389 protein-coding genes, 7 pseudogenes and 1 riboswitch (1 of these 397 cut by a window edge) are annotated in these 461,373 nt (G+C 65.9%); of the genes and pseudogenes, 208 read left to right on the forward strand and 188 right to left on the reverse strand.

Going from position 1 to position 461,373, the window contains the following annotated elements:
* Positions 1–68 precede the first annotated feature (68 nt).
* From ABZ942_RS28155 to ABZ942_RS28175, 5 genes are all read left to right on the forward strand, one after another.
* Positions 69–389: a hypothetical protein gene (locus ABZ942_RS28155; RefSeq protein WP_357387075.1), complete on the forward strand. Its 321-nt coding sequence runs from the start codon at positions 69–71 to the stop codon at positions 387–389.
* A gap of 238 nt (positions 390–627) precedes the next feature.
* Positions 628–945, forward strand: coding sequence for a hypothetical protein (locus ABZ942_RS28160; RefSeq protein ID WP_357387077.1), 318 nt, complete (start codon positions 628–630; stop codon positions 943–945).
* A 316-nt stretch (positions 946–1,261) separates the two neighbouring features.
* The gene (locus ABZ942_RS28165; protein WP_357387079.1) at positions 1,262–1,951 is read left to right on the forward strand and encodes a hypothetical protein; all 690 of its coding nucleotides are present in this window, start codon (positions 1,262–1,264) and stop codon (positions 1,949–1,951) included.
* A 206-nt stretch (positions 1,952–2,157) separates the two neighbouring features.
* A complete protein-coding gene (locus ABZ942_RS28170) occupies positions 2,158–3,684 on the forward strand; it encodes an ATP-binding protein (protein WP_357387931.1) in 1,527 nt (508 codons plus the stop codon).
* The gene (locus ABZ942_RS28175) at positions 3,681–4,124 is read left to right on the forward strand and encodes a response regulator (protein ID WP_357387081.1); all 444 of its coding nucleotides are present in this window, start codon (positions 3,681–3,683) and stop codon (positions 4,122–4,124) included. The genes ABZ942_RS28170 and ABZ942_RS28175 overlap by 4 nt, the downstream gene beginning before the upstream one ends.
* 99 nt (positions 4,125–4,223) lie before the next feature.
* Here the strand turns inward: ABZ942_RS28175 and ABZ942_RS28180 are convergent, their stop codons facing one another.
* Positions 4,224–5,360: a hypothetical protein gene (locus tag ABZ942_RS28180; RefSeq protein WP_357387083.1), complete on the reverse strand. Its 1,137-nt coding sequence runs from the start codon at positions 5,358–5,360 to the stop codon at positions 4,224–4,226.
* Between the two features lie 151 nt (positions 5,361–5,511).
* Here ABZ942_RS28180 and ABZ942_RS28185 point away from each other — a divergent pair, with 151 nt between their 5' ends.
* From ABZ942_RS28185 to ABZ942_RS28195, 3 genes are all read left to right on the forward strand, one after another.
* Positions 5,512–6,399 (forward strand): helix-turn-helix transcriptional regulator, encoded by an 888-nt coding sequence (locus ABZ942_RS28185; protein ID WP_357387085.1) that lies wholly within the window; start codon positions 5,512–5,514, stop codon positions 6,397–6,399.
* A 133-nt stretch (positions 6,400–6,532) separates the two neighbouring features.
* Positions 6,533–7,264, forward strand: a complete 732-nt coding sequence (locus ABZ942_RS28190; protein ID WP_357387087.1) for a GNAT family N-acetyltransferase — start codon at positions 6,533–6,535, stop codon at positions 7,262–7,264.
* Positions 7,265–7,360: 96 nt separating this feature from the next.
* The gene (locus ABZ942_RS28195; RefSeq protein ID WP_357387089.1) at positions 7,361–8,203 is read left to right on the forward strand and encodes an alpha/beta hydrolase; all 843 of its coding nucleotides are present in this window, start codon (positions 7,361–7,363) and stop codon (positions 8,201–8,203) included.
* A gap of 54 nt (positions 8,204–8,257) precedes the next feature.
* Here ABZ942_RS28195 and ABZ942_RS28200 read toward each other — a convergent pair whose 3' ends face one another.
* The 3 genes from ABZ942_RS28200 to ABZ942_RS28210 all read right to left on the reverse strand — a co-directional run bounded on the left by ABZ942_RS28200 (position 8,258) and on the right by ABZ942_RS28210 (position 9,914).
* A complete protein-coding gene (locus ABZ942_RS28200; RefSeq protein ID WP_357387091.1) occupies positions 8,258–8,563 on the reverse strand; it encodes a transcriptional regulator in 306 nt (101 codons plus the stop codon).
* Positions 8,551–9,015 carry a hypothetical protein gene (locus ABZ942_RS28205; protein WP_357387093.1) on the reverse strand — a complete coding sequence of 155 codons (465 nt, stop codon included), beginning with the start codon at positions 9,013–9,015 and terminating at the stop codon, positions 8,551–8,553. Before ABZ942_RS28205 ends, ABZ942_RS28200 begins: the two co-directional genes overlap by 13 nt.
* Positions 9,016–9,170: 155 nt before the next feature.
* Positions 9,171–9,914 (reverse strand): helix-turn-helix transcriptional regulator, encoded by a 744-nt coding sequence (locus ABZ942_RS28210; protein ID WP_357387095.1) that lies wholly within the window; start codon positions 9,912–9,914, stop codon positions 9,171–9,173.
* A 696-nt stretch (positions 9,915–10,610) separates the two neighbouring features.
* Here ABZ942_RS28210 and ABZ942_RS28215 point away from each other — a divergent pair.
* On the forward strand, positions 10,611–10,769 hold the full coding sequence (locus ABZ942_RS28215; RefSeq protein ID WP_357387097.1) for a hypothetical protein: 159 nt from the start codon (positions 10,611–10,613) through the stop codon (positions 10,767–10,769).
* Positions 10,770–11,045: 276 nt separating this feature from the next.
* On the opposite strand, the gene ABZ942_RS28220 is transcribed toward ABZ942_RS28215, so the two are convergent.
* Positions 11,046–12,395 (reverse strand): MFS transporter, encoded by a 1,350-nt coding sequence (locus ABZ942_RS28220; protein ID WP_357387099.1) that lies wholly within the window; start codon positions 12,393–12,395, stop codon positions 11,046–11,048.
* Positions 12,396–12,645: 250 nt separating this feature from the next.
* Positions 12,646–13,023: a helix-turn-helix domain-containing protein gene (locus ABZ942_RS28225; RefSeq protein WP_357387101.1), complete on the reverse strand. Its 378-nt coding sequence runs from the start codon at positions 13,021–13,023 to the stop codon at positions 12,646–12,648.
* Positions 13,024–13,175: 152 nt separating this feature from the next.
* On the opposite strand from ABZ942_RS28225, the gene ABZ942_RS28230 reads away from it, so the two are divergent.
* A complete protein-coding gene (locus ABZ942_RS28230) occupies positions 13,176–13,928 on the forward strand; it encodes an alpha/beta fold hydrolase (RefSeq protein ID WP_357387103.1) in 753 nt (250 codons plus the stop codon).
* A gap of 107 nt (positions 13,929–14,035) precedes the next feature.
* Here the strand turns inward: ABZ942_RS28230 and ABZ942_RS28235 are convergent, their stop codons facing one another.
* The 3 genes from ABZ942_RS28235 to ABZ942_RS28245 all read right to left on the reverse strand — a co-directional run bounded on the left by ABZ942_RS28235 (position 14,036) and on the right by ABZ942_RS28245 (position 15,811).
* Positions 14,036–14,497 (reverse strand): phage tail protein, encoded by a 462-nt coding sequence (locus ABZ942_RS28235; protein WP_357387105.1) that lies wholly within the window; start codon positions 14,495–14,497, stop codon positions 14,036–14,038.
* A gap of 340 nt (positions 14,498–14,837) precedes the next feature.
* Positions 14,838–15,341: a hypothetical protein gene (locus tag ABZ942_RS28240; protein WP_357387107.1), complete on the reverse strand. Its 504-nt coding sequence runs from the start codon at positions 15,339–15,341 to the stop codon at positions 14,838–14,840.
* A gap of 29 nt (positions 15,342–15,370) precedes the next feature.
* Entirely contained in the window at positions 15,371–15,811 is a 441-nt protein-coding gene (locus tag ABZ942_RS28245; RefSeq protein WP_357387109.1) for a GNAT family N-acetyltransferase, read from the reverse strand.
* Positions 15,812–15,962: 151 nt separating this feature from the next.
* On the opposite strand from ABZ942_RS28245, the gene ABZ942_RS28250 reads away from it, so the two are divergent.
* Positions 15,963–16,475, forward strand: a complete 513-nt coding sequence (locus ABZ942_RS28250; RefSeq protein WP_357387111.1) for a hypothetical protein — start codon at positions 15,963–15,965, stop codon at positions 16,473–16,475.
* 38 nt (positions 16,476–16,513) lie between these two features.
* Here the strand turns inward: ABZ942_RS28250 and ABZ942_RS28255 are convergent, their stop codons facing one another.
* Both ABZ942_RS28255 and ABZ942_RS28260 read right to left on the reverse strand, forming a co-directional pair.
* Positions 16,514–17,488 (reverse strand): hypothetical protein, encoded by a 975-nt coding sequence (locus ABZ942_RS28255; protein WP_357387113.1) that lies wholly within the window; start codon positions 17,486–17,488, stop codon positions 16,514–16,516.
* Between the two features lie 68 nt (positions 17,489–17,556).
* Complete coding sequence (locus ABZ942_RS28260) at positions 17,557–17,913, reverse strand: DoxX family protein (RefSeq protein ID WP_357387115.1); 357 nt, start codon at positions 17,911–17,913, stop codon at positions 17,557–17,559.
* A 49-nt stretch (positions 17,914–17,962) separates the two neighbouring features.
* On the opposite strand from ABZ942_RS28260, the gene ABZ942_RS28265 reads away from it, so the two are divergent.
* Positions 17,963–18,334, forward strand: a complete 372-nt coding sequence (locus tag ABZ942_RS28265; protein WP_357387117.1) for a helix-turn-helix domain-containing protein — start codon at positions 17,963–17,965, stop codon at positions 18,332–18,334.
* Between the two features lie 38 nt (positions 18,335–18,372).
* On the opposite strand, the gene ABZ942_RS28270 is transcribed toward ABZ942_RS28265, so the two are convergent.
* Entirely contained in the window at positions 18,373–18,942 is a 570-nt protein-coding gene (locus ABZ942_RS28270) for a helix-turn-helix domain-containing protein (RefSeq protein WP_357387119.1), read from the reverse strand.
* A gap of 59 nt (positions 18,943–19,001) precedes the next feature.
* Here ABZ942_RS28270 and ABZ942_RS28275 point away from each other — a divergent pair, with 59 nt between their 5' ends.
* Positions 19,002–19,742, forward strand: coding sequence for an SDR family oxidoreductase (locus ABZ942_RS28275; protein WP_357387121.1), 741 nt, complete (start codon positions 19,002–19,004; stop codon positions 19,740–19,742).
* A gap of 59 nt (positions 19,743–19,801) precedes the next feature.
* Here ABZ942_RS28275 and ABZ942_RS28280 read toward each other — a convergent pair whose 3' ends face one another.
* The 4 genes from ABZ942_RS28280 to ABZ942_RS28295 all read right to left on the reverse strand — a co-directional run bounded on the left by ABZ942_RS28280 (position 19,802) and on the right by ABZ942_RS28295 (position 25,031).
* Positions 19,802–20,623, reverse strand: a complete 822-nt coding sequence (locus tag ABZ942_RS28280) for a YceI family protein (RefSeq protein WP_357387123.1) — start codon at positions 20,621–20,623, stop codon at positions 19,802–19,804.
* Positions 20,620–23,211 (reverse strand): MFS transporter, encoded by a 2,592-nt coding sequence (locus tag ABZ942_RS28285; RefSeq protein ID WP_357387125.1) that lies wholly within the window; start codon positions 23,209–23,211, stop codon positions 20,620–20,622. Before ABZ942_RS28285 ends, ABZ942_RS28280 begins: the two co-directional genes overlap by 4 nt.
* Positions 23,212–23,221: 10 nt before the next feature.
* The gene (locus ABZ942_RS28290; RefSeq protein WP_357387127.1) at positions 23,222–23,719 is read right to left on the reverse strand and encodes a MarR family transcriptional regulator; all 498 of its coding nucleotides are present in this window, start codon (positions 23,717–23,719) and stop codon (positions 23,222–23,224) included.
* Positions 23,720–23,882: 163 nt separating this feature from the next.
* Complete coding sequence (locus tag ABZ942_RS28295; RefSeq protein WP_357387129.1) at positions 23,883–25,031, reverse strand: NAD(P)/FAD-dependent oxidoreductase; 1,149 nt, start codon at positions 25,029–25,031, stop codon at positions 23,883–23,885.
* Positions 25,032–25,427: 396 nt separating this feature from the next.
* Here ABZ942_RS28295 and ABZ942_RS28300 point away from each other — a divergent pair, with 396 nt between their 5' ends.
* The 3 genes from ABZ942_RS28300 to ABZ942_RS28310 are packed head-to-tail and all read left to right on the forward strand — an operon-like array spanning position 25,428 to position 27,940.
* On the forward strand, positions 25,428–25,709 hold the full coding sequence (locus ABZ942_RS28300) for a hypothetical protein (RefSeq protein WP_357387131.1): 282 nt from the start codon (positions 25,428–25,430) through the stop codon (positions 25,707–25,709).
* The gene (locus ABZ942_RS28305; protein WP_357387133.1) at positions 25,699–26,748 is read left to right on the forward strand and encodes a polyprenyl synthetase family protein; all 1,050 of its coding nucleotides are present in this window, start codon (positions 25,699–25,701) and stop codon (positions 26,746–26,748) included. The genes ABZ942_RS28300 and ABZ942_RS28305 overlap by 11 nt, the downstream gene beginning before the upstream one ends.
* A gap of 25 nt (positions 26,749–26,773) precedes the next feature.
* Positions 26,774–27,940 carry an oxygenase MpaB family protein gene (locus tag ABZ942_RS28310; protein WP_357387135.1) on the forward strand — a complete coding sequence of 389 codons (1,167 nt, stop codon included), beginning with the start codon at positions 26,774–26,776 and terminating at the stop codon, positions 27,938–27,940.
* Positions 27,941–28,109: 169 nt separating this feature from the next.
* Here ABZ942_RS28310 and ABZ942_RS28315 read toward each other — a convergent pair whose 3' ends face one another.
* Positions 28,110–29,129, reverse strand: coding sequence for an aldo/keto reductase (locus tag ABZ942_RS28315; protein ID WP_357387137.1), 1,020 nt, complete (start codon positions 29,127–29,129; stop codon positions 28,110–28,112).
* 379 nt (positions 29,130–29,508) lie between these two features.
* On the opposite strand from ABZ942_RS28315, the pseudogene ABZ942_RS28320 reads away from it, so the two are divergent.
* Both ABZ942_RS28320 and ABZ942_RS28325 read left to right on the forward strand, forming a co-directional pair.
* A pseudogene (locus ABZ942_RS28320) lies at positions 29,509–31,785 on the forward strand (MMPL family transporter); the annotation flags it as partial.
* 96 nt (positions 31,786–31,881) lie between these two features.
* On the forward strand, positions 31,882–32,685 hold the full coding sequence (locus tag ABZ942_RS28325) for a carboxypeptidase-like regulatory domain-containing protein (protein WP_357387933.1): 804 nt from the start codon (positions 31,882–31,884) through the stop codon (positions 32,683–32,685).
* Between the two features lie 4 nt (positions 32,686–32,689).
* Here ABZ942_RS28325 and rph read toward each other — a convergent pair whose 3' ends face one another.
* Both rph and ABZ942_RS28335 read right to left on the reverse strand, forming a co-directional pair.
* Positions 32,690–35,272, reverse strand: coding sequence for a rifamycin-inactivating phosphotransferase (gene rph / locus ABZ942_RS28330; protein ID WP_357387139.1), 2,583 nt, complete (start codon positions 35,270–35,272; stop codon positions 32,690–32,692).
* Between the two features lie 235 nt (positions 35,273–35,507).
* Positions 35,508–36,350, reverse strand: a complete 843-nt coding sequence (locus ABZ942_RS28335) for a hypothetical protein (protein ID WP_357387141.1) — start codon at positions 36,348–36,350, stop codon at positions 35,508–35,510.
* Between the two features lie 411 nt (positions 36,351–36,761).
* Here ABZ942_RS28335 and ABZ942_RS28340 point away from each other — a divergent pair, with 411 nt between their 5' ends.
* Entirely contained in the window at positions 36,762–37,295 is a 534-nt protein-coding gene (locus ABZ942_RS28340) for a CAP domain-containing protein (RefSeq protein WP_357387143.1), read from the forward strand.
* Positions 37,296–37,524: 229 nt separating this feature from the next.
* Here the strand turns inward: ABZ942_RS28340 and ABZ942_RS28345 are convergent, their stop codons facing one another.
* Genes ABZ942_RS28345 through ABZ942_RS28355 form a run of 3 tightly spaced genes read right to left on the reverse strand, consistent with a single transcriptional unit; the run spans position 37,525 to position 39,236 of the window.
* Positions 37,525–37,854, reverse strand: coding sequence for a putative quinol monooxygenase (locus ABZ942_RS28345; RefSeq protein ID WP_357387145.1), 330 nt, complete (start codon positions 37,852–37,854; stop codon positions 37,525–37,527).
* A complete protein-coding gene (locus ABZ942_RS28350) occupies positions 37,854–38,606 on the reverse strand; it encodes a phosphohydrolase (protein ID WP_357387147.1) in 753 nt (250 codons plus the stop codon). Before ABZ942_RS28350 ends, ABZ942_RS28345 begins: the two co-directional genes overlap by 1 nt.
* Positions 38,607–38,630: 24 nt before the next feature.
* Positions 38,631–39,236 (reverse strand): TetR/AcrR family transcriptional regulator, encoded by a 606-nt coding sequence (locus ABZ942_RS28355; RefSeq protein WP_357387149.1) that lies wholly within the window; start codon positions 39,234–39,236, stop codon positions 38,631–38,633.
* A 141-nt stretch (positions 39,237–39,377) separates the two neighbouring features.
* Here ABZ942_RS28355 and ABZ942_RS28360 point away from each other — a divergent pair, with 141 nt between their 5' ends.
* Positions 39,378–40,376 (forward strand): alpha/beta fold hydrolase, encoded by a 999-nt coding sequence (locus ABZ942_RS28360; protein ID WP_357387151.1) that lies wholly within the window; start codon positions 39,378–39,380, stop codon positions 40,374–40,376.
* Between the two features lie 15 nt (positions 40,377–40,391).
* Here the strand turns inward: ABZ942_RS28360 and ABZ942_RS28365 are convergent, their stop codons facing one another.
* Positions 40,392–41,009, reverse strand: a complete 618-nt coding sequence (locus ABZ942_RS28365; protein WP_357387153.1) for a TetR family transcriptional regulator — start codon at positions 41,007–41,009, stop codon at positions 40,392–40,394.
* A 168-nt stretch (positions 41,010–41,177) separates the two neighbouring features.
* Between ABZ942_RS28365 and ABZ942_RS28370 the strand changes: the two genes are divergently transcribed.
* On the forward strand, positions 41,178–42,386 hold the full coding sequence (locus ABZ942_RS28370; RefSeq protein ID WP_357387154.1) for a hypothetical protein: 1,209 nt from the start codon (positions 41,178–41,180) through the stop codon (positions 42,384–42,386).
* On the opposite strand, the gene ABZ942_RS28375 is transcribed toward ABZ942_RS28370, so the two are convergent.
* Positions 42,383–42,826, reverse strand: a complete 444-nt coding sequence (locus tag ABZ942_RS28375; protein ID WP_357387155.1) for a nuclear transport factor 2 family protein — start codon at positions 42,824–42,826, stop codon at positions 42,383–42,385. The two genes, ABZ942_RS28370 and ABZ942_RS28375, sit on opposite strands and share 4 nt — an antisense overlap.
* 236 nt (positions 42,827–43,062) lie before the next feature.
* On the opposite strand from ABZ942_RS28375, the gene ABZ942_RS28380 reads away from it, so the two are divergent.
* Positions 43,063–43,917: an NAD(P)-dependent oxidoreductase gene (locus ABZ942_RS28380; protein WP_357387157.1), complete on the forward strand. Its 855-nt coding sequence runs from the start codon at positions 43,063–43,065 to the stop codon at positions 43,915–43,917.
* 30 nt (positions 43,918–43,947) lie between these two features.
* On the opposite strand, the gene ABZ942_RS28385 is transcribed toward ABZ942_RS28380, so the two are convergent.
* The 9 genes from ABZ942_RS28385 to ABZ942_RS28425 form a co-directional block, all read right to left on the reverse strand.
* Positions 43,948–44,367, reverse strand: a complete 420-nt coding sequence (locus ABZ942_RS28385; RefSeq protein WP_357387159.1) for a helix-turn-helix transcriptional regulator — start codon at positions 44,365–44,367, stop codon at positions 43,948–43,950.
* Between the two features lie 153 nt (positions 44,368–44,520).
* Positions 44,521–45,120: a TetR/AcrR family transcriptional regulator gene (locus ABZ942_RS28390; RefSeq protein ID WP_357387161.1), complete on the reverse strand. Its 600-nt coding sequence runs from the start codon at positions 45,118–45,120 to the stop codon at positions 44,521–44,523.
* 92 nt (positions 45,121–45,212) lie between these two features.
* Entirely contained in the window at positions 45,213–46,628 is a 1,416-nt protein-coding gene (locus tag ABZ942_RS28395; RefSeq protein WP_357387163.1) for an aldehyde dehydrogenase family protein, read from the reverse strand.
* A gap of 24 nt (positions 46,629–46,652) precedes the next feature.
* Positions 46,653–47,459 (reverse strand): HpcH/HpaI aldolase/citrate lyase family protein, encoded by an 807-nt coding sequence (locus ABZ942_RS28400; RefSeq protein ID WP_357387165.1) that lies wholly within the window; start codon positions 47,457–47,459, stop codon positions 46,653–46,655.
* Entirely contained in the window at positions 47,444–48,229 is a 786-nt protein-coding gene (hpaH, locus tag ABZ942_RS28405) for a 2-oxo-hept-4-ene-1,7-dioate hydratase (protein ID WP_357387167.1), read from the reverse strand. The genes ABZ942_RS28400 and hpaH overlap by 16 nt, the downstream gene beginning before the upstream one ends.
* An 11-nt stretch (positions 48,230–48,240) precedes the next feature.
* A complete protein-coding gene (gene hpaD / locus ABZ942_RS28410; RefSeq protein ID WP_357387935.1) occupies positions 48,241–49,329 on the reverse strand; it encodes a 3,4-dihydroxyphenylacetate 2,3-dioxygenase in 1,089 nt (362 codons plus the stop codon).
* A gap of 38 nt (positions 49,330–49,367) precedes the next feature.
* Positions 49,368–50,885 (reverse strand): 5-carboxymethyl-2-hydroxymuconate semialdehyde dehydrogenase, encoded by a 1,518-nt coding sequence (gene hpaE / locus ABZ942_RS28415; protein WP_357387169.1) that lies wholly within the window; start codon positions 50,883–50,885, stop codon positions 49,368–49,370.
* A gap of 15 nt (positions 50,886–50,900) precedes the next feature.
* On the reverse strand, positions 50,901–51,596 hold the full coding sequence (locus ABZ942_RS28420) for a GntR family transcriptional regulator (RefSeq protein WP_357387171.1): 696 nt from the start codon (positions 51,594–51,596) through the stop codon (positions 50,901–50,903).
* A complete protein-coding gene (locus tag ABZ942_RS28425) occupies positions 51,578–53,062 on the reverse strand; it encodes a fumarylacetoacetate hydrolase family protein (protein ID WP_357387173.1) in 1,485 nt (494 codons plus the stop codon). Before ABZ942_RS28425 ends, ABZ942_RS28420 begins: the two co-directional genes overlap by 19 nt.
* Positions 53,063–53,164: 102 nt before the next feature.
* Here ABZ942_RS28425 and ABZ942_RS28430 point away from each other — a divergent pair, with 102 nt between their 5' ends.
* Genes ABZ942_RS28430 through solA (ABZ942_RS28445) form a run of 4 tightly spaced genes read left to right on the forward strand, consistent with a single transcriptional unit; the run spans position 53,165 to position 59,011 of the window.
* Positions 53,165–55,069 (forward strand): FAD-binding monooxygenase, encoded by a 1,905-nt coding sequence (locus ABZ942_RS28430; protein ID WP_357387175.1) that lies wholly within the window; start codon positions 53,165–53,167, stop codon positions 55,067–55,069.
* A gap of 14 nt (positions 55,070–55,083) precedes the next feature.
* Entirely contained in the window at positions 55,084–56,724 is a 1,641-nt protein-coding gene (locus ABZ942_RS28435) for an amidohydrolase (protein ID WP_357387177.1), read from the forward strand.
* A gap of 13 nt (positions 56,725–56,737) precedes the next feature.
* Complete coding sequence (locus tag ABZ942_RS28440) at positions 56,738–57,871, forward strand: tyramine oxidase subunit B (RefSeq protein WP_357387179.1); 1,134 nt, start codon at positions 56,738–56,740, stop codon at positions 57,869–57,871.
* A gap of 18 nt (positions 57,872–57,889) precedes the next feature.
* Positions 57,890–59,011, forward strand: a complete 1,122-nt coding sequence (gene solA / locus ABZ942_RS28445) for an N-methyl-L-tryptophan oxidase (RefSeq protein WP_357387181.1) — start codon at positions 57,890–57,892, stop codon at positions 59,009–59,011.
* Between the two features lies 1 nt (position 59,012).
* Here the strand turns inward: solA (ABZ942_RS28445) and ABZ942_RS28450 are convergent, their stop codons facing one another.
* Complete coding sequence (locus tag ABZ942_RS28450) at positions 59,013–59,753, reverse strand: GntR family transcriptional regulator (protein ID WP_357387183.1); 741 nt, start codon at positions 59,751–59,753, stop codon at positions 59,013–59,015.
* Positions 59,754–59,812: 59 nt separating this feature from the next.
* On the opposite strand from ABZ942_RS28450, the gene ABZ942_RS28455 reads away from it, so the two are divergent.
* From ABZ942_RS28455 to ABZ942_RS28465, 3 genes are all read left to right on the forward strand, one after another.
* Positions 59,813–61,333, forward strand: a complete 1,521-nt coding sequence (locus ABZ942_RS28455) for a GMC family oxidoreductase N-terminal domain-containing protein (protein WP_357387185.1) — start codon at positions 59,813–59,815, stop codon at positions 61,331–61,333.
* Positions 61,334–61,889: 556 nt separating this feature from the next.
* On the forward strand, positions 61,890–62,813 hold the full coding sequence (locus ABZ942_RS28460) for a helix-turn-helix domain-containing protein (protein WP_357387187.1): 924 nt from the start codon (positions 61,890–61,892) through the stop codon (positions 62,811–62,813).
* Positions 62,814–63,745: 932 nt separating this feature from the next.
* Positions 63,746–64,009 carry a hypothetical protein gene (locus ABZ942_RS28465; RefSeq protein WP_357387189.1) on the forward strand — a complete coding sequence of 88 codons (264 nt, stop codon included), beginning with the start codon at positions 63,746–63,748 and terminating at the stop codon, positions 64,007–64,009.
* A gap of 153 nt (positions 64,010–64,162) precedes the next feature.
* Here ABZ942_RS28465 and ABZ942_RS28470 read toward each other — a convergent pair whose 3' ends face one another.
* The 4 genes from ABZ942_RS28470 to ABZ942_RS28485 form a co-directional block, all read right to left on the reverse strand.
* Positions 64,163–64,483: a hypothetical protein gene (locus tag ABZ942_RS28470; protein WP_357387191.1), complete on the reverse strand. Its 321-nt coding sequence runs from the start codon at positions 64,481–64,483 to the stop codon at positions 64,163–64,165.
* Between the two features lie 162 nt (positions 64,484–64,645).
* Positions 64,646–65,041: a nuclear transport factor 2 family protein gene (locus ABZ942_RS28475; protein ID WP_357387193.1), complete on the reverse strand. Its 396-nt coding sequence runs from the start codon at positions 65,039–65,041 to the stop codon at positions 64,646–64,648.
* Positions 65,042–65,055: 14 nt separating this feature from the next.
* On the reverse strand, positions 65,056–65,856 hold the full coding sequence (locus tag ABZ942_RS28480) for a molybdenum cofactor biosynthesis F family protein (RefSeq protein WP_357387195.1): 801 nt from the start codon (positions 65,854–65,856) through the stop codon (positions 65,056–65,058).
* Positions 65,857–65,866: 10 nt separating this feature from the next.
* On the reverse strand, positions 65,867–66,676 hold the full coding sequence (locus ABZ942_RS28485; protein ID WP_357387197.1) for an SDR family oxidoreductase: 810 nt from the start codon (positions 66,674–66,676) through the stop codon (positions 65,867–65,869).
* A 171-nt stretch (positions 66,677–66,847) separates the two neighbouring features.
* On the opposite strand from ABZ942_RS28485, the gene ABZ942_RS28490 reads away from it, so the two are divergent.
* From ABZ942_RS28490 to ABZ942_RS28505, 4 genes are all read left to right on the forward strand, one after another.
* Positions 66,848–67,876: an ABC transporter permease gene (locus ABZ942_RS28490; protein WP_357387199.1), complete on the forward strand. Its 1,029-nt coding sequence runs from the start codon at positions 66,848–66,850 to the stop codon at positions 67,874–67,876.
* Positions 67,877–67,905: 29 nt separating this feature from the next.
* Positions 67,906–68,973 (forward strand): substrate-binding domain-containing protein, encoded by a 1,068-nt coding sequence (locus tag ABZ942_RS28495; protein WP_357387937.1) that lies wholly within the window; start codon positions 67,906–67,908, stop codon positions 68,971–68,973.
* Positions 68,970–70,475, forward strand: a complete 1,506-nt coding sequence (locus ABZ942_RS28500) for a sugar ABC transporter ATP-binding protein (protein WP_357387201.1) — start codon at positions 68,970–68,972, stop codon at positions 70,473–70,475. Before ABZ942_RS28495 ends, ABZ942_RS28500 begins: the two co-directional genes overlap by 4 nt.
* 110 nt (positions 70,476–70,585) lie before the next feature.
* A complete protein-coding gene (locus ABZ942_RS28505) occupies positions 70,586–71,572 on the forward strand; it encodes a helix-turn-helix domain-containing protein (RefSeq protein WP_357387203.1) in 987 nt (328 codons plus the stop codon).
* Here ABZ942_RS28505 and ABZ942_RS28510 read toward each other — a convergent pair.
* Positions 71,560–72,969 carry an APC family permease gene (locus ABZ942_RS28510; protein ID WP_357387205.1) on the reverse strand — a complete coding sequence of 470 codons (1,410 nt, stop codon included), beginning with the start codon at positions 72,967–72,969 and terminating at the stop codon, positions 71,560–71,562. The genes ABZ942_RS28505 and ABZ942_RS28510 overlap by 13 nt on opposite strands.
* A gap of 116 nt (positions 72,970–73,085) precedes the next feature.
* On the opposite strand from ABZ942_RS28510, the gene ABZ942_RS28515 reads away from it, so the two are divergent.
* Positions 73,086–73,703 carry a TetR/AcrR family transcriptional regulator gene (locus ABZ942_RS28515; protein ID WP_357387207.1) on the forward strand — a complete coding sequence of 206 codons (618 nt, stop codon included), beginning with the start codon at positions 73,086–73,088 and terminating at the stop codon, positions 73,701–73,703.
* A 4-nt stretch (positions 73,704–73,707) separates the two neighbouring features.
* A complete protein-coding gene (locus ABZ942_RS28520; RefSeq protein ID WP_357387209.1) occupies positions 73,708–74,883 on the forward strand; it encodes a P1 family peptidase in 1,176 nt (391 codons plus the stop codon).
* 19 nt (positions 74,884–74,902) lie between these two features.
* Here the strand turns inward: ABZ942_RS28520 and ABZ942_RS28525 are convergent, their stop codons facing one another.
* A complete protein-coding gene (locus ABZ942_RS28525) occupies positions 74,903–75,100 on the reverse strand; it encodes a hypothetical protein (RefSeq protein WP_357387211.1) in 198 nt (65 codons plus the stop codon).
* Positions 75,101–75,301: 201 nt separating this feature from the next.
* On the opposite strand from ABZ942_RS28525, the gene ABZ942_RS28530 reads away from it, so the two are divergent.
* From ABZ942_RS28530 to ABZ942_RS28555, 6 genes are all read left to right on the forward strand, one after another.
* Positions 75,302–77,107, forward strand: coding sequence for a hypothetical protein (locus tag ABZ942_RS28530; protein WP_357387214.1), 1,806 nt, complete (start codon positions 75,302–75,304; stop codon positions 77,105–77,107).
* A complete protein-coding gene (locus ABZ942_RS28535; RefSeq protein ID WP_357387216.1) occupies positions 77,097–78,980 on the forward strand; it encodes a TOMM precursor leader peptide-binding protein in 1,884 nt (627 codons plus the stop codon). Before ABZ942_RS28530 ends, ABZ942_RS28535 begins: the two co-directional genes overlap by 11 nt.
* 11 nt (positions 78,981–78,991) lie before the next feature.
* Positions 78,992–80,473 carry a SagB family peptide dehydrogenase gene (locus ABZ942_RS28540; protein ID WP_357387218.1) on the forward strand — a complete coding sequence of 494 codons (1,482 nt, stop codon included), beginning with the start codon at positions 78,992–78,994 and terminating at the stop codon, positions 80,471–80,473.
* Positions 80,474–80,630: 157 nt separating this feature from the next.
* On the forward strand, positions 80,631–81,419 hold the full coding sequence (locus ABZ942_RS28545) for a hypothetical protein (protein ID WP_357387220.1): 789 nt from the start codon (positions 80,631–80,633) through the stop codon (positions 81,417–81,419).
* 72 nt (positions 81,420–81,491) lie between these two features.
* On the forward strand, positions 81,492–83,396 hold the full coding sequence (locus tag ABZ942_RS28550; RefSeq protein WP_357387222.1) for a M3 family metallopeptidase: 1,905 nt from the start codon (positions 81,492–81,494) through the stop codon (positions 83,394–83,396).
* 102 nt (positions 83,397–83,498) lie between these two features.
* A complete protein-coding gene (locus tag ABZ942_RS28555) occupies positions 83,499–84,482 on the forward strand; it encodes an RNA polymerase subunit sigma-70 (protein ID WP_357387939.1) in 984 nt (327 codons plus the stop codon).
* Positions 84,483–84,510: 28 nt separating this feature from the next.
* Here ABZ942_RS28555 and ABZ942_RS28560 read toward each other — a convergent pair whose 3' ends face one another.
* From ABZ942_RS28560 to ABZ942_RS28575, 4 genes are all read right to left on the reverse strand, one after another.
* Positions 84,511–85,503 (reverse strand): NADPH:quinone oxidoreductase family protein, encoded by a 993-nt coding sequence (locus ABZ942_RS28560; protein ID WP_357387224.1) that lies wholly within the window; start codon positions 85,501–85,503, stop codon positions 84,511–84,513.
* A 152-nt stretch (positions 85,504–85,655) separates the two neighbouring features.
* Positions 85,656–85,838 (reverse strand): hypothetical protein, encoded by a 183-nt coding sequence (locus tag ABZ942_RS28565; RefSeq protein ID WP_357387226.1) that lies wholly within the window; start codon positions 85,836–85,838, stop codon positions 85,656–85,658.
* A gap of 23 nt (positions 85,839–85,861) precedes the next feature.
* A complete protein-coding gene (locus ABZ942_RS28570; RefSeq protein ID WP_357387228.1) occupies positions 85,862–86,314 on the reverse strand; it encodes a hypothetical protein in 453 nt (150 codons plus the stop codon).
* 139 nt (positions 86,315–86,453) lie between these two features.
* Positions 86,454–87,398: an SDR family NAD(P)-dependent oxidoreductase gene (locus ABZ942_RS28575; RefSeq protein ID WP_357387230.1), complete on the reverse strand. Its 945-nt coding sequence runs from the start codon at positions 87,396–87,398 to the stop codon at positions 86,454–86,456.
* A 282-nt stretch (positions 87,399–87,680) separates the two neighbouring features.
* Here ABZ942_RS28575 and ABZ942_RS28580 point away from each other — a divergent pair, with 282 nt between their 5' ends.
* The 4 genes from ABZ942_RS28580 (at position 87,681) to ABZ942_RS28595 (ending at position 91,646) form a co-directional block, all read left to right on the forward strand.
* Positions 87,681–88,328 carry a TetR/AcrR family transcriptional regulator gene (locus ABZ942_RS28580; RefSeq protein ID WP_357387232.1) on the forward strand — a complete coding sequence of 216 codons (648 nt, stop codon included), beginning with the start codon at positions 87,681–87,683 and terminating at the stop codon, positions 88,326–88,328.
* An 88-nt stretch (positions 88,329–88,416) separates the two neighbouring features.
* Entirely contained in the window at positions 88,417–89,544 is a 1,128-nt protein-coding gene (locus ABZ942_RS28585) for a phosphotransferase family protein (RefSeq protein ID WP_357387234.1), read from the forward strand.
* A 42-nt stretch (positions 89,545–89,586) separates the two neighbouring features.
* Positions 89,587–90,672 carry a TIGR03857 family LLM class F420-dependent oxidoreductase gene (locus ABZ942_RS28590; RefSeq protein WP_357387941.1) on the forward strand — a complete coding sequence of 362 codons (1,086 nt, stop codon included), beginning with the start codon at positions 89,587–89,589 and terminating at the stop codon, positions 90,670–90,672.
* Positions 90,672–91,646, forward strand: a complete 975-nt coding sequence (locus ABZ942_RS28595) for an endonuclease/exonuclease/phosphatase family protein (RefSeq protein ID WP_357387236.1) — start codon at positions 90,672–90,674, stop codon at positions 91,644–91,646. The genes ABZ942_RS28590 and ABZ942_RS28595 overlap by 1 nt, the downstream gene beginning before the upstream one ends.
* 23 nt (positions 91,647–91,669) lie before the next feature.
* Here the strand turns inward: ABZ942_RS28595 and ABZ942_RS28600 are convergent, their stop codons facing one another.
* Together ABZ942_RS28600 and ABZ942_RS28605 are read right to left on the reverse strand one after the other, a co-directional pair.
* Positions 91,670–93,031: a pentapeptide repeat-containing protein gene (locus ABZ942_RS28600; protein ID WP_357387238.1), complete on the reverse strand. Its 1,362-nt coding sequence runs from the start codon at positions 93,029–93,031 to the stop codon at positions 91,670–91,672.
* Between the two features lie 89 nt (positions 93,032–93,120).
* The gene (locus tag ABZ942_RS28605) at positions 93,121–93,477 is read right to left on the reverse strand and encodes a hypothetical protein (RefSeq protein ID WP_357387240.1); all 357 of its coding nucleotides are present in this window, start codon (positions 93,475–93,477) and stop codon (positions 93,121–93,123) included.
* Positions 93,478–93,648: 171 nt separating this feature from the next.
* Between ABZ942_RS28605 and ABZ942_RS28610 the strand changes: the two genes are divergently transcribed.
* Positions 93,649–94,413 (forward strand): hypothetical protein, encoded by a 765-nt coding sequence (locus tag ABZ942_RS28610; protein ID WP_357387242.1) that lies wholly within the window; start codon positions 93,649–93,651, stop codon positions 94,411–94,413.
* Positions 94,414–94,560: 147 nt separating this feature from the next.
* A complete protein-coding gene (locus ABZ942_RS28615; protein ID WP_357387244.1) occupies positions 94,561–95,202 on the forward strand; it encodes a hypothetical protein in 642 nt (213 codons plus the stop codon).
* Positions 95,203–95,291: 89 nt separating this feature from the next.
* On the opposite strand, the gene ABZ942_RS28620 is transcribed toward ABZ942_RS28615, so the two are convergent.
* Entirely contained in the window at positions 95,292–96,161 is an 870-nt protein-coding gene (locus ABZ942_RS28620) for an SGNH/GDSL hydrolase family protein (protein WP_357387246.1), read from the reverse strand.
* A gap of 136 nt (positions 96,162–96,297) precedes the next feature.
* On the opposite strand from ABZ942_RS28620, the gene ABZ942_RS28625 reads away from it, so the two are divergent.
* Entirely contained in the window at positions 96,298–96,831 is a 534-nt protein-coding gene (locus tag ABZ942_RS28625) for a QsdR family transcriptional regulator (RefSeq protein WP_357387248.1), read from the forward strand.
* Between the two features lie 20 nt (positions 96,832–96,851).
* Here ABZ942_RS28625 and ABZ942_RS28630 read toward each other — a convergent pair whose 3' ends face one another.
* Positions 96,852–97,817 carry an AsnC family transcriptional regulator gene (locus tag ABZ942_RS28630; RefSeq protein ID WP_357387250.1) on the reverse strand — a complete coding sequence of 322 codons (966 nt, stop codon included), beginning with the start codon at positions 97,815–97,817 and terminating at the stop codon, positions 96,852–96,854.
* 130 nt (positions 97,818–97,947) lie between these two features.
* On the opposite strand from ABZ942_RS28630, the gene ABZ942_RS28635 reads away from it, so the two are divergent.
* From ABZ942_RS28635 to ABZ942_RS28645, 3 genes are all read left to right on the forward strand, one after another.
* Positions 97,948–99,402: an FAD-dependent monooxygenase gene (locus ABZ942_RS28635; RefSeq protein WP_357387252.1), complete on the forward strand. Its 1,455-nt coding sequence runs from the start codon at positions 97,948–97,950 to the stop codon at positions 99,400–99,402.
* Positions 99,395–99,877: a helix-turn-helix transcriptional regulator gene (locus ABZ942_RS28640; protein WP_357387254.1), complete on the forward strand. Its 483-nt coding sequence runs from the start codon at positions 99,395–99,397 to the stop codon at positions 99,875–99,877. Before ABZ942_RS28635 ends, ABZ942_RS28640 begins: the two co-directional genes overlap by 8 nt.
* 271 nt (positions 99,878–100,148) lie before the next feature.
* Positions 100,149–101,015 carry an SAM-dependent methyltransferase gene (locus tag ABZ942_RS28645; protein ID WP_357387256.1) on the forward strand — a complete coding sequence of 289 codons (867 nt, stop codon included), beginning with the start codon at positions 100,149–100,151 and terminating at the stop codon, positions 101,013–101,015.
* Positions 101,016–101,031: 16 nt separating this feature from the next.
* Here ABZ942_RS28645 and ABZ942_RS28650 read toward each other — a convergent pair whose 3' ends face one another.
* Positions 101,032–101,391 (reverse strand): helix-turn-helix transcriptional regulator, encoded by a 360-nt coding sequence (locus ABZ942_RS28650; protein WP_357387258.1) that lies wholly within the window; start codon positions 101,389–101,391, stop codon positions 101,032–101,034.
* A gap of 194 nt (positions 101,392–101,585) precedes the next feature.
* Between ABZ942_RS28650 and ABZ942_RS28655 the strand changes: the two genes are divergently transcribed.
* Positions 101,586–101,936, forward strand: coding sequence for an STAS domain-containing protein (locus tag ABZ942_RS28655; RefSeq protein ID WP_357387260.1), 351 nt, complete (start codon positions 101,586–101,588; stop codon positions 101,934–101,936).
* 34 nt (positions 101,937–101,970) lie between these two features.
* Here ABZ942_RS28655 and ABZ942_RS28660 read toward each other — a convergent pair whose 3' ends face one another.
* The 7 genes from ABZ942_RS28660 to ABZ942_RS28690 all read right to left on the reverse strand — a co-directional run bounded on the left by ABZ942_RS28660 (position 101,971) and on the right by ABZ942_RS28690 (position 111,573).
* Positions 101,971–103,653 carry an ATP-binding cassette domain-containing protein gene (locus ABZ942_RS28660; RefSeq protein WP_357387262.1) on the reverse strand — a complete coding sequence of 561 codons (1,683 nt, stop codon included), beginning with the start codon at positions 103,651–103,653 and terminating at the stop codon, positions 101,971–101,973.
* A gap of 44 nt (positions 103,654–103,697) precedes the next feature.
* Complete coding sequence (locus ABZ942_RS28665) at positions 103,698–104,750, reverse strand: hypothetical protein (RefSeq protein WP_357387264.1); 1,053 nt, start codon at positions 104,748–104,750, stop codon at positions 103,698–103,700.
* A 14-nt stretch (positions 104,751–104,764) separates the two neighbouring features.
* Entirely contained in the window at positions 104,765–106,882 is a 2,118-nt protein-coding gene (locus ABZ942_RS28670; RefSeq protein ID WP_357387266.1) for a hypothetical protein, read from the reverse strand.
* Between the two features lie 34 nt (positions 106,883–106,916).
* Positions 106,917–108,941, reverse strand: a complete 2,025-nt coding sequence (locus ABZ942_RS28675; protein WP_357387268.1) for a hypothetical protein — start codon at positions 108,939–108,941, stop codon at positions 106,917–106,919.
* A gap of 110 nt (positions 108,942–109,051) precedes the next feature.
* Positions 109,052–109,711 (reverse strand): guanitoxin biosynthesis heme-dependent pre-guanitoxin N-hydroxylase GntA, encoded by a 660-nt coding sequence (gene gntA, locus ABZ942_RS28680; protein WP_357387270.1) that lies wholly within the window; start codon positions 109,709–109,711, stop codon positions 109,052–109,054.
* A 15-nt stretch (positions 109,712–109,726) separates the two neighbouring features.
* Positions 109,727–110,134 (reverse strand): hypothetical protein, encoded by a 408-nt coding sequence (locus ABZ942_RS28685; RefSeq protein ID WP_357387272.1) that lies wholly within the window; start codon positions 110,132–110,134, stop codon positions 109,727–109,729.
* A gap of 92 nt (positions 110,135–110,226) precedes the next feature.
* Positions 110,227–111,573, reverse strand: a complete 1,347-nt coding sequence (locus ABZ942_RS28690; protein WP_357387274.1) for a S8 family serine peptidase — start codon at positions 111,571–111,573, stop codon at positions 110,227–110,229.
* A 304-nt stretch (positions 111,574–111,877) separates the two neighbouring features.
* Between ABZ942_RS28690 and ABZ942_RS28695 the strand changes: the two genes are divergently transcribed.
* Genes ABZ942_RS28695 through ABZ942_RS28705 form a run of 3 tightly spaced genes read left to right on the forward strand, consistent with a single transcriptional unit; the run spans position 111,878 to position 114,632 of the window.
* Entirely contained in the window at positions 111,878–112,528 is a 651-nt protein-coding gene (locus ABZ942_RS28695; RefSeq protein WP_357387276.1) for a PAS domain-containing protein, read from the forward strand.
* Positions 112,525–113,493: an ornithine cyclodeaminase family protein gene (locus ABZ942_RS28700; RefSeq protein WP_357387278.1), complete on the forward strand. Its 969-nt coding sequence runs from the start codon at positions 112,525–112,527 to the stop codon at positions 113,491–113,493. The genes ABZ942_RS28695 and ABZ942_RS28700 overlap by 4 nt, the downstream gene beginning before the upstream one ends.
* On the forward strand, positions 113,490–114,632 hold the full coding sequence (locus tag ABZ942_RS28705; protein WP_357387280.1) for a DSD1 family PLP-dependent enzyme: 1,143 nt from the start codon (positions 113,490–113,492) through the stop codon (positions 114,630–114,632). Before ABZ942_RS28700 ends, ABZ942_RS28705 begins: the two co-directional genes overlap by 4 nt.
* Positions 114,633–114,680: 48 nt before the next feature.
* On the opposite strand, the gene ABZ942_RS28710 is transcribed toward ABZ942_RS28705, so the two are convergent.
* Positions 114,681–115,217 carry a GNAT family N-acetyltransferase gene (locus tag ABZ942_RS28710; RefSeq protein WP_357387282.1) on the reverse strand — a complete coding sequence of 179 codons (537 nt, stop codon included), beginning with the start codon at positions 115,215–115,217 and terminating at the stop codon, positions 114,681–114,683.
* A gap of 345 nt (positions 115,218–115,562) precedes the next feature.
* On the opposite strand from ABZ942_RS28710, the gene ABZ942_RS28715 reads away from it, so the two are divergent.
* On the forward strand, positions 115,563–116,786 hold the full coding sequence (locus ABZ942_RS28715) for an arylsulfotransferase family protein (protein ID WP_357387284.1): 1,224 nt from the start codon (positions 115,563–115,565) through the stop codon (positions 116,784–116,786).
* A 75-nt stretch (positions 116,787–116,861) separates the two neighbouring features.
* Here the strand turns inward: ABZ942_RS28715 and arsM are convergent, their stop codons facing one another.
* On the reverse strand, positions 116,862–117,686 hold the full coding sequence (gene arsM / locus ABZ942_RS28720) for an arsenite methyltransferase (protein WP_357387286.1): 825 nt from the start codon (positions 117,684–117,686) through the stop codon (positions 116,862–116,864).
* Positions 117,687–117,797: 111 nt separating this feature from the next.
* Here arsM and ABZ942_RS28725 point away from each other — a divergent pair, with 111 nt between their 5' ends.
* The 4 genes from ABZ942_RS28725 (at position 117,798) to ABZ942_RS28740 (ending at position 121,016) form a co-directional block, all read left to right on the forward strand.
* A complete protein-coding gene (locus ABZ942_RS28725) occupies positions 117,798–118,172 on the forward strand; it encodes a metalloregulator ArsR/SmtB family transcription factor (protein ID WP_357387288.1) in 375 nt (124 codons plus the stop codon).
* A complete protein-coding gene (locus ABZ942_RS28730) occupies positions 118,169–118,900 on the forward strand; it encodes an MIP/aquaporin family protein (RefSeq protein ID WP_357387290.1) in 732 nt (243 codons plus the stop codon). Before ABZ942_RS28725 ends, ABZ942_RS28730 begins: the two co-directional genes overlap by 4 nt.
* Positions 118,901–118,915: 15 nt before the next feature.
* Positions 118,916–119,320 (forward strand): arsenate reductase ArsC, encoded by a 405-nt coding sequence (locus ABZ942_RS28735; RefSeq protein ID WP_357387292.1) that lies wholly within the window; start codon positions 118,916–118,918, stop codon positions 119,318–119,320.
* A gap of 349 nt (positions 119,321–119,669) precedes the next feature.
* Positions 119,670–121,016, forward strand: coding sequence for a cytochrome P450 (locus ABZ942_RS28740; protein ID WP_357387943.1), 1,347 nt, complete (start codon positions 119,670–119,672; stop codon positions 121,014–121,016).
* A gap of 46 nt (positions 121,017–121,062) precedes the next feature.
* Here ABZ942_RS28740 and ABZ942_RS28745 read toward each other — a convergent pair whose 3' ends face one another.
* Together ABZ942_RS28745 and ABZ942_RS28750 are read right to left on the reverse strand one after the other, a co-directional pair.
* On the reverse strand, positions 121,063–121,428 hold the full coding sequence (locus tag ABZ942_RS28745) for a hypothetical protein (protein WP_357387294.1): 366 nt from the start codon (positions 121,426–121,428) through the stop codon (positions 121,063–121,065).
* A 37-nt stretch (positions 121,429–121,465) separates the two neighbouring features.
* Positions 121,466–121,723, reverse strand: a complete 258-nt coding sequence (locus ABZ942_RS28750; protein ID WP_357387296.1) for a hypothetical protein — start codon at positions 121,721–121,723, stop codon at positions 121,466–121,468.
* Positions 121,724–121,826: 103 nt separating this feature from the next.
* On the opposite strand from ABZ942_RS28750, the gene ABZ942_RS28755 reads away from it, so the two are divergent.
* A complete protein-coding gene (locus ABZ942_RS28755; protein WP_357387298.1) occupies positions 121,827–122,270 on the forward strand; it encodes a pyridoxamine 5'-phosphate oxidase in 444 nt (147 codons plus the stop codon).
* Here the strand turns inward: ABZ942_RS28755 and ABZ942_RS28760 are convergent, their stop codons facing one another.
* Together ABZ942_RS28760 and ABZ942_RS28765 are read right to left on the reverse strand one after the other, a co-directional pair.
* Entirely contained in the window at positions 122,271–123,209 is a 939-nt protein-coding gene (locus tag ABZ942_RS28760) for a glycoside hydrolase family 43 protein (RefSeq protein WP_357387300.1), read from the reverse strand.
* Between the two features lie 32 nt (positions 123,210–123,241).
* Positions 123,242–123,625: a hypothetical protein gene (locus ABZ942_RS28765; protein WP_357387302.1), complete on the reverse strand. Its 384-nt coding sequence runs from the start codon at positions 123,623–123,625 to the stop codon at positions 123,242–123,244.
* Between the two features lie 193 nt (positions 123,626–123,818).
* On the opposite strand from ABZ942_RS28765, the gene ABZ942_RS28770 reads away from it, so the two are divergent.
* The 4 genes from ABZ942_RS28770 to ABZ942_RS28785 all read left to right on the forward strand — a co-directional run bounded on the left by ABZ942_RS28770 (position 123,819) and on the right by ABZ942_RS28785 (position 128,151).
* A complete protein-coding gene (locus ABZ942_RS28770) occupies positions 123,819–124,400 on the forward strand; it encodes a TetR/AcrR family transcriptional regulator (protein WP_357387304.1) in 582 nt (193 codons plus the stop codon).
* 94 nt (positions 124,401–124,494) lie between these two features.
* Positions 124,495–126,222: a protein-arginine deiminase domain-containing protein gene (locus ABZ942_RS28775; protein ID WP_357387306.1), complete on the forward strand. Its 1,728-nt coding sequence runs from the start codon at positions 124,495–124,497 to the stop codon at positions 126,220–126,222.
* A gap of 175 nt (positions 126,223–126,397) precedes the next feature.
* A complete protein-coding gene (locus ABZ942_RS28780; RefSeq protein ID WP_357387308.1) occupies positions 126,398–127,048 on the forward strand; it encodes a response regulator transcription factor in 651 nt (216 codons plus the stop codon).
* Positions 127,045–128,151: a histidine kinase gene (locus ABZ942_RS28785; RefSeq protein ID WP_357387310.1), complete on the forward strand. Its 1,107-nt coding sequence runs from the start codon at positions 127,045–127,047 to the stop codon at positions 128,149–128,151. Before ABZ942_RS28780 ends, ABZ942_RS28785 begins: the two co-directional genes overlap by 4 nt.
* Positions 128,152–128,437: 286 nt before the next feature.
* On the opposite strand, the gene ABZ942_RS28790 is transcribed toward ABZ942_RS28785, so the two are convergent.
* A complete protein-coding gene (locus ABZ942_RS28790) occupies positions 128,438–128,893 on the reverse strand; it encodes a MarR family transcriptional regulator (RefSeq protein ID WP_357387312.1) in 456 nt (151 codons plus the stop codon).
* A 90-nt stretch (positions 128,894–128,983) separates the two neighbouring features.
* Here ABZ942_RS28790 and ABZ942_RS28795 point away from each other — a divergent pair, with 90 nt between their 5' ends.
* Positions 128,984–130,201 carry an alpha/beta hydrolase gene (locus tag ABZ942_RS28795; protein ID WP_357387314.1) on the forward strand — a complete coding sequence of 406 codons (1,218 nt, stop codon included), beginning with the start codon at positions 128,984–128,986 and terminating at the stop codon, positions 130,199–130,201.
* 31 nt (positions 130,202–130,232) lie between these two features.
* Here the strand turns inward: ABZ942_RS28795 and ABZ942_RS28800 are convergent, their stop codons facing one another.
* The 3 genes from ABZ942_RS28800 to ABZ942_RS28810 all read right to left on the reverse strand — a co-directional run bounded on the left by ABZ942_RS28800 (position 130,233) and on the right by ABZ942_RS28810 (position 134,090).
* Positions 130,233–131,654, reverse strand: coding sequence for a CoA transferase (locus tag ABZ942_RS28800; RefSeq protein WP_357387316.1), 1,422 nt, complete (start codon positions 131,652–131,654; stop codon positions 130,233–130,235).
* Positions 131,651–132,304, reverse strand: a complete 654-nt coding sequence (locus ABZ942_RS28805; protein WP_357387318.1) for a helix-turn-helix domain-containing protein — start codon at positions 132,302–132,304, stop codon at positions 131,651–131,653. Before ABZ942_RS28805 ends, ABZ942_RS28800 begins: the two co-directional genes overlap by 4 nt.
* Before the next feature lie 544 nt (positions 132,305–132,848).
* The gene (locus ABZ942_RS28810; RefSeq protein ID WP_357387320.1) at positions 132,849–134,090 is read right to left on the reverse strand and encodes a glycosyltransferase 87 family protein; all 1,242 of its coding nucleotides are present in this window, start codon (positions 134,088–134,090) and stop codon (positions 132,849–132,851) included.
* A gap of 422 nt (positions 134,091–134,512) precedes the next feature.
* On the opposite strand from ABZ942_RS28810, the gene ABZ942_RS28815 reads away from it, so the two are divergent.
* Positions 134,513–135,631 (forward strand): MCE family protein, encoded by a 1,119-nt coding sequence (locus tag ABZ942_RS28815; RefSeq protein WP_357387322.1) that lies wholly within the window; start codon positions 134,513–134,515, stop codon positions 135,629–135,631.
* Positions 135,632–135,642: 11 nt separating this feature from the next.
* Here the strand turns inward: ABZ942_RS28815 and ABZ942_RS28820 are convergent, their stop codons facing one another.
* From ABZ942_RS28820 to ABZ942_RS28840, 5 genes are all read right to left on the reverse strand, one after another.
* Positions 135,643–136,038 carry a VOC family protein gene (locus ABZ942_RS28820; RefSeq protein WP_357387324.1) on the reverse strand — a complete coding sequence of 132 codons (396 nt, stop codon included), beginning with the start codon at positions 136,036–136,038 and terminating at the stop codon, positions 135,643–135,645.
* Between the two features lie 90 nt (positions 136,039–136,128).
* A complete protein-coding gene (locus ABZ942_RS28825; RefSeq protein ID WP_357387326.1) occupies positions 136,129–137,262 on the reverse strand; it encodes an NAD(P)/FAD-dependent oxidoreductase in 1,134 nt (377 codons plus the stop codon).
* Positions 137,263–137,409: 147 nt separating this feature from the next.
* Positions 137,410–137,826, reverse strand: a complete 417-nt coding sequence (locus tag ABZ942_RS28830) for a Dabb family protein (RefSeq protein ID WP_357387328.1) — start codon at positions 137,824–137,826, stop codon at positions 137,410–137,412.
* A 28-nt stretch (positions 137,827–137,854) separates the two neighbouring features.
* A complete protein-coding gene (locus ABZ942_RS28835) occupies positions 137,855–138,451 on the reverse strand; it encodes an ABC transporter permease (RefSeq protein WP_357387330.1) in 597 nt (198 codons plus the stop codon).
* Positions 138,452–138,507: 56 nt separating this feature from the next.
* On the reverse strand, positions 138,508–139,542 hold the full coding sequence (locus ABZ942_RS28840; protein WP_357387332.1) for a medium chain dehydrogenase/reductase family protein: 1,035 nt from the start codon (positions 139,540–139,542) through the stop codon (positions 138,508–138,510).
* A gap of 106 nt (positions 139,543–139,648) precedes the next feature.
* Between ABZ942_RS28840 and ABZ942_RS28845 the strand changes: the two genes are divergently transcribed.
* The gene (locus tag ABZ942_RS28845; RefSeq protein ID WP_357387334.1) at positions 139,649–140,293 is read left to right on the forward strand and encodes a TetR/AcrR family transcriptional regulator; all 645 of its coding nucleotides are present in this window, start codon (positions 139,649–139,651) and stop codon (positions 140,291–140,293) included.
* 65 nt (positions 140,294–140,358) lie between these two features.
* Here the strand turns inward: ABZ942_RS28845 and ABZ942_RS28850 are convergent, their stop codons facing one another.
* The gene (locus tag ABZ942_RS28850; protein WP_357387336.1) at positions 140,359–141,693 is read right to left on the reverse strand and encodes a hypothetical protein; all 1,335 of its coding nucleotides are present in this window, start codon (positions 141,691–141,693) and stop codon (positions 140,359–140,361) included.
* 652 nt (positions 141,694–142,345) lie between these two features.
* Between ABZ942_RS28850 and ABZ942_RS28855 the strand changes: the two genes are divergently transcribed.
* Positions 142,346–143,665, forward strand: a complete 1,320-nt coding sequence (locus ABZ942_RS28855; RefSeq protein ID WP_357387338.1) for a M14 family zinc carboxypeptidase — start codon at positions 142,346–142,348, stop codon at positions 143,663–143,665.
* 85 nt (positions 143,666–143,750) lie between these two features.
* On the opposite strand, the gene ABZ942_RS28860 is transcribed toward ABZ942_RS28855, so the two are convergent.
* Complete coding sequence (locus ABZ942_RS28860; protein WP_357387340.1) at positions 143,751–144,278, reverse strand: PadR family transcriptional regulator; 528 nt, start codon at positions 144,276–144,278, stop codon at positions 143,751–143,753.
* 71 nt (positions 144,279–144,349) lie between these two features.
* Between ABZ942_RS28860 and ABZ942_RS28865 the strand changes: the two genes are divergently transcribed.
* Both ABZ942_RS28865 and ABZ942_RS28870 read left to right on the forward strand, forming a co-directional pair.
* Positions 144,350–145,015 carry an alpha/beta hydrolase gene (locus tag ABZ942_RS28865; protein WP_357387342.1) on the forward strand — a complete coding sequence of 222 codons (666 nt, stop codon included), beginning with the start codon at positions 144,350–144,352 and terminating at the stop codon, positions 145,013–145,015.
* Positions 145,012–146,004: a zinc-binding dehydrogenase gene (locus ABZ942_RS28870; RefSeq protein ID WP_357387344.1), complete on the forward strand. Its 993-nt coding sequence runs from the start codon at positions 145,012–145,014 to the stop codon at positions 146,002–146,004. The genes ABZ942_RS28865 and ABZ942_RS28870 overlap by 4 nt, the downstream gene beginning before the upstream one ends.
* 13 nt (positions 146,005–146,017) lie before the next feature.
* Here ABZ942_RS28870 and ABZ942_RS28875 read toward each other — a convergent pair whose 3' ends face one another.
* Together ABZ942_RS28875 and ABZ942_RS28880 are read right to left on the reverse strand one after the other, a co-directional pair.
* Entirely contained in the window at positions 146,018–146,404 is a 387-nt protein-coding gene (locus tag ABZ942_RS28875; RefSeq protein ID WP_357387346.1) for a cupin domain-containing protein, read from the reverse strand.
* 146 nt (positions 146,405–146,550) lie between these two features.
* Complete coding sequence (locus ABZ942_RS28880; protein WP_357387348.1) at positions 146,551–147,927, reverse strand: AarF/ABC1/UbiB kinase family protein; 1,377 nt, start codon at positions 147,925–147,927, stop codon at positions 146,551–146,553.
* Positions 147,928–148,035: 108 nt separating this feature from the next.
* On the opposite strand from ABZ942_RS28880, the gene ABZ942_RS28885 reads away from it, so the two are divergent.
* The 3 genes from ABZ942_RS28885 (at position 148,036) to ABZ942_RS28895 (ending at position 151,559) form a co-directional block, all read left to right on the forward strand.
* On the forward strand, positions 148,036–148,665 hold the full coding sequence (locus tag ABZ942_RS28885) for a TetR/AcrR family transcriptional regulator (RefSeq protein WP_357387350.1): 630 nt from the start codon (positions 148,036–148,038) through the stop codon (positions 148,663–148,665).
* Positions 148,666–148,919: 254 nt separating this feature from the next.
* The gene (locus tag ABZ942_RS28890) at positions 148,920–150,119 is read left to right on the forward strand and encodes a helix-turn-helix domain-containing protein (protein WP_357387352.1); all 1,200 of its coding nucleotides are present in this window, start codon (positions 148,920–148,922) and stop codon (positions 150,117–150,119) included.
* Positions 150,120–150,191: 72 nt separating this feature from the next.
* A complete protein-coding gene (locus ABZ942_RS28895; protein ID WP_357387354.1) occupies positions 150,192–151,559 on the forward strand; it encodes a cytochrome P450 in 1,368 nt (455 codons plus the stop codon).
* Here ABZ942_RS28895 and ABZ942_RS28900 read toward each other — a convergent pair.
* The 3 genes from ABZ942_RS28900 to ABZ942_RS28910 all read right to left on the reverse strand — a co-directional run bounded on the left by ABZ942_RS28900 (position 151,556) and on the right by ABZ942_RS28910 (position 154,065).
* Positions 151,556–152,251 (reverse strand): peptidoglycan recognition family protein, encoded by a 696-nt coding sequence (locus ABZ942_RS28900; protein ID WP_357387356.1) that lies wholly within the window; start codon positions 152,249–152,251, stop codon positions 151,556–151,558. The two genes, ABZ942_RS28895 and ABZ942_RS28900, sit on opposite strands and share 4 nt — an antisense overlap.
* A gap of 30 nt (positions 152,252–152,281) precedes the next feature.
* Complete coding sequence (locus ABZ942_RS28905) at positions 152,282–153,265, reverse strand: NlpC/P60 family protein (RefSeq protein WP_357387358.1); 984 nt, start codon at positions 153,263–153,265, stop codon at positions 152,282–152,284.
* 68 nt (positions 153,266–153,333) lie between these two features.
* Positions 153,334–154,065 (reverse strand): hypothetical protein, encoded by a 732-nt coding sequence (locus ABZ942_RS28910; protein ID WP_357387360.1) that lies wholly within the window; start codon positions 154,063–154,065, stop codon positions 153,334–153,336.
* Positions 154,066–154,175: 110 nt separating this feature from the next.
* Between ABZ942_RS28910 and ABZ942_RS28915 the strand changes: the two genes are divergently transcribed.
* A complete protein-coding gene (locus ABZ942_RS28915; RefSeq protein WP_357387362.1) occupies positions 154,176–155,645 on the forward strand; it encodes an APC family permease in 1,470 nt (489 codons plus the stop codon).
* Positions 155,646–155,653: 8 nt separating this feature from the next.
* On the opposite strand, the gene ABZ942_RS28920 is transcribed toward ABZ942_RS28915, so the two are convergent.
* Positions 155,654–156,046, reverse strand: a complete 393-nt coding sequence (locus ABZ942_RS28920) for a hypothetical protein (RefSeq protein WP_357387364.1) — start codon at positions 156,044–156,046, stop codon at positions 155,654–155,656.
* Positions 156,047–156,194: 148 nt separating this feature from the next.
* On the opposite strand from ABZ942_RS28920, the pseudogene ABZ942_RS28925 reads away from it, so the two are divergent.
* Positions 156,195–156,473: pseudogene (locus tag ABZ942_RS28925) on the forward strand (helix-turn-helix domain-containing protein); the annotation flags it as partial.
* A 23-nt stretch (positions 156,474–156,496) separates the two neighbouring features.
* On the opposite strand, the gene ABZ942_RS28930 reads toward ABZ942_RS28925, so the two are convergent.
* From ABZ942_RS28930 to ABZ942_RS28980, 11 genes are all read right to left on the reverse strand, one after another.
* The gene (locus ABZ942_RS28930) at positions 156,497–157,351 is read right to left on the reverse strand and encodes a class II glutamine amidotransferase (protein ID WP_357387366.1); all 855 of its coding nucleotides are present in this window, start codon (positions 157,349–157,351) and stop codon (positions 156,497–156,499) included.
* Between the two features lie 86 nt (positions 157,352–157,437).
* Positions 157,438–158,133, reverse strand: a complete 696-nt coding sequence (locus tag ABZ942_RS28935; protein WP_357387369.1) for a hypothetical protein — start codon at positions 158,131–158,133, stop codon at positions 157,438–157,440.
* Between the two features lie 141 nt (positions 158,134–158,274).
* A complete protein-coding gene (locus tag ABZ942_RS28940) occupies positions 158,275–158,865 on the reverse strand; it encodes a hypothetical protein (RefSeq protein ID WP_357387371.1) in 591 nt (196 codons plus the stop codon).
* On the reverse strand, positions 158,862–159,707 hold the full coding sequence (locus ABZ942_RS28945) for a hypothetical protein (RefSeq protein WP_357387373.1): 846 nt from the start codon (positions 159,705–159,707) through the stop codon (positions 158,862–158,864). Before ABZ942_RS28945 ends, ABZ942_RS28940 begins: the two co-directional genes overlap by 4 nt.
* Before the next feature lies 1 nt (position 159,708).
* A complete protein-coding gene (locus tag ABZ942_RS28950; protein ID WP_357387375.1) occupies positions 159,709–160,020 on the reverse strand; it encodes a hypothetical protein in 312 nt (103 codons plus the stop codon).
* On the reverse strand, positions 160,020–160,682 hold the full coding sequence (locus ABZ942_RS28955) for a hypothetical protein (protein WP_357387377.1): 663 nt from the start codon (positions 160,680–160,682) through the stop codon (positions 160,020–160,022). Before ABZ942_RS28955 ends, ABZ942_RS28950 begins: the two co-directional genes overlap by 1 nt.
* Positions 160,683–160,741: 59 nt before the next feature.
* Entirely contained in the window at positions 160,742–162,457 is a 1,716-nt protein-coding gene (locus tag ABZ942_RS28960; protein WP_357387379.1) for an acyl-CoA dehydrogenase family protein, read from the reverse strand.
* A 2-nt stretch (positions 162,458–162,459) separates the two neighbouring features.
* Positions 162,460–163,299, reverse strand: a complete 840-nt coding sequence (locus tag ABZ942_RS28965; protein WP_357387381.1) for an acyl-ACP desaturase — start codon at positions 163,297–163,299, stop codon at positions 162,460–162,462.
* Entirely contained in the window at positions 163,296–163,547 is a 252-nt protein-coding gene (locus ABZ942_RS28970; RefSeq protein WP_357387383.1) for an acyl carrier protein, read from the reverse strand. Before ABZ942_RS28970 ends, ABZ942_RS28965 begins: the two co-directional genes overlap by 4 nt.
* 34 nt (positions 163,548–163,581) lie before the next feature.
* Positions 163,582–164,439, reverse strand: coding sequence for a class I SAM-dependent methyltransferase (locus ABZ942_RS28975; RefSeq protein WP_357387385.1), 858 nt, complete (start codon positions 164,437–164,439; stop codon positions 163,582–163,584).
* Positions 164,423–166,102, reverse strand: a complete 1,680-nt coding sequence (locus ABZ942_RS28980; protein ID WP_357387387.1) for an AMP-binding protein — start codon at positions 166,100–166,102, stop codon at positions 164,423–164,425. Before ABZ942_RS28980 ends, ABZ942_RS28975 begins: the two co-directional genes overlap by 17 nt.
* A gap of 190 nt (positions 166,103–166,292) precedes the next feature.
* On the opposite strand from ABZ942_RS28980, the gene ABZ942_RS28985 reads away from it, so the two are divergent.
* Positions 166,293–166,670: a hypothetical protein gene (locus ABZ942_RS28985; protein ID WP_357387389.1), complete on the forward strand. Its 378-nt coding sequence runs from the start codon at positions 166,293–166,295 to the stop codon at positions 166,668–166,670.
* Here the strand turns inward: ABZ942_RS28985 and ABZ942_RS28990 are convergent, their stop codons facing one another.
* Positions 166,671–167,960 carry a DUF3533 domain-containing protein gene (locus ABZ942_RS28990; RefSeq protein ID WP_357387391.1) on the reverse strand — a complete coding sequence of 430 codons (1,290 nt, stop codon included), beginning with the start codon at positions 167,958–167,960 and terminating at the stop codon, positions 166,671–166,673. It abuts the gene before it with no gap.
* 123 nt (positions 167,961–168,083) lie between these two features.
* On the opposite strand from ABZ942_RS28990, the gene ABZ942_RS28995 reads away from it, so the two are divergent.
* From ABZ942_RS28995 to ABZ942_RS29040, 10 genes are all read left to right on the forward strand, one after another.
* Positions 168,084–168,710 (forward strand): MerR family transcriptional regulator, encoded by a 627-nt coding sequence (locus ABZ942_RS28995; protein ID WP_357387393.1) that lies wholly within the window; start codon positions 168,084–168,086, stop codon positions 168,708–168,710.
* 158 nt (positions 168,711–168,868) lie between these two features.
* Positions 168,869–170,146 carry a family 1 glycosylhydrolase gene (locus ABZ942_RS29000; RefSeq protein ID WP_357387395.1) on the forward strand — a complete coding sequence of 426 codons (1,278 nt, stop codon included), beginning with the start codon at positions 168,869–168,871 and terminating at the stop codon, positions 170,144–170,146.
* 190 nt (positions 170,147–170,336) lie between these two features.
* Positions 170,337–171,287 (forward strand): hypothetical protein, encoded by a 951-nt coding sequence (locus ABZ942_RS29005; RefSeq protein WP_357387398.1) that lies wholly within the window; start codon positions 170,337–170,339, stop codon positions 171,285–171,287.
* A gap of 18 nt (positions 171,288–171,305) precedes the next feature.
* On the forward strand, positions 171,306–171,641 hold the full coding sequence (locus tag ABZ942_RS29010; protein ID WP_357387400.1) for a hypothetical protein: 336 nt from the start codon (positions 171,306–171,308) through the stop codon (positions 171,639–171,641).
* Between the two features lie 23 nt (positions 171,642–171,664).
* Complete coding sequence (locus tag ABZ942_RS29015) at positions 171,665–172,861, forward strand: helix-turn-helix domain-containing protein (RefSeq protein ID WP_357387402.1); 1,197 nt, start codon at positions 171,665–171,667, stop codon at positions 172,859–172,861.
* 162 nt (positions 172,862–173,023) lie between these two features.
* Entirely contained in the window at positions 173,024–174,475 is a 1,452-nt protein-coding gene (gene lpdA / locus ABZ942_RS29020; RefSeq protein WP_357387404.1) for a dihydrolipoyl dehydrogenase, read from the forward strand.
* A 10-nt stretch (positions 174,476–174,485) separates the two neighbouring features.
* A complete protein-coding gene (gene pdhA, locus ABZ942_RS29025; RefSeq protein WP_357387406.1) occupies positions 174,486–175,577 on the forward strand; it encodes a pyruvate dehydrogenase (acetyl-transferring) E1 component subunit alpha in 1,092 nt (363 codons plus the stop codon).
* 20 nt (positions 175,578–175,597) lie between these two features.
* Entirely contained in the window at positions 175,598–176,581 is a 984-nt protein-coding gene (locus ABZ942_RS29030; RefSeq protein ID WP_357387408.1) for an alpha-ketoacid dehydrogenase subunit beta, read from the forward strand.
* Between the two features lie 21 nt (positions 176,582–176,602).
* Complete coding sequence (locus ABZ942_RS29035; RefSeq protein ID WP_357387410.1) at positions 176,603–177,952, forward strand: dihydrolipoamide acetyltransferase family protein; 1,350 nt, start codon at positions 176,603–176,605, stop codon at positions 177,950–177,952.
* Positions 177,953–178,087: 135 nt separating this feature from the next.
* Positions 178,088–179,101, forward strand: a complete 1,014-nt coding sequence (locus ABZ942_RS29040; RefSeq protein WP_357387412.1) for an alpha/beta fold hydrolase — start codon at positions 178,088–178,090, stop codon at positions 179,099–179,101.
* A 284-nt stretch (positions 179,102–179,385) separates the two neighbouring features.
* Here the strand turns inward: ABZ942_RS29040 and ABZ942_RS29045 are convergent, their stop codons facing one another.
* Together ABZ942_RS29045 and ABZ942_RS29050 are read right to left on the reverse strand one after the other, a co-directional pair.
* Positions 179,386–179,946 (reverse strand): TetR/AcrR family transcriptional regulator, encoded by a 561-nt coding sequence (locus ABZ942_RS29045; protein ID WP_357387414.1) that lies wholly within the window; start codon positions 179,944–179,946, stop codon positions 179,386–179,388.
* A gap of 84 nt (positions 179,947–180,030) precedes the next feature.
* On the reverse strand, positions 180,031–180,597 hold the full coding sequence (locus ABZ942_RS29050; protein ID WP_357387945.1) for a QsdR family transcriptional regulator: 567 nt from the start codon (positions 180,595–180,597) through the stop codon (positions 180,031–180,033).
* 180 nt (positions 180,598–180,777) lie between these two features.
* Here ABZ942_RS29050 and ABZ942_RS29055 point away from each other — a divergent pair, with 180 nt between their 5' ends.
* A complete protein-coding gene (locus ABZ942_RS29055; RefSeq protein WP_357387416.1) occupies positions 180,778–181,746 on the forward strand; it encodes a DUF1295 domain-containing protein in 969 nt (322 codons plus the stop codon).
* A 38-nt stretch (positions 181,747–181,784) separates the two neighbouring features.
* On the opposite strand, the gene ABZ942_RS29060 is transcribed toward ABZ942_RS29055, so the two are convergent.
* Both ABZ942_RS29060 and ABZ942_RS29065 read right to left on the reverse strand, forming a co-directional pair.
* Positions 181,785–181,970, reverse strand: a complete 186-nt coding sequence (locus tag ABZ942_RS29060) for a hypothetical protein (RefSeq protein WP_357387418.1) — start codon at positions 181,968–181,970, stop codon at positions 181,785–181,787.
* A gap of 61 nt (positions 181,971–182,031) precedes the next feature.
* Positions 182,032–183,558, reverse strand: coding sequence for a carboxylesterase family protein (locus ABZ942_RS29065; RefSeq protein WP_357387420.1), 1,527 nt, complete (start codon positions 183,556–183,558; stop codon positions 182,032–182,034).
* 101 nt (positions 183,559–183,659) lie between these two features.
* Between ABZ942_RS29065 and ABZ942_RS29070 the strand changes: the two genes are divergently transcribed.
* Positions 183,660–184,892, forward strand: a complete 1,233-nt coding sequence (locus ABZ942_RS29070) for an ROK family transcriptional regulator (RefSeq protein WP_357387422.1) — start codon at positions 183,660–183,662, stop codon at positions 184,890–184,892.
* Positions 184,893–184,925: 33 nt separating this feature from the next.
* Positions 184,926–185,009, forward strand: a pseudogene (locus tag ABZ942_RS29075) (DNA-binding response regulator); the annotation flags it as partial.
* A 54-nt stretch (positions 185,010–185,063) separates the two neighbouring features.
* Here ABZ942_RS29075 and ABZ942_RS29080 read toward each other — a convergent pair.
* Positions 185,064–186,338: a metallophosphoesterase gene (locus ABZ942_RS29080; RefSeq protein ID WP_357387424.1), complete on the reverse strand. Its 1,275-nt coding sequence runs from the start codon at positions 186,336–186,338 to the stop codon at positions 185,064–185,066.
* A 317-nt stretch (positions 186,339–186,655) separates the two neighbouring features.
* On the reverse strand, positions 186,656–187,387 hold the full coding sequence (locus ABZ942_RS29085; RefSeq protein ID WP_357387426.1) for a TetR/AcrR family transcriptional regulator: 732 nt from the start codon (positions 187,385–187,387) through the stop codon (positions 186,656–186,658).
* Between ABZ942_RS29085 and ABZ942_RS29090 the strand changes: the two genes are divergently transcribed.
* From ABZ942_RS29090 to ABZ942_RS29105, 4 genes and pseudogenes are all read left to right on the forward strand, one after another.
* Positions 187,377–188,597, forward strand: a complete 1,221-nt coding sequence (locus ABZ942_RS29090) for a cytochrome P450 (protein WP_357387428.1) — start codon at positions 187,377–187,379, stop codon at positions 188,595–188,597. The two genes, ABZ942_RS29085 and ABZ942_RS29090, sit on opposite strands and share 11 nt — an antisense overlap.
* Before the next feature lie 26 nt (positions 188,598–188,623).
* A complete protein-coding gene (locus tag ABZ942_RS29095; protein WP_357387430.1) occupies positions 188,624–188,818 on the forward strand; it encodes a ferredoxin in 195 nt (64 codons plus the stop codon).
* A gap of 225 nt (positions 188,819–189,043) precedes the next feature.
* A pseudogene (locus ABZ942_RS29100) lies at positions 189,044–189,335 on the forward strand (DUF3556 domain-containing protein); the annotation flags it as partial.
* A gap of 28 nt (positions 189,336–189,363) precedes the next feature.
* Positions 189,364–190,335: pseudogene (locus ABZ942_RS29105) on the forward strand (NAD(P)/FAD-dependent oxidoreductase); the annotation flags it as partial.
* A gap of 58 nt (positions 190,336–190,393) precedes the next feature.
* On the opposite strand, the gene ABZ942_RS29110 reads toward ABZ942_RS29105, so the two are convergent.
* Positions 190,394–191,119 carry a hypothetical protein gene (locus ABZ942_RS29110; protein WP_357387432.1) on the reverse strand — a complete coding sequence of 242 codons (726 nt, stop codon included), beginning with the start codon at positions 191,117–191,119 and terminating at the stop codon, positions 190,394–190,396.
* A 128-nt stretch (positions 191,120–191,247) separates the two neighbouring features.
* On the opposite strand from ABZ942_RS29110, the gene ABZ942_RS29115 reads away from it, so the two are divergent.
* Positions 191,248–192,627 carry an acyl-CoA dehydrogenase family protein gene (locus ABZ942_RS29115; protein ID WP_357387434.1) on the forward strand — a complete coding sequence of 460 codons (1,380 nt, stop codon included), beginning with the start codon at positions 191,248–191,250 and terminating at the stop codon, positions 192,625–192,627.
* A 181-nt stretch (positions 192,628–192,808) separates the two neighbouring features.
* The gene (locus ABZ942_RS29120) at positions 192,809–193,735 is read left to right on the forward strand and encodes a bile acid:sodium symporter family protein (protein WP_357387947.1); all 927 of its coding nucleotides are present in this window, start codon (positions 192,809–192,811) and stop codon (positions 193,733–193,735) included.
* A gap of 50 nt (positions 193,736–193,785) precedes the next feature.
* On the opposite strand, the gene ABZ942_RS29125 is transcribed toward ABZ942_RS29120, so the two are convergent.
* The 5 genes from ABZ942_RS29125 to ABZ942_RS29145 all read right to left on the reverse strand — a co-directional run bounded on the left by ABZ942_RS29125 (position 193,786) and on the right by ABZ942_RS29145 (position 198,809).
* Positions 193,786–194,025, reverse strand: a complete 240-nt coding sequence (locus ABZ942_RS29125; RefSeq protein ID WP_357387436.1) for a hypothetical protein — start codon at positions 194,023–194,025, stop codon at positions 193,786–193,788.
* Positions 194,026–194,150: 125 nt separating this feature from the next.
* Positions 194,151–195,638, reverse strand: a complete 1,488-nt coding sequence (locus ABZ942_RS29130; RefSeq protein WP_357387438.1) for an NAD(P)/FAD-dependent oxidoreductase — start codon at positions 195,636–195,638, stop codon at positions 194,151–194,153.
* A 115-nt stretch (positions 195,639–195,753) separates the two neighbouring features.
* On the reverse strand, positions 195,754–196,965 hold the full coding sequence (locus tag ABZ942_RS29135) for a DUF6545 domain-containing protein (protein WP_357387440.1): 1,212 nt from the start codon (positions 196,963–196,965) through the stop codon (positions 195,754–195,756).
* Between the two features lie 5 nt (positions 196,966–196,970).
* A complete protein-coding gene (locus ABZ942_RS29140) occupies positions 196,971–197,513 on the reverse strand; it encodes a hypothetical protein (protein WP_357387442.1) in 543 nt (180 codons plus the stop codon).
* A gap of 705 nt (positions 197,514–198,218) precedes the next feature.
* On the reverse strand, positions 198,219–198,809 hold the full coding sequence (locus ABZ942_RS29145) for a hypothetical protein (RefSeq protein WP_357387444.1): 591 nt from the start codon (positions 198,807–198,809) through the stop codon (positions 198,219–198,221).
* A 682-nt stretch (positions 198,810–199,491) separates the two neighbouring features.
* Here ABZ942_RS29145 and ABZ942_RS29150 point away from each other — a divergent pair.
* From ABZ942_RS29150 to ABZ942_RS29180, 7 genes are all read left to right on the forward strand, one after another.
* Complete coding sequence (locus tag ABZ942_RS29150; protein ID WP_357387446.1) at positions 199,492–207,945, forward strand: SDR family NAD(P)-dependent oxidoreductase; 8,454 nt, start codon at positions 199,492–199,494, stop codon at positions 207,943–207,945.
* Between the two features lie 25 nt (positions 207,946–207,970).
* Positions 207,971–209,533, forward strand: a complete 1,563-nt coding sequence (locus ABZ942_RS29155) for an NAD(P)/FAD-dependent oxidoreductase (protein ID WP_357387448.1) — start codon at positions 207,971–207,973, stop codon at positions 209,531–209,533.
* 69 nt (positions 209,534–209,602) lie between these two features.
* Positions 209,603–211,384: a long-chain-acyl-CoA synthetase gene (locus tag ABZ942_RS29160; RefSeq protein WP_357387450.1), complete on the forward strand. Its 1,782-nt coding sequence runs from the start codon at positions 209,603–209,605 to the stop codon at positions 211,382–211,384.
* Positions 211,381–212,190, forward strand: coding sequence for an alpha/beta fold hydrolase (locus ABZ942_RS29165; protein WP_357387452.1), 810 nt, complete (start codon positions 211,381–211,383; stop codon positions 212,188–212,190). The genes ABZ942_RS29160 and ABZ942_RS29165 overlap by 4 nt, the downstream gene beginning before the upstream one ends.
* Positions 212,187–212,663: a PaaI family thioesterase gene (locus ABZ942_RS29170; protein WP_357387454.1), complete on the forward strand. Its 477-nt coding sequence runs from the start codon at positions 212,187–212,189 to the stop codon at positions 212,661–212,663. The genes ABZ942_RS29165 and ABZ942_RS29170 overlap by 4 nt, the downstream gene beginning before the upstream one ends.
* Positions 212,664–212,724: 61 nt before the next feature.
* Entirely contained in the window at positions 212,725–214,149 is a 1,425-nt protein-coding gene (locus ABZ942_RS29175) for a cation:proton antiporter (RefSeq protein WP_357387456.1), read from the forward strand.
* Positions 214,146–214,868 (forward strand): response regulator transcription factor, encoded by a 723-nt coding sequence (locus tag ABZ942_RS29180; protein ID WP_357387458.1) that lies wholly within the window; start codon positions 214,146–214,148, stop codon positions 214,866–214,868. Before ABZ942_RS29175 ends, ABZ942_RS29180 begins: the two co-directional genes overlap by 4 nt.
* A gap of 16 nt (positions 214,869–214,884) precedes the next feature.
* On the opposite strand, the gene ABZ942_RS29185 is transcribed toward ABZ942_RS29180, so the two are convergent.
* The 3 genes from ABZ942_RS29185 to panC are packed head-to-tail and all read right to left on the reverse strand — an operon-like array spanning position 214,885 to position 217,624.
* Positions 214,885–215,757, reverse strand: coding sequence for a P1 family peptidase (locus ABZ942_RS29185; protein ID WP_357387460.1), 873 nt, complete (start codon positions 215,755–215,757; stop codon positions 214,885–214,887).
* A gap of 21 nt (positions 215,758–215,778) precedes the next feature.
* Positions 215,779–216,762, reverse strand: coding sequence for a hypothetical protein (locus tag ABZ942_RS29190; RefSeq protein ID WP_357387462.1), 984 nt, complete (start codon positions 216,760–216,762; stop codon positions 215,779–215,781).
* A gap of 28 nt (positions 216,763–216,790) precedes the next feature.
* Complete coding sequence (gene panC, locus ABZ942_RS29195; protein ID WP_357387464.1) at positions 216,791–217,624, reverse strand: pantoate--beta-alanine ligase; 834 nt, start codon at positions 217,622–217,624, stop codon at positions 216,791–216,793.
* Positions 217,625–217,908: 284 nt separating this feature from the next.
* Here panC and ABZ942_RS29200 point away from each other — a divergent pair, with 284 nt between their 5' ends.
* From ABZ942_RS29200 to ABZ942_RS29240, 9 genes are all read left to right on the forward strand, one after another.
* Positions 217,909–218,340 carry a DUF4440 domain-containing protein gene (locus ABZ942_RS29200; RefSeq protein WP_357387466.1) on the forward strand — a complete coding sequence of 144 codons (432 nt, stop codon included), beginning with the start codon at positions 217,909–217,911 and terminating at the stop codon, positions 218,338–218,340.
* Between the two features lie 173 nt (positions 218,341–218,513).
* Positions 218,514–219,935, forward strand: a complete 1,422-nt coding sequence (locus ABZ942_RS29205; protein WP_357387468.1) for a tryptophan 7-halogenase — start codon at positions 218,514–218,516, stop codon at positions 219,933–219,935.
* A gap of 54 nt (positions 219,936–219,989) precedes the next feature.
* Complete coding sequence (locus tag ABZ942_RS29210) at positions 219,990–221,213, forward strand: hypothetical protein (protein WP_357387470.1); 1,224 nt, start codon at positions 219,990–219,992, stop codon at positions 221,211–221,213.
* Between the two features lie 18 nt (positions 221,214–221,231).
* Positions 221,232–222,248 carry a TauD/TfdA family dioxygenase gene (locus ABZ942_RS29215; RefSeq protein WP_357387472.1) on the forward strand — a complete coding sequence of 339 codons (1,017 nt, stop codon included), beginning with the start codon at positions 221,232–221,234 and terminating at the stop codon, positions 222,246–222,248.
* Between the two features lie 105 nt (positions 222,249–222,353).
* Entirely contained in the window at positions 222,354–223,907 is a 1,554-nt protein-coding gene (locus ABZ942_RS29220) for an ABC transporter substrate-binding protein (protein ID WP_357387474.1), read from the forward strand.
* A gap of 10 nt (positions 223,908–223,917) precedes the next feature.
* Positions 223,918–224,868 carry an ABC transporter permease gene (locus ABZ942_RS29225; protein ID WP_357387476.1) on the forward strand — a complete coding sequence of 317 codons (951 nt, stop codon included), beginning with the start codon at positions 223,918–223,920 and terminating at the stop codon, positions 224,866–224,868.
* The gene (locus ABZ942_RS29230) at positions 224,865–225,761 is read left to right on the forward strand and encodes an ABC transporter permease (RefSeq protein WP_357387478.1); all 897 of its coding nucleotides are present in this window, start codon (positions 224,865–224,867) and stop codon (positions 225,759–225,761) included. The genes ABZ942_RS29225 and ABZ942_RS29230 overlap by 4 nt, the downstream gene beginning before the upstream one ends.
* Positions 225,758–226,576, forward strand: coding sequence for an ABC transporter ATP-binding protein (locus tag ABZ942_RS29235; protein ID WP_357387480.1), 819 nt, complete (start codon positions 225,758–225,760; stop codon positions 226,574–226,576). The genes ABZ942_RS29230 and ABZ942_RS29235 overlap by 4 nt, the downstream gene beginning before the upstream one ends.
* Positions 226,573–227,346, forward strand: coding sequence for an ATP-binding cassette domain-containing protein (locus ABZ942_RS29240; protein WP_357387482.1), 774 nt, complete (start codon positions 226,573–226,575; stop codon positions 227,344–227,346). Before ABZ942_RS29235 ends, ABZ942_RS29240 begins: the two co-directional genes overlap by 4 nt.
* Positions 227,347–227,854: 508 nt before the next feature.
* Here ABZ942_RS29240 and ABZ942_RS29245 read toward each other — a convergent pair.
* Genes ABZ942_RS29245 through ABZ942_RS29290 form a run of 10 tightly spaced genes read right to left on the reverse strand, consistent with a single transcriptional unit; the run spans position 227,855 to position 238,772 of the window.
* On the reverse strand, positions 227,855–229,168 hold the full coding sequence (locus ABZ942_RS29245; RefSeq protein WP_357387484.1) for a cytochrome P450: 1,314 nt from the start codon (positions 229,166–229,168) through the stop codon (positions 227,855–227,857).
* Complete coding sequence (locus ABZ942_RS29250; RefSeq protein ID WP_357387486.1) at positions 229,168–230,364, reverse strand: MFS transporter; 1,197 nt, start codon at positions 230,362–230,364, stop codon at positions 229,168–229,170. The genes ABZ942_RS29245 and ABZ942_RS29250 overlap by 1 nt, the downstream gene beginning before the upstream one ends.
* A gap of 23 nt (positions 230,365–230,387) precedes the next feature.
* Positions 230,388–231,332, reverse strand: coding sequence for an NAD(P)-dependent oxidoreductase (locus ABZ942_RS29255; protein WP_357387487.1), 945 nt, complete (start codon positions 231,330–231,332; stop codon positions 230,388–230,390).
* Positions 231,332–232,564, reverse strand: a complete 1,233-nt coding sequence (locus ABZ942_RS29260) for a cytochrome P450 (protein WP_357387489.1) — start codon at positions 232,562–232,564, stop codon at positions 231,332–231,334. Before ABZ942_RS29260 ends, ABZ942_RS29255 begins: the two co-directional genes overlap by 1 nt.
* A gap of 40 nt (positions 232,565–232,604) precedes the next feature.
* On the reverse strand, positions 232,605–233,282 hold the full coding sequence (locus ABZ942_RS29265) for a GNAT family N-acetyltransferase (RefSeq protein ID WP_357387491.1): 678 nt from the start codon (positions 233,280–233,282) through the stop codon (positions 232,605–232,607).
* Positions 233,283–234,425 (reverse strand): hypothetical protein, encoded by a 1,143-nt coding sequence (locus tag ABZ942_RS29270; protein WP_357387493.1) that lies wholly within the window; start codon positions 234,423–234,425, stop codon positions 233,283–233,285.
* Positions 234,412–235,530 carry a pyridoxal phosphate-dependent aminotransferase gene (locus tag ABZ942_RS29275; protein ID WP_357387495.1) on the reverse strand — a complete coding sequence of 373 codons (1,119 nt, stop codon included), beginning with the start codon at positions 235,528–235,530 and terminating at the stop codon, positions 234,412–234,414. The genes ABZ942_RS29270 and ABZ942_RS29275 overlap by 14 nt, the downstream gene beginning before the upstream one ends.
* Positions 235,520–236,503, reverse strand: coding sequence for an arginase family protein (locus ABZ942_RS29280; RefSeq protein WP_357387497.1), 984 nt, complete (start codon positions 236,501–236,503; stop codon positions 235,520–235,522). The genes ABZ942_RS29275 and ABZ942_RS29280 overlap by 11 nt, the downstream gene beginning before the upstream one ends.
* Positions 236,496–237,518, reverse strand: coding sequence for a methyltransferase domain-containing protein (locus ABZ942_RS29285; RefSeq protein WP_357387499.1), 1,023 nt, complete (start codon positions 237,516–237,518; stop codon positions 236,496–236,498). Before ABZ942_RS29285 ends, ABZ942_RS29280 begins: the two co-directional genes overlap by 8 nt.
* 27 nt (positions 237,519–237,545) lie before the next feature.
* Entirely contained in the window at positions 237,546–238,772 is a 1,227-nt protein-coding gene (locus ABZ942_RS29290) for a 4-hydroxyphenylacetate 3-hydroxylase N-terminal domain-containing protein (RefSeq protein ID WP_357387501.1), read from the reverse strand.
* A gap of 597 nt (positions 238,773–239,369) precedes the next feature.
* On the opposite strand from ABZ942_RS29290, the gene ABZ942_RS29295 reads away from it, so the two are divergent.
* The 8 genes from ABZ942_RS29295 to ABZ942_RS29330 are packed head-to-tail and all read left to right on the forward strand — an operon-like array spanning position 239,370 to position 250,775.
* A complete protein-coding gene (locus ABZ942_RS29295; RefSeq protein ID WP_357387503.1) occupies positions 239,370–244,175 on the forward strand; it encodes an SDR family NAD(P)-dependent oxidoreductase in 4,806 nt (1,601 codons plus the stop codon).
* The gene (locus ABZ942_RS29300) at positions 244,172–245,014 is read left to right on the forward strand and encodes a 3-hydroxyacyl-CoA dehydrogenase NAD-binding domain-containing protein (RefSeq protein ID WP_357387505.1); all 843 of its coding nucleotides are present in this window, start codon (positions 244,172–244,174) and stop codon (positions 245,012–245,014) included. Before ABZ942_RS29295 ends, ABZ942_RS29300 begins: the two co-directional genes overlap by 4 nt.
* Before the next feature lie 37 nt (positions 245,015–245,051).
* A complete protein-coding gene (locus ABZ942_RS29305) occupies positions 245,052–245,324 on the forward strand; it encodes an acyl carrier protein (RefSeq protein ID WP_357387507.1) in 273 nt (90 codons plus the stop codon).
* Positions 245,324–246,481: an acyl-CoA dehydrogenase family protein gene (locus ABZ942_RS29310; protein WP_357387509.1), complete on the forward strand. Its 1,158-nt coding sequence runs from the start codon at positions 245,324–245,326 to the stop codon at positions 246,479–246,481. The genes ABZ942_RS29305 and ABZ942_RS29310 overlap by 1 nt, the downstream gene beginning before the upstream one ends.
* A 22-nt stretch (positions 246,482–246,503) precedes the next feature.
* A complete protein-coding gene (locus tag ABZ942_RS29315; RefSeq protein ID WP_357387511.1) occupies positions 246,504–247,571 on the forward strand; it encodes an HAD-IIIC family phosphatase in 1,068 nt (355 codons plus the stop codon).
* Positions 247,568–248,326, forward strand: coding sequence for an alpha/beta fold hydrolase (locus ABZ942_RS29320; RefSeq protein ID WP_357387513.1), 759 nt, complete (start codon positions 247,568–247,570; stop codon positions 248,324–248,326). The genes ABZ942_RS29315 and ABZ942_RS29320 overlap by 4 nt, the downstream gene beginning before the upstream one ends.
* Positions 248,323–249,063 carry a 4'-phosphopantetheinyl transferase superfamily protein gene (locus tag ABZ942_RS29325; protein WP_357387515.1) on the forward strand — a complete coding sequence of 247 codons (741 nt, stop codon included), beginning with the start codon at positions 248,323–248,325 and terminating at the stop codon, positions 249,061–249,063. The genes ABZ942_RS29320 and ABZ942_RS29325 overlap by 4 nt, the downstream gene beginning before the upstream one ends.
* Positions 249,060–250,775 (forward strand): fatty acyl-AMP ligase, encoded by a 1,716-nt coding sequence (locus ABZ942_RS29330; RefSeq protein ID WP_357387517.1) that lies wholly within the window; start codon positions 249,060–249,062, stop codon positions 250,773–250,775. The genes ABZ942_RS29325 and ABZ942_RS29330 overlap by 4 nt, the downstream gene beginning before the upstream one ends.
* Before the next feature lie 335 nt (positions 250,776–251,110).
* Here ABZ942_RS29330 and ABZ942_RS29335 read toward each other — a convergent pair whose 3' ends face one another.
* Entirely contained in the window at positions 251,111–251,908 is a 798-nt protein-coding gene (locus ABZ942_RS29335) for a methyltransferase domain-containing protein (RefSeq protein WP_357387519.1), read from the reverse strand.
* 118 nt (positions 251,909–252,026) lie between these two features.
* On the opposite strand from ABZ942_RS29335, the gene ABZ942_RS29340 reads away from it, so the two are divergent.
* The 3 genes from ABZ942_RS29340 (at position 252,027) to ABZ942_RS29350 (ending at position 253,838) form a co-directional block, all read left to right on the forward strand.
* Positions 252,027–252,770 carry a GNAT family N-acetyltransferase gene (locus ABZ942_RS29340; protein ID WP_357387521.1) on the forward strand — a complete coding sequence of 248 codons (744 nt, stop codon included), beginning with the start codon at positions 252,027–252,029 and terminating at the stop codon, positions 252,768–252,770.
* Positions 252,771–252,870: 100 nt separating this feature from the next.
* Positions 252,871–253,071 (forward strand): hypothetical protein, encoded by a 201-nt coding sequence (locus ABZ942_RS29345; RefSeq protein WP_357387523.1) that lies wholly within the window; start codon positions 252,871–252,873, stop codon positions 253,069–253,071.
* Between the two features lie 287 nt (positions 253,072–253,358).
* Positions 253,359–253,838 carry an SRPBCC family protein gene (locus ABZ942_RS29350; RefSeq protein WP_357387525.1) on the forward strand — a complete coding sequence of 160 codons (480 nt, stop codon included), beginning with the start codon at positions 253,359–253,361 and terminating at the stop codon, positions 253,836–253,838.
* On the opposite strand, the gene ABZ942_RS29355 is transcribed toward ABZ942_RS29350, so the two are convergent.
* Positions 253,839–254,645 (reverse strand): alpha/beta hydrolase, encoded by an 807-nt coding sequence (locus ABZ942_RS29355; RefSeq protein ID WP_357387527.1) that lies wholly within the window; start codon positions 254,643–254,645, stop codon positions 253,839–253,841.
* 150 nt (positions 254,646–254,795) lie between these two features.
* Here ABZ942_RS29355 and ABZ942_RS29360 point away from each other — a divergent pair, with 150 nt between their 5' ends.
* Together ABZ942_RS29360 and ABZ942_RS29365 are read left to right on the forward strand one after the other, a co-directional pair.
* A complete protein-coding gene (locus ABZ942_RS29360; RefSeq protein ID WP_357387529.1) occupies positions 254,796–255,635 on the forward strand; it encodes a MerR family transcriptional regulator in 840 nt (279 codons plus the stop codon).
* Between the two features lie 85 nt (positions 255,636–255,720).
* Positions 255,721–256,167 carry a nitroreductase/quinone reductase family protein gene (locus ABZ942_RS29365; protein ID WP_357387531.1) on the forward strand — a complete coding sequence of 149 codons (447 nt, stop codon included), beginning with the start codon at positions 255,721–255,723 and terminating at the stop codon, positions 256,165–256,167.
* A gap of 2 nt (positions 256,168–256,169) precedes the next feature.
* Here ABZ942_RS29365 and ABZ942_RS29370 read toward each other — a convergent pair whose 3' ends face one another.
* The 7 genes from ABZ942_RS29370 to ABZ942_RS29400 form a co-directional block, all read right to left on the reverse strand.
* Positions 256,170–257,012 carry a type II CAAX endopeptidase family protein gene (locus tag ABZ942_RS29370; protein ID WP_357387533.1) on the reverse strand — a complete coding sequence of 281 codons (843 nt, stop codon included), beginning with the start codon at positions 257,010–257,012 and terminating at the stop codon, positions 256,170–256,172.
* A gap of 79 nt (positions 257,013–257,091) precedes the next feature.
* Positions 257,092–258,072, reverse strand: a complete 981-nt coding sequence (locus ABZ942_RS29375; RefSeq protein ID WP_357387535.1) for a glycine betaine ABC transporter substrate-binding protein — start codon at positions 258,070–258,072, stop codon at positions 257,092–257,094.
* Entirely contained in the window at positions 258,069–258,800 is a 732-nt protein-coding gene (locus tag ABZ942_RS29380) for an ABC transporter permease (RefSeq protein WP_357387537.1), read from the reverse strand. Before ABZ942_RS29380 ends, ABZ942_RS29375 begins: the two co-directional genes overlap by 4 nt.
* Complete coding sequence (locus ABZ942_RS29385; RefSeq protein WP_357387539.1) at positions 258,797–260,101, reverse strand: ATP-binding cassette domain-containing protein; 1,305 nt, start codon at positions 260,099–260,101, stop codon at positions 258,797–258,799. The genes ABZ942_RS29380 and ABZ942_RS29385 overlap by 4 nt, the downstream gene beginning before the upstream one ends.
* A gap of 23 nt (positions 260,102–260,124) precedes the next feature.
* Positions 260,125–260,769 (reverse strand): ABC transporter permease, encoded by a 645-nt coding sequence (locus ABZ942_RS29390; protein WP_357387541.1) that lies wholly within the window; start codon positions 260,767–260,769, stop codon positions 260,125–260,127.
* A gap of 242 nt (positions 260,770–261,011) precedes the next feature.
* Positions 261,012–261,941 carry a TauD/TfdA family dioxygenase gene (locus ABZ942_RS29395; RefSeq protein WP_357387543.1) on the reverse strand — a complete coding sequence of 310 codons (930 nt, stop codon included), beginning with the start codon at positions 261,939–261,941 and terminating at the stop codon, positions 261,012–261,014.
* A 144-nt stretch (positions 261,942–262,085) separates the two neighbouring features.
* Positions 262,086–262,658, reverse strand: a complete 573-nt coding sequence (locus ABZ942_RS29400; RefSeq protein WP_357387545.1) for a CGNR zinc finger domain-containing protein — start codon at positions 262,656–262,658, stop codon at positions 262,086–262,088.
* Positions 262,659–262,729: 71 nt separating this feature from the next.
* Here ABZ942_RS29400 and ABZ942_RS29405 point away from each other — a divergent pair, with 71 nt between their 5' ends.
* Positions 262,730–263,473 carry a class I SAM-dependent methyltransferase gene (locus tag ABZ942_RS29405; RefSeq protein WP_357387547.1) on the forward strand — a complete coding sequence of 248 codons (744 nt, stop codon included), beginning with the start codon at positions 262,730–262,732 and terminating at the stop codon, positions 263,471–263,473.
* A gap of 187 nt (positions 263,474–263,660) precedes the next feature.
* Complete coding sequence (locus ABZ942_RS29410) at positions 263,661–263,993, forward strand: plasmid stabilization protein (RefSeq protein WP_357387549.1); 333 nt, start codon at positions 263,661–263,663, stop codon at positions 263,991–263,993.
* A 54-nt stretch (positions 263,994–264,047) separates the two neighbouring features.
* On the opposite strand, the gene ABZ942_RS29415 is transcribed toward ABZ942_RS29410, so the two are convergent.
* Positions 264,048–264,248 carry a hypothetical protein gene (locus ABZ942_RS29415; protein ID WP_357387551.1) on the reverse strand — a complete coding sequence of 67 codons (201 nt, stop codon included), beginning with the start codon at positions 264,246–264,248 and terminating at the stop codon, positions 264,048–264,050.
* Positions 264,249–264,461: 213 nt separating this feature from the next.
* Between ABZ942_RS29415 and ABZ942_RS29420 the strand changes: the two genes are divergently transcribed.
* The 5 genes from ABZ942_RS29420 to ABZ942_RS29440 all read left to right on the forward strand — a co-directional run bounded on the left by ABZ942_RS29420 (position 264,462) and on the right by ABZ942_RS29440 (position 268,566).
* Positions 264,462–264,923: an SRPBCC family protein gene (locus tag ABZ942_RS29420; RefSeq protein ID WP_357387553.1), complete on the forward strand. Its 462-nt coding sequence runs from the start codon at positions 264,462–264,464 to the stop codon at positions 264,921–264,923.
* A gap of 368 nt (positions 264,924–265,291) precedes the next feature.
* Entirely contained in the window at positions 265,292–265,798 is a 507-nt protein-coding gene (locus tag ABZ942_RS29425) for a hypothetical protein (protein WP_357387555.1), read from the forward strand.
* 180 nt (positions 265,799–265,978) lie between these two features.
* Positions 265,979–266,167: a hypothetical protein gene (locus ABZ942_RS29430; RefSeq protein WP_357387557.1), complete on the forward strand. Its 189-nt coding sequence runs from the start codon at positions 265,979–265,981 to the stop codon at positions 266,165–266,167.
* 209 nt (positions 266,168–266,376) lie between these two features.
* The gene (locus ABZ942_RS29435; protein WP_357387560.1) at positions 266,377–267,894 is read left to right on the forward strand and encodes a serine/threonine-protein kinase; all 1,518 of its coding nucleotides are present in this window, start codon (positions 266,377–266,379) and stop codon (positions 267,892–267,894) included.
* Between the two features lie 291 nt (positions 267,895–268,185).
* Complete coding sequence (locus tag ABZ942_RS29440) at positions 268,186–268,566, forward strand: PLD nuclease N-terminal domain-containing protein (RefSeq protein WP_357387562.1); 381 nt, start codon at positions 268,186–268,188, stop codon at positions 268,564–268,566.
* Positions 268,567–268,573: 7 nt separating this feature from the next.
* Here the strand turns inward: ABZ942_RS29440 and ABZ942_RS29445 are convergent, their stop codons facing one another.
* The 3 genes from ABZ942_RS29445 to ABZ942_RS29455 form a co-directional block, all read right to left on the reverse strand.
* On the reverse strand, positions 268,574–269,587 hold the full coding sequence (locus ABZ942_RS29445) for a hypothetical protein (RefSeq protein WP_357387564.1): 1,014 nt from the start codon (positions 269,585–269,587) through the stop codon (positions 268,574–268,576).
* 79 nt (positions 269,588–269,666) lie between these two features.
* Positions 269,667–270,023 carry a hypothetical protein gene (locus ABZ942_RS29450; protein ID WP_357387566.1) on the reverse strand — a complete coding sequence of 119 codons (357 nt, stop codon included), beginning with the start codon at positions 270,021–270,023 and terminating at the stop codon, positions 269,667–269,669.
* 15 nt (positions 270,024–270,038) lie between these two features.
* Positions 270,039–270,692, reverse strand: coding sequence for an ester cyclase (locus tag ABZ942_RS29455; protein WP_357387568.1), 654 nt, complete (start codon positions 270,690–270,692; stop codon positions 270,039–270,041).
* A 215-nt stretch (positions 270,693–270,907) separates the two neighbouring features.
* Between ABZ942_RS29455 and ABZ942_RS29460 the strand changes: the two genes are divergently transcribed.
* From ABZ942_RS29460 to ABZ942_RS29470, 3 genes and pseudogenes are all read left to right on the forward strand, one after another.
* A complete protein-coding gene (locus tag ABZ942_RS29460) occupies positions 270,908–273,523 on the forward strand; it encodes an AAA family ATPase (RefSeq protein ID WP_357387570.1) in 2,616 nt (871 codons plus the stop codon).
* Positions 273,524–273,552: 29 nt separating this feature from the next.
* On the forward strand, positions 273,553–274,347 hold the full coding sequence (locus tag ABZ942_RS29465; protein WP_357387572.1) for an adenylate/guanylate cyclase domain-containing protein: 795 nt from the start codon (positions 273,553–273,555) through the stop codon (positions 274,345–274,347).
* A gap of 51 nt (positions 274,348–274,398) precedes the next feature.
* Positions 274,399–274,542 (forward strand): annotated as a pseudogene (locus tag ABZ942_RS29470) (hypothetical protein); the annotation flags it as partial.
* Here the strand turns inward: ABZ942_RS29470 and ABZ942_RS29475 are convergent.
* Positions 274,539–275,180 (reverse strand): TetR/AcrR family transcriptional regulator, encoded by a 642-nt coding sequence (locus ABZ942_RS29475; protein ID WP_357387574.1) that lies wholly within the window; start codon positions 275,178–275,180, stop codon positions 274,539–274,541. The pseudogene ABZ942_RS29470 and the gene ABZ942_RS29475 overlap by 4 nt on opposite strands.
* Positions 275,181–275,336: 156 nt before the next feature.
* Here ABZ942_RS29475 and ABZ942_RS29480 point away from each other — a divergent pair, with 156 nt between their 5' ends.
* Entirely contained in the window at positions 275,337–276,113 is a 777-nt protein-coding gene (locus ABZ942_RS29480) for an alpha/beta hydrolase (RefSeq protein WP_357387576.1), read from the forward strand.
* Between the two features lie 90 nt (positions 276,114–276,203).
* Here the strand turns inward: ABZ942_RS29480 and ABZ942_RS29485 are convergent, their stop codons facing one another.
* Together ABZ942_RS29485 and ABZ942_RS29490 are read right to left on the reverse strand one after the other, a co-directional pair.
* Positions 276,204–277,430, reverse strand: a complete 1,227-nt coding sequence (locus ABZ942_RS29485) for an FAD-dependent oxidoreductase (RefSeq protein WP_357387578.1) — start codon at positions 277,428–277,430, stop codon at positions 276,204–276,206.
* Positions 277,431–277,592: 162 nt separating this feature from the next.
* Positions 277,593–278,174, reverse strand: a complete 582-nt coding sequence (locus tag ABZ942_RS29490) for an XRE family transcriptional regulator (RefSeq protein ID WP_357387580.1) — start codon at positions 278,172–278,174, stop codon at positions 277,593–277,595.
* A 66-nt stretch (positions 278,175–278,240) separates the two neighbouring features.
* On the opposite strand from ABZ942_RS29490, the gene ABZ942_RS29495 reads away from it, so the two are divergent.
* The 5 genes from ABZ942_RS29495 (at position 278,241) to ABZ942_RS29515 (ending at position 283,417) form a co-directional block, all read left to right on the forward strand.
* Entirely contained in the window at positions 278,241–278,741 is a 501-nt protein-coding gene (locus ABZ942_RS29495; protein ID WP_357387582.1) for a DinB family protein, read from the forward strand.
* Positions 278,742–278,771: 30 nt separating this feature from the next.
* Positions 278,772–279,797 carry an alpha/beta hydrolase gene (locus ABZ942_RS29500; protein WP_357387584.1) on the forward strand — a complete coding sequence of 342 codons (1,026 nt, stop codon included), beginning with the start codon at positions 278,772–278,774 and terminating at the stop codon, positions 279,795–279,797.
* A gap of 198 nt (positions 279,798–279,995) precedes the next feature.
* On the forward strand, positions 279,996–281,375 hold the full coding sequence (locus tag ABZ942_RS29505; RefSeq protein ID WP_357387586.1) for a hypothetical protein: 1,380 nt from the start codon (positions 279,996–279,998) through the stop codon (positions 281,373–281,375).
* Positions 281,375–282,778, forward strand: a complete 1,404-nt coding sequence (locus ABZ942_RS29510) for a PQQ-binding-like beta-propeller repeat protein (protein WP_357387588.1) — start codon at positions 281,375–281,377, stop codon at positions 282,776–282,778. The genes ABZ942_RS29505 and ABZ942_RS29510 overlap by 1 nt, the downstream gene beginning before the upstream one ends.
* A gap of 69 nt (positions 282,779–282,847) precedes the next feature.
* A complete protein-coding gene (locus ABZ942_RS29515) occupies positions 282,848–283,417 on the forward strand; it encodes a VanZ family protein (RefSeq protein ID WP_357387590.1) in 570 nt (189 codons plus the stop codon).
* Here the strand turns inward: ABZ942_RS29515 and ABZ942_RS29520 are convergent.
* Positions 283,310–286,615 (reverse strand): BTAD domain-containing putative transcriptional regulator, encoded by a 3,306-nt coding sequence (locus ABZ942_RS29520; protein WP_357387592.1) that lies wholly within the window; start codon positions 286,613–286,615, stop codon positions 283,310–283,312. The two genes, ABZ942_RS29515 and ABZ942_RS29520, sit on opposite strands and share 108 nt — an antisense overlap.
* Before the next feature lie 479 nt (positions 286,616–287,094).
* On the opposite strand from ABZ942_RS29520, the gene ABZ942_RS29525 reads away from it, so the two are divergent.
* Entirely contained in the window at positions 287,095–302,331 is a 15,237-nt protein-coding gene (locus ABZ942_RS29525) for an amino acid adenylation domain-containing protein (protein ID WP_357387594.1), read from the forward strand.
* Positions 302,331–322,997, forward strand: a complete 20,667-nt coding sequence (locus ABZ942_RS29530) for a non-ribosomal peptide synthase/polyketide synthase (RefSeq protein WP_357387949.1) — start codon at positions 302,331–302,333, stop codon at positions 322,995–322,997. The genes ABZ942_RS29525 and ABZ942_RS29530 overlap by 1 nt, the downstream gene beginning before the upstream one ends.
* A gap of 4 nt (positions 322,998–323,001) precedes the next feature.
* On the opposite strand, the gene ABZ942_RS29535 is transcribed toward ABZ942_RS29530, so the two are convergent.
* From ABZ942_RS29535 to ABZ942_RS29565, 7 genes are read right to left on the reverse strand one after another with little or no spacing between them, the layout of a single operon-like run.
* Positions 323,002–323,721, reverse strand: coding sequence for an aspartate/glutamate racemase family protein (locus ABZ942_RS29535; protein ID WP_357387596.1), 720 nt, complete (start codon positions 323,719–323,721; stop codon positions 323,002–323,004).
* Between the two features lie 10 nt (positions 323,722–323,731).
* A complete protein-coding gene (locus ABZ942_RS29540; RefSeq protein ID WP_357387598.1) occupies positions 323,732–325,021 on the reverse strand; it encodes an FAD-dependent oxidoreductase in 1,290 nt (429 codons plus the stop codon).
* A gap of 9 nt (positions 325,022–325,030) precedes the next feature.
* Positions 325,031–325,906 (reverse strand): family 3 encapsulin nanocompartment shell protein, encoded by an 876-nt coding sequence (locus tag ABZ942_RS29545; protein ID WP_357387600.1) that lies wholly within the window; start codon positions 325,904–325,906, stop codon positions 325,031–325,033.
* Between the two features lie 50 nt (positions 325,907–325,956).
* Positions 325,957–326,796 (reverse strand): SDR family oxidoreductase, encoded by an 840-nt coding sequence (locus ABZ942_RS29550; RefSeq protein WP_357387602.1) that lies wholly within the window; start codon positions 326,794–326,796, stop codon positions 325,957–325,959.
* A gap of 4 nt (positions 326,797–326,800) precedes the next feature.
* Positions 326,801–327,745 carry a sulfotransferase gene (locus ABZ942_RS29555; RefSeq protein ID WP_357387604.1) on the reverse strand — a complete coding sequence of 315 codons (945 nt, stop codon included), beginning with the start codon at positions 327,743–327,745 and terminating at the stop codon, positions 326,801–326,803.
* Positions 327,742–328,905, reverse strand: a complete 1,164-nt coding sequence (locus ABZ942_RS29560; RefSeq protein WP_357387606.1) for an MFS transporter — start codon at positions 328,903–328,905, stop codon at positions 327,742–327,744. Before ABZ942_RS29560 ends, ABZ942_RS29555 begins: the two co-directional genes overlap by 4 nt.
* The gene (locus tag ABZ942_RS29565) at positions 328,902–330,245 is read right to left on the reverse strand and encodes an aminotransferase class I/II-fold pyridoxal phosphate-dependent enzyme (protein ID WP_357387608.1); all 1,344 of its coding nucleotides are present in this window, start codon (positions 330,243–330,245) and stop codon (positions 328,902–328,904) included. The genes ABZ942_RS29560 and ABZ942_RS29565 overlap by 4 nt, the downstream gene beginning before the upstream one ends.
* A gap of 200 nt (positions 330,246–330,445) precedes the next feature.
* Between ABZ942_RS29565 and ABZ942_RS29570 the strand changes: the two genes are divergently transcribed.
* Both ABZ942_RS29570 and ABZ942_RS29575 read left to right on the forward strand, forming a co-directional pair.
* Positions 330,446–331,003, forward strand: a complete 558-nt coding sequence (locus ABZ942_RS29570; RefSeq protein WP_357387610.1) for a helix-turn-helix domain-containing protein — start codon at positions 330,446–330,448, stop codon at positions 331,001–331,003.
* Positions 331,004–331,186: 183 nt separating this feature from the next.
* The gene (locus ABZ942_RS29575; RefSeq protein ID WP_357387951.1) at positions 331,187–332,212 is read left to right on the forward strand and encodes a beta-mannosidase; all 1,026 of its coding nucleotides are present in this window, start codon (positions 331,187–331,189) and stop codon (positions 332,210–332,212) included.
* 4 nt (positions 332,213–332,216) lie between these two features.
* Here the strand turns inward: ABZ942_RS29575 and ABZ942_RS29580 are convergent, their stop codons facing one another.
* The 5 genes from ABZ942_RS29580 to ABZ942_RS29600 all read right to left on the reverse strand — a co-directional run bounded on the left by ABZ942_RS29580 (position 332,217) and on the right by ABZ942_RS29600 (position 339,421).
* Complete coding sequence (locus tag ABZ942_RS29580; RefSeq protein ID WP_357387612.1) at positions 332,217–333,893, reverse strand: glycosyltransferase family 39 protein; 1,677 nt, start codon at positions 333,891–333,893, stop codon at positions 332,217–332,219.
* Positions 333,890–335,359 carry a glycosyltransferase gene (locus ABZ942_RS29585; RefSeq protein WP_357387614.1) on the reverse strand — a complete coding sequence of 490 codons (1,470 nt, stop codon included), beginning with the start codon at positions 335,357–335,359 and terminating at the stop codon, positions 333,890–333,892. Before ABZ942_RS29585 ends, ABZ942_RS29580 begins: the two co-directional genes overlap by 4 nt.
* Positions 335,356–336,855: a hypothetical protein gene (locus ABZ942_RS29590; RefSeq protein ID WP_357387616.1), complete on the reverse strand. Its 1,500-nt coding sequence runs from the start codon at positions 336,853–336,855 to the stop codon at positions 335,356–335,358. The genes ABZ942_RS29585 and ABZ942_RS29590 overlap by 4 nt, the downstream gene beginning before the upstream one ends.
* Positions 336,856–338,805, reverse strand: coding sequence for a hypothetical protein (locus ABZ942_RS29595; RefSeq protein WP_357387618.1), 1,950 nt, complete (start codon positions 338,803–338,805; stop codon positions 336,856–336,858). It abuts the gene before it with no gap.
* A gap of 157 nt (positions 338,806–338,962) precedes the next feature.
* Complete coding sequence (locus ABZ942_RS29600) at positions 338,963–339,421, reverse strand: MarR family transcriptional regulator (RefSeq protein ID WP_357387620.1); 459 nt, start codon at positions 339,419–339,421, stop codon at positions 338,963–338,965.
* 98 nt (positions 339,422–339,519) lie between these two features.
* Here ABZ942_RS29600 and ABZ942_RS29605 point away from each other — a divergent pair, with 98 nt between their 5' ends.
* The 4 genes from ABZ942_RS29605 (at position 339,520) to ABZ942_RS29620 (ending at position 343,309) form a co-directional block, all read left to right on the forward strand.
* A complete protein-coding gene (locus ABZ942_RS29605) occupies positions 339,520–340,278 on the forward strand; it encodes a class III extradiol ring-cleavage dioxygenase (protein WP_357387953.1) in 759 nt (252 codons plus the stop codon).
* A 38-nt stretch (positions 340,279–340,316) separates the two neighbouring features.
* Positions 340,317–340,877 carry a DoxX family protein gene (locus ABZ942_RS29610; protein ID WP_357387622.1) on the forward strand — a complete coding sequence of 187 codons (561 nt, stop codon included), beginning with the start codon at positions 340,317–340,319 and terminating at the stop codon, positions 340,875–340,877.
* A gap of 171 nt (positions 340,878–341,048) precedes the next feature.
* A complete protein-coding gene (gene secY / locus ABZ942_RS29615; protein ID WP_357387624.1) occupies positions 341,049–342,368 on the forward strand; it encodes a preprotein translocase subunit SecY in 1,320 nt (439 codons plus the stop codon).
* Positions 342,369–342,370: 2 nt separating this feature from the next.
* On the forward strand, positions 342,371–343,309 hold the full coding sequence (locus ABZ942_RS29620) for a response regulator transcription factor (RefSeq protein ID WP_357387626.1): 939 nt from the start codon (positions 342,371–342,373) through the stop codon (positions 343,307–343,309).
* On the opposite strand, the gene ABZ942_RS29625 is transcribed toward ABZ942_RS29620, so the two are convergent.
* Positions 343,276–344,715: a TIGR00366 family protein gene (locus tag ABZ942_RS29625; protein ID WP_357387628.1), complete on the reverse strand. Its 1,440-nt coding sequence runs from the start codon at positions 344,713–344,715 to the stop codon at positions 343,276–343,278. The two genes, ABZ942_RS29620 and ABZ942_RS29625, sit on opposite strands and share 34 nt — an antisense overlap.
* 192 nt (positions 344,716–344,907) lie before the next feature.
* Between ABZ942_RS29625 and ABZ942_RS29630 the strand changes: the two genes are divergently transcribed.
* The 3 genes from ABZ942_RS29630 (at position 344,908) to ABZ942_RS29640 (ending at position 347,274) form a co-directional block, all read left to right on the forward strand.
* On the forward strand, positions 344,908–346,089 hold the full coding sequence (locus ABZ942_RS29630) for a glycoside hydrolase family 76 protein (protein ID WP_357387630.1): 1,182 nt from the start codon (positions 344,908–344,910) through the stop codon (positions 346,087–346,089).
* A 29-nt stretch (positions 346,090–346,118) separates the two neighbouring features.
* Complete coding sequence (locus tag ABZ942_RS29635; protein WP_357387632.1) at positions 346,119–346,991, forward strand: LysR family transcriptional regulator; 873 nt, start codon at positions 346,119–346,121, stop codon at positions 346,989–346,991.
* Positions 346,992–347,091: 100 nt separating this feature from the next.
* Positions 347,092–347,274: a 2-hydroxymuconate tautomerase family protein gene (locus ABZ942_RS29640; protein ID WP_040738949.1), complete on the forward strand. Its 183-nt coding sequence runs from the start codon at positions 347,092–347,094 to the stop codon at positions 347,272–347,274.
* 46 nt (positions 347,275–347,320) lie between these two features.
* Here ABZ942_RS29640 and ABZ942_RS29645 read toward each other — a convergent pair whose 3' ends face one another.
* A complete protein-coding gene (locus ABZ942_RS29645) occupies positions 347,321–347,899 on the reverse strand; it encodes a hypothetical protein (protein WP_357387634.1) in 579 nt (192 codons plus the stop codon).
* 165 nt (positions 347,900–348,064) lie between these two features.
* Here ABZ942_RS29645 and ABZ942_RS29650 point away from each other — a divergent pair, with 165 nt between their 5' ends.
* Positions 348,065–349,300 carry a sensor histidine kinase gene (locus ABZ942_RS29650; RefSeq protein ID WP_357387636.1) on the forward strand — a complete coding sequence of 412 codons (1,236 nt, stop codon included), beginning with the start codon at positions 348,065–348,067 and terminating at the stop codon, positions 349,298–349,300.
* On the forward strand, positions 349,290–349,976 hold the full coding sequence (locus ABZ942_RS29655) for a response regulator transcription factor (protein WP_357387638.1): 687 nt from the start codon (positions 349,290–349,292) through the stop codon (positions 349,974–349,976). The genes ABZ942_RS29650 and ABZ942_RS29655 overlap by 11 nt, the downstream gene beginning before the upstream one ends.
* Here ABZ942_RS29655 and ABZ942_RS29660 read toward each other — a convergent pair whose 3' ends face one another.
* A complete protein-coding gene (locus ABZ942_RS29660; RefSeq protein WP_357387640.1) occupies positions 349,977–350,630 on the reverse strand; it encodes a hypothetical protein in 654 nt (217 codons plus the stop codon).
* A 19-nt stretch (positions 350,631–350,649) separates the two neighbouring features.
* On the opposite strand from ABZ942_RS29660, the gene ABZ942_RS29665 reads away from it, so the two are divergent.
* From ABZ942_RS29665 to ABZ942_RS29675, 3 genes are all read left to right on the forward strand, one after another.
* On the forward strand, positions 350,650–350,880 hold the full coding sequence (locus ABZ942_RS29665; RefSeq protein WP_357387642.1) for a hypothetical protein: 231 nt from the start codon (positions 350,650–350,652) through the stop codon (positions 350,878–350,880).
* A gap of 122 nt (positions 350,881–351,002) precedes the next feature.
* Positions 351,003–352,016 (forward strand): NAD(P)-dependent alcohol dehydrogenase, encoded by a 1,014-nt coding sequence (locus tag ABZ942_RS29670; RefSeq protein ID WP_357387644.1) that lies wholly within the window; start codon positions 351,003–351,005, stop codon positions 352,014–352,016.
* 153 nt (positions 352,017–352,169) lie between these two features.
* A complete protein-coding gene (locus ABZ942_RS29675; protein ID WP_357387646.1) occupies positions 352,170–352,565 on the forward strand; it encodes a hypothetical protein in 396 nt (131 codons plus the stop codon).
* Here ABZ942_RS29675 and ABZ942_RS29680 read toward each other — a convergent pair.
* A complete protein-coding gene (locus ABZ942_RS29680) occupies positions 352,553–352,783 on the reverse strand; it encodes a DUF418 domain-containing protein (protein ID WP_357387955.1) in 231 nt (76 codons plus the stop codon). The two genes, ABZ942_RS29675 and ABZ942_RS29680, sit on opposite strands and share 13 nt — an antisense overlap.
* Before the next feature lie 217 nt (positions 352,784–353,000).
* Between ABZ942_RS29680 and ABZ942_RS29685 the strand changes: the two genes are divergently transcribed.
* The 3 genes from ABZ942_RS29685 to ABZ942_RS29695 all read left to right on the forward strand — a co-directional run bounded on the left by ABZ942_RS29685 (position 353,001) and on the right by ABZ942_RS29695 (position 355,000).
* Entirely contained in the window at positions 353,001–354,149 is a 1,149-nt protein-coding gene (locus ABZ942_RS29685; protein WP_357387648.1) for an alpha/beta hydrolase, read from the forward strand.
* 95 nt (positions 354,150–354,244) lie between these two features.
* A complete protein-coding gene (locus ABZ942_RS29690) occupies positions 354,245–354,511 on the forward strand; it encodes a hypothetical protein (protein WP_357387650.1) in 267 nt (88 codons plus the stop codon).
* A gap of 162 nt (positions 354,512–354,673) precedes the next feature.
* Entirely contained in the window at positions 354,674–355,000 is a 327-nt protein-coding gene (locus ABZ942_RS29695) for a hypothetical protein (RefSeq protein ID WP_357387652.1), read from the forward strand.
* Positions 355,001–355,043: 43 nt separating this feature from the next.
* Here the strand turns inward: ABZ942_RS29695 and ABZ942_RS29700 are convergent, their stop codons facing one another.
* Entirely contained in the window at positions 355,044–355,628 is a 585-nt protein-coding gene (locus ABZ942_RS29700; protein ID WP_357387655.1) for a GNAT family protein, read from the reverse strand.
* 383 nt (positions 355,629–356,011) lie between these two features.
* Between ABZ942_RS29700 and ABZ942_RS29705 the strand changes: the two genes are divergently transcribed.
* Positions 356,012–356,917, forward strand: a complete 906-nt coding sequence (locus tag ABZ942_RS29705; RefSeq protein WP_357387967.1) for a hypothetical protein — start codon at positions 356,012–356,014, stop codon at positions 356,915–356,917.
* A 42-nt stretch (positions 356,918–356,959) separates the two neighbouring features.
* On the opposite strand, the gene ABZ942_RS29710 is transcribed toward ABZ942_RS29705, so the two are convergent.
* Entirely contained in the window at positions 356,960–357,169 is a 210-nt protein-coding gene (locus ABZ942_RS29710; RefSeq protein ID WP_357387657.1) for a DUF5988 family protein, read from the reverse strand.
* Between the two features lie 439 nt (positions 357,170–357,608).
* Here ABZ942_RS29710 and ABZ942_RS29715 point away from each other — a divergent pair, with 439 nt between their 5' ends.
* The 18 genes from ABZ942_RS29715 (at position 357,609) to ABZ942_RS29800 (ending at position 379,980) form a co-directional block, all read left to right on the forward strand.
* Positions 357,609–358,412, forward strand: coding sequence for an IclR family transcriptional regulator (locus ABZ942_RS29715; protein WP_357387659.1), 804 nt, complete (start codon positions 357,609–357,611; stop codon positions 358,410–358,412).
* 19 nt (positions 358,413–358,431) lie between these two features.
* Positions 358,432–359,199, forward strand: a complete 768-nt coding sequence (locus tag ABZ942_RS29720; RefSeq protein WP_357387661.1) for an SDR family NAD(P)-dependent oxidoreductase — start codon at positions 358,432–358,434, stop codon at positions 359,197–359,199.
* Positions 359,200–359,524: 325 nt separating this feature from the next.
* Complete coding sequence (locus tag ABZ942_RS29725; protein WP_357387663.1) at positions 359,525–360,604, forward strand: acyl-CoA desaturase; 1,080 nt, start codon at positions 359,525–359,527, stop codon at positions 360,602–360,604.
* Positions 360,605–361,245: 641 nt separating this feature from the next.
* Positions 361,246–363,360, forward strand: coding sequence for a fatty acyl-AMP ligase (locus ABZ942_RS29730; RefSeq protein WP_357387665.1), 2,115 nt, complete (start codon positions 361,246–361,248; stop codon positions 363,358–363,360).
* Between the two features lie 2 nt (positions 363,361–363,362).
* A complete protein-coding gene (locus ABZ942_RS29735) occupies positions 363,363–364,406 on the forward strand; it encodes a 3-oxoacyl-[acyl-carrier-protein] synthase III C-terminal domain-containing protein (protein ID WP_357387666.1) in 1,044 nt (347 codons plus the stop codon).
* A 22-nt stretch (positions 364,407–364,428) separates the two neighbouring features.
* The gene (locus ABZ942_RS29740; RefSeq protein WP_357387668.1) at positions 364,429–367,050 is read left to right on the forward strand and encodes an aminotransferase class III-fold pyridoxal phosphate-dependent enzyme; all 2,622 of its coding nucleotides are present in this window, start codon (positions 364,429–364,431) and stop codon (positions 367,048–367,050) included.
* A gap of 53 nt (positions 367,051–367,103) precedes the next feature.
* A complete protein-coding gene (locus ABZ942_RS29745) occupies positions 367,104–368,204 on the forward strand; it encodes an acyl-CoA dehydrogenase family protein (protein WP_357387670.1) in 1,101 nt (366 codons plus the stop codon).
* Positions 368,205–368,241: 37 nt separating this feature from the next.
* Positions 368,242–369,720 (forward strand): FAD/NAD(P)-binding protein, encoded by a 1,479-nt coding sequence (locus ABZ942_RS29750; protein ID WP_357387672.1) that lies wholly within the window; start codon positions 368,242–368,244, stop codon positions 369,718–369,720.
* Positions 369,717–371,297, forward strand: coding sequence for a DHA2 family efflux MFS transporter permease subunit (locus tag ABZ942_RS29755; RefSeq protein ID WP_357387674.1), 1,581 nt, complete (start codon positions 369,717–369,719; stop codon positions 371,295–371,297). The genes ABZ942_RS29750 and ABZ942_RS29755 overlap by 4 nt, the downstream gene beginning before the upstream one ends.
* Positions 371,298–371,327: 30 nt before the next feature.
* On the forward strand, positions 371,328–372,422 hold the full coding sequence (locus ABZ942_RS29760) for a DUF3419 family protein (protein ID WP_357387676.1): 1,095 nt from the start codon (positions 371,328–371,330) through the stop codon (positions 372,420–372,422).
* A gap of 7 nt (positions 372,423–372,429) precedes the next feature.
* Positions 372,430–374,007: an S-methyl-5-thioribose-1-phosphate isomerase gene (gene mtnA / locus ABZ942_RS29765; protein WP_357387678.1), complete on the forward strand. Its 1,578-nt coding sequence runs from the start codon at positions 372,430–372,432 to the stop codon at positions 374,005–374,007.
* Positions 374,004–374,573 carry a cupin domain-containing protein gene (locus ABZ942_RS29770; RefSeq protein ID WP_357387680.1) on the forward strand — a complete coding sequence of 190 codons (570 nt, stop codon included), beginning with the start codon at positions 374,004–374,006 and terminating at the stop codon, positions 374,571–374,573. Before mtnA ends, ABZ942_RS29770 begins: the two co-directional genes overlap by 4 nt.
* 72 nt (positions 374,574–374,645) lie before the next feature.
* A complete protein-coding gene (locus ABZ942_RS29775) occupies positions 374,646–375,041 on the forward strand; it encodes a hypothetical protein (protein WP_357387682.1) in 396 nt (131 codons plus the stop codon).
* Between the two features lie 28 nt (positions 375,042–375,069).
* On the forward strand, positions 375,070–376,005 hold the full coding sequence (locus ABZ942_RS29780) for an SGNH/GDSL hydrolase family protein (protein WP_357387684.1): 936 nt from the start codon (positions 375,070–375,072) through the stop codon (positions 376,003–376,005).
* Positions 376,006–376,022: 17 nt separating this feature from the next.
* A complete protein-coding gene (locus tag ABZ942_RS29785; RefSeq protein ID WP_357387686.1) occupies positions 376,023–377,291 on the forward strand; it encodes an acyltransferase in 1,269 nt (422 codons plus the stop codon).
* 76 nt (positions 377,292–377,367) lie between these two features.
* On the forward strand, positions 377,368–378,234 hold the full coding sequence (locus tag ABZ942_RS29790; RefSeq protein ID WP_357387688.1) for an alpha/beta hydrolase: 867 nt from the start codon (positions 377,368–377,370) through the stop codon (positions 378,232–378,234).
* A 31-nt stretch (positions 378,235–378,265) separates the two neighbouring features.
* Entirely contained in the window at positions 378,266–378,820 is a 555-nt protein-coding gene (locus ABZ942_RS29795) for a helix-turn-helix domain-containing protein (protein ID WP_357387690.1), read from the forward strand.
* Between the two features lie 254 nt (positions 378,821–379,074).
* The gene (locus tag ABZ942_RS29800; RefSeq protein WP_357387692.1) at positions 379,075–379,980 is read left to right on the forward strand and encodes a cutinase family protein; all 906 of its coding nucleotides are present in this window, start codon (positions 379,075–379,077) and stop codon (positions 379,978–379,980) included.
* A 43-nt stretch (positions 379,981–380,023) separates the two neighbouring features.
* Here the strand turns inward: ABZ942_RS29800 and ABZ942_RS29805 are convergent, their stop codons facing one another.
* The 6 genes from ABZ942_RS29805 to ABZ942_RS29830 form a co-directional block, all read right to left on the reverse strand.
* On the reverse strand, positions 380,024–380,755 hold the full coding sequence (locus ABZ942_RS29805) for a copper homeostasis protein CutC (RefSeq protein WP_357387694.1): 732 nt from the start codon (positions 380,753–380,755) through the stop codon (positions 380,024–380,026).
* Positions 380,756–380,883: 128 nt separating this feature from the next.
* A complete protein-coding gene (locus tag ABZ942_RS29810) occupies positions 380,884–381,483 on the reverse strand; it encodes a class I SAM-dependent methyltransferase (protein WP_357387957.1) in 600 nt (199 codons plus the stop codon).
* 148 nt (positions 381,484–381,631) lie between these two features.
* A complete protein-coding gene (locus ABZ942_RS29815; protein ID WP_357387696.1) occupies positions 381,632–382,501 on the reverse strand; it encodes an alpha/beta hydrolase in 870 nt (289 codons plus the stop codon).
* 106 nt (positions 382,502–382,607) lie between these two features.
* Positions 382,608–383,753: a GGDEF domain-containing protein gene (locus ABZ942_RS29820; RefSeq protein ID WP_357387698.1), complete on the reverse strand. Its 1,146-nt coding sequence runs from the start codon at positions 383,751–383,753 to the stop codon at positions 382,608–382,610.
* 125 nt (positions 383,754–383,878) lie between these two features.
* Positions 383,879–385,339 (reverse strand): FAD-dependent oxidoreductase, encoded by a 1,461-nt coding sequence (locus tag ABZ942_RS29825; RefSeq protein ID WP_357387700.1) that lies wholly within the window; start codon positions 385,337–385,339, stop codon positions 383,879–383,881.
* 144 nt (positions 385,340–385,483) lie between these two features.
* Entirely contained in the window at positions 385,484–386,662 is a 1,179-nt protein-coding gene (locus tag ABZ942_RS29830) for an aminotransferase class V-fold PLP-dependent enzyme (protein WP_357387702.1), read from the reverse strand.
* Positions 386,663–386,860: 198 nt separating this feature from the next.
* On the opposite strand from ABZ942_RS29830, the gene ABZ942_RS29835 reads away from it, so the two are divergent.
* Positions 386,861–387,751 (forward strand): hypothetical protein, encoded by an 891-nt coding sequence (locus ABZ942_RS29835; RefSeq protein ID WP_357387704.1) that lies wholly within the window; start codon positions 386,861–386,863, stop codon positions 387,749–387,751.
* Positions 387,752–387,755: 4 nt separating this feature from the next.
* On the opposite strand, the gene ABZ942_RS29840 is transcribed toward ABZ942_RS29835, so the two are convergent.
* Positions 387,756–388,649, reverse strand: a complete 894-nt coding sequence (locus ABZ942_RS29840; protein ID WP_357387706.1) for a LysR family transcriptional regulator — start codon at positions 388,647–388,649, stop codon at positions 387,756–387,758.
* A gap of 75 nt (positions 388,650–388,724) precedes the next feature.
* Between ABZ942_RS29840 and ABZ942_RS29845 the strand changes: the two genes are divergently transcribed.
* On the forward strand, positions 388,725–390,248 hold the full coding sequence (locus ABZ942_RS29845) for an MFS transporter (protein WP_357387708.1): 1,524 nt from the start codon (positions 388,725–388,727) through the stop codon (positions 390,246–390,248).
* Between the two features lie 27 nt (positions 390,249–390,275).
* Here the strand turns inward: ABZ942_RS29845 and ABZ942_RS29850 are convergent, their stop codons facing one another.
* Genes ABZ942_RS29850 through ABZ942_RS29860 form a run of 3 tightly spaced genes read right to left on the reverse strand, consistent with a single transcriptional unit; the run spans position 390,276 to position 394,301 of the window.
* A complete protein-coding gene (locus ABZ942_RS29850; protein ID WP_357387710.1) occupies positions 390,276–391,238 on the reverse strand; it encodes a hypothetical protein in 963 nt (320 codons plus the stop codon).
* 26 nt (positions 391,239–391,264) lie between these two features.
* Positions 391,265–392,026, reverse strand: a complete 762-nt coding sequence (uppS, locus tag ABZ942_RS29855; RefSeq protein ID WP_357387712.1) for a polyprenyl diphosphate synthase — start codon at positions 392,024–392,026, stop codon at positions 391,265–391,267.
* A gap of 49 nt (positions 392,027–392,075) precedes the next feature.
* Complete coding sequence (locus ABZ942_RS29860) at positions 392,076–394,301, reverse strand: MMPL family transporter (protein ID WP_357387714.1); 2,226 nt, start codon at positions 394,299–394,301, stop codon at positions 392,076–392,078.
* Positions 394,302–394,715: 414 nt separating this feature from the next.
* Here ABZ942_RS29860 and ABZ942_RS29865 point away from each other — a divergent pair, with 414 nt between their 5' ends.
* On the forward strand, positions 394,716–395,339 hold the full coding sequence (locus ABZ942_RS29865; protein ID WP_357387716.1) for a hypothetical protein: 624 nt from the start codon (positions 394,716–394,718) through the stop codon (positions 395,337–395,339).
* A 124-nt stretch (positions 395,340–395,463) separates the two neighbouring features.
* Complete coding sequence (locus ABZ942_RS29870) at positions 395,464–396,129, forward strand: TetR/AcrR family transcriptional regulator (RefSeq protein ID WP_357387718.1); 666 nt, start codon at positions 395,464–395,466, stop codon at positions 396,127–396,129.
* Positions 396,130–396,133: 4 nt separating this feature from the next.
* Here the strand turns inward: ABZ942_RS29870 and ABZ942_RS29875 are convergent, their stop codons facing one another.
* From ABZ942_RS29875 to ABZ942_RS29885, 3 genes are all read right to left on the reverse strand, one after another.
* A complete protein-coding gene (locus tag ABZ942_RS29875; RefSeq protein WP_357387720.1) occupies positions 396,134–397,219 on the reverse strand; it encodes an S-(hydroxymethyl)mycothiol dehydrogenase in 1,086 nt (361 codons plus the stop codon).
* 8 nt (positions 397,220–397,227) lie between these two features.
* Complete coding sequence (locus ABZ942_RS29880) at positions 397,228–398,388, reverse strand: FAD-dependent oxidoreductase (RefSeq protein WP_357387722.1); 1,161 nt, start codon at positions 398,386–398,388, stop codon at positions 397,228–397,230.
* A 171-nt stretch (positions 398,389–398,559) separates the two neighbouring features.
* Positions 398,560–398,910, reverse strand: a complete 351-nt coding sequence (locus tag ABZ942_RS29885) for a bifunctional 3-phenylpropionate/cinnamic acid dioxygenase ferredoxin subunit (protein ID WP_357387724.1) — start codon at positions 398,908–398,910, stop codon at positions 398,560–398,562.
* A gap of 195 nt (positions 398,911–399,105) precedes the next feature.
* On the opposite strand from ABZ942_RS29885, the gene ABZ942_RS29890 reads away from it, so the two are divergent.
* From ABZ942_RS29890 to ABZ942_RS29935, 10 genes are all read left to right on the forward strand, one after another.
* The gene (locus ABZ942_RS29890) at positions 399,106–401,547 is read left to right on the forward strand and encodes an FAD-dependent oxidoreductase (protein WP_357387726.1); all 2,442 of its coding nucleotides are present in this window, start codon (positions 399,106–399,108) and stop codon (positions 401,545–401,547) included.
* Between the two features lie 4 nt (positions 401,548–401,551).
* Positions 401,552–402,715: an N-methyl-L-tryptophan oxidase gene (solA, locus tag ABZ942_RS29895; protein ID WP_357387728.1), complete on the forward strand. Its 1,164-nt coding sequence runs from the start codon at positions 401,552–401,554 to the stop codon at positions 402,713–402,715.
* A gap of 49 nt (positions 402,716–402,764) precedes the next feature.
* The gene (locus ABZ942_RS29900) at positions 402,765–403,904 is read left to right on the forward strand and encodes an aromatic ring-hydroxylating dioxygenase subunit alpha (protein ID WP_357387730.1); all 1,140 of its coding nucleotides are present in this window, start codon (positions 402,765–402,767) and stop codon (positions 403,902–403,904) included.
* 7 nt (positions 403,905–403,911) lie between these two features.
* Positions 403,912–405,393, forward strand: coding sequence for an aldehyde dehydrogenase family protein (locus ABZ942_RS29905; RefSeq protein ID WP_357387733.1), 1,482 nt, complete (start codon positions 403,912–403,914; stop codon positions 405,391–405,393).
* Positions 405,394–405,456: 63 nt separating this feature from the next.
* Entirely contained in the window at positions 405,457–406,986 is a 1,530-nt protein-coding gene (locus tag ABZ942_RS29910) for an amino acid permease (protein ID WP_357387735.1), read from the forward strand.
* Complete coding sequence (locus tag ABZ942_RS29915) at positions 406,979–408,535, forward strand: GMC oxidoreductase (protein WP_357387737.1); 1,557 nt, start codon at positions 406,979–406,981, stop codon at positions 408,533–408,535. The genes ABZ942_RS29910 and ABZ942_RS29915 overlap by 8 nt, the downstream gene beginning before the upstream one ends.
* 7 nt (positions 408,536–408,542) lie before the next feature.
* On the forward strand, positions 408,543–410,405 hold the full coding sequence (locus tag ABZ942_RS29920; RefSeq protein WP_357387739.1) for a putative nucleotidyltransferase substrate binding domain-containing protein: 1,863 nt from the start codon (positions 408,543–408,545) through the stop codon (positions 410,403–410,405).
* 12 nt (positions 410,406–410,417) lie between these two features.
* Entirely contained in the window at positions 410,418–411,203 is a 786-nt protein-coding gene (locus tag ABZ942_RS29925; RefSeq protein WP_357387741.1) for an IclR family transcriptional regulator, read from the forward strand.
* Positions 411,204–411,413: 210 nt separating this feature from the next.
* A riboswitch (glycine riboswitch) is annotated at positions 411,414–411,507 on the forward strand.
* A 40-nt stretch (positions 411,508–411,547) separates the two neighbouring features.
* Positions 411,548–412,840: a serine hydroxymethyltransferase gene (gene glyA, locus ABZ942_RS29930; protein ID WP_357387743.1), complete on the forward strand. Its 1,293-nt coding sequence runs from the start codon at positions 411,548–411,550 to the stop codon at positions 412,838–412,840.
* Positions 412,837–414,204, forward strand: coding sequence for an L-serine ammonia-lyase (locus ABZ942_RS29935; protein WP_357387745.1), 1,368 nt, complete (start codon positions 412,837–412,839; stop codon positions 414,202–414,204). The genes glyA and ABZ942_RS29935 overlap by 4 nt, the downstream gene beginning before the upstream one ends.
* A 1,204-nt stretch (positions 414,205–415,408) precedes the next feature.
* Here the strand turns inward: ABZ942_RS29935 and ABZ942_RS29940 are convergent.
* From ABZ942_RS29940 to ABZ942_RS29950, 3 genes are all read right to left on the reverse strand, one after another.
* Entirely contained in the window at positions 415,409–416,458 is a 1,050-nt protein-coding gene (locus ABZ942_RS29940; RefSeq protein ID WP_357387747.1) for a medium chain dehydrogenase/reductase family protein, read from the reverse strand.
* A 74-nt stretch (positions 416,459–416,532) separates the two neighbouring features.
* Positions 416,533–417,102: a TetR/AcrR family transcriptional regulator gene (locus ABZ942_RS29945; protein WP_357387749.1), complete on the reverse strand. Its 570-nt coding sequence runs from the start codon at positions 417,100–417,102 to the stop codon at positions 416,533–416,535.
* 100 nt (positions 417,103–417,202) lie between these two features.
* Positions 417,203–417,397 (reverse strand): hypothetical protein, encoded by a 195-nt coding sequence (locus ABZ942_RS29950; RefSeq protein WP_357387751.1) that lies wholly within the window; start codon positions 417,395–417,397, stop codon positions 417,203–417,205.
* 94 nt (positions 417,398–417,491) lie between these two features.
* On the opposite strand from ABZ942_RS29950, the gene ABZ942_RS29955 reads away from it, so the two are divergent.
* Together ABZ942_RS29955 and ABZ942_RS29960 are read left to right on the forward strand one after the other, a co-directional pair.
* Positions 417,492–418,226, forward strand: a complete 735-nt coding sequence (locus ABZ942_RS29955) for a molybdopterin-dependent oxidoreductase (RefSeq protein WP_357387753.1) — start codon at positions 417,492–417,494, stop codon at positions 418,224–418,226.
* On the forward strand, positions 418,210–418,836 hold the full coding sequence (locus ABZ942_RS29960; protein WP_357387755.1) for a cytochrome b/b6 domain-containing protein: 627 nt from the start codon (positions 418,210–418,212) through the stop codon (positions 418,834–418,836). Before ABZ942_RS29955 ends, ABZ942_RS29960 begins: the two co-directional genes overlap by 17 nt.
* Before the next feature lie 45 nt (positions 418,837–418,881).
* On the opposite strand, the gene ABZ942_RS29965 is transcribed toward ABZ942_RS29960, so the two are convergent.
* Positions 418,882–419,868, reverse strand: coding sequence for a monodechloroaminopyrrolnitrin synthase PrnB family protein (locus tag ABZ942_RS29965; RefSeq protein ID WP_357387757.1), 987 nt, complete (start codon positions 419,866–419,868; stop codon positions 418,882–418,884).
* Positions 419,869–420,312: 444 nt separating this feature from the next.
* Between ABZ942_RS29965 and ABZ942_RS29970 the strand changes: the two genes are divergently transcribed.
* Positions 420,313–421,797: a cellulase family glycosylhydrolase gene (locus ABZ942_RS29970; protein WP_357387759.1), complete on the forward strand. Its 1,485-nt coding sequence runs from the start codon at positions 420,313–420,315 to the stop codon at positions 421,795–421,797.
* Between the two features lie 74 nt (positions 421,798–421,871).
* Here the strand turns inward: ABZ942_RS29970 and ABZ942_RS29975 are convergent.
* The 3 genes and pseudogenes from ABZ942_RS29975 to ABZ942_RS29985 form a co-directional block, all read right to left on the reverse strand.
* Positions 421,872–422,846 (reverse strand): annotated as a pseudogene (locus tag ABZ942_RS29975) (fatty acid desaturase); the annotation flags it as partial.
* Complete coding sequence (locus tag ABZ942_RS29980) at positions 422,737–423,648, reverse strand: pyridoxal-phosphate dependent enzyme (protein ID WP_357387761.1); 912 nt, start codon at positions 423,646–423,648, stop codon at positions 422,737–422,739. The pseudogene ABZ942_RS29975 and the gene ABZ942_RS29980, both read right to left, overlap by 110 nt.
* A gap of 10 nt (positions 423,649–423,658) precedes the next feature.
* Complete coding sequence (locus tag ABZ942_RS29985; protein ID WP_357387763.1) at positions 423,659–430,558, reverse strand: amino acid adenylation domain-containing protein; 6,900 nt, start codon at positions 430,556–430,558, stop codon at positions 423,659–423,661.
* 391 nt (positions 430,559–430,949) lie between these two features.
* Between ABZ942_RS29985 and ABZ942_RS29990 the strand changes: the two genes are divergently transcribed.
* Positions 430,950–432,173 (forward strand): cytochrome P450, encoded by a 1,224-nt coding sequence (locus tag ABZ942_RS29990; protein WP_357387765.1) that lies wholly within the window; start codon positions 430,950–430,952, stop codon positions 432,171–432,173.
* Positions 432,174–432,260: 87 nt separating this feature from the next.
* On the opposite strand, the gene ABZ942_RS29995 is transcribed toward ABZ942_RS29990, so the two are convergent.
* Together ABZ942_RS29995 and ABZ942_RS30000 are read right to left on the reverse strand one after the other, a co-directional pair.
* On the reverse strand, positions 432,261–432,572 hold the full coding sequence (locus ABZ942_RS29995) for a hypothetical protein (RefSeq protein WP_357387767.1): 312 nt from the start codon (positions 432,570–432,572) through the stop codon (positions 432,261–432,263).
* A gap of 533 nt (positions 432,573–433,105) precedes the next feature.
* Positions 433,106–433,507, reverse strand: coding sequence for a MerR family transcriptional regulator (locus ABZ942_RS30000; protein WP_357387769.1), 402 nt, complete (start codon positions 433,505–433,507; stop codon positions 433,106–433,108).
* A gap of 76 nt (positions 433,508–433,583) precedes the next feature.
* Between ABZ942_RS30000 and ABZ942_RS30005 the strand changes: the two genes are divergently transcribed.
* The 3 genes from ABZ942_RS30005 to ABZ942_RS30015 are packed head-to-tail and all read left to right on the forward strand — an operon-like array spanning position 433,584 to position 436,602.
* Positions 433,584–435,020: an amidase gene (locus ABZ942_RS30005; protein ID WP_357387771.1), complete on the forward strand. Its 1,437-nt coding sequence runs from the start codon at positions 433,584–433,586 to the stop codon at positions 435,018–435,020.
* Positions 435,017–435,217 carry a hypothetical protein gene (locus tag ABZ942_RS30010; RefSeq protein ID WP_357387773.1) on the forward strand — a complete coding sequence of 67 codons (201 nt, stop codon included), beginning with the start codon at positions 435,017–435,019 and terminating at the stop codon, positions 435,215–435,217. The genes ABZ942_RS30005 and ABZ942_RS30010 overlap by 4 nt, the downstream gene beginning before the upstream one ends.
* Complete coding sequence (locus ABZ942_RS30015; RefSeq protein ID WP_357387775.1) at positions 435,214–436,602, forward strand: DHA2 family efflux MFS transporter permease subunit; 1,389 nt, start codon at positions 435,214–435,216, stop codon at positions 436,600–436,602. The genes ABZ942_RS30010 and ABZ942_RS30015 overlap by 4 nt, the downstream gene beginning before the upstream one ends.
* A 44-nt stretch (positions 436,603–436,646) precedes the next feature.
* Here the strand turns inward: ABZ942_RS30015 and ABZ942_RS30020 are convergent, their stop codons facing one another.
* The 3 genes from ABZ942_RS30020 to ABZ942_RS30030 form a co-directional block, all read right to left on the reverse strand.
* Positions 436,647–437,075 (reverse strand): ASCH domain-containing protein, encoded by a 429-nt coding sequence (locus tag ABZ942_RS30020; RefSeq protein ID WP_357387777.1) that lies wholly within the window; start codon positions 437,073–437,075, stop codon positions 436,647–436,649.
* A gap of 25 nt (positions 437,076–437,100) precedes the next feature.
* A complete protein-coding gene (locus tag ABZ942_RS30025; protein WP_357387779.1) occupies positions 437,101–438,657 on the reverse strand; it encodes a sugar porter family MFS transporter in 1,557 nt (518 codons plus the stop codon).
* Between the two features lie 163 nt (positions 438,658–438,820).
* Positions 438,821–439,423 carry a hypothetical protein gene (locus ABZ942_RS30030; protein ID WP_357387781.1) on the reverse strand — a complete coding sequence of 201 codons (603 nt, stop codon included), beginning with the start codon at positions 439,421–439,423 and terminating at the stop codon, positions 438,821–438,823.
* 119 nt (positions 439,424–439,542) lie between these two features.
* On the opposite strand from ABZ942_RS30030, the gene ABZ942_RS30035 reads away from it, so the two are divergent.
* Entirely contained in the window at positions 439,543–440,742 is a 1,200-nt protein-coding gene (locus tag ABZ942_RS30035) for an acyl-CoA dehydrogenase family protein (protein ID WP_357387783.1), read from the forward strand.
* 1 nt (position 440,743) lies between these two features.
* On the opposite strand, the gene ABZ942_RS30040 is transcribed toward ABZ942_RS30035, so the two are convergent.
* From ABZ942_RS30040 to ABZ942_RS30050, 3 genes are all read right to left on the reverse strand, one after another.
* The gene (locus tag ABZ942_RS30040; protein WP_357387785.1) at positions 440,744–442,927 is read right to left on the reverse strand and encodes a transglycosylase domain-containing protein; all 2,184 of its coding nucleotides are present in this window, start codon (positions 442,925–442,927) and stop codon (positions 440,744–440,746) included.
* Positions 442,928–443,564: 637 nt separating this feature from the next.
* Positions 443,565–444,608 (reverse strand): L-glyceraldehyde 3-phosphate reductase, encoded by a 1,044-nt coding sequence (gene mgrA, locus ABZ942_RS30045; RefSeq protein ID WP_357387787.1) that lies wholly within the window; start codon positions 444,606–444,608, stop codon positions 443,565–443,567.
* A gap of 83 nt (positions 444,609–444,691) precedes the next feature.
* Positions 444,692–445,291 carry a TetR/AcrR family transcriptional regulator gene (locus ABZ942_RS30050; RefSeq protein ID WP_357387789.1) on the reverse strand — a complete coding sequence of 200 codons (600 nt, stop codon included), beginning with the start codon at positions 445,289–445,291 and terminating at the stop codon, positions 444,692–444,694.
* A gap of 91 nt (positions 445,292–445,382) precedes the next feature.
* On the opposite strand from ABZ942_RS30050, the gene ABZ942_RS30055 reads away from it, so the two are divergent.
* The 3 genes from ABZ942_RS30055 (at position 445,383) to ABZ942_RS30065 (ending at position 449,376) form a co-directional block, all read left to right on the forward strand.
* Positions 445,383–446,078 (forward strand): SDR family NAD(P)-dependent oxidoreductase, encoded by a 696-nt coding sequence (locus ABZ942_RS30055; RefSeq protein WP_357387791.1) that lies wholly within the window; start codon positions 445,383–445,385, stop codon positions 446,076–446,078.
* 303 nt (positions 446,079–446,381) lie between these two features.
* On the forward strand, positions 446,382–447,341 hold the full coding sequence (locus tag ABZ942_RS30060) for a M64 family metallopeptidase (RefSeq protein WP_357387793.1): 960 nt from the start codon (positions 446,382–446,384) through the stop codon (positions 447,339–447,341).
* A 118-nt stretch (positions 447,342–447,459) separates the two neighbouring features.
* The gene (locus ABZ942_RS30065; protein ID WP_357387795.1) at positions 447,460–449,376 is read left to right on the forward strand and encodes a Xaa-Pro dipeptidyl-peptidase; all 1,917 of its coding nucleotides are present in this window, start codon (positions 447,460–447,462) and stop codon (positions 449,374–449,376) included.
* Between the two features lie 56 nt (positions 449,377–449,432).
* Here ABZ942_RS30065 and ABZ942_RS30070 read toward each other — a convergent pair whose 3' ends face one another.
* From ABZ942_RS30070 to ABZ942_RS30085, 4 genes are all read right to left on the reverse strand, one after another.
* Complete coding sequence (locus tag ABZ942_RS30070; RefSeq protein ID WP_357387797.1) at positions 449,433–450,143, reverse strand: alpha/beta hydrolase; 711 nt, start codon at positions 450,141–450,143, stop codon at positions 449,433–449,435.
* 24 nt (positions 450,144–450,167) lie between these two features.
* The gene (locus ABZ942_RS30075) at positions 450,168–451,133 is read right to left on the reverse strand and encodes an alpha/beta hydrolase (RefSeq protein ID WP_357387799.1); all 966 of its coding nucleotides are present in this window, start codon (positions 451,131–451,133) and stop codon (positions 450,168–450,170) included.
* Between the two features lie 42 nt (positions 451,134–451,175).
* On the reverse strand, positions 451,176–451,904 hold the full coding sequence (locus ABZ942_RS30080; protein ID WP_357387801.1) for an alpha/beta hydrolase: 729 nt from the start codon (positions 451,902–451,904) through the stop codon (positions 451,176–451,178).
* Between the two features lie 104 nt (positions 451,905–452,008).
* On the reverse strand, positions 452,009–453,022 hold the full coding sequence (locus ABZ942_RS30085; protein WP_357387803.1) for a GlxA family transcriptional regulator: 1,014 nt from the start codon (positions 453,020–453,022) through the stop codon (positions 452,009–452,011).
* 78 nt (positions 453,023–453,100) lie between these two features.
* On the opposite strand from ABZ942_RS30085, the gene ABZ942_RS30090 reads away from it, so the two are divergent.
* Complete coding sequence (locus ABZ942_RS30090) at positions 453,101–453,715, forward strand: TetR/AcrR family transcriptional regulator (protein ID WP_357387805.1); 615 nt, start codon at positions 453,101–453,103, stop codon at positions 453,713–453,715.
* Between the two features lie 66 nt (positions 453,716–453,781).
* On the opposite strand, the gene ABZ942_RS30095 is transcribed toward ABZ942_RS30090, so the two are convergent.
* Positions 453,782–454,669: a helix-turn-helix transcriptional regulator gene (locus tag ABZ942_RS30095; RefSeq protein WP_357387807.1), complete on the reverse strand. Its 888-nt coding sequence runs from the start codon at positions 454,667–454,669 to the stop codon at positions 453,782–453,784.
* Positions 454,670–454,981: 312 nt separating this feature from the next.
* On the opposite strand from ABZ942_RS30095, the gene ABZ942_RS30100 reads away from it, so the two are divergent.
* The gene (locus tag ABZ942_RS30100) at positions 454,982–455,815 is read left to right on the forward strand and encodes a S1/P1 nuclease (RefSeq protein ID WP_357387809.1); all 834 of its coding nucleotides are present in this window, start codon (positions 454,982–454,984) and stop codon (positions 455,813–455,815) included.
* Between the two features lie 9 nt (positions 455,816–455,824).
* On the opposite strand, the gene ABZ942_RS30105 is transcribed toward ABZ942_RS30100, so the two are convergent.
* The 3 genes from ABZ942_RS30105 to ABZ942_RS30115 all read right to left on the reverse strand — a co-directional run bounded on the left by ABZ942_RS30105 (position 455,825) and on the right by ABZ942_RS30115 (position 458,766).
* Positions 455,825–456,676 carry a hypothetical protein gene (locus tag ABZ942_RS30105; RefSeq protein ID WP_357387811.1) on the reverse strand — a complete coding sequence of 284 codons (852 nt, stop codon included), beginning with the start codon at positions 456,674–456,676 and terminating at the stop codon, positions 455,825–455,827.
* A 141-nt stretch (positions 456,677–456,817) separates the two neighbouring features.
* Entirely contained in the window at positions 456,818–457,129 is a 312-nt protein-coding gene (locus ABZ942_RS30110; protein ID WP_357387813.1) for a hypothetical protein, read from the reverse strand.
* A 98-nt stretch (positions 457,130–457,227) separates the two neighbouring features.
* Positions 457,228–458,766, reverse strand: coding sequence for a M1 family metallopeptidase (locus ABZ942_RS30115; protein WP_357387815.1), 1,539 nt, complete (start codon positions 458,764–458,766; stop codon positions 457,228–457,230).
* A gap of 314 nt (positions 458,767–459,080) precedes the next feature.
* Between ABZ942_RS30115 and ABZ942_RS30120 the strand changes: the two genes are divergently transcribed.
* Complete coding sequence (locus ABZ942_RS30120; protein ID WP_357387818.1) at positions 459,081–459,914, forward strand: NAD(P)H-binding protein; 834 nt, start codon at positions 459,081–459,083, stop codon at positions 459,912–459,914.
* Positions 459,915–459,991: 77 nt separating this feature from the next.
* Here ABZ942_RS30120 and ABZ942_RS30125 read toward each other — a convergent pair whose 3' ends face one another.
* Complete coding sequence (locus tag ABZ942_RS30125; protein WP_357387819.1) at positions 459,992–460,528, reverse strand: hypothetical protein; 537 nt, start codon at positions 460,526–460,528, stop codon at positions 459,992–459,994.
* Positions 460,529–460,806: 278 nt separating this feature from the next.
* Here ABZ942_RS30125 and ABZ942_RS30130 point away from each other — a divergent pair, with 278 nt between their 5' ends.
* A protein-coding gene (locus ABZ942_RS30130; RefSeq protein ID WP_357387821.1) for an aminotransferase class V-fold PLP-dependent enzyme crosses the window boundary here: on the forward strand, positions 460,807–461,373 show its 5' portion. 639 nt of this gene lie beyond the right edge of the window; only the first 567 of its 1,206 coding nucleotides appear in the window; it begins with the start codon at positions 460,807–460,809; its stop codon lies off the right edge, out of view.

The raw sequence follows: 461,373 nt of genomic DNA on the forward strand, positions 1-461,373 counted from the left end.
ACCGGTTACTTGAGCAGCTTCACAGCGTCGGAGTGGGACAGTCCCATCAAGGATGAACGGAGCGAGTAATGCAGATCCAATTTATCGGTGGTGCAGGCATCGACGGCGACACCGCGCAACTCGTCGTAGGTCGGCCCGTCATGATCAGTGCTTTCGCCACGGACGATAAGGACCAGCCCGTGCCGCCGATGGAAGCGACCTACGCCTGGACTTGGCCGGACTGGCTGCCCACGTATCCCGACGGCTTCAAGTGGCCGGCAGACGCTCAGCAGACCCAGTTCAATGCCACTAGCGATCTGGTCGGCAAGATCGCAAAGGTCGGCGTAACGATCACCGCCAAGGACGGCCAGAAGGCGTCGAAAACGCTCGACTGCACCATCGTCGAATAGACCTGGACCAAGACCTCGCCTGGATATAGCGGTGCATTTGCTGGTTTCGCGTATGGGTTTGTGTGCATAGGTCGATCGGGACCCGGTGCTCGAGCGTCAGGCCCGCGCGTTATCTCAGCGTTCATGGAACGTATTCAGGGCTTCTGACGGTCGGCAGTGCACGTCGCAGATGGTTTCGAGTAACAAGCGCGAACCGTAGGCGATGTGTTCTAGACAACACCGATTCAGGAGGTTCGGAATGCTGACTGCGAAACGTATTGCCGCTAGCGCCGCTGTTGCCACCGCCGCCGCGGCCACTATGCTCGCCGGTGGTGGCGTCGCCCAGGCCGACGTGCCGGTATGGCAGGCCAATTGCCACGTCTACAACATCTTCAATACCGGCGGAATGGCCAATTGCGAGCTGCCGACCTGGCATCAGGTGAAGCTCACTTGCGTTGCGTGGCCCGTCCCATTCACCTATTGGAAATACGGCCCGGTGCAGTATGGGCAGAACCAGTCCTGGGCCAGTTGCGATTCACTGAACGCACTGGTGGGTGTCGAGGTTATCCAAGCGTAGAGCTGGGCGCCTGCCTGCGATCGTGGGTCTCGACTATCGACTTGGCTATCGCCGAGCCCGGCCGCCGCGGCGTGAGCGGGCGGCCTCGTGGCGGACGAAGCGTACGAACGATCTCGAGGGCACGTCAGCGGCGACTCCCGGTCCAACGTCGGTGACCAGAACCTCGGCGGCACCATGGCCTGGCGGGTAGCCGTGTTGTTTCGTGCCATAGGAATTGACGGCACCAACGACAGTATTCCGCGCCCGAACACGGCCGTATCCTGTACTGATTCCGGAGCGAGCACGAGACTCCGGAACCGGCCATGGGAGGTGGGCCGTGCAGATCACCGAGTTCAGTGTCTTCGGGTTGCGGTCGGCGGTCATCGATCTGCGGGTTCGGGGCGGACCCTTGACCTTTCGGCTCTTCCCGATGGTGCACATCGCGCAGCGGCAGTTCTATCAGGACGTCGCCGACCGACTACGTGAGTGCGACCTGATCGTCTCCGAAGGCACCGACACCCCCAGCTCTACCGGTCTCGCCATCGTCCTCGCGATGCGAATGACGTTTCAGCGCGCGGCCCGGAGTCTGGTGCATCAGGACATCGATCACGCGGCGCTGGGTGTGCCCGTCGTGTGGCCGGACGCCTACTCGCGTAGCAATCGACGGCGGCGGATGATGATTCTGTCCGTGCTCGACCTGCTGTTGCTGACCCCGTTCTACGTCGTGGTAATGGCATTCGGCGGTCGCGACTGGCTGTTGCGCACCCGGTTCGAGATCTCCGACAACACCGAGGTACGGCTGCGGTTCATGAACGAGCTCTTCATCCACGACCGGGACAAGGCGCTGGTCTCGGCGTTGACGCAGATATACGAGGAGCGTCGCGAACGACACGAGGTGGTGGGGATCGTCTACGGCGCGGCGCATATGCCCGCGGTGATCAAGGGGTTGAACACTTTCGGTTATCAGGCGGTCGGTGCCGACTGGTTGACGATTTTCAATGAGGCCATGACGTTTCGCCCGGTCTAGGCCGCCGATGCGGTCGGATCGACGGGACCGGTTAGTATTTCGATACTTCGCGGTCCAGCAAACGGCTGTTGAGTTCGATGACGCGCGCCCGGGTGCGCCCGTTTCTGGAAACGGAGGACTCTGTGGCGAGCACAGCCGTGCCGGCTCGAGGGCGTGGTGTCGGGCGCTTCACCGTGCAGGCCTGGTTCCAAATAGTGTTGGGTGTGATGGGGATCGTGGTCGTGCTCGGCGCGGCCGCGGGTGCGCAGGTGATCGCGAACACCAACAACGCGACCGACCGGGTGCTCAACCACACGCAGCCGGCTTTACTACAGGCGACTCGCTTGCAGAACGCGCTGATCAACCAGGAATCCGGCGTTCGCGGCTACGCCATCAGCGGTGATCGACAGTTCCTCGAGCCGTACACCGACGGGTTACAGGAGCAGAGCCGCGCCGTCGAACGGATCCGCACGCTGGTGGCCGGATCCACGGACCTGCTCGCGGATCTGGACGCGGTGCAACACGCCGCGGACAACTGGCGGGCGAACTACGCACACAATATCGACGCCTCGCCGGTGGCATTGGCGGCCACCTCGGCGCAGGGCAAGGCCCTCTTCGACGAACTGCGCGCTCGTTTCGATACGCAGACCGCCGATCTGACCGACGCGATCGCCGCGGACCGCCGCGCACTCGAATACGCCAGCGCCCTGCGTAACTGGGTCCTGGCGACTATGGTCGCTATCGCCTTGCTGACCGGGGCGATCCTGACCGGACTGGCGCGTCGCCTTGTCGCACAGCCACTTTCGGCCTTGGCGGCCGCGTCGTCGCGGGTCGCCGAGGGCGATTTCGATCATCACATCGACATCGCTGGCCCGGCCGATGTCGCCACCGTCGCCGATGTCGTCGAGCGGATGCGCCGACGGGTGGTGTCGGAGTTGACGGCTGCCCGCGCGCAGGAAGCGGTCCTGTCCCAGCAGAAAGCGGAGCTCGACCTGCAGGCCGAGGAGCTGCGCCGCTCCAACACCGAACTGGAGCAATTCGCCTACGTCGCCTCGCACGACCTGCAGGAACCGCTGCGCAAGGTCGCGTCGTTCTGCCAGCTGCTCGATAAACGCTACGGCGACAAGCTCGATGAACGCGGCAAGCAGTACATCGAGTTCGCCGTCGACGGGGCCAAACGCATGCAGATCCTGATCAACGATCTGCTCACCTTCTCCCGCGTCGGCCGGGTCGCCGAGGCCACCACCCGGGTCGATCTGCGCGCGACACTGGATGCCGCGGTGAGCGATTTGTCCGCGGTCATCGAGGACAACGGAGTTCAACTGGAGCTGCCCGCTCAGTTGCCGGAGGTCGTGGGGGAGTCGACGCTGCTGACGATGTTGTGGCAGAACCTGATCGCCAACGCCATCAAATTCCGCGCCCCCGATCGCGCGCCGCTGGTTCGAGTGGACTGTGAACTCGATGCCGCATCGGGGACGTGGCAGCTGTCGGTGACCGATAATGGAATCGGCATCGCGGCCGAGTTTTCCGAGCAGGTGTTCGTGATCTTCCAGCGCCTGCACAGTCGAGAGGAGTACGGCGGCACCGGCATCGGCCTTGCCGTGTGCCGCAAGATCGTCGAATACCACGGCGGCAAGATCTGGGTCGACACCGCACACACCGAAGGAACCCGGTTCCGGTTCACCCTGCCCGTCCTCGTCGAGGACAACCCTGCTATCCCGGCCGCACCGGCTGTTGAAGGAGTTCCGCTGTGATGATCTCTACCCGACCCGTCGACATCCTGCTCGTCGAGGACGACCCGGGCGACGAACTGATGACGCGGGAAGCGTTCGAGGAACACCAGATCGGCAGCACTCTGCACGTGGCCAGGGACGGGCAAGAAGCGCTGGATTTCCTGTTCCGGCAAGGCGATCACCTGGACGCACCGCGCCCGGACTTGGTACTGCTGGATCTGAACCTGCCCAAATACAACGGCAGGCAGATCCTGGCGAAGATCCGCGCCGACGCCGAGCTGTCCGACCTGCCGGTGGTCATCCTGAGCACCTCGTCGGCCGAGGACGACGTGCTGAGCAGCTACCGCCTGTTCGCCAACGCCTACGTCACCAAACCTGCAGACCTCGACCAATTCACCGCCGCCATCAAACAAATCGACGAATTCTTCGCCCAGGTCGCCCGCCTGCCTCGTCGTCGATGACCATGCGCACAGCCTGCCCACACACCTCCGACGCGCTGCGGCCCGTCGACAATCTGTCTCTAGCGGCCGACCTCGATGACGTGTGATCAACCGATTGTGTTATGCCGCAGGGCAATTGGCTCCCGAGGCAGCCCCGGCGGCGTAATTGGTTTGCGCGAAACACCGCAGCGTCACGTCGGTTGCCGCGGTGTTCGGCTCCGATTTGTCGTTCGTGCCGAGGACGATGTCCTCCGGCCAGTATTGATCGTCCAACCACATGCTTGCCATGCCCGGATACGCCGCGTCGGCCGCAGTCTGTGGGTAGTCGAAGACGCCGAGGCTTTCGCCGTCGAGGAGAAACTCGACGGACCGGTCCGATTGCCGCACCGTGTACCGGTGATCCTGGCTGAGCAGCTTCTCGTCCAGCCGGATCAGCTTCAGCTGCGCTGTGCCCGCCTTGTGGACGATCAGGAAGAAGCCGTCGGGCGCGGCCAGTGTGGTCGGGTCGAGCAGCGGCCGGAGGGGGTCCAGAATCGGCGAAAACCGTGGACTGTGCTGGTAGATGAACATGGCCAGGCTGACTTGTGCCGGGTCGCCGATGCGATTGAAGAGCCCGAACGCCATCGAGCCGTTGAGGTTGCTGACATCGGTCCCCTCGAGCGTGTAGCTCATTGCCTGTCCGGCCGTAAATGCCGGCATGCCAACGATTTCGGCGTATCGCCATTGCGCGCCGGTGCCGCTGTCCGGCACGTTGTGGAAGGTCAGGCCGTCGGAATCCGCGCTGAGGGTGTCGGTGCCGTAATGAATATTGCACCAGTTGTCGGGCTGTGGCGGGGTGAAGTTGTCGGCGAACGTCGTGGTCGGGCCGGCGCCCGTCGCATCATGTATCCCCGACGTGTCCTTGACGCCGGCGCAGCTGGGGATGCCTGCGACGGGAGTCGGGTCCACCTCTATCGCCGCCGCGGGCGCGGTGGTGCACACGAATGTGACGAAGGCGACGGCGGCCACTCCCGGAAGGTGCCGGAACTGCTGAACCGCGCCGATATTACGCATCGGTCGTGTACGCATGTCTGTGCTGTTCATGGGACTCCTTTTCGCTGTTGCCTGGACGCCGAGCAGCTGTAGCGGCGTCACTGCCATTGCACGTTGAACAGGTTCCGGCCGAGCCGGAGAGCAGATGAATCCCGAATGCTGACTAAGCGCTTGCTTAGTAGCTGATCGCTTGCCCAGTCTGCATCGCCGCAGCGGAGTCGTCAACTATGTAGATCAGAAACCCAGGCGGAAAGAGACGACAGCCCTGCGCACACGCGGTCATCGGTGGTGTGGGATCCCATGCTGAGAGCGGGATAACATCTGGTGGGGCGGTGTGCTCACCGCCGGTGGTCGTCGAGAAGTGGAGCAGAGGTTCATGGTCACGGTGCCGGTCCGGATCACGGGTATCGACGCGCGGGTTGCTGAGCGCGGCCCGACGGCGTTGCGCATCGCGGTCGGTGGTCAATTGCGCAAGCTGCGCGAGGCCAAGGGCATCACGCCGCTCGCGGCGGGCGAGCATATCCGTGGTTCGCACGCCAAGATCAGTCGCCTCGAACTCGGTCGCACCGGATACAAGGACCGCGACATCCTGGATCTGCTGACCCTCTACGGCGTCACCGAACAGGATCAGCGCGAGATGTTCGTAGATCTGGCCCGCAAGGCGAGTCAGCCCGGTTGGTGGCATCGCTACAACGACCTGCTGCCGCCCTGGTTCGAGACCTATCTCGGCCTCGAGGGCGCCGCACAAACGATCAGAACATTTGAGGGACAACTGATTCCGGGCCTGTTGCAGACCGAGGCCTACACCCACGCGGTCATCGAGGTCGGCAATCAGAGCGCCGAGGCGACGCGGCGAGTGGAGCTGCGCACCAAGCGTCAGGAGATCCTCGACGTGCCGGGCGGCCCCCGATTATGGGCCGTACTGGACGAGGCGGTGCTGCATCGCCCGATCGGCGGCAAGAAGGTGCTGCGCGAGCAGATCGAGCATCTGGTGGCGGTGTCGCAGAAGCCGGGAGTGACCATTCAGGTGCTGCCGTACGAGGCGGGCGGCCATCCGGCGGCAGGCAGCTCGTTCACTATGCTGCGCTTCGCCGAGCGCGAGCTGCCCGACATCGTGTATCTGGAACAGCTCACCAGCGCGCTCTACCTGGATCGCACCGAGGATCTGCAGGTCTACCGCGAGGTGATGGACCAGGTCGCGGTGCAGGCCGAAACGCCGCAGCAGTCGCGCGAGCTGCTGATCGCGGCTGCCGAGAAGCTCTGAATCGCAAGCCTTTCGACGGCACCGAATGAGCCGTCGGCACCCCGCGTCCGAATCGCGGTGAGTGCAATGATGTTCGGTGGTTGTGCGCTTCGCTAACGTTCGCTGGTTGAACGTTCTTGTGGAGGAGTGTGCGGTGACCGCTGAGTCGACCCTCGATGTCTTTACCTCGTTGCATCCGCTCGACGATCCGGTGCGGGCCTCGCTGCTCGGCGAGCACCGCCGGTTCGCCGCCTGGGTGGGGCGGATCGGTCGCTATGACCCGGAGGTCGCCAGGTTCTTCGGCCATCCGCCGGTACTGGACGACCAGGACTGGGCCGACCTGGCCACCCTGCTCGGACCGGGCGGCAGCACCGCGCTGCGCGGCGCGGGGCACGTGCTGCCGGCGGGTTGGACACTGCTGCAAGATGTTCGGTCGGTGCAGATGGACGGCACCGGGCTGCGGGTGGCCGAGGACCCGGAATTCGAGGTGCTCACCGCCGCCGATGTTCCCGAGATGCTCGAATTGATCGCGCGCACCGAACCCGGCCCGTTCGCGGCACGGACCATTGAAATGGGCACCTACTTGGGTTTTCGGGTCGACGACAAACTGGTGGCGATGGCGGGGGAGCGCATGCACCCGCCCGGATGGACCGAGATCAGCGCCGTCTGCACCGATATCGAGTTCCGTGGCCGCGGCCTCGCCTCGCGCCTGATCCGTGCGGTCGGCGCGGGCATCCGAGCGCGCGGCGAGACACCGTTCCTGCACGCCGTCGCCCACAACACGACGGCGATCAGTCTGTACGAGACGCTCGGTTTCACTCTGCGCAAGCGCTCGCAGTTGACGATCGTGCAGGCGCCAGCGCAGGCGGGAACCGGGGCTGCTTGATCGTCACCGGTTCCCGGATCGACATCGGGGATCGCGATCGACTCGATCGGAAACTATCGCTTTTGACGATGGCCTGTCCGGCCTAGCGTTGCGTTCATGACCGATCACCTCTCCAACGGCGAGCAGCTCGTCGAGATCAACGGCGCCGAGTTGTGCGTCGAGACCTTCGGAGACCCCGCGAACCCGGCGATCCTGCTCATCGATGGCGCGTCGGCCTCGATGCTGTGGTGGGAAACCGAACTGTGCGAACAGATTTCGCGCAGCGGCCGGTTCGTCATCCGCTACGACAACCGGGACACCGGCAGATCCACCAGCTACCCGCCGGGGCGGCCGGGCTACCGGTTCACCGACTTGGCCGCAGATGCGCTCGGCATTCTGGACGCACTGAACGTCGAACGCGCACACATCGTCTGCCGGTCCATGTCCGGCGGAATCGGGCTCCTCCTCGGGGTGGACCACCCGGGCCGGGTGGAGTCACTGACGTTCGTCTCGACCTCCACGGGGGAGGACGGACTCCCGCCGTCGACGTACGAGCTCAGCCTCGCCGAACCGGACCCCGCCGACGCCGGTGCGGTCGTCGACTATGTCGTCGCATCGGCTCGGGCGGGCTCGGGCGGCTCGCCCTACTTCGACGAGATCGCCACCCGCGCACTGGTCGAGCGGGACGTCACACGGGCTCGCGACTTCGCGTCCACGCTCGTCAACCACTACGTGATGAGCTTCGACGGCTCGTCCCGCGACTTCGCCGCGATCAAGGCGCCGACCCTGGTGGTGCACGGCGACCACGACCCGATTTGCCCACTGCCACACGGACATTCGGTGCGCGACGCAATTCCCGGCGCGACGTTGCTGATTCTGGCGGGTGCCGGGCACGATCTGCCGAAGCCGCTGTGGGACGTGTTCGTCCCGGCGCTGCTCCAGCACACGGGCCGGTCATGACCCTGCTTGAGCACTGCCCGCGTCCACCCGCCCGGATGGAACGAAAGTCCACACTCAGGACTCTGGCGTCGTCTCGTTCGCCATGCGGGTGAGCGCGGTGAGAGCAGCGAGGTGTGCGTGGTAGGCGGTGCGGCCCTTATAGGTGAGTGCGAGCCAGGTTTTCGGTTTGCGACCCACATAGCCCTTGGTGACATTGAGGTATCCGGCGGCTTCCAGGGTGGTCATCGCTTTGGAGAGGGTGGATTTGTTCAGCTCACAGAGATCGGTGACGACCATGAATTCAGCCTCGGTGCAACCATCGAGGAACGCGGCGAGTTTCAGGCGCGGCAGTGAGGCGAACAGCTCGTTCAGATCCGCCACGGTCGGATCTTCCAGAGTGCGGTCTTCGGTCGTGCCTCCGCGAACCAGATCCATCCGCCCATGATCAATCCGCCCAGCAGCTGTAGCAAGGCGGCCACTGTGAGATTTTCGAGGCCGAAGTCCGGAATGAGCAGCACCAGGAGCAGCACTACCATGAACTTCCACTCTGCCAGCGGGGCGGGAATGAGGCCGCGCGCGAACCGAACTCGGCGCAGCCACCGCGAAATCGCGAAATACACCCCGTACGAGGCGATTGCGCCGGCGGTGGCAGCCCAGGCGACCGGGTTGTCGAATCCGAATACCTTCGCCAAGCCGAACAGCGTGACAAACAGTCCGGCGAACGCACCGGCCGCGAACGGTCCCCAACTGGGCAAAGCGGCGGCCTCATGCGCCTGTCGAGTGGTAGCCGCCGCGATGTCCAGCGCCTGCTGTGGTGTCTGAGCGTCGTGCATGAGGTGACCATACATCAACGAGTTTCCACTTGGAAACCTGTTTCCCACGACTCGAACGTCGAGAGGGCGGAACGACCTTCATGAGTGACCGCCGTCATACGTAAGAATCCGAACGTGTCGGCGGATTCCTTCCTTCGGGCGAAGGGGCTGAATCGTCAGGGAACTGGCCGGTCGAATGCCTCGATGGCGGCCTTGGATGTCGACCGGTCTTGCAAGATCAGTTCCCACGGGCCGACATTCACGTCGAAGTTCTTGCCGAAGCCGACCCACTTCCCTGCCATACGGGTACCGGTGAGTTCGATGAGTAGCTGAATCGCCCCGTGGTATCGCGCACCATGGTAGTAACCGTCCGATGCCGTCCGCTCGCTCCATGTACCCGTTGCCACGTGGCCGTCCACGGTCATGTCCAGTTCGAGGGACGAACGGGCCGAGCCGGGCAGGCTCCGGATCGTCAGCCGGTCCCTGTGTTGCAGGAGTATCACGTAATGCGATGACGTGAAGGTCTCCGCACGCCCCGAGCTGTAGAACTCGTACCGCGACAACCAGATTCCGCCATGGACTCCCGAATGCTGTTGCGGCATACCGGTTCCTGGATGATGTTCGCGCGGAACATCTCCGATCTCCGATTCGACCTCGTGACCCGCGTTGTCGCTGTCCGACAGGCTTCGGCCCGCCATCACTGCGCCGAAGCCGAGCGACTCGATAGGTAGGCCCATTACCCTCTCCAGGGCGCGTGCGTGCGAAGGTCTGGGGTTGGCCGTATATCCGGATTCCCAGCGTTGTACGAGGCGTTTAGTGGCACTGGCGCATCCGACTTCACGGAGTGCGCGAGCAAGGTCATCTTGGCTCATAAGGCGCGCGTTCCGCGCGGCGCGCAAGGCCGTATTCGGTGTCGACATATCCAACACCGTAACGTTTGGACGCCTAAATGTCGCCCTATATGTGAGTGGATTGACGCCCGTTCTGTCATCGCCGCGACCAGGGCATTCGGCAGACGCTAGGGGCGGCCCCGTCGCCGGGACGATGCCGTTCTCCTCGGCACACCGACCGCAGCGAGCCGTTGGCTGGTGGCGTAAGCCCCCAGCGTCGGGTGCCACTCGACAACGACGACAAGGGGCCACGATGTCGCTCTCCCGAACACAGCTCGCGGCGCTGTCCGCATTGGCCGTCCTGGAATCCGCGCAGACGCGAACCGTGCGGCAGGTGGCCATGAAAACCGGGTTGGCAGCGTCGACGGTGCACGCCGCATTGAACGCACATGTGTACACGGGCTGGGTGCGCAGCTCGCGCAGGAGCCCGGCGAACTGGAGAATCACCGCTCTCGGTCGCGCGGTGATCAGCGCTCCCCGATACCGCGATGTTCTCCCGCACCGCGGCGGGAGGTGAGCGGCGATGCGGCACCCCGTATTTCCCCGCAGTCGGACCATCGAGCTCCCCGATAGCCCACCGGGCGGCTGGCTGCGATACGACGACGGCACATGGGCCGCCGTCGACGCGTACGGCATTCCAGGCAAACCGTTCAAACCGAACCCCGATGCTGCTCATGACGATTCCCCCTGGCACCGGAACTGGCAGTTGTGGGCGCGGGAGTGCACATGACCGACGGGTGGGTCATCTTGCTGATGCTGCTCGCGGTACCCGGTGTGTGCGTACTGGTGTACGCCGTCATCGTGTGTTGGCCGCAACGGATTCCAAAAGACCAGAGTGTCAGCGGAATTCGTCAGCGCATCGAAGAAGAGGACGTCGACGGGTAAGAAACCCTCCAACGCGGGCGAAGGTCGGGTCGGGCCTTGCGGAGGCGACGCAGGGCGGCACTCTCCCGCAGGTACGGCTGCGCCGGTCGCGGTCGCGGCATGGAATGAGGCGGTTTGCTTCATTCGTTCGTGTTGCCGAAATACCCTAGCGCGCAGGTCGAGCGGTCCTGGAACATGGTGCGCGCAGCGAGGCCGTCGCCGTCATCTGTGCTCCATGCGGATTGAGGCGGGGATAGTTGGGCCGTCGCGGAGCACGCCCCGCACCAGGGCGCGGGGTCAGGCTCGTGCGGAAGACGCCGCCTGATTCCGACAGGGCGCGACGGTTAGACCGCTGCGGGTCACTCGCACGCGTAAACCGTTGGTGCGAACGATGATCCAGCCGACTGCGGCGGCTGCGCATGCGGATATCGCGCCGCAGGTGAGCAGGCCGATTCGCGGGCCCCACGCTTCGGTGACCCAGCCGATGGTCGGTGCGCCGATTGGAGTTCCGCCGATGAAGACGATCATGTGCAGCGACATCACACGGCCCCGCATCGTCGGTTCGGTGGCCAACTGGATCGTGGCATTGCTCGACGTGAGGAAGGTGAGCCCGAGCAGGCCCACGACTGTCAGCATCGCCGCGAACAGCCAGTAGCGCGGGGCGAAAGCCGTCACGGCCTCGAGGACACCGAAGCCGAAGGCGGTACCGACCAGCAGGCGCATTCGCACCCGCGGCCGCCGCGAGGCCAGCAGCGCACCCACCAATGCCCCTACCGCCAGCGCTGTATTGAGCAGCCCATAGCGCGCGGCGTCGATATGGAAGACCTGGTACGCGAAACCCGATAGCACGGTCGGGAAGTTGTATCCGAAGGTGCAGACGAACCCCACCAGCACGAGCGGTCCGATCAGCTCTGGCCGAGCAGCTACGTAGTGCAAACCCGCACGCAGCTGTCCCTTTTCGCGTGCCAACCGCGGCACCGGCCGCAGCTGTTCGGGCCGCATCAGCACCAATCCGCCGACCACCGCGATGAAGGAGACAGCGTTGATCGCGAACGCCCACCCGGTACCCACCGCCGCGATGACCGCACCGGCCACCGCAGGCCCGGTCATCGACGCGGTCTCGAAGTTCGCCGCGTTGAGGCTGACCGCATTGCGCAGTTGTTCTTGGCCGACCATTTCGGCGACGAACGTCTGCCGGGTGGGGCTGTCCACTGCGGTGACCAGCCCGAGCAGGAACGCCAGCAGGTAGACGTGCCAGACATGCACCGACCCGGTGAGTGTCAGGATCGCGAGCACAGCGGCGAGTACACCCATGGCGCTCTGGGTGAGCATCAGCAACCGTCGTTTACCGAAGCGATCCGCGATCACTCCGCCGTAGAGGCCGAACACTAGTACGGGCAAGAACTGCATGGCGATGGTGATCCCGACAGCGAAGGAACTGCCGGTCAGACTGAGTACGAGCCAATCCTGGGCGATGCGTTGCATCCAGGTACCGGTATTGGAAACCACCTGTCCGGCGAAGTAGTAGCGGTAGTTGCGGACGGTGAGTGCGGCGAACATGCCGCCCGTGCGGCGAGACGGTTGCACCACCGGTGGAGTGCTCGAGATGTCCGGGTCGTATTCGTCGTCTCGGGTCGTCGAGCTCACTGGTGTCTCCCCCTGGTGTTAGAACCCTTTGGTGCTCGGTTGGCTGGCCACCCAAAAGTTCACGGGTAGTACCACATTCGCCGTCTTGTGGCCCCCGATACTGCGCCCCACCCTGACCGCAACTGACACCGCCGCCATCAACCTAATCGATCAGGTCTTCACGCTCACCTGCCCGCTGGCGCCACGATAGTCCGGGTGTGCGCTCCCTATGCTTCATAGCTGAACTGCCGTCGGACAGCATCGCCCGGTTCTAGGCGGGTGAGGTCGTGGCTCGCCCGTCGTATTCGGCGCGAGCGGCGTCGATATGTGCGAGATGGGTGATGCTCCAATCCAATAGGGGAGCGGTGGCTTCGCGCAGAGTCTTGCCCATCGGGGTCAGCTCGTAGCTGACGTGCGGCGGCATCACGTTGTGCACCGTGCGGGTCAGGATCCCGTCGCGTTCCAGGCTGCGCAGGGTGACGGTGAGCATGCGCTGACTGATGCCGTCGGTGTCGCGCTTGAGTTCGGTGAAGCGGCGCGGCCCGTGCCGGAGATTGCGCACGACCAGCAACGACCACTTGTCCCCGACGATGCCGAGCACCACCCGGGCCCGGCATGCGTTGTCCGGCTCGCTGTCGGTCGTGGTCATGGTTACCTCCAAGGAACCCGAGCACCGAAATGTGCCTTATTGCCCGCGTAGGGCGAATGATGAATTGTAGTTCTTGAACAGTATCGAGTTACGAAGAGTAACTATAGGTTTCGCGCGCCCGCCGCGCCTCGAACAGGAAGATCGTGGCAACCATGTCGACATTTCTGCTGGTACACGGTGCTTGGCACAGTGGACGCTGCTGGGAGCGGGTGGTGCCGCTGCTGGAGTCGAAAGGACACCGAGTGCTCGCGCCCTCGCTGACCGGCTACGGCGACAAGGCGCATCTGCTCAGCCCCGAGGTGGGGCTGGACACGCACGTCGACGACATCGTCACGCTGATCAACGAGGAGGACCTCAATGAGGTGGTCCTGGTGGGCCATAGCTATGCCGGACTGGTCATTTCGTCAGTGGCCAACCAGATTCCGGACCGGATCGGACACCTGGTCTACCTCGATGCGATGGTGCCGGTAGACGGGGAAACCGCGGTCGACGTCCAACCCATCAGCCAACACCTGATCGACCTCGCCGCGAATTCCGGCACCAGCTGGCGCATCCCGCCCCTCCCCGAAAGTCCGCCGCCCTTCGGCCTGTTCGGCGTGACCGACCCGGCGGACATAGCCTGGCTACGCACCATCCTCTCCGACCAGCCCGTCCGCTGCCTCCAACAACCGGCCCGCCTGGACAACCCCGCCACCAACGCGATCCCACGCACCCACATCCATTGCGTCGGCGCGACGCCACCAGGCATCACCCGCCGCCCCGTCCCCGCCGTCCAGCCCAACGGTTCGCCGGCCCAAATATGGGAATTGCCGACCGGCCACGACTGCATGATCACCATGCCCACCGAACTCAGCGAATTACTGCTCGAACTCAGTCACAGCGGCGTGGGCTGCGTCGCAAGGTAGGTCCTCTTCGAGGGGCACGCAATTCCGCGCAAATCTCTTCTACCGCACGGCCGAGAACCGACTCCGCCACGGCTACCATCCCTCCACCTGGTCGGCAATTGACCGAATCAGTACTCGTTCTTGATGACGAAGTAGGAGCCGCGGATGGTTCCGGCCAGCTTCGACTTCTGGCGAGCGAATTTGAACGACGCGAGTTCGGCGGGGACTTCCATCCCGTCGGAGAGTTTGAACCCGACCGCCCGTTTCCCGGAGTCGTCGACGGTGTACATCACGTTGATCGATAGACCGTCCTTGTAGAAGACGTAGGCGATCCGAATGTTCTCGACCTGGAATGCGGTCGCTTCGAGCGGGGGAGCGGCGATGACGATGCCGCGTTCCTCCTCGAGGATCCGATGCACCCAGTCGATCGTCGACGTGGCGTCGCTCGCGGGCTCGACCGTGAACACGTGGCCATACTTGTTCTTGAAGTACCGGGCCTCGTTCGCCCGCAGGCCGGCGAGTGCGTCCGCGACCGGCGACGACTCCAGGCCGACGGTCGATACGGTGTCGAAGTCCACGGCATAAGGCATGGTCAATTCCTCCGTCTTCGGGTCCGGTCGGTGGCGTCGGACATTGTCCACCGCGGGTCGGATTCAACATATGCGCTGGTACGAACGTAGCCGATGCGGGAGCTGCATGGCGGTCCTTGGTGACCGCGGGTTCGCAAGTCGGGCTGGTCACCGCCGACCTTCCGGACGAAGCGCGCCTGGCACTGCTCGATCTCGACCCCACCGAACCAAGGCTGCAGGGGAAAATTTTGGGCTGGGATACCGAACGCCGGCAATGGGCTCCCGTGGAGCCACCGGCCACACAGGCGACTCCGCCGAGCTAGCCACACTTTTCGGCCTGCCAACGAGGTAGGGGGCGTGCTCAGAAGCCGCCATAGAAGCGATACCAGGGGCCATCGAGGTGTGTGTAGCTGGTCTTGGGACTGCTGCTGACCGGGGTGCGGTCCGGGAAGTAGGCGAACCCCGTCGAGTCGATCAGGCCGCCGTGGGTGTAGAGCCAGCACCCTCCATCACGTTTGGTGATCGTGGTGACACGAATGATGCCGAGTCTGGTTTCTTTCGTGTGGGCACACGTGGCTGCTGCTTGCTCGAACGCATCTTTCGACAGAGCCCAGCCGACTTCGCCCGGTATCCCGGTGCACCCCACGGCAAAGGTCAGTATCGCCGCCACCGGAGCGATGAGGCTCAGTCGCCAGGTGCGATAGAGCAATGCACCGGCCACGCCGGTCGCCAGGCAGGCCAGGCCGACGGCCGAGAACAACATCAACGTGTAGAGCGCGTAGCGGAGCGACTCGATCGACATCGCGCCCCACAACTGAGCGAGGCAAAGGGCAACTGTCGCAACGGCAATCGCAACGGTGGTCAACCTCCACCATAGGGGTGGAGTGCGGTCACTCACTCGGCGCGACCGTACGTGTAGTGGATGAGTCCCTGGTGAAATTTGCCCAAGTTGTCGTACAGGGCGCGGGCTGGGGCGTCCTCCAGGGTGTTCCAGTAGAGGCCGGGGAAGCCGTGCTCTACGGCGTCCTGTGCCACCCACTCGATCACTGCCGTCGCTACGCCTCGCCGCCGGACTTCCTCGTCGACGAACAAGTCCGCCAAATAGCATTTCCCTCGATACCAGATGCTGGCGTGGAACAGGTAGTGCGCGATCGCGACCATCTTGCCGTCCAACCGGGCGGCGATCCCGCGTATCTGGTCATCGTCGAGCAGGCGTCGCCACGCACGTTCGTAGTCGGCGTCGCTTCGTTCGACGGCGAAGTAGCCATCTTTACCGCGTGCCAGCAATTCCCAACTGGCACGGTCGGATTCGGTCAGGAGGCTGATTTCTACCACGGTGACAATCCTGCCTCACGAATGAGCCGGCGGTGAAACGTGATTGAGAGTGTGATGGCGGGGTATGGCCGATGGATAAGGACCCGCCTGCGTCGCCGGGAACCCGATACCGATCGATCGATGGATTCCTCAGGGGAAAGGAACGAACGCGATGACAGATACCCTCGTCGATCTCACCATCGACAATCAGGTAGCGCGTCCCGCTGCTCGGCTCCAATCAGCGCGCAGCGGTGCGAGTCCGACTGCTGCTACCGTCTGGCGCGACGCCAAAACCGTTCTGGTGACCAGGATCAGCGGTCCGCGACAGCTGACCACGGTGCCGCGACTGGTCATTCCGATCGGCGACACCCAGCTCGCTTTCCGCGTGTCGTCGCAATCCGCAGAAGCCGAAGAGTTGGCGCGCGACGGCCGGGTGGTCGTTCAGCCCGGTGACCGGCGCGGCAGTCCCGCGCTCGGCTCGCACCAGCGGCAAGGCCAAGCCCAGTTGGTGACCGCGGGCACGCTACTGCCGCATGTCGAGTCGGAGATCGCCGCGAAGTACCGGTGGCGAATTCCCGTGGCGCGCTTCGCTCATCGCCTCGGCCACGGCGGCGCACGCTATGCGGATGTCGTTGTCCTCGTGACCGTGGCCGAGCCGAGCCCGATACCCATGCTGACGCAGTGACGCCGACACCGCGGCGCGACGCCTGTCGTTCGGGGTAGTCAGCGCGGGAGCTGATCGAAGAGCCGAACAAGTTCTTCGCCGGTGGCGCGACCGATAGCGCAATCGCCGGTGGTGATGTCGATGAACTCGGGGTGTCCGATCCGGCCGTCGACCGGCGTCTCGATCACGATCTGGCAGTCGTCCCGCTTGAGAATGGAGGCTGCCTTGGGAAGGTAGTACTGGCGGGCTCGAAATCCGCTGATCGTGATGTCGGTGACCGTAGCGTTCCACATCCCCAACGGCACGGTGAACTCGAGCGAGATGTTCTGCAGGCTCGACTCGTCGTCACTGTCGAGTCTGAAGGCGCAGTGCCAGGGGTTGGTATTGACGTACTGGTGCGGGTCGTGTCTTTTCCCGATCGTGTCGAGCGCCTTGCATGGGTCGAGGGCGGCAAGTCGTGAGTTCCGCTGGGTGCGTGGGGAATTCGCGCGTAGCGGGCGTTCGAGCCGATGCGGGACGATCGCGGTGGCGAGGTCCAGCGCTGCGGCGCATTGGTCTTGCGGTTGGTCTGCGCGCCCAGCGCCGGCGAACGCGTCGATCTCGATGCTCCGGCGGTCATTGACCGGGACGTTCGCCGTGCAAGCGCCCTCCTGGCGGGTGAAGGTCCATACCGTGGTGTCGCCGACCTGGTGCGGCGTGAGGGGCTGCGTTTCAGACTGCCGTCGATAGGCCTCGGTAGGCCCATCCATGTCGACCATGATCCGGGCCGGATCCGCCGGGTGTGCGGGCGTGAAGGTTACCCAGCAGGCGTAGAACGTGTTGTTGAGCTTGATGTCGTCGGGCGTGCCGATCCGTTGTATCGCCGCGTCGTCGAAATAGCCGCACGGATCCATCGGGCGCATGGTCTCGCGTTCGGCGAGCATCGCCTTCTCTTCATCCGAGAAAACCTGCTCGGAGCGGCCCGCGGACGAACACGACGACACGGCGGCCGCACCGGACAGCCCGATTACGATGGCAGCGACGATCTTCCTCACCGGAGGGACGCTACGACCTCGATGTCATATTCACGCGGATCGATGATCATCAAAAGATCACTCGGCCCTCACGGACCGAGGACATCAAGTACGAGCACGACTGACGTCGCGATCGAGAACGCAAGGAAGACCAAGGCTCCCAGCATGTTCCGGTCGCCGCTGCGGACGTGCGCAACGATCGCGCCACTGAAGTAGAGCACCAGCCCGATCGCGGCGGCGATCGCGACGGTCGGGAACCAGATGCCCCCGATGAGACCGACCGTCGCGGCGATCTGCAGGCTCCCGAGCACGGTGAGCTGGGAGGTGGTGAGGTGGACCGCTTCCGCGAATTGACGTATCCATGCTGGGCGCACGAACTTCATCGCTCCGGACTGGAGCATCGCGAGAGCGAGCAGGACGGACAGGATAAGAGCTGCGATGTGCATGATGGAAACGCTAAAGATCCGATAGGTACCCTTTGGTAACCTTCGGACTGTGAGCTCTGCTGCCGGAACCATGTTCATGTCGGACTGCCCTGCGCGCACTGCCATCGAGATCGTCGCGAACAAGTGGTCCGTAGTCACCCTGTACGCGCTCAAAGACGGCCCCAGGCGGCACAGCGAACTCGTCGCCCTGTCCGGCGGGATCTCCCGGAAGGTGCTGACCCAGACCCTGCGCCGACTGCAGAGCAACGGCCTCATCGAACGACAGCGTTACGCCGAAGCGCCCCCACGGGTGGAATACAGCCTGACCCCGCTCGGCCGGACCCTCCAGGAGCCGATAGCGATGCTGACCGAGTGGGCGCAGACGCACGGCGAAACACTCGTCGACTTCCAGGAATCGATCGCCGCGAACCAGACGCACTAGATTCCGGCGACAATTGTTGTGCCCCCGGCGTATTCGCCTCAGGGGTGGCGCGCGCGGAGGCCGTCGATGAGGATCGACAGCAATCGCGGCCCTCGTGCGTCGAGTTCGGCGTCGTCCAGTCGCGACAACCAGCTGATGAGCACGATGACGTCACGGGCTTCGGCGTCGGCCCGGACGCTGCCGTCCGAGCGGCCCGCGGCCAGCAGCAATTCCACCGCTGCACCGATCGGGCCGAGGCTATGGGCGGCAAGGTCGTGCCAGGTCGCTGCCTCGAAGGCGGCGAACACGTCGCGCTTGACCCGGGCGTAGGCGGCGACCCGGTCGAACCACGCTGCCAACGCATCCAGCGGCTGGTGCGCTGCCAGCAGGCGCGGCGCCGCGGCGACCACCTCTTCCACCTCATGGCGATACACCTCGGCGAGCAGATCCTCGCGTGTCGGAAAGTGCCGGTACAGCGTGCCCTGCCCGATACCGCAGGCCTTCGCGACCGCGTTGAGTTTCAGTTCTCCCGGCTCGCGCACGAGATCGCGTGCCGCTCGCAGGATCAGTTCGCGGTTGCGTTGTGCGTCCGCACGCCGCGTTCCGCCGCTCTTGACAGAAGCGGACACTTGTCCGCTAAGGTCGTCAGGGTAACCGGACATGTGTCCACTATAGTTGGAGGATCCTCATGACCATTCAGGGCAAGGTCGTTGCCATCACCGGAGCCAGCAGCGGAATCGGCGCGGCGACAGCCCGTCACCTCGCCGCACTCGGCGCGGTAGTCGTGCTCGGCGCCCGCCGCACCGACCGGCTGGACCGACTGGTCGCCGAGATCGAAGCCGCCGGTGGGCGAGCGGCCGCCACGCGCGTGGACGTCACCGATCCCGAAGACCTCCGGTCGCTCGTCACCGCCGCCGTCGACCGTTTCGGCAGCCTGGACGTCTTGGTGGGCAACGCGGGGATCAGCAAAATCAGCCCCGTTGCGGACTTGAACATCGAGGACTGGTCGGCGATGGTCGACGTGAACGTCAAGGGGATCCTGCACGGGATCGCCGCGGCGCTGCCGGTGTTCCGCCGTCAGGGCAGTGGCCACCTCGTCACCGTCGTCTCGACCGCCGGCCTGAAGATCGTTCCCGCCCAAGCGGTGTACGCGGGAACGAAGAATGCGGTACGCACCCTTCTGGAGGGACTGCGGCAAGAAAGTACCGACGGGGTGCTGCGGACGACGTCGATTTCTCCCGGCTACGTCCGTACCGAACTTATCGACAACGCCGTCGACGATCCCGCCGTGCGCGAGCAGATGGCTCGGAGCATGTCCGATTTCGGTATCGACCCCGCGGCGGTGGCCCGCGCGATCGCCTTCGCGATCGACCAACCCGACGACGTCGAAATCGGCGACCTGACCATCCGGCCGACCCGCCAGGGCTGAGACACATTCATCGGCAATGCCGACGAAAGGTGTTGGTGCCCAAGCGATCAGCCAATTCGTTACATCTGCGGCAGCTGCTCGCCCTGCACCACTTCGATATCGAGGTCGATCTTGACGGTGGTGCCGACGGCGGCGACGCCCGCGCGAACGAGGACGTTGTAGTCGATGGCGAAATCGTTGCGGTGTAACAGTGTTTCGGCGTGGAAGGCGGCGCGCACGCCGCCCCAGGGGTCGGGGCCGCATCCGCCGTAGGTGACATCGAGATCGATCGGGTGGACCTGTCCGTGCAGGGTGAGTTCGCCTGCCATTACCCAGGTGTCGCCGCCGGTGCGGCGGAAACTGTTGCCGGTGAAGCTGATTACCGGATATCGCTCGGTGTCGAGGAAGTCGGGGGAGCGCAGATGGTCGTCGCGCATGCCGATGCCGGTATCGATGCTCGCGGCCTTGATCTCGGCGAAACCGGTCGACTCGCTGAAAGTCTCGGCGATGTTCAGTCGGCCGTTGACCTCGGCGAAGCGGGCCTTGATACTGGCGATGCCCAGGTGACGTGCGGTGACGATCACGGTCGAGTGCACCGGATCGATGGTCCATGGTCCCGGCGGCGGGGTGGCCACCACACCCGCCTCCGGTTCCATGGTGATCTCGCCGAGGCGGCCCGAGCCGTCGCCTGCGGCGCGGGCCATCTGCGCCACCGGTCGGAAGCCGGGGGCGGTCACGACGGCGGTGTACGTGCCAGGGGGCAGCGGCTCGGTGCGTGCCGTACCGGTGGCATCTGCCGCGGCCCGCGCGACCTGTCGGCCGCTCATATCGGTCACCGTCAGAACCGCATCCGGTACCGGCCAACCGTCCGCGGTGTGAATGCGCGCTGTCAGTCCGCTCATGGCCGCGCTGTCTCCGACAAGCCCGGGTCCTCTGTGGTCACGCTGACCGCCTCCTCGTAGCCGAACCGCACATCGTGCGTGATCTCGGCACCGGCCAGGGTGATCTGGCTGGTCACCGGCGGATAGCCGCGGGCGACCACCGTGTATTGCCCCTCGGGTAGATCGCGCAGGACGTACCGCCCGTTCTCGTCGGTGCGGGTAGCGGCGATCGGTTCGCCGGCCGCGTCGAGCACCGTGACGTAGGCGTCCGGCACCACCCGTCCGTTGGCCGAGGCCGACCCGGCCAGCACCGACATCGGCGAAAGCTCGATGTCGTGCTGCAGCAGGCCGCTGTCGGGCACGGTGAGCGTAATCGCGCTGGGCCGCATGCGTTCGGCGGCCGCCACCAGGGTGTAGGTGCCCGATAGCACGCCGTGGCAGAGGTAGGCGCCGTCGGTGTCGGTAACTGCCGCGCCGACGACCTCGCCGCGCATATCGGTGAGCGTGACGGTCGCACCGGAAATGGGTTCGTGGCGCCCGGCCGTGCGCACTACGCCGGACAGTTCACCGGATCCCAGCAGCGTGAGGTCCAGCGCCTGCGGCTGCTCGCCGACGGTCACGTTCACCGCCGCGGGCTGTAATCCGCCCGCCGACACGATCAGCACATATCTGCCCGTGGCGGGCGCGCCGATGCGGTAGCCGCCGTCGGAACCGCCGGTCGAGCGCGAAACCTGGTGTCCGCGTTGGTCGATCAGTGTCAGTGCCGCACCGGCGACCGCGCGGCCGTCCTCGCGACGGATGCTGCCGCCGATTGAACCGCCTCCTCCTGCGCGAGTGGAGAACCCTGCGGCCGAATTCGTCACGGCCAGTTGGCTGACCGCCGCCGGACTCAGCTGTGCCCGGCTGCCGTTGCTGCGCCCGACCGCACCGGCCAGCACCGGTTCGGGCTCGCTGAGCGCCTGGGCGGCGCCCTCCCAGACCTGTGCCTCGTCCCACGAGTCGGCGCTCGCCGCGACCTTCTCGCTGGGCTCAGGAGCCGGCGCCCCGGCATCCTGCAGCGGGATTTCCTTCATGAAAAGCAGTACCACACAGGCCAATAGCGCCACCGCGGCAGCGGAGTAGAAGACCCCGTGCAGCGAGTCGGTGAAGCCGATCAGAATCGGCTGCTTCACCGCGTCCGGCAGCGCGGCGATACCACTGGTGTTGCTCTGCAGGCTGTCGAGCTGGGATGGCGCGAATCCCGGTGGCAGCCGCCCGCCGAAGGCGTCAACGATCTTGTGCGGCAACAAGTTGAACATGATCGTCAGGAACACCGCGACGCCGAGCGTGCCGCCCATCTGTCGGAAGAAGGTGGCCGAGGCGGTGGACACCCCCATATCGGAGGGCGGTCCCGCGTTCTGCGCCGCGATGATCAGCGTCTGCATACACCCACCGAGACCGAACCCGATGATGCCGCTGTACAGCAGCGGCTGCCACACCGGACTGTCGAACAGCACCTGCGCGTACAGCGCTGCGCCGCAAGCGATGACGAAGGTGCCGACCACCGGCAGGAACTTGTACCGGCCGGTGATCTTGGTGACCCGCCCGGCGATCTGTGAGCCGATCATGATGCCCGCCACCAGCGGCAGCATCAGCAGACCCGCCTTCGTCGGCGAATACCCGCGCACCACCTGCCAATACAACGGAACCATGGACAGCGCGCCGAACATCGCGACACCGACGATGAAGCCACCGGCAATGGTGACGCTGAACGTCGAACTCTTGAACAGCCGCAACGGAATCAGCGCCGCGTCCTTCATCAGATACTCGATGAAGACGAACAGCAGCAGTCCGACGGCCCCGATCGCGTAGCAGATGATCGCGCGATTCGAGCCCCATCCCCAGCCGCGTCCCTGCTCGGCGACGATCAGCAGCGGCACCACACAGATCGCCAGCGCCACCGCGCCGAGCCAATCGACCCGGTGATTCTGTCGCTGATGGGGCGCATTGAGCACTCGGAACACCACGGCCAGTGCGATCGCGCCGATCGGTACGTTGACCAGGAACACCCAGCGCCAGCCGTCGATCCCGCCGAGGCTGTCATAGCTGGACAACCAGCCGCCGAGCACCGGGCCGAGCACCGTCGCGGTGCCGAAGACCATCATGAAGTAGCCCTGATACCGCACCCGTTCGCGGGGCGGCACGATATCGCCGATGATGGTGAACGCCAACGACATCAGGCCACCCGCGCCGAGACCTTGCAGGCCGCGGAATCCGGCGAGCTCGTACATCGAGGTCGCGAACGTGCACGCGGTCGAGCCGAGCACGAAGATGCCGATCGCGGTGAGGTAGAACGGCTTTCGTCCGTAGATATCGGCGAGTTTGCCGTACAGCGGGGTGCTGATGGTCGCGGTGATGAGGTAGGCCGTGGTGGCCCAGGCCTGTTCGTTGAAACCGTGCAGGCTGTTGGCGATCCGCACGATGGCCACACTCACGATGTTCTGATCCAGTGCGGCCAAGAACATGCCGAGTAACAGGCCGGACAGGATCGTCATGATCTGTCGGTGCGAGAGCGCTACTCGCGCACCGGCATTCGAGTCCGGCGGTGCCATGGTGGTCGGATTCGTCATATTTCAAAACCTATTGTGGTTCGGTCATACGGGGCGGGGTGGTTTCGATCGCGGTATTGAGCCGGTCGAGCAGGTCGGTCAGCGCGGACCGTTCCTCGATCGGCCAGTCGGCCAGCAGTCGGGCAATCCAGAGGTTGCGGCGGCGGCGGTTCCGTTCGAAGACCCGCACGCCCTCCGCGGTGGCCGCCAGCACGCACGCGCGGCCGTCGATCGGATCGGCCCGGCGCTCGATAAGGCCGTGTTCCACCAGGGTTCTGGTCTGCCTGCTGATCGTGGAGATCTCCGAGTGCAGTTGCTCGGCGAGCTTGCCGGTGCGTTGCGGGCCGTCGTGCACGAGGCAGAACAGGACCGCGTAGGCGAGCCGCTCCAGGCCGTCCGGCCCGTGTTCGGACAGCTGCGTTTTCGTGCGGTTGATCAGTCGTACGAACCGGACCAGTTGGGCGCCGAGTCGATCGGCGTCGTCGAGCGCAACGGCGGCGGCCGTGGGATCGACACCGGCAGCGGTCATCGCGATTCACCTTCTTGCACACCTACAAACTTGCTTAGCGCCTGTAACTAGTTGCTTCTGCCAACTATACATTCAACGCACCCGGCCAAGCCATGGCCAATCCCGAACGGATACCTCAATGTTGCTGCCCGAGATCATCACTGGAGGCGGACCGTGGCCGACCTCAGACAGGCAACGGATCCTGCCCGTGGAACTGACGCCCGTTCGCGGCGGACTCGCGCACGGCAGCGAACCCGTGGGCGAGCATGGCCTCCTCGTACGCGGTGATCGCGCCCTCGGCGACAGCCGCGTCCGGCCCTTCGCGCAGCGCGGACGCCAGCGCGGCCCCGTCTCGCAGCGCGGCGTTCGCCCCGGCCCCGGCCGCCGGGCTCATCGCGTGGATCGCGTCGCCGAGCAACGTCACTCGGGTCGAAACCCATGGCGCGAACGGCACGCTCGTCCGGATCACCAGGGGGAACACGGTTTCCAGCGCCCAGCTCGACACCATCGCCCGCACGCGCGGATGCCATCCGGCCACCTGCGCGAGCGCAAGCTCGCGCAGCTGCTCGCCGGAGAGCCCGGCCAGTTCCTCGTCGGACAGGCCGATCGCCTCCCGTCGCAGGCCGACCGAGCAGGTCATGAACGGTTCCGGGTGTGCCACCGGCGCCACACCTACCATCGTGTGGCCGGGGCCGAGGATCATGCTGAACACAGCGTGCATCTCGTCGTCGAACAGCGGTCGGGTCGCCTCGTGCAGCGGGATCTTGCCGTACAGCTGCCGCAGCCCGGTGTCCTCGATCCGCGCGTGCGGCAGGTACTGGCGCCGGACCGGCGAGTTGACCCCGTCCGCACCGACGAGCACACCGCCGCGCGCCGTGGTGCCGTCGGCGAAGTACGCCGTGACCCCGTCGGCGTCGCTTTCGTAGCGGGTGAGCCGCTTCCCGAAGCGGACACCGTCGAGCCCGCTCAGCAGGATGTGCCGCAACGTCATGCGATTGACGTTCACCCCAGGCTCGGGGAACTCCGTCACGGACTGCAACGCGAGCTGGTCGTCATAGCGCGGCACTGTCGGCCGCGGCCGCAACGACGTGGCCTCGAACCGCGCATACAGCTCGTCTGGCAACACCTCTCGCAACGCGTGGATGCCCGTCCCGTCGATGTGCAGCCGGTACCCCTGCAGCCGCGACTCCGGCGACTCATCCCGTTCGTAGACGGCACAAGGGATTCCAGCGCGCTGCAGCCCCTGGGCGAGGCACAGTCCGCCGATCCCCGCCCCGACCACGAGAACGCCGTCCTCCGGCCGCAACCACTCCGGCACAGCGTTTTTCGACACGGCACTATTTGACACAGCACAGCCCCTTCACAGACGTCTCGACTGAAAGGGACGCACAGGTTCTCGCGCGCCGCCCACGGCGGCAGCGAGATGCTGGGCGAATCTTCCGGACTAACCCGTACCGGAATAAGTCTTCGCGCGTCCTCGTCCTCGAGGCTACCGGATTCGATCACCACCTCGCCAGACCACATGGGTGAGCGGAACCCGGATCGTCTTGCAGCGCGACGACGTTGCCGGAAGACGGTGCGAGCGGCAGGCATTCGGCGGACAACTGGTTGTCCTCTGAGTTTTCGGCGCGTCCGTGAGGGGGCGCTGAGACACTGGCGGTGCCAGCCTGTCCAGCGTTGCCGGGTTGCGGCGTCGAGTGTCGATCGGTGGGGACAGGAGCGTGATCGCATGTCGCAGAGGTCGAATCAGCGGGGACCCCGGGGTGCGGATGCGGTACTGCTAGCGGCCGGGTTGGCGGATCTGGCGCTCAGTCGGGTCGGTCCGGTCGTGGGTAAAGCGCTCGGGTTACTGCGGCGTTCGGATCTGCCTGGATTGGCCGGTGCCGCCGAGAGTGATCTCAAGGCGCGAGGGCGGTTGGCGTTGGATCGGAATGCGCTGGTGCCGCCCGCTCACCTGGAGATCCTCGCGCAGCAGGTCGTCGCGCGCGAAAACGGTTCCGGTGCGGACTGATAGGTACGACGCCTGCGCTTTCAAGGCTCGCGTCGACGACATTCTCGAGGAGTTCGTCGGACAGGAACGCGACCAACTGCTCGATATCGATCCGCGACTACGTCCGGTGGCTGATCAGCTCGTAATGGCGAGTGGGCATGGGAAGCGGTTGCGGGCGGCGTTCTGTTACTGGGGTTGGCGCGCGGCGGGGCAACCGGACAGTGATGCCTTCGTGCGGGCCGCTGCGGCTCTGGAATTGGTGCACGCGGCGGCCAGTGTGCACGACGACATCATCGATGACAGCCCGCTCCGGCACGGATTGCCCACCGCGCAAACAGCCCTGCACGCGCCGCGGCATCGCGCACCAGCGTTCGAGCAGACCGGAAAAGCCCTCGCCATGCTGGTGGGGGATCTGCTGATGGCGTTGGCGGGCCAGTTGTTCGTGACCTGTGGTTTGCCTGCGGCGTATCTATCGCGGGCGCGCCCGCTGTGGGCGGTGCTTGCGCGCGAGCTGATCGCCGGTGAATGCCTCGAAATCCTGTGCACCGGTGCGATTCCCGATGTCACCGAGTCGCTCAAGGTGGTGCGGTACAAGACCGCCAAATACACCGTCGAACAGCCCTTGCTCATCGGCGGTGCGTTGGGCGGCGCGGATGGTCGGCTGCGGAAGGCGTTCTCTGCGTATGGATTACCGCTGGGTGAGGCGTTCCAGCTGCGCGATGATCTGCTCGGACTCTTCGGTGACCAAACCCGTACCGGCAAGGCGAATCTCGACGATCTACGCGCCCGCCGCCCCACCGCCCTGCTCGCCGAAACCTGGCACGCCGTCGATGATCCGCAGCGCGAACGACTTACCCGGTTGCTGGACCTCGACGATCCCGACGACGTCGATCTCTGCGAACTGCGCGACCTGATGACCAAGGTCGGCGCACCCGCTCGAATCGAGGAGATGATCACCGCCCGAGTCGAGGAGGCCACGCACGCCCTGGCCGATGTGCCCGCGCCCGCCGCCCGCGCGCTGACCGAGCTGGCCAACGCGGCAACCACGCGCCGCTACTGATTCGCCACCGACGCAAGGAGTTTCGATGACCTACACGCGAGAGTCGATGGACGCGCTGCGACTGCACGGTGATGAACTCGCCGACGCCACCGTGGCCACCCTTTTCGAGCGCGGGGAGGTGGGCAAGTTCAACACCCTGATGCGCTATGTCTCCACCGCCGGTTCACCGCTGCCCGACGACCTGCCCGAGGTCGCCCGCGAGTATCTGCACTCGACCGCCGCGCCGCCCGCCTGGGTGGACTGGGACGAGATGGAGAAGGCCAGGCTGTTCTTCATCGACAACAACGTGCACATCTCCACCGCGCTGTCCTTCGCCTCGATGCCCGCGTGTTACGTCGTCCCACAGGTGGCAAAACTGTTGTCGGCCACCCATTCTCTGGAGTATCCGTCCAAACGGATGGCCGAGACCGGACAGTTCACCGTCTATCTTATGCAGCCCGACGCCTTCGAAGCCGGTAGCCGTTTCGTCCCCGCGGTGCAGAAGGTACGGCTGTTGCACGCCGCGATTCGCCACCACCTGGCCCGGGAAAACCGCTGGGACACAGCGCAATGGGGCACGCCGATCTGTCAGGAGGACATGATCGGCGGTCAGATGCTGTTCTCCATGCTGGTGCTGGACAGCCTGCACCGGTTGAACATCCACATGAGCGTGGACGGTGCCGAGGCTTACTTCTACGCATGGCGAGTGGTGGGTGCGATGCTCGGCGTCGATCAGGAGCATGCGCCGAAAGACGTTGAGTCGGCACGAGAATTCCTCGACCTCTACCTGCTCCGGCATATGGGTCCGAGCGCGGAGGGCGTAAAACTCACTCGCCAACTCATCGACCTCTACGAGGAGGTCGTGCCAGGCAGCCTCCTCGACCCGGTGGTCTCCGCCCTCATTCGCTACTTGATCGGCGACACCTGCGCCGACTGGCTCGACGTGCCGCGCACCGCATGGGACACCGCGATCAAGGCCGTGCCCGCGCTGCTCGGCGTCCTCGAAACCATCGAGGACAGTTCGCCTTTGGGGGAGTGGGCGCTGGATCGCCTCGGCCACCTCACCGCGTTGTTCGAACTCAGCTCACTCACCCGAGGCCGCGTCATGCAGTACGCCGTCCCGGAAGAACTCAAGTCCGACTTCGGCATCTCTTCAGTGGCGTCACGCGCGAACCGCTGGATTCCGCCGGAACCCAGCATGGCCACCGGTTAGCTACGTGCGAGGCGGGTTCAGCGCCTTACGCCTGCTCGAGCCGTGGCTTGACTGTGCGTCAAATGCAATGCGAGAGAGCAGGCTTCGACCCATCGTTGCACCGCCGATCAGGGCAATACAACAGCCGGGTCGATGCCTGTCGCACGTGTCGCTCAGGACATGCGAGGAATCAGCGTCGACGCAGTGTGGGATCGAGCAGGGCGGGTGGTGTGTCGTTCTTCTCGTCTGCGGCTAGGTCGAGACCGGGAGTGACGATCGTGTCGATCGCGTCGAGGATGTCGGCGGAGAGGACGGTGTCCGCGGCCGCGAGTTGCGAGTTCAGGTGGTCGATGGTGCGGGGGCCGATGAGCGCGCTGGTCACCGCCGGGTGTGCGGTCACGAAGCCGAGTGCGAGTTGGATCATCGTCAGGCCGGCCTCGTCGGCGACCTTGGCGAGCTGCTCCACGGCATCGAGTTTGGCCCGGTTGGCGGGGACCGTGGTGTCGAAGCGTTGTGGCATGAATGTCGAACGGCTGGTGGCGATTTCGCGGCCCGCTCGAATCGCGCCCGACAGCCAGCCCGAGGCCAGCGGGCTCCACACCAGCACACCGAGTCCGTACTGCTCGGTCACGGGCAGTACGTGAGATTCGATGCCGCGCTGCAGGATCGAGTAACTGGGTTGTTCGGTGACGTAACGGCTCAGGTGGTGTGCCCTGGCGGCCCACTGGGCCTGCACGATCCGATACGCGGGGAAGGTCGAGGATCCGAAGTAGCGAATCTTGCCCGCGCGCTGCAGGTCGGTGAGCGCCGAGAGCGTCTCCTCGTCGCTGGTGTTCGGGTCCCACCGGTGGATCTGGTAGAGATCGACATGGTCGACGTCCAGTCGGCGCAGGCTGTTGTCCAACTCGGTGATCAACCAACGGCGCGAGCTGCCCCGATGGTTGCGTTCCTCACCCATCGGCAGATACGCCTTCGTCGCCAGCACGATGTCGTCCCGTCGGCCCGCGATGGCCTTGCCGACCATCTCCTCCGACTCGCCGGCACTGTAGGCGTCGGCGGTATCGATGAGGTTGATCCCGGCCTCGAGGGCGGTATCGACGAGGGCGGTCGCGTCGTCCTGGGTGGTCCGCCCGACCTTGCCGAAGTTCATCGCGCCGAGCGCGAGGGTGCTGACCTGCACGCCGGTGCGGCCCAAGGTGCGGTACTGCATGAGAGTTCCTCCTGAAGGTGACACGGCTTGTTCGTTTCGAATAAGCGGAACGCCGTTCCGTTAACGAATATACGGAACGGCGCTCCGTTTGCCAAGTGGGCTGCCGAGATGCCACCGCCGAGGCGGGATTCTCAGCTGCGGAGCGGAAGTTGGCGTGCTCGGGGCCGGGGCGCGGGCGGTGTCGATTGATCGTGCGGTAGCATCTCGCAACTAGAGGTTGCTCCTCCGTTTACGTCCTCCTATCGATCCGCACCCCTACCGTGCGGTAGGTAGACAGCGGCCGGGCGAGGGAGATGTTCGCAGGCAACGCGGGCCGCGAAGGTGCTGTACACGGGCCCTGAAATCAGCACAATCCGGTTACCTCTAGGAGAACCTATTCGTGTCCGTATACCTGTATCGGTGGGGCAAGTTCGCGTTCCGTCGCAAATGGATCGTGTTGCCGGTGTGGCTCGTGCTCCTCGGCCTGCTCGGCATCGCGGGTAGCCTGCTCAGCAAACCGATGAGCAATGAGTTCAGCATGCCGGCGCTGCCGTCGGAACGTGCCACTCAAATCCTGGACAAGCAGTTCCCGGGGATGTCCGAGCAGTTCGGCATCGATGCGGTCAGTGGTGCGTACGTCATCAAGGCGCCCGACGGTACGAAGCTGACCGACCAGAACAACAGTGCCGCTATCGATGCGCTGATCGCCGACCTGAAGGCGCTGTCGGTCGACGACGGAAAGCATCAGCTTGTCAGCGCGAAAGACGCTGCGGCACTGAAGAATCCGGTCGAGGTAACCAAGGCGATGGGCTGCCTGGCCGACGCCGACCCGGCCGTGTGCTCCGGCGCGCCGCTCAATGTGCTGAGCAAGGACGCCCCGGCCACTGTCGCCGTGCTGTCGGTGCCGTTCGATATCGCCTCGGCGATGGACATCACCGACGAAGAACGCCATGCCGCCTACGACGTGGCCGCGCCCGCCCGCGCGCAGGGCCTGACCGTCGAACTCGGCGGGGCCATCGCACAGAAACAGGAGCAGCCGAGCGGCCACGCCGAGATGATCGGCATGGGCGTGGCGCTGGTGGTCATGGTGATCGCCTTCGGCGCGATCATGGCCGCCTTCGTGCCGATCATCACCGCGATCGTCGGCCTGAGCGCCGCCATGTTGACGATCTCGCTGAGCACTTCGATCATCGAGGTCCCGAGCTTCACGACGTTCCTGGCGTCGATGATCGGGATCGCGCTGTCCATCGATTACGCACTGTTCATCGTCTCCCGCTACAAGCACGAACTTCGGGTTGCGGACAGTCCCGAAGAGGCTGCGGGCATTTCGGTCGGCACCGCCGGATCGGCGGTGGTGTTCGCCGGACTCACCGTCATCGTCGCTTTGACTGCGCTGAGCATCGTCGGAGTGAACTTCCTGACCTTCATGGGTCTGGGTGGCGCGGTCGCGGCCTTCTTCGCCGTGCTCACGGCCATCACGCTGATGCCCGCAGTGCTCGGTGCGTTCGGCCGTTTCCTGTTCAAGCCGAAGCTCCCGCTGGTCGCCAAGCACGACCCGGAAGACGACACGTCCGTCACCAATGGCATGCGGGTGGGCCGCCTCATCGGTAAGCGACCATGGGTCGCGCTGGCCTTGGCCGTGATTGCCCTTGCCGCACTGGCGACTCCGGCCCTCAACCTGCAGCTGGGTCTGCCGGGCGAGGACAGCCTCCCGACCGACTCCACCGTCCGACAGGCCTACGACATCCGGACCGCGGGCTTCGGCGAAGGCCGCAACGGCATCCTGACCGTGGCCGCCGACCTGGCGAACGTGCCGGAAGGTGAACGCGCAGCGGCAGTTACCGCGCTGCGAGACCGGCTCGCCGCGTTCCCGGAGATGGATTACGTCACCACGCCGCAGTTCAGTCCGAACAAACTCGGCGTCATGCTCAACGGCGTCCCGAGATCGGGGCCGAACAACCAGGCCACCAAGGACCTGGTGCGCGACGCCCGCGCCGCCGAAGGCGAGTTGACCGAGCGGTACGGCCTCGAGTACGGAATCACCGGCACCACAGCGATTTACGCCGATATGGACCACGTGCTGCTCGGCAAGATCGTGCCCTACCTGGCGATCGTGGCCGGTGCCGCCTTCGTGCTGCTGATCCTGGTGTTCCGGTCCATCCTGGTGCCGTTCACCGCGGCACTCGGCTTCCTGCTCTCCATGGCGGCGACCTTCGGCGCCACCGTATTGATCTTCCAGGAGGGCACTTTCGGCCTGATCGCCGATCCGCAGCCGATCGTCAGCTTCCTACCGATCATGTTGATCGGCTTGGTGTTCGGTCTCGCCATGGACTACCAGGTGTTCCTGGTGACCCGCATGCGCGAGGAATATGTGCACGGCACGTCGGCGAAGGACGCCATGATCGCCGGGTACCACCACGGTGCCCGGGTGGTCACGTCGGCGGCGATCATCATGATCTCGGTGTTCGGCTCCTTCCTGCTGGAGAACGACGCCACCGCCAAGTCCATGGGATTCGCGCTGGCCTGCGGCGTCGCGATCGACGCGTTCGTGGTGCGGATGGTGCTGGTGCCGGCGCTGCTGGTGATCATGGGCAAGCGGTCCTGGTGGATGCCGAAGTGGCTCGACCGCATCCTGCCGGACATCGATGTCGAGGGTGCGAAGTTGCGGGCGCTGCGGCCCGATCATGTTGAGCCTGAACCGGAGCAGATACTAGTCTCGACTGGTGTCCCACCTGAGGATGCGAACAGCGATGCGGCACAACATTTGTCGGTCGTGACGATCGAGAAGGCTGTCGCCGCAACGAGTGGCCGGACGATCAACGGCCGCATCAGCCGGGATAACGGACGCCCGGTGCTGGACGCGGTGCTGACACTGATCGACCCACGCGGACATCAGGTTTCGCGGGCGATCGGCGATGGCGGCGGCAATTACACCATCGAGTCGCCCAGGCTGGGCAGCTACGTCCTGATCGTCTCGGCGAACGGACATCAGCCGGCCGCGGTGAACGTCGCCGCCGTGGACGGTGCGCAGCAGGTCGACATCACGCTGCAGGGCGACGGCGAGTTGTCGGGTGTGGTGCGCACCGCCGCTCGCGAGCCGGTGGCCGGTGCCACGGTCACCGTGACCGACCAGCGTGGCGAGGTGGTCGGTACCGCCGTCACGACGGCGGACGGCGCGTACGCCTGCACGGGTGTGCAGGCCGGAACCTACACGTTGGTGACGGTCGCCGCCCGGATGCGGCCCGCCGCAACGACATTGACCGTGCCCGACACCGGCCGGTTCCGCTTCGACGTCGAGCTCGCGCCGATGGCCATGCTGTGGGGAACGGTGCGGGCCGAGGGCCGGGCGGTGCCCAACGCCCGGATCACCGTGCTCGACTGGTCCGGTGCGGCCGTCGGCACCGCCCGCACCGACGAGGACGGCCGCTACGCGGTGGCCGACCTGCCGGAGGGCGAGTACACGGTGGTCGCTCGCGGCTATCCGGAGGTGAGTGGCCAGGTGACCATCACCGGCAGCCAAGTCGACCACGACGTCCGGCTGAGCTTCGACGCCGACGAATACGCCGAGCTGTCCTGAACTTTCACTGCGACAGGAGCTCGACGTATCCGTCGGTGCCGTTCACCCGGATGCGCTGCCCGTCACGGATCAGCTCGGTGGCATGCTCCACGCCGACGACGGCGGGCAGCCCGTATTCGCGGGCGATCACCGCGCCGTGCGTCATCAGCCCGCCGACTTCGGTCACCAGACCCGCGATCGCGACGAACAGCGGGGTCCAACTCGGATCGGTGTAGGCGGTGACCAGGATGTCGCCCGCTTCGAGATCGGCCTGCGCGATATCGGATACGACGCGGGCGCGACCTTCGGTCGTCCCGGCGGATACCGCCATGCCGGGCAGTGCGCCCGTCGGCAGGTCTTCGCGCCGATACGCCCCGGTGAGTGCCTCGCCGTTGGAAGTGAGCACTCGTGGCGGGGTGAGCGCCTGATGCGTGCGGAAGGCGTCCTTGCGCTCATCGATGAGTTCAGCACTCGCACTTTGTGTTCGGACTACCTCACCGAGTTCGTTGAACCGGAGGTAGAAGATGTCTTCGGGCTCGCGTAGCACGCCCGCCGCCACCAGGCGTTCGGCCTCCTGCAACAGGGCCTGCTTGTAGACGAAGTAGCGGCTGACCATGCGGTACTTGGGATACTCGCGATACCCGGAGAACATGCGGACGCGGTCGATCATCCGCGCGGTCTCCTCGGCCTTGTGCTCCCCATCCGGCAGAGCGCGCAAGCGTTGCAGGAGTTGCTCTTTCGTCTGCTCGGCGTCGCGCAAGCCGTCGGCGAAGCGCTGCCTGCCCGCGCCCGGCCCGAAGTTCCTGATATTGCCGAGGATTGTCGGCACGAGGGTGGCGGGGCTTTCGCTCCAGCGCGGCCGGGTGATGTCGATCTCGCCGGCGCAGCGCATGCCGTACGTGTCGAGGAAGCCCTCGATCGCGACGCGTGCCTCGTTGCCGCCGGGGTATCCGGGCAGCTCGGCCAAGAAATCGCCGCCCGTCTGCTCGACCTGCCGCAGGTAGGCCACCACTTCCGGATGTGGGCGGAGCACGTCGGCGACGTCGAGCAGTGCCAGCCCCATCTCCGACGTCACGTTCCCGGGAACCGACTGGGTGAGCGCGTCGGCGGCGTTCTTCTCGCCGAGCCATTCCTGCAACCGATCGTTGAGCCAGAACGAGGCGTCCATCGCGGCATTGATCACCTGTAAACCCTTCGGGGTGAACAGGACTCGCTGCAGTTCCTGGATATCGGCCCGGATGAAGTCGAGCAGACTCGGCCCGGACTCGGTCCGGATGTCGCGGATCAAGGTGGCGAGGGAGGCTTCACTCGCCGCGATCAGCTCGGTGACGACGGCGGGATCGGTCTCGATCGGAGCGGGCGCTGCGGGCGGTGCGGCGGCCGAAACCGCCTCTGGCACTTGATGAACGAAGCCGCGATCGATCACGGTCCGCAGCGCGTCGCCGATCAGCGGATCGGACTTACCGAGCGCCTCCGCCACGCCGGTGGCGGTTTTCGGCGACGACAGCGCCTTGGTGACATCCACGAATAGCCGGCCGCCCGCGTCCCGCATGGGCGCGCGGCTCGTGAGCTGCCACAGCGAGATGCCGAGTGGCTTCATCGCATCGGTCATCATCTGCTGATGGCCGACCGAAACATAGACGCGGTTCTCCTCGTCGGCGGCCACCGGAATCGGGAAAAGCGTGGTGATCGGCCTGCTCTGCACGATGCGGATGGCGCCGCCGTCGAGGCACCATTCGATGTCCTGCGGGCTGCCGAAATGGGCTTCGATGTGGCGACCGAGTTGTGCGAGGCGGAGCACCTCGGTGTCGGCGAGTGCCGGTTCGTCGCGGCGCTCCGGTGCGATCTCCTGCACCTGGGTTCCGCCGGCCGGTGCGGGTTCGACGGCGAGTTTCTTGGTGGCGATCGTCCTGCCGATGATATTGCCGTCGCGCACCTGGTAGACGTCGGCGTTCACGAGGCCGGAAACGAGAGCCTCGCCGAGGCCGAAGCCGGCGTCGATGGACACGACTGTCCGGTCGGAGGTAAGCGGGTCGGCGGTGACCAGGATGCCCGAGGCGCGCGGGAACACCATCCGCTGTACGACCACCGCCATCCGAATTGCCTTGTGGTCGAATCCGTTTCGCAGGCGGTAGGTGACGGCCCGCTCGGTGAACAGGGAACCCCAGCACCGGCTGACGTGTTCGAGGATTGCTGCGGACCCCACGATATTCAGATAGGTGTCCTGCTGGCCCGCGAAGGACGCGGTGGGCAGATCCTCGGCGGTGGCGCTGGATCGGACCGCGTAAGCGCCATCCGCACCGAGGCGGGCGTGCGCATCGATGATCTCGGCCGCCACGTCATCGGGAATGACGAAAGCCTCGATCGCGTCGCGAATCTGCGCGCTCCGCACGCGGATCGCTTCCCGATCGTCCGCTTCGAGGCGGGACAACTCGTCGAGCCGCCCCCCGATCGCCACGGTCCGCGCGAAGGCGTCGGTCGTCACACAGAAACCGTCCGGCACCTCGACGCCATCGACCCGCGACAGCTCACCGAGGTTCGCCCCCTTACCGCCGACCATCGCGATCTGCCTCCGGTCGATCTCCCCGAAGCCGAGCACATACGCCATCCCGTTACTCCTCACCTGGCGGTCTCTGCATTCCGGAAGCGATTAAGGACCACCAATCGTCGGCTCACGAGCCCCCGGAAGAGGGAAGCTGGGCGGCTGCTGCGCACGAATCTTGATGGCGCGCACGGTATTGCTGGCAGTTGTGTGCGCGCGGTGCGAGTTTGTGCGCTACACCGATTGCGGCGTGACTCCCATCGGACCGGCGGCCCGATGGGAGTCCGCGATCCACGATGCGTCAGGCGGAGGCCAGGGCTGCGGCGCTGAGGGGAGCGAGCACCGCGGCGAGCGGGCCGAGCACCGAGCTGCCGGCTCCGGCGATCGAGCTACCGCCGTCAAGGGTTGCGCTGCCGGAGCTGAGAGCGGCGCTGCCTGGGCCGAGAGCAGCGCTGCCCGGGCTGAGAGCCGCGCTGCCAGGGCCGAGGATTGAGCTACCGGACTCCAGGCCTTCTGCTAACGCTGCTCCTACTTTGAGGGCGGAGCTGATGGTGGTCAGCAGCGAGGTGAGATCCGCTGTCGGAGCGGCCATTTGGACACTATTGGCCGGTGTGTTCGCGGGGGTCGTTGCATCTGTGCCGCTAGGTGCGGCCGGTGTGCTCGCGCTGGTGTTGAGGGCCGCGCTGCCCGACTGAAGGCCCTCCGCGAATGCCGCTCCCGCGTTGAGGGCGGCGCTGATGTTGGTCAGGAGTGCGGTCACATCGATTGGCGGCAGCGCGCTGTGGGCACCGGGGCGGGCGGTTTCCCGCGCGTCGCTCTGATGGTGGGGTTTGGGTGCGTTCGTTCGGCCGGGCAGCTCCGTTTTCGGATCGAACGGCGTGAGCGGCAGCCCGAGTCCGTTCGGTCCCACCTTTTGACTGGACGGCTGATCCTGCGCGTCCGAGTCGGTGGCGGGTCGCACCGCATGGATCGGCCGGTCGGGCTGGGCGGCCGCGACTGGCTGCACGTCGGTTGTCGTGATGGCCGGCTCGGCGGCCGGTGCTAACGGCGGTAGCTCGGTCATGGTGGCGGTCAGGATCGCCGCTTGATTCTCGGGCGACGGCCCGTGCTGCGTGGCGATTCCGGTCGCGATCAGAGCGGTCATCGAGAGCATGGCCAACCGCATCGAACCGAGAGGGTTCCGCCGTACGTTGTGTTTGCCCATCAGTTGTCGTCCTTAGTAACGAATCGATCGATTCAGTTGTGCCCGCACATCGGTGTCGCCGGATGCGACGAACCTGGCGCTGCTACTCGCGCCGGTCCGCCCTTGGCCGAGCATGGGTTGAGACGAAGATCGAACATGTCCGGTGTCCTGAGATGCGGCCATTTCGGATGTCACGGATCGTATCGGACGGTTCGCCTTCCCGCTACGTTATGAAGTCGAATATCGCGGGCCGTAGCGACCCGATTGCCACCAGGCCGTTAGGGCTTGCTGAAGTGGTGCCGAGATCTTGCCTACGCTCCGGCCGAGATGTTAATGTTATTCAAACGTAATACGAACCGTGGAGTCTGAATTATGCGTCTTTCTCCCGCTCTGACCCGTTCCTCACTTACTTGTCTTGTCATATCTGCGTGTTCCGCCTGGCTGATCGCCTGGGGCCCGCCGGCCCTCGCGGCGCCGCAGGCTCAGCCCGTCGCGGCCACGGTGGTCAGTCTCACCAATGCCGAACGCGCCAAGGCCGGATGTCCCGCCTTGGCCGAAGAAAGCCGCCTTGACCAGGCCGCGCAGGCGCATACGGCGGACATGGCCGCCCGTGGCGTCTTGGATCACAACTCATCGAAAGGCAGTCCGGGTGATCGGATCAAGGCAGCTGGATACCGCGCCCGCGCCTGGGCCGAGAATATAGCTTCGGGGCAATCGACCGCTGCTGAGGTAGTCGGTGGCTGGATGCGTAGTCCGGGCCACCGTGCCAATATCCTGAATTGCAGTCTTCGTGATATCGGTGTCGGATTTGCCAAGGACCGAAATGGCACTCCTTATTGGACGCAAGACTTCGGTACTTCCAGTGGGCAGGGCTCGAATCAATCCACCGGCCGTGCGCGTCGGTAAAGGTTCTCGGTAACCGAATCGGACATATAGGAAATTGGGGCGGGGAAGCCGAATTTCCAGACCGATAAGTATTCTGACTACCTTGTATACGGCGCGCGAAATGGTGACCCGCTGGTAGTGATAGGTCGACCGGTTGCCGACCCATCGCTACCAGCGGTGTCGCGTGCTCCGGCCGCACTGTGCGATCGGCAGGCGCCCATGCGAACTCGAGTAGTGGTTGCCGCACTGGTCACCGGTTTCCCGGTCGGCTCCCGGTTGTGCCGCCGGGGAATTTACGGATGGTGATCGGCTCGGCGAAGATCCCCAGCGCCGCTATGCGCTCGGAACGCGGCAACGCGATATGCCGCTCGAAGGCCATGTCGTCGGTCCATTCCTCGACCAGGATGAGGCGACCGGGGTCGTCGGGATGGATGTACAGCTGGTAGCTCAGGCAGCCTTGCTCGGCCCGCGTCGGCTCGACCACCGCGTCCAGTTCGGTTCGCAGGCGATGCTCTTGGCCGGGCTCGGCGGTGAAGCTGACGATGACGACGAGGGTTTCCAGCAGCTCCGTTCGGTTCATCACTCCGCGAAAGGCGCGTTCGTCACGCCCATCTCGAAGCCGAGTCCACGCATCACCGCGGTGCGACCCTCGGGGACATTCTCGGATTCGATGCGGACCGCTTCGATGACCCGGCGCTTGAAATCGAGTCGAGGGTGTTGCGCGACAACGGTATCCACCCACTGGCGGTTCATCTCTTCGATGCGAGTTCCGCCGAGGTCTGTTTCGCATCCCGCCGAGACGATACCGGCCAGATCCGACAGGTCCTTTTCGACGCCGAAGGTGATGTGTCCGGATATGCCGTTGCGTACCTTGACAACCTTGTCCCGCGGCACGTTGAGACCGGTGAGGAAGGTTTCGGCATCCTGGGCGCCGCGAACGGCGAAACATCTTCCGGGAACCGGATGTTCGAACTCGATGTCGTGCAGGATGGCCGTGGTGAAGTGCAGCTCCTCGTCGATCGGCACCCGGTCGATCTTCGCGAGGACCTTGCCGAAGTAGTAGACCCGGTAGGAGTGTTCGAGCACCCACGGGCTCAACTTCTGTCGAGCCTCCCACTCGGCTTCCTTCGCAAGCGCGGTGTCCGGAATCCGCATTTCGACGTCATCGAGCACGCCGGGACCCTGCTTGCCGAGGAACGTCAGTGCATGACTGCTGAACGCGCCGGGCATCAGCGTCGCCGCGGCGACAAGGAGTTTCCCCAACTGCCGGCGATCGAGCTTGCCGCCGGTACTGTTCGCCCAATTCCAATCGAAATCGTCCTGTGCGCCCATCAGCCGAACCTCAATTCATCACTGTTATCGGGTTACCACCGCGTCCAAGACCGTCATGGCCAAGTCGGCAGTGGTGAGCAAAGCCTCGTGCGAGGCGCCATCGCGAGCCTGGATGGCCATACCGAAGACGACGGTGCCGAAGTAGCCCGCGAGTGCCTCGATGTTCACGGTGTCGGAAATTTCGTTCTCGCGCACCGCATGTTGCAGGCGGAGCAAGATGCCGGCCTGCAATGAGCCACGGAGCTCGACGAGAAATTCCCGCAGCGGGTCGTCGTGCGCCGGCCCGTCGGTCGCCGAGAGCACGACCAGGCAACCCAGCGGTGTGCCGGGCCTACTGAACGCTTCGGCATAAGCGTGCAGCGTGTCGGCGATCGCGGCCCGAGTGGTCGGCCCACCCCGCAACGCACTCTCGACGGGAACGCGCAGCGCCTCGGAATACAAGGCGACGGCTTCCCGGAACAACGCCTCTTTGTTCCCGAACGCGGCATACATGCTGGGGCGGTTGATGCCCAAGGCGGCGGTGATGTCGGTCAGTGACGTGCCTCGATAGCCACGTTCCCAGAACAACTCCATTGCCTGTTCGAGCGCGATGGCGCGATCGAAATTGCGCGGGCGTCCCCGGATTGCCACGTCAAAGCTCCTTTCTGTACCTATTGGTAAATATAACCCTTGACAGCACCTGTGGCAACGAGGAAAGTCGTTTAAGTACCTATCGGTACATAAGTCGGAACCAGTGTTGACCTGGTGCGATGAGTTGCGAAGGAGAGTTCCATGGACGTACTCGACAAGCGCCGTCCTGGCCGAGCCGGTCGGCGTTGGCTGCGGATCGGCGCGACGATTGCCGCGGCCGTGGCGCTGGCCGGTCCCTCGATCGCGGCCGCGTCGGCCGATCCCGCCGAGGAGCAGCCCCGGCACAGTTTCGCCGAGTATCAGGGCATCCCGATCTCGATCTTCGAGTACGGGCCGAGCGCCGACGAGGCGCCGACGATCGTGACCACCGGCGGTTGGCCGGGCGACTCGTCGATCTTCGAACCGGCGGCCCGCAAGCTCGCGAAGAAGTATCACGTGGTGCGCTACGACCGCCGCGGCGTGGGCGAGTCCGGCCACGAATTGACCGAGGAATCGAACAGCCTCGAGAATCTCGCGGGCGAGTTGGGCGCGGTGCTCGACAAAACCGCGCCCGGCCGTCCGGTGCATACCTTCAACGAGGCTTGGGGCTCCTATATCGCCGCCGAGTACGCGTACCGCAACCCGGGCCGCATCGCCTCACTCAGCGCGATCGGCGCACCCAGCCTGGACCTGCAGCATTACGCCATGGTCGAATCCGTCGACCATCCGCAGAACCTTCCGGGGAATCTGGCGTATGCCACGTGGTTCGCGTCGATGTCGATGCCGGTGCTCCCCGAGCTTTACATTCAGGCCGGGGCCACCGAGGCTGCGTTCGGCGCGCTGATGGCGATCATGGGCGAACAGCCGGTCCACATGACGAAAGAGGATCTGCTGGCCAGTGTTTCGATCTACCGGGCGAACGCTCCGGCGCGGTTGTTGAATCCGGAATACGACTACCTCACCGTGCCGGTTATGCAGGTGTTCCAATCTCCCCTCGACAACCCCGACGTGATCGCGGGCCTGGAGCGACACACCAACAACCTCTGGGTCACCGAAATCGAAGGCGGCCACGGCAATTTCGGCCGCACCTCGTGGCCGTTGGTCAGCAGCGAACTCGACAAGGCGATCGCCACCACCGAGTCGGGCACGCCGACCAACTGATGGCAGCCTGCAAATTCAGAGCGCCGGGAGCTCGTCGCAGAGGCGGCGGTAGGTGTCGAGCGCGGAGGGTGCGCCGGAAACGCCGGTGGGCGAACCTGATTCGATCCACTCGGTGAAGGTGGCGAACAGGACGGTGCTGGCGATGGCGAGCAGGAACCGCACCCGCGAGCGGGCCGTGGCGGGAATCGTCGCCAGCAATCCGTCGGTCCGCTCGTTGGTCGCGGCGGTTGCCGCTGCCATCAGCTGTGGCGATGTCGTGACAGTTTGGTACATACGTACCGTTGCGCGGACGTCGGGATCCTCGTCGACCGTTGTCAGCACACTGCCGAAAGCTTGCTCGATATCGCGCATGCGCACTTCGTGCGGATCCATCCGTGCGAACACCTCGTTCACGGCGTCGCTGAAGCCCCACTTGTCGTAGACGAGTGCGCTGTCCCTGGTGGCGAAGTAGCGGAAGAACGTGCGCGCCGATACTCCGGCGCGCACGGCGATGTCATCGACGGTGACCTGATCCGCGCCGCGCTCAGCAGCCAATGTCACTGCGGCAGTGTGGATCTCCAGCTCGGTCTGCCGCCGTCGGCGCGCCCGCAGATCCGGACTCGGACGCGATCCGGAGGTGTCTGTGTGCTGCATCACTCCAGCCTAACAAAGTGGCAGAAATTACCTAGATGGCAGACCTTGACGATATGGCAGAGTCTGCCAATCGAGCTTAGCCTGTGGGTAGCCGACCTCCCCTATCAATGCCGCTAAGGGCCGGGTTTCGCGCTTCTCAATCCCAGGTGAAGTCGAAGGAGCCGAGTCATGACGTCGTCACAGCTGTTGGTTCGTCCGCTCGCGCCGAGCGAGGTGCTGCATTTTCGATTCGGGCTCTACGTGGGGTACGCCGCGCAGGTGCGCGGCCTGCTCGACACTGTCGCGCTGGCGCAAGCGTTCGCGATTCTGCGTCAGGCGTACCCGGTCCTGTCCGCCCGACTGGTGCTCGACCCGTCGAGTCAGCCGGCAATCGAAGCCGCTCCGGAACTATCCGCCGCGATCGATGAGGTGTCCGGCCCCATCGACAACCCGCTGTTCGGACTACCTGATCTGGACGACCGCACCGCCGCGATCCACACGGTCCGCGGGAACGACAACACGGCCACGGTCACCCTGCTGACCCATCACGCCATTGCCGACGGCCACCACTCGCTGTATCTGCTGGCCGAACTGTGGCACCTCTATACCGCCTGCGTCACCGATGCGCCGATCGCTCCGCGTCGACACGACTACCCGCATTCGCTGGAGCATCTACTTGATCAGCGCGGCATGGGTATTGGCCCCACCGCGCTGCCGGACGACGCCATGCTCGAAGCCCTCGCCGCCGCCGATATCCCGCCGGGCCCGACCGAGCGCGTTCGCACTCGGCTATCCGCCGCCGACACCGCATCGCTGCTCGCCGCCGGGCGTAGCGCGGGGACCACGATCAATGGGCTGGTCTCCGCCGCGCTGCTGGCCGCGCACGCGCAAAGCCGCAACGTCGGCATCGACACCCTGCACTACACCTATCCCGTGGACCTGCGCGCCAGACTCACCCCGCGAGTCGGATACCCCGAGGGCACCAATGTGCTCGGCATGGCCTATTTCGCAGCGGACCCGGATGCCGGCGACGACCTCCTCGCACTGGCCCGCGCGGTGACCAGCACGCTTCGCGAAGGAATCGCCACCGGCGCGGTCTTCACCGGCAGCGCCGAATTCATGTCCGCCGCCCAGGGGAATTCGGCTGGCCCAGAAGGGTTTCTGTCGACAATGCTGGTCTCGACGAACTGGGGCATCATCCCGGCGTTGTCGACCCCGGCCGACCTGATCATCGAAGATTTCTACCCCGTCATGCCGAGCAATCCGATGACATCCGTTGCCCCGTACGTCATTACGACCTACGACGGTCAACTCACCATCGATACCTCGGCGCAGTCCACCGACACGAGTCGGCTCCTCGCGGAGCATCTGCACAGTTTGGTGAAGAGCTCTCGTTAGGCGTCGGCGGCGTCGCCGAGTCCCTGTGTCCAGCTGGCCTCTTGGCCGCGTCGGGCAATCCGCCAACCCTGCGGCGTGCGGACGTACTCGTCGATGTACCACATGCCGAGAAACGCGATCCGTGGGTCGCCCGCCGCGGCCGGTATCGCGATCGTATTCAGGCACATCACCCGCCCGGTTGCCCGGTCGCCGTCGACGCGGATATCCGGGTTGGCCACCAGGTGTTGAAACGCGGGAAACTGCGCCAGGCTCTGCGCGAGCCACTCCTGGATTTCGGTGAGCTTGCCCGCGTTACCGCCGAACGCGGTCAAGTCGATGTAGGCATCGTCGACGAATATTTCGTTCAGTGCCCCGAAATCCCGGCTGTCGATCGCGGTCGAGTACGCCACCAGTAAATCCTGAATCTCCAACCGGTCCGAAATCTCTTGTATGTCGAGCATCTGGCCTCCTGGAACATATGGCGGGAACCAACGACCCGCGCTCATCGAAATTACTGACTGCGAAGAATCGAGCACAGACCCCAAACGGCTGATCTCACCCTCCGATCGGCTGAGTGGGCAGCACTGGTCAGCCGCAATGACTTACCCGATCGGGATGCGCGAGGCTGGTAGTTGCAGCGGAAGTCGCTGACCGGCGATGTCATGTCGCCACGGATACGTGCGCCGAGGAGGCCGCCATGGATATAGCTGTCTTGGGTATGGGTCGGATGGGCCAGGCAATCGCGGGTCGTCTGCTCGACGGCGGGCATCGGGTGCGGGTGTGGAATCGGACGACGGGTAAGGCTGAGCGGCTTGTGTCCGCCGGTGCGGAAGAGACAGGCAGCGTCGCCGAGGCGGTGGGCGGCGTCGACGTGGCGATCACCATGTTGGCCGACGATGCGGCGGTCAGGGCAGTGGCGCTGGGGGAGCTGCGCACCGCGTTGGCTCCGGCTTCGAGCTATGTCGACTGTTCGACGGTATCGCCCGCGCTGAGCGGTGAACTGGCCGAGACCTTTCCCCGATTCGTCGCCATGCCCATGCTCGGCGCTCCCGCCGCAGTGAGTGCCGGCCAGGCAGTGTTGCTCGTCGGCGGCGCCCCCGACCGCGTAGACCAGCTCGGGCCGATGATCTCGTCACTGTCGGACACAGTCCGCCACTACGACACAGCACCACAAGCCCTCACCGCCAAACTGACCAACAACCTCCTGTTGCTTTCGGGAATCGTCGCACTGGCCGAGGCATTCGCCGTCGCTCGCTCGGGTGGCCTCACGAACGATCAAATGCGGGAACTACTCGGCGCGAGCCCGGTCGTGGCCCCCGGCTTGCACAACCGATTCGACAACGTGCTGACCGGCTCACCCGACGGCTGGTGGACCGCTGCGCTGGGCGCGAAGGATGCCGGCTTGGCCCTCGACATAGCCCGCGGAGCGGGAGTGGACCTGCCGGAGGCCGAGGTAATACGGCGTCTCTATGAGACTGCGGCATCCCGTTACCCGGACGCCGACATCTCGGTCGTCACCGACCTCTACCGCAGCGAGGCGTCAACAACATAGCGACAGCGCGGTATTCGAGCTTCCGATGGTTCAGTCGTCGGCGGGGTCGGGCGGCATCTGCGGCAGACCCTCGCTGGCACGCAGCTTTTCGGCCATCGCCGTGAGCAGGTTCTGCGACTCTTCGGACAGGTCGAAGGCGCGACTGGACAGGCGGCGCAGTTTGTAGCCCTGCACCTGGGCCAGCAGCGCGAGGTCGTGGTCGATCTTGGCGGCGTAGACATCGTCGGTGAAGTAGTCGGGTTTCACCTTGAAGAACTTCGCCAGCGCGGCGGCGGTCTCGGCGGACGGCTTGCTGCGACGCCCCGAGCGTAACTGGGAGAGATAGGGTTTGGAGAGGGGATGGCCCGCCGCCGTCAGCGCCTCGGCGACCTCGGCGTTGGTATGCGGAGGCCGTCCTTGGGGGTGCACGGTGGCGAACAGTTTGTTCAATCGTTCCGCGAAATCGGCCACTGATTCCCCCAGTCCTTCCGCCACAGCCGAACTTGCTGGTTCAACGATCCGCGATGCTAGATTAAACGACAACGATCGTTTGCGTTAGCTTTTCGTGATCCGACAACTACGGACCGGTCGCCCGGTTGGCCGCGCGAGGGCGGCCGGATGGGTTCAGCGGGTGCCGGTCAACCCGTGCAGGCCGGCGATGAGTTGTGCGGCGGAGGTGCCGTCGCCGAGGTGTTCGACCACGATCAGGCCGGGCATCAGGGTGGTCAGGAGCGTGGCGATGGCGGTGGTGTCGGCGGTGGCGGCGAGGTGTCCGTCGGTGCGCCACCGCCGCGCCAATTCGGTGAAGTTCGCATGGGTGGCGCGGTAGTAGTTGCGGACCAACTCGTGCAGGTGCGGGCGGCGCAGGGCTTCGGTCCACGCCTGCATGGCGAGTTGCGACAGGTCGTAGGCCTCGTGCTGACCTCGCCGATGCAGGGCGGCGACCAATGCGGTGACGGTCTGGTCGGGCGTCGGCGTCGGCTCGGCCGCCAGCAACTCGTCGAACAGGCCGCCGATCAGGGAGAGCGCCTCGTCGGCAGTCGCGTCGATCAGGTCGTCCTTGCTGGCGAAGTACCGGTAGACCGCACTGGTGGACAACCCGGTGGCCGCGACGATCTGATCCATCGACGTCGCATGAAAACCGTTGCGCGCGAAACAACTCCACGCGCTGGTCAGCACATGTCGACGCCGTTGCGCCCAGAGCTCCTCGCTGATCCGCGGCATCATCGCAGTTTAAACAAGAACGCTCGTTTCATCTAGCGAGTGGTTCGGAGCCGATCTGTCCGGACTGTCCGGTGTCGACCGCCCGGCGAAACTCAGCCGTTGATTACCTGCGGTGCGGCAACGGATTTAAGGCCTTCGACGCCGAATTCGAGTCCGTAACCCGACTTCTTGATGCCGCCGAACGGGACCAACGGGTGGACGCCGCCGTGGGAGTTGATCCAGACGGTGCCTGCCTCGAGGCGGGCGGCGATTGCGCGAGCGGTCGCTTTGTCGCGGCTCCAGACCGACGCCCCGAGGCCGACGTCGAGGGCGTTGGCCATCGCGATCGCTGCTTCGACGTCGTCGTAGCGAATGATCGGGAGGGCCGGGCCGAACTGTTCTTCCGCGACGAGCGGGTTGTCGTTGTCGATGTCGGCGACCAAGGTCAGCGGATAGAAGTTTCCGGGTGCGGTGAGATCGGGATCGCCGCCGGTGAGGAGCGTGGCGCCGGATGCGCGCGCCGCCTCGACCAGGCGGGCAACGATGTCGAACTGCTGTCGGTTCTGCAGTGGCCCAAGGACATTGGCCTCGTGCAGCCCGCGTCCCATCGGGGCGTTCGCGGCCACCTCGACGAGTGCCGCGCAGACGGCGTCGTAGATGTCGGTGTGGACGTAGAGCCGCTTCATGGCCGCGCAGGTCTGACCCGTGTTGATGAACGCGCCCCAGAAGAGATCTTCGGCGATCGCTTGCGGATCGACGTCCGGGAGCACGATGCCCGCGTCGTTGCCGCCGAGTTCGAGGGTCAGTCGTTTCACAGTGTCGGCCGAGCTCTTGATGACGGCCTGGCCGGTTCGAGTGGATCCGGTGAACATCAGCTTGTCGATGCCGGGGTGGCTCGCCAGGCGGGCACCCAGTTCGCCTGCACCGACGACAGCCTGCAAAACATACTGGGGCAGCACACTATTGAGCACATCGACCAGCGCGAGCACGCTCAGTGGCGTGTATTCCGATGGCTTGACCACGACGGTATTGCCCATCCGCAGCGCCGGTGCGATCTGCCAGATGGTGATCATCATCGGCCAGTTCCACGGGCCGATGGCACCGACCACGCCGAGTGGCCGGTAGTGCAGTTGCGCGTGGGTGGCGTCGTCGTCGACCAGTGTCTCGCCAGGCAAGGTCGTCGCTGCGGTGGCCCGCAGCCACCCGACGCACGCGCCCACCTCGAAACGGGCATTGGGACCGTTGAGCGGCTTACCCTGCTCGCGCGAAAGCAGTTCGGCGAGTGGCTCGGTCGCGGCCTCGACCGCGTCCGCCGCGCGCAGCAACAGGTCGACGCGCTCCTCGTCGCCGCGCACGGCCCATCCGCCCTGCGCGGCGCGGGCCCGGTCGATCGCCGCGTCGAGCTCCTCGACAGGCTGGAAACGAACTCGTCCGACCACCTCCCCGGTCGCGGGGTCCGGGATCACTCGGCCGTCGGGGTCGGTGATGTTCGCAAGGAGATTCTCGTAGCTGACGGTCGTTGACGTCATGGCCAAGTCTTTCTCTGTGGACGATCAGTAGTTGCTGCGGGCCGGCTCGTTGTGCGGCGAGTCGATGAATCGGCGGGCGAGAGCCTCCGAGCCGCGGGCGAGCACAGTGACATCCGCGCCGACGAGGACGAACGTCGCCCCGTGGTGGGCGTACACCGCCGCCTGCTCCGGGTCGAAGGCGTTGACGCCCACCGGCTTTCCGGCCGCGACAACCTCCGCGAAGGCTCGCCGCACCTGCGCCGTGACGTCAGGATGGGTCTGCTGACCGAGCAACCCCATGGCGGCCGCGAGATCGCTCGGCCCGACGAAAACCCCGTCGATGCCGGGGGTCTCGGCGATCGCGCGGGCGTTCTCGACCCCCTCGACGGTCTCGATCTGCACGAACACCGAGACGTGGTCGGCGCCATGGGCGAGGTAGCCGTCGACGCGATTCCATCGTGCGGATCGTGCCAAGGCGCTGCCCACTCCGCGCCGCCCGATCGGCGGATACTGCGCTGCCGCAGCGACATCGCGCGCCTGTTCGGCCGTGGAGATCATCGGCACCAGGATGTTCTGTGCCCCTAGATCAAGGACCTGTTTGATCACCACGATGTCGCCGACGGGCACGCGAACAACCGGCGTCACGGCATAACCGGACACCGCATAGAGCTGTGCCAGAACGGATTCCAATCCGTTCGGCGCGTGCTCCATGTCGATCAGCACCCAGTCGAGCCCGGACCCGGCCATGATCTCGGCCACCACCGCCGACCCGGTGGTGATCCACCCGCCGTACATCGGCCGGTCGATGGCGGCCAGCGCGTCGCGCAGCGTCCGACTCAGGCGAATCGGCATGAGATCGCTCCCATCGGTCCGTAGTCGGCGAGGATGGTGTCGCCCTTTTCGACCCACAGCGGCCGGGTGAACGACCCGGCGAGCACGATCTCGCCCGCGTCGAGCCGATCACCGTGCGCGCCGAGTTTGTTCGCCAGCCACGCCACCCCGGTCGCGGGATGGTTGAGTACCGCGGCAGCGACACCCGACTCCTCGATCGTCTCGTTGCGGTACAGCAACGCCGAGACCCAACGTAGGTCGATTGCATTGGGCTGCAATGGATTACCGCCATAGACCATTCCGCCCATCGCCGCGTTGTCGCTGATGGTGTCGACGATGGTCCGTCCGGCCAGCTCGATCCGTGAGCTCAGGATCTCCAACGCCGGGACCACGTACTCGGTCGCCCGCAGCACATCGAAGATGGTGGCGCCGGGCCCGTCGATCGGTGCGCCGAGCACGAAGGCGAGTTCGACCTCGATCCGCACGTTGGCGAATCGGCCGTGCTCGATGACGGACCCGTTCTCGAAGACCATGTCGGCGAAGATCGCCCCGTAGTCCGGCTCGGTGATGCCGGTCGCCGCCTGCATCACCTTGCTGGTGAGGCCGATCTTGCGTCCGACCGGCTTACGTCCGCCAGCGATACCGCGACGCCGCCATTCGTGCTGCACGGCATACGAATCCGCCACGGTCATCTCGGGATAGCGAGCAGTGAGCAGTGGAATGGTGCGGCGGTCACGTTCGGCGGCCGCCAACTCGTCGGCGATCGCCGCGATGTCCTCGGTGGACAGCACCGGTACTCCTCTCAGAGTTGCGCGCCGAGCTTGTACTCGCCCTGCGCCCGTCCGGATTCGGACTTGCGGGTGTAGGAGAAGCCGTCCGCGCCGATCGTGACGGCCATCTCCGACTCGTCGGTCCGCATGGTGATCGGCTGCGGATTGCCGTCCAGGTCGAGGACCGGCGACGCGTCGGTGTACCAACTCGGCACCACCGGGCTGCCCCACCAGTCGCGCCGCTGATTGTCGTGCACATCCCAGGTGACCACCGGGTTGTCGGGATCCCCGGTGTAGTAGTCCTGGGTGTAGATCTCGATGCGATGCCCGTCGGGGTCGCGCAGGTACAGGTAGAAGGCGTTCGAGACACCGTGCCGACCGGGCCCGCGTTCGATGAGGTCCGACATCCGCAGCGCGCCGAGCTTGTCGCAGATGGCGATGATGTTGTGCTTCTCGTGCGTCGCGAACGCCACGTGGTGCATTCGCGGCCCGTCCCCGCCGGTCATCGCGGTGTCGTGCACGGTGGACTTGCGCCGCAGCCACGCCGCGTACACCGTGCCGCCCGCATCCTGGATGTCCTCGGTGACCCGGAAGCCCAAGTCCTCCATGTATTTCACCGCTCGCGGGACGTCCGGAGTGACCTGGTTGAAGTGGTCGAGCCGAACCAGCGCACCCGGGCTGTACAGCTCGTAGTGCCACGCGAGGCGCTCGACATGTTCGACGTCGTAGAAGAATTCGTACGGAAAGCCGAGCGGGTCCTCGACCCGCACCGAGTCGCCGACGCCCGTCGTGAAGCCCGCTGCGCGCCGCTCGACGCGGCAGCCGAGCTCGGTGTAGAACTCGACGGCCCGGTCGAGTTCCGCGGGCCCGCGCACCCGGTAGGCGAATGCCGCGAGGGCGGCGATCGGCCCCTTGCGGAGCACGAGGTTATGGTGGATGAACTCCTCGAAAGACCGTAGGTAGACGGTGTTCTCGTCTTCCTCGGTCACCACCAGGCCGAGGATGTCGACGTAGAAGTGACGCGATCGTGCCAGGTCCGTAACGACGAGTTCCAGGTAGGCGCAGCGGAGCACATCCGGCGGGGTCGCCTTCGGCGTGCGGAGTGGATTGGTCGCGCGGATCGGATCTTCTTCGGTAACGACGGGTTCGGGGGAGACGGTCACAATGGTTCCTGCTTGCCGAAGGTCGGGTTGTTGGTTGCGCCCAAGGTGATGTGTACAGCTTGTTGATCGGTGTAGAAGTCGATGGAGCGGTAGCCGCCCTCGTGGCCGAGCCCGGAGGCTTTCACACCGCCGAACGGAGTCCGTAGATCACGGACATTGTTGGAATTGAGCCACACCATGCCCGCCTCGACCGCCTGCGCGAAGGTGTGCGCGCGCTTCAGATCGTTGGTCCAGACGTAGGCGGCGAGCCCGTACCGGACACCATTGGCGAGGGCCAGCGCCTCTTCGTCGGTATCGAACGGCGTGATCGCGACCACCGGCCCGAAGATCTCTTCCTGGAAGATCCGCGCGTCCGGCTTCACATCGGCGAATACCGTTGGTGCCACGAAGTTTCCGGTGTCGAAGCCGTCGGGTCGGCCACCGCCGGCGACCAGGCGGCCTTCGGACTTTCCGATCTCGACGTAGCTCATCACCTTGTCGAAGTGCTCCGGATGCACCAGGGCGCCTACTTCGGTCTTCGGATCGTGCGGGTATCCCACGACAACCCGTTTCGCCTGTGCGGCATAGCGTTCCACGAACTCGTCATAGATCGACCGCTCGACGAGGATGCGGCTACCCGCCGTGCACCGCTCCCCGTTGAGCGAGAACACCCCGAAGATGGTCGCGTCGATGGCGGCGTCGAGATCGGCGTCGGCGAAGACCACGGCGGGACTCTTGCCGCCCAGCTCCATCGACAACCCCTTCAGCGCCGCCGCGGCATTCCCGAAGATGAGCTGCCCGGTACTGCTCTCGCCGGTAAACGAGATCAGCGGCACGCCAGGGTGTTTCACCAGCGCGTCGCCCGCCTCCGCGCCGAGCCCGTTGACAAGGTTGAACACGCCGTGCGGCAGCCCGGCCTCCTCGAAGATCCCGGCCCACAGCGACGCCGACAGCGGCGTGAACTCGGCGGGCTTGAGCACCACGGTGTTCCCGGTGGCCAGCGCCGGCGCCAGCTTCCAGGACTCCAGCATGAACGGGGTGTTCCACGGCGTGATCAACCCGGCGACGCCGATCGGCTTGCGGTTGACGTAGTTGAGCTGCCGCCCCGGCACCTGGTAGGTGTCATCCACCTGGGCGACGACGAGGTCGGCGAAGAATCGGAAGTTCTCGGCGGCGCGCCGCGCCTGCCCGAGCGCCTGGGTGATGGGTAGCCCTGAGTCGAACGATTCGAGTTCGGCCAGCCGAGCGTCCCGGGATTCGACTAGGTCCGCGATCCGATGCAGAATGCGCGACCGCTCGCGGGGCAGCATGCGCGGCCACGGTCCCGCCGTGAAGGCCTTGGTCGCAGCGATCACGGCCCGGTCGATGTCGGCCTTCTTGCCCGCGGCGGCTTGCACGTAGACCTCGTTGCTGACCGGGTCGAGCACGCCGAACGTGGCGTTGTCGACCGAGTCGACGAACGCACCGTCGATGTAGTGCTGGATCCGCGCCGGTAGGTCCGCGGGCGTGTGCGGGGTGGCGACCGCGTTCGTCATGAGCGACTCCGGGGTTCAGATGGCCGTCAGGCCGGGCTCGTCAGGGTGTTCGTGCGCCAGGTAGGCGTCCAGCGTGGCCGCGCGATGCCTGCGGGCGACCTGCTCGATCTCGCCGAGCGGCGCACCGATCTCGATGAGGCGCACGATGTTCTCGTGCTCGCGCACGGACTCGTGGGCGCGCCCCGGCACGAAGGCGAACGTCGACGAACGCAGGTGTCCCAGGCGAGACCACTCCGACTCGACGAGGGCGACGATGCGCGGATTCACGCACTTGGTGAACAGGATCGAGTGGAACTCGTGGTTGAGTGCGGTGAACGCGCTCGGGTCGAAATCGTCCAGCGACTCGATCATCCGATCGTTGACCGCCCGCGCCCGGCGCAGGTCGTCTTCGGATAATCGCCCGGCGGCAAGCGCTGTCGCCGCGCCTTCGAGGACGCTGAGCGCCTGCATGCTGTGCCGATATTGCGAATCGTCGACCATCGAAACCTGCGCGCCCACATTGCGTTCGAAGGTGACCAGGCCCTCGGCCTCGAGCTGCCGGATGGCCTCACGCACCGGCACCACACTCATGTCGAGATCCTTGGCGATGGCGCTGAGCACCAGCCGGTAGCCCGGGGTGTACTCCTGACGCGCGATCCGCTCCTTGAGCCAGTGATACGCGACCTGCGACTTACTTTGTGTGCCACTGGAACTCACCGATTCTGGCGCCACTGGCGGTACCTCGCCTTCCATTCCGCGTCGGGGGGAAACAGGCCGTGCACCGGGTGCCCGGCGCCGACCTGCTCGGCGATCCAGCCGTCTTGGACCTCCTGCTCGAGAGCATCGTCGACCACTTCTTCGGCGATGCTCGGGGGTAGCACAAGCACACCATCTCCGTCGCCGACGATGATGTCGCCGGGCTGGACGGTGGCGCCGCCGCAGGAGATGGTGAGGTCGCAATCCCATGGCACGTGCTTGCGGCCGAGCACCGCCGGATGTGGACCGGCGGCGAAGACCGGGATACCGATCTCGGCGACGGCATCGTGGTCGCGCACACCGCCGTCGGTCACCACACCGGCCGCCCCACGCACTGTGGCCCGGAGCGCCAGGATGTCGCCCAGCGTGCCCGACCCGGTCTCGCCGCGCGCCTCGATGACGATGACCTCGCCCGGTGCCACGGTGTCGAACACTCGCTTCTGTGCGTTGTAGCCGCCGCCGTGCGAGGTGAACAGGTCTTCCCGATTCGGCACGAACCGCAGTGTCCTGGCGGTGCCGACGAGCCTGGTGCCGGGTCGCATCGGCCGCACGCCGTCGATGGATACGTTGTTGAGGCCGCGCTTGCGCAGCTGCTGTGACAATGCGGCGACCGGCACCCGGGACAGCTTGTCGCGGAGCGCATCGGGGAGTACTGAAAGCTCGGGAAGTCCTGCGGCGGAACGGGATCCCCATGCCTCGATACGCTGCGTATCGTCGACCGACGGGAGCGAACCGAGGGCAGCGTCGAACTCGTGGGTGCCTTGTACGACCGTGGTGACCAGACGCCCAGAGGTCGGTGCCCCTACCGCGTCGGGCGCGTCGACTTCGACCTCGACCACATCGCCGGGAGCGACGACCGACGACCCCGCCGGTGTCCCGGTGAGGATGACGTCGCCCGGCTCGAGCGTGAAGTGCTGCGAGAGATCCGAAACAAGCTGGGGGAGCGGGAAGATCAGGCCCGAGGAGCTGTCCTCCTGGGCGAGAACGCCATTGACCCAGGTGCGCACGCGCAGCGCTGCGGGCTCGATCGTCCGTGCATCAATCAGGTTCGGCCCCAGCGGAGTAAAGCCGTCGCCGCCCTTGGCGCGGACGTTGGATCCCTTGTCGTTGGCCCGCAGGTCATACAGCCCGAAGTCGTTGCCGGCGGTCACTGCCGCGACATGCTTCCACGCGTATTCGATCGGCACCCGACGGGCGAGACTTCCGATGATCAGCGCGATCTCGCCTTCGAACGCCAAAAGCTCTGTCCCCGCTGGCCGTTCGATAACGCCGCCGGTGGCCGCGACCGAACTGCTGGGCTCGAGGAAGTAGGACGGGTGCGCAGGCCGACGCCCCCGCTGATCCGCACGGGAGGCATAACTGAGATGGATCGCGATGATCTTGCCGGGCCTGGTCGGCAGCGCGGAAAACCGACGATCACCAGCATCGTGGTCGATCTTCATGTGCCTCCCTAGCCGCTTTGCATCGTATCTCAAATCGTATATTATCGGTGACGCACGTCGCAAGTGACACAGATCGCAGTTCGAATGGCGAGGGTCTGAACAGTGCAGTTTCATCATCACGGTTACGTGTCCACCGACCCGCGAGTCCAACCAGCTGCCGGTGTCGGCCTCGATAGACCGGACGAACTTCCCGACGACGTCGACGTGCTCATCGTCGGCACCGGCCCGGCGGGCATGATCACCGCCGCTCAACTGGCTCAGTTTCGCACCGTCGTCACCCGTATCGTCGAACGGCGCCCGGCCCGCCTGGCCATCGGGCAGGCGGACGGCATCCAGGCGCGCAGTGTCGAGACGTTCCAGGCGTTCGGGTTCGCGGAGCGCATCATCGCCGAAGCCTTCCGCATCACCGAAATGGCCTTCTGGAAGCCGGATCCCAACGATCCGGCGCGGATCGTCCGTGCGGCGCGGACCCTGGACGATCCGACCGGCATCAGCGAGTTCCCACATCTGCTGGTCAATCAGGCTCGGGTGCTCGACTACTTCGCCGAGGTGATGGCCAATGCGCCCACGCGGATGCGGCCCGACTACGGATACGAGTTCCGCGACCTCGAGATCACCGACGGTGACTATCCGGTGCGCGTGACATTGGTCCACACCGCGGGCGAACGAGAAGGGCAGTCGCGCACGGTGCGCGCGAAGTACGTGGTCGGTGCGGATGGGGCGCACAGTCGGGTGCGCGCCGCCATCGGCTGTATACCGAAGGGGGATAAAGCCTTCCATGCGTGGGGCGTGATGGATGCGCTGGCCGTGACCGACTTCCCCGATATCCGCACCAAGTGCGCCATCCAGTCAGGTTTCGGCGGAAGCATTCTGCTCATCCCGCGGGAGGGCGGCTATCTGTTTCGCATGTACGTCGACCTGGGCGAGGTCGCCGAGGACGATAACGGCGAGGTGCGCACCACGGGCATCGAAGCAATCATCGAGCAGGCCAACGCGATCCTGCATCCGTACACGCTCGACGTTCGGAATGTGGCCTGGCACAGCGTTTACGAGGTCGGCCATCGGGTGACCGACCGCTTCGACGACGTGCCGGTCGACGCGGTGGGCACCCGGACGCCGCGGGTGTTCATCGCCGGCGACGCCTGTCATACCCACAGCGCCAAGGCCGGGCAGGGCATGAATGTCTCGATGCAGGACGGATTCAACCTCGGCTGGAAACTCGGCCATGTGCTGTCGGGCCGCAGCCCGCAAGCCCTGCTCGCGACGTATTCGGCTGAGCGACAGGTGATTGCGCAGCATCTCATCGACTTCGACCGGGCATGGTCGAGCATGATGGCCAAGCGCCCGGAGGAGTTCGAGTCGCCGTCGGAGCTCGAGGACTTCTACGTCAAAACCGCGGAATTCCCGGCCGGATTCATGACCGAGTATCAGCGGTCGATGATCACCGGCGCACCGACCCATCAGAGACTGGCCAGCGGTTTTCCGATCGGGAAGCGCTTCAAATCGGCGCCCGTCGTTCGGGTCGCCGACGCTAATCCTGTCCACCTCGGGCATCACCACAGAGCCGACGGTCGTTGGCGCATCTACGCTTTCGCTGCCGATCCGACCGCCGTGGGGATCGATGTCTCGGCGCTCGACCGGTGGGCGCAGTGGCTCGGCACGTCGTCCGAGTCTCCTCTGGTCGCGTATACGCCGAAGGACGCCGATGTCGACAGCGTCTTCGACGTGAAGGTGATCTATCGACAGGGACACACCGGCGTTGACCTCGGCACTGTGCCAACGACTTTCCTGCCGGCAGTCGGGCCGTTTCGTCTGGTCGACTACGAGAAGGTGTACGCGACCGACCCGCAGGTCGACATCTTTGCCGAACGTGGCATCGATCGCCGCGGCGCTGTGGTCGTCGTGCGTCCGGATCAGTATGTGGCAGCGGTTCTTCCGCTCACCGCGACCACGGAATTAGCCGAGTTCTTCGACAAGATCCTGCTGTCGCCGCCGGAGTTCTCATGACATGGGATGGCATTATGTCTGAAACGCTGCACAGTAACGCGACGGTGTGGACAGCCGACGAATCGGCACCGCACGCCTCGTCGTTCCTGGTCCGGAAAGGCATCATCGTTGCGCTGGATCCCACGACCGGCGAGCTGACCGGTCGCGAGACCGTGGTCGATCACGATGGCGCGTTCGTCATGCCGGGCCTCGGTGACGTGCACACGCACCATCTCGTGGCAGGCCGCGCCGACCTGTTCGAGTTGGCATTGGACGCGACCGCATCACTTGACGTCGTACTCACGTCCGTCGCGGAATGGGCAGCCGATCTCGACGGCGAAGCCTGGGTAGTCGGCGGAGGCTGGGGAAGCACACTGGCGCAATCTATTTCGACTCCTGATGTGCTGCGTCGTCTCGACCGGGCCGCCGGGGGACGGCCGGTGCTGCTTCGCGATGACAGCTGCCACAACCGATGGGTCAGCTCGCGCGCCATGGAACTGGCGGGTATCAGCACGTCCAGCCTGAATCCCGTGGACGGCGAGATCGTGCGCGATCAGGTAACCGGCGAGCCGGTCGGTCTGCTCATCGAATCGGCGCTCATTCCGGTGGAACGGGCGTATGCGGCGTCGCTGGGCGACAGCACCGCGCTCGACGCCGCGGGCTGCCGCAGAGCCATCGACCTGCTGCACGGCTTCGGCATCACGCACTTTCAGGATGCCGCGGCGTCGTTGCCGATGCTGCGCGCGCTCGCCGACCTCGACCGTCGCGGCGATCTGCAGGCCTGGGTCGTGACATCGGCGCAGATCAACGATCGGATCTTCGGGACGGACCCGATCGGCGCCCCGCTGCTCGACGCTGCCGAACGGTATCGGACCACCCATCACCGGCCCGACTTCGTCAAGATCTTCCTCGACGGCGTGCCCACCTCACGCACCGCGCTGTTCCTCGAGCCATACCTGCCCGACGCGGAGCACGGGGACAGGTGGGTGGGGGAGAGTGCGATGACGCCCGCTGAACTCACCGGTTGGCTGCTCGAGGTGGCCCGGCGAGGGCTCGGCGCCAAGGTGCACTGCACCGGAGACGGCGCTGTCCGAATGCTGCTCGACGCGGTGGCCGAGATCCGCGCCGTCGGTCATGCCGACACCATCGTGCAGCTCGCGCACGGCGAGTACATCGCCGAGGCGGATCTGCCTCGGGTCGCCGAGTTGAACGTCGTCGCGGATCTTTCACCGCCGCTGTGGTTTCCAGGTGTCATCTTCGAGGCGCATTGCCAGTGCCTGCCGCGTGATCGCGCAATTCGGATGTGCCCCAACAGGACTCTGCTCGATTCGGGCGTGCTGCTGGCCGGCGGCTCGGACTGGCCGGTCACGCCGAGCCCGAATCCGTGGATCGGCATCCAGGGCTTGGTAACTCGGGCCGACCCCACCGGGGCGTTCCCCGGGACCCTGGGGGCCGAGCAAGCGCTGACGGTGACCGAGGCGCTGCGGGCGTACACCATCGGCGTCGCGCGGGCGAGCGGACTCGGCGCTGTCGCCGGGTCGCTCACGCCGGGCAAGTCCGCCGATTTCACTGTCCTGGACCGCGATCCGTTCGCGATCGACCCGGCCGAACTGGTCGACATCAAGTCCGTACAAACCTGGTTCGCCGGACATCCGGTCCACCACGCGGCGCAGTAGTCAAGGAAGCAGCATGGATACGCCCTCGATCGACTTTCTCTACCTGTCCGAACCCGACATGATCGCGGCCGGAGTCACCGACATGCCCGCCTGCGTCGACGCCATGCAGGAGACCTTCGTGCTGCTGCACCGGGGCGACTACCGGATGGCAGGGCCGAACAGCGACTCGCACGGGGCGATGATCACGTTCCCGGACGACTCGCCGTTCCCGAATATGCCCGCCAATACCGCGGAACGACGGTTCATGGCGATGCCCGCCTACCTCGGCGGTAGCTTCGGCACCAGCGGGATGAAGTGGTACGGATCGAATATCGCCAACCGCGACAAGGGATTACCGCGTTCGATTCTGATGTTCCTGCTCAGCGATACCGATACCGGTGCACCGCTCGCGCTCATGTCGGCAAATCTGTTGTCCGCCTACCGAACCGGCGCGGTGCCGGGGGTTGGTGCTCGGTTGTTGGCGCGCCAGGGCGCACGCGTGGTCGGCATTGTCGGCCCCGGTGTGATGGCACGGACCTCGCTCGCCGCCTTCGTCGCGGCCTGTCCGGAGCTCGATACCGTCAAGATCAAGGGGCGCGGTCAGGGCAGCATCGACGCCTTCATCAAGTGGGTTGCCGAGGAGTTCCCCCAGCTCGAAACGACCACCGTGGACACTATCGAGGACGCGGTACGCGACAGCGATATCGTCACCTTCTGCACCACTGGTGTGCCCGGTGATCCCGCGAATTATCCGACCGTCGTTCGTGATTGGGTGCGGCCGGGCGCGTTTCTGAGCATGCCCGCCCCGTGCGACATCGATACGTCCATGCAGGCGCCGGATGTCCGCAAGGTTGTCGACAACGTCCGCCTGTACGAGGCGTGGGCCGCGGAAACCGGGTACCCGTCGCACAACACGATCCCGATCATCGGGTGCAAATTCATGGACATGATTCATGACGGGGCGATGCGCAAGGACGATCTGGTCGATCTCGGCGCGATCGCGGCCGGAGCCCAGGTGGGTCGCCGCGATGACGACGAGATCGTGCTCCTCTCGGTCGGCGGTATGCCCGTCGAGGACGTCGCCTGGGGAACGGTGGTGTATCGAAACGCCGTGCGACGGGGGATCGGCACCACCTTGAACCTGTGGCAGTCGCCCGCACTGGCATGACAGCGGAAGGATTTAGCAATGGATGCTGACGTAGTTGTCATCGGATTGGGCAGCGCCGGTTCGATGGCGCTGTGGCAGTTGGCAAAACGCGGTCTCGACGTGATCGGTATCGAACAGTTCGGTATCGGCCACGCGCGCGGCTCGTACTCCGGGGACTCGCGACTGTTCCGTTCCGCCGTGCACGAGGGGCCGCGGTACGTGCCACGGCTGCGGCGAGCGCGCGAGCTGTGGCTGGAGTTGGCGCGGGAAACCGGCAGGCGCCTCTACGACGAGTGCGGCGCGTTGCAGATCGGCCCGGCGGGCTCGGGCGGCATCGCCAAGTCCATCGCCTCGGCCGAGCAGTTCGATTTACCGCACGAGGTGCTCGACGCGGCGGCGTTGCGCGCGCGGTACCCGCAACACCGCGTCGACGACGACACCGTCGCTGTGTTCGACCAGCACGCGGGCAGTCTGTATCCCGAGGCGAGCGTGCTCGCCGCCGTCGACGCGGCGAAAGCCCATGGTGCGCGGGTGATTACGAACGCCGAGGTCACCGACTTCGACGAACGCGGCGGTCGGCTGGAGCTGGTGACGCCCGAGGTCCGGGTCACCTGCGCCAAAGTTGTGGTGGCAACGGGATCTTGGACCCTTCGGCTCCGGCCGGATCTCCAAGGATTCCTGCAGATCCTGCCGCTGTCGCTCACCTGGTTCATGCCACATCATCCCGAGTGGTTCACCGCGGATCGCTTTCCGGTGTTCATCCGCGACGAGGACGGTGTGCACCTGTACGGGACACCCAGCCACGACTCCTACAGCGTGAAGGTGGCGACGGAGCCGCTGTGGGCCGCGATCCCGTCACCGGACGACATCCCGGTGTTCAGTCGCGACGACCTACGCCGAATCAGCACGTGGGCAACGAAGTTCATCCCCGATCTGAACCCGGAGCCGGTCCGCTACTCGATGCATCACGACCTCTGCGCGCCCGGCGACCTGCCGCTCGTCGATCTCGACGAGGACACCGGAATGATGCTGCTCACCGCGTTTTCAGGACGTGGCTTCAAATTCGCGCCGGTATTCGGCGAGATCGCCGCCGATCTCGTTACCGGAACCTCAAATATGCTCTGGGAGCCCAGTTTTGCGCTGTCCGCGCACCCGAGGTGACTCAGGACTTCGCTCGGCGGTCCTGCGGCGCGGTACGTTCGGCGATGGCACGTAGCGTGCCGAGTTTGTGGTCCCTGGCGGCGAATTCGATCTCGCGCACATCGGCGCCGGTCTCGATGAGGTCGACGAGATGCTCGTGTTCGGCGATCGATCCGTGCGCGCGGCCGGGCACGAACGCGAACGAGGTCCGGCGCACCCGGTCCAGCCGGGCCCACTCGGCTCCCGCCAGCGCCCGGATGTGGGAATTGGGACAGCGCCGCAGAATCACGTCGTGGAAGCGGTGGTTGAGCTCGGTGAAGGCGGCCGGGTCGAAAGCGGTCAGGGCCTGCGACATCTGCTGGTTGAGGGTGCGGGCGCGGGCGATGTCGGACTTGCGCATCCGCGGGGCCGCCGCGGCGGTCGCGTACCCTTCCAACACCGCCAAGGTCTGCATGGCCTGCTGATACTCACCGGTTTCCAGATGCGCCACGCGCGCACCGACATTCCGGATGAACTCGACGTACCCCTCGGCCTCCAACCGGCGCACGGCCTCGCGCACCGGCACTGGGCTCACGCCGAACTCCCTGGCGAGCTGCTCGAGCACGAGGCGATATCCCGGCCCGTACTCGCCTGCGACGATGCGGGACCGGATGAGCTCGTACGCGGCCTCGTGTTTGGATCCGGCATCGCCTTCCATAACCATGATTCTGCGGCCGTTTCGCCGCGCGGCATCGCGCAGCCGGTGTCCATCCGTTGACTTCACGCGCACACTGTCGCGGCCGGACCTGCGCCGAGACCGGACAGGCAGCGACGATCCATCGGGTGACGGATTACGACTTGCACGCCGACTACATCGTCGTCGGCGCGGGCACGGCTGGTTCGGTGGTCGCGCGCAGGCTGCTCGACCGCACCGATGCCACCGTGCTGGTGCTCGAAGCGGGCCAGGCCGATACCAATCCGGCCATTCACGACCCGCAGCGGATGCATGAATTGTGGCATGCGGCCGAGGATTACGACTATTTCACCGTCGCCCAGCCGCACGCGGCCGGTCGTCGCCTGCATATACCGCGCGGGCGGGTGCTCGGCGGTTCGCACGCCCTCAACGCGACCATCTACGTGCGGGGCAACCCGGCCGACTACGACTCCTGGGCCGGGTGCGGCGATCCCGGGTGGTCGTGGCGGGAGATCGAACCGCTGTTCCGGCGGATCGAGCGTTACGACCGCGACGACTCCGGGGTCAAAGGCACCGCCGGAATGCTCGATGTGCTCAGTGACTATGCGGTCGATCCGATCCAGGAGGCCATTCTGGCAGCAGCCGAGCAGGCCGGGGTGCCCGCCAATCCCGACTACAACAGCGGGGTGCAAGACGGTGCGGGGCGGGCTCAGTTCACCCTCCGCGACGGACTGCGCAGGACCACCGCCGATGCCTATCTCAAACCGGTACTGGGCAATTCGAGGCTGAGCGTGTGCACCGGCGCGCGGGTGCATCGCATCCTGGTGCGGCAGGGCCGGGCTGTTGGCGTGACCGGCAGCATCGACGGCCACCCATTTCGGGCATCAGCGCAGGCCGAGCTGGTGTTGACCGCAGGCGCGATCGATTCGGCCGCGTTGCTGCTGCGCTCGGGTATCGGGCCCGCCGACGAGCTGCGGGCGGCCGGTATCGAGCCGATCGCCGATCTGCCTGGTGTCGGCCGAAACCTGCGCGACCATTGGCTGGTGCCGGTGATCTTCAGCGCCGAGCGCGAGATCGTGCACACACCGGGGCTGCCACACGCGCAGACACAGCTGTTCTGGCGCAGCGAGCCGGGTCTAGCGGCGCCTGATGTGCAGCCGCTGCATTTCAGCGTCCCGCTGTACGAGCCGTGGATGTCGGGGCCCGGCAATGGATTCTCGCTCATGGCCGGACTGATTCGACCCGACAGCGTCGGGCGGCTCACCGTGGCCGGTGCCGAACGGCCGACCCTGATCGACCCGAAAGTGCTTGCAGCGCCGCCGGATCTATACCGATTGGCCGACGCGGTGGAGCTGTGCAGGCAGATCGGTGCCGCGCCCGCGCTGCAGGCATGGGGCACGGTCGAGCAGTATCCAGGCCCCGGGGTGCGAGCGGGCACGGACCTGCGCGACTACATCCGTCAGACAGTCATCAGCTACCACCATGTGAGCGGGACATGTGCGCTCGGCGTTGGCCCCGAGGCGGTAGTGGATCCCGCCCTGCGGGTGCGTGCGGTAGCGGGACTGCGGGTCGCCGACGCGTCGGTGATGCCGACCATCACGACCGGCAACACCAACGCGCCAACCATGGTCATCGCCGAACGAGCCGCGGACTTGATGGTGCCCCGGTAGGACGAATCCGCGTGCCCGGCAAGGCACAGCGGGTTACCCGATCACGCCCAGTCCGCCGATTGCGTTAGCGGCGAGTGCGTGCGCCGGGCAGCACGGGGTGATGACGGCCCGACAGGCATTGACGCTGCACTTGATTGCGTCGGTGTGGTGGCGCGAATGTGTTTGTCCGGCAGGGCATGGTGGGTTGTCCGGTGCGGCGTGGGCCGCCGATTCCCTGGGGGTGCGGGTGTGTGCGCCGGGCGGTGCGGGGTAGTGACGGTTCTGGCAGGCATTGACAGCGCACCCTGATTGCACCGGTGCGGTGGCGCGAATCTGCTTGTCCCGCAGGAGCACAGTGAATTATCCGGTACTGCACGGGGCCGCCGATTCCCGGGGCATGGGTGTGTGCCGGGCAGCGTGGGGTGATGGCGGTCCTGACAGGCGTCGAGGGTGCATCTGATGGTGCTGGTGCGGTGGCGCGAATATGTTTGTCCCGCAAGGCACAGTGGGTTGTCTGGTATTGCACGGGTCGGCGATTCCGCGACTGGCGGGTGTGTGCGCCCGGCAGCATGGGGCGATGACGATTCTGACCCGTATCGGTGCAGCCAGCGACCGCGCCGAGACGTGCTCGCCACTGGACCTGGTGGTCGACGACCCGGCGAGCTTTCGTGGTCGCGTCCGCGGGCACGCGGCGGGGGAGTTGGTGTTCGCGGAGGTGTCTGTGATCGCGCACCGTGCGGTCCGCGACGGCATCGAGGCGTATTACAAAGTGCTGGTGCCGGTTCAGGGGAACTGCCTGCTGAACCAAGGCGGACGTCAGGTTCGGATCGGCCCGAGTGACGTTGCGGTGCTGGATATGTCGCAGCCCTACCGGATGCTGTTCGACACCGCCTGCCGCTTGCGGGTCGCTGTGTTTCCGCACCGTGTGCTGCGGCTGCCGATGGCCGGAGTCGACGCGATCACCGCCACCGCGCTGTCGCAGTACCCCGGGACCGTGCTGCTGTCTGCGCTACTGGCTGGAATGAATACCCGCACAAACGAATTCGGAACTCTCGAGCTACTGCGGCTGGCCGACACCGTCATCGACCTAGTGACGACTTCGCTGGCAGCGCACATAGGCACAGATCCGGCGGCAACCACCGGCGGCGTGTTATCCCGAGTCAAGGCGTTCCTCGAAAACCACCTCGACGACCCAGAACTCTCTCCGGCGATGGCAGCGGCCGCCGCACACCTGTCACTCGGCTACCTGCACAAGCTGTTCCGCGCCGAGGGGGCCACAGTGTGCGGGTGGATCCGCCAACGACGACTCGAATGCTGCCGCGCCGACCTGACCGATCCCGCCCTGTACGAGCTCACGGTCGCCGCCGTGGCGGCACGGCGCGGCTTCGTCGACGCGGCCCACTTCAGCCGGTTGTTCAAACTGACCTACGGCATGCCACCTCGCGAGTACCGAATCCTCAACGGAATAGGCAACTTTCCGCTGCCTGATGCTGGTGACTAGACGAGATTTGGATGGCGGGTCATCACCGTCGGTGTGGGCAGCTCCGGGAGGTCGATCGTCATGACACGTTTTTTGCCGGAGCTGTCCGCGCCTGTCTCTTTCAGTGATTGAGCACGTGTGCAAGGACCCCTGTGGTGTCCGATTTCGCTGGTGCCGCCGAGGTTTGGTTGGTGGAGACTCTTCGTGAAGGTGTACGCATCCTTTGTATTACCTGATACTGCTGAGCGCGTCGTGTGCCGTACCCGTCCTTCCCCGTACGGTCAGGCGCGCGGTGCGGTCTTCCTGGCTGGCCGGCTGTGGTGGCGTATCGAGACCTTCGGAAGACAACTTCGGTGCGCAATCGCCGGTTCCAGCGCCGTTTCGTGCCCGCCGTTGCGCGACAAAGGCATTCAGAAAATCGAGTCGAGTCAAATGGTCGCTACTTGCTCTTCAACAACGACCTTTTGACTCGACTCGATCCCGCGAACGACATTTGACTCGACTCAACGCAGCCACGACGACTTGACGTACAAAGCGTCCTCTTGACGTAGGTTGCAGCGTGCGTCAAGAGGTCGGAACGTACGTCAAGTGCACTGCATTGACTGGAATCGGCATCACCGACTACGCCGAACCCGACTTGCTCACCGGCCCAAGACTCTTGAGGGCAGGAACACGGCTGGACGCTGAGGGTATTGGGCGCCGGGGCGATGCAGCAAATCTCGGAAGTGGCGCCGGTCGTCGAACATGACGTCGCGAAGGATCAGTGTGGACCAGGGGCGTCGAGATCTTCGACGGCAGCGTTTGATCGGACAGCCGGATCGTGGCTGGGCTGGGGGGCCATCGGTAACACTTCGCGAGTCGCGTGGAAGAAATGGTTGCAATAGGCAATCACTGTCGTACATGGTTCCATCGGTGATTGTGAAGTGCAACCGCTTGGCCGATCGGAGTATCTGATGTCCCTTGTCCGGATCCACAACTTTTCTGTCTCACTCGACGGCTTCGCCACCGGTGAAGGCCAAGCGCCCGAGGTGCCGTTCGGTCATGCGGGCGAACGGCTACACGAGTGGATGTTTGCCACTCGGTTCGGCAATCGGATGTTCGGCAATCCGGGTGGCAGCATCGGCGCGGACAACGCGTTCACTGAACAGTTCATGCCCGGAATCGGCGCCGAGATCGTGGGAGGGGGCCGTTCGGACTGTTGCCGCGTGGCCGGATAGGAGGTTCGACCGGAATTGTTGAATACTAACCGTTTTCGAATCGTTTGTTGAACACCGGCCGGTGTGGTCGTTCTCGCGATCTCGGCTGATCTGGTCGGTGTTCAACAAACAATCGATTGTCGATGGAGCGCGTAGATAGCCTAGACCTGCGGCCTAGCCTGGGCCTGTGCAGGTGTAGCAATAGGATGGGCAGGGACTGCTGCTGCAGCCGATTGGGCGTGCCTGCTTTTTATCCTTTTTTCCTTTGTCCCCGCTCTTGCTCTTGTCCTCGCCGGTGCCTTTGCTGTTGTCTGGCTTAGCCTGCTCGATGGGCCTGACCGGGTTGACGGTGGCATTGCCACGACTAGAGACGATGTTTGCTGAAACGGCGGGCAGACCATTGTCAGCCTGTGCGGTTGGAGTGGAGATCGCCAGCGTGGCGGCGGCGAGGAAGCACGCAGTCACGCCGGATAGTGCGGCCGTACGCAGACTCATATGTAACTCGTTTCTACGAGGCGGACTCGCGGGCTGGATGGCAGTCCGCGGTCCAGTGGTTACGGTACGACCGGATATTCGTTTCAGGTGGTAGGTATGGATGGGTAGTGCTCCTCATACCATCAATACGATCTCAGCTTCGGTCGCGCGGTCCCACTCGATTCAGGGCCGCATGGCCGCCTGGACCGCTGCGGTGTCGGTGAACTGTTCGAAGCGTACGACTGTTGCAGCAGACAGCCGCCACACGTGGACGAACCGTGCAGTCATCCAGTTCCCGGTCGCCCGGAACGTGCCGGAGTAGTTGCCGATTCCGATGACGATGCCGGTTCCGGCGCCCGCGATCTCGTCGACCGCGGCGGTGTAGCCGTCCCATTCGGCGGCGATGCGGGCGAAGACGTTGTCGCGCACCGCATCCGGGCCGATGTAGGTGCCTGCGTAGGGGAAGCCGGCCATCTCGGTCCACGCCACGTCGGCGGCCAGTGGGGCGAGCATGCCGGGGAGGTCGCCGCGATCGGAGGCCGCGTAGTGGGCCGTGATCACCTCGAGGTCAGGGTTCATACCGTCTCTCACCTTCAAATCGGTTGTCCGTCTTGGGGATACTGCACTCGGCCGAGGCTGGTGATGTGGGCGCCGCCGGGGGCGTTGCGCACTGCGCCGCCGTGGCCGATGCCGAAAAACTTTCCGGTGGAACGCATCGCGGCGAGATCGTAGAGCCAGGTCGCGGCGACGGGGATCAGGAATTCGCGGAAGGTGAATACGTAGAAGTCGTCCGCCAGTTTCCAGGTGGTGGCCAGGTCCACGTCGCCGTGACCGCGTTGTTCGCCGACCAGGCATTGCCAGCAGTAGCGTTCGGAGCTCAGGTAGACGTGCTCGTAGAGATGGTTCGGGCTGTACCGGTACAGGGCACGCCAGCCCACGAGATCGCGGGTGGGACCGGGGATGTGGCCACTCGGGGCGCGTCCGTCGCCGGGATCGACAACCCCGGCAACGAACCGCTGCGACACCTGCGGGACACCCGGAGTCGGTTGCTCGGCGATAGTCGACTCGATCGTCACGGTGCGCGCCGTCGGCAGGTGCAGCACCGTGACCTCGCTGACGTGCGGCCGGTCGGCGAAGGTCTGGTCGAGAAAGAACACCTCGGGGCAGACCTCGATCGCCTGATACCAATCGGTGCCCGAATCCGAATCGCGCGCCCACCGCACCTGATCGGCGGAGCGGAACCGCAGCTCGGTCACCACCTCGTCGGACCGGCGCAGCAGCCACCCTTGGCCGGTCAGCCGATCGGTCGGCGATATCCGGTTGCCGTCGATCCCGGCGGCGAAGTCGTCCATCTCCTTCCAGTCAGCAGGGGACCGATCCGGTACTTCGGCCATCGTCATCTCCTCATTCGTTGGGCGCGAACGCAATCGTGGGCAGGTCGACCGCTGAAGCACCCGCATCAGCGACCACTACCGAACCGGTCATCGCGGCGGAATCGGCCGACAGCAGGAACGCGATGATGGTCGCGATCTCCTCGGGCTCCACCGGCCGCCCCAAAGGCGTGTCGCGGGTGACCAACCGGTACGCGTCCTCGCGATCGATACCGCGTTGGGCGGCAAGCACATCCATCTGCTCATCGGCCATGGCGGTGCGCACCCAACCGGGGCACAATGCGTTCACCCGCACGCCGTCGCGGCCGTAGTCGCGGGCCAGCGACTTGGTCAGCCCGATCAACGCGTGCTTGGCGGTCACGTAACCGGCCACCGCCGGTCCCGCGAACAGCCCGGCCAGCGACGACACCACCACGACCGAGCCGGCCCGCGCACGCAGGTGCGGTAATGCGGCGCGCACGGTCACGAACGCGGTGGTCACATTGGTCTGCATCGCGAGCTGCCAGTCGTCGTCGCCGGTTTCGCCCACCGTGCCGAGGCCGTGCCCGCCCGCGTTGGCCACCACCAGATCCAGGCGCTCGTAGCGATCGATCGCAGCGGCCACCATCTGCTCGACGTCGGCGGTGTCGGCGGCATCGCCTGCCGCGACCAGCGCGGCGTCGCCCAGTTCGGCGGCCACCGCCGCGAGCGGTTCGCGCCTCCTGCCACACAGCACCACCGCCGCGCCCTCCGCGACCAGTCGCCGGGCGGCGGCCGCGCCGATGCCGGTGCCGCCGCCGGTGATCAGGGCGACCTGGCCCGCCAATCGTTTCGTCATGTCCATGCCGGATCTCCGCATCGCTGTTGTCGCGCCGACGGTAACCGGCGCGATCCGGCGAATTCGAGCGCTGCCTGCACCGGGTGTTCTGGCGGACAAGGACTGTGCACGCAGGGACAAGGGATCTCGGGCCCCGGTGCCGGAAGCTGGTTCGCACATCCGACGACAGGAACGCCCGTGACCGCCAATGACACCGAACAGCGTGAACCGGCCGCCGCCCCGCCCGGTATCGCACCCATGGTGCGGCGAATGCTGCACACCGAGTCCAACAGTGTCCTGCTGGCCACCGTGGCCCTGGTGGTCCTCATCGGCGTGCTGCACCCGGACTTCTTCAGCGCGGGCCAGATTCGCGACGTGTTGCAGAGTTCGGTGTACGTCGGGTTGCTCGCCGCCGGGATGGCGTTCCTGCTGGCGATGCGCGAGATCGACCTGTCGGTGGGTGCCGGGTTCGGGTTGTCGCTGATCACCGCGGCGGTGCTGATCCGGTCGGGGCTCAACCCGTGGCTGGCCGCGGCCGCCGCGATCGCGTTCGGTGCGTTGCTCGGTCTGATCAACGCACTCGTCGTGCAGGTGATCGCGATCCCGGCGATCGTCGCGACCCTGGCGACCATGCAGGTCTATCGCGGGCTGGCGGCGGCGTGGAGCAACGGCCAGCAGGTGAACGGATTACCTTTGGACAGTGCGTTTTTCACGGTGGTCGGTGGCGATCGGCTCGGACTGCCGGTAAGCGTGTGGGTGTTGCTCGTAGTCACCGCCGTCCTCACCGTGCTGCTGCGCCTGACACCGTTCGGCTATCGGGTCCGGTCCATCGGATCCAACCCGGAGGCGGCCCGGTTTTCCGGCATCTCGACGGCCAGGACGCGGCTGCTGGTGCTGATGGGCGTCGGTGCGCTGTGCGGGCTGGCGGGCGTGCTCGGGCTGGCGTTCTTCACCTCGGGTGACCCCAACGTCGGCACCGGGTTCGAGTTGCAGGCCATCGCGGCCGCGGTGATCGGCGGCACGCCGCTGCGCGGTGGCAGTGCGACGGTCGTCGGCGCGGTCGCGGGCGCGGTGCTGCTGAGCGTGGTGTCCAGCGGCCTGGTGTATTTCGACATTCCGGTCAACTGGAGCGCGTTCGCCAGTGGGGTTGTCGTGCTGATCGCGGTGGCCATCGACAGCCTGCTGCGCAGCCGCCGTCGCGCCAAACGGTCCGAATTCGGGCTCTAGCGAACATCTTTTGAAGGAATAGCATCGTGATGAATCGATCGAACAACTGGCTGCGCGGCGCGGTCGCGTGCTGCGCGCTGGTCCTGGTCGCGTGCGGTAGCAGTACCGGCAGCGGTGGCGGCCCGAAGAGCGGCACGCTGCACATGGCGTTCGTCTACGCCACCACCTCGCAGAATCCCTTCCAGGAGATGGCATCAGGGGCCGCGGCCGGGGCCGCCGACGCCGGGGACGTGGATCTGAACGAAACCGCGCCATCGTCGATCAACGGCCCCCAGGAGGTGTCCCAGTTCCAGGCCGCGGTGCGCACCGCGCGCGACGGGGTCGCGATGGAAACACTGACGCCGGACCTGTTCGTGCGTCCACTCCAGCAGGCCGCCGCCGGTGGGGTCCCGCTCGCCACCGTCGATACCGTGCCGCCGGTCGGCGCGAAGGTGGACCTGTACGTCGGCAACGACAACACCGAGCTCGGTCGCAGCCTCGCCACCGAGATCATCAAACAGATTCCGGTCGGCACCACCGGCGAGGTCGTTCTCGGCAACGACATCCCGGGCCTGGCGCTGCTGAGTCAGCGGTTGGACGGCATGAAAGCCGTTCTGCAGGAACAACGTCCAACGCTGACCGTGGTCGGCCCATTCGACACCGGCTCCGAACCCACCGACAACTACAACAAATGGAACAACACGGTGAAGGCGCACCCGAACGCGGTCGCCTACCTCGGTGCGGGTGCCTCCGACGCGGTGTCACTGTCGTTGATCCAGAAGAACACCGGTCGCCGGATGCTCGTCGGGTCCTGCGATCCCGACGCGCAGGCGCTGACCGGGGTCAAGGACGGCTACGTCGCCGCGCTCGCCTCGCCGGAGCATTGGCTCAAGGGCTACATCGCGATTCGGCTGCTCGCCGAGCACGCACGCACCGGCAAACCGTTGACGCAGGGCTGGTGGAATCCCGGCGGGCTGATCATCAACGCCTCGAACATCGACGAGATCATCGCCCGTCAGCAGAACGACCAGAGCAGACGGCAGTGGTTCGCCGCCGCAGCCACCCGCCAACTCGCCGATCCCGGCAGCTACCTGCGGCCGATGGCTGACGCGAAATGACAAGTGCGCCAATGCTCGAGGTGCGTGGCGTGGGCAAGACCTACGGCGGAGTGACCGCCCTGCACGACGCCGATCTGACCGTGCGCGAGGGCTCTGTGCACGCGCTGCTGGGGGAGAACGGCGCCGGAAAGTCCACGCTGATCAAGGTGGTGTCCGGTGCGGTGGCACCCGACCGCGGCAGCCTGCGGCTCGGCGGCCAGCCGGTGTCGTTCAGCTCGACCGCCCAGGCCGCCCGGCACGGGGTGGCGGTGGTGTCGCAGGAATTGAATCTGTTCCCCGATCTGGACGTGCTGGCCAATCTGTATCCGATGCGCGAACCGACCCGTGGACCCTTCCGGCACCGGGCCGCCATGGTCGCGCGCGCCGAGCCGGTGCTGGCCCAGCTCGGTCTCGACGTCGACGTGCGCCGTGAGCTGGGCACGTTGTCCCTGGCACAGCGTCAGCTGGTCGAGATCGCCAAGGCGCTGATCACCGAGCCGCGGGTATTGATCCTGGACGAGCCGACCTCGGCGCTGGACGAGGCGGGCACCCGCCGGTTGCTGAATATCGTTCGGGTACTGCGGGAACGCCGCGTCGCGGTGGTGTTCGTCTCGCACATCCTGGAGGAAACCATGGCGCTGTGCGATGAGATCACCGTGCTGCGGGACGGGCGTACGGTCCTCTCGGCGATGCCGCGCGCCGAGCTGGATATCGCGCAGGTGGTGACGGCCATGCTCGGCGAGCGCGCCACCGGCGCCGCCGATGTCGCGGTGTCGCGCGCGTCCGGACGGTTGCCAGGCGCCTTGCACGTGCAGGGTATCGATGCTCCCGGCCGTTTGCATGGGCTCGAATTCAGTGCCGCACCAGGGGAAATCGTCGGTATCGCCGGGTTGGTCGGTTCGGGCCACACGGCCATCCTCGAAGTCGTGGCCGGGCTGTGCGCGCCCAGCGCCGGTCGAATCACCCTGCCGGACGGACGATCCGGCCCGTCCGGTCTCCGCGCGGCGATCGCCGCCGGAGTCGCGTTGGTATCCGGCGATCGGCGGCGGATCGGGCTGATGCTCGACAAGCCGGTGTGGGAGAACATGGCCCAGATCCGGTCGGTGGCCCTGGCCCGCGACGGCATGCTACTGACACCGGGGAAGTTACGGGCTCGTGCCCGAGAACTCGTGTCTCGGTTACGCATTCGCACCTCGGATGTCGACGTCGCCTGCGGTCTGCTGTCGGGCGGTAACCAGCAGAAGGTGGTGCTCGCCAAATGGCTGGCGGCCGAGCCGACCGTGCTGCTGCTCGACGACCCGACCCGTGGTGTCGATGTCGGCGGCAAGGCTGAGATCCACGCCCTGCTGCGCACGGCCGCGGCCTCGACGGTGGTGCTGCTGTGCTCGACGGACCTCGACGAGCTCGCGGCACTCTGCGATCGGGTGCTGGTGCTGTATCGCGGCCGATTGTGCGCGACCCTGCGGGGTGACCGCATCGATCAGCACACGATCCTGCACGCCATGAACACCGGCACCGCCTGACCCCGGGCCGAACCCCTTGCGGGCGAAGATGTTCCGTTACCGCATAGAATCTCAGCTACGAAATCATATATGATCGTTCCCTGCCAGTGCCGCATCATCGAGGAGGGCACATGTCAGTGGCGATGCCGCCGCGGCTCGCGCGGGTGGACCGATTCGACAGCTTCCGCGACGCCGTCTCCAACACTTTCGTGCCGTTACAGGTGGAGCGAGCCGGGGCGGAACCCTTCGACGGACGGCTGCGCAGCGTCGCACTGGGCGCACTACAGGTGACCGAGGTCGGCGCCACTCCGCACGTGGTGCACCGGACGCCGGCCTTGATTTCACGCTCCGATCCCGAGTGTTACAAGCTGGGCGTGCAGTTGCACGGGCATTGCCTGCTCACCCAGGACGACCGCGAAACCAGCTTGGCCGAGGGTGATTTCGCGATCTACGACACCAGCCGCCCCTACTCCATGGCGTTCGACGGACCCTATCGGCAACTGGTGCTGATGCTGCCGCGACGACTGCTGTGCCTGCCCGAGGATCGGATCGCGGCCGTCACCGCGCGCCGGGTGCCCGGCAACCACGGCGCGGGTGCGCTGCTGTCGATGCTGCTGCGCGAACTGGCCTGCCACCTCGACGAGGTGACGGGACCGGCCGAGACGCGCCTGGCCGACAACATCATCGATCTGCTCGTCACCGTCCTGGCCGGCCGCCTCGACCTGCTCGCCTCGACCCGAACCGCCGTGCGCCGCCCGCTGACAGCGCAGGTCATGTCGTACATCGAAGGACACCTCGGTGACGGCGACTTGTCGCCGCAGCGCATCGCGACCGCGCACTACATCTCAACTCGATACCTGCACAAGCTCTTTCACGAGCAGTCGACCACCGTCGCGGGCTGGATCCGGGAGCGGCGCCTGGAACGCTGCCGCCGCGACCTGCGCGACCCGCTACGCCGCGACCGGTCGATCGCCGCCATCGCCGCGCGCTGGGGCTTCCCCGACCCCGCGCATTTCAGCAGAACGTTCCGCGCCGCCTACGGCATCAGCCCGCACGAGTACCGGCGCGCGCAACGCGCGCAACCGGTCTCGAATGCTGTTGTGCCTCAAGACTCCTGAATGGGATCGGGCAGTTTCCAGCGGTCCGGACGCGGACGTAGGTAGATCAGGTAGTAGGCACAGCCGAGCAGCATCGCGACGACAGCGACCGCCATCTGCTGCCAGGAGGCGTCGATAACGCTGTACGCCGAATAGCCCATCGCGGCGACGACAATGATCGGCGGCAGCGGCCAGAGCGGCATCCGATAGCCGCCGGAGGGCGGACGACGGCGCACTCGAAAAGCGGCCAGCGCGACGATCAGATACACCATGACCAGTCCCGCGCCCGTCGCGGTGATCAGCCAGAACAGCGGCAACACGGTCGCCGCGACGGCGGCCAACGCGCCGATTACCACGGTGGCGACCACCGGTGTACGCCACCGCGAATGCACGCTGCCGAGCGCCCGATCGATCGGGTCGGGCCAACTCCGATCGCGCGCCGAAGCGAACAACAGCCGCGAGATCTGCAGGATGATGGCGATCACCGCGTTGACGATCGCGATCGCGATGCCGACGCTCACCAGGGTGTTCACCGTGGATCCGCCACGCGCGGTGAGGAAGTAGTTCATCGGCGCCGGGCTGGTCAGCAGGTCGGTCATCGATGGGGCGCCGAGGACGACGGCGGCCAGCGGCAGGATTTCGATGGCGACGGTGGCTGCCAGGCAGACCAAGATCACCCGGCCGATGGTGCGCGTCGCGTTCTTCGTCTCCTCCGCGTAGTAGACCGCCGCCCCGTAGCCGTTGTAGCCGAACAAAGCCACCGGAATGAGGGCGGCCAGCGCGCCCGCGCCCACCGGAGTCAGATCGCCGTCGGTGATGGTGACCGCGTGCACCCATTCCGACGGGCCGCGTTGAATATTGGCGAAGCCGAGGTAGACCAATACCGCGATCGCCACGATCTCGATACACAGGAAAACCCCGGTGACCCAGGCGTTGGCCTTGATGTTGAGCACCGCGATGCCGGTGGTCACCACGATGACGCCGACGCCGACCCATTTGCCGCCGAGCTGGGGGATCGCGACGCCGAGGTAGTCGCCGGTGCCGAGGGCGATGACCGCGATGATCAGCACTCCGTTCACCAGCGTCAGCGCGAACAGGGCGAACCCGATGGGACGGCCGAGTAGCCTTGCCGCCCAAGTGTATTCACCGCCGGTGATCGGGAAGGTCGCCGAGAGTTCGGCGCAGCAGAGTGCGATGAACACCGACGCCACCGCCGCGATGGCCAGGGTCAGCACCGACGCGCCGCCCGCCGCCAACAGGATCGACGGAATGATGATGAACACACTCGACGCCGGCGTCACCGACGACAGCGTGATCAGGATGTTTTCCCCCATGCCGAGCGCTCGCGAGAGCTGTTGGCGGTAGCGGGGCTGTTGATGGTCGTCGTCGGCAGTCTGGCCGGTGGTCTGGGTCGCCATGGCCGGTCCTTTCTTTGATATACAGTCAAAGAATGACCTAAAGTTGCTGAGAAGGTCCGGTTTTCGAGGTTACGAATGATTAATTCGTCATCAACATGAGGCAACAGGAGGGGCGGATGGCACGGCACAAGGATCAGGAGAAGGCCCGCCGGGTGATTCTCGACGCGGCACTGACCGCGGTATCCGACCGCGGCGTCGGCAAGCTCAAGATCCGGGAGGTCGCCGAGTTCGCCGGAGTCTCGCCCGCGACGGTGCACTACTACTTCGACGATCTCGACAACCTGCTGCGCGAGGTCCACCGCGAGGCCAGCGACCGGTTCTTCGGCGGTCGGCTGGCCATGGTCGCCACCATCACCGACGCGCGCGCGAAGATCGGCGCGTTGATCTGGGCGGGCCTGCCCGCCTCGGAGGCCGATGAGCTGGTCGTCGCGCTGTATCGGCTGGCCGCCTATCGCAGCATCGCCGCCGAGCACGGTGACCTGATCGCCGCGCTGTTCGAGCAGCAGGTCGCGGTGTACCTGAGCGCGTTGGAGGTGGGAATCGCCCAGGGGCACTTCACCATTGATGCGCCGATCCTGGATGTTGCCGCGAATCTGGTTGCGCTGGAGGATGCCTACGGTTTGCACATCGTCAGTCGCAATCGATCGATCACCAAAGCCCGTGCCGCCGAGCTGATCTGCTCCTATGCGCGGACTGCCACGCACTGCCTTGACATCAGCACGCCGGAAGGATGACCCGATGACCGAGCACCGATCGTTTTCCCCCGACGGACGCCCGCGGGCACGGGCCCTGGGCATCGCGCCGGACGGCACACCTGGTCCGTGGAATGCCATCACCGATGTGGCCGGAATCGAGGTGGGGTATCAGACCCTGAACGCAGGGGACGGACCCCTGCGGGTGGGCGAGGGGCCGGTGCGGACCGGTGTGACGGCGATCCTGCCGCGCGGCCGAGCCGGCGTCGGGCGGCCGTGTGCCGCGGGGCGCTACTCGCTCAACGGAAACGGCGAAATGACCGGCACCGCATGGATAGACGAGGTCGGCCAGCTGTCGATGCCGGTCACGATCTCCAATACCCATGCCATCGGCGCCTGTCACACCGGCGCGATCCGGTGGATCAACAAGACCGATCCGGCCCTCGCTCGGGAGTGGCTGCTTCCGGTCTGCGCCGAAACCTGGGACGGGTACCTCAACGACATCAACGGCGGTCACGTCACACCGGAACTCGTTGTCGCCGCGCTGGATTCGGCCCGCACCGGGCCACTCGGCGAGGGCTCGGTCGGCGGCGGCACCGGAATGAACTGTTATGCCTTCAAAGGCGGTAGCGGCACCGCGTCGCGACTGGTCGAGTTCGGGCCGCACACCTACACGGTCGGGGTGTTCCTGCAGGCGAACTTCGGCTCCCGGCGCGAACTGACGATCCGTGGACAGCGGGTCGGCGATCAGCTCCGGGCCGGCAATCCGATGGAATCCACCCACTGGGGGACCGCGCCCGATCGAATGCCTGCCGCGCCCGGCGGTTCGGGATCGGTGATCGTTATCGTCGCGACCGATGCCCCGCTCGATCCGTTGCAGTGCACCGCCATGGCCCGACGAGTTCCGTTCGGACTGGCTCGTACCGGCACGACCGGCAGCCTGTTCTCCGGTGATCTGTTCCTGGCCTTCAGCACAGCCGGAGATCGCGGTTCGGACACGGGATTTCCGATCGGTACGCCCACCGACGCCGACCTGGTAGCCACTGCCCGCCTGCCGTGGAACCGGATGGATCCGATGTATACCGCCGTCGTCGAGGCGGTCGAGGAGTCCGTGCTGAACGCGCTCATCGTGAACACCTCGATGACCGGCCGAGACGGCCACCACTCACCCGCCCTCCCGCACGACCAACTGAAGACGCTGCTGGCGAACGGATTTCGGTAGCCGCCGGCCGGTCGGGTGGCTACCCTTCGAGTCCGTCGATATGGATCCCGACATCGCGGTTGCCGCAGTTACACACGCAGTACCCGCAGGTACAGCACGCGGTGCAATCGCACGGTGGGATCAGGCCCGCCGGGGCCGAGCGGTCGTCGGCCATGGTCAGGTCCGCCGGTTCGAGATCGAGCAATTCGAGGGCGAGTTTCGCCGAGGTGGTAGGCATGCGCCGGTCCTCTCCTGGTTAGGTTGAACAAGGACCTCGAATATGCGCGCCGCGCTTGCCCTTTCGACAGGGAAACTATCCCCGCCCAACCGGGTCTCACCCCGGTTGGGCGGGAACATTTCCCGGCCGTTCGGGAATTCACGCCCTGTCGGCGTGACCATTGCGCGTGTGATGGTGCTCCCGAGGCGAAGGGAGTCCGGCATGCGTCCACGATTGAATCCGGCCGTGCGTTATGTGGCCTGTCCCGACGGGGTGTACCTGTTCGGTGACCGGGGCGCGCGCACGCTGCGGGGAGCTCGGGCATTCGAATGGCTCAGCAGGCTCGAACCGTATCTGAACGGCGAAGTGGAGCTGTACGAGCTGACCGCTGCGCTGACCGCCGAGCAGCGGGCCACTGTCGAGGGCATGGTGACTGCGCTGCACGAGCACGGGTTCGTGACCGATGCGCAGGCCGACATCGCACACCACCTATCGGCGGCGGATCAGCGCACCTATGCCCGCGAAATCGCTTTTCTCGGCTGCGCGATCGACTCGCCCGAACATCGGTTCCAACGTCATCGGGAGGGGCGGGTGACGGTGCTCGGCGCGGCGGGGACCGAGTCCGTCGTCACTGCTGTCGTCGCGGCCGGACTGCGCTCGGGCTGGGCGGATGTTCGTGTTGTCGCCGCCGAGCAGGGCCGCGCCGAGCTGGTGTCGGCCATCGAAGCCGCGCGTCGAGACGAGCGGCAGCGGGTTGTTGTGGCGACCGAGGCAGCCGACTTGCGTAGCGCCGATATCGTGCTGCAAATTGCCAGTGTCCCAGCTGAATTGGTGGCTTCGGCCCACGCCGTACCGGAGGGCGTGTCGCTCGGGCAGATGTTGATCGGGACCGACGAAGCCTGGATTTCGACGGTCGGCGATCCTGTCGACAACGCATCGTGCTGGAAACGTTTGCGGGCCAACCGCAAAGCTATGGACGTCTCAGTGCCGAATCGGTGGATCACCGGACCGGTGCCTGCGGTGCTTGCCGCGCATCTGGTACTCGGGTCGTTCCGTCATCGCACCGGACTGGACGCGCTGCCCTCGCCTACACCGAGCGGGCCGCGATTGACCAGGGTCGATCTGCGCACCCTGAACATGACAACGCACAGTGTCACGCCGATACCCGCTGCCGCCGAACGTGATTCACGATCAGTAAGCCAGCGCAGTATGACAGCGGACGATCTGCTCGCGCAGGCCGGTGATCTCGTCGATGAGAACACCGGCGTCATCACGGTTCTCGACGAGGGCAACCTGCCGCAGTTCCCGCTGTCGGTGTGCCGTGCGGTGGTCTCCGATCCGGCCGCGGTGCTCCCGGCCGCACTGCCGGAAGTGCTTGGCTGGGGGCGGGACCAGCACGTTGCCCGCACGCGCACAGTACTGCGGGCACTGGCCGTCTACGCGTGGCTCACTGCGGGGGAGACGGCAACTGGTCTGGATCTCGTAACTGGTGAAACACGTACATTGTCAGCGATCGACGCAGCGAATCCACTGGCCATCGGTGTCGCCGCGGGACTCACCCAGGCGGACGCCATCGCTTGGGGCCTGCGTCAGCAGTGCGAGTCGCTGCTCGTCGAGCGGCGTGCGGCGTGGGCGGTGCTGTCAGCCGTCGAAGCGCATCGAATACCGTTGGACGAGAGTGGTTGTCGACTCTTGCAACAGCTCGACGTGGCGGGATGCCGGACGTCGGTAGTTGACCTCGGCGACGTACTGGGAGTACCGGCCTACGCCGTGCGTACCGAAGGCGGCGACGAGGTGGTGAGTTGCGCGGCCACCGCACAGGAAGCTGTGCGGGACGGCTTGGCGCGCACACTGCTCGCCTGGCAAGGGTTTCCGACCAGCTGCGCCGCCGCGACCGTGACGACGTCCGAGGACCCCGGATTGCTCGCCAAGGCTTTGCATGAGGCCGGATTCTCGCCCGTCGCACTGCTTCTCGACAGCGACGTCACGCTTGCTCATACGGTTCGGGTGGTGCTCGATGCCGCATGACATCGCCGTGCTCGGCGAGGGACTGCTCGCCACCGCCATCCGAGCGGCCCTGACGGCTGCGGGTAATCGCCGCTGTGACGGGCGATCATGCGACGCGCTGATCGTCGCCGACGACGGCGCCAGCGCCGTGATGTCGACCGATCGCCCGGCCTTGCCCTGGATTCCAGTGCGGCTGAACCACACTCAGGTACTTGTCGGGCCCGCCGGCCTGCCGGGGAGAGCGGGTTGCCCGACCTGCGCGCACCGCCGTCGCGAACACAATCGTGCCGACGCGCCCCAACGTGCGGCGCTGACCGCGCAGTTCGGCGCGGAATTGCTCGACCGACCGTCGCCGCTACTTCTGGACACCACGGCCGCCGCGGCGGCGGCGCTCGCGGTCGCCGAGGCAGAGCTGCTGGTAGCCGGCACGCCGAACACCACCCAGTGGAGCCTTGATCTGGAGACTGCGGTGATGAGCAGTCATCCGATCATGGCCGATCCGCTGTGCCCGGATTGTGCGGAGTTGCCCGATGACAGCCCTGAGCTCGTGCGCATCCCGCCCGCCCCGAAACCGGAACCACAGCGGATACGCACCCGCGACCTCACCGCGGATCTGCCGGAGCTGCAACGGATTTACGTCGACGAGGGCACCGGGATGGTCCGTGCGATCACCACCTGGACCACCGCGACCTGCCCGATGTCCAGGGCGGCGATCGAATCCGAGCAGGCTCCCGCGAGCAGCCACGGCTACGGGCGCGGTTTCGATGTCGACGCGACGAAGGCCGCCGCGGTAGCCGAGGCGCTGGAACGACTTGGCGGACAACGTCCCCGTGGCCTGCGCACCTCGGTGCGAGCCGCCTATGCCGCGGTCGCCGACCGGGCTGTCGATCCCCGCGCCTTCGGCCTGTACTCCGACGAGCGATATGGCAGTCCCGGCTTCCGGTTCCATCGCTACCATCCGGACCTGGAAATACCTTGGGTGTGGGCGTATTCGTTCGCTCGCGCCGAGGCCGTGCTGGTTCCGGAGTGCCTGGCGTATTACGGCGTTCACGACCGTCGTTTCGTCTACGAGACGTCCAACGGCTGTGCCGTCGGGAGTTCGCTCGCGGAGGCGGCTTTGCACGGGCTGCTCGAGGTCACCGAGCGGGATGCCTTCCTGCTCAGCTGGTACGCGAGGCTGCCCGCGCCTCGGGTGGATCTGGACTCGGCGGTGGATCGGCGGATTTCGCTGCTCGTGGATCTGGTCGCGCACGAATTCGGTTACGAGGTAGCGGCTTTCGACTGCGCGACCGAGGTCGGCATCCCGGCGTACTGGCTGATGGCCGTCGACAAGACTCCCGACGACAGCCGACCGAGGGTCCTCTGCGGGGCGGCCGCGCATGTGTTTCCCGAGCATGCGTTGCTGAGCGGCATCCAGGAAATGCTCACGATGCTGGAGGGATTCGATACTCGCTACGATCCCGAGGCGGCCCGCCGCATGGTCGCCGACGCCGACGCGGTCGGTGACATGGAAGACCACAGCATGCTCTACGGCCACCCTGATGCTTTTGCCCGCTTGGGCTTTCTGCCCTTCGACGGCCCGCGGCGGCCGATTCCCGGTGCCGCCTGGCCCGAATTCACCGATCTCACCGAGGATCTGGGGCACCTCGCCGGCCGGTACCTCGCGTGCGGTCTCGATGTCCTTGTCGTCGACGAGACCTCGCCGGAGCATCGTGCGGGCGGGCTCGCCTGCGCGAAGGTACTGGTGCCCGGCACGCTGCCGATGACCTTCGGGCACCGGCACCGCCGGGACCACGGCTTGCGGCGAATCCGCACGGCACCAAGGGTTCTCGGCTACACCGAACACGACCTCGCCGCGGACGCGGTCAATCCCTATCCGCATCCGTTCCCGTGAGGAGGCAGTCGATGAGCGCCGAGGCCGGTTTCTTGATGGCGACGTTCCTGGACCACAGCCGTGGACCAGCGCGCGGTCCAATCGACTGGGACGCCGCTCCGGCGAAGTACAAGCACTATCCAGAGGCGGAGCGGGTGCGCCTGCCGTGGGGCGAGGACGGGGCCGCTGCCTCGTCGATCCTTTCGTTGACCGGTGATCTGCTGCTCGATCTGTGCGGTATCACGCGCGTGCTGTGGACGCCGGTCGTGGACCATGACGGTGTACCGACGCCCGGCGCGTTCGCGATCCAGCTCGGGCGGTCCGCCCCGTCCGGCGGTGCGCTGTACCCGTTGGAGGCGTATGTCGCCGTGGGTGATCCCGAACCCGCGCTCTATCACTATGATTCGGCGCATCATAGCCTCGAGCTGTTGCGACCGGGCGATCATCGCGGCGCTCTGTCTGCCCTGGCGGTCGATCCCCCGGACCCCTTGCCCGCCGCAGTGGTGGTACTCGCAACTCGCTTCTGGCGCAACGGATTCAAATACGGCGAGTTCGGATACCGGCTGCAGACACAGGAAATCGGCGTGCTCGCCGCCCAAGCCGAGGCGGTGGCAGCGCGCCTCGGCACCACCGTTCATACCGACCTGCATTTCGCCGACGAACCGGTCCACGAGCTACTCGATCTCGATCCGCGCGCGGAGGCCGCGCTGGCCATGATGTTCGTCGGCGAGGACACCACGGCCACGAGCACACTGTCGTACGGTGAATTGATCGGGCTCGCCCCGGCTGTCGCGTTGGAGCGCCCACCGGCAATCACCGAGAAGCTCCCTGCCATGGCGGCGCTACACGCCGTCTCTATGACAGCACTAGATGACCCAGCGTCGGAACCAGCGCCGTATCCGATGGAGGCCGGGCGTGCGGTCCCACTCCCGCAGGTGCCGGTGGCACTCGAGGCAGGCATCGCGGGCAGATCCTCACCCGCCGACGGGTTCTACCCTCGATCCATCGAGGCGGTCCATCTAGCCGGTCTGGTCGGCGCGGTCGCGGCAGACTGGACCGGGTTCGGCCGAGGATCGGCACTGTACTGCCTCGTCGCGCGGGTCGACGGAGTGTCACCCGGTCTGTACCGCTACGACCCGGCTCGGCACACCCTCGTCGAGATCGCCGCGGGAGTCGACGCCGCCATCCGATGCCACCCCATCGTCGGCGAGGCCGCCGCAATCCTCCTGCCTGTCGGCGATTTCCTGGCGGGCCTACCGGCCGTCGGCGCTCGCTGGTATCGGATCGTGCAAGCCGACGCAGGCATTGTCTTGCAACGCGGAGCGCTCGCGGCCGCAGCCCTCGGCCTCGGCGCCCGCATCTACTCCGGCGAAACCCCGGACTTCACCGACCATCTCGGCTGCACGGGCACCCGCACCGCACTCGCCGCGCTGATGATCGGAGTTCCGCGAGTGACCACAATGCTGGACCAACGGCTTCACCCGAACGGGGCAGCGCCCGCTTTTGACGCGTGAGTCAGAGCCGAAAGGCACTGTTCGCGTTGGGTATCCGCTCCTACCATGGACCGGAGGTGCTCGCCACCTTCGGTACTGGGAGAAGCTGATGTTGAACATAAAAGTCCCGACAACGACCGATATCACTGCCTCGCGCGGGATTCCGCAGCAGGATTTTTTGAAGGCCACCGAACTGCTGGTCCAGTTCGTCGATCCGAAGCCTAAGTCGGGCACCTCGGCATACAAACTGCTCGGCATTATTGCCATGAGCGCGATCGAGGACAGGTCCGAAACCTATTCGGAGCTGGATGTCGCCTATGCCTACGCGAAGCTGTACAAGCTCGCCCAGTCCAGGAAGACCCAGATCGAAGTCGACCGCAAGTACCTGCTCGAGCTGATGGACGGCAAGGAGAACCGGGAGAGGGCCGGGAAACTGGCCGGTGCGCAGCGTGACCAGTCGAGGAAGAGCAGCGAGGCCCTCGACAAGCTGGAGGCCGAGAAATACATCTTCATCGCGCGCGGCACCGACCCGACGCAGGCGCGAAGGATCATTGCCCAGGAGACATTCGGCGGATTGGAGCCGAATCCCGACCGCACCACCGCGCCGACGGACAAGGACGCGGACAAACAGACCGGCTTCGGCGACAAAGGCACTGCGACGGGTGTCATCGAGGAGTGGTCGCTCGGACAACTGGACGGTTTCGCCACGAACGGGTTCATGCTGCTGGCAGCCGCCGAGCCCGCGTATGTGACGTTGCCGCCGAAGGGGAAGCGCAGCGCCGGCGAACGCGGCGTCTGCGGCTACGCCGATCGTCGGCTCGCCGGCGTCGCCATCGGCGGCGAGGGCCGGGCGGGCGACGGCATCGACCCTTTGGTTCGTGAGATCGACGGCATCAACAAGGCCGACCACCGCACGCACGCCTCGCTTCTGGCGCTGCAAGAATCGGCGGCACGCCGGGTCACCTGAGCGATCCGCTGTCGGACAACACCTTTCGCGAGACCGATTTGCGACGAACGGGGCGGCGGTTACTGTCATGGGATGAGTCCACAGCCGCTTGCCCTGCCGTCCGACGACTGGTCCGAATGGCTCGACGGGTATGTGCGTGGCAGGCTGCGGACCGCGTCCGCGACGCTGCGGCGACTCGCAGACGGTACCCGCCGCGACACCGCTGACGTGCTGATTCTGTGGAACGATGCGGACATCGCGCTGCGCGGTGCCGAATCGGCCGCGCTGTTCTTTGTCGAGGTCCATCCCGATCCCGAGGTGCGTGGACTGGCCGAGAAGCTGGTCCAAGAGGTCGATCGGGTGAAGACCGACCGCGGCCTCGACCGTGCGCTCTACGAGATCGTCGCGGCCACCGACTCGACCGGTTTGGCCGAGGTGGCCGCGCGCCTGCGCGACCACGTGCTGCGCGACTTCCGGCGCAGCGGCGTGGACCGTGACGATCGGACGCGAGCCAGGCTGCGCGACATCTCCGAGCGACTCACCGAACTCACCCAGGACTTCGGCCGGGCGATCCGCGACGATGTTCGCTCGATCCGGTTGGCGCCCGAGCAGCTCGACGGACTGCCCGCCGACTTCATCGCCGCGCATCCGCCCGCCGCGGACGGCTTGGTCACGGTCACCACCGACTACCCGGACTTCCGCCCATTCCGTACCTTCGCCCGCGACGGCGCGGCCCGGCGCGACCTGAACGTCGCGTTCGAGAGTCGTGGCTGGCCCGCCAATGACGCTGTCCTGCACGAGATGCTCGACCTGCGTGACGAGCAGGCCAGGCTGGTCGGGTTCGACAACTGGCCCGACTACGACGCGGACATCAAGATGATCGGCTCCGGCCAGGCCATCGCCGAGTTCATCGAGCGGATCTCGATTGCCGCGGCGGCCGCGGGTCAGCGCGATTTCGACACGTTGCTCGCGCGGCGACACGAGGATGACGCCGCCGCCACTATCGACCGCTCCGAGGTCGGTTACTACATGGAGCTGGTCCGGCGCGAACAGTATGACGTCGACGCGAGGGAGGTGCGCCGATACTTCGACTTCACCCGCGTCCGGGCGGGACTGCTCGCGGTGACCGGGCAGCTGTTCGGGCTGGAATATCGGCCGGTCGATGTTCCGAGCTGGCATGCGGACGTCACCGCCTACGATGTCTACGCCGACGGTGAACGACACGGGCGTATCTACCTCGACCTGCATCCGCGCGAGGGAAAGTACAAGCACGCCGCGCAATTCGAGCTCGTCAGCGGGATCACCGATCGGCTGCTGCCGGAGGGTGTGCTGGTGTGCAACTTCTCCCGCGAGTTGATGGAACACCAGGAGGTCGTCACGCTGTTCCACGAATTCGGGCACCTCATCCACCATGTGCTCGGCGGAAGGCAGGAGTGGGCGCGGTTTTCCGGAGTGGCCACCGAGTGGGACTTCGTCGAGGCGCCGTCGCAGATGCTCGAAGAATGGGCTTGGGACCCAACGATTCTCGGCCTGTTTGCCGTTGACGAGACCGGCGCGCGTATTCCCGTCGATCTGGTGGAACGGATGCGGGCCGCGAAAGACTTCGGCAAGGGTATTTCGATCCAGACCCAGGTCGGCTACACCGCGGTTTCCTATCTGCTGCACCGTGATCGGCCTACCGACCACACCGCAGCGGTGTTCGACATGATGGAACGGTACGGCCTGATCGCCAGCTTGCCCGACACCAATTTCCAGGCTTCGTTCGGGCATCTCGCGGGGTATACGTCCGCGTACTACACATATTTGTGGAGTCTGGTGATCTCGAAGGATCTCTTCTCCGCATTCGATACCGGCGATCTGCTCGAGCCTGCGGTGGCGCAGCGGTATCGGGACCGAATTCTCGCTCCCGGTGGATCGAAGGACGCCGCCGATCTGATCACTGATTTCCTCGGACGCCCGTTCACCTTCGATGCGTTCGCGGCGTGGTTAGCGTCCTGACCCGGGGTTAGATTCCTTCTACGCCATGTGCTGGTCCTAATGGACGACGGTTCCGATCAGCGGGACGGGTTCGGGCGAAGGAGCACGCGTATGGGGAACAAGCTGTCGGCACCGAGCGAGGACCGGTTCGCCGCAGACACTGGGCGGTTTCGGCGGGAGTTGTTGGCGCACTGCTACCGGATGGTCGGCTCGGCGCAGGACGCTGAGGATCTGGTGCAGGAGACCTACCTGCGTGCGTGGCGGTCCTATGCCGGGTTCGAGGGACGGGCGTCGATTCGGTCCTGGCTCTATCGAATTGCCACCAACGTCTGCCTGACCGCGTTGCAGCCGCGGCGTATTCGAATGCTGCCCTCGGGTCTGACGGGGCCGTACGATGGACCCGATCGTCCGCCGAATCGTGTTGCACCGGGCGATGTTTCATGGCTGGAACCGGTGCCGGACGCATTGCTCGCCCCGGCCGACGACGATCCGGCCGCGGTGGTGATCGCTCGCGAGTCGGTGCGGCTGGCGCTCATCGCGAGCCTGCAGCACCTGCCCGCTCGTCAGCGCGCGATCCTCCTCCTGCGCGAGGTGCTGGCGTTCTCGGCGGCCGAGACCGCGGAGATCCTCGGCACCACCACCGCGGCGGTCAAAAGCGGCCTGCAGCGGGCCCGCGCCCGGCTGGACGAGCTCGAGCCGCGGTCCGCGGAGTTGCTCGAACCGACCGACCAGCGGGCGCGTGCGCTGTTGGACGGGTACATCGCGGCTTTCGAGCGGTCCGATGCCGGGCTGCTGGAACAGGTGCTGCGCACTGACGCCACATTGGAGGCGACACCGTTCCTCGACTGGCGGGCCGGCCGGGCCGAGTGCATCCGCATGCTCGACGCGTATGTCCTTGGTGTGCAAGGGGACTGGAGGATGTTCGCGACCACCGCCAACGGTCAGCCTGCAGCGGTGATCTACCGCCGCGACGCGGACGGCAAGCTCCAGGCTTACGGTGCGGTGGTGCTGGAACCCACCGCCACCGGTGTATCTCGCGTGCTCGCTTTCCATCATTCCGCGCTGGTCACAACCATATTCGGCTTCCCGGACTCGCTCGCGGACTGACGCACGGTAGCTTGCACCGAGGGCCCGCTCAGGGGAGCAGGGCAAGTTTGCCGACGGTCGCTCGGCGCTCCAGTTCCGCGAGCGCCTTTGGGCCGTCGGCCAATTCGTACGTGGTGGGCTGTTCGGGGGAGAGCACGCCAGCGGCGATGAGCGCGAACAACTCGCCCATGAGCGCACCGAAGACCTGCGGTGCAGCCTGCATCAACACGCCGATATTCAGGCCGATGATATGAACCTGATGCCGATACACCAACTCCCAGTTGGTGATCGAGGCATCACCGCCCGCCAGCCCGTAAACGACGACCCGCCCACTGACCCGCTTGGCCGCCGCCAAACTCGCGTCGAAGGTATCCCCGCCGGCCGATTCCAGCACCACGTCGGCACCGGTGCCTCCGGTCAGCCGCACGACTTCGGCGGCGATATCGGTACTGCGGGAGTCCAGCACGTGGTCCGCGCCCAACGCCCGCACCGTCTCGTGCTTCTCCGGCGAGGCCGTGGCGATCACCGTCGCGCCGTAGTGTTTAGCCATCCGCACCGCAGCCTGGCCGGTCCCGCCCGCCGCAGCATGAATCAGCACAACCTGCCCGGCGGCGAGCTGCCCGAGCGGCCGGAGCGCAGCCAGCGCAGTCGGCCAACTCACCACCAGCCCCAACGCCTGCTCAGCCGTCCACCCCGCAGGCACCGGCACCGCAGCACGCGCGGACAACACCATGTACTCGGCGAAAGCGCCGTACCCAACGCCGATTACGCGGCCGCCGACCGCCGAGCCTGTCACTGCCGCACCGACCGCCACGATCTCACCCGCAGCCTCGAAACCCGCCAGATACGGAGGCCGCGGGCCGCCCAGAGTGGTGCCGCGCGCCTGCGAGATATCGCGAAAGTTGATGCCAGCAGCGGCAACCCGAATCAGGATCTCATCCTTACCGGGCACCGGCACCGGCACGTCGTTGATCAATTGCATGTCCTGCGGACCGTCCAGCGACATCTGCCGCAGTGCACGCATGGTGGCGGGGAGGCTCAAGGTGATCAGCTTTCTTGTCGGCTCACACGATCGAGGGCTGCCGCTTAGCCGGGCCGCCCCTCACCATGTAGACCTTCGCTGCCGCGCAAAGGAATCGAACTATCCCGGACTGCCCTTCCGGCCACGCACAGGTCGACAGCGCGGCGTCGGCTTCATCCCCGGTTGCGGAGATGGCGCGCGATCTCCGCCTCGACTTGCTGAGCCTGCGCTCTCGGGTAATTCTTGGCGATGTCCCGTGCGGCTCCGCTGATGTCGGCCTGAGCGACGTTCGCCGCCATGCCTGCCGCGATCAGGAGCGCTCTGGCCGCTTCTTTGATATCGATCTCTAAGCTCATCGGAACCTCCACGCTCGGTACGGTTACCAGCTTCGCAGGCTGATGGTTTCGACGGAATTGATGATTCCGGCGTTGGTCAGGGATTCTGCCGTCCTTGTTGCCAACGCGGACGCCCATGGGTAAGTGGCAACAACCTGGTTGTAAGAACGATCGCTGGTGTTGATGCTGCGGAACCACGCACGGATGTAGTTTCCGTCGTTGAACAACAGGACATCGACATAGTCGTTCGTCGACAACGTCACTCGGAAAGCAGCTGTCGGAATTTTCGAAGAACTGTGCAGTTCAACCGCTGAGTGGACGTCCAGTGGTTCGATATCGTAACTGCCGATCCCCACCGCCCAACGATATTTGAGCTTCCGCTGTGCGAACGGCGGTTGCACCGTGGCGGCCCACCGTACGGCGTCGGCGACCCGTTCGTGACTGGTTTTGGCGACGAGATCGAGCGCGCATTTCCGGGGGACGATAAGACCGGCCATGTAACGGATCATCCTTTCGTGCTGTCCGATCAGCTTCGCAGCACGCGTCCAAGCCGTCTGTCCGCTGATCAGACGACATTCAGGCCGATAGCGCGCGGGTCCGATGTATCCCCTCCGTACATCGGCGAAACCGGTCTGGTCAGCCTTCCCCGCCGCAGAGCTGCTCGGAGATTTCCCACAGCGCTGCCGCGTGGTCCACGTCGAGTGCGTATGGTGCTGTGTCGCTGCGGATTCCGCAGTTCGCGAGATAGACCGCACCGGTGTCGGCGAGCGCTGGGCTGACGGCGGCCCAGACCTGGGTGGCGGCGCCCTGGTCGGGCATCGTGATCTTCGGGCCGGTGTCGGGCTTGGGGCCGGTCTGTTCGGTGAGGTGTTTGGCGCGCCGGGGCAGGTAGGTGCGGAGCGTGGTGATGTCTTCGGGGGTCATATGGCGGGCGAGTGCGGTTGCGACCATGCCGGGGTGGACCGCGTACGCGCGCACGCCGCGATCGCGTAGTCGCCGGTCCAGCTCGACCATGTGCAGGATGTTGGCTGTCTTCGAGGCGCCGTAGGCGCGGAATTTATCGTATTCGCGCTCGTGCCAGTTGATGTCGTCCAGGTCGATGTCACTCATGCGGTGGCCGTCGGAGGACAGGATGACGACTCGGGCGCCGCCGGCGGCGCACAGCTGGGGGATGAGCAGCCGGGTGAGTTCGAAGTGGCCGAGATGGTTTGTGCCGAACTGGATTTCGAAGCCGTCGGCGGTTCTGCTGAGCGGCGTGAACATCACTCCGGCGTTGTTCATCAGCACATGGATCTGCGGGGCGACGTCGGCTATCGCGGCTGCGGCCAGCCGTATGTCGGCCAGCGACGCCAGATCGAGCACGACGGCGGTGGTCCGCGCGTCGGGCACCTCTGCGCCGATCCACTGCTGGGTCGCGGCCAAGGCTTTGGCATCGCGGGCGGCGAGCACGACACGGGCGCCCGCAGCGGCCAGGGCGCGCGCCGATTCCCGGCCCAATCCAGACGACGCACCGGTGATCACACATGTCTTGCCGTGCAGGTCGATTCCGTCGACGACCTCCAGTGCGGTGGTGAGCGTCATCCCCGGCCGCCGAGCGCGCGCGTGCCTGTCGGCGAAAGGTCGGTCGCGCCGTTGTGGGCGTCAGTCACGTTGGGACACATCGCTATTCACCTATTTGCTGGCCGGGTCATACTGGTAGTCGCTTTGAACAAAGTATGTCAGAGTGTTCAACGTGTCAACGATCGGAATCATGTTGGGCGCAGCCACGATCCACTGATCCTGTCGAGCCGCACCCTTGCCGCCTGGCGGATCAGCAGCGACGATAGTGCGCCGCTACCGTCGAGAGATGCGACGAGAATCGAGATGGAAATACTGATGGCCGGACCGAGCCCGACGACGCAATCCGCAGCCGGAACTCGCCTCAATCGACGGGGCAGAGAGACTCGGCAACGACTGCTCGACGTCGCCATCGGCTGTCTCGCGGCGGGATCGGGCGAACCGCTATCGGCGAATCGGGTAGCCCGGGCCGCCGGAGTCAGCTGGGGGACCTTGAAGCATCAGTTCGGCGATATCGACGGACTGTGGGCCGCGGTCCTGGTCGAGTTGACCGATCGCAGCGGCGCGAACAGTCCCGAGATCTGGCCCCGGTTCAGCGGCTCGATCCGCGAGCGGGTAGGCGAGATGGTCGAGGCCATCTGGACCATCCTCGGCACGCCCGAGGGACGTGCGGTCGAGACGCTGCGCGCCGGACTGCCCAACGATCAGGCCGAACGCCTTTCGGTCTTCCCGCAGACCGCGGCGGCCATGGCCGGGTACGAGGACGCCTGGCTCCGGGCGTTCGAGTATTCCCTGGCCGACCTGTCGCTCGATCCGGACAAGGTGCATCGGATGCGCTGCCTGATTCCGCCTGCGATACGTGGCATCAATAGCGAGCGTCGCCTCACTCCCGCCGCCGAGGTGGCCAGCGCCCGTGCGGGTCTCGTCGACGCGATCACGGCTTACCTGCAATAACTCCCATTCATTGAGAACCCTCGTTGACAATTGTGGCGCGGCGGCCGATGGTTACCCGCAGCTTTCGCCATCTTGTCAGGAGTGACCCATGTCTCAACCTCGGGCCGAAAACGGCATGCGACTGCAACGCAGCAGCCGCGACACCAGCACGCTGATCCCGCGCCTAACCGATTGGCTGGCAACGCAACTGCCGGTGGCCGCCGACCCGAGCGTCGTCCTGCAGACCGGTATCGACAGCAACGGCATGTCGGCGGAGACCCTGGTGCTGAACGCGACCTGGACCGAAGCGGGAGTCGCGCACGCCGCCGACCTGATTGCCCGGATGGTGCCTGCCCCAGGTGATTTCCCCATCCTGGAGCATTACAACCTGCCGGATCAGTTCGACGCCATGCGCATCGTGGCCGAAGCGAGCGACGTCCCCGTCCCGCGAGCGCGGTTCATCGAACCGACCGGCGAGGTGCTCGGCACGCCCTTCCTGCTGATGGACCGCGTCGACGGCTTGGTGCCGCCCGACGTCATGCCCTACACCTTCGGCGACAACTGGCTCTTCGACGCAAGCCCGGAGCAGCAACACCGACTGCAGCACAGCACGATCGAGGCACTCGCCGCGCTGCACGCGATCCCGGACGCGCCAACCACGTTCGCCTTTCTCGATCCGAAGCAGCCGGGTTCGAGCCCGCTCGAACGGACACTGAACCGAGCCAGGGGATGGTACGAGTTCGCTGCCCGCGACAGCGGCAGATCGCCGCTGGTGGAGCGAATCCTGGTGTGGCTCACGGCGAATCTGCCCGAGACCGGCGAGACCGTGCTGTCGTGGGGCGACGCGCGCATCGGCAACTGCATGTACCGGGATTTCACGCCCGTCGCAGTACTCGACTGGGAACTGGCGACGATCGGCCCGCGCGAGCTCGACCTGGCCTGGCTTGTGTTCGCGCACCGCGTCTTTCAAACGATCGCCAACACCTTCGGCCTCCCCGGCATGCCGGACTTTCTGCGTGCGGAAGACGCGAAGGCGACCTACGCCGAGTGCGCGGGCGTGCAGGTCGGCGACCTCACCTGGTACACGCTCTACGCCGCGCTCAACTACTGCGTCGTCTTCATGCGCGCTGGTGGACGTCAGGTCCACTTCGGCGAGATGGCGCGTCCGGACGACATCGAGATGGTCTTCCATCACAAGTCGCTGGTCGAAGAACTGCTCGACGAAGTCGGCGCCTAGCCCATAGTCGGCGAAAACTATTTGGAGAAAACAACTCTCGTGATCGAGCAACTGAACGAACTGGCCTACTACTGCATCACCCGGCACCCCGCCGACGCCCGGGTCCTCCTCCCGGAGGCGCGCGCCGCCGAGGAGCTCGGTCTCGGGTCGTGCATGATCGGTGAACGGATGACGGTCAAGGACTCGGCGGTCCTATCCGGCGGACTGGCCGGATGCACCACCGACTTGGGGATCGCGGCGGCCGCCACGAACCACCACACCCGGCACCCGATGGTCACGGCGACAATGGGTTCGACGATGCAGGCCATCACCGAGGGCCGATACGCCATGGCCTTCGGCCGCGGCATGGCGGCGAACTGGAAGGCGATCGGCCTGCCTGCCGTCACCGAGGCCCAACTCCGCGATTTCGTCGGCATCCTGCGCCGCCTCTGGGCGGGCGAGACCATCGTTGGTCACGAGGGGCCCGCCGGTTCGTGGCCCGTGCTGTATCACCAGAACGGCCTGGCGGATTCGCCGCCGATCGGCTTCGTCGCCGTCGGCCCGAAGACCCTCGAGCTCGCGGGCGAGATCGGTGACTTCGTCGTCCTGCACACCTTCTTCTCCGATGAGGCCACCGTGAAATCCGTTGCGGCGGTGCGCCGTGGGGCCGAACGGGCGGGTAAGGATCCGGACAGCGTCCGGATCTGGTCGTGCCTGGCGACCGCGAGCGACGCGCTCTCCGAAGAGGATCAGCTGCGCAGGCGGACCGGCCGCCTGGTGACCTACCTGCAGGCCTACGCCGACATCCTCATCGCCGCCAACGGCTGGGACCCGCAGATCTGGGAGCGGATCCGCGGCACCCAGCTATTCCTCGACGCCGCGGCGGCCGGGCCGATCGACGCGTCCGCCTCCGTCGAGGTGCTCGAGCAGTTCGACGCCCTCATCCCGGACGAATGGCTCGCCTCGGCCGCCTACGGCACGCCGGAGCAGTGCGTGCGGAAGATATCGCGCGAGTACGACTTAGGCTGTCACTCCGTGATCATGCATGGCGCGAGCCCGCACGAACTGGCCTCGGTGGTGGCGGCCTACCGAGCCGACCGACCTACGCTGCGCCGGGCAGTGGCGGCGAACCCTGGAAAGTTCGGGTGATGCCTGTGGCACCGGAGATTCGGGTGCTTGCGCTGAACGTGTGGCACAGCGGTAGCAAGGTCGCGGACGGCACCCAACTGATCGCCGATCTCATCGTCTCGACCGGGGCTTCGATCGTGCTGCTCTCGGAGGCGACTACCGCGACTGCCGCCGTCGTAGCCGAATTGGCGCGGCGGGGGCGCGAATTCAACGCTGTTGCCTCGCACGACACGGGCATTCTGACGGTGTTTCCCGTCGAGGACTCCGCCGATCTGCAGTGGATGGTCAAGGCGCGATTGAACATTGACGGAAAGCGCGTCACCGCCTATTCGGCCCATCTCGAATTCCGCTGGTATGCCTCGAATTTGCCGCGCGGCTACGGACCCGGCGTCCCGGCGTCGGGTGAGTTCGCCGAATACAACTTCGAGAAGCTGCCCGGCGGCCCGATGACGGACACCGCTGCCATCCAGCGCGTCAACGCGGCCTCGGGGCGTCCCGAGGTGATCAGCACCCTGCTGGCCGACGCGAAAAACGAGATCGCCCAAGGGGCTTCGGTCATCATGGGTGGCGACCTGAACGAGCCGTCCGTGCTGGACTGGACGTCCGCCACCGCGAACATGTTCGACCACAACGGCGTCACGGTGCGGTGGGAGTCGACTCGACGCCTGCATCAAGCCGGTTTCGTCGATGCCTACCGATCGATGTATCCCGATCCGGCCACCCACCCCGGTCTCACCTGGCCCTCGGACAACGCCGAAGTGGACGTCTCCGAACTCGCTTGGGCGCCCGAGGCCGACGAACGCGACCGCGTAGACTTCGTGTTCGCCAACGGTGCTGCCCTGACGCTGTCCACCGTCGGCATCGTCGGACCCCGAGGGTCCATCGTGCGCGGCACCCGACAGCAGGAAACCACCGAGGACGAGTTCGCCGCCTCGCCGCCGCGGTGGTGCAGCGACCACAAAGGAGTACTCGCGACGTACCAACTCGCCGACTGATCGGTCAGGGGTTACCGGCGGTATCAAGAGTTCGGTCTGAGTCCGACCCATTGATCGTCGAGCGGATACTCCACCCACCCGGTCGGCAGCTGGCGGATCGAGCGCGCGTCGGCGCGGGTGCGCTCGGCGCTCGCCCGCTCCATCGGGACCGGATCGAAGGTGACACCGCCGACGAAATCGACGCGGTCGAAGGCTGTCGAGTGCTCGAGTCGCGCGCCACTGAAGTCGACCGGGCCGGTGAAGACCGATCGCCGGAACATCGTGATATGACCGAACACCGCACCCCGGAACGACACGGCGTCGCCGAAATCGACATGCTCGAACGACGCGTTGGACTCGAAACCGGCTCGGCCGAAGGTGGTTTCCCCATCGAATCGACTGTGGTCGAAGGTGACGGTATGTCTGAAGGTGGTCTCGCGAAACGAGATTCGTTGATCACCGAACCTGCCGTTGTCGAAGCGCGCGTGCTGCTCGAACACCGACTCGGCGAAGCTCACCGTTGATTGCCATGCCGCGCCGCTGAAGTCGGCCGGAACGTGCCAATGCGTTCGTTTCAGTGAAGCCTCACCGAGGAACGTTGCACCGCCGAACCGCGCCTCCCCGTGGAATCTACAGTCATCGAATATGGTCACCCCGGAGAAGGTCGATCCGGTGAAATCGACGTCGTTGAAGTCGCATCCCGACGCGTCGAGGCCGTGCAGCTGGGCATCGGCGAGGTCGAGCCGCAAACCCGGCCAGCTGTCGGGCCCGGACCGAATTCTGCGGGTCACAATGCGTTGGATGGCCAACCGCACATGATCTTCGTCGACCACCTCGCGCCGCACCGGCATGCGCAGGTAGGCGCACAGCACATCGGCCGTCGCGTGCCGATAGCGCTCGTTGTTATGGGCCAGCCGTTCCAGCGCGTAGACCCCGCCCAACCGGACCGGCGCGGTATCCGAGCCGAGATGCTCGACGGCCTTGGCGAACAGGTCCGTGACCCGGCGCTCGGTCGCGTCGTACTCCGAGATCTCCATGGCCCGGTCGCGGGCGGCTCGCTCGGCTGCCGCGGTGGACTCGACGTGCGCTTGTACGCGTTCCTGGTGCGCCCGGTTGGTGGCGTCGACTTGTTCGCGGTGCTGCTGGGTCCGCTCGTTCAACCACTGACGCCGCCCGACCAGCAGCAGCCCCACCGCGCCACCCGTTCCGGCGACGACGGTCAAGCCAGTACGGATGGCGTCGATGCGCAGCGCCGCTCGGGACGGGCCGCCCGCATCCGCGATATTCCACAGCCACCAGGTGACTGCCAGCCCGAACACGATCGCCAGCACGAAACCGCTGAGCACGAGCCACCACGGCATCACCCGAAACGATGGTTCGGCACCATGATCGGAGCGCATCTCCATGGGACTGATCATGACTACCGGTTCGCTGTCTGTCACCGGTTGCGATAAAGAAGGCGGCGGCGAATCATGGTTCGGCGCACCGAATTCGGTTACATCATGGCGAGGCTGATGGCGCCGAGGAGGGCCAGGCCGAAGGCGGCCAAGACGGCGAGCGCCAGTGTGCGGATCAGGCCTGGTCCGACGGTACGAGCGATCAAATAGCCGACGATCGCGCCGACGATCGCCAGGACTATTCCTTCGCCTTTGATCAGATAGAAGACCGAGGCCAGTGCGGCATTGCCGACCTCTTCGACGCCGCGTGCGTCGTCACCGAACGGGATCGGGAACCGGTAGACGATGCCGACCAGGCCCGCCGCGATCGGCGCGGTCAGCACCGCGGTGATCAAACCCCAGACCGCCACCGCCCACAGTGCGGGTGTGCTCGTCCGCCCTTCCTCGATCTCCATGCATGCCCACTTTCTGCTCGCCGTAGCTGAATCGTAGAGTTGCCGACCTTTCGCTGGGTGGTCGACCGTGGGAGCATTCGGTCCGCCGGGCCCGGTCGAGGTGCCTTGCCTCTGTCAAAAGCGCTCGGGCGCAAGTAAAGTGGCTTGAATACCTGGGGCGCAAGGAGGGTCATGTCACCCGATCCGCGAAATCCGAAACACGGTCGACGTCGAGCCGCCCGGGTGGTCCGAGCCGCCACGGTCCTGGCGGTGCTCAGCACGCTCACCTTGACGCCCACCCAGGCGTCCGCGCAGCCCTATCCGATCGGCGGAGCGATCCGAACCGAATACGACGAGGCCGGCGGTTTCGCCTTCTTCGGCAACGCGCTGAACCCGGAGTCCGATGCCGCCCGTGGCGGGCGCTGGCAGGAGTTCGAGAAGAACAGCTCGATCTATTGGCATCCACTGGTATCCGCCGGTCACGCCAATCAGATCGGCGGTGCGATTCGCGCCAAATGGGGCGACCTCGGCTGGGAGAACGGCGCGTTGCGGTATCCGACCAGCAGAGAGCTGCCGACGCGAAAGCCGGGGCGGTTCAACCAGTTCGAGGGCGGCACGATCCACTGGTCGGCGTCGACCGGCGCGCACAACACCTGGGGTGCGATCCGCGACAAGTGGGCCACCCTCTCCTGGGAGGACGGCCGACTCGGGTTCCCGGTCACCGATGAGTTCCCCGCCAAGAACAACGGGGCCGGGCAGCATTTCGAAGGCGGCTCGATCTACTGGTCGGCCGATACCGGCGCCCGCGTGATATCCGGCGCGATCAGGGACACCTGGGCGAGCCAGAACTGGGAGAACGGCCGCTACGGCTATCCGATCAGCGACGAATACGACTACAACGGCGGCCGAGCCCAGGACTTCCAGGGCGGTCGCATCGAATGGCACCCGCCCCGCTGACCTGGCCGGATCCACCCGCCACTGTCTCGTTGCGTGGTCGTCCGAGGTACCACTGCGCCCGTGTAGGCCCATTTATGCAGGTTGCGCATATGTCTGTGCATGACGGGTACGCGGTACACGCAGTTACTTCGACGAATGGAGGCTCTGATGAACGTCGACGACAACGTTTCTGCGGACCGCGGCCCGGCACTCAGAATTCCGCGCAGCCGGGGAGCCCTCGGCGGGCTCGCCGTGTTCTTGCTCGGGATCTGGGGCGCATTGATTCCGTTCCTCGGGCCGTACTTCGACTTCTCGTTCACGCCCGATGACGCGTGGGTGTGGACCTCGGCGCGCGGCTGGCTCGAGGTACTCCCCGGCGTCACCGCGATTGTCGGCGGGTTCTTGATGTTGTCGAGCCGCAACCGACTGGTGGCCAGTTTCGGTGGTTGGCTGGCGGCCGCGGCGGGTGTGTGGTTCATCATCGGGCCGTTCCTGGCGGATCTGCTGAACATCGGCGCGCTCGGCGAACCGGTCGCGACGTCCGACCTGAAACGTGCCATCTTGCAACTGACCTTCTTCTACGGCCTCGGCGCGCTGCTGCTGTTCTTCGCCGCAACTTCATTGGGCCGGTTGTCGGTTCGTACCGCACGCGATATCGCCTTCGCGCGGAGTGAGGTCGATGCCAAGACCGTTCGGACGGACAAGCGTGGTCCCGTAGTCGCCGGGCCGGAACCGGCTACCACTACCGGGCCTACCTTCGGAACACAGCCACAACTGCACAAGCCGGGACTGGGCGGCGGCCACGCCTGACAGCCGCGGCGCAAGTTCCGGTGCCCAGCAGCCGAGTTCGCGCACGACCTGCTGATGACAGCTCCGAAACCTGCGCCCACCTAAGCGAACTACCTGTGCAGCTCGGCGATTATCTGCCGGGCTTGGTCCTGTGCGCCGAGCGCGTTCGGATGAACGGGGGCGGCCAGGTCGGTGGGTATGGGGCCTTCCATCCATTTTGTGCCCGGTGCCTGGCACATGTCGTGGCCGATGCTGCTGGTGTAGGTGTCCACATAGATGGCGCTGTGCTGGGCAGCCTGTTCGATGAGGACTTGGTTGAGCAGTTTTGTCTTGTCGCGCAGAAATGGCACGTCTCCGTCGGAGATCGGTACGATCGGCCAGCAGCCGGTACCGGATTCGGGCATTTGCACCGGGTAGCCGACGAGTAGCACCTTGGCCTTCGGCGATCGTCGGTGGATGCCGTCCAGTGCCGCACCGACTTTCGGGCCGATCGCGCGGATCTGCTCGATCAGTGTGTCGGTGCCGCCGCTGGTGTAGAAGTCCTTGCACGGTGAGCCGTGCGGGACCGCTACGTCGCGCACCCCGCAGTTGAACACGATCTCGAAGCCGGGTACATCGTTACCGCCGATGCCGAGGGTTACCAGGGCGGTGTCCGGCTTCAGCGCATCGAACTGTGGCGGCCTGCCCGGCGGCACCTGATTGTTGGTCATGGCTTTGGTGGTCGCGCCGCCACAGCTGGCATCGGTGAAGGACCTGGGTTCGACGGCGGCGGCGACCAGGCGGGGATAGTTGCGGTCGGCCCTGGCGCAGAGCGGATCGACTGTTGGCAGAAACGATCCCGACGTATAGGAATCGCCGAGCGAGACGTAGGACGGGTACTCGGACGCGGTCGGCGCCGGGGTCGCCGAGGCGACCGGAGCGGCAACGGTGCCGGCAACAAGGGCAATCAGGACGGACATCAATACTGGTCGCTTAGACATCGAAATTCTCCTGTGCAATCCAATGCGAAGCGCCGTGGCTCAGGTGGTCGGCCAGGGCTGGGACACTCGATCAATGGTGTCCCATGTCACACTAGAATCGATGATGTCTCCGCCGCTAGATTCCCCAATTCCCCAGTTGACCTCCTCTGATGCCGTGCTGCGCGCCGCCGTGTCGATGTTCCTGCGAGACGGCTGGATCGACGCGAGGGCGCTGGCCGTCGCCGCCGGTATCGGCCGGTCGACGCTGTATCGGCGCTACGGCGACCGGACGCGCATTCTCGGCGAAGCCATCTGGCTGATCGCGACCGCCGGATTCGAGGACATCCGCCGGGACTGCGCTGGTCAGGGCGCTGCCGGCGTCGCCGAAATGGTCCGGCGCAGCCTGCATATGGCGGCCGGATATCCGGCCATGCGGACGTTCGTCGCGCAGCACACCGAGACCGCGCTGCAGGTCCTGACCTCGCGCGACGGGGTTATCCAGCGTCGGTTCGTGGCCACCATCGCGCAACTCATCCGCGAGGATGTCGGCGAACCCGACGACGTCGACGCCCACACCCTCGCCTACGCCATCGTCCGGATCGGCGAGTCCTTCTACTTTCGCGAACTCATCACCGGTGAACCCGACGATATCGATGCCGCGGCGGCCGTGATCCGCCGACTACTCAAATAGGTTCCGGACATTCGCGTCGGCTAAGCCGGATTCGCCGCCTTTTTCACGGTCCTGATCACCGGTGCCGTCTCCACGTGGGTGATGGCGGGCAGGGCCGCCACCCGGGTGGTCAGATAGCGATACAGCTCCCGCTGATCAGCGCATACGGCAGTCGCGTATAGGTTCGTCGGCCCGGTTGTGGCTGCGGCGAAGGCGATCTCGGGATGCTGGGCCAGTGCCGCGCCGGTCTGCTCCAGATGGGTGGGGGAGACCGACATCCAGAGCAGGGTGCGGATGCCGAGGCCGACCTGGCGCCAGTCGATGTCGATATCCAGGTAGAGCGCCCGGCGTTCGCGCAGCTCGGTCATCCGCCGCCGGACGGTCGTCGCCGACCAGCCGGTCACCGCCGCCAATTGCTCGACGCTGGTCCGGCCGTCGTCGGCCAGGGCGGCGAGGAGTTTGCGGTCGCCGTCGTCGAGCTGCACTGGACCCGGCCGATACGGTACGGGGGATGGGCGCAGCCGGGCGGCTTCGTCCTCGTTCAGCGCGCCGAGCTTGGCGATCAGGTTGTCCGAGTCGCCGTAGAAGACATGCAGCACGGAGTGCGCGGTCACCCCTTCCACCCGGGAGGTGCGCGGGAGTTTGTCCAATAACAGTGTCTCACTGTCGTTTTCGTTCTCGGTGCGGCATGCGCAGCTGATCTCGGTGCCGCCGGAGTGCAGGCTCACCCACGAGGTGTCCGATCGCCGGGCCAGCGCCTCGGCGACCGGGACGGCCGCGGCGGGTGCGCAGCGCACCCGCAGGAACCAGATTGTCCCGCCCAGCGCGGTCGGGTCGACGCTGCCGATCACCCGCACCGCTCCGACCGACCGTAGTCGGGCGTAGCGGCGGGCGATGGTGCGATCCGATACGCCGAGAACCTCGGCGATGGCGCTGAATCCGGCTCGGCCATCGATCTGCAACGCGTGCAGGAGGCGACGATCCAGCTCATCGATGACGAATTCCACCGCAGCGACGGTAGTAATTGTCGAATATCGACGCAATGAGCCCGGTCACTGGGTCCGCGATCCCGGCGGGCGCATCGTTGCCGTGTCCCGGTCGATCCGACCGAATCCATTGCGACACAGGGAGAAAACCATGGACACCGAGGTGCTCATCGTCGGCGCCGGACCGACCGGCATGACGTTGGCCAACGAACTACTGGTGGCGGGAGTGCCGACCGTGCTGGTCGACAAGCTCGCGCAGCGCAGCCAGTTGTCCAAGGCGGGCGGTGTGCAGTCGCGCGCTCAGGAGGCCTTCGATCAGCGTGGTCTGCTGGAACCGTTGCTGGCCACCGGAAATCACCAGACCAGCATCGCGCATTTCGCCGGTAGCCCGCTCCTGCACACCCGCGGGCGGCATCGCCTGCCGTGGCGGTCCATCCCGCAGGTGGTGGTCGAGGGCGTCCTCGAACAGCACCTTGCCGCACACGACATCCACGTCCGCCGCGATCACGAGTTGACCGGTCTCACGCAGCACGATCACGGCGTCACGGCGACCTTCGCCAACGACGTCACCATCGAGGCGGGATACGTTGTCGCCGCCGACGGCGGGCGCAGCACGGTGCGGTCACTGCTCGGCGCCGAATTCCCCGGGCGGGCGGGGACGTCGACCGTGATCGCCGCCGATGTTCGGCTGGACGGCGACGTGCCGATGCTGACCCGCGCTCGGAGCGAGGACGGATATTCGGCGCAGGTGTTCACGTTGGGCACCGACCAGGAGGGCAGGCCACTGCACCGGCTGGCCCTCGGCGGGCTGGACGGGTCCCGGTCCAGGGATGTTCCCGTCACCGAGGACGAAATCCGCGACGGCCTGCGCAGCGTGTACGGCGACCGGGTGCGACTGCTCGAACTGCGCTACGCCCGCCGCATCACCAACGCGGCCCGCCAGGCCGCCCGGTACCGGCACGGGCGGGTGTTCCTGGCCGGCGACGCCGCCCACGTCCATCTCCCGATCGGTGCGCAAGGCATGAACACCGGAATCGGGGACGCGCTCAACCTCGGCTGGAAACTCGGTGCCGCCGTGCACAATTGGGCTCCCGAACAACTGCTCGACACCTACCATGCCGAACGGCACCCGGTCGCGGCAGCGGTGCTGCGCAATGTCCAGGCGCAGAGTCTGCTGATGGATTTGGACGGGACGAACGATCCGGACGTGCTGGCCGCCAAGGACTTGTTCGCGTCGCTGATGCAACTGCCCGAGGTCCAGTATCACCTCGACGACATGCTCTCCGGAATAGGCATCCGCTACGCCATTCCCGGCAGCGACGACCGGCCACTCGTCGGCCTGCCCGCGCCGGACCGGAATGTCGGGCCGGCCCGGCTGCACGAACTGCTGCGTTCCGGTCGCGGCGTCCTGCTCGACCCGTCCGACGAACTCGCCGAACTCGCCGATCCCTGGGCGGATCGGGTAGACCGGATGGGCGCGGGCGCCGACACCGAGCCGATGCTCATCCGTCCCGACGGCTACGTGTGCTGGACCGCAGATGAGGACCACAGCACTGACGGGTTGGCAGCCGCGCTGAGCTCCTGGTTCGGTATACCTCATGGATGAACAGCTGAGCACGCTAACGCCCGACCTGCGTCTCGGAGCTGTACCGCACAGCACACGCGGGGCAGTCGCCGCCGCGCTGGCCGAACTCGTCGTCGAGCTGGTCTACCTATCCGTGCTCACACCACCCATCCTGCCGTCGACCGATCGCCCCCTCCCACACGAGGACTCGCGTATCCACGCGGCCGCCGCGATGATGCGCGCCCGTCTCGCCGACCCGATCGGCCTGTCCGACATAGCCGCCGAAGTAAACCTGAGCGTCTTTCACCTCGTCCGGGTCTTCAAAAAGGCGACCGGAATGACGCCCTACCAATATCTGACCCATCTCCGCATCGAAGAGGCGAAACAGCTGCTGCGCCACACCGGCCTGACGATCGGTCAGGTGGCGCAGCGCTGCGGTTTCGCGAGCCCAGGCGCCCTATCGACCGCCTTCTTGCGGCACACCGGAACCCGTCCGTCGGTGTATCGCAATTCCTGACCGGCACATGGCGTCTCGGCGCAATTCATCCGTCTGAATGCGGACTTTTGTTGTGCATTGTCAGCAGCCAGGCTGGTTCGTCCGGTCATCGGAGGATTTGCGGCAGGTGTGCAGTGATCTTTCCTGTTGACAACCATTCGGGCCAAAGTCGGCAGTTTGCGTCGAAAACGCCTTGGTACGGATATATTCGTTGAGCGCGTGCAGCGGTGGTACCGGCAGCCACGGTGGAGTTGCCGTTGAGGTGCACGGCGCAGGGCGAGAGGACGTACCCATGAGTTCGGGTAATAGGGGTGGTCCGGCGGTTTCGTTCGACCGGCCTTCTTCGGCGCGAGTGTACGGGTGGATGTTGGGCGGGAAGGATATTTATCCGTCCGACCAAGACATCCTGCTCTACATGTTGGGTCGGTTTCCGGAGTGCGTCGATATCGCGCGCCAGAACCGGCAGTTCCTGTATCGGGCGGTCCGTTATCTGGTGCAGGAAGCGGGGATCAGCCAGTTTCTCGACTTGGGGTGCGGGCTGCCGACCGCCAACAACGTGCATCAGGTGGCCCAGCGGTTCAACCCGGACGCACGGGTCGCCTACGTCGATGCCGACCCCATCGTCTTGGCGCACGGCCGCGCGTTGCTGGCCGACTCCAAGGCGAGCACCACCGTCGTGACAGCCGACATGCGCTTACCCGAGGCGATTCTCGCCGATCCCGATGTCGAAGGCCTGATCGACTTCACCAAGCCGGTCGCCGTGCTGTATCTGTCGGTCGGCCATCACATCAAGGACACCGACAAGGTGGGGCAGGGCGCGCGACATGTGTTGCGGCACATCATCGATACCGTCGCGATACCGGGCAGCCACCTCGTCTTCTCGCAGGTTGTCAGCGACGACGCCGCGCTCGGTAGGTCGTTCGCTTCGAAGATCGACAACTCCGGCATCCCCTGGCAGAGCCGGACGCCCGCGGAGGTGGACGCGCTGTTCGACGGTCTCGAACCGGTCGACCCGGGTCTGTGCAATCTCGTCGGCTGGCGTCCCGACCCGAACCAGCCTCCGCTGGAACCGGTGCCGGAGCCACTGCTCGCGTACGTCGGTGCCACCGAACGTCGCACCAACGTCTATGAATACGGCGGAATCCTGCGCAAACCCTGAGCGGGAACTGCGTTCGTTATCCTGTTGTCTCGCTGCGGCTTTGGCTGGTCTCACGCAATGCGGAGTTGTCGCCGCGGAGGCGGTCGTTGTCGGAGTGCAGGTTGGCGTTGGCGTCTTCGAGGTCGAGGATGCGGGCGATGCCTGCGAGGTTGACGCCGGTCGCAGCCAGCTTGGCGATGCGCTGCAGGCGGGCGATGTCGTCGCTGCTGTACCGGCGGGTGCCGCCGTCGCTGCGCGCGGGAGTGAGTAGGCCATGGCGTTCGTAGAGTCGCAGTGTTTGCACGCCGATGCCGGCGAGGTCGGCGGCCACCGAGATTCCGTACACCGCTTTGCCCGGGTCGGGCAGGTGTGATCCTTGCTGGGTCTCCTGGGGCATCGCTCTCCTCATCTGCTGGTACTCGTCAGGTTTTCTATTCTAGGCACTTGCGTTGACTTGTCGAGAGTGCTACAACAAATCTATTCCAGATGGCATAGGTTATCTGACCTGACGATGAAGATGGTGATGCCGATGGACGCCTGGGCTGCGGAACTCAACGAAACGCGCGGCGCTCTCGCCGCGGCGGGAGCGCGATGAGCGCCGAGTCTCGCGCGTTGCAGGTGAACCTGAACTGGGTCGACTCGGTGGCGGTACTGACCGTCGGTGGTGAGGTCGACGCGGCGTCGGCGCCGGAGCTGCAGTCGGGGATCGAGGATGCCCTGGGCCATGCGCCTGCGCTGCTCGTGGTCGACCTGTCCGGTGTGCGGTTCTTCGGTTCGGCCGGGCTCAGCGTGCTGCTGTTCGCGGTGGAGGCGGCCGCGAAGGGTGGACTGCGGGTGGTCGCGTCGTCGCAGGTGCGGCGCCCGATCGAGGTGACCGGGCTGGACGGGGTGATCGAGGTGTACGAGACCCTGCACGCCGCGCTGAACTCGGAGGTCGCTTGAATCCGGTTCCGGCGCACAGCTTTACCGCTGTCGATCAGCGTGCGCGGTGCACTCGCGTCTCGTCCCAGACCGGCGTGCCGCGTTCGTAAACGGTACCGTCGGAACCGAAGACGAGGAAGCGGTCGAACTCGCGGGCGAACCAGCGGTCGTGGGTGACGGCGATGACCGTGCCCGCGAACTCGGCGATGCCCTGTTCGAGCGCGTCGGCGGAGTGCAGGTCCAGGTTGTCGGTCGGCTCGTCGAGCAACAGCATGGTGACCCCGGACAATTCGAGCAGCAGGATCTGCAGCCTGGCCTGCTGGCCGCCGGAGAGCTCGTCGTAGCGCTGCTCGGCGGCGCGGGCGAGCCCGTAGCGGTCCAGCACCCGGCTGGCGGCCTCGCGGCCCATCCCGTCGCGGTGTTCGTTGCCGAGGTGCAGGATCTCCAGCAGTGTTCGGCCCGACAGGTCCGGCCGGGAATGGGTCTGCGCGAAATAGCCGGGGCGCACCCGGGCGCCGAGCGCGGCGGTGCCGGTGTGCGGCACCGGCGCGAGGTCGATGTCTTGGATGGGCCGGTGTTCCAGGTCAGGATCGGTGCCGCCCGCGGCCAGCAGCCGCAGGAAGTGTGATTTGCCGGATCCGTTGGCGCCCAGCACCGCAATGCGATCGCCATACCAGATCTCGGCGTCGAACGGCCGCATCAGTCCGGTGAGTTCGAGTTGGGTGCACACCAGCGATCGGCGACCGGTCCGGCCGCCGCGCAACCGTACGGAGACGTTCTGCCGCAACGGAACCGACTCGGGCGGGCCTGCGGCCTCGAACTTGGCGATTCGGGTCTGCGCGGCATGATAGCGGGCCGCGACACTGTCGTTGAACTTGGCCTTCTCCCGCAAGCGCAGGACGAGCGCACGCAGCTTGGCATGGTCTTCGTCCCAGCGCCTGCGCAGCTCGGCCAGGCGCGAATTGCGGTCCTCGCGCGCCTGCTGATAGCCGGCGAAGCCGCCGCCGTGAATCCATGCGGTCGCACCGTTGACGCCGGGTTCGAGGGTGACAATCCTGGTGGCGGCGTTCGCGATCAACTCGCGGTCGTGACTGACGAACAGCACCGACTTATTCGAGTCGGCGATCGTGCGCTCCAGCCATTGCTTGCCGGGCACGTCCAGATAGTTGTCCGGCTCGTCGAGCAGCAGCAACTCATCCGGTCCGGCGAACAACGCCTCCAGCACAACTCGCTTCTGCTCACCGCCGCTGAGCGTGCGCACGGCCCGCCATTTGGCCTGATCGAACGGCACGCCGAGCGCGGCCATCGTGACCCGATCCCAGAACGTCTCGGTCTCGTACCCGCCGACATCCACCCAATCCGTGAGCGCATGGGCGTACGCGAGCTGCGTCGCCTGCTCGTCCTGTTCGATCAGCGCGTTCTCGGCGTCGTCGAGCGCGATCGCGGCCGCCCGGACAGCTGGCGGAGCAACCGCGACCAGCAGATCACGCACGGTCGAATCGTCATCGACCTGGCCGACGAACTGGCGCATCACGCCCAGATTCCCAGACCTGGTAACCGCACCACCATCGGGCGTGAGATCACCGGCGATGAGCCCGAGCAACGTCGTCTTCCCGGTACCGTTCGGCCCGATCAGCGCCGCCTTGACCCCCTCGCCGATCCGAAAGCCGACCCCGTCGAGCAGTTGTCGCCCATCGGGGAGAAAGTATTCGAGATCCGCGATATCTATGTGCGCCATGGGACCCCCAGCCAACCCCACCCACCGCGAACCCGCAACCGAGTTTAGATTCCGATATCGAGGACGGTCAGGTAGTTGTCGATGTCGTTCTTCACTGCGGCGCGTAGGTCGTCGAATTGCGCTTCGACGGTCTGCTGAGTCGAGATCTGGCCGGACAGCGTCGATGAGTGCCGCAGTACGGATCTCGAAGGCGCGCGGTGGGGCTTCAGCGTCGTTCCATTGTCGAACAATTGGTCGGCGACCATCTCGAAAACGATCGCTGGGAGGGCATCGCTGTGGTCGAGCCAGTCGTTGAGGGCGGCATCGATGGGCCGTGTGGTGGAATCGGTGATCGTGTGTCGTATCGCGTTGGCGGCTCGGCCTGCTCGGTAGATGGCCGGTGCGGTGACGCCGCCGTCCGCCGCGCAGGCGGCATACAGCTGGTCGAGATCTACTTCGAGCTCGACGGTGAATGATGCTGCGCCGGTGTCGAATTGCTCGGTGAGGGTGTTGGTGACCGCGAGGGGCGGGGTGGTCGCGTTGCGCAGGCTTCGCACGATCTCCTCGGTGGCGGCGGCGTCGCAGGAGACGAGAAAGGTGTTGTGGGCGTGGATTTCGATGCTTCCGTTCGCGCTGTATTGGGCGGTGAGCGTGATGTTGCGGGCGTGCGCCGCTGTGCACGACACGGTATTGCGAGTAATCGGTACCGGCACCAGTTCTGGGGTCGGTGCGGTGGGGCGGTAATTGAACAGGTGCGCGATGCGGGTGGGTGGGTCGGGGTGGTCGTGGCGCATGATCTTGTCGAGGACGTCGGTCGGCACAGCCTCGGGGAGTGCGAGCGTGGTGGCGAAAGTGCAGGTACCCCCGAGATATTCGATCGTAGGGGCGGCGGGGCCGGGTCGCTTGGCGAGGGCGGACATCGAGAAGTCCAGTTCGGGCGCGGCGTCGCGATGGGCCAGGAAGACCGTCGGGGGCTGGAAGTAGTACCGGGTCGGTCGGTCGGCGGTCGCGAGTTCGGCGTTGCGTGCGTCGGGGTAGACGCGGAGGTCGAAATCGGTTGCACCGACGGGAAATACGAGGGCATCCGGTCCAGAGAGGGGCCCGGCTGGTTCTGGCATGGCGACGTCCTTGGTCAAGCGAGCGTGTTGCCGGTGACGACGAAGATCGGTTCGTCGACGAAATCGTGGTGGCGGCTCACCGTGCGCGTGCCTGCGGTGGTGGTGAGGGTGAACACGACGGTGCAGTCGAGCCCGGTGACGGCGGAGCCGAGCGGGATTATCACGTGGACGAAGTCGATCGGATGCGACGGGCTCAAGCTGAGGGCCGGTATCGCGATCCGGGGATCGTCGTCGACCGCGATCTGGATGTCCATGCGGGTGATGCCGGTGGCGTCGAAGTTCAATCCCGCGGCGTTGATGGTGAGCGGATGTTGTACCTGCTGGATGGTGGTCGTATTGAAGGTGACGTAGTCGCGCAGCGCCGACTTCGGTAATGGCACGGGAACATTGAGCGTTCGGGAGACGACCGCGCCGGTCGCGTGCGAGGCATCGCCGGGCAGCGTGCTCGGTTGTCCGGCGGGCAACACTTGGTCGGCCAAACCTATGACAGTCGGTTGGGCTGGACCGAGCAGACCCAATCGGTGCAGCACGAGATCGAGCGGCCCGCGGTTGGTGACCTGGACTACCGGCGCGACGATCTCGGCGGTCAGGTCATCGGAGTCCGCCGTTTGATACAGATTGAGATTCGCCTGGGTCCGCACCAGCCCGGGGAACGCATCGTCGAGCCGGATCGCGAGCGCGGCGAACAGCGGCGCGGGCCCCTTGGTGGCGAGCTGCTGTAGGAACAGGTTGACATTGGTGGTGGCCGGGGTTGGCCGGTCGTCAGTGATGTCGACCCCGACCTGCACTGTGTGTGCCGCCACGCCGTCGGCGAAAACCGCTGTCGCGGCCGGAAATCCGTCCAGCGTCGCGGGGTGGTGTGGATCGAGTCCGACCGGCAGGGTGAGCCGCAGCCGCCGGCCCACGGCCTCGGGAATGCCGGGGAGGTCGGCTGCCAACTGCGCGAGATCGATCGGATCGGCCAGCGGCGCGAGCAGGAAGGTGAAGTGGAAGCGGCAGCCGGTGAGGGTGTCGGGGGAGTCGTCGACGATGGAATCGCACACCGCCGCCACGCCTTTGGCGCCCCGGACGATGCCGTAGGCCGCGGGCACCGCGACCACGGTCCCACTGACCTGGCCGAAGTAGAGTCCGCGCAGCGTCGGGTAGCGGTCGGACACGTTGCCCAGCGTGGTCAGCTCGCGGTATTCCGAACGGTCGCCGGCGAATTTGCTGAGATCGGAGCTGTCGATGATGGGCCGGGTCGTGCCGTCGGCGGTGATCGTGAACCGGCTGCGATAGGTATCGGTCGCGAAGGTCAGCCGAAGCGGGGTCGAGCGGTGGAAGAGCGCGGTCACCGGCATGAATCGATACCCGCCGAGATGGTACGGAGTCGGTGCAGGCTCGCCGCCGCCGTGGTCGCCGTCGCCGAAGACCTGGAACTGGTAACCGTGGAAGATCGGCCCGTGTATCGGGAATCCGACATCGGGGGCAGTGACCCGGGTCGTTTTGTAAACGCTGTAAGCGGCGGAAATCTCCAGTACCGCACTGCCGCTTCGGGTCAGGTGCGCGTACGCGGCTTCGACCGCGTCGCCGATGAGGTCGAAAGTCGCGATGACGGTTCCGTCCTCGGTGTTCCTCGCATCGCTCGTCGCCGTGAGGGTCTGCGGGTTTCCCCCGGAATCGGTCACCGGTAGGGACAGGGTGAACTGCAAGACGCCGAAGTCGGCGACCAATCGCGGTGGCAGGCCGGGGTTTCCGCGGTAGAGCTCGGCGATGTTGTCCGGCATGTCCACGCGGACCGAGAACGTCAGTTGCGCACGGTTGAACGGATCGCCGTGCGGATCGACACCGGACTGGACCGCGGCGAAGCTGAACGTCGGATCGTCGGCCGGCACTGCGAATATCGGCAGATACCAACTCGGTCCCGTCACACTGTCCAGCAGACCCGGAGTGCCGCTCTCCCAGCGCAAGCACGGGATATCCAAGCCGTTCAACGGAACCGGCATCGGGTATTGCCAGTTATCGTAAATACCGGGGCCGATCCTGGCGAGCAACCACGGCGTCGCCCCGGTCGCGATGAATTCGTCGAAGGCGTTGTCTATTTCGGGGCCGGAGTCGCCGGGGACGACGGGCGTTATTATGGCGTCGGGCATCAGATGCTCCGTAGATCCAGTGTGTCGCAAGCGATCAGGCGCTGGCGACAGCCCTGTTGACGTAGTCCCGGATGGTCGCGACCTTGTCGGGCGGCGCCGCGGGCAGCGGCGCGTCCAGCAGCGGCACATACTTGATGCGCCCTTGCGGCAGTGGCACTTTCACCGGTGTCGCGGTGGCGTAGATGATGGTCTCGTCGAGGAAGTCCACACCGTCGACGACCACCTTCATGGTGTAGCTGAATTCGCTCTCGGCGTCGTACTTGTCGGTGAACACCTCCCACAGCGCGTTGGTCTGATTCCCCTGGTGCACCGAGATCGGCGGGTAGGTATCCGCACCGATCGTCGGCGTGATCGTCACGGTGATGTTCGGCGGCAATTTCGCCGGATGCAGGTAGAAGCGCACGAAGATATAGCCGACGGCGGCGGCCGTGAGAATCTGGCTGTGGCTGGTGGTCAGCTCCTCGATCTCGGCGATCGCGGGATCGTGCGGCGCGATCGCGGACGAGAGATTCACCCGGGGATCGCGACCGTCGAAGACCAGCTTGCGCCGCAGCTTGACCTGGTCCGTCGGCCAGCCCGGCACCGGATTGTCCAGGCGCAGAAAGGAAACGTTGACGTAGTCGGCCTCGTTGGCGTCGGTCCAGATCGCCGGCCGCACCGGCCCGCTCGGTGCGAGCTGGCCCGGAATATAGTGCTGGCCCTCGCCGAGCATCCGGAGATTGGGTTGACCGTCTTCGACCGGGCGGGAGTAGTCGGGATAGCCGACCTCGAGTTGCACGGCCCGCAGCGGATCGCGCAGCTCCGATTGCGCATTGAAATCGACCTGGCAGGCGGCGGCCACCTGAATCTTCTTGAAGAACTCGCCGATATCGATGATGAACAGATACTTGTTGAGGTTCGCGCGCACCGCGGGCAGTAGATCGTTGAGATCGCCGCTGACGGTCTGGCTCACCGCGATGGTCTCGTCCAGGATGAGCGTCTGGTTGAAATGGATGGACCGCCGCTCATAGGTCGACTTCAGCGAAACCGAAGTGCCGCCGAAGACTTGGCTGAACCACCCACGGTTCGCCGCCGCCTTGCTGTCGGTCTTGCTCGGATCCCAGTCGAAGATCTCCTGCTTGACCAGATCCATCGCTGTCTTCTTCATCAGGTCGACGTTCTCGGTGACCCATTTCTTGGTCTGCTCGTCGAGTATCGCGCCGTTCTGCGTGATGTGCGTGGTCACACCGCCCGAGGTGACACAAGAGCTGTAGGCGTATTCCGCCTCGAGATCGGTGATCCCGAACAACGAACCCGAGGACACCGCGGCCGAGAACGAGTCGTACACCTTGTCTACGTCGATATTCACCACGACCGTTACGCCGTTGATGTAGAACGCTTCCTGCAAGGTGTTGGCGACCGTGAACGGCGGTGAGGTACCCGCTTTCAGCGCGCTGGCGATCGCGCCCGCGGCGACCAGGTTGCAGCTGATCAGGAAGGTGGAGATGCCGTGCTGCTCGATGCTGCCCTTACCGCTGTACTGCGCCGTCATTTTCAGCAGATTGCCGACCGCGGCGGGATCGGGCACCGAGCACACCACCGCGCTGTCGGTGATCGGGACGATACCGAGAACCGGGGACGGGTCGTTGGCCTGATAGTTGAAGTACTGCGCGAGCCGCGGTCCCGGCATGTCATGCTCGTGCTGCTTCAGTTTCTGCAGCACGCCCTCGATCACGCTGTCCGGAATCGCGAAGGTAGTGGAGAAGGTGCAGAATCCGCCGCCGACCTCGGTCACCGCATCGCGCAGTTCTTCCGGGGTGACAGTGGACTCCTCGTCGAGCAGACCCTTGAACAATGTCATCTGGAAGTCGTACTCGTCGGGCGTATCGTGCTTGCGCGCCAAGTAAACTCGCGAGGGCTGGAAGTAGTATTGGGTCGGCTGCCCGGCCTGTCGTAGTTCGGGATTGTGCGCGTCGGGATAGACCTGCACATCGTATTTTTTGCCGGTCTCGTCGTTCACCGTCACAACGACGAAGTCCGGACCGAAGAGCGGTCCGACTCCGGAGACGAAGTCTGCCATGTCGAAATTCCTGCCGTGGTGTTGCTTGTGGTCCTCGCACGGCCCCGACGTCCGGTGCGAGATTATTCAGCTAGCGTGATCCTGATCGGGCGGACCAGCGCGAGTAGCGACTACTCGCTTTTCGGGCGAAACGGGCAATGCCAATCCGGGTCCACCGCGCGACCGGAATACTGGCGAGCCTGCGATCCGGTCGCGGCGTCGAGCATGGGGTTCACTGAGCCCTGTAGCGCGATATCGCGGGTCCGAATGCGTCGTTTGAACGGCTCGAGCAGGCCCTGTTCGCGCAGCCGCGCGAATTGCGTATGGGGATTGAATACCAGAGTGGGCCAAGGGAATTGGCGGGCCGTTCGGGACGCCAGCGGGTGCAAGCCGACAATATAGTAGGCCTGCCCGCCGATGCTGAACGAGAACCACGGGTTGGCCGGGTCCGGACTGGTCTCGGGATCCCAAGGGAAGGAACGGATGTCGAAGTCGTGCATGCGCTGCAGGTGCCGCCACAGCAGATCTTCGAAATGTGCTTCGGAGGTAATCGGTGGGCCGGTAAAGGCCGCGGCGAAAGAGGCGAACCCCGCATCGGGCAGCTCGTGCGCGAAATCGGCGAGATCGCGACAGCCCGCGCGGGCGCTGTCGGCCATGCCCAGCTCGTCGTAGACCCGGATCCGGCAGAGGTCGCGGCGGACCGAGGACCTGGCGCCGACGCACGGAAAGCCTTCGCGCAGTATGGCTTCCCGGAACAGCGCCGCTACGGTCGGCCGTCGATCCGCCGTCATGACGTCGGTCGCGCGTCAGAACCGTCCGGCGGGCGCTGCCGCGGGGACGGTCAAGGTGCCGGTCAGTGCGACCGCCTGATACTGCGGCGCCGCATCGCCGCCCGCCTCCGGGTAGGCGAGCACCAGGGCGCCGGTCGCGGCCAATTCCACTGCCGCCGAATCGGGTTCGGGTGCGTCCGGCAGATAGACGGTGACCTGTGCGGTGTGCACGATCGGTCCACCGCGCCCGACGCTGCGGTGCTCGATGGTGCCGGTGAGCACGCTGCCGGTGCCTGGTTCGTGGTCGGCGGGCGTGCTCTGCAGCCGGTGGGCGCCGTTGAACGAAAAGGTATCGCCGAGCACGATTTCCAGGTCACCGGACGCGGCCGCATAGGTGAGTTGGAGATCGGTACCGGTCAGGGTGTAGGTGGCTTTGGTAGTCATGTCTGGTCCTCGGTTGAAATAGGGTGTTGCTTCACGAACGCTAGGTGCGCGGCGAGGCCGGCACACGCGTAGCCGGCTACTCGTCCGCGTTATCAGGGCAGCGGGCCGTCGATGGCCCGGTCAACTGCGGCTTTGGCGTCGACGATGCCGTTGCCGTACACGGCGTTCGGCCAGGTCCAGCCGGGGTCGGGGACGTTGTGACTGGCCGTTTGCTCGAGGATCTGCTTCACCTGACGCGGTGTGATGTTGCTGTTGCAGGAGTAGAGCAGGCCCGCGATGCCGGACACGAAGGCGGCGGCCGGGGAGGTGCCGGTGACCTCCGCATACTGCGGTGAACCCCAGGTCGAGTACAGGTCGAGCGTCTTGATCTTGGAGCCCGGCGCGCTGACGCTCATGTGATTGCCGGTGTTCGACCCGCTACCCGGGCCGCCGATCCACTGGAGTCGGAGTTTGGTGACGGCGCCGACGGCGATGACGCCGTCGTAGGCGGCGGGATAGCGCAGGATGTTGGAATAGTCATTGCCCATGCCCGCGACCACGGTCGTATTCGCTTGCAGGGCATAGTTGACCGCGTCCCTGAGGTGCTTGGTGTCACCGATCAGGCTGACCAGGCTGACATTGGCCACCTGCGAGTACTCGCCTGCCCATTGGATCGCCTTCGCCAGCTCATCGGTATTGCAGCCGGTGCCGACGCCACCGGCAGGGGTGGTGGTGCGGCAAACGACCCTGGCCGCCAAGAGACGGCAGCCCCACGTCACGCCGGCGATGCCGATGCCGTTGTCGGTGGCGGCGCCGATGATGCCCGCCATGGCCGTGCCGTGCCCGAGCTCGTCCTGTGGATCGTCGTCGGGCGAGGTGAAGTCGCCGACCCGCTGCTGGCCGTAGCCGACGGTGGGGTTCTCGCAGAAGTCCCAGCCTTTGCCACGCGTCGAGGTGCCGAGTCGCGGTGCGAGATCCGGGTGGTTGCTGTCGCAGCCGGAGTCGACGATCGTGATTTTGACTGTGTTGGAACCTTTTTGGCGATCCCAGGCGAGTGGCGCGTTGATCATGTCCAGGCCCCACTGGTCGCCGTAGCTCGGATCGTTGGGGATGGCCGTGAGGTCACAGAGGCCGGCGGGCTCGGCGTGGGCGATCTCGGTGAGCTGGATGAGCGTCTCGATCGTGGCGTCGATGTCGGTGTCCTCGGACAGCCGGATCACATAGGTGGCGAGCATGCTGCTGCGCAAGTCGGGATCCACTTCGTAGGGCTCCACCTCGGCGTAGAGCCGGGTGACCGACTCCACCGGCAGCGAGGCCAGGACGCCGTCCACGGTTTCGATCCCGAAACCGATATAGGCGCCCCCTTCGACGGTGTCCGTGATGAGCTCTGAGACAAGAGCATTCGCATCCGCAGTAAGCTCTACGACCACCTTCCCCGGCGCATAATCCGCTGTCGACATTTCGATCCACCTATCTGGTCTTGCGATTTCGAGAAGCGTGCGATCACGCCTCGGCAAGCCGAGTTCTCGTTCACGACCGTAGGCAGTGCGAAATGCCGCAAACAGCGTAGCCAGGTACTCGACTTTCGCCGCGCGGTCCGGAGGTCACCTCCTGTGACCCGGCGCTGGAAGTGCCGATGGGACGGCCGGGTGGCATTGCCGCGACTCTTGTGTGACACTTTGTTCATATCTGGACACTTTGTTAAGGAGTCATTGGAATGGTTGCGGCGCTCTTGATGGCGACGGCACGGCGGGCGGGGGCGAAGTGAGCACTGCCGACGCGGTGTTCGCCGCGATGCGGCCCTTGGTCGATGGCATCGCCGCCACCTTCGGGCGTAGCTGCGAGGTGGTGTTGCACGACTACCGCGACCCGGAGCGGTCCGTGGCCGCGGTCGCCGGTTCGGTCACCGGCCGCGAAGTCGGCAGTGCCATGAGCGAAATCGGTTTGCGGGTGATGGCCGCCGGGGCGGATGCGCGCAACGAGATCGGCTACCTCACCCGCGCCCAGGACGGGCGGTTGCTGAAATGCACGACGCTGCCGCTGCACGCCGACGGGATGTTGATCGGCGCGTTGTGCATCAACATCGACGTCTCGGCGATCAACCGGGCCACCGGCGTGTTGTCGGATCTGCTCGGGCTATCCCTGGTCGCGGAGGCGCCCGTGCCGGCCACGGATTTCTCCGGGGATCTGAACCAAGTGCTCGACTCCCTGATCGAGCGAGCCGAGCGCGTGCACGCGGTGCCCGCATCGGCGCTCGGGCGCGAGCAACGGCTGGAGCTCGTCTGTTCGCTGAACGATGCGGGCGTGTTCGCGCTGCGCGGCGCGCCCGCGCGGGTTGCCAAGCGCCTCGGCATCTCGCGAACCGGCCTCTACAACGACCTGGCCACGGTCAAGAAGGACAGCGAACAGCCATGACCGACAACGTCTTTCGGGCAACCCGCCCACCCGCCGACGTCCCGGTGCTGATCACCGAGTCCGTATCCGCGTCCCTGATCGATGCGGAACTGGCGTTGCAGGCCGCGCGCGAGGCCTTCCTGGCGAGCACCACGGGAACTGCGTTTCCCGTGGTGCTCGGGCAGCGCGCGCCGGCCAACCGGTTCACCCTGAAGTCCGGCTCGGCGGGCGAGCTGGTCGGCGTCAAAGTCGGTAGCTTCTGGCCGGATAACGACCAGATCGGGATACCGCGCCACAGCTCGACCATCGTGCTGCTCGACCCGGCGACCGGTCGCTTGGCCGCCGTGGTCGAGGCCGCGACCGCCAACGCCTATCGCACCGCTGCCGCAGACGCACTCGCCGTCGAGACGCTCGCTCGACCTGACGCGCGCACTCTGACCGTGATCGGCACCGGTAACCAAGCCCTCTACGAGGTGCGTGCCGTCACTCGCGTTCGACCGATTCAACAGATCTTCGTGGTCGGCCGCCACCCCGGCGTCGTACGCGATTTCGCCCAAGACGTGACCGCCTACACGGGTCTGCCTGCCGAACCTGCCGAGACGAGAACCGCGGTCACTGCTGCCGACATCGTCATCACCGCAACCACTTCCTGCGGACCGCTGTTCGACGCCGCGTGGATCGCACCGGGCACCCACATTTCCGCGATGGGTGCCGACGGTCCCGGAAAACAGGAACTGCCGCCAGAGCTGTACGACCGGGCGCGCTTGTTCTGCGACCTGCCGGACCAGTCTCGAACCATCGGCGAATTCCAGCACGCGAGAACAACACCCACTGCGCTGGGAGCTGTGCTCACCGCGGCCGCCGAGGGCCGACGATCCCCCGAGGACATCACGGTCTTCGACAGCTCCGGTTTCGCTCTGCAAGACCTCACCCTCGCGGCCGCACTGCTGCGGCGGTACACCGACAAACTCCAGGAAAACTCGTGATCACGCTGACCGCTCCCGACACTCCGTTCGCCGTCGTCGACACCGCTCGACTCGACCGCAATATCCATCGGCTGCACGACCATCTGGAAACACTCGGCGTGCCACTGCGTCTGCATGTCAAGACCAGCAAGTCGACCGATATCGCCCGACGTGTGCACAAAGACGGACCCGGGCCGATCACCGTTTCGACCGTCAGTGAGGCCGAGTACTTCGCCGATGCCGGTTACGCCGACATCCTTTATGCCGTGGGCATCGACCCGCACAAGCTGCCCCGCGTCGCCGCACTCATCCGGCGCGGCGTCACTGTCACTGTCCTGCTGGACAGTTCAGCTCAAGCGGAGGCCGTCACCCGGTTCGCCCGCGACCGCAGCATCCGGATTCCCACGCTGATCGAGATCGACTGCGACGGACACCGCGGCGGCATCACACCCAATGACCCGACTTTGGTCGAGATCGGCCGGATCCTCGACGACAATCTCGCCGGAGTCCTCGGCCATGCGGGCGAGTCCTATTTCGCCCTCAGCCCCAATGCTTTACACAAAGCCGCCGACAATGAGCGCGACGTGACGGTTGCCGCGGCGAACGCCCTCACCGAGGTCGGACTGTCCTGTCCGATTGTCAGCATCGGCTCGACCCCGACCGCCCACCGCGCCACCGACCTGACCGGCGTAACCGAGGTCCGAGCGGGCAACTACGTCTTCTTCGACCTCGTCATGGCCGGCCTCGGCATCTGCACACCCGACGATCTGGCCTTGTCGGTAGTCGTCACCGTCATCGGACACCAACCCGCCAAGGATTGGATCATCACCGACGGCGGCTGGATGGCCACCTCGCGCGACCGCGGCACCCAGAACCAACCGGTCGACCAGGGCTACGGCCTCGTCGCCGACCTCGCAGGCCGTCTCATCCCGGATCTGCTGATGACCGGAGCCAGCCAAGAACACGGCATCCTGTCCCGCCGCCCCGGCACCACCGGATCCATCCCTGACCTCCCCGTCGGGACCCGCCTCCGCATTCTCCCTAATCATGCCTGCGCCACCGCCGCCCAACATCACCTCTATCACGTGGTCGACAGCTCGACGAGCCCGACCGTCACCCCCACCATCGACGCAATATGGATTCGCCATAACGGTTGGTGAGAATCTGCGTATGACGGTGCAGGTGCACAGCGCAGTGAATCTGCACCGTCAGTGCAGTGGCTTGTGGAAGATGAGGAAGTCGCAAGGAGTGGCCAGTAGCGGGACCAGGTGTGGATAGTCTTGCTCCAGTTCACCTTTGCGCTCGAGGAAGTAGCCGAGGCGCAAGTACCAGTTGCGCAGGGACTCCTTGACAGGGTGCGTCCAGCCGCGCGGTACCAATAGTTCCAGCTGAACGGTCTCGGCGCCCTGTTCGGCGCACCATTTTTCGGCGAAATTCACCAGCGCCCGGCCGATTCCGGTGCCGCGCTGGTCGGGCGCGCACACCAGCATGCCGAATTCGCCTATGCCGTCGCCTAGTTGCTGTACCCGCACCGCGCCGGTGATCCGGTCGTCGATACCGCGAGTGGCGATGATCTCGCCCGCTGTGATCAGCGATGCCAGCTCGGAAGGTGTTGTGCGCTGGTAATTGTCGCGCCAGATGCCCGCTTCGGCCACCGTGTACACGCGATTGATCAGTGCGCTCAGTTCCGCCACCAGCGCCGCGTCGTCGGCGGCTGCCGCGGGGAGTATCTCGATCGACACCATCGGTCCCTTCTTCGATTCCAAGATCGACCATAATGCGTGCCATCGGCGGTGTGGTCGCGCAGACCGATGGCTCCGGCGTACGGTACCCGCGGCGTCCGACACCGCGTGTTCCGCAGACAACATGCCCGCGCGTTCAGTGGAGTTACCGCCACGCCCGAACTCGCCGACGAACTACGCGTCCTGATTCAGCAGGCGCCCGGCGAGTAGGTCCGTGGCAAACTGACAGCATGACCGCTACCGACATCGCCTGATGTCGGGTGCTGCCGTTCGACGACGACGGTGGTGCGCAAGATCGGCTCGGCGCGGTCGGATCCGCACGTGGTGGCGGGCAGTGAGAGGCGTTCGATGATCAGTAGTGGCCTGCCCTCGATCCGAGCGGCGGTACTGCTCGCCGCCGTGTCTGCGCTGGCAGCGGTGAGTTTGCCTGCGACGGGGTCGGCCGTGCCGTACCTGCCGACTCTTCCGATCGGATCGCCGTCATACACGGTCAACGTGAATCGGCCGGACGGCGCTGCGCGGTACATCTTCTACACCGCGGGCGTGAGTGCGGCGGCGCTGATCCCGGCGGTGGGCGCGGCGTTGTCCGGGCTGCCCGGCGGTGCGCCCGCCAACGTGATCGCGGACAGGTCCGGTCGCGAGATCTGGCGCTACACACCGCCTGCCGGGCAAGGGGTGGCGAATTTCCGTACCCAGACCTATCGGGGCAAACCGGTGTTGACCTGGTGGCAGGGCGGCACGGTAGGTGGCCACGGCTCGGGCGTGGACTATGTCGCCGACGACCACTACCAGATCATCGCTACGGTCACTCCCGGCGCGGGACTCAGCTCCGACGTCCATGAATTCCGGCTCACCCCGGACAATCACGCCCTGATCACCTCGTACCAGGAAGTCCCCGCCGACCTCACCGCGATCGGCGGTCCGAGGAACGGCATGATGTTCGACTGCATCGCCGCGGTGGTCGACGTCGCGACGAACGAGGTGCTGTTCCGATGGAGCGCCGCACAGCACATCCCATTGACCGACACCCAGTTCCCTGGATTGATCCCTGGAAACACCAGTTATGACCCCTACCATATGAATTCGATCGCGCTGGACCCGTCGGGCAATCTGGTCATCTCCATGCGCAACACCTCGGCCGTCTACGACATCGACACGCACACCGGTGCGGTCAACTGGCAGCTCGGCGGTAAGGGCTCCACCCTCGATCTCGGCCCCGGCGTACAGTTCGCTTTTCAGCACGACGCCGAATTCAGTGATCCGGCAACGCTGCGTCTGTTCAACGACAACTCCAGCGGCCCGACCACTCTCGGACCGTCCAGCGTGCAGTGGATCCACCTCGATCTCGAGGCCCGGCGGGCGACCTTGATCCGCAACCAAACTCACCCCGACGGACTTGTCACGGTCGCGATGGGCAATGCGCAGGACTTGCCGAACGGGAACACCTTGGTCGGCTGGGGCGTCGTCCCGCGCATATCCGAGTTCTCGCCGACCGGCGAACTGGTCTACGACGTGACCCTCCCGTTCGGCACCTACCGCGCGTATTCGGACAGTTGGACACCCGCGCCCTGACTGCGTGCGATCTGAAGGGTGAGTGCTTGGCGCGGCCCGATGATGTTGTGCCGCAACCGCGCCAAGGTCGGCGGGCTAGCTCTGCGTGGACTCGGGCCCGCAGCATCCGGGCGCGCAGCACGCATCCGCTGCAATCGGGTCGGGGGTGGGTTTGGTGGCCTTGATGATCGCGGAATGCAGCCCTGCCGCGACCTGGTGCGTAGAGCTGATCTCGATGTCGGTGAAGCCGGCGGTGGTGAGGTGGTCCCGGTATTCGGTGAACGACAACGCACCCGCGATACAGCCGACATAGTCGCCGCGTTCGGCGCGCTGGGCCGGGGTGAGTTCGTCCTCGGCGACGACATCCGCGATGCCGAGGCGGCCACCGGGCGTGAGGACGCGGGCCATTTCGGCGAAGACGGCGGGTTTGTCGACCGACAGGTTGATGACACAGTTCGAGATCACGACGTCGATTGTGTTGGCGGGCAACGGGATCGCCTCGATGTTGCCCTTGAGGAACTCGACGTTACGCACCCCGGCCTTGGCGCTGTTTTCCAGTGCCAGTGCGAGCATTTCCTCGGTCATGTCGAGGCCATACGCCTTGCCGGTCGGTCCGACGCGGCGCGCGGACAGCAGCACGTCGATCCCGCCGCCGGAGCCGAGGTCCAGGACGCGTTCGCCGGCCCGCAGTTCGGCGACCGCAGTCGGATTGCCGCAGCCCAATGACGCCGCGGCGGCTTGGATCGGGAGTTGGTCGCGGTCCGCCGCCCCGTAGAGGCTCGCGCCGAAGGTTTGATCCACCGCGATCGGATCGGTCCCGCAACAATCCTCGGCGACGCCGCCCGCGGTGACGGTCCGCGCTGCCTGCGCATAGCGAGTGCGGACGGTTTCGCGGAGTTCGATCTGCTGCTGGTCTGTCATGACATCACGTCCTTGACTGGAATCCGGTCGTCTCCGTGGATACGACCTGGTTGTATCGATGAATGTCTATACAGCTTGCGGCATTGGATCGAAGTCTGTCAATATAGATAAGTGTCTAAACAGGATCTTCCGTTGATCGCCTCGACCGACTGCTGCAACAGCACCCTCGCGGCCCCGCTCGGCGTCGAGGCGGCAGTGGAGCTCGCGGCCGCGTTCAAGGCGCTGGCCGATCCTGTCCGCCTGCGCTTGCTGTCATTGATCGCCTCCCGCCCCGGCGAGGAGGTCTGCGTCTGCGAGCTGACTCCGCAATTCGAGTTATCTCAACCCACGATCTCGCATCACCTCAAAGTGCTGCGCGAAGCCGGTCTGATCGACTGCGAGCGCCGCGGCACCTGGGTCTACTACTGGGCGATTCCCGCAGCCTTGCACCGACTTTCCGATGTCCTGACCACCACCGATTCCGGCAAGGTCGACGCAACCGCATGACCGAGCTCGCTTCGGGCCTGGGTCGGCGACTGTTGGCGGAGTTCATCGGGACCGCGCTACTGGTAACCGTCGTGGTCGGCTCGGGTATCGCGGCGAGTGCCCTGTCGCCCGCGGACATGGGCTTGCAGCTGTTGGAGAATTCCACCGCCACCACATTCGGGCTCGCCGTGCTGATCCTGGTGTTCGGTCCGGTCTCCGGTGCACACTTCAATCCCGTTGTCTCGGCGGCGGATTGGCTGTTGGGCCGGCACCGCGGCACCGGCTTGGTCTGCGGTGACGTCGCCGCGTACTCGGTCGCGCAGATCGGCGGCGGTGTGCTGGGCGCGATGCTGGCCAACGTCATGTTCGACCAGCGGGTGCTGCAGATCGCGACCCACCATCGTGTCACCGGTGGGCACCTGGTCGGTGAAATCATCGCCACCGCAGGGCTTGTCGCGATCATCTTCGGGCTGGCCCGCACCGGCCGAGGCGCCCTGTCGGCGGCTGCGGTCGGCGCCTACATCGGTGCCGCCTACTGGTTCACGAGTTCCACCTCTTTCGCGAACCCCGCCGTCACGATCGGCCGCATGTTCTCCGACACCTTCGCCGGAATCGCGCCCGCCTCGGCCCCCGGATTCATCGTCGCCCAGCTCGTCGGCGCACTGATCGGACTCGCCCTGATCGGCATCCTCTACCCGTCGCCGCGAGAACGCCCCGCTACGCGATCCCCGGCCACTGACTCCGCCTGAAAGGCAGTGCCTCCCATGTCATCCAAGCCCAGCGTCTTGTTCGTCTGCGTCCACAACGCCGGTCGCTCACAAATGGCCGCCGGCTTCCTCACCCACCTCGCCGGTGACGCCGTCGAAGTCCGTTCCGCCGGAACCACACCCGCCGACGCCGTCAACCCGGTCGCCATCGCAGCCATGGAAGAGGTCGGCATCGACATCACCGACCAAACCCCAAAAATCCTCACCCCCGACACCGTCGAAACCTCCACCGTGGTCATCACCATGGGCTGCGGCGACACCTGCCCCTACTTCCCAGGCGTCACCTACCTCGACTGGCAACTCGACGACCCCGCCAACCAACCCCTCGCCGCCGTCCGGCCCATCCGTGACGAGATCGAACGACGAGTCCGCGCCCTGCTCACCGACCTCGGAGTCAGTTGATTGCCCGCACGCGGCGATCGATGGATGTAGTTTCCCGGACACTCTAGCGGCCAAATGGACTGCAATGCAGGCTAGTTCATCCGAGATGGCCTGTATCGTGTAAGCACGCCCGATGCGAGCAGCGTTCAGACTCGTTGCAACACAAGCAGTTTGCCGCCCCATCGTGCAAGAAGCAGCCGTGGTACCGGTCGGTTTGGTTGACACCGGAGGCAGAAGGTCGTTCCTGCGCGGAGGGAGGCTCGGCATGCGTGAGCTGTCGCAAGTTCGTCGGGTAGTAGAGGCAATTCGGCGAGTATCGGGTGCCGGGCCCGCGGTTATTGATGGCGCAGGGGAGGGGCCGGCTGTGCCGATGGCGCCGGGGCGATTGCCACTTCTGGGGCACTTGGTGCCGTTGCTCCGCGATCCGCTCGGGTTCATGGCGTCGCTGCCTGCACACGGCGATCTGGTCGAGATCGGTCTCGGGCCGATTACCGCGGTGGTGGTGTGCGATCCGGACCTGACGCAGCGAATGCTGCGGCTGGACAGTGTGTTCGACAAAGGCGGACCACTGTTCGACTGCGGCAGGGAGTTGGTCGGCGACGGCTTGGCGACGTGTCCCCACGCGATGCATCGGCGTCAGCGCAGGCTGTTGCAGCCAGCGTTCCGACCTGATCGTGTCGCCGGGTACGCGGCGGTGATGACCCAGAAGATCATCGAGATGGTCGAGTCCTGGCAGGACGGGCAGACAATCGACGTCAAAGCACAATTACACACGCTCGCATCCAGGGCGGTCGCTGCGACGCTGTTCGATCAGGCGATCTCGGAATCGGACCAGCAGCGGCTGCTGCATGATGTCGAGGTCGTGTTCACGGGTGTCGTTCGGCAGACGCTGATGCCGGGATGGCTGCGGCAGTGGCCGATCCTGGGCAACCGCGCCTGCGAGCAAGCGGCGAACGAGGCCCGCACCATCCTCGGCAAGTTGGTCGCCGCACGCCGGGCCGAGGGGGTCGATCATGGCGATATGCTCTCGGCGTTGGTTGCCGCCCGCGACACCGACGGTGGGCAGTTGAGTGACGCCGAGATCATCGATCAGGTCCTGACGTTTTTCTTCGCAGGCACCGATACCAGCGCCGCGACGTTGTCCTGGGCCTTGATCCTGCTCGACCAGCACCCTGAGGTAGCCTGCCGTCTGTACGCCGAGGTCGACACCGTGTTGGCCGGGGCCGCCGCCCGGCACGAGGACCTGCCACACCTACCGTTCACCGGCCAGATCATCAACGAAGTCCTGCGCCTGCGCCCGCCCGGCTGGCTGCAAACCCGCACGGTCACCGAAGACACCGAACTCGGCGGCCACCCACTCCCCACAGGCACCACCGCGATCTTCAGCGCGTACCTGATTCACCATCGCGCCGACCTGTACCCAGATCCCGACCGTTTCGACCCCGACCGTTTCGACCCGGCCGGCGCCCCACCGCCACGAAACGCGTTGCTGCCCTTCGCCGCCGGTGCCCGTAAATGCATCGGCGACACCTTCGCCATCACCGAGGCCACCCTGGCTCTGGCAACCATCGCCGCCCGCTGGCGCCTGAACACCCTCTCCGGCACCGACACCCGCCCCACCCTCGCCGTGGTCCCGCAACCTAGGCAATTACGAATGCGCGCCACCACGCGAACACCCCAACCGGCCCGATCCGAAGAGTCCCCGCAGCCGGTCTGACCGCTGACCACCTGGGATCGGCGGTGGTTGTCTTCCGGGTCAGGAACTACGGAGTTTCGTCGGCGGATTGCGAACTCTCCGAGTTCTTTTCGCGTCCCGCTGGACGCGCCCGCTTGTCGTATCGGTTGACTCGCGGTATCGGGCGGCCCGGCCAGCGGGGTGGCCAGTGTAGGTCGTTGTGGCCTACTTGGCGGGTGCCGTCGGGGCGGCGGCGGGACAGGAAGGGGGTTGCGCGCAGGGCGAGGATGATGGTGCCGATTGCGATTCCGCAGGTCGCTGCGAGGGCTCGGGACAGTGAGGGCATCAGTGGGGCGGTCAGCAGTGCTGCGTATGCCGCTGAGCACCAGTACAAGCGTGCGTTGTAGGGGCGATCGTCGCCGCTACTCACTGCGGCCACTATGACGAGTGCCATCAACAGGGTCCCTGCGATAAGGATTGCCCGCATGGTGTTAGACGCGCCTGGCGCGATAGGGGGACTTCGCGGGCGCGAGTTGGCTCACCAGCATGACGAGCGTGCCTGCAACGATGCCTACTCGGATGCTGGGAGACACCAGCACACACAGCGCGGTCGCGCCGGCAACCAGCGCGACAACCAAAGTCGCCGTGGCGCGACGCGGGTGGCCCCGGCCTGCGTCGACGACAGATAACACAGCGACGCCGAATGCGATCACCGCGGTGACAGCCGTGAGGATTTCCATATCGATCACCCACTTCCTGGTCGAACAGGATGCCGTGCTTTGCCCGTCCTGGCACCGTACGTTGAGCCCTCGAATGACCTGACTACGCCACACCGATCCGTAGACTTCGGCTGTGAGCGATATCGCGGATTTTGCTCGGCTGTGTGCCGGCGACCATGGCCTCTGTGTTGTTTCGACCTCGCGGGCGGATGGGACCGTTCAGTCCTCGCTGGTAAATGCCGGTGTGTTGGCGCATCCGGAGACCGGTGAGCAGGTGGTGGGGATGGTGATTCGGGGTGGTACGCGCAAGTTGGCGAATCTTCGGGTTCGGGGGCGGATGACGGTGGTCGCCCGGGTCGGGTGGGGGTGGACCGCCGTGGAGGGGTCGGTGTGGATCGCCGGGCCCGACGACCAGGTGCCGGGTATCGATGGCGAGCGGCTGCGGGTGTTGCTGCGGGAGGTGTTCACCGCGGCGGGCGGCACCCATGACGACTGGGATGAGTATGACCGGGTCATGGCCGCCGATCGGCGCGCAGTTGTTCTTGTTGTGCCGGAACGCATTTACGGCAACGGTTAGTTAACCGCTGCCGCCACGGTAGATGGTTGGCAGGGAGCCGAGGGCGGCGGCACTCGACGACTGCGGATCTCCGGAGGGCAGCGCGATATCGGTGTCCAGGGACAGCGGCTCGCCGAAATTCGGTGTGCCGTCGGCATTCCAGGTGAACTGCTGGGCGCGGGTGGTTCGCCCGTCATAGGTGTACTCGCTGGTGTCCTTGGCGTGATAGACCAACCAGTCCTCGCTGCCGTCCGGGCTCTGGAAGAAGCCGTTGGAACCCGGCCCGAAGACGTTGGCCGGGTCGTTGCGGGTGAACTGAGCGGTCGGGTGCTGGTACCAATTGGCGGGCACCAGCGGGTCCGCGCCGGGCGGGAGCGAGTGCATCCACAGCTGGTAGTCCGGTTTGCCGGTGTCGCAGGTGGAGTAGACCAGGTACGTGGTGCCGTCGCGCTGGATGATCGCGGGTGCCTCGCGCACCTCGGTACATCCGCCCGCCGACGGCAGGTACACCGCTCGTCCCGATACGGTGACCGGGTCGCTCATCGGGGCGATGTACAGCAGGTTGGTCCGACCGCTCCAGAGCAGGTAATACTGATCGCCGAGAAGCAGCAGTTCCGGATCGATCGCCCACGCGTCCGGATCGCCGACCTGGCCCGCGAATTCATACGGGCCCAACGGATCCGAGTCTTCGGACTGTAAGACGTAGAGGCGATGACTGTCGTTGCTGCCGTCACCGGCCGTGTAATAGAAGTACCAATGCCCGTCGATCAGATGGAACGACGGCGCCCACATATCCTGATTGCGCGCGGGATCCTGCTCGACCCATACCGTAATCGGTTCCGCCGCAGCGAGATCCGCCAGCGACGACGCTGTCCAGATCTGCAACGAGTCGTTCTGACTGGTGGACAGGTAGTAGTTCCCCGCGTAGAACGTGAGGAACGGATCCGGTCCCGGATTCAACGGATTACGGAAGGTGCCCGCACAGTCGCGAGTCAGGGCGTGTCCAGGGCGGTCGCGGGGACACCGTAGGGCAGGAACCGGACGCGGCGGCGTTCGTCGGTGTTGTCCCGGTGCGCGCGCAAGGCCTCGAGCTCGCTCGGGAAAACCTGCTCGATCCTGGCCTCGCCCGCGTCATCGATGCTGTAGATGACCCACACGCCGCTGCCGGTCTCACCGGTCGTCTCGGCGTCCGGTTTCGGCGGTCGCGTGCGCTCCGGCTGCACGAACTGACCGAGCAGCGAGGCCAGCGTATTCGCACCGGTCCGATCGATGTATCCGCTGGCCTTGCCGATGAGGTCACGGAAATCGATCCCCGCATCCCGCAACGCGCGTTCGAATTCTTCCGGGTCGATCCCAAACGGTTTATCGGCTGCCATCAGAGTGCTCCTGGGGGGACTAGGTCGGCGCTACGTCTCCAGTGTCCTCGCGTAATCCCGGCTGCGCCACGACCTGCGATGATCACGGATCTGTCGAGCCTGCGGACGGTCGGCGCTGCGGTCGCGTACGTTCGGAAGATGGCCTGGTGCCAGGAAGGCCATACCGAGTGACGACAGGTTGGAGGGAGTCCTCATGGTTGCCGGACCTCGCGCCCGACTGATTGCCAACGCCATCACCTCCGTACAGGAGCACGGCGTGCACGGCACCGGGCTCAGCGAACTACTCGAACGCAGCGAGACCTCGCACAGCTCCCTGTATCGGCACTTCCCGTTGGGCAAGGAGGGGCTCGTGGAGACCGCGGCGCGAACCATGTCGCGCGTGGGGTATTCGCACGTGAGCAGGCTGGCCGATGCCCTGGCCGGTGCCTCGTCGCTGGAGGGCTGGCTCGACGAGCTGTTCGTATTCTGGCGTCAACCACTGGAATCCAGCGATTACCGGGCCGGGTCGTTCATGATGGGCGTCGCGTTATACGAACTGGACCTCGACGTGCAGTCGGCCGCCGGTCGAGCCTTCACCGAATGGACCGCGCGGCTGGCCGACGGCTTCATCGCCGTCGGCATCGACCGGACCGCGGCGTGCTCGCTGGCCGGGTTCCTGCTGTCGGCGATCGAGGGTGCTGTCGTGCAGAGTCGTGCGCTGAAATCCAGTCACCCGTTCGACGACAGCCGCGCGCAACTCGCGGCGCTCATCCGCTGCCACCTCCCACCTTCCTGACAGCCGATCGGCGGTAGTCGAGAAGCTGGTCGGCCCCTCCATTCCAGCCTGCTGGAGGTCGTGGCGAGCGCCGGTCGTGGATAGCGTCGACGGGGTGAATCCATATCGTAAGATTTGGTTGTTCGTCGCCGTTTCCGCTGTGCTGCTGGCCGGTTGTTCGGGCGCGACCACGGATCAACTCGTTGCCGATATTCGGGCCGATAGCAATCGGGACGGTGTCATCGACGGAAAAGATGTCGGGCCCGGCATCGAAAAAGGCAAGTGGACAGCCGGATACGGCGCGATCGTGCTCCCGAATATCGGTGACATCGCGCGGCGCTGCCCGTCGAGTCGAAGCCAAGTTTCCGACGCCGAGCTCGCTGCTTGTCACGACGCGGCCGACGATGTGGCGCGCGCACCCGAGTATCTGGCGCCGATGGTGACCATGCCGGTCCGGGCAGCGGGCGCGACCGGGCGGGTGGAACCAATTGGTGTGGGTGCCGACAGGATTCGCATATTCGTCAAACGGCAAGATTCGTGGACAAGGCTGCGGCCCGATATGAATCTGACCGGCACCGAGCTGCGCGATGGCGCCACACTGGGCATCGACTCCCGCGATGTCGTGCGTGATCAGGCGGCATGGGACGGTTCTTTCACCGTCCGCTTCACTGTCCGGGACGGCAAGCGAACGGTGACCGATGATATCGCCCTCCGCGTGGCTCCCGTTGTGCTGCATAACCACAACCAGAGTGCGGAGGCGCTGGTGGTTCCCGAGAGTGGCGGCGACCCGGAGTATGAGCGCTTCGTCGCGGACTTGACCGCGGCCGCGCAGGCCAGTGGGCTGAACGCTGCGCTGATCACGGTGAATACCACTGATACCTGGGCACAGGATTTCGTGGAGTTCGGCTACGTAACGATGCCGGGCCCGGGCGGCAGGAACGTATCGTTACGCATCGCGATCCGTTCGCCGCAGCCCGAACGTGAAGGTGGCCGTGCCATTTTCGATCTCAGAGGTCCGGGTATGGGGGCGATTCAGCTCGGCGGCGCCGGTGATCGTCACGTGGATTCGTTCGGAAATGTCGAGACGATACCGCCGTACTCGCACAACGGGAAAGAGTTTCCGGCCGGTCGCGTGGTCATCGGCACCGGGAATCGGAACGACGCCGTCGTATCGAGTGTCGAACTGCAGAAATTCTTTGCCGCCCAACGGGTTCAGACGCCACTGATCCTGGACACCACCTGGCTGGTAGTCGGACACGTCGATGAATTCATCCAGTTCCTGCCGACGCCGTCCGGTCGGGGATGGCGGCCTGCGGTCACGGATCCGCGGCGCGGGCTCGAGATCCTGCGCGAGCAGCAGCGATCCGGACACGGCACCGAATCGGCGTTTTCCAAACCGGGCGCGCCCGATCGGACCATCGACGCCGTCCTGGCCGACCAGAAATTCGTCGCCGACAACGAACTCGCGGCACGGAAAATCGACGAAAACGTCGAGCATATGTTCCAGGAGACCGGAGTCAGGTCCGAGGAGTTCGTGCGAATCCCAGGTCTGTACGAGCTGTCGGCCGGTATCGACGACGAACCGGACGCGCTGGTGAGCTTCTACCCCGGGGCGATCAACGGCGTGCTGATCAACGCGTCGAACTACATCGCGCCCCGGCAGTGGGGCCCGGTGGTCGGCGGGCGTGACGTGTTCGAGGCCGCGGTGACCGAGGCGTACCGATCGGCCGGGGTATCGGTGCACTACGTGGACGAATGGGAGACCCTGCACGTGGCGGGCGGCGAAATACACTGCGGGACGAACGTCCTGCGACAGACCGGAAATCTCCCGATCGTTCCGTGATCGCCGACACCGGGTCGGTCAGCCGATCGGAGGATGATCCCAGCCGACCGGCCGGAATATCCGCGCCGGATGGCCGGTATCGATGGCGCGTGCTATCAACTGCCGGGGCGAGCTTGTTGGATTGTCAACTGTCCGAGGAGAACTCGTCCGAGGTTTCATCGATGAAGGTGTGCTCATGATTCGCGTGGCCATAGTGGATGACGAGGCGCTCGTGCGATCGGGCTTCACGCTGATCCTGGGCGCCGCCGAGGACATCGAGGTCGTGGTCACCAGCGACGGGGTCGGGGCGGTGGCAGCGATCCGCGCGGCGGATCCACAGGTTGTGCTGCTCGATATTCGGATGCCACAGGTAGATGGTCTGCACATACTGTCGACACTGCTCGAAGCGCCGCAGCCGCCGACCGTGGCGATGCTGACAACGTTCGCCGCCGACGAGTACATCGCCGACGCATTGCGCAGGGGCGCTTCCGGTTTCATTCTCAAGGACACCGAACCGCAGCATCTCGGCTCCATCGTTCGGGCACTCGCGGGCGGCGCGGTGGTGCTGTCGCCGAAGGTCACCAAGGCGGTGGTCGAGGGCTATCTCGACACGGTCGACACCGGTGCGCCGGAACTGGTGCGGCTGCTCACGAATCGGGAACGGGATATCGTCGTGCTCATCGCCGAAGGTCTGTCCAACGCGGACATCGGCGTGCGCCTGCACCTGAGCACGGGGACGGTAAAAGACTCCGTCAGCAGTATTTTCACCAAATTGAACATCGGCACCCGCGTGCAGGCCGCCCTCATCGCGGAGCGTGCCGGAATTCTGGCCGCCGATCTGTCATGAGCGAACTCGGCGATCGACCGCGCGTGGCCATCGCTGTCGACGTGCTCCTCGCTGCGATCGGCGCGTTCGATGTGTGGTGCAATCGCGATCTGCCGTTGGCGCCGTGGGAGATCGGCATCGCGCTGCTCACCGGATCGGCGTTGCTCGTCCGCAGGCGCGCACCGATCGTCACGTTTGTGCTCACTTTGCCCGCGGTGATGGTGATCGGGGCGCTGCTTGCGCCGATGACGGCGTTGTACACGGTGGCTCGGAGTCCCGCGCGGCGGTGGGTTGTCGCGGTCTTCGCGGTCGTGCTCGGGTTGTCGTGTCTGTTCACGTCATCGGAGGATCGTTTCGGCTTCGGTGACCTCGAATTCCTGCTGCACCAAATACTTTTCGCCGCGTTGGCGGGTGCGGGGCCTGCCGCACTCGGGTGGCTGGTGGCGATCCGGCAGCGGCTGGCCGCGCAGATGTCCGAGATCGACCGCGTCTACGCGCACGACCGGCGGCTGCAGATCGCCGCGGCGCGCGAGCGCGAACGCGCCGAACTCGCCAGCGAAATGCACGACGTGGTCTCGCACCAGGTGAGTCTGATCGCCGTGCAGGCCGGGGCGCTGCAGATGGTGAGTACCGACCCGGACGCGCGTTCGACCGCGGAAGTCATCCGTAAACTCAGCGTGCACACCCTCGACGAACTGCGGCACATGGTGAAGGTCCTGCGCGCCCCGGCCTCGGCGAACGACATCAGCCCGCAACCGACCATCGAACGTCTGCCGGAACTGTTGACCGCCAGCGCTTTACCGGTGGAACTGATCGGCCCGCTGCCCGCGAACCTGTCACCGGCCGGTGAGCGCGCGGTCTATCGGACAGTTCAGGAAGCACTGACCAATGTCCGCAAACACGCGCCCGGCGCGGCCGTGACCATCACCTCCGCATGCGTGGATCGCACTGTGGCAGTGTCGATTACGAACGCCGCGTCCACGGAACCGCCGGTAGCCCTGCCCAGCGCGGGGTCCGGCATCCACGGTCTGCGGCAACGTGCGGAACTGCTGGGTGGCACGGTGCTTGCGCAGGCACTGCCGGACGGGGGCTGGACCGTGCGAATCCAGTTGCCCCGCAGCTGATCACCGGAATGGCCTGCCGGTCTCACGAACCAGGAGCAGGGGTTGAGGCTCCTGGCGGTGCGGGGGAGACCGGCAGGCCGGGCGATGATCGACCAGCGCTGCGGATCCGAGCCAACCCGACGAAGTCGTCGGATCCGTGGCTGGTGGGTCAGACGATCACCGCCTTCGACGGTAGTTGTGGTGGACCGGGCACGAAGCCCCCCATCCGGCTGAAATACACCCGCCACTCGGCTGGCCTGAACTGCGCTCACTTCCGAAGGGCATCAACGCATTTGACCAGGCGGCCTCACAACCGGTCGTAGATGGCGATCAAACTGTCCAGCACCTCGGTCGCGGACCGCAATGCGGCGAGGTCTTGCTCGGCCAGTTCTTCGTTCATGGCGTCGATCATCGCCTGCATTCGTTCGCTGCTGCGAGTCCGGCCGACCTCGGTGAGCGAGACCCGGACGGAACGCTTGTCCTCGGTATCCCGTTCGCGGGTGACATAGCCGGCCGTGAGCAGGCTGTTGACCAGCTGCGTGGTGGCGGCGCCGGTGGTCTCGGTGCCCGCGGCCAACTGTCCGATCGTGAGCGGCCCCTGGTCGGCAAGGATGCGTAGCGCGCGGGCGTGGGTGAGCGAGAGGGCCGCGGGGGACCGGGTTGCCCGCCCGCGCAGTCGGGAATCTGCCGCGCTGAGGCGGTATGCGGCGCGGGCGAGCTGATCGATCGCGGCGCTGCGTGCCGTATCCGGCTGCTTCGGCATGGGGCTCCTGTTGTCGGCTCCGGGGTTGACAAACACTCTAGCCTAAGTACTTAATAGATAAGTACTTAGTTATTCGGAAGGAGTCAAACCATGACCGCACGTTCGATCGGCCAGAACTGGACACTGGATATCGCCCTGGCGCAGGGCGGTTTCGACGCCCTGCATCCGGAGGCCAAGGGCACAATGGAGCAACTCGGCCACGACCATACCGACTTCGACAAGGTCTTCGACCTGGTCAAGAGCGGCGCGATGCTGCCGAAAGCCTGGGCGACCATCGCGGCCCAGGCGCAGGAACGCGCCGCCGAGCACGAGCGAAACGGGTTCGCGCGCACCGCCGCCGACCTCTACACCCGGGCTGCGGTGATGTGGGGTCGAGCCCAGTACTCCATCTTCGACTCCGCCGACCCGCGTAAAAGTGCATTCCGGGCGCGCGCCAATCACTGCGTCGAGCGCCTGGGTGAGCTGCGCGGTGGCGTGGTGCGGCGGGTGGCGCTCGACTTCGAAGGCGGGCAGATATTCGCCCTCCTGCATCTACCGACCGGACCGGTGCGCACTGCGCCCGCGGTGATTCTCGGGCCAGGGATGGACATGATCAAGGAGGACTACATTGCCGCCGCCGAGCGGTACTACACTTCGCGCGGCGTCGTCGCGTTGTCCATCGAAGGGCCGGGGCAGGGGGAGACTCGAGCGGGCGGTGTGACCGTCGATCTCACCAATTACGAACGGGCAGTGAGTCGTTACCTCGACTATCTCACCGAGCTGCCCGAAGTGGACGCGCAGCGGATCGGCATGTTCGGGATCAGCATGAGCGGCTACTGGGGCTCACGCGCGGCCGCGACGGATCCACGACTGGCCGCATTGGCGGCCTTCGAAGCGCCCACCGGTGATTTTCAGACCATCTTCGAGCGGGCCCAGCCGACGTTCAAGGCCAACTACATGTACATGGCCGGATATGACGACGAGGCCGCCTTCGATCGGGAACTCGTCGCCCACCTGCCACTCGATGCGCTGGTCGCCGATATCACCTGCCCGGTGCTGTACGGCATCGGCGAATTCGACGAGCTCACGCCGCTCGCGCAGGCTCTCGCCAACTATGAACTCGTCCGCGCCCCCAAGGAGATTCGCGTCTACGAAGACGAATTCCATCCGCTCGGCGGGGTGGCGGCCGAGGTATTCCGCTTCGGCGCCGAATGGCTGGAACGAGCCCTGGCCGGCGACTTCCATACCCCCGGCCGCGATGCCCGCCACTACGTCCATCGCGATGGCCGCACCACCACCGGCTCCGCTACCCCTACCTGGTGGCAGTAGCGCCGCGCAGGCGAGGAGGCGATGCGTGGCGTCAGGTCCAATGAGGTTGGCTGGATCCTCGGGGGACCAGTGCGGGGGCGGTCCAGTGCGGTGGGGTTTTGCTGAAGGTGACCGGTGGGGCGAGGGTGTGTAGCCGACCGAGTGGGGTGTCGGCGTCGTAGGCGGCCGGCTCTCGAAGTTGGTGTTGCTCATTGCGATTGGCGTCGACGGGGTCGACCAGGCCCAGTGATCGGTACCACATGGCGGTGCGGGTCAAGTTGACGGTGACATGCCAGCTGCCGCCTTCGGTGGCGCGCCGCAGCAGTGCGGCGGTGGCACCGGTGGCGCCCAGGTAGCCGGTGATGAAGTCGTTGATCATGCCGGTGGGTGGCAATGTCGGCCGCTCGGGTGTGCCCTCCAGGGTCATCAAACCTGAAGCGGCGGAACCGTTCATGTCGAAGCCGCCGCGGTCGGCCCAGGGGCCGGTGGATCCGTAGCAGGTCACCGAGACGGTGATGAGGCCCGGATATTTCGCGGCGAGTTCGCGTGGGTCGAGGCCGAGCTTGTCGAGTTTGCCGCCGCGATGGTTGTTGACCACGATGTCGGCGTCGGCGAGTAGCGACTCCGCGCGGGACTTGCCGCGGTCGTTGCTCATGTCGATATAGGCACTGCGTGACCCGATGTTGGCTTCGTCGTAGATGAAGTCGTGCTCGTAGTCGTTGGGCCGGGTCGCGCACAGAACGTCCGCGCCCTGCTCGGCGAGCGTCCTGCCGACAACGGGGCCTGCGATGGCATGCGTGAACGACAGCACCCGCACCCCACTCAACGGGCGATCAGCGGGGTCGAAGCGGCGGAGCGGGCCGTCGCCGATGCGGGTCAGGCCGATCACCGGTTGCTTGGCCAGCAACGCACCCTGCGGGTGGGCGAGCCATTCCTGGGGAGTGCGCGCCACGCACAGCGGGAGTCCGGCGGCGTTCGCGGCCTCTTCGAGTTCGAAGGCGTTCCACTGCTCGATGGCCGCGGCGACTTTGTCGGGATCCGGTGGCACATCGAGGAATCGGCACCATCGGGCGGCCAAGTGTGGGTAGACGCCCGATGCCATGACCGTTCGGCCGTCTCGGGTGCGGTAGGAATCGAGCAGGAACGGGTTGTCGGCGACGAGGGGGTGGGGTGTCATCTCACCGGCCAGGGTCGGGTTCCAGAATGCGTTCGGCGTGATGCCGTGAATGGCTTGACGCAGGTCGAGGTACAGGTCCTGGGCTTGCCCGGTGCGATGCCGCCACAGTGCGGCCGCGCCGACCGCGCCCGCCATCACCGGGATGCCGATGCAGGCTCCCAGCCGGTGGCGGGCGGCCACGATCGGGTCGCTGCCCGCGAAACTCACCAGACCACCTGCCGCGGCATGCGACAAACCGACGTCGGCCAGCAGCTGGTCGAGATGGTCGAGCGGATCGAACGATTGGGCGCTGCTCACGACGGATCCCCTGGGGAGGCATGGAAATCGGGATCGGACCTGTCGGCAGGACGCGTGTACTCCCGCAGTAGCAGCGGGACCAGACGAGCACGCACACTCGCCCGCGCGGACCCGGTCGCCGCGATCTCGGTCAGTGTCTGCGCATCACCACCCTCACAGGCCGCCACCACCAACCGCACGAGTTCGTCGACCGCGATCGTGGGCACCCGATCGACAGTGGCCAGCGCGTCTGCCAGCAGATCGGCCAGTGCCGCGCGGCTACGCGCCTCGTGGTCGGCGAGCGCCGCGGCCACCTCGGGATGACGAATCGCGTGCAGCGTGAATTCCATGGAGATCAAGAACCATTGGCGTTGCTCACCCTGCGGTTCCGGCAGTTGGGGCGGATCGGCACCGACCAGGCGTCCTGCCGACTCGGCCAGCACCAGTCGCACTCGTTCGAGTGTGGCCGCGTTGTGCCGGTCGAACAACGCGAGGAACAGCGTCTCCTTATCGGGAAAGTTCGAGTAGAACGCGCCTTTGGTCAGCCCGGCCCGTGCGCAGATATCGGGCACGGACGTTGCGCCGAACCCCTTCTCGGCGAACACTTCTCGAGCGGCATCCAACAACGCCGCGACCGTCAATGGGCGACGCTTCGTCGGCGACTTCGGCATCACACCTCCTCGACGTCAGAAACGGATACTGATCGGTATCCGATACTGAACGGTACCTGTTACCGAGGTGTCCGGCAAGGTCGGGTATCGATGCCCCCGAATTCTGCGGTCTCCCCGCCGCCGGGGATTTGCGGAAGTCTTGCGGGGTCACCTCGGAGGTGTCGCATTGCGGAGATCGGCCACTTGTACGTTCGACCAGATGCGGAGAACCTGAATATGAGCTTGGTCCGGAGCGTTATCGGTACATCGGTTTTGGTGGCGAGTGCTGCCGCGATGGTGACGGTTGCGGCTGGTTCGGCCGCCGCCGACCCGCGGGACTGCGCACTCGATCGAGGACCGACCAGCGCGTCGGCGCATTGCGGCGGCGACGGCACTTTTATCCTCGAAGTCGATTGCTTCGGGTTGAATCTGGCAGGCGGCGGCCCGGTGGTCGGGCCTTATAACAAGGCGGTCACCGGATACGCCGACGGTGTTTCCCGTCCATCGCGGGACTGCATGATGCCGACCACGCTGGGCCAGATCGGGATAGCGACGGACGCGCGGATCACCCAGTTCCCGACTCGGCCAAGTCTGCCGCCGAATGCCTACGAATACGACCCCGGTCGGAAGTAATACCCGATGGCAGGGAACGAGCCGCAGTCGATCTGGCCGGACCCCACGCCGCGATGGTCAGCGCGACGGCGATCGCGAAGACCCACAGGTAGGGCATTGCCGTGTACCACTTCGCCCAGTGCGGGACCGGGAACATGAACAGTCCGGTCCCGTAGAAGGGCCGCCAGCCGAATGCGCCCTCCGGTATGAGGTTTCGCCAGGTGAACGCCGTTGCGTACAGGGCCGATGCGGCGATTGCCCATGCCGCGAACTGCAGGCGCCGCCGTTGCCGCAGCGACTGCAGCACCAGGTGGACGGCGCAGACCAGCAGGGGCACGAACCACACCCAGTGATGACCCCAGCTGAACGGTGACACCGTCGTCATTGTCATGCCGGTCAGTGAGAGTGCTAGCAGCTCCTGTCCGTGTCGGTGTGCCGCACGCGCCGCGATCATGCCGAGCGCCACGGCGGCGACGGCCACCGCCGCCCAGAGCACTGGGCTGGGGCGGTCGGTATGGAAGCCGACCGCGATGATCCCGTTGATCGATTGGTTGCTGACCGCGTTGAGATCGCCGACGCGTGCGGGATCGAAGATCGCGCTGGTCCAGTACTTCCACGATTGTGTTGGGGTGCAGGCGAAGCCGAGCGCGACGGTCGCGACGAAGGTGGCGATGGCTACCGAGAGCGCGCGCCAGCGTTTGGTGACGGCCAGGTAGAGCAGGAAGAACGCTGGTGTCAGCTTGATGCCGGCGGTAACGCCGATGCTGAACCCTTTCAGGCGGCTGCCGTCGGGCCTGAGTAGATCCCACAGGAGGATCGCCATCAGGAAGACGTTGACCTGCCCGAACCAGATGGTGGTGCGCACCGGTTCGAGCAGTGCCGCGGCCGCGACCAGACACAGCGACACCAGTCGGATCCGCCAATCCATAACGTAGCCAAGGCTTTTGAATCCTGCGGTGATGATCCAGTAGAGCAGTGCGAAGATCAGGAACGACCAGACGGCGACGGCGAGATCGTAGGGCATCAGGTCGAATGGCTGAAACATGATGGCGGAGAACGGAGTATAGGTGTATTCGAGTTTGTAGATGACCGTTCCGTCGTAGAGCGGCCAGCCGTGCCGCAGCAGAAACGCGCCCTGTCGATAGACGCGCAGATCGACCTGATTCTGGAACAGCCCGAACATGGTGAGATTCATTGGAATGAATGTCATCTGGACATATATCGCAACGACCCCGCCGATCAGGAACGTCGTCGTAAGGCGCCAGCTCCTCGGGAAAGTGAGCTGACCGCCCGAACTCATGATGCCCGCCTCATGAACATTTCACGGATGCTATAGCCGCAGCAGTTATTTCAGCGCATCGGGTCGATACGGTCGGCAGATGATCAGAACTGCCGACTCGATATCAGGTCGAAAACATATCTGCGTTCAGCACTTGCCGAGGCTCGAATCTGAATCGGTATGTTTTTGCTCGCCTGGTGTGACCGAGCGGCTGCGGCGATCGACAAAGTGCACAGCTCGATTGTCTCCTGTGACCAGGCGGTCTGGACTCCCTTCGATTTCGCTACCCGTATTCGAGTCTCGCTGATACTGTTCGCGCTACGGCGAGGGGAGTCGACGTGAATGCACAGCGCCGAGCACGGCGGATCATCAATGTCTCGGAGACCAAGGGGCGGGCGCTCGTGGTTGCGATATCCGTCGTGGCGGCAACCTCCGGGTGTGGTTTGACAGTGGAGAAGCTACCGCTACCCAGGCCCGGCGTTTCCGGCGAAACCTATACCGTGCATGCGGTTTTCGAGGACGCGCTGAATACGCCGGACCAGGCGAAGGTGAAGATCGGCGGCTCCGATGTCGGCGTGGTCTCCCACATCGAGACCAAGAACTTTCAGGCGATTGTGGACCTGACCATCAGTAAGGACATCGAGCTGCCCGCGGGCAGCACAGCATCCTTGCGTCAGGCCACCCCGCTCGGTGACGTGTTCGTCGCGGTGTCCAAGCCGAAGACCGAGCCCGGCACGAACATGCTGCACGACGGCGACACCCTGGGCCTGGACAAGACCTCCGCGGGCGCGACCGTCGAGCAGCTGCTGATCTCGATCTCTATGCTGTTCAACGGCGGTGGCGTGGCCAGCCTGAGCAAGCTGACCTCGGAGCTGGACTCGATAGTCGGCGGTCGCGGCGGTCAGCTGTCGCATCTGATCACCGAGATGACCGGTGTGGTCGGCAGTTTGAACGACAACAGCGCGAAGGTCGACGGCGTGCTGAACGAGTTCAGCGCGCTGGCCAACACCATCGAGGCCCGCCGTGGCGAGCTCGGTCAGGTGGCCGATACGCTGCCGCAGATGATCGGCGCCATCGCCGAGAACAACAGGGCCATCGGCGATCTGCTGACCAAGGTGTCCACCACCAGCGCCGCGCTCGGCGACTACGCCGACACCTCGGGCCAGCAGCTGGGCAGCTTGCTCGACAACACTCACCAGCTGATGGACGCGCTGGCGAAGACCGGCGACGACCTCGGCATCCTGCTCGATCGGGCGCGGGTGATCCGGCCCAAGGTCGACGCGACGTTCCGGGGCAAGGCCTATGCCGTCTTCTTCTCCGCAACCGCACTCGACCTCAGCGCGTTGACCGATCCGCAACACGGCGGGTTGCAGGATCTGCGCGATCTACAGGATTTCGCGGGCAGCCTGATCCAGGTGCTGCAGATCGTGCAGAACCGCGTGCAGGGCCAACGCTGACCCGATCGCGGCTACTCGTCGAACTTGCCGCCGTCGTAAATAGTGGCGCCGTGCACGAAACAGAGCCGGGTGCCGAACGGGTCCTGGGCGTAGAACGACCGTTCGCCCCAGGCTTGCACCTCGATCGACGCGTCGACGTGCGCGGGACCGGCGCGGCGAACCAGCTCCATCGTCTCTTCGATATCCTCGACGCCGAAATAGATGATGCGCGGGTCCGCGTCGATGTGAAAATCGCCGGATTCGGGGCCCGGCTCGACGCAGGCGAGTATCACTTCACCGCACCGGAAGTAATGCCGGTTCACCCACACCCGCTCGCCGGGGATTTTCAGAATTGTCGAGTAGAACGTGGCCGCCGCCTCGACGTCGTCGACCGGGATGACGATCCGGTAGATCCACGGGGTTGCCATTACGCGGACAGTACTCCGGCCGTCCGGTGGGCGCGGGGAATCAGGGGCCGGTAGGGTGCAAGCGCGACGTCGAGGAGCGGCCTGAACTCATCATGTTTGTTCCGTGCCGTGGAGCATGCTGAACAGGCTTTGCCCCGGGTTGTCGTCGATGGCGAGGTTCTCGAAGAACTCGACGCCCTCGACGGCCATCTCGGTGCTGCGCGCAAACATGGCCAGCTCATATTCGGTGATCGCGGCCTCGACGTCATCAGGGTGCGCGGCAAGGGTTTTGCCGAGTTCGGCGCCGTCGAGCATGGCCAGGTTCGCGCCTTCGCCGTTCGGTACCGTGAGGTGGGCGGCGTCGCCGACCAGGGTCACGCCCGGCACCCGGTCCCATTGCTGCCCGACCGGCAGCGCGTAGTGCGGGCGCCAGACCGGTGCGGTGTCGGCATCGGTGATCAGCGCGGTGATTTCCGGAGCCCAGTCGTCGAATTCCCGGGCGACTCGTGCCTTGGCCGCGGCGGCATCGGAGAAATCGATGGCGGCGAACCAATCCAGCGGCTTGGGCAGCACCACGTAGGTATGCAGGGTGTCGCCCTTCTCCCGATGCGCGTGGATCTGCGCGCCCTCCGTCGGTGTCAGCAGCGACCCGCCGCCGACCGTTGTCGCGGCGACCGGGTGGCGGGTGTCGGCGTCGTACAGGTAGGTCTCGATGAACGACTGGCCCGCGTATTCGGGTGTGGCGGCGGACAACAGCGGTCGGACGCGGGACCAGGCGCCGTCCGCGCCGACCAGGAGGTTGGTGACGACGGTGCTGCCGTCGGCGAAGCTCACCTCGTAGTGGCCGTCGTCGAGGGCGCGAACACCGTCGGCCTTGTATCCCCAGCGGACGGTGCCGGCCGGGAGAGAGGCGAGCAGCAGCTGTCGCAGCTCGGCCCGCAACACCTCTGGGCGGCCGCCGGAGCCATCGTCGGCTTTGTCGAGCAGTACCGTCCCGTCGGGGTTGAGGACCCGGATCGCCTGGCGGCCCTCCAGGATGAGGCCGCGGAATTCGTCCATCAGGTCGGCTGCCTCGACGGCGAGTTGCCCGTTGTAGTCGTGGATATCGAGCATCCCGCCCTGCGCACGGGCCGTCGGAGAGGGCTCCGCCTCGTAGACCGCGGCCCGGATGCCGTGCACGTGTAGGACGCGGGCAAGGGTGAGTCCGCCGAGGCCGGCGCCGATGATCGTTACTGAAGGGGTCATGCTAACGAGGTTGCTGGCGGGCGATTGCGCCGCCCTTGCGTCCGGCTTGCGTCGCGCTGGCGGGCTCAGCACGTCCGGCCGAGGCCTGAGACGCCAAAATGTCCGGAGCCCGTGGGGTTTCGGGCTCCGGACAGTGGATCGGTGTGGCTATTCGGTGGAGGGGAGCGCGCTGGTTCCGGTGTGCGAGGACAGGGCCGCGAGCAGTTCCGCGAGTTCCGGGACGGAGTCGATGTGGCGCTTCTGCAGTTGCGCGACCTTCGCCTCGAAGTCGGGATCGAGATCATCGGTGAGGTCATAGGCTTGGAAGTTCTCGGCCAGGGGGAGTCCGATTCGTACCGACGCGGTATGCGCCGGGTGGCTCAGATACTCCCAGTAGGCGTCGAGGTCCTCGAGGACGAACGTTGCGCCCCAGTCGAATCCGGTGCCGTACTCGCGGCCGGCGATGTACGACCGCACCGCGGGGATGCTCCGGCCCTGTTCGTGCATGCTCGCCAGTGCCGCTGCGGCCTGCTCCTCGGTGACGCCTTCCCGGAGCTTTATCCGGTTGCCGTGGTAGATCATCATGACTCCTTCTGTTGCGGTGGAACGTTTTTCAGTGGCGGATCGCGAGGCGGCGGCGTTCGAGGACGGTCGCGATGGCATAGCCACCGCCACCACCGAGGGTGAGCATCCAGAAGAGGCCGGGGGTATCGAACAGCAGCGCGCCGGTGGAAACCAGGGCGAGCCAGGTGCCGAGGCAGTAGTGCAGGACATTGCGGCGGGCGGCGCCTTCGCCGAGGTAGAGCAGGCCGACGACGAGGCCGGCGCCGGTGGGCCAGAGCACGGACTGCAGGTCGGCTCGGTCCAGCAGGGAGGTGATTCCGGTGATGGCGAGGAAGAGGGCGGCGAAGGCGCTGGCCCAGGAGATGCCGAGTAGCTTGCCGGACAGGATGTCTCGGCTGTCGGCGCCGCGCTGAGCGCGCAGCGCGGCCATGGTGGCGGCGACCGTGCCGACGGCGAGGCCGAGGCCGAGCAGCGCCATGGGCAGCCAGCCGGGCAGGTTCAGCAGTGGATCGGTGCCTTTGGAGAGCGCGGCGGCGCCGTGTCCGAAGACATACGCGAGCGTGAAGCTGAGGTAGGTGGCGCGGTTGTCGACGTCGCCTGCGCGGAGGGTGGTGGTGGGCGGGGCGGAGAGGGCGATGGTGGCCATGGCTGAATTCCTCAGGGTTCGAACAGGATTGAGCGGACAGTGCTGGTGGTGGTCGATTACGCGGTGATGACGACTTTGCCCGCGACCGTGCGCGACTCCGCGAGTTCGAGCGCCTGCGCGGCGTCCGCCAGCGGGAACTGCGCGGCGATCTGCGGGGTGAGGACGCCGTCGGCCAGCAGCCGCAGCACCTGAACGAGGTCGTCGTGCAGGCGATTACGGAAGGTGCTGAGCTGGCGCTTGCCCGCCCAGAAGTTGTAGAAGTGGGCGTGCTTGCCGTTGGGCAGATAGTTCCACAGCAGCAGCCGCGCGAACGACTTCAGTACCGGCAGTTGGGAATTGCCGTCCTCGTTCTTCGTCGCCGCGGTGCCGTAGGACACGAGCGTGCCGCCCTTGCGCAGCAGCGCCCAGGACTGCGCCAAGCCGGCGCCGCCGACGTGGTCGAACACGGCGTCCACGCCCTGGGGCGCGATCTCGCGGATGCGCTGGTACATGTTCGGGTCGCGGTAGTCGACCGGGATCGCGCCCAGTTCGCGGATCATCTCGTGATGCCTGGGCGAGGCCGTGCCGATCACCCTGATGCCCGCGTGCCTGGCCAGCTGCAGCAGGGTGGAACCGACGCCGCCGTTCGCGCCGAGCACCACGATCGTGGCGCCGCTGGGCACCTTGGCCATCCGGTGCAGCATCTGCCATGCGGTGATTCCATTGACCACCACCGTCTCCGCGGCCGCCGAGCTGACGCCGTCCGGGATCGGCACCAGATCCGCGGCGTCGATCAGCAGGTGGCTGGCCCAGCCGCCGACCTTGACGACCGCGGCGAACCGGTGCCCGACCAGCGCGGGATCGACCTCGGGGCCGACGGCGGTGACCGTGCCGACCACGTCGTAGCCGGGCACGAAGGGGAAGGGCGGCTGGTCGTAGTACTTGCCGCGGCGCATCTGCTGCTCGGCGAAGGAGACGCCGGTCGCGTCCATCCGCAGGGCGACCTGGCCCGTGCCGGGCGCGGCGAGGGGACGGGTGCGGATCAACAGGCCGTTCGCTTCGACCTTGCCCGGCAGCACGACCTCGGTGGTGGTGACAGTGGTGGTGTTCATGATGTTCTCCGCGCTCAATGGATGATTACACCTGTAACCATACGCATGTGAGCTTCGAAGATTCAAGGGGCAACGCCGATAAGTTTTCAGGTGTAAGTTAACGGGCATGGCAGACAACCCGACTTCGTCTCCCACCCGCGTGCGCAACCGTCGAGGGGAGGGTTCGCGGCTACGCGAGGACATCGTGGCCGCGGCCGTGGAGATACTCGACGAGACCGGCGATGAAAAGTCCGTGACGCTGCGGTCCGTCGCCCGCCGCGTCGGAATCGCCGCGCCCTCGATCTACCGGCACTTCCCTGATCAGCCGACCATCATGCTGGCCGTCGTGCAGCAGGCGTTCGCCGAGCTCACGGAGCATCTGGAAGAGGCGGTGGCCGCGGCAAGCGATGACCCGCGCGACCGGCTGTTCGCCCTGACGCACGCGTATCTGGACTTCGCCGACCGTCATCCCGAGCGCTACCGGACCATGTTCGGCGGCGTCTGGATGCCCGCGCTGGACGAAACCACGCTGACCGAGGCCGATGTCGCCAGCCTCGGCGACGCGACCATGGGCATGCTCACCGAACTCATGCAGGAGTGCGTCCGTGCGGGCGAGTCGACCAGTACCGATCTGTCCGTCGATACCGTCGCCGTGTGGCTCGGGCTGCACGGGCTGGCGCACCAGCGCGCGGCGACCGTGTCCTACCCGTGGCCGCCGGGTATCGCCGATCGTATGGTCACGGCGCTGGCCCATCTGAAGGATGTGCCCTAGAAATGAGAAATGCCGAACGCCCTTGCACTGCAAGGGTGTTCGGCATTTGTCGGGCCGACGCTGTGTTAGAACAGTCCGCCGGTGTTGAATCCGCCGCCGATATCGGCGAGGTCGCCGAGTCCACCGCCGCCGAAGAGATCTCCGCCGCCGAACTGATCGCCGCCACCCTTGCCGAACCAGTCGAATCCATTACCGCCGGAATCGCCGCCGAATAGGTCGCCGCCGGAATCGCCGCCGAACATATCGCCGATATCGGATGCGCTGTTGCCGCCGCTGTCGCCGAACCAATCGGAGCCGTTGCCGCCGGTGTCGCCGCCGAACATGTCGCCGGTGTCGCCGCCGAACATGTCACCACTGTCGGAAGAGTTATTGGCACCGCTGTCGTTGAGCCAGTCGAATCCATCCCCGCTGTCGCCACCGGACATGTCGCCGCCGTCGGAAGAGTCGCCGCCCGCGCTGTCGCCGAGCCAGTCGAATCCGTCGCCGTCGCCGGACGGGTCACCGCTATCGCCGCCGTCGGACATGTCGCCGCCGTCGCTGCTGTCGCCGTCGCCCGACGAGTCGCCGCCGTCGTCACCAGGCATGTCGCCGCCGTCGGAGGTGCCATCGCCGTCGCCGGACGAATCGGTTCCGTCACCAGGCTGGGATTGCTGATCGCCGCCGGAGTCCTGCCCCGGCTTCGTCGGTTTGGTCTGGCCGCCGGGCTTCGTGGGTTTGGACGGGTCGCTCGGCTTCGTGGGTTTGGACGGGTCGCCCGGCTTCGACGGTTTGGACGGGTCGCCCGACTCGCCCGGCTTCCCCTTTTTGTACATGCTGTTGAGCTGGCCGATCTCGTCTTTGCTCAGCGGGGTCGGGCCGCCGTTGCACCGGTTGACCGAGCTGGCCATGATGCTGCAGCCGCTGTCGTTGTGATCGAGGCCGATCGAGTGCAGGAGTTCGTGTCCGGCGACCTCGGTTCGATCGTCCTTGTCGTAGTTGCGGGTTTTCGGGTCGAGTTTGACGAACGGGCCGCCATCCCAACCGCCCATGCCCGCGACGTCACCCGGGAACTGTTCGTTGGTGATCTTGATGGCGCCATCGCCCGTGCCGGGTTTGAACACGACATTCAGGCCCGGTGTCGAGTTCAGGTGTTTGACCGCGTTCTCGATGCCGGCGTCTTTGATCGTGTTGTTGTAATGAATGATCCCCCGGCCGTCCGAGTCGTAGCCCTGGATCTTCGCGCGGAAGCCGAAACTCGGTGCCTCGGCTGTGGCGGTGGCGGTGGCGGTCAGGGTGAGCGCGGCAGGTCCGAGCAGGGAGCTGGCGACCAGCGCGGCGAATAGTCGGGGCGTGCCATTCGATGGCTGTTTTTTGACTCGATGTTTTCCGCGATAGATGCGATGGTTGACAGCGGGCGGCATTGCGCGGAGACCTCCGTGGGTACTTTGACGATATTTTCTACCGAGCCTGAATTACGGCTGATGCCAATGGGCTATCAGTCGAGTGTTATGCAGGGCGGGCTTCGCACTTGCGGATCGGCACGGTCGACTGTACGTGAGAAACGGTAAATAGTCACAATATGTAAGTCGAGTCTTAACCATTGAAAACAAACCTTCATGCAGGTGCGAATGCAACGCAATTTAAGTTTGGTCTGCCATTTCTGTTAGTTGTCTTTGTGGAGCGACACCCCGTCCTGGTGGGGTGCCGGTGGTCCGCCCGTCGCGAGGGTCGTTCGAGCGCGTGATCGGTTGGCTCGGGGCGACTCCGCCGGGCCGCTCGACTCGGGCGTGGCGGGCCCGCGACGGCGGGTAGACGGCTGCGGCGGTCACGCGCACCCGCCGGGTCGGTCCACCCTTTTCCCCACTCGTCGACTGGGGTTTCACTGAGCCGACATAACGGTTTAATCTCCGACCATCGGAAATTCATCCGCGAACAACGGCGCCACGCCGTGAAATGCGGTCTCTGAAAGTGGCGCGAGAGACAGGTAAGCCCATGAGCAGTTTCCGCAATTTCCTTGCAACCATTTCGGCGGTGGCCGTCGGTGGTTTTTCGACGCTCGTTTTCTGTCCACTGATGGCGAACGCCGCCGATGACACGCCCTACTATTGGGACGTTCCGGTGCCGTCGCAGGCGCAGGTGGACATCCTCAACTCGGCGGGGATCGAAATGGTCCCGGCGGGTCCCGGCAAAGTGACGATCGCGGTCGACGAGGCCGGTGCCCAGGCGCTGCGGTCCAAGGGACTGAATCTGCAGAAGGGGGAGCCGGTCTACAAGTCGTTGCCCTCGGAGCAGCGCTCCCTCGGCCCGACGTACTACGGCGGCTACCACACCTCGGCGGACATGCTCACTCACGCCAAGGATGTCGCCACCAAGTACCCCGGCATCGCCCAGGCGCACGATATCGGCAAAACCTGGCTGGCCGGCCGAGGTAGCGGCGGCCACACCATGAACGCCATCTGCCTGACCGGAATCGCGAAGCAGGCGACCGATCAGGAGAAGGCCGCGGCCAAGACGACGCTCGCACCGAGCGGCTGCGCGCTTTCGCCCACCTCGACCAAGCCGCGCTTCCTGCTGACCGCGCAGATCCACGCCCGCGAACTGGCGACCGGCGAAATCGCTTGGAAATGGATCGATTACCTCGCCAACGGCTACGGCACCGATGCCACCGCGACCTCGATCCTGGACAACACCGAGGTGTGGGTTGTCCCGGTGACCAACCCGGACGGTGTCGACGTGGTGGCCAGCGGTGGAAACCGGCCCAAGATGCAGCGCAAGAACGTCGACAACAGCGGCACGCCCTCGTCCTGCTCGGTCGTCGACGGCTCCGGCAACGGTCCCGGCATCGACCTGAACCGCAACTTCACCGTCCGCTGGGGTGGCGACTCCAGAAACCAGTGCTCGCAGACCTTCCAGGGGCCGCGCGCCGCCTCCGAACCGGAGACCCAGAATATCCAGAAGCTGTACTCCAGCCTGTTCACCAACCAGCGCCCCGCGGGCAGCACCGACGTCCCGGATACCGCGAAAGGCGTGGTGATCGACCTGCATTCCTACGGGAATTACGGGATCATTCCGACCGCCGCGACGCCGAAGAACCGGGAACAGCTGCGCACCTTGATCACGAAGGTCGTACCCGCCGGATTCACTGTCGGCACCGATGAAGAAACCGTCGGCTACTCCACCTGGGGAACAACCGACGACCAGGCGCACGGATCCCTCGGACTGGCCAGTTTCACCATCGAAATCGGCCCGAACGGTGGCACCTGCGGCGGCTTCATGCCCCGCTACTCCTGCGTGGACAGCACCCTCTGGCCGCAGATGAAGAAGTCCTTCACCACCGCCGCCCTGGCCGCCGGCGCCCCCTACAAGCAATCACCGAATAGCCCGACCAACTGATCGCCTGAACACGGGTGATGGTGGCTGAACTTCAGCCGCCGTCACCCGTGTTTCTGTTTGGTGGATCTCGTTGCGGCGCAGGGGCCTACTGCTGTTCGAGGTCGGCAATCGTGGACTCGAGCCAGGCGCGGTCCGCGCGGCTGGTTGTCGCGGCGAGGGTGAGCATGCCCTTGCGGAATCGGTCGGTCATGTCGGTGGCGCGCAGGGGTTTGCCGTCGGCATAGAAGTAGCTGGCGGGGCCCTCCATGAATTTCAGGCGGCGGCGCAGGACGCGGGCCTGATCGGCCGGATCGGGGAGGCGGCCGAGGAAGGCGAGTAGCACCAGGAACGAGTTGCGGTCGGTGATCTCGACGTCGGCGGGCTCGCGGAGTCTGCGGAGTAACTCGGCATGGCCTGCGTCGGTGAGGGAGAGCACCTGGCGCGGGGTGGCGCCGCGGCCGGGTTCTTCTTGCCGGTCGAGCAGTCCGGCTTCCCGTAGCCGGTTGAGTGCGGGGTAGAGCGCGCCGTCGCTGACCGGGCGGACGTGGCCGGACAAGCCGGAGATCCGGGCCCGCAGCTCGTAGGCATGCAGCGGTTCCTCGGCCAGGAATCCCAAGACGCTCAAGGTCAGCACTCCGTCATCCTACCGAGCAATCTCACTATTAGTGTTGCCTCGATTAGAGTGTCTCTATTAGAGTGCCTGTCATGTCGACTTTCGTCTTGATTCCTGGTGGCTGGCACGGTGGGTGGTATTTCCAGCAGATCGCCGAATCCCTGCGCCGCGATGGTCATTCGGCCATCCCGGTGACGCTCACGGGTCTGGGCGATCGAGGCCACCTGCGCACCGCGGCGACCAACCTCGACACCCACATCCAGGACGTGGTGAGCGTGCTCGAGGCCGAAGACGTCGACGACGCCGTGCTGGTCGGGCACAGCTACGCGGGCATGGTCATCACCGGAGCGGCGGCCCGCGTACCCGGACGTATCCGGCGACTGGTCTACAGCGACGCTTACGTCCCCGCCGACGGCGACTCCTGCTTCGACCTCACCACTGCGGCCTTCCGGGAACTGTTCCTCCAGGGAGCCCGAGCCGACGGCCACAGCGTCGCGCCGCCGCCGGGCCTGAATCCGCGAACGACCGCACACCCGCTCGCATCGTTCCTGCAGAAGATCCAGCTCGACGGCCCACCGCAGGTCGAGCGCAAGGACTACATCTACCTGAGCGGCTGGCCCGACACCCCGTTCACCGAGGTCTACCAACGACTTTCGGGTGATCCGGGCTGGCACGTGCACACCCTGCCGACCGGACACAACGTGGCCGCCGAAGCCCCCGAAGCGTTTGTGCGAATCCTGGAAGAAGGCAAGCTATGACATCCGCTATGCGCGCCGTGCGACTCTCCGCACCCGGCCCCATCGAGAACTTGCGGTTGACCACCATGCCGCTCCCGCCCGAGCGGGAAGGTTGGGTGCGCATCCGCGTCGAGGCATTCGGCCTCAACCGCTCGGAGCTGAAGCTTCGGCTGGGTCTCAGCGAGGGCGTCAGTTTTCCGCGGGTGCCGGGTATCGAGGCGTCCGGCACCGTCGACGCGGCTCCGGCCGGCAGCGGTCTGGTCGTCGGGCAAAAGGTCGTCGCCATGATGGGGGATATGGGGCGCACTTTCGATGGTGGCTATGCCGAATACACCTCGGTGCCGCTGTCCCAGGTCATCCCCGTCGACACCGACCTGCCCTGGGAGGTGCTCGGCGCGCTGCCGGAAATGGTGCAGACAGCGTACGGCTCGCTCACCATCGGCCTGGACCTGAAACCCGGTCAGTCCGTGCTGATCCGCGGCGGCACCTCCTCGGTGGGACTGGCCGCGGCCGCCCTGGCCAGCTGGCGCGGCGCCACGGTGCTGTCCACCACCCGGCGGGCCGAGCGTCTCGTTTCGTTGAAGGAACACGGTATCGACCATCCACTGCTCGATACCGGCGAGGTCGCGCCCGCTGTGCGCGAGCTGTACCCCGATGGCGTCGATGCCGCCCTCGATCTCGTCGGCACGCCAACTCTGCCCGACACATTGCGCGCGGTGCGCGTGCACGGCACGGCCTGCTTCAGCGGCAGCCTGTCGAATCAGTGGACGGTGCAAAACTTTTCGCCGAACGAGTACCTACCCAGGGGCGTGCGCCTGGCGGGCTACTTCGGCGACGCCGCCGACCTGCCGTCGGCCGCCTTCCAGGAGATCCTCGATGCGGTCGCGGACGGCAAGCTGGCCTTTCCGGTGGACCGCGTCTACGACGGCTTGGCACAGGTGGCGCAGGCCCACGACGACATGGAGCACGACCGCGCCACCGGCAAACTCGTTGTCCGCGTTCGGCATTAGGCCGGGTCGTCGGTCAGACCGAATCCGGCTCTCGGTGAATCGGATCGATCCAGTGGACAGCGTCGGGTTTCTCCACGGGGTCGATATCGAGATTGACGACGACGGCTTCGCTATCGCTGCGTACCAGAACGCATTCGAGCGGTTCGTCGGTGCTGGCGTTGATCTCCTGGTGCGGGACATAGGGCGGCACGAAGATGAAATCGCCGGGCTCGGCCTCGGCGACGAACTCGAGCCGCGCACCCCAGCGCATGCGCGCGCGTCCACGGAGAACGTAGATGACGCTTTCCAGCTCGCCGTGATGGTGCGCACCGGTCTTGGCATTCGGATGGATCGTGACGGTTCCCGCCCAGATCTTCTGCGCACCGACTCGGGCCGCATTGATCGCCGCCGCGCGGTCCATCCCCGGCGTCTGCGCGGTGTTCGAGTCGAGCGAATCCGCCTTGATGACACGCACTCCGTTGTCCCGCCAAGCACCGTCTGCCGACGAATTCGGCTGTGGTTCACTCGTTGTCACGTATCGCCCTTCCGTTCGATCGATGTCGAATTCTATCGCCGACAATCGGCGCGCCAGCGCGCGATCTCCTGTCCGACCTCGGTGACCGGCGGTTCGCGGTAGAGCCATTCGCGGGCGATCCGATGCCAGTTGTTGGTGGTCGCCAGTTGGCCGAGTGCGGCGAAGGTGAACAGATCGGCTCGCCGGGAGAACACATGCTCGGCGGGCAGTCGCTGCTGTCGCATGCCGCGGAATTCGGCGGCCCTCGGGTCGACGGCGAGAATCACAGCGCCCGTGGCCAATTCCGGGGTGATGGTGATCTCCTCGTCGATCAGATGCCAGCCTGCGGTCGCCCACACGTATTCCAGGCATTCCTGTGCGCCGACGCCCGAGCCGGGATCGATGATGCCGCGCTCGACCCACATGTCGTACAGGTCGTCGGCCCGATTTTCGCCGGCGGCCCGCAGGCAAGCGCGCTCGACTTCGACATGCACCGGGTCCATGCTGTGGTACAGCCCGAAATCCACGAACCCGAGCCTGCCGTCGTCGGCGAGCAGGATATTGCCGGGATGCGGATCGCCGCAGAATTCGAAGTCCGCGAACAGGGAACTGATGTAGAACCGATAGATCAGCTCGCCGATCCGATCGCGCTCCGCGTCGGGCAGTCCCCGAATGTGCTGATACGGCTGCCCTTCGAGGAACTCCGTCACCAGAACGTTTGGGCCGCAGTGGCTGTCGATGCTGTCCGGTACCGTGACGAACGGATGACCGTGGTAGTGCGCGGCAACCCGATGCTGGGTCTGCGCTTCGCGGACATAGTCGAGCTCACTGCCGATATTGCGCGCGATCTCGTCCAGTACGTCCACGTCGGCCGCACTGGGCAGCATGGACTTCCACAACTTGCTGAACATCGCCAGGTTGCGCATATCCGCCTCGACGGCGTCGTCCACGCCCGGATACTTGACCTTCACCGCGACCGCACGTCCATCATGCAACCGAGCCCGATACACCTGACCGATCGAGGCCGCCGCGATCGCGGTCTCGTCGAAATCGGCGAACGCGCGCGCCAGCGGCCCGAGGTCGTCCTCGAGCACCGTTCGCATCGCCGGAAACGCGACCACCGGCGCCTGATCGCGCAGCTCGGCGAGCTTGACCCGGAACATCTCCCGGTGCTCCTCCGGCAGCAGATCGACATCGAGCACCGACAGCATCTGGCCCAGTTTCATCGCCGCGCCCTTGAGCCCGCCGAGCACGGTGACAAGTTGTTGTGCCGCTTGCAAAGTCGAGCGTTCGGACAGTCGCTGCCTGGCGTCTTCGGTGCGCCCGATCATGGACAACCGGGTGCCGACTCCGCGCACTGCCTGCTCCGCGGCCAGCCGGCCCAGCTTGCTGCCGCGCGCGACGCGACCCTTCGGCACTCGATCGCCCACTGTCGCACCTCCATTGGCCGCCGTGCCGCGTGACGCGGTGCACCCACTCTTGCATACTCGTAAACTGAGCAAAGCTCATTTTCGAGCACGAGCAGGCAGGAGTACCCGATGCCGCCGAAAGCCGCAGGGGAGCGCCGTCGTCCGACCCAGGAGCGGGCCAAAGCGACCAGGGAACACATCCTGGACACCGCCGCGCAGCTGTTCGGCGAACGCGGCATCGCCAACACCTCGACGAACCGGATCGCGACGGCGGCCGGGGTGAGCATCGGCACGGTCTACCGATACTTCGCCGACCGTTCGGTCATGGTCGAAGAACTGCTGCGACGCTTGCTCGAGAATGTCGAGCGGCGCTTCTCCCAGGGATTGTTCGGCCTCGGGGACAAGCCGAGCGAGGAGATGATCTACCGGATCCTTGCGGTCATCGCCGACGTGCTGGTCGAAAACGCGCTGCTGGTGCGGGCACTGGTCGCCGGGGTGCAGTTCTACAACAGCGGCATCCCCGAGTTCGAACCCCGCCTGCGGCTGCTGATGAAGGTGCTGGTGATCCAAATGCTCGGTCCGGGCGACGACCACCGGTACGACGTGATGACCTTCGTGCTGATCAACACCGGTTTCGCTGCGGTGCTTCGCGCTTCGGCGCTGGAGGTGGACAGCCAGCAGCGCGAGGAGTCGATCCGGATGACGGCTCGGATGATGGCGGCCTGGGTCAACGCCGAACTCGCGGCCACCAAAAAGTGAGCACCTCGCTATGTCCTGCCGCACCCCGCACCGCTCGAACCTTCCGCTGATCCGTTGAACCGCCTGGTAACCGGCTGCGGACGCGGTCGAGATCGGTCGCGCAAAGAGGAGTAGAAGGTGAGCGCTCACTCGGTTTACCGTTGCTGCCAAGAGCAATAGACCGATTACAGCGAGGTTCTCGGCGTGGCAGCGGCTCAGTTACTTGCTGTCGGCGTCGCAGTCGCTGCGGTGTACGACAGACAAGGAGGCGACCGGTGACGATCGAAAGTCTCGACCGACCCGAGCTCGGTGTGCTCGGGCAACAGATTTCGTTGTCGGCGCGCGAGATCGACGCACTGACCCGCACCGCGATCGACCACGTCGCGGCGGCCGAGCCGCTGTTCGGTGGTGGGTTGCACGGGGAGGTGCGGATCGTGGTCCGCATCTGCCTCGAGTGGTTGATCCATCGCTTGAACGGCGACCCGGTCGATGCCGCGCCCGCAAGACTCGAGGCAGCGGCGGCAGGCTGTGCCGGTGCCGGAATCCCCATCGATACGGTGTTGCACGCCGTCAACGAGGGCTTCAAGGTCGGGCTCGACCTGATGGCTCGGCCGAAGCCCGTGGACACGCTCGGCGTCGTGCGGGGCATCGGCCGGGTGGTCGACCTGTCCAAGCTGGTCACCGCCGCGGTGAGCAAGGCCTACGTCCGCGAATACAAGGCCGACGCGGCCGAGCACCAGACCGCGACACACAACTTGACCTCCGCATTGCTCGGCGGTCAACCCGCCACCCGGGAATTGCTGTTCGCCGCAGAGTATTTCGTGCTCGCCCTCGCCGTCCCCGAGCATCCCGACGAAGGCCGTCCGGGACTCGATCGGCGGGTCGTCGCCCGCCGCAAGCTCCGCCGCCTGCAATCCGCGCTCGCAACGCAACTCGACGGCGAAGCGCTGTCCCTGCTGTCCGTCGACGGCGGAACCGTCCTCGTGCCGACTACGGCGCTGACCGATGCCGAGCTCGACGGATTCGTGCAGGCCATGGCGGACGCGGCGCGCGTGCCGATCACCGCCACCCTGGTCACGGCACGCCCCGACGAGGTGCCGAGTGCGGCCCGGCAGGCCCACGAACTCCTCGACACCGCGCAACGAATGGGCCTGGCGCCCGGCGTGCACCGATTCGCCGAACTCGCACTGGTACACCAACTCAGCCGCCCCGGGGTCGCGCGCGAGGTCCTCGGCAACCATCTCACGCCGCTGGACGCGCACCCGGAACTGCTCGAGACTCTGCAGATATACATCGACACCGATCTGAGCAGGCTCCGCTCGGCCGAACACCTTGGCGTGCACCCGAATACGGTCGACTACCGGTTGCGGCGGATCGGCGAGCTCACCGGCTTCGATCCGGCCAGAGCGAACGGATTGTGGTATCTGCGTTCGGCATTGATCGCACAGATGGGTGTCGCGAAGAACTCCGCGTAGCTGTTACGCCGTCCTTATCTCGACACGTTGCGAGACGTCCCGACGATGGGGAGCATGGCCCTGGAGGTTGTTATGACACCAGAAGCAGACGGTAGTTTCGCGAGGATCCCCGGACCTCGTGGCGGGGGAGACGGCCTCGCCGAGATCGTGGCCGCGGGCGGGCTGCACAACTATCAGTTGCACCTGCACGCCGAGTACGGCCCCGTCGTTCGATTCCCGCTGCCCGGCGCGGAGACCGCGGTGTCGGTCGCGGACCCGGTGCTGCTCGAGGCCACCGCGAAGATCGACGAGCGGCCGGACAAGCTGTTCGAATTCCTTGCGCCACTACAGGAGTCGGGCAATCTCCAGACGATTCCCGCCGCGGAACATACCCCGTGGCGGCGGGCGTTGCTGTCGGTCCTGGCCGGACGCCGTTCGCACGAGGCACATTTCGGGCAGTTCGTGACGTTGGCGCGCGGACTGGCGGATCGGTGGGCCGATGCGGCGGCGCACGGCCCAATTGCCTTGCAGCAGGACCTGAGTGCGCTGTCGCTGCGCATGATTTGCGAGTATGCGCTCGGTCGTGGGGCGGCCGCGCCGGAACAAGCCGATCGAATCGTGTCGGCGTTCGAAGATGTGCTGACCGAGCAGCTGGCTCGGTTGTATCAGGTCGACCTGCCGGGCACCGAGGAGGAGCGGACCGTCCGCGCGCAGCAGGCACTGACGTATCTGCGAGCGGTCGTGGATGACGTGCTTGCGGCGCACGAGGCTGGTCCGCAGCCCACCGACCACAGTGATCTGATCGCCGCCATGGCCGTCGCCGGTCAGTCGCCGGCGCGAATCCGGGACACCGTGCTGATGACGATGATGGCCGCGCACCACACCACCGGCGTCGCCGTCTCCTGGACGCTGTACCTACTCGCGCAGCACCCCGAGGTAGCCGAACGCGTCACCGAAGAACTCGCCGGCGTGCTCGGCGACCGCCCCGCACCCGACTACGCAGACCTGAAAGCCCTGCCATATCTGTCTATGGCCCTCAAGGAATCGATGCGGCTTTATCCGCCAGGCCCTTACGGTGCCCGCGAAGCTACCGACGAACTCCGCATCGGCGAATACACGGTCCCGACCGGCACTACGATTTTCTATCCGATCTGGGCCGTGCACCTGAACCCCGAATATTGGCCGCAGCCAAAGGTTTTCCGTCCGGAACGGTTCGCCGCGCACGAAGCCGCCGAACGTCCGAGACTGGCCTACATCCCCTTCGGAGTCGGCCCGCGCAGCTGCGAAGGCGCCTCCCTCGCAATGGTCGAAGCCGAACTCATCCTCGCGGTCCTGCTGCAGCGATTCCGGTTCGAACTCGCCGCCGACCACCCGGTGGTCCCCGTCGAACGCTTCGTGCTCTGGGCGGCCGACGACATCTGGATGAACCTCACGCCCAGATCGACCCCGGCACAGAGCTAACAGCCGAAGGGCTGCAACGCCGCTGCCCGCAGCAGCGGGAGACAGTTGTAGAGGTGCTCGCCCGGGCATTCGGTGAGCCCGGCGATGTCGGACCAGTCCCGGTGGCCCGAGATGGCGGGCATGTCGACGGCGAGACCCGTGCTCGGATTGACGTAGTGGACCTGGGTCAGTGGATTCAGCCCCAGGCCTGTGCACAGCGTGCCCAGCACATCACGCAATGCGACGACGGCGGCCGTAGTCGGTTGTGTGACATCGAAATTCCCGATCAGGCAGATCCCGATATTGCCCGGATTGGCGTTGTAGACATGACCGGCCTCAACGACGTCCACCCCGGGCCGCAGCACCGCGCCGGGCCGGAAGATGGGCGCGGAGTCGCCGGTATCGCGCCCGGCGTACACGACCCCGTTCGGATCGATTATCAGGTGGTAGCCGATATCGCCCCAGCCGCGACCACCGTGATCGGGCGAGGCGTGGAATTCGTACACCGCGCGAACGACGTCTCGGTAGTCGGTGGCGTCGCTACCGGTGAAATCCAGGGTGTGGTGCACGGTGATCAGTTGAGCCGGATCGAACTGGTGGTCCGTCCATGTCATCAACGACTCGTCGGCCGACCAACCCTTCCTGGTCACTGCGGCAAACCCCCACGCGAACGACGTCTCGGTGGGATCTCGGAACGGCGGTGCGCCAGCCATATCTCCAGCATAGATCCGAAACCCAGCGGCCTAAGCGCGCAAATATCGTTCTGCGCCCCAATAATCCGGCCCCAACCGGACCGGCGTGACGCGTACCGGCGTGGCGGAATCGTAGGCCTCGATCATCCGATCGCCGCCGATGGACATCGCGACGTGATAGATCGAGCCGGGGTCCTTGGTGTCGTGCGCATAGAACAGCAGGTCACCCGGTTGCAGATCGTTCTTGTCGACCGGGCGGCCGTTCCCGTCGGTGGCTTGCGGTCCGGCGTCTCGCGGCAGGGTGATCCCGTGCACCTGATAGATGGTCGAGGTGAAGCCGGAGCAATCGACGCCGAAGCCGGCGCGTCCGCCCCACAGGTAGGGGCGATCCAGGAACAGCGTCGCGAACCGCACCAGATCGGTGGCGCCGGGATACGGGATGTCCGTGGGTTTCTGATAGACATCGGCGGTGCGGGCGTCGAGCCATTTCGGACCGCTGCGCGGGGTGGCGACCAGGATCCCGGCATCGGTGCGGTCGAGCACCGGAAGCCGGGTGTTGACGCTGATTTCGATGTCTCGCTGCGTGAGCCCGGGGTCGCGGTACAGCCAGGTGGTCGACTCGTGATCGGCGAGGGCGAAGGGGGCGGTTGCCTGCAGCGCGGCGAACTCCGGGCTGGTGGTCAGCTGAACGCTGGGTATCCAGCCGGGATAGCCGAGCGCATTCTTTGGTGTGGGTTGCCCGGGTACCACCACCTCGGTCCAATCACCTTGCTGCTGCAGGACATAGACGCGATCGCCGTACAGTGCCTGGGTTTGGGTGAGGTTGTCGGAAGTGAGGGCTTCTTGCTCTGCCAACGTCATACCCGCTATCCAGCGGGAGATGTCGACCGGATTGGTGAGGGCGGGCTGATCGACCGGCCGGGGACTCTGCGGCGAGGTCCATAACGTGGCCGCGGCGACATCGACAAAGGCGCTGGGCGGTTCCGGCGGTGGCTCCGCATGAGCCGGAAGCGACAGTCCGACAACAACACTCACTGCGCACAAGAGGATGCCTGGACAGCTCAGTCGGTAGCCCATGATGCAATTGTCGCATTACCGAACGGCTATCGTTGGCAACGTCCGGCGGGTAGTTGTCGAAGATGGCTGTCGACCCACTGGGTGAGCTGGTCCAGCAAGGCAATTCCGTCGGCGAACGTGCCCGAGCTCGGTCGGGCGCCCAATACCACGGCGGTCCAGCCCGATCCGTTGGGAAGCACGCCCAGTTGCCGGACCAGGTGTGCCCCCTGCTCGTCGGGACCCCAGCCGCCCTTGGCGGCCGCACCGGGCAACCGCGCCAATCCCCATCGCTGCTCGGGATCGAGCGTTCGCATCAGCGCGAGGACCTCGGCGCCTGCCTCGATGCACGGCAGGTGCGCGGTGAACAGGGCTTGTCGAGTGGTACTCCATTCGGTCTGACCGAAGGCCGTGTACTCCGGCCGGACCCGCCGCGATTGCACCCGGGTGCCGGTGTCACCGCCCTCCTCGAGCACCGCCTGCACTGCTGCTGCGGCGACGTCCGGCGGGCCGAGCATGGACCACAGCCGCTCGGCCGCGGCGTTGTCGGAGCGAGTGATGGTCGGTGTCACAAAGGGTTTCGCGGCTACCGGAACCGCCCGCAACGCGGCGATCGCGAGCGGCACCTTGCTGGTCGACCAGGCGACGCCACCGGTCCGATCGCCGAGCGCGAAGGCTCGCTCGCCGCCGACCGGGGCATAGCCGAGCCCGACCGTTCCGTGCAGCGTCGCGCTGTAGGAGGCGAAACTTGTGGCCAGTGAACGGGATTCATCGGCAGGCATATCTCAGCATGGTCCTCTCGTGTCGGCATAGACGCGGAAAACCACGATTCGAGCGCGCGGGGCGGACCGGAACCTGCATCATCGTAGACGGGAGACGATAGGGGGTAGCTATGACACCCGCTGATTCCGCCGGGACCCCGGGCCTGGCGCGCGGTGCTATCGGCCTGCGCGAGGTGCTGTTTCAGTCCGTCACCTCCATGGCGCCCGCGGGCGCGGTCGCGCTGTCGATCGCGGTCGGCGCGACCTACGCGGGTGGCGCATTGCCGCTCGCGGTCCTACTCGCGTTGGTCGCGTGCCTGCTGGTCGCGAGCTCGATCGGGCAGCTCGCCAAGCACCTGCCGTCGGCGGGCAGCATCTACACCTATCCCGCCGAGGCGCTGCACCCGGTGATCGGATTCTTGGTCGGCTGGGGTTACGCGCTCGTCGAGGCGCTGATCGGTCCGACCACAACGGTCCTCGTCGGCTATCTGGTCGGCTCGGTGATGCACAGCGAGTTCGACTGGCCGTTCACCGCCACCTGGGTCGTGGTCATGATCGCGGCGGCTGTCCTGATCGCGCTGCTGAACTATCGCGGCGTACGGGTCAGCGCGCAGGTGGGGACCGTCTTGGGCCTGTTCGAGATCCTCGTATTTCTCGTGCTGGCGGGCTGGCTGGTGGTCAAGGCGGGCACGGGAAACACCGCGGCCGTTTTCACCCTGCATTTCGCGACAGTCGAGGGCTACCAAGGGTTTTCCGGTGTGGCCGCGGCGTCGATCTACACCGTTCTCGCGTTCATCGGCTTCGAGGCCTCGGCGCCGCTCGCCGAGGAAGCCCGCAACCCACGCCGCACTATTCCGATCGCAGTCGTGGCGTCCTGCGGTGCCATCGGTGTGTTCTATGTCTTCACCACCTACGCGGGCGACGTGTTCTTCGGGCCGGACCGGTATGCGACCTTCGGTGAGCTCGGCAACGGGAGCCCGTGGATAACGCTCGCCCGCGACGTGTGGGGGATCGGCTGGGTGGTGGCGTTGTTCGCCATCCTGAATTCGACGTTCGCCAACGGAAACGCGGGCACGCTCGCGACGACCCGCACCTGGTACGCCATGTCCCGGATCGGTCTGCTGCCCGCCGCGCTGTCTCGCACCCATCCGCGGTGGAATTCGCCGCACATCGGCGTGCTCGTCCAGTTGCTGGTGACGCTCGCCATCGGCCTGCCGATCGGCCTTCATTTCGGCCCGACCACGGCCTTTGTCTTCCTCGCCACGATCCTGGCCGGTGTCATGATCGCCGTCTACATGGTGTTCGACCTGTCGTGCATCACGTACTACCTGCGACGGCAGCGTGGTGAGTTCAATTGGCTACTGCACCTGGTGATTCCGGTGTTCGGCATCGTTGCGTTCGTCCCGGCCTGGCTCACCGCGATGGGGATCGGCGGCGCGGTGCTGAAGTTCGTCACGCCGCTGACCTACCCGTCGAGTCAGGCGGGACTGGTCATCGGAATCTGGTATCTGATCGGGGTTGCCGTGCTCGTTTACCTGTATCGGCGACACCCGGCCCGGCTAGCGGAGATGCGGCGGGTGTTCGTCGACGAGCCGCACTGACCGCGGTGTCACCCCAGCTTTGCCACCTTGGCCTGCCCGGAAACGACGGTGTCGAACGCGTCGACGAGCGCGACCCGAACCTGCACCATCTGATCCGCCAACAGCGGCGCATCCAGCACGACCTCGGCGGATTGATTGGATCCGTCGCAGTTGACGGCGCTCTGCGTGCCGGTGGCCGACGGACTATCCGCGTTGGGATCGCCCACCATCGCCTTGATGCCGACCACGCCGGCCGAGGCCTCACAGCTGTAGTCGACCAGCACGGTGGTCGGGCCGATACCGCTGACGTCGATCGCGTTGGCCGCGAGAACCGGTGCGGCAGTTGACATTACGGCCAACCCCAGCGCGCCGCAGGTGGTCAGCATGAGAGCGGAGCGTCGATAGTTCCGAATAGTCACCATGGATCTTTCTCCTCCTGAGTAGCGGAAGTAGATCGCGGACCACAATCAGAAAGCACCGCGGCGATCAGCGCACCGCGCTCCCATCCTCCCGTACCACCAGCGCCTTTTCCGGTTTCTCCGTATTTCCGCGTCCGACGGCGATGGTTGACAACTCGCGAGCGCGCTGCCGATCAGCAGGCCCGCGGTGTCACAGCATTTGAAGGTGCTCAAAGACGCGGGGCTGGTGCTGGATCGGGCCGTCGGAACACGCCGGATCTACCAGTTGAACCCGGACGGGATGGGCGCGCTGCGTGCCCAGCTCGACCGGTTCTGGGGACACGCTACGTCGACGTCGTCGAGCAGGAGGCCTGAACCGTTCACAGCGAGCGACGCGGTACTTCGAAGCGCATTTCGAGGAGGTCGAGGCCGAGGGTCTCGACCTCGGTGAGGACGCCGAAGAAGGCGCATCACCTAGCGACTGAGTTGCGAGGCCGCGGCGCCTGCGTCGAGGTCGGACAGGGCCAGGGGATGGGTCGGCGGTTGGGGCAAGATCACGGTGCGCTCGGCGCGCAGACCGATGTCGACGTGCAGTAGTTCGCCCGGTGCGAGGTTGTGCCAGTTGGGGTCGTCGTCCATCGGTTCGCTGGCGACGATCACGGTTGGGGCGTCGGTGAGATCGCCGGATCGCACTCGGACCGTGCCGCCGGATCCCACGTGCTCGAGCTGTTGGCCTGCGGCGCGTTCGAGCACATACAGGTCATGTGTTGCGGGGTAGCGCAAGGCCCATAGCTCATCGGCGGTGGTCAGGATCAGATTGATCGCGAAGATCGGCAGTTGGTCGGCGACCCACTGCACTGCGCTGGTGAGCCCTGTTGTGACATCGCCGCCGTGGGCATCGATGTGCTTGGTGATCAACGCGAACAATCGCTCGGAGTCTGTGTCGCCGATGACCAGATCTCGATAGGAGCCGAGTTGCTCGCCGAGTCGCGGCAGGTCCTCGATGACACCGTTGTGCGCGAAGATGCGCCCGTCCTGAGTGAACGGGTGGGTGTTGGGCACGGTCCGCGCGCCGGTGGAGGCGTGCCGCACGTGCGCGAGGAAGGTCGTCGATTCGCGGTGCTTGGCCTCCACAGCGAACCGGCGGTCCTCGAACGCGGCCAGTGACTGCTTCTCCACCAGCGGTGACCCGTCGCGGCGGAAGGTGCCCAGCCCGGTGCCGTCCGGATTCTTCTCGCTCTGCCGTTCGAGGCTGTCGACCGCGTCGAGCAGCCAGAAGGTCGCCTTCACCCGCCGCGGGGCCGCTGTCATCCCGAATAGTCGACACATGGTCATCTGATCGTTGCGGATGGGGCGACGAGGCGGTCAGCCGGGGCGGGCTCGGCCCGAACAGCGCTGTCCAGTAGGTGTGCCGCTCAGTGGCAGTTGATGGAGTGGTTGATGCTCGAGCAGTCGTTCCACGGATCGTGCCTGGGCGGCGAATCCGGGGGAATGGGCGTCGGCATGGGTTTCGGGTCCACGTAGTCCCAGCGATCGGGTACATCCGAATTCGGCACGGCCGCACCGAGACCCGCGCCGATGGCGCCACCGACCAGTGCCCCGGCGAGGAAGCCGGCCGGGAAGGTGAGCAGCGCGAGCACCCCTGCGCCCGCGATCCCGATGGCGAGGCCGATCACGGCGCCGGTGAGTGCGCCGGTGAACGCGCCGATCGCCATCCCGGCCTCGATACTGCGCTGTCTGGGCGAGGTTTGCCGCCAGTAGCCGATCGGTTCGGCGGTGAGCCGGGTACCGGCCGCGTCGATTCGCGGACGCAGCTCGACCGTGCCTTGATCGAGTTCGATGGTCAGCGGCAGGCTGGCCACCACCGCACCCGTCCGATCCGTGACCTGCACGGCATCCTCGGTCATCGTGAACGTGCCGCCGAACAGCGTGGCGGCCAAGCTCTTTCCATCGGCCGACTTCGACACCTCGAAGGCGACATCGTGCTCCGCCCCCTGCACCGCGCTCGGCACTGCACTCGGCGCCGTCGGCTCGGCATGCGCGACGGTCCCCGCGATTCCGGTGGCCGCGAGGGTGAACGTCGCCACCACCGCGATCTTCTTGATCCCCATGATCTTCCTCTGGCTCGGCACCGCGTCACCGCGCGCGAAATGCAACCCCTATCACCAAGGGGCAGAAGCAATTCCGAGCCTACCCACGCCGGAACCACATGCTATGCCCCACTTTCATTGGCACCGGAACCTCGGGGTGGCTTACGCCTTCAACGCGCGGACCATATCCACCAATGCTTGCCCGCCCGCTCGTATCGTTCGGTCATCACGGGTCGTTTGGTCTTCGGTCGCTCTGAAGTGGAGTGCGCCATCCCAGCCGTCGATACTGGTGGTGAGGTCGACATCGAGCAGTGTGGTGGCGGAATCACCTCCCTTGGGCAGTGGCTCGGTCGCCGCCTTGACCGTCACGCTGTCCACAGTCAGGACCTTGGTCAGGTAGTTCTCGGTCGTAGACGTCGGTTGGGACAGGGTCTTGCCGGTGTCGATAGCGCCGAACAGCGTCACGTATCCGAGGGAAGATGGCCAGGCAGACCCATCGTTCTTCTCGTAGAAGCACCCGTTACCGCTCTCAATTTTGTCGGTGAGCGCTTTTCCGCTGATGCCCGCGCTGAGCTTCAGGTTGTCGGTACCAGCTCGGGCGGCGAAGAACTGTTTTGTAGAGTCGCACAACTCCTGGACAGTGTGGTTGCTCGTCGGTATCGCGTGCCGTTCAGGATGACTATTCGACAACGGGCCGCAACCAGAAAGGAGCATCGTCAGCGCCGAAATCGCCAGCAGCTTACGCCGGTTCATGTCGCCTGCCATTCAGAGTTGGGAGAGTTGGCGTTGAAGTCATCAGAAGCGCTGCGTGGCCAATGGTCGTTATGAAAGCCCTTCTGGCTTTCTGTGGACTCCTTTATCTTGCCGATGCTCTGCCTTTGCAGAAGGAGGGCATCTGCAAGCTTTCCCGTATACTCGACGGCGTTGCTTATTACCGTCCCGAGAATGTCGATCGCATCGGATATTCCGAATGGGGCGGCGACAAAGGTGGCGATCTTGGTGAAAGCTTTTCCAAGCTTTATGAGCAGGTCCGCGACATCTGTGACGATCTTGGAATAGAAGTCCCAAGCGGTGTCCGATATCTTGGTCAGTGCATCGGCCATTTTGTCGCACGTCGACTTCGCTGAGTCCATCGCGGTGTCCTGGAGCGTCCGCGCAGCTGTGTACTTGAGCGCCGCCGCTCCGGCCCAGTAGCCGGTGACGTTGCCGTTGTTCACCTCGTTGTTCTGCGCTGCACCGATCTTGCCCTTCAGGGTCGTCCATGCCTCGCTCGTCTGCAGAAAGGCGATGGGCGCCTTCAAGCTGTCGACCGCGCCTTGCAGTTTGTCCAAGAGTTCCTGGATCTTCTTCTTGATTGCTTCTTTATGATCTTGCATATAACCGGTGAAGTCGTCCTCGTTCATCGCGCCGTAGATGGCACCGGCTACCGCACCGGCCAATCCGAAGAAGGTCGCCGCCTCGGCCTCGGCGGCAGCAATCGCCGCCTTTCGGAATGCATCATCCACCTTGGCGGGCTGATCTCTGATCTCCGCGATCTGGTTCGAGAACTTATCTAGTATGGAATTTATATCGTCCAGAGATTTCGTGGCGCCCACGCTAGTCCTCTTCCAACTTGATCAAGACGTTTGCGAAGTTCTGATCCTGCTCCTGATAAACCTTGGCGACATGGTCCAGCACCCTGGCGATGGAATCGGTTTCATCTCTGCCCTCGACCAGTCTGTCGTACATATACCGCGCGGCGGCCATCTGTGCGTTCCAGGTATCTTGGAACAGCCCCCATGCGACGTCCTGGTGACTGAAATGGATACTTTGTGCCTCGGTCGCAGCGACGGTGAGAGCATCCGATGCGTGATCCCAGGCTCGGGCAGCCTTCACCAGCTGGTTGAGATCGGCTGAGAAATTGACCATTACGAGTTCCTCATCAGGTAGCTCTTGTATTCGGCGAGTTCATGTTCGAGTTCGTCGTCGGTGCGGTCGGCCCATGACCCGTCTTCGTGGAACCGAGGACGCTGTTGCCGGATCTGATTCGCGCAGTCGAGGATGTCGGCCGCGAGGTAGGACGGGCTGGCCGTGGTTGCCCACTGTGGGTCGATCTCGATGCTGCTGATGCGAGAGATGCTCGCAAACACCGTGACGGACGGTGCACCGGAGTCGGTCACCGGCCCTCGGCCGACGAATTCATCGCTCTGTCGTAGTGATTGCTCTACCAGCTCGAATTCGGCCAGCGACGCTGTGTCGAGGAGAGTGATAAGTTCTGCACGGCGTGAAGGCGATACGGTCAATTCGGTCCATTTGCCCGATATGATGGCGGGCGCGTCATGCTGCCACAGCGCTACGTAGTAGCCGGTCATTGCCGCTTCGGAGAGATCCGGTGGATCCAGACGGTCGTGGATATTTCGATGCACCTCGACAGTCACCGGAAGGCGACCTTCATCGAGTTTCATTGTGAACAGGCCGATTCCGATCAAGCCAGTGGCCACGTTTCCCCCATCTTCGGTCTCGACTGCGATGGAACGTTCCGTCGAATGGCCGCTGCCGTTCGTCCCCGCAGGCTGCTGCCGGACAGACACTACCGCTCTGTTTGTCGCTCCAGCAAGGTCGAAATCACTGAATTCCGCCCCCGTTTATGTCAGGTTGCGCGCATTCGATGGGTGTCGCGGGCGGAGGTGACGGTGCGGTGGATGTAGTCGGGGTGGGCGATGGGTACGTCGAGCAGGGGTGGGGGTACGTCGAGGAGGGCGAGGATTTCGGTTTGTCGTGTGGCGCATTGGTCGCTGAGGAGGGCCCGTTGCGTTAGTAGGGCCCGGATTCCGGGGCCGTCGAGGAGGTCTTCGGCGACCAGGTGGTCGGTGAGGGTTAGGAGGGAGGTGACGGTGTGGAGGTGGCGGAGGGTGTCGTCGAGGGGGCTCTGGGAGTGGGTTGTCCAGCGGCGGAGGAGGCGGGCGGTGCAGGTTGCGTGGACGTGGGGGCGGCAGAGGGCGGGGCGTTGGGAATCTCGCCAGCGTTGTAAGAGGCGGTGCGCCAACGCTTCCAGGAGGTTGATGCCGTGGGTCGGTGCGGTCAGGCCGTCCTCGGTGATGGTGGGTACGGGGGAAATGTCTGATGTGGGGTTTCTTGCGGCCGTGCGGACGCTTTCGTAGCAGAGGACGTTGTTGTCGCCGCCGAAGGTGGTGTTGATTTCGCCGTCTACTCGGGCGGTGACTATCTCGTTGTGGCTGTGGAAGCCGTGGCCGCCGCAGAGTTCGCGGAGTGCGACCAGGGAGGTGTTGGCGGCCCATGAGGCGTGGGCTTTCGCGCCGGAGGTCAGTCCGGAGAGCGTCCGTCCGTAGAGGGCGATCGGCTCAGTGGGGTAGTGGGTTGTCCATTCTTCGATGAGGTGTTCGGTGAGGTGGTGGAGGGCGAGGGCCTCGGCGACGATGGGCATGAGGCGTTCTCGGTAATGTGGGAAGGTCAGCAGCGTCTTTCCGGATGTTTCCCGGTGTGTGCTGTAGCGCAGGGTGATCGCCGCGCAGCGGCGCAAGACTCCGGCCGCTCCTGTCACGGGAAAGATGCGTTCCTGGGAGAATGTCCCGAGGCAACGCAAATACCGTTGACGCCTTGGTATTTCGCATACGTAGCTGCCGGATTGATCGATATGCGCCCAGCCACTGAGTAAGGCATCCAACGGCATTCGGTACTGGTCGAAATGGATCATGCCCGTCTGGTTTCCCGCGATGCCGCCCTTGGGGTCGGCGCGGCGGATACGTACGCTGGGGAACGGCAGTGCACCTTCGGTCGGGCGCAGCGGGACTCGGAACCAGTGGTGGCCCTCGTCGGCACCGTCGATGAGTAGGCGGGCGAGCACCATTGCGTGCGTGGCGGAGAACAGGCTGTTGCCGATCCAGTATTTCGCGGCGTCGTCGGTCGGTGTCGTGATGTGTAGTGAGCGGTCCTCGTGCCGGTAGTGGACCTGCGTTCCGATGGCGATGAGGTTTGTCCCTCGGCCGATCTCGGTCGCCGCGAAGGCGTATACCCGGTCCATGCGGTCGATCTCGTCGCGGTACGCGACCACCTGGGCCGGATTGCCATGCGCGAGAAGCGCATTGCCTGCCAACTGCTGATTGCCGATCGTCGAGGCCAGGCCGATGTCGAAGGCGCTGACCCAGCCGAGTGTGCGCACCAGGTCGGGGAACTGATCTGCTCGGCTCCCGCCGCACCAGGCTTCACTGCCGACGATTCCCTTGGCGTGCAGTGCCTTTGCGCGTTCGACGGTTAGGAACATCAGGTCGTCGGTCTCGAGTACGTATCGGGCATGTGGGGCGAAGAGTGGCTCGCTGAGGAAGCTGGTGGCCGGTGCTTCGGGCACCATCACTCCGGGTGCGTCGCATCGCCGCCGGAGGGCGAGGGCGCGCTGATGAGCGGAGCGGGCGGTGATTGCCTGGGCCTGGGCAGATCGTGGCGAGTGAGATGCAGGGCCGCGAGTGTGGGAGCAACGATGTCGCGCAGGTAGACCTGGGCATTGAGGCCGGTCGAGCGCATGAGGACGTGGCGCGATTCGGCATCGGGCAGCAGCTGTTCCGCGGGCATCCGGAACGTCCGCAGCACATGGGCCAGATCGGCCAGGGTTCCGGCGCGGTCGTCGTCGAGATGCAGCGCGACCATGTGCTGGTAGAACTTGGTGTGCGCCATCTCATCTCGGCCGATCAGCCGGTAGATGTCGGCGAGCACCGCGTGCCCGGCGTCCATCGCCACAGTGCGTTGAGAACGGTAGACCACGAAGGTGGTGAGCTCCTGGACCATGCCGTAGATCAGCATCTCTCGGGGATTCTCGTATGGGCGCTCCCACCGTTTCGCCAGCACACTGTCGGCATAGTCGTGGAGTTGATCTTCGGTGCGCTGCCCACTGCGACGCAGGTACTCGCGCAGGACGAGCGAGTGTTTGGATTCCTCGTACCCCCAGTTGGCGGCGAACCACGCCTGGGCGTAGTTGCGGCCGAACAGTTCCAGGTGCGTGTTGAGGTAGTCGGGCAGGAACATCTCTACGCCGCAAAAGGTTTCGGCGTTGGTGGCGAGTTGCGGGTCTGTCTGCGCGGTGTCGAGCGAATCCCAGTCGATGTCGGTGAACGGATTCCACCGGCGGGTGCGCTCGGCCTGCTCGAAGAAGGTCATGTAAGCGCGGTGGAAGGATTCGCGCAAGGCGCGGTTCATGAGGTGCGGTTCCCGAGCTCGGCGGAGATGAGGTCGCACAGCCCGCTGACATCGGTTACGGCATAGAGCTTTTCGTCGGGCAGGCGGATGTCCAGCTCCTTCTCGGTCCAAGTGACGAGCTCCAATAGTTGCAGCGAGTCGACCCCGGCCGAGTACAGGTCGGATTCCAGCGTGAGCGTGGGGTGTGCGGTGGACGTCACTTGACGCAGACCACGGCCGAGCAGGGCCAGCAGGTCGTCCGGTGTCATCGGGGATTCCTCTCTTCTGCGAATGACCGGTTGTTCACTCGGGATCGTCGACCCGGCGCAGACACCACTGGGACAGGCTCATGTGCCGACGGGCGAAGGAGTTGATGCAGCAGGTCAGGTAACGGTCGTAGGTTTCGAAGAGCTCGTTGCCCCAGCGGTCGCGGATCTCGGATTCGTTGGCGCGCAGCCGGGTTCGCCAGTGGGTGGTGGTGAGTTCGTAGTCCTTGCGCCTGGTGCGCAGCTGCATGACCTCCCAATACGGGCCGACGGCCATGATCAGGTCCTCGGCACGGGGCGTCATGCCGCCCGGGAAGATCGTCTTGCTGAGCCAGCTGAGCTCCCGCGCCTCCTCGGGGCGGCGGGGCAGGCGGTCGCGCAGCCCGGTCTGTAGCGCGAAGTAGGCGCCGGGGCTGGTCCACGTCCACGCCTTGTAGAAGTAGTCGCGGTAGCGCGCGACGGCATGACCGGCGCGGGCCTCCTCGGGGGTGCAGACGTGTTCGATCATGCAAATCGACTGCACCGCATCGAAGGTCTCAGACGGTGCGAAGTCACGAAAGTCGAGGCAGGAGACGGTGACTCCCGGCAGATCGCGGCGTACGATGTCATCGTATTGGGCCTCGGAGAGGGTGATGCCGTGTGCCCGTGCGACGTTACGTTCCTGGGTGAGGTACGCCAGGTTGTTGCCCCAGCCGCAGCCGATGTCGAGGACCCGGCTCTCGGGGGTGATGCGCGCGAAGTCGTGCAGCACATCGAGTTTGGCGAGCTGGGCAGTGTCGAGATCGTCGGTGTCGTCGAAAACGGCGCAGGTGTAGTTCATCCGGCTGTCGAGCCACAGCCGGAAGAACTCCGGATCGAGGTCGTAACTGACGGCTACCTCAGCCTTGCTGGACATGCAGCGCACCTTCCAGGTATCGGCGGCGGGTCTCCTGCCGCCGCGGCTTGCCGGAGGTCGTTCTCGGCACCGCGCCGGGCTGGACGGTGACCACGTGGTGAATCGGAATACCCAGTGCGGCAACCGCTTCCCGCAACGCAGGAGCCAGGCCGGGGTCGTCCGGAGTGCGGCATTCGGCGACCACCACCAACTCTTCGGACTGCGTACCGGGACGGGTACAAGCGACGACGCCGCCCGCGCGCACGCCGGGAACGGTCTCGGCGAGCCACTCCACCCGCTGCGGATCGACGTTGTAGCCGTTGAGAATCAGCAGATCCTTGACGCGGCCCGTGACGAACAGCTCGCCCTCGGCCAGGTAGCCGAGGTCGCCGGTGCGCAGCCAGCCGTCCGGCTGAAAGGTCGTCTGTGTCTCGGCTGGCGTCCCCACATAAGTCCGTGCGACGGAGGGGCCGCGGACCCAGACTTCACCGACGGTGCGCTCGCCGGTGGTATCGCGGATGACGACCTCGTGGCCGGGTAGCGGCGGTCCGCAACCGACGAGGATGTCCACTGCGCCAGAGGTTTCCAGGGCATCGTCGACGGGAGTGGCCTGCCCCGCCGACAACGCGGCGGAGTCGACGTGATCCACCCGGTAACGGCGGTCCGGGGCAGAGATAGTGACCGCGAGAGTCGCTTCGGCCAGCCCATAGCAGGGCGACACGGCGTCGGGGTCGAGACCTGCCGGCCCGAAGGTATCGAGAAACCGTTGCAGCACAGCGTGATTGATGGGCTCCGCACCGCAACCGAGGACACGGACGTGGCCCAGATCCAGGGCGGCGATCTCATCGGGCGAGATCCGGCGGGCGCTGAGGGCGAACGCGAAGTTCGGCGCGAAGCTGATCGTCGCCCGGCGTTCCGACATGGACCGCAACCACAGTCCGGGATCTCGCACGAACGCGCGGGTCGGCATGAACGACACGGGGACGCCGACCAGCAAGGGGGACAACACGAATCCGACAAGTCCCATGTCGTGCTGCAGCGGCAGCCAGGACAATCCTCGGTCGATGGCCGGATCGCTGCGCAGCCCGTCACGCATGATGGCAAGCCCGTTGGCGAGCACCGCCGACACCCGCGCCGGGACCGCGCGGGGTGTTCCGGTGCTGCCGCTGCTGAACTGCAGATACGCAGCCTCGTCCGGCTCGGGCCGGTGCGGGGCCGACTCGTCCGGTGGCGCGGCGACCACGTCGTCCAGGTCGACCAATTGCCCACTGCCCGAGGGTGGTTCGACGCCACCGCGCAGCGCGATCGCGCGGGGCCGGGCGATCTGTGTCATCGCCGCCACATGGTCGTTCCATGCGGCGCGACGTGCTTCGGCAGGCGGCGGAGGCAATGGGATGGGGACCACTCCGGCCCACAGTGCGCCGAGGAAGGCGGGGACGAAAACATGTGGATCGGCCGCCTCGACTGCGACCCGGTCGCCGGTCGTCAGGCCGACTGCCCGCCAGCCTGCTGCCGCCGATTGCACGTGCCGCAGCAGCTCGTGCCTGCTGATGGCCATCCACTCACCGTTGTCCCGAAGGTATTCGTGGGCGGGCAGGTGGTCGTTCTCGTAACTCGCCAGCACGTCGGCCACCCATGCGTTGCGCGGGTGCCCCTGACCTACGTCACTGTGATCGCTAGTCAATTCGCCAGTACTCCCGAGGTAGGTCGTGCCTGTTCGCCGGAGTGGCTCGAGATCAGTCGTGTTCCAGTACACGTGTCCGACGCGGCGGGAGCCATACGCCGGATTGCCGACTATCGATCAAATCTTGCGGGTGGACCGACATACGGAGTTATTCGGTATGGGGGACCGGCCGGCTCCATAAGCTCCAGGTATGGCTGATACCTCATCAACCGGCGACAGCATGGGTGCCTTGAAGGCGGCGTGCCTGGGAGCAGTCGCCGCCGTCGTGCTGGCACCGCTCGCAGCGGCGATCGTCGCGATCGTCTACCGGTTCCCGGTACCGCTGGGCGAGTACGCCCGTGGCTTCGGCGGCGCCGGCTCCGCCGCATTGGGCAGCCTGTTCTATCTGCTGTTCGGAGGTGTCCTTGTCGTCGGGATCCTCGGCGCCGCAGGCGGTTTCGTCGCGGCGCGATCAGCAGGGCGCGATACCGGCCGCGCCCTGCGTCGCACTCTTGCCGTCGCGGCGATCGTCGCGCTCCTCGGCGCGATCACGTTGTCCGTGCTCGAATTCTTCGTCGGCCCGTGGTAGTTACCGGGGGGCCGTCGCGCTCTCGGGGTGACGGTGCAGGCCCCTGCGGTCGTAGACGGTGGTCGCGATGTAGCCGAGGGCAATGGCGAGAACGAAGCCGATGCCGACCATGATCCACGCTCGATCGAGGCCGGCGTCGCCGCGGGCGTCGAAGTAGAGGATCGAGCGGATGCCGTCGACGAGTTGACGCATGGGCTCGAACGAGCTGATGCGGTGGTAGAACGTGGGCACCGTTTCCAGCGGGATGGTGCCGCCCGAGGACGGAACGGCCAGGGCGATGAAGACGAAGGTCGACACGAACATGCCCGGCGTGCCGAAGGTGGCCAGGATCGACAGGCAGCTCAGGCCGACGGCGACGATGGCGCAGTAGGAGAAGATCCACAGCATCGGCAGGTGGCCCGCGTCCATGCCGAGGACGGTCACGCAGGCGAGCATCACAAGGGAGGCCATCGGTATCGCGAGCCCCGCGATCAGTCCCCACGCGGTGAACAAGGTGTGGCGACGGTCGATGGGAGCCTTGGGGCGATGGCTGTGCCAGGGACCGAAATCGCTTGGTGCGAAACCTAATCCGGACTCGACCAGGCCGTGTATGACATTCGCGCCGATGAAACCGCACATGATGAGCAGCAGCACGTAGAAGAAGGCGGTCATGCCCATTCCGCTGTTCGCGCCCAGGGCGAATCCGGTATCGGTCTTGATCGAGATGGGATCGGCAAGGAGTAGTTGCTGGGCCGTGTTCATCGGGACTTGCTGCTGGGCGGCTTGTTTCGTCAGTTGGCTGCCCAACTGGGCGGAGGCGGTGTGCGCGGCTTGTTGGGCAATGCCGGCCGACATCGAGGAGGCGAGGCTGCCTGCGGCCGGGTTGGTCAGCACGGTCATGGCCGGACGCTGCCCGCCCTCGGCGGCCGGATTGCCCAGTGCCAGAACCGAAGCCGTGAAGTTCTCCGGGATGACCAGCGCCGCGTAGAGCTTTCCGGTGCCCATCTGGTCGCGGGCTTGCTCCTCGGTGAGCTGCTTCCACGACACCTTGCCATCGGTGGATGCGGCGGTGACGCCCGCGGTGATCTGCTGGCCCAGATTCGCGGTTGGCGCGCCCTTGTCCATGTCGACCAGTCCGATCGGCATGTCGTGCATCGCCTCGCGCGGATTGACAATCGCGCCCATGTAAGCGAGCGACATCAGGAACGAGAACAGGGCGAGGATGACGCCCGCCGGTATCCACAACTTGCGGGAACGCAGGACCTGACCTGCGGTGACGCGATTTGCGCCCCCTGTTGGTGCTGCTGTCATTACTCGACTCCCGGTCCCATTGGATACTGAAACTATCTAATGTAGGATAGTGCCAGTATCCAACGCGTGTCCATCCGAAGCCCCTGTGATTCGGCACGCAGTCGATGAAGGCGAGGGCGCGGATTGAAGCTGTCGGAGCTCAGTGAGCGGTCGGATGTGCCGATCGCGAGCATCAAGTTCTACCGGCGGGAAGGCCTGCTGCCACCCGGACGGGCACTGGGCGCGACCACCGCGGAATACGACGAGGACCACCTGCGCAGACTCAAACTGATCCGGGCACTGATCCGTTTCGGTGGACTATCCGTCGCCGCGGTTCGCGATGTCCTTGCGGCACTGGAGGGACCGCGCAATCCCGCGCAAGTGCGTGGCGTAGTGGACTACGCACTACCCACCGATCTTCCTCGGACGGATCCTCGGCCGGCTGAGAACGACGGCAGCGTATGGGCAGCCGAGGTGATCGAACGCATGGGATGGGACATCTCGGAACTGTCCCCCCATCGTCAGGCTCTCGACGAACGAATGCGCGTACTACGCCGCCTCGACATGGAATTCGCCGTCGACGAACTCCTCCCGTACGCCCGCCTCGCCGAATCGGTCGCCGAACTAGACGACACCCACCTGAACAGCCCTGGCGACAGCGTGACGGTAGCCGAACGAGTGGCAGTCTTCAGCGCCCTCTTCGGCCCCGTCCTCCCGCTACTGCGCCGCTTGGCACACGAAAACCGAGCGCGCCGAACAAGTTCCGCGTAACCAGCCCGGTGGAAATCGGCTCCCCACGATGGTTCGTGAGTGGGCGTCATGCTGGAGGCGGCGGCTTCTTCCGTTTCGATTCGACTCATGCATCCGCCGGGTGCGGCACGGCCGACCCCGTCTGGTTTCGGTCACGTGCCCAGTGGTATTCACAGGATGTGACGAGTGAGGGTGTATCACCCGAGGTTTCCAGCACGCCTGCCGCCGCGCCGCCCGCTACGGTGGATCCGTTGGGTCCCGAGTTCCTTTGGGGTGTGGCTACGTCAGGATTCCAGTCCGAAGGGCACGCGCCGGACAGTAGCTGGTTGCGGTACATAGAGCGGGAGAACTTCGAGCCGTATGGGGACTCGGTGGACTTCTACCACCGATACACCTCCGATATTCCGCTGGCGGGGGCGTTGGGGCTGAAGGTATTCCGGATCAGTGTCGAGTGGGCCAGGGTGCAGCCGACACCAGGGGAGTGGGACGAGAACAGCTTCTGTTTCTACGATTCGGTGATCGACGCGATCGTTGCGGCGGGGATGCGGCCGATGATCACCTTGGATCACTGGGTTTATCCGGGGTGGAAGGCCGATCAGGGTGGGTGGAACGATCCGGGGATGGTCGACGACTGGCTGGCCAATATGCGTAGGGTGGTCGATCGGTACGCGGCGCGGAATCCATTGTGGGTCACCGTCAATGAGCCGGTCGCCTACATCGTGTACGAAGAGCGGTTCACCGGAGTCGATGCCACGACCATCGAGGAACGGATCGCGGCCGTGCACAACACGAGCTACGACTACATCCATCAGCTGCAGCCGGATGCGATGGTCACCAGCAACATCGGGTACGTGTCCGGTCACGAGACCGAGGTCAATCAGCCGATGGTCGACCGGATCTCGGCCAAGCTCGACTACCTCGGCGTCGACTATTACTTCGGCGCAGACGATCCCAACGAGCCAGATCCCGGCCCGCGACAGCTGTGGGAACTTCCGTTGCAGGCGGAGGGCGTCTACTACGCACTGCGCCACTACGCCCGGCTGTACCCGGACAAACCGCTCTATGTCGTGGAGAACGGCATGGCCACCGAGAACGGCCAGTTGCGCCCCGACGGCTACGACCGCGCCGACTATCTGCGCGATCTCGTCTACTGGTTGCAACGTGCCCGCATGGACGGCATGAACGTGATCGGCTACGGCTACTGGAGCCTCACGGACAACTATGAGTGGGGTTCGTACACGCCGCGTTTCGGCCTCTATACGGTCGACGTCCGCACCGACCCCGACCTCGTGCGCACGCCCACCGCCGCCGTCGACGCCTACCGCGCCATCATCGAAGGAGGTGGGGTCCCCGCCACCTACCTCCCCACTCGCCCCCCACTTGCCTGCTCATATGTCGACCCACCCAGCAGCTGTACTGATCCCGTCACCCTCCCAGGTGAGGTGGGTCGCCAATGATCGAATACGAAGTGCCGGTTAGTACTTGAATCATCAATAGAACGTGATAGCGGACCGGACGCATATTGCGACGACAGCACAGGTAGCGCATTATTCGTCCAGCACGGTGGCGGAAGCCTGAAAATCGGTGTGCGCCATGCGGTATCCGGCACCCAGCCAAGGAGCCGGTAGAGCTTCAGCGGAGGCAGCAATGGTCGACTCACTATTCGCGGACGTATCCGAATACCAGGTGCCGGTGGACGATTCCTACCCGTACCAGATCTTCTCGCTCCGTTCGAACGACGGCACCTACCAAGATCACAACTTCTACCAGAACTACGCGTGGGCCGCCGCGGCCGCCGACGCCGGGCGGATCGCCTGCTTCATCGTCTACCTCTACTGGCGGCCGAACTGGCTCGACACCGTCGACACGCACCGGGCGATGATCGGCCAGGCGGGTGGCCCGCACCCGAAGATGATCTCCATGGTCGACGTGGAAGCCGGCGGCAATCCCGGCGGCGACCAGTCCGACGGGATCAACCGTGCCTACTGGCGGCTGGTCGACTGGCTCGGCTCGACCCTGCGGGTGATTGGCTACGCCAACCGGGCCGACTTCAACGGCATGTGGCGGGTCCGCCCGGACGGACTGCGGGTGATCGCGGCCGGCTACGGCAGCAATCCGAACCTGCCCGGTCAGATCGCTCATCAGTACACCGACGGTCGCGGCTACGGAGGTGGTCTACCCGAGGGCGCGCCACCGTTCGGCAACTGCGACATGAACTCGGCCGACGGGTCCTCGCCCGAGGACTTCGCCGACGCGTGCGGTGTCGGCGATGTGGCGCCGGATCCGGTCGCCGACATGTGGGTCGACTTCATGGGCATCGGCGGCAATGGCTGGCCGCAACTGGCCGGTCACACCCTCGTCGACGGCGTCGCCTCGGTCGGCCACAAGCTCGGCATCCCCGGATTCTCGGTCCCGCCGGGCCCCACTCAGGTGCCACTGCCGCGCGACACCGAGGCCCGCATTCGGGCGGAATGGATCCAGCTGCGCGGCGCCCGCGGGGCCGGCTGGCCGCAATGCGGTGGTCTGTCCGTCGTCGACGCCATCGCGGCCATCGGCCAGAAACTCGGCATCGACGGCTTCGAACCGCCCTCCCGATAGCCCTCCGATCGGAGCGACATGTCCACCATCCCCAGCACGAACGGCTACTTCTACGTGGTCACCGAATGCGTGTCACAGGACGAGGCGGCCGCCACCGCTGAGGCCGCGGGCGGCACCCTGGCGCACCTGACCTCCGGCAATCTCGCCGACGTCCATTTCTTGGCCGGTGCGTTCGAAAGCATCAAGACCTGTGACAAGCCGCATGCCGGGCCGATCGCCTGGTTCGGCACCTACAACGGCGGGGTCCCCGAAGGCACCGTCTACATCGTCGCCCTGGCGACCGGGCAGGTCATGAATGTCTCGGCGCATCGCGCCGCGGCCTGGACCGGACTCGTCCTGTCCGAGCCGCGATAGGCGGTTAGGTAGCGTTTACCGCTATGGCGGCACCTGAGCACACCGGTCCGACTGCCGGTATTCGGCAGTTGGCCGCGGCGTGCCGGGCCGAGATTCCGGTGCTGACCCGGCGGCTGATCTCGGCGATCTTCACCGATATCCCGGAGTGGACCGACTACTCGCCGGTCAGCCGGGAGGAGCTGCGCAACGGATGCCGCAGCTATCTGACCCGGGTGCTGGATCTGCTGGCCGGGGATGTGAGCGTGCCGGATCGCGACGACGTCGCCGCGGCCATCGGCCGCAACCGGGCGGCGCAGGGTGTGCCGCTGGAGGTGATGCTGCGGACGTTCCGGCTCGGCGGGCAGATCGTCTGGGAGGCCCTGCTCGACCGGGCCGACGATCTCGCGCCCGGTGAGTTCCGGGAGATCGGCGTGGCCACCTGGTCGGTCATCGACGGCATGTCCTCGGCGCTGGTCACCTCCTATCGCAACACCGAGCTGGAGCAGGTGCGCCGGGACGAGCGGCGCAGGCACGGGCTGATCGAGGATCTGCTGGCCGGCCGCGCGCACGACGCGACCTTCGCGGCACGGGCGGCGCGTGAGCTGAATCTGCCCGCGCACGGCGCCTACCTGGTGGTGGCGGTGCGCGGCATCCGTCCGGTCATGCAGCTCGGTACCGAAACGGCGTTGGCGGCCTTGGGGATTCGCTCGGTCTGGCATGACCGGGTGGACTCCACGGTCGGGTTGGTCTCGTTGGAGTTGCGGGACAGTTTCGCTGTGCTGCAGCAGATCCGGTCGCGCGTGCTGGGGCAGGCGGCAGCGTCGCCGTCGGTGCCGGGACTGGCGCAGATCGATACCGCGCACGCACTCGCCATGCTCGCACTGGAGACGTTGCCAACGGCGACAAAGGGTTTGGTGCTACTGGAGGAGCGTTACCCGGAGGCGCTGCTGCTGCGTTCGCCCGATTTGACCGAGTTGATGGTGGCCCGCACGCTCGGGCCGGTGCTTGCACTGCCGGCCAAGGAGCGCGACGTGCTGCTGCAGACGCTGGCCGCCTGGCTGGCCGAGAACTGTTCGGCCGCCAACGCCGCGCCGCGGCTGCACTGCCATCGCAACACGGTGATCAATCGGCTGCAGCGAATCTCGGCGCTGCTCGGTCGTTCGCTGGAGGGGCAACGCTGCTACCTGGAACTTTCTTTGGCGCTGGCCGCGCTGGAACTCGGCGTGCCCACACCGGACTGAGCGGATCCGGCCTCCTTCTCATTGGGCGCTGCGCCCATTTTCTCGCCCCTATTTCTGGGCTTTCGGCAGATTGTTTGTGCAATTCCGGCCAGCAAGACTCATCAGAACGATCCACGCCACAACCGGGACGGGTCGCAATCGTCGAGATGAGGAGCACCACGAGTGCCGGAATTCGATCTACTGGTGATCGGCGGCGGACCGGGCGGCTATGTGGCCGCCATTCGGGCCGCGCAGCGCGGTCTCCAGGTCGGCTTGGTGGAGAAGGAACGTCCGGGCGGGGTCTGCTTGAACTGGGGCTGCATCCCGACGAAGGCGATGCTGCGTTCCGCGGAGGTGTTCCACACCCTCACCGCCGCAGCCGAATTCGGTGTTTATGCCGACAATGTTCGCTATGACTTCGCCGCGGTGCGGCAGCGTAAGGACGGCATCGTCAAGGAGCTCACCGACGGTGTGGCCGGCTTGTTGAAGGCCAACGGGGTGACGGTGATCGAGGGGCATGCCCGGTTCACCGCGCCGACCACGGTCGAGGTGCACGAGACCGGCGCGTCGCCGATCTTCGAGGGTGGCCCACGTTATGCCGCCGCACCTGGTGCCGCGGTGCGCCGGATGAGCGCGCGGGACGTGATCGTCGCGACCGGTTCAGTGCCGGCGCGGCTGCCGATTCCGGGCGCGGATCTGCCCGGTGTGGTCACCTCGGATGGTGCGTTCGGGCTGACCGAGGTGCCGAAGCGGCTGGTGGTCATCGGCGGCAGCGCGGTCGGGGCGGAATGGGCCAGCCTGTTCGCCACGTTCGGCAGCCAGGTCACCGTCGTGGAGATGCAGGATAGTCTGGTTCCCTTGGAGGACAAGGAGATCGGCGCGGCGCTGGGGCGGTCCTTCCGCAAGCGCGGCATCGAGGTACTGACCGGAGCCACCGTCACCGCCATCGCGGAGGGTGCCGGGCTGCGCGTGTCGGTGGGGGGTCCCAAGGAGCGGGAGCTCGACGCCGATGTGGTGCTCGTCGGCGTCGGCCGGCGGCCCAACACCGCCGACCTCGGCCTGGACGTCGCCGGAATCGGCACGGACACACGCGGTTTCATCGAGGTCGACGACCAGCTGCGGACCGGGGTCGAGCACGTGTACGCCATCGGCGACGTGACCGGGCGGGCGCTGCTCGCCCATGTCGCCTCGCATCAGGGCATCACCGCGGCCGATGTGATCGCCGGACACGACGCGCACATCGACTACGCGGTGATCCCGGCCGCCACCTTCACCCACCCGGAGATCGCCAGCGTCGGCCTGACCGAAGAGGCCGCCCGTGCGGCCGGGCACGAGGTGATCACCGCCAAGTTCCCGTTCGCGGCGCTGGGGCGGGCCAAGACGTTCGGCGAGACCGAGGGCATCATGAAGATCGTTGCCGGGCAACAGCATCGGGAGGTGCTCGGCGTGCACATCATCGGCCCGTCGGCCAGCGATCTGATCACCGAAGGCGCGCTGGCGATCTCGCTGGAGGCGACGCTCGACGAGCTGGCCGACACCATTCACGCCCACCCCACCCTCGGCGAGATCGGCATGGAGACGGCGCTGGCCGGACTCGGACTGCCGGTACACATCGCGCCGCGCAAGAAGCGTTGAGGATCCGCTGATGACAACGACCACCGCACCGCGCAAGAGCACCCGCAAGCCCGCGAAGCCTGTCGAGACCGTCGCCGAATCCGCTTTCGCGGCAGCCGATCCCGACACCCTGCGCGGTCTCTACCACGACATGCTGTTCGTCCGGCGCTTCGAGGAGCGCACCGCGCAGAGCTACCAGCAGGCCAAGATCGGCGGCTACTGCCACCTCAATCTCGGTGAGGAGGCCACCGTCGTCGGCCTCGGCGCGGCCATGCGCCCCACCGACTACCTGTTCACCAACTACCGCGAACACGGTTACGCGCTGGCCAAGGGCATCGAACCGGGCCGGGTGATGGCCGAGCTCTACGGTCGCTCCACCGGCACCTCGAAGGGCTGGGGCGGGTCGATGCACATGTACGACACCGCGACCCGCCTGCTCGGCGGTTACGCCATTGTGGGCGGCCAGGTTCCGCTCGCCGTCGGCGCGGCGCTGGCCATCGACTACCGCGGCGGCGACGAGGTGGTGGTGTGTCAGATGGGGGAGGGCACCACGAACATCGGCGCGTTCCACGAGTCGCTCAATATCGCGGCGCTGTGGCGGCTGCCGGTGGTGTTCCTGGTGATCAACAATCAGACCGGCATGGGCACCACGGTCGAAAAGTCCTCGGCCGAACCGGATCTGTGGAAGCGTGCCGCGGCCTACCGGATGCGCGGTGAGCGGGTGGACGGCACCGATGTGCTCGCGGTGCGCGATATGGCGAGCGAGCTCATCGAAGCCGCTCGCCGCGAAGGGAAACCGGCGCTGCTGGAGGCCGTGAGCTATCGGCTCAAGGGGCATTCGGTGGTGGACCCGGCCAAGTACCGCAGCAACGATGCGGTGTCCACGGCGCGCGAGCACGATCCGATCGTGCTGTGGCAGAACCGATTGCTGGATGCCGGGGTGCTGACCGAAGAATCGGTGGCCGATATCGAGCGCGAGGTGGCCGAGAGTGTCGCCGCCGCTGTCGAATTCGCCGACTCGAGCCCGCATCCCGACCCGTCGAGCCTGTTCGACTACAACTACGCCACCCCGGTGCCCGGCGATTCCCGCCGCCTGCCCGCCGATCCGCTCTTCACCGCCTGAGGACCCGAACTGTGCCTGTTATGACCTATCGCGAAGCGCTGCGCGAAACCCTGCGCGAGGAGATGCGGCGCGACGACGATGTCTTCCTGATCGGGGAAGAGATCGGCGTCTTCGAAGGCTCCTACAAGATCACCGCCGGCCTGCTCGCCGAGTTCGGCGAGAAGCGGGTGCGCGACACCCCGATCGCCGAGGAGGGTTTCGTCGGCGCGGCCGTCGGTGCCGCCATGCTCGGCCTGCGGCCGGTCGTGGAGATCATGACGATCAACTTCTCGCTGCTCGCGCTGGATCAGATCGTCAATCACGCCGCCAAGATCTACGGCATGTTCGGCGGGCAGACCTGCGTGCCCATGGTCATCCGGATGCCCGGCGGTGGCGGCCAGCAGCTCGGTGCGACGCATTCGCAGAACATCGAGTTGTATTACGCGTTCGTGCCCGGTTTGAAGGTGGTGGCGCCGAGTACGCCCGCCGATGCGCGGGCGTTGTTGAAGGCCGCGATCGAGGACGACGATCCGGTGGTTTTTCTGGAGAATCTCTCCCTCTACAACACCAAGGGTGAAGTGCCGGAGAATCTTCCGCCCGTCGAGATCGGCAAGGCGGCGGTCACTCGGGAGGGTACCGACATCACGTTGATCAGCTACTCGCGCATGGCCACCGTTGCCACGCAGGTGGCCGAACGTCTTGCTGGCGAGGGTATTTCGGCCGAGGTGATCGATCTGCGTAGCCTGCGGCCGTTGGATCGCGACACCATCGTGGCGTCCGTCCGCAAGACGGGGTGCGCGGTGATCGGTGAGGACGACTGGCTCACCTACGGTATCGGTGCCGAAGTCGCGGCCTCCGTCTCCGACGGGGCGTTCGACTACCTCGACGCGCCGGTTCGTCGCGTCGCCATGGCGGAGGTTCCGCTGCCGTACGCCAAGCCGCTGGAGCGGCTCGCGCTGCCGTCCGCCGATTCGCTCTACACCGCCGCGGTGGAAACGCTTGCGGCCGTGGGCCGTCGGCGCTGAGAACCGGGAACTGAGGACACAATGCCTGAAATCACTATGCCCCGGCTCTCCGACACCATGGAGGACGGTGTGGTCTCGGCCTGGCTGAAGCAGGTCGGCGACCAGATCACCCGCGGCGAGGTTGTTGCCGAGATCGAGACCGACAAGGCGCTGATGGAGCTCGAGGCGTACGAGGACGGGGTGCTCGAACAGATTCTCGCCCAGCCGGGTACGCGCATTCCGATCGGTGAAGCGATCGCGATTGTCGGCGACGGCAGTGGGGCGAGTGCTGTGCCGCAGGCGAGTCCGGCCAGCTCCGGTCCGGCTGCCGCTGAGGTAACATCCACCAGCTCTGTCTCGGGAACGTCTGGGGCGCAACCTGATTCGGTGCAGGCGGACTCTGCCCCGCAGCCGGGCGAGCGGAAGAAGTCATCGCCGCTTGCCCGCAAGATCGCGCGCGAGTTGGGTGTTGATCTCGCTGCGGTTGTCGGCACCGGTCCAGGTGGTCGGATCACGAGGCAGGACGTCGAGGCGGCTCATCGCAACGGCGGCTCGGCATCCGCGGCCGCAGGATCCGCGTCCGCCGCGCTGGTTGATCCGGCGCCCGCGGCCCCGGCCTCCTCGACCCCGGCGCCCGGGACCACCGCTGGCGCCGTCTCGACCGTGAGTGCCCCTGCTGGCCAAGGTATTTCGGCGTCTGGCGACTATGTAGAGATCCCGCTCACGAACATCCAGCGGGTGTCCGCGATTCGCCTCACCGAGAGCAAGCAGCAGGCCCCGCACATCTACCTGACCAGTGCGATCGACGTCACCGACCTGCTGGCCTTCCGTGCGCAGATCAACGAAACGCTGGCGGCGGCGGGCGCGGGCAAGGTCAGCGTGAACGACCTGCTCGTCAAGGCGGTCGCCGGCACCCTGCGCAAGGACCCCTCGGTCAACGTCAGCTTCGCTGGCGATAAACTGCTGCGCCACAACGGCATCCACCTCGGCATCGCGGTCGCGACCCCGGCCGGCCTGCTGGTGCCGGTGATCCGTGACGCCGACCGCAAGAGCGTCTCCGAGATCGCGGCCGACAGCCGCGACAAGGCGACGCGCGCCCGCGACCGCAAACTGCGCGCCGAAGAGATGTCCGGCGGCACCTTCACCATCTCCAACCTCGGCATGTTCGGCATCGAGCACTTCACCGCCGTCATCAACCCACCCGAGTCCGCGATCCTCGCCGTCGGCGCCGCCACCGACGAACTGCGCCTCGACAACGGCGATGTGGTTACCCGCAAGATCCTGCGCGTCACCCTGTCCGCGGACCATCGCGCCATCGACGGCGCTGTCGCGGCCCAGTTCCTCGCGCATCTGAAGGAGCTGCTCGAACATCCGCTGCGCATTGTCGCGTAGCGGGTGTGACAGACGCCGGAGGTCGGGGAGCCGCCATCCCACCGCCTTCGCCTGACTGGATTCGGACTGACTCGGGTGTAGTTTACTGGGCGATAGCTGTTCGTCCCGGTCAGTTCGGCAGGGAAGGGAAAGGCGATGGCACGCTGGGGATGTGCGGTGGTGGCAGTGGTCGCCGTGATGTCACTCGGTCCGGTGTCCGGGACCGCCACGGCGGATCCGGCACCGGAGATGGCGACGCATGCGTCCGACACCGCGGGTTACGGTCCGGTCCTGCCGCAGGGTGACGCCGCCTGGATCGGCTACGGGATGCTGGGCGATACCGATCTCGCGCCGCAGGGGGCAAACGACTGGGCCTGCAAGCCCACTGCGGAACATCCGCGGCCGGTCATTCTGCTGCACGGCTCCTGGAGCAGTGCCCTAGGCGGCTTTTCGCGCCTGTCCCCGCAGTTGTCTCAGGCCGGTTATTGCGTTTTCGCACTGAACTACGGTCGTCCCGACATCGCCGGCGCCGGGCTCGTGCAACCGTGGATCGGCGCCGTCGGACCGATCACGGAATCCGCACGCCAGCTTGCCGTCTTCGTCGAGCGGGTGCTCGCGGCGACCGGCGCCGGTCAGGTGGACATGATCGGACATTCCCACGGCGGGTTGGTCATTCGCCAATACCTGAAGGACGGCGGCGGTGCCGACCCGCAGGATCCCGCCGCGAACAAGGTCGGGAAGGTCATCACCTTCGGCGCCACCAATCACGGCACAACGCTGCTCGGACTGGGTAGCCTCGCCGTCGCTGTCCAGCAGCACCTGAGTTCGGGCTTTCTGCCGCTGTTGCAGGAGTTCATCGGCCCCGGGGGCCTCGAGCAACTATCCGGCTCGCCCTACCTCATGCAGTTGAACGCGGACGGCGACACCGTTCCCGGGGTCGAATACACCGTGATCGCCACCCGATACGACGAGGTGAGCACGCCGTTCTACGCCACCTATCTGACCGAGGGGCCGGGTGCCATCGTGCACAACGTCCTGCTGCAGGACGGCTGCCCGCTCGACACGTCCACACACAACGGCCTGCCTTATTCGCCACGGGTGGCCACGATCACCTTGCGCGCGCTGGATCCCGACAGCACACCAGAATTGGCATGTACGCCCAATCTGTAATCCACGGCATGCCGCATCCTGGTGTCGATAGGCGCGGGTCGCCGAGCGTGGATTTACCCGGTCGTGTCGTCGGCGCAGAGGTAGACCAGACCGTGCGGTCCGTCGCCGACCGGTTCGGTGGCCGTCACCTGCATCTCGCGGAGATCGATGACCGAGATCGTGCGACCACGATCAGCTCCTCGAGAATTCCGAAATGGGTTCTACCGCTACGGTATGCGCGTATTCGGTTGCCCACCACCGGTTTCCCGCCGCCTCGGACCGGAAGCCCGGCCCACTGCAAGGGTTCAGGGATCTCGGCGGATGCCGCGTAGGTAGATGGTCACCAGGCGGCGGCAGGTGGCGTCCCACTCGGGGTCGGTGGGGCGAGGCTGGGCGACCAAGGCGCCGAAAGCGATGATCTCGTCGTGGGTGGTGCCAGGGCGCAGTGTCCCATCGGCAATGCCTTGGTCGATGATCCGTTGCACGTGGCTGTAGATCTGTTCGCGAAGGGCGGCGGTCTCGGGGGCGGTGACCGGTGGTCCGCCGTTGAGGGGCAGGACGAGTTCGTTGCGTTGGCGGATGGCGGCGTCGATGAACAGTTCGAGGCGGTCGGCCGGAGTCGCGCCTTCGCGTTCGGCCACTTCGGCATTGGCGAGCACCTGCTCGAAGGAGCGGTGGGTCAGGTGGCTCAAAAGGTCTTCACGGGTGGGGAAATGTCGGTAGAGGGTGCCGATTCCGACGCCGGCATCGGCGGCGATCGTCGCCATCGGCACACGCAGACCTTCGCGATGAAACGCAGCCGTCGCTGCGCGAAGCAGTTCCTGCTGATTGTGTAGCGCGTCACGGCGCAAGTCGCGAGCGTTCATCCTTGCTATTGAACCCGCTCGAGCGCGGGACCGAGGGAAGTCGCCTGCACTGAAACGGACGAAATCATCCTTCACCGGATGAGGTCATACGGTGGGGTAGGTGAGGAGTCGGCGGATGATCACGGTGGCGGCGTCGATATCGGGCGGGTCGCCGGTGATGAGTTCGCGGTAGTAGAAGGATTCGCCGAGCCGGGTGATCGCGTAGGCCAGGGTGGTGGCGTCGATGTCGGGGGGTTCGCCGATTTCCCGGCGGATGGTGTCGGCGATGCCGGCGATGAACCGCTGTTGGATGACGCCGTGCTGGGAGGTCATCACCCGCAGGGCGGTGTCGGTGTGCTGGGCGACGAAGGTGCGCATGCCGTGATGTGCGGCGCTGGTGTGCAGTAGGTTGCCGATCATTTCGACGACGCCGTCCACGCCGCGGCCCCGGAATTTCGGACGCATGGTCGCGATGTTCGGTGCCGCCAAGGCCCAGACGACCTCGCCGAGGATTCGGTCGCGGTCCCCGTATCGGCGATACAGCGTGGCCCGGCCGATGCCGGCCGCCTTGGCCAGGAAGCGCAGGTCGATCCAGCCGTCGCGTTCGAACATCGCGATCGCGACCGTGAGCAGCGGATCGTCCGATGCGAAAGGGGCCGGCTGCTGAGACATCACCTAGTGAGTGTCTCACACAAGTTTAGCGCCAGGCTAGCCGATGACCACCTGGGCTGCTCTTATCTCCAGCGATTAGTTATACACCCGCCTTGCGACTGGGACACCATGCATCTAGTGTCTCAACTATCGGAGACACGTAACCATAGGTGTCTCATCCAAGGAAGGAAGGGGAAGCCGATGTCGGTGACCCAAGCGCGAATCGCGCATTACCTTGCTGCCGCGGGCGTATTTACTGCGTTGGCGTGGCAGTCGGATATGCGGGCGTTCGCGGTGACCAATCTGGTGGTGCAACTGGTGATCTTCGTGGCGATGGCGTGTGTGCCCGCCTATCGCACCGGATTCATGACCTACGTCGACCTGGCCTGGCCGTGGGGTCTGGCGGCACTCGGCGTGCTGACCCTCGTGTTCGGTGACCTCAGTTCCCCGTTGACGCTGGCCGTCGCGGTCATCTATCTGGCCATGGGCGGCCGGATGGGCATCTGGGCGGTGCGGCTGGTCGGTACCGGCGGACTGACCGAGGAGATGGCGCGTTACCGCTATCAGCGAAGGCGTTGGGCGCGTGCGGGTTTGCGCAGCGAACGACTGTCGATACTGGTCGAGATCATGTTGCAGGGCGTGGCCAACATGGGCATCCTCGCCATTCCAGCGCTACTCGCCGCCGCCGGTTCGCGTTCCCTCGGTCCGGTGGAGATCGTCGCGCTGGTCGTCTGGGGACTGTTCTACGGGATGGAATCACTGGCGGATTGGCAGAAGGCCCGCTTCGGTGCGCTGAGCCGACAGCAGGGGATCCGGCGCAGCTGTGATGTCGGGCTGTGGCGATTCAGCCGACACCCCAACTACTTCGGTCAATGGATGCAGTGGAACGCGCTGATCCTGCTCGTGCTCCCGACGCTGCTGGACCGACGTTCCGACACCTCGATCGTGGTGTGGATCATCACGCTGGTCGGCCTGTTCGGCATCTCCAGGGCGCTCTACAACACGTTGGTCTACTACACCGGTGCTGTTCCCGCAGAGCACTACAGCCTGAAGTCGCGGTCCGACTACGCCGGCTACCAAGCCGTCACCAGTCGATTCTTCCCGGCGCCTCGTCGTCGGCTCGTGGCAACCGAGCGAGCCGACGACGAAGCCGGGCAACCGTTGCATTGATCACCGATTGCGTTGTGCCGAGCCGGAATTGCAGTCGCTTACCGGCGGGTGCGGCGGAAGTTGAACGAGCGGCTTCCGGTGCCGACACCGGCGAGGTGCAGCGCAATGAGCAGTAGTCCGAGAGTGGTGAGGGTGCCTGCGGTGACGGTGTCGCCGAGGGTGGATTTGGTCAGATCGAAGAGCAGAGCGAGCGCGAACGAGACGGCGGCAGCTATCGCCAACATGGTGAAACCTCCTGATAGTGCCCCGGAGGTACCCCGTTGTCGCGAAAGCAACCGCGTTTCGTCAAGTCCAGATTCGGCGTTGCTGGGCGAACGGGTCGGATTCGAGATGGCTTCGGTCGGACCAGATCATGGTCTGCCGCTTGTCCAGCGTGTAGCGGGGCCAATTCGCGCCGGGGGCGGTGTCTTTGATGAAGCCGACCCAGGCCGCGTGCATCGCGTCGGCTAGTGCCTGGGGCGGCGCGGCCCCCTCGGCCTCGGTGACGCCGGGCGCGCGCAGCAGGTCGAAGGCGAACGGTAGGTCGAGGCAGTGCGCCGCCATTCCGTTGAACATGGGAGCCGTTGAGGTCCAGACGAATTCGTAGAGCCAGGTGGGCTGGTTCAGTCGGGCGCGCGCCTCGGCGACCTGGTAGGAGGGGCCGCGAATGATGGTGTCGCTGATGGCCTGTCCGGCGAGTTCGGTCGCGTCGGCGCCGGGATAGGCGGCGCGGTAGGCGTCCAGGTCGACGCCGTTCCCGGCCTGCGCGATCGGGCTGGCGGCCGCTGCGGCCGGGTTCTGCGCCAGCATCGTTGCCGCCATGTTGAACTCGTGCCGGGTGAAACCCAGCATCAGCGGAATATCGCCGCCTGCACTGCCTTTCAGCATGGCCGGCGTCGCTTCGGGGATCAGCTTGCCGTCGGCGAACGGGGCCAGGCCGAGCATCGGCACGGTATCGCTGCCCGGCCCGGGCGCTTGGAGCTTGTCCTGCATATCGAGCACCGTGTTCTCGGGCAGGGCGCGCAGTGCGGCGGCGGTCGCGGGCACGCCGGTGCGCCGGGTGAACAGGTCGGCCACGGCGAGTCCGGCAGCATGGTCGTTCGGCTGGGTTACCGCGCCCGAGGCGCAGATTCCAGCGCGGAACAGCCCGCGCGCGGAGGGGGTGGCCATCAGCGCCCAGACCGCGCCGCCACCCGCGGACTGACCGGCGACGGTGACCTTGGCGGGATCGCCACCGAATGACGCGATGTTGTCGCGTACCCACTGCAGGGCTGCGATCCAATCGAGCACGGCGCGGTTGTCGGGAGCGCCTTCCAAGTGCAGGAAGCCGTCGATCCCGAGCCGGTAGCCGACCGAAACCACCACCACGCCATCACGATTGAACGCCGCGCCGTCATACCAGGGGCTGGCCGGACTGCCCGCGACGAACCCGCCGCCATGGATCCACACCAGCACCGGCAGGCCGCGCGCGGACGGGTCGGGGGTGAAGACGTTCACGCTGAGGATGGCGTCGCCCGGGACGCTCGGCTCCGGGATGGTCGTCACCTCGCCCATCGGCTTGCGCTGCGCGGTGGGCCCATACGCGGTGCAGTCCAGGGTTTCGGTCCACGGTGCGGGCGGTGCCGGCGCGGCGAATCGCAGCTCGCCGACCGGCGGCCGGGCGAACGGTACGCCGAGAAAGGCGATGCCGGTGTCGCGGCGCTTGCCACGGACCGGACCGTAGGTCGTCCGGACGACGTCGGAGCTGGAGCGCTCGGTCGAGCAGGCGGCCGCCACCGCGAGGGCACCCGCTCCGAGCAGGACCATTCGGCGTTTGATGTGCGCATTCGGCATCGCGACCTCGATTCGATTCGTGCGATCACCGGTATGTTCGCGACCAGGGCCGGAATATGTCAATGGTTGAAAAAATTCTTGACCTGCATAGTCTCGATGGTGTGGCGATACGAGAGGCACACGATTCGGTGGCCGTGCGGCGACGCAATCTGGGACTGGTGCTGCGGCACGTGGCCGAACACGGGCCCTGCGCGCGCACCGAGATCGCCGCGGCCACGGGACTGTCACATGCTTCGGTCACCACGATGGTCACCGACCTCGCGGCGCGTGGACTGGTGTCCGAGGACGGCGTACTGAATCGCGGCGGACGGGGTCGGCCGCGCCGGCTGCTCCGGATGATTCCGCAGCGCGCGGCGACCATCGGGGTGCAGATCAGTTCCGAACAACTCCGGGTGGCTGTCGCCGATCTCGCGGGCACGATCGTATGGCGTGACGCCACGCCGCATTACGGGGCTGCCGGAGTACCCGCGTCGATGGCGGACGCGATCGCCGCCGCGGTGCGGCAAGGCGTAAACGCGGCATCGCCTGATGCCGAATTGGTCCGCGTCGCGGTCGCGATGGCGGGACCGGTCGGTGACGACGAGGCCCAAACCGTGCTCGCCGCACCGGATTTCGGCTGGCTGCGACCGGTCCGGCTGCGGGCGCTGATCGCCGCCAGGCTCCCGGAGGTGACCTGTCCGATCGACGTGATCAACGACGCGAACGCCGCCACACTGGCCGAATACCACGCACACCCGCGACGCCCACGCGGCGTGGTCTACATCGCGGCGGGCACCGGTATCGGTGGTGGCGTGGTACTGGACGGGCGCATGCACACCGGCAGCCACGGCATTGCCGGGGAGCCGGGCCACATGCCCGTCGCCATCGATGGACCGGCCTGTGTATGCGGTGCGCACGGCTGTTTGGTGTGTTACGCGGGTCCCGAGGCGGTGCTCACCGCCGCCGGACTCGGTGATGTGTTGCGGCACAACGGACTCGGGCCCGCCGCCGACCTACTCGTCGGGGCGCTCGAACGCGCAGAGGGGAAAGCGCTCGCAGCAGTGGACATTGCCGGACGGGCACTGGGCACCGCGATACTGTCGATCACCTCGCTGCTCGATCTCGACGAGGTGATCCTGGGAGGCACATTGGCGCAATGGTTTCCATGGCTGGATCCGGTGATCCGACACCAGTTCTCCGGCCGACGCGCGCTGGTGCCCACTGCGGAACCGGACGTCACCCGCGCGCTCCTCGGCGCGGACGCAGCCTTGCTCGGCGTCATCGAATTCGCCCGCCGCGCGGCACTTTCCGACCCGGCCACCGTACCCCGCCGACATTCGATCGTGCAGTCCTGATGACTTTTGTCATGCCTGTTCCATGGACAACTCAACTACCTCTCCTCCGCCATGGCCGAACTAGCGGTAGCCAACCGCTACGAAGCCGCCCTCAAAGCCCGCGAAAGTGGCTGGATCCAGCCGCTCGGCCATGCTGTCGGGCGACTGAATAATGTTATGCCGGAGCATATTTCATGCTGCCGTCAAGCCGGAGAAGTCGCGGTGGGTTGTGTGGTTGCGGTCGGTGCAGCTGCCCAGGGCGTGGTCGGGGTGTAGGCCTAGGTATTGGCGGCGGGTTCTGGTGCTCCAGGTGCGGGCGGCGTCGGAGCGGGTTTTGTAGAAGTTGGCGGTGTAGCCGCCTTCGTAGAGGCGCAGGAGTAGGTAGCCGCCTGGGTATTCCTTGACTGCGGCTACCTCCAAGAATTCGACGTTGATGCCGATGTTGGGGCGGCTTACCCGGTTTCGGTGGGTGTGGCCGCTGTGGTGCAGGAATACGCCGGGGGCGTTTCGGTAGAGGGTGTGTAGGGCGGCGGCGTTGGAGGGGTCGAGGACGAAGCCGGGGCCGCCTGGATTGCTCACTGCCGCATGGGAAGTCACGGGGTGGTGACCAAATATCAAGGTGGGGCGGTGGGGGTCGGCAGCGAGGATTTCGCGCAGTCGATCTCGTTGCGGCACAACGATGGTGCCGCCGGAGCCGGTGAGGCGGGTGGTGTCGAGGCCGATGAGGCGTAGGCCGCCTAGGTGGTATTCGACGAGTCGCTGGCGGCTGTGGAAGACGCTGCCCCAGTGGTCTTGGGTTCGACCGCGGTGTCGTTCCGGTTTGTCGTGGTTACCGCGGCAGACGAAATAGTCGCGGCCGAGTTCGCCCCAGGAGTCCAATCGTGCTCGTATCGCACGTGATTGGTCGAGGGTGCCGGAGTCGGTCAGGTCGCCGGCGAGGATGAGGTGGTCGGCAGCGCGGTCGGGGCTGCGTACGTCGTCGAGCAGAGCGTCGAGCATGAACTCCGGGTAGTGCAAGGTGTCGTGGCGCAGGCCGGTGGGTATGCCGCTGACGATGAGTCCGCTGGTGTGCTCGCCATAGTGGACGTCGTTGGCGAGCGCGATGGTGCGCAACAGCTGGCCCGGTGGGGGTGTCGCGGTGGTGAAGACGCCGGTGGATTCGGGGGAGCCGGATCGCCTGGTCACCAGGGTGCGGGCGGGCACGGCGCGACGGCCGTTCGAGTAGGCCTCGAACCGGTAGGCGCGTCCCGGCTCGAGGCCGTCGATCTCCGCGTAGTGGTAGGCGGTGGCCCGGGAGTCGAGATAGCGGGTCCGCGCCGCACCGAGGCCATCCGCGGGCGCGACCCGGACCTCGGTGTCGGCGGGCACCGGGCGCATACGTCCGGTGTGATCGCGGGCTCGGCTCGTCCAGGTGAATATTGCGGAACTATCGGTTAGCGTGACCAGTTCGAGGTCCGAGGCATCCATCGAATCTCGTTGTGCCCGAACCGAATCGGCACGTATCAGGGCGAGTCTCGGCGCTGGATAGAACGGCCTCTGCACGGTCACCGCGGCCGCGCCGGCCGCTACGTTCGCCAACCATGCGGTTCTGAGTCGTGGATCGAGCATGGGATCTCCGTCCGCCACTACCACTGTGACGGTACGGTCGGCAGTTGAACATGCCGGAGCCCAGATGTGACAAAATTCCTTCCGGGAATTGCACATTGAAAGTGGCCGACGTGCGCGATCGAGCCGTCGCGACCACTACATCACCCATCGGCAGCGATCTCGAATGCCAAGAGGCTCTATTCACCGCCCGGACGCAGCACCAGCGGCAGATACACATCGTCGACGATCTCGATGATGACGTCATCCCCGACCGGCGTGCCGAACAATAGGAAGTGATTGCGCAGCAGATCGGTCGCCACCGTGGCCCGCCGCGAGTCCAGGACGGCCCGGTCGACCTCGCCGCGTTCGACCGCGCGCTCCAGCACGGCGTAGATCGACGTCGGGCCGACCTTGTGCACCCGTTCCCGGATGAACCTGCCGAGCTCCGGGTCGCGCGTCATCTCGGCGAGCAGGCCGCGCATGATGCCGCCGAACGGCGTGTCCATGGTGTCCGACACCCGGCGCAGCAGGGCGATCACGTCCGAGCGAAGCGAACCGGTATCGGGGACATCGACATTCGAGATGCCGCCCATCTTGCACGCGTCCATCACCAATTCGGCGCGCCCGGCCCACCGACGATAGAGCACGGTCTTGCTGGTGCGCGCCCGGTTGGCGACCCGCTCCATGGTCAGCCCCGGGTAGCCAACGGCGGCAAGTTCTTCCAGCGTCGCCGTCAGGATGGCGCGCTCCAGTTCCTCGCCGCGCCGACGCGTGCCTCTGCGGTATTCGTCCGTCGCGTCGACGGATTGCTGGACTTTCACTGGAAACCGGACTCCTGAAAAACGTTGCGTCACTTGCGAAGACACTTTAACCTGAAAATAGAGTACCAAGAGTATCTTACGAACTCGAGGGGAACCGATGACTGACACTGTTGCGCCACCCCGTACCGACAACGCTCCCACCTTTCCGAGCGACCGCACCTGCCCGTACCACCTACCCGAGCAGTACACCCGACTAAGAGACGAAGCGGGTTCGCTGCGGCGAGTGACCCTCTTCGACGGCCGCCCGGCCTGGGTGGTCACCAAGCACGAGACCGCCCGCGCTCTACTCGCCGACCCGCGGCTGTCGTCCGATCGGACACACGTCGACTTCCCGGCCACCTCGCCGCGTTTCCAGACCTTCCAGAAGACCCCGCCCGCCTTCATCAGCCTCGATCCGCCGGAACACGGCGCCAAGCGACGGATGCTGATCAGCGAATTCACCCTGAAACGCGTCAAGGGCATGCGCGCCGACATCGAAAAGATCGTGCACGGCTTCATCGACGACATGCTCGCCGCGGGCCCGACGGCCGACCTGGTCAGCCAGTTTGCGCTGCCGGTGCCGTCCATGGTGATCTGCCGACTGCTCGGCGTGCCGTACGAGGACCACGCACTGTTCCAGGACGCGAGCAGACGGCTCGTACAGTCGGCGACCGCCGAGGACGCGATCGCCGCGCGCAATGAACTGGCCGTCTACCTGGATGGACTGCTCACCAAGTCACAGGCCGAACCGGGCCCCGGCCTGCTCTCCGCCCTGGTCACGGATCAATTGGCGCACGGTGAGATCGACCGCGAGGAACTGGTGTCGAACTCGATCCTGCTGCTGGTCGCGGGCCACGAGACCACGGCGTCGATGACCTCGCTGTCGGTGATCACCCTGCTGGAGCATCCGGACCAGCACGCCGCCCTGCGCGCCGACCCCACGCTGATCCCAGGCGCGGTCGAGGAGCTGCTGCGTTATCTGGCCATCGCCGATAGCGCGGGCGGCCGGTTCGCGAAGGCCGATATCGAGATCGACGGACAGGTGATCAAGGCGGGCGAAGGCGTGATCGTCAGCAATGCGATCGCCAACCGGGACGGTGCGGTATTCGCCGAGCCGGACACCTTCGACGTGCACCGTTCGGCCCGCCACCACATCGCGTTCGGTTACGGTGTGCACCAGTGCCTCGGCCAGAACCTGGCCCGCCTGGAACTCGAGATAATCCTCGCGTCGCTGTTCGAACGCATCCCGACACTGCGCCTGGCCGTGCCGGTGGAACAACTGAAACTGCGGCCCGGCACCACCATTCAGGGCGTCAACGAACTCCCGGTGACCTGGTGACCGCGCCGAGCACGAAAGGAGACCACATGCGAGTAACCGCCGACCGAAACGTGTGCATCGGCGCCGGACTCTGTGCGCTGACCGCACCCGGCGTCTTCGATCAGGACGATGACAACGGCCTGGTCAAGGTGCTCGACACCGACCCGGACGCGGCCGATGCGGCGGCCGTCCGCGAGGCGGCCGACATCTGCCCCTCCGGTGCCGTCGCGTTCACCGAATAGCGGACCGTCAGACGAAGGCGCCGAGTCCCGTGATGGCCCGGCCGACTATGCGGGTATTCATCTCCCGAATGCCCGCATAGGGCCATCGTCGAGTAGGAAAGTGCTTCCAGGACAGCCATATCCGCGAGAGGGAAGGCCCGCCAACCCGAGATCCCGTAGCCCGGGGACGATTTCGAAGGGGAAGCTGCCACGTTGCCAGAGCCGATTTATGATCGGATCCACCCTGGTGGTCTGCACAATGCCGAGTTCATCGCCGCGGTGCGGCGCGAGGCGCAGTTCGAACCTGGTGAGGCCGTGGTGGTCTGGGTAGAATCGCAGGCCTGGGGGGAGCAGAATGCAGCATTATCAGGTCATCGACGCGGCGCTCGGCGTGACCGAGCGGGGCGCCTGGCAGGTGTCGGACGTGGAGCAGCCGTGGCTGTCCAACGGCGCGATCCCGTTGTCGGTCAACTGGACTCGTACGGCGCGGCAGCAGGTGCGCGGCGAGCAGGAGCACGGACGCGGAGCAGTGGCATGACCACCGCGACGGTAGTGGGCGGCGGGCCCTGGCCCGGTTCGGTATGCCGACCGTCCTGCCCGCCGCCACGCTGGCCAGGGTCTTCCGGACCGACGAGGCCCGCGCGCTGTTCGGCGGCATTGCGGCACATGCCTTCCGGCCGCTGCACAACCCGCTGACCTCGGCCGTCGGGCTCGGCATCATCACCGCCGGGCATCGGCACGGGTGGCCGGTCGCGGCGGGCGGCTCGCAGGCGATCACCAACGCGCTCGCCGCGCTGCTCACCGATCTCGGCGGCAAGATCGAGACCGGCACCCGGATCGAGGCGGCCGCTCAGCTGCCCGCCGCCGACGTGACGATGTTCGACCTGGCGCCCGATGCGGTGGCCGGGATTCTCGGTGAACGGTTGCCACCGCGAATTGCCAACGCCTACCGGCGATTTCGTCGAGGGCCCGGTGCTTTCAAGGTCGACTTCGCCGTCGAGGGCGGCGTGCCGTGGACCAATCGGGCGGCGCGCCGGTCCGGGACGGTGCACGTCGTCGGCGACTATGCCGAATTGGCTGCCACCGAACGCGATGTGCACGCGGGGCGCATGCCGGAACGGCCGCTCGTCCTGGTCGGCCAGCAGTACCTGGCCGACCCGCAGCGTTCGGTAGGCAACGTGCACCCGCTGTGGACCTACGCGCACGTGCCCAACGGGTATACCGGTGACGCGACGGACGCTATCGCCGCCCAGATCGAACGGTTCGCGCCCGGCTTCCGGGAGCGCATCGTCGGCTACACCGTCCGCAGCACCACCCAGATGGCCGCGTACAACCCCAACTATGTCGGCGGGGACATCATGACCGGGTCCAAGGACATCCGGCAGCTGGTTTTCGGTCCGCGAATCACGCTGTCGCCGTACAGCATCGGCGTGCCCGGCATGTACATCTGCTCGGCGGCCACCCCGCCGGGACCCGGCGCGCACGGTATGTGCGGCGCCAATGCGGCCGCCGCCGCGCTCGATCACCTACGTCGCTGATCGCGTTCTCGTACAACAACCAAGTCCCTGGCCAGGGAGGCCGCTTTCCGACCGGCCGTCAGTGGCTGATGGCGACGTAGAAGGCTTCGGTTACTTGGTGTTGGGTCAGGGGGCCGCGTTCGGCGCCTAGTTGGACGGTCCAGCCGGTGGGTTGTTGGGTGATGGCGGGGCCGGATGGTGGGGCCCAGATTGCTTGGAAGCCGTTGCCCGGGCAGAAGTAGTAGCCGACGTAGGTGGGGTTGGCTTCGGGGGAGGACCAGGAGCCGCCGTTGCGGAGGCGGCATTTGGTGCCGTTGTCGAGGATCAGGGCGATGGGCTGGGGGGTTTGGGGGGCGTGGACGACACCTGTGCGGACGGTGGTGGTGGCGTAGCGGGTCAGGTGGTTGTTGAAGGGGTCTATCAGGCACAGTGCTGTTGGTTTGGTGGGCACTGTTGTGCAGCTGTCGGCTGCGGCGGCGCTCGGCGCACACAGGAGGATGTTGTCTGTGGACGCGCTGGGGGAGGGTTCGTTGTAGGAGCAGTCGATCGGTGTGGATCCGGCCTTGTCGTCGACCTCCCAACCGGTGGTTGGTGCTCCTTGGGCGTCAAAAGGGGTGAGGGTGGTGATCTTTGGGGTATTGGATCGGGCGTCGACTGGCTTGCCCGGTGAGTCGGGTCCCGCAGCAGTGCTGGAACCGGTCGCTGTCGATGGGGCGTCGCTGCGCGGCAGCAGCACGATCAGAGCGACCGCGACCGCGAGGACGATTGCGCTGATGCCCAGCGTCCACCGGACTGTCCGAGTCATCAGGGTCTCCTCGATGGCCGACGTCGGAAACAGGCTTCAAGTGTGTACTGCTGGGCGGGAGTTTCGTGTCGGATATTTGGACGACAGCGAATCTGTGTCGATCGGCGTCGGCTGGGTATCGCGAAGGCGTGACTTTTGACCTGACACCGACGGCGGCGCAGCATGACCTGGCCAAGCGATCGCATGAGTTTGCGGAAGACTGCGTCAGGCCGGTCGCGGCCGAGTATGACCGGGCGCAGGAGTTTCCATGGCCGGTGCTGGAGGAGGCGGCTGAGCGGGGGTTCTATAGTCCGTTGTTCTATCGCGATCTGATCGGTGATCCGTCGGGATTGTCGTTGCCGATGTTCATGGAGGAATTGTTCTGGGGGTGTGCGGGGATCGGGTTGGCGATTGTGATGCCCGCGTTGGCGTTGTCCGCGATCGGACAGGCGGCGACGCCGGAGCAGATGTTGCAGTGGGCGCCAGAATGTTTCGGTACGCCGGGGGACTTGAAGCTTGCGGCACTCGCTATCTCGGAACCCGAGGGTGGTAGCGACGTGCGCAATCTGCGTACCCGGGCGGTCCGGGATGGTGACGACTGGGTGATCGACGGTCACAAGATGTGGATCGGCAATGGCGGTATCGCCAATGTGCATGTGGTGAACGCGGTGGTGGATGAGGAGCTGGGGCATCGAGGGCAGGCGTTGTTCGTGGTGCCGGGTGGCACGCCGGGGTTGGAGTTGGTGCGCAAACTCGACAAGATGGGTTGCCGCGCATCGCATACGGCGGAGTTGAAGTTCAACAGCGTGCGCGTACCGGCGGAGAATCTGCTCGGGGGAGTGGACAAGCTGGAGCATTCGCTGGCCAAACGGCGGGAGGCGGTGCGCAGCGGTGGCCGGTCGGGTTCGGTGACACTGGGGACGTTCGAGCAGACGCGTCCGATGGTTGCCGCGCAGGCGCTAGGAATCGCCAGGGCCGCCTTGGAATACATGACCACCTACGCGAACCACCGCGAGGCCTTCGGTGCGCCGATCATCGACAATCAGGGCGTCGCCTTCCCGATCGCGGACCTGGCCACGCAGATCGATGGCGCGCGGCTGCTGACGTGGCGGGCGTCCTGGATGGCGGCCAGCGGTGTGCCGTTCGAGCGCGGCGAGGGGTCGATGGCGAAACTGGCGGCCAGTGAAGTGGCGGTGAAAGCCACCGAGCGTGCGATCCAGACGCTGGGCGGCTGGGGCTACATCACCGACCATCCGGTGGCGAAATGGTACCGAGATGCGAAGTTGTACACCATCTTCGAGGGCACCAGCGAGATCCAGCGTGTCGTCATATCGCACGCGCTCGGCGCGGCCGAGGGCAGGCCGCCACTGCACGTCGATCTGGAGCCGTCGGGTGGCCCGCTGAACAAAATGTTCGGCCGCGGCACCGAAGTACGTAGCAAAGCCGCGGCGGCGGCGCTGGATATGCGCGATCGCGTGCCCGGCCCGATCATGAAGGCCGCGTTGAAGATCCTTCGACCGCCCCGCTGAACCGCTCTGGCGGTCACTACATGCAGACATGCACCGTCTGCATTATTGCCGGAACTGCCATATCCTGAACAAGATTCGCCGAACCCGGATACCCCTGGTGGGGGGTTTTCGGTGATTGTCTCCGCGCGTAGCGTCGCAAGGCGCGATGATCGAGTGGATTCGATCGAATGGCGAGGACACCATGGACTCTGCGCTGGTTTCTGTCGGGCTGCCCGTGGTTTTGATAGTGATCATGTTCGGTCTCGGGCTTTCGCTCACCGTGCACGACTTCACGCGAATCGCGAAAAGCCCCAAGGCGGTCGCCATCGCGCTGGGGTGTCAGCTGGTGGTGTTGCCGCTGGCCGCGTTCGGTCTGGTTCTGCTGTTCGATCCGTCGCCGCTGCTCGCGATCGGTGTAATGCTGCTCGCGGCATCGCCCGGTGGGACGGCGGCGAACCTGTTCAGCCACCTGTTCCACGGCGACGTCGCGCTCAATGTCTCACTCACCGCGGTCAATGCGGTGATCGCGGTCGGCACCGTACCGGTGGTCACCAACCTCGCCATCGACTATTTCGACCCTGGCGGCGCGGCCGCCGTCGGGTTGCAGTTCGGCAAGGTCGTGCAGGTGTTCTCGATCGTGTTGATCCCGGTCGCGCTCGGCATGCTGGTGCGCCGGTGGTCGCCAAGCTTCGCGGATCGGATGGACCGCCCCGTGCGCATCGGTTCCGCGCTCACCCTGACCCTCGTGATCACCGCGACGATGGTCGACCAACGCGCCGACATCATCCCGTACATCCGGGCAGTCGGCGTCGCGATGATCCTGTTCTGCCTGATCAGCCTGACCGTAGGCTACGTCGTGCCCCGCGTCCTCGGCGTCGAAGGCCGCCAGGCGATCGCCTGCTCGATGGAAGTCGGCATCCACAACGGCGTCATCGCCATCACGATCGCCATCAGCGTGTTGGACAGCACTGAAATGGCCATCCCCGCAGCGGTATACGGTGTCGCGATCTTTCCCCTGGCGGCGGGCTTCGGCTGGCTGGTGACTCGACGTCGAGCGCGAAATGATGCGGCGCAGACTCGGCCCGCAGCGGGAAGTGACACCGGCAGCGGGATGTCACCGACGAGATGATCCCATGCCGGAGACCCGGCGACGGCAGCCGCCGTGTGCGCTGACGACGATCAGTGGCCGTTGCAGCCGTAGGGGTTCGGGCACGATGTGCCGGCGGACATGCTGAGGAGGAGCTTGGTCAGTGCCGCCGAGGAGCCGGTGCCGGAGTCGTCCACCGGGGCTGCGCCGGGAGCCGTGCTCGTCGGCTGCTCCAAGGGCAGGCCCGGCTCGGCCGCAGCCTGGCCGGCGGCGGCCAGCATGCCGAGCGCAATCACGCCTGCCGCAACACTATTCGTGATCCTGATGGTCATCGGTCGCCATTCTGTCGAGGTGCACGCCGCCGGAACGGCCGCGGTGTCGACAGCAAGGTTAGGAACAGAGGCGGCAACCGAACAGACTGAAGTTGCCGTGCCCCCGGCGTCGGGGGCGGCGACTACTACTTGCCCGCGCCGGAAAGCTCGAAGGCTTCGGGTTGGGGGTGCCGGGTGGCGCGCCAGTAGCTGGTGCCGGTGCCCGGCCAGGACTGGCGGTTGCGGCCGGTGTGGTCGAGGAACCAGCTGTGGCAGCCGCCGGTTACCCAGACGGATCTGGTGAGTTTGCTGTGCAGCCAGTGGTTGAAGTCGCGTTGGACACCGTTGTTCACCTCGAGGCGGGTCGAACCGCTCTTATCCATCATGCGCAGGCACTGGGCGATGTAGCGGACCTGGGCTTCGATCATGAACAGGATCGACACCGCGCCACCGCCGGAGTTCGGGCCCATGATCATGAAGAAGTTCGGGAAACCCGCGACGGTCATTCCTAGGTAGGCCTCGGTGCCGTCGCGCCAGGCCTCCTGGATGGTGAGTCCGTCCCGGCCGACGATGTGCTCTGTGGCACAACGATTGTCGGTGGCGAAGCCGGTGCCGAGAATGACCACGTCTACTTCGTGCAGTTCGCCGTCGGCGGTGCGGATCCCGGATTCGGTGAACTCGTCGATGTCGGCGGTCACCAGGTCGACATCGGGTCGCTGCAGGGCCGGATAGAAATCGCTGGAGAACAGGATTCGCTTGCAGCCGAACGTGTAGGTGGGAGTGAGCTTTTCGCGCAGTTCCGGGTCGGGCACCTGCTTGCGCAGATGATGCAGCGACAACCGTTTGAGCAGGAAGTTCAACCGGGGATGGAAGTAGCCGAAGACCGGCGCCTCGTGCATCAGGAACGAGCCGGTGCGGTAGATCCGCATCAGGCCGGGGAAGGCCTTGAACAGGCGTAGCTCGGTGTTGCTGACGGGGCGATCCATTTTCGGCAGCACCCAGTGTGGATTGCGCTGGAACACCGCGACATGTGCTGCGGCATCGGCGATCTGGGGCGCGAGCTGCATGCCGCTGGCGCCGGTGCCGATGACCGCGACCCGTTTGCCGGTGAGATCCACCGAATGATCCCACTGGGCGGAGTGGAACACCGTGCCGGTGAAGCTGTTGCGGCCCTTGAAATCCGGGATGTAGGGCTGGTGCAGTGCGCCGTGCGCGGCGACCACGGTGCGCGGGCGATATTCGTCGCCGTCCGCGGTGCGCACCACCCATCGGTCGCTGTCGTCATCGAATTCGTAGGACACTGCCTCGGATTGGAATCGGATATACGGTTCGAGCTCGTAGTCCTTCACGACCCGCCGGATGTAATCGAGTATCTCCGGCTGGCCGGCATACAACCTGCTCCAGTCGGTGTTCGGCGCGAACGAATACGAATACATCATCGACATGACGTCGCAACCGCATCCGGGATAGGTGTTGTCGCGCCAGACGCCGCCGACGCCGTCCGCCTTCTCCAGCACGACGAAATTGCGTTCGCCCGTTTCCAGTAGTTTGATTGCCATCCCGATACCGGCCAATCCGGTGCCGACGATGAGGACGTTCGGATGCGCCGGGCTCACCGGATCGATGGATGCCATTGTTCCCCTTCACATGCTGCCGACTTCGACAACGGCATCGATGCCGACGATAGAACCGACACGATTACACCACAGGGGAGCGCATGACGTACAGAAAAATGTTCATGCAGTGAAGCTATGCGTAGGCGCGCGTACCTTGGGTAGCGGTGACGCTGGTCGTGTGCAGCAGCACCTTCGCGGGCTGCCACAGCCGAAGCATCGTCTGCTCGTCGGGCACGTCGGCGCCGCGTGCGGCAGGGGCCCCGGTCGGTTCACCACCGCCGTCGGCGAGCCGCTGCGCCGCCATGACCAGTTCGGCGACCATGCGCAGGTGTTCCTGGTCGTCCTCGTCGACCGTCGTCTCGATCAATTCGTCGACCGCGGTCGGCAGCGGCAGCACGTATCTGGCCACGATCTCGGCCGCATCGTGGATCTCCATCCGCCTGCGGTGCAGCCGCTCCTGCGGTGAAACGTTCCAGCTGTCCGCTCTTTTCAGCTGGAACACCACCTGGGGTGCGGCGGACGTCAGGTCCCGCCACATCGGATAAATCCTGCGCGCGACACGTGATTCACCATCGAGCCGCAGCAGTTGCACGACGGCCTGGGTCGAGGACGGGATGAACACCGTGACCAGGGCGACGAAGATGAACAGCCCGGGCTCACCGGAGGCGAAGCCATCGGAGACGGTGTTGTAAATGCTGTACGTGAATTGGTTGCCCGCGCCCGCGAAGTCCACGATCGCGGACACCGCCATCAAGCAGACGGGCAGCGAGCTGGCGATGCCGAAACAGACCAGGGTGGCCACCGTGATGCGCTCCCACAGGGTGGTCGTCCGCCACACCGTGCCCCTGATCTTCAAAACATAGTAATAGCACGAAACCAGCACTGGCAGAGCCGAATACAACGCAATGTAGATGCCGTACCGCCACCCGCCGTACTCGGCGATGGACGCCATGTCGTGAGTCCGGGCCGGTGCGCTGAGCGCCAGGAAGGCCAGGCCGATGGCCCCCGACAGTCCGAGCACGATCCGGAACTGGACGCGGTAGCGCACCGGGCCGTTCTCGTGCAGCAGCGCCATCCCGAGTCCGAACGCCCAGGCGGTGACGGTGAGCCAATGCCAGGTATCGAACACCGTGGGCAGGCCGCCGGGGATGACCCGGGCCACGTGCCGGGCGAAGACCGGTTCGCGGAGGAAGGCGGCCGCCGCGTCGAAGCCGAGCAACGTGTTGATCAGGCAGCCGAAGATGGACGTGTGCAGGGTCAACGCCAGCCGGATCAGCGTGATGACCACGATGAAGACCGTCGCGGAGATGGTGAGCCCGGCGGGCATGTGGTCATGCGGCCACATGTGCGCTACAGCTCTTTCAACATCGGGTCTCGCCGCGGTCCGACCGTCCTGGCCCGGAAGCCGATCAGGGTCGCCAGCAGCTCGGCCTCATACTCTTCGATCGACGCGTAGCTGGACGCACCCCGGGCGGCGCGCACGGTGGACAGGTCGATTTCATGGTTCAGCGGCACCCCGCTCGTCAGCGTCGACCACTCCACCGCCGAGATCGATGTGTCCTGCCCGTGATTCAGCAGCATATGGCTGACCTCGTGCAATGCCACGTGCAGTTCGACGGCGGGGTCGGATGACTGCCGCAGAAAAATCACGTCGTAGCCCTTACATGCCAACCACAGTCCGCACAGCCCGACCGGAGCCGTGGGCGGCAGCAGTAATCGCACGATTCGCCGCCCGCGCATCCGTTCGACCGAGGCGATGAACTCCTCGATGGTCCAGTCGGCCGGAAGTTCGAGACGATCGACCACGGCTTGCAGGCGGGCGCGCGTGGAGATCTTGCCTCGGGTCGGGTTCCACCGGAGGGTGGAGACCTTTCGCCGGAACAGTCTCAACATGTCACTTGCCTCCTCGTCCGAGTGAGGCGATCCGCGCCGATGGTGTCCGGTTCGCCGGCATAACCGCTGGTGCGAGCTGCAGCGTCGAGGCCGGCGGAATGCGGATCGTATGCGTTCACGATTTCCTCCCCCGAGCACCTGGAGATCTTCACCTTGTTATCGCGCACAACAGCGGCATCGTTGCCGCCGGCGCAATGTTTTCGTCGAAGACGTCCGGTTCAACTCCGAAGCGCGACCTTGTCCATTGTTCCGGATGTCCTCAGGTGGCCGGCATGTCGACACACGTCGAGTCACTATCGTCGACTTGCCAGGCTGGCTAATAGCCTACCTGTCACCCGCGCTTCGCGTAGTTGTAATTGTGTGGTCAAGGGGAATTGATTGTGCCGTTGACCTGGTCGGATATCGATAACGGCAATGCTGGAACGGCTTGCGCCGCAGCGGCGGTGGAAGATCAAGTGCAGGTAGAACGCCGAAACGTCGGGGCGCCGAGCAGGTTTCGACCCATCCGGTGCACTGACGAAGACAGCCGACGACCGCCGCTGATCGTGCACCGCGGCGGAGGCGAACTCGGGATCTGTTGTGTCTCAGGCGGTGTCGGCGTGCAACCTGCCCAACGGCTGCCGAGGAACCTCGACGCCGTCCAGCGCGATCGGTCCCGATCCGCTGTGTCCCAGGCATATCGAGTCCGCGGGCTGCTGGCGCCGACTACGTCTGTGGGTTGTCGTCTCGGTCGGCTTCGTGCCCGGGATGTCCGGGGTCGGCGGTATTTTGCAGCGCCTGAAGCAGCCGGTCGATCGCCGTTTTGGGGAAGATGAGCTGATAGCCCTCGGTGTGGCTGCGCGCCCGTTTCAACTCGATGCCGAGGCGGTCGAGCTCGGTCACCAGATCCACGACGGACCGATGCTTGCGCGTGAGGTTCTGTAGCGCGCTCACGCCGCTCTCGACATCGTCGTCGTCCACCAGCACTGCCGCGGCGGGTCGTTCGTCAGCGGGAGGGACCAGCGTGCCGCCGTGGTACAGCGCCGAGGTCGCGCTCCCGGTCGGCAGACCGAGGGCCTCGAGTGCCCGGTTGTACTTCGCCTCGGTGGTCGCGCTGATCGTGTCGACCTGCCCGCTCTCGATGCGGGACTGGACATTCCGAGTGGGACCGCCCAGGTCGTGGATGTGCTGGTGAGTTACCAGGTCATCGGGAAGATTTCGCTGCCGGAACGCCTTCAGCTGCCGTCCGAACCGCTGTCCAGCCGACTCGACTTTATTACGCTTCACGGTCTCGCTGGCGCCCAATTCGTCGCCCATGGGAAGCATCCTACCACTTGACTGCTCATCTACACGCATCACTGCTCATCTCCGCTCACGAGAGGGCGCAATAGCAAGATCATGCCCTTACGGCGTCGTTCTTGCCGCGATACGGTCCTCCAGGATGCGCATCGATGAGAGATAGATGCACACCAATGCACACCGATGTGTTGACATGAGTGATTGTGGTCGTTAAATTCGGTCCATGAGTGCGGTTCTGGGCACTAGGCGTGAGGGGGCATCGATCATGTGGAAGTTCAGCACGACTCCCGATGGCATGACGTTCGCCCGCGCCGACCGGTCCACCCCGCTCATTGCCGATGACACACCGCCTGCTCGGCGTTGGAACGGCTCGGAGCGACCGCCGAGGTCCGTTCGCAGAGCGCCGACAGCGGTGTCGGCAACGGCTCGGCGTTCGAGTTCGCCCGGCCGTCTACCGAAAGTCATTCGGCTGGCGATCATCTCAACTCGACGGTCATGTTCCTCGAGGGGGGAACATGACCGCCTGCATTGAACAACAGCCTGCTCGATATCGCCTCGCCGACGGGAATGATGTCGCGCCCGCGCGCATCGCCACGCCACGCGCGAATGGTCGATACGGATCCTGATCGGCTCGGCGGCAACAACTGAGACGTTGCCGCCGTGGTCGATAGATGTGTGTTTACAAAACGAAGGTAATGCGATGGATTCTGTGCACAGCTCCTCGATCGAGGCCGAGTCGACCGCCAACGAGGGCATTGCCGTCGTAGGGATCGGCTGCCGGTTCCCGGGACGAGTTTCCGATGTAGCCGATTTCTGGCAACTCCTGCTCGACGGGCGGGACGCGGTGCGGGAGGTCCCGGAGGACCGCTGGTCCGGCGCCGCCTTCTACGACCGCGATGCGGCGCGCCCCGGCCACCTGCGGACGCGAGCGGGCGGGTACCTCGACGACGTCTCGTCGTTCGACGCGCAGTTCTTCGGCATCACCCCGCACGAGGCCGCGCGGATCGACCCGCAGCAGCGCCTCTTCCTCGAGACGACCTGGGAAGCGTTGCAGGACGCGGGAATTGTGCCCGAAGACCTTGCGGGCACCAAAACCGCTGTCTACGCGGGTGTTTCGGGTCATGACTACGGCATCATCCAGCTGAACCCGGAGAACCGTTACCTCATCGGCGGTCACACGATGACCGGTGTCACGAATTGCATTGTGGCCAACCGCGTCTCGTACATGCTCGACCTGCGCGGCCCCAGCATGATCGTGGACACCGCATGCTCGTCCTCGTTGATCGCGATCCATCTCGCGTGTCGCAGCATCCGTTCCGGTGAGGCGTCGATGGCGCTCGTCGGCGGCGTCAGCACGCTGCTCATCCCCGAGGCGACCATCGGCTTCAGTCAGGGCACCTTCCTGTCGCCGGAAGGTCGCTCGAAGTCGTTCAGCGACACCGGCGATGGTTACATCCGCAGTGAGGGCTCGGGCACCATCGTGCTCAAGAAGCTGTCCGCCGCCGTCGCCGCCGGTGACCGCATCTACGCGGTGATCCGGGGCAGCGCGACGAACTCCGACGGCCGCACCAACGGCATGACCGTGCCGAGCGAGGACGCGCAGGCGCAGATGATCATCGACGCCTGCCGCGACGCCGGCGTCCGTCCGTCCGACATCGGCTTCGTCGAAGCGCACGGCACGGGTACTGCGGTCGGCGACCCGATCGAGGCGCGCGCGCTCGGCAAGGCACTCGGCATGGGCCGAAATGGCAACGGGCCGTGCATCGTCGGCGCGGTGAAGTCGAACCTCGGCCACCTCGAGTCGGCCGCAGGCATTGCCGGTGTCATCAAGGCCTGCCTCGTGCTGCAGAACGGTGAGATCCCGGCGAACCTGCACGGCGCGGTGCCCAACAAGGAGATCCCGTTCGAGGAATTGGGCCTGCAGCTCGCCCAGACCCGTCAGCCATGGCCGGGTGACGGGCCGCGCCTCGCGGGCGTGAACTCCTTCGGATTCGGTGGATCCAATGCCCACGTGATCCTGGAGGGCCCGCCCGAGGGTGCGGCAAATATCAACGCGGACAACGCGAATACCGAGACAGGAGCGGCGCAGCAGCCGGTGCTGTTCACGCTCAGCGCGAAGACCAAGGACGCGCTGCACGCGTACGCCGACAGCTACGCGGAATTCCTGGACGAGCCGACAGCAGCGGCACTGCCCGCCCTCGCGGCCACCCAGGCGCAGACGCGTGCGCACTACGACCACCGCCTCGCCATGGTGTGCTCGTCGACCGACGAGCTGCGCGACGCGCTGCAGGATATCGCGAAAGGCGAAGCGCCGGAAGCGATTCGCAGCGGCGTCAAGGCGCCTGCCGCGCCGAGTGTGGCGTTCGTGTTCTCGGGTCAGGGCCCGCAGTGGTGGGGCATGGCGCGGGAATTGCTCGCGCAGAACGAGGTTTTCCGGCAGACGGTCGAGCGGGTCGACGGCGAGCTGAGCAAGCATGCCGACTGGAGCGTGCTCGAGGAGCTCGGTCGCGACGAAGCCGACAGTCGCATCGGTGAAACCTTCATCGCCCAGCCCGCGGTGTTCGCGGTGCAGGTCGGACTGGCCGCGCTGTGGCAGAGCTGGGGCATCGTCCCCGCCGCCGTGGTCGGCCACAGCATCGGCGAGGTCGCCGCCGCGTATGTGTCGGGGGCCTTGTCCTTCGAGGACGCGGTCCGGGTCATCTTCCATCGCAGCCGGGTGCAGCAGCAGGCCTCCGGCAAGGGCAAGATGCTCGCGGTCGGCTTGCCGCTGAGCGAGGTGGAGCAGCGGGTCGCCGGGTATCGCGGCCGGGTGTCCATCGCGGCCCTCAACGGCCCGGAATCCATTGCCCTGGCCGGTGATCCGGATGCGCTCGAGGAGATCGAGCGCGAGTTGAGCGCGGAAAAGATCTTCGCCCGCATGCTCCAGGTCAGCGTGGCCTTCCACAGCCACCACATGGATCCGCTGCAGGACGAACTGATCTCGTCGCTGGCCGGTCTCACCTCGGGTCCGGCCACGGTCCCGATGTACTCGACGGTCACCGCGGACATCGTGCCGACCGGCGGCCTGGATGCCGAGTACTGGTGGCACAACGTGCGCGAGCCGGTGAAGTTCGCGCCCACCGTCGATCGCCTCATCGAGGATCAGCACCTGGCGTTCATCGAGCTCGGCCCGCACCCGATCCACGGGACGGCCATCGGTGAGCTGCTCGATCAGCGGCACGCCGAGGGGGTGGTCGTCGCGTCGCTGCATCGCAAGCAGAGCGATCGCGAGACCCTGTTGTCCGCACTCGCCGCGCTGTACGTGGCCGGGTTCGACCCGTCGTGGGACGCCCTGTTCGCCGGGATCGAGCAGCGCGTGCAGGTGCCGTTCTACCCGTGGCAGCGCGAAACCTATTGGCTGGAAACGCCGTCGGCGCACGACCGGCGCTTCCCGTCGCTGGCCCATCCGCTGGTCGGCGAGGTGGGCCGGGTCGCGGACGAGCCGGGCAAGCATGTCTGGGAACTGGTGCTCGACCCGGCTATCTACCCGTGGCTCGATGATCACCGCGTGCAGGGTCCCATCGTCTTCCCCGGTGCGGCATACCTGGACATGGTGCTCGGCTGCGCGGAAAGCGCGTTCGGCGCCGGTCTGTACTCGCTCGAGGACGTCGAATTCCGCCGCGCGCTCTTCGTTTTCGACGACCGGCCTGCTCCGGTCGTCCAGGTGGTGCTGACCGAGTCGCTGCACTACTCGGTGTACAGCCGGCAGGACGGCGACAAGGATTGGACCCTGCACTCGGTCGGCACCCTGCGCCGCGGCGCCCCCGCCACCGAACTGCCGGTGCCGTTCGCCGAGCTCGACGCGGAATGCCCCGACGAGATCGAACCCGCGCACGTTTTCGCCAAGCTCCGCAACAACGGCCTGATGCTCGGCCCGACGTTCAAGGCGATCACCAAGCTCAACTACGCCGAACTCAAGTCGCTCGGCCGCATCGATACACCGGCCGCCCTCGCGGACGAGGCGCCGCGGCACGCGATCCATCCCGCGGTGCTCGATTCGTGCTTCCAGTCGCTGTCCATCTCGATGGGCAACGACCCGAACAACGACGACAAGACCCTCTACCTGCCGGTCGAGGTCAAGCGGCTCAGCTTCTACGCCAAGGCGACCGGCCGGGTGTACTGCTACGGGCGCGCACAGGTCACCGACGACATCGCGTACTGCTACGGCGATCTGTGGATCGTCAACGAAGACGGCACCCTGGTGGCCGAACTCGAAGGCTTCAAGGGCAAGTCCATCACGCAGAGCACCGAGGACGGCGACGCACTGCTGCAGTGGCTCTATGAGTTCCGCTGGCACGAGTCGCCGGTGCGCACGAAGACGCGCATCCCGGCCGACACCTTCCCCTCGGTCGCTGCCCTCGACACGGCGGTCGAGCCGCTGGTCGACGAGCTGCGGCACTGGTCGGTGAACCGCGAGTACCACGCGGTGGCCGAAGCGGAGATGAACGAGCTGTGCGTCGCGTACATGACCGAGGCGTTCTACAAGCTCGGCATGCAGTTCGCGGTGGGCCGAAGCTGCACCGTCGACGAGATCGCGGCCGAGATGGGGGTGGCCGACAAGCACCTCCGATACCTCGCTCGCGTGCTGGAACTGCTGTCCCAGCACGGGATTACCGAGACGGACGGTGCCGCATGGCGGCTGCTGGCGGTGCCGGAGCGGGTCGATACGGTCGCGGCGCTCGCGGAGTTGCAGGCGCGGCGTCCCGATGAATGCGTGCCCGAGCTCGCCGTGCTTGAACGGTGCGGCACGGAACTGGACGCGGTGCTTCGCGATGACGTCAATCCCATCGAGCTGATCTTCCCCGAGGACGAATTCCAGTCGGTCGCCGACCTTTACGGCCCCTCGTTCTCGTTCGGCAAGGCCAACCGGATCGTCAGCAAGGTCGTCGCGGAGTGCGTGCGCGAGCTGCCGACCGATCGCCCGGTGCGGGTGCTCGAGATCGGTGCGGGCACGGGTGGCACGACGCCGTACGTCCTGTCCGAGCTGCCTGCGGATCGTGCGGAGTACGTGTACTCCGACATCACGCAGCTGTTCCTCGGCAAGGCGCGTCATCGGTTCAGCGAATACGACTTCATCGATTACCGAGTCCTCGACATCGAGCACGACATCGAGGGCCAGGGCTTCGATCCGCACTACTACGACATCGTGGTGGCCTCGAATGTCGTGCACGCCACCGCAAGTCTGAGCCACACTCTCGGCAACGTGCAGCGTCTGCTGACCTCGCAGGGCCTGCTGCTGGTGGTCGAGGCGACGGTGCCGCCGCACTGGGTGGACCTGACCTTCGGCATGACCGAGGGCTGGTGGGCGTTCAGCGATCACGAGCTGCGGCCCGACTACCCGCTGATGCGGGAGGCGACCTGGCGCGAGTTCCTGCCCACCGTCGGCTTCGAGGGCGTGCAGATCTTCTCCGACATGGCGACACCGGAGGAGACCGGCAACTCGGTGATCCTGGCGCGGACGCGGGCCATCGACCTCGCGCCGTACCAGCCGCGGGTCGAGCCGGCGCCCTGGGTGGTGCTGGCCGATGCGGACGGGGTCGGCGAACGCTATGCCGCGCTGCTCGGCGAGGCCGGCGCGTCCGGCGTGATCGTCACTCGTGGTGAGGATTACGAGCAGATCGACGGCCGCACCTACCGGGTTCGCTCGAACAGCAGCGCCGATCTGCAGCGGGTGCTCGAGCAGGTGCGGGAGTACGCCGGTGACGTGGCCGGTGTGCTGCATCTGTGGAACCTGGACTTCGCCGAGGCCGAGCTGACCACCGAGGCGCTGCCCGCGGTGGAGAGCGAGGGGGCCTACAGCGTGATCGCGCTGGCCCAGGCGGTCGAGGAACTGGACTGGGTGCAGGCGCCGCGACTGTGGATCGCGACCTCGGGGGCGCACGTCCTCGAGCGGACGGAACACATTGCGCTGAGCCAGGTTCCGAGCTGGGGCATCCTGCGGGTGCTGTTGAGCGAGCACAGCAGTCTGCGGGCGAAGATCTTCGACTTCGACCCGACCGCCGCCACCGAGCAGCGCGCTTCACAGCTCTTCGACGAGCTGTTGCACGTGGACACGGCGGACGAAGAGGTCGCGTTCCGCGCGGACACTCGGTACATCGACCGCCTCGAGCATGTCTCGCTCACCGAGTTCGAGGACTCGGTCGCGATCCCGGCTCGAGTGTCGGACGAGACCCCGTTCGCGTTGGCGGTGCCCGCCGAATCGGGTGTCGAGCAGCTGCGCTACGAACGGCAGGAGCTGCCGGTCCTCGGCAGCGGTGAGGTCACCATTCGGCCGCTGGCCACCGGCCTGAACTTCCGCGACATCATGCTGACGCTCGGATTGCTCTCCGAGGGCGCAACTTTCGGCGGTTTCTACGAGAGCAACCTCGGCGTGGAGTGCGCGGGCACCATCAGCCAGGTCGGACCCGACGTGGACGGTCTCGCACCCGGCGATCGTGTCGTCGCGTTCGCTCGCGGCTGCTTCGGCAACCTGGTGGTCGCCGATGCTCGGCGGGTCTACCCGGCGCCGTCGAACCTGTCGGATGCCGAGGCGGCCACGCTGCCGATGGCCTACCTGACCGCGTGGTACGCGCTGGTGGAAGTGGGCAGGCTGCGGCCGAGCGATCGGGTGCTCGTGCACGCGGCGGCCGGTGGCGTCGGTCTGGCCGCGGTGCACATCGCGCACTCGTTCGGTGCGACGGTCATCGCCACCGCCGGTAGCGACGAAAAGCGGGACTACCTGCGCTCGTTGGGCATCGCGGATGTCTTCGACTCCCGTTCGCTCGACTTCGCCCAGGAGATCAGGCAGCGCTACGACGGCGTCGACGTGGTGCTCAATTCGCTGCAGGGCGAGACGATTCCGAAGAGCCTCGAGCTGCTGCGCCCGCGCGGCCGCTTCCTCGAGATCGGCAAGAAGGACATCTACGACAACTACAAACTGGGTCTGAAGCCGTTCGGCAACAACCTCAGCTACTCCGCGATCGACATCGACCGGATGCTGAAGGAAGACCCGGCGCTGTGTCGCGAGTCGATGACCAAGGTGCTCGACGCGGTCGTCGCGGGCACGCTGCCCGCGCTGCCGCACACCGACTTCGACGCCACCGAGGTGGCTTCGGCGTTCCGGTACATGGTCACCGCCAAGCAGATCGGCAAGATCGTCGTCGAGTACCGGCCCGACACCGAGCTGCTGGTCCACCCGACCTCGAGCGGCGAGGAGCCCGTCGAGGCCGACGGCACCTACCTGATCACCGGCGGCTACACCGGCTTCGGCCTGCGCACCGCCGAGTGGCTGGTCGAAAAGGGCGCCCGCACAGTGGTATTGGTCGGTCGCCGCGGCCAGATCGACGAGGAGAACGAGGAGCCGATCGAGGCGATGCGGGCCCTCGGCGTCAACGTGGTGCTCGAACGGGCCGACGTGTCCATCGAGGCCGAGGTGGTCGGCCTGCTCGAACGGATCGCGGAACTGCCGCCGCTGCGTGGGATCTACCACGCGGCAATGGTTTTGACCGACGGGCCGCTGGCCGGCATGACCGAGGCGGACTTCCTGCGCACCGTGCAACCCAAGGTCGACGGTGCCTGGCACCTGCACAACCACACGCGGGATGCCGACCTCGACGCGTTCGTCATGTTCTCGTCGATGAGCTGGAATGTCGGTACGCCCGGCCAGGCCAATTACGCGGCGGCCAACGGGTTCCTGGAGGCACTCGCCACGCACCGCCACGAACTCGGACTGCCTGCCCTGACCATCAACTGGGGCGCCATGGCCGAGGTCGGCTTCGTGGCACGCAACAAGCTCGACACCCTGGCCCGGCTGGGCTGGACGCCGATCTCGCCCGACCACGCACTCGACTTCATCGGTCGCTGCCTGGCCCAAGGTGTTACCAGCACCAGCGTTTTCGGCGTCAACTGGGCGAAGATGAACCAGGTCATGCCGATCATCCGCAGTTCGCCACGGCTCGCTCACCTGGCCCTGGCCGACAGCGTCGGTTCCGCCAGCGCCGGTGGCACCGAGGGGTTGCGGGCCGAATTGCTCGAGCTCGAGGAGGGGTTGCGGCAGCCGCGGCTCGTCGAGGCCCTGTCGCAGCAGATCTCGCGGATCTTCGACATGCCGATCGACCGTCTCGCGCACGACGTCGCGCTGACCGACCTCGGCATGGACTCGCTCATGGCCGGTCAGATCCGTAACTCGCTGGCCAAGCATCTCGACATCGACTTCCCGACGATGGGCCTGATGCGCGGGCCGACGGTCGTCGAACTCGCGACCGAGGTGCTCGCACAGGTCTTCGGTGAGGCGACCGGCGTGCTGCCCGCGTCGTCGGAAAACGCAGGGCCGCAACGCTGGATCCATACCGTGAAGGGCCGTTCCAGCACCGCGTCGCTGCGGGTGTTCGCGATGCCGTTCGTCGGTGGCGGCGCCTCGGTCTTCACGCCGTGGCCGAACTACCTGCCGGACACGGTCGAGGTGGTCGGCATCCAGTACCCGGGCCGCGAGGATCGCGTCAACGAGGTGCCGATCGACTCGATGCCCGACTTCATCGCGGAACTGGCCGATGCGATGCTGCCGCACCTGGATCGGACCTTCGCGATCTACGGGCACAGCATGGGCAGCCTGCTGGCCTACGAGCTCACCAAGTACCTCGAACAGAACTACGCCGAGATCCCGCTCAAGCTGATCATCGGCGGCTGGCCCTCACCGGCGCTGGTCGAGAGTTATGTGCGCAACCTCAAGCACATTCGCGACGGGTTCGACATGGATCGCGAAACGGACAGCCGGGTGCTCGAGGTATTGCGGGACAACGATCTGCTCGCGATACCCGTCGAGGACGAGGCCTCGGTCAAGCCGATGATGCCCGCGGTGCGGGCGGACCTGAAGATGCTCGGCGACTACCGGTTCGAACACGGAGTCGTGCTGCGGGCGCCGATCACGGTGCTGCGTGGCGCCGAGGACCCGCTGTTCGAGGTCGACCAGCTGCAGGGTTGGGAAAAGCTGACCAGCGGCCGGTTCGAGCTCACCACCGTTCCCGGTGGCCACCTGTTCATCCAGAACCCGAGTGCACAGGTGATGCGGACAATCGCCGATGAGCTGTCCGCCGAGGACCAATTCCCCAGCTTCACCAGCCTGATGGATGGGCACTGAGCAGCAGCTCGAACGGAGAGAAACGATGAAACCGATCGAACGTTACGACGTGGTGGTCTGCGGCGGCGGCCTGGCGGGGTTGACCCTGTCGCGCCAGCTCAAGCGGAGCATGCCGGACCTCACCGTGCTGGTGCTGGAACGGACCGGAGGCGACATCCCGGACGGCGCGTACAAGGTGGGGGAGGCGACCGTCGAAGGCGGCGCGCACTACTTCACCGAGCAGCTCGGCCTCACCGGGTATTTCAACAAGCAGCATCTGCACAAGCTCGGGCTGCGCCTGTTCTTCGGCGACCAGCACGGTCCGTTCGAGGCGCGGCCCGAGATCGGTGCGCGGCGATTCGCCAGGGTGCCGTCGTATCAGATCGACCGCGGCATCTTCGAGCGCGATCTGCGCCACGGCGCCAAGGATCTCGGCATCGATCTGATCGAGCAGGCCAAGGTCATCGACATCGAGCTGGCGCAGGACGACGACGATCATGTCGTCACCTACGAGATCGCCGGCGTCGGCGAGCGCTCGGTCCGCACCCGTTTCGTCGCCGACGCCTCGGGGCGCGGCAAGCTGATCCAGCGCAAGCTCGGTCTCGGCACGCCGAGTCCGCACAAGATCAACGCGGCCTGGTGGCGCCTCAAGGGCGAGTACGACGTGGAGAAGATGGCGCAGCCGACCAGCCCGACCTGGATGCCGAAGACCCAAGAGCGCCGGTGGTTTTCGACCAATCACCTGATGGGTACCGGGTACTGGGTGTGGATGATTCCGCTGTCCTCCGGGAACACCAGCATCGGCATCGTGACCGATGAGCGGATCCACCCGTTCAAGACGTACTCGACGGAAACCAAAGCGCGGCAATGGATCGCCGAGCACGAGCCGACGCTGGCGAAGTTCACCGAGAACGCCGAACTGCTCGACTTCCTGGCGCTGCGCAACGCGAGTTACGGCTCTACCCAAGCCTTCTCGCACAACCGGTGGGCGTGCGTCGGCGAGGCGGCGGTCTTCCTCGACGCCTTCTACAGCCCGGGTTCGGACTACATCGCGTACACGAACACCATGACGACGCGGATGATCGAACTCGACCGCAAGGGCCGCCTGACCCCCGACGTCGCGCAGTCCTACAACCGGCTGCTGCTCGAGGATCTGTGGCCGAACTACCTGCAGATGTACCACGACAACTACCAGATCTTCGGACACGCACCGGCCATGTTCACCAAGGTCATGTGGGATACCTCGTTCTACTGGGCGCTGCCGTCGCAGATGCTGTTCCGCGGCTTGCTCACCAGTCCGGACGCGGCCGAGGAGTTCCATCCCATCGCGTCGAGGTTCTTCGGCATCCAGTCGCGGATGCAGGCGAACCTGCGGGCCTTCGCGGCACAGGCCCCGCAGCCGGACAAGTACCTGTTCGTCGAGTACAGCAAGGTGCCGATCTGCGCGCAGCTGCACCTGGATCTGCTCACCGACAAGACCGCCGCGCAGACCTTCCGGGACATGCGGCGCAATGTCGATCGGTTGGAATCCTGGGCGGACTCGTTCGAGCAGGAGATCGCCGCGCGGATCGATCTGCCGCAGCGGGCCGAGGCAGCACTGCAGGCCTAGAAAGGAACTTTGCCGCTATGACGGCAGCGAGTCCGTCGAGTATGGCGAAACTATCGGAGGGCGCTTAGCGTGTCGCTGATCCACCGCATCCAGTCGTACGGAACCCTCGCCCGGGGCCTGCTCGAAGGCTCCGGGTCCCACCGAACGCTGGCACTCGAGCTCGAGCGCAGAAGCGTGGTGCAGGCGGAGCATCCGTTCCTGCTCTATGAGGATCAACAGTTCGACTACGCGCAGGCCAATCGCATCGTCAACCGGATCGCCCACGCCTACCGGGGCGCGGGCGTCCGCAAAGGCGACGTGCTCGCCCTGCTCATGGAGAACCGGCCGGAGTTCGTCTGGCACTATCTGGCAGCCGGAAAGCTCGGTGTCGTCACGGCTTTGGTCAATACGCGGGCCCGTGGTGACGGGCTCGCGCACGCCCTGTCGGTGTGCGGGGCGAACCAGCTGACCGTTGGGTCGGAGTGCCTGCCCGCGTTCCTGGCCGTGCGCGACCGGGTGCCGGAAGAACTACTGCAGCGGTGCCGGGTGGACGAGGACCGCAAGGTGCCCGCCGGTAATGCCGCGGGTCTGCTGCGGTTCGTGCAGAGCCCGACGTCCACCGATCCGCCCGAAACCGCCGAGCACACCCTCGGCGACACGGGTGCGTACATTTTCACCAGCGGAACCACCGGGCTGCCCAAGGCCGCCGTGATGAGCTACCAGCGGTTGACCACCGTCGGGCGCGTCACCGGCGCGCTGGCCTGGCGGCTCGAACCGTCCGACGTCATCTACAACTGCCTGCCGCTGTTCCACACCAACGCGCTGGTGATCGCCCTGTCGAGCGTGCTCGCACACGGTGCGACGTTGGCGCTGGGCCGCCGGTTCTCCGCAGGCACGTTCTGGCACGACATGCACCGCTTCGAGGCGACGGGCTGCAACTACATCGGCGAGATGTGCCGATACCTGGTCAACACCCCGCCCGACGACCGCGACCGCGGGCATCGGGTGCGGGTGATGGTCGGTCAGGGGCTGCAGGCCGATGTCTGGACGGCGCTGCAGGCGCGGTTCGCGATACCCCGGATCGTCGAGATGTATGCGTCCACCGAGGGCAATATCGCCACCATCAACCTGTCCGGCGAGGTCGGCTCGGTCGGCAAGCTGCGCCTCGGCGGCAAGCTGGCGAAGTGGGACTTCGAGCGCGACGATTTCGTGCGCGAGAACGGCCGGCTGGTGGAGAGCGGGCCCGGCGAAACCGGGGTGCTGCTCGGGCCAATTCGGAAGAAGACACCGTTCGGCGGCTACCGGGACGAACGGGCCACCCGCGCGAAGGTCGTCACCAACGCCTTCCGCGACGGCGACGCGCTGTACAACACTGGAGATGTGTTTCGCGTGGACGCCAAGAAGAATCTGTTCTTCATGGATCGGCTGGGCGATACCTTCCGCTACAAGGGCGAGAATGTGTCCACCACCGAGGTGCAGGAGCAGCTCGTTCGGTGGCCCGGCATCGCCTCGGCCAGCGTGTACGGCGTGCCGATTCCCGGCCGCGAAGGCCGGGCCGGCATGGCCGCCGTGGTGCTCGCCGACGGCGCGCGATTCGACGGCGACGCACTCGCCGCGCATCTGGACGCGGCGTTACCGCCTTACGCGCGACCGGTTTTCGTTCGAGTCCGGCCTACGTTGGAAACAACAGCGACACTGAAACTGTCCAAGTTGGCGCTGCAGCGCGAGGGCTTCGCGCCGCGGGAAGGGGAGCCGATCTATGTGCGCGATGCAGGGGACCGCACCTACCAGGAGCTGACGCCGGAGCGTTACGAAGCCATCGTTCGGGCCGAGGAGAGAGCAATGACTCTGGAAGGAACCGAGAGGCTATGACTTTAGAAGGAACTTTCGACCCGGTCGGCTCGCCGTCCACGGAGCCGCTGGCCATTCGGAAATCGGGTACCGGACCTCCCGTCGTGCTGGTGCACGGCGGGATGCCCGCGCCGATGACCTGGGCGGCGCAGCGAGATCTCGAGGCGAATTGGTCGCTGATCGTGCCGAACCGCCGCGGCTTCTCCCCGAGCCCCGCCGCGCCGTGGCAGGACTTCCTCGCCGACGCCGATGATCTGACGGCGCTCATCGAGGAAATACCGGGCGGCGTACATCTCATCGGCTTCTCCTACGGCGGCCTCGGCGCGATCATCGCGGCCGAGCGACTGCCACACCTGGTTCGGTCTTTGACGCTGATCGAGGCGCCGCTGTGGAACGCCGCCGAAGAGGACGAATCCGTGCGTGAGCTGGCGGAACTGTCCGATCGATACGCCGAGAGCACCGACGACGCGGAGGCCGAGAAGAAATTCTTCGCGGTAGCCGGTGTCGATCCGGAGATGCTCGCCGACGTGGGCGACGACGTGCGTGAGGCTTTGGACATGGGGCGCAAGCTTCGTTCGCCGCGCGAGGCCAAGCCTCGATTCGAAACCATCACCGAGGCCGGCGTGCCGACGCTGGTGTTCTCGGGAGATCACCACCCCGCGCTCGAGCGGGTGTGCGATGCCATCGCCGCGCGGCTCGACGCGCAGCGGGCCCATTTGCCCGGAGCGGGGCATGCCGTCCAGCATGCGCCGGGGTTCAACACGATGTTGGAAACATTTCTGACAGCCGCGGAACAGAGTCGCAGCAATGGAGGAGCCACTAAATGAGCGATGAAGCCACGATTCACGGACACGACAAGGTCCTCGAATACACCATCGAGCTCTTTCGCAGCTTTACCCCGCCCGGAGTGACCCTCCAGCTTCCGCCGCCCTCGGCGAAGGACATGGACATGCAGTTCGAAGAGTATGTCCCGGGAAAGTCGTTGACCGCGACGGCGGCGGCGCCGCCGCAGTACGCGAATGCGGTCGGCCTGGTGCAGGGCGGCTTCATCTCCGCGATGTTCGACAACCTCATCGGCCCGCTCAGCTACCTCACGGCCCGCGGTCCGGCCACCACCCTGGAACTGACCACGCATTTCATGCGGCAGACCTTTCCGGGGCAGCGGCTGCGGTTGACCGCCACCGTGCGTAAAGCCGGACGAACGGCCATCTACATCGACGCGGACGCCTACACCGAGGACAACAAGCTGGTAGCCACGGCGAGGTCCACTGTGCAAGTTCTACCCGTGCCGACCCAGTAGCCGAGGTGTCCACCTTCGCTACGGCGAAGGTGGACACCTCTTTTGACATCAGAGGTTTTCGATGCCCTCATTACTCGAAGTCGCAACGCATTTCTTTTTGCAGGTCGCGATCATTCTCGTGACTTGTCGCCTGCTGTGGCCGGTGTTCCGGCGGCTCGGGCAGGTTCAGGTGGTGGCGATCATGGCCGCCGGCTTCGTCTTGGGGCCATCGGTGTTGGGTGCGGTGTGGCCTGCGGGGCAGGAGTGGCTTTTTCCGACAACGCTCACAGTGGGCACGGCGACGATCACCCACCCGAATCTCACCACCATCTATGTGGTGGGTCAGCTCGGCCTGGTGCTGTACATGTTCCTGGTCGGAGCCTCGTTCAAGCTGGAAATTCTCCGGTCGCACCTCGGCAAGGCCGGAGCCACTTCGTTTGCCGGTATCGGCGTTCCCTTGCTACTGGGTGGGATAGTCGGCTGGTGGATGGTCGGCCAAGGCGACTACTTCACCGACAAAGTCGGCAGTGTGCAGGGCGCGTTGTTCGTCGCCTCCGCGGTCGCGATCACCGCATTCCCGATGCTGGCCTGGATCATTCACGCTTCGGGGTTGTTGAACACTCGGCTCGGCACCATGTCGCTATCGTGTGCGGCCTTCGACGATGCCTGCGCCTGGGTGCTGCTCGCGACGGTCGTGGCCACCACCAAGGACAGCATGTCCGGTGCGTTCCTCGCGATCGGTGGCGGCCTGGGCTATCTGCTCTTCATGACCGTTATCGCGCGGCGCTTCCTGGTGCGACTGAATACCTGGAAACCGCGCGACGGTGACGGCGAGCGCACCGGTGGTCTGCCGGTGACGCCGCTGGTGATCGTGCTGCTCGTGGTGCTGCTCGGCAGCTGGTTCACCGACTACGTCGGGATCTATTCGGTGTTCGGGGCTTTCGTGGCAGGTTGCGTGATGCCGCGCGGGCAGTTCCTCGATACCATCCGTGATCGATTCGAACCCCTGGTCGCCTACCTGCTGCTGCCGGGCTTTTTCATCTACTCCGGACTCAACACCAAGCTCAGCCTGATCTTCGAGCCGAAGGTACTGGCGGTCGCGGCCGTCGTGATGGTCGTGTCCTTCGCGGGCAAGTTCGGTGCCATCGGACTTGCGGCGCGCTGGCAGGGGATGAGCTGGCGTGAAGCGGGCGCGATGGGCTCACTCGCCAACGCACGCGGATTGATGGAGCTGATTCTGCTCAACATCGGCCTCACGGCGGGGCTGATCACCGGCCAGCTCTACACGATCCTCGCGTTGATGGCGATCGTCACGACGTTCGTGGCCACACCGGTGATGCGGCTGTTCGAACGCAGCGGCTGGAAGAACGGCATCGTCTTCGGTCCCTCCGGTGAGGAACGGGCGCCCGAGGTCGACGAAGCCGGGCCGTCCGAGGGCGAAGAACCCCGTACGCGCGAGAAGGTGCTCGGACGTTCGCGCGTCGATGTGGCCGATGGTCCGCCATGACAGTCGGGTTCGGATCGGATCAGGTAAACCAGCTGCACAACGGCCGTCGCCGTCGGGTCGGGTTGCGCACTGTCGGTGTGGTCCAGCCGAGGACCCTGCTCGTCGCCTCTGACTTGCCTTTCGCCCGAACGGATTTCGAGGACGCGGTGGCGGCCTCGGGCAGTTTCGCGCTCGCGGGTACCTGTACCTGGCGCGAGGTGGTGGATCGGACGGTGCGCTGGCATCCCGACGTGGTGGTCCTCGACGCCTCGGTGACGCGACTGGCCGGGCTGGCCGAGACGGTGGCCCGGCTGCGCGCGGTCGAGCACGCGCCGATGATCACGCTGCTGGTGGAAGACGGTGCCGCCAAGGCGGATATCGATCGGGTCGACGCGGTGGTGGCGATGGACCGCGGCGTGGTCGCGGTGCTGGAGGTGCTCGAGGTGCTCGCCTCGGGCGCGGTGCTGGCGATGGCACCGCGCGCGGGCCGGGTGCACGCCGGGGTGACGATGGATTATGAGGTGCGGCAGCGGCTTTCGACGCTGACCAAGCGGGAACGGGAGATCCTGCGGCTGGTCGTCGACGGACTGTCCAACCGGGAGGTCGGCTCCCGGTTGTTCATCAGCCCGGAGACGGTGAAGGAGTACGTCAGTCGCATTCTCGCGAAATTGAAGGTGGCCAGCCGGATCGAGGCCGCGGTGGTCGCCGTCCGGGCGGAGTTCGACGATGGCGCCTGGTAGCCGATCGGCGCGATCGCTACCGGGGCGCCGCCGCGACCGAGCGGATGGCCTCGGTCACCGCCGCGAGCGCCATCAGCCGCACCAGGTCGACGTCGGCCTCGACGGATCCCGTTGCCGCGGTGATGAATCCGTCGCCGTCGAAACGGCCGTGCGGCGGCGTGAGGGCGCGCGACAGGCCGTCGTGCGCGCCCTGCGCGACGATGTGGCAGCCGACCTTGTCCAGCCGGGCGTTGGTGATCACCGTGCCGATCGTGGTGTGCATCCGCGCCGAGGTGTTGACCAGGTCCAGCTGGGTGACCGAGTCGAGGACGATCTCGGTGGTGCCGTCGTCGATGTCGCCGAACGCGTTGACCACGCACAGCGCGCCGACAACGAGCTCGTGCCAACGCCGTTCGATGTAGGCGAGGCCGCCGGGCCTGCGCGCGGCGGGTCCGCGCCAGTGTCCGGTGTACGCGCCGGTGCCCGCCCCGACGCGTCCGGCGAGCAGCTGCTCCCCGGCGGCGGCGCGGGCCGCGGCATAGCCGCGCTCGGCGGTCGGCCGGGCTTTCGGATCGCCCGCGCTCAGATCGAACAGGGCCAGCGCGGGCACGATCGGCACGTTGCCGCCGGGGGTGGGCACGCCGCGGCCGGTCTCCTCGAGGTAGCGCATGACGCCGTCGGCGGCGGCGAGACCGAACGCCGAGCCACCGGTGAGGACGACCGCGTCGATGCAGGGCACGGTTTTATCCGGGGCCAGCGCGTCCAGTTCGCGGCTGGCCGGCGCACCGCCGCGCACCTCACAGGACGCGACCGTGCCTGCCGGGAAAATGATGACCGTACAGCCGGTTTCGCCAAGCGGGTCGGTCCAATGGCCGACCCGCACGTCCGGAACGCCTATCGTTTCTGTCATACCCACCCCAGCCATCTCAGTTCAGGAATTCTCGGTCGCGATCACGACGAAGAAATCGTCCGGCGTCGTCGGGAAGCCCATGTGCCGCACCTCGGTCGGCAGCGGTTGATAGTCGAACAATTGCCGCTCGTTGTACGCGAACAACTCCGCCCCCATCGTTCCGGCAGCGTATATCGAAACACCCTTCGTCCAGGCCGCCTGGCTCGGGTCGGTCACTGGAAAAAGTGCGACATTCCTGTATCTGTCCGTGTCGGGGGTATCGCGGTACGGAGGCCGGATCGCCGAATAGGTGTTGGCGAGCCAGCTTTCGTCCGAGTAGTCCGGGGCATCGGCATCGGCGCTGGTGTACGCCGACAGCCACGGAGCCCACGAGGTCAATTTCTCGGTGGGCGCTGGGGCCTTCTCCGCCTGATTCTGGATGCGCTTACTGAATTGATCGTCGGCCGTCGGGTCACTGGCGGTCAGCACATGCGGGCGGCCGTCGGCCAAGGCGGCAGTGGTCACGGAATCGTAGCCGTCGAACGCGACCACGAACGCGTCGTGCGGATCGGCGATCAGCAGGTGAAATCCGGGCAGTCGCACCGAATCGCCGAGCGCGGGCAGCAGGCGGGTCTCGAGCAGTTCGACGGCGTCGCGCGCCGATTCGGCGGTGGCACAGTCAATCGGCAGACCGCTCGGCGCGGTGAATTCGGCCGCAGTGGGTTCTTCGGTGAAAATCCGGCTGTACACGCCGGTGCCGCGGTGGAATGCGAGCCACGTGCCACCATCGATATCGAGTCCGCTGACGACATCGGCCAGCGCGGGGTTGGTCGTGGCCTGGATCGTCCACACCTGGTCACGGAGTTCCGGATTGTCGAGCCATTGAGTGCCGTAGGAATAGCGATGCGCCAGCCCGAGTTTCCGGGCGGCCTCGTAACCGTGCGGCCGATAGATCGAGCCGTCTCTGGACTCGATGACGACGAATCGTTCGTGCTGTCCGTCGAGGAGAAACATACAGGTGCTCATGGTGTTTCCGTTTCGCGTCTGATGAACGTCAGTTCAGGGTCAACGATATGTTGTCGATCAGCCGGGTGCGGCCGATGTGTGCCGCGACCAAGAGCCGGGCGGGGCCCGATGCGGGCGTGGGTCCGAGATCGGGGTCGCGCAATTCGAGGTATTCGACCCGAATTTCATCGTGGGCATCGAGGATCTCGCGTGCGGCGCGGAGTACCGCCTCGGCGCCTGCCTTGCCGGACCGGGCGCCCGCCTGCAACGCGGTCGGCAGCGCCACGGCCGATATCCGCTCGTCCGGTTCCAGGAATCGGTTGCGCGAGGACAGCGCCAGCCCGTCCGGTTCGCGAACGGTCGGGACGCCGACGATCCGGATGTCGAAGTTCAGGTCCCGGACCATCTGTTCGATCAAAACCAGCTGTTGGTAGTCCTTTTCGCCGAAGAACGCGACGGTCGGCCTGGTGATCTGGAAGAGCTTCGCCACCACGGTGAGCATTCCGCCGAAGAGCACCGGGCGCGTCGCGCCGCAGAGTTCGAAACCGAGCGGGCCCGGGTACACGGTCGTTCGCGGGCCGACCGGATACATGCCGGCGGGCGACGGGGCGAACACCGAGTCGACACCGACGCCGCGGAGCAGGTCGAGATCGGCATCGAGGGTTCGTGGATAGCGATCCAGATCCTCGCCCGCCCCGAATTGTAATGGGTTGACAAAAATCGAAACAATGACTTCGGATTCGGTTTCCTTGGCCTGTTCGACCAAAGCCAGATGGCCGTCGTGTAAGGCTCCCATTGTTGGGACGAGGGCCACCTCTCGGCCGCTCATACGCAGCTTCTGCGATATGCTGGACATGGCTTCCGGATCGTGATGAACAAGCATTTCTCGATTCTCCCTCCCTATTCTTTCGAACGCGCTTCGGCGACTGCTACGGGGGTGCGCGTGAACCACTTCGACCGTACCCGAACGCCGCTGTCAACGCAGCTGTTGAGCGAATCTTGATTAGTTTGTTGATGAATCATCATTTGGCCTGCTATACAAACTCTGAACTGTTGCAGGCGGTGCGCGAACCGTGCTACTGTTCTAAACGGAACATAAACTTTCGGCGGCCCAGAGGAGGGTCCTGGCGGCCCGGCAGTCTCCTCGTGGGAATTGGACGGGTACTCATGGTCACACAAGCGGAAACAAACGCCACTGACACGGTTGACGGGATTTCGACAGATCCGAGTCCGGCCGAAATCGAATTCCTGCAATGGCGAGCGCTGAGTGCCGGTTCCGGCGCGGAATTCTACGATGACGTGCTCGCCGACGATGCGGTGCTGGCGGTGCCGTCCCCGCATGCCTCGCTGTCGAAGCAGATCGCGCTGAACGCGGTCGCGGGCGCGCCGCCGATCGAGACGTATCAGATACTCGAATTCCACGAGCGCGCATTGGGCCCCGATGCGCATATCGTCTTTTACGAGATGTATCAGAAGCGTGTGGGTCTCGACGGAATTTACGCCGCAATTTCGACAGTGTATACCCGGCGCGACAATCGCTGGCTCATGCAATACCATCAGCAGACTCCGCTGCGTCGGGGCTCGGTCGAGGGGGAGTAGTGGCGAGCGATGAGTTCGATGTGCTGATATTGGGCTCCGGACTATCCGGCAGCTCGCTCGCATTGTGTCTGCAGGCGTCCGGATTGAAAACCTGCATGGTCGACCCGAAAACGCATCCACGATTTGCGATCGGTGAATCGACCATTCCGAACACCTCGAAGCTCTATAAACTGATGAGCATCAAATACGGTGCACCGGAATTGGCCGTGCTCTCGTCGTTCGACAATCTCATCGGTTCGGTCGGCACCTGCGGCATGAAAGACAACTTCGGCTTCATTTATCACGAGCCGGGCGGCATCGCCGACCGGGCACACCAGTTTCCGCTGTCCGAAATCGTGGAAACCGAATCGCACCTGTTCCGGGCCGATGTCGATCAGTGGCTCGCGCTGCGCGCCCGCGACAACGGCTCGGTCCTGCTGGAGGGCGTCGGTACCCGCCGCCTCGACATCACCGAGCAGGGCGTGTTCTTCGAAGGCGATGAGGGAACACAGATTACGGCTGAATACGTGGTCGACGCGGGCGGCCGCGGTTCACCCGTGGCGGCGACGCTGGGACTGCGGACCACCGACGGCCTGCAGACCATGTCGAAGTCCATCTTCACCCACATGACCGGCGTCACCCCGTTCGACGACATCACCGCCCTCGAGGCGCCACGGCAGTGGCACACCGGAACGCTGCATCACGTCTTCGACGGCGGCTGGATGTGGGTCATTCCCTTCGACAACAACAAGAAGTCGTCCAATCCGCTGTGCAGCGTGGGCATTACCTGGCGGATCGACGACGGCGACGAGAAGCCGAAGCCGAACCCGGAGCAAGCGTTCGCCGACTTCCTGGCGACCTACCCGGAAATCGGCAAGCAGTTCGAGCACGCCGAAAACACCCGCGAATGGGTGAGCGCGGGCCGGCTGCAATACACCGCCACGCAGACGGTCGGCGATCGCTGGTGCCTGACCTCGAATGCCGCCGGATTCATCGATCCGCTGTTCTCCCGCGGCATGCAGAACACCGCGGCCGTGGTGGATCGCCTGGCCGAGCGGCTGATCGAGCAGTTCCGCGGCGGCTTCACGCCCAAGACCTTCGACGACATCGAGCAGATGCAGTCCAGCCTGATCAAGGAAAACGATTTCATCGTCGGCAATGCCTTCCGCTCGTTCACCGACTACCGGCTCTGGAACGCGTGGTTCCGGGTGTGGCAGGTCAACCAGGTCACCGGCACCATGCGCACCGAAAGAAGGCTGCGTCAGATCACCGAACTCGCTGCGGCTCAGGGCAACACGAGCGCTCCGCTACCGCGGATCGATGTGGCCCCCGGCGCCGGGCTGGACGGATTCATCGACGCGTTCTACCAGAAGTCCGATCAGATCATGGACTCCTACTGGCGCAAGAAAATCAGCCTGGAATCCGCGGTCTCGGAATTCGACACACTGTTCGCCCACGTCGACTTCGTGCCGCCGTCGTTCGGGCTGACGGATATGTCGCAGCCCTACTTCGACATCGATATGGACAAGGTAGCGAGCGCGGTGGCGTGGGCGCGCACCGCGCGACCCGGTATTCGCGAGCTGTATCTCGGTGGGCTTCCCGCCTCGGAAGGTTAGGTGTAGATGAATGCAATAGCCGTGTCATCGTACAGCGACCGAGTAGCCGCGGCCGTGTCCGGATCCTTGAGCGGACTACTCAGATTCGACCGCTCCATGGTGACTTCGCTGGACGGGCTGGATCGTGCCGACTCCGATCAACCCATCATCGTCATACTCCGCGCCTATCTCTATCTGCTGGGTGGCGTCAAGCCGCCCGCGGAGGTCGTCGACGCGCTTCGGCATATCGATTCCACCGCGGTATCCGTCCTGGAATCTGCTCACCTCGACGCGATCCGGCACCTGATGCGCGGTGCTTACGGTGCCGCTGGAGATACCCTGCTGGAAATCTCCGAACAGTTCCCGACAGACGAATTGGCGTTGGCCGCAGGGCATCAGGTCGATTTCCTGACCGGTGCCACGGAAACCCTGCTGTCGCGCCTGTCCACCAGCCCGCTGCTGACCGAGGGCGCCACCGAGACCTACCCGTACCTGTTGGCGATGCAGGCTTTCGCCTACGGCGAGAACAACGAATTCGCCAAGGCCTACACGGCGGGCAGCCGAGCGCTGGCCCTGGCCCCGGACGACAACCCGTGGGCCGTCCACGCCTGCGCGCACGCGCTGTTCGAGACACGAGACAACACCGCCGTCGCCGAACTGCTTTCCTCGACGCGTGCCCGATGGAACTCCGAAAGCTGCCTGCTGCGTACCCATCTGAGCTGGCACCACGCCCTGAACTCGATGGCCGAAGCCGACCACGACGCACTGGCCGGACTCACCGACGAGGTCACCAGGGTGCTGGAAACCGAGTGCTCGGCAATGCAATTCAGCGACGCGGTCTCGCTGCTGTGGCGGTTGCGGTTGGCGGGCATCGCGGGCCCGGACGACTTCACCGCCGTCGCCGACAAGGCGCTGGAGATCCGCGACGCCTCGAACTCGGCCTTCATCGACCTACACGTCCTGCTGGCCATCATCGGTGCCGATCGACACGCACTGGCCAAGCAGGTCGCGACCGAAATAGGCGCGGACGCAACCGATCTGGCGGAGCACCTGACCGGCGCCCGGCGCACCGCGGTCGGCGTCGCCGAAAGCTTCCTGTATTACTGCCAATCGAACCCGGAACAAGCAGTGCGGCAACTGATTTCCGTGCTGCCCGCGGTGGTCGGCATGGGCGGCAGCATGGTGCAGCGCGATCTCGCGCTCGAACTGCTGGTCACCTGTGCGCACGGCCGCGGGGCGGACATGACTATTCCGGCCGGTATCGATAGGCGTCCATTGGTAACGTACCTACGCTCGTGATAGGACTGATCGAACGAAATGGCTAACGTATCGTCGCCCGTCTGCACCGAAACGCTCACCGGCCCGGCCGCATGGCGGAGCAGCGACTTCACCGACCCGGCCCAGTGGACGACGCCACTGACTCCGGACGATATCGGCGAGTTGTTCACGGCATTGCAGCACAGCAGGCAGACGGGCAAGGAACTCGGCGACATCACCCGCGAGGACTTCCCGCTCGACAATCTCGCCAGGAAGCTCGAATCCGTATCCACTGCGCTCGTCGACGGCCGCGGTTTCGCCGTCCTCAGCGGCTTCCCCATCTCGGCCGACATTTCCCGCTCCGACATCGAACTCATGTACTGGGGCCTGTGCGCCCACCTCGGTCCCGCGGTAACGCAGAACGGTCGCGGCGAAATCATGGTTCCGGTCAAGAACTACGGCAACGGCGGGCTGTTGAACGCAGCCACTCGCGGTTACCAGACCAACGAGGCGCTCCCTTTTCATACCGACAGTTCGGATATCGTCGGCCTGCTCTGCCTGCGTTCGGCGGGCGAGGGCGGCTACAGCAGCCTCGCCAGTTCGGTGACCATCCACAACGAACTGCTCCGCAATCACCGGGAACTGCTCGGCCTGTACTACGCCGGTTTCTACTACGACCGACGCGACGAACAACTCGATGGTGAGCGGCCTTATTACCGCAATTCCGTCTACGCCTGGCACGAGGGCCGACTCACCTGCCGCTATTACGTCCGGCATTTCATCGAGTCGGCGACCGAACGATTCGGCCTCGACCTGTCCGCGGTGGAACGGCTTGCGCTACAGACCTTCGAGGCGATCGCGGCCCGACCCGAGCACAAGGTCACCATGCGGATCAATCCCGGTGACATCCAATTCCTCAACAACAACGTCATCGTGCACGCGCGCACCGCGTTCGTCGATGCCGATCAGGTCGCCCGCGAACTACTGCGTGTCTGGCTGAACCCGTTCGGTGCGCCGACCCCGCCGCCGGGACACGCGGCGTTCCGCGAGGGTATGCCGCAGAAGCAGATTCGCTGAACAGCGTCATCGTAGGATGTACGTCTCGCTCGTTCAGCCTCTAACCGAGGTCAGGAGAACTAAATTGCAGGCTCGTAATATCGTTCGCACCGTGCGGAGCTCGGTGTGAGGCGCGGTCGTCCGATTGCGGTGATGGCGCTGACTCTCGCGGTCGCCCTGTGGAGTGCGGCGTGCGGGACCGGCGGTGAGGTGGGATCGGACGCGAGCAAGGCGACCCAGTCCGCGACGCCGCCGGACGATCAGCTGAACCTGAACGCCACCGCGAACGTCCGATTCGCGCTGGAACCGGTCAGCCTGAACACCTTCACCACGGCGGGCGTCGCGCTCGACCAGGCTTTGCTCGACAACGTCTACCAGGGCCTGGTCACGGTCGACGGCAACGCCAAGGACAAGGTCGTGCCCGCGCTGGCGACATCGTGGGACCAGGCGCCCGACGGCCTGACCTACACCTTCCACCTGGTCTCGAACGCGAAGTTCCATGATGGTGCGCCGCTGACGTCGGCCGATGTCGTGTGGTCGCTGCAGCAGGTGATCGCGCCCGGCTCGAAGTCGTTGCGCGCCCAGGACTTCACCTCCGTGGCCGACGTCTCGGCGTCGGATCCGACCACCGTGACGATCAAGCTGAAGCAGCGTGACACCACCCTGCTGTGGAACCTGACCCAGCGCGGCGGCATCGTCTACAAGACCGGCACCGACTTTACCGCCCTCGACGGCGCGGACAACGGATCGGGCCCGTTCAAGGTGACGCAGTGGAACCGTGGCTCCACCCTCACGCTGTCCAGGGTGGACGGCTACTGGGGGCCCGCGCCCAAGGTGGCAAAGGTGGTGTTCCACTACATCATCGACCCCAACACCGCGAACAACGCCGAACTGACCGGGCAGACCGATATTCAGACCGCGACCGATCCGACGCTGCTGCAAGCGTTCACCGGCAACGACAAGTTCGACATCCTGCGCGGCAACAGCACCGACGAATACACCCTCGCATTCAACGAGGCCAACCCCATCTTCGCGAATCCGGATGTGCGCCACGCCATTCGGCAGGCGCTCGACAAGAAGGCCATCATCAAGGCGATCGGCGCGGGCATCCAGATCGGCGGGCCGGTCCCGCCCCAGGATCCCTGGTATGAGGACCTGACCTCGATCGATCAGTACAACCCGGACAACGCGAAGAAACTGCTCGCGGCCGCGGGTTACGGCAACGGTCTGCAGTTGACGCTGGAGTTCCCGAACCACTACGTCACCGCGCTCAGCGATATCCTCGTCTCCAACCTCAAGGACGTCGGCATCACGCTCAACGTGCGCGCGGTGGAATTCCAGACCTGGTTGTCGAAGGTGTACAAGAACCACGATTACGAGCTCAGTGTGGTCAATCACGCCGAAGCGCACGACGTGAACATCTACGCCCGCGCCGACTACTACTTCGGCTACGACAGCAAGCAGGTGCAGCAGTGGTATCGGGACGCGCTCACCGCGGACACCGAGGACGCCCGCAACGATCTGCTGAAGAAGATGACCAGGCAGATCTCCGAGGACGCACCCTGCGACTGGTTGTTCCTGGTCGAACTGAATACGGTGGTCCGCAAGGGTATGTACGGGGTACCGCAGCACGAGACCAACAACCGGTTCCCAGCGACCAAGCTCGCGGTCGCCAAGTGACGGAGGTGTTTTGCTCTGGTATCTGATCCGGCGCGCCGGGCTGCTGCTGGTGTCGCTCGCGGTGGCGAGCGTGCTCATCTTCGGGATGCTGCGATTGCTGCCCGGCGATGTCGCGGCCACCGTCGCCGGCCTGCAGGCGACACCGGCGCAGATCGCCGCGATCCGCGCCGACCTCGGCCTGGACCGGTCGCTGCCCGCGCAGTACCTGTCCTGGATCGGCGGTGTCTTCAACGGTGATTTCGGCCATTCCCAGCTGAACGGCACATCTGTCGGCGCCGAACTGGAGCAGAAGCTGGCGGTGACCGGTCCGCTGATCGCCGGATCACTGCTCATCGCACTGGGGCTCGCGATACCGCTCGGCACCTGGGCCGCCGTGCGGCATCGCAGCCGGACCGGCGAGGCCGCCAACGCGGTGTCCCAGCTCGGGATCGCGATCCCGGGCCTGTGGCTGGCCATGCTGCTGATCCTGGTGTTCGCGGTGGAGCTGAAAGTCTTACCGGCGCAGGGCTTTCCGGCCGACCGCTGGGCGGACCCCGGCGCCGCGATACGCAGTCTGATCCTGCCCTGCGTGACGCTAGGGATCTCCGAGGGCGCGGTGCTGTTCCGCTTCGTGCGCTCGGCGATTCTAGGCGTGCTGTATTCGGAGTACCTGCGCACCGCACGGGCCAAGGGGCTGACCCGCACACAAGCGTTGGTGCGGCACGGTTTTCGTAACGCCGCGCCCTCGGTGGTCTCGATCCTCGGGCTACAGTTCGCGGTGCTGATCGTCGGGGCGGTGGTGATCGAGCGGGTGTTCACGCTGCCCGGCGTGGGCAGCATGCTGCTGTCCGATGTGGCGAACCGGGACCTGGTGAAGGTCCAGGGCGAGGTGTTGTTGATCGTCAGCGCGGTCCTGGCGATCGGCTTCGCCGTCGACATCGTGCACCGGCTCATCGACCCGCGGCTGGAGGCCACGCTGTGATCAATGCCGTCAACCGGCCTAAATGGCTGCGCAGGCGCCGCGCGGTACAGGTCGCGCTCGCCGCCCTGATCCGGCGGCCGAGCGGGGTTTTCGGGCTGGCCGTGGTCGGCACCCTGGTGCTGGCCAGCCTGGTGTCGCTCTGGTGGACGCCCTACGATCCGCAGGCCACCAACCCCAGTCAGGCGTGGTTGCTGCCGTTCAACGCAGGCCATCTGCTCGGGACCGACCGAGTCGGGCACGACGTCTTCAGCCAATTGCTGGCAGGCGCGTGGCAGACCCTGGCAGTGGCGCTGGTGGTCGCGGCGATCGCGGGCACGCTCGGCCTGATCCTGGCATTGGCCGCGCAACTGACACCGCATGCGGTCGGCTCGGTGGTGGTGCAACTGATCGACATCATGATCGCGTTCCCCGCGCTGCTGCTGGCGATGGTGCTCGCCGCGGTCTACGGCGGATCGATGCTGACGGTGGCGGTCGCCATCGGCATCAGCTCGGGCGTCGCCGTGGCACGCGTCGCGCGCGGCGAGGTGGCGCGGGTACTGACCAGCGATTTCGTCCTCGCGGCGCGGGCGGCCGGTGCGTCCACCGCACGGATCGTGCGCAAACACCTGCTGCCCGCTATCGCGCCGACGCTGATCGTGCAGTTGTCCTGGGTGATGGCCCTGGCTGTGCTCGCCGAAGCGGCGCTGACCTACCTCGGGTATGGCAGTTCGCCGTCCGCGCCGTCCTGGGGCGGCATCTTGCGCGCACAACAGGACTACATCAAGGTGCGGCCGCTGCTGGTGGTGTGGCCGGGCTTGGCGGTGGCCCTCACCGTGCTCGGCTTCAATCTGCTCGGCGACGCCCTGCGCAACGTCACCGATCCGCGCCTGCGCAAAGGAGTGCCGACGCAATGACACTGCTGCAGGTGACCGACCTGACGGTCGAGATCGGGGACCGGGTCCTGCTGGACAAGGTCGACTTCGGCATCGAGGCCGGCGCCCGGCTCGGCCTGATCGGCGTCTCCGGCTCCGGCAAATCCCTACTCGCACTGGCGATTATGGGCCTGCTGCCCGAGGAGGCGCAGGTGCGCGGCAGCATCGAGCTCGACGGCGTCGAGCTGATCGGCCGCAGCGACCGCGCACTGTCGAAGATCCGCGGCAGCCGGATGGCCATGGTGTTCCAGGAACCGCTGTCGGCTTTGAATCCGCTGATGCGAGTGGGCAAGCAGATCGCCGAACCATTGCGGCTGCATCAGGGGATGGGCAGGCGGCAGGCACATGCCGCAGCGACCGAACTGGCGGAGCGGGTCGGGCTGCCGGACCCGGCGAATACCGTGCGCGCTTTTCCCCATCAACTCTCCGGTGGACAGCGCCAGCGGGTCGGCATCGCGATGGCCCTTGCCGCGCGGCCCGCGCTGTTGATCGCCGACGAGCCGACGACGGCCCTCGATGTCACGGTGCAGGCCGAAATCCTTGCGCTGCTCAAAGATTTGGTGGACGAGGAGGGTTCCGCGCTGCTGTTCGTCACGCACGATCTCGCGGTGCTCGCCCAGGTGACGCAGCGCGTCCTGGTGCTGGGGAAGGGCCAGGTGCTGGCGGACGGTGAGCTGGCCGAGATCCTGCACGGGTCGAAAGATCCGTACCTGCGTACGCTGTTGGAGTTGGCGCGGGCTACGTCGTTCCGGCGGGCGGCCCGTGTCGAGAGTGGTTCGCCGGAGGTGGTGTCGTGATCCTGCTCGAGGCAAAGGGTTTGAGCCGGTCGTTCCGGTTGCCGCGCACCAGCCTGCTGCATCGCCCACCGCAGCGGCATGCGGTGCGCGAGGTCAGTCTGTCACTCACCGAAGGCAGCCATCTGGGCATCGTCGGCGAATCCGGTTCCGGCAAGTCGACTTTGCTGCGGTTGCTGCTTGCCCTCGACCGACCCGATCGGGGTGAGGTCCACTATCAGGGCAGGCCCGTGACGGGTCGTGATCTCGCCTGGTTCCGCAGGGAAGTCCAAGTGGTGCTGCAGGATCCGCTGAGCTCGCTGGATCCGCGGATGATCGTCGGTGATTCGATCGCCGAACCGCTGGAGTGCCTGCGGATTCCGGGCGATCACGATTACCGGGTGGCCGAGCTGCTGGTCGCGGTCGGTCTGGAACCCGATGCGGCGGTGCGGTATCCACACGAATTCTCCGGCGGACAGCGGCAGCGCATCGCGATCGCGCGTGCGCTGGCGCCGAATCCGAAGGTGCTCGTCGGTGACGAACCGTTCTCCGCCCTGGACGCGTCGACCCGAGCCCAAATCATCGAGCTGCTACGCGATCTGGTGCAGAAGTTCGGGCTGTCGCTGATCCTGGTGTCACATGACGTCGGAGTCGTCCAACAGCTGTGCGATCAACTCCTGGTCATGAAGGACGGAGCAATCGTCGAACGCGGCCCCGCCGAAACGGTGCTCGACCACCCCGAGCACCCATACACGCAGGCCCTGCTCGACGCGGTTCCCGTGCTGCCATTCTGACCGCACCCACGTGCCCCCGTCCCGCTCAGGTCCGGACTCCCGCGCACGAGTCCGCCCGCCGCGCACGAATTAGCCCAACGCGCAGGAATTAGCCCGACGCGCAGGATTTTGCCCCCTGACCCGTGCGCGGCGGGCGATTTCCTGCGCGGCAGCCGCTTCAGTTGTTCAGCGCGGTGGCGGCGCACGGGTTCGCTTGCCGCGCACGGGTTCGCTTGCCGCGCGGGATTTTGCTTGCCGCGCGGGATTTTGCTTGTTGCGTATGGATTGGTCCGCTGTTTCGTGCGCGGTGGGCTGTTTCGTGCGCGGCGGTGGGTTTAGTTGTTCAGTGCGGTGGCGGCGCATGGGTTTGCTTGCCGCGCAGGGTTTGCCTGCCGCGGAGGGTTTTGCTTGCCGCGCAGGGTTTTGCTTGGCGCGCGGGATTTTGCTTGTTGCGTGTGGATTGGTCCGCTGTTTTGTGCGCGGTGGGCTGTTTTGTGCGCGGTGGGCTGTTTTGTGCGCGGTGGTGGGTTTAGTTGCTCAGCGGGGTGATGACGATGCGTGCGCCGCGGGCGGGCACGTTGGTGATGTTGCGGACTCGTCCGCGCTCAGGTGCGCCCGGCAATGTGAGTCGATAGCGTGTCAGTACCTCGCGTAGCACGACTGCCCCTTCCATCAGCGAGAAGCCCGCGCCGATGCAGCGGCGGACACCACCGCCGAACGGCAGCCAGGTGTTCGGCGCGACGCCGCCGTCGAGGAACCGGTCGGGCCGGAACTGTTCCGGCGCTGGATGATTCGCCGGATTCTGGTGTGCGAGCACGATCGACGTCGACACCCGGGTGCCGCGCCGCAGCGGAATGCCGCCGATGGTCAGGTCCCTGGTGAGCTGGCGCTGCACCCGCCCGATCACCATCCGGTGTCGCAGCGCCTCTTTCACCACCGCCTCCAGGTATTTGTCGTCCCCGTCGCGGGCCGCCTGCCTGGCCCGATCCTGAACCTCCGGCGCGGCGGCCAATTCGTGCAGCGCCCACGACAGCGCCGACGCGGTGGTCTCGTGTCCGGCGAGCAGCAGCGTGACGAGCTGATCGCGCAGTTCCGCATCGCTGAGCGGTTCTGTGCCGGGATCGTCGCCCGCGCCGACCGCGAGCAGCCGGGACAGCACATCGGCCTGCTGATCGATCTCCGGATGGTCACGGCGCCTGGTGATTTCGGCGTAGAGTAGTTCGTCGATATCGGTGCGGGTCTTGCTGAATCGCTGCCACGGCCCGAATTCCCGCAGCCACGGCCATTTCCAGCCGAGCAGCACCACCGGGCTGATATCGGTGATGCGACGCAGTTGCGGGGTCAGCTCGGCCCTGCGGCGCTCGTCGGCGACGCCGAAGACCACTTGCGTGATGACGTCGAGCGTCAGGTCCTCCATCCGGCGCAGCATGTGTTCCGTCGCACCGGCATGCCAGCGCTCCACCTGAGTCTTGGCAATGTCCTCGACCAGCGCGCGATAGCCATTGAGGGCCGCACCGGCGAAGGCGGGCATCAGCAGCCTGCGGGCGCGGGCGTGCTGGCTGCCGTCGGTCAGCAGCACCGAATGTTCGCCCATGATCATCGCGAGCTCGCGATAGGCCTCGCCCGCATGCAGATCCGCCGGATCGGCGGTGAAGATCTCCTTGATGTGCTCGGGCCGGGAGAACACCACGATGCGTGCCGGATACGGCGGCAACAGTCGCACGGTGAAGACATCGCCGAGGCGGCGGGCTTGGGCGCTGAGGAACTGGGCGTGCCGCTTGGTGTGTAGCACGGTCTGTAGTAGCCGCGGTAGTCGGGGAGCCGGTGGGTATGCGCCGGACATCAGGTGGTCCTTTCTGCCGAGTCGTGCTTGAGCCGCTCCGATGCCGCGGTGCGGCGGCCGAGTCCCTCGATGACGAGGAGGGCGACCGCGCTGAGCGCCGCGGCGGCGATCGGGAGCGCGAAGGGACTGAACAACGCCAGGGTGATGCCGCCGGCGATGCTGCCGAGGGTGACCCCGAGATAGGTGGACGAGGAATTGAGCGCCAATACCTGCGTTGCCGAATCGGGTGCCGAGTCGAGCAGCATGGTCTGCATGGCGGGTGCGTTCCAGTAGAGGGACAACGACCACACCAGCGTCAGGGCCACCAGCACCGCCAAGGGGATCGGGGCGAAGACGGTCAGGATCGCGAAAACGACCATGGTGCCGAGAAACAACGCGAAGCCGATGCGCAGCGCGGCCGACGCGCCCTTCTTGTCCACGTAGATGCCACCGGCGATCGAACCGATCAGTCCCGCGACACCGGCCACCGCGAACAGCAGACCACGTTGCCGCAGTGACGAATTCGAGAAGTCGGCCGCGAACGGACCGAAATAGGTGAACATCATGAGCGCACCGCCGAGCAGGATGGTGTTGCCGAGCAGCACGGTGACCACCGGCCTGCTGGACAGCGCCGTGAAATGTGTTCGAGCCGAAACCAATTCGCCGGGCTTGCGCAGCTGCTCGCGGACACCGAACAGCAGCACCATCGACAGCACACACAGACCGGCGAAGACGACGAAGTTGCCACGCCAGCTGAAAAGGCTCGCCCACAGCGTGCCGAACGGGACCCCGATCGCCAATGCGCCGACGATGCCGGTGGACACGATCCCGATATAAGCGCTGCGCTTCTCCGGCGGCGCCAGCGTTGGGGCGAGCGCGAACATCGCGGGCAGGCAGGCGGCGGCCGCACCGGCGGCCAGCACCCGCAGCACCATCAGCTGCCAGAACGAATCGACCATGGCGGCCAGCAGATTCGCGACGGTGAAGACGATCGAGGCGCCGACGAAGACGCCGAGCCTGGTGCGGCGGGCCGAGGCGAATGCGATCAGTGGCGCGCCGATCACCAGAACCAGCGAGTAAGCCGTAACAAGTTGTCCTGCGGTGGATTCCGAGACGCCGAGGTCCGAGGCCAGTTCGGGTAGCACACCCGCGATCATGTAATCGTCGGTGTAGAAGACGAATACGGCGAAGGTGATCGCTATCAACCAGAACGGCATCGGGCCTCCTGTGGCACGGGTGGTCAGGGAATCAGGTAGTCCGTGGCGATCGTTCGCGGGTCGATGCGCAAGGACTGGTCCCTCATTGTCGACTGATCAAGGGTTCCGGTGGCATGGATTGCCGCCCAGTCCTGGTGATACAGCGGATCACCGTCCCAGGGGCGCCAGGCGGTATGTGGTGTCAGCGTCACGCGTCCCTTATCGATCCAGGGCCGCAACAGCTCTGCCCGGTCGTCGGTTTCGACATCGCTGGTGAGCCGGCCGGTGCCAGCGGCAAGCCAGTGCAGCAGCGCGTCACCGTCGACGGGGGAGGAGCGGGCGGGATTGATGAGATGTCCGTCTAGTCGCAGGCAGCGGAACAGCGCGTTATCGATGAAGTTCGTCAGCTCGGGCAGGCCGGGCAGCGCGACGACCATCAGGTGCGCGAATCGGTGCGGCAGCCGATCGAGCGGCGCGACCTCCGCGCCGCCGAACGGATGCGTGGTGCGAGTACGCGGCCGGACCACGGTCACCCGTGCGCCGAGCCCGGCCAGCGTTTCCGCGATCGTGTGGCCGAATGCGCCGTATCCGACCACGAGGGCGTCGCGGCGGTGGAAGGGCTTCGGCGTATCGTTGGGTGCCTCTGCGGCGCTGTGTAATACGTGCTGGGCGATGACGTATTCCGACAGCGACGGTGCATAGGCTCGGGCACTTCTGGTCACCAGATTGTTCCGCGCGAGCGCGGGGATGTACGGATAGTTGGGTCCGGACGAGACCAGATGAACCCAGGAATCCGTTGTCGCGGCCGCAGTTTCGGCCAACTCGGCGGCGGTGAGGTCATGCGCGGCGAGGGCGACCATCTTGTGGTCGAGTGCAGTACCCGGGACAACCGACTCGACCCGGACTCCCAGCACTCCGGCGACGGTGCCCGGGTCGGTCGAAACCCCGAGGCAGTAGAGCGTCGCCGGATCCACCGTGACGGCGCGCATCAGCGTGCGCTGGTCAACGCCAGTGGAACTCGGATATGCCCGTGCAGGACAATCGAATCCCGCCATTGCCGACCCGGTAGCAGCCGGGCATTCGGGTACGCGGTGAGGAAACTGCCCACGGCAACCTGCCCCTGGACCTTCGCCAACGACGCCCCGAGACAGCGGTGCACGCCGGTGGAAAAGCTCATACTCGTTCGCGCGGAGACATTCTCGACGTCGAGCCGACTCGGATTCGGGTAGGCGCGGGTGTCGTAGTTGACCGCGCCGACCCAGATCAACGCCCCGGTGCCCGGTGTGACGACCCGATCACCGATCTTGGTCTCCACCCGCGCGGTGCGATGCGTCAGCTGGATGGGGGAGTCGTAGCGCAGCAGTTCCTCGAACCACGGATCGGTCAGGCGGCCGTCATCGAGCACCTCGGCGCCCAAGCCGTGTTCGAGCACCGTGACAATGGAATTCGCGATAAAGCTGACGGTGGTCTCGAATCCCGCCGCGAAAACGAAACCGACCAGGGTGAGCAGTTCGGCGAAGGTGAGTTCGCCTGCCGCATGCATGCGCACGCAATCCAACAGGAATCCCTCTTGCAGCAGTCCAGGATCCTTCGTGCACTCCACCACGAAGTCGGTGAACTTGCGCGCCTCGGTCATCCCGCGCCGGTATTCCGGAAAGGTGATGCCGACGTCGAGCAGTTTGGCCCCGTGGCCACCCAGCGAATCGAGCATGTCGTCGCCGAGGTCGGGAATGCCGAGGAAGTCGGAGATCACCCGGATCGGAATCTTGCGCGCGAAATCCGCGACCAGGTCGATGTTCTCCCGGCCGTCGAGCTCGCCGAGCACCGCCTCGGTGTGTTTGGTGATGATATCGATCGAACTGGTCACCGCGCGATGGGTGAACATCGGGAAGACCAGCTTCCGCAGCCTGGTGTGCTCGGGCGGGTCCATGAAGACCAGGGCGGGTGCGTCGAGGGCGATGGGCACCGAGCGCCTGGTCAGCCAGCGGTATACCCCGGCGGCCGGCGGAATCGCAACGGGCTGGTCGGCCGACCAGTCGTTGCTGCGCAGGATTTCCTCGCTCTCGTCGTATCCGGTGACGACGATTCCCGCGGCGCTGTCGTGCACGCCCGCCGTGGCGCCGATTTTCGTCAGGATCGCCCGATAGGGATCGCCCTTCTCCGGTGGCCGGAGAAACAGCCTGCCGACATCGTTCTCGTCGCCGAGCATGGAATCGGGCAACAGTCGGAGCGGACCGTGTAGTAGGAACCAGCGAATAGGATCAGTGACCACCGAGCTCGCGGAGGACAACGTCGACACCCCCTTGTCGTTTCATTGCGGCATAGAAGTTTTCGCGCTCGAAGCGGAACAGCGCGGCCTGTTTGTGCGGTAGATCGACCTCTCCGAGCTCGTGGCCGTCCACGACCTTGCAGACATTCCGGTCGAGCGTGCGCACCAGCTGATTGGCGGCGGTCGGATCCGAGATCACACCGGTGCAGTCCGGGTAGGTCTCGAAGACACCGGCGATGAGCGCGACCCAGAACGGCAGGGCGTACCCGAAATAGTCGGGTTCACCGATGCAGCCGTGCATGCCCATATCGTTGTCCGGTGTGTCGTAGTAGTCGGCGACCGCGTCGAGTGCGACCCGGTACAACTCGACGTAGCCGCCCCGCTGCCCGTCCTGTCCGACGAGGAAGGGTCGAGTCTTGTTGTCGGAGAACTGGAATTCGATCTCGTCCTGCCAGCCGCCGCGATCCCAGTCCTTGTGCATCGCGATCTGCACGTGTGGCTGCGCCATCCAGTGCACCACCTGGTCGATCTCGGCCGAGGTGGCTGGTGTGACCGGGGTGAGTTCCCACGGCGACGGCAGCACCGGTACCTGCCATTCCTGAAAGGCGAAGTCGGTCAACGGTTTCCCGCGCCGTCGGGACCGATCTATGGGCCGTCGCTCACTCGTCACTCACGGCACCTCGTTCGCGGCGGCCAGCAGTTCGAGGGCGGTGAGCACGGCTTCGGTGCGGCCGGTGAGCCTGGCCCGCCCGCCGAGGCGGATGCGATCGAACGACGCGTCGACGGGCAGCTGCTCGATCCGGTCTGCCCCGGCGATCGGCTGACCGACCCGCCACATCCATCCGCCCGAGGCATCCGGATCTATCTTCGGCTCTGCCCAGTCGAGTCCGGCCTGGATCCGCAGGTTGAGCAGCTCGAGATCGATTCCGGCGATGGTCCTGGACTGGAACGGGACCTCGCCGCCGGAGGCACGCGCGCACACCTCGCTGACCACTACATCGTCGAAAGTATCACCGCTGGAGAGGTATTCGACGTGTGCGGTGAACGTGCCGTCGAGGCCGAGGGCAGTGCACGTACGTACTGCGAGGTCGGCCAGCTCGGCCTCCGTCGCCGGATCGGTCCGGGCCGAACCCGAGCCGCCCCCCTTGGTCAGGTCGAGCAGCGAGCGAATATACAGTCCTGAAAACAGATGTGTGACAGTGCCGTTCGCCACGAGGACTTCCGAATGGTATTGCGGGCCTTCGAGTAACCGTTCGACCAGTCCGTCGCCGAGGGTGGTGAGATCGACCGTGTCGAACTTCTCGGTCCGGATCCCGCGCAGGTTCGCCTCCGCGGCGGGTTTGACTATGACGAGCTCGTCTTCGGCGAATCCGGTGCAGCCGCCTGCCTTTTCGACGCTACCGCCGGCCACGATCAGCGTCTCCGGGACCGGGACACCCGCTGCTTCCAGCGCCCGGCGCATTACACCCTTGTGCCGGTAGTTCTCCAAGGAGCCCGCGGGGATGGGGGTCGGCAAGCCGAGGTCACCGGACAGTTGCGCCGCAAGCCCGAGCAGGTACTCGTCATTGGTGACGATCGCGGTGGTCCCGGCGGGAATCAGCGACCGCCATTCGTCGATCGCCGCGATCTGCTCCGTGCCGATCCCGTCCAGTGCCTCGTCGCCCTCGCGGACCAGCGGAACCTCGCCGGTCCGCAGTATCCGCAGGTCGGCGCCCGCCGCCGTGACGGCCGAGCCGAACTCGGTCAGCCCGACGGTGCCCAGCGATTGTTTCGCCTGGAGCAGGACCACCGTTGCGCGATCACCTGATGACAACTCGCCTCCACGCCTCTAGGTGCTGGTCGACGCGTTGGCAGCCGGTGACGACGGCCTCCGGATCGCGCGCCAGCGAGATACGGATCAGATCGGTGCCGAGTTTTGGCTGCGCCCAGTAGAACAGCTCGCCGGGCAGCACGTGCACACCAGCCTCGCCGAGTTCATTGTAGAGCGCGCTGGCCTCGACACCCTCCGGCAGCCGGAACGTATCGACCGAGATTCTGGATTCCGGATAGGCGGGCGCCAGGTTGATGTGCTCGCGCGCCAGGGTCCGGTTGCTCTGGATGCCGCCGCGCAGCCGATCGTAGCCACCGTGCCTGCCGTCCTCGGCGAACAGATCGACGATCCGCAGGATGAACGGCGAGGCCGACAGCATGTGATCGGAGTACATCCTGGCCAGCGGCAGCGGATTACCGACATTCCAGTTCAGGAAGCCTGCCTTCAATTCCTGCAGGGGCCAGAGCTTTCCGGTGTCTTCGATGATGACCCAGTCGAGATCGTAGTGACCGAGTACGGCATACATGTCGTACTGCGCGCGCAGATCCTGTGCCCGGAAGCACGAGTCGATGACGAGGACGGTGTCGCGGTCGGCGCATGCGGCGGCGATCTCGTGTAGCCGATCCGCATCGATCACGGTGCCGGTCGGATTGTTCGGTGAGACGGTGAACAGCACTCCGCGCGTGGGGATTACGTCCTCGAGCGCACCTGCTGCCAACTCGGTTTCGGCGACGGAATGGATGGTCAGTCCGTGGCCGGCGAGCAGGTCGTGCAGGTTGTCGAAGGTCGGCTCGACCATGGCGACCTTGCGGTCGGAAAGGCGAATCGCCTTGCCGATCATGTCGATAGCGGTCGAGGAGGAGTAGCAGCTGCGGAAGGTGACCTCGTCGGCCAGCGCGCCGTGCTGTCCGATCGACGAGAGGAACGAGTTACGCGCGCTCCGCTCGACCACGTCGACGGGCAGCTTCCTGGTCTGCGCGAACACCTCGGGGAAGGCGGTGACGATGTCGGACTGCGTGGCGGACAGCGACATTCGCGGATGCCCATCGGACAGGTTCACACCGTCGATCAGCGCCTTGACTTCGAGGTCGGTGATGTTATCGGGCATGCAAACGACCATCCTGTTGCGTCTTGGCTCGCCGTGCGGCGGCGGCAAGGGTCATGATTTCGAAGATCACCGCGACGCCGAGGTGCGCAGTGATGTCGGCGGTGTCGTACGGCGGCGATATCTCGACCAGCGATACGGTGCGGATATCGGGCAGTTGGAGCTCGCGCAGCAGCCGCAACGCGAACGCCGAGGACGGCCCGCCGACCTCGGGGGTGCCGGTGCCCGGGGCACACGAGGGATCGACGAAGTCGATATCGAAGGTCAGCGCAACGGGATTGGCGCCGACCTTGTCCCGGACGATCCGGCCGAGTTCGTGGGCGCCGAGCGCCATCGCCTCCTCGCACTGGATGACGGTGAAGCCGAGGCCGTCGTCTTCCAGATCCTCGCGAGGCACGCTGCCGCGCATGCCGATCTGGATGCTGGTGGTCGGATCGATCAGGCCTTCTTCGGCGGCGCGGCGGTATACCGTGCCGTGAAAGTGCTTCATGCCGAAGTAGTTGTCGAGCACGTCGCGGTGCGCGTCCAACTGCACCAGCGACAGCGGGCCGTGTTGCTTTGCGGCGGCGCGTAATTCGGCGATGGCCAGGCTGTGGTCGCCGCCGACGAGGATCGGCAGCGCGCCGATGTCGTGCACGAGCTTGACGCTGTTCTCGATCAGGTCCAGCGTCTGCAGGTGGTAGCCGGGCACGATGTGCACGTCGCCGCCGTCGACCACGGTGAGTAGATCGGTGATGACCAGATTGCGTTCCCGGCTGCCCAGTCGGCCGAGCGTGCTCGCCGAGCGGACCGCCTCGGGCCCGAAGCGGGCGCCGCTGCGGTAGCCCGTCGCGCCGTCGATCGGCACCCCCATGATCACCGCGTCCACGCCGTCGGCTGCGGTGAGCTCCCGGATCGGCCGGTAGGGGAGCCGGAAGAAGGTGCGCGGGCCCGAACTCAGCCGGGAGACGGCCTGGCTGTCGGTGTAGTCAGTCATCGTGGGTTCCCTTGGACCGCAACAGCATTGCGGTCACGATGCCGGTCTCATCGAGGCCTGGAGTGTCGACGTCGTCCACCACGATCTCGAGGCCCTCGCTCTCGTACAGGTCCGTCCAGTACTGCTTGGGTGCCAGGCGCTGGTCGGTGAACGGGTGCAGCAGGAAGTAGTGGTTGTAATAGTTCGTGCGATGCGGGTCGCGCATCTTCTCCGGATCGTCCCAGCAGTAATCGATATCGATCACCAGGAGTTCGAGGCCGGGGTTGGTGTCGAACAGCGACCGGAGGAACGTGCGGACGCCCGCTTCGCCCTCCTGGCCGAGGATTTCGTGGATGACGAAGCTGATGATGCCGAAGTCGTAGCGGGATTCGGTCTGCTCGAGATGACGGATGGCATCCGCGTTGACGATGTCGATCCGGTCGCCTTGCGGCGACCCGGCCACGAATTCCACTGCGGCGGCGGCACCCTCGGGACTCGGCTCGATGCCGGTGAGCCGCATGTCCGGGTACTTCTCGGCCAGCGTGGTCAGGAAGATGCCGCTGCCGCAACCGAGGTCGATGCCGCTGGTGTAAGTCTTTCCGCGCTGATCGAGTACCCGGTACATCAGCGGGATCGCGTCGTGCACGCTGATCTCGCAACTGCCGATGCCGACCATCCGGCCGTCTCTCGGCACCGCGGCGGGGGAGGTGAACCCGCTGCCGATGTCCAGGAAGGTGCGGCCGTATCCGCCGATCATCATCTGATACCAGCCGCGTGCCTCCCAGATCTGCACGAGCTTGTCGGTGGCCCGATCGTTGTCGGTGTATCCCGCGGTCCGCAGGAACAGCTGCAGCGCGTCGACCCGCTCCGGCGTCGTGACGGCCGATTCCAACGCCTTGCGAACGGAAATTCCGTTCACCACGATTTGTTCCAGAATTCCGTGCTCGATCAGGTTGTACAGCACAGCCGACTGCACGTACCCGCTGAACGGCTCCAGCGCTTCGATCAGGCGTTTCCGGTTGAGCATATCGTTCATACCTCTCTTTCGGTGCTTTTCCGCCTGTCAGCCAGCGGCGAGCCGATCGGGATCACCGACGAATGCCAGCTCGTATTTGTTCTGTCGATATCCGTACGCCCCCGACGAGAGGTTGGTGAACAATGTCCAATCGGAGAGCTGTGGTGCGGCGGGGATCAGCCCGTGCTGGGTGGTTCTGCCCGGTTTGGGACAGATGAGATCCAATCCGGCCATTTGCGAAAGCAGGGTCGAGGCGCCTTCGATGCGTTCGGTGAAATTACCGATGCCCTGCAGGAGCATATTGCGGTCGGCGGCCCAGAATCCGTAGCGATCGTCGAATGCGGCCGAGTCGAGCGCGGCGGTGAAGTCACGTTCGGTGCTCGCGGCGAAACGGCGCAGCTTCGCCAGAATTACCGCGGGTTCTTTGACGGAGGTCCGGCCGCCGTCCAGTACCCGCTGCGCCAAGGTGTAATACATCTCGGCTTTCGCCGACATCCGGGCCAGCGCCTGCACCCAGGCCGGATGGGTCATGCCGGTGCGGGCACGCAACGTATTGCACTGTTCGATGGAACCGTCGATGAAGACCCGGGAGTTGGGCACGAAGGCGTGATCCAGCTCGATGATGGCGTCTTGTTCGTCGAGCACGTCGATGGATTGGTCCGGCAGCTCGTGCGCGCCGCGGAAGCCCGCGCGGGAGTGTACGGTGACCCCGTCGCTGTCGGGTGCGATCGCGACGCACAGTGCGGTGTCCTGCTCCGCCTGCGACAGCATGCGGTAGGGGTAGATCAGCAGCACGTCGGCGTACAGCGCCAGCGTGGCCAGCTGTTTGAAGCCGCTCAGGTAGATGCCGTCGGCGTCGCGCGCAACGACTTTGAGCAGGTGATCCTCGGAGATTCGTCCGCGTTCGGAGATATCGGAGATCGCGTGCGTGAGGATGGCATTGCCGGCGCGGCATTCGCGGTGGAACTCGCGGATCGGTCCGGCGCCGTCGCCGAAATGATCGGCGTTGGCGGCCCAGGCGGACACGATGCCGGCGAGGAAATCGGGGCTGCGGCCGAGCAGTCCGCCGCTGTGCGCGGCGAACCGGCGCAGCTGCCCGGCGTACTCCAGGAATTGCTCTTTCGTCTCCGGGGGTGACCAGATGCAGTCCCAGAACAATTTGAGCTCGGGATTGGTGCGCAGGCCGTCCAAGGTTTTAGCGAAAGGAGTATTGGTTCTTTCCGCGAAAGTGGCCGAAATAGTTTCGGTCGAGCAGCTGATTTGCTGAGTTTCCAATGGATATCCTTAGTCCTGCGACTGGGAAGTCTGAAATGCACCTTTAATTGTTAGAGTCCGAATCCATAACACCCCAGTTCCAAGTATGGACACCCTGTAGCCTGCCCCGACTTCAAGATAGCCGAACTAACGAGGTGTAACCATTCCAGCACCTGTGACCCTCATCACATTGTACCATTTCGTGATCGCGCGCCCAATGTCTATTCACGGCTATCTGGATTGCATTAGCAGCGCCGTTTGTAAACCCCCCGATCGGGGGGATTTGATTCGCTGACAACCCCCCTTTTCGGGGGGTTGCGGATTCCGCAGAAATGGCGAGAATGTAGTCGTCGTCGAGTGGGAAGCATAGTCTGCCACAACAACTCGCATTCAAATATGCGCCGATATGAAGTATGCTGGAATCGGCGTTGCGAGGTGGGTGTAACGGTGCTAGATTCGGGGCCACCAGGGGCTGAGCTCGCCCTGATCGGGTGTATGGCAAAAGCTCTTTATGAATTCGAGCATTCAGGCCGGGAACCCGATGTCTGAAGGGTGGTATTGGTGGAGACGAATCGGGTGGGGTCCGGTGCCTTCGATCGTTCGGCGATCGAAGAATGGATGGCAGACAAGATAAGCCAGATCATCGGAATGGATCCGGTGGAGATCGATCGAACCACCACCTTCGCCGCCTACGGCCTGACGTCGTCCGACGCGGTCGGCCTGTCCGGCGAGCTGGAAGAGTGGCTCGGCCGCGACCTCCCCGAAACCCTGCTGTACGAGCACCCGACGGTAGCGCAATTGAGCGCGGCACTGGTCGGTGCAGCTGCCGATTCCGCTAGCGCCACAGCTGATTTGGACGACACCGCCGAGCGGGAGGTGTCAGCCGACGACGACACGATGTGCATCGCAGGCATGGCCTGCCGATTCCCCGGCGGCGCGAACTCACCCCAGTTGTTCTGGCGCAACCTGGCCGACGGCATCGACACGGCGACCGACGTGCCGCGGCAACGCTGGGACGCAACGGAATACTTCGATCCCGATCCCTACTCACCGGAAACGACCTACACGACGAAAGGCGCGTTCGTCGACGACATCGCGGGCTTCGACGCGCAGTTCTTCGGCATCTCGCCCCGCGAGGCGATGCGGATGGACCCGCAACAGCGGATGCTGCTCGAGGCGACCTGGGCGGCGTTCGAGGACGCCGCCATCCCCGCCGACCAGATCCGGGGCAGCCGGACCGGGGTGTTCGTCGGGATGATGGCGGACAGTCGTTACGCGAACGTCCTGGTCGACCACGGCGGCCACGGCGAATTGGACGACCCGTACGTGGGCCTGGGCAGTGCGTCCAGCGTTGCGGCAGGCAGACTTTCGTATCTGCTCGACCTGCGCGGGCCAAGCCTGGTCGTCGACACGGCCTGCTCTTCCTCGCTGGTCGCGTTGCATCTGGCGATGAACAGCATTCGCAACGGCGAGTGCGATCGTGCCGTTGTCGCCGGGGTCAGCGCGATCGTGCATCCCGATACCTACCTGCAGGCCTGCAAGATGCGGATGCTTGCCGTGGACGGTCGCTGCAAGACTTTCGACGCGGAGGCGGACGGGTTCCTGCTCGGCGAGGGATGCGGCGCGGTCGTTGTCGAACGGCTGACCGATGCGCAAGCTCGGCGACATCAGGTGCTCGCGGTGGTGCGTGGGTCGGCGGTGAACCAGGACGGCATGAGCAACGGGCTGACCGCGCCGAATCGTGCCGCGCAGGTCGCGGTGATTCGCGAGGCGCAGCAGTGCGCCGGAATCAGCGCCGACAGCATCGATTACGTCGAGGCGCACGGCTCGGGGACCCAGCTCGGCGACGCGATCGAGATCGCCGCACTGACCGAGGTTTTCGGCGTATCGGGCGACCGGCCGCTGTATGTGGGCGCGGTGAAGACGAACATCGGTCATCTCACCGGTGCGGCCGGGATGGCCGGATTGGTGAAAACCGTGCTCGCGCTGAACCGCCGGACTATTCCGCGGAATCTGCATCTGCGCCGGCCGAATCCGGCCATCGACTGGTCCGCTACGCCGGTTCGCCTGCCGCACGAGAACATTCCGTGGCCGCGCGAGGAAGCGCGCGTCCCCACGGCCGGTGTCAGTTCGTTCGGCTGGTCGGGCACCAACGCCCACGTCATCGTGTCCGCGCCGCCGGTCGTGCAAGATCCCGAAGACCAACAGCGCTGGCACATCCTGCCGTTGTCCGCACGCTCGCCCGAGACGCTGACCAGCGCCGCACATGCGATCGCGGAGTACCTGCGCAGCAATCCACGACTCGCCCCCGCTGCGGTGGCTGCCACCCTGCAGACGGGGCGAACTTGCATGCCGTGCCGAACGGCGGTGCCATTCCGGACACTGCTCGACGCGGCGGAGGCACTCGATGAGGTCGGGCGCCGAGTACCGGTGGCGACCGTGCCGCGTGGACCACAGCCGGTCGTGCGATTCGTGTTGCCGGGCACCGGCGATCAGTTCCCCGGTATGGGACGTGACCTCTACCAATCGAACCCGGCCTTCCGCGCTGCGATCGATCAGTGTGCCGAGGTCGCGGCCGAATCATTGGGCATGGACCTGCGCACCGCCCTCTACCCGGATGCGGCACCGGTGGTGTCGGACCCCTTCGCGGCGTTGCGTGGCGACGCGACCGGTCCGGGAGCGCTGGTGACCCGAATCGACCTGGCGCACGCGGTGGTCTTCGCGTTGAACTACGCCGCCGCGCGGCTGTGGCACAGCTATGGCATCGAGCCGCAAGGTCTGCTCGGGTACAGCCTCGGCGAATACTCCGCCGCCTGCCTGTCCGGCGTATTCGACGTGGATGTCGCGCTGCCGCTGGTCATTAGGCGAGCCCAGCTCGTCGCTTCCGCCGAACCCGGTGCCATGCTCACCGTCGCGACCGCCGCGGACAGCATCGCCGACTACCTCGGCCCCGACCTGTCCTGCGCCGCGGTCAACAGCCCCAATACGGTCGTCGTCGCCGGCACCGATGCCGCGATCACCGCGCTCGAACAACGCCTGGCCGCCGACGAAATCGCCGCGCGGCGCGTGCCGACCACCCGCGCGATGCATTCGCACCTGCTGAATCCGTTGCGCGAGCGGTTGATCGCACTGTTCGACGGGATCGAGCTGCGTGCGCCCCGAATTCCGTTCGTATCCAACCTGACCGGCAAGTGGATCACCGACGATCAGGCCCGCGACCCGCAGTACTGGGCCGAGCACATGTGTGCGACGGTCTTGTTCGCCGACGGCGTGCGCACGCTCGCGGACTCGGAGCCGTGCGTGGTGCTCGATCTCGGGGCCGGTCAGCTGGGCAGCCTGGTCAGTCAGGCGCTGGTGCACTCCGGTGGTGCTGCGGCACTGCCGACGTTGCGCGGCTCCTCGACGCGTGATCCGGACGAGATGATCGTCTCCCGCACGCTCGGTCGCCTGTGGGTCGGCGGGGTGGAGGTGGATTGGTCGCGGATCGGATCAGCGGGAAGCTCACTCTCCCTGCCGACGTATTCATTCCAGCACCAACAGTTTTGGCCTACGGGGGAGCGTGGCGTCCGCGTCGACCCGATCAGGACGCTTGCCACGACGGAGAGCGCGGCGACGGAGCTCTTCGAACCACAGTGGGTCACAGTGCCCGCATCCGATCAGGCGGACCGGTATGGGCCGTATCTCCTGTTCGCCGATCCCGGCACGCGCAGCGCCGATCTGGCCGGTCATGTGGCGAAGGCGCTGGACGGTGTCGACCTGGTGACCGTGGTTCCCGGTACCGAATTCGGGACGTCTACCGGGGGCGGCTACCGTATCCGGCCCGGCGAACCGGCCGACTACGCCCGTCTGTTCGAGGCGCTCGACGAGCGGAACCTGCTGCCGCGCACCATCGTTCACCTCTGGTCTGTGCATGGCACGACCGACCACCCGGCGACTGTCGACAGTGTCGCCCTGCATCGACGTTTCGGGTTCGACAGCCTGATGGCGCTGGCCGGCCAGTGGGGTCGGCGTTGCGTCGACGGCTGCCGGATATTGGTCGTCACCGATCACGCGCAGTTCATCGATCCCGACGACACCCTCTATCCCGGCAAGACCGCCGTGGCGGGTCCTGCGTTGACCGCAGGGCAGGAATACCCGGGCCTGGCGGTGCGCACGTTCGATGTCCTCACCCCGGTCGACGACGAGGATGGTTCGTGGAACGATCTCACCGAAGCCGTTGTCGCGGAGCTACATTGGCCGGGCACCGACATCGTGATCGCGCGTCGCGGGCGACGCAGGCTGGTGAAACGCTTCAGGCCACTCACCCTCGACGCACCCACACCATACGTCCGTGATGGCGGCGTTTATGTAATCACCGGCGGGACCGGAAGTATCGGCCTGCAGGCGGCGGCTCATCTGGCCGCCGCGGCATCCGAGGTCAAGCTGGTCCTGCTGGCCAGGACGCCGCTACCGGATCTCGACGACGCGGCATCGGTCGCGCAAGCCGGTGAGACGTTGCGCGCCAAGGCAACCGCAGTGCGCGGCCTGAAGGACGCCGGCGCCCAAGTGCTGGTGCTGACCTGTGACATCGGTGATTCCGACGCCACTGCCGCCGCGATTGCCAACGCCCGCAAGAGCTTCGGTCCGATCGATGGCGTGCTCCACGCCGCGGGCGTGCTGTCCCCGGACGCGTTCACCACGATCGAGGCGACAACGCCGGAGATCAGCGCCGCACACTTCCGGGCCAAGATCGACGGCACCATCGCCCTCGCCGCCGCACTGCGCGGCGAACGTCCCGACTTCGTCGTCCTGCTGTCCTCGATGTCGGCGGTCCTCGGCGGCATCGGGTTCGCGGCCTACGCGGCCGCCAACGCATTCCAGGACCAATTCGTCGCGCTGCCCGGCCTCCCCGGCGGATCCGCTTGGCGCTCGGCCTGTTGGGACACCTGGCAGGCGACCGTCCGGCACGGCGAAAACCCCGGCGTCGCTGACTCTTTGGACAAGTATTCGTTTTCCGCCGCGGACGCGCTCGCGGTACTGGACCGGCTCATCGCGAGCGGACCCCGCCGCGCGGTGGTCTCGGCCGGTCAGCTGCACGACCGCATCGAGACGTGGGTCGGCGGCAGCGATCCGTTCGGCACGGCCACCTCGTCGACACCGGAACCGGCCGCCGCCACGGCGCCACCCGGCCGAACCGTCGAGGAGTACCAGCGCAGGCTCGCGGAACTGTGGCAGCAGGCCCTCGGCGTCGAGCAGGTCGGCCCGCACGACAACTTCTTCGAGTCCGGCGGCAATTCGCTGGTCGGCCTGCAACTGATCAACTCGATCAAGAAACAGTTCCGCGCGATCGTCCCGACCGTGGCGTTGTTCGAGGCGCCGACGATCGCCGACATGGCCGCTTACCTACTCACGGCCACCGCAGACGAAAGGAAGTCACCGATATGAAACTTCTCGGCGTCATCGGTGCCGGTGTCATGGGCACTGGTCTGGCACAAGCCCTTGCGGCGCACGGCTTTTCGGTCGTGCTGGTGGACCGGTCCCGCGAACAGCTGGACCGTGCGGAAAGCGAGGTCATCCGATACTCCCGCACCGGTCGCCTGTTCGGGCACGACACCGAGAAATACGGCGACCTGACCCAGCGGGTCAGCTACACCACCGATATCAGCGAGGTCGGCGCGGCGGAGTTCGTCATCGAGAACATCACCGAGAACTGGGCGCTCAAGGCCGAGATCTATCCGGAGCTGGACCGTATCTGCGCACCCGACACCGTCTTCGCGGCGAATACCTCGTGCATTCCGATCACCAAGATAGCCGGGGTCACCAAGCGCCCGGATCGGGTGATCGGCATGCATTTCATGAATCCCGTGCCGATGAAATCCACCGTCGAGGTGATCCGCGGCTGGCACACCTCCGAGACCACCATCGCTATCGCGCTGCAGCTGCTCGCCGACCTCGACAAGCGCGGCATCATCGTCAACGATATGCCGGGCTTCGTCTCCAATCGGGTGCTGATGCTGATGGTCAACGAGGCCATCTTCCTGCTGCAGGACGGCGTGGCGGCGGCCGCCGAGGTGGACGAGATCTTCCGGTCCTGCTTCGGGCACGCGTCCGGTCCGCTGGAGACCGCGGATCTCATCGGGCTCGACACCATCCTGTACAGCATCGAGGGACTCCAGGAGTTCTACGGCGACAGCAAGTATCGGCCGTGCCCCTTGCTGAAAAAGATGGTGGACGCCGGACTGCACGGCCGGAAGTCCGGTCAGGGCTTCTTCTCGTACTCATGACCGAACCTTTGCCCCCGTTACCGACAGGACGGTAGTTATGTTCTCCGATGTCCGTTCCGAAATCCGTGACTTCGTCGCCAAGAGGTTCCCCGAAGGGCGGCTGCAGGACAATCACGACATCTTCGAAAGCGGCTTCGTCAATTCACTTTTCGCGATGGAACTGGTCATGTTCATCGAGCAGCACCTCGGCGACCGGATTCCCAACGACGAGCTGATGCTGGACAACTTCCGGACGGTGGACGTGATGACCGATCTGGTCGGCCGGCTCAACGGCCGCGACGGCCACAGCGCGGCCACCGAGGTGGCGTGATGGCGGTGCAGGCGGAACCCGTTTTAGGCCAAGCGTTTTCGCGGGCCGAGATCGGTGCGTTCGTCGATGAGGTGGTGGCGCCGCGGGCCGCCGAGTTCGATCGGGCGGCGCGGATCGACCTGAGCATGGTGACCGAGTTCGCCGCGCGCGGTCTGTGGGGCGCGGTGTTGTCGACCGCCGATGGTGGTACCGGCGCCGGAATGACGGCCCTCGCGCGCGTGCACGAGGAAGTGGGGCGTGGGTGTTCGTCCATGCGCAGTCTGTTGACCGTGCACTCGATGGCGTTGTTCGCGCTGGATCGGTGGGGAACCGAGGCGGCGAAGAGTCGGTGGAAGGCCGATATGGTCGCCGGTGCGGCGCTCGGTGCGTTCTGTCTGACCGAGCCCGAGGCGGGCAGTGATTTCGCCGCGCTGCAGGCGACGGCCCGGCGCGCGGGTGACGAGTGGATCATCGACGGTCACAAACTCTGGGTCACCGGCGGCCAACTCGCTGACGTGCTGCTCGTATTCGCCCGCACCGCAGTGGGTCCCGCCGTGTTCCTGGTCGATGCGGCCAGTCCGGGCATTCGCCGGATTCCGGTCCCCGAGGTCACCGGGACGCGCGGCAGTCAGGTCGCCGAGATCGTCTTCGAGAACTGCCGCATCGGCGCCGACTCGATCATCGGACCCGAGGGCATGGGGTTGGCCATCGCCACCGGGGTGCTCGATATCGGTCGGTTCAGTGTCGCCGCCGGGTGCGTCGGCCTCCTGCAGGCGTGCTTACAGGCCAGCGTGGCTTACGCGAACACCCGTCGCCAGGGCGGGGCGTTGCTGCGCGAACACCAACTCGTGCAACAGATGATCTCGACGATGGCCACCAACACCAGGGCCGCCCGGCTGCTGGTCTGGCAGGCCGCGCAGCTGAAAGACGCGGGCAGTCCCGACACCATCATGGCGACCTGCATCGCCAAGCAGTTCGCGGCGACCTCGGCGGTGGCGGCGGCCAATGACGCGGTGCAACTGCACGGTGCGCGCGGGTGCAGCGACGAATATCCGGTCGGCCGGTATCTGCGCGACGCCAAGGTCATGGAAATCATCGAGGGCAGCACACAGCTGCAACATGTACTGATCGCCACCGACGCGTGCGGGAATCAGGCCCGCGTGGTCGACGTCGAGTGATTCGCAGAGGCCAGGGAATTCGATGAACGCTGAAGTCCGTAACCGTCCCCGGTACATCAAATGTGTCGTCTGGGATCTCGACCACACCCTGTGGGACGGAATCCTTTTGGAGAACTCCACGGTCACCGAGCTCAAGCCGGGGATCCGGGAGACCATCGTCGCGCTCGACGAACGCGGGATTCTGCATTCCATCGCCAGCCGCAACGATCCCGACCTCGCGGTCGCGAAGCTGACGGAACTCGGCATCGCGGAGTACTTTCTGCACCCGCAGATCAGCTGGGACAACAAGTCCGCCTCGGTCGCGACGATTGCCGAGCGGCTCAATATCGGGATCGACACGCTCGCCTTTGTCGACGATCAAGAGCTCGAACGGGATGAGGTCGGGTTCGCGCATCCTGAAGTGCTCTGCATCGACGCCGAGGAGGCCGCGACCTTGGCGGATCGGCCGGAATTCCAGCCGAAGCATGTCACCGCGGACGCACGGGCGCGGCGGCAGATGTACCGGGCGAGTATCGAACGCGCCACGGCCGAGGATCGGTTCTCCGGCACCAACGAAGAATTTCTCGCCACCCTGGGGATGCGTTTCCGGATCAGTCCGGCGGGTGCTGCGGATATCGGCCGGGCCGAGGAACTCGTCGTCCGGACCAATCAGCTCAACTCGACCGGTGTCATGTACTCGGCCGAAGAGCTTGCGGCCCATGCCGAATCCGATGATCACCTGTTGTTGATGGCCGAGCTGGAAGACAAGTACGGGACCTACGGGCAGGTCGGTCTCGCGCTGGTGAAACGCGGTGTGCACCAGTGGCGGCTGAAGTTGCTGCTGATGTCGTGTCGGGTGATATCTCGTGGCGTGGGGACGGTGTTGCTGAATCACGTTGTCCGGCTTGCCCATGGCGAGGGTGCGCGGCTGGTTGCCGAGTATGTGCCCACCGACCGGAATCGGATCATGTACATCACCTATCGATTCGCCAATTTCGCGGAACTCGGCGAGGAGGACGGCGTGACGCTGCTGGCGGCTTCGTCGATGCCGCCCGCGCCGCCACCGTCCTATCTGACGGTCGAGACGGCCGCGGCGGGGCACCTGCTGTGAACGCCCCCGCGATCGACGCGCGCAAATGGATGCCGTACCCGTCGGCCGGTGCCGCGCCGACGACGCTGTACTGCCTGCCGCATGCCGGGGCGGGCGCTTCGACGTATCTGCCATGGCGCAAGGAGTTGCAGCCCGACGTCGATGTGGTGCCGCTGCAGCCGCCCGGTCGCGAAATGCGGATGCGGGACGAACCTTTCGAGCATCTCACGCCGTTGCTCGATGACCTGCTGTCGGCGATGGACGGTGTCTGGCAAGAGCCGTTCGCGTTGTTCGGGCACAGTTTGGGCGCGCTCGTCGCTTACGAGCTGGCCCGCCGGCTCAGTGCGGGGGAGGGGCCGCGTCCGGCGCACCTGATCGTGTCGGGACGCCGTGCGCCGCACCATCCTTCGCGGTTGCCGTGGATCCGGATGGCCGACGATCCGATGCTGCTGGAGATCGTGCGCAGGCTCGGCGGTACGCCGGACGAGATCCTCGACGACGAGCAGATGCGGCAGACGGTGCTGACGTTGATGCGCGCGGATCTCGGCGTCGACCAGACCTATCGGTACCGGCCGGACCCGCCGCTGGACGTGCCGATCACCGTGCTCAGCGGCAGCTCCGACAGTCATGTGACGATGGCCGAGCTCGAGCCGTGGGCCGAGTGCGGCTCGGCCGGGGTCGACATTCGGCTGGTGCCCGGCGGACATTTCTTCGTCGTGACCCACCGAGACACTGTGCTACGCAGAGTCCGGCACTGCCTGGTGGGTTCGCCATGATCGTCGGCACCGCCGCGCGGCGGGCGATCGCACCCGACGAGGTCGAACTGTGGTGGCTGCGGCTGACCGGGGAGTGCTCCGCCGGAGATTGCCGGGTGCTGGCGCCCGAGGAGCTCGCCCGCAGCGTCCGGTTCGACACGGTGGAGTTCGCCGGTGATTTCATCCACATCCGGGCCACGCTGCGGCGCGTGCTGTCGGCCTATGCCGGATGTCCGCCCGAGGACCTCGTTTTCCGCACCGGACCACACGGCAAACCGGAATTACCTTGTTATGCACCGGCATTCAATCTCACGCACACCCGAGGTCTCGCGGTTGTCGCGGTCGGTGGGTCGGCGTCGGTCGGGGTCGACATCGAGCGGGTCGATGCCGATTTCGACCTGAAGGGGTTGGCGTCGCGGGTGCTCACCGCGCGCGAAGCGGACTGGGTCGGCGCGGACCGACGACGCTTTCTGCACCATTGGGTCGCCAAGGAGAGCTATCTGAAATGGTTGGGTAGCGGGCTGACGATCTCGCCCGACACCATCGAGCTGCGCACCGATCGCAATGGGCGTTGCGTGCTCACTCCGGTAGATGGCGCCGACCGGCCCGCCGGATACGTCCATCATTTCGGCTTGCACTCCCAGTACGTCGGGGCCTTCGTCGGCGGCCGCCCGCCGCCCCGTTTCACGTTGCGGCCGGCCGAATCGGCCGGTGCCGACTCGAATCTCCGCCGCCGTACCTCAGGAGTGCAAGCATGACAACCTATTTCGCGGTCGAACCCACCACCCTGGCCGAGATGCTGACCGCCCGCGCCGCCGCCACCCCCCACGAGGTGCGCTTCCACCACCTCGGCGACGGTGACGAGCCCACTGCGGCAATGACTTTCCCGGAACTCGACCGTGCGGCCCGTGCGGTGGCCGCTCATCTGGCGCAGCTCACGCGCCCGGGGGAGCGGGCGCTGTTGCTCTATGCTCCCGGTCTGGAATTCGTTGTCGCCTACTACGGTTGCCTCTATGCGGGCGTGATCGCGGTACCCGTTGCGCCGCCGCAGCCGAGCAAACTGGCGGACGGTCTGGCGCGGCTGGCCTCCATCGTCGCCAATTCCGGTGCGCGGCTGTTGTTTACGAGCGCCGATATCGAGCCCCTGCTTGGCCCGGTGCTTGCGGATGCCGACGGCTTCGCGGGGCTGCAGACAGTGGTCACCGACCGCATCGACCTGGCGGAAGCCGACCAGTACCGCGACCCGGGTATTACCAGCGACACCATCGCCCACCTGCAGTATTCGTCCGGATCGACCGGGGAACCGAAGGGGGTCGCCCTCACCCATGGCAACGTGCTCGCCAACCTCCGACTGGTTACCTCGGAGATCGGCGCCGGTGTCGGTGTGGCCTGGTTGCCCACCTTCCACGACATGGGCCTGCTGAGCATGGTCACCTACCCCGTGTACAGCGACTCGACCGTTATCAGCATGTCCCCCTTGGCTTTTGTGCAACGCCCTGCGCGCTGGATCTCGGCGATGTCCCGGTACAAGGCCACCCACACCGTCGCCCCCAACTTCTCCTTCGCGCTGGCGGTGCGGCGGGTACCGGCCGATCAGGTCGCCCGCTACGACCTGTCCAACCTGCGGGTCGCACTCTGTGGTGCCGAACCCGTTCGCGTGGACACGATGTTCGCCTTCGCCGAGCACTTCGGTCCGGCAGGCTTCGATATGCACAGCCTGTTCCCCTGCTACGGCCTGGCCGAGGCAACACTTTTGGTGACCGGTGGCCCTGCCGGAAGCGGACTCACCACCGTCGAGGTGGACCCGACCGCGCTGGCCAAGGGCCGGGTGGAACCGGTGTCGAGCGGCGGCCGCCGCCTGGTGGCCAGCGGCGAACTCAACGACGCCTACGAACTCGTCCTCACCGACCCCGATACCCACACTCCGCTACCGGAGGGACAGGTCGGCGAAATCTGCCTCCGCGGTGAAAGTATCGGCCTCGGCTACTGGGACGCCCCCGAGGCCTCGACCGAAACCTTCAGCGCCACCGTCACCGGCCGCCCCGGCCACTTCCTCCGCACCGGGGACCTCGGCTTCATCCACGAGGGCCAGCTCTACGTCACCGGCCGCCGCAAAGACCTCATCATCGTGGACGGCTACAACCACTACCCCTCCGACATCGAAGCCTCCGCGATGGACAGCCACCCGGCGCTACGCCCCGACCGCTGCGCCGCCTTCCAGGTCCTCGACGGCGACGAACCCACCCTCGTGCTGGTCGCCGAACTGAACCGCGACCGAGCAGCCGAGGCCATCGACAAGACCGAGATCATCACCGCCGTGCGCCAAGCAGTCGGTGAACACAACGGATTACGCCTCGACGACGTAGTCCTGGTGACCGCTGGCTCGGTACCACTGACCTCCAGCGGAAAAGTCCGCCGCTACGTAGTCCGCGAACAGTACCGAGAAGGCGCGCTGAGTCCGCTGCCTTGACGTGTTGGAAGTGCCTGCGACAGAGCCTATTTCGCACGTGGGTTGGCGAGTAGGCGGTTGACGAGACTGTCTATGTCTTCGGAAGTCAGTGTGCCCATGCCGAATAGGGTGCGGACGTAGATCGGCGCGAGGATGTGATCGAGTACGTCGAGAGCTTCGGGTGGGTCCTCGCCGCGGGCCTGGGCGGTCGAGCATCTCCTGAAGTTGCGTGCGGCGTTCGGCGAGGAATTGGTCTCGGGCCTGTGCGCCGGACTCGCCGGACTGGGATAGGGCGATGGCCAGTCGGAGTACGGCCAGTCCGTCGGGCCCGCTGACATCGGATCTGACCGGTACAGCTACCGGCGAGCAGTGATGAGCCAGGCGCGCGAGTCGAACCAGACGCCCTCGGTGCCGCAGTGGGCCGTCATGACGGCGTCCAGTCGGTCGAGTGCCCGCTCGGTCTCGTCGGCATCGAACTCGGCGAGCAACTCGGTCGCCATACGTAGCGCGAGGACGGAGTCGACGCCGGCCGCGGGATCCGGGCCGTAATAGACGGGCTCGTGCACCTCGGCGACGGTGACGTCGGCGAATCCGGCCGCGGTGAGCACGCTCTTCGCATCGGCCGGATCGGCCAGCGAGAATGCACCGCCGGTCGGTGCGGCGACCGGCGCACCGACGAGAGCCTGGCGGATCGTCCCGACCCACTCCTGCCGGTCACCGGCCTGCCAAACCAGTTGCACCAGTTGGGCTTCGGGCCGCAACGCACGTCCGATATTGGTGAATGCCGCTACCGGATCGGCGAAGAACATGGTGCCGAACCGGCTGACCGCGCGGGTGAAGTGTTCGGCCGGGAACGGGTGGACCTGGGCATCCGCTTGCTCGAAGCGCACATTGCGGACATCCTCGGCGGCGCTGAGCTCGCGCGCCCGCGTCAACATCCCTGGCGAAATGTCTACCCCGAGCGTGCTGCCCTCGTGCGCAACCTTGGCGACCTCACGAGTGAGTTGACCAGTGCCGCAGCCGATATCGAGCACACTGTCACCAGGTCCCAGGTCGATAGCTTCGCGCAGCCGCCGATGATGGTGACGCAACTCGGCGTCATAATCGAACGTGTTCTTCGGGGCCGGTACCGCACGATTCCCGCTGTCAACCATGGCTCCATCCTGGCAACTCCGCCCAGCACCCGCCAGCCACCATTCTCCTGTGGTTGCCGAGGGTCCGTACTCTGGGCGATCCGCGGTTAGTCGAAGTACTCGGAGATCGGAGCCAGGAGTGCATACCGAGGTCCTGCGCGGCATCGGGGGAGAGCCGCTGGCCTGTTACGAGGAGGAGAGCAGACAGGGGGTCCGCTGGGCGAGCGATCTGCGCCTTGCCGAGGGAGCTTCGCCCACCGCGGCCACCGATCGCATCATGGCGGAGTTGTCGGGTTGGGGTGCGACAACGCTGACCTCGCTCGGTACCCACTTGGTCGAGCGCGGAGCTCGGGTGCAGCGCGAATTCGACACCTTCACCCATGGGCTGCAAGGGGTTTCGCGTCCCTTCGCACCCAGTCGACGGTCGGCGAATCTGGAACTGCGCGCCGCCGAGACAATCGATCCAGCGCAACTGCGCGCCACCTATGCCGCCGCATATCCGCCCGGCCATCCCGACCACGACATAAGCAGCTTCGAGGATTTGCAGGCGTTGATGGACGGCACCCTCATGGGCCCACTGCTACCCGCGAGCACGGTGCTGATCGATACCGACCGCGGCCTCGGCATCGCCGCCGTCCTTGCCCACGACTGCCCCGGCCTCCCGCCCGACGAAGGCCCGTGGATCTCCGAGGTCTTCCGCGACCCCGCACCCACCTACCGCGGCCTCGGCTCCCTCCTGCTGCGCCACGTGTTGTGGTTGTCCGCCGAGAGGGGACTGCCTGCCCTCGGCTTGGCGGCCACCACCGGAAACCGTGCCGCCGGGGTATACGAGAGCGTCGGATTCGTCCGGACCGCCCGGTGGGCCGACCTCCTCCTGCGCTGACAATCGGTGCGGCGACACGCACCCATCGAGAACGAGCGATAGTTGCTCTACCTGCGACTACAGTCTGACCTACTGCGACTACAACGGGCGGGAGCTGACTATGTGGGCGGTCGTCGAGAAGTGGTACGCCGGTACGTATGAAGGCTTCGGAGTCCTGATCACCGAGGACTGCGAAGAGGTCATCGCACGGGATCCGGTGGTGGAAAACGATATTCTGTTGAAGGCGGGCGATCGTGTCCTCATCGACTACATCCCCGGTCCGGATGGCGCCGACGCCATCAAGCTGGTGAAGGTTCAGTAAGGGCGCTTTCTCGGCTGCGGATCGAGCAGGCGCGGCGGCCGTTCGCCAACGGGACCCTTTACCATCGAACAGATCGCCGAGCATTGCGGCTCCGCCAGTCTTGGAGCGTTGTCGTCGGCCTTCGTCAGTCGGATCGGTGTCCGCCCCGTCGGTGTACCGCAAGATATGACCGCAAGGTCGGCAATTCCGCGCATGGCCCTCGACCGGCCGCGTCGCATAGCTTCGGACTGGCGCAATAACTTTCGCGCGCACCGCGCCCGCGACCTGCGCCACGGGGACGTACGGCAGTGAACGAAGGGACTCCCGTCATGCAGAGCTACGACGCGACCGCGACCACGACAGCATCGCCGGCCGACATCTGGCCCCTCCTCGTCGACGCACGCACCTGGCCCCTGTGGTCCGCTGTCGACGCCCTGGATGTCAAACGTTCCAGCGGCCTCGATCCCGACGGCCGCGACCCGGTCGGCGCGGTCCGCGCGTTCCGTACCGGACGAATCGTGACCGGCGAGCGACTGACCGGACTCGACGAGGGCAACCGGATGACCTACGAGGACGCGTTCAACTGGGCCCTCCGCAATTACAGTGCCGTCATCGATCTCGTCCCCGCATCCGACGGCCGCACCGTCATCCACTGGTACGGAACCTACACCGCCCGTTGGGGATTGGGCTGGCTACTGCAACGCATGATGAAGCGCGTGATGCAGCAGATGGCCGACGGCCTCGCCTCCTACGCGGCGGTCCAATCGTCCAGCGGCAAGACCGTATAGTCAGCCGCGTGCCGAATCGGCGAACGCCAGCAGATCCTCGTTGAGCCGCGCGCGGTGCGACAGATGCAGCATGTGCGAGGCGTTTTCGTAGACGACGAGCTTGCTGTCCGGGATCAGCTCGGCTGAGCGCTGCCCGCAGGTCTCCAGCGGTGCGAAGGCGTCATGATCGCCGTGCAGCACCAGTGTCGGCAGCGTGATCGCCCGCGCTTCGGCGCGGAAGTCGGCGGCCAGGTTGGCGCGGGTGCATTCCACCGCCGCGTGCAGCGAGACCCGCATCCAGTCGCGAATGGTCGCATCCTGTTCGAGTTGGGGTATGTCGCAGCCAGGCAGGTCGTTGCCGAAAGACAAGGCGGCGTTGCTATCCACCCACCTGCCGTAGTCGGTGCGCAGCTGGTCGAGCAGAGCGGCGGCCTGCTGCGGATCGACCGCGAGGTGCGGCGCGGTCGCGCCGACCAGCGCTATGCGGGAAACACGCTGCGCGCCATGGCGAGTGAGATAGCGGATCACCTCACCGCCGCCCATGGAGTGCCCGACGAGGGTGACCTCGGTGAGGTCGAGCCGATCCAGCAGTGCGGCCAGATCGTCGGCGAGCGTGTCGAAGTCGTAGCCGCGGCCGGGGTCGTCGGATCGACCGTGACCGCGGCGGTCGTAGGCGACCGCACGATAGCCGTGTCCGGTCAGGTGCAACATCTGGTGCTGCCACATGTCGCTGCTCATCAGCATGCTGTGTACGAAGACGACCGGTCGGCCGGTCCCGTAGTCCCGGTAGCACAGGGTGGTCCCGTCGGTGGTGGTCAGGGCGGTCATGAGAAATTCCTTCGGCGTCGAGGACCAGCAAGATGGTGGCGACCGAGGCGTACCGGCCGCTGTCATCACCCTCGACGCTGCGGCAGCCGGACAGTCAATCCCGTTGCTGCGGCAAACTCTCCCGCAGGGGGAGACACCAGAATGGCGGTTATGACCGCGTACCTGTCCATCGGCGACTTCTCCCGCGCCACCCACCTGACCGTCAAGACGCTGCGGCACTATCACCAGATCGGACTGCTCGCGCCCGCCGAGGTCGATCCGCACACCGGTTATCGCCGCTACACGACCGAACAACTGTCCGTCGCGCAGGTGGTCCGGCGGTTCCGTGATCTGGACATGCCGCTGGAGGAGATCCAGGCGATACTCGTGAGTTCCGACCCAAGCCTTCGCAATGCGCGGATAGTGGCACACCTGGACCGACTGCAGAACCAACTCGGCCGCACCCAGCGCGCCGTCGACGACCTGCGCGACTTGCTGATCCACCCGGCCCCCGACGCAGCCGGTGTCGAGCTGCGTGCCGTGCCCGCGGTCCCGGCCGCCGCGATCACCGAGGTCGTCGACGCCGCCGACGGACCCGTCTGGCTGCAAGGCGCGCTGGGCGAACTACACGCCACCCTCACCGCCCAGGGACTCACACCGACCGGGCAGGCGGGCGGTGTTTACACCGACGAGGTATTCACCGAGCATCGCGGCGAATCGACCGTCTTCATTCCCTGCGCAGGTGCGGTCCGTCCGCTGGGCCGGGTTCACCCGACCGTCGTACCCGCCGCCGAACTCGCGATCATCACCTATCGCGGCGAGGCGACCGGCGTCGATCGCTCGTACGCCACCCTCGCCACCTACGTCACCCGTCATGCCCTCGGCGTACCGGGCCCCATCCGCGAGTACTACCCGGTCGGTCGACCCGAAACCACCGATACCTCCTTGTGGCGCACCGAAATAGGTTGGCCGGTCTTCCACACCGGCACGCCGCACCGGGAAGCAGGTTAGGCCCGACCTCGTCGCGCAGGTATGCGGTACCGGAGGTACGCTGGGCAGCGTCAGAGCTCGGTTCCGATTACCGGAGAAGGACCTCATGCCCTCGGATTTCGCTCTCAAGACGATGAACACCGCGCATCGGGTGTTGTTGAAGGTCACCTGCGGCAAGGTGGGTAATGAGTTCGGCGGGATGTCGTCGCTCGAGCTCGTGACCACGGGACGTAAGTCGGGGCGTGAGCATGCGGTGATGTTGACGGCGCCGATCATCGACGGGGATACCTATGTTGTCGTCGCCTCGCGCGGCGGTGACCCGAAACATCCGGCATGGTTCCTGAATGTCCGCGACAACCCGAATGTCTTGGTGTCGGTGCGCAGCGGACCGCGCGTGCCGATGACCGCGCGGGTCGCGAATGCCGAGGAGCGGGCCGCGCTGTGGCCGCGGGTGACTGCCGCGGCGAAGACGTACGCCGGTTATCAGAAGAAGACCACCCGCGAGATCCCGCTGGTGCTGCTGACCCCGGCCACGAATCCCGCTGCCAACTGAGGTCACGCCGACGGTTGCCGTAGCAATCTGCCTGGACGTCGGCAGAGGATGACGGCACCGATCACGTTGGCCGCCAACGTCAGCACACCCTGCTCGCCGAGCCACAGCCAGGCCTCCGATCCCGAGGTGTGTGGATCGAACACGGTTTGGATGATGCTGTTCCAGGACGCGTGCAGCACGACGGCCGGCCAGATGCTCCCGGTATCGAGCCGGAGTCGGGCGAAGACATACGACACCACGGTCACCTGCACGACGAAGAGCACGGCGATGACCGGCGTGGACCCGCCGTTGCCGGTCAGGTAGCTGCCGCCGATGATCAACGGCAAATGCCATGCCGCCCAGATCAATCCGCTCACCATGAGCGGCCGAGGGATGTCGGCCTCGATGAGCCGGGTGAGTAGATAGCCGCGCCAGCCGAGTTCCTCACCGAGCGCGAAGACCAGCCCGACCGCCGTACCGAGCGTGGCGCCGACAAGCAGTTCACCGGCGAAGGAACCCCATCCGGAAGCGCCGGTGAAGTCGGCGAGTCCGCTCGCCCACCCTGCCCCATACGCGGCGGCCCCGATGGCAACTGGATAGCCGAGTGCGATCAACAACGCCCACCAGCTGCGCCGACCCAGCCGCAACGAGATGTCGTCGAACCCCTCCCGCAGGAGCAACCGGGTGATCACCGCCGCCAGACCCGGCGCCCACATGAGCAAGGCAATCCCGATGTCATTGCGCGCGACGACCGCGAAAACCATGGCGGGCGCGGACAATACGACCAGGGCGACGAGGAAGACTCCTATGCCCCGTCGTGCCGTGCGACGTCGGTCCGGCGCCAGCACCTGCTGATCTTCGGTCATGCAGGCACAGTAGGTAGCGCCGACCGCGTGGGTCGTCATCCCGGAGAGCGGAATTCGTCTCCGGGAAAACCCTGACCTCCTATGCGACCAGCTTCTCTTTCTTCAGCCAGTCATACGCGACGTCGGCCGGATCCTCTCCGTCGATATCGACGCGACCATTGAGCTCCTGCATCAGCTGATCGGTGAGGTGTTCGGAGATCGTCCCGATCAGGTTCCGCAGCTGTGGGTAGCGATCGATGATCTCGCCCCGCACGACCGCGGTGCCGCTGTAGGGCAGGAAGAACTTCTTATCATCGTTCAGGACAACGAGATTCAGGTTCTTCACGCGACCGTCGGTGGTGTAGACCATACCGAAATTGCAAGGTGCACCCTTGGCTGTTGCCGTGTAGACGACGCCGGCGTCCATCCGGGTCACGTTGCCGGACGGAACACCGTTCGGATCGTTGTACGGAATCCCATACTTCTGCAACATCGGAATGAAACCATCTGAACGACTGAAGAATTCGTCATCTACGCAGAACGTCCGATCGGGCACCGGCAGCCGCGCCACATCGGACAGCGACTTCACCTGCAGCCGTTCGGCATTCGGCGTCGACGCACCGAACGCGTAGGTGTCGTTGAAGTTCGCGGGCGGCAACCACTCCAGGTTGTTCTCCCGCTTCTCGATCTCGTGTACCCGCTGCCACAGTTCGGTCGGATCCGCGATCGTCTCGGTCTCGTTGTGATAGTTGACCCATCCGGTGCCGGTGTACTCCCAGAGAATATCGGCGTCACCGTTGAGTTGGGCCTGTCGAGACGATGCGGAACCCGGTGCCCCGGTGAGGTCTTTGACCTCGGCGCCCGCCGCGGCCAGATAGGTCGCGGTGATCTTGCCGAGCAGCACACCCTCGGTGAAGCTCTTCGACGTGACGACCAGCTTCGCGCCATCCAGCGGTTGGTGACCGTCCGGTAGCTGCGCCGCATGGAACGTCCCGGACGAACTCACCAGGCCACACCCGGTGAGCAACGCGACGACCAGCGCCGAGATCAGCGTAACCCGTTGGACACGTGTCGCTTTCATGAGATGCCTCGCGGCGTCGCGGCGAGTTCGACGAGTCTGCCGAGCCAGTCGATGATCAACGCGAGCAGCCCGACGAGGATCGCGCCGGAGATGAGCAGCTTGGGCAGGAACAGCGTTACCCCGGTGGTGATCAGCGTGCCCAGACTGGTCGCGCCGATGAACGTGCTCAGCGTCGCGGTACCGACCAAAATGACCAGCGCAGTGCGAACTCCGTTGAGAATCACCGGCACCGCGAGCGGCAACTCGACCTGGAACAGCGTCCGCGTGCCCGAGTATCCGATCCCGCGCGACGCCTCGATCGTGCGGTGATCCACCTGCCGCAACCCGACGATTGTGTTCTGCAGGATCGGCAGAATCGCGTACACCACCAAACCGACTATCGCCGTACGGAATCCGGTGCCCAACCAGAACGTGAACAAGACCAGCAACCCGACTGCGGGCGCGGCCTGACCAATGTTGGCGACGTTCACCGCGATCGGCTCGAGCCGCTTCAGCGCGGGCCGAGTCAACGCGATACCCAACGGAATCGCGACCACCACCACGATCAGTGTCGCTACCACCGTCAGCTTGATGTGGGCGAGGATCGTGGTCTGCAGGTTGTCCCACCCGAGCGACGCCTGCTCCGTCTGGGTGAACGTCGTCGATCGATACCAGAGGAAATATCCGATACCGATCACGCCGATGATGATCGGCTCGAACCACACGTCGATCGGCACGCGGCGACTCATGACGGCTCAGCCGATCCGGGTTCCTCGTCGGCCGCCACCACCGGTGTCGGCGCCGGATCCGTTCCGTCGACGTAGGTTTCGTACGAGAGGTCGGCCTCCTCCGAGCGCACCTCGGCGAGCTTGGCCTGGATCGTCTCGGTCACCGACCCGATACTGAGCGACCCGACCACCGCGCCGCGCCCATCGGTGACCAGCGCGGCCCCCTGGCTGGCCGCGAGCATGGCGTCGAGCGCGTCGTTGAGCGTCGAGGAGCGCGCGACAACCGGCAACCGCCGATCGAGAAAGTCGGAAACCTCGGGTTTGGTCGCCACCTCCGTGAGCGACGGCCACGACCGCGGCCGTCCCGCCTCGTCGACCACCACCACCCAGGTGTGTCCGGCCGCCTTCGCACGTCCGATCACCGCCTGCGCCGACTCACCGACCTGAGCCGTAATCACCTTGTCGTACGCCACATCACGCACCCGCGACACCGTCAGATACGCCAACTTCGCGCCGGACCCGACGAACTCCTCCACGAACGGCGTGGCCGGATCGGTGAGGATCTCCTCCGGCCGCGCGTACTGCTCGATGTGCCCGCCCTCGGACAGGATGAGCACCTTGTCGCCGAGCTTGGTGGCCTCCTCGAAGTCGTGCGTGACCACCACGATGGTCTTGCCGAGTTCGTGCTGAATGGCAATCAGACTGTCCTGCAGGCGAACTCGCGTGATCGGATCGACCGCGCCGAACGGCTCGTCCATCAGCAGCACCGGCGGGTCCGCCGCGAGCGCCCGGGCGACGCCGACTCGCTGCTGCTGACCACCGGACATGTCTTTGGGCAGCCGGTCGGCGAAAGTGCCCGGATCGAGCCCGACCAGGTCGAGCAGGTACTCGGTGCGCTCGGCGATCCGCTTCTTGTCCCACCCGAGCACCCGCGGGATAGCGCCCACGTTCTTGGCAACCGTCCAGTGCGGGAACAGCCCGCCGGACTGGATGACATACCCGATCGACTGCCGCAGCTTGTCCGGATCCTCCCGGGTGACATCGCGCCCGCCGATGAAGATTCGGCCCTCGGTCGGCTCGATCAACCGGTTGATCATCTTGAGCGTGGTCGTCTTGCCGCAGCCGGACGGCCCGACGAACGCGACGATCTCGCCCGCCTCGATCTCGAGGTCGAGCCGCTTGACGGCCGGCGTCTCCTGGCCCCGATACCGCTTGACGACCGCGTCCAGCTTGATGGGCGCACCGGTCACATTGCGCTCCGAGGACGGCGCGGTCTGGCTGGTCACATCGGGCCCACCTGTCACCTGGCCACCACCCCTCATGGAATCGCCATGCGATGCTTCATTCATGCCAGTCCCTTTGCGATCGTGAGGCGTCCGAGCAGGACGAGGAGCGCGTCGAACACCAACGCGATGAGGACGATGAGGATGGTGCCGGTGAGCGCCATTTCGATGGCGTTCGCGCCACCGAGCCGGGAGAGTCCGTTGAAGATCAGCGATCCGAGACCCGGACCGAGGACATAGGCGACGATCGCCGCGACGCCGACGATCATCTGGGTGGACACCCTGATGCCGGTGAGGATCACCGGCCAGGCGATCGGCAATTCGACGGTCAGCAGAATGCGCCAGCGGGAAAAGCCGATGCCGCGTGCGGATTCGATGACCGATGCGGGCACCGACCGCAGGCCGACGATCGCGTTGCCGATCACCGGCAGCGCGGCGAAGAACGCCAGCATGATGAACGACGGGACAACGCCGAGTCCGAACGGGACCAGCAGCAGTGCGAGCAATGCGAGCGACGGAATCGTCAGTGCGACTCGGCTAGAGGTCAGGGTGAGTGCGGACGCCAGGGGGAGTCGATATACCGCCACCGCGATGAGGACCGCGACAACGGTGCCGACCAACACCGTCTGAAACGCCAGGGAGGCATGCTGATACGTGAGGAACGTCAGCAATTCGCCTCGTCCCCGGACATAGTTCCATAAATTCACGCGTTTCCCATCGTCAGGCGAAGTCGGTTACCTGTTTGTGCGTAGTGACCGGGCGCGAGCCGTCAAAGAGTAATCGACGGCGTACGTTCGGCTCTGGACGACGCGCGGCGCGTGAATCGCCGGATTGTCCATCCCGCGCTTGTTTTCCCTCCGCTACCGGCCGCCAAACAATGCGATGCGCATTTCACACCGAGCAGCGCACGAATCCACGGTGGTGACAATTACTTACGCGATGCGGAAGGTTATGCCGCCTGCTCGACTGCCGAGTAGAACTCCGCATTGCCCGCGATCACCGTGCTCGACGTGCCGTCGACGCCGACGGGGATACTGCCGGCCAACGTGATGCGGGTCAGCCTGCGGTGTTCGCTTCCGTCGTAGTCGTCGATGGCGTAGTGCTGGGTGGCGTGGTTGTCCCACATCGCGACATCACCGAGTGACCAGTCCCAGCGGACGGTGTTCTCCAAGCGCGTCACACGGTCCTGGAACAGCCGGAACAGCGCGTGCGACTCGCTGCTGGACACGCCGACGATCTGCTTCACGAAGCAACCCAGCAGCACGGCACGTTCGCCGGTTTCCGGGTGCACATGCACCACCGGGTGCTCGGTTTCGAAGTAGGTGGACTCGAACTCGCGGCGGTAGGCCTTGGTGCCTTCGTCCAGGCGTTCCTCGGTGTCCGCGGCGTAGTCGTACTGGTTGGTGTGCCGCGCGCGCAGGCTCTCGGCCAGCCGCTTCAGCGGCTCCGGCAGCGAGTTGTACGCGGCGACGGTCGAGGCCCAGGTGGTCGAGCCGCCGTAACTGGGCAGCGTGACCGCGCGCAGGATCGACGCCTTCGGGACGCGATCGACGAAAGTGACGTCGGTATGCCACACGTTGGACCGACCGTGGTTGGAATCGATGGCGAGGGATTTCACGCCCGCGGAGGTGACGGTCGGGTGCGGGGTGGTCGGATTGCCGAGCAGTTCGGCGAATTCGTACTGCCCGTCCTCGGTCAGGTGCTGCTGGCCGCGGAAGAAGATGACTTTGTGCTCGTTGAGCGCCGCGCGGATGGTGGCCACGGTCTGTACGTCCAGGTCACCGCCTAGGCGGACGCCATCGATACGTGCGCCGATGTGGGCACCGAGCTTGACCACCTGCACGGCGGTGTCGGTCTCCGTTGGGTAATCGACGGACATACCAAGGCCTTTCGCGCCAACCGGATGCTGGAAGACAGACGAAACCATCCTCGGCCGGGCTTGACCAGTATTACGGTCACCGAGATCGGAACGGGCGTGGGCCGACCTCGCATGCTTATCATCCGGCTCGGCGCATCGAGTAACTCAGGTCGCGGCCCGGCGTGCTCGGAAAGCCGCTGTCTTGGCACGGTTCTGGCATGCGGTACTGCAGAAACGCTTGGTGCCGTTGCGGGAAGTGTCCAGGTAGACGCGGTCGCAGTTGGCTGCCGAGCAGAGACCGATCCGGTCGGCGTGTTCGCTGCCGAGCACGAAGGCGAGGCCGACAGTGCAGGCCGCGGCGATCCCGGCCGTCAATGTTGCATCCGCGGAGTGGAAATGCAGGTGCCAAGGCTGTGAGTCGCGCCGGAAAAGCGTTGGCCTGGCGCCGTATTCGATGATCAGCGCATTGACCTGCGCGGCGGCCGAATCCATGTCATCGTCGGCGACCGCGCTGAACACCTGCCACAGCTGACCGGCGGCGCGGGCCAGGTCTTGCGCGTCCTCCGGCTGGACGTGATAGCCGTAGGCCGCCGAGACCGCGTTGTCCAATCGTTCGAGCAGTTCCGCGCTGTCGGCCGCCGGCGGATACGGCCTGCCGCGGCGTTCACCGGGCACGGCGGCATTCACCAGGTCGACCCCGTCTTCGACCACACCCAACGTGTGACTGTCTAAACGCACTTGATCAGTCACCTCACTTTCGCTACAGTCGTTACTGTCGTTGAACAGTATGACAGTAACGGGAGTTGCTCATGTCGCTCACACCCACCCTCGCCCGGACCTGGATTGATCGCTGGGATCGCCAGCAGGAGGGATACCTGCCAGACCGCGAGATCATGTTCGCGGTGATCGCGGACGCTGTCGCCGCCAACGCCGACCACCCGGACCCGCTCGTGCTCGACGTGGCCTGCGGGCCGGGCTCGCTCGGTGCCCGCATCCGCGAACGGTTACCGCAGGCCCGCGTTATCGGCATCGATGCCGACCCGGTGCTGCTCGAATTGGCCCGCACGGCATACGGATTCGAACTCGTCGACCGCAACCTCGCCGATCCGGCATGGGCGGCCGCGCTGCCGAACGAGCCGATCGACGCGATCGTCAGTACCACCGCGCTGCACTGGCTCTACCTCGACCAACTCGCCGCGCTCTACGTACAGTCCGCCAAGCTGCTCCGCCCCGGTGGCATTCTGCTCAACGGCGACGATATGGCCACGGCCGCAACGGATATCGACCAACTCCACACCGCGATCGGTGCGCGCCAGATCGAACGCGAAGGTGTCGGCGATCGTGAGGGCTGGGTCGAGTGGTGGACGGCGGTCACCGCCGAGCCGGAACTGGCCACCGCGGTCGCCGAACGCGACAACCGCCGCTGGGAACATCCAGCCGACAGCGGCGTGACCTACGAGCAGCACGTGCAGGCCTTGCGGGCGGCCGGATTCCGGACCGTGGAATCAATCTGGCAATACGGTCGTCGTCGAATCGTCGCCGCCGTCAACTGACCGCCCGTCTCGGTTATCGCACGATCCTCCGATAGCCACACGCAGGACTCACGCAGGACTGATGGGCCGGAGCATCCAGCCACCCGTCAGCCCTGCTCACCGGCGGATCCACGAATTCGGGTGGCAAATTCTCGCTGCCGGTTTGCAGTCTGGCCTGTGGGTTATCCGGCGAACAGGAGGTGTGATCATGCCGAAGGAATGGACCGACAAGCAGGAACGTCAGTACGAGCACGTGCGGGATTCGGAGAAATCGCAAGGCGCGAGCACCCGCCGGGCCAAGGAGATCGCGGCGCGGGTGGTCAACAAGAATCGTGCGCAAGCCGGTCAGACGAAAACCGCCAGCCGCACATCGCTGCAGGACAAGTCGCCACAGCAACGCGGCGGCGAGCGCTCCGGCCGCCGCGGCCCGAAAGGGCCGACCCGCGACCAGCTCTACAACGAAGCTCGCCAACGCGGCATCAAGGGCCGCTCGACAATGACCAAAAGTCAGCTGGCCCAAGCACTCGGCGGCAAGAAGTAATTCTGCACAGTTGTGGTCCCGCTCGAGCGAGCGGGACCGCAACGTTCGGCGCGGTTAGCCATCGACAGCTAGCGCGGCCGACTCCACCCGGAATTCACGCTCCACCTCGGCCAACAGCACAGTGCTTCGCTGCCCGCCGCCGACCGGCTCGACCTCGGCATAGGGGACCGGGGCGTAGCGGACCGCTTTGACCCGCAACATCGTCGAGTCGTAGTCATCGAGTCGAATCAGAAGAGCACCGCGCGTGACCTGCATGGGAGTCAACCTTTCGAGCCGGGGATATGGTCGCCTGCGATCTACCCTCGGCGCCGCGGCGCAAACCCGGCTCACCCGTTCGGCATATGACAAGTCCCGAGGCGGTTTCTGCGTGGACCGCCCGGGTATTGCGACCTCTGACCGAGTCGCCGGGAGCGACTGTCGAAGGGCTCGACCCAGCGACCGCGGCGTCGAGCAACGAAAGGGGTACTTATGAGCACCTTGGCCGCCACCGTAGACGTCGAGGTACCGGTCCGCACCGCCTACAACCAGTGGACCCAGTTCGAGTCGTTTCCGCAGTTCATGGAGGGCGTCGAAGAGGTGCGACAGCTCGATGATCGGCACACGCACTGGCGCATCCACGTCGGACCGGCGACCCGCGAGTTCGACGCGACCATCACCGAACAGCACCCCGACGAACGCGTCGCGTGGAAATCCGACTCCGGCCCGCAGCACGCGGGCGTGATCACCTTCCACCGCCTCAGCGACAACCAGACCAGGATCACCGCCCAGATGGACGTCGACCCGGAAGGTTTCGTGGAAACCGCCGCTGACCTGCTCGGTGTGCTGCAACACCGCATCCACGGTGACATGCAGCGCTTCAAGCAGTTCATCGAAAGCAACGGCCAGGAAACGGGTGCCTGGCGCGGCGACATCGCCCGCCCCGACGCCTGACCGCACGCGCGTCGCGTCCAGACATTCCGATCTACCTGCTGGCTGTGGTGCGCGAACGAAAAGCATGCGCCGAGCGCGCGCAGCGATCGCCGGAGACCGATAGTTGCCGACCTCGATGCACGGATTAGCACTGTGCAAACGAAAGCATGCGTGGTTTCGCATAGTGTTTCGTAGGTGCACAAAGATGAAGCGAGTTGTTGTGCAAGCGGTTTCGGCGTAATTTGGCAATGAGGTGGACGGACGGTTTGGTAATACCATTCGGCTATTGATGCGCCATTGACAACTGGCGAATGGTGCTGAATTCTTGCCGGGTGACGGGGAACGGGCAGAGCCGGCGAAAACCGCCATCGCATGTGTTAGGAGAATTGATGACGTTGCCGCAGTGGCCGGACCAGGACATCACACAGCTACGTGAGGTCGCGGACCGAATCGCGACCCTCATCCAGCGCAACACCGAAGGTAGCGGGGGACTGCCGCGTTTCGTCGACGCGCTGCGCCAGAGCGGGCCGATCGCGGAACTGCTGATCGAGTACTCGGTCCGCTGGTTCAACGACAGCAACGGCGAATCCGTGCTGCTCGGGCCGGAACTGTATTGGCTCCTCACCGAAACCGTGCCGGTGGAGGACCGCGCACCGGCGGGCGAGGGCTTCGGCCAGTCGGGCATGAACTGCCACCCGGTTACCCGCACCAGGCAGATGCTGCTGATCTGCGTGCTGGAAAAGCTGTCGACCCGACCGTGGCGCCCGGAAACCCCGGAGCAGGCCGCGGCGATGGTCAAGCGTCGTTACAGCGACACCGCAACCCCCGTGTTGCCTACCCGCACAGCCCAACCCGCGGGCGTCGAAGGCGTGATCACGACCTCGCAGTTCCCGTAACGCCGACGCGCACGGCGTGTTTGCTGGGTTGATTGCCGGTCCGGCTCCGCGTGACCGCAGCGAGCGCTATCGCGAATAGGTCCCACACCTGCACTGCCTGTTGCACTTTGGGCCGAGGCCTGGCTCGCCGTGCGCACCACGACGCATCCACTGCCGGTGCGATAGGTCAGTACGCGGTTCATGAATCTCCCAGCGGCTGCGGATCCGGTCGGCACACTGCGTAAGGCCGGGCTGCTGCGCTTCGACGGCCATCCGATGGACGAGCTGCTCGCGCAGGTTTCGGCCGCTGTCAACACGACTCGGAGCCCGTACTGCGCGTCCGGCTGTTCTTCGGCCCAACGCACTCACCCGGTCACTGCGCGTGTGTAACGCAACGAATAGTGTCGGAGATATTCGGCGACGCGAGATCGAAACGGCAGCAGTTGCTTTTGCTGTCAATCGTTCAGGCGACTGTGTGTCGCGTCTCCAGGTGGGAGAGTTTGTATCTGACATCCTGGATGGGCTGGTACCGGTCACATTTCAGAATTGGCTGGTCCTGATTACCTCCGCTTCTACCTATCATCCGAAAGAGGCCCGCTATGGGTCAGGAGTTGATAACCGGCACACGAGTCGGCACGCAATTCGGTCACTATCAGCTACGCGCACTGCTCGGGGAAGGTGGCATGGGTGAGGTCTACGAGGCCTACGACATTGCCAAGGATCGCACCGTTGCGGTGAAGATCCTGCACGAGTCGCTGGCGAAGGACCCCATCTATATGGAGCGGTTCCGGCGCGAATCGCGTGCGGCCGCGCGACTGCGGGAGCCGCACATCGTCCCGGTCCACGACTGGGGCGAGATCGACGGTGAGCTCTACATCGACATGCGGCTCGTGCGGGGCCACAACCTGCGGTCGCTGGTAGCAGGCTACGGGCCGATCGCACCGGCCCGTGCTGTCGCACTCATCGAACAGATCGCCGCCGCATTGGACGCTGCGCACGCCGACACCCTGATTCATCGCGACGTCAAACCGGAGAACATTCTGGTGACTCGCGACGATTTCGCTTATCTGGTGGATTTCGGTATCGCCTACTCCGGTGCGGATCCGGCCCTCACCGAGTTGGGTTCGGCGATCGGCTCGTATGGATATATGGCGCCGGAGCGGTTGGATGATGTACTGGCCACCAATCGTGCCGACGTGTACTCGCTTGCTTGCGTTCTCGACGAAATCTTGACCGGCGAACGCCCCTTCCCGGCGCGCAGCGTCAGCCAACTGATCAAGGCGCACTTGACATCTCCGCCGCCACGGCCCAGCGCAATACGTCCCGATATTCCGGTGGGATTCGACGCCGTGATCGCTCGCGGCATGGCGAAAGTCCCGAAGGATCGGTATCCGACCGCCGGAGATCTCGCCCGCGCGGCTCGTGCGGCATTGTCGTCGCCACAGCGTGCCGACGCGACCGCGATCGTCAACCGCGCGATACCACCGACCACGGTCGGGCAGGCGTTGGCGTACGAGGCGACTGTGGTCCGGCCGATCAGTGGCTACGGGTCAGTCACTGATATCGCTTCTCGCGCAGGCCAATTACCTGCGTCGGATGGCGTCCCCTATAGGGATGTTCCCTACCAGGGCGTGCCTTTTCCGCCACCGGCGAGTCGGTCGAGCGTCTTCCCGGTGGCGGTCACCCTGTTGGTGGTGGTCCTGCTCGGCCTCGGTGGGGTCGTCGCATGGCTGGCCATCTCGCAGTCCAAGTCCAGCGAGGTCGCCTCGACGACGAGCGCTGAATCGGTCTCCGGATCCATGCAAGTCAGCACCGCGGTATTTCCCGCGGTCCCTGCTGCGGTGCCGGTCCTGCCGCCCAGCGCAACGCCGTGCGTGCCGAAGTACGGCCAAACGGGCGCGTTGACCGCCTCCGCCGTGGGCAACACTGTCACTTCCTGCGCGTTCGCCGAGGAGGTCCGTCGTGCCTACGCGGCTAGTGGTCCACCAGCGCCGCAGCCCCGCCCGGTCGTCGCGGTCAGCCCTGTCACCAGGCTCACCTACGTCATGACCTGCACTGCCAACGCAGGCTTGGTCACCTGCGGCGGAGGTAATGACGCGGTGCTGTACCTCTATTGAGACTCCGCGGTCTCGTAGGAATTCGGGGAGGGATGGGGGAACGCCCGGATCCGCGCACCGTCTAGGGCGGTCGGTGCGGGGCAGGGTGAGATGCGCATCGCACTCGGGGTGCGAAAGTTCGGGGGTCGGATAGGGTGTGCGGTGGCGCGGCCGCGGGGGTTGATCGGGGTCGTTCGAATAATTCAGGAAGTGCCAGTTGCGGGCAGGGGCTGTCCGGGCCGGTTGGGGGAGATTCGTCGCGAATCGCCACACGAACAGGTTGTTGGCTGGCCGGCGTACGAGGAGAAATCGATGCCTTACGCGGTGGTGGGTTTGTTGACCCTTGCGCTGTGGGTTTACTGTTTGATCGACATCATCACCTGCCCTGACGTGGGCATTCGCCATCTGCCGAAGATGGGGTGGCTGATTGTTGTGATCTTGGTGCCGACTATCGGCGCGCTGCTCTGGCTCTTTGCGGGTCGCCCGATCAATGAGACCGGTCCGCGGTCGACGACCAGTTATGCCGAGTACGACCGGCCAGGCCGTTATGTCGCCCAGGATCCGGAGGCCGACGCGGCATTCCTGCGCGGCCTGCGTGAGCGGGCCGAACAGCAGCGGGCCGAAGCCCGCCGCCAGGAAGCCGCTCGGCAGAGTGACTTGGACCGGCGGCGGGAACAGGGCGAACAGGTCTGACGGCAGGCTACGACGTCGGCGGGTTCCATCGTCGCGCCAGTTCGTCGAGTCGATCGCGAATTCGCCGAATTCTTTTGTCGGGGGCAATTTTCGGCGCGAACAGTGAAACTGTCAGCGGCGTGAGTGGCGTCTGCACGGGATGTGGCACGTCGACGTTCTGCAGGACGCTGCCGAGCTCGGGCCCGTAGCCGAGATCGACCACGATTCGATCGGTCCGGTACGTGCTCCGGGCTATGATCGGCCGGACCGCGAGTGCCGCGAGCTCGGGCATCAACCGCAGCAGCAGTGCGGGCGCGAGGCCGATGATCACGGTGGCGGCCGCGACCGCCGGGCATGCGACGAGGCCCCGGCTGAGCACCGTCCAGCCGATGGCGAAAGCGCGGGAACTCCGCGCGGGTAGCCGTCGCGCGATCGCGTCGCCGACCGCAGTCAGCCCCAACCCCGAAAGCAGCGCCCGCTCGATCCACACTACGGGCAGGTTGTAGTGCCGAAACACTAACTGCGAGAACGTTGCTCGCCCCTGTACTCGTTGCGCGAGCTGATGGGCGAGCACAGCTTCCAACTCCCGCGGCTGGAGTCGCTGCACCCATTCCGGAGTCGTGGTGATCATCCGGTCCGGCACCGCGAACTGCCGATCCGCCTCCTGCATCCACAGCATGTAGGCCGCAGCGGACACGCCCGCCTTATGCGCAACCTTCTCCCATGCGGCGGTCAGCAGGGGCTGTTCATCGGAGGTCGGCGGCCGCAGCCGGAATACGCGCAACAACCATCGCCGTCCCGACGCCCGGAAACACACCACACACCAGCAGATACACACCAGAAACCAGGCCACCGGCAGCGCGCCGGGCGCACCGACGCCGAGCGCGCGGCCGAGTCCGTAGAGCAACACCGTTATCGACGCCGCGGACGGTATCGCAGACAACAGCAGCACGATCCACGCCCGCACTCGGTCCGCGGTCGTCCGCCGGGCAACAGCAGTTCCGCCTGGGTAATTCGCCTTCGCGATCACTTCGGAGGTCATGCCCGACCGTACAGCGGATTCCGGCCATACCGTTAAACCACCGGTGAGCACCCGGTGGCCAACGACTTGCCATCAGTGCTCAGCGCCGCCGTCGCAGATGGTAGACACCGGCGACAGCGAGCCCCGCGGCGACGATCACGCCAGCGAGGGCCGGGTGCATGTCCTTCGACAGACTCTGCGCACGGTCGGGTCGGAGTATCCAGATACCAAGGGGCACAGCGTAAGCCGCGGCGAGCGCGCCAGCCCACGGGCGTAGCGAGCGGAGCCGGACGTCGCGCAGCGTGCCGATCAGCACGACTGTGACCGGGACGACAGCCACCATGGCGAATTGGCCGACGATCAAGACCGGCACCGCCCACGCGGCGATGATGACCGACCGAACGGCGGGGTAACGAGCGTGGTCTGCGCGGTTACGTAGCAGGGTTCCAGCGGACATGATCCTCTCCCTATCTCAGGCTTGAACGCCGAGTGTGGCCAGCAGCACATGCACGTCCGAGTTCACCCAGTACTCGGCGATCTTGTCCTTTTCGATCCGCAGGATGTCGGTGCCGGTGAATCGGATCGCGGTACCCGCGGGCGCGGTCGCGCCGGGGAACCCGCCGCCGTAGGTGCCGACGGCGATCCAGCGGAGCGCGAGATGGTCGCGATCCTCGATGGGCCCGACCTCCACGGTGAACACCAGTTCGGTGAAGGCGGCTCGGGTCTGCGCGATCCACTCGACCAACCCGTCCGACCCCTCGATCGGGCGATCACCGCCGCCGATCGGTGCGGCATGCACCTGGAAGTCGGGGGAGATGATGGCGTCGGCGAGCGAGTAGTCGCCGTTCCAGGTGGTCAACCAGCTGTCGAGCAGGCGCCGGAACGCGGCCTGGCCGGTGGTGTCGATGGTTGTGCTGTGCTGCTCCATGACGAGCCTTTCCTGTTGCGTTGGTGCGGGTTTCGGATTTGCGGGCACGAAGACGGCCGCGCCGGGGAGCCAATGTGTCGGCGTCGCACCGGGTTTGGGATTGTGCCCGTTACGGAAGTAACGCCCTTTCAGTTCCGGCGGCAGCGTGCCGTGCACGGTCGGCTCGAATGCGGTGCAGCTCGTCCGCCGTCGGTGCATAGTGGCCGGTAATGTACGGCTGTGATCGTGTTCCCATGCCAGTAAGTCTCGCGAGGGCAGGCACTGGCTCGCGTCGGTAATACCTACCTATCTGAATACCTACCTAGCGTGCGGCGAGATGGCGTTGTCCGCACCGAGATCGAGTACGTGAGCGAGCTTCAGCGAGTGAACCAAGGGCACAGCACGACAGCGTCGAGCGTCAGCGAGGCACGGTCGTGAGTTATCTGGTCGGGCGATCCGAGGAGACAGCGCGACTGCTCGCGTTGCTGCATGAGGCGCGAGAGTCCCGTGGCGGTGCCGTGATCCTGCTGGGCGAGGCGGGCATCGGCAAGAGTGCCCTGCTGGAGCACCTGGCCAAGGCCTCCTCCGGCTTCCTGATCATGCGAGCCACGGGTGCCGAGTTCGAGATGGAGCTGCCGTATTCGGCCCTGCACCAACTGTGCGCTCCGCTGCTCGACCACCTCGATGCGCTACCTGCGCCGCACCGCACGGCACTGCGGATCGCGTTCGGCATGGAGACCGGCACCCCTGACCCGTTCCTGGCCGGTGCGGCCGCCCTCGGCCTGCTGCTCGAACACGATCGACCCCTGCTCTGCCTCATCGATGACGCGCAATGGCTGGACCATGCCTCGGCCCGCGCCTTGGCCTTCGTGGCCCGCCGGATAGGCGCCGAGCGGGTGGCGATGGTCTTCGCCGCGCGCGAAAGCGTGCCCGGACTGGATCAACTGCCGCGGGTGGACGTCGAGCGTTTGAGCGAATCCGAAGCGCGTGCGGTGCTGGTCCGTGAGATTCCCGCCTCGCTGGACGTGCGCGTGCGCGACCGCATCCTGGCCGAATCGCGCGGCAACCCGCTGGCCCTGGTGGAACTGCCGAGGTCCGCGGGACTGGCAGGCATGGCGGGCGGTTTCGACCTGCCCGCACCCCGCGCCGCGGAGCGAAGCTTCCGCGCCCGCCTCGAGGTACTGCCACCCAAGACGCGACTGCTGCTGACCGTGGCCGCCGCGGAGCCGGTCGGCGATCCGGCCCTGCTGTGGCCCGCGGCGAAACTCTTGGGTGTCGCGGACGCGGCGGCCGACGAGGTGCCGATGGTCGAGTTCGGCACCCGGGTTCGTTTCATCCATCCGCTGGCCCGTTCGGCGGTCTACCAGGCCGCTAGCGCCGCCGAGCGGCGCAGGGCGCACGGCGCGCTCGCCCAGGTGAGCGACCCGGTCGCCGACCCGGACCGGGTCGCCTGGCATCGCGCACTGGCCAGTGTCGGCCCGGATGAAGAGGTGGCCGTCGCGTTGACCCAGTCGGCGACTCGCGCACGGGCACGCGGTGGCGAGGCTGCCGCGGCCGCGTTCCTGGAACGCGCGGCCGCGCTGACGCTCGACCCCGGCATGCGGTCCGAGCGGGTGCTGGCCGCGGTCGAGGCCAAGCTGTCGGTCGGCGACTTCGGCGTGGCCGCCGAGTTGCTCTCCACCCTCGACTCCGACGATCCGCGCGTGGACCTGCTGCGCGCCCGAATCTCCTTCGCCCGCTTCCGCGGTGGCGACCGGCCGACCGACCATCTGCTGCGTGCCGCCGCGCGACTGATCGAACACCAGCCGGCCCGCGCACGCGAGTACTACGTGGACGCCCTCGAGATGGCCACGCTCACCGGCGGCCTCGACGCGGTGATCGCCGCCGCGCGCACCGCGCCGGCCAACCCGGAACCGCACACCAGCGCGGACATCTTCCTGGACGGCGTGGTCGCCCTGTTCGTCGAGGGCCATGCGGCGGCCGCGAAGCTGTTGCGTCCGGTGGTCGCCGGCGGGGCCGACGAGGTGTGGACCCGGTGGCCGACCCTGGGCTTCCTGCTCGCTGTGGAACTGTGGGACGCCGACGCCATGGTCGGCATCGGCACCCGGGTCACGGCGTCCGGCCGCGAGCTCGGCTCCTTTCATATGTTGCCGATCGGGCTGGCCATGCTCGCCACCGTTGCCGTGCACGCCGGCGACTTCGGCGCCGCGACCGCGATGATCTCCGAGGAAGAGGCGATCGCGGAGGCCACCGGCGCCGCCCCGCTCGTCTACCCGCGCATTCACCTCGCGGGATTTCGCGGCAGGCGGGGTGAGGCCGAGGAGCTGTTCGGCGGTGTCGGACCGCACATGACCCTCAGCGTGCAATACGCCACCGCAGTCCTCAACAACGGCCTCGCCGACTATCCCGCGGCATTGCGGGCCGCGGCGCGAGCCGTCGCGACCGGCGATCTCGGGATGGCAGGCCAGGCACTGCCGGAACTGGTCGAGGCGGCGGTGCGCTGCCATCAACCGGAAACCGCGCGCGCCGCGCTCGCGTCCTTGGCCGAGCGGGCCGGTGCGGGCGGGCAACCGTGGGGACGCGGAATCGAAATGTACGCAAGGGCTTTGGTGGATGACGACGAGGACACCTACCGTCAAGCCGTGGCACTATTGGAAACCACGACGCTGGCCATAGCGGCCGCGCGTGCCCATCTGGTTTACGGCGAATGGCTCCGTCGCCAGGGCCGCCGCCGCGACGCCAGGGCAGAATTGCATCTCGCCCATGAGCAGCTGTCGGCGCTCGGCGCGGAGGCGTTCGCGGCGCGCGCGGCCGCCGAACTGCGCGGCACGGGGGAGCAGACCCGCAGTCGATCCGCCGACGTCTCCGATTCCCTCACCGTGCAAGAAGTACACATCGCCCGCCTGGTGGCCGAGGGTGCCACCTCCAAAGAGGTTGCCGCCAAACTCTTTCTCAGCCCACGCACCGTAGATGCCCACCTGCGCAACATCTTCCGCAAACTTGGCATCACCTCCCGGCGGCAACTGCGCGACCTGCCCGCCATCCGATAGCACCTCGACCACTACCTACGGCGGAGCCCATGATGATCGAGCTCGTACTCGCGGCGCTCGCCGTGTTGGAGGCCGTCGGCCTGGTCGTGCTGTTCGTGTTGCTGACGCGCAGTCGCCGCCAGTTCGACGAGCTCCAGCGCAAGGTCGACAACCGGCAGCTCCTGATGATCAGTGGCCGGGAGGCGGTGAAGACCGTGTGGGATACGGCGAACCTGTTGCGCAAGAAAGGTTTCCGCAGCGCGGTGCTGACCTCGATCGAAAACCTGGCGGGTTGGGCTCAGGTGGAACGACCAGACCTGGCCGGACTGACCCCGGACGGCGATGTCGTCCTCATGTTCTCCGATATCGAGGGATCCACCGCCCTCAACGAGCGGCTGGGCGACCAGTCCTGGGTCAAGCTGCTCGAACGCCACGACCGGCTGATCCGGCACCGCGTCACCAAGCACGACGGACACATCGTGAAGAGTCAGGGCGACGGCTTCATGATCGCCTTCGCCGAGCCCGAGCAGGCCGTGCACTGCGGCTTGGACATCCAGGGCGCGCTCGGTAACGGCGCCAAACTCAGTGGCCGCGAGCATGTTCGGGTGCGGATCGGCATCCACATGGGCAAGTCGGTCCGTCGCGGCGACGATCTGTTCGGCCGTAACGTGGCTATGGCGGCCCGAGTCGCTGATCAAGCGAGCGGCGGCGAGATCCTCATCAGCGAGCCGGTGCGCGAGGCGGTCGTCGACGAGCCGGATATCGTCGTCGTCGCTGAACGCGAGGTCGAATTGAAGGGTCTGCACGGCATGCATCTTCTCTACCTGGTCGACCGCGTGGGCTGAGGGTACGTCGTCACGGTCGCTGCCCGGGATGATTCCGTTGTCATCACCCAGCTGGTCCCCGCCGATGACGCGCGGTGACGGTTGCGCGAGTTGCCTCGGATCAACAGCGGCGGTGTCCTGGGCATCGGTGGTGAATTGCTCACCGTCCGCGTCGATCTCGACGCCGCTGGTGCTGCGGCAGCCTGCGGCTCCTAGCTCTTGGGGCCGAAAAGCATGGGTGCCAAGGTGCGTTGAGCGTAGGCGCGGACGGACTCATCGGTGCGTAGATCGATGCCCTGCGCGGTCGGCATCAATACGCAAGCCGCGAAGAGCATCGCGATAGTCTGGCCGGTTTCCTCGGGATCCAAATGCGTTGCCTGTCCATCGGATTGGGCCTGCCGAAGCTGATCGGCGATGACGGCGCTGCCGAGGCGTAGCAGTGCGGCGTCGTCGGCGAGGCCCGCGGCGATGAGCCGATCGGGTTCCAGTGCCGCGGTGCGCGCGATGACCGGGTGCTCGCGAGCCATTCGCAGGCAGGCGACGAAACTTTCCACCAGCCGTTCCGCCGGATCGTCGATGCCGTCGACGGCGCGTAAGACGGTGTCGGCCATCCGCTTTCCCTCGCGCATGGTGGCCGCCTCGATCAGTCCGTCGAGATCGCCGAAGCGCCGATACACCGTCACCCGGTTGACCCCGGCCCGCCGCGCGATCGCATCGATCTTCAACCGCGCGACCCCGCTCGCGGCCGCTTCCACGACCACCGCATCGAGAATCTTCGCCACCGTCCGGTCGGTGGGCTCCTCCGCGCCGCCGAGAATCCCGGCCGCGACGAGGGCGCCGATGCTTTGCTTCATGCAGGTCACTGTAATCGGCCCTGAATGAATGCAACGATATTCGGCTCGTTTGTTGCACCCGTTACATTTATTGTCTACGATGCGGGTAATTGCGGCGGCGCAAGTCGCCCGGTTGCGTAGACGCACGCTGGATGACTGGATTGCCAAGGGCCGCTGATGATCTCCGATAGACCGCCGCTCGTGCTGCTGCACGGCATCACCATGTCGGCGAGGGCATGGCAGGACGTGACGCCCTTGCTGGAGCCGCACCACGCGGTGGTCACCCTGACCGCCCTCGGGCATCGAGGGGGCGCGCCGGTCACCCGGCGTCCTGCCCAGGTCAGTGATCTGGTCGACGACGCGGAACGCGCGCTCGACGCTCTCGGGCTCGAACGAGCCCACCTGGCCGGAAACTCGCTGGGCGGCTGGCTGGCCATCGAACTGGCCCGCCGAGGTCGCGCGGACACCGTGTGCGCGCTCTCGCCCGCCGGGTTCTGGGAGGCGGGCGCGACCGGCCAGACCGCCGGCGTGCGGAAGCTCCGCCGCATGGTCGCGCTAACCCGCCTGACCAGTCGAATGCAATCTCTCGCACTACATTCGGGACTCGTTCGCCGGGTGAGTATGCGCGACATCGCCCGCCGAGCCGACCGACTCTCGCCCGCGCAAGCGCTCGACGCAGCACGAGACCTACTGGGCTGCACGGTAATCGACGACCTGCTGGGCAACCATGAACAGCTGGCGCCCCTGCCCGACCCGCCTTGCCCGATCACGCTCGCCTGGTCGGCGCACGACGCCATCCTCCCCGTCGATGTGAACGGCGCGATCGCCCGCGAACGAATTCCGCAGGCGCACTTCCAGATCCTGCCCGGCGTCGGTCACGTGCCGATGATCGACAACCCCGGACTAGTCGCCGGAACAATCCTCGCCACCACTGGAGCACGCACCAAGGGCTGACCGAACCGTAACCATTCATCGAACCTTGGCCGCACCGATCGACGCGAGCGCGATGAAGGACGGGTCGTGCTGCGCACGACCTGACCATCCTCAGTAGTAGGCCCGTGCTCCCCGGCGCGGGACCGGGACCTGGAGCGGACCGTTGGCGAGCCAGGCGCCTGCGGGCCAGACGACCGGGGCGAGTTTTGCGGCGATAGCGCGTTTGGCCTGGGTTGTCGGGTCAGTGCCGCGCATCTGGCGCAAGGCTTTGGCGGAGATGTCGCGATTGTGGATGCCCCATTGCCTGCTGTGGTCGGCCGCGCGTTCGATGATCTTTCGACGGCGGCCGGGGTCGGCCGCCTCGGTCGCTTGCGCGATCGCGGTGGCCGCGTCGGTGGCGTCGAAGACGCCGGAGTTCAGGCCGCGGCCACCCCAGGGGGAGAACAGGTGTGCCGCTTCCCCGGCGAGCAGGACGCGGCGATGGGTGTCGGTGTAGGAATCGGCGACGACCTGGTGGAAGCGGTAGGTCGAGATCCATTGGATGTGATCGCCGTACCAGGGATCGACCACTCGCGAGACCCACTCTCGCACACCTTCGGGGCTGGCTAGGTAGTCCACGTCGTCGTCGGGCAGGCACTGCAGGTCGATACGCATGCCACCGGCGAACGGCATGTGCATGACGTTGCGTCCGTCGAGCGCGGGGTCGTTGTAGTGGAAGTAACCGTTCATCGGTGTGGTGCCGTCGGGGTGTGCGTCGACGTCGACGATGATGAATGGTGTCTGGTCGGTGACACCCGCCATGCTGACGCCGATCGCCTTGCGGGTCACCGAACGTGCGCCGTCCGCGCCGATCACGTAGGAAGCGGTGAGTTGCATACCGTCGGTCAGCGTGATCGTCGCGCCGTCACGGGTCGTTTCGAGGTGCTGCACCGCTGCGTCCCACCGGAATTCGACGCCGTGCGCGAGGCATTCGGCGAAAACGATCTTTTCGGTCTCCCGCTGCGGCAGGCTGCTCGCGAGGTGTGGTAGCACCTTGCGAATCGGCGCGAGCTGCTGATTGAACACCCGACGGCCGCCGTAGTAGGCCTCGTAGCCGGTCGGCAGCACACCGGCATCGATGATCTGCTGACCGAGCCCTGGTCGAATCCCGTTCAGGCGCCGCAGCGTTGGGAACATCAAGGCGATCGCGCGACTGCCCGGCCGCACCCGATCCTGCGGTTCGGCCTCCACGACAACGACTTTCAGCCCACGCCGGGCCAATGCGAGTGCGGCGATCAGGCCGACTGGGCCGGCGCCGACGACGACGCAGGGCGAGGCGTCCGACGGTTGATTCCCCACTGCGACCTCCATGTCTCCGGGTGAGCACAACTAGATACGTGACCGTAACTACGCTATCGTACTTATAAAATCGAAGCTAGTGAGCGGCTACGAGTTCGCTGGTTTCCTGGCCGTGGCGGTCATGGGCAGAAACCGCCCGACGGGCCGTCCTCGATCAGCAGTTCAGGACTTGGTTGCGGGGCGTACGTGGGAACGGACCCCTTGCAGGCCGAACAGGATGAGGAGCTCGACTACGCCGCCGTCGGCGGTGCCCAGAAAGTGCGGTAAGGATGTGTCGAATTCGGCTGCTTCGCCGGGTGGCAACGTCAGATCGCGGTCGCCGACCACGAGGCGGAGGCGGCCGTTGAGCACGTACAGCCACTCGAAACCTTCGTGGGTCTGCAGCGTTGGCTCGAGCGGTTTCGGTTGTGCGGGAATGAGCATCTTGAACGCTTGGGTGCCGCCCGGTCGCCTGGACAGCGGGATGAAGGTCATGCCGTGGCGGTGGATCGGCTTCAGGTGGATTCTGGGATCGCCGGTGCGCGGGGCGCCGACGAGGTCGTCCAACGGGACGTCGTAGGTGCGCGCCAGCGGTAGCAGCAACTCCAAGGTCGCGCGGCGCTGTCCGCTTTCCAGCCGGGACAGCGTGCTTTCCGATACCCCGGTCGTCGCCGCGAGGTCAGCGAGGGTGATGCCGCGGTCGCGGCGCAGCGCGCGCAGGCGCGGGCCGACCACATCGAGTACGTCTTCGGTTTCGCGGTCCACGAGTCCATCTTGCCGGAACCGCAAGTTTGCGTGCCAAACGGCGGTGATGCTGGCGAAGCTGGGCTCATGCCGACCACCTTTCGCCGTAACCGTCGCGGCGACGCACCGCCGCCCCGAACCGGAAGTAGCGAGACCGCGATTCTGCGCGGATTCCTCGACTATCTGCGCACCTCGATCGCCGCGAAGGTCGACGGCGCCCCCGAACCGCAGGTTCGAACGGCCGCGGTGCCGTCGGGTACGAACCTGCTCGGCCTGCTCGAGCACCTGACCTTCGTCGAGCGCGCAACGTTCCTGGGGGACAAGGTGACCGACTGGCAGGCGACGTTCCGGGCCGCGCCGGAGGACGGCGTGGTCGATGTTGTTGCCCGATACCGAGAGACGGTCGAGCGTGCGAACAAAGTCCTCGACACCTGCGCCGACCTCGGCGCACCGGTCCCGAGGCCGCGGCCGGACCGTCCCGCTCCCAGTGTCCGCTGGGCGCTCGTCCACATGATCGAAGAGACGGGCCGCCACGCGGGCCACGCCGACATTCTCCGCGAACTCATCGACGGCGCAACCGGCCGCTGACCCCAAACACTCTCTCCAAGAAGGCATTACATGATCACCGCACAACAGCCGTCAGCGCGCGGCTCCCTTCGATCCGTGCGGGCGGTGGCGACCATCGCGCTCGCACTCCTGCTCACCATCGGTAGCGCGGCTTGCGCCACATCGGCCGCCGACGTTCCCGCCTACGCCCTAGCCACCCAGAATGACCCGCAGTTCGAGAAGACCTTCCGGCACGAGTTCGCCGATGTCGACGGCGTTCGCATGCACTACGTAACCGGCGGCACCGGAACCCCGGTGGTACTGATCCACGGCTGGCCGCAGACCTGGTTCGGCTGGTGGCCGATCATGCCCGCCCTCGCCGAACATCACACCGTCTACGCGATCGACCTCCCCGGCCTCGGCGACAGCACCGGTGCGCCGACCGGCTACGACAAAGCCACGCTGGCCCGATACGTGCACACCCTGATCGCCGATCAGCTCGGCATCCGTGACGCTCGCGTCATCGGCCACGACTTCGGCGCCGCAGTGGCCTATCAATACGCCACCCAGTTCCCCGCCGACACCACCCGCCTCGGTTACCTGGACCTACCGTTACCCGGCCCGGCGATCGACGCCGCCACGTATCGAACCCTCAGCTGGCACATCGCCTTCCACTCGCAACGCCGAGTCCCCGAGGCCGTGGTCGGCGACGATGTCCGTGAATACCTTTCCCTGTTCTACCCCCAGGTCTCCTTCGGCGGAACAGCTTTCGGCGGCACCTCGGACCGATCCCCGTTCACCGATGCCGAAATCGCCGAGTACGCAAGAACTTACAGTCGCCCGGAAACGCTGTCCGACGGCTTCGAGCTCTACCGCGCCCTCGACAAGGACGTCCGCGACACCGTGGCAGCACCCCCGACCAGCGTCCCCACCTTGCTCATGACCGCTCAGGGCCAACTCGACCCGATCAAATCCACCGCAGCGGCCCGCATGATCAACATCGTTCGCGCTGTGGACGTTCCGCACGCAGGCCACTGGCTGGTCGAGGAGAACCCACAGTTCGTGACTGCGGAGTTGCTGAGTTTTCTCGACGGCTGATCTGCCAAATGCCACTGCCAAACATCTGACCTGCACGTTCTTCTGGATTCGGCGGTCGTCTGCGTGCCAGAAAGGTAGTCCTCAGGATGTGGTGTCACCCCTGTGGGCTATCTTGCACGACGACCGGCGACTCGGCTGGGGCGCGTCTGGATGTGTTCCGCGTTCGGTGGATCTCGACAGGTAGGGGCGATGTAGCAGATGGAAAGCGGCGAGGATCGCGAGGCGAAAGAGCCGTCGCGGACGATGACCGGGTGGACGATGGCGCTGACCTGCGTGGCGATCGTCGCCTGCGGCGTGATCGTCAGCGGGTTGTTGCACAAGCCGGAGCCGGAGTTGACGACCGCGCCGGTGCCTGTGACCAAGCCCGCGCCCGAGGTGGACCGCACGTATGTCAGACCGTCCGTGGTGTTTCCGGTGGATATACCGGGTTGCGATGTGGTCGATCCGCCGGGCGACGGTAAGTCGACGGGCTACGCCGCGATCGACAAGTTCGGCTACGACAACCCCGCGTATCCGTGGTTCTCCGGTCCGAAGGCGGTCGCGATGTCGCGGGCACTGCAGGATGCGCTGCCGGACGGTGTCGATCTCCCGTTCGCCTCTCTCGAACAGTCGTTGTTCTTCCGGCCCATCGTCGATCCGGACACCGGGTCGGGTGAGCATCCCGACTTCGGCGGCTGGACCACGGCGAGCAGCGGACTGCTCCGCGGTGGTAAAACGGGTGACCTGATCGTGTCGGTCCGGAAGTCTGCCGCGCCTATTCCGCACTGTGTCGCAGGCGATCTGGATGAACGCAGGCATCTCGCCGACGGCACGACGGTCGATGTGCACGACACCTGGTACCAGGTGGGCAAGGTTCGCACCCGCACCCGCTCCGCTGACGCGTATCTGATTGACGGCACGGTCGTCACCACCTACGCCACCGACGCCGGCCAAAATGGCAGCAGCCATTCCGGCACGGTGCCGCTGACCGTCGATGAGCTCGCCGCCATCGCCACCGCCCCGGGGCTCCGCGTCACCGCATCGGTGCCATCGGGTACGCCGGACGTGCCGGAATCCTGCGGCACCTGGCCGGAGATCGGCGGCACAAAAGACAAAGACGCCGGCAAGATCGACGAAGACGCCGCGCGCCGCTTGAATGCCGTGCTGGCGCAGATCCCGCTCGACGGCCTGACTCTCGATCGGCCGCTGGGGCAACTACGACCGGCAAACATGGCGAGCGGGGTGTGCCAGGTCGTTCGGATAACTACGCCGGGGCGGCAGTCGCGGCTGAGCGTCGCAATCACTGTGGGACAGCGTCCGCCGGAGCAACCCATGAAGGCGTCGGAGTTCGGTGGTGACCGCGTCACCTCTCGGCAATTGCCGGACGGTACAGTCGTCGAGAATCGGGAGTCGCGGAACATGAAGACTCCGAATCAACCGGACGCGCAACCTGTTTCGGAGACGATCCGCACCGTCACGACTACCCGCAAGTCGGGCACCCGGGTCGAGGTGCGCTCCACCGCCGTAGAGCCCGCTGATCCGTTGTCATTCGAGCAACTGGAGTCGATCGCCGTGAACCCGGGTCTGGAGGTGCGGTGATGGCGCGAATTCCAGGTTTGCGTGGTCTGATCATCGCCGCGGCGGCTGCCGTAATAACCAGTGCCGGAGCTGTTGTCGTCCTGATGCAGCCTGCCGACAGCACAAAGAAGATCACCGGAACCGCGGCGGCGGCGCCGGGTCTCGCGTGGTCGGTCGACGCCGCCGCCACCCACGGCGGCGCGAAGGCAGAGTTCCGTGATCCCACGGGCGGAACCGAATACGACATGAGCAGCCCGGGATTCCTGGACGCGGGCGACACCCTCGTCACCGTGATCGCTACCTCGAATGGTGGCATGCACCTGCAGGATCCGAAGATGGTCGGCATCGATGCCGCGACCGGCACGGTGCGCTGGCAGACGCCGGCCGCCGACCTCGCTGGTTGTGGGCGCACTCCGGTCGACGGCCGTCTCATCTGCTTCACCACACCGTCCGCACAAGCCGCTGTGATCGGCTACGACATCGCCAGCGGAAAGGTCACCCGAACCCCCACGGATTGGAATGTTTTCGCGCTCGCGACGACAGCCGATCGCGTGTACGTCGCCGAAGGTGATGTCGAGTCCGACGACGTGCGTGTGCATTCCGGCACACTCGCCGACCTCGATGCGAACTGGTCCCGCCCGTTCGCCATGGGCACCACCTGGGACGACATCGACCCTGACCTGCTGGACGTGTCGCACGGACAGGGCCTGCTCACCCTCGGCGGCCAGGTCGCCGGATTCGACCTCGGCACCGGCGAACCCACCTGGACCTCAAACCTGAGCGGGTGCTCCCGCACCGCTGCGACAAGCACGGCGTTGGTCGTGCGCACCGACTCCGACTGCGCCGCGCACCACATCACCGGTAGCACGGTCCTCGACCGCACCGGGCAGGTCATCGCCAGCAGCAATAACGAAGCCGCCCACTACCTTTCGCTCGACCAGCCCACCGACGACACCATTCCCGTCCTGCTCGCAGACGGCGCGCATGACCGCCGCACCGGAAACCTCGTTTGGACCAGCCCCGATCTCATCACCAAGCTCAGCAACACGAACAGTGACAACGGCAATGCCACGATCGGCACCGCCACCGCGATCGTCGGTGACGCCGCGATACTCCGAGATAGCGACGCACACACCATGACTGGGCTGGACATGCGAACCGGCCGTCGGCTGTGGCAGATCCAGACCCAACGTTGGGGCACGATCAACGCATGGGACGGACAGGTGGTCATCCAGTCCGACTCCACCGGACTGTGGGCCATCGACCCGAAATCCGGCACCACGACATGGGACATCCCATTCCGCGCGGTGAACAAGAACCCGGACGCCCTCACCGGCGCCGGCCAGCTGACCGCCCATCACAACGGCCGCTACACCTACGCCACCCCCCACACCTTGATCGGCCTGCGCCCAATCAAGCGGTAAGGGTGCGGATTGTGTGCAGGGTTTGTGTAGCTGGCCCGAGGCGCAAGTGATCTGGGTGAGACTGGCCGAGTGAACGGGACGTGGGAATCGTGGGGCGGGGTAATTCTCGCCTCAATAGCCGCCATACCGGTAGCCGGTGTGGCGGCATGGTGGCTCGGTCGGTGGCGCGGCAGGCGGGCCGCGCTGTGTGAGGTCGGGATGGTGCTGGGTACCGCTCCGTGGCTGTGGATGATCCTCACGCCCAAGGGAACTGGACGTTCACTGAATCTCGTACCGCTACGTGACCTGGCCGAGCAACTGACCGACGACCGGGTGATCGAACAGTTCGGCGGCAATCTGCTGGTCTTCGCCGCACTCGGCTTCCTGCTACCGCTGCGCCTACCGTGGTTCGCCCGCCCGTACCGCATCCTGTTGACGGCAGCGGGCGCGTCGATCGTGGTGGAGACGCTGCAGTTCGCCCTCGCCATCGGCCGCCACTCATCGGTCGACGACGTGCTGTTGAATGCGGTCGGCGCCTACCTGGCCGCGCTGTCAGTGCACCTTTGGATCCGCCATGGCGGCCATGGCCGACGCGCGTTGCGCGGGCGAGATACCGCCGCGGATCAGGTCGGCGGCGCGGCGGAATTCGGCCGAGCGTAGTTCCGCGGCGCGCGTTGCGGTGACCGCGAGGAACGTCGAGTCGATGCTGGAGACGTGATTGGCGATGCGCTGGGTTTCCGGAATACCCAGGCCGGCCGCGATCTTCAGTGCCGCTTTCCAGCGTTGCCTGGCCACGGAGAAGTGCGCCGAGCAGTAGTTGACCGTCGCGATGGCATCGAAGGCCAGCACCTCTTCATACGGTGAACCGGACGCGTAGGCGATGTGCAGCGCCCGCTCGTAGTGGCTGAGTGCTTCTCGATACTGACCCTGTCGACGATGGACATCGCCGATACCGAGGTGCGTGCAGCACTTGAGGATCAGATCGTTGTTCCGCTCGGCCCGCGCCAAGGCCGTCCGCAGGCTGTCGAGCGCCGCGTCGTACTGCTTCACCGCGCAATAGACATTGCCGAGTCGAATCGAAAAGTAGTTGTGGAACAACGTATTCGACGGCATCGGTGTCAGCGACTTGCGCGCGTCCTCCAGGTGCACGAGCGCGTCGTCATATCGGCCGACCCGCATGTCGGTGTCGCTGATCCGCATCAACGCACAGGAACGCAGGTAGGGATCGCCGGTCTCGTCGGCGAGGCGGACCGCCTGCCGCAGATAGTCGAACGCGTCGTCGTAGAGACCCATCCGCTCATGGACCTGTCCCAAGCCCTGTAGCGCGTAGCCTTCCATGAACCTGTCACCGGACGAACGCGACAACGACAGCGCCTGGTGGTAACCCATCAGGGCATCCCGATACCGAGCCAGCCGGAAGTAGACCAGCCCGCTGTGGTGCATAGCCCTTGCGGCACTGGCATTGTCACCCATGCCATGGGCCAGCCGCACCGCATCGTCGAGCACCACGAGCGCCTGCCGACAGTGCCGCATCCGCCACAGGGTGTAGCCGAGATTGACCAGCAACCGGCACTCTTCCGCCTGTTCACCGCTGGTGCGGGCACTTTCGACCGCGTCGAAGTGCAAGGTGATGGCGTCGTCGGAGCAGCGCAGCCCGGTCACATAAGGCCACCACAGAATCTCGGAGAACAGCCCCGTGTAGTCCGACCAGCGGCCCCTGGTCGCCTCGCGCGCGATGGCGAGCAGGTTGAGCCGCTCGCTGTGCAACCAGGCCACGCATTCCTGATGACTGGCCAGCGCGGGCATCGGCATCACCGGCCTGGGCAGGTCGACGATACGACTGATCCGATCGGGCAGGATCTTGCTGCCGACCGCCCATGCGGCATACCGGTAGTAGTCGAACAGTCGCGTCAGCGCCGCAGCGCGGTCCAGGTCGGACGGCTCGACCAGAGTCGCGGCGTAATCGCGCACCAGATTGTGGAACCGATAGCGCTCGGAGACAACCTGTTCGAGCAGATGCACATCGACCAGCGCCTCCAGAATCTGCTCGGCGGCATCGATCCCGATATCGGCCAGTGCGGCGGTGGCGTAGGTATCGAAGTCGCGACCGGGGTGCAGACCGAGCAGACCGAAAGCCCGCTGTTGCTCGGCGGGCAGGTCTTGAAAGCTGGCGGTAAGCGCGGCAGCGACGCTGCGCGACCCCGCGGACAGGTGCTCGAGGCGATTGCTCGGATGTCGAAGCCGCTCCGCTAACCGATCGATCGGCCACACCGGCCGCGCACGGAGCCGACCGGCCGCGATGCGGATTGCCAGCGGCAGATAGCCGCACAACCGAACGGTCTCGGCCACCGCATCGGGCTCCGCCGACACGCGATCGTCTTGGACGATGGTGGCGAACAATGCCGTCGCGTCTTCGGGCGAAAGAACATCCAGCGACAGGGATTTGGCGGCTTCCAGATCGACCAGCCGACGCCGGCTCGTGATCAGCACCAGACAGCTCGGCGTACCGGGGAGTAGCGGCCGAATCTGCGCGGCGTCGGCGACATTGTCCAAGACCAGTAGCGCCGACAGCGCAGCGATTTCGGTGCGCCACAACGCCGCTCGGGCGTCCAGGTCTGGCGGTATCGACTCGCTCGGAACCCCTACCGCGCGCAATAATCGATCCAGCGCCACCATCGGATCTATGGGCGCGCTCTCGGCGGCATGCCCATGCAGGTCGAGATACAGCTGGGCGTCGGGAAACTGGCTGCTGAGTTGATGGGCGGCATGAATCGCCAGCGTCGTCTTGCCTACACCGGCCATGCCGTCGATGGCCTGGATGAAAACTGTCGGCCGGGCCTCCTCCGGCGGTATGTCGGTGAGCAGCCGAGCCATTTCGGTCGTCCGACCGGTGAAATCCGCGATATCACCGGGCAATTGGTTTCGGCTCTCGGGACGAGACTCCGTTCTGCCGACGGCGGCACCGAGCGTCGGAGCTATTTCCGCAGCCACGTTGGCGGTCGGCCACGGCGACTTCTGGTCGAGATCGGTGAAATCTACTCCGCTGTAATCAGATTCATTCCGACCGGTCTGTGTTTGAGGCGCCTCGACCGGCGGCTCGATCTCGTCGCGCAGGATCCGCCGGTGCAGTTCGCGAAGTTCGCGCCCCGGCTCGATCCCGAGCTCGTCGGCGAGCCGCCGCTGCGCGTCCTGGAAGACCATCAACGCCTCGGCTTGCCGGCCGCAGTGGTACAGCCCGAGCATGAGCAGCGTCCGAAACCGTTCCTGCAGTGGGTAGGAGCTGACCAGCGGCGCGAGCTCGGCGACGGCCTCGGCGTGCTGGCCGCGGGCCAGCTTGATCCCGGCGCGGTGCTCGAGCGCGGCCAGGTATCGCTCCTGCAGGCGCCGGCGTTCGGCCTCGATGATCGGACCCGCCAGACCGCTGAATGGTTCACCGCGCCATAGCGCCAGCGCCGCGTCGGTATGGGTGGCCGCGGCGGCGAGGTCGGCGTCGCGGCGGCATCGTTCGGCGGTCGTGATGAGCCGGTCGAACGCGACGTGGTCGGACAGCGACGGGTCGCCGTGCAGCACGTAGCCCGTATCCGCCCGCACCAGTGCGGGTTCGGTGACCCGGCGGCGCGGTGCCAAGGCTCGGCGCAGGCGGCTGACGTAAGTCTGTACTCCGTTGCGCGCGTCACTCGGTGGGTGTTCACCCCATACGCCATCGATGATCGCGTTCACCGATACTGGACGGTTCATTTCTAGCAGTAATGCCGCAAGGACGGCCTGCTGCTTCGCAGGCCCGAGCTCGATTTCACGGTCATCCCACCATGCCGTGAACGAGCCGAGCACGCCATATCTGATCTGTGTCTGCGCCATGGACAAGCCCTCCTGAACCATGTGCTGCCAGCGATGAGCATAGGGGGCGGCGGGCTCGCTCAACGCGGGATCGGGGGATAGTTACCACTTTGACCAGTCATTTACGCACTAGTACAGCCGCAGTTATGCAGCCTGCTACATCCTGATCGGGTGTGCGACAGCATGTTTCGGGGGGTCCGACGTCTGCGGCCGTCGACCGGCGGTGGGTTCCGCAACCGTGCACCTAGTTATGGTCAAGCGCCCACTTGTCGGTGTGACCAGCTGGTGCACTGGCTGCGGCATCGATCCGTGCGGCCGCGGGCTGCGGGCGGGCTTGTCGCGCACGGTGATTCGGGGGGAACTGAGTCGGGGTCAGTAGGGCGCGTTGCGGTGCTATCCGGCGATGCACGTGCCGAGGGTCGGTATCGGCGAAAACGAATTCTTTCGGCCAGCTGTAGATCGGTACCGCCCGGCAAAGGTGATAAGCGAGGGAGTTTGCCATGCAATCGGGAAACAAATCACTGCTGCGCAGCCTGACTTCTATTCAGAAAGAACTGTGGATAGCGCACGAGCTGGCGGATATTCCTAATAACTGTATTATTTACGTCGATATTCGCGCCGAGCTGGCATTGGACTATTTCTGCACCGCACTGCGGCACGCGTTCGCCGAATCCGAGGCGCTCACGGTGAATTTCGTCCGCGGCGCGGACGGGCCGATGCAGGTCGCGCGGGACATCAGTGATTGGACGCCGTCCTACCTGGATCTCACCGAGAAGCGGGATCCGGTCGAGGCCGCACTCGACTATATGGCCCGCGAACGCGAGGTCGGTTTCGATCTCGAGCACGACGCGCTGCTGAGCGTCGCGGTGCTCGAGGTCGGCGAGAATCACTACATCATGTCGATGTGCTTCGACCACATCATCATGGACGGCGTCGGCGTGGCCACCTGGGCCCAGCGGGTGCTCGATGTGTACGGTGCGCTGGCGGCCGGAAAGCCCATCGCGGCAGCGGGTTTCGCGCGCCTCGACGACATCGTCGACAGCGATGTCGAATATCGCCGCACCCAGCAGGCGGCGGATCGGGACTACTGGAGCCGCCAGATCCCGGCCGGCCTCGACCCGCTGCGACTGCCCGGCAGCGCCGACGACGACGTGGCGCCGGGCCGAATCGGTGGCACCTACGGCTTTTCCGGCGCGGAGCTCGGCGAGCTCATGAGCGTCGCGCAATCGGTCGGCGTCAAGCTGCCCTACCTGTTGATGTCCGTCGCGGCGGCGGCGATCCAGCGTTATGCGTTGCGCGACGAATTCTGTTTGCAGATACCGGTTTCCAATCGCGTCGGCGTCGCGGGTAGGACGCCGTGCCAGCTCTCGGACACCGTGCCCATGCTGGTCGAGTCGAGCCGGGACCTCTCGCTGGGGGACCTGGCCGTACGGATCCACCGCACCATCTCGGGCGCCCGAGACCACCTGAGATATGGGTTGTCGGACATCCGGCGCGACCTGAAAATGCCGAACACGCAGGGGAATCCGTTCGGCCCGGTGATCAATGTCATGTCGTTCTTCGGTGCGCTGGAGATGGCGGGCGGGACGGCCGATCTCCAAGTCTATTCGGCTGGCAACAGTGGGGATCTGACGATCGTGTTCTACTACGAGCGGCAGTCGTCTCGCGGTGGTTACCTGCGGATCGAGGGGGATGCCCAGCTCTATACCGACGACGATGTGCAGGGTTATCTCGGATCGATCGCTCGTTATCTGCGGCAAGCGATTTCCGATCCGGGTGTGCCGATCGGGTCGGTCGATGTGCTCGGGGCCGATCGCGAGTTGGTGGTCGAGGCGTGGAACGACACGGCGGTGCCGGTCGATCCGGATGCGACCTTGGTGGGGTTGTTCGAGGACCGGGTGCGGCAGGCGCCGGACTCGGTGGCGGTGGTGTCCGGTCAGGTCGAGCTCTCTTACCGGGAGGTCGATGAGCGGGCGAACAGCGTTGCGCGAACGTTGATTTCGCGTGGAGTGCGCCCGGACAGCGTGGTGGCGGTGGCGTTGCCGAGATCGGTGGAGCTGATCGTCGCGATCCTGGCGGTGTCGAAGGCCGGTGGCGCGTACCTGCCGATCGACCCGACCTATCCGGCTGAGCGGTTGGCGTTCGTCCTCGACGATGCCGCGCCCATCGCCGTTCTCACCGACGGCGAGACTTCGAAGGCGCTGCCGCACACCAAGAGTCCTCATATCTTTGTCGAACAAGTCGACGTAGCACGGTCTGTGATGGACCGGCCGACGACGCCGCGGCCCGGCAATCTCGCGTACCTGATCTACACGTCCGGTTCCACCGGGACCCCGAAGGGTGTCACCGTCACCCACCGCAATGCGGCCTCGCTCTTCCTGAGCACCGCTCCCTGGTGTGAGTTCGGTGCCGATGATGTCTGGGCTTGGTGCCATTCCCAAGCGTTCGACTTCTCGGTCTGGGAGATCTGGGGCGCGCTGCTGCACGGCGGCCGGGTGGTGGTTGTGCCGTGGGACGTGGTGCGCACTCCCGCGGAGTTGTGGCACCTGGTGGTCGGCAAGGGGGTGACGGTCCTCAATCAGACTCCTTCTGCGTTCTATGCGTTGGCGGAGGCTCGATCAGCGTGCGGCACTACTGAATCCGCGTTGCGGATGGTGATATTCGGCGGGGAGGCGCTGCATCCTGCGCACCTGCAGCCGTGGTATTCGTCCGGGCAGGGTGACCTGCCTGCCCTGGTGAACATGTATGGGATCACCGAGACCACGGTGCATGTCACCAAGCTGGATCTGTCGGCGGCGCATGTCACCCGGGGTGGCAGCCCGATCGGGTCGCCGCTCGGGAATATGCGGGCGTTCGTGCTGGATTCGTGGTTGGCGCCGGTTCCGGTCGGGGTTACCGGTGAGTTGTATGTCGCCGGTGCGCAGTTGGCGCGTGGTTATCACGGGCGGGCGGGGCTGACCGCGGGCCGGTTCGTGGCCGATCCGTTCGATCCGACCGGTGGCCGGTTGTATCGGACCGGGGATGTGGTCCGGTGGACCTGGGGCGGGTCGCTCGAATTCGTCGGGCGGGCCGACGATCAGGTGAAGATCCGTGGGTTCCGGGTGGAACCCGGCGAGGTCGAAACGGTGCTGGCGCAACATCCTTCGGTGTCGCAGGCGGTGGTGGTGGCCAGCGACACCGAGGGTGGCAAGCAGCTGGTCGGGTACGTGGTCGCCGATCGGAGCGGCGCGGTCGCGGGCAACGGTCATGGGCTCGATGGGGCAGAGGTGCGCAGGTTCGCTGCCGAGCGGCTGCCGGAGTTCCTGGTACCGACCGTCGTGATGGTGATCGACTCGGTGCCGTTGACGCCGAACGGGAAGCTCGATCGCGCCGCGTTGCCCGCGCCGGAGTTCGCGTCGTCGATGGCCTACCGGGCGCCGAGTACCGACGGTGAGCGCGCACTCGCCGTGCTGTTCGCCGAGGTGCTCGGTCTCGGCCGGGTCGGTGTGGACGACAGCTTCTTCGAACTGGGTGGTCATTCGTTGTCCGCCACCCGGCTGATCAGTCGGATCAGGGTGGTGTTGGGCGTCGAGGTGCCGATTCGGACGGTCTTCGATGCGCCGACGGTGGCGCAGCTGGCGACCCGGCTCGACACCGGGGTGCAGATGCGGCCGACGCTGCGGGTCCGCCCGCGGCCGGACGTGGTGCCGCTGTCGTTCGCGCAGCGGCGGTTGTGGTTCATCCACCGGATGGAGGGGCCGTCGGCCACCTACAACATGCCGTTGGCGGCGCGGTTGACGGGCGCGTTCGATGCGGTGGTCTTCGCCGCCGCGCTCGGCGATGTCGTTGCCCGGCACGAGAGTCTGCGCACGATCTTTGTCGAGGTCGATGGTGTCCCGACTCAGCAGGTACTCGATGCCGGTGTCGAGGTACCGATCACGGTGACCGACGTGGACCCGTCCGGCGTCGATGCCGCGGTGGCCGACGCGGCAGCGCATCGGTTCGACCTGGCCACGCAGATTCCGCTGCGGGCCAGCATGTTTCGGTGCGGCGCCGATGAATGGTTGCTGGTGTTGCTGATTCACCACATTGCTGGTGATGGCTGGTCGGCGACGGTCACGTTGCAGGATCTGTCCGCGGCATATGTGGCGCGCAGGGACGGGCGTGCTCCTGGGTGGGAGCCGATGCCGGTTCAGTACGTGGATTACGCACTGTGGCAACAAGAATTGCTCGGCGCGTCGACCGATCCGGACAGTGTGCTGTCGCGGCAGTTCGAGTACTGGCGGACCGAGCTCGACGGTCTGCCGGAGCAATTGCTGTTGCCGACGGACCGGCCGCGGCCACGGGTGGCCAGCTATCGCGGTGATGCGGTGGTGTTCGGCATCGATCCGCAATTGCGGGCTGACGTGGAACGGTTGGCCGGTCGTGCGGGTGCGACGGTGTCGATGGTGTTGCAGTCGGCGTTGGCGGTGTTGTTGTTCAAACTCGGTGCGGGGGAGGATATTCCGATCGGGTCGCCGATCGCCGGCCGCACCGATGACGCGCTGTCCGAGCTGGTGGGCTTTTTCGTCAACACCTGGGTGCTGCGCGCCGCCGTCGAACCGGCCGCGTCGTTCACCGAGCTGCTGGGTCAGGTCCGGGCAAAAGCGTTGGCCGCCTACGAGAATCAGGATGCGCCGTTCGAGCTGCTGGTCGAGTTGCTCAACCCGGCCCGTTCGGCGGCGCACCATCCGCTGTTCCAGGTACTGCTGACGTTGCAGAACAATGCCGTGCCCACGCTGGAGCTGCCCAACGTCGCGATCGAGCCATACACCGCGCCCGTCACCACTTCGCGATTCGATCTGACCTTCAACATCGGTGACGCTGTGGCGCTGCGGGACAACGGGAACGCCCCGGCCGCGCTGGGCTGGGACGGATACATCGAATACGCTACCGAATTGTTCGATCGGTCCACGGTCGAGGCGATGGCGCGGCGACTGGTGCGGATACTGCAGCAGTTGGTGCTGGCACCGAAGGCCCCGGTCGGGTCGATCGACGTGCTCGACGGCGACGAACGTGACCTGGTGCTGCGCCGGTGGAATGACACCGACGTTCCGGTCGAGTGCGACGTCACCGTTGTCGGGTTGTTCCAGGCACAGGTAGCCGCGACCCCGGATGCGCTCGCGGTCGTCTACGCGGACACCGAGGTGTCGTACCAGGACCTCGATATTCAGGCTGATCGGCTCGCGCAGGTCTTGATCTCGCGTGGCGTGGGTCCGGATTGTGTTGTCGCGGTGGCGTTGCCGCGGTCGGTGGAGTTGATCGTGGCATTGCTGGCGGTGCTGAAAGCCGGTGGCGGGTATCTGCCGATCGATCCGGCGTATCCCTCGGATCGGCTGGCGTTCATCTTCGCCGACGCTGCTCCGGTCATCGTCCTCACCGATCGCGTTACGGCAAACACCTTGCCCCGCAACACGACACCACACCTCTATGTCGACGAGCTCGATTCGGTCAGTAGCACTCGGACCGTCACCGTACGGGCGGGCAATCTGGCGTATCTGATCTACACGTCCGGCTCGACCGGCGTTCCCAAAGGTGTTGCCGTCACGCACCGTAACGTCGCGAACCTGGCCGCTCAGTCGTGGTCGACCGGTCCCGGTGAGCGGGTCCTGGTCCATTCCTCGGTTGCCTTCGACGCCTCCACCTACGAGATCTGGCCCGCGCTGATCAGCGGCGGCGCCGTGGTGTTGGCCCGTGAGCAGCGATCCGACCCGGTCGAGATCACCCGGCTGGTCGCGGCTCGGTCGATTACCAAGATGTTCTCGACACCGGCCTTGCTGTCGGTGCTGCTCGACCAGGTCGAGGCGGTGCCCGGCAACCCCTTCCGGAGCTTGACCCAGGTGATCGTCGGAGGCGCCGAACTCACCTCGGGCTTGGTGCACCGACTGCGAACGAGCACCGCGGGCATCGGGGTATTCAACGGTTACGGCCCGACCGAAACCACGGTGTTCACTACGGTATTCACGGCCGACGGCGAATCCGACAGCGGTGCCTCGGTGCCGATCGGGTCCGCCTTGGCCAATGTGCGGGTGTTCGTGCTGGATTCGTGGCTGCTGCCGGTCCCGATCGGCGTTGCCGGTGAGTTGTACGTCGCCGGTGCGCAGTTGGCGCGTGGCTATCACGATCAGGCTGGGTTGACCGCCACCCGGTTCGTGGCCGATCCGTTCGATCCGACCGGCGGCCGGTTGTATCGCACCGGTGACGTGGTGCGCTGGAATGCCGCCGGGCAGTTGGAGTTCGTGGGCCGAGTCGATGATCAGGTCAAGATCCGCGGCTTCCGGGTGGAGCCCGGCGAGGTCGAAGCCGCACTGACGCAGCATCCTTCGGTAACCCAGGCGGTAGTGGTAGCGGTCGAGGCCGAGGGCGGCAAGCAGCTCGTCGGCTATGCGGTCGCTGATCGAACCATCCCGGTCGCGAGCAACGGCCATGCCAGTAGGACTGCGCTCGACGGTGCCCAAGTGCGTGCGTTCGTGGCGGATCGATTGCCGGAATTCATGGTGCCGTCGGTGGTGCTGGTGATCGACTCGGTGCCGCTGACCGCGAACGGGAAACTGGATCGCGCGGCGCTGCCGGAGCCGGAGCTGATGTCCTCGGTGCGGTATCGCGCGCCGGGCACCGAGCGCGAACGGGTGCTGGCCGAGTTGTTCGGTGAAGTGCTCGGGCGTGACCAGGTCGGTGTGGACGACAGCTTCTTCGAGTTGGGTGGTCACTCGCTGCTGGCTACTCGCCTGGCGAGTCGGATTCGGGTGGTGTTGGGCGTCGAGGTGCCGATCCGGACCGTTTTCGATGCGCCGACGGTGGCGCAGTTGGTGACCAGGCTCGATGCGGGTGTCGAGGTGCGTCCGACATTGGTGGCCGGGCCGCGTCCGGACGTTGTGCCATTGTCGTTCGCGCAGCGGAGGTTGTGGTTCATCCACCGGCTCGAAGGGCCGTCGGCCACCTACAACATGGCGCTGGCGGTGCGGTTGCACGGGGCGGATATCGCGGCGTTGCGTGCGGCGATCAGCGATGTCGTCGCCCGGCACGAAAGTCTGCGTACGGTCTTCGCCGCTACCGATGGCGTGCCGTCCCAGCGGGTAATCGACGCCGATCGCGTCGAGATCCCGTTCGCGGTGACCGACGTCGGGACCACTGACGTCGGTATCACCGAGCTGGATACTTCGGTGACCGCGGCGGTGCGCTACGGCTTCGATCTGTCGTCGGAAATCCCATTGCGCGCCAACGTGTTCCGTCATGATGCCGATGAGTGCGTGTTGGTGCTGTTGATCCATCACATCGCCGGCGACGGCTGGTCGTTGACGCCGCTGTTGCGTGACTTGTCGGTGGCGTATGCGGCGCGTCTCGAGGATCGGGCGCCCGGATGGGGACCGTTGCCGGTGCAATACGTGGACTACACGTTGTGGCAGCGGCAACTGCTCGGCTCCGCCACCGATCCCGGCAGCCTGCTGGCGCAGCAGTTCAACTATTGGCGGACAGAACTCGATGGACTGCCCGAGCAGTTGCGACTGCCGATGGATCGGCCGCGTCCGCGGGTGGCCAGCTATCGCGGGGATATGGTGCCATTCGGCATCGATCCCGAGATCCGCACTGCGGTGGAACGATTGGCCGGTCGTGCGGGTGCCACGGTGTCGATGGTGCTGCAGTCGGCGCTGGCCGTGCTGCTGTTCAAACTCGGTGCCGGAGAGGATATTCCGATCGGCGCCCCGATCGCCGGGCGCACCGATGAGGCCCTGACCGATCTGGTCGGGTTCTTTGTCAACACCTGGGTGCTGCGCGCCGCCGTCGAACCAGCCGCGTCGTTCGCCGAGCTGTTGAGCCAGGTCCGGGCGAAAGCGTTGGCCGGGTACGAGAATCAGGATGTTCCGTTCGAGCTGCTCGTCGAGTTGCTCAATCCGGCCCGCTCGGCGGCGCATCATCCGTTGTTCCAGGTGACGATGGCATTCCAGAACAACACGCTGCCCGCCCTCGACCTTTCGGGTGTGCGGATCGAGCCCTACCCCGCGTCCACCGCGACCGCGCGGTTCGACCTGTTCTTCAACATCGCCGATGCGCCCGCCGGTGCCGGGTGGGACGGGTTCGTCGAGTACGCGACCGAGTTGTTCGATCGGTCGACGGTCGAGACGATGGTGCAGCGGTTGGTTCGCTTGCTGCAGCAGCTGGTGTCGACTCCGGAAGTCGCGGTGGGGTCGATCGATGTGCTCGGCGCCGCCGAACGCGAACTGGTACTCAATCATTGGAACGACACCACCGTCGCGATACCCGACACCACGCTGGTCGGGCTGTTGAAGACCCAGGTCGCCAGAACGCCGGACGCGGTCGCGGTGGTCTGTGCGGATACCGAGCTGACCTATCGGGAGCTCGATGTCCGAGCCGACCGGCTGGCGGGTGTGCTTGCCTCACGTGGGGTGGGGCCGGATGGTGTTGTCGCGGTCGCGTTGCCGAGGTCGGCGGAACTGATCGTGGCGCTGACGGCGGTGTTGAAGGCGGGCGGGGCGTATCTGCCGATCGATCCGGCCTATCCCTCGGATCGGTTGGGGTTCGTCCTCGCCGACGCCGCGCCGGTGGTCGTCGTGACCGACTCCGCGACCGCGCCCTCGCTGCCGCACTCGACAACTCCTTGCCTCTGCATCGATACAGTCGACGCGGAGTACTGGTCAGGTCTGGACCGGGCTGTCGCAGCGCCGCAGAACTTGGCGTATGTGATCTACACGTCCGGTTCCACCGGAGTTCCGAAAGGCGTTGGTATCACCCACCGTAACGTGGTGAACCTCGTCGCTCAGGCCTGGACGACCGGCCCCGAGGATCGTGTGCTTGTGCATTCCTCCGTCGCATTCGATGCCTCCACTTACGAAATCTGGCCTGCACTGTGCGGTGGCGCGACATTGGTAGTTGCCGGTGCGCAGCGCTCGGATCTGGTGGAGATCACTCGCCTGGTGCAGACCCGGTCGGTGACGAAGATGTTCGCGACACCACCGTTGCTGTCGGCCCTGGTCGAGCACGCGGAATCGTTGCCCGACAACCCCTTCCAGAATCTGCGGCAGGTGAATACGGGTGCCGACACGCTCACCACCGAGCTGGTCGGCGCACTGAAGGCCAAGTGCGGCGTCGGCCGGGTCGAGAACCTGTACGGCCCGACCGAGGCGACCGTCGACGTGACCGCCTATCGAGTCCCCGTCGACGCGGTGGGCGCGGTGGTGCCGATCGGCACACCGGTGGCCAATACGCGGGTGTACGTGCTGGATTCGTGGTTGGTGCCGGTTCCGGTCGGCGTGGCCGGCGAGCTGTACGTCGCCAGCACCCAGTTGGCGCGTGGTTATCACGGTCGACCGGGGCTGACCGCGGCCCGGTTTGTCGCCGATCCTTTCGATCCATCCGGTGGTCGGTTGTACCGGACCGGGGACGTGGTGCGCTGGAACAGCCTGGGCGAGTTGGAGTTCGCGGGCCGGGCCGACGATCAGGTGAAGATCCGGGGCTTCCGAGTGGAGCCGGGTGAAGTTGAAGCGGTGCTTGCACAACACCCTTCGGTGACCCGAGCGGTGGTGGTGGCACGCGATACCGACATCGGCAAGCAACTGGTCGGATACGTGGTCGCCGACCAATCCGGGCCGGTCGTCGGCGAAGACGAATTGGTGGGGCAGTGGCGTCGGGTGTACGACGATCTGTACTCCGGCATCGACATCAGTAAAGACGATGGCACCCAACGCGTCTCAGGTGAGGTAGCCGAGTTCGGTTCGGATTTCGGTGGCTGGGACAGCAGCTACACCGGGGCGCCGATTCCGCTGGAGCAGATGCGGGAATGGCGGTCGGCCACGGTTGCACGGGTTCGCGGACTGAAACCGCGGCGCGTGCTCGAGATCGGTGTCGGCTCGGGCTTGTTGATGTCGCAGTTGGCACCGGACTGCGAAGAGTATTGGGCGACGGACTTCTCGGCCGCGACCATCTCCTCGTTGCAGCAACAGCTGGCGGAACTCGGCGCGGGATGGACCGAGCGTGTCGTGTTGCGGGCACAGGCAGGAGATGACTCGGACGGGCTGCCGGAGAGTCATTTCGACACGGTGGTGTTGAACTCTGTCATCCAGTACTTCCCGAGCCAGAACTACCTGCGTACAGTCCTGGAACAGGTAGTGCGACTGCTGGCCCCCGGTGGCGCGGTCTTCGTCGGCGACGTGCGCAATCTGGCGCTGCTGGAGGAGTTCACCACCGCCGTACAGATCAGTCGCAACGGTGGCGATGATCCGGTAGCGGTCGGTGACCGAGTCCGTCGAGACATCGCCGCCGAGCAAGAGCTTTTGCTGGCGCCGGAGTACTTCGTCGGACTGCGGAGCGACGCAACGGGATTCGATGCCGTCGACATCCAGCTCAAACGCGGCCTGTCCGTCAACGAGCTGACTCGCTACCGCTACGACGTGGTCCTGCACAAAGCTCCGACGAAACCACTGTCGGTCGCCGATACGCCGAAAGTCGGTTTCCGCGGCCACGATTGGCTGCGCACCCTGCTGCACACCCGACATACCGACGTCATTCGGGTCACCGGGATCCCGCATGCCGGACTGGTCGGGCAGGTCGAAGCGACGCACCGAATCCGGGCAGGTCTGCCCGGCACCACCACCGACGAACTCGGTGTCGATTTCGAGGGAATTCTCGAGACCAGCACCGACCGCGCGGGCTTGGTGCCTGAGGACCTGTACCTGCTGGGACAGCATTTCGGCTACACGACCGCGGTCACCTGGTCGGCGGAGCCGGACCGGATGGACGCCGTCTTCATCGATATTGGGACCGCACAGGGCCAACCACTGACCGATGTGTATGTCGCGACGGCACCCGTGGACGATCCCGGTGCCTACGCCAACAACCCGCACGCCGGCCTGCTGGCCGCCGAGGTGCGCCGGTGGGGGACCGAGCGGCTGCCCGAGTTCATGGTGCCCGCGACGGTGCTGGTGATCGACGCGGTGCCGCTGACCGCGAGCGGCAAGCTCGATCGTGCGGCGCTGCCGGATCCGGAGTTCGGCACCGCACTCGAGTACCGCGCCCCGCGCACCGAGCGGGAGCGGGTCCTGGCCGATCTGTTCGCCGAGATCCTCGGACTCGACCGGGTCGGTATCGACGACAGCTTCTTCGCGCTGGGTGGTCACTCGTTGCTGGCCACCCGTCTGGTCAGCCGGATCCGGGCGGTGTTGGGCGTCGAGGTGCCGATCCGGACGGTCTTCGACGCGCCGACGGTCGCGGAGTTGGTTCCCCGGCTCGATGCGGAAGTGCACGTGCGCCCCGCCTTGCTGGCTCGGCCGCGGCCGGACGTGGTGCCGTTGTCGTTCGCGCAGCGCCGGCTGTGGTTCATCCACCGGTTGGAAGGACCGTCGGCCACCTACAACATGGCGTTGGCGGTGCGGTTGCACGGCGTGGACGTGTCGGTGTTGCGCGCCGCGATCGGTGATGTGGTCGCGCGGCACGAGAGCCTGCGGACGGTCTTCGTCGATGCCGATGCCGATGGCGTGCCGTCGCAGCGGGTGCTCGACAGCGTCGAGGTGCCGGTGCACCTCACCGAGGTGGCTCCCGTCGAGGTGGATGCGGCGGTGACCGCCGCGGTGCGCTACGGATTCGATCTGTCCTCCGAGATTCCCATCCGCGCCAACGTTTTTCGCTGCGACGCCGACGAGTGCGTCGCCGTGATTCTGATCCATCACATCGCCGGTGACGGCTGGTCGATGACGCCATTGTTGCGGGACCTGTCGGAGGCGTATGCCGCGCGCCTCGACTATCGAGCGCCGGCGTGGGAGCCGTTGCCGGTGCAGTACGTGGACTACACGCTGTGGCAGTACGAGGTGCTCGGCTCGGCGAACGATCCGGACAGCCTGCTGTCGCGGCAGTTCAACTACTGGCGAGCCGAGCTCGACGAATTGCCGGAGCAATTGCAGCTGCCGACGGACCGGCCACGCCCACTGGTGGCCAGCTATCGCGGCGACATGGTGCTGTTCGGGATCGATCCCGAGATTCGTACCGCGGTGGAGCGTTTGGCCGCCAGTGCGGGCGCGACCGTATCGATGGTGCTGCAATCGGCGCTGGCGGTGTTGTTGTTCAAACTCGGTGCGGGGGAGGATATTCCGATCGGATCGCCGATCGCCGGCCGCACCGACGAAGCCTTGACCGATCTGGTCGGGTTCTTCGTCAACAGCTGGGTGCTGCGGGCGAAGGTGGCCTCGGCGGCGGCATTCAGCGAGATCCTGGCTCGTGTCAGGTCGAAAGCGTTGGCGGCCTACGAGAATCAGGATGTCCCGTTCGAGTTGCTGGTGGAGTTGCTCAATCCGGCTCGTTCGGCGGCGCGTCATCCGTTGTTCCAGGTGTCCTTGGCATTTCAGAACAACACACTGCCTGACCTCGAGCTGTCGGGAGTGCGGATTCAGCCGTATCTCGCAACGACCGCGACCGCACGGTTCGACCTGTTCTTCAACGTCGCCGACGCGCCCGCCGGTCAGCAGTGGAACGGGCTTGTCGAGTACGCGAGCGAGCTGTTCGACCGGTCGACGGTCGAGGCGATGGTGGCTCGGTTCGTGCGGATCCTCCGGCAGATCGTGTCGGACCCGGCCGCTCCGGTCGGGGCGATCGACGTGCTCGATACCGACGAACGTGAGCAGGTGTTGTACCTGTGGAACGACACCGCCGTTTCGGTCGCCGACAACACGATGGTGGGGTTGATTCGGGCGCAGGTCGCGCGGACACCGGACGCGGTCGCGGTCGTCTGCGGCGACACCGAAATCTCCTATCGCGAACTCGACACCCGCGCTGGTCAATTGGCGCGGGTGCTAATCTCGCGTGGGGTGGGCCCCGACACCATTGTCGCGGTCGCGCTGCCCAGGTCCGCGGATCTGATCGTAGCCTTGCTGGCGGTATTGCGGGCCGGTGGTGGGTATCTGCCGATCGATCCGGCCTATCCGTCGGATCGGCTGTCGTTCATTCTCGCCGACGCCGCTCCGGTCGTCGTCGTGACCGACTCGTTCACCGCAAAGCTGTTGCCCGACAGCACAGCTCCGAATCTGTACCTCGACAGCGCCGATGCGTGGGACCGGTCCGGTACGGATCGGGTTGTCGCGGTGGGGCCGCAGAACCTGGCCTATGTTATCTACACGTCCGGCTCGACCGGTGTGCCCAAAGGTGTTGGTATCACGCATCGTAACGTCGCGAGCCTAGTGACATCGGCATGGTCGACCGGCCCGGACGATCGGGTACTGGTGCATTCGTCGGTTGCGTTCGATGCCTCCACCTATGAGATATGGCCCGCTCTGGCCGGTGGTGCCACGCTGGTGGTGGCCGGTGAGCAGCGGTCGGACCTGGTGGAGATCACCGGGCTGATCGCGAGTCGGCGGGTGACGAAGATGTTCGCGACGCCACCCCTGCTGTCGGCGTTGGTCGATCACGTGGAATCCCTGCCCGGCAAGCCTTTACAGACCTTGCGTCGGGTCATCGTCGGCGGTGCGGAGCTGACCGCGAATGTCGTCGGCAAGCTGAACGCGAAGTATGCCGATGTGCAGGTCATGAACGGGTACGGGCCCACTGAGACCACGGCGTGTGTCACCGACTACGACGCGGTGGACGACCTTGACGGTGCTGTTCCCATTGGTTTGCCGGTAGCCAATACCCGAGTGTTCGTCTTGGACCCGTGGCTGATGCCGGTTCCGGTCGGGATCGCCGGTGAGTTGTATGTCGCCGGTTCGCAGCTGGCGCGGGGCTATCGCGGTCGGCCGAGCTTGACCGCGGCCCGGTTTGTGGCTGACCCGTTCGATCCGGCTGGCGGTCGGCTGTACCGCACCGGTGATGTGGTGCGGTGGACGTCGGCCGGAGTGTTGGAGTTCGCGGGGCGCATCGATGATCAGGTGAAGATCCGAGGCTTCCGGGTTGAGCCAGGAGAGGTCGAAACTGTTCTCGCGCAACATCCTTCGGTGTCCCACGCCATAGTTGTGGCACGAGACGCCGACACCGGCGGCAAGCAGCTGATCGGCTACGTAGTGGCCGACCGGTCGGGGCCGGTCGTTGCCGAGGACGAATTGGTGGGGCAGTGGCGTCGGGTGTACGACGACCTGTACGCCGGAACCGGCAACGGAAATGGGAACGGGAATCGACGTGTGGCCGGGTTCGGTTCGGACTTCGGCGGCTGGAACAGCAGTTACACGGCCGCGCCGATTCCGGTGGAGCAGATGCGGGAGTGGCGCTCGGCCACGGTGGATCGCATCCGGGAGTTGGGCCCGCGGCGGATACTCGAGATCGGTGTCGGATCCGGTCTGCTGCTGTCGCAGTTGGCGCCGGACTGCGCGGAGTACTGGGCGACGGATCTCTCGGCAGCGACCATCGCGACTCTTCGGCGGCAGCTGGGCGAGCTGAACGCCGGCTGGGTCGATCGGGTTGTGCTCAACGCTCAGGCGGCGGATGACACCACCGGATTGCCGGACGGCTACTTCGACACGGTGGTGTTGAACTCGGTAGCGCAGTACTTCCCTGGCGAACGGTATCTGCGTCAAGTGCTCGAGCAGGTGCAGCGGCTGCTGGCTCCCGGTGGTGCTGTCTTCGTCGGCGATGTGCGGAATTTCGCGCTGCTGCCGGAGTTCACCACCGCAGTACATCTGAGTCGCCACGGTGGGGATGACCCTGCGGTGGTTGACGATCGAGTCCGTCGAGATATGGCCGCCGAGAAAGAATTGCTCCTGGCGCCGGAGTACTTCCTGGCGCTGTGCGACCAGGAGATCGGGTTCGATGCCGTCGATATCCAGCTCAAGCGTGGATTCTCGGTCAATGAGTTGACCAGGTATCGCTACGACGTGGTGCTGCACACGAGCCCACCGAAACCAGTGTCGTTGGCGGATACGCCGAAAGTCGAGTTCCGCGACGACGATTGGTTGCGCACGCTGCTGCACGCCGAACACCCGGACGGCATTCGCGTCACCGGAATCCCGCACGCCGGGCTGACCGGGCAGATCGAGGCGACGCATCTGATCCGGACCGGTCACTCGGTCTCGACCGGCGGGCAAAACGATCCGCGTGCAGCGGATTTCGAAGGAGTCCTCACCGCCACCACGGATCGAGCGGGCGCGGGCTTGCTGCCCGAAGATCTGCACCTGCTCGGCCAGCAGCTCGGGTACACCGCTGCGGTCACCTGGTCTACGAAACCGGGGTACATGGACGCGGTGTTCCTCGACACTGCGACGGCGGAGGGGCGACTGCTGACCGACGTGTATGTGTCGTCGGCCGCGACAGCCGACCCGGCCGCGTATGCGAACAATCCGCAGGACACCCTGCTGCCCGCTAGCGTCCGCGGATTCGTGGCCGAGCGGCTGCCCGATTTCATGGTCCCGACGGTGGTGCTGGTGATTGCCGCGGTGCCGCTGACGGCGAACGGCAAGCTCGACCGCGCGGCGCTGCCGGATCCGGAGTTGGTGTCCGCGCGGGAATATCGCGCCCCGCGCACCGAACGAGAAAAGATCTTGACCGAGTTGTTCACCGAGATACTCGGCGTCGGCCGGGTCGGTGTGGACGACAGTTTCTTCGCGCTGGGTGGTCACTCGCTGTTGGCGACCCGCCTGGCCAGCCGGATTCGGGCGGTGATGGGTGTCGAAGTCCCGATCAAGGTGATGTTCGAGGCGGCCACGGTCGCCCAGCTCGCCGGCCGCTGGTCTCAGCTGGCGCCGTCGCGCCGCCCGGCTCTTCGCCGGATGAATCGAGAGGTGGGTCTGTGATGATCCCATTGTCGTTTGCGCAGCGGCGGTTGTGGTTCATCCACCGGCTGGAGGGACCCTCGGCCACCTACAACATGCCCGTGACGGTTCGGTTGACGGGCGCGTTCGATGCGGCGGCGTTCGCTGCCGCGGTCGGCGATGTGGTCGAGCGGCACGAGAGCCTGCGCACGGTGTTCGAGGAAGTCGACGGGGTGCCCGGTCAGCGGGTGATCGACGCCGACCGCGTCGAGGTGCCGGTGACGATCATCGACGTGGATCCGGCCGAATTGGCTGCGGCGGCGACCGCGGCGTCGCGCTACGCGTTCGATCTGTCGACGGAAATTCCGATACGCGCCAACGTATTTCGATACGCGATCGATGAGTGTGTGGTGATGTTGCTGATTCACCACATTGCCGGTGACGGCTGGTCGATGGCGCCGTTGCTGCGGGATATGTCGGTGGCGTACGCGGCTCGTCGGTCCGGGCGGATGCCCGCGTGGGAGCCGTTGCCGGTGCAGTACGTGGATTACACACTGTGGCAGCAGGAGTTGCTGGGCTCGCAGTCCGATCCGGACAGCGTGTTGTCGCAGCAGTTCGAGTACTGGCGAGGCGAGCTCGACGGGCTGCCGGAGCAGCTCCGGTTGCCGACCGATCGGCCGCGGCCCCGGGTGGCCAGCTATCGCGGTGACATGGTGGTCTTCCATGTCGATCCCGAGATCCGCACGGCTGTCGAGGGATTGGCCGCCCGCGAGGGGGCGACGGTCGCGATGGTGTTGCAGTCGGCGTTGGCCGTGCTGCTGTTCAAACTCGGTGCCGGTGAAGACATTCCGATCGGCTCGCCGATTGCCGGCCGGACCGATGACGCGCTGACCGAGCTGGTCGGGTTCTTCGTCAACACCTGGGTGTTGCGGGCGGCGGTCGCGCCGGGGTTGTCGTTCGCCGAGCTCGTGGGTCAGGTCCGGGCGAAAGCGTTGGCGGCCTACGAGAATCAGGATGTTCCGTTCGAGTTGCTGGTGGAGTTGCTCAACCCGGCCCGGTCGGCGTCGCATCATCCGCTGTTCCAGGTGCTGCTGAGTGTGCAGAACAACACCGCGCCCACCCTGGAGTTGGCGGGCGTGGAGTTCGAGCCGTATGCGTTGGCGGCGGTGACATCGCAGTTCGATCTGACGTTCAACGTCGGCGATGCCCCGGCCGGGTGGGATGTGTACGTCGAGTACGCCACCGACCTGTTCGATCGGTCCACCATCGACGCGATGGTGGCGCGGTTGGTCCGGATACTGCAGCTGGCGGTGTCGGAAGCCGATGTTCCGGTGGGATCGATCGATGTCCTCGATACCGACGAACGAGCGTTGTTGTTGCACAGGTGGAACGACACCACTGCGCCGGTTGATGCGGACGTCACTGTGGTCGACCTGTTCCGGGTGCAGGTTGCCCGGACGCCGGACGCGGTCGCGGTTGTCTGCGCCGGCACCGAGGTGACCTATCGGGAACTCGATGCGCGGTCCGACGCGTTGGCCAGCGTGCTGATCTCGCGCGGCGTCGGCCCGGATCGTGTTGTCGCGGTAGCGTTGCCGCGGTCGGTGAAGCTGATCGTAGCGTTGCTGGGTGTGCTGAAGGCGGGTGGCGCGTACTTGCCGATCGATCCGGGGTATCCCTCGGATCGGGTGGCGTTCGTGCTCGCCGATGCCGCGCCGGTCGTTGCGGTGACTGATTCGCTGACCGCAAATGCGTTGCCGCAGAATGCGACACCGCACCTCTGTCTCGACACGGCCGATGTCGGTGAAGTGCGTCCGGATCTGACCAGCGCGGTAAGACCGCAGAATCTGGCGTACGTGATCTACACCTCCGGCTCTACAGGTGTCCCCAAAGGTGTGGGTATCACGCACCGTAACGTGGTGAACCTCGTTGCTCAGGCCTGGTCGGCCGGTGCCGACGATCGGGTGCTGGTGCACTCCTCGGTCGCGTTCGATGCCTCGACCTATGAGATCTGGCCTGCGCTGTGTGGTGGCGCGACGTTGGTTGTCGCGGGCGAGCAGCGGTCGGATCTGGTGGAGATCACCCGACTGGTCGAGACCTGGTCGGTGACGAAGATCTTCGCGACGCCACCGTTGCTGTCGGCGCTGGTAGATCATGTGGAGTCGTTGACCGACAACCCGTTTCAGAGTGTGCGGCAGGTGAATACCGGTGCTGACACGCTTACTTCGGGGCTGGTTGACGCGCTGAAGGCCAAGTGTGGGGTCTATCGGGTCGACAACCTTTACGGTCCGACCGAGGCGACGGTCGATGTGACCGCGTATCGCGTGCCCGATGATGTGGTGGGCGCGGTGGTGCCGATCGGCATGCCGGTAGCCAACACTCGGGTGTTCGTGCTGGATTCGTGGTTGGTGCCCGTTCCGGTCGGGGTTCCCGGCGAGCTCTATGTCGCCAGTGCGCAGTTGGCGCGCGGCTACTACGGACAGGCCGGGCTGACTTCGGCGCGGTTTGTCGCCGACCCGTTCGATCCGGCTGGTGGACGGCTGTATCGCACCGGCGATGTGGTGCGGTGGACCTCGGCGGGCGTGTTGGAGTTCGCGGGCCGCGTAGATGATCAGGTGAAGATTCGCGGCTTCCGCGTCGAGCCGGGTGAAGTCGAAATGGCTCTGGCGCAACATCCTTCGGTTTCCCAAGCGGTAGTGGTGGCGCGCGCGGTCGACGGTGGCAAACAGCTGGTCGGATATGTGGTCGCCGATCGGACCAGTTCGATCGCAGGCAACGGACGTACAGGTGCGCCGGAACTGGACGGCGCGGATGTCCGCCGTTTCGTGGCCGAGCGGTTGCCGGACTTCATGGTGCCGTCGGTGGTGCTGGTGATCGACTCGGTGCCGCTGACCGCGAGCGGGAAGCTCGATCGGGCGGCCTTGCCGGTCCCTGAACTGAGGTCGTCGGCGGCGTATCGAGCGCCGAATACCCTGCAGGAACAGATGCTGGCCGCACTGTTCGCCGAGATCCTCGGACTGGAGCGGGTCGGTATCGACGACAGCTTCTTCGCGCTGGGCGGGCATTCGCTGTTGGCTACCAGGCTGGCCAGCCGGATTCGGGTGGTGTTCGGCGTCGAGGTGCCGATCCGGACAGTCTTCGATGCGCCCACCGTGGCGCAGTTGGTGACCCGGCTCGGTGACCATGCACAGCTGCGTCCTGCGTTGCTGGCGGGGCCCCGTCCGGACGTGGTTCCGTTGTCGTTCGCGCAGCGGCGGTTGTGGTTCATTCATCGCCTGGAAGGGCCGTCTGCCACCTACAACATGCCGATGGTGGTGCGGCTGCACGGGGTCGACGTGTCGGTGTTGGCCGCCGCGATCGGTGATGTTGTCGGCAGGCACGAGAGTCTGCGCACGATCTTTGTGGAAGCGGACGGTGTCCCTGCCCAGCGGGTGCTCGATGCGGGCAGTGTCGACGTGCCCGTGCACATCGCTGCTGTGGATCGCGCGGATGTCGACGCGGCGGTGACCGAAGCGGTGCGCTACGGAATCGACCTTTCATCGGAAGTTCCGATACGCGCCAACGTGTTTCGATGTGCGCTCGACGAGTGCGTGGTGGTCCTGTTGATTCACCACATTGCCGGTGACGGCTGGTCGGCGGCGCCGCTGTTGCGCGACCTTTCGGTGGCTTACGCCACTCGCCTCGAGGATCGGGCGCCGGAGTGGGCGCCGTTGCCGGTGCAATACGTGGATTACACGTTGTGGCAGCAAGAGTGGCTGGGCTCGTCGACTGATCCGGACAGTGTGCTGTCTCAGCAGTTCGACTACTGGCGTGCCGAACTCGACGACTTGCCCGAGCAGCTGCGGTTGCCGATGGATCGGCCGCGGCCACGGGTGGCCAGCTATCGCGGTGATGTCGTGCCGTTCGCCATCGATGCGGAACTGCGGGCTGATGTGGAACGGTTGGCCGGTGGTGCGGGTGCGACGGTGTCGATGGTGTTGCAGTCGGCGTTGGCGGTGTTGTTGTTCAAACTTGGTGCGGGGGAGGATATTCCGATCGGGTCGCCGATCGCCGGCCGCACCGATGACGCGCTGTCCGATCTGGTGGGCTTCTTCGTCAACACCTGGGTGCTGCGCACGGCGCTCGCTCCGGATGCGTCGTTCCGCGAGGTCGTGGGTCAGGTTCGGGCAAAGGCGTTGGCGGCCTATGAGAATCAGGACGTCCCGTTCGAGTTGCTGGTCGAGTTGCTCAATCCCGCGCGGTCGGCGGCACATCATCCGTTGTTCCAGGTGTCGTTGGCATTTCAGAACAACGCTGTGCCGACCTTGGCGCTGCCCGGGGTGCGATTCGAGCCCTACCGCGTGTCCATGGCGACTTCACGGTTCGACCTGTTCTTCAATATCGCCGACTCGCCCGCCGGACAGGAGTGGGGCGGGTTCGTCGAGTATGCGACCGAGTTGTTCGATCGGTCCACGGTCGAGGCGATGGTGGCGCGGTTGTCGCGGATTCTGCGGCAGGTGGTGTCGGATCCGAGTGTGCCGGTGGGGTCTGTCGATGTGCTCGGTGGCGATGAACGTGAGTTGGTGCTGAGCAGGTGGAACGACACCGCGGTGGAGGTCTCGGAAAGCACCCTGGTCGAGTTGTTCGAAGCACAGGTCGCCTCGACTCCGGACGCGGCGGCTGTGGTCTGCGGGGAAACGGAGCTGACCTACCGGGAGCTCGATACTCGCGCTGATCGGCTTGCGCGAGTGCTGATTTCGCGTGGGGTGGGTCCCGACACCGTTGTCGCGGTGGCGTTGCCTCGGTCCGCGGAACTGATCGTGGCGTTGCTGGCGGTTTTGCAGGCCGGTGGCGGGTATCTGCCCATCGATCCCGGGTACTCCTCGGATCGGTTGGGGTTCATCCTCGCCGATGCCGCACCGGTCGTCGTCGTAACCGATTCCGTGACGTCACAAGCGTTGCCGCGGACCGAAGCGCCACACCTGTGCCTCGATACGAACGACGACTGGTCCGGTGCGGAGCGCGCTGTCCGGGCGCGACCAGAGAATCTGGCGTACGTGATCTATACCTCCGGATCGACGGGCATACCGAAAGGTGTTGGTATCACGCATCGCAACGTGACCAACCTCGTTGCGCAGGCATGGTCGACCGGCTCCGAGGATCGCGTCCTGGCGCATTCGTCGATCGCGTTCGATGCCTCGACCTATGAGATCTGGCCCGCCCTCTGCGGTGGTGCCACAGTGGTACTGGCGAGTGCGCAGCGGTCGGATCTGGCGGAAATCACCCGGCTCGTGCAGGACCGCTCGGTGACGAAGATGTTCGCGACGCCACCGTTGTTGGCGGCACTGGTCGACTATGTGGAGTTGTTGCCCGGCAATCCCGTGCGGAGTCTGCGGCAGGTGAACACCGGGGCCGACACGGTCACCTCGGGGCTCGTCGAGGTCTTGCGTGCCAGTTGCGGCGGCGTGCGTATCGACAACCTCTACGGTCCGACCGAAGCGACGGTCGATGTGACGGAATTCGTCACGCCCGAGGACAAATTGGCCGCGGTGGTGCCGATCGGGGTTCCGGTCGCCAATACGCGAGTGTTCGTGCTGGATTCGTGGTTGATGCCGGTTCCGGTGGGGGTCGCCGGTGAGTTGTACGTGGCCGGAGCGCAGTTGGCGCGGGGCTATCGTGGCCGGGCCGGCCTGACCGCGGCACGGTTCGTGGCTGATCCGTTCGACCCGACCGGTGGTGGCCGGTTGTATCGCACTGGGGACGTGGTGCGCTGGAATGCCGACGGGCAGTTGGAGTTCGCGGGCCGGGTCGACGATCAGGTGAAGATCCGCGGCTTCCGGGTCGAGCCCGGTGAAGTGGAAAGTGTTCTGGCGCAACATCCGTCGGTATCCCAAGCCGTTGTCGTAGCCCGTGGTACCGACAGCGGCAAGCAGCTGATCGGGTACGTGGTTACAGACGGGGCCGAACTCGACGGTGCGGCTGTGCGCGCGTTCGCATCCGAGCGGCTGCCCGATTTCATGGTGCCTGCGGCCGTGCTCATCCTCGACTCGGTGCCGTTGACCGCCAACGGAAAGTTGGATCGGGCCGCGTTGCCGGAGCCGGAGCTCACCTCTTCGGCGCGGTATCGGGCACCGCGCACCGACCAGGAGAAGATCCTGACCACGGTGTTCGCTGAGCTGTTGGGGCTCGACCGGGTTGGTGTGGACGACAGCTTCTTCGAGCTCGGCGGTGACAGCATCCGCTCGATTCAGGTGGTGTCGCGGGCCCGGGAGCTCGGGGTCGAGATCAGTCCCCGTGAGGTGTTCGAGCACCAGACGGCGGCGGCCTTGGCCACGGTGGCGGTCGGGCGCGCGCCCGCCCTGGTCCTGGCGGAGTTGGCCGGTGCCGGTGTGGGTTGGCTGCCGCTACTGCCGGTGGCTCGGTTCGTGCGAGATTCGGGCGCGGGGTTCGACAGGTTCACGCAGTCGCTGCTGCTGGATCTGCCTAGCGGAATCGATCGAGCAGGACTGCTGGCGACGTTGGCCGCGGTGATCGATCGGCACGATGTCTTGCGGTCGCGATTGGTCGATGACGAGCGCGGTGCGGGGCTCGAGGTTGCGCCAGTGGGCGTGATCGATGTAGATCGGCTGCTGCATCGCGTTGAAATAGCCGCCGCCGAACAGCATTCAGAGGTGATCGCCGAGGAAGTGCGTGCGGCAGTATGTCGGTTGGCTCCGGCGGCAGGCGTGATGGTTCAGTTCGTGTGGTTCGATGCCGGACCCGCTCGGCCGGGCTGGCTGTCGATCGTGGCTCATCATCTGGTGGTCGATGGTGTGTCGTGGCGGATTCTGTTGCCGGACTTGGCGTCTGCGTGGCAGGACGTGTCGGCGGGGCTGTCTCCGGTGTTGCCGGCGGCGGGGACGTCGATGCGGCGGTGGGCGCACGGGTTGGCCGAACAGGCCGCCGCGCCGCGACTGGTAGAGCAATTGTCTTGGTGGCGTTCGGTTCTCGACGGGCCTGAGCCGATCCTGGGCGCCCGGCCGCTGGATCCGGACGTCGATGTCATGGCGACCGTGGACTACGTCAGTGTGCAGATTCCGGTGGCGGCGAGCGAAGTATTGCTGACCGCGCTGCCGATGGCGTTCCGCGGTGGGGTCGAGGATGGGTTGCTGGCGGCCCTGGCGGTCGCGATCACTCGCTGGCACGACAACCACGGTGTGGGCGCGGGCTCGGTGCTGATCCGCTTGGAAGGCCATGGCCGCGAAGAGGACACCGTGCCCGGTGCCGATCTGTCGTCGACAATCGGCTGGTTCACCAGCATGTTCCCAGTGCGGTTGGTGGCGAAGGCAACCGAGTGGGACGAGCTCTGTGCCGGAGGTCCGGCTGCGGGCGCTTTGCTCAAGTCGATCAAAGAGCAACTGCGTGCGGTGCCGGACAAGGGCATCGGGTACGGGTTGCTGTGCTACCTCAACCCCGCGACCGCCGCTGTGCTGCAACCGTTGCCGAGCGGCCAGATCGGATTCAACTACCTCGGGCGGTTGACCGCCGCGGATCTGTTGCCGCAACGGCTGCAGGGCGCAGGCTGGACCCCGGCCGAGGGTGGGGCGGGATCCATTGCGGCCCCGGACCCGGCGATGTCGGCGATGGCGGTGCTGGATGTCAACACGATGGTCGTCGACACCGGCGAAGGCCCGGTCCTGCAAGCGGTGTTCGCGACGCCCAGAGGGGTGCTGTCGAAGACCGAGACCGCGAACCTGGCGGACCTGTGGCAGAGCGCGGTGCTGGGGTTGGCGGAGCATGCCGGCACGACCGGTGCGGGTGGTTTGACGCCGTCGGACCTGTTGGTGCGGTTGGGGCAGCGCGAGATCGAGGTGCTGGAGGCTCGCTATCCGAGTTTGGTGGATGTGTGGCCGTTGACTTCGATGCAGTCGGGTCTGTTGTTCCACCATGTGCTGGCGGATTCGGGGCTCGACGCCTACCACCTGCAGGTGGTGTTCAGGTTGTCCGGGCAGGTGGATCCCGAGCGGATGCGCAAGGCCGGGCAGGGGCTGCTGGATCGGTATCCGAACCTGCGGGTGGGCTTTGTCGCGGGCGCCGTTGGTGATCCGGTGCAGGTCGTCGTCGACGGTGTCGAATTGCCTTGGCGGGTAGTTGATCTGCGCGAGCTGATCGAGTCCGAGCGCGCTGCGGCTTTGGAGCGGTTGCTGATCGCGGATCGGCACACGCATTTCGAGATGGCGGTGCCGCCGCTGTTGCGGTTGACGCTGGTGCTGATGAGCGAGCAACGCTCGGAGCTGATGCTCACCGCGCACCATCTGGTACTGGACGGCTGGTCGCTGCCACTGCTGCTGCGGGACCTCTTGCGGCTCTACGGGTCCGGTGGTGATGTTTCGGCGCTGCCGCAGGCGCCCGAATACAAGCACTTCCTGAAGTGGTTGTCCGAGCGGGACTCCCAGGCCGGTGTGCGGGCCTGGGTGGACGAACTCGACGGCGTGTACGAGCCCACGCTGCTCGCCAGTACGACCGGCAGCGCAGCGGGTGCCGAGGTCGAGCAGGTCGAGGTACCGCTCACTGCGGCAACGGCTTCGGTGTTGCAGCGGCGGGCCGGTGCACTGGCGATCACCGTGAACACCGTCGTGCAGGCCGCGTGGGGAATCCTGCTCGCCAAATCGACCGGCCGCCACGACGTGGTCGCCGGCGCCACCGTGTCGGGGCGCCCGCCTGCCATCGCGGGTGTGGATTCGATGGTCGGGTTGTTCATCAATACCGTGCCGGTTCGCGTGCGGTTCGGTCCCCGCGACACCCTCGGCGACGTGCTGCGGGGCTTACAGGCCCGGCAGGTCGCGCTGCTCGACCATCATCACGTCGGCCTGAGCGATATCCATCAGGCGACCGGGTTGCCCGTCCTGTTCGACACGCTGATCGGGTTCGAGTCCTATCCCGTCGACCAGGCCGGGATCGGCGCGGCCGCGACCACCAGCGGCATCGCCATTACCGATCTGCGGCCCAACGCGCCAACGCACTACCCGCTGACGGTCGTCGCGGGTGCCGCGCCCACGCTGCAACTTCGGCTCGAATACCGCACCGATGTATTCGATCGGGCCACCGTCGAGGCGCTGGCGGCGCGGTTCGTGCGGATACTGCGGCAGGTGGAGTCGGACCCGAATATCGCGGTGGGATCGATCGATATTCTCGGCGTCGACGAACGTGAGTTGGTGCTGCATCGGTGGAACGACACCTCGGCCGACATTCCGGATACAACGGTTGTCGGGCTGTTTCAGGCGCGAGTGGCCGCGAGCCCGGATGCGGTGGCAGTCGTCTGCGCCGATGTCGAAGTCTCGTACCGCGAACTCGACTCTCGCGCTCGGTATTTGGCGCATGAGCTGATCGTGCGCGGCGTGTGTCCCGACACCATTGTCGCGGTCGCGTTGCCGCGGTCGGCAGAGCTGATCGTGGCGATGGTGGCGGTGCTGCAGGCTGGTGGTGGGTATCTGCCGATCGATCCGGCCTATTCCTCGGATCGGCTGGCGTTCGTGCTCGCCGATGCCGCGCCGGTTGTCGTCGTCACCGATTTCGCCACCGCAGAAGTGTTGCCTGACAGCGCAATACCGCGCCTCTACCTCGATGCGCTCGACACCGCCGACGCGCAGGAATGGACTGGTCCGGCTGCGGTGCGGCCGGGGGACCTGGCATATCTGATCTATACCTCGGGATCTACGGGTGTACCGAAAGGTGTTGGTATCACGCACCGTAACGTGGTGAACCTGGTTGCCCAGGCGTGGTCGTCCGGTCCGGAGGATCGGGTGTTGGTGCATTCGTCGATCGCGTTCGATGCCTCGACCTATGAGATATGGCCTGCACTGTGTGGCGGCGCGACTCTGGTGGTCGCCGGTGAGCAGCGGTCGGATCCGGTGGAGATCACACGACTGGTGGAAACCCGAGCGGTGACGAAGGTTTTCGCGACGCCACCGTTGCTGTCGGCGTTGGTCGATTACGTGGAGTCGTTGCCGGACAATCCGCTGCGGAGTTTGCGGCAGGTGAATACCGGGGCGGACACGCTCACCGCGGAACTGGTCGGCGCGCTGAAGGGCAAGTGCGGGATCGAGCGGATAGACAACCTGTACGGCCCGACCGAGGCGACGGTCGATGTGACGGCTTATCGCGTGCCTGAGGATGTCAGCGCAGTAGTTCCGATCGGTATCCCGGTGACCAACACTCGGGTATTTGTTTTGGATCCGTGGCTGATGCCGGTTCCGGTCGGCGTGGCCGGTGAGTTGTACGCCGCTGGCTCCCAATTGGCACGTGGCTATCGCGGTCAGGCAGGTCTGACGGCGGCGCGGTTTGTGGCTGACCCGTTCGATCCGTCGGGTGGTCGGCTGTATCGCACCGGCGATGTCGTGCGCTGGAATGCCCTCGGGCAGTTGGAGTTCGTGGGCCGGGTCGATGATCAGGTCAAGATTCGCGGCTTCCGGGTGGAACTCGGCGAGGTGGAAACCGTTCTGGCACAGCATCCGTCGGTATCCCAAGCGGTCGTGGTGGCACGAGGCGTCGGCAACAAGCAGGTGATCGGATACGTAGTCGCCGACCGTGCGGGTGCTGACGGACTGGACGGGGGAGCGGTGCGGCGGTTTGCCGCCGAGCGGCTGCCGGACTTCATGGTGCCGACGGTGGTGCTGGTGATCGACGCGGTGCCGTTGACCGCGAGCGGCAAACTCGACCGCAAGGCGCTGCCGGATCCGGAACTGAGCTCGTCGGTGGCGTATCGCGCACCGCGTACGGATCAGGAACAGGTGCTGGCCGGTGTGTTCGCCGAGGTGCTCGGCGTGCCACGGGTGGGTGTGGACGACAGCTTCTTCGAGCTGGGTGGCGACAGTATTCGCTCGATTCAAGTGGTGTCGCGGGCCCGGGAGCTGGGGGTGGAGGTCAGTCCGCGGGAGGTGTTCGAGCATCGGACGGCAGCGGCGTTGGCGGCGGTCGCGCACACCCGTGCGGTGAGCGGGCCCGTGTTGGCGGAGCTGGACGGTGGTGGCGCCGGGTGGATGCCGCTGCTGCCGGTGGCACAGTTCGTGCGGGACCTGGGCGCGGGATTCGACAGCTTCACGCAGTCGATGTCGCTGGATCTGCCGGTGGGGATTGATCGGGCCGGGTTGGTGGCGACGTTGGCCGCGGTGCTCGATCGGCACGATGTCTTGCGGTCGCGGTTGGTCGAGGACGAGCGTGGCGCGGGGCTCGAGGTCGAGCCTGCGGGCGGCGTGGATGTGGATCGGCTGCTGTACCGCGTCGAGATAGCCGCCGTCGAGGAGCAGTACGGCGATAAGGCCGAGGCGATTATGGCGCAGGTGGGGGCTGCGGTCGAACGGTTGGCGCCTGCAGCCGGGGTGATGGTGCAGTTCGTGTGGTTCGATGCCGGAAATACCCGGCCGGGCTGGCTGTCGATCGTGGCTCATCATCTGGTGGTTGATGGTGTGTCGTGGCGGATTCTGTTGCCGGACTTGGCGTCTGCGTGGCAGGACGTGTCGGCGGGGCTGTCTCCGGTGTTGCCGGCGGCCGGGACGTCGATGCGGCGGTGGGCGCACGGGTTGGTCGAGCAAGCGACCCGACCGGAGCGGGTGGCCGAGTTGCCCTGGTGGGCTTCGGTTCTCGATGGGCCCGAGCCGATCTTGGGTAGTCGGGCCTTAGATCCCGTCGTCGACGTGATGGCCACCGTCGAGCATGTTCAGGTCCAGATTCCGGTCTCGGTGACCGAACCGCTGCTGACCACGTTGCCGGCGGTGTTCCATGGTGGCGTCGAGGACGGGCTGCTGGCGGCGTTGGCCGCGGCCGTGACCCGCTGGCGTGACGAGCACGGTGCGCGTGCGGAGTCGGTGTTGATCCGGTTGGAAGGCCATGGCCGCGAAGAGGATACCGTGCCCGGTGCCGACCTTTCCCGCACCGTCGGCTGGTTCACCAGCGTGTTCCCGGTGCGATTGGCCGCGTCGGCCTCGGAGTGGGAGCAGCTGTGCGCCGGTGGTCCGGCTGCGGGCGCGTTGGTGAAGTCGGTCAAAGAACAACTGCGCGGCGTGCCAGGCAAGGGCATCGGATTCGGGTTGCTTCGGTATCTCAATCCCGAGACAGCCGCTGTGCTGCAACAGTATTCGACCGGCCAGATCGGCTTCAACTACCTGGGCCGGGTCACCTCGATGGACCTGCTGCCGCAACGACTGCGCGGCGTGGGCTGGACGCCGTCGGCCGAGGTCGGACAGCTGATCACGCCGCTGGATCCGGCGATGCCCGCGATGTCGGCGCTGACGGTGAACATGTTGGTCGTCGATACCGACGAGGGGCCGGTGCTGCAGGCCGTATCCGCCGCGCCTGCTGGAGTGTTGGCAGAGACCGAGATTCGGGAGTTGGCCGAGCTGTGGCGGAGCGCGGCGATCGGATTGGCCCGGCATGCCACTATGCCGGGCGCGGGTGGCCTGACGGCGTCGGACCTGTTGGCGCCGTTGGATCAGGGTGAGATCGAGGTGCTGGAGGCTCGGTATCCCGGGTTGGTGGATGTGTGGCCGTTGACTTCGATGCAGTCGGGGTTGCTGTTTCATCAGGTTTTCGCGGGTTCGGGGTTCGACGCCTATCACATGCAGGTCGTTTTCGGGCTGGCCGGACGAGTGGATCCGCAACGGATGCGGGTGGCCGGTCAAGGGCTGCTGGATCGGTATCCGAATCTGCGGGTGGGCTTTGTCGCCGGCGCCCATGGTGATCCGGTGCAGGTCGTGGTCGACGGTGTCGAATTACCTTGGCGCGTGCTGGATTTGCGTGAATTCGACGAGCCTGCACGTGCGGTGGCGGCGGAGCGGTTGCTGATCGAGGACCAGCACACGCATTTCGACGTCACGGTGCCGCCGTTGCTGCGGTTGACGCTCGTGCTGCTGACCGACGATCGGTCGCAGCTGGTGTTCACCGCCCATCACGTACTGATGGATGGCTGGTCGCTGCCGCTACTGATCCGAGATCTGTTCGGCCTCTACGGTTCGGTCACTGCGTTGGCGCAGCCGCCCGCCTTCAAAGAGTTCCTGAAGTGGTTGCGCGAGCAGGATCTCCGGGCCGGTGTCCAGGCGTGGACTCGGGAGCTCGACGGCGTGCGCGAGCCCACGCTGCTTGCGGGCCAGGCCGGGAATGCTGTCGCGGGCGAGATATCACGGTTCGACGTGCCGCTGTCGGAGGAGACGGCGCTGGCATTGAGCCGGCGGGCCACGGCCCTCGGGATCACCCTGAACACTGTCGTGCAAGGTGGGTGGGGGATTCTGCTGGCCGTATCGACCGGCCGTCACGACGTGATCACCGGCGTGACCGTGTCGGGTCGGCCGCCGGTGCTGGCGGGCGTGGATTCGATGGTCGGGCTGTTCATCAATACCGTGCCGGTGCGCGTACGGTTCGGTCCCGGCGACACCCTCACCGATGTGCTGACCGGGCTGCAAGCCCGTCAGGCCGCGCTGCTGGATCATCATCACGTCGGGCTGGTCGATATCCACCAGGCGACCGGGTTGAATGTCTTGTTCGACACCCTGATCGGGTTCGAGTCCTATCCCGTCGATCAGACCGGAATAGGAGCGGCCGCGGCGTCAACTGGTGTCGCGATCACCGACGTACAACCCAAAACACCGTCGCACTATCCCCTGACGGTCGTGGCCAATGCCGCCCCGGCCTTGCAACTGCACTTCGAGTACCGCATCGACTCCTTCGATCGGGCCACGGTCGAAGCGTTGGCAACCCGGTTCGTGCGGATACTGCGGCAGATCGTGACGGATTCGGATGTCGCGGTGGGAGCGATCGATGTCCTCGGTAGCGAGGAACGCGAGTCGGTACTGCGTCGATGGAACGACACCGCCGCCGATATTCCCGACACCACCATCATCGGACAGTTTCAGTTGCAGGTCGCCGCCGCTCCGGATGCGGTCGCGATCGTCTACGGTGACGACGAGCTGACATACCGAGACCTCGACCTTCGTGCCGATCGCCTTGCCCGAGAGCTGGTTTCGCGTGGAGTTGGTCTGGATAGCGTTGTCGCGGTCGCGTTGCCGCGATCGGTAGCGCAGATCGTGTCGTTGCTGGCGGTAGTGAAAGCCGGTGGCGCGTATCTGCCGATCGATCCGGCTTATCCCTCGGACCGATTGTCCTTCATCCTCGGCGACGCGGCCCCGGTTGTTCTCGTGACCGATTCCGCTACGGCCCACTTGTTGCCCGCTTCGGAAACACCGCACCTCTACCTCGAGACGCTGGCGCCGGACGGGCCCGGTCTGGGGCGAATTGTCGCGGTGGGGCCGCAGAATCTGGCGTACGTCATCTACACGTCCGGCTCCACCGGTGTGCCCAAAGGCGTTGCCGTCACGCACCGCAATGTGGTGGCATTCGCGACCAAGCAGGAGTGGCGGGGCGGTGCACACGACAGCGTGCTGGTGCATTCCTCGGTCGCCTTCGATGCCTCTACCTATGAGATATGGGTTCCGCTGTTGGGCGGCGGCCGGGTAGTTGTCGCGCCGTCGGAGCGCACCGATATCGCGGCGCTCGGCAGATTGCTCGTGGGAAGCGGGGTTACCGGGGCATTTCTCACCACTCGATTGTTCGAATTGTTCGTCGATCACTGCCCCGAGGCGCTCGCCGGGCTTCGCCAGGTGTGGACGGGCGGCGAGGAGATGCCGACGGAGGTGTTCGATCGTGCGTTGCGGTTGTGCCCGCAGACGCGCCTCGTGCACACGTACGGGCCTACCGAGACAACGACTTTCGCGATTCGACGGTCGTTCGACCCGGGGGAACGCTTCGAGGGCGGTTCGGTGCCGATCGGGTCGGCGCTGGCCAATGTGCGGGCGTTCGTGCTGGATTCGTGGTTGGCGCCGGTGCCGGTCGGGGTCGCTGGTGAGTTGTATTTGGCCGGTGCGCAGTTGGCCCGGGGTTATCGCGGACGGGCGGGGTTGACTGCGGCGCGGTTTGTGGCCGATCCGTTCGACCCGGCTAGTGGTCGGTTGTATCGCACTGGTGATGTGGTGCGGTGGAATGCCGCGGGGGAGTTGGAGTTCGTCGGCCGGATCGATGATCAGGTCAAGATCCGGGGCTTCCGCGTCGAGCCCGGTGAGGTCGAAACCGCACTGGCCCAACATCCTTCGGTCTCCCAGGCCGTCGTGGTGGTGCGTGACACCGCCGTTGGCGGCAAGCAGCTGATCGGCTATGTGGTCGCCGACGGCATCGATGGCGGCCAGGTGCGCCGGTTCGCCGCCGAGCGGCTGCCGGAGTTCATGGTGCCCGCGGCGGTGCTGGTGATCGACGCCGTGCCGCTGACCGCGAACGGGAAGCTCGATCGAGCCGCGCTGCCCGTGCCCGAGCTGGTGTCCTCGGTGGCGTATCGGGCGCCCGGCACGCTCCAGGAGCGGATGGTGGCCGAACTGTTCGGTGAGGTCCTGGGGCGCGCGCAGGTCGGGGTCGACGACAGCTTCTTCGAGTTGGGTGGTCATTCGCTGCTGGCTACCCGGCTGATCAGCCGGATTCGGGTGGTGCTCGGGGTCGAGGTGCCGATTCGGACGGTGTTCGATGCGCCGACGGTGGCGCAGTTGGTGAGTCGGCTCGATGCCGGGGTGCGGATGCGTCCGGCGTTGCTGGCTCGGCCGCGGCCGGATGTGGTGCCGTTGTCGTTCGCGCAGCGGCGGTTGTGGTTCATTCACCGGCTGGAGGGGCCGTCGGCCACGTACAACATTCCGCTGGCAGTGCGGCTGCGCGGGGTGGATGTGTCGGTGTTGACCGCCGCGGCCGGTGATGTCGTCGCGCGGCACGAGAGTCTGCGCACTGTCTTCGTCGAAGCCGATGGTGTCCCGACCCAGCGGGTGCTCGAGGTCGGCAGTGTCGAGGTCCCGGTGAAGGTCACCGAGGTGGCACCTGCCGAGGTAGATGCGGCGGTGAGCGGGGCGGTGCGATACGGGTTCGACCTGTCCACCGAGATCCCGATTCGGGTCACGGTGGTGCGATACGGCACGGACGAGTGTGTCGTCGTGCTGTTGATTCACCACATCGCCGGTGACGGTTGGTCGATGTCGCCGTTGCTGCGGGATCTTTCGGTGGCATATGCCGCGCGCGCCGAGGATCGCGCGCCGGGGTGGTCGCCGCTGCCGGTGCAGTACGTGGATTACACGTTGTGGCAGCAGGACCTGCTGGGTTCGCAGACCGATCCCGACAGCGTGCTGTCGCAGCAGTTCGACTATTGGCGTCGTGAACTCGACGGGCTGCCGGAGCAGCTGCGGTTGCCTATCGATCGGCCGCGGCCGCGGGTCGCCAGTTACCGCGGGGACATGGTCGTCTTCGGCATCGACGCCGACACCAGGGCGGGACTGGAACGATTGGCCGCTCGCGAGGGCGCGACGGTGTCGATGGTGTTGCAGTCGGCGTTGGCGGTACTGCTGTTCAAACTCGGTGCGGGGGAGGACATTCCGATCGGCGCACCGGTGGCCGGCCGCACCGACGAGGCGTTGACCGAGCTGGTCGGGTTCTTCGTCAACTCGTGGGTGCTGCGGGCGAAAGTGGCGCCCGCCGTGTCGTTTACCGAGATTCTCGGCGAGGTCAGGGCGAAAGCGCTGGCCGGGTACGAGAATCAGGACGCGCCGTTCGAATTGCTGGTGGAGTTGCTCAACCCGACGCGGTCGGCGGCGCATCACCCGCTGTTCCAGGTGTCGTTGGCATTTCAAAACAACACGCTGCCGACGATGGACTTGCCGGGAGTGCGGGTCGAGCCCTACGACGCGTCGATCGCGACCTCGCGGTTCGACCTGTTCTTCAACATCGCCGATGCGCCCGCCGGTCAACAATGGGGCGGGTTCGTCGAATACGCGACCGAGTTGTTCGATCGGTCCACGGTCGAGGCGATGGTCGCACGGTGGGGGCGGATACTGCGGCAGGTCGTATCGGACCCGGGTACGCCGGTGGGGTCGATCGACGTGCTCGACGCCGATGAAGGTGACCTGCTATTGGTCAGGTGGAACGACACCTCGGTCGATGTCGAGGACCGCACTCTGGTCGAGCTGTTCCAGACGCACGTCGCTCGTACTCCGGATGCGGCAGCGGTGATCTGTGGTGAGACGGAGTTCTCGTATCGAGAACTCGATACTCGCGCGAACACGCTTGCGCGCGTGCTGATCTCGCGCGGAGTGGGTCCGGATGATGTTGTCGCGGTCGCCTTGCCCAGATCCGCGGAACTGGTCGTGGCGTTGCTGGCGGTGTTGCAGGCCGGTGGCGGGTATCTGCCGATCGATCCCGGGTATCCCTCGGATCGGTTGTCGTTCATCCTCACCGACGCCGCGCCGGTGGTCGTCGTGACCGACTCCAGCACCGCGGGACTGCTGCCCGATACGGCAGCACCGCGTCTGCACCTCGACACACTCGACTCAGCGGGTCCGGCTCTCGTTGTCGCAGCGGGACCGCAGAATCTCGCGTACGTGATCTACACATCCGGCTCCACCGGCGTCCCTAAAGGTGTTGGTATCACGCATCGTAATGTGGTGCGCCTGGTCGCCTCGGCGTGGCAGACCTCCACCGCGGATCGGGTGCTTGCGCATTCTTCGATCGCGTTCGATGCCTCGACCTACGAGATCTGGCCCGCTTTGTGTAATGGCGCCACGGTGGTGCTGGCCGGTGAGCAGCGATCGGATCTGGTGGAGATCGCCCGGCTGGTGGAAAGCCGCTCGGTGACAAAGATGTTCGCGACACCACCGATGATGTCGGCGTTGATCGATCACGTCGAATCGTTGCCCGACAATCCATTGCGGACGTTGCGCCGGGTGCTCGTCGGTGGTGCGGAGGTGACCGAGACTGTTGTCCGGAAGCTGACCGCGCTGTGCGCCGGTGTCCAGGTCATGAACGGTTACGGGCCCACCGAGACCACGGTGTGTGTGACCGATTACGACGCGGTGGGCGACCTCGACGGTGCGGTGCCGATCGGTACGCCGGTGGCCAATACGCGGGTGTATGTGCTGGATTCGCGGTTGGTGCCGACTCCGGTGGGCGTTGCCGGTGAGTTGTATGTCGCCGGTTCCCAGTTGGCGCGTGGCTATCGCGGACGAGCGGGGTTGACTGCGGCGCGGTTTGTGGCCGATCCGTTCGATCCGGCTGGTGGTCGGTTGTATCGCACCGGTGACGTGGTGCGGTGGAATACCGGCGGGCAGTTGGAGTTCGTCGGCCGGATCGACGATCAGGTCAAGATCCGAGGGTTCCGCGTCGAGCCCGGTGAAGTGGAAACGGTGCTGGCGCAACATCCGTCGGTATCTCAGGCGGTGGTCGTGGTGCACGACACCGACACCGGCGGTAAGCAGTTGGTCGGGTATGTGGTTGCGGACCAGGCCGGGCCGGTGGCCGGTGAGGATGAGCTCGTCGGTCAGTGGCGTCGGGTGTACGACGACCTGTATTCGGGTGTGGACAGCGGTGTCGAGGTCGGCGGGGCGGATCGTGCCGGGTTCGGCGCGGATTTCGGCGGTTGGAACAGCAGCTACACCGGGGCGCCGATTCCGCTGGAGCAGATGCGTGAGTGGCGGTCGGCCACGGTCGACCGGATTCGCGGCCTGAAACCGCGACGGGTGCTCGAAATCGGCGTCGGTTCAGGTTTGTTGATGTCGCAGCTGGTACCCGACTGCGACGAGTATTGGGCGTCGGACTTCTCGGCGGCGACGATCGCCACGCTGCGCCGACAGGTGGCGGAACTCGACAGCGAGTTGGCCGATCGCGTGTTCCTGAGTGTGCGCAGCGCCGAGGACACCGACGGGCTGCCCGAAAGTTACTTCGACACAGTGGTATTGAACTCGGTCATCCAGTACTTCCCGGGTGAGCGGTATCTCCGCCGGGTCCTCGAACAGGTATTGCGACTGCTGGCTCCTGGCGGTGCGGTGTTCGTCGGCGACGTCCGCAATCTGGCGCTGCTGGAGGAGTTCACCACCGCCGTGCAGATCGCGCGCAACGGCGGCGACGATCCCGCTGCCGTTGCTGATCGAGTTCGTCGCGACATCACCGCGGAACAGGAGCTGCTGCTGGCACCGGACTACTTCCTGGCGCTGCGTCGCGTCCTCGACCTCGGTGCCGTCGATGTCGAACTCAAACGCGGATTCTCGGTGAACGAGCTGACCCGGTATCGCTACGACGCGGTCCTGCACAAGGCGCCCGCGACGCCGGTCTCGGTGACCGACACGCCGAAAGTGGAGTTCTGCGACCATGTTTGGTTGCGGGCGTTCCTGCGCACGCGACGGCAGGCCGGCGTTCGCGTCACCGGTATCCCGCACGCGGGGCTGACCGGCCAAATCGAAGCCACCCAGCGCATCCGAACCGGGGAGCCGGTGACCGCAGGTGGGCAAACGGCCCCGCTCGCAGTGAGTTTCGAAGGAATAGTCGCTGATCACGCCGCTCGCATGGACGAGGGCTTGCTGCCTGAAGACCTGCACGTACTCGGGCAGGAACTCGGGTACACCACCGCGGTCACCTGGTCCACGCAACCGGGCCACATGGATGCGGTCTTCCTCGACGCCGTGACAGCGCAGGGCCGATCATTGGCCGACGTGTACGTCGCACCGTCACCGGTCGGCGATCCCGCCGGGTACGCGAACAGCCCGCACGCGGGTCTGCTCGCCGCCGAGGTGCGTCGATGGGTGACCGAGCGGCTGCCCGAATTCATGGTGCCCGCGACGGTGATCGTGATCGACTCGGTGCCGTTGACCGCAAACGGCAAGCTCGATCGCAAGGCCCTGCCGGACCCGGAGTTGGTGTCCGCGAAGGAATTCCGCGCTCCGCGCACCGAGCGAGAACGGACGCTGACCGAGTTGTTCGCCGAAATTCTCGGACTCGACCGGGTCGGTATCGACGACGACTTCTTCGCCCTCGGCGGCCACTCGCTGCTGGCGACCCGCCTCACCAGCAGGATTCGGGTGACATTGGGGGTCGAGGTCCCGGTGCGGGTGATATTCGACGCGCCCACCGTCGCCGAACTGGTGACCAGGCTCGACGAAGGTGCTTGCGCGGGTACCGATTTCGATCCGGTGCTGAAACTGAAGAGCACCGGATCACGCAATCCGCTGTGGTGCCTGCATCCCGGCGGCGGTCTCGGCTGGTTCTACCAGCAGCTCGGACGCCACCTGCCCGACCGGCCGGTCTTCGCCATTCAATCGCGCGGACTGGACGGCGGTCCGGTCGCCGAATCCTTCCAGGAAATGCTGGCGGACTACATCGACCACATCCTGAGCTTCCAGGAAGCGGGCCCGGTCTATCTGCTGGGCTGGTCGTACGGCGGAATCCTCGCGCACGCGTTGGCGTGCGAACTCGCGCAGCGTGGCGTGCAGGTCGGATTCCTCGGCATCCTGGACAGCAAACCGCCGGTCGCGTCCGCCGCCGAACCCGACGTGTCCGAAGACGACGCCATGGCAGGCATCCGAGCCTGGGCTGCCGACAGATTCGGCGACCAACTCGAATCTCCCGATATTCAACGCCTGGTCGAGCAGGCGACCAAGGTGCTCATCAACAACAGCAAACTGCTCGATGGCTACACCGCACCCTGCTACGACGGCGACATGACGATATTCGGCGCAGCCCTGGACGAAGCAGGCAATCGAAAGGCCGATTTCCAGACCGACCTCGAGCAAGCCTGGCACGGCCATATCGGCGGCCGGATAGAAGTACTGGAGGTCGAGTGCGCGCACGGCGATTTCGATCGCCCGGAAAACATGAACCTGGTAGGCCGATTGCTGAACAACCTGCTGCGGTGAGGTTCTACCCGCGGAAGGGGCGGTGGGACAAGCTTCGGTGGACCATTTCGGTGAGGGTGACTATGTCGAAGACGGGAAGGTTGAGGCGGGCTTGGATGGCGTGGGCGTAGGGGACCAGGTCGGTGCATTCGATTACCAGGGCGCCCATGTCCGGGTTGGCGGCGGCCAGTTGGTCGATTTCGTGAAGTACTTCCTGGCCGAGGCGTTCGGCGTCGAGGTTGTTGCGGCGGCCTTCGAGGATGACCTCGCGGAATTCTGGTCGGCTGTCCATTCCGGCTATGCAGAGGGGTATGGATTCGCCGCCGATGGCTGCCAGGTGGCGTTGGGTGAGGGCTGCTTTTTTGGCGACCAGGAGGCCGACTTTTCGATCTGCGGCGAGCATGCGGTGCACCATGGGGAGCTGGATCAGGCTGGAGCTGTACAGCGGGATGTGGACGGCGTCGGCCAGTTGCTGTTGGAAGATGACGAGGAAGCCACAGCCGCTGGTGATCGCCGCCACCCCTTGGGCTTGCAGTTCCTTGGCCGCGATGATGAACGGCTCCAGCAGGGTTGGGTCGGCCTCGGTGACCATCCGCTGTGGCGTTGCGCCTTGCACCACCTGGTAGCGCACGGGGAAGTCGAAGGTTGCTCGGTTGCGGATGTGGCCGGGGATTTTTGTGAATGCGGTGTCGAGGCAGAGGACGCCGATTGTGGTGTCGCCTTTGACACCTGGGTGTTCGATCACTGTTAACGCCTTATGAGATTGTGCTGTCGAAACGGTCCGGCCGCAGTGGGGCCGGGTCGGTGGTGGGTTGCTCGCCGGCCAGGATTTGGCCGATGAGTTCGCCGCCTGCGGGCGCGAGGCCCATGCCGATGTGGCCGTAGCCGACTGCGATCAAGAGGTTGCGCAGAGCGGTGCGGCCGATGAGTGGCACCCCGTCCGGCGTGCAGGGACGCAAGCCGCTCCAGGTCTCGCGGGTCGGGGTTTTCTCCAGGTCGGGCAGGTACTCATTGACGGTACGCAGCATTCCTTGTACGCGCCGTTCGGAAATGGCGGTGCTCATTCCGGTGAGCTCGAGCCTGCCGCCGATGCGCAGCCGCTCACCCAGGGGCACCATCGCCATGCGGCCCTCGCTCAGCAACACCGGCCGACTGGGGCCGCTGGGTGGCATATCCATGGTGACGCTGTAACCCTTGATCGGTTGCAACGTCAGGCCGATGCCCGCCATCCGTGCGCACTCGGTCGACCACGCGCCTGCGGCGACGACCACGTCGCGAGGGCGAAAGTCCCCGCGATTGGTCTGTAGCCGTTCGATTTTCCCCGCTTTGATCTCGAAGCCGGTCAGATCGGTGTGTTCGCAGATTTCGACGCCCATCTCGCGCAGCATCCGGCCGAATTCGACGACGAACTCCGGCACATGCAGATACGCGCCTTCGGGGTTGTACAGGGCACCGCGGATGTCGAAGCGGGTCTTCGGCTCGAGCTCGTCGAGCTCTCCGGGGCCGAGGACGCGCAGCGGAACTGCGTTGGCGACGGTTCGCGAGACGGCCCGGCCGGCGTCGGCAAACCCCTGCGCGGTCTTGTAAGCCAGCACGATGCCCGGCGACTCGAAAGTTGCGGCAATACTTGGTGATTCACATAGTTCGAGCAGTATCTCCAGACTGCGCTTCTTCATCCCGATCAATGCGCGGAACCCGGCCGCTGCGGCCGCCGGGGTGCAGGCTCGACCGAAAAGCCGGAGCCAGCGCAACAATTCACGGTCGGCTCGCAACTCGAGGTAGAACGGCGCTTCCGCACTCAGCATGCCGAGCGAACGAAACGAACGCATCCCAGGTTCGGCCAGCGGTGCGGCGCCATGGGTGCCGACGAAACCGGTATTCCCGTAGGAGCACGACTGCGGCCCACCCAACCCACCACGCTCGAGCACTGTCACGGCGGCCCCACCGCGGCGCAGGTGATAGGCACAGAACAACCCGGCGACCCCGCCGCCGACGACCACCACATCCGGGTCGCTGCGAACAGGGGCCGCCGCCTCACTCGTCACGGATCCGACCTACACGGTCACGACGAAGAAGTTGGTGGGTAGGTTGACCACGACCCGCTCGTAGATCTGCGCCATGACTGCGTCACCCGGCTCGGCGAAGGTCCCCGGCGGCGGCTCGGCGAAACGGATCACCGAACGTCCCGCATCGAAAAGCTGTGCCCCGTGGCCGAAGTCGCCGACGATGGCGCTGCCCGGCTCGACCAGGCGGGTGCGGCAGATGAAGACGCCGTTCTCCTCGAGGTCGGCCATCAGGCGGCCGGTGCCCATGGCGCGGTAGTAGTCGACCGGGTTGATGATCAGACCGTCGGCGGTGCCGCCCATCTGCTCGACTTCGTTGCAAGCCCACAGGATCGTCGAGGCGAAGGGGCCGGGGTTGGTTATCCGTGCGATGCCAGGAATGTTCAGCAGGCCGCCCTCGCCGCTGATGATGGTGTAGTTCTCGGCGGTGCAGAGCCGGACGATCAACCGGTAGTTGATGAACGATTCGAAAGTCTCGGGGTCCTCCCACATTTCGGGCGGCACCTGTACCCAGGCGGTGGTGGGGAGCAGTTCCGGGATCGGCGACTTGTGGAATCGGCTGGCCAGTTCGCGGCGGACCTCGGCACCCTCGATCGGCGCGTCGTCGGTGCCGGGCGCGCTCTCGTGCCAGTAGAACTTGCGTGGATCACGGGACAGGTCAATGGCTTTGAGCACATTGCGGGCGGGATAGCGCGGTTTGCGGCGCGAGCTGGTCAGGGTGTCGGTGATGGTCACGTCGTACTCGACCGACGCGTCGCGTCCCTGCTCCGCGCAGGCCTCGACGAACATCCGCCCCGGCGACAGTTCCTTCTTCCGGTCCGAAACGACCTGAGCCAGCGTCTCTTTGATGCCTTCGGTCTTCAGCATGTAGTGATTCCTTCCCTGTCATCGGCAAACGGTGCCGAGAGCTGTGCTGTTCACTCCGATTTCGCGGAGCCGGTGACTTCGGCTTCCCAGGGCAGGTGCGCCGAGGTCGGGCCGAGCACGCTCGCCCCGCCGTCGACCAACTGGACCGTGCCGGTGAGGTAGGAGGCCCGCGCGCTCGCCAGGAAGGCGGCCACGGCGGCCATCTCCTCCGGGCGGGCGATCCGGCCGACCGCCGTGTGGGTGCCCATCGCGTCGAACTGTGCTTCGCGCCCGCCGTCGATAGCTCGTTGTGCCGCAACGCGTTCCAGCAGGGGAGTGCGGGTCGCGCTCGGTGCGAGCACGTTGACCGTGACACCGTCCCGGCCCACCTCGGCGGCGAGGGACTGGGCGAACCGCACGATGGCCGCGCGGGTGACGCCGGACATGGCCAGGCCGCTGATCGGGACGCTCGCCGTCTCCGACGCGACGAACAGCAGCCTGCCCCAGCGCGCACTCCGCAGGTGCGGCAATGCGGTAAGTGCCAGGTCGACGGCGGGCAGCAACACCCCGTCGACCGCCGCCCGGTAGTCCGATATCTCGAAGGCCGCCGCATTGCCGGTCGGCGGAGTGCCGCCGCTGACGACGACGATGTGCAGGCCGCCGAACTCCGTGGCGACCTCGTCGATCCAGCGGTGGGTTGCCGCGCTGTCGGTGATATCCACACTGGTCGCGTACACCCGGCCGCGCGCAACCTCTTTGACGGCCCGTTCTGCCGCCACGAGCCGTTCTGGGTCGCGCGCGCCGATGGCGACATGCGCACCCTCGGCGGCCAGCTCCCTGGCGATCGCCAGCCCGATCCCGCTCGATCCGCCCGCTACCAATGCGACCTTGTTCTCCAGTCCCAGATCCACTCGGCTAGCCCTTTCCGTCCGCAGTGCCGAACTCGTATCCGTACCGGCGCGCGAGCGGCCACGACAGGGCCGCGACCGTGCGCTTGGCCGACCTCGGCAGCTTGGTCCGCCAGGAGTCGTCGGACGGACGGATGACGGTGGCGCCGATGTTGAACCGGTCCGGGTTCCCGGTGACCGTGTGATTGGTGTGCAACTCGACCGTTCGATCGGTGAGCGGGTTGGCCGCGGTGTCGCTGTCGATCAGTCGCAGCAGTTGGTCGATGGTGCCCGCCGGATCGGCGATGAAGTCCTCGTACCGCAGGAACATCGACCGTTCCGGATAGCTCTTGATGATCGCGTGCGAGGCCAGATTGAAGCCGGTCCAGTAGCCGGTGCTCTTACCCGGCCCCATGGCGTACACGTATTCCTTCGGCTTACTCCATGATTGGGCCACCGCGCGGGGATCACGGACGAGATGGACGTAGTACGGGGTGATGCCGTCCAGGTAGGCGAGCAGTGCCGCTTCGCCGGGGACCTTCGAGGTATCGACGATCACCCGCGATTCAGTGCGTTTCGCGATGGCCTGGTAGATCTCGGTCATCAAGGCGGCATGCGCGCGGAGCTGCTCGCTGCGCAGGCCCCGGAGCACCCGCCAGGTGTGCCTGGTTCGAACGCTGCTGAGCTGACGCCCGATGACGGTGTCGGCGTGCTCCACCAAGGTGGTTCCCGCGGGTTGGCCGACCGGCAGGATCGTCGACCAGACCGGGCAGTCGACCAGCTTTCGCCCGCAGCCGCAGTCCTCGTTCACCCCGCGGCCCGCCGCGTTCTTCCACAGAAAATGCAGCTCACCGACATGGAACAGGCCGGGGATCTCGTTGAGGATATTGCCGATGATGGTGCTGCCGTTGCGGCACCAGCCGGTGATGCACAGGACCTTCAGCGGTGCGCTGCCCGATGGTGTGTTCGTCATATCGCCTTTTCCGTAATCACCGATTGCCGGATCGTCATGGCCAGCACCGAGGCCGCGAGCGCGCAGGCCGCACCGACCACGAAGACGGCCGGGTAGCCGAAGCCGGCTGCGATCGCGCCGGTGGCCGGGCCCCACACGAATAGGCCCAGATCCCAGAACGAGGTGTATGCGCCGAGTGCCGCACCCTGCTTGGAGCTTTCGGTGTTGTTCATGACCATCAAGGCCAGCGAGGGATGCAGCAGCGAGAACCCGACCCCCATCACCACGGCCCCGAGCACCGCCAGCGGCAGGTTCGGTGCCCAGGCGATGATCAGCAATCCCGCGGCTTCGCCTGCGCCACACCAGGATGCGACCCGGCGCGGTCCGAGCCTGTCCGGCAGATGCCCGATGACCAGGCGGGTGCCCGCGTACACGGCGCTGAAGGTGCTCAAAACGATGACGCCCGAGTCGATTCCGCGTTCCTGCAGGCCGGTGATGACAAACGCGGCCAGGCCGACATAGCCGGCGGCGCCGAGTGCGAGGCCGAGGCCGGGCAGCACGGCGGGCCGCAACATCAGCCCGCGTCCGCCGCCCGAGGGCTCGACGTGCGGTTGCGGTGGCACGATGCTGATCAGGACGAGACCGACGAGCGGTGCGGCGACGCAGAATGCCCACACCGCGTCAATGCCGAAGTGCCGCAACACCGCACCGAGCGCGGTACCCAGCGAGATGCCGCCCCACATGGCGACGCCGTACAGCCCGATCACCTGACCACGCCGACTGTGCGGCGCCAGCGAGACGGTCCACACCGCGCCCGCGACGAACAGCGCCGCCTCGCCGACACCGGCAAGCAGCCGCGCCACCATCAGGCCCGCGAAACCGATCGGCAGGAAGTAGAGCAGCCCGCCCGCCGCGATGGCGAGCGCGCCGCACCGCATGACGGTGCGATGTCCGTGCCGGTCGGCCAGCCCGCCGAAGATCGGCCGGGTGAGCAGCGCGGTGAGGGCGGTGGCGGTGACCGCGAGGCCGACCGCGAGATCGCCCGCGCCGAACTGGTCCCGCACGTGCGCGGGCAGCACCGGAATCGCCGCGGACAGGCCGAGGTATCCGCAGAACAGGCCGCCGAACACGCCGGCCAGCGCCAGGCGCGGGAACGCTCCCGTTTCGGAGGGCGCCGTCATCGGTGTCCGGCCCGCGCGGAACTGGTGGCTTCATCGGTGGTTGCCGCGAGCGCGCCGACGACCTTGCGTACCGCCGCGACGAGGTGGTCGCAGTCGGCCTCCGACAGCGTCGAGGAGAGCGGAATATCTACTGCCCGTTGCAGATAGCTCGTCGCGTTGGGCAGCAGTTCCTTGATGGCCGCGGTGTCCGTGCCGGGGAACATGAACCGCCAGTTCCAGAAGGCCCGGATATTGTGGTCGGCGTCCGAGCCCAGGTTGCGTGCTTCGATGCCCTCGTGGCACAGCGCTCGCGCGAACCACTGCGCGGCGCCGGCGGGAACCAGGAAGATGAACGCCTCGCCCAGGTAGGCGCCAGGCGCGACCGGCCGCCGGATGTGAATCCCTGCGATATCGGCCAATGCTGTTGCGACGTAATCGTAGTTGCGTCGGAAGGCGGCCAGCCGGATCGGCAGCCTTTGGAGTTCGGCGCGCAGCAGCGCGGCCCGGATTTCGTCCATTCGGAAACTGAGCAGCGGCAGGTCGAGGTCGGTGGCGATCGGTGGTTCGCCGTCCGGGAAGTGTCGCCGCAGCCGACCCTCGTAGGCGCCGGAAAGCACGGTGGCGCGGGCGAACAGAGCGCTGTCGTCGGTGAGCAGGAAGCCGCCCTCGCCACTGTTGAGCGCCTTGTCCGACTGGGTGCTGAAGGCGCCGGCCAGGCCGAAGGTGCCGAGTTTGCGACCGCCGAGTTCCGCGCCGAGCGCCGGGACCGCGTCCTCGAATACCGGCACTCCCATTTCCGCGGCGAAACTGATCAGCGCGGCCATATCGCCGGCGAAGCCGCGCATATGTACCACCATGATGGCCTTGACCTGTGGGGTCCATCGGCTGCGTAGGTCGGCCACGTCCAAATGGAGGTTTTCGTCCACATCGACCAGGAATGGCTGACAACCGGCGAGGATGATGGCGCTCGGTGTCGCGGCGAAAGTGAAACCGGGACAAGCGATCAGGCTGCCGGGTTCGATGCCTGCGGCCATGATGGCCAGTGCCAGGGCGGTCGTGCCGCTCGATGTGGCCAGTGCGTGTTTGCAGTCGAAATAGCGGCACAGTTCCGCTTCGAACTGGCTGCACTCGGTCTCGTGCGCGGGACGATAGTCATACCTGAAGTAGAGGTGGCTGCGGATCGCACGCAGCGCCGCCTCCTCATCTTCGGGATGGACGCACACCGCACCGCGGTCATAAGTCGGCCATGGCTCCAATCGAACGGGATTTCCACCGTCGAGGGCGAGTTGTGTATCGGCGGCATTCCGCGCGCCGGGCAACTGCCGATTTGCCGCCGAATGGTCGACTTCGTTGTCCGCCATTGTAATTCCCTGCCCAACTACCCGTAAAACTCGGCGAGCTACTGCCCGCCTCGCCCGCTGCGCTCCTCCTCCGAAACGCAGCAGGACGTTTCGGGCAAACGGTACACCGAGTTTTCATTCCGGATACCCGAAATCGATTGCTCGGCAATGACATCGGATCTTGGGGCTTGCCCGAGATCGACTTGTCCGGGTGGCCAAATGTGTTGATCGATAGCGATCGATTCGGGATTCAGGTTTGTGTATTCGATCGGCGCGTAGGCCCGGGAAACGTCCGCTCTCGGTCGAAGAGCTGGATTTGGCGCGGCAGCTCGGCGCCGACCGCGCCGAACAGGGAGTGCCCCTGGAAGCGTTGCACGAGGGCATGCCTGTCGGCACTACCGTGGCGCTGTCAGCCCTTGTCGAGTACTTGCGCAAGGCGGGTTCGGATCCGAATTCGCTGGTCGATCCGGACCTCGAACAGCTGCGCCGAGTCGGGCTGGATCCGGCGGGGCGCGCACTGTCTGGTTACTGCGGAATACGGAGTACAGACCGCGCAGCGGCTCGACGCCGCAGCGGGCGCGCTGCATGTGCACACCAACACGGTCAAGTACCGCCTGCGCCGACTGTGGGGACTGACCGGGATGTCGCTCGAGCCACCGCCGGGCCGGGTGCTGTCCAGCACACCCTGCGCTGGGGGTGGGCGCTGCGCGGCTGGCAGCACGACAACGGGTAGCGATGTCGTGTCGAGCGCGGATGGGCGTTGGATTCGCGTAGCGTGAGGCTGTGACCACGTGTGATGCGCACGATTGCCCGGGTTTCTCAGTCGAGTCGGCGCGTTAGGCCGGGCGGTGGCTGCCGAGAGGGCTCGCCTCGCCGGTCTACTGGCCGTCGTCGGTCTGGTGCTGTGTGGTTGTTCGGATCATCCCTTCGCGCCCAAAGACGGACGACCGCCGCGTGCAACGCTGCCTGCGGCGGAAGCGGTGGTCACGGCCTCGCCGCAAGGGTTGCGACTGCGTGGTGCACCGTGGTGGCCCGCCGGGTTCAACGCGCCGCAGTTGGCGACGAACTGGTCGGTGAACTTCGGGTGTGGCGCGCAGACCGACCTGGACAGCTACTTCGGTGCGCTGCCTGCCAATTCGTTGACCCGCTTCAACCTGTTCCAAGCCTTGGCGATCAATAAACGAACCGGCGCAGTGGACTTCAGTGCGGCGGACGCGGTGTTCACGGCTGCCGAGAAACACCGGCAGATCGTGCTGCCGGTGCTGTCGCCGCAGGACGGTGGTTGTGCGGATGAGCAATTCAAACAGCGGCAGTGGTACGTCAACGGCTGGACCACCGTCAGACCGGTTCCCGGTCGGGCCGTGATGAGTTTCCGTGACTGGACGAAAACCGCGGTAGATCGGTGGAAGAGTGTTCCGGTCCTTGCCGGGTGGGAACTCGTCGGCGAACCGGAACCGAGCAACTGTACGGGAAACCACTGCGATCTGCCCGCCCGCACCTGCCCACCGGATGCGGCGGCGGTGCTGCGCAAGTTCATGGATGACGCGGGAACCATTGTGCGCGAGATAGATCCGCACCGGCTGATCTTCGCCGGGTACGCGGGCGGCGGCCAGTGCGGCACCCAGGGCGATGAGTTCCGCACGGTCAGCGCGTCACCTCAGATCGATGTCGTCGAGTACCACGACTACACCCGTGACTCGCTGCCCGGAGATCAATGGAACGGCTTGGGCGTTCGGCTGCGCCAGGCGGCCCAACTGGGAAAACCATTGCTGGTGGCCGAGATCGGTGAAGAGGCCGGATCCTGCGGCAGTCCCGAAGACCGCCGCGCGCACCTGGACGCGAAGTTCGTCGCGCAGCGCGCCGCCGGGTCGGCCGGGGCGCTGATCTGGGCCTTCGTGCCCGACTCGCGACCCGATCAGTGCACCTTCGACGTCGGCCCCGACGACCCGCTCTGGTCGCTGGCCGCCGAGCGAACCACCGTGGGGTGAGCGCTCAGTCCGCGCCGAGTACCCGGTAGACGCGCCACTCCGGCTGACCCGCACCATCATTGGGCACCTCGAGCACCAATGTCGCGATGCCGCTGCCGTTCTCGTAGATCGTGGGATAGCGCCGATTCACCGCGTCCGAGGTGCCGCGTCCCTTGTTCGGCACGGCCAGAATGTATTTCACGCCGCGTTCGGCGGGCCGGTTGAGTATCCGGACGAAATCGCGATCCGAGGGCACCACGAATTGGTCGGGCCGATGCGATGCGACGACAACGGCGAAGCCGTACACGGTATCCATCAGCACCGCCCCGCGCGGCAGGTTCATGGCGTCGAGGTAGTTCGCCAGCCGTCGCTCGGTGGCGAAGGTGGCGGCGATCCGGCGTTCGTCGGCCCGGCGCTCGGACGCGTTGTCCGGATCCGGGAACAGCACCGCGCCCAGCGAGTACTCCTGCACCGAGATGGCATGACTCGACATTCCCCACGCCGTCAACGGAATAGCGCCCGCCAGCAGCGCGAGGGTCAGTGCCATGCCGACGGCCGGTGCAGCCCAGCCCGGTCGGACGCGGTGTTTGCCGGAGATCGGTTCCGGTTCCGGTGTAGCCGTCGCGGCGTGCCTGCCGGGCCTGCGGCTCGGCGGAAATCCACGCGCGGGCGCCACCTGCAGTGCCAAGACGGCGGCCAGCGGTATCGCCGCCACATAGAACCGCAGGAACGCGAAGGTGGACCCGCTCGCGTAGCTGAAAGCTTGGAAGGCCAGCACCGAACCGCACAGCAGGATCGGCACCACCACCTGCGGGTCGCGCCTGCGCACCGCGAGCGCGCCGACGATCGGAACCAGCAGCGGCAGCAGCGGTCCGAGAATGAGCGTCGCGGCCGTCGAATACTCCAGCGCCGCAGTGGTTTCGGCCGCCGAAGAACTCGACTGCTGCAGGATCGACGAGTTGCCGTACTGCGAACTGAACTGCTGGAACGCCTGTCCGGTGATCAACCAGCTGGTGGCCGCCCACACTACGAACGCGGCCGCCACCGGCAGCACGACGAGGATGAAATCCATCACGGCACAATGCCATCGGTGGCTCTCGCCGCGACTGCGCCGAGAGGTGACCACGAATACCAGCGCACCCGCGGCGGCTGCGGGCGCCAGTGCGTCGTACCGGGTCAGATAGGCGAGCCCGAGCGCGATACCGCACGCCGTCAGGTCGTTCGCATCATCGGTACGCATCCACCGGATGAGCCTGCGCATCGCCCAGCACAGGCAGAACAGGAACGGCGCCTCGCTCATCCCGTTCGCGCCGTAGAACACCACCATCGGGTTGATCGCGAACAGCAGCGCGACGCCCCCGCTGAGCCACAGCGGCGCGCCGCGATCGGTGCCGATGCCGAATACCATCACCACCGCGCCGCCCATGAACAACGCCGACATCAGCACGCCGGACAGTCCCCACACCGTGATGCCCGGAAACCGCTGCGCGAGTGCGACCATCGGCAACTGGGCCAGCGACGTCAACGGCGTGAAGACGAATCCGATCGCCGACAGATGCGGATCCCGGCTGTACAGCGTCGCCTGGGTGGCGGACACCCGGCTGAGCGCGTCGCCCATCAGGAAACCGTTGCCCGCGCTCAACCAGGTGCCCGCGGCCAGGTACAACAGCGTCGACGCGACGAAGATCCAGCGCGATCTCACTCGCTGTCCTCCTTCGTGCCGAGGCCGTGAAAGGTCTTCTCCCAGTAGGACGGATTACGCACCAGCTGGTAGCAGCCCTTGGCCGCGGCGATGCTCATCAGCAGCCAGTACAGCGGCACCGTCAGGCAGGCGACCAGCAGATCCGACCGGTTGTTCTCCCGGCAGGCAAGCAGATTCATGTAGATGGTCGCGCCGTTGCCGATGATCATCGCGATCAGCGAGGGAAAGTAGACGTAGGCGGGGAAGAGTTGGCCGATCACCGCGGGCTGGCCGAGAATCCAGGACAGCGTGATGAACCAGAACACCAGGTTCAGGCAGGCGATGATCGGGGTGCCCGCGAGGATCAGGGTGAATCGGATGAAGCTGACCGTGCCGATGCTGCGCCACAGTCGGATCGGCCGCCGGGTATGCACCAGCCAGGTCTGCAGATAGCCCTTGTACCAGCGGGACCGCTGCCGCACCCAGTTGATCGGATCCGGATTGGCCTCCTCGAGCGTGGTCGAGTCGATCACCGCCGTCCGATAGCCCGACACCGCGATGCGTACACCGAGATCGGCGTCCTCGGTGACGTTGTACGGATCCCATGCACCGATAGCGGTCACCACATCGCGCTTGAAGTGATTCGAGGTGCCGCCCAACGGAATCGGCGCCTTACTGCGCATGAGCCCTGGCAACAGGAAGCCGAACCACAGGCCGTAGTCGGCGGTGAACCAGGCGGTGAGCAGATTCTGCCGCCCGTTGTGGAAGGCGAGTTTGGCCTGGATGCAGACCACATCGGGCGGCAGATCCGCGAAAGCGGCCACCACGCGGCGCAATTGGAGCGGATCGGGGATGTCCTCGGCGTCGTAGATGGTGACGATATCGCCGGTCGCCTGATGCAGACCGTAGTTGCAGGCCTTGGGCTTGGTGCGCGGCTGTGCTTCGGGCACAAGGACAATGGTGACGTGGTCGACGCTGGCCAGCGTGCCGATGCCGGCGCGCCGGGCGGCCTCGATGGTGGGGGAGTCGTCCTCCTCCAGCAACAGCAAGACCTGCAGCCGGTCCTTGGGATAGTCGAGCGCCGTCATCGCGCCGATCAGATCGCCGACCACCTCCGGTTCGCCATAGGCCGGAACGAGAATCGTGTACGGCGGCAGTTCCGCGTCGGTCAGTGCCAGCGCGCGTTCATCGCTGACGGTCATGATCGCGTCCCTGGCCATACCGCGCTGGAAGATCAGCAGGCGATCGCCCATGGCGGTGAGATAGCCGAGGGTGCACAGCGCGACGAGCACCGTGCAGGTGCCCATCGGGAAGAACACCGCGCACACCGCGACCAGCAGCACCAGGCCCAGCGCGGTATTGCGTTGCCACGGTAGGAAAGCCACCGAGGCCGACGCCATCGGGTCGGATTCGCGCAGGCCGTGCACGGCGGAATGCAGCGCGCGGGCGCTGGCCGATCCTGGTTCGGGGCCGCGGGTCGCCGTCACTTCGCCTCGGTTCCGGCGACGATGGCCCGTGCGACGGAGAGCAGCATATCCCGGTCCTTGTGCTCGGCGTCGGAGTCGACGTCCTCGGATTCCGAGTCCAACACCACGGCTTTGCCGCGCAGGAACTGATGCAGGAAGTTCTCGAAGATGCCGAGCATCGAGGGCTGCGGCGGCGGGAACGCGGCATCGGACTCGTGGTTGTCGGCCGCGATCAGGCTGATTCGCTCCGAGCCGTCGGTGCCGCTCCAATTCCAGGTCAGCCAGGTCCAGCTGAGCAGCCGCCGATCGTCGAGCACGGTGTTCAATCGGGCGGTGATGCCGTGGCCCAGGTCGATCCGGGTCGGCGGGCTGATCCGCGGCTGGGGCATGTTGTAGAGGACGAACTCCGGGTACCGATCGATCGCGTACTGATCCTTGGCGCGCACCGTGTCGATCACCAGGCGGCGACGGCGAGATTCGTTGTCCCACAGTGGGTTGGGCTCCTCGGCCCGCAGCAACTGCCTGGTCATCGAGGTGCCCTGGCCGAAGTAGTTCTGCGCCCACGGATAGTGCCGCTCGCTGAGCTGGTCCCAGCCGGGTGGCACGGTATGCGGCTGTGCGACAACGAGTCCGGGGCGCGTGGGAAAGTTGCGGTCGTAGTCCGGCGGAATCGGGATGATCATGATGAGGATCGCGGCGGCGGCCACCGTCCCGGCGGCGGCCCAGGCCTGCGGTGCGGTGAGCGGGTCGAGCTCGCGGTCCAGCGGGGTGAGCGACATCCCGCGGCGGCGACGCCAGTCCACGTACATCACCGCCGCGACGACCAGCACCGCGACCACCGACGGAACCGCCTGATAGACGAGTACGCGGGCCGTCGGGAACCAGATCCGCAGCACAACGAGCACCGTACAGCCCACGGCGAAGGCCAGCCCCGCGCCGACCCAGGCGCGGGTTCTGGTGCGGCCCACCGCGATCGCGGCCGCGAACGCGGCGAACAACAGCATCGTCGCGCCCGCCGAGACGCTGCCGCCGCCGACGATGACGCGCATGGCCCGGTACGGCGGCGGGAACGCGGCGAGCAGCAGCAGCCAGCACGGCCAGTACCGGGTGGTCGGGCGCAGGCCGAACAGCAGAATGCACGCGGAGACGACGAACAGCCAGGCCGCCAGCAGGTCCAGGTGCAGCATCTCGTACAGATAGCGATAGCGCGGCGTCAGCAAACCCAGTGTGCAGGCGGACAATCCGAGCCCGATCACGCCGACGATCAGATCGGTCTGCCGGTCGTGAATGGGCAGTTCCGGCCCGCGGCGCAGGGTGATGCCGATCGCGGAGAAGATCGCGAGCACCGGCAGGACGAAGACGAAGCCGATGCTCGACCCGGTCCAGGTGTCGTGCACCAGCCGGACCCAGGTGGTCCAGAACGCGGCGGCGGTGGCCAGCAGGATCAGCACCAGTCGCGCCGCGATTCTGGTGACGGTCCCGCGGACGTGTCCGCGCGCTGCCGGGTCGGCGGACATCTACCGCCTGCCGCGCCGCACCAGTACGACCACCCCGGCCAGCACCCCGAGCAGCACCACTGCGGCACCGGCTCCGGTGAGAATCTTTGCCAGGGAGGTCATTTCGGAGCTGTCGGTGGTCGTCGGGGCGGCGGTGGCCGGGTCGAGGAACTCCGGCTGCCGGTCCCCGGCCTGGAACAGGACCGCGCCGTGCAGGCGGGACCAGCGGTTCAGATCCGCGTTGAGCCAGCCGAGTACCCGGTCCAGATGTTCAGGGGTGTCGCTCGATGCGCCGACGACCACGGTCCGCCCACCGGACCAGGTGCTTTGCAGCGACGCGAACGGTGTCTTCGGATCGGTGGTGATCCTGGCGATCGTCTTCCCGTCCTCGCCGGTCAAGGCCAGGCCCGCGTCGGTTTGTCGGAGCGGCAGCGAAATCGATTCCGGCACATCGCCGTTAGCCGATATGAGGACCGCCGGTGACTTGCTTGCGACCGCCTGGTCGAAGGTCACCAGCTCCGGTCGCAATGGGATGGTCGTCAGCCGCTGCAGTCCGGTCAGTACGGTCACCGCGCGCACCGTGTCCGCGAAACCCGGTGTCCGCAAGCCGATTTGCACGTCCGGCAGCAGCGCCTGCGGTAGCGCGCCGAAGCCGCCGGGGATCGGCGGTGTCGCGGTGGCGCTGGTGACCTCGCTGCTCGGATCGATCGTCAGCGTCAGCGGTGCTTCCAGGCCGCAGCCGTGGGTGAGCCCTGCTTGCTGGAAGGTCACCGACAAGGTGGTGAAGCGGCCGAGGGCGGCGTTCGGGATGGAGATCCACCGGTCGATCCGGCCCGAGCCGTCCACCGGCCAGCTGTCGATGTAGGTGGTACCCGCGCTCACCGTGAGCTGACCGTTCAAGGTGTCTGGGAGCGGGGTGTAGCTGCCGCGCAACCGAACTCGCACATCCTTGGCGGGCCGCCCGAGTCGCGACTGGTCGATGCCCACATCCACGCGCACCGGGCCGATCGCCGTCGAGCTGAGCTGGGTCTGACCTAGTGCGCCGAGAGTCGTACTGTCCGGCGCGAGTTGGGGCGCGGGCGGCAGTGCCACCGCTGTCGCGGCCGAGGAGATCGCCACCTTGGCCAGATCGCTGACCAGCAGCCGCATCTGGTCGGGCAGGGTCTTCTCGTTGCCGTTGACGGTGAGCACCGGTGTCGGCCCGCCCGCCAAACGCAGTCCGAAATCCGCCGATTCGCCGATCACCACTTGCCGCTCCAGCAAGCCCGGCGGATGATCGGGCACCGCCGCGCCCGGCTGCGTCGGCCGGACATCCACCGCCACTTGCTGATTCCCGTACCGGGCGATCACCGCGGTGGTCAGCGACATCGCCGCGGCACTCTCCACCTTCTTCGGATCGGCGGGCAAATACACCGTCAGCTTCTGCAGTACCGGTGGCAGGAAGTCCGCCACCGTCGTGGGCTGCTGCTCCTCGCCGCTGTAGATGACGCCTGCCTCGACCATCGTCAACGGCCGCCCCAGCCAGTCGATGACGCACGCACCCGCCTCCGAGATCAGCGAGGAGGTGACCGTCACCGAGATCGCGTTATCGACGACCTCGGCCCCGCTCAGCGACAGCCGGATCGGCCCGCGCGGCACCAGCGGCAACTCGACCCGATCGATCAGCCGCTCACCCGAATGCACCTCCAGCGACCCGCGCGCCACGTGCGGCGGCAGTTGAATCGTGCCGACCAGTGCGGTCGGCACCAGACCGGGTAGCAGCGGGATATTCACCGAAACCTGATGCTCGGCCCCGGGGAATGTCAACGAGGTACCGAGCCCGAGCGCAGGCAGCCCGAGCGGCACATCACCCGGCTCGGCCGTCGCGATCGGCGCTCCCGACAGCGCCAACGCCGTGGCAACCAGCGCAACCGACCGCCGCCAACCCGGTAGTCGCCGCGCTGTCGCGCCGGAGTGTGCACGCAAGGTCATGAGCGGTCTCCCTGCTGTCAACCGCGGCGAACAATCCAGCCGACACCGGCCAGCACCGCATGAGCGAATCCTTGACCTACCGCTCGGATTCTAGGGTGGACCTGCACAGTCGTGTTTACGACATGCCAAAAGTGGGTGTTAATTCGCCATCTGGCAACTACGTGGCGTTGAGTCTGCTCGCTACCTCGCCGAGGCCGTCGGCGATGGCCTTGCGCTGTTCGGGAGTCAGTACGTCGATCAGTAGTTCGCGTACCACTGCGACGTGGCCGGGGGCTGCAGCCTCGAGTTTGCGGAGTCCGGCGGGGGTGACGGTGGCGATGATGCCGCGGGGGTCGCCGGGGGCGGGACTGCGGCGGACGAAGCCGGCCTTGGCGAGCTGGTCGATCTGGTAGGTGAGGCCGCTCTTGGAGGCGAAGAGGGCGGCGGAGAGTTCGGTCATCCGGAGTTCGTTGCCCGGGGCCCTGGCCAATCGGACGAGGACCTCGTACTGGGCGTGCGACAGGTGGGCCTCGTCCTTGAGCTGCTGTTCGATGCGACGATTCAGCAGTGCGGTCGCGGCGAGGAAGGCTTCCCAGGCGCGCATCTCTTCGTCGTCCAGCCAGCGTGGCTCGGCCATGCGCCCACCTCTCGTGGTTGTTCAAATTCGAACAATAATCTACCATTGGCGATAGATGTTCAAATTTGAACTACATGGAAGGGGTGAGAGCGATGCGGATGCCCGTTGTCTACCTGTCGCATGGCGCTCCGCCGCTGGCCGATGACGCGATCTGGCCGGGCCAGTTGGCCGCCTGGTCGGCGGAGCTGCCGAAACCCGAAGCGGTGCTGATGATTTCGGCACACTGGGAGGATGCGCCGCTGACCATCGGCGCGACGACCACGGTTCCGCTGATCTACGACTTCTGGGGCTTCCCACAGCACTACTACGGGGTGACCTATGCCGCGCCGGGCGCGCCGCAACTGGCCGAGGACGTGCGTGGATTACTGCGCGGACCCGGCATGTCGGTGCACGACGCGCCCGATCGGGGACTCGACCACGGCGCGTACGTGCCGCTGGTGGAGATGTACCCGAATGCCGACGTGCCGGTGCTGCAGATGTCGATGCCGACCCTGGACCCGACGGGCCTGCTGGAGATCGGCCGCAAACTCGCACCGCTGCGCGACCAGGGCGTGCTGATCATCGGCAGCGGCTTCTTCACACACAACCTGCGGGCACTGAACGATGACGGCTCGGTGCACCCGGTGATGGCCGAGTTCGACGAGTGGGGCCACCGCGCGCTGGACGCGGGCGACATCGACGCCCTGCTCGACTTCGAACACACAGCGCCCGCAGCGCAATTGGCGCACCCGCGCACCGAACACTTCGCGCCGCTGTTCGTTTCACTCGGCGCCGCCGACACCGACCTGGCCACGCAACGCAGCGTGATCGACGGCTTCTGGCTCGGCCTGGCCAAACGCTCCCTCCAATTCGGCTGAATCCGGCCGACCGCACCCCCCACCGAAAGGAACACCAGATGAGTTACACCGCAACAACTTCGCGCACCGAATCCACCTCTGCTCCGATCGAGACGACAGGGCATGCCGCTACTCCGCATGCCTATGACGCCGGACTGCTCCTGTTGCGCATCGCGGTCGGGCTGACCATGGCGGCTCATGGTGCGCAGAAGCTGTTCGGCTCGTTCGGTGGCGGTGGTCTGGACGGGACCGCGAAGTTCTTCACCAGCAAGGGATATCCGGCCGGTGAGGCGATGGCGTTGGTGGCCGGTGTGACCGAGACCTTCGGCGGGCTCGCGCTCGCGATCGGACTGCTCACCCCGCTGGCAGGTGCCGCGGTGGTCGGCACACTGCTCAACGCGCTCGCGGTCAAGGGCACCGGAGCCTTCTTCGCGCCCAAGGGCATCGAGTATGAGTTGATCCTGACCGCGGCTGCGGCGGCGATCACCCTGACCGGGCCGGGACGCTACGCCGTCGATCGCTTCGTGCCTGTATTGCGCTCGCACCGACTGGTTTACGGCCTCGCCGCGATCGTGCTCGCCGTGCTCGCCGCCGGCGCCGTACTGGTGGTGCGCACCTAAAACGCCAGTTCCAGGCGACTTTTCCCCCGATCGGGGGAGGCATAAGTCCGACTCTCGGGCGACGTGGACGGCTACGGATCCTCCGTACCGTCGAAGGCCCTTGGCAGGTTCGATTCCCGCGATCCGAGCGGATTCGCCCTGTCCACCAGCGTCGTTCGCCAGGAGGATTGTGTGTTTTCCGCCGTCGTATCGGCTTTTCGGGCTCCGGACTTACGGCGGAAGATTCTCTGCACCTTGGGCTTGCTCACGCTGTACCGGTTCGGCGCGACGCTGCCGTCACCCGGTGTGGATTTCAAGTCAGTGCGCACCTGCATCGCGATCGCCTCCGGTGGTGAATCCGCGGGTATCTACCAACTGATCAACCTGTTCTCCGGCGGTGCGATGCTGCATCTTTCGGTATTCGCGATCGGGATCACGCCCTACATCACCGCGGGCATCATCATTCAGCTGCTGACCGTGGTGATCCCGCGATTCGAGGAACTGCGTAAGGAAGGCCAGACCGGCCAGGCGAAGATCACCCAGTACACCCGCTATCTTTCGCTGGCGCTCGCGGTGCTGCAGGCGTCGACGTTGGTCGCGCTGGCCGCGCGGGGACAGCTGCTGCGTGGGTGTCCCGAGCACATCCTGTCCGACACCTCGCTCTTCGGGATGATCATCATCGTGCTGGTGCTGACCGCGGGTGCGGCGCTGGTCATGTGGTTCGGCGAGTTGATCACCGAGCGCGGCATCGGGAACGGGATGTCGCTGCTGATCTTCACCGGTATCGCGGCGCAGATCCCGAGTCAGGGTAAGTCGATTCTGGACAGCAAAGGCACGTTGCTGTTCGCTGCCGTGTGCGTCGCGGTGTTTCTGCTGATCGTCGCCGTGATTTTTGTCGAGCAGGGCCAGCGGCGGATTCCGGTGCAGTACGCCAAGCGGGTGGTCGGCCGGAAGATGTATGGGGGTTCGTCGACGTATCTGCCGCTGAAGGTCAATCAGGCCGGGGTGATTCCGGTGATCTTCGCGTCCTCGCTGTTGTATGTGCCGCAGTTGCTCGCGCAGCTGACCCAGCGCAGTTCGGGCCCACAATCCCAGTGGCAGGAGCTGATCCAGAAGTACCTGGTCAATCCGGGCAGCCCGGTGTATGTCGCGATCTATTTCACGATGATCGTGTTCTTCACCTACTTCTATGTGGCGGTCACCTTCAATCCGCAAGAACGTGCCGATGAGATGCGGAAGTTCGGCGGGTTCCTGCCGGGCTTGCGGCCGGGCAAGCCGACGGCGGACTATCTGAATCACGTGCTCAGCCGGATCACCCTGCCCGGTGCCGGCTACCTCGGTGCCGTGGCGGTATTGCCGAACCTGCTGCTCGGCATCGGATCCTCCGGTACGACACCGAGTCTTGCGTTCGGTGGCACCTCCGCGCTTATCGTGGTGAGCGTCGGACTGGATACGATCAAACAGCTCGAGAGCCAAGTGATGAACAAAAACTACGAAGGGTTCCTGCGCTGAAGATGAATCCACGATCGGACTCGGCGTCGAATCACCCGTTGCGCAAGGTCGCTTCGTCATTTGTCCTCGCTATCACCGCAGCGACACTGTCGGTGACCGGTGTGCCCAGTGCGTCGGCGGCGGCGAGCAGCGCGGTCGATACGCATCCGCCGGTCGACCGGCATATCGATCGGTCGCAGGTCGACACCGAGTCCACCTCGCGCGCAACGATTTCGGTATTGCTGGCCGACAATCACGCGGTCTTCCGTACGGGTCTGCGGGCCGCGATCGGCACCCAGCCGGACATCGAATGCGTCGCCGAGGTCGACCACGGGGTCGCCGCGATCCGGGAAATCGAACGGCTCCGACCGGACGTCGCGCTGCTCGACCTCGATCTGCCCGGTCTCGACGGTCCGGCCACCATCGACGCGTTCGCGGCACTCGGTGGCGCCACCCGCATCCTCACTCTCGCCAGCTCGGGCACCGACGAAAACCTGTACCGCGCACTATGTCTCGGCGCGTCCGGGTTCCTCGTGAAAACGCTGCCGTCCACGGGTTTGATCTCCGCGGTCCGGATGGCGGCCCGCGGCGACGCGCTGATCGATCCCAGCCTGACCCGGCGCCTGGTCACCCGCCTGGCCACCGGGATCGAGCCGTTCCCTGCCGCGCCGGAGGTCGAGACCCTCACCGCGCGTGAGCATCAGGTGCTGATGCTCATCGCGAGGGCGTATACGAACCCCGAGATCGCCGAGGCGCTCGGCGTCGGCGAACAGACCGTGAAGACACATGTCTCGAATGTGCTGGCCAAGTTGGGCGTTCGCGATCGGGTGCACGCGGCCGTCTACGCGCACACCCGTCGCATTGTGCCGCAGGAGGCGCTGTCCGCGCCGGATACGTTCCCGCAGTATCATATTCGCGGCAGTTCAGCTCACGGGGTGGCGGGAATGATCGGCGGGACGTAGTCGAACGTCAAGCCGAGCAACCACACGAGCAGCAGGATCACCGGCAGATGGAAGATGAACTGCAGGAAGGTGAATCCGACCAGATCGCGCGCCCTTAGCTTGAGCACCGCGAGCAGCGGCAGCATGAAGAACGGATTGATGAGGGTGGGCAGCGCCTCGGCCACGTTGTAGATCTGCACCGTCCAGCCGAGGTTCATGTGCACGTCGGTCGCCGACTGCATCACGTAAGGCGCTTCGACCAGCCACTTTCCGCCGCCGGACGGGACAAAGATGCCGAGCACCACGGTGTAGACGGCGATCACGATCGCGAAGCTGCCGCCGCCACCGAGGCTGGTGAAGAACTCCGCGAGGTGATGCGAAACCGTGAACCCGCCACGACCTTTCGACTTGGTGAGGATCGCGGCCATGGCGGCGTACAGCGGGAACTGGACGAGAATGCCTGCCGTGGCGGGCACGGCCAGGGTGACCGCCTGCAGGAACTTGCGCGGCGACCCCTGCAGCACCAGGCCGAGGATCAGGAAGACGAGCAGGTAGTTGTTCAGGCTGCTGACCACGGTGAGCACCGGCTTGTCGAGTAGCTGGAAGACCAACCAGGCCAACGTCAGCAGGCCCGCCAGGATCGGCAGGATGTGGCTGTATTCGAGCCATTCACCGGGCCGGGAGCGCGGCGTCACCTCCTCGGGCTGGTCGTCCAGGTCGACCTCGAGAATCTCGGCGGTCTTGATGGCCTCGCCCTTGGGGGCCGAGAAATGCGCGATCACCGCGGTCAACGCCATGAGGATGAGGCACATGAGCAGGGACTGCCAGGTGAAGATGGTGCGCCCGAAGTCGAGCACGCCGGTGATCTTCAGCAGGGCCGGCGGCAGCGAGCCCGCGGTCGCCTGCAGCTGCGCGGCCGAGGACGAAAGGCCGAGTGCCCACACGCCGCCCAAGCCCATGAAGGCCGCCGCGCCGAGTGCGCGATAGTCCACGCGCAGGTCGGTGCGCCGTGCGATCGCACGGCAGAGCAGGCCACCGAAGACCAAGCTCAGGCCCCAGTTCAGAAACGAAATCGACATGGAAAGCAGTGCAACGAAACTCACCGCGCTTGCCGCGGACTTCGGGATGACGGCGAGCCGGTCGATCAGCCGGGCGACCGGTGGGGAAGTGGCGACGACATAGCCGGTGAGCACCACCATCGTCATCTGCAGGGTGAACGCGGTCAGATCCCAGAAGCCGTCGCCGAACGCGGTGGCCACCGATTTCGGTGACGAGCCGTTGGCGAACGCCGCCAAGGCCACAATGAATACCCCCGCTAATGCGAATACATACGCGTCGGGGAACCATTTCTCTGTCCACCGTGCGAGCGACTGCGCGATCCGCGCGAGTCCCGTTTCGGCAGGGGCTTCTTCGATGGTGGACGTCATGGAGTTGTTCCTCTACTTTCCCAACGCTGCCCGCACGCGTGTGACGCACCGCACACGGGTTCGGTTGGTCAGTATTAGTGTTCGTCTGCGCGCAGACAAGGGGGAAATGCGCAGGTGTGATCTGCGAAAGTGCAGAAACCGCCGACGGTCTGGGCAGTCTGTAGAGTCGCACGGGCGAAGGAGGTCGGGTCGATGGATCGCGGTCGAGGCGGGGTCAGTAGGCGGACAGTGCTGTGGGCGGTCGCTGGGGCGGGTGTCGGTATTGTCGCGGCACCGGCGTTTGCGTCAGCGGAGGCGGGGGAGTGCGCACAGCGGGCGGGGCTCGCGGAGCAGGCGATTCTGGCACGGCATGTGCGTCCGGTATGGGGTTTGCCGGGCACCTTGCTCGGTGTGACCGCTTGGCCGCCTTCGCCGTTGGAAGAGGCCTTCGACGAGTGGAATTACTGGTTTCAGGCCCACCTCGTGGATTGTGCGGTCGACGCCGCGCTGCGCGCTCCAGCGGCTGAGCGAACCGACCGTGTTGCCGCGATCATCCGCGGTATTCGCGCGCGTAACCTGACTGGCTGGACGAATCAGTACTACGACGATATGGCCTGGCTGTTGCTGGCGCTGGAGCGAGCCGATCGGTTGCTCGGTGTCAGGTTCACCGACGGTATCCAGGATCTGCGGGCGGCGCTGGATGCGGGCTGGGATCCGGAGATCGGTGCGATGCGGTGGCGAGTCGGGTCCGACTACTACAACTCGTGCACCAACGGGTCGAGTGGCATCGCGCTGGCTCGGCTCGGGGACGTCGCTCGCGCCACCCAGATCGCTGATTTCCTCGATACTCGGTTGCGGGCCAACGACTCTGGTCTGATCATCGATGGTGTCCATGAACCGGGTGCCCGAGTCGAGTCTGCTGTTTACAGCTACAACCAAGGTGTTGCCATCGGGTTGGAGACCGAATTGGCAACGCGTACAGGTGGTTCCGAGTATCGACGCCGAGCAACGGCGCTGATCGCCGCGACCGGTCGCGCAATGACCAAGAACGGCGTCATTGTCGGCGCTGGTGGTGGTGACGGCGGGCTCTTCATGGGCATCCTGGCCCGCTACCTCGCGCTGGCCGCAATCACGTTGCGCGACAACTCGGCTGCACGCATCGTGCATGCTTCCGCTCAGTCGGCCTGGGCGCACCGAGTCGACGTGGATGGTCTTCCGCTGTTCAGCGCGGACTGGTCCGAGCAGGCGCGAGTGCCGGACCAGCCGGAAACCCCGTTGCATCTGTCGAATGGCAGAGTGGCCGCGTCGGCGAACCCGGCTCGCGATCTGTCAGTCCAGCTCAGTGGCTGGATGCTGCTCGAGGCCGACTATCAACTCACCGCCGCCGGACTCTAGCGGAATCACCGGCCCGTAGGGTCGGGCCGGTGGAATTGCGTCAACTCCGGTACTTCGTGACCGTCGCCGAGGAGCTGCACTTCGGGCGGGCGGCTGAGCGGCTGCATATCGTGCAATCGGCGGTCAGTCAGCAGGTTCGTCAGCTGGAACGCGAGTTGGGTGTCGAACTGTTCGATCGGTCGCCGCGGCGGGTCGTGCTGACGGAGGCGGGCGCGCAGTTCCTGCCGGGCGCGCGGGACGCGCTGGCTGCGGCCGCTCGCGCGAAGGCCTCGATCACCGGGTTCGTCGCGGGTACGACGTTGCGGTTGGGGACCAGCACCGGCCTGGGTGATCATTTGGATCGCATCATGGAACGTCTGGTGCCGCAGGTGCGGGTCGAGACCGTGTCGGCGTCGACCCGTGTCCGGGTCGAGCAGGTGCTGGACGGGCGACTCGATGCCGCGTTCGTTCGCGGTCCGATCGACCATGCGGGTCTGCGCCGCATTCCGGTGTGGGATGACCCGCTGCTGGTCGCGCTCTCGGCGCGGCATCCGCTGGCCGGTGCACCGGAACTCGCGCTGGCCGACCTCGCTCCGTATCCGCTGCGGCTTACCGAACGTCGCGCGAACGCGCCGCTGGTCGACCTCGTCATCGACGCCTGTCACGAGGCCGGGTTCGAGCCGGTGCCGGGACCGGTCAGTTCCGCGCTGTCGGACACTCTGGCGATGATCGGCTCGGACACCAGCTGGACCGTCGTCTACGCGGCGCACGCGCGACAGCTGCGCAGCACCAGGGTGGTGTTCAGTTCGCTTGCCGCGCCGGGACTTTCGCTGGACACCGCACTCCTCGTGCGCAGCGAAGCGCCCCCTCCGGCGCTGGAGATCCTGCTCGCCGCCTGCGAATTCGACGATCACGATCGGTGATCGCTGCGTGCGCGAACTGGCTCTTGGACAGGTCGTCGATGTGCAGCAGATTTGTCGGTAGGCCCGCTCGACCGGAGCGGGCACCGAGAAAGGAACCGCGATGCCGAACGTCATCGTCCAGCAGCTGCCCAAGACCGATGAAGCCAAGCGCGAGCTGGTCCGCCGGATCACCGACGCGTTCGTCGACGCGTACAAGTCGCCCGCCGAATCGGTGCACGTCTGGATCGAGGAGTACCCGGCCGATGGATACGCGGTCGGCGGAAAGTTCATTGCCGACAAGTAGTCGGTCGGCGCGACTGGGCCCCGCCGGACATCGGCGGGGCCGGTCGTCACCGGATCACGTCAGTCGCCTGCTTGCTGGGCAACAGCAGCAGATTCAGCAGGGCGGCCGCCGCGGCCATCAGCAGTACACCGTCGAAGTAGTGGAAGATCATCGCACCGAGATAGGTCGGCCCACCCCAGGCATTCACGGTGAAGTTCGGGTCGAGGCCGCCGAGGATCTGCGCGCCGATCCGGAACGGGCTGTACACGAGCAAGGCGATGGGCAGGATGCTGAGCAGCAGTCGCAATAATGCGGTCGGGTGGGTCAGGACCGAACGCAGCGTCCGCACGAGTCGTTGTGCGGCAGTGATGCTTACGGGAGCAAGCAGTAGGCGGAACGGATGATGACCGCGTCGACGCACTACGACGACGAGGGCGGCAACGAGTGTGAACAGCACGAGGTGCGGCCACCACGCGGCCGTACCTTCGACATGCGTCTCGTGTTCCGAAGACCGGCTGAGATAGCTCACGCCACCGAACACGATGCCCGCCACGAGTGACGTGGCGGCGATGGCCAGCAGCGGGCGCGACAGTGTGCCTTCGGCGCGAGCACTGAGTGATCTCGACCGGGTGCCGTATGTGTTCATGCCCCAACTTTGTCTCACTGACCTGGGCGTTGTCGTCATCCCCAGGCAGCGAGATCGGCGTCAGCCCCGGACGGATGCCGTGCGACCTGTCCGACTTGCGGATGATTCGCACGCTCGACCTCGGGGCGATGTGTCGACACCGCCGGGCCGATTACCGTCTGCGCTATGGCGATTACTACCTTGCCGCTGGAACAGACCGCGCGGCCGTGGCATCAGCGGCTGACGCCGTTGCGGCACCGACCGGGCAATGCGGGGCCGGACGTGATCGACCTCGCGATCGCGGCCGGCTGTTTCGCGGTATTCACCCTGCCGCTGCTGGTGGGCACGGTCAGCGGGATCGGTTCGATTCCCGCCATCGCGACGCTCGGCGCCGCGGTGGTCGCGCCGCTGCTGGTCCGGCGTCGCTGGCCGCTCGCAGTGCTCATCGCGGTGACGGCTGTGCTGTGCCTGGCCTCGCTACTCGGCGTTCGATTCACACCGTGGGTCAGCAATACCGGTCCCGCGTTCGGCGTCGCGGTGCTCACGCTCGCCGACCTCCGATCACGTCGCGATTCCTTGCTCGTGACCGGTCTCGCGCTGGTAGCCATCTGTGTCGCCGCGTTGCTCGGTATGCACCTGCATCCCGATCAGGAACAGGACTTCGTGCAACTGCTGATCGCCATCCCCGCCTGGCTGACAGGCGACATGATCCGCACCCGGCGTGACTATCGGACCAGTATCGCCGCGCAACAACGTCATCAGGCCGCGGAGGCGGAACGCCGGATTCGCGCCGAGGAACGGTTGCGAGTGTCGCGCGACGTGCACGACTTGATCTCGCACACTTTGAGCATGGTCGCGGTCCGATCCGGAGTCGCTCGGCTGCTGCTCGACGAGCAGCCGGGTGAGGCACGTGCGGCACTCGGCGCGATCGAGACGGCCAGCCGTTCCGCGCTGAACGAACTGCGGCGTGTGCTGGCGCAGATCCGTGAACCGGGGTGCCAGCCGTCGTCGGATGAACCGGGGCTCGCCGAGATCGCCGAGCTCGTCGACCGGCTGCGCCATGACGGTCTGGTCGTGGAGTACCACGTTGTCGGTGAACCGATCGGCTATCCGGCGTTGCTGCAGACCACGGTCTATCGCATCGTGCAGGAGGCGCTCACCAACGTCGTCAAGCACGCGCACACCGCCCGCGCGCGGATCGAGATTCGGCACACGCCAACAGAATTGGATGTGTCTGTCACCGATGACGGACCGGTGACCCAGACCGGGCAGCCCGACGGCAGTGGCTCGGGTCTCGGCCTGCTCGGTATGCGCGAACGAGTGTCGTTGTTCGGCGGCCGTTTCGAGTCAGGCCCGCGACCCGAGGGCGGGTTCGCCGTCGCCGCGCACTTCCCGATCGATGAGGATCACGATGTCAGCTGAGACCGCCCCTGCCCCGATCCGGGTATTGATCGCCGATGACGAAGCGCTCGTACGAGCCGGGTTCCGCGTCCTCGTCGATTCCGCGCCGGACCTCACCGTCCTCGGCGAGGCGGGCAACGGCGGGGAAGCGGTCCGGCTCACCCGCCAGCTGCGCCCCGATGTCGTGCTGATGGACATCCGGATGCCGATCATGGACGGCCTGGAGGCGATGCGTCACATCGCGGCGGGCGGCATCGATGGCCCGCATGTGTTGATCGTGACGACCTTCGACCAGGACGAGCATGTCTTCCAGGCATTGCGCAGCGGCGCAAGCGGTTTCATCCTCAAAGACTCGCCGCCCGAGGAACTGCTGCGCGCGATCCGAGTCGTCGCCAACGGTGATGCCCTGCTGACGCCCAGCATCACCCGTCGCATGATCAGCGCGTTCGCCCGCCAGCCCGCGGCACCGTCCGCGCTGCCCGGCGCGTTGGCCGCACTCACCGACCGCGAGCGAGAAGTCTTCGAGCACATCGCCGCCGGACGATCCAACGCCGAAATCGCCGAAACGCTCTACGTGAGTGTGGCGACTGTCAAAACCCACGTCGGCCGCCTGCTCACCAAGCTCGATGCCCGCGACCGCGCCCAATTGGTCGTTCTCGCTTACGAAACGGGCATCGTAGTGCCGGGTAACAATTGATCAGTCCGGCTTTGCCGGTGTCTGGACGGCGATTTCGTCACCCAGGTCGTAGCCGCCGGTGAGACGCAGTCCGTCGCCGCTCCAAAAGCGGCCCGGGTCATACCAATTGGGGCTGCGGGTGTCCGGCAGCAGTCCCATGGACTGGTAGGTCGCGGCCACGATCTCCGCGCAGTACGCGCTCTCCAGTTCACGGGCCGCCGCTTTGCGTGACTTGGGGCGCGGGAGGCTCACCCGGCCGCGCAGCCAGCGTCCGGCAAGACCGGCGGTCGAGGGAAAGGGCGTGCCGTCGAGGCGGGCGATGGTGCGCAGCAGGCTGTCTTCCATCTCGGGTGTGGCGGGCAGGTTCAACTGGCGCAGCCAGGCTTGCTGACCGTAGCGGTGCGCCCACACCAGCACGGCATCGCGCAGATTGTGCAATTGGACGCCGCGATGTGCGGTTCCGGACCACATGTCGGTCAGCGAGTGGCCGAGCTCCGCGTGCCAGATCAGCGCTGGCATGTCGTCGAGCACGACCGACATGCCGACGTGGTTCACCGGACTGTTCGTCGTCATCCTGATCGCCCGGTCAGCCCTCGAATGCCCACGGAACAGCCAGATGTCGCCGGTCCTCGTGAGCTCGAGCGCCCGGTCGAGAGTGATGGTCGTACCCGCCATACGAAGTAGCCTATGCGGTATGAGGTGGTGGAAGGCAGTGGGATTGGCGGGTGCGGCCGGTGTGGTCGCCACCGGTGTGGTGGTCGTGCGCGCCGAGCGTCGTCGTCGCGCGTACACCCCGGACCAGGTCCGCGAACAGTTGCATGTGCGGTTCGCGCAGGCGACGGCGGCGCAGGAGGCCATCGAAACCGCAGCGCCGGCACCGCGGGACGGCATAAGTGCGCGGCTACGGCGTTGGTTTCGGCGCTGACCGCACAGCATCGGCGCTGAACTGACGCAATTCGCTGCGCGCGGACGATATTCGGTGTTCTGATCGGAGCAGCCCGACGGTGTGGCGGGCTGCGGTGCTGAGCCCCGGAAGGCAGTGACGACATGCGCGCAGCGGTTTTGGCGACGGTCGGCGAGATCACGATCGAGGAACGCCCGGTGCCCGAACCGGGTCCGGCCGAGGTGCTGATCAAGGTCAGCGCGGTCGGGGTGTGCGGTTCCGACGTGCACTACTACGAGCACGGCCGGATCGGCGGGCACGTTGTCGAACAACCGCTGGTGCTCGGCCACGAGGCGTCCGGCGTGGTGATCGGGCTCGGGGCCGACGCGCGACGACATGCTGTCGGGCAACGGGTTTCGCTAGAGCCCGGCGTGCCGGACTTCACCTGTGTTCAGTGCCGGGCCGGCCGCTACAACCTGTGCCCGGGCATGCGGTTCTTCGGGACGCCGCCGATCGACGGCGCGTTCTGCGAATACGTGGTGCTGCACGAGCAATTCGCGCATCCGGTGCCGGATTCGATGACCGACGAGGCGGCCGCGCTGCTCGAGCCGCTGTCGGTCGGCGTGTGGGCGTGCCGAAAGGGGCGGGTGAGCCCGGGCGATCGGGTGCTGGTGAACGGGGCGGGACCGATCGGGCTCGTGGCCGCGCAGACCGCGCTGGCCTTCGGCGCGGCGGAGGTGGTGATCACCGATGTGAACCAGCGGCGGCTGGCGCTGGCCACCGAACTGGGATGCACGCGAGCGGTGGACGTCGGCGGCACCGAGCTCGGCGCGATCGGGTTCGAGCCGAATGTCCTGGTGGAATGCTCCGGGTATCCGCCCGCGATCGGTGCCGCGATCCGCACGGTGGCCAGGGCCGGGCGGGTCGTGCTCGTCGGCATGGGCGGCGACGACGTGCCGTTGCCGCTGCCCTACCTGCAGGAACGTGAGCTGGAGCTGACCGGGACATTCCGCTACGCCAATACCTGGCCGACCGCGATCGATCTCGCGGCCAGCGGACGGGTCGACCTCGACCGCCTGGTGACCGGCAAGTTCGGGCTGGATCAGGTGGCGGCGGCATTGACGAGTGCCCGCGTCGATCCCGGCTCGATCAAGCCGATCGTGCGGCCGGGCAGCTGATCGGTCGTCGGCGGAGCGTCCCGAAACATCATGCCCCGCAACATTGCACCGCATGCAAGTTTGCGGCCCGAGCCAATCGGCCATGCCCGTCGGCCGATACCTTTAGAGTCGAGACCGGCCGGAATGCCTCCGGCGACTACGGAAGGGGTCGCGATGTCGAAAACCATCAACTCCGAACGTCTTGCGCGCTGCGCCGTGCTCGCGGTGGTGGCCGGCGCGGCACTGCTGGTCGGTTCGGGTACCGCCGTGGCCGACGATTGGCCCTCGGACGGCGGCGGCGCGCTGTCGGTATACGAGACGAAGAACTTTGCCGTGCCGAGCGACCCGGACTACTGGAATCCGCTCTCCGACCGCAACCGGCTGAGCTCACCGTTCGGCACCAGCACCCGCATCGTGTGCACCAGCTTCCATGGCGTTCAACAGGACTGCTGGCAGGCCGACGGTGACGGCAACCCGCACAAGCTCAACAAGGCTCCACTGGACGTGCCGTGGGCCGGTTCCGCCCAAACCGGACATTACGGCCCCGTTCACTACGTTTACCCGGGCTGAGTTCGCCCAATTTCAGTGGGTCGTAGCGTGCCGTAAGTGGCGGCGCGCAACACCCATTCGATCGGACCGTAGCGGTGTCCGCGGATGTACCAGGCCCTGATGGCCAGTCGTCCGGCATAGATGGTGACGGCGAGGCCGAGCACCGTCCAATCCGAAAGACCTCCGGCGAGCGCTGTCGAGCACCGTAATGCGTTGTGCTGGAGGGGATATCGGTTGATTCACGCCGACCGAGGCTAGGTGTCCCGACTCGGCCGCGAATCGGGCCACAGGCTGATCTGCGCATACCTCCCAGGGAGGGTTTCCGAGCACTGCGGGCCTTCTTACGTGGCTTTGTCATTGGTCTCGCATTGCTTTGCGGACGGTCGCGCAGGATCCATGGCGAATACCCGGTGGCGGATGCCGCCGGAGGTGCGGAATGGATGAGGAGTTCGGAAGATGCGCGTGGTAGCCGCGATCATGCTCGCCCTGACGTTGCCGGCGGCGGGAGTAGTTTGGGCGCTCGACAGCGAAGCGCCGCCGCCGAGGTCGTCCTTAGCGAGTCCGATGACTCAATTGCCCACGCCAACTGGATCGTTCGCCGTCGGCCGCAATGTGCTGCACCTCGTCGACGGCGCCAGGAAAGACCCGTGGACACCGACACAACCCCGCGAGCTGATGGTCAGCATGTATTACCCGGCGCAGCAGAGCGATGGGGTCCGCGCCCCGTATGCGACCGACGAGGAGAGCCGGTTGCTGATCGAGGGCGCGGAGTTGGCGGGCGCTCCGGTGCAGGCACTGAGTCAGGCCGGAACCAACGCCGTGGTGGATGCCGCGCCGGTCAACGGCTCCTATCCGCTGGTGGTGCTGTCACCCGGCTTCACCGCGCCCCGATTCACGCTCACCGCGGTGAGCGAGGAGCTCGCCAGCCGCGGCTATGTGGTGGCCGCCGTCGACCACGCCGGTGAGACGTTCGGGACCGAGTTTCCCGGTGGTCGGATGTCCACGTGCGTGGCGTGCCAGCGAATCGGCGACGACGGTGTCTTCACGCTGATGGCCGAGACCAGGGCACGTGACACCGTGTTCTTGCTCGACCGTCTCACCGGCCCCGCCCCGATCTGGTCGCATGCTCGCCTGATCGATGCCACGCGGATCGGCATGGCAGGCCACTCGATCGGCGGGGCGAGCGCGGCTGCGGCGATGGCGCTCGACGCCAGAGTGCGGGCGGGCGTGAACATGGATGGCTCGTTCCAAGGTGTCGTGCCGACCGGCGGGCTCGGCGAGCGTCCGTTCCTGATGCTCGGCGTCGATGGCCAGACCAGCCCGGGCGGCGGGGATTCGTCGTGGGATGAGGCGTGGACTCGATTGCACGGATGGAAGCGATGGTTGACTGTCGTCGGCGCGGAGCACGACTCGTTCGCCGACACCGGCACGCTCGCTGAGCAGGCCGGTGCGTCGAGCAAGGCGGCGCTGCGCGGTAATCGGGCAGTCGATCTCACCCGTATCTATGTCGCGGCGTTCTTCGATCAGCATCTGCGCGGCATCGAGCAACCGTCGGTGGATGCGCTGGCCGCCGCCTTCCCCGAGGTCCGGGCCAACAATCCGTGAGACTGAAGCTGCGGGATGGTGCCCAACGGTGCTGGGGCACGAGGTTTCCTGCGGCGTGCTGGCTCGTCCGGTCGTGGCGGATCGGCCGGAACTCGGTGAGCACCGTGCCGTCGGGCGGTGACGGCGCGGCGCTGGGGATGGCGGTGGTCTGCAACGATTACGCCACGGCATGGTCGCCGGATCTGCCACCGGCGCAACGAGAGTCGCGGTACCAGCAGGCTTTGGCCGCCACCGCGCCCGGACTGGAACCGAGCGGATGCGTCATCGGCATCGCCACCCGGTTCATCCGCACCACTGCCCCCGGCGACCTGGCCTGCCTGGATCGCCTGCCGCCGATCGCGGTGACCGCGGTCCCGAACTGACGACCTGTGCCGATGACCGCGCCGCAGACCAGCAGCAAGGCCGTCGTCGGCATCATCGAAACCGCGGCCGCCAGGACGGCCTGATCGGACCCGTATGGCTGGATGTGGGCGGCCGATACCGAAACGGTGTAATAGTCGGACGGTATGACCGATAGTCAGGGCATGAAACGAATACTCGCATGCGTAGGTATCGGTGCCGCCGCTCTGATGTTCGCTGCTCCGATCGCCTCCGCTGACCCCGACGCCGACGCCAGGCTTGCCAACCGGCATGACTGGTCCGGCGAGTTCATGTCGCAGGACAACCTGCGCCTGTCGTCGCGGATTGTGATCAGCCCCTACGGCACCAGCCGGCCGATCATGTGCAGCGGGGGAGACGGGCACTACTCGCTGTTCCCGTACGACTGCACTCAGAACGACGACAACGGTGTGGCCCACCAGCTGGACCGGGTCATCGCGCTCGGCGGCGGTGGCGTCTGGCTCTATCGCTGATCTCGTCGACATGAAGGTTCCGCCTGCTCGGCAGGTGGAACCTTCATTCTGTTCGAGGCCGGTCGGCTTCGTGGAGATCCTCGGGGAGCAGGCTGAACAGCATGGTGTCGCGCCGTCCGCCTTGAAAACGCATATACGAACGCATGATTCCCTCGAGGAAGAACCCGGAACGCACCGCGACGCGCTGCGAGGCGATGTTGTCGGGGGCGCAGGTGAGTTCCAAACGGGCGATGCCGAGTACGTCGAAGGCCCAATATGCCAGCAGGCGAACGGTTCTGCTCGCCGCGCCACGGCCACGGGCCTGCGGTACGAGCCAGTAGCCGACGCCCGCGCGTTGCTGTTCGAGATCGATGTCGTACACCGAGCATCCACCCCACACCTGGCTGGGATCGGTGGCGTCGACAATGGCGAGGCTGAGTTTCTCGCCGCGTTCCCACTCCCGCTCTTCCTGATCGGCCTGCTGCCGCAGGCGTGCCGCGGTGACCGGCTCGCTGGTCGACAACGAAAAACGTTGGAACTCCGGATCGGCGTAGCCCGCGAGCCGTTGCTCGATATCGCTCGCCTGCCAAAGGCGTAGCGCGACAACGCCATCGGTTAGTGGCGGATCTGGTACCGGTAGTACTGCCATGTCCGACACGCTAACCGACACTCGCGCAGAATTCGCGCACAGCGTGCGCGATCAACCAATGTAGCGAATCCGGCGTGACCTTACGATGATCGAGCCCGGCCGCCGATGTTCCGTGCCGTGGAACAGCGTCTTGTCCGTTTCGGCGACCGAACAGAGGCTGTACCCCAGCGCGTTCCGAGGTGAGCGCGGTTTCGATATCCACGGTCGCCGAGCAGTCACCGTGGATCGTCCTCGGGTGCCTGCGCCGTAGCAGGCCCCGGTGGATGCCGACCGCGAGTGCAGGGAGTCCCCGTGTCAGCTTCAGCTGAAGTTCCTATCGCCATTGTCGGTATCGGCTGCCGTTTTCCGGGTGGTGTGCGCACTACCGGCGGGGCGGGGCGGCCATGATCAGTGCAGCGGAATTCATGCAAGGCAGTTCGCTGCAGAACTTCGGCAGCGGATCGGTCTTGGTGACCTTCGTAATTACCATTGTGGCACTGGTCTTCTGGGCAATTGTGGAGTGGCGAAATCATCGGCCACAATTGGCGGTACTGGTCATCAGCGCGTTGCTCTCGTGTCTCGGTGATGCGGGCGCGAGCATGCTGGTCATGCTCCGCGCCGCTCCCGAGGTGAGTGGGCCGGTGCTGTACCGCGCATTCGATGCCGAGGCGACGTTGGTGACGTCGGCACCGTTTCCGGTCTACCTATCCACCGTTGGCTATCTGGCGTATCGGGCCTTCGAGCAGCGCTGGACGCGCCGAAGGTTCTGGCTCGTATTCTCGTCGATTGTGTTCGCCGACATAGCATTCGAGTACCTGATGTTGCGTGTATTCGATCTCTATTCCTATGCCGGAAATCAAACGCTGCAACTATTCGGACTTCCGTTGCTGTGGCCGATGACCTACGTCGCGACCAGTGTGCTGCTCGGTGCTGTGCTCTACCTTCTCCGCCGGTACCTCCGCGGTCGGCGGATGCTGCTGGCTATTCCCATGCTCGCGAGTGGCTATCTGGGATTCCCGCTGCTGCTGTGCTGGCCCGCGTTGGTCGCCTTGCACGCGGATATCGGCCCAGTGCCCAGGCTGATCGCCGGTATCGCCGGCGTCGGTTGTCTGGTGACCACGGTGTATGCGCTCACCTCGTTGCTCGACCGAACCGACGTCGAACCGGCCCGTGGCCGTGTCGCCTACCAAGGAGGACCTCGTGTCAGGGAACAGTCATGCGGTAATCCTCGGTGCCGGTATTGCGGGCCTGCTCGCCGCACGGGTGTCAGCCCAGCGCTTCGACGCTGTCACCGTCGTCGAACGCGGTGAGCTGCCGGACGCGCCGACGCGGCGCGGATCGCGACCGGCAATTCACTCGGCGGATCGGGTTCGGAACGACCAGAGATAGACCGGAAAATGGCGACCGTCCAGTTCCACGTCGAAGCCGGTCGGATCGAAATGTTCGTATCCGCTCATACGCGGCACCTTCACCGGTTCGGTTGCGTCGTCCGCATCGATGTGCCAGAGCTGGGGTTCCGCGGATGGTCCACCGACCAGGACGATTTCGATCTTTTGTGACACCGTGATCACCTGTCTTGCTGTTCTCTAGAAGGTCGGGGGATCCCAACTACTCCAGGACCTTAGGTATGCGGCCGCAGGCGCTGAAGCGCGTGTTCCGCTCGATGGAACATCAATCGAATGGTCGCATCGGGTTGTGACGCCGGTAGTCCCCGGCATCGGTTACTTCCGTTAAATCTCGTGAAATCTTCTGTTCCTGGCGCAAAATGCGGGCCGGTAGCTGCGGCGCAGGCCTTTGCACGGTGCGCGTGCAAAGGCCGCAGTGGCAGTGCCGCTTCGAGTCGTCGGCGACGTAAAGTGACCGTTCGCGGGCTCGGGAACAGGGCTTCGTAAGGAGTGGAAATGGTGATTTCACGGGGGCTGGAACGCCCGCTCATCAGCACGCGCAACGGTCATGAACTGTCGTCGGGTACGGCAGCTCACCGAGGTGAGATCCGGTGCGATGACTGAGCCGTCGGACGCCGACAACCTGGTGAGTCGAGCGGCCCGCGTGCTGGATCTGCTGGGGGATGAGGCGACGCCGGTGGCGCTCTCGCACATCGCCCGCGGGGCCGGTATCCCGAAGACCACGGTGTGGCGGCTGCTCAAGATCCTCAGCGCCAACGGTCTGGTCGAGCGGCAGGAGGTCGGCTACGTGGTCGGGCCGCGGCTGGTCCATATCGCGGCGCTGCCGGAGGACCACGAGCTGCTCCGGGCGTCGGCCGTGCCGTTCCTCGTCGATCTACACGTGCGCACCGGGGCGATGGTTTCGCTCGGCGTGCTGGTCGGTGCGGAAGTGCGCTATCTGGAACGGATTTACGGGCATATGGCGGCGCGGACGCCGTCCTACGGCCGCACCTTCGCGCCGGCGCACTGCACCGCGATCGGCAAAATCCTGCTGGCCTACACGCACGACCACGGCATCGAGCTGACCCAACCGGGCGCGCTGGTCGCGGTGACGCCGCGGTCGATCACCGATATCGATGAGCTGACCGCGCAGCTGGATGCGGCCCGCAGCATCGGAATCGCTGTCAACGACGGGGAATTCGTGCGCGGCGTGCGCTGCGTGGCCAGCCCGGTGCTGGACCGGCAGCGGCATCAGCCGATCGCGGCGGTGGCCATCGGCGACGCGACGTCGAGTCTCGACGTGGAGCGGGCCAGCAGGCAGATCCGGCAGACCGCCTTCGCCGTGTCCGTCGCGGTCCGGGCGGCGGCGCACGCGCGGCATGCGTCGACCCGGCAGGCCGATATGAGCCGCAGCTGCTGATTGATGGGATGATCGGTGGATGAATGCGGGTGTGCGGCGAGTGGCGTTGGTGACCGGAAGTTCGCGTGGGCTGGGTCGGGCGATCGCGCTGCGGCTGGCGTGGGACGGAATGTCCGTGGCGGTCAACGGATTACGCGAGAGTTCGGCGGCGCGCGAAGTTGTGCAGGCGATTCTGAACGAAGGCGGCGAGGCCGACCTGTTTGCCGCCGATGTGACCGATGAGGATCAGGTCGCGGGGTTGGTCGAGTCCGTCGGAGCGCGGCTGGGTCCGATCGACGTGCTGGTGTTGAACGCGACCGGCCCGCAACCGGCTGCCGCGATCACCGATACCGTTTGGGACGATCATCTGGCGCAGTTGAAGTTCTTCGTGAAGAGCCCAGTTCTGTTCGGGCGCACCGTGATTCCCGGCATGCAGGAGCGACGATTCGGTCGGGTCATCACCATTGATTCCGAGGTTGCCCATCGCCCGCCGCCGGGCAGCTCCGCCTATGCTGTCGCGAAGAATGCCCAGATCGGTGTGGCCGAGAGCTGGGCACGGGAGCTGGCTCCGTTCGGCATCACCGTCAATACCGTTGCGCCGGGCTACATTCCGTTCGAGCGACACGATGCGCGACAGGAAGAAGTCGCGGCGATGGATACCGACGCGTATCTCGCGTCCGTGCCGGTCGGCCGACTGGGAGCCGTCGACGATGTGGCCAACGCCGTCAGCTTCTTCGCCTCCGACAGTTCAGGTTTCGTGACCGGTCAGCGCATCCTGGTCGACGGTGGCCGCAGCCTCGTGGCCTGAGCTTGCCGCTCGTGTTGGTCAGGCGAAGCTCTGCCTTGCCGGACGGTCGCGTCCTGCCCGGGCGGAGTTGTCACGCAGATGTGTCACCGATCCGGACATACGTTCATCTGATGGTGGTCTCGTCGCTCCATCCTGTATAGCGGCAGGCAAGCCGCAGGGTGCCGACTTCCGATACCCGATGTAGTCGGCCGCGGCTCGGCAGGCGACAGTTAGAGCCAAGAGAACACCCACTGCTAGCAGGATGCGTAGGCGCCCCGTGGTAACAGGACGAACTACCGGCTCGGCGGCACCGAGTTCCGCCGCGACCACGAGTACGGTCGCGGACGTGTTGGACTACATGGATCCCGGCGGCGACGACGCCGCGTCGACGGTGCGGACCCGTCCGCCCAAGCGCGGCAGTGAATACGCGGTGCTCTTGCGTCGAGTGCGGGACGCGGGACTGCTCGACCGGCAGCTGCGGTATTACCTCGGCAAGACCGCGGTCATCGGCGGCGCGTTCGTGGCCGGATGGGCTGCGGTCTTCCTGCTCGGTGACTCGTGGTGGACGCTGATTCCCGCGGTGTTCCTGGCGGCGGTGTTCGCGCAGATCGCGTTCCTCGGCCACGACGCCGGGCACCGGCAGATCTTCGGCACCCGGCGGGCCAACTATCTGTACGGGGTGATCGCGGGCAACCTCGGCATCGGGCTGAGCATCGGCTGGTGGACCAGCAATCACAACCGGCATCACGCGCACCCGAACACCGAGGGCGCCGATCCCGACATCATGGGCATCCTGGCCCACTCCAGTGATCGAGCGAAGACCGGTAAAGGGTTCCGGCGCTTCATCTTCCGCCACCAAGGCTGGCTGTTCTTCCCGATGCTGTTGCTCGAGGCGGGCAGTCTGCATTTCTCGAGTGTGCGGGCGGTGCTGCGCTGGTCGATCCCGAACCGCGTCTGGGAGGGCGTCCTGCTCGCCGCGCACGCCGCGGGGTACCTCGCCGCGGTGTTCCTTATTCTCTCGCCGGCCAAGGCGGTGGCGTTCATCGTGGTGCAGCAGGGCCTGTTCGGGTTCTACATGGGCTGCACCTTCGCACCGAACCACAAGGGCATGGCGGTGCTCGCCGAAGACGACGCCACCGACTTCCTGCGCCGCCAGGTGCTCACCTCCCGGAATGTCCGCGGGAGTTTCGTCGTCGATACCGCGCTGGGCGGCCTCAACTACCAGATCGAACATCACCTCTTCCCGTCCATGCCCCGCGTCAATTTGCGCCGCGCGCAGCCGATCGTGGCGCAGTTCTGCGGCGAGATCGGGGTGCCCTATTGCGAGACGGGCCTGTTCGACTCCTATTCTCAGGCGCTGCGGCACCTACATACCGTCGGCCAAGCGACTCGGCCGGTCAGTTCGGTGAATCCGGCTGAGGCATAACAACACACATAATGGATCGATAATGCCAGGCCTCGCACGTTTCGACGTGCGGGGCCTGGCTTATTTGTGCGGCGTGATGACTTTCCGATGATCTTTTGATGATGAGAATGGACGGGACGAACTGCCAGTTCGGTTAGCTGGGTCCGTCACGAAAACGTGCTTGCAGGTGTCGTGTACCTCTGATGAAGCGCGGAAAGAGTTGATCGCCAAATGTGTTGGTGCGCGCAGAGCGAGTCTTTCAGATCAAGGCTTGCATGCGATCTCACCGAGGAGAACGTCGTCCATAGACCCGGATATGCTCCCCCCAACCGGGGGGATGAGCGGTCTGCCGAGCCTGTCGCTGTCTGTGGTTGCCTCGCGCTGACCTGCGAGTATTACTGATGCATGCGTACTGAGTCTTGCAGATCGACAGGCTCGAATCGAAGTAGGCAGATTAGCGGCTAATTTACATGGATGTCATAAACGTGTATTTCATTGGCTACCGGTTGACCGAATCGAGTTAGCCCCGTTAATGTGATTCGCGGCTCCGCAACTCGATCCCAGTTCTCCGGGGTCGTAGGCCTCAAAGTCGAGGCAATATCCTTATGCGGGGAAGGATTCGATAACCGTCGTGCGGGGCCGCGATCGATGTTGGGGTTTTCATGAGCAATTCATCGGACTATCCGCATGCTCCTTTAAGTAATTGGATGGACCTGCTAGACCTACGTGCCAATGAACTTGCGGATTGCACTGCGTTTGTTTTCCTCGACGAAGAGGGACAGCAGTCGGATACGCTCACCTATCATGCTCTGCATCAGCGTGCCAGAGCCTTCGCGCACCGTCTGACCAGCGAAGTCAGCGCTGGCGACCGGGCGCTGCTGCTCCATCCACCCGGACTCGAGTATGTGGTCGCTTTCTATGGCTGTCTGTATGCCGGAGTGATCGCAGTTCCCTTGTTCCCGCCGGAGCGAAATAGGGCCGAGCACGTGGACGTGGTGGCGCGGGACTGCGCGGCAAGTGCAGTCGTGACCAGCGCGAACGTGGCTGCCGGAATGGATTCGCTGTCCGACGACCTGTTCATCAAGGGTTTACCGCGAATTGTCGAATCGGCCGCGGTGAAAGCTGGTGAAGCGGTCGCCGACGAGGCGAAACAGACCGCGTACCCGGAATTCCAGGTTACTGATATCGCCTATCTGCAATACACGTCCGGATCGACGTCGACGCCGAAAGGCGTGATCATCGACCACACGATGGCGCTGCACCAGTGCGCGGAACTGGTCTACGGCTGGGGCGTGGACAGCACCAGCGTGGTGGTGTCCTGGTTGCCGCACTTCCACGACTTCGGCCAGGTGAGCAGCGTGCTCATGCCGGTGTTCACCGGCACCAAGGCGGTGCTGATGGCGCCTGCCACCTTCGTGAAGAGTCCGATCCGCTGGCTGGCCGCCGTCTCGGAATACCGAGGCACACATAGCGGTTCGCCGAACTTCGCGTTCGACCTCTGCGTGGACAAGACCACGCCGGAGCAGCGCGCGGGGCTCGACCTGAGCAGCTGGCGGCTGGTGTCCAACGGCGCTGAGCCGGTCCGCAAGGCCACCCTGGATCGCTTCCGGTCCACCTTCATTCCGCACGGCCTGCCGCGCACCGCACTCACCCCCGGCTACGGACTCGCCGAAGCCACCCTCAAGGTGACGTCCGGCTCGTCCGGCGTCGCGTTCACCTCGGCCCATTTCGACGAGACCGCGCTCGGTCTGCGTCGGGTCGAGCCGGCGACCGGACCGGCGAGCACCGAGCTGGTCGGCTGCGGCTGGGCCGTGATGGACACCGAAATCGCCATCGTCGCACCGGAATCCGGCGAACGCCTGCCCGCCGACACGGTCGGCGAGATCTGGGTGAGCGGACCGATCGTGTCCCCGGGGTATTGGGGACGGCCGGAGGAGAGCGAACAGACCTTCCGCGCGACGATCGCCGGCGCCGACGACGGCAAGACCTACCTGCGCACGGGTGACCTCGGATTCCTGCGTGACGAAGAGCTTTTCATCTGCGGCCGGGTCAAGAACCTGATGATCGTCAACGGCGTGAACTACTACCTGGAGGACATCGAGGCCACCGTGGTCGTCAGCGACGATTCGCTGCGCGCCGGCGCGGTAATCGCCTTCGCGGTGGACCGGGACGGTCAGGAAAACCTGGTGCTGGTCGCCGAACATCGCGCCGACGCCAGTCCGGCGCAGCTGGTCACCGTGGTGCACGACGCGGTCGCGCGCAAGCACGCGCTCGCGCCGTCGGTGATCGTGTTCATCAGCCAGGGCACCATTCCACGCACCACCAGCGGCAAAATGCGCCGCCAGCAATGCAAGGCCGATTTCCTCGCGGGCCGTTTGAGCGAGGTCCACCGCTGGGAGGGTCTGGTGACCATCACCGAAACATCAACCGCGCACGACAATTCGGGCGCGCCGGGCATGCCGTCGATGCGCGAACTGGTGCAGCAGGGCCTGCTGACCCAGGTGCACGAGTGGATCGCCCAGCACATGGGTTCCGATGTGGCGCAGGTGGATACCGGCCGCTCGCTGGTCGAGCACGGGCTCGGATCGGTCGACCAGATGAACCTGCACGACCACCTGGAAACCTGGTCGGGCAAGCGGTTCCCGCCGGAACTGATGTGGGACGCCGAAACGATCGACGACATGACCGGCCGCATCGCCGACCATCTCGTGCCCAATCCCACTGCGGCGCCGCTCGAAACGCCGGTCACCGATCCCACCGGCGTAGGAGCTCAGTAGCGATGAAGATTCGTTCGGTGGCCGCGGGCTTACCCGCCCGCACCGTGACCAATACCGACATCACCGACCTGATCGCCGAACACAGCGCGGACTACTTCGAGGGCGACCTCGACGCCGCGCTGCGCAAGGTCGACTACTACCTGCGTTACGCGGGTTCGGAATCGCGGCAGTGGCTCGACGCCGGGGAACGACCCATCGAACTGCTCCGCGACGCGGCCAATTCCGCACTGGCACAGGCAGATCTGCGCCCGGACGACATCGACCTGCTGATCTACACCGGCATCGGCCGCGGCTTCATCGAGCCGGGCGGCGCGTATCACTCGGCCGCCGCGATCGGCCTGACCAACGCGCACTGCTTCGACATCCTCGATGCCTGCATGAGCTGGACCAGGGCCGTGCAGGTCGCCGAATCCCTTTTCCGGACAGGGCAATTCCGCAGGGCGATGATCGTCAACGCGGAGTTCAACCTGCGCTGGGGCGGCGCGGTGTTCCCGCACCTGTTCCGGATGCGGCAGTTGGAGGCGCTGGAATCGACCTTCCCCGCCTACACCCTCGGCGAGGCGGCCACCGCGACCGTGCTCACCGCCGAGGACAACGAGCCGTGGGAGTTCCACTTCGCCTCGCGCCCGGACCTGGCCCCGCTGTGCAACGTGACGCTCGACGGCTACGAGGGCTATTGCGAGCCGTCGGACAAGCTGGCCGCGAACGGCGTCGGCTTCTTCACCTCCTACGGCTTCGAGATGCACGAGGCGGGCGCGGCCGACGCGCACGCAGTCTTCGAGCGGCTCGACGTGCCGATCGACGAGGTGGCCGCGCTGTTCACGCACGCGTCGAGCAAGCGCTATTGGCAGAGCATGGCCGACAAGGTCGGCCTGGGCGAGGTGATCCATCACGTCTACGACACCACCGGCAACGTGGTGTCCGCGTCGGTGCCCGCCGCCATCGCCTCCGCGGTCGCGGCCGGGCGATTACGCCCCGGCGACCGGGCGGTCGGCTGGGTCGGCAGCGCAGGCATGTCCTTCGGCGCGTTCTCCTTCGTCTTCTGAGCCTGATCGGAACTGGTTAACCATGCTCAAGCATCTGGCCAAGGCGGCCACCTTCTCGGCGCTCGGCGCCGCGGAGTATTCGATCGCGGCGCTGCGGCAGCGCGACGTCAAGGGCGCCGAGCAGCGGCGCGCGGACGCCATCCTGGAGTTCCTGCTCCGGATGGGCCCGATCTATATCAAGATGGGCCAAATCGCCGCCACCCGTTCGGATCTGCTGCCGCCGTCCTGGGTGGACACCCTGCGCGTGCTGCAGGATCAGACGCCGCACATGTCGAAAGAGGCGTCGCGCCGGGCGATCGAACGTGAGCTCGGCGGCCCACTCGAAAACACCTTCCGTTCCCTGGATCTGGACCCGGTGGCCAGCGCGTCGGTCGCGCAGGTGCACATCGCCGAGTTGCTCGACGGCCGTAAGGTCGCGGTGAAACTGGTCAAAGACTCGGTGCCGCAACAGATCGAGGAAAGCCTCAGCGCCATCGGCTCGGTGCTGAAGGTGGTGCACCGCGCCACGCCGCGGGTGCGGGAACTGAACCTGCCCAAGCGATTCGACGAGGTGGCCCGGTTGCTGCGGCCACAGGCCGACATGACCTACGAGGCCGAGCAGCAGCGGCGGATCGGCGCGAACTTCAAGGCGCACCCTTACGTTCAGGTGCCGACCGTGCTGCCCGAACTGGTCACCTCGCGCATGCTGGTGATGCAGTTCATGGATGGCATCCCCGGAAAGCTGTCGGAGACAGTCGGATTCCCGCGTGAGCGGCTGGCGCAGCGGCTGCAGGACGTGATCTACACGATGCTGTACATGCACGGCATCTGCCACGGCGATCCGCATCCCGGCAATGTCATGTTCACCGCGGACGGTTCGCTGATCCTGCTGGACTACGGCGTCACGGTGGAGCTGAGCGAGGACGAGAAGTGGGGCCTGTCCTCGTTCTACTACGCCTGCACCCGCAAGGAGTGGGACGTCGCGATCGACCGCTTCACCCGCTATTTCGTGTTGACGAACAAGAAGCTCGACGCGAACCGCGAGACCTATAACGCCGAGATGGCCGAGGTGCTGCGCTACCACTTCGACATCAGCTCGAATCAGTGGTCGACCGTGTCGTACTTCAACGATGTGAGCAACGTGCTGCGCAAGTACGACGCGCAGTACACCACCAACTTCACCAAGGTCGAGCTGGTCTTCCTGTCCTGTGAGGGTTTCGCCTCCCAGATCGACCCGAATATCGACATCTGGGCCAACGCACGCAAGTTCACCGATCGCTACTCGCCGTACATGAACGCCGAGATCGAAAAGCGCTTCGAGACCGGCTTCGCCGCGCAGATGCCGACCTCGCTGGCCATGCGCGACCGGGCCCGCGACACGCTGGTCGCGCCGACCCACATCGACCGCTACTTCTTTCCCAGCGGGTTCCCGGTGTTCGTCAAGGAGGCCGCGGGCGGCAGCGTGCGCGACTTCGACGGCAACGAATACCTCGACTTGTCCGGCGGTTACGGCCCGCACCTGCTCGGCTACGCCCACCCGGTGATCAATGCCGCGATCACGGCGGGCACCGAACGCGGCCTGGTGAACGGTATCGGCAACGCGGCCGAGATCGAGCTGGCCGAACTGCTGGTCGATGCGTTCCCCGCCGCGCAGAAGGCGGTGCTGTGCAACTCGGGCACCGAGGCGATCATGATCGCCACCCGGATGTGCCGCGGCTACCGGCGGCGCACCATGGTGGCCAAGTTCGAGGGCCACTACCACGGCTTCTCCGATCAGGGCATGGTCAGCTCGTGGTTCCGGTTCTCCGGTGACAGCAAGCGGCCCGAGCCGGTGGCCGGTTCGCTCGGCTCCGACCCGGGCACCGTGGACAACACGGTGGTCATGCAGTATGGCGACATCAACGGGCTGGCCCGGCTGCGCGAGCACGCCGACGAACTGGCCTGCGTGATCCTGGAGCCGATGCCGACCTCGGTGGTGGCGTTGAAGCTGGAGTTCCTGCGCGAATTACGCAAGCTCTGCACCGAACTCGACATTCCGCTGATCTTCGACGAGGTCGTCTCCGGCTTCCGCGTCGCCTACGGCGGGGTGCAGGTCTTGGCCGACGTCCACCCGGACATCACCTGCCTCGGCAAGGTGATCGGCGGCGGCCTGCCGTGTGGCGCGGTGGTCGGCGCCGCGCGGATCGTGGACCTGGCGAAGAGCTCGCAGGATCCGTTCTACGACTACGAGAACAAGGTCTTCGCCGGCGGCACGCTCAGCGGCAACTCACTGACCTGCACGGCCGGGCTGGCCGCCCTGACCTATCTGCGTGAGCACCAAGAGATCTACGTCGAACTGGAGGAGAACACCCAGCGCCTGGCCACCATGCTGCGCGCGGCCACCGAGCAGCGCGACATCGCCTGCCGGATCAACGCCCGTAACTCGATTTTCTCGCTCAACTTCAGCCACCGCGAGGCGGGGCTGTACCGAGAACGGATGGCGGGCAGCAACTTCAAGGCCACCATCGCGCTGGCCTACTACATGCGCAAGCATCAGGTGTATCTGCCTGAGCTGCACAGCTTCCTGATCAGCGCCGCACACACCACCGAGGACCTCGACCAGATCGCGAATGCGTTCGAGAAGAGCCTCGACGAGATGCTCGCCGATCAACTGTTCGTCGTCTGACCCCGTACCAACGAAACATCGGGGGTCAATCATGGGAGATAGCAATGCGATTCATGTCGAGGGAACGAGAGACCGCCGAGCGGTACGTGCCCGGACTCGATGCCAAACTGGGCGAGGTTGCGCTGGACATCCTCGAATCCACCGATAGTCCTGGACTGAGCCTGTTTCGGGCGGCCGGCGGCGCGGGCCTGCTGATCGGTAAGGAGGCGGGTGGTCTCGGCGCCTCGCTGCTGGAGGCCGCGCAGGTACACCGGGTGCTCGGAAGTCGTTCGCCCTCACTGGCTATCGCGGTGAACATGCACTCGTGCACGGTCGCCGCGATCCCGCCCGGCCCGACCACCGAGGCGATGCTCGGCATGGTCGCCCAGGGTGGCCTGTACCTGGCGTCGGCGTTCGCCGAAGGCGTGCCGAGCGCGAGCGTCATCGCGCCCAAGCTGCGCGGCGAGCGGGTGCCCGGCGGCTGGAAGCTTTCCGGCAGCAAGAAGCCGTGCAGCCTGTCGCGGTCGATGGACATCCTCACCGCGAGCGTCATGTTGCGCCCGGACGGCGAGGACGAGGAACAGCTTGCGCTGGTGATCATTCCGGCGGATTCGCCGGGCCTCGAGGTGCGCCCGCTCGGCAACGGGCTGGTCTTCCCCGGCTCGGAAACCGAAGAGGTCGTGCTGACCGACGTCGAGATCCCCGAGGAGTCGGTGTCGTTCTTCGGCAAGACCGACAGCTTGAACGCCGCGTTGACCGCGGGCTGGCTGACCTTCGAATTGCTGGTGTCGGCCTGCTATCTCGGCATGGCGAGCGGACTGGCCGAGCAGGTGCTCGTCCAGCGGCGCGGCAGTGCGGTCGATCGGATGCTGCTGGTGAGCGAGCTGGACGCCGGGATGGCCGGAATCGAGTCCGTCGCCACCGACATCATGAACGGTCGCGCCGACGCCGAAACCGTCGCGCGCGCTTTGCATGTGCGGTTCGCGGTGCAGCGCACGGTCGAGCGGACCTCGGCGCTGGCCACCGAGCTGCTCGGCGGCGTCGGCTTCATGGTCGGCTCGAGTGCGCTGTTCTACACCGCCTGTCGCGGCCTGGCCTTCCACCCGCCGTCCCGGGTGAGCATCGCCGACCCGCTGGACCGGTTCCTCGCCGGCGAGGCGCTGATCGTCACGTGAGAGCCACATCGGGAGAACAGGATTCGAGGTCGGACTGATGGAGAAAGACCCGGACACGGCGGTCGTCGTGCAGATCGGGCGTGGGCCGACCGGGACGGCGCTGGCCAGGCAGCTGCTGCCCGGCTTGGCCGCGGGCTCGCGCTATGTGGTGATCGACCGTGACCCGGCCGCACCGCATCTCGCGTTCGGCACACCGGAGCCGACGCACCTGTTGAACACCAGGGCGGCCAAGTCGGCGCTGAATCTCGGTGACCCCGAGGAACTTCAGCGCTGGCTGACCGAACAGGCCGCGGTGACGGGGGAGCCGGTCGCGGAGTTCCCGTCCCGCGCGGCCTTTGGCCGTTACCTGCGCGACGTCTTCGATCAGGCGGTGAAGCAGGCGGCGGCCGCTGGAGTGGTGGTCGATCTCGTTCAGGACGACGCCGTCGGGATCACCGGCGAGCCGGGAAACTGGCTGGTGCACTGTGCCGGTGGCGGGAGCTACCGGGCCGATCGGGTGGCGATCTGTGTCGGGATGCTGGCGCAGCACGATCCGTTCCCCGAATTGTCCGGGCAGCCAGGGTATTTCGACGACCCATGGCGGCTGCCCGCAGTCCCCGCCGACGCCGGCGTCGCGGTGCTCGGTACCCGGCTCACCGCGATCGACACCGGACTGACGCTCGCGGCGCGCGGCCACAGCGGCCCGGTGCTGTTCGCCTCCCGATCGGGGCGGCTGCCCCGGCTGCGCGGCCCGGAGACCACCGCGCCGGTACCCCACGTCGATCAATGCATGCGCGCCGCCGCGGATGCGGGCACGTTGCGGCTGGCGGACTTCGGCCGGGCGCTGATGGCCGACATCGAGGCGGCGTCGGCCGAACCGCCGGACTGGTCGCAGGTCCGAGACTGCGGTCCGACCACCCGGGCGACGCTCGCCGCCGAGCTGGCCGAGGTCGAGGCGGGCACCGAACGCGGCTGGCAGCAGGTGGTCAACGGCGCCTCCCCGCTGCTGCTGCCCGCCTGGCAGCTGCTCGCCGAGGCCGATCGAGTGGAGTTCTTCGCCGAGTGGCTCACGCCGCTGCTGGTGCACGGCGCGCCGATCCCGCCGGAGACCGCGCGGCGGGTGCTCGACGCGATGGACGCCGGGCGGTGGCAGGTGCTGGGCGGGCTCTACCACGTGGTGGCTGACGCCACCGGGTTCGAGGTATTCACCGAGGACCATGTGCAGCAGGTGGACGTGGTGATCAACGCGACCGGCTCGGCCACCGACGAGCCCGCGCTGCGCACCGAACCGTTGCTCGCCGCGCTGCTCGACGCGAACCTGCTGACGGCGCATCCGCTCGGCGGGGTGCGCATCGACGTCAGCACCTTCGAGCCGCTCGACGGCGCCGGGGCGCCGGTGCGCGGCATCCACGTGGTCGGCGACCTGACCCGCGGTGCGGTGCTCGTCACCAACGACGTGATCGCACTGTCATTCCAGGCCGCACTCGCCGCGACGGCGATGCGCGCGAAGAACGAAGCAGGGGTGCATATTTCATGACAACACCGGCCGTGACCAGCACGACCTCGCGAACGAAATCGCTCGTGCTCGCAGTGCTGTGCCTGTGCGTCATCGCGATCTACATGGACGCGATGATCGTGAACCTGGCGCTGCCGAGCCTGGTACGCGAACTGGGTTCGAGTACCAGTGGGCTGCAATGGATCATCGACGCCTACGCGCTGACCTTCGCGGCGCTGGTGCTCGCGGCCGGCAGCCTCGGTGACCGATTCGGCAGGCGATCGACACTGTTGGCGGGTCTGCTGGTCTTCACCGTGGCGACCGGTATGGGTGCGCTGTGCACGTCGACCGGTCAGCTGATCGCCGCACGCACGGTGATGGGTCTCGGTGCGGCGCTCATCTATCCGTCGACGTTGTCGATCCTGACCAACGTCTTCGTCGAGCGCCGCGAGCGTGCCGCGGCGATCGGCGTCTGGGGTGCGGTGTCGGGCATCGGCGTGGTGCTCGGCCCCATCCTGGGCGGTGTACTGCTGGAGCACTTCTGGTGGGGCAGCGTGTTCGTGGTGGTGGTGCCGGTCGGCCTGGTGTGCATCCTGCTCGTCGCGCTGCTGGTGCCGAATTCGCGGGATCCGGAGACGCCGGGCCTGGACTTCCCGGGCCTGGTGTTGTCGACGACGGCGATCGGGCTGCTCGTCTACACCATCATCGAAGCGCCGAACCGCGGCTGGCTGAGTGCGCTGAGCCTGCTCGGATTCGTCGGCGCGGCAGCGCTTTTCGCCGGTCTGGTGTGGCGCGAACTGAACACCGCGCATCCTATGATCGACGTGCGGTTGTTCCGGAACCTGCGGTTCTCGGCCGCCTGCGCGACGATCACCATCACCTTCTTCACGCTGAACGGCTTCACCTTCCTGGTGACCCAGTACTTCCAGTTCCTGAAGTCCTACACCCCGCTCGGCGCCGGTGTCCGGCTCATCCCGGTGGCGGTCGCGATCATCATCGGCTCGGTGGTCGGCGGCAAGCTGGTGATCAAGCTGGGCACCCGGATCGTGGTGACGGCGGGGCTGGTCCTCATGGCCAGCGCCTACGCCTGGTTCTCGATCGACGGCATCGAGACCAGCTACTGGCTGATCGCGGCGCAGATGGTGGTGATCGGGCTCGGCATCGGCTCGGTCGCGGTGCCGGCCACCGAGGCCATCATGGGCGTGGTGCCCGCCGCCAAGGCTGGCATCGGCTCGGCAATGAACGATGCGACAAGGCTTTTCGGCGGCACCCTCGGCATCGCCGTGGTCGGCAGCGTGCACCACTCGCTGTACAACAACAAGCTGCCCGACGGCAGCGTGCCCGGCGTGCCGCCGGAACTGCTCGAGCACAGCCGGGACTCGGTGGGCGCGGCACTGCAGGCCGCCGCGGGTCTGGCCGCCCGCGGCCAGAATGCGGTGGCGGAGGCACTGGCCGACGGCGCGCAATCGGCCTTCCTGCACGGCTTCCAGGTGTCCTGCCTGGTGGTGACGGGCATCTGCGCGGTCGCCGCCGTCGTGGCCGGCACGCTGCTGCCCGCCCACCCGCCGGTGCCGGAGCCCGCACCCGCCGACAACCAGGCCGACGTGGCCAACGCATGACAACACGCTTTGCTCGGAGAGGTACACATCATGAAAAGTGCTGAAACCAACGAACGTTGGCTGCTGTACAGCACCTGCGACGAAGACTCCCGCTCGGAGCTGCGCGCGCTGGACATCGCCGAGGGCGACAACGTGCTCGCGGTGACCGGCAGCGGCTGCCGGGCGCTGAGCCTGGTGGTCGGCAATCCGGCCACCGTCACCTCGGTGGACAGCTCGGCCGGGCAGACGTATCTGCTGGAGCTGAAACTGGCTGCCATCCGGCACTTTTCGTACGACACGCTGCTCGAGTTCCTCGGCGTCGACGAGTCCGCGCACCGCTGGCAGCTGTTCGAGGAGCTCGCACCGAAGCTCTCGCGTGGCGCGGTCTCCTATTTCACCAAGTACCACAAGGCAATCGAGAAGGGCGTGCTCCAGGCGGGCCGCCATGAGCAGCTGTATGTGCGGGTGGTCGCCCCGGCGATGCGGCTGCTCTACGGCGCGGGCATGCGTGAACTGTTCACCGCGCCCGATCTGGAGACCCAGCGCCGGATCTACCGCACCCGCATCGACGGCAGGCTGTGGCGGGCCATGGTGCGCAACGGCTTCACCGAACGCACGCTGAAAACGGTGCTCAACGACGACTCCTATCGGGTGGTCACCGACGTGCAGTCCTGCGGCGACTACGTGCTGGAGCGGCTGGACCACACGCTCACCAATCACCTTGCCAAGGACAATGACTGGGTCACCTTCATGTTCAACGGCAAGTACCTGAACCGAGAGGTGCTGCCGCACTATCTGTTACGCGACAGTGTGGCGGCCATCCGGGCCGCGGACACCGCCGTGAACGTGGTCAGGGCCGACCTGATGGATCACCTGCGCTCGCTGCCGGACCGGTCTGTCGACAAGTTCTCCCTGTCCGACGTGACCAGCTGCATCGACCGGGAGCAGTTCGGCACCCTGATGAAGGAGGTCGTGCGGGTCGCACGGCCGGGTGCGCGGATCGTCTACCGCAACTTCCTGTCCAGGCACACGCCCGCACCCGAACTGCTCGACCTGCTGCACCGCGACGACGAGCTGTGTGCGGCGCTCTACCACGACGATTACGCGTTCGTGTACCAGTTCGAAGTGTTCACCGTCGCGGCCTGAGCGCATCATGGAACGCTCACTGGACTGGGTGGACGGCACCGTCCACGCCGTGGATCAGCGCGCACTGCCCGGCGAATACCGGGTCGTCGCGCTGGGCACGGTCGATGAGGTCATCGCGGCCATCAAGACACTGACCATCCGCGGCGCGCCCGCGATCGGCGCGGCCGGGGCACTCGCGGTGGCGCTGGCGGCCCGTGAGCACGGCGACGACCATGCCGCGGTGCGCGCCGACGCCGAGCGGATCGCGGCGGCCAGGCCGACCGCGGTGAATCTGGGCTGGGCGGTGCGCCGGGTGCTCACGTCGCTGGCGGATGGGCCTGCGGCGGTGCTGGATACGGCGCTCGCGCTGCTGGCTGCGGACGAACAGGTCAACCGGACGATGGCGGCGCGGGCCGCCGACGAGGTGCTGGCCTTGTCGAGCCGGGATCGGCTGCGGGTGCTGACCCATTGCAACACCGGCAGATTGGCGACCGTTGCCTGGGGCACCGCGCTCGGTACGATCCGTGAGCTCGCCCAACGCGGCAGGCTGGAATCAGTACTCGCGGGGGAGACCAGGCCGCTGCTCCAAGGCGCCAGGCTGACCGCGTGGGAATTGGCCGAAGCCGGTATCCCACATCGGATTTGCGTGGATTCCGCGAGCTCCGCGGCCATCGCGGCGGGTCTGGTCGACTGCGTGCTGATCGGCGCGGACCGGATCACCGCCGAGGGCGACGTCGCCAACAAGATCGGCAGCTATCCGCTGGCCCTGGCCGCAGCGCGAGCGGGTATCCCGTTCGTCGTCGTCGCGCCGGAATCCACTGTGGACGAGACGATCTCGGACGGTGCGTCGATCGTGATCGAGCAGCGCGCCGCTGTGGAGGTCAGCTCGTTCGCCGGTCAGCCGGTCGCGCCCGCCGGCACCGACGCGTACAACCCGGCCTTCGACGTGACACCGCGCGATCTGGTGACCGCAGTGGTCACCGAACGACGCACACTACGTCCGGCGCTCGGCCACGGCATTCCGGCGGCCGCCGCGCGGCTGTATCGGCGCGGCTGGTTGGACGGCACGGCGGGCAACCTCTCGGTGCGAGTGCCCGGCGGCCGTGCGCTGATCACGGCGAGCGGCCGGAGCAAGGGTGAGCTCAGCGCGGCCGATCTGGTCGCGGTGGACGCGGAAACCGGTGCGCCGGTAGGGGAGTCGGGCCGACCGTCGGCCGAGGTCAGCATCCACGCCGCGCTCTATCGCACGTTCCCGGACTGCGGCGCGATCGTGCACGCGCACCCGCCGCACGCCACCCTGGTCGCGACGCGGGCCGGGCCGGGCACGGTTCGGTTCGGCGACTTCGAGATCGTCAAGGGATTCGGGCCGCGCGGCGCGGGGCCGCTCGCGGTGCCGGTGCTGGCCAATCACGCGGACGTGCCGCGCATCGCAGCCGAGCTCGCCGCGTTGTGCACCCCGGACTCGCCGCCCGCACTGCTGATCGACCGGCACGGCGCGACCACCTGGGGGCCCGATCTGGAGACCGCACTCAATCGGATGGAGTGCCTGGAAATGCTGTGCCAACTAGACCTACGGAGCACAACGACCGAAGGAGGTCAGTCATGACCATCGTGCAGGTGATGGCCGAAGACGATCGTAACGACGTGCTGGTACGCACCACCGATCGCGACGAGATCGTGAAACTGTTGCAGCCGTTCGGTATTCAGCTCGACCAATGGCCGACGAAGGAACTCGACGACAGCGCCGAGGAAGCGGAGGTGATCGCCGCCTACCGCGCCGAAGTGGACGCCGTGTGCGCCTCGGGCGGGTACCAGCTGGTGGACGTGGTGCGGATGGTGCCCGATCCCGAGAACGAGGGCTGGCGGCTGCGGGCCAAGGGCGCGCGCGAGCGGTTCCTCGACGAACACCGGCACGCGGAGAACGAGGTTCGCTTCTTCGTCGAGGGCCGGGGTTGCTTCTATCTGCACCTCGGTGACCGGGTGTTCGCGGTGGTCTGCGAGGAGGGCGATCTGATCTCGGTGCCCGCCGGGACCACGCACTGGTTCGACATGGGCGCGGTGCCCCGGTTCTGCGCCATCCGGTTCTTCGAGGAGGCGGACGGCTGGATCGGCGATTTCACCGGCGACCCGATCTCGGGCAAGATGCCGACGCTCGACGAGCTCACCGCGTGAATTCGGCGTCGGAAACGGCTGCACACCAGGGGATCACCCGATTCGCCTGGAACGAGTTGGGAGAGATTGCGAATGACATCGACCAGTAATCGGAGCAGGTTGATCCGGCGCAGCGTCGCGGCGGTCGCGTTGTGCGGCATCGCGTTCGGTGCCGCGGCATGCGGGGAGGAGGCGAAGTCGACCACGCCGAGCAGTTCGGTGGCACCGTCGCCAGTGCTCGCGCCCGCGTCGTCGGTCGCGCCCGCACCATCCAGTGCGGCACCGGAAGTCGCGCCGCCGCCCGCGCCCGCGCCCGCGCCGGAACCAGCCCCTGCGCCCGCTCCGGCCCCTGCCCCCGCGCCTGTCCCGGCTCCAGCCCCCGCGCCGAAACCTCAACCCCAGCAACCTCAACCGCAGCAACCGCCGCCGCCCAAGCCGCAGCCGCCGACGTTGCCCGATCCCGGATTCGAACCGAAACCCGGCTACTGACTCTGCCGCGCACCCGACAAGGAAGCACATGAAGCTCTCGACCCGTTACCGCGCATTGGCCGCCGCCACCATGAGCATGGCGTCCGCGCTGCTGCTGGCCTCGGCCCCGTTCGCCTCCGCCGAGCCCGATGGCGGGAAATCCCTTGTGGTGCTCGGTGACTCGTTCACCGCGAACGGCGATATCGCCGCCGCGCTGGAAAACGTCTCGCCCGGTGCGCAACCGGACTGCTCGCACGGCCCGACCTCGTGGCCCACCCAGCTGGCTCAGGGTCTCGGCATCTGGGGCACCAACGATTTCGTCGACATGTCCTGTCGGGGCGCCTCTTTGGTGAGCGGTCCCGGATTCACCCTCGCGCACGAGGCACGCGGCGCGGACTCGCAGGGCTCGTTCGGACCGCGGACCAAGACGGTGCTCATCCAGACCGGCCTGAACGATGCCTGGGGCGAGAACACGGTGCGGCTGCGGCAGACCCTGCTGAACTGCGTGCTCGACGTGATCCGTGGTTGTGGCCCCGAGGCCGCGGAACAGGGCCGTGCCACCGACTTTCGCGGGGTGAACACCCAGGAGTACGTGAATCGCATCAAGCCGGTGGTGGATTACGTGCGGTACTACGCGCCCAACGCGCGGATCGTGTTCGTCGGCTACCCGGAGATGAACGCCCCCGGTCAGCAGACCTGGTGCGTCGATGTGCTCGGCGTCGGCTCCATCGTGCAGACCAGGGCCGGCTCGGCCATCCAGCTGTGGGACCGGATGGACGTGGCGCAGCGGGAGGCGGCCCAGCTCCTCGGTGTGGACTTCTTCGACGCCAAGGCGGTCACCGCCGGGCACGGGTTGTGCTCGCCGCAGCCGTGGCTCGCGGGCATTCTCGACCCGCGCAGCGAGCTGATGGGCACCCCGGTGCATCCGTCCTCGCACGGTGACGGCGTCGTCGCGGCGGCGCTACAGCGGCTGATCGCGGGCTGATCATGGTGAGCGCGCCGGTGGCGGTATCGCGGGAGGTCGAGCGGCGGCGGCCCGCGCTGCCGTCGCTGACGGGCGCCAGGTGGTGGGCCGCGTTCGCGGTATTTCTGTTGCACGCCTTGGTGTTTCTGCCGGTGTATCCGTTCCAGAAGTCCGAGCTGTTCCGGCACATCCACCAGGTGATGCCGATGCAGCTCGGCGCGGCGGGCGTGACGTTCTTCTTCGTGCTGTCGGGGTTCATCATCTTCTGGTCGTTCAAGCCGGGCAGTTCGGTGCCGCGGTTCTATTGGCGGCGGGTGCTGAAGATCTATCCGACGCACCTGGTGGCGGCGCTGGCGTTCATCGTGCTGGCGAGCGTGCCGCTGCATCGGCTGGTGCTGTGGGTGCCGAATCTGCTGCTGGTGCACACCTGGGTGCCGAAGTGGACGACGGTGGGCGGGCTGAACGTGCCGTCCTGGTCGCTGTGCTCGGAAATCCTGTTCTACTTCAGCTTTCCGCTGCTGCTGCCGTTGGTGCGGCGGATACCGAGCGCTCGGCTGTGGTGGTGGCTCGGCGGGCTGCTCGTGCTGATCCTGGCCATCCACACGGGGTACTACCTCTGGGTGGACGGACCGAAGGGCATCGCGAATACCTTTGCCCCACGGCTGGTTCCGGGTGACGACTCGCCGTACTTCGAGTTACACGCGTCGCAGGCGTGGTTCCGGCAGCCGGATATCCCGGTGTCGCCGTCGTATTGGCTCAGTTACAACTTCCCGCCGTCGCGGCTGCCGGAGTTCTTCCTCGGCGTGCTGGCCGGGCGGCTGGTGCTGGAGGGGCGCTGGCGGCTGACCACTGTGCGCTGGCCGCTGTGCGCGCTCGCCATCGCATACGTCGCCACCTGGATGGTTCCGGTGAACTACAAGATGTCGGCGCTGCTGGTCGGCCCGATGACGGCGGTGGTGGCCACGCTGGCGGCGCGCGATCTGGCCGGCATTCGCGGGCTGAACTCGATGCCGCGGATGGTGTGGTTAGGCAACATCTCCTACGCGTTCTACCTGATCCAGTTTCCGGTCATGGTGCTGGTTACTCGATTCTTCGTGGGCGGCAAGCAATTCGGGCTGTTCGGCTGGCTCGGCTGGGCCGGGCTCAGCCTGGTGCTGTCGACGGTGGCCGCGGCGGCGATCTATCACTGGGTGGACGATCCACTGATGCGCCGGTTCTCCGGGCGGCGGTCCAAGCGCGGCGCCGACGATTCCGGCGCGGAGGTGACTGTCGGTGCGCCACAATCGAAACCAGCATCGGCGCGGTAGCCGGGCTGCCCATCGGCAGTAGACATACATGCGGTATGTATGTAAATTTCAGAGTGCCTACCACACCGGAGGGAACATGGGACACAGTACTTCGCTCGGCCCGGCACATGAGGTGGATCTGCCCAGCGGCCGAATTCGCTACCACGACACGGGATCCGGCGCGCCGGTGGTCTTCGTGCACGGGCTGCTCGTCAACGCGAATCTCTGGCGCAAGGTGGTGCCCGCCATCGCCGCCGCGGGTCATCGCTGCCTCAGCCCCGACTGGCCGCTCGGTGCGCATTCGATCCCGGTGCCCGACGCCGACCTCTCGCTGCCCGGGCTGGCCGACCGGATCGCGGACTTCCTGACCGCGCTCGACCTCACCGACGTCACCCTGGTGGCCAACGACACCGGCGGCGCGATCGTGCAGATGCTGCTGAGCCGGAGCACCGATCGGATCGGCCGGGTGGTGCTGAATTCGGTGGATTGTTACGACCGATTCCTGCCGCCGCCGTTCAACATTCTGCCGCCGATCGCGCGGATCCCCGGATCGATTCGCCCGGTGACCGAACTGCTGCGTATTCGCGCGCTGCACCCGCTGCCGATCGCGCTCGGCTGGGTGGCCAAACATCCTGTGCCGCATGATGTTATCGACTCCTACCTGCTGCCGAGCCGCAACTCCGGCGCCATCCGGCACGACCTGCGCCGCTTCCTGAAGGCCGTGAGCAGCCGCTACACCCTCGAAGCCGCGAAGCACTATCCGGAGATCAAGATCCCGGTACTGCTCGCCTGGGCCAAGGACGATAAGCTGTTCCCGATTCCGCTGGCCGAACGGCTGGTCAAGGAGCTGCCGAACGCCACCTTGCGTTTCATAGAAGATTCCTATACAGCGAGCCCTGAGGATCAACCGGAGTTGCTTACCGAGCTTATTTTGGAGTTCACTCGGCTCCATGCAACACCGTAGTCAAGAAGAACGTTCGCGTAGTACTCGGACTGTGCTGGAGCAGGCAGGCCGAAAGTTGTTCGCCGAAAACGGCTTTACCGCCGTCTCGGCGGAGCAGATCGTCATCGCCGCGGGCGTCACCCGGGGTGCGTTGAACTACCACTACGGCGACAAGCGTGGCCTGTTCCTGGCCGTGCTCGAGCAGCTGGAGGTGGAGAACACCGAGGAGATCGAGGCGGCGATCGCCGCGGCGCCCGCGTCGGATGATCTGTTGGCCACCATGGCAATCGGGCTCGGTGTCTTCCTGGAGATCTGCCAGCGGCCCGAGATGGTCCGGATCGCGCTGTCGGACGCGCCCGCGGTGCTCGGGTGGCAGGCGTGGCGGGAATTCGAGGCCCGCCACGGCCTCGGCCTGATCGTCTCGCAGCTCGAAAGTGCCCGTGCCGCAGGGCTGATCGTCGACGCGTCGATTCCGATGCTGGCGCAGTTGCTGCTCAGCGCGGTCACCGAGGCGGGGTTGATCGTCGCGCACGAACCCGATCCGCGCACCGCGCAGGTAGAGGCGCAGCGGGCGCTGATGGCGCTGATCGCGGGCCTGCTGCGCTGAGGTCGGCGGCCGCGTTCGGGCTGTGCCGACCCGTCGCCAACTCGAAATCCGTGCGTCAACGCAAATACTCCTCCCGTACTGTCGAACAGGCTGGCGCCGGACGGACTTTCTGGGGACACTGTTCCCTAGCTGCGGGGACGTTCCCGACGACAACTTGAAGTATCCACCTGAAGAAAAGACAGTCATCGGCGCTCAAACGGACACCGAGCGCCTTCGCCGACCGGGCATGCCCGGCAGTGAACACGGAGTACACGATGTTATCGCGATGGAAGAACACCGCCGCTTGTGCGGCAGCGATGGTCACGGCCGCCCTACCGATCGGCGTCACCGCGACCGCTCAGGCCGCCCCGCAGGACTGCCCCGAAATGTATGTCGTAGCGGTTCCCGGTACCTGGGAGACCTCGAACACCGATCCGGGCAAGGGGATGCTCGCCGCGGTCGCCGACAACTTGCCGGGCAACGTCCGGACCGACTATGTGGTGTACCCCGCGACCGCGTTTCCGTGGGAGGGCGACGTCTACGGTCGTTCCAAGGGCGAAGCCGTCGACCATGCGCGCGGGCTGATCTCCACCATGGCGCAGCACTGCGACAACACCCGATTCGCGCTGCTCGGCTACAGCCAGGGTGCGGACGCGGCCGGTGACCTGGCCGCCGAGATCGGCACCGGACTCGGTGTGGTGTCGCCCAATCGCGTCGCGCTCGTCGGGCTCATCTCCGATCCCCGGCGCTCGCCCACCGACACCCTGATCGGCCCGCCCGTCGCGGGTGCGGGTGCGGGTGGTCCGCGCATCGGCGGCTTCGGCTGGCTCAGCCCGCAGACCTACACCTTCTGTGCTGCGGGCGATCTCTACTGCGCGACCCCCGACGGCGACTTCGCCGCTCGCTTCGCCGGCCTGTTCGCCCAGATCTCCAACCCCAACCCCGCCCTGTTCGGCAATTACCAGCAGCAGGCGAACCAGCTCATCGCCGACGCCCTCGCCGCCGGCGGTCTCGGCCTGCTCTCCGACCAGCTCAACAACTCGGCCTACGAAGAACGCAAGCGTCAGGTCGACGACTTCCTGAAGTCCGGCATCCACCAGAGCTACCCCGGCTACGCCATCGGCGGCGGCGCCACCCCGCTCACCTGGCTGCGGCAGCGCCTGATCGAGGCGAGCCGCTAGAGCTGACAGCGGTCCGGCGATTGCCGCCGGACCGCAGCCACACTCAACGGCCTCGAACAAGCTCACAGAGCGTGGCCACCTCGGCGGGGTCGGTGTCGAAATGGTCGAACCCTTGGGGGACACCGACTCCCGCGAACAACGCCGCACTGTCCGCATCCCCGGAAACCGGCGTTCGCACCGCCGCATGCAAAGCCGAGACGCCGGTCGCCTCGATCGCTTGAACCGCATTCGACGGCCGCACGCCGCCACACGCCATCACCTCGATCGCCCCACCAGCCTGCCGCACCAGCTCTTTGATCACCGGGGCGCCATCCAGAACAGAACGCTGCCTACCCGAGGTCAACACGCGGGTGAACCCGAAGGCGATCGCCTGATCCAAGGCACGCTCCGAAGAAGCACTGACATCGATCGCCCGATGAAACGTGATCTCCAAGCCCTCAGCCGCATCCACAAACGCCGCACAAGCCGGGTCCAGCGCACCGGCCGCATCGATCGCACCGATGACGACACCGTCCGCACCCGCCGCGCGAGCCGCATGGATATCCCGCACCATCACCGAAACCTCGTCACCCGAGTACCGGAAATCCCCCGACCGCGGCCGAATCAACACGTGCACTTGGGTATTCGCGGTAAGCGCCACCGCCTCCTCGATCAACGCCAAACTCGGCGTCAACCCCCCATCCGACAACCCACAACACAACTCGACCCGATCCGCCCCCGCCTCCTCAGCAACCCGCACCCCACCAACCGACTCAACACAGATCTCGATACGCACAGCAGCGAGTATCCACCACCCGCGACCCCCGGGCCTGACTTGACGTAGGTTGCATGCTCTTGACTGATGCTGCGGCTTGCGTCAAGAGCGTGGTTTGTGCGTCAGGTGGGCGAAACCGCAGGTGTCCGTTAGCTTTCGATTGGTTTTGGATTGCGGGTGAAGCGGACGGTGTCGTGCCACCGATCGCCTCGGGTGTTGAGGAGGGAAAATCCTTCTGGTTCAGCCAGTTTCTGTAGTTGGGGCACGCTCATGCGGTCCGGGTCCGGGAAGTGTTCGAAGAATGCGAGTTGTGCGCCGGGCTTCAAGGCGCGGGCGAGGGCGCGGATGCATGCGGGCTTGTCCGGGACTTCGCCGATCACGGCGGCGAGGAACGCGACGTCGAACGAGTCGTCCGGGAACGGCAGGCCCGCACCGGCATCGCCACTGTGGAAGCCGACGTTGTCGCATCCGGCAGCCGCCAGTTTCCGGCGGGCCTTATCGAGCATTTGCGGCTGGATGTCGAACAGTTCCAGTCTGCCGTCGGTGAGCTTGCGCGCGAGTTCGAGGCTGTAGAAGCCGGGTCCGGGGCCGAGCTCCAGGACCTGTTCGGTGCCGCTCAGTTCGAGTTGGTCGATGGTGTCTCGCGGATTGGTGAAGAGTCGCCGCACCGGATTGTCGAGCAGGAATGCGGCCTGATGCGGGTACGGGAAGTCGCCGACTCGCCGCGTTTGCCGGAGCAGCGTGTCCAGCCAGGTAGTCGTCATGAGTGCCTCCAAGGGGCGTAGTAAGGCTCACCTTACTTCGCGGAATCCTGTTGCGCTACAACCTCGATGGATGGGATCTGCGCAGACCCGCCACGTTGGCGCAGTACGGGCTGCGGTTACCGGTCGAGGCCGGTTAGGACACGGATTCCGGTTGGAGTGCCAGCATGGCGGCGAGCAGTTGATCCCAGGTGGTGGCCGGGAGTTCGTGGCCGATGCCGTTCAGTGGGAGCAGGGTGGCGCCGGGGATCTCCCGAGCCATGGCTTGTCCGTTGCCGTACGGAAAGAACGGGTCATCGGTACCGTGCGCAACGAGAGTCGGCACAGTGAGCTCGCCCAGACGCTCCCGCCAACGGTCGGCCTCGACATACGCGAAGTTGAAGACGCTGGAGGCCATGTTGGTCGTACGGTCGACCATTCGGCTTTCCTGCTCCCGCGCCTGCTGTTCGTCGAATCCATTCGTGCCCGCGCGTATTCGGGCCTGTTCGACACGATAGTCGATCACCGCCGCCCGATCGGACCAATCCGGAGCGGGCGTATTGGTGATGAACTCCGTGAGTCGGTGGGAGTGTTCGGGCAGATCCGGGTCCGCCGGGCCGGGCGAAGTTGGACGGGTGTTGATCAAGGTCAGGGCGGACACCCGGTCGCGATAGTCGAGCGCGGCAAGCTGGCAGATCCATCCGGCCACCGAGAAGCCCACCAGATGAGCTCGCGGAAGTTCGAAAGCATCCATCAGTCCGATGAGGTCCGAGACCAGATCACGGAGGCGATAGCCGGGCGAACCGGTCGGATAGGCAGTCGACCGGCCGGTATCGCGGATGTCATAGCGCACGACGAACCGGCCGGCACCGGCCAGTCGATCGCAGAATTGATCTTCCCAGCACAGTCTCGAAGTGCTCGGCAGCAATACCGGCGGCTGTCCGTGATCCCCGAAGGCGGTCACCCACAGCTCGACATCACCGACGGTGACCACGTGCTCGGGTGATCGTTGAACATGAAGCGGCATGGCGACTCCTCAGCGGTTGCGTCTCCTGTGCAGACCACCGCCATGGCCGAAACTCATCGGTCCGGGATGTCGGTTCATGAGTACCGCCGTACGCCAGGAGCCGGAGTCAGGCCGTGCGGGAGTCGCGCAAGGGCGGAAATACGTCCAGTGGATCGGCGATCACAACGGTGTTGCCGCCCAATTGCTTTGCCCGGTACATGGCCGAGTCCGAGCTGCGGAACAAATCAAGCGGTGTCGTTGCGAGATGCTGCTCGCACTGGCGACCGGGCTCGAATTCTGCGGCGCCGACGCTGGCGGTGATGGCGCTCGGCAGGCCGGGCGTGGTTTCGATCGCGTGCCGTAGTCGTTCCGCGACGGCGCCGATATCCGCACCGTGCAGGTGACCGACCACCATGAATTCCTCACCGCCGGTGCGCACAACGATGGCGTCGGGTGACGCCGCCGTCCGCAGGCGCGCGGCCGTCCGCACCAGCACCTCGTCGCCGAACGAATGACCGAAGGTGTCGTTGACGGTTTTGAACCGATCCAGATCGAGGGTGACCACGTAGACGCCTTCGTGGCAGCGTCGTCCGAAGAAGCGCGGCAGGTGCGAGTCGAGGCCGCGCCGGTTCAACAGCTTGGTCAGCGGATCCGACAGTGCGTCCACCCGCAGCAGCCAGTTGTAGAAATGCACGATCGGCAGCAGCACACCGGTCACGACGAGGACCACCAGAATGGCGACCATGCCGAGCGCGTGATCGCCCTTGCCGTGTCCGTTGGTCGTCGGCACGCCGTGCACCATCATGTAGGCCAACGCCATAATCGACAGCACTGACCAGCCGATATGCAGGGCCAGGACCTGCGGGCTGTGGAAGATGGTGATGTATCCGCCGGTGATCACCAACAGCACGCACCCCATCGCGCCGAGCAGGCGATCCTGGATCATCACGTTGTTGGCGGTGATCGCGAGATCGACCCCGCCGATCCAGAGCAGCGACTCGAGCTCGCACGGCCACGGCAACAACCACCAGCGCAATGTCCACACACCTGCCATCACGACCACGAGGACGGCCTGCGCCTGCCCCACGGCCCCGTGCTGGCCCGCGTGCGAGATCAGCGCCAGGATGGTGATCATTCCCATGACGATGCCGCCCGCGCCGACCATGAACTTCAGCGGTCCGAGCGCGGAGTGGGATTCGAGCGTTTTGATCAGCCAGCGGTAATCGACCCGGTATCGCCACCAGGTGCGAACCATCGTTCGACTGTTGGTCACCGATCCACCGCCTTCGGCTGGCAATCTCCGGTCTGTGGTGTACTGCCTGACAAACGCTGGTTCTCGGGAGAGTTTAGCTGTAACTGTGAGTAACTGGGAATTTGCCTCCAGAGGAGAAGCTGCGGTCACGCCGGATTGCCCGGCCCGAACCACGCCGGGATCACGTCACGGACGAATGAACTGATGCACTCGGCGGTCGGCCCCGACAGTATTTCGCCGACGAAATAGACGCCATCCCGTCCCTGGATATCCGCGACCCGATCGAACCAGCCGTCGCGGACCGCGGCCGCGCTCGGATACGCGGGCCATTCGGCGATCGTCTCGGCGACCAGCTCCGGGTCGTGGAACAGGAACAGGCTGTCCTTGGCGAGGGACCACGCTTGCGCGGCGGATATCGAGGTGTCGGAGTTGCTGAAGCAGACCCAATACGGTCCCGGATGTTGTTTGTTGGCCGCGGTGATGCGGTGCATGGCCTGTTCGGGATCGGTGTCGGTGTAGCTGCCGTAGGGGTCGATCACCCAGAAGCCGAGGGGCTCAACGGAATCCGGCCGGTGCGGAAAACTGATGAGTTCTTCCCGTACCCGGATGAGGTAGCTGCGCGTCCACTGCCGCGGGCAGTTCCGCTCGGCGAACACTTCGTGAATTGCCCCCTCGGGGAACATTTCTCGAATCTGCGCGGGCCGTGCGGTCACCACGACTCGCGCATAGGTCGCACTGTGTTGCTCCCCGTCCACGGTGTAGGAGACCCGAACCCCTTCCGGCTGAACGGGTTCGATGCCGGACACTTGGCTGTTCACCGTAACCGTGAGCCGGTGGTCATCGGCTATCCGGCGCAGGAAACTGATGAACCCCTCTCGAAAGCTCAGACTCACCGGTCGATGGGAGGTCAACTGGGCGACCAGCGACCCCGGCATCCGTGCGAGCAGTGACTCCTTCTCGGTCGGATTCAGCGACAGCACCAGCTTCGCCAACTGCGAAACGTGCCCGGAGATATGCGCGTTGATATTGATGACCGTTTCGGCGGGCTGACGCGGTCGACGCATATTGGCGTAGATCACCAGCCCCTGCAGTACCTCGCCGACCAGCGGTGCGTGGCGTGCCCGATAGGTCTCCCACGTCTGGCCGGGAACACCATCGAACGCCAATCCGCTTGCCCCGGGCCCGTGTCTGTCCCGGAGTGCCCGTTCGATGATGTTCCATGCCTCGACCAGCTGATCGATCACCTGCTGCGGGGACAGGGTCTGGAACAGCGCCAGCAAGTGTGGCGGCACCGCGAGCTGTGGTTTGCCGGAATCGGATCTGCCGACGAAGTACAGCGTCTCGGTCTTCGTCGGCACCGGATGATTGCGCAGCAACTCGTCGATGGCGGTGCCGGCCATGTCCGCGCCGAACGACTGCTGAATGACCAGATGGGATTGGAAATCGTAGATGTCGTCGTCGATGTCGACGGTCTGGCAGTAGCCGCCGAGCTGCGCACCGGCCTCGAGAATATCGATATTCTCGAAGCCGAGGTCGCGCAGCTTCGCGGCGGCCAGGATGCCGCTCTGGCCCGCGCCGACGACGCAGATGGGTGCCGCGAGATCCATGGGGGGCTCCTACGGGTTGGGCGAATGCCGGGGCCGTAGGCGGTGGAATGCGGGGAGGGATTCGCATGCAAACGCGCTCATGACGGGTCCTCGGCAGGGGGATGGTCATGAGTATGCGGCAGCTACGGTGTCGGCTCGGCGGTTTCAGGTGCGGATCAGCGTGGCCACGGTATCGACCAATCGCTCGATATCCTCGTCGTTGTTGTAACCGTGCGGCGAGATGCGCAGCCCGCCGGCGCGGGCCGAGACCGCGATGCCATTGGCCTGTAATTGCTTGGCCAGCAATGGGATCGGCGGACCGTCGAGGTGCACCGCGACGATGCCGGATCGTCCTTCGGTCGAACGGTCCGACAGTACGGTCGCGCCGATCGAGGTGAGGCCCGCGCATGCCAGATCGCACAGCCGATCGACATGCGACCAGATCGCCGGGATGCCCGCCTCGTGCAGCAGATCGATCGACGAACCGAGCGCGGCGATGCCGGTCACGTTCGGCATCCCACCTTCCAAACGCCGTGCCGTGTCGTCGAATATCAGCTCGAGGTTGTCCCACTCCTCGCGGTGCGCCACCGAATTCCAGCCGGGCTCCAGCGGCCGCAGCAGATCCAGCCGCGAGCCCCGCACGTACAGCACGCCGCAACCTTCCGGACCGAGCAGCCACTTATGTCCGTCTGCCATCGCGAAATCGACGCCCCAGTGCGCCAATTCGGCCGGGAGCACGCCGAGTCCCTGTATCACGTCCGCGCACAACAAAGCTCCGACCGCACGGCACGCCCGCCCCAGCTCGGCCAGGTCGACCCGCCAGCCGCGCCCGAACTGCACCCAGCTGGTGACTACCACCTTCGGCGGCGGCCCGTCCTGAATCCGATCGACGAACGCCTCGACGGTGAGCCGCCCGCTCGGTCCCTCGGGCCGAACCCGGTCCACCAGCACACCCCGATCCGCCAATGCCAGCCATGGATACAGCGTCGACGGAAATTCCAGATCCGGCACGATCACCCGGTCGCCGGGAGCCCAGTCGAGACCGTTGGCAATCATCCCGAGCCCGGTCGTGGTGTTCTTGACGAACGCGACATCGGCCGACGGCACTCCCATCAACCGTGCGGCGGCCGAACGCACCCGCTCGACCTCGGCACTGTGCGCCGCATACGTGAACTCGCCATCCAGTGAAACCTCGGTAGCCCGCCGAACCATCGCATCGACCGACGGCTGCGGCAGCGGACTGATCCCGGCATGGTTGAGGTAAGCCCACCGGCGCGCGGCCGGAAAGTGTTCGCGGACAAGGGGAGTAGTACCGACCCTCACCGTCCCGATCGTCGCGGTCATCTCATCGCCTCCAAACCAAGCGGACATTATGTCCACTTCTTGCCGCCTGAAGACTACGGCTTAACCGGTCATTACGTCCACTTATTCGCGGATGAGTTCACGGCGTCGTGACGGTGCCGGTCGACTGGGCCGCGGTTGACGGACGTTATCGTCGGTTGTGACTGAAACGGTGGGTGTGGTGTCGATGGGGTTGGTCGTGTGCTGATTGGTCTGGTTGCCGCGTTGCTCGCGTGCGTGGGGTATGGGGTGGCGTCGGTGCTGCAGGCGTATGCCGCGCGGCGGTCGGCCGCGGCGGCGGAGGCGCGAGGCGCTGACGGGCAGCTGACCGAAACCGGTGCGCCCACGGTTGCCTCCACGGTCGCCGCGGTGTTGACGGTGTGGTTCATCATCGGCAGCGCACTGGATGTGGTGGGGTTCGTGGGGAATGCGGTGTCGGCCCGACTGATTCCGCTGTTCTTGTCGCAGACGATCATGAGCGCGAATCTGATCATCACCGCGGTGCTGGGGATCTTCGTGCTCGGTATCCGGTTGCACCTGCGGGACTGGGTGGCGATCTGTGCGGTGATCCTCGCCCTGGCCGCGCTCGGCGGCGCCGCGGGGAATGAGGGCGGTGGCAGCGATAATCCGGTCATGCACTGGGGCGTGCTGATCGCGGCGGTGCTGTTGTTCGGCGTCAGTCAGCTCGTGGTGCGCAGGCTCGGGTCCCGAGGCGCGGTGGCCGCGGGTCTGGCCGCCGGAATGTTGTTCGGGGCCTTGGCGATTGCGGTGCGCATCGTGCAGGGGATCGATCCGTTGAACGTGCCGGCGCTGCTCGCCGATCCGGCCGCGTGGACGATCGCGATCGCCGGCATCGGCGGCTTCTACCTGCATACCGTTGCGCTGCAACTCGGTTCGGTGAACGGCGCTACCGCGGCGCTGGTGGTCGGCGAGACGGTCATTCCCGGAATCGTCGGAGTCCTGGTGCTCGGCGACACTTCGCGACCCGGACTCGGGTGGCTGGCGGGGCTCGGCTTCGTTCTCGCCATCGGCGGTGCGGTGGCGGTCGCGGTGTTCGGCAACCTGTCCCAACTGGAACACGCGGACGCGTAGCGGTCTAGCTGACCGCGTCCCGAAGGGTGTCGCGCAGCCAACGCTGTGCTGGGTCGGCATCGAGCCGTGCGTGCCAGAGCAGTCGTATCGCGAGTTCGGGCAGGGCGGCGGGGATGGGAAACCAGCGCAGGCCCAGTGCCTCGCCGTACTGTTCGGCGAGGCGTTGCGGCGCCAATCCGACGTAGTTGCTGGCGGAGACCAGGAGCGCGGCAATGGCGGAGGTGGGCACGACGGCGGCGACCCGGCGGTGCAGGCCCTCGGCTTCGAGCACATCGTCGAGCGGTCCGCGGGCCCGGCCCCGGCGCGAGGCCGAGACGTGCGGAAACTGGCACAGCTGTGCCAATGTGGGGCGGCGATGCTGGCCGAGCGGACTGTCGGCACGGACGATGCCGACTATTCGCTCGTGATAGAGCACCGCGGTCTGGATATCGGGAGCCGTGACGTCGCCGACGCCGATATCGAGGTCGACCGAACCGTCGCGCAACGCCTCGATGCTTTCACTGCCTTCGGTGACGAAGCGCAGCGTCACGCCGGGCGCGACCGCAGCGGCCTCGGCTGCCACCGCCGCCAACGTCGCGGCGACACCGTCGTTGAGGCGAATCGTGAAGGTACGCTTCAGTTCCGCGACCGTCACCTCGCGGTCGGCGCTGATCAGCGCCGCCGCTTCGTCGAGCAAGGAACGCACCCGCGGCGCGGTGCGCAATGCGAACGGTGTCGGCGCCATCCCGCGACCGGCGCGCACCAGGATCGGATCGTGCATCGCGCGCCGCAGCCGGCCCAGCGCGCGGCTGGTCGCGGGGATGGACAGGTGCAGGCGTTCGGCCGCCGCCGTGACGCTGCCATCCTGGAGCAACGCATCGAACACGCGCAACAGGTTCAGGTCGAGCTGTTCGGGCATGATTGCATCGTACGCAAGTATCTCTTGTGAAAGTTGCGTGGCACGGAAACCGATGACATTCATAACGTCGTACCCATGCCATTCAACGTCTTGCTCCGCGACCGTCCACCGACGTCGCGTGAACCCTTATCCCGTCCGGTCGCACAGCGCGGCCTGCTCGCGGTCATGTGTGCCTGCGTCGTGCTCGTCGTTGGCATGGTCGCCGCGATCAACCTCGCCGTCCCGATGCTCGCCGCGAGCGCACTGCATCCCTCCGCGTCGACGCTGGTCTGGATCGTCGACACCTACGTCATCTTCTTCGCCTGCCTGGTGATTCCCGGCGGGGCCGCGGGGGATCGCTTCGGCCGCAAGGGCGTCCTGCTGGTCGGGCTGCTGCTGTTCGCGGTGGGCGCGCTGCTGTCGGCGGTCGCGCCGAACGTGGCCGTGCTGCTCGTCAGCCGTGCGATCACGGGGATCGGCGCCGCCGCCGTGTTGCCCAACACGCTCGCTGTCCTGCTGCATGCTGTGCCCGTCGAACGCAAAGGTCCGACGATCGCGGTGTGGGCGTCGATGACAGGCATCGGCGGAGTCGTCGGCAATGTCGGTGGCGGAGCGGTGCTTTCGGGCGGATCGTGGCGCTGGTTGTTCATTGTCGCCGTGCCGATCTCGCTGGTTCTCATCGCCCTCGTCGGGCGTATTGCGCCGGTGTCACCGCGCAATGACCGCCGCCTCGACCTACCCGGTGCGCTGTTGTTTGTTGCCGCGTCGGTGGCACTGCTGCTCGGCATCGTCCAGGGGCCGGAGTCGGGCTGGGGCAGCGCGGTCGTCGTCGGCGGGTTCGCCGGTGCCGCAGTGCTGTTCGCGGTGTGGACATTCGTCGAACTGAAAGTCGAACACCCACTGCTGGATCCGCGCCTGTTCCGCGTTCCCGGCCTGCGCAGCGCCTGCCTCGGCATGACGGCGGTGTTCTTCGGCATGTTCGCGCTGTTCTACATCAACGCGTCATTCCTGCAGTACGGCATGGGATTCAGCGTGCTGCGCACCGGTCTCGGCATCATCCCGCTGACCATCCCGGTTATCCTCGGCGCACGACATGTCGGCAACCTGGCACAGCGCATCGGCATCGACGCCACTACCGCGCTGGCCTTCGCCTTCGTCGGCGGCGGGCTGCTCGGCCTATCCACGAGCAACGCGCAGACGCCGTACCTCACCTATGCCGCCTGGCTCGTCGTGACCGGAATCGGTGTGACGCTGGCACTTCCGACCCTCTCCGGCGCGATCGCCGGCTCGCTGCCGCACGCCCAGGCCGGCGTCGGCGCCGGATTACAGGCCACCACCCGCGAATTCGGCAGCGCCCTCGGCGTCGCGGTGATCAGCACGGTCCTGACCGCACGGTTCGTCGCCGCCCTACCCGCGGACATCCGCGCCGACCACGATCCACACACCGTGGCCCAAGCCCTCGCCGCCAGCAAGCCAGACCGCGCCAATGACGTTGTCGCAGCGTTTATCTCAGGTGCTGACACCGGGTTGCAGATGGTCGGCGTGACCGTCCTCGTCCTCGGCGCACTCGTCGTCCTGCAGTCGCTGTTGTCCCGGCGTGGGCACCAGGCGCAGCAGTGAGTGCATACGATTGCGCAGCGCTTCTGATCACTGCGCAGTCGTATACCTCGATACTTCGGCCTGCCATCGCCTGTTACCCGCTATCGCGTGCCGCATCGTTTCCACTGCGGCGTCGACAGCGGCACGGTCGAGCTCCCTGATTGTCCGGTACATCTCGCCGTCCCGGAGCGTGCGCTCGGTCTCGATGAAATCCGAGATCCGGGTCTCGATCATTTCCTTGGCTGCGTCGAAGGCAGCGGTGAGCGAAGTTCCATTCTCTGCCTGGAGGGCGTGCAGCAGATTGACTTCGCCCGCCGCGTCCTCTCGATGGTACGACCCGAGGTCATTCGTCCAGCCGATGATGTCGCAGCAGCACTGGCGCAATTGGTGAATATGCGGATCGTTGTACAGCGCGTCGGACAGTTCGTAGTGGCCGGCGAATTCTGCCAGGTCGAGAACCGTCAGCGCACCGATGGTCTCTCGGCGGATGGCAATGCACTCCCGAATTCCCGGGATCCGGCCTTCTTCTCGATTCTGCTGCTCGGCGGCGGAGGCGAAGACCAGGTTCCAGACGTTCCGACGAAACCGGGCGCGCCAGCTTTCCGACTGTCTCGGATAGATCCGCTGTAGCACCTCGGCCAGCGCAATGAGGTCGGGATCGTCCGTCGATGTGGTGTGTCCGGTCTCGAGGACGTGCTGTACCCGATAGGCCGCGGCATGTACATCGGCAAGGGATGAATCGCCGTCAGCGGCTCGGTCGTCGTACATGAGAACTACTTCACCCACGGCGGTGAGGGTAACGAGATCCTCGAGACCGGCGTCCGGGAAAAGGTAGCCGACGAGCCTTGCGACCTGGGCTTCCTCGGAACGCTTCTTGTCTTCTTCCGTGCGGTGTCGGTATACGTGGCCGAGCCATGCGCGTGCGTGTTCTTCGGCCAACTCCCACTGCGGATTGCTTCGTGCCTTGAACGGCAGTGTGGGAATTATTGATGCCGTATCCGGCACGATCACAGTTGCCTCCAGTCGAATATCGGTGTCTACGAGCACGAGATGGACGACGTGCGGGTCGGTGGCAAGTCGGTATCCAGACCGCCGAATCGGCGGTCGCGGAGCTGGTATTCGCGGATCGCGGCGACGAGATGGTCGAAAGTGAAGTCGGGCCAGAGCACGGGGGTGAATACCAGTTCGCTATAGGCGAGTTGCCAGAGCAAGAAGTTCGAGATTCTGCTCTCACCGGAGGTGCGTATGACGAGATCCGGATCGGGCATGTCCGGCGCGTACAGGTATCGGCTGAACAGGGCATCGTCGACCGCCGGGCCGGTAACACCGTCATCGATCATTCTGCGAACGGCATCGATGATTTCGGTGCGTCCGCCATAGTTGAATGCGACCGCCAGTGTCATTCCAGTATTGTTCGCTGTCGTGGTCAGTGCATGGTCGATTGCCGCGCGGACGTTACGCGGTATGCGCGGGTCCGGACGCCCGATCCATCGAATCCTGATATTGCGGCGGTGGAAATCATCCAACCGGCGGTATACCCCTCTTTCGAGCGCGCCCATGAGATAAGTGATCTCGAGCTCTGGCCGCTGCCAGTTTTCGGTGGAGAACGCGTAGAACGTGAACCATTCGATCCCCAGTTCGGCAGCGCCGAATATTATATCGTTGATCGCAGGTTCGCCGGCGTCGTGTCCTTTGATTCGGACTTTTCCGTGCTGTTTGGCCCATCGCCCATTTCCATCGGGAATGCACGCGATGTGTCGAGGCATATTAGCGGGGTCGAGGCGTGACCGAGAAAGCATCGTGAACTCCCTTGTCTATGTGGCCTAGAGGAGAGGTGGGAAGGCATGGTCAGGCGCGGTGTGCGTATTCGGCCGGTAGACCGAGTTGTGGGAACCACCAGTTCCACCGGCCCATGATCTGCATGAGAGCCGGTACCAGGACCAGGCGGATCAACGTGGCATCGATGATCAATCCCGTGGCAATAGCGAAACCGAATTCGCGAACGCAGTTGATTTGCGAGACCACCAGACTGCCGTACGCGATCGCGAGAATTACCGCGGCCAGCGAGATGGGGCGGGCCGTGCTCTGGATACCGATTATGACCGAAGCGCGATTGTTTCCGGTGATCAGATACTCCTCCTGGATCCGGCGAACCAGGAACAGTTCGTAATCGGTGGAGAGGGCGAATAGCAGTACGAACACCGTGAGCGGCACTTGCGGCCAGATCGGCGGACCAGAACCGCCGGGCTGAAAAATCAGGACCATCAAGCCATATGACGCGCAGGTGGCGAGCAGACTCATGACGATCGCCTTGACCGGCAGCAGCAGACTTCGGAGCACACCGGCCAGCACCGCGAACAGCAGTAGGAGAACAGAACCCACGACCCACCACAGCTTCGTCGAGGTCTCGGTCACGACGTCGTAGCCGACGCCGCTGGGACCACCGATCTGCACCGAAACACCGGCGGGCACCGTCGCGGGCGCGATCTGGGTATGAATCCGTGCCATCAACTGCACGAATGCCGGTGAGTACACCGGATATTTCGGCAGCAGGAGGAAGACGATGCGATCCTCGTCGTCATCGATCCGGGTCATCACAACCACATCAGGATCCGCCGCGAGGGCGTCTGCGAACGGCTGGAGGTCCACCGCGGCAGCGCCCACGGGCTGTTGCACCAACACGACTGCCATACCTGACCCGCCGGGTACCTCGCGCTCCGCGACAGCGAGGGCGGCGAGATATGGAGTGTCGGTGAGCGCGCGCCGTTCGATGTCCATGCCTATCGACATATCGCTGGCAGGTACGGCCGCGCAGAGCAATGCGACCGTGACGGCTACGGCATATCGCCAAGGGTGTCGCATCAGATGCTCCGCCCAGCGAGACAGTCGCCCGCCCTGGGTGGCCGCGGCGGCGGTGCCTGGAATCCACGACCTGAGCCGTCGTCGCCGTTGCAGCCACTCGGTTGCCGAAACCAGAACGGCGGGAAGGAGAGTGGCCGAGGCCAGCGCGGCGACGACCGTCGCCACCATGGTGCCCGTAGCGATCTGCGCGAAGACCTGCCAGCGGACCATGAACAGACTGACGACGGCCAGGAGCAGGATCAGCGCCGAATACAGCACCGTCCGTCCGGTGGTGGCCATTGCGGTGGCGATGGCCCGTTCTGGTTCTGCTCCGGTCGCGAGTTCCTCTCGGTATCGATTCATCACGAACAACGCGTAATCGATCCCGATGCCCAATCCGGCGGCGTTGATGCCGATCAGCAGCGTGCCGTCGATGGTGAAAACCTTTGTCAGCAGAGCGAACAACCCCATGGTGCTGACGATGGAACAGCCGGCGATGCCGACGGGTATCAACGCCGCGACCGGTGTGCGCAGACCCAACCACAACACCGCGATCGCCAGCGGAACGGCGATCAATTCGATGTGCATCAGATCGGAGATCGCGATCTGTTGGACGACGTGGCCGAACCCCGACATGCTGAGCACCGCCGCCTGAACCGTGCCGCCGGACGCGGCTTCGGCCGATCGCTCGGCAGCAGCCTGTAAGGCGGGGGCCTGTTCTTGACGCTGTCGATCGTCGCCGGAAGCACCGACGAGCAGGTATGCCGCGTGCTCGTCGTGCAGGACGGATCGGAACGGTTCGAGTGTCTCGGCCGACGCATAGAGGTTGTCGGGGTCACCGGCCACGGGTAACAACAGCACGCCGGATACACCCTTTTGGTGGCCCAGCGCCGACATGGTGTCGCTGATCGCCTTGCGAAACTCCGGTTCTGTTGTCCGATGCATCGGCGAATGCAGTACCGCGATCATCTGTTCCTTGCCGATCGTCGGCAGATCCTCGGCCAACAGCTGGCTCACCTGTTGCGATTCGGAGCCGGCGACCTCGATCGCGGGAGCCACGAACGAGCTGAGCAGGTGTGGCAGTCCGAGCAGTCCGACAGTGACGGCGATCAGCCACCCTGCGAACACTCGGCGCCGGTGCCGGACCATCGTCACCGCCAACCGTGGCAACACATTCCCGCGCTCGACCGGCCAGACCTTCGGGGCCGATCCATTGAGTTGCCCAAACCTCATGCCGACTGTGCCTCCGCTGTTCTCGACGTCTGTGCAGCAGTGGAGCTGGACGCCGCAGTTCCTGCCATCGGGAAGGTTCTTCCGACATTCCGCATTCGTTGCCGGTGCGTCGACGGATGGCTCGGATCGGCGATCGACTTCGCGACAAGATCGCTGTGCCAACCGAATCCGGCGTAGTTCGCGGCGGCGAGAGTCGTACCCATCCCTGTCAACGCCCGCAACGAAGACGGTATGGATCGGTTGCTGCTCGGCCGGAACGGATCCACCAGAGGGAGGGCGACCCGCTGGAATCCGACGTCTCAGTCATTCCGGATGGTAGCGTTCGGGCGCGATCGGATTCATCTGTTTTGTCTGGATCACGGCATTGCGGTGGGTGCATGCCCACTTCGCATGTGTCGTCTGACCGTATGGACGATGGAAGGGATTGCAGTGGAGATCAATCGAGAAGAGCAGCGTTCTGTTGTGGTGGCCGGCGGGCGAAAGCGGTCGCGCGCCGGTGTGCTCCTGGTCGCGGGATTGCTGGGCGCGTCCGCACTCGGCTATGGAGTCCTCGCGGCCCCAGGTTCGATGGCGGCGGATACCAACACCGTCACCTGCAAGGGCAAGGGCAAGGTGGAGGTTGCGAAGGATGGGGCCGATTACTCCATAACCGCTGAGATGGCGGACGTGGAGGTATCGGGCGAGGGCGACGCGTGTAAGAAGCCGGGTTCCACAGATCCGTTCAAGGCTACGACCAAGACGATCGCGGTCAAAGAGACGGATAGCGGGTGCGTCATCACCGGCACCGCCAACGCACCCAAAGACCAGTCACAGTCCGACACCGACGCCAAATTCACGCTCACCATCCCGAAGGATGGGAAGCCTGCCACGCTGAAGGTGAGCGGCAAGGTGTACCCGAACAGTGCCGTAGACGCCGACGATAAATTCGAGGGCAGCGGAACCGTCAAGGGTATAAAACTCGAGACGTGCGACAAGACCAAAATTCCGGTGGGTACGTTTACGGCGACGGGAAGCGCTGACGTCACTACGCCGCAGTAAACAGCGGCGACCTGCTCCTTCGCCTAGACGCAGGCCACATCGTTGCCGCGCCGCGCCGATGGCTTTCGGCGCGGCGCTTCTGTTGCGGGTTCGGCCGCGTCACCGCATGAGGGAAGATGGCTCGATGCCCAGGCAAACGGATCGGACAGGGAAGGTTGGTCGGCCACCGCGGCTCTCGCGGGAGGCGATCGTCGAGGCCGCCGATCAGGTGTTGCGGAGCGAAGGAGCGGACGGGCTGTCGATGCGGCGGCTGGCGAAGGAGCTCGGCAGCACGCCGATGGCGCTGTACCACCATGTGCGGGACAAGGACGAGTTGCTGCTGCTCGTGCTGGAGGCGCACGCGCAACATATTCCGGTGCGGCAGTTCCCCGACGACCCGCGTGAGCGGCTGATCGAGGTCGCGTTCACCCTGTACGAGGGACTGGCCGAGCGTCTATGGATCATCGAGGTGCTGGCGTCCGACCCCGTGGTGGTGCCCGCGGCCATGGGGATGGTCGAGATGATCATCGCCGCGGCCGTCGACTACGGCTGCACCCTCGAAGAGGCGGTCGATGTGTATCGGACCATCTGGTACTACATCGTCGGCGATCTGATCGTCCGGGCGAGCCGAGATCGCCGGCGGGCACGGCTGGCGGCCTCGTCGGCCACCGAACTGGGCATTGCTGAGCTCGAACTGGCGGAACTGCCCACGCTCGCGACTATCGGCGACCAGTGGGCCGACCTGACCTCCCGCGATATTCATCGAAAGAGTCTGGCGGCCTTGGTGAACGGCCTGCTGCCGCCACGATGACCAATCACCACACCACGACGGAGCGCAGCACGTCGCCGTGCCGCATGGCGGTGAAGGCCTTTTCGACCTCGCCGAGTGAGATGCGTTCGGTGACAAAGCGTTCCAGGGGGAGTCGGCCTTGTCGGTAGAGGTTTATCAGCATCGGGAAGTCGCGTTCGGGTAGGCAATCGCCGTACCAGGAGGACTTCAGCACGCCGCCGCGTGAGAACAGATCGATCAGCGGCAGGTCGAGGGTCATATCGGGAGTGGGGACGCCGACCAGCACTACGGTGCCCGCTAGATCGCGGCCGTAGAAGGCTTGCTTCCAGGTCTCGGGGCGGCCGACGGCATCGATCACCACGTCGGCGCCGAAGCCGTCGGTGAGTTCCTGTATCCGCTCGACCACGTCCTCGGTGCTGGCGTCGATGCGGTGGGTCGCACCGAATTCACCGGCCCAGGCCAACTTTCGGGAATCGCGGTCGACGGCGATGATCGTCTTGGCACCGGCCAGCCGGGCTCCTGCGATGGCGGCATCGCCGACGCCGCCGCAGCCGATCACAGCCACACTGTCGCCGCGGGAGACGTTGCCGGTGTTCATCGCCGCGCCGATGCCCGCCATGATGCCGCAGCCGAGCAGACCGGCGATGGCGGGATCGGCTTCGGGATCGACCTTGGTGCACTGCCTTTCGTGAACGAGGGTCTTGTCGGCGAACGCACCGATGCCCAGGGCGGGCGTCAGCTCGGTGCCGTCGGCGAGGGTCATCTTCTGGCCGGCGTTGCTGGTGTCGAAGCAGTACCAGGGGCGGCCGCGTCGGCACGCGCGGCACTCGCCGCAGACCGCGCGCCAGTTGAGGACGACGAAATCGCCTATGGCAACATGGGTTACAGCCGTGCCGACTGTCTCCACGATTCCGGCCGCCTCGTGGCCGAGCAGGAACGGGAATTCATCGTTGATGCCGCCCTCGCGGTAGTGCAGGTCGGTGTGGCACACCCCGCACGCTTGCACGCGCACCACGACATCGTGCGGCCCGGGGTCGGGGATCACCACATCGACCAACTCGGCCGGCGTTCCTTTGCTGCGAGCGATGACGCCGCGCACGGTTTCGGACACAAATCCTCCTACGGTGTTGCGATGGCTGCGGGCCGCCGCTCGATCTGCTTGCGGTAGCGGGTGAACAGGCGGGCATTGTCGATGGCGAAGACGGCCACCGGCTCGCCCTCGCGTTCGTAGAGTGCGGTGCACGACGGTGTGGACGCGTCGCCGTCGATGAAGCGAACCTCGTCGTCCGGTCGGCGGTTGCCCGCGAATTGGATCATGCGGCCGTACTGCCGGGACCAGAAATAGGTGGTCGAGATGTTCGCGGGTGGTGCGCCGACAATGCACGCTGCGGCGATGCGGGCCTGTGCGGTTGCATTCGACCAGTGCTCGCAGCGGTGGTGGGTGCCCAAGGCGTCCTGGTAGGCGCGGGCACAGTCGCCGATGGCAAAGATATCGGGAATTGTTGTGCGGCAGTGTGAATCGGTGACAAACCCGTTGTCGATGTGCAGGTCGGAATCCTGCGCCCATTCGGTGTTGGGGACCGCGCCGATGCCGATGATCACGGCGTCGGCGGCGAGCAGTGTGCCGTCGGTGAGGCGCACCGCGCTGACGTGTTCGTCGCCGAGGAATTCGGCCACCGCTACGCCGGCGCGTAACCGGACGCCGTTGGCCGCGTGCAGATCCGCGCACAGCGCGCCGATCCTTGGCCCGAAGACACCCGACAGCGGATCGGCAGCGAGTTCGACAATAGTGGCCTGCACGCCGAGAGTTGCTGCGGTCGAAGCGAGTTCGGAACCGATCAGGCCGGCGCCGATGATGACAACGGTGCGCGCGGTGCGCAATGTGGTGCGGATCGCGCGCGCGTCGTCGACGGTGCGCAATGTGTGGACGCCGGCCAGTGCTCGAGCGCCCGGCAGCGTGCGGGCGCGAGCACCGGTGGCCAGCACCAGCGATCGCCCGGCGACCGTCGTACCGTTGTCGAGAAAGACGCCGGGACCCGTTGCGGTCGAGGCGATTCCGATCGCACGCTGTCCGAGTAGCCAACAGGTACGAGGATCGTCGGTCTCACCCAACGCGATATCGACGTCGCCGTGCAGGAACTCCTTCGACAGCGGCGGCCGGTCATAGGGCGGATGGATTTCGTCACCGACCACCGTGATGCCGCCGTCATAGCCCCGTTCACGAAGGTCGTGCACCAGCGAGAACCCGGCCAACGATGCACCGACCACAACTACGCTCACGACTCCACCTCGCTAACGCTCGGCTCCGTCGTGCGCATTAGCGCGCTGTGTCTTCGGTTCGCTCGCTGACGCTCCCTCACGACTCCACCTCGCTAACGCTCGGCTCCGTCGTGCGCATTGGCGCGCTGTGTCTTCGGTTCGCTCGCTGACGCTCCCTCACGACTCCACTACTCACGACGGCACCCTGCTGACGACGACGTCACCATCGAGTATTCGTACCGCATACGTGCGCACGGCGATCTTGGCCGGCGGGCCCGAGACTCGACCGGTGCGCAGGTCGAAACATGACTCGTGCAGCGGACATTCGACGGTGCAGTGCTCCACCCATCCATCGGCGAGTGACGCATCCTGGTGTGTGCAGGTGTCGTCGATCGCGAACAAGCCCTCGTCGGTGTGGAACACCGAGATCGGCGTTCCACCGTCCGGCCGCACGGTGGCGACCTCGCCGACGGGCAGGTCTTCGAGGCGGGCGACGAACAGTTCCGTGCCGGAGGTCGCCGCGGGCTTCGCAAGGGATTCCATAAACCCTCCATGAGTTGCTTAGAGCGCAACATGTATCGCGATACGCAACAGTGTGAATCAGCGTGGAGCTGTCGTCAACCCCTGAATCCCCCGGTAAACAACTGGTTTCCGACGGTTGACAGCATGCCGCGACAGGCGGACTATTTGTTGCGTAATACGAATTCGTTGCGCTACTAGCAACAACGGAGGCACCCTTTGGCTCACCCGAAAGTCGTCATCATCGGAGCCGGGATCGTCGGGGCATCGCTGGCCGACGAAATGACCGCCCGTGGTTGGGCCGACATCACCGTGCTCGACCGGGGCCCGCTGTTCCAGACCGGCGGATCCACTTCGCACGCACCAGGATTGGTGTTCCAGACGAACCCGTCCAAGACGATGACCGAGTTCGCCTGCTACACCACCGAGAAGTTCGGCGCGCTCAGCCATCCGGCGGGCCGCGCGTTCGATCCGGTCGGCGGACTCGAGGTGGCGACCACACCGGCGCGCTGGCGGGATCTGCACCGCAAATTCGGCTGGGCGCAGTCGTGGGGGATCGAGGGGCGCCTGTTGAATGCGTCCGAATGTGCCGCACTGTACCCACTGCTCGATATCGATCATGTTATCGGCGGATTCCACACTCCGGCAGACGGTTTGGCGAATGCGGTGCGTGCGGTGGAGGCGCAGGCGCGGTCGGCGACCGCCCGCGGCGCACGGTTTCTGCCCAATCAGGAGGTGCTCGGCATCGCCGAGAGCGGCGGTCGAGTGGTCGGCGTGCAGACAGCCGACGGAGTCATCGCCGCGGACATCGTCGTGTGTGCGGCCGGGTTCTGGGGCGCTGAGCTGGCGAAGCGGGTCGGGCTGGTGCTGCCGCTGGTGCCGATGGCGCACCAGTACGCCAAGACCGGACCGCTGGCGGCACTGTCGGGCGCAGCGGGCGCGAGCCTGCCGATCCTGCGCCATCAGGATCAAGACCTCTACTTCCGCGTACACGACGACCGAATCGGCATCGGCTACTACGGCCACCGGCCGATGCCGGTCGACATGTGCACCCTGGCGTCGGCCACCGCGGACGAAGCGATGCCATCGATGCTGCCGTTCACCGATACCGACTTCGTCCCCGCTTGGCGCGAATCGATGGAATTGCTGCCAGCACTAGGTGATTCGAAACCGGAAGAAGGATTCAACGGGATCTTCTCCTTCACTCCCGATGGTTTCTCGATCATGGGTGAACACCGTGACCTCGCGGGTTTCTGGGTCGCCGAGGCTGTTTGGGTCACCCATTCCGCCGGGGTCGCCAAAGCTACCGCGGAATGGATCATCGACGGTGCACCGAGTACCGACGTGCACGAGTGCGATCTCTACCGCTTCGAAGATGTCGCGCGCAGCGGGCAATTCATCATGGAGACCAGCTCGCAGGCCTTCGTCGAGGTCTACGACATCATCCACCCGCACCAATATCGAACTGCACTGCGCGGCCTGCGCACCAGCCCGTTCTATGCCCGGCAACAGGAATTGGGCGCGTTCTTCTTCGAGGGCGGCGGCTGGGAACGACCCGCCTGGTACGAGGCCAATGCTGAACTGACGCAACGACTTCGCGCCGACGGCATGCTGGTCCCGGATCGGGACGACTGGTCGAGCCGGTTCTGGTCGCCGATCGCCATCGCCGAGGCGCGTTGGACCAGGGAACGGGTCGCGATGTTCGACATGACCCCGCTGACCCGATACGAGGTGGCGGGTCCGGGCGCACTCGACTTCCTGCAACAGCTCACCACGAACAACGTGGACAAGAGCGTCGGCTCGGTCACCTACACGCTGCTACTCGACGAGACCGGCGGTGTCCGTAGCGATCTCACCGTCGCCCGACTCGCGCCACAGCGCTTCCAGGTGGGTGCCAACGGCCCGATGGATTTCGACCGGTTCACCCGGCACCTGCCCGCTGACGGCTCGGTGACACTGCGCGACATCACCGGCAGCACCTGCTGTGTCGGCGTGTGGGGCCCGAACGCCCGGGACCTGGTGCAGCCCTTGTGTTCCGATGATCTCTCCCATCAGTCCTTCAAGTACTTCCGTGCGTTGCACACCTACCTCGGCGCGATTCCAGTGACTATGCTGCGCGTGTCCTACGTCGGCGAACTCGGTTGGGAGATCTACACCACCGCCGAATACGGCAACGCACTGTGGGATCTGCTGTGGGAGGCGGGCGGCGCCCACGAGGTCATCGCGGCAGGCCGGATCGCGTTCAACAGTCTCCGCATCGAAAAGGCGTACCGCAGTTGGGGAACCGACATGACCGCGGAGCACCTGCCCGCGGCGGCCGGTCTCGACTTCGCGGTCCGCATGACCAAGCCCGACTTCGTCGGCAAGAGCGCACTGGAGCAGGCCGAACCACCAGCAAAGGTCCTGCGCAGCATCGTCTTCGAGAGCCCATCGGCGATCGTCCTCGGTAAAGAGCCGGTCTATGTCTACGGCTTGCTCGGGGGATATGTGACCAGCGCGGGCTATTCGGCCACCATCGAACGCTGCATCGCCTACGCGTGGCTGCCCGCCTCCGTCGTCGTGGGCGATGCGGTCGAGGTCGAATACCTCGGTAAGCGCTACGTCGCGACGGTGCACGCCGAGCCGGTGGTGGATCCCGAGATGTCCAGGATCAGGAGGTAGCGACATGGCTACGGCGACAAAGGGATACGACGTCATCGTGATCGGCGTCGGCGGCATGGGCAGTGCCGCCGCCTATCACCTCGCGGCGCGTGGGCAGCGGGTGCTCGGACTGGAGAAGTACACGCCCGCGCACAATCGGGGCTCGAGTCACGGCGGCTCCCGCATCATCCGGCAGTCGTATTTCGAAGACCCCGCCTATGTTCCGTTGCTGCTGCGCTCCTACGAACTCTGGGCGAAGCTGGCCGCGGATGCCGATCGCGAAGTCGTCCGGCTCACCGGCGGCCTGTACCTCGGCCCGCCGGACAGCCTGACCGTCGCGGGCAGCCTGCGCGCCAGCCGCGAATGGTCACTGCCGCACGAGGTCCTGGATGCCGCCGAGATCCGGCGGCGCTTCCCGAACTTCACCCCGGCCGCCGACGACATCGCCGTGTACGAGTCCAACGGCGGATTCGCCCGCCCCGAACTGACGGTGCAGGCGCACATCGACCTGGCGCTGCGCGCCGGTGCGACGCTGTCGTTCGGTGAGGAGGTGCTCAGCTGGGCCGAAACCGACTCCGGCGTAACGGTAACGACAGCCAGGGCCACCTACCGAGCGGATCAGCTCGTCGTCTGTCCCGGCGCATGGGCGCCGCAGTTGTTGGCCGACTTCGGAATTCCCATCACCATCGAACGTCAGGTCCTGTACTGGCTGGACCCGGTCGGCGGCACTGCGGCTTTCGAAGGCCAGCCCATCTATATCGCCGAAAACGACTCCGGCACGCAGATATACGGCTTCCCCGCCATCGATGGACCGGCAGGCGGCGTCAAGATGGCGTTCTTCCGCAAGGGCATCGTCTGCACACCGGACACCATCGATCGCGTCGTGCACCCGCACGAGATCGACGAGATGCGAGAACGAGTCGCCGCCCTGCTCCCCGCGCTGGCCGGTCCATGCGTCCACACGGCCACCTGCATGTACTCCAACACACCCGACGAACACTTCGTCATCGCCCGCCACCCTGGCGGCACCCGCGTCACCATCGCCTGCGGTTTCTCCGGTCACGGCTTCAAATTCGTCCCGGTGGTGGGGGAGATCCTGGCCGACCTGGTGATCGACGCGAGCACCGAGCACCCCATCACACTTTTCGACCCGCAGAGGCTGGTGACCAGTGAAAATAGCATCGCATAGCGATTCCATGGGGGGTGGCGGTCGAGCGACGGGCGGGCCCACAGCGGACATGACCCCGGTGACGACACCGGCCCTGATCCCGACCCTCGGCGGCAGGTGGTACGTCGACGACGCCATCTTCGCCGCCGAACAGGAACAACTCTTCGAGCGAATGTGGTTCTGTGCTATCAGAACCGGCGACATCGCACAGGCCGGTCAATTCAAACGCGTACAGGTCGGCCGCGAAAGCGTCCTGATCGTGCGCGGCCGCGACGGCGCACTACGTGCCTTCCTGAACATCTGCCGCCACCGCGGCGCGATGCTGTGCACGCAGGACCAGGGCCAGGTTCGACGCAACCTACAGTGCCCCTACCACGCCTGGACCTATGGACTCGACGGGAAACTGCTGGCCGCGCCCAACATGGCCGCACTGAAGGACGCCACCGGCGCCGACATCGATCGGGTCGCCTACGGCCTGATCGCGGTCGCCCTGCGCGAGTGGCTCGGCTACGCCTGGGTCTGCCTGGCCGACGACCCGCCGGTGTTCGAGCACGAGGTGATGGGCGCGGTCACCGAACGCCTCGGCGACCCGGCCGCGATCGACGCGTACGAGATCGACACCCTGGAGGTGGGCCGCCGAGTCGTCTACGACGTGGCCGCGAACTGGAAGCTCATCGTGGAGAACTTCATGGAGTGCTACCACTGCGCGACCATCCACCCCGAGCTCACCGAGGTGCTCCCCGAATTCGCGCAGGGCCTGGCCGCACAGGTGTTCGTTGGTCACGGCGCGGAATTCGGCGCCGATATCGCCGGATTCACCGTCGACGGATCGCCGGGTTTCGATCGGCTGCCAGGGGTTACTCCGGAACAGGACCGTCGCTACTTCGCCATCACCATCCGGCCGACGGTTTTCGTCAATCTGGTCCCGGATCACATTATTTTCCACCGGATGTTCCCCGTATCCGCGGACCGCACTATCGTCGAGTGTGATTGGTTGTACACCAAGGATGTGGTCGCTGCGGGACGAGATGTGTCCCGTTCTGTCGAATTGTTCCACCGGGTGAACGAGCAGGATTTCGCGGCATGCGAGCGAACGCAACCCACAATGTCTTCGCGCGCCTACCGTAAGGGCGGGGTGCTGGTGCCCGCCGAGCATCACATCGCGGAGTTCCACGAGTGGTTGTCCTGTCGTATCGGTGACGTGAGGTGACGTGAGAATGAATGGTGATCCGGATCTGTTCATCGGCGGTCGATGGACGCATGCCGCGGACGGTGGGGTGCGCCAGATCATCGATCCGGCCAACGGCGCCGTCGTCGCGACGGTGGACGAGGCGACGCCGCAGGACGCGCGCGACGCGGTAGCTGCGGCCCGAGCGGCGTTCGACGAGGGCGGTTGGGCGGCAACGCCGGTCGCCGAGCGGGCGGCGCTGCTGCTGCGCATCGCCGACCTGCTGGCCCGCGACAAGGACCGGCTGGCCAGGCTGGAGACGGCGGACACCGGAAAGACGTTGGTGGAGAGCGAGATCGACATCGACGATGTGATCTCGGTGTTCCGCTACTACGCGAGCACGGTCGCGGTGCAGGCGGACCGGCTGATCGACGTGGGTGATCCGGCGGTGATCAGCCGGGTGGTGCACGAGCCGATCGGCGTGTGCGTCCTCATCGCGCCATGGAACTACCCGCTGCTGCAGATGTCGTGGAAGGTCGCGCCCGCGCTGGCCGCGGGCTGCACCATGGTGCTCAAGCCGAGCGAGGTCACCCCGCTGAGCACGATCGAGTTCGCGCGACTCGCCGAGGAGGCGGGCGTACCCGCCGGGGTGCTCAACCTGCTCCAAGGCAGCGGCGCGGTGCTCGGCACGGCGCTGACCGACAATCCCGAGGTCGACTTCATCTCGTTCACCGGCGGCCTCGCCACCGGCCGGACGATCAGCAAGGTGGCCGCCGAGCACGTCACGAAGGTGGCGGTGGAACTCGGCGGCAAGAACCCGCACATCGTGTTCGCCGACGCCGACTGGGAAAGCGCCGTCGACCACGTGCTGACCGGTGTGTTCCTGCACTCCGGGCAGGTCTGCTCGGCAGGCACCCGGTTGATCGTCGAGGAGTCCATCGCCGAGGACTTCGTCGCCGAACTGGCGAGCCGGGCCGAGCGGATCCGGGTCGGCCCCGGCCTCGACCCGGCCACCGAGACCGGCCCGCTGGTCTCCGAGCAGCATCGCGCGAAGGTGGAAGCCTATGTCGCGCTGGGTATTTCGGAGGGTGCGAAGCTGGTGACCGGCGGCGCGCGGCCCAGCGACCCCGCATTGCGGGACGGAAGTTACTACCTGCCGACGATCTTCGATCGGTGCGACCGATCGATGCGCATCGTGCAGGAGGAGACCTTCGGCCCGATCCTGACGGTCGAACGATTCGAGACCGAGGCCGAGGCGATCCGGCTCGGCAACGACACCGAATACGGCCTCGCCGCCGGCGTGCGCACCTCGGATTCGGCCCGCGGTGAGCGGGTGGTGCGCGCGCTGCGGCACGGCACGGTCTGGCTCAACGACTTCGGCTATTACACCGCCGGTGCGGAATGGGGCGGGTTCAAGAAGTCCGGCAACGGACGCGAACTCGGCCCGACCGGCCTGGCCGAATATCAAGAAATCAAACACATTTGGCACAACACGGCACCTAAGCCGGCGGAGTGGTTCAAGGGCGTCTGATCGTAAGTTTCACAATCTCGGCCGGACAGCCCGTACGGCCGCCCGCGGAAGGCACGGTAAGCAATGGTGGTCAAAGAACCCGGTGTGTCCGACGACAGCGGAATGGAGGATTTCGGCTATAAGGAATCCCTCGACCGAAGTATAGGCAAATTCGCCAGCTTCGCGGCGGGGGTCAGCTATATCTCGATCCTCACCGGCACATTCCAGCTGTTCTATTTCGGTTTCGGCAGCGCGGGTCCCGCGTATCTATGGTCCTGGCCGATCGTTTTCGTCGGACAGCTGGCTGTCGCACTGTGCTTCATGGAGCTCGCGGCGCGCTATCCGGTCGCCGGATCGGTATACAACTGGTCCAAATCGCTCGGCAGCAGAATCGTCGGCTGGTCGTCGGGCTGGTTGATGCTGACCGCCTCGATTGTGACGCTGTCCGCCGTCGTGCTCGCGCTACAGCTGAACCTGCCCCGGCTGTGGAGCGGCTTCCAGATCATCGGGGACGGCACCGGCGAATACGACTACGCCACCAATGCTGTAGTGCTCGGCACGGTCATGATCGTGTTCACCACCACGGTCAACGCGCTCGGCGTCCGGCTGATGGCGATGATCAACAGCGCCGGCGTTTTCATCGAGCTCATCGCGGCGGTGCTGATCGCGATCATCTTGGCGGCCAACGCGACTCGTGGTCCGCAGGTGTTCTTCTCCACTCACGGTTACGGCGCGGGGGAGTCCGGCGGTTACCTCGGCGCGTTCCTGGTGGCCTCGCTGGCCTCCGGCTACGTGATGTACGGCTTCGACACCGCCAGCTCGCTCGGCGAGGAGACGGTGGAGCCGCGGCGCACCGCGCCCAAGGCCATCCTGCGGGCCGTGCTCGCGTCCTTCGTCATCGGCGGCGCGATCCTGGCCTTCGCGGTAATGGCGGCGCCCGATCTCGACGATCCGCAGATCGGCAGCTCGAGCGGTGGCCTGCAATACATTGTCGAACAGGTGATGTGGGGTCCGCTCGGCACGATCTTCCTGTGCTGCATCGTGATTGCGGTGACAGTGTGTTCGCTCGCCGTGCACACCGCTGCGATCCGGCTGACCTTCGCCATGGCCCGGGACAACGCGCTGCCGTTCGGTGAGAAGCTCGCGCGGGTGCATCCCAAGACGCAGACACCGGTGGTGCCCGCCGTCTTGATCGGCGTGCTGGCCGCGTTGATTCTGGTGGTGAATATCGGTCAGCCGAAGATCTTCACGGTACTGACCTCGATCGCGATCATCATGATCTACCTGGCCTATCTGATGGTGACCGGGCCGATGCTGAAGAAGCGGTTCCAGGGGCAGTGGCCGCCGAAAGAGCTTGCCGCAGGCGGCTATTTCACGATGGGGCGCTGGGGGATGGTCGTCAATATCATCGCCGTGGTGTGGGGCGTCGGGATGGCAACGAACCTGGCGTGGCCGCGCGAATCCGTTTATGGCACACCCTGGTACAACACCTGGGGTGCGTTCGTCTACATCGGCGCGATCCTCGGCGCCGGGCTCGCCTGGTACGGGCTCAAGGGCCGCAAGCGAATCGGCACTTTAGCTTCACACGCAGTGGAGGTGCGCAGCAATGTCTGACACGGTGTTCGACTATGTGATCGCGGGCGGCGGAACGGCCGGGTGTGTGCTCGCCGCCCGGCTGAGCGAGGATCCGGACGTGTCGGTGTGCCTGCTGGAAGCGGGCCCGTCGGACGTCGGCGATCGCGCCATCCTCGAACTCACGCAGTGGATGCATCTGCTCGATTCCGGCTACGACTGGGACTACCCGGTCGAACCGCAGGAACGCGGGAACAGCTTTCTGCGCCACGCCCGCGCGAAGGTGCTCGGCGGATGTTCCTCGCACAACTCCTGTATCGCGTTCTGGCCGCCTGCGGAGAATCTGGACGAGTGGGCGGCACTGGGCGCGAAGGGGTGGGGCGCGGCCGACGTCTTGCCGTACGTCACGCGGCTGGAGAACAACGACGCGCCCGGCGATCAGCACAGCCGCAGCGGCCCGGTCCGGCTGCGTGATGTGCCGCCGGACGATCCGTGCGGCGTGGCGGTACTCGCGGCGGCCGCGGCGGTCGGATTGCCGACGGTGCAATTCAATCGAGGGGCCACCGTGCGCAACGGGGCGGGTTGGTTCCAGATCAATGCCGCCGAGGACGGTACGCGCATGTCGACATCGCATGCGTACCTGCACCCTGTGCTGGATAAACGCCCCAATCTCGAGGTACGCACGGACTGCTGGGTGAGCGAGATCCTCTTCGACGACACGCGCGGCGCGACCGGTGTCCGGTATCAACGCCCCGACGGCATCGGCTACGACACGGCCGCGGCACGGCGCGAGGTCATCGTCACCGCCGGCGCCATCGATACGCCGAAGTTGTTGATGCTGTCCGGGATCGGGCCCGCCGAGCACCTGCGCGAGATCGGCGTCCCGGTGCTGGTCGACTCGCCCGGCGTCGGCGCGAACCTGGACGATCACGTGGAAGGCCTGGTGTTCTGGGAGGCTGCCCGGCCGATGGTCGAGACCTCGACGCAGTGGTGGGAGATCGGTCTGTTCGCCACGACCGACGAGTCGCTGCGCGTGCCGGACGTGATGATGCACTACGGCAGCGTGCCGTTCGATATGAACACGCTGCGTCGCGGCTATCCGACCACCGACAACGGCTTCTGCCTGACCCCCAACGTCACGCAGGGCCGCTCGCGCGGCACGATCCGGTTGCGCAGCCGCGACTTCCGCGACCGGCCCAAGGTCGATCCTCGGTACTTCACCGATCCGGACGGCCACGACGAACGGGTGATGCTCGCCGGCGTCCGGCTGGCCCGCAAGATCGCCGAGCAAGCGCCGCTGCGGGAGTGGATCGCCGCCGAACTCGCCCCGGGACCCGATGCCACCACCGACGACGAGTTGATCAGCTACATCCACGCCACTCACAACACCGTCTACCACCCGGCCGCCACGGCCCGGATGGGCGCGGTCGACGATCCGATGGCGGTGCTCGATCCCGAGTTACGAGTGAAAGGGGTGTCGCGACTGCGGGTGGTGGACGCGTCCGCGATGCCGAAATTGCCCGCGGTGAACCCGAACATTACTGTCATGGCCATGGCAGAGAAGTGCGCGGATCTCCTCCGGACCACGTGAGCCGGAGATGCCTGCGGAGGGCGAACTAGCGGCGTTCCTCGGCGGGCACGCACCGTTCCAATCGATGTCGACCGCCGAGCTCGATCGGCTCGCCGCGGCCTCGTCACGGCACGAGTTCGCGGCGGGCGCGGTGATCAGCGACTACTCGACGCAGGTGCCCGACGATATCTGGATGCTGCGGACCGGCCGGGTCATCCTGCGGCGCAGCGGTCCCGATGCCGCCAGTTCGCCCCGGGCCGACGACGGCCGCACGATCGATACCATCGAGGCCGGTGGGATCTTCGGCTATGTGCCGCTGCTCACCGGTGGTAGTGCCGAATTCGTCGCGCTGGCAGCCGAACCCAGCGTGCTGATCCGGTTGCCCGGTGCGCTCGTCCGCGCGCAGTTCGCGCAACCGGACGGGCTGGCGTTTCTGGCGTCGTCGGCGTGGAAGACGGTGTCCGGCAACCGGACCCCGATGGCGCAGGTGCTCGGCACCCGTCCGGCGGCTGAACTCCTCACGACGGCAGCGGTTTTCGTGACGCCCGACACCAGCGTTCGAGACGCGGTGATCCGGATGACCGAGCATCGCGTCTCGTCGGTGCTGATTCGGTTGCCCGACGGCGACTTCGGCATTTTCACCGATCAGGACCTGCGCGCCAAGGTGGTGGCGGCGGGGCTGTCGGTCGATGTGCCGATCGCCGCAGCGATGAGTGCACCGGCCCGGCGGGTCAGTGCCGACCTGCCCGCCGAGACGGTGCTGATGGAGCTGCTCGAGGCCGGTCTGCGGCATATGCCGGTGGTTTCGCGGCGCGGCGAGGTGCTCGGCGTGCTCGAAGACTCGGAGCTGCTCGCGGCGTCGGCGCGGCAGAGCTTCGTGCTGCGTCGCGCGATCGGCGCGGCCACCGATGCGAACCAGCTGGCCCGAGCGGCTCGCGACATTCCGGGCACGACAGTCGACTTGTTCCGCAACGGGACGAAGGCGTCCGCGACGAGCGGCATTCTCTCCGTCGTGATCGACTCGGTGATCCGGAAGGCGCTCGAACTGGCGCTGGCCGAATCGGCCGACGCGCCGAGCGTCGGGTTCGCGTGGCTGACGCTCGGCAGCATCGCCCGACGTGAGGCGATGCCGTCCTCGGATGTGGACAGTGCACTGTCCTGGGCTGATGAATTGTCCACGGCCAGTGAACAACTGCGTGCTATCGCCGAACGAACCCATGCCATCCTCGATGCGTGCGGGTTGCCCGCGGACAGCAACGGGGCGATCGCCTCGAGGCCGAAATTCGCTCGCTCCCGATCGGATTGGACGAAAGCGGCGGCCCGCTGGCTCGATGATCCGCTGATCGATCGCGGGTTGGTGATGTCGTCGCTGCTGATCGATGGGCGCGTGGTGTGGGGTGATCCCGCGCTGCATGCGGTGCCCGCCGTGTTCAGCAGAATGCGGGCCGACTATCCGAATGCGTTGCGCCTGCAGTTGCTGGACGCGTTGTCCGGGCGGGTGCGGGCGCGATCGCTGCGAGACGTGCTTTCCCGGCGCGGCGGCACCTTCGACCTGAAGAGCCACGCGCTGGTTCCGATCGTCAACCTCGCCCGCTGGGGTGGGCTGGCGGCCGGGGTGACCGCCGCCACGACGCCGGTGCGGTTGGCTGCCGCGGCGTCCGCCGGTGTCATCGCCGATCGCGATGCCGCGGTGCTCACCGAGGTGTTCGTCATGCTGCAGCGGATGCGGATGGTGCATCAGGTCGAGCAGCTGTCCGCAGGCCACCGGCCGGGCGATATCGTGCTGATGTCGGAGTTGTCCCCCTTGAATCGGAGCCTGCTCAACGACGCGCTGCGGGAGATCGCCGCCGTCCAGCGACGCGTTCGAGGTATCGCTATGACATCGGCTTAGAATGACGGCGTCATGGCGAAACAGGATGGTGAGGACCAGGGCCGGACCGCTGCGGTGCAGTCGGTCGACCGCGCACTGCTCGTGATGGAGATCATCGCCAAGCTGGGCCAGGCCGGCGTCACGGAGATCGCCGCCGAACTCGGTGTGCACAAATCTACCGTCTCCCGCCTGATCGCCGTGCTGGAATCGCGCGGTTACGTCGAGCAACTCTCCGACCGCGGCAAGTACCGGCTCGGCTTCTCCATCGTCCGGCTGGCCGGATCCACCAGCGCGCAGGTCGATCTCGTCGGGCAGAGCCAGGGCGCGTGCAACGCGCTGGCCGCCGAAACGGGGGAGACGACGAATATCGCTGTGCTGGACGGTAATCGGATCATCAATATCGTGGAGGCGGCGGGGACCGGGTCGATCGCGCTGCGGTCCTGGGTCGGGCAGAGCTGTCCGGCGCATGCCACGTCGAGTGGCAAGGTGCTGCTGTCGGGTCTGGAACCGGCGGTGCTGCGCAAGCAGGTCGGGCCAAAGTTGGAGGCGTACACCGACAACACGCTGACGAAGGTCGCTGATCTGGCGGCGCAGTTGGTGGAGGTCCGGGAGAACGGATGGGCAAGTGTGCGTGAGGAACTGGAGATCGGGCTGAACGCCGTCGCCGCTCCCGTGTTCGACAGTAACGGGGTGATTGTTGCGGCACTGAGCGTTTCGGGGCCGTCGTATCGGCTCGGTCCGGATCGCTTCGCATCGACGGCCGAACAGGCGATCGCGAGCGCCGCGGACATCAGTCATCGGCTGGGCTACTTCGGCTGACGATCTGGGGTACGGTTTCGTCATTGACAACGCGCGCGGCCGCCGACAATACTAGGTCGCGTGTCGCGCCTTTGTTGCGCTATACGCAACAACTAGCTGCATCCGACAACTGAATACGCCGCACACGCAGCGGGAGATCTCCATCCCAGCGATGGAGAGCCGAAGGAGCAACACCTCCCGGGAATCTCTCAGGCCCAGTACCGCCGCGCATAAGGCAACTCTGAAAAGTAGTGCACCACGCACTCGCCGACGGGGCAAACGCGATCCGCGTGAATCTCTCAGGCCATAGGACAGAGCGGGAGGAGCCACACCCAACGCGCGTATGCGTCGACGAAAGGCTCCCCATGGCTGATCCTGGCTCTGCCCTCCGCACCGAACTCGACGTCTCGCTGCGCGAATTCGACCCGGTCATCGCCGCGCTGGTCGACCAGGAGACCAGTCGTCAGCAGCGCGGACTGGAGATGATCGCCTCGGAGAACTACGCGCCGCTCGCGGTGATGCAGGCCCAGGGCACGGTGCTCACCAACAAGTACGCCGAAGGCTATCCGGGACGCCGGTATTACGGCGGCTGCGAGTATGTGGATCAGATCGAGACGCTGGCCATCGATCGGCTGCGTGCGCTGTTCGGCGCCGAATACGTCAACGTGCAGCCGCATTCGGGTGCGCAGGCGAACGCGGCGGTGATGCACGCGCTGCTGCGCCCCGGCGACGGCATCCTCGGGCTGGCGCTGGATCACGGCGGTCACCTCACCCACGGCATGAAGGCCAACTTCTCCGGTCGGCTGTATGACGTTGCGGCATACCATGTTCGGGCCGAGGATCAGTTGGTCGACATGGCGGAGGTGGCGCGGCTCGCTCAGGAGCACCAGCCGAAGCTCATCGTCGCGGGCTGGTCGGCCTACCCGCGGCACCTCGACTTCGCCGAATTCCGGCGTATCGCCGACGAGGTCGGCGCGTACCTGATGGTCGATATGGCGCACTTCGCCGGTCTCGTCGCGGCCGGGCTGCATCCCTCGCCGGTGCCGCACGCGCACGTCGTCACTTCGACCACGCACAAGACGCTGGGTGGGCCGCGTGGTGGATTCATCCTCGCCACAGCGGATTTGGGCAAGAAGCTGGATTCGGCGGTGTTCCCCGGACAGCAGGGCGGACCACTCGAGCATGTGATCGCCGCCAAGGCGGTGGCCTTCAAAATGGCGGCCGAACCGGCGTTCCGCGAGCGGCAGGAGCGGACCCTTATCGGCGCGCGCGTGCTCGCCGATCGGCTGCTGGCCGAGGACTGCCGGGCCGCCGGTATCGGTGTCGTCAGCGGCGGCACCGATGTGCACCTCGTGCTGGTCGATCTGCGCGATGCGGAACTGGACGGTAAGCAGGCCGAGGATCTGCTGCAGACGTTGGGAATCACGGTGAACCGCAACGCGATTCCGTTCGATCCGCGTCCGCCGATGATCAGTTCCGGACTGCGGATCGGCACGCCGGCGCTGGCCGCGCGCGGCTTCGATACCGTGGCGTTCGCCGAGGTCGCCGACATCATCGCGACGGCGTTGTGCGGTGGGGACGCCGCGGCGCTCACCGCGCGGGTGGACGCGCTGGCCGAGCGGTTCCCGCTGTACCTCGGGTTGCGGAACCCGGCGTGACGATCAGCGTCTTCGACCTGTTCCGGGTCGGCATCGGGCCATCGAGTTCGCACACGGTCGGGCCGATGCGGGCTGCGGCCGCGTTCGTCGAACGGCTGAAAGATGCCGACGTGCTGCACGAGACGGTCGCGATCCGCGTCCAGCTGTACGGATCGCTCGGCGCGACCGGACGCGGGCACGGCACCGTCGAGGCGGTGGTTGCCGGGCTGTCGGGTGCGCAGCCGGAGAGCATCGACCCGGACACGATGAGCGCGACCGTTGCCGCGGTGCGCGCCACCGGTCAGCTGTTTCTCGGTGGCGCGCAGTCGATCACGTTCGCTGTCGACAGCGACATCGAACTGCTCGGCCTGACGAGGCTGGCATTCCACACCAACGGCATGCTGTTCGGCGCGTACGACGATGCCGGGCAGGTGCTGCTCGAGCGCCAGTACTTCTCGGTGGGTGGCGGTTTCGTCCTCGACGAGGAGGAGATCGACGGCCGGACCGTCGCCGCGCCGGTCACGTTCGCACATCCCTTCGGGTCAGCGGACGAGCTGCTCGCGATCACCGCGGCCACCGGTCGGTCGATCAGCGCGGTCGTGCTCGCCAACGAAATGTCTTGGCGCAGTGCGGATCAGGTTCGAGCGGACCTGCTCGACATCTGGCAGGTCATGCGCCGCTGCGTCGAACGCGGAATGTCGACGGGCGGGGTGCTGCCCGGCACACTGCGAGTGCGACGGCGCGCCGCGACCCTGTTCGAGCGACTCGGCGCCGAAGCGGAGGAGAACGACCCGCTGCGCGCGATGGAATGGGTGACGCTGTACGCGATGGCGGTCAACGAGGAGAACGCCGCGGGCGGACGGGTCGTCACCGCGCCGACCAATGGCGCCGCAGGCATCATTCCCGCTGTCCTGCACTACATTCAGCGTTTCATCACCGACGACGAGGACAGCATCGTCGAATTCTTGCTGACCGCAGCCGCCATCGGCCAGCTCATGAAGGAGAACGCCTCGATCTCGGGTGCCGAAGTCGGCTGCCAGGGCGAGGTCGGTTCCGCCTGCGCCATGGCCGCAGCGGGCCTGGCCGCCGTGCTCGGCGGCACACCCCAGCAGATCGAAAACGCCGCCGAAATCGGCATGGAACACAACCTGGGCCTCACCTGCGACCCCATCGGCGGCTTGGTCCAGATCCCCTGCATCGAACGCAACGGCATCGCCGCCGTCAAAGCAATCACCGCCGCCCGCATGGCAATCCGCGGCGACGGCATCCACCACGTCTCCCTCGACCAGGTCATCCAAACCATGCGAGCCACCGGCGCCGACATGCTCGACAAATACAAAGAAACCTCCCGAGGCGGCCTAGCCGTAGCCGTCGTCGAATGCTGACCCCACCTGAGCCCCCCGCCGCCCCGCCATCGGCAAGATCCGCACCCCAGCCGCCCAGCGCCAGCGCGTATCCACGGCGCCAACAGCAAGGACCCCCTCCCGCGCACGACTTCTGCACCCGCGCACAAATTTGCTAGCAATACCGTGCGCAGCTGCACAATTCGTGCGCTGCGACGCCCCCCGGATCACGCGGAGGGCTGACCACTGACTACTCGCTCTGTCCAAAGCGCTTGGAACGCAACCACAGCCAGATGACCCCCTCTGGAACCTGACCCCCGGTCGCCAACGCGACCGCCGTAGGCAAGATCTGCACCTTCACTCGGGATCTGCACCGGCTTTAGGGCCCGAGTGCAGATCCCGAGTGAGGGTGCAGATCCGCGGTCTCAACGGCAAGGCAGCCCCCCGCGCACGCTTTCTGCACCCGCGCACAAATTTGCTAGCAATACTGTGCGCAGCCGCACAATTCGTGCGCTGCGACAACCCCCGGATCACGCGGAGGGCTGACCACTGACTACTCGCTCTGCCCAAAGCGCCTGGGACGCAACCACAGCCAGATGGCCAGGCTGGAACTGCCATCACCCTGCCTCTCCTTCCTCCAAAGCTCTTGGGACGCAACCACAGCCAGATGACCACCTCGGGAACGCGACATTGCGCGCCTGACCGTTAACTAAAGCCGGGTACGGCAGGCGGCGTGCCCAGCACTGCTTCACAGGAAAACGTGGATAGGTCTTCAGCTCACTGGACTGTTCACCTCTGGAGTCCTGAGTAGCAGTTGCCCGATGGGTGCACCTTTTCGGGGGTTCTGGGTGTACTGGTTCGGGTTGGTGTGCTGAGAGATTCTCCGGTGGTGTGCTGTTCCAGGGGTTTTCGACTGGTTCATCGGATGACCGGAGTAGTGCTGGGCGCGTGAGGTGGGGTCCCCGACCTTAGTTATCGGTCAGGTGCGTGGTGTCGTGTTCCGGAGGTGGTCATCTGGCTGTGGTGCTGTTCTCGAGCGCTTTGAAGCAGTGAGTGTGTCGTGTGGGTGTTTTCGGGGCTGCTGGGGCTCCGATGTGCACTTTTTGTTCTGGCCGAGCACTGTTTCTGGATGCTGCTCACCTCTTATACAGAGTGAGCGGCTTACAGAAACAGTGCTCGCCTGAGCGAAGGGGGGTGGGCGCGGTTGTGGCGGGCGAGGTGATCCTCGTGCGGCTTTGGTGCGGGGTCAGGGCTTGGGGTCGGGGACGATTACGACTTTGCCGGTGATGGTGCCGGATTCGGCGAGGGTGAGGGCGTCGGCGGCCTGGCTCAGCGGGATTCGGGCGGCGACCTGGGGGCGCAGGGTGCCGTCGGCGGCGAGGGCGAGGACCTTGCCGAGGTCTTCGTTGAGGTGGTTGCGGAAGCGGGTCAGGTTGCGCTTGCCTGCCCAGATGTTGTAGAAATGCGCGTTTCGCTTGTTGGGCAGGGTGTTCCACAGCATCAGCTGGCCGAACAGCTTCAGCACCGGCAGTCGGGAGTTGCCTTCGTCGTTCTTCGTCGAGGCGGTGCCGTAGGCGACCAGGGTGCCGTGGTCCGCGAGCAGCCCGAAGGAATCGACGATGCCGGGGCCGCCGACGTGATCGAACACCGCGTCGACACCCTGCGGTGCGAGCGCCCGAACCTGTTGTGCCACATCGCCGCGGTAATCGACGGGGCTCGCGCCCAGCGCCTCGACGATCGCCGCGTTCTTGGCCGAGGCGGTACCGATCACCCGGATGCCGGCAGCTCGGGCCAGTTGGACGAGGGTCGAGCCGACGCCACCGTTGGCGCCGTGCACGACAATGGTCTGGCCGCGCTTGACCTTCGCGATCCGGTGCAGCATCTGCCATGCCGTAATCCCGTTCACCACAAAGGTTTCCGCCTCCGCCGGATCGAGCGTCGACGGCACCGGGATGAGGTCCGCGGCGTCGAGCACGATGTGGCTGCTCCAGCCGCCCACCTTGGTCAACGCGGCGACGCGGCGGTCGAGCAGCGTCTCGTCGACCGACGTGCCGATCGCGGCGACCGTCCCGACCAGGTCGTAACCGGGCACGAAGGGAAACGCGGGCTGGTCGTAGTACTTCCCGCGCCGCATCTGCTGCTCGGCGAACGAGACGCCGGAGGCTTCGACGCGGACCAGGACCTGGTCCGGGCCCAGCGGCGGCAGCTGACGCTCGGTGACCTGCAGGCCTTCCGGCTCGACCTGGCCGGGCAGGACGATCTCGATTGCGGTGACTGGCTGCGTGGTGGTGTTCATCAAGACTCCTAGTGTGTGACTGGTCAGTCACTCTGTGGGCGGAAAAAGCGCCCCGACGTCGGGGCTCGGTGGATCTAGTTGGCGTTGGGGTGGCGCATGCCGTCGGTGAGTACCGCGGCCCAGTCGCCATCCTGTCCGTCGAGTTCGAGGGTGACGATGAGGTGGCAGAGCTGGCCGTAGGCCATGAAGCGTTGGACAGCGCTGTCCTCGGCGCCGGATCGTGTCTTGGCGAATTTCGTCACTCGGGCGAGTCCGGTTCGCATCGCGTCCGCGATCTCCGGGATGTCCGCGGCCGATTGCGCATGCACCTGCAGCATCAGCAGGCTCTTGTCCGCGATGAGTTGGGCATACGCGCCGCCCATTGCATACAGGATCTCGTCGGGGCCGGCACCGTCGGCGCGGGCTGCGCCTGCTGAGAGTGCCTGCTCGACGAGTTCGAAGCAACGGTCGATCGCCGCGACGAACAAGGCGATCTTGCCGGGGAACAACTTGAAGACGTACGCGGGAGAGATCGCCGCCTTGGCGGCCACGTTGTTGATCGGCGTGCCGTGGTAGCCGGTGCGGGCGAATTCGGTGATCGCCGCATCGACAACAGTGTCCCGTCGAAGCTCCGAGGTGGAGAGTGTTGCTCCGCGCTTTGTCATGTGAGTGACTGTACACTCACTCTTGGAAGAGCGTCAAGCCGTGGCAGATGAGTTGGTACCGAATGCGCTGGTAGCGCAGAACTATTCGGCCGGCGACCGACTAGCGGGACGCCCGTCCACGCCAGCCCCACACGGCCAGCAGCACCCCGCCGATCAGCACGATCGGGCCGATGATCGACCAGGTGACGGTGTTGCTCATCGGACTGCCCGAGACCACGCCGAAGCCCTGCAAAGACCAGAGAAGTCCGGCGAGTCCGATGATGACGCCGAGCGCGACAAAAATGGGGCTGCGCATGAGGCTGCCTTTCGTTTCACCGCGCGACGGCGGTTTCCGAGTCAACAGTAGCGCCGGTCGGCCCGTTGCCGGGGAATCGGTGGATAGTGGAGAGGTGCCCGTAGCCGAGAGTCCTGATCCGAAGCGCCTTGGTGCGCCGGTCGGACGGCGCGTGGTGCTCGGGCTGCTCGCCGCCGGTGCCGCGGGCGTGCTCGGCGGCACGCATATTCAGAAGGGGTTGTCGGCGGTGCTCGGGCCGATCGGCAACCGCGATCCGACCGGGCTGGTCGGACTCTTCCCACTGGGCAACACCTTTCGCTTCTACTCCGTCACCAGCAGTGTGCCCAAGCGCGACGCGAGTGACTATCGGCTCGACATCACCGGCCTCGTCAACGCACCGCGCAGCCACTCGTTCAGCGATTTGCAGGCGATGCCACAGCAGGAGCTGGTGCGCGACTTCCAATGCGTCACGGGGTGGCGCGTGCCCGAGGTGCGCTGGCGGGGTGTCCGGTTATCCGATCTCCTCGATGACGCCGGCGTGACCAGTGCCGCGAAGGCGGTGCGGTTCACCTCGTTCGACGGCACCTACTCCGAGAGCCTCACCCTCGAACAGGCCAGGCGTGCCGATGTACTCGTCGCACTGGAGATGCTCGACGGCCCGGTCACGCACGATCACGGGGGACCGGTCCGGCTCTATGTCGCACCGATGTACGGCTACAAGAGCTGCAAGTGGCTCTCCGGAATCGAGTTGACCAAGGATGTCGTGCCCGGCTATTGGGAGCATCGGGGCTACTCGATCGACGGATGGGTCGGCCGATCGAACGGGCGTAACGATGACCCCACCAGCTGACCCGACCGCGCGCGACCTGCACCGGTTCAGCCGCGCCGAGCGCTGGGTGCATTGGCTCACCGGTGTGCTCGTCCTGATCTGTATCGTCACCGCCGCGATCCTCTACAACGGCTCGCTCGCGGTGCTGGTCGGCAACCGCCATATTGTCGAAATCGTCCACGTCTATTGCGGTTTCGCACTACCGGTGCCGATCCTCCTCGGCCTGGCCTCGCGCGCCTATCGCGCCGATCTGTCGCGACTCAACCGCTTCACCCACGCCGACTGGTTGTGGCTTCGGTTCAAAGGTCGCCGCCTGTCCGGCGAAGAGGTCGGCAAGTTCAACGCAGGCCAGAAACTCAACGCGGCCCTGAGCGCCGGATCGATTTTCGTACTGCTGGGCACCGGCGTGATCATGTTCTTCCCGGACTGGACCCGCCTGGCCTGGCGTACCGGCGCGACATTGATGCATGACTGGTTCGCCTTGGCCTTCGGCATCTTGGTCGTCGGCCACCTCATGTACGCGCTGCGCGACGCGGAAGCCATGCGCGGCATGCTCACTGGCAAAGTCACGAAGACCTGGGCGGAGCAGGAGCACGTGCGGTGGGCGCAAGAGCACGACGCGGCCGAATAGCGCCGCATGGGGTGATCGTCTGAACTCGTTGCCGCCTGCGAGAACTCAGGATCGGGTACCGGTGCGGCGGGAACGGGCGTACCGGGCGCGTTCGCGGGTGAGGGTGAGGATGTGGTCGAGGAGTCCGGGGCTGACTCCCGCGGTCGCCGTCGAGTATGGGGACGTGTCAGTGTAGGCGCCGCCTGCGACCAGGCTGTGTTTGCTGCGAAAAGTGACCAGGGCGTTCATGATTCGGATCACGCCGTCCATGGCGTCGGCCACCCGGGTCGCGGGTGGGCCGGTAGGGCGTTCGAATTCGCGCGCGAGCCGGGTGACCAGGGATGAGGCGCCTGCGGTGTACTCGAACAATCGACGCCATTGGGGTAGGCCGTATTTCACGAGATCGTGGTGGAAGTACCTCAGGTCGGCATCGCCGTGGTCGGAGGACCATACGAGGCGGTCGATCAAGTAGAGGGGGACGTGCACGGGCGCGGGCCCATAGAACTGGCGGTCGGCGACCGTCACGTCGGTCATGAACGGCCCCAACCGGGCGGCGTAGAACTCGACCGGGTCGACATTGCGGTAGACCTCGTTCATCACCTCCGGCAAGGTTTCCAGTTGATCCGCTGCCGCGTGGCAGATCTCGCCGAACGCGATGTCGCTCGGGCGCAGTTCGGCCAATCCCGCGAGCGTCGGCGCGATTTCGTCGATCAGCAGGGTGCTTACGCGGACGGCGTCGATCAGCACGCTCTCCTGCCTGTCGCCGAGGAACATTCGCTGACGTTTGCCCGGCGGGTTCCAGACGCCGTAGTGCAGCACGGTATTGCGCGGGACCATGTCCACCGAGAGGCCCCAGGCCAGCAGCGCGTCCGTGGCCTCGGGCACGGCTTCGAGCGGCTCGACGCCGTGGCGCTGCAACGACGAGAGGAACATGCCGGCATCGCGCATTGCCGCGAGCCGCTCGGGAACCCGCAGCAGTTCTACCTCACGGGCCTGCCAGATCAATTGCCGAAACGACTTGGCGAGTTCGCGCACGTCGGCGGCGGCATTCATGGCGGGCAAGTTCGCCAACAATGCGTCGGCGGAGAGTGGATCCCGGCGCGCAACCTGGTGACACGACGATTCATCGAGCCGTATCGAGCGTGCTCCGCTACTACCTGGATTGACGTGTGCAGACGGTCGAGACCGCTTTCGAAGGGCTGGCATCAGGTCCTATCTTCGTTCTGCGAGTCATCATCTCTCGCAGGTGGTCGTGCGTGGATGCCGTCACCATCGTGCGGTCCGAAATAAGTGTCCAGCAAGGCAAACAAACATCCCATGAGTTGTCAATGTGGAGTTTGGCAAACTTCTGGTAAACGAAAGCGGTGACACCTTTTGTGTGAAGTCGAGAATTCCCCAGACGACTGGGGAAGCGGCCGTGGCCATGTTCTAGAACTGGACGTGTGACCATTAAGCTCGTTGTCGGTCAGGCGAGCGGAGAAGCCAATGCGCGGAGTCATGAGAAAGACGATGGCCGGAGTGCGGGCACGCGGGCGACGATGGGCGGTAGGGGCTGTGGTGGCCGTGATCGGGTGTGCCGGTCTGGTCGCGCTCCCCGCCCCGGCGCAGTCCGCACCGGCCGGGCCTTCGATCAGCAGGATCCAGGCCGAAGGGAACTATCTCGTCGATGCGCTCGGGCGCAAGGTGCTGCTGCACGGCGTCAACAATGTCGACAAGCAAGCGCCGTACATCGAACCGGGCGACGGGTTCACGCTGACCGACGCGGACGCGACATTGCTTGCCGGACATGGCTTCAACACGGTCCGGCTCGGCGTGAGTTTCGACGGACTGATGCCGACGCGCGGCGTCGTCGACACCGCCTACCTCGACCGCATCGGCACGGTGATCGATACCCTTGCGGCACACGGCATCTACACCCTGCTCGACAACCACCAGGACGGATTGTCGAAGATCTGGGGCGGCAACGGTTTTCCGGAATGGTCTCTACGATCGCGACCGGCGGTCTGGGAACCGAATCCCGGTTTCCCGCTGTACTACCTGATGCCCAGTATGAACCGTGGCTGGGATGAGGTGTGGGACAACAGCAATGGGGTGCTCGACTATCTCGGTACCGCGCTGGCCGCCCTGGCCGCGAAGGCGAGTGGACGCGCCGGGGTGCTCGGCATCGAGCTGATGAACGAGCCGTGGCCCGGATCGGCGTTCCACACCTGCTTCCCGAACGGCTGCCCCGGCTTCGACACCAAATATCAGGCGGCCATGCAGAAACTGACCGACGCGGTGCGCGCCCGTAACACCGGCATCCCGGTCTTCTGGGAACCGAATGTGACCTGGAACGAGACCATGCCGTCGAATCTCGGCAAGAACCCGCCGATCAGCTCACCCGGCATCGTCTTCGCCCCACACGACTACTGCATCCCTAGTCAGCTCGCGATCTACCTCGGTCTCCCCGAACAGCTGCGCGGGCTGTGCCCGGTGCAGCAGGACAAGACCTGGGGCAATATCGATGCCTTCACCAAGAGAACCGGAATACCCACGCTGGTAACGGAATTCGGCGACGGCGATGCGACCGTGCTGCGCAACACCGTCACGCGGGCCGACGAGCGGTTCATCGGCTGGCAGTACTGGCACTACGCATCCAGCTTCGGCCCGGGCGGGCCCAAGCCGGACCCGTTCCTCGGCGACATCGGCCGCGACCTGGTGCGCACTTATCCCCGAGCCACTGCGGGCACACCGGGCCGACTTGTCTTCGATTCCGCCACCGGCGATTTCGCCTATACCTACACTCCGAAAGCTCTCGCCGCGCCGACCGAAATCTACGTCTCCGATCTGCACTACCCGAACGGCTACGAGGTCCGTGTCGACGGCGGCGCCGTCACCTCGGCTCCCGGGGCCAGGGTAGTCACCGTGGAAGGCAACGGATCAGCGTCGGTCACCGTACGGATCAACCGACCCGGCTCGGCGGGGGTCAAGGTCGGCTCGTAGTCCCTGGGCTCGAGCGCCGACGGTGAGCGGATCGCCTGCCACAGCGTGCGGTAGAAGTCGAGGTAGGTGCGTTCTACGTGGAGCGCCCGTTGCCGAACCTCGTCATGACGTGCGGGTAATTGGTTGAGTGGCACCGACATTGCGGCGTGGTGTTCGATGTGCAGGTTGTTGCCGTTGGTGAACCAGGTGCTCAAGCGGCTGCCGCGGATCGAGCGGGTGTTGCGGAGGACGTCGGTGGTGTCCGGGTCGCACAGGATGTGCTCGGGCAGTTCGACCAGGAAGTGCATCGGGACGGCGAACAGCAAGGGCAGCAACCAGAGTCGGAGAACCAGTTCGTACTGTCCGGCCACGGCGAGGGTTACGGCACCGAGTAGTAACCCGCCGAGGATCAGATGCTCGGTGACGGCCCGGCGGCGCATCGTGTCGCTGATGTCGCCTTGTTCGTACCGCCAGCGTCCGGTCGCCGCGCGCAGGATGTCCCGGACGACGACTACGAGCCGCGCATAATCGAACATGCCGCGCGCCAGCAGGCCGACGGTCAGCGGCTTTCGGGTGTCGAAGCCGAAGAACTCGGTGTCGCTCGGTGTTCCGAGATAACGATGGTGCTGCAAGTGGCGCACGCGATAGTTGGTGTAGACGACCAGCAGCGGCATGCCCAGCGGTACCCCGACCAGCCGGTGCGGTCCTGCCGTCCGAAAAGCGGAGTGGTGCAACGCCTGATGCTGCAGCTCGACGGCGTGCGTGTACATGGCCGCCAACAGCAGCACCCCGGCGATCAGCGCGACCGGCTCCGGCCGCAGCGCGAGCACGACGCCGAGCGCGGTGAGTGCCGCGAGCACGGCAAGTTTGGCGAGGAAGACGCGTTCGTCGGCGGCGGTGGTCCGGGCACGAGAGAACAACAGGCCTGGCGGGTGTTTCATGAGATCTTCTCGGCTCGGGTCAGCGGCCGCTGAGCAGGACGACGTGGGTTCCGGTGAGGGTGGTATTTCGGGCATGGCCGAGCAGCCCGGCGAGCGCGACCGCCCCGGAAGGCGTGGGCTGGGCACCATGCTCGGCCAGCAGATCCCGGGCGGCCAGCAGTTCGGTGTCGTCGGCTCCGAACACCGCGCCGCCGGTCTCGGCCACCGCGGCCATCGCCTCGGGACCTTGCAGCGCATGCCAATTGACCAGTGGCTGATTGTGATCGGTGGTGACGACGCCGTCCGCGGGCAGCATTCGATATTCACCCGGCCAGCTGGTCACCACCGGATTGTTGGCGGCCGAACCGACGCCGTTGATCGGCACCGACCAGCCGATGGCCCGCAGCTGCCGGTGCACCGCGATGATGGTGGTGCCGTTGCCGACCGGAATCCACAGTGCGGCAGGCGGTTCGGCGAGCGCGGCGCGCAGCGCGTGCACGACGACGCCGTGGCCCTCGAACACCGCGTCCACGTACGGGCCGTCGACGTTGCCGTCGATCGAGCCCGCCTCCCTTGCGAGAAGCCGGGATTCGTCGACGGCGTCCTCATAGGTGCCGGGGACCAGGTGCACGTCGGCGCCCGCCTCCCGCATGAACGCGCCGCCGTCGCTCCACCCGGTGGGCAGCACGACGGTGCAGGCGAGCTCGGCCGCGGCGCACGCCATGGCCATCGCCCGGCCGTAGTTGCCGCACGTCGCGATGACGACCCGCCGGTAGCCCTCGGCCATCGCGCGGGCGACCACCGCGCGGGCGGCTGGTTCCTTGTGACTGCCTGAGGCGTAACGGGTTTCGTCCTTGATCAGGATCCGAGTTCCTGGCACGAGCGCACCGGCATCGATGAGCGGCGTGGCGTACGCGTCGGTGGGCGCGGTGGTCAGGGGTGAGGCGGGCACGGTCGGCCTTTCAGCGGAGAAGTTGAGCGTCGGCAAGGCGTTGCAGGTCGTCGCGAGAGTCGATCTCGGCGGGCGGCAGGGCGTCGGGCAGGTGGTCTTCGAGCAGGCGCAGCCGGGTGTCGAGCCAGCCGCGCACCGCCCAGGCGAGTTGCAGCAGGCCGCTGAGCACGACGAGCAGCGCCAGCCCGCGGCCGGGACCGACTCCGATGAGGTGGCCGACGGTGCCGGCGAGCGGGCCGTCGGGTTCGAGCAGCGGTCGCACGTATCGTTGCGCGATCGGGCCGACCAGCAGGTAGCCCAGCGGCATGGTCAGCATCATCACGGTGATGAAGATGGACAGCACCCGGCCCTGCAGTTCGAAGCCGACCTTGGTCTGCACCACGGCGATCCAGTGCCCCTCGGCCAGCGATTCGCCGAAGGTCAGCAGGAACATGCCCGCGATGACGAAGACCGGCGAGCTACCCGAACCGACCACGGTCATGCCGAGGCTGCCGATGCCCATGAAGATGATCAACCCGTTGGTCCGGCGCACGGTGCCGCCCCACAGGCCCATCACGAGACTGCCGGCCAGCCCACCGAAGCCGCCCGCGCCCAACGCGATTCCGAGCACGGCCGGTGACTGTTCGATCAACAGCATCGGGGTGATCACGGCGAAGCCGAGGGTGTAGAACGCGTGGTCGATGACGAAAAAGCGCAACGCGGCGCGCATTCCGGGACGCCGGGTGATGTAGCGCCAGCCGTTGACGATCTCGCTGCGGAACGTCTCCTCCCGGCGGCGGAACATCAGATTCGGGAACCGGACCAGCAGCAGGGTCGCCACGCCGACGGCGAAAGTCAGCATGTCGAGCAGGATTACGCCCGCGATCCCGATCAGCCCGATGAGCCCCGCCCCGAGCATCGGCGCGAACACCAGTCCCACACCGACACCGAGCTGGCTGATGCCGTTCGCGTGCCCGAGATACCGCTTGGGCACGAGTTGGGCGACGGCGGCCAGGTACGCGGGCCGCTGGAACGCCCCGGCGATCGAGGTGACCGTGACGGCCAGAAATATCTGCCACAGTTGCAGGCCGCCGGTAAACACCAGCACCGCAAGGACACCCATCGACACTGCGGCCGCGCCGTCACTGATCAGCATCACCCGGCGGCGGTCCCACCGGTCGGCGGCGGCACCGGCGATCGGGCTGACCAGGATGCCCGGCAGCAGTCCGATCGCGTTGACGACGGCGAAGTCGGTGATCGATCCGGTCTGCTGGAACACCCAGATGCTGAGCACCAGCGCACTGAGTCCGCTGCCGACCATGGAGATGAACTGACCGAGGGCGACGAGGGCGAACTTGGACAGGCTGGGTGGCGGTCCTGCGGCCGGAATCGATACCGGTTCAACAGGTTCGGTGTCGCGCTCGGCGAAATCGACGAGCGCTTCGGCCAATGGCTCGGCGTGGCTCTTCACGAAAAAGTGCCCGGCTCTTGGTAACACGGCCAGATCGAGCGGTCCCTCGGTGAAGTGCCGCCATTCGTGATGACGTTCCGTGTAGTGCTCGGTGACCCGATCCTTGGCGCCGACCACCGCCAGCACCGGTGTCCGCAGCGGAGTCTGTGGGTCGGTGTACGCGGCGGTGAAGTACTCCTCGGCGTCGCGGGCGTCGTGGCGGACATTGCGCAGCACGAACGCCTGCTGCTCTGCGTCATCGATGTCGACGAACCCGCCGCGGCCACGGAGATAGGTCAGGTACTCGCGATCGGAGGTGAGCCGGTCGGTCGGCACGAGTCGGTAGAACCAATCGAAGAACCGGCCGGGCAGCCGTGCGGTCGGGAACCCCGCGCCGAGCGCGACGCCGATCAAGTCGATACCCGCCGCCTCGGCCTGCCGCGCCAGCTCGACGGTGAGCGCGACACCGAGGCAGTGGCCGTACAGCAGAATCGGTCCGGCGATCGCGGGCAGCTCGGCCAGGATCAGTTCGGCGACTACTGTGCCGGGCAACAACTCCTCGTCCGGCCGGGCGCGGTCGTGGCCGGGCAGTTCCGCCGCGTACAGCGCCCAGTTCGCGGGCAGTGCTTCGGCGAGTGGCTGATAGGCGACGGCGCTGCCACCGGAGTATGGCACCGCGACGACCGTGATGCCGTCGGTGGTGGCGTCGATATCGGTGAGCCGGTGCAACATTCGTCGTTGGGCGGGCAAGCCGGGGGAGCGGTCGTCGAGCAACGCGGCCAGCCGCCGGACTGTCGGATACTGATACAGCTCGATCAGCGCAGGCGCCGGCTCGAGACGTCGAATCACCTTCAGTGCGGCGAACGAGTCGCCGCCGAGCGCGAAAAATGTGTCGTCGATACCGAATTCGGCAACGCCGAGCACCTCGCGCCACACCGCCGCGATCTGCAGCTCGGTCGCGGTGCGCGGTGCAGGCCCGGCCACCGAGCCGAGGTCGTCGGGTGGTGCGGGCAGTCGGGGGCGATCGAGTTTCGCGTTCGGCGTGAGCGGGAGTGCGGCGAGCGTGAGCACCCGCGCGGGCACCATGTGCGTCGGTAACTCGGTGGCGAGCGCCTCGCGGATCGCGGCCTCGTCGGCGTTGGCGCCGTCGCGGGTGACGACGTAACCGATCAACCGGGCCAGCCCGGATTGCGGCGTGTGCATGGTGACCGCACAACCGACCACATCCGGCAGCGCGCCGAGCGCGGCCTCGATCTCACCGATCTCGACTCGGTAGCCGTTGACCTTCACCTGCCCGTCGAGCCGACCGAGGAAGTCGACCTGGCCGTCGAGCCGCCAGCGCGCGGCATCACCCGTGCGATACATCCGCGCGCCCGGTTCGGCCGCGAACGGATCGAGCACGAACCGCTCGGCGGTGAGCTCGGGCCGGTCGTGATAGCCCGGCGTGACGCCCGCGCCGCCGACATACAACTCGCCCACGATGCCGGCGGGAACCGGCTCGCGATAGGCGTCCAGCACGTAGACCTGGTTGTTCGGAAACGGCCTGCCGATCGGCAATGGGGCATTGCCCGGCAGGTGATCCACCGCGCCCGTGAACCACACGTTGTCGACGCTGACCTCGGTGATGCCGTACGCGTTGACCACCGAGTTCTCCGGTCCGACCAGCTGCCGAGCCAACTCGTATTCCCGGACCCGCCACTCCTCGCCGCCGCCGATCAGCAGGCGGACGAAATCCAGCCGCTCGCCGATCTGCTCGACATGGGTGAGCAGGGTGCGCAGCACGGCGGGCACGAGTTCGGTGCACTGGACCACTTCGTCCCGCATCAACGCGTACAGGTCGGCGGGATCGAGCAGCGTCTCCCTCGGCACGATCACCAGCCGGCCGCCGGTGGTCAGCGCACGCAGTGTCTCGCCGACGAACATGTCGAACGAGAAGCTGGCCGCCTGCTGATACGTCCACTCGGGGCGCAATTCGTAGGCGTGCCGCCACATCCCGACCGCGTGCACCAGGTTGCCGTGATTCACCACGACGCCCTTGGGTTTGCCGGTGGATCCTGAGGTGTAGATGAGGTACGCGGGATCGTCCGCGGTATTGCGCAGCGGCAAATCGCTACCGTCGTCAGGGGTTTCGCCGACCAGATAGTCGGCGTCGACGACAAGTGTTGCGCCGCAGTCGGCGAGCATGTAGTCGAGGCGCTCGCGCGGGTACGCCGGGTCGAGCGGCACATACGCCGCACCGGCTTTGAGCACCGCCCACATCGCGGTGAACAGCTCGAACCCACGATCGAGGCAGATCGCCACCCGCTGCCGCGGCGCGACGCCCTCGGCACAGAGCCGTCGGGCGAGCCGGTTGGCCCGCTGGTTCAGCTCGGTATAGCTGATCGTTTCGCCACGGAAGGTCAACGCTGGAGCGTCCGGAGTTGTTGCGGCACAACGCTCGAACAACTGATGCAGCGCGGTCGCATCGAGCTGGGGGAGTGCGCTGTCGTTCCATTCGTGCACGATCCGGCGGCGTTCGGTATCGGTGAGGATGGGCAGCCGGGCCACCGGGGTGTGCGGCTCGGCGACGGCGGCGGCCAGCACGGTCAGCAGATGACCGAGCAGTGCCTCGATCCGTGCGGCGTCGAACAACTCGGTCGCGTAATCGATGCTCAGCACCGCACCGTCGGCGGGGAAATCGAGACCGACGGCCAGGTCGACCATTGTTGCGGCAGGGGCGATCTCACCCGCGTACCGAACGGAGCGGTCGCCGGGCTGCGGCGTGTTGTGCACGGTCAGCATGACCGGGCTGACCCGATTTCGGTTCCCGCTGCCCGGCCGGGCGAGCGCGTCGATCAAGTCCGGCAAGGCCAGGTCCTGATGATCCAGGTCGAGCAGTACAGCATCGCGAACTCGGTCGAGCAGTTCGGCGAACGACGGCTCGCCGGAGATGTCACCACGCATCGGCAGGATATTGAGTAGCGGACCGACCAGCGATTCCAGACCGCTTGCGGTTCGGCCGGCCACCGGTGTCAGCACGGTGAGGTCGGTTCTGCCGGTGTAGCGGGACAGCACCGCCTGCACACTTGCCAGCAATGCCATGAACAGGCTGGCGCGTCGGGTCTGCGCGTAGGTGCGCAGTCGATCGAGCAGCTCCGGGTCGATGCGGGTGGAAACGCGTGCCGCGGCGAAAGATCGGGCTGCCGGACGGGGGCGATCGGCGGGCAGTTCCACGTCGAGGTCCGCGCCCTCGAATCGGTCGCGCCAATACGCGGTCAACGAGGCGTCGGCCTTTGCGGCAGCAGCGCGGGCGGCCAAGTCCGGCAGCGGCGCGGGCGTGGGCAGCTCGCTGTCGACGCCGGTGCGGGCGGCCTCATACAGCTGTGCGAGTTCATCGCCGACGATGCCCGCCGACCACCCGTCGAACGCGAGATGGTGCACGACGAGCACGACCTCGTCCGAACCGTTGCCGCGCACCAGGAACGCTCGCGCGATCGGACCGCGGCGCAGCTCGATGCCGTCGGTCTCCGGTGCGGATTCGATCAGCGGGATCGTCGCGTCCGGATCGATCACCATGCTGGGTTCCGCGCCGTCGTCGACGAAGCGGGACCTGAGCAACGGATGACGACGAGCGAGTTCGACGAGACCACGGGCCAGCGCGTCCGCATCGACGCGCCCGTGCCACCGATACCGGATGCCGAGTGCGTGCGCGGGCAGCTCGGCGCAAACCTGCTCTGCCACCCAGAAATCGCGCTGCAGTGGACTCAGCGGCAGCGGCACATTCTCCGGTAAGCCGGTGATCGGCCGGGATTCAGCGGTGACGTGCTGACCTAGCCGAGACGCGACGGCAGCGACCGTGGGTGCCGAATACAACTCGCGCAGGGTGAGATCGACACCGTGCGCATGGCGGAGGGCGGCGCTCAGACGTACGGCGCTGAGCGAATCGCCACCGAGTGTGAAGAAGTCATCGTCCGGCCCGTTGACGGGCACACCGAGCAGCGACTCCCATAGCGCGGCGATCTTCGCCTCGTCCACGCTGCCCGACCACGAAACGCTTTGGGCATGAGGGGTTTCCGATACCAGAGCCGCGCGATCGATCTTGCCCTGCGGCGTGCGCGGAAACCGCACGTGCCGAACGAGATCGGCGGGCACGAGGTAGGCGGGCAAGGTCTCCCGCAGCGCCGCGCGCACCGCGGCCAGGTCGGTGTCGGGCTCGGTCACGACGTGGCCGATCAACACCGACCGGTCCACCCGCTGATCCACCAGCACCACGGCATCATCGATCGCCGGGATCGCCCGCAGTGCCACCTCGATATCACCCGGCTCGACTCGGAAGCCGCGAATCTTCACCTGATCGTCGAGCCTGCCGAGGAATTCCAGCTGGCCGTCGCGCCGGCGAACGAGGTCGCCGGTCCGGTACTCCATACCGTCGGGCCCCGGCCGGAATCGCTCGGCGGTGAGCTCGGGCCGGTTCAGATAGCCCTCGGCGATCGTGGATCCGCCGATCAGCAGTTCACCGATCGACGCCGGATCGCCGTCGGCATCGACGACCCGGCAGGTCACCCCGGTCAGCGGTGTGCCGATCGGCACCACCTCGCCCGCCCACCGGGTGAGGTCGGCGACGGTCGCGACTACCGTGGTTTCCGTTGGCCCATAAGTGTTCAGCAGTCGCGTCGTACCGCCGACCACGGCCTGCCATCGGCGCACCGCGTCGGGTCGCGCGGCCTCGCCGCCGATGATGGTCAGGCGGACTGTCGCGGGCAGCGCGGCCTCGCCCCGATCGAGCGCTGTGACCAGCTCGTGCCAGTAGGCGGTCGGCAGGTCCAGCACCGACACTCCCAGCGCCGCGCAGCGGTCCAGGAACAGATCGGGACGGCCGATCATGTCTTCGTCTCGAAGCACCACTGCCGCACCACAACTCAGTGCGGGAAAGAGTTCCTCGATGCTGGCGTCGAAACTCAACGACGCGAACTGCAACACTCGATCATCGGCGCCGAGCCCATACCGATCGATCGCGGCCGCACAGAACGCCGCGAGCGCCCGCCGCGACACCAGCACGCCTTTCGGCCGCCCGGTCGTTCCCGATGTGAAGATCAGATAGGCAGCGCCGGGCTGCGGCACACCGTCGCCGAGCGCGACGACCCCGTCCTCGGTGACCAGTGCCGCGAGCCGGGCGTCATCGATCATCGCGTCCAGTCGAGCCGCCGGATACGCCGGATCGAGCGGCACGTACGCCGCCCCCGATCGCAGCACGGCCAGGATCGCGACGATCGCCGCGCGGCCGCGCGGCAGCTGGATGCCCACCAGATCGCCGACCCGAACTCCGTTGGCGCGCAAGCGCTCCGCGAACTCGTCGATCAGCTCGGCGAGCTCGTCATACGTGACACTCCCGTCGCCGTCGATGAGTGCCGCCGCTTCCGGCCGACGACTCACCTGCCCAGAAAAGGACTGCCACATCCCGTCTGTCACGTCGGATCGGAATGCCTCACCGGCAGCACTCACCGGATCTCCTCGCCTCGGTCGAACTCCGGGGCAGATGTTATGGGGCCGGCCACACGCGATGGCTGCGGCGGAAAGCCGCGATGATGTTCCGATGATGCCCGATTGCCGGAATGACCGGGCCAGCCGGGCTTTCGGCGGCGGTCGGTAGGGCGCCGATGATCCAACGATGATGGATCAGTTTTTGATGTTCACCAGATGTATGTGAAAAGTGCGGTGCCACAAAGAGGTTCGGGCTGATGGAGATGATGCTGCACTGACCTCCCGGTTGATCCGTTGGCGACCAGCGGGATAAGGCAGCTGTTTCGGTACGGTGGTTGAGGTGAGGTCTGCCGCCGGGGCGGCTCACGGGTGGGCGCGATCGGTCCCGGTCGCGATAAGCAGGGAGGGCAGCATGGCCGACATCGAGGCGCAGGACCTGATCGAGACGGTGGGCGCGGACTTCTTCGAGGACCCGCAGGTGTATTACCGGCGGTGGCGCGAGCGGGGGCCGGTGCTGCAGGTTCAGTTCTCGCAGAGCATGCCGGTGTGGGTGGTCATCGGGTACGCGGAGGGGCGGGCGGCGCTCGCCGATCCGCGCCTGCACAAGAGCGTGGCCGGGATGATGGAGGTGGTTCGCCGGAAAGACCCTCGGGCAGAAGAGGGTTCGGAATCGCTGACACTCAGTGGCCACATGCTCAACAGCGATCCGCCCGAGCACACCCGGCTGCGCAAGATGGTCAACAAGGCCTTCACCACCCGCCGGGTGGCGGCGCTGCGGCCGCGCATCGAAGAAATCACCGCCGGGCTGCTCGATCAGATGGCCGAGCAGGACGAGGTAGACCTGTTGGCGGCCTTCGCGACTCCGTTGCCGGTCACCGTGATCTGTGAACTGCTCGGCGTGCCGTTCGAGGATCGGGCCGAGTTCCAGCACTGGACGAAGGTGCTGGTCGGGGTGGGCGGCGACGTAGCGGAGCGGAGGCGCTGCACGGCCGAGATGTCGCAGTACTTGGCGGAATTGGTGCGGACGAAGCGGAGCGATCCGGGCGATGATCTGCTGTCCGGTCTGACGCATGCGCGCGAAGACGGTGACCAGCTCTCCGATGAAGAACTGATCGCGATGGCGTTTCTGCTGCTGATCGCGGGACACGAGACCACCGTGAACCTCATCGCCAGTGGTACGTACGCATTGCTGCGCAACGAATCTCAGTTCCGTGCGCTGCGGGAGGATCCGGCCGGCGTGCGCGCCGCGGTGGAGGAATTCCTCCGCTTCGGCAGCCCGGTCGAGTGGTCCACCGTGCGCTACACCACGGAGCCGGTACTGATCGGCGACACCGAAATTCCCGCCGAAGAGTTCGTCTACGTCGCCCTCGCCGCGGCAAACCACGACCCCGCCCGCTACCACGACCCGGACAACCTCGACCTCACCGGAGACCCCTCCGGCCATCTCTCCTTCGGCCACGGCATCCACTTCTGCGTCGGCGCCCCGCTGGCTCGCGTAGAAGCGGAGATCGCGTTCACCGCACTCCTGCAACGATTCCCGAACCTGGCACTGGCCCCGCAGACCGAGCCTTTGCAGTGGCACCCGAGCCTCCTCATTCGAGGACTCGTCACGTTGCCTGTCCGGTTGCGCGGGTAGGCGGCAACTCCGTCCGAAGCCGCCCGTGGTGGCCGAGATCTGATCGATCATCAAGTGCCCGTGAATGTTCCGTGATGACCTCGGAATTCAGTTCGCGCTCACGGCGACCGGAAGACGAGCTGCCATCCGCCTCGCCAACAGGATCACCACGTGGACTCGTAGCATCCCGATGGTGCCTGCGCAGGTGTCCGCCCGCGCCATGGCCGCATTGTCGTGCACGTTTTCCGGATCGCTCAGGAGCTCGTCGAGTTCCATTCCGGCCCTGGCCTGTTCGAGGGTGAGTGCCCGATCGGGCAGCCAGCTCAACCGCCAGACCGCGCGGCCTCGGTCGGCGACGCGGGAGGCACGTTCCGGACTGGCATCACTGGTGATCGACCACTCGGTGAAGTAGAGCGCCATGACAAACTCCTCTAGGCGGCATCGTCGAATTCGCAGCGCTGATTCATCTTTCGCGCGCGCTGTCGACAGACGGGAAGCTCGAGGCGAGCAGCCTTATTCGGTCTATCTCGTCGGTCTCGACAGATTGTCGATCCCAGACCCCAACGTAGAACCTGGCGACGCAATACACGAGCCCTGCGGAGCATTCTAAAAGCGAGTTCAGGTGCCGTTAACTGGCAGATCACAACCGATCACGGACCGGTCACGCGCAGATCATGGTCGACCAGGTGTTATGTGTGATCCGTCGTGGAACTGGGCAGCTGCCGCTCATCGTCGCAGCGCATCAACCTGGCTTGTCCGTCCGCCGGATGCCTGCGAGGGGCGTCGCTCATCTTGGTCACGTGCCGCTGCCGACCTGGTATTAGCCGTCAAGTGGCCGAATGATCTGCGATCGGTTCCGTTGTGTATGTGCTCGGATTCTCCGTGCATCCTGGATATTTGGAGTATTGCGACAAGAATAGGGCGAATTGGATTTTCTGTCGTCATCGGCTATTTCACCGAGGGGAGTCGGGGAGGGTGACGGAGGCGCGGTAGCCGGGGCATTGTTCGAGGTCGCCGTCATGCGAGCAGGTAAGGAGCCAATGGAGGTAGTGGCGGGCGGATTCCAGTTCGCGCATGCGGTCGTCGATGGCCGCCACGTGGGTGTAGACGGTGGCACGCCAATCGGTGGTGGTGGATCGCGCGCTGAGCAGGGTGACGATCTCATCGAGGCTCATCAGACCGGTGCTCTGCCATTGCTTGATGAGCGCGATCCGGTAGAGCTGATCCTGGTCGTAGCAGCGGCGGCCACCGCGGCGGTGCGCGGTCAGCAATCCCCGGCGCTCCCAGTAGTGCAGCGTGGACAGCGGGATATCGAAATGATCCACGACGGTGGCAATGGGCGTCAGCTGCAGCATTCCTCTAGTTGACCTCAACCCAGGTTGAACAGGCAAGGTAAGCCTTGGCTTTGTTGACCAACCTGGAGGACGAAACGTGCCACGAGAGCCGTATTCCATCACCGCAATCACCCGCGCTTTACGCGCGGGGGAGACGACCAGCATCGAGCTCATCGAGTCCGCGATCACGCAGGCCGATCGGCACGACAGCGATCTGGGTGTTTATCTCGCCCGGTTCGACGAGTCGGCCAGGCGGCAGGCGGAGCGGGCGGACCAGGAGCGGGCCGACGGTCTTGATCGCGGTGTGCTGCACGGTGTTCCTATTGCGGTGAAGGACACTATCGCAGTAGCCGGAGGCGACACCACCGCGCAGAGTTTGGTGCACGACCGCGCATGGGGCGCGGGTCGGGACGCGCCGGTGGTCGCGAGGTTGCGCGAGGCGGGCGCGATTATCACCGGCAAGACCACGACGATGGAGTTCGCTTGTGGCGTACCGGATTCGAGCAAGCCGTTCCCGTTGCCGCGGAATCCGTGGGATCCGAGCCGGTGGGCGGGCGGCTCCAGTTCCGGCACGGCCGGTGGCATCGCGGCAGGGCTGTTTCCCGCGGGACTCGGCTCGGATACGGCGGGCAGTATTCGGATGCCCGCCGCGTTCTGTGGTGTCACGGGACTGCTGCCCACCTTCGGCCGGGTTCCGAAATCGGGTTGTGTGCCACTGGGTTACAGCTTGGATCGGGTCGGACCGCTGGCTCGCACCGCGGCGGACTGCGCGGCGCTGCTCGGGATCATCGCCGGTCCGCATCCGAGTGATCCGAACAGTACGGCCGCACCTGCCGGAATCCGAGCGATCAGTGAGTTCGAGGCCGAGCCCGATCTGTCCGGACTGCGCATCGGCTTGGCTCGTAGGGCGCACTTCCCGGCTGACGCCGATCCCGGATTGGTCGATGTGTTCGATTGTGCGATGGGCATTCTGGCCGACTGCGGTGCGGACATCGAAGAGGTCGCGCTGCCGTACTGGGCGGAAACCATCATGGCGACGTTGCTGAGCGCGACCTGCGAAGGGCTTGCCTATCACCGTGCCGCGCTGACCGATCGATGGAGCGACTACTTCGTGGCCTCGCGCGGCTTGCTGGCAAAGGGGGCACTGGTGTCGGGTGCCGATTATGTTCAGGCGCAACGGATCCGGCGGGTCGCCCAGGGGGCGATCGGCGAGCTGTTCGATCAGTTCGATGCGGTCGTCGGTCCGACGGCGTCCGTCGGTGCGCCGCGAATCGATGAGTTGGTCGATGCGACGGGGTTCCAGGATGACGTCGGTCTCTTCGGGAAGCTGTACACCCCTTACTGGAGCGGACTCGGCAACCCGGTGCTGGCGCTGCCGATGGGCTTCGGCGCGACCGGACTGCCGTTATCGCTGCAGATCGCCGGTCCCGCATTCGGCGAGGCGATGATCCTTCGGATCGGCGACGCTTTCCAGCAGCGCACCGAATGGCACCGACAAATGCCGCCGCGCTACCGGACGGCGGTAGCGGCATGAGCGAGCTCGAAGCCATCCGAACGCTGCTGGCCGCCGCAGGACTACCCGCGAGCGCGGCCGAAATGGCCGGTCTGGCAGCAACTTACCCGGCCTATCGGGCCGCCATCGACGCACTCTACGCCGTGCCCACCGCACGGTACGTCGACCCGGCGACGCGGTTCCACGCACAGGCGCGACTCGTGGAGTGGGACCGATGAGTGCGTACACAACGGTGTTGGACCGAGCGCGCGGCCGAATCGGACGGTGGGAACCCGAGCGACTGATATTGATTCTGGCCTGCATCGGATCGTTCTCCGTCGTCATGGACGCCACCATCGTTTCGGTGACCTTGCCCGACCTGCGCGCCGACCTCGGATTCTCGCCTGCCGCACTGCCGTGGGCGGTCAACGCCTACACCCTGGCCTTCGCGGGTTGCCTGCTCTTCGGCGGCCGCTGCGCGGATGTATTCGGCCGCCGCCGAATCATGTTCGCCGGCATGGGGATATTCACCGCAGCCCGAGTGGCCGTCGGGCTCGCCGACTCCCCGGCGCTGCTACTGATCGCCCGCGCGGCGCAAGGCGTCGGCGGCGCGCTACTGATACCGGTCACATTGTCCATGCTGACAACAACTTTCGTAGAGTCGGCGGCCCGTGCCCGTGCACTGGCGGTGTGGAGCGCGGTGGGTGCCGCCGGTGCCGCGAGTGGGCCGGTGATCGGCGGACTGCTCACCCAACTGGCTGGGTGGCGCTGGGTGTTCTTCGTGCTCGCGCCGCTGGGTGTCGTCGGCATGATCGGCGCGATTCGTGTACTGCCCCGGCAAGTTTCGGGGACAGCCCGATCACGACTGGACATGGTCGGCGCATTGCTGGTCACGGCGGGCATCACCGGTGTAGTGCTGGCGATCATGCGCTCGGCGGCCGTCGGCTGGACCGCCCCCACGGTGCTCGGCTCCCTACTCGGCGGCTTCGCACTGATCGGTGTCTTCGCAGTCCACCAAACATATTGGGCCGCAGACCCGATCCTGCCACTCGACATCTTCCGAATTCGCTCGGTGAGTAGCGCAAACACAGTGATGTTCCTGCTAGGCGCGGGTTTCCTCGCCAGCCCCGTCCTGCTGTCGCTGTATCTGCAAGACGTGCACGGCTATTCGCCCCTCCTGGCAGGAGTCGGCTACCTACCGGTCGGCGCGGCAATGATCACCGGCTCACGCTCCGCCGGCTGGCTCACCGTCCGCTTGGGCGCACGCACCGCAACAATACTGTGCTCCGCCATCGGCACACTGGGCCTCGTCTGCACCGCCGTCTGCATCGCACTCGACGCGCCCTACCTGTGGACCGTCCTCATATCCGGCGCGATCCTCGGCTATGGCGTAGCCGCCGCCTTCACCCCCATCACCGTCGCCGCCACCAACGGCGTACCCCCCGACCGCAGCGGCCTAGCCGCCGGCGTCCTCAACACCGTCCGCCAAACCAGCGGCGCAGTAGGCCTAGCCGCCCTGAGCGCCATAGCCCTCTCCGCAGGCTACGCAACAAGCTTCGCCGCCAGCGCCGCCTGCCTAGCCGCCGCGTGCGTGGTCGCGACGATCACGATGCCCCGGCGATAACGACTGCGGCACAATGTATCCGCAATCGCTACGCGGGTGGCTGGTCAGCGGAGGTCGGTGATCAGGCGGAAGCGTTGGAGGATGACGGGGGTGTCGTCGTTGACGGTGAAGGATTCGTTGTTGAGGGATTGGCGCATTTCTGGGCTGTGCCAGTAGGTTTCGTGGACTGCTCGCCAGTCGGTGAGGGTGGTGAAACCTTCGCCCTCGTCGATGGCGTGGGGGAGGTCGACTTCTGCGAGGCGGGTGACTCGAACATCGGTCACTTCGATTACGGCGACTCGGTGGTCGTTTGAGTCGACTACTGCGGCAAGGGAACCGACCTCCGGTAGGGGGTCGCCGCAGTGCTCGTAGTCGGCGAGTAGGCCGGTGGTGGATGTTTTCGAGCCGTCGAGGATTGCGGCGACGAGTTGATCGCGGATCGGACCGGGGAACGCGAACTCGGCCTTCGGAAGTGTGATGGGGTCGGTCGTCATGCTGTAACTCTATGTGGTTGCGGTGTTATGAATGGACCGTGTTTTCGGAGGCGGAAACGTCTACTTGGCTGCTGATGTTTCCGCGTAAGGGCATGAATGTTCCGTTGCGGAGGGATTGTTCGATGTCTTCCAGGGAATGGCCCTTTGTTTCAGGGACGCAGAAGTATACGAAGACCAAGGACAGCAGATTGAAGACTGCGTACATCACGAAGGCGGGGCCTAGGCCCAGCGAGTCGATGGTGGTCAGGGCGGTGAGGGTGAGGACGAGGTTGGAGCCCCAGAGGGCTACGGCGTGGAGGCTGGTGGCGCGGTCGCGGATGCTGAGGGGGTAGAGCTCGGAGCCGAGTAGCCAGCCGACGGCCTGTAGGCCGGCGGCGTTGCAGGCCATGTAGGCGAGCATCAAGGTGAGGGTCAGGAAGCGATTGGGGTGGGCGGTGAGGATGAAGAGTAAGCCGAAGCCGAATAGGAAGATGGTCGCGCCGGGGATGAGCATGAGCATCAGGCGGCGGCGGCCGACCTTGTCGACGAGGCGTTCGCCCACCGCGGTGAAGACGAGGTAGACGGCGGCGATGCCGAGGCCGGACCAGACGACCAGGCCGGTGCCGAAACCCGCTGCGTTGCCGAGGATGGTGTGCGAGTAGTAGATCATCATCTCCAGGCCGGACAGCTGGGTGAATGCGGCGATACCGAGGCCGGCGACGAGTGCGGGGCGGGCCCAGCGTTGGGTCAGGTTGGCCCAGCCGCCGCGCGATTCCTTCTGTTCCTGCTGCGAGATGGCCCAGATCTTCAGCGTTTCGTCGACGGCGGCCGTGCGGTTCGGGCGCATCCAGCGCAACACCACCCTGGCTTTGCCGACCGTGCCGTTGTCGATGAGCCAGCGCGGTGTTTCGGGCAGCTGCAGCATCGCGGCGGCCAGCACGAGCGCCGGAATCACCGCGATGCCGATCATCCAACGCCAGCTGTCGCTGGCCTGGAAGGTGTTTCCGTTGGCCGCGAACACGCTCACCAGGTTGGCGAGGAAGATACCGACGCCGATCGCGATGTTGAAGAAGGTGACCATCGCGCCGCGGCGGTGGGGCGGCGCGAGCTCGGCGATGTAGGTCGGCACGATCTGCGAGCAGGCACCGACCGCGAGGCCGAGGAAGAGCCGGCAGACCGTCATCATCCAGGCGTCGACCGCGAGCGCGCACGCCACGACACCGACGGCAAAGACGCAGGCGATGATGAAGATGGTCTTGCGGCGCCCCAACGTCTTCGACAGCGAACCGCCGATGAGCGCGCCGACCACCGCACCGGCGAGGATCGCGGCGGTCAGGATCTCCTGGCGGGTGTGGTCGATGCCCCACTGCGCCGACATCTTGGGCAGGGCGCCGGAGATGATCCCGGTGTCGTAGCCGTAGAGCATGCCGCCCAGCGCGGCGAACAAGGCCACGATGACGACATTGCGGTCGGCGCTCTGATTTTCGTCGTCCGTCGGTTTTTCCGGCGCGGAGACGACCATCTCGTAGCCGTCGAGGTTGCGACGGCGCAGCCGCGGAATGAAACTCCGGCGTCTGGTTATCGTCGTATTCTCGGTGGGCATCGTTCCAGTGGATAGTGCTGGCACAGGCTGCGCAAACTATGCGGTCTTGTTTGTGAATAGAATTACGTTCCTGTTTAAAACGATGTGTGGTTTTTCGGTTTTGTGACGTTCTACCGAAAGCGTGCATCGCCGCATTGTCCGCGCCGCGACGGGAATTGGCGGCTCAGCTCCCGCGTAGGCCGAGACCACGCAATTCCAGCGCGGCCAATTCGCGCACCGTGTCGTCGTCGCCGCGCCGCCAGGCCTCGACCACGTCGGTGTCTATCCGGTCCAACTTGCGCAGCGGTTGGTGGGTGAGTGCGCGCAGGGCAAGCAGTTCTCGACCGCCGCGGGCGGCACGCAGACGCGTCGCGGCCGCGGCCCGGCGCATCCACCGCACCCGCAGCGGCAACCACACGAACAGCACCAAACCCAGTGGGACGATGAGCATTCCGATCGCGAGGGCCATCGCGAGATCGTTGACGACCGCCTGTTGATCGTGCCCGGCACCGGCCATCGACCGGGCGGCTCCGGCGGCCCGTTCGAACGGGGTCGTCAGATCGTCGCCCACCACCGGCACGCGGCCGACCTTGCGGCCGACATCACCGAGACTGTCGGCCATCCCGGTGCCCGCGCCCTCCAGTTTCTGCCCGGGAACGGCCAGCTGCCGCACCAGATCGTGCAGCCACAGCGCCGCCACGATCGAGGCGTAGACCCACGCCACTACTATCAAATCCGTGACCACTTGGTGGGCGGCAACGGTAGCCCGGTCCGCGTAAATCTTCACGCATTCAGAATCCTCGGTCTGCTGACCGAAAACAGCGCTTTCGCGTTCGACGGTGGAAGGCGCAGGATCTACCTGCGATCCGCCCGGCGCGCCGGGGCGTGCAATGAGGAGGAGCGTCTGTGCCACAATATATTTCACCCGCCATCAAGACGCTGGATGATGCGCTCGGCGCGGTCACCGAGCTCGCACCGATCGCCCGCCAGTGCAGCCAAAAGGCCGAGAATGCCCGTAACCTCGCGCCCGAGGTCGTCGACGCCATCGCGGCGGCCGGTCTGTGGGGCGTGTTCACGCCGGCCGGTGTCGGCGGCAGCGGTCTGATCGGTCTCGACGAGGCGTTCGAGGTCGTGCGGGCGCTCGCCTACGCGGACACGAGCACGGCGTGGAGCCTGTTCATCTGCGCGACCACGCCCGCCATCCTGGCGGCCAAGCTGCCTGCCGACGGCCTCGCCGAGGTCTTGGCCGACGGGATCGGACCCATGTCCCTCGTCTTCGGCCCGAACGGACGCAGTCGGCCTACCGAGGGCGGGCTGCGGGTGACGGGACGGTGGCCGTTCGCCAGCGGCATCGGTTACGCGGGCTGGGTCATGGCGAACACCGTCCTGCTCGACGACGACGGCGCGCCGAAGCCCGGCGCCGGTGGGCCGCCCGAACTCATCTCGGTCGTCGTGCCCACCGAACAGGTGCACATCGTCGACGACTGGCATGTCGCGGGCCTACGTGGCACGGGCTCAATGAGTTTCACCCTCGATGACGTGTTTGTTCCTGCGCGCCGCAGCTTTTCGTTCTTCGCGCCGAGTCGCCTCGATGACGCGAAGTATCGTCTCCCGCTGTTCAGTCTGCTGGCGCCGGGGTTCGCCGGTGTCGCGATCGGCATGGCCGAACGTGCCCTCGACGAGGTCCGGGCCGTGCTGCCGAACCGGGTCGGTCCGCCGAAATTCCAGCCGGCATCGGAAGATCCGGTCATCCAGCGCACCGTCGGGCGAGCGCAGGCCGCGATCCGCGGTGCGCGCGAGTCGACGCGCGCGGTATTCGACACCTACGTCGACCGACGGTTGCGCGGTGTGGATCTGAGCGAGCTTTCGGTCGTCGACCGGTGCGAGCTGCATCAGCAGGTGGTGTGGGCAGCCGAGACATGCCGTGACGCGGTCGGCGATCTCTTCCGAATCGCCGGTGCGAGCGCGATTTACGAGACGAGCCCGATCCAGCGGATCTGGCGCGACAGCAACGTGCTCACCCAGCACCTCTATCTGCGCGACACCCAGCACGAGAACGCGGGCAAGCTCGCCCTCGGTCTCGACGTGGTGAACCCGACGATCTGAGCTAGCCAGGCGACTGACCCGAATCCTGCGGCTGTTGCTGCGCGCACGGATTCAGCAACGAGGGCGGAAACATGGGGAAGGGGCGTCCACAGTCCTGCGTTGCGGTCGGCGGGCCTGGCGGGCCAGCCGGGGTTGCGGACGGCGAGACCGAGGCGGATGGGACGCCGCCTGGCTGACCGCCGATCGAGGCAGGTGCGGGAAAGTTCTCCTTCGGGGTGCCCCGTAGCGCTCCGTCCATCGTGTCCTTCCAGATGTCGGACGGCAGCCCGGATCCCCACATCACGTTGCCACTCGAGGTCTTCAGCGCGGTGCCGTCGGGGGTGCCCACCCAGACGGCGGTCGACAGTGCCGGGGTGAAGCCGACCATCCAGGCGTCTTTGTTCTGACCGGTGTCGTGGAGCTGGGTGGTGCCGGTCTTGGCGGCGGACTTACGTCCATCGGCCAAACCGTGCTGGAGTGAGGACGCGGCGATCGGTTCCATCGCCGCGGTCACGTTGTCCGCCACCGCCTTCGAGACGCGCTGCTCGGCGGCCACCGAGCTGTGATCGAGCAGTACCTGACCGTCGGCCGTGACAACCTTCTGCACCAAGTGCGGCTTGTGGTAGACCCCTGATGCCGCGAAGGTCGCGTATGCCGAGGCCATATCGCCCACCCGGACCGAGTACTGGCCCAGGACGATTCCGTTGTTGGGCGGTGAGCCGTCCTGCTCCACGAGGGTCTGGCCGAGACCCGGGATGGTGTCGGGGATACCGGCCTTGTGTGCCATCGCGGCGATCTTGTTCGGGCCGCCGGACCCCATATCCAGCTCCATCCGATAGAAGCTGGTATTCAACGAGCGCCGGAGCGCCTCGGCGATGGTGCAGGTGCCGCAGGTTTCGCCGGGCTCAGCGTTAGTGATCTTCGTTGTGGTACCGGGCGCAGTCAGATCCGAGCTGTCGTACATCTTCGACAGCGGAATGCCCAGCTCCAGGTTCGCGGCGAGACCGAACACCTTGAACGTCGATCCGGTCTGCAGCGGGTTGCCGGCGAAGTCCCAGCCCTGCCCGTTCTCGCCGCCGTAATACGCCTTCACCGCACCAGATTTCGGGTCGACCGACACTACCGCGGCGCGTGTCTCGGGCCGTTCGCCGGGCATGTTCTTCTGGACCGCATCGATCGCGGCCTGCTGCGTCTTGTGGTCAATGGTGGTGGTGATCTGCAGGCCCTGGGCGTTGAGCTGACTCTCACTGATGCCCGCGTCGGCCAACTTTGCGATCACCTGCCGCTTGATCAGGCCGTTGGGACCCTGATCGGTTTTGTCATCACTTGCTCGAGCAGCCGAAATAACTTGCGGAAACTGCATGTTCGCCCGGTCGGCCTTGGTCAGGGCGCCGGTGTCGACCATCGCGTCGAGCACGTCGTTCCAGCGACTCTCGGCGCCCTTCCGGTTCTTTTCCGGATCCAGGTTCGATGGTTCCCGGGGTAGTGCGGCCAGCATCGCACCTTCGGCGGGCGTCAGATCCGGGACCTTCTTGTTGTAGTAGGCCTTGGCCGCCGCGTTGATGCCGTTGGCGCCGCGACCGAAGTAGATGGTGTTCAGGTAGGCGGTGAGGATGTCGTCCTTACTCCACTGCCGCGCCATCTTCGTCGAGATCACCAGCTCACGCCACTTGCGGCCGAGAGCGTGCTCGTTGCCGACGAAGGCGTTCTTGACGTACTGCTGGGTGATGGTCGAGCCGCCGCCCGCGTCGTCGCGTCCCAGCAGGTTGTCGCGGAAGGCACGGGCGAAGCCGGGGACCGAGAAGCCGTGGTTGGTGTAGAACGATCGGTCCTCGATCGCGATCAGCGCGTTACGCACATGTGGTGGGATCTGCTCGATGGAGACGTCGGTGCGGTCGCCTTGCGGCGGCACCACTTTGCTCAGCACAGTCTTGCTGTCGGACTCCAGGACAGTCGCCACCAGGTTGGTCCGCAGCGCGCTGGGCCGGGGGACCGTGGCCATGTTATATGCGACCAGGAATGTCGCGCACGGCACCACGATGGCCAACGCCAGCAGGATGTAGAGAACGCGACGGATTGTCCGCCACCGCGATCTATTCTTGGCCGCCGGTCGGCGACCCGTCGGGCCGTTGAGGCCATCAGCGCTGCGGCGCGACGGCGGGGTGGTCTCGCCGACCGTGCGGCGGTGCCCCGTGCTCGGTCCCATACCCGGTCGGTCGCCGTCGACTGTCGACCTCGGCCGAGATGCCGTGCCGGAACGCTGATTTCGGTGCGCAGGGGCCTCGCCGAGGCTTCCGGCCCGCTGCCGGGGCCCGTGGGTATTCGGCGTTCCCGGACCAGGACGCTGCTGCGGGGGTGGGACGGGACTACGCGGCGGCTGGCCGGCCGGACCACGCGGTGCCCGCGGATCCATGCCCTGTGGTACCGGACCTCGATACGGCGGGGTACCGGGTCCCGGCGGTCGTAGACCACCACCCGGTGGCATCGGTCGCGCTCCCTGCGGTGGTCCGGACGACCGCCGTGGTGGATAACCGGCCGGTCCCGGTTGCCTGCCGCGCAGCCCGCCGTTCGGTTCATCGTCGTAGGGCGAGGTCACAGCCTGAATCTCCATAACTCGAAAGGGTCTGTCCCGCAAAGCCATCCACATTCCGTGAAAAAGTTTGCGGTGCGATGAAACGTAACGCAACCATTCCGTCGGGACCCGGGCCAAGATTCTGACGCAAGGCAGCCATAGTCCTCACCAGGGCCGCCGGCGCCTGGCGAACCATGCTGACCTGGACATGCGGAGTAACGTCCCCTAGCCCTCGATCTGGTCCAGGAGCCAACGGACGCTCACTGAGTCGTCAGAGGGTGCCTTGGCGCGCCGACCGCCACAGGTCGACCTCACCGTCGTCGTCGAGGAGCCGATCGATTTCGGCGAGTTCGTCGGTGCTGAAGTCGAGTGTGCCGAGCGCCGCGACGTTCTGCTCGAGTTGCTCGGTGGTGGACGCGCCGATCACCAGCGAGGTCACCCGGTCGTCGCGCAGCGCCCAGGCCAGGGCGAGTTGAGCGAGGGTCTGGCCGCGCTTGTCCGCGATGGCGTTCAGCTTGCGCAGCCGCTCGATCATCTCGGGGGTGAGCAATTCCTTCTGGAACGACTTGTCTTGCGCGGCACGCGATTCCGACGGAATGCCGTCGATGTACTTCGAGGTGAGCAGACCCTGCGCGAGCGCGGTGAACCCGATGACACCGAACCCTTCCTCGGTGGCGGCGTCGAGCAGCCCCTCGGTCTCGATCCAGCGGTTCAGCATCGAGTAGGACGGCTGATGGATGAGCAGCGGCGTGCCGAGCTCACGCAGCAGCTTCGCCATGGTGACGGAATCCGCTGCGGTGTACGAGGAAATCCCCACGTACAGCGCTTTGCCCTGGCGGACAGCGGTATTCAATGCGGCCGCGGTCTCCTCCAGCGGCGTCGTCGGATCGAACCGATGCGAGTAGAAGATGTCGACGTAGTCGAGCCCGAGCCGGGTCAGCGACTGATCGAGGGACGCGAGCACGTACTTGCGTGACCCACCGCCCTGCCCGTACGGACCGGGCCACATGTCCCAGCCCGCCTTGGTGGAGATGACGAGCTCGTCGCGATACGGCGCGAGGTCCTCGCGCAGGATGCGTCCGGCGTTGATCTCCGCCGACCCGTACGGCGGGCCGTAGTTGTTGGCCAGATCGAAATGGCTGATGCCGAGATCGAAAGCGCGCAGGGCGATTTCACGCTGGACGAGATACGGGCGATCGTCGCCGAAGTTGTGCCAGAAGCCGAGCGAGAGCAGCGGCAGATCGAGACCGGACCGGCCCGAGCGGCGATAGCTCATCGCGCCGTCGTACCTGGTCGGTTCGGGAACGTATGTCATGCGGACCTCCTCGTTGCCTGTGCCGACTGTTCATACTGCCTGAACGGAGTTCGGCGCAGTCCGCAACCCCGTCGCGGGGGCATTCAAGTCGAGCGGGGCCGGAGCAGGTCCTCGACCAGGGTGTCCACCAGATCGCGGGGGATGGTCGACCCCGTCAGAGCGCGATAGACGAGCGGGCCGACCAGTGCGTCGATCGCTTCGCCGACCCCGAGCTTGGGCGAGATCTCGCCGGATTCGATTGCGCGCGTGAGCATGTCGCGTTCTCGGTCACGGCGCGGATCGAGATATCGCTCGTGCAGGCTCTTGGCCGTGGCCGGATGGTGCTGCGCCTCGGCGATGAGCGCGAGCAGGACCTTGCCGGCCGGGTCGCGGGTGAGGAATCGCACGAAGGCGCGCAGGTAGGTGCGGATGCTCGCGGCGGTGGGCGCACCGGCGGGGAAGGGGAGGCGCTTGCCGGCGTCCTCGATGAGCGTGTCGAGCAGGATCTCGACCTTCGACGGCCACCAGCGGTAGATCGTCTGCTTGGCGACCCCGGCGCGGCGGGCGATGGCCTCGACGGTCAGCCCGCCGAAGCCGTGCTCGACGAGCAGATCGTCCGCGGCGTGCAGCACGGCGAGCCGGGCGGCCTCGTCGCGTCGTGGGCCGGAGCGTGGCCGCTGGGGCTGAGAGCTCGTGGCGGGCATGCGGGACACCTTACCTATCTGCGGATGGTGTGTTTAACTCTAGACGCAACGTCTAGTCTAAATTACGTCTTCGCAGTACCGAGGAGTGAATGTGTCCACAACGACCAACCGTCGAGCCCTCGTCATCGGCGCCTCGCGCGGCTTGGGGCTCGTCCTCGCCGACGAGCTCACCCGCCGCGACTGGCAGGTCATCGCGACGACCCGCCAGCGCGGCAGCGAGCTGCAAGCGACGGCCGAGGCTTCGAACGGACAGCTGACGGTCGAATCATTGGAAATGACCAGCGCCGAACAGCTGGCCGCACTGCGCGAGCGCCTCGACGGTGTTCGACTCGATCTGCTCTTCGTCAACGCCGCGATCGACCGCGGCGACCTGCCGATCGGCGAGGTCCCGACGGACATGTTCACCGAGGTGATGATCACGAACGCGCTGAGCCCGCTGCGTGCGCTGGAGGCGCTGCGCGGACTCGTCGCGCCCGGCGGAACCGTCGCGGTCATGTCCTCCGAGCAGGGCAGCGTCTCGCGGAACACCGAGGCCGGCTACGAGCTGTACAAGGCGAGCAAGGCCGCGCTCAACCAGCTGATGCGCAGCTACGCCACCCGCTATGCCGACGACGGGCAGACCAAGCTGCTCATCGACCCAGGCCACAACCAGACCGAGCTCGGCGGCCCCGACGCACCGCTCAACCCCAAGGAGACCATCCCGGCCGTAGTCGACGTCCTAGAAGCCCAGGCGGCCACTCCCGGCCTGCAGTTCCTGGATCGACACGGCGAAACCGTCCCGTGGTAGCGACACCCAGGCTTTGCCGCGTGTGAATTGTGCAGCCGCGCATGGAATTGTCGGCAATTCCATGCGCGGCGGGCCGAAACGCGCGCGGCGGGCCGAAACGCGCGCGGCGGGCCGAAACGCGCGCGGCGGGCCGAAACGCGCGCGGCGGTGGCTGTCGGTCTCCTGGGGGCGGTATTCCTTCCCCAGTTACTCCTCAGTCGAGATGGTCGCTCAAATGTGGTTCCTTGGTTAGGGATTCGATGGACGCCTAGTGCGGCATGCGCCGTCCGCGTCGAATTCGCGAACCACTCGAGGAGCCTTGTCATGCCCTTGTTACGACGCATGTTCGCAATCATGCTCGGCGCGTTCATCATTGCCGGAATGTCGGTCGCGGTCGGCTCGGCGGGCCCGACCGAAGAGCGGGAAGTATTTTCGCCGGACGGCACCATCAGTCGCGTTGTCACGCCCGTCCCCGACGCGAGTCCGGCGCCGCGGAGCGCGGTGCAGGCCGATGTGGTGCCGATCCAGCAAACCGGGCCGTCGAGTCAGCGGTTCGACCTGGTGTTCGTCGGTGATGGATACACGGCCAGTGAATTGGGCACCTACAAGCAGCACGCGATCAATCGGTGGAACGAGATCACCCAGGTCGAGCCGTTCAAGACATATAAGAATTCGTTCAATGTCTGGGCGGTCAACGTGGTCTCCCAGCAGTCCGGGGTGGACAACGATCCGCGTGGCACGTATCGAAATACCGCGCTGGACATGACTTTCTGGTGCGGCGGCACCGAACGGCTGCTGTGCGTCAACGAGACCAAGGCGCTGCAGTACGCGCGGCTGGCGCCCGAGGCCGACCAGGTGATCGCGCTGGCCAACACCACCAAGTACGGCGGCGCGGGCGGCGGGGTTGCCACCTCGTCTGGCGGGAACGCCCAGGCAGGCCAGATCGTGCTGCACGAACTCGGGCACTCGGTGGGTGGTCTCGCCGACGAGTACGACTACCCGAACGACCGCTACACCGGTCGTGAGCCGAGCGAGGCCAACGCGTCGACCTACACCAGCGCGCAGATGCGGCAGAACCGCACCAAGTGGTACCAGTACCTGGGCAAACAGTCCCCGGACGGTGGCGTGGTCGGCACCTACGAGGGCGCGGTCTACTGCAAGCGCGGCGTGTACCGGCCCACCGAGAACTCGTTGATGCGGTCGCTGGGTCGAGAGTTCAACCTGATCGGGCTGGACGCGATGAAGGCCGCGATCGAGCGGAAGAGCCCGCCGCGCCAGTCCTGACCCCGCACCGGATGCCCGGCCATTTCTGGTCGGGCATCCGAGGTAATTCCCTGAGCCAGTAGGTATTTCGAGTCTCGCACGGGAGTGCCTCGTGATGAGCGGTGACAAGGAGAAGGCAATGGCATCCAGACAGCATCAGCACAGACATGATCGGCGGGGGCCGCGCACCCGAGTGGTCCGGGCGGTTGGTCGGGCCGTGCTGACCCTGCGGCGGCTACCGCGCTTGGCGCTGCTGGCCGTGGCCGCCGCGCTGCTGCTCTCCGGTGCGCCCGCGATGGCCGAGCCGCAGTCCGGACCGAACTTCTCCGGCGGCGAGGCGCAGCCGACGTTCAACCCGGCCGCGCCTGTCCGCCAAGACCTTTGGGTGCGCGCGCCGGTGGACAGTGACGCGGACGGCAAGGACGACGAGGTGCACGTCCAGGTCGTGCGCCCGGCCGGGGCGACCGGCAAGCTGCCGGTGGTGTACCAGGCGAGCCCGTACTTCTCCGGCGGCAACGACGTCACCAATCATGGCGTGGACGTTGAGCTTTACGTGCCGAACGGCGCCGACGCACGGATGGCCCCGGCTCCCGGCGAGCTGCGTGCGCGGGTGGCCGAGGATCTCCGGGCCGCCGGCATCACCCTCGACAAGGGCCAGATCACCTGGCAGTACGAGGATTACTTCCTCGCCCGCGGTTTCGCGGTGATGTACGGCGAGTCGCTCGGCACCGGCACGTCCACCGGCTGCCCGACCTCGGGTGGGCGCAACGAGACCATCGGCGCGCGAGCTCCGATCGACTGGCTGAACGGTCGCGCGAAAGCCCGTGACGCGCAAGGCAAGAACGTCGTCGCCACCTGGGCCAGCGGCAAGGTCGGCATGATGGGCGTGTCCTACAACGGCACCCTGCCCAACGCCGTCGCCTCCACCGGCGTGCCCGGACTGGAGGCCATCGTGCCGATCGCCGCGATCAGCAACTGGTACGACTACTACCGGGCCGGCGGCGCGGTGGTCGCGCCGGGCACCTATCAGGGCGAGGACACCGACGTGCTGGCCAAGTACGTCTACACCAGGGCCGACCGGAACATCTGCACGCCGGTGATCAACAAGGTGGAGCAGGACCAGGACCGGGTGGACGGCAACTACACCGCCTTCTGGAACGAGCGCAACTACGTCAACGACGTCAGCAAGGTGCACGCCGCCGTGCTGGCCGTGCACGGTCTCAACGACTTCAACGTCAAGACCAAGAACGTCGCGCAATGGTACGACGCGCTGAAGAAAGCCGGTGTGCCGCACAAGATCTGGCTGCACCAGTCCGGCCACACCGACCCGATCAGCCTGCGCAAGGACGAGTGGCTGCGCACGGTGAACCGGTGGTTCAGCAAGTACCTGCTCGGTCAGAACAACGGGATCGATCGGGAGCCCAAAGCCACCATCCAGCGCGAGGACAAGTCCTGGGTGGACGAGGCCGACTGGCCCGCCCCGGCCACCGCCTGCGCGACCGCGGTGTTCCAGCCCGGCGGCCGCAATATCGGCGGGCTCGCCACCGGCGGCGCGGGTAAGGTCACCGAATCCCTCGACGACGACGCGACCAAGCTGGCCGCCGATCTCGTCGCCGCGCCGAGCTCACCGAACCGGCTGGAGTACTTCTCCAAGCCCACTACGACCACGCTGCGCATCAGTGGTGCGGTCGACGTCGCGTTGAAGGCGACCTTCCAGCGCCCGGCGGCGAATGTGACTGCGCTGCTGGTGGATCGATCCCCCGACGGCAGTTCCCGGATCGTCACGAGGGGCTGGGTGGACCCGCAGAACCGTGACTCGCTCAGCAAGACCAGCCCGATCACCCCGGGCAAGGAGTACGCGGTCAACGTGTCCATGATGCCGCACGACTATGTGCTGGTGCGCGGACACAAACTGGGCGTGGTGGTGTTGTCCAGCGACAACGAGTTCACCCTGCGGCCCAAGCCAGGGCCGGGCTTCGGCGTGAACCTGGCCGAAACCAAGGTCACGTTCCCGGTGGTCGGCGGCCAGGCAGCGCTGAACGCCGCGATCGGCTGATCGACCCGAGATCCGGTCACGCCCGAAACCGTTGGGCGTGACCGGATTTCCGGTATCTACCGCTCGGCGGCCAAGACGATCAGATCGCTGACCACGCCGGGCATGGCGACGCTGACCGCATGCGAGGCCGGGACCTCGACGGTGTGCGCGGACGCGCGCTCGGCCATGAACCGTTGCGCCGCAATCGGAATGTTCTTGTCCTCGGTGGTGAGCAAGGCGAAGACCGGGACGGTCCGCCATGCCGCCGTCGCGGCCGGTTGCTGCAAGGCGTCGAGGGCTACGGGCCGCTGGGTGGCGGCCATCAGTTCGGCAGTGGGGGTGGGGACGTCTGCGGCGAACTGTGCGGGGAACTCGTCCTGACGGATGTAGAGCTCCGTGCCCGTATTGCCGTCCGCGAGTGGGTAGTTCGCGGGACGGGTGGTCGGCCCGAGGGTGGAACCGGGGAACTTGTCGGTCAATTCCAGCGCGCTTTCGCCCTCGGCCGGGATGAAGGCGGCGATATAGACCAGTGCCTGCACGTTCGGCTTTCCGGCCGCGGCGACGGTGATGACGCTGCCGCCATAGGAATGACCGACCAGCACACACGGGCCGTCGACATCATCGAGGACCGAGCTGATGTAGGCGGCGTCATTGTCTAGGCCGCGCAGCGGGTTCGCCGCGGCGACGACCGAATAGCCCTGTGCGCGTAGCACTTCGACGACACCATTCCAGCTGGAGGAGTCGGCGAACGCGCCGTGCACCAGCACGATGGTTGGAGCGGTACTCACGAATGTTCCTTTCGCAGTGTGGGATCAGGCGGGATACAGCGCGGCGTGCAGCACCGCGACAGCCTGGGCGACAGCGGCTTTGGCGGCGTTGGTGTCGTGCATCGAGTTGACCATCACGAAATCGTGGATGATGCCGCCGTAGCGCGTCTGGATCACCGGAACACCGGCGGTCCGCAGCTTCGCCGCGAAAGCCTCACCCTCGTCGCGCAATACGTCGTTCTCCGCCGTGATGACCAGTGCGGGCGGCAGTCCCGCCAGCTGCTCGGTGCCGGCGCGCAGCGGCGAGGCGGTGATCTGCGCGCGATCCGCTTCGCTGGTGGTGTACTGATCCCAGAACCACTTCATCCCGTCGCGGGCCAGGAAGTAGCCCTCGGCGAACCGCTGGTAGGACTCGGTGTCGAAGTTGGCGTCGGTCACCGGATAGAACAGCACCTGCTGCACGAAGGAGACGTCGCCGCGTTCTTTCGCCATCAGGGTGAGCGCGATGGCCATGTTGCCGCCGACCGAGTCGCCCGCGACCGCGATGCGGGACGGGTCGAGGTTCTTCTCGGCGCCCTGGGTGCTCACCCACTGGGCGACCCGATAGGACTGCTCGTTGGCCACCGGGTAGTGCACGTCCGGCGAGCGGTCGTACTCGGGGAACACCACGGCCGCATGCGCGCCGACGGCGAGGTCACGGACCAGCCGGTCATGGGTGTGCGCGTCGCCGAAAACCCAACCGGCACCGTGGGTGTAGACGATCACGGGCAGCGGCTCGCTGACGTTCTGCGGCTTGACGATCCTGGCACGCACCGACCCGGTCGGCCCGCCCTCGACGGTGATCCACTCTTCCTCGATCTCGGGCTTGAAGATCGGCGTGTCCTGTACCGAATCGACCGCCTTGCGGCCCTCTTCCGGCGCCAGCTGATAGAGGAATGGGGGCGTCGAGGTCGCGTCGACGAACTCTTGGGCGGCCGGCTCCAGTGCCACGCCGTGCGGGTTTCCGGTCATCATCGTTCCTATTCCGTAGGGAGGAGAAATGCTGCGGTAGTTCTATTTTCGAGCTCGAGCGAGCTCGGCGAGTGCCTTGGTGATAACCGCGACGACCTCATCAGGATGCGTCTGCATCACAAGGTGCGGTGCGTCGATCTCGATGACCGAGCGCAGCCCGGCCCGCTGGTAACCGAACCGTTCGACCTCGGGATTGATGGTGCGGTCCGCACTGGAAACGATCCCCCAGCCCGGCTTGGTTTGCCAGGCTGCAGCAGCGGCTGCCTCGCCGAATGCGATAGCCGACAGCGGACGCTGTGAGACGGCGAGCACCTGGGCCCGCATCTTGTCCAGGCCCGCCGCGAATACCTCGGGGAAGGCGGCGACCTCGACGGAGACATCCGTGCCCGGCTCGCCGTCGGCGACCGGATACGGTGCGTAGACCAGGTTGGCGGCCAGCTCGGAATCCGGGAAACCGCCCTGCAACTGGCCGAGGCTCTCGCCGACCTCGAGGGCATAGCCCGAGACGTAGACCAGACCGACGACATTGTCGGCCACACCGGCGACGGTGATGACCGCGCCGCCGTAGGAATGGCCGGCCAGCAGGACCGGTCCGTCGATCTGCTCGACGAACGACTTGATGTACGCCGCGTCCTCGGCCAGGCTCCGGTTGAAGACCGGCGGTGCGACGACTCGGTGCCCCGCGGCGAGCAGCCGCTCGGTGACCGGGCCCCAGCTGGACGCATCGGCGAACGCGCCGTGCACGAGAACTATGGTGGTCGCGGAAGTCATAGAGCTCCTCTCTCGATCGCTGGGATCGATGGCGTTGTGCCGCACTCAGTTTCCGTTGCGCAACCCGTCCGGCGCCCCTCCACACGGGCCGCAAATACCCCCGATCAGGACACGGCGGATGTCATCGGTTCGAATGTGGCGGCCGAACCGGTGGATCGGAAACGCTGCTGGTACTTGCGCGGTGAGATGCCGAGCCTGGCCACGAACGCGCGACGCAACGCCTCGCTGCTGCCGTATCCGGCGGTCATCGCGGCCTCGGTGACGCTGTGTCCCGCGTGCAGCAGATCTCTGGCGACCCCGAAGCGGATGAACGCGACGTATTCGGCGGGGGAGCGTTCGAGCTCGGCGCGGAAGAGCCGCGTCAGATGCCGGACGCTGACCATGGCATGCGCGGCCAACGTCTGAACCGTGTGTGGGAACGCCGGATCCGCGCAGATCAGGTCGACCACCTTGCGCACGAGCGGACTGCGGGGGACCGGTCCGGTCAGCGACGCCGAAAACTGTGATTGCCCGCCCGCACGCTGCATGTACACCACGAGTAACTGGGCGACCCGGCGAGCGGCGTCGGCGCCGTGGTCCTCCTCGACCAGGGCCAGCGCGAGATCGACGCCCGCCGCGACGCCTGCCGAGCTGTACAGGTTCGCGTCGCGCACGAAGATCGCGTCCGGCTCGACCGCGACCGCCGGGTACCGCCGCGCGAGGTCGGCGGCGTACTTCCAATGGGTGGTCGCGCGTCTGCCGTCGAAGAGGCCGAGTTCGGCCAGGACGAAAGCGCCGCTGCAGATCGAGGCCAGCCGGCGAGTGTGCGAGGACAGGTGCCTGGCTGCGGCGATGAGCGCGGGAGTCACGAACGTCGCGGGCGGCAGTTCGCTGCCCGGGATCACGACGGTGTCGAAGCGGCCCGCGTCGGCGGCCGCGACGCCCACCTCGATCCGTGCGCCGATCGAGGTCTGCACGGCATGACCGTCGGCCGAGACCAGGACCACCTCGTAGCCGGGCACGGTCTGGTTCGCCTCCACGAAAACCTCGGCCGGGCCGACGAAGTCGAGCATCTTGACGCCGTCGAAGACCAGGATGCCCACTCGTCGGCGAGGTTGCTCTGTGGAGTTAGGGGCCATGTCAACCATTGTTATGGAGTAGCGCCTCCAGAACAAGCGGTGTGGGCTATCTCGCACACCGATTGGTACGGTGAGCCCATGGGACGGCCACGACAGTTCGACGAAGCGGGTCTGCTCGACGCCGCTACCGAGCTGTTCTGGTCGCAGGGTTTCGACGACACGTCGGTCGAGGACATTTCGCGGGCGACCGGTGTCGGCAACGGCAGTGTCTACGCCGCCTACGGCAACAAGCAGGGTTTGTTCCTCGCCGTCTTCGAACGCTACTGCGAGGGCCGTGCGCGGTTTGTGCGCGAGGTGGTCGGCGCCGCGCCGGGATCGGCGCGGGCCGCCGTGCGCACGCTCTTCCAGGCGATCATCGATGACTGTGCCGCGCAACCGAATCGGCGTGGCTGCCTGATGATCAACAGCGTCGCGCAACTGGGCGCCCGGATGCCCGAAGTGGTCGCTATCAGCAGCAAGACGACCGCGGCCATGGAGCAGGGCGTCGCTGAACGGCTCTATCCTGCAGCGCGTCTCGGCGGCAGCAAGGTCGACGAGGCCGCTGTGTCAGCGCATAGCGCGAACATCGTGGTTGTGGCGCAGGGACTGATCCAGTTGAGCCGATTGGGAATTGGGCGGGCGCGGTTGGCGGAGATCGCGGAGGTCTCGAGCCGGGCGCTGCCGTCGGACTGGGCCGATCGAGTCGCCGGCTGATCGCGGCCGAACAGTCCTGGCCGATCCGGTCGTCGGGCGTGACCGGATCGCCAGGGTGTCAGGCGTTTACAGCTCCTTGGCGGTGGCGGCCAGTAGATCGCGTGACCGCTCCGGCGTCTCGGCCTGCACCGCGACCTTGTCCATGACCTCGCGGTAGAGCTGGAGGTCTTCCTTGCGGTCGAGGTAGAGCGCGCTGGTCAGTTGTTCCAGGTAGACGATGTCGGGCAGTTCGCGTTCGGCGAAGCGGAGCATGGTGAACGAGCTACCGGCTGCCGCGTGGCCGCCTGCGTCGTACGGGAGCACCTGGATGGTCACGCCTGTTTTGTGCGAGATCTCGACCAGATGCTCGATCTGTTCGCGCAGCACCTTCTTGCCGCCGATCGGGCGATGCAGCACCGCCTCGTCTATCACGGCCCATAATCGGGGGCCGTCGGGCACGTCGAGGATTTCCTGGCGCTTGGTGCGCAGCTCTACTCGCCGGCTTGCCTCGGCGTTCTGGTGGCTGACCTCGATGACCGCGTGGGTGTAGTCCTCGGTCTGCAGTAGCCCCGGAACCAGTTGGCCCTCAAATGTTCTGATCGTCTGTGCGGCGCCCTCGAGGCCGAGATAGGTCTCGAACCAGGGTGGCAGCAGGTCGTTGTAGCGATGCCACCAGCCGGGCTGGTTGGCCCTGCGGGCCAGGTCGAGGAACATTTCGCGCTGATCGTCTTCGGTGACGCCGTAGAGGGTCAGCAGATCGAGGATGTCGCGGTCCTTGTATCCGGTGCGGCCGAGTTCGAGTCGGCTGATCTTGGCGTGCGAGCCGCGGATGTGCTCGCCCGCCGCCGCGGGCGTGATGCGCTTTGCCTCGCGCAGCTTGCGGAGTTGACCACCGACCGCGATGCGCAACGCGGTCGGGCCGCGTTCCGCGACCCGCGCGTCGATACCCCTGATCCGGACCGGTTCCGTGGCCATGACCTCTGCTCCGCTTCTCGAAGACCGCTGGCGGCGTCGTGCCCGTCGCTGTGACGAACCACACCGCGCCTACCCTGATGGTATCCCCCGTAGGCGTTATAACAAGCGAACTTGCGCCTGAGTGTGCAGATGCCGCTCTCGTCAGACTTCCTCGGGATCAGTCCGCTACTTCGCACGAAGATTTAGCCCGGCGTTTGTTCGGCATATGCCACTTGTCGCCGATACTTGAATCAGCAAGAGAGAAAACATAACTCGATCCATGGCGTGCAGCAGGGTGGGTGCGCGAAGCTATTCGGAAGGGATTTGTTCTTGATGCGAGGTAGAGCTGCTGTGGTGGGCGTGTGTGCGTTCGCCGCGATCGTGCTTTCGGTGCCACCCGCCGCCAATGCGTGGGGACCGCAGGGCCACAACACCACCGGTGCCATCGCCGACCTACGGCTGAGTGCGGCGGCGCGGGGTGAGGTTGCCCGCTTGCTGCAGGGTGAACCGAACCCCACGCTCGCCGGTGTGTCCAACTGGGCCGACGAGGTGCGCAACAACGACCCCGACCTGGGGAAGATCTCGGCGCCGTGGCATTACGTCAATATCGCCGAGAACGGGTGCGTGTATGACCCCGCGGTGAACGGCAACGACGGCCAGAACGTTATCGAAGCGTTGCGGCGGCAGGCGGCGATCCTCGCCGACCGGTCGCGGGCGGACGCCGACCGCAGTCAGGCGCTGAAGTTCATCGTCCACTTCGTCGGTGACATCAACCAGCCGATGCACGCCGGGTACGCGCGCGACCGCGGCGGGAACGAGATCAAGGTCCAGTACCTGGGCCGCAACACCAACCTGCACTCGGTGTGGGACAGCCGCATGCTCGACACCCGCCACGCCAGCGACGCCGACGAGGTGCAGCGGCTGCTCGCGCTGCCTGCGCCCAACCTGCCGCCGGCCCAGCCGGACAGCGATCCCATCCGATGGGCGCAGGACAGTTGCCGGATCGTCGAGACGCCCGGCGTCTATCCTGATTCGGCGACCATCGGTGACGAGTACACCCGAAAGTTCCTCCCGGTAGCCGAGACTCAGCTTCGGCTCGCAGGGGAGTTGCTCGGGCAGTTGCTCAACGCGGTGCTCGCCGCGCCGACCGGATCTGCCAACGGGTAGACCTGCCGCTCAGAATTGGTCAGGGAGAACGGGCCCCGTGTACAGCAGGACGTCGTCTCGGTCATACACCCGGGCGCTGAAGCGATCCAGCGTCTCGTAGTTCTCGCCGCGGTCGTCGCTGTCGAACACGAACGGCACCTCCTCGTCGGGAGCCGCGTAGGCTCGGCGCAGCTGGTTGAGCCTGCGTTCGCTCGGCAGATCGATGGTCACGGCGAAGGTATGTGCCACGACGTCGGCCGGGAAGATGGTGCCGTTCTCGCTGATCACTTCCAGTTTCACGGCTTCCGGCGCGAGCACGCCGCACAGGCCCGACTCGATCACCGACTTGACGGCGAAGGGACGTTCGGTGAGGTCGCTGTCGAGCCCGCCGCAGGCGAAGGAATCGAGGTGGCCTTCCTCGAAGATGAGCATGGCGCCGCCGCCGGAGTCGTGGTAGGCCAGCAGGATCGAGTGGGCGACGGCGGTGTGTGCCCCGATGCGTGCGCCGGGACGCCATCCGGCGTGGGAAATATCCTGTACCGGTACGCCGTTGGCCTCGGCCATCTGATACGCCTCGGCGAAGGTTCGGATATCGACCGTCCAGTCGGGGCGGTGCTGCTCGCCGATATGCCGTTGTCGTGCGGCGCGAAAGGCATCGGTGAAGGCTTGTAGCTCCGCCGTCATCTGCACGTCGTCGTTGGCTTCCAGGTCGGCCGCGTCGAGGGCCGCTTCGAGCTCCTTCGCCAACTCCATCATTTCGGCTTCGGCGGCAACGCGTTTGGCCTCGGCGACCAAGTACTCGTCGCCTATGGTGCGTAACCGAGCCATGATCTCCCGGAACTGTTCTCTCGCTTCGAGCTGTACTTCGCCTGATGTGGTCACAACGCTGGGTCTTCCTTCGCCACTCGACAACCGACCCTGCCAGCGTGGCACGCGCATCCACCGAACACGCTTCGCCGACGTAATCTCGCCATCACCGGACCATCACCGCCGTCACGGCCCGTCACGAAGGGCCGGCCGAATTCACGCAGGATGCTCGGAGTCCGACGCGAGCACGGCCAGTTGGCGCAGGCGTTCGAGGTATCGGAGTTCCTCCGCCTCGGTGATCAGCGGCAGGACCTGGTCGAGTTCGGCAAGGCGCTTGCGCAATGTCGCGATGCGTTCGGTATCGAGAGAACCGCCGTTTTCGTGCCAGACGGACACACAACCTGCGATGGCCGCGTCCAGAAATGCCATCTCGACACCCGCCGATTGCACGCTGTGCAGCCGCGCGGGGAAAGGCGCGCGCATGTGTTCCTGCCATAGACGGCCCATGACAGCTAGCTGCTCACTCATGTGGCTCATTCTCGTTGGTCGAATGCGTTGCCGCACAACATATCAGAGCCGGGCCCTGGTTATCCAGGGCCCGGCTCGGGGATGAATTTCGCTGATGGTTACTGCTTTGCGGTCACCACTGCGTAGAGGTCGTCGTATACCTTCGGCTTTGCCGGGGGCGGGGTGGCCGATCGGGGAGCCCGCTTCGCGTTCGCGTCGAAGGTCGCTTCGGTCGGCTTGTAGGACGGCTTGCCCTTGTCGGTGAGCCAGGTCTTGAACAACGCGTTGGTGCTGCGGCCGGTCACGGCGTTGGCCAGGTCGATGAAGTCGGCGATCTTAGCGTTGCCGTACTGGTGTTTGGTGAGCCATTCGCGGACGAGCCGGAAGAAGACGTCGTCGTCGTTGATTGCGCTGCGCAGTGCCTGAATTGCGAGTGCGCCTCTGGTGTACAGCTCGGCGGGCAGCACGTCGGCCGGGCCCGGATCGGTCAATACGACATTCCAGTTGATCCGGGTGGAGGTGGCGTAGGCGTAGTCGGCGATTTCCGCCGCGGTGCCGGTGTCGTTCTTCTCCGACCACAGGTATTCCATATAGCTGGCCCAGCCTTCGTTCAGCCAGCCGTCCTTCCAGGTGGCCACGGAGGTCGAGTCGCCGAACCACTGGTGCGCGTTCTCGTGCACCACGACCGAATCGTTCTTGCCGCGCTTGAAGAATCCGTCGGTGTAGGTGGGCCTGGTCTGGGTCTCCAGCGCGAAGCCGCCCATCCGGGCGTCCACGATGCCGCCGGTGGCCTCGTACGGGTACGGCGTGAGCGCGCTGGACAGCCAGTCCACGATCTCCGGCGTCCGCTCGATGCTCGACTTGGCGTTGGCGCGCACGGTCGGATCCAGGTCCGTCGCATAGGCATTCAGGTTCGGCCTGGCCGGGGTGCCGGTGTTCTGGCCGCTGCGTTCGTATTTGCCGATCGCCAGGAAGGTGGCGTAGGTCATCTGCGGCGATTTGCTCAGCCAGTTGTGCCGCTTCCAACCCGGAATCGTTTGGGTGACACTGGTTTCGACCCCGTTGGACAGGACGTCGCGGTCCTCCGGCGCCAGCACCGAGACGGCGTAGGTCGCTTTGTCGGTGGGGTGGTCGTTGCTCGGGTACCACCACTCGGACGCGAACGGCTCGTTGGAAATCAGTGCGCCGCCGGCGTTTTCGATCCAGTTGCGCGCGCCTGCCGCGTTCTGCACCCGGGACGGGATGTCGTTGTATGCGACGACGGTGGTGAACTCGGCGCCGGTCGTCAGGTTCGCCGGGACGTTCACCGCCAGTTTGTCCTTGCCCAGCGTGTATTTGGCGGGCTTGTTGTCGATCAGCACCGACTGCGTCTGCAAGAGGAAGTCGAAACCGATCGCGGTGCCGGCTTTCAGATCCTGCTTGGCTTTCGCGGTAATCGTGGTGGTGCCGGACAGTCGACCCGAGGACGGATCGAATTTCAGATCGATGCTGTAATTGGAGACATCGTATGCGGCGCTGCCGATATTCGGGAAATTGGGGTCACCGATTCCGGTCAATGACGCTGCGGAAGCCGTGCCCATATTCGCGGCCAATGCCGCGACGACCAGTAGTGGAACGGCTCGTACCGAGGCAGTATGCAACAAGGGGAAGCGTCTCATATTAAATGAACTCCAATGTGTCGGACACGTGGATGTTTTCGAGCAAAGCAAGTGTCGTGTAGGTCCGCGTCCTCCTCCGGGACATTGCGTTACTCAGAGAAGCACAGTGGAGTACCCCGTTTCCACTGGAGATCAACTGGGGAGTTTCGATCATGAAGAGTCCCTTGCGGAATGGGCAAAAGATTCTGTGCAGAATGTCTAGTTGGCGTGTTGCGGAAGCGCTTTCAACTGGTCATCGTGGTCTGAGACGCTGACGTATGCGGCCGAGCTTTTCGTCGATGGTTTGCCGATCCACCGACGGCTTGACTGAGAGCATGACAACAACGAAAAACCAGACCATCCTCGTCACCGCGGGCACCGGCAAGGTGGGCCGCAGAGTGGCAGAACAGTTGGCTGCCAAGGGATTCCCCGTACGGATCGGCTCCCGCTCGGCGGAACGCCCGTTCGATTGGGCGGACCGGAGCACCTGGGCGCCCGTGCTCGACGGTGTGCGGGCGGTGTTCGTGATGTACACCCCGGACATCGGGGATCCCCTTGCCGCAGAGACGATTCGGGCGTTCAGCGAGCTGGCCGTGGCGAACGGCGTTACGCGGCTGGTGCTGCTGTCCGCTCGCGGCGAGGACCAGGCCGCCGCCGCCGAGGCGGCGGTGCGCGACAGTGGCGCCGAATGGACTGTGCTGCAGGCTGCTTGGTTCAATCAGAACTTCGACGAGGGTGTCTTCACCGAGATGGTGCTCGCCGGTGGCGTCGCCTTCCCCGCAGGACAGGTGCTGGAGCCTTTCGTCGACTCGGCCGATCTCGCCGCGGTCGCGGTGCTGGCACTCACCGAGGACGGGCACGCGGGCCAGAACTACGAACTGACCGGCCCCCGGCTGCTGACCTTCGGTGACGCCGTCGCGGCGATCGCCGAGGAGACCGGGCGCGATGTCCACTACATTCCGGTCAGCGGTGCGGAGTTCGGTGCGGTGCTCGCCGCGGAGTTCGGCATGCCTGCCGAGGAGGTGGCCGGGATGATCGACATCTTCGCGACCCTGCTGGACGGACGCAACGCCAACGTGACCGATACCGTCCGCCGGCTGCTCGGCCGCGAGCCGATCGACTTCGCCGACTACGTGCACGATGCCGTTGCGGCGGGAGCCTGGCAGTAGCCGACCGGCGTGCGCGGGCCGAGTTTCCGAAACAGAAGGCCAGGTCTGGCTTTTCAGACCTGGCCTTCGCTGAGTCATCAGGCGAACGTCACCTGTGCCGTGACAGTCAACGTCGACAGGCCGTTGGTGCGACAACCCGCGTTGGGCTGCGCATCCCGCGCCGACACGGTGATCGCGTCACCCTGCAACTGTCCGCCGGTCACGTCGGCGCTGAACGCCAACCCGGTGAACGGATCGGGATCGATCCGCCAGCCGAACGAGCTGTCGCCGCCGGCCACCCAGCCGATCGTGCCGTTCCCCTTCGCGGTCACCAACAATCCGCACGGATTGAACCCACCCGCAGTCGCCGTCGCCGATCCGGTGCCCGTCAACTTGCCGGAGCGCAGGTCAGCGTGCTGACCATTCCGCGAGGCACAGTTGGTGAGATCCCCGCTGACCGACACCTTCGCGCCGCCGCCGGCCCGCAACGGCGGGTCGAGGGTGAGCTTGAACGTCGCCGAGCAACTCAGGTCTCCGTCGGCGGCCTGGGCCGGTACCGCCGGAAGGACAGCAAGGGCCACCGCGAGCGGTGCCGCCGCAGCCATCATGGTCAGAATTCGAAGTCGCCGTGCCATCTTCGTACCTCCTACTAATGTGCTGTTCACACGCTGTTTCAGGGGCCGAGCAAGCCCGCCGGCGGGGTGTCGCCCCGCCGAGGGCGAGCCCACGATACGATTCCTTCCCCTTCCACACTGAAACCCTTTGCCCCCCAATGCGTGACGTGCACGAACAGCCAACTGGGGAAGTCGCCGGTCCGAGCCGGCAGTCCACTTCCTGCCCATTGGCTATACCTTCCGGACCGCTGCTTCAGCCATGCTCACGGGTCGGATGGACCGGAAGTGGATTGGTGGAGATGAGTTCAACGCCCGACCGAACCAGTGGCACCGCGCTACGAAGCTCGAAGTCCGCGGACATGCGGGCGACCATCCCGTACATCGATGACTTCGTTCATATGAACTCGGCCGCAGGGTCGTTGGCCGATCAGTCGGTGCTCACGGCGATCACCACACATCTGGAGCTCGAAGCGCGAACCGGCAATACCGAAGCGCGACTTGCGATCGCGGCGGACCTGGAGACCCTCTATTCAGGCCTGGCGCAGCTGACCAACGTCCCAGCACGACGGATCTCCCTTGCCGACAGTCATACCTCCGCCTGGCAGAAGGCATTCCAGGCGGTGCCGCTAGGTGCAGGCGACCGCATCTTGGTCAGCGAGACCGAGTGGGGCGGTAACCTTTCGGCGATCTGGTGGCGCAGCAGAGCCGTCGGCGCGGTTGTCGACATCGTTGCGGCCGACTCCGCCGGAGCGATCGATCCTGCCGCGCTATCCGCCATGCTCGACGAGCGGGTCCGGATGGTCTGTCTCACGCTGGCTCCGGCGATCAATGGATTGGTCAATCCGATCGGCCCCATTGCCGAAGTG

It is taken from the genome of Nocardia sp. NPDC046473 (assembly GCF_040645995.1).
GTDB lineage: Bacteria > Actinomycetota > Actinomycetes > Mycobacteriales > Mycobacteriaceae > Nocardia.

What these genes read in the sequence shown, in the direction of transcription:
- ABZ942_RS28155 (WP_357387075.1), top strand. Translation starts at nt 69, where the DNA reads ATGCAGATCCAATTTATCGGTGGTGCAGGCATCGACGGCGACACCGCG.
- ABZ942_RS28160 (WP_357387077.1), top strand. Translation starts at nt 628, where the DNA reads ATGCTGACTGCGAAACGTATTGCCGCTAGCGCCGCTGTTGCCACCGCC.
- ABZ942_RS28170 (WP_357387931.1), top strand. Translation starts at nt 2,158, where the DNA reads ATGGGGATCGTGGTCGTGCTCGGCGCGGCCGCGGGTGCGCAGGTGATC.
- ABZ942_RS28185 (WP_357387085.1), top strand. Translation starts at nt 5,512, where the DNA reads ATGGTCACGGTGCCGGTCCGGATCACGGGTATCGACGCGCGGGTTGCT.
- ABZ942_RS28195 (WP_357387089.1), top strand. Translation starts at nt 7,361, where the DNA reads ATGACCGATCACCTCTCCAACGGCGAGCAGCTCGTCGAGATCAACGGC.
- ABZ942_RS28205 (WP_357387093.1), bottom strand. Translation starts at nt 9,015, where the DNA reads ATGCACGACGCTCAGACACCACAGCAGGCGCTGGACATCGCGGCGGCT.
- ABZ942_RS28210 (WP_357387095.1), bottom strand. Translation starts at nt 9,914, where the DNA reads ATGTCGACACCGAATACGGCCTTGCGCGCCGCGCGGAACGCGCGCCTT.
- ABZ942_RS28215 (WP_357387097.1), top strand. Translation starts at nt 10,611, where the DNA reads ATGACCGACGGGTGGGTCATCTTGCTGATGCTGCTCGCGGTACCCGGT.
- ABZ942_RS28225 (WP_357387101.1), bottom strand. Translation starts at nt 13,023, where the DNA reads ATGACCACGACCGACAGCGAGCCGGACAACGCATGCCGGGCCCGGGTG.
- ABZ942_RS28230 (WP_357387103.1), top strand. Translation starts at nt 13,176, where the DNA reads ATGTCGACATTTCTGCTGGTACACGGTGCTTGGCACAGTGGACGCTGC.
- ABZ942_RS28235 (WP_357387105.1), bottom strand. Translation starts at nt 14,497, where the DNA reads ATGCCTTATGCCGTGGACTTCGACACCGTATCGACCGTCGGCCTGGAG.
- ABZ942_RS28250 (WP_357387111.1), top strand. Translation starts at nt 15,963, where the DNA reads ATGACAGATACCCTCGTCGATCTCACCATCGACAATCAGGTAGCGCGT.
- ABZ942_RS28260 (WP_357387115.1), bottom strand. Translation starts at nt 17,913, where the DNA reads ATGCACATCGCAGCTCTTATCCTGTCCGTCCTGCTCGCTCTCGCGATG.
- ABZ942_RS28275 (WP_357387121.1), top strand. Translation starts at nt 19,002, where the DNA reads ATGACCATTCAGGGCAAGGTCGTTGCCATCACCGGAGCCAGCAGCGGA.
- ABZ942_RS28280 (WP_357387123.1), bottom strand. Translation starts at nt 20,623, where the DNA reads ATGAGCGGACTGACAGCGCGCATTCACACCGCGGACGGTTGGCCGGTA.
- ABZ942_RS28285 (WP_357387125.1), bottom strand. Translation starts at nt 23,211, where the DNA reads ATGACGAATCCGACCACCATGGCACCGCCGGACTCGAATGCCGGTGCG.
- ABZ942_RS28290 (WP_357387127.1), bottom strand. Translation starts at nt 23,719, where the DNA reads ATGACCGCTGCCGGTGTCGATCCCACGGCCGCCGCCGTTGCGCTCGAC.
- ABZ942_RS28300 (WP_357387131.1), top strand. Translation starts at nt 25,428, where the DNA reads ATGTCGCAGAGGTCGAATCAGCGGGGACCCCGGGGTGCGGATGCGGTA.
- ABZ942_RS28310 (WP_357387135.1), top strand. Translation starts at nt 26,774, where the DNA reads ATGACCTACACGCGAGAGTCGATGGACGCGCTGCGACTGCACGGTGAT.
- ABZ942_RS28315 (WP_357387137.1), bottom strand. Translation starts at nt 29,129, where the DNA reads ATGCAGTACCGCACCTTGGGCCGCACCGGCGTGCAGGTCAGCACCCTC.
- rph (WP_357387139.1), bottom strand. Translation starts at nt 35,272, where the DNA reads ATGGCGTATGTGCTCGGCTTCGGGGAGATCGACCGGAGGCAGATCGCG.
- ABZ942_RS28335 (WP_357387141.1), bottom strand. Translation starts at nt 36,350, where the DNA reads ATGACCGCTCTGATCGCGACCGGAATCGCCACGCAGCACGGGCCGTCG.
- ABZ942_RS28340 (WP_357387143.1), top strand. Translation starts at nt 36,762, where the DNA reads ATGCGTCTTTCTCCCGCTCTGACCCGTTCCTCACTTACTTGTCTTGTC.
- ABZ942_RS28345 (WP_357387145.1), bottom strand. Translation starts at nt 37,854, where the DNA reads ATGAACCGAACGGAGCTGCTGGAAACCCTCGTCGTCATCGTCAGCTTC.
- ABZ942_RS28350 (WP_357387147.1), bottom strand. Translation starts at nt 38,606, where the DNA reads ATGGGCGCACAGGACGATTTCGATTGGAATTGGGCGAACAGTACCGGC.
- ABZ942_RS28360 (WP_357387151.1), top strand. Translation starts at nt 39,378, where the DNA reads ATGGACGTACTCGACAAGCGCCGTCCTGGCCGAGCCGGTCGGCGTTGG.
- ABZ942_RS28365 (WP_357387153.1), bottom strand. Translation starts at nt 41,009, where the DNA reads ATGCAGCACACAGACACCTCCGGATCGCGTCCGAGTCCGGATCTGCGG.
- ABZ942_RS28370 (WP_357387154.1), top strand. Translation starts at nt 41,178, where the DNA reads ATGACGTCGTCACAGCTGTTGGTTCGTCCGCTCGCGCCGAGCGAGGTG.
- ABZ942_RS28375 (WP_357387155.1), bottom strand. Translation starts at nt 42,826, where the DNA reads ATGCTCGACATACAAGAGATTTCGGACCGGTTGGAGATTCAGGATTTA.
- ABZ942_RS28380 (WP_357387157.1), top strand. Translation starts at nt 43,063, where the DNA reads ATGGATATAGCTGTCTTGGGTATGGGTCGGATGGGCCAGGCAATCGCG.
- ABZ942_RS28390 (WP_357387161.1), bottom strand. Translation starts at nt 45,120, where the DNA reads ATGCCGCGGATCAGCGAGGAGCTCTGGGCGCAACGGCGTCGACATGTG.
- ABZ942_RS28395 (WP_357387163.1), bottom strand. Translation starts at nt 46,628, where the DNA reads ATGACGTCAACGACCGTCAGCTACGAGAATCTCCTTGCGAACATCACC.
- ABZ942_RS28400 (WP_357387165.1), bottom strand. Translation starts at nt 47,459, where the DNA reads ATGCCGATTCGCCTGAGTCGGACGCTGCGCGACGCGCTGGCCGCCATC.
- hpaE (WP_357387169.1), bottom strand. Translation starts at nt 50,885, where the DNA reads ATGACGAACGCGGTCGCCACCCCGCACACGCCCGCGGACCTACCGGCG.
- ABZ942_RS28425 (WP_357387173.1), bottom strand. Translation starts at nt 53,062, where the DNA reads ATGAAGATCGACCACGATGCTGGTGATCGTCGGTTTTCCGCGCTGCCG.
- ABZ942_RS28435 (WP_357387177.1), top strand. Translation starts at nt 55,084, where the DNA reads ATGTCTGAAACGCTGCACAGTAACGCGACGGTGTGGACAGCCGACGAA.
- ABZ942_RS28440 (WP_357387179.1), top strand. Translation starts at nt 56,738, where the DNA reads ATGGATACGCCCTCGATCGACTTTCTCTACCTGTCCGAACCCGACATG.
- solA (WP_357387181.1), top strand. Translation starts at nt 57,890, where the DNA reads ATGGATGCTGACGTAGTTGTCATCGGATTGGGCAGCGCCGGTTCGATG.
- ABZ942_RS28460 (WP_357387187.1), top strand. Translation starts at nt 61,890, where the DNA reads ATGACGATTCTGACCCGTATCGGTGCAGCCAGCGACCGCGCCGAGACG.
- ABZ942_RS28465 (WP_357387189.1), top strand. Translation starts at nt 63,746, where the DNA reads ATGTCCCTTGTCCGGATCCACAACTTTTCTGTCTCACTCGACGGCTTC.
- ABZ942_RS28470 (WP_357387191.1), bottom strand. Translation starts at nt 64,483, where the DNA reads ATGAGTCTGCGTACGGCCGCACTATCCGGCGTGACTGCGTGCTTCCTC.
- ABZ942_RS28475 (WP_357387193.1), bottom strand. Translation starts at nt 65,041, where the DNA reads ATGAACCCTGACCTCGAGGTGATCACGGCCCACTACGCGGCCTCCGAT.
- ABZ942_RS28480 (WP_357387195.1), bottom strand. Translation starts at nt 65,856, where the DNA reads ATGGCCGAAGTACCGGATCGGTCCCCTGCTGACTGGAAGGAGATGGAC.
- ABZ942_RS28485 (WP_357387197.1), bottom strand. Translation starts at nt 66,676, where the DNA reads ATGGACATGACGAAACGATTGGCGGGCCAGGTCGCCCTGATCACCGGC.
- ABZ942_RS28495 (WP_357387937.1), top strand. Translation starts at nt 67,906, where the DNA reads ATGAATCGATCGAACAACTGGCTGCGCGGCGCGGTCGCGTGCTGCGCG.
- ABZ942_RS28500 (WP_357387201.1), top strand. Translation starts at nt 68,970, where the DNA reads ATGACAAGTGCGCCAATGCTCGAGGTGCGTGGCGTGGGCAAGACCTAC.
- ABZ942_RS28505 (WP_357387203.1), top strand. Translation starts at nt 70,586, where the DNA reads ATGTCAGTGGCGATGCCGCCGCGGCTCGCGCGGGTGGACCGATTCGAC.
- ABZ942_RS28510 (WP_357387205.1), bottom strand. Translation starts at nt 72,969, where the DNA reads ATGGCGACCCAGACCACCGGCCAGACTGCCGACGACGACCATCAACAG.
- ABZ942_RS28515 (WP_357387207.1), top strand. Translation starts at nt 73,086, where the DNA reads ATGGCACGGCACAAGGATCAGGAGAAGGCCCGCCGGGTGATTCTCGAC.
- ABZ942_RS28520 (WP_357387209.1), top strand. Translation starts at nt 73,708, where the DNA reads ATGACCGAGCACCGATCGTTTTCCCCCGACGGACGCCCGCGGGCACGG.
- ABZ942_RS28525 (WP_357387211.1), bottom strand. Translation starts at nt 75,100, where the DNA reads ATGCCTACCACCTCGGCGAAACTCGCCCTCGAATTGCTCGATCTCGAA.
- ABZ942_RS28530 (WP_357387214.1), top strand. Translation starts at nt 75,302, where the DNA reads ATGCGTCCACGATTGAATCCGGCCGTGCGTTATGTGGCCTGTCCCGAC.
- ABZ942_RS28535 (WP_357387216.1), top strand. Translation starts at nt 77,097, where the DNA reads ATGCCGCATGACATCGCCGTGCTCGGCGAGGGACTGCTCGCCACCGCC.
- ABZ942_RS28540 (WP_357387218.1), top strand. Translation starts at nt 78,992, where the DNA reads ATGAGCGCCGAGGCCGGTTTCTTGATGGCGACGTTCCTGGACCACAGC.
- ABZ942_RS28550 (WP_357387222.1), top strand. Translation starts at nt 81,492, where the DNA reads ATGAGTCCACAGCCGCTTGCCCTGCCGTCCGACGACTGGTCCGAATGG.
- ABZ942_RS28565 (WP_357387226.1), bottom strand. Translation starts at nt 85,838, where the DNA reads ATGAGCTTAGAGATCGATATCAAAGAAGCGGCCAGAGCGCTCCTGATC.
- ABZ942_RS28570 (WP_357387228.1), bottom strand. Translation starts at nt 86,314, where the DNA reads ATGGCCGGTCTTATCGTCCCCCGGAAATGCGCGCTCGATCTCGTCGCC.
- ABZ942_RS28575 (WP_357387230.1), bottom strand. Translation starts at nt 87,398, where the DNA reads ATGACGCTCACCACCGCACTGGAGGTCGTCGACGGAATCGACCTGCAC.
- ABZ942_RS28580 (WP_357387232.1), top strand. Translation starts at nt 87,681, where the DNA reads ATGGAAATACTGATGGCCGGACCGAGCCCGACGACGCAATCCGCAGCC.
- ABZ942_RS28585 (WP_357387234.1), top strand. Translation starts at nt 88,417, where the DNA reads ATGTCTCAACCTCGGGCCGAAAACGGCATGCGACTGCAACGCAGCAGC.
- ABZ942_RS28595 (WP_357387236.1), top strand. Translation starts at nt 90,672, where the DNA reads ATGCCTGTGGCACCGGAGATTCGGGTGCTTGCGCTGAACGTGTGGCAC.
- ABZ942_RS28600 (WP_357387238.1), bottom strand. Translation starts at nt 93,031, where the DNA reads ATGGAGATGCGCTCCGATCATGGTGCCGAACCATCGTTTCGGGTGATG.
- ABZ942_RS28605 (WP_357387240.1), bottom strand. Translation starts at nt 93,477, where the DNA reads ATGGAGATCGAGGAAGGGCGGACGAGCACACCCGCACTGTGGGCGGTG.
- ABZ942_RS28610 (WP_357387242.1), top strand. Translation starts at nt 93,649, where the DNA reads ATGTCACCCGATCCGCGAAATCCGAAACACGGTCGACGTCGAGCCGCC.
- ABZ942_RS28615 (WP_357387244.1), top strand. Translation starts at nt 94,561, where the DNA reads ATGAACGTCGACGACAACGTTTCTGCGGACCGCGGCCCGGCACTCAGA.
- ABZ942_RS28620 (WP_357387246.1), bottom strand. Translation starts at nt 96,161, where the DNA reads ATGTCTAAGCGACCAGTATTGATGTCCGTCCTGATTGCCCTTGTTGCC.
- ABZ942_RS28635 (WP_357387252.1), top strand. Translation starts at nt 97,948, where the DNA reads ATGGACACCGAGGTGCTCATCGTCGGCGCCGGACCGACCGGCATGACG.
- ABZ942_RS28640 (WP_357387254.1), top strand. Translation starts at nt 99,395, where the DNA reads ATGGATGAACAGCTGAGCACGCTAACGCCCGACCTGCGTCTCGGAGCT.
- ABZ942_RS28645 (WP_357387256.1), top strand. Translation starts at nt 100,149, where the DNA reads ATGAGTTCGGGTAATAGGGGTGGTCCGGCGGTTTCGTTCGACCGGCCT.
- ABZ942_RS28650 (WP_357387258.1), bottom strand. Translation starts at nt 101,391, where the DNA reads ATGCCCCAGGAGACCCAGCAAGGATCACACCTGCCCGACCCGGGCAAA.
- ABZ942_RS28655 (WP_357387260.1), top strand. Translation starts at nt 101,586, where the DNA reads ATGAGCGCCGAGTCTCGCGCGTTGCAGGTGAACCTGAACTGGGTCGAC.
- ABZ942_RS28660 (WP_357387262.1), bottom strand. Translation starts at nt 103,653, where the DNA reads ATGGCGCACATAGATATCGCGGATCTCGAATACTTTCTCCCCGATGGG.
- ABZ942_RS28665 (WP_357387264.1), bottom strand. Translation starts at nt 104,750, where the DNA reads ATGCCAGAACCAGCCGGGCCCCTCTCTGGACCGGATGCCCTCGTATTT.
- ABZ942_RS28670 (WP_357387266.1), bottom strand. Translation starts at nt 106,882, where the DNA reads ATGCCCGACGCCATAATAACGCCCGTCGTCCCCGGCGACTCCGGCCCC.
- ABZ942_RS28675 (WP_357387268.1), bottom strand. Translation starts at nt 108,941, where the DNA reads ATGGCAGACTTCGTCTCCGGAGTCGGACCGCTCTTCGGTCCGGACTTC.
- gntA (WP_357387270.1), bottom strand. Translation starts at nt 109,711, where the DNA reads ATGACGGCGGATCGACGGCCGACCGTAGCGGCGCTGTTCCGGGAAGCC.
- ABZ942_RS28685 (WP_357387272.1), bottom strand. Translation starts at nt 110,134, where the DNA reads ATGACTACCAAAGCCACCTACACCCTGACCGGTACCGATCTCCAACTC.
- ABZ942_RS28690 (WP_357387274.1), bottom strand. Translation starts at nt 111,573, where the DNA reads ATGTCGACAGCGGATTATGCGCCGGGGAAGGTGGTCGTAGAGCTTACT.
- ABZ942_RS28700 (WP_357387278.1), top strand. Translation starts at nt 112,525, where the DNA reads ATGACCGACAACGTCTTTCGGGCAACCCGCCCACCCGCCGACGTCCCG.
- ABZ942_RS28710 (WP_357387282.1), bottom strand. Translation starts at nt 115,217, where the DNA reads ATGGTGTCGATCGAGATACTCCCCGCGGCAGCCGCCGACGACGCGGCG.
- ABZ942_RS28715 (WP_357387284.1), top strand. Translation starts at nt 115,563, where the DNA reads ATGATCAGTAGTGGCCTGCCCTCGATCCGAGCGGCGGTACTGCTCGCC.
- arsM (WP_357387286.1), bottom strand. Translation starts at nt 117,686, where the DNA reads ATGACAGACCAGCAGCAGATCGAACTCCGCGAAACCGTCCGCACTCGC.
- ABZ942_RS28730 (WP_357387290.1), top strand. Translation starts at nt 118,169, where the DNA reads ATGACCGAGCTCGCTTCGGGCCTGGGTCGGCGACTGTTGGCGGAGTTC.
- ABZ942_RS28735 (WP_357387292.1), top strand. Translation starts at nt 118,916, where the DNA reads ATGTCATCCAAGCCCAGCGTCTTGTTCGTCTGCGTCCACAACGCCGGT.
- ABZ942_RS28740 (WP_357387943.1), top strand. Translation starts at nt 119,670, where the DNA reads ATGGCGCCGGGGCGATTGCCACTTCTGGGGCACTTGGTGCCGTTGCTC.
- ABZ942_RS28745 (WP_357387294.1), bottom strand. Translation starts at nt 121,428, where the DNA reads ATGGCACTCGTCATAGTGGCCGCAGTGAGTAGCGGCGACGATCGCCCC.
- ABZ942_RS28765 (WP_357387302.1), bottom strand. Translation starts at nt 123,625, where the DNA reads ATGGCAGCCGATAAACCGTTTGGGATCGACCCGGAAGAATTCGAACGC.
- ABZ942_RS28770 (WP_357387304.1), top strand. Translation starts at nt 123,819, where the DNA reads ATGGTTGCCGGACCTCGCGCCCGACTGATTGCCAACGCCATCACCTCC.
- ABZ942_RS28780 (WP_357387308.1), top strand. Translation starts at nt 126,398, where the DNA reads ATGATTCGCGTGGCCATAGTGGATGACGAGGCGCTCGTGCGATCGGGC.
- ABZ942_RS28785 (WP_357387310.1), top strand. Translation starts at nt 127,045, where the DNA reads ATGAGCGAACTCGGCGATCGACCGCGCGTGGCCATCGCTGTCGACGTG.
- ABZ942_RS28790 (WP_357387312.1), bottom strand. Translation starts at nt 128,893, where the DNA reads ATGCCGAAGCAGCCGGATACGGCACGCAGCGCCGCGATCGATCAGCTC.
- ABZ942_RS28795 (WP_357387314.1), top strand. Translation starts at nt 128,984, where the DNA reads ATGACCGCACGTTCGATCGGCCAGAACTGGACACTGGATATCGCCCTG.
- ABZ942_RS28805 (WP_357387318.1), bottom strand. Translation starts at nt 132,304, where the DNA reads ATGCCGAAGTCGCCGACGAAGCGTCGCCCATTGACGGTCGCGGCGTTG.
- ABZ942_RS28810 (WP_357387320.1), bottom strand. Translation starts at nt 134,090, where the DNA reads ATGAATCTCACCATGTTCGGGCTGTTCCAGAATCAGGTCGATCTGCGC.
- ABZ942_RS28820 (WP_357387324.1), bottom strand. Translation starts at nt 136,038, where the DNA reads ATGGCAACCCCGTGGATCTACCGGATCGTCATCCCGGTCGACGACGTC.
- ABZ942_RS28825 (WP_357387326.1), bottom strand. Translation starts at nt 137,262, where the DNA reads ATGACCCCTTCAGTAACGATCATCGGCGCCGGCCTCGGCGGACTCACC.
- ABZ942_RS28830 (WP_357387328.1), bottom strand. Translation starts at nt 137,826, where the DNA reads ATGATGATCTACCACGGCAACCGGATAAAGCTCCGGGAAGGCGTCACC.
- ABZ942_RS28835 (WP_357387330.1), bottom strand. Translation starts at nt 138,451, where the DNA reads ATGGCCACCATCGCCCTCTCCGCCCCGCCCACCACCACCCTCCGCGCA.
- ABZ942_RS28840 (WP_357387332.1), bottom strand. Translation starts at nt 139,542, where the DNA reads ATGAACACCACCACTGTCACCACCACCGAGGTCGTGCTGCCGGGCAAG.
- ABZ942_RS28845 (WP_357387334.1), top strand. Translation starts at nt 139,649, where the DNA reads ATGGCAGACAACCCGACTTCGTCTCCCACCCGCGTGCGCAACCGTCGA.
- ABZ942_RS28850 (WP_357387336.1), bottom strand. Translation starts at nt 141,693, where the DNA reads ATGCCGCCCGCTGTCAACCATCGCATCTATCGCGGAAAACATCGAGTC.
- ABZ942_RS28855 (WP_357387338.1), top strand. Translation starts at nt 142,346, where the DNA reads ATGGCGAACGCCGCCGATGACACGCCCTACTATTGGGACGTTCCGGTG.
- ABZ942_RS28865 (WP_357387342.1), top strand. Translation starts at nt 144,350, where the DNA reads ATGTCGACTTTCGTCTTGATTCCTGGTGGCTGGCACGGTGGGTGGTAT.
- ABZ942_RS28870 (WP_357387344.1), top strand. Translation starts at nt 145,012, where the DNA reads ATGACATCCGCTATGCGCGCCGTGCGACTCTCCGCACCCGGCCCCATC.
- ABZ942_RS28875 (WP_357387346.1), bottom strand. Translation starts at nt 146,404, where the DNA reads ATGGACCGCGCGGCGGCGATCAATGCGGCCCGAGTCGGTGCGCAGAAG.
- ABZ942_RS28885 (WP_357387350.1), top strand. Translation starts at nt 148,036, where the DNA reads ATGCCGCCGAAAGCCGCAGGGGAGCGCCGTCGTCCGACCCAGGAGCGG.
- ABZ942_RS28895 (WP_357387354.1), top strand. Translation starts at nt 150,192, where the DNA reads ATGACACCAGAAGCAGACGGTAGTTTCGCGAGGATCCCCGGACCTCGT.
- ABZ942_RS28900 (WP_357387356.1), bottom strand. Translation starts at nt 152,251, where the DNA reads ATGGCTGGCGCACCGCCGTTCCGAGATCCCACCGAGACGTCGTTCGCG.
- ABZ942_RS28910 (WP_357387360.1), bottom strand. Translation starts at nt 154,065, where the DNA reads ATGCCTGCCGATGAATCCCGTTCACTGGCCACAAGTTTCGCCTCCTAC.
- ABZ942_RS28915 (WP_357387362.1), top strand. Translation starts at nt 154,176, where the DNA reads ATGACACCCGCTGATTCCGCCGGGACCCCGGGCCTGGCGCGCGGTGCT.
- ABZ942_RS28920 (WP_357387364.1), bottom strand. Translation starts at nt 156,046, where the DNA reads ATGGTGACTATTCGGAACTATCGACGCTCCGCTCTCATGCTGACCACC.
- ABZ942_RS28930 (WP_357387366.1), bottom strand. Translation starts at nt 157,351, where the DNA reads ATGTGTCGACTATTCGGGATGACAGCGGCCCCGCGGCGGGTGAAGGCG.
- ABZ942_RS28935 (WP_357387369.1), bottom strand. Translation starts at nt 158,133, where the DNA reads ATGGGGATCAAGAAGATCGCGGTGGTGGCGACGTTCACCCTCGCGGCC.
- ABZ942_RS28940 (WP_357387371.1), bottom strand. Translation starts at nt 158,865, where the DNA reads ATGAACCGGCGTAAGCTGCTGGCGATTTCGGCGCTGACGATGCTCCTT.
- ABZ942_RS28950 (WP_357387375.1), bottom strand. Translation starts at nt 160,020, where the DNA reads ATGGTCAATTTCTCAGCCGATCTCAACCAGCTGGTGAAGGCTGCCCGA.
- ABZ942_RS28965 (WP_357387381.1), bottom strand. Translation starts at nt 163,299, where the DNA reads ATGAACCGCGCCTTGCGCGAATCCTTCCACCGCGCTTACATGACCTTC.
- ABZ942_RS28970 (WP_357387383.1), bottom strand. Translation starts at nt 163,547, where the DNA reads ATGACACCGGACGACCTGCTGGCCCTGCTCGGCCGTGGTCTGCGTCAA.
- ABZ942_RS28975 (WP_357387385.1), bottom strand. Translation starts at nt 164,439, where the DNA reads ATGTCCAGCAAGGCTGAGGTAGCCGTCAGTTACGACCTCGATCCGGAG.
- ABZ942_RS28985 (WP_357387389.1), top strand. Translation starts at nt 166,293, where the DNA reads ATGGCTGATACCTCATCAACCGGCGACAGCATGGGTGCCTTGAAGGCG.
- ABZ942_RS28990 (WP_357387391.1), bottom strand. Translation starts at nt 167,960, where the DNA reads ATGACAGCAGCACCAACAGGGGGCGCAAATCGCGTCACCGCAGGTCAG.
- ABZ942_RS29005 (WP_357387398.1), top strand. Translation starts at nt 170,337, where the DNA reads ATGGTCGACTCACTATTCGCGGACGTATCCGAATACCAGGTGCCGGTG.
- ABZ942_RS29010 (WP_357387400.1), top strand. Translation starts at nt 171,306, where the DNA reads ATGTCCACCATCCCCAGCACGAACGGCTACTTCTACGTGGTCACCGAA.
- ABZ942_RS29015 (WP_357387402.1), top strand. Translation starts at nt 171,665, where the DNA reads ATGGCGGCACCTGAGCACACCGGTCCGACTGCCGGTATTCGGCAGTTG.
- pdhA (WP_357387406.1), top strand. Translation starts at nt 174,486, where the DNA reads ATGACAACGACCACCGCACCGCGCAAGAGCACCCGCAAGCCCGCGAAG.
- ABZ942_RS29030 (WP_357387408.1), top strand. Translation starts at nt 175,598, where the DNA reads ATGACCTATCGCGAAGCGCTGCGCGAAACCCTGCGCGAGGAGATGCGG.
- ABZ942_RS29035 (WP_357387410.1), top strand. Translation starts at nt 176,603, where the DNA reads ATGCCTGAAATCACTATGCCCCGGCTCTCCGACACCATGGAGGACGGT.
- ABZ942_RS29040 (WP_357387412.1), top strand. Translation starts at nt 178,088, where the DNA reads ATGGCACGCTGGGGATGTGCGGTGGTGGCAGTGGTCGCCGTGATGTCA.
- ABZ942_RS29045 (WP_357387414.1), bottom strand. Translation starts at nt 179,946, where the DNA reads ATGAACGCTCGCGACTTGCGCCGTGACGCGCTACACAATCAGCAGGAA.
- ABZ942_RS29050 (WP_357387945.1), bottom strand. Translation starts at nt 180,597, where the DNA reads ATGTCTCAGCAGCCGGCCCCTTTCGCATCGGACGATCCGCTGCTCACG.
- ABZ942_RS29055 (WP_357387416.1), top strand. Translation starts at nt 180,778, where the DNA reads ATGTCGGTGACCCAAGCGCGAATCGCGCATTACCTTGCTGCCGCGGGC.
- ABZ942_RS29060 (WP_357387418.1), bottom strand. Translation starts at nt 181,970, where the DNA reads ATGTTGGCGATAGCTGCCGCCGTCTCGTTCGCGCTCGCTCTGCTCTTC.
- ABZ942_RS29065 (WP_357387420.1), bottom strand. Translation starts at nt 183,558, where the DNA reads ATGCCGAATGCGCACATCAAACGCCGAATGGTCCTGCTCGGAGCGGGT.
- ABZ942_RS29080 (WP_357387424.1), bottom strand. Translation starts at nt 186,338, where the DNA reads ATGGATGCCTCGGACCTCGAACTGGTCACGCTAACCGATAGTTCCGCA.
- ABZ942_RS29090 (WP_357387428.1), top strand. Translation starts at nt 187,377, where the DNA reads ATGACTGACACTGTTGCGCCACCCCGTACCGACAACGCTCCCACCTTT.
- ABZ942_RS29095 (WP_357387430.1), top strand. Translation starts at nt 188,624, where the DNA reads ATGCGAGTAACCGCCGACCGAAACGTGTGCATCGGCGCCGGACTCTGT.
- ABZ942_RS29110 (WP_357387432.1), bottom strand. Translation starts at nt 191,119, where the DNA reads ATGACTCGGACAGTCCGGTGGACGCTGGGCATCAGCGCAATCGTCCTC.
- ABZ942_RS29120 (WP_357387947.1), top strand. Translation starts at nt 192,809, where the DNA reads ATGGACTCTGCGCTGGTTTCTGTCGGGCTGCCCGTGGTTTTGATAGTG.
- ABZ942_RS29125 (WP_357387436.1), bottom strand. Translation starts at nt 194,025, where the DNA reads ATGACCATCAGGATCACGAATAGTGTTGCGGCAGGCGTGATTGCGCTC.
- ABZ942_RS29130 (WP_357387438.1), bottom strand. Translation starts at nt 195,638, where the DNA reads ATGGCATCCATCGATCCGGTGAGCCCGGCGCATCCGAACGTCCTCATC.
- ABZ942_RS29135 (WP_357387440.1), bottom strand. Translation starts at nt 196,965, where the DNA reads ATGTGGCCGCATGACCACATGCCCGCCGGGCTCACCATCTCCGCGACG.
- ABZ942_RS29140 (WP_357387442.1), bottom strand. Translation starts at nt 197,513, where the DNA reads ATGTTGAGACTGTTCCGGCGAAAGGTCTCCACCCTCCGGTGGAACCCG.
- ABZ942_RS29145 (WP_357387444.1), bottom strand. Translation starts at nt 198,809, where the DNA reads ATGGGCGACGAATTGGGCGCCAGCGAGACCGTGAAGCGTAATAAAGTC.
- ABZ942_RS29150 (WP_357387446.1), top strand. Translation starts at nt 199,492, where the DNA reads ATGGATTCTGTGCACAGCTCCTCGATCGAGGCCGAGTCGACCGCCAAC.
- ABZ942_RS29155 (WP_357387448.1), top strand. Translation starts at nt 207,971, where the DNA reads ATGAAACCGATCGAACGTTACGACGTGGTGGTCTGCGGCGGCGGCCTG.
- ABZ942_RS29165 (WP_357387452.1), top strand. Translation starts at nt 211,381, where the DNA reads ATGACTTTAGAAGGAACTTTCGACCCGGTCGGCTCGCCGTCCACGGAG.
- ABZ942_RS29170 (WP_357387454.1), top strand. Translation starts at nt 212,187, where the DNA reads ATGAGCGATGAAGCCACGATTCACGGACACGACAAGGTCCTCGAATAC.
- ABZ942_RS29175 (WP_357387456.1), top strand. Translation starts at nt 212,725, where the DNA reads ATGCCCTCATTACTCGAAGTCGCAACGCATTTCTTTTTGCAGGTCGCG.
- ABZ942_RS29180 (WP_357387458.1), top strand. Translation starts at nt 214,146, where the DNA reads ATGACAGTCGGGTTCGGATCGGATCAGGTAAACCAGCTGCACAACGGC.
- ABZ942_RS29185 (WP_357387460.1), bottom strand. Translation starts at nt 215,757, where the DNA reads ATGACAGAAACGATAGGCGTTCCGGACGTGCGGGTCGGCCATTGGACC.
- ABZ942_RS29190 (WP_357387462.1), bottom strand. Translation starts at nt 216,762, where the DNA reads ATGAGCACCTGTATGTTTCTCCTCGACGGACAGCACGAACGATTCGTC.
- panC (WP_357387464.1), bottom strand. Translation starts at nt 217,624, where the DNA reads ATGCTTGTTCATCACGATCCGGAAGCCATGTCCAGCATATCGCAGAAG.
- ABZ942_RS29200 (WP_357387466.1), top strand. Translation starts at nt 217,909, where the DNA reads ATGGTCACACAAGCGGAAACAAACGCCACTGACACGGTTGACGGGATT.
- ABZ942_RS29205 (WP_357387468.1), top strand. Translation starts at nt 218,514, where the DNA reads ATGAGCATCAAATACGGTGCACCGGAATTGGCCGTGCTCTCGTCGTTC.
- ABZ942_RS29215 (WP_357387472.1), top strand. Translation starts at nt 221,232, where the DNA reads ATGGCTAACGTATCGTCGCCCGTCTGCACCGAAACGCTCACCGGCCCG.
- ABZ942_RS29235 (WP_357387480.1), top strand. Translation starts at nt 225,758, where the DNA reads ATGACACTGCTGCAGGTGACCGACCTGACGGTCGAGATCGGGGACCGG.
- ABZ942_RS29245 (WP_357387484.1), bottom strand. Translation starts at nt 229,168, where the DNA reads ATGTCCGGCGCATACCCACCGGCTCCCCGACTACCGCGGCTACTACAG.
- ABZ942_RS29250 (WP_357387486.1), bottom strand. Translation starts at nt 230,364, where the DNA reads ATGCCGTTCTGGTTGATAGCGATCACCTTCGCCGTATTCGTCTTCTAC.
- ABZ942_RS29255 (WP_357387487.1), bottom strand. Translation starts at nt 231,332, where the DNA reads ATGCGCGCCGTCACGGTGGATCCGGCGACGCTCTACTGCCTCGGGGTT.
- ABZ942_RS29275 (WP_357387495.1), bottom strand. Translation starts at nt 235,530, where the DNA reads ATGCCCGATAACATCACCGACCTCGAAGTCAAGGCGCTGATCGACGGT.
- ABZ942_RS29280 (WP_357387497.1), bottom strand. Translation starts at nt 236,503, where the DNA reads ATGACTGACTACACCGACAGCCAGGCCGTCTCCCGGCTGAGTTCGGGC.
- ABZ942_RS29285 (WP_357387499.1), bottom strand. Translation starts at nt 237,518, where the DNA reads ATGAACGATATGCTCAACCGGAAACGCCTGATCGAAGCGCTGGAGCCG.
- ABZ942_RS29295 (WP_357387503.1), top strand. Translation starts at nt 239,370, where the DNA reads ATGGCAGACAAGATAAGCCAGATCATCGGAATGGATCCGGTGGAGATC.
- ABZ942_RS29300 (WP_357387505.1), top strand. Translation starts at nt 244,172, where the DNA reads ATGAAACTTCTCGGCGTCATCGGTGCCGGTGTCATGGGCACTGGTCTG.
- ABZ942_RS29305 (WP_357387507.1), top strand. Translation starts at nt 245,052, where the DNA reads ATGTTCTCCGATGTCCGTTCCGAAATCCGTGACTTCGTCGCCAAGAGG.
- ABZ942_RS29310 (WP_357387509.1), top strand. Translation starts at nt 245,324, where the DNA reads ATGGCGGTGCAGGCGGAACCCGTTTTAGGCCAAGCGTTTTCGCGGGCC.
- ABZ942_RS29315 (WP_357387511.1), top strand. Translation starts at nt 246,504, where the DNA reads ATGAACGCTGAAGTCCGTAACCGTCCCCGGTACATCAAATGTGTCGTC.
- ABZ942_RS29325 (WP_357387515.1), top strand. Translation starts at nt 248,323, where the DNA reads ATGATCGTCGGCACCGCCGCGCGGCGGGCGATCGCACCCGACGAGGTC.
- ABZ942_RS29330 (WP_357387517.1), top strand. Translation starts at nt 249,060, where the DNA reads ATGACAACCTATTTCGCGGTCGAACCCACCACCCTGGCCGAGATGCTG.
- ABZ942_RS29335 (WP_357387519.1), bottom strand. Translation starts at nt 251,908, where the DNA reads ATGGTTGACAGCGGGAATCGTGCGGTACCGGCCCCGAAGAACACGTTC.
- ABZ942_RS29345 (WP_357387523.1), top strand. Translation starts at nt 252,871, where the DNA reads ATGTGGGCGGTCGTCGAGAAGTGGTACGCCGGTACGTATGAAGGCTTC.
- ABZ942_RS29355 (WP_357387527.1), bottom strand. Translation starts at nt 254,645, where the DNA reads ATGACCGCCCTGACCACCACCGACGGGACCACCCTGTGCTACCGGGAC.
- ABZ942_RS29360 (WP_357387529.1), top strand. Translation starts at nt 254,796, where the DNA reads ATGACCGCGTACCTGTCCATCGGCGACTTCTCCCGCGCCACCCACCTG.
- ABZ942_RS29365 (WP_357387531.1), top strand. Translation starts at nt 255,721, where the DNA reads ATGCCCTCGGATTTCGCTCTCAAGACGATGAACACCGCGCATCGGGTG.
- ABZ942_RS29370 (WP_357387533.1), bottom strand. Translation starts at nt 257,012, where the DNA reads ATGACCGAAGATCAGCAGGTGCTGGCGCCGGACCGACGTCGCACGGCA.
- ABZ942_RS29375 (WP_357387535.1), bottom strand. Translation starts at nt 258,072, where the DNA reads ATGAAAGCGACACGTGTCCAACGGGTTACGCTGATCTCGGCGCTGGTC.
- ABZ942_RS29380 (WP_357387537.1), bottom strand. Translation starts at nt 258,800, where the DNA reads ATGAGTCGCCGCGTGCCGATCGACGTGTGGTTCGAGCCGATCATCATC.
- ABZ942_RS29385 (WP_357387539.1), bottom strand. Translation starts at nt 260,101, where the DNA reads ATGAGGGGTGGTGGCCAGGTGACAGGTGGGCCCGATGTGACCAGCCAG.
- ABZ942_RS29395 (WP_357387543.1), bottom strand. Translation starts at nt 261,941, where the DNA reads ATGTCCGTCGATTACCCAACGGAGACCGACACCGCCGTGCAGGTGGTC.
- ABZ942_RS29405 (WP_357387547.1), top strand. Translation starts at nt 262,730, where the DNA reads ATGTCGCTCACACCCACCCTCGCCCGGACCTGGATTGATCGCTGGGAT.
- ABZ942_RS29410 (WP_357387549.1), top strand. Translation starts at nt 263,661, where the DNA reads ATGCCGAAGGAATGGACCGACAAGCAGGAACGTCAGTACGAGCACGTG.
- ABZ942_RS29415 (WP_357387551.1), bottom strand. Translation starts at nt 264,248, where the DNA reads ATGCAGGTCACGCGCGGTGCTCTTCTGATTCGACTCGATGACTACGAC.
- ABZ942_RS29420 (WP_357387553.1), top strand. Translation starts at nt 264,462, where the DNA reads ATGAGCACCTTGGCCGCCACCGTAGACGTCGAGGTACCGGTCCGCACC.
- ABZ942_RS29425 (WP_357387555.1), top strand. Translation starts at nt 265,292, where the DNA reads ATGACGTTGCCGCAGTGGCCGGACCAGGACATCACACAGCTACGTGAG.
- ABZ942_RS29430 (WP_357387557.1), top strand. Translation starts at nt 265,979, where the DNA reads ATGAATCTCCCAGCGGCTGCGGATCCGGTCGGCACACTGCGTAAGGCC.
- ABZ942_RS29435 (WP_357387560.1), top strand. Translation starts at nt 266,377, where the DNA reads ATGGGTCAGGAGTTGATAACCGGCACACGAGTCGGCACGCAATTCGGT.
- ABZ942_RS29440 (WP_357387562.1), top strand. Translation starts at nt 268,186, where the DNA reads ATGCCTTACGCGGTGGTGGGTTTGTTGACCCTTGCGCTGTGGGTTTAC.
- ABZ942_RS29445 (WP_357387564.1), bottom strand. Translation starts at nt 269,587, where the DNA reads ATGACCTCCGAAGTGATCGCGAAGGCGAATTACCCAGGCGGAACTGCT.
- ABZ942_RS29450 (WP_357387566.1), bottom strand. Translation starts at nt 270,023, where the DNA reads ATGTCCGCTGGAACCCTGCTACGTAACCGCGCAGACCACGCTCGTTAC.
- ABZ942_RS29455 (WP_357387568.1), bottom strand. Translation starts at nt 270,692, where the DNA reads ATGCACCGACGGCGGACGAGCTGCACCGCATTCGAGCCGACCGTGCAC.
- ABZ942_RS29465 (WP_357387572.1), top strand. Translation starts at nt 273,553, where the DNA reads ATGATGATCGAGCTCGTACTCGCGGCGCTCGCCGTGTTGGAGGCCGTC.
- ABZ942_RS29475 (WP_357387574.1), bottom strand. Translation starts at nt 275,180, where the DNA reads ATGAAGCAAAGCATCGGCGCCCTCGTCGCGGCCGGGATTCTCGGCGGC.
- ABZ942_RS29480 (WP_357387576.1), top strand. Translation starts at nt 275,337, where the DNA reads ATGATCTCCGATAGACCGCCGCTCGTGCTGCTGCACGGCATCACCATG.
- ABZ942_RS29495 (WP_357387582.1), top strand. Translation starts at nt 278,241, where the DNA reads ATGCCGACCACCTTTCGCCGTAACCGTCGCGGCGACGCACCGCCGCCC.
- ABZ942_RS29500 (WP_357387584.1), top strand. Translation starts at nt 278,772, where the DNA reads ATGATCACCGCACAACAGCCGTCAGCGCGCGGCTCCCTTCGATCCGTG.
- ABZ942_RS29505 (WP_357387586.1), top strand. Translation starts at nt 279,996, where the DNA reads ATGGAAAGCGGCGAGGATCGCGAGGCGAAAGAGCCGTCGCGGACGATG.
- ABZ942_RS29510 (WP_357387588.1), top strand. Translation starts at nt 281,375, where the DNA reads ATGGCGCGAATTCCAGGTTTGCGTGGTCTGATCATCGCCGCGGCGGCT.
- ABZ942_RS29520 (WP_357387592.1), bottom strand. Translation starts at nt 286,615, where the DNA reads ATGGCGCAGACACAGATCAGATATGGCGTGCTCGGCTCGTTCACGGCA.
- ABZ942_RS29525 (WP_357387594.1), top strand. Translation starts at nt 287,095, where the DNA reads ATGCAATCGGGAAACAAATCACTGCTGCGCAGCCTGACTTCTATTCAG.
- ABZ942_RS29530 (WP_357387949.1), top strand. Translation starts at nt 302,331, where the DNA reads ATGATCCCATTGTCGTTTGCGCAGCGGCGGTTGTGGTTCATCCACCGG.
- ABZ942_RS29545 (WP_357387600.1), bottom strand. Translation starts at nt 325,906, where the DNA reads ATGCTGAAGACCGAAGGCATCAAAGAGACGCTGGCTCAGGTCGTTTCG.
- ABZ942_RS29555 (WP_357387604.1), bottom strand. Translation starts at nt 327,745, where the DNA reads ATGACGAACACACCATCGGGCAGCGCACCGCTGAAGGTCCTGTGCATC.
- ABZ942_RS29560 (WP_357387606.1), bottom strand. Translation starts at nt 328,905, where the DNA reads ATGACGGCGCCCTCCGAAACGGGAGCGTTCCCGCGCCTGGCGCTGGCC.
- ABZ942_RS29565 (WP_357387608.1), bottom strand. Translation starts at nt 330,245, where the DNA reads ATGGCGGACAACGAAGTCGACCATTCGGCGGCAAATCGGCAGTTGCCC.
- ABZ942_RS29590 (WP_357387616.1), bottom strand. Translation starts at nt 336,855, where the DNA reads ATGTCCGCCGACCCGGCAGCGCGCGGACACGTCCGCGGGACCGTCACC.
- ABZ942_RS29595 (WP_357387618.1), bottom strand. Translation starts at nt 338,805, where the DNA reads ATGACCTTGCGTGCACACTCCGGCGCGACAGCGCGGCGACTACCGGGT.
- ABZ942_RS29600 (WP_357387620.1), bottom strand. Translation starts at nt 339,421, where the DNA reads ATGGCCGAGCCACGCTGGCTGGACGACGAAGAGATGCGCGCCTGGGAA.
- ABZ942_RS29605 (WP_357387953.1), top strand. Translation starts at nt 339,520, where the DNA reads ATGCCCGTTGTCTACCTGTCGCATGGCGCTCCGCCGCTGGCCGATGAC.
- ABZ942_RS29610 (WP_357387622.1), top strand. Translation starts at nt 340,317, where the DNA reads ATGAGTTACACCGCAACAACTTCGCGCACCGAATCCACCTCTGCTCCG.
- ABZ942_RS29620 (WP_357387626.1), top strand. Translation starts at nt 342,371, where the DNA reads ATGAATCCACGATCGGACTCGGCGTCGAATCACCCGTTGCGCAAGGTC.
- ABZ942_RS29625 (WP_357387628.1), bottom strand. Translation starts at nt 344,715, where the DNA reads ATGACGTCCACCATCGAAGAAGCCCCTGCCGAAACGGGACTCGCGCGG.
- ABZ942_RS29630 (WP_357387630.1), top strand. Translation starts at nt 344,908, where the DNA reads ATGGATCGCGGTCGAGGCGGGGTCAGTAGGCGGACAGTGCTGTGGGCG.
- ABZ942_RS29640 (WP_040738949.1), top strand. Translation starts at nt 347,092, where the DNA reads ATGCCGAACGTCATCGTCCAGCAGCTGCCCAAGACCGATGAAGCCAAG.
- ABZ942_RS29645 (WP_357387634.1), bottom strand. Translation starts at nt 347,899, where the DNA reads ATGAACACATACGGCACCCGGTCGAGATCACTCAGTGCTCGCGCCGAA.
- ABZ942_RS29650 (WP_357387636.1), top strand. Translation starts at nt 348,065, where the DNA reads ATGGCGATTACTACCTTGCCGCTGGAACAGACCGCGCGGCCGTGGCAT.
- ABZ942_RS29655 (WP_357387638.1), top strand. Translation starts at nt 349,290, where the DNA reads ATGTCAGCTGAGACCGCCCCTGCCCCGATCCGGGTATTGATCGCCGAT.
- ABZ942_RS29660 (WP_357387640.1), bottom strand. Translation starts at nt 350,630, where the DNA reads ATGGCGGGTACGACCATCACTCTCGACCGGGCGCTCGAGCTCACGAGG.
- ABZ942_RS29665 (WP_357387642.1), top strand. Translation starts at nt 350,650, where the DNA reads ATGAGGTGGTGGAAGGCAGTGGGATTGGCGGGTGCGGCCGGTGTGGTC.
- ABZ942_RS29670 (WP_357387644.1), top strand. Translation starts at nt 351,003, where the DNA reads ATGCGCGCAGCGGTTTTGGCGACGGTCGGCGAGATCACGATCGAGGAA.
- ABZ942_RS29675 (WP_357387646.1), top strand. Translation starts at nt 352,170, where the DNA reads ATGTCGAAAACCATCAACTCCGAACGTCTTGCGCGCTGCGCCGTGCTC.
- ABZ942_RS29685 (WP_357387648.1), top strand. Translation starts at nt 353,001, where the DNA reads ATGCGCGTGGTAGCCGCGATCATGCTCGCCCTGACGTTGCCGGCGGCG.
- ABZ942_RS29695 (WP_357387652.1), top strand. Translation starts at nt 354,674, where the DNA reads ATGAAACGAATACTCGCATGCGTAGGTATCGGTGCCGCCGCTCTGATG.
- ABZ942_RS29700 (WP_357387655.1), bottom strand. Translation starts at nt 355,628, where the DNA reads ATGGCAGTACTACCGGTACCAGATCCGCCACTAACCGATGGCGTTGTC.
- ABZ942_RS29705 (WP_357387967.1), top strand. Translation starts at nt 356,012, where the DNA reads ATGATCAGTGCAGCGGAATTCATGCAAGGCAGTTCGCTGCAGAACTTC.
- ABZ942_RS29715 (WP_357387659.1), top strand. Translation starts at nt 357,609, where the DNA reads ATGACTGAGCCGTCGGACGCCGACAACCTGGTGAGTCGAGCGGCCCGC.
- ABZ942_RS29720 (WP_357387661.1), top strand. Translation starts at nt 358,432, where the DNA reads ATGAATGCGGGTGTGCGGCGAGTGGCGTTGGTGACCGGAAGTTCGCGT.
- ABZ942_RS29730 (WP_357387665.1), top strand. Translation starts at nt 361,246, where the DNA reads ATGAGCAATTCATCGGACTATCCGCATGCTCCTTTAAGTAATTGGATG.
- ABZ942_RS29735 (WP_357387666.1), top strand. Translation starts at nt 363,363, where the DNA reads ATGAAGATTCGTTCGGTGGCCGCGGGCTTACCCGCCCGCACCGTGACC.
- ABZ942_RS29740 (WP_357387668.1), top strand. Translation starts at nt 364,429, where the DNA reads ATGCTCAAGCATCTGGCCAAGGCGGCCACCTTCTCGGCGCTCGGCGCC.
- ABZ942_RS29745 (WP_357387670.1), top strand. Translation starts at nt 367,104, where the DNA reads ATGTCGAGGGAACGAGAGACCGCCGAGCGGTACGTGCCCGGACTCGAT.
- ABZ942_RS29750 (WP_357387672.1), top strand. Translation starts at nt 368,242, where the DNA reads ATGGAGAAAGACCCGGACACGGCGGTCGTCGTGCAGATCGGGCGTGGG.
- ABZ942_RS29755 (WP_357387674.1), top strand. Translation starts at nt 369,717, where the DNA reads ATGACAACACCGGCCGTGACCAGCACGACCTCGCGAACGAAATCGCTC.
- ABZ942_RS29760 (WP_357387676.1), top strand. Translation starts at nt 371,328, where the DNA reads ATGAAAAGTGCTGAAACCAACGAACGTTGGCTGCTGTACAGCACCTGC.
- mtnA (WP_357387678.1), top strand. Translation starts at nt 372,430, where the DNA reads ATGGAACGCTCACTGGACTGGGTGGACGGCACCGTCCACGCCGTGGAT.
- ABZ942_RS29770 (WP_357387680.1), top strand. Translation starts at nt 374,004, where the DNA reads ATGACCATCGTGCAGGTGATGGCCGAAGACGATCGTAACGACGTGCTG.
- ABZ942_RS29775 (WP_357387682.1), top strand. Translation starts at nt 374,646, where the DNA reads ATGACATCGACCAGTAATCGGAGCAGGTTGATCCGGCGCAGCGTCGCG.
- ABZ942_RS29780 (WP_357387684.1), top strand. Translation starts at nt 375,070, where the DNA reads ATGAAGCTCTCGACCCGTTACCGCGCATTGGCCGCCGCCACCATGAGC.
- ABZ942_RS29790 (WP_357387688.1), top strand. Translation starts at nt 377,368, where the DNA reads ATGGGACACAGTACTTCGCTCGGCCCGGCACATGAGGTGGATCTGCCC.
- ABZ942_RS29800 (WP_357387692.1), top strand. Translation starts at nt 379,075, where the DNA reads ATGTTATCGCGATGGAAGAACACCGCCGCTTGTGCGGCAGCGATGGTC.
- ABZ942_RS29815 (WP_357387696.1), bottom strand. Translation starts at nt 382,501, where the DNA reads ATGCCGCTTCATGTTCAACGATCACCCGAGCACGTGGTCACCGTCGGT.
- ABZ942_RS29825 (WP_357387700.1), bottom strand. Translation starts at nt 385,339, where the DNA reads ATGGATCTCGCGGCACCCATCTGCGTCGTCGGCGCGGGCCAGAGCGGC.
- ABZ942_RS29830 (WP_357387702.1), bottom strand. Translation starts at nt 386,662, where the DNA reads ATGACCGCGACGATCGGGACGGTGAGGGTCGGTACTACTCCCCTTGTC.
- ABZ942_RS29840 (WP_357387706.1), bottom strand. Translation starts at nt 388,649, where the DNA reads ATGCCCGAACAGCTCGACCTGAACCTGTTGCGCGTGTTCGATGCGTTG.
- ABZ942_RS29845 (WP_357387708.1), top strand. Translation starts at nt 388,725, where the DNA reads ATGCCATTCAACGTCTTGCTCCGCGACCGTCCACCGACGTCGCGTGAA.
- uppS (WP_357387712.1), bottom strand. Translation starts at nt 392,026, where the DNA reads ATGCTTTCTCGGTCACGCCTCGACCCCGCTAATATGCCTCGACACATC.
- ABZ942_RS29860 (WP_357387714.1), bottom strand. Translation starts at nt 394,301, where the DNA reads ATGAGGTTTGGGCAACTCAATGGATCGGCCCCGAAGGTCTGGCCGGTC.
- ABZ942_RS29865 (WP_357387716.1), top strand. Translation starts at nt 394,716, where the DNA reads ATGGAAGGGATTGCAGTGGAGATCAATCGAGAAGAGCAGCGTTCTGTT.
- ABZ942_RS29870 (WP_357387718.1), top strand. Translation starts at nt 395,464, where the DNA reads ATGCCCAGGCAAACGGATCGGACAGGGAAGGTTGGTCGGCCACCGCGG.
- ABZ942_RS29885 (WP_357387724.1), bottom strand. Translation starts at nt 398,910, where the DNA reads ATGGAATCCCTTGCGAAGCCCGCGGCGACCTCCGGCACGGAACTGTTC.
- solA (WP_357387728.1), top strand. Translation starts at nt 401,552, where the DNA reads ATGGCTACGGCGACAAAGGGATACGACGTCATCGTGATCGGCGTCGGC.
- ABZ942_RS29900 (WP_357387730.1), top strand. Translation starts at nt 402,765, where the DNA reads ATGACCCCGGTGACGACACCGGCCCTGATCCCGACCCTCGGCGGCAGG.
- ABZ942_RS29905 (WP_357387733.1), top strand. Translation starts at nt 403,912, where the DNA reads ATGAATGGTGATCCGGATCTGTTCATCGGCGGTCGATGGACGCATGCC.
- ABZ942_RS29910 (WP_357387735.1), top strand. Translation starts at nt 405,457, where the DNA reads ATGGTGGTCAAAGAACCCGGTGTGTCCGACGACAGCGGAATGGAGGAT.
- ABZ942_RS29915 (WP_357387737.1), top strand. Translation starts at nt 406,979, where the DNA reads ATGTCTGACACGGTGTTCGACTATGTGATCGCGGGCGGCGGAACGGCC.
- ABZ942_RS29920 (WP_357387739.1), top strand. Translation starts at nt 408,543, where the DNA reads ATGCCTGCGGAGGGCGAACTAGCGGCGTTCCTCGGCGGGCACGCACCG.
- ABZ942_RS29925 (WP_357387741.1), top strand. Translation starts at nt 410,418, where the DNA reads ATGGCGAAACAGGATGGTGAGGACCAGGGCCGGACCGCTGCGGTGCAG.
- glyA (WP_357387743.1), top strand. Translation starts at nt 411,548, where the DNA reads ATGGCTGATCCTGGCTCTGCCCTCCGCACCGAACTCGACGTCTCGCTG.
- ABZ942_RS29940 (WP_357387747.1), bottom strand. Translation starts at nt 416,458, where the DNA reads ATGAACACCACCACGCAGCCAGTCACCGCAATCGAGATCGTCCTGCCC.
- ABZ942_RS29945 (WP_357387749.1), bottom strand. Translation starts at nt 417,102, where the DNA reads ATGACAAAGCGCGGAGCAACACTCTCCACCTCGGAGCTTCGACGGGAC.
- ABZ942_RS29950 (WP_357387751.1), bottom strand. Translation starts at nt 417,397, where the DNA reads ATGCGCAGCCCCATTTTTGTCGCGCTCGGCGTCATCATCGGACTCGCC.
- ABZ942_RS29960 (WP_357387755.1), top strand. Translation starts at nt 418,210, where the DNA reads ATGACCCCACCAGCTGACCCGACCGCGCGCGACCTGCACCGGTTCAGC.
- ABZ942_RS29965 (WP_357387757.1), bottom strand. Translation starts at nt 419,868, where the DNA reads ATGAATGCCGCCGCCGACGTGCGCGAACTCGCCAAGTCGTTTCGGCAA.
- ABZ942_RS29970 (WP_357387759.1), top strand. Translation starts at nt 420,313, where the DNA reads ATGAGAAAGACGATGGCCGGAGTGCGGGCACGCGGGCGACGATGGGCG.
- ABZ942_RS29990 (WP_357387765.1), top strand. Translation starts at nt 430,950, where the DNA reads ATGGCCGACATCGAGGCGCAGGACCTGATCGAGACGGTGGGCGCGGAC.
- ABZ942_RS29995 (WP_357387767.1), bottom strand. Translation starts at nt 432,572, where the DNA reads ATGGCGCTCTACTTCACCGAGTGGTCGATCACCAGTGATGCCAGTCCG.
- ABZ942_RS30000 (WP_357387769.1), bottom strand. Translation starts at nt 433,507, where the DNA reads ATGCTGCAGCTGACGCCCATTGCCACCGTCGTGGATCATTTCGATATC.
- ABZ942_RS30010 (WP_357387773.1), top strand. Translation starts at nt 435,017, where the DNA reads ATGAGCGAGCTCGAAGCCATCCGAACGCTGCTGGCCGCCGCAGGACTA.
- ABZ942_RS30015 (WP_357387775.1), top strand. Translation starts at nt 435,214, where the DNA reads ATGAGTGCGTACACAACGGTGTTGGACCGAGCGCGCGGCCGAATCGGA.
- ABZ942_RS30020 (WP_357387777.1), bottom strand. Translation starts at nt 437,075, where the DNA reads ATGACGACCGACCCCATCACACTTCCGAAGGCCGAGTTCGCGTTCCCC.
- ABZ942_RS30025 (WP_357387779.1), bottom strand. Translation starts at nt 438,657, where the DNA reads ATGCCCACCGAGAATACGACGATAACCAGACGCCGGAGTTTCATTCCG.
- ABZ942_RS30040 (WP_357387785.1), bottom strand. Translation starts at nt 442,927, where the DNA reads ATGGGACCGAGCACGGGGCACCGCCGCACGGTCGGCGAGACCACCCCG.
- mgrA (WP_357387787.1), bottom strand. Translation starts at nt 444,608, where the DNA reads ATGACATACGTTCCCGAACCGACCAGGTACGACGGCGCGATGAGCTAT.
- ABZ942_RS30050 (WP_357387789.1), bottom strand. Translation starts at nt 445,291, where the DNA reads ATGCCCGCCACGAGCTCTCAGCCCCAGCGGCCACGCTCCGGCCCACGA.
- ABZ942_RS30060 (WP_357387793.1), top strand. Translation starts at nt 446,382, where the DNA reads ATGCCCTTGTTACGACGCATGTTCGCAATCATGCTCGGCGCGTTCATC.
- ABZ942_RS30065 (WP_357387795.1), top strand. Translation starts at nt 447,460, where the DNA reads ATGGCATCCAGACAGCATCAGCACAGACATGATCGGCGGGGGCCGCGC.
- ABZ942_RS30075 (WP_357387799.1), bottom strand. Translation starts at nt 451,133, where the DNA reads ATGACCGGAAACCCGCACGGCGTGGCACTGGAGCCGGCCGCCCAAGAG.
- ABZ942_RS30080 (WP_357387801.1), bottom strand. Translation starts at nt 451,904, where the DNA reads ATGACTTCCGCGACCACCATAGTTCTCGTGCACGGCGCGTTCGCCGAT.
- ABZ942_RS30085 (WP_357387803.1), bottom strand. Translation starts at nt 453,022, where the DNA reads ATGGCCCCTAACTCCACAGAGCAACCTCGCCGACGAGTGGGCATCCTG.
- ABZ942_RS30090 (WP_357387805.1), top strand. Translation starts at nt 453,101, where the DNA reads ATGGGACGGCCACGACAGTTCGACGAAGCGGGTCTGCTCGACGCCGCT.
- ABZ942_RS30095 (WP_357387807.1), bottom strand. Translation starts at nt 454,669, where the DNA reads ATGGCCACGGAACCGGTCCGGATCAGGGGTATCGACGCGCGGGTCGCG.
- ABZ942_RS30100 (WP_357387809.1), top strand. Translation starts at nt 454,982, where the DNA reads ATGCGAGGTAGAGCTGCTGTGGTGGGCGTGTGTGCGTTCGCCGCGATC.
- ABZ942_RS30110 (WP_357387813.1), bottom strand. Translation starts at nt 457,129, where the DNA reads ATGAGTGAGCAGCTAGCTGTCATGGGCCGTCTATGGCAGGAACACATG.
- ABZ942_RS30115 (WP_357387815.1), bottom strand. Translation starts at nt 458,766, where the DNA reads ATGAGACGCTTCCCCTTGTTGCATACTGCCTCGGTACGAGCCGTTCCA.
- ABZ942_RS30120 (WP_357387818.1), top strand. Translation starts at nt 459,081, where the DNA reads ATGACAACAACGAAAAACCAGACCATCCTCGTCACCGCGGGCACCGGC.
- ABZ942_RS30125 (WP_357387819.1), bottom strand. Translation starts at nt 460,528, where the DNA reads ATGGCACGGCGACTTCGAATTCTGACCATGATGGCTGCGGCGGCACCG.